Source organism: Pantoea sp. E956-1, assembly GCF_982223955.1.
In genome coordinates this window covers 1-459,900 of sequence record NZ_CEUYZP010000001.1, presented here as the reverse complement: position 1 = coordinate 459,900, position 459,900 = coordinate 1, and the positions used below count along the sequence as shown (strand labels likewise).

Annotated in this window: 433 protein-coding genes, 3 tRNA genes, 1 other RNA gene, 9 pseudogenes and 1 other annotated feature (1 of these 447 only partly in view); of the genes and pseudogenes, 194 read left to right on the top strand and 252 right to left on the bottom strand. The window is 55.1% G+C overall.

All coding sequences use genetic code 11. From position 1 onward, the window contains the following. Both AC0T7J_RS02230 and AC0T7J_RS02225 read right to left on the bottom strand, forming a co-directional pair. On the bottom strand, positions 1–338 hold the start of the coding sequence (locus tag AC0T7J_RS02230) for a glycosyltransferase family 2 protein (RefSeq protein ID WP_473791866.1). It extends 613 nt beyond the left edge of the window; only the first 338 of its 951 coding nucleotides appear in the window; the start codon lies at positions 336–338; the stop codon falls past the left edge of the window. Next, a complete protein-coding gene (locus tag AC0T7J_RS02225) occupies positions 338–694 on the bottom strand; it encodes a GtrA family protein (protein WP_473791864.1) in 357 nt (118 codons plus the stop codon). The genes AC0T7J_RS02230 and AC0T7J_RS02225 overlap by 1 nt, the downstream gene beginning before the upstream one ends. Positions 695–923: 229 nt before the next feature. Here AC0T7J_RS02225 and tyrR point away from each other — a divergent pair, with 229 nt between their 5' ends. Continuing rightward, a complete protein-coding gene (gene tyrR / locus AC0T7J_RS02220) occupies positions 924–2,489 on the top strand; it encodes a transcriptional regulator TyrR (RefSeq protein ID WP_473791862.1) in 1,566 nt (521 codons plus the stop codon). A gap of 50 nt (positions 2,490–2,539) precedes the next feature. Here tyrR and tpx read toward each other — a convergent pair whose 3' ends face one another. Further along, a complete protein-coding gene (tpx, locus tag AC0T7J_RS02215) occupies positions 2,540–3,043 on the bottom strand; it encodes a thiol peroxidase (protein ID WP_473791860.1) in 504 nt (167 codons plus the stop codon). 146 nt (positions 3,044–3,189) lie between these two features. On the opposite strand from tpx, the gene ycjG reads away from it, so the two are divergent. Next, positions 3,190–4,173, top strand: coding sequence for an L-Ala-D/L-Glu epimerase (ycjG, locus tag AC0T7J_RS02210; protein WP_473791859.1), 984 nt, complete (start codon positions 3,190–3,192; stop codon positions 4,171–4,173). Here the strand turns inward: ycjG and mpaA are convergent. Then, entirely contained in the window at positions 4,148–4,855 is a 708-nt protein-coding gene (gene mpaA / locus AC0T7J_RS02205) for a murein tripeptide amidase MpaA (protein WP_473791858.1), read from the bottom strand. The genes ycjG and mpaA overlap by 26 nt on opposite strands. A 152-nt stretch (positions 4,856–5,007) precedes the next feature. On the opposite strand from mpaA, the gene AC0T7J_RS02200 reads away from it, so the two are divergent. The 3 genes from AC0T7J_RS02200 to ynaL all read left to right on the top strand — a co-directional run bounded on the left by AC0T7J_RS02200 (position 5,008) and on the right by ynaL (position 8,179). Further along, on the top strand, positions 5,008–6,627 hold the full coding sequence (locus AC0T7J_RS02200; protein ID WP_473791857.1) for a peptide ABC transporter substrate-binding protein: 1,620 nt from the start codon (positions 5,008–5,010) through the stop codon (positions 6,625–6,627). Between the two features lie 118 nt (positions 6,628–6,745). Continuing rightward, a complete protein-coding gene (gene zntB / locus AC0T7J_RS02195; RefSeq protein ID WP_473791855.1) occupies positions 6,746–7,729 on the top strand; it encodes a zinc transporter ZntB in 984 nt (327 codons plus the stop codon). Positions 7,730–8,032: 303 nt separating this feature from the next. Beyond that, the gene (ynaL, locus tag AC0T7J_RS02190) at positions 8,033–8,179 is read left to right on the top strand and encodes a proline-rich small protein YnaL (RefSeq protein ID WP_189327931.1); all 147 of its coding nucleotides are present in this window, start codon (positions 8,033–8,035) and stop codon (positions 8,177–8,179) included. 46 nt (positions 8,180–8,225) lie between these two features. On the opposite strand, the gene ttcA is transcribed toward ynaL, so the two are convergent. The 4 genes from ttcA to AC0T7J_RS02170 form a co-directional block, all read right to left on the bottom strand. After that, on the bottom strand, positions 8,226–9,161 hold the full coding sequence (gene ttcA, locus AC0T7J_RS02185; RefSeq protein ID WP_473791853.1) for a tRNA 2-thiocytidine(32) synthetase TtcA: 936 nt from the start codon (positions 9,159–9,161) through the stop codon (positions 8,226–8,228). A 307-nt stretch (positions 9,162–9,468) separates the two neighbouring features. After that, complete coding sequence (locus AC0T7J_RS02180; protein ID WP_473791851.1) at positions 9,469–9,627, bottom strand: hypothetical protein; 159 nt, start codon at positions 9,625–9,627, stop codon at positions 9,469–9,471. Positions 9,628–10,318: 691 nt separating this feature from the next. Further along, the gene (locus AC0T7J_RS02175) at positions 10,319–10,579 is read right to left on the bottom strand and encodes a hypothetical protein (protein WP_473791849.1); all 261 of its coding nucleotides are present in this window, start codon (positions 10,577–10,579) and stop codon (positions 10,319–10,321) included. 223 nt (positions 10,580–10,802) lie between these two features. Beyond that, a complete protein-coding gene (locus AC0T7J_RS02170) occupies positions 10,803–11,459 on the bottom strand; it encodes an MgtC/SapB family protein (protein ID WP_473791847.1) in 657 nt (218 codons plus the stop codon). Between the two features lie 184 nt (positions 11,460–11,643). On the opposite strand from AC0T7J_RS02170, the gene AC0T7J_RS02165 reads away from it, so the two are divergent. After that, the gene (locus tag AC0T7J_RS02165; protein ID WP_003853763.1) at positions 11,644–11,919 is read left to right on the top strand and encodes a putative hemolysin; all 276 of its coding nucleotides are present in this window, start codon (positions 11,644–11,646) and stop codon (positions 11,917–11,919) included. A 31-nt stretch (positions 11,920–11,950) separates the two neighbouring features. On the opposite strand, the gene AC0T7J_RS02160 is transcribed toward AC0T7J_RS02165, so the two are convergent. Continuing rightward, positions 11,951–12,943, bottom strand: coding sequence for a 2-hydroxyacid dehydrogenase (locus tag AC0T7J_RS02160; RefSeq protein ID WP_473791845.1), 993 nt, complete (start codon positions 12,941–12,943; stop codon positions 11,951–11,953). Positions 12,944–13,089: 146 nt separating this feature from the next. Between AC0T7J_RS02160 and AC0T7J_RS02155 the strand changes: the two genes are divergently transcribed. From AC0T7J_RS02155 to AC0T7J_RS02145, 3 genes are read left to right on the top strand one after another with little or no spacing between them, the layout of a single operon-like run. Continuing rightward, positions 13,090–15,720 (top strand): YdbH family protein, encoded by a 2,631-nt coding sequence (locus AC0T7J_RS02155; protein WP_473791844.1) that lies wholly within the window; start codon positions 13,090–13,092, stop codon positions 15,718–15,720. Further along, entirely contained in the window at positions 15,717–15,905 is a 189-nt protein-coding gene (locus AC0T7J_RS02150; protein WP_260058260.1) for a YnbE family lipoprotein, read from the top strand. Before AC0T7J_RS02155 ends, AC0T7J_RS02150 begins: the two co-directional genes overlap by 4 nt. 11 nt (positions 15,906–15,916) lie before the next feature. After that, entirely contained in the window at positions 15,917–16,255 is a 339-nt protein-coding gene (locus tag AC0T7J_RS02145) for a YdbL family probable chaperone protein (RefSeq protein WP_473791843.1), read from the top strand. Between the two features lie 64 nt (positions 16,256–16,319). Here AC0T7J_RS02145 and azoR read toward each other — a convergent pair whose 3' ends face one another. Further along, positions 16,320–16,919 carry an FMN-dependent NADH-azoreductase gene (gene azoR / locus AC0T7J_RS02140; RefSeq protein ID WP_010244651.1) on the bottom strand — a complete coding sequence of 200 codons (600 nt, stop codon included), beginning with the start codon at positions 16,917–16,919 and terminating at the stop codon, positions 16,320–16,322. A gap of 257 nt (positions 16,920–17,176) precedes the next feature. Here azoR and hrpA point away from each other — a divergent pair, with 257 nt between their 5' ends. Next, entirely contained in the window at positions 17,177–21,079 is a 3,903-nt protein-coding gene (hrpA, locus tag AC0T7J_RS02135; RefSeq protein ID WP_473791841.1) for an ATP-dependent RNA helicase HrpA, read from the top strand. A gap of 57 nt (positions 21,080–21,136) precedes the next feature. On the opposite strand, the gene AC0T7J_RS02130 is transcribed toward hrpA, so the two are convergent. The 6 genes from AC0T7J_RS02130 to rstA form a co-directional block, all read right to left on the bottom strand. Beyond that, a complete protein-coding gene (locus AC0T7J_RS02130) occupies positions 21,137–21,946 on the bottom strand; it encodes a trypsin-like serine peptidase (protein WP_010670211.1) in 810 nt (269 codons plus the stop codon). A 115-nt stretch (positions 21,947–22,061) separates the two neighbouring features. Next, entirely contained in the window at positions 22,062–22,142 is an 81-nt protein-coding gene (ydgU, locus tag AC0T7J_RS02125; RefSeq protein ID WP_010244657.1) for a small membrane protein YdgU, read from the bottom strand. A gap of 81 nt (positions 22,143–22,223) precedes the next feature. Next, positions 22,224–22,751: an acid resistance repetitive basic protein Asr gene (asr, locus tag AC0T7J_RS02120; RefSeq protein ID WP_473791838.1), complete on the bottom strand. Its 528-nt coding sequence runs from the start codon at positions 22,749–22,751 to the stop codon at positions 22,224–22,226. A gap of 159 nt (positions 22,752–22,910) precedes the next feature. Beyond that, positions 22,911–24,398, bottom strand: coding sequence for a carboxypeptidase M32 (locus AC0T7J_RS02115; protein ID WP_473791837.1), 1,488 nt, complete (start codon positions 24,396–24,398; stop codon positions 22,911–22,913). A 19-nt stretch (positions 24,399–24,417) separates the two neighbouring features. Continuing rightward, positions 24,418–25,719 carry a two-component system sensor histidine kinase RstB gene (gene rstB / locus AC0T7J_RS02110; protein WP_473791835.1) on the bottom strand — a complete coding sequence of 434 codons (1,302 nt, stop codon included), beginning with the start codon at positions 25,717–25,719 and terminating at the stop codon, positions 24,418–24,420. Continuing rightward, positions 25,716–26,441 carry a two-component system response regulator RstA gene (rstA, locus tag AC0T7J_RS02105; protein ID WP_473791833.1) on the bottom strand — a complete coding sequence of 242 codons (726 nt, stop codon included), beginning with the start codon at positions 26,439–26,441 and terminating at the stop codon, positions 25,716–25,718. Before rstA ends, rstB begins: the two co-directional genes overlap by 4 nt. A 178-nt stretch (positions 26,442–26,619) precedes the next feature. Here rstA and AC0T7J_RS02100 point away from each other — a divergent pair, with 178 nt between their 5' ends. Continuing rightward, positions 26,620–27,033, top strand: coding sequence for a hypothetical protein (locus tag AC0T7J_RS02100; RefSeq protein ID WP_473791832.1), 414 nt, complete (start codon positions 26,620–26,622; stop codon positions 27,031–27,033). Positions 27,034–27,175: 142 nt separating this feature from the next. On the opposite strand, the gene AC0T7J_RS02095 is transcribed toward AC0T7J_RS02100, so the two are convergent. After that, positions 27,176–28,567: a basic amino acid/polyamine antiporter gene (locus AC0T7J_RS02095; RefSeq protein WP_473791830.1), complete on the bottom strand. Its 1,392-nt coding sequence runs from the start codon at positions 28,565–28,567 to the stop codon at positions 27,176–27,178. Positions 28,568–28,773: 206 nt separating this feature from the next. Next, the gene (ydgH, locus tag AC0T7J_RS02090; protein ID WP_473791828.1) at positions 28,774–29,727 is read right to left on the bottom strand and encodes a DUF1471 family protein YdgH; all 954 of its coding nucleotides are present in this window, start codon (positions 29,725–29,727) and stop codon (positions 28,774–28,776) included. Between the two features lie 540 nt (positions 29,728–30,267). Between ydgH and pntA the strand changes: the two genes are divergently transcribed. Both pntA and pntB read left to right on the top strand, forming a co-directional pair. Beyond that, on the top strand, positions 30,268–31,800 hold the full coding sequence (gene pntA, locus AC0T7J_RS02085) for a Re/Si-specific NAD(P)(+) transhydrogenase subunit alpha (RefSeq protein ID WP_473791827.1): 1,533 nt from the start codon (positions 30,268–30,270) through the stop codon (positions 31,798–31,800). Between the two features lie 3 nt (positions 31,801–31,803). Further along, entirely contained in the window at positions 31,804–33,192 is a 1,389-nt protein-coding gene (pntB, locus tag AC0T7J_RS02080; RefSeq protein WP_473791826.1) for a Re/Si-specific NAD(P)(+) transhydrogenase subunit beta, read from the top strand. Between the two features lie 43 nt (positions 33,193–33,235). Here the strand turns inward: pntB and uspE are convergent, their stop codons facing one another. Continuing rightward, positions 33,236–34,192: a universal stress protein UspE gene (gene uspE, locus AC0T7J_RS02075; protein ID WP_473791824.1), complete on the bottom strand. Its 957-nt coding sequence runs from the start codon at positions 34,190–34,192 to the stop codon at positions 33,236–33,238. Positions 34,193–34,309: 117 nt separating this feature from the next. Next, positions 34,310–35,062 (bottom strand): FNR family transcription factor, encoded by a 753-nt coding sequence (locus AC0T7J_RS02070; RefSeq protein ID WP_010244686.1) that lies wholly within the window; start codon positions 35,060–35,062, stop codon positions 34,310–34,312. A 317-nt stretch (positions 35,063–35,379) separates the two neighbouring features. Here AC0T7J_RS02070 and smrA point away from each other — a divergent pair, with 317 nt between their 5' ends. Continuing rightward, the gene (gene smrA / locus AC0T7J_RS02065; protein WP_473791822.1) at positions 35,380–35,946 is read left to right on the top strand and encodes a DNA endonuclease SmrA; all 567 of its coding nucleotides are present in this window, start codon (positions 35,380–35,382) and stop codon (positions 35,944–35,946) included. Here smrA and AC0T7J_RS02060 read toward each other — a convergent pair. Continuing rightward, complete coding sequence (locus AC0T7J_RS02060; protein WP_473791820.1) at positions 35,943–36,863, bottom strand: LysR substrate-binding domain-containing protein; 921 nt, start codon at positions 36,861–36,863, stop codon at positions 35,943–35,945. The two genes, smrA and AC0T7J_RS02060, sit on opposite strands and share 4 nt — an antisense overlap. A 322-nt stretch (positions 36,864–37,185) precedes the next feature. Between AC0T7J_RS02060 and AC0T7J_RS02055 the strand changes: the two genes are divergently transcribed. From AC0T7J_RS02055 to AC0T7J_RS02040, 4 genes are all read left to right on the top strand, one after another. After that, positions 37,186–38,520, top strand: coding sequence for an MFS transporter (locus AC0T7J_RS02055; protein WP_010244695.1), 1,335 nt, complete (start codon positions 37,186–37,188; stop codon positions 38,518–38,520). Between the two features lie 67 nt (positions 38,521–38,587). Continuing rightward, positions 38,588–39,931 carry a 2-oxoadipate dioxygenase/decarboxylase HglS gene (gene hglS, locus AC0T7J_RS02050; protein ID WP_473791819.1) on the top strand — a complete coding sequence of 448 codons (1,344 nt, stop codon included), beginning with the start codon at positions 38,588–38,590 and terminating at the stop codon, positions 39,929–39,931. Between the two features lie 431 nt (positions 39,932–40,362). Then, positions 40,363–41,883, top strand: coding sequence for a carboxylesterase/lipase family protein (locus AC0T7J_RS02045; RefSeq protein WP_473791817.1), 1,521 nt, complete (start codon positions 40,363–40,365; stop codon positions 41,881–41,883). 217 nt (positions 41,884–42,100) lie between these two features. Further along, positions 42,101–43,765 (top strand): methyl-accepting chemotaxis protein, encoded by a 1,665-nt coding sequence (locus tag AC0T7J_RS02040; protein WP_473791815.1) that lies wholly within the window; start codon positions 42,101–42,103, stop codon positions 43,763–43,765. On the opposite strand, the gene AC0T7J_RS02035 is transcribed toward AC0T7J_RS02040, so the two are convergent. Then, positions 43,723–44,604: a LysR substrate-binding domain-containing protein gene (locus AC0T7J_RS02035; protein WP_473791813.1), complete on the bottom strand. Its 882-nt coding sequence runs from the start codon at positions 44,602–44,604 to the stop codon at positions 43,723–43,725. The two genes, AC0T7J_RS02040 and AC0T7J_RS02035, sit on opposite strands and share 43 nt — an antisense overlap. 124 nt (positions 44,605–44,728) lie before the next feature. Between AC0T7J_RS02035 and AC0T7J_RS02030 the strand changes: the two genes are divergently transcribed. Together AC0T7J_RS02030 and AC0T7J_RS02025 are read left to right on the top strand one after the other, a co-directional pair. After that, complete coding sequence (locus tag AC0T7J_RS02030; RefSeq protein ID WP_473791810.1) at positions 44,729–45,895, top strand: methionine aminotransferase; 1,167 nt, start codon at positions 44,729–44,731, stop codon at positions 45,893–45,895. 65 nt (positions 45,896–45,960) lie between these two features. Continuing rightward, entirely contained in the window at positions 45,961–46,737 is a 777-nt protein-coding gene (locus tag AC0T7J_RS02025; RefSeq protein WP_010670199.1) for a transporter substrate-binding domain-containing protein, read from the top strand. Positions 46,738–46,773: 36 nt separating this feature from the next. On the opposite strand, the gene pepT is transcribed toward AC0T7J_RS02025, so the two are convergent. Continuing rightward, entirely contained in the window at positions 46,774–48,000 is a 1,227-nt protein-coding gene (gene pepT, locus AC0T7J_RS02020) for a peptidase T (RefSeq protein WP_473791808.1), read from the bottom strand. A 127-nt stretch (positions 48,001–48,127) separates the two neighbouring features. Between pepT and AC0T7J_RS02015 the strand changes: the two genes are divergently transcribed. Beyond that, entirely contained in the window at positions 48,128–49,723 is a 1,596-nt protein-coding gene (locus AC0T7J_RS02015) for an ABC transporter substrate-binding protein (protein ID WP_473791806.1), read from the top strand. Between the two features lie 348 nt (positions 49,724–50,071). Here the strand turns inward: AC0T7J_RS02015 and AC0T7J_RS02010 are convergent, their stop codons facing one another. Next, positions 50,072–50,986: a LysR family transcriptional regulator gene (locus AC0T7J_RS02010; protein WP_473791804.1), complete on the bottom strand. Its 915-nt coding sequence runs from the start codon at positions 50,984–50,986 to the stop codon at positions 50,072–50,074. Positions 50,987–51,126: 140 nt separating this feature from the next. Between AC0T7J_RS02010 and AC0T7J_RS02005 the strand changes: the two genes are divergently transcribed. Next, positions 51,127–52,548, top strand: a complete 1,422-nt coding sequence (locus AC0T7J_RS02005; protein ID WP_473791802.1) for a M20 family metallopeptidase — start codon at positions 51,127–51,129, stop codon at positions 52,546–52,548. Beyond that, positions 52,545–53,813 carry an MFS transporter gene (locus AC0T7J_RS02000; protein WP_473791800.1) on the top strand — a complete coding sequence of 423 codons (1,269 nt, stop codon included), beginning with the start codon at positions 52,545–52,547 and terminating at the stop codon, positions 53,811–53,813. Before AC0T7J_RS02005 ends, AC0T7J_RS02000 begins: the two co-directional genes overlap by 4 nt. Before the next feature lie 352 nt (positions 53,814–54,165). Here AC0T7J_RS02000 and aldA read toward each other — a convergent pair whose 3' ends face one another. Continuing rightward, positions 54,166–55,602, bottom strand: a complete 1,437-nt coding sequence (gene aldA / locus AC0T7J_RS01995; protein ID WP_473791798.1) for an aldehyde dehydrogenase — start codon at positions 55,600–55,602, stop codon at positions 54,166–54,168. A 196-nt stretch (positions 55,603–55,798) separates the two neighbouring features. Here aldA and AC0T7J_RS01990 point away from each other — a divergent pair, with 196 nt between their 5' ends. Further along, on the top strand, positions 55,799–56,065 hold the full coding sequence (locus tag AC0T7J_RS01990; RefSeq protein WP_473791796.1) for a DksA/TraR family C4-type zinc finger protein: 267 nt from the start codon (positions 55,799–55,801) through the stop codon (positions 56,063–56,065). A 3-nt stretch (positions 56,066–56,068) separates the two neighbouring features. Here AC0T7J_RS01990 and AC0T7J_RS01985 read toward each other — a convergent pair whose 3' ends face one another. Then, on the bottom strand, positions 56,069–56,167 hold the full coding sequence (locus AC0T7J_RS01985) for a YoaK family small membrane protein (protein ID WP_008925225.1): 99 nt from the start codon (positions 56,165–56,167) through the stop codon (positions 56,069–56,071). A gap of 43 nt (positions 56,168–56,210) precedes the next feature. Continuing rightward, positions 56,211–56,534: a hypothetical protein gene (locus AC0T7J_RS01980; protein ID WP_010244743.1), complete on the bottom strand. Its 324-nt coding sequence runs from the start codon at positions 56,532–56,534 to the stop codon at positions 56,211–56,213. A 359-nt stretch (positions 56,535–56,893) separates the two neighbouring features. On the opposite strand from AC0T7J_RS01980, the gene rhaT reads away from it, so the two are divergent. Further along, complete coding sequence (gene rhaT / locus AC0T7J_RS01975; protein ID WP_473791794.1) at positions 56,894–57,928, top strand: L-rhamnose/proton symporter RhaT; 1,035 nt, start codon at positions 56,894–56,896, stop codon at positions 57,926–57,928. Between the two features lie 347 nt (positions 57,929–58,275). Here the strand turns inward: rhaT and rhaR are convergent, their stop codons facing one another. Both rhaR and rhaS read right to left on the bottom strand, forming a co-directional pair. Further along, positions 58,276–59,139, bottom strand: a complete 864-nt coding sequence (gene rhaR / locus AC0T7J_RS01970) for an HTH-type transcriptional activator RhaR (RefSeq protein ID WP_473791792.1) — start codon at positions 59,137–59,139, stop codon at positions 58,276–58,278. A gap of 11 nt (positions 59,140–59,150) precedes the next feature. Further along, on the bottom strand, positions 59,151–59,972 hold the full coding sequence (rhaS, locus tag AC0T7J_RS01965; protein ID WP_473793164.1) for an HTH-type transcriptional activator RhaS: 822 nt from the start codon (positions 59,970–59,972) through the stop codon (positions 59,151–59,153). Between the two features lie 291 nt (positions 59,973–60,263). Between rhaS and rhaB the strand changes: the two genes are divergently transcribed. From rhaB to rhaM, 4 genes are read left to right on the top strand one after another with little or no spacing between them, the layout of a single operon-like run. Continuing rightward, positions 60,264–61,736, top strand: coding sequence for a rhamnulokinase (gene rhaB, locus AC0T7J_RS01960; protein WP_473791790.1), 1,473 nt, complete (start codon positions 60,264–60,266; stop codon positions 61,734–61,736). After that, positions 61,729–62,985, top strand: a complete 1,257-nt coding sequence (locus AC0T7J_RS01955) for an L-rhamnose isomerase (RefSeq protein WP_010244756.1) — start codon at positions 61,729–61,731, stop codon at positions 62,983–62,985. The genes rhaB and AC0T7J_RS01955 overlap by 8 nt, the downstream gene beginning before the upstream one ends. 10 nt (positions 62,986–62,995) lie before the next feature. Beyond that, on the top strand, positions 62,996–63,838 hold the full coding sequence (gene rhaD / locus AC0T7J_RS01950; protein ID WP_473791788.1) for a rhamnulose-1-phosphate aldolase: 843 nt from the start codon (positions 62,996–62,998) through the stop codon (positions 63,836–63,838). Then, entirely contained in the window at positions 63,828–64,142 is a 315-nt protein-coding gene (rhaM, locus tag AC0T7J_RS01945; RefSeq protein WP_473791786.1) for an L-rhamnose mutarotase, read from the top strand. The genes rhaD and rhaM overlap by 11 nt, the downstream gene beginning before the upstream one ends. A gap of 34 nt (positions 64,143–64,176) precedes the next feature. Here the strand turns inward: rhaM and AC0T7J_RS01940 are convergent, their stop codons facing one another. After that, positions 64,177–64,827, bottom strand: coding sequence for a TetR/AcrR family transcriptional regulator (locus AC0T7J_RS01940; RefSeq protein WP_473791783.1), 651 nt, complete (start codon positions 64,825–64,827; stop codon positions 64,177–64,179). A gap of 307 nt (positions 64,828–65,134) precedes the next feature. Here AC0T7J_RS01940 and bhsA (AC0T7J_RS01935) point away from each other — a divergent pair, with 307 nt between their 5' ends. Together bhsA (AC0T7J_RS01935) and bhsA (AC0T7J_RS01930) are read left to right on the top strand one after the other, a co-directional pair. Beyond that, a complete protein-coding gene (bhsA, locus tag AC0T7J_RS01935; RefSeq protein ID WP_473791781.1) occupies positions 65,135–65,392 on the top strand; it encodes a multiple stress resistance protein BhsA in 258 nt (85 codons plus the stop codon). Between the two features lie 37 nt (positions 65,393–65,429). Next, a complete protein-coding gene (gene bhsA, locus AC0T7J_RS01930) occupies positions 65,430–65,687 on the top strand; it encodes a multiple stress resistance protein BhsA (RefSeq protein ID WP_473791779.1) in 258 nt (85 codons plus the stop codon). A 61-nt stretch (positions 65,688–65,748) separates the two neighbouring features. Here the strand turns inward: bhsA (AC0T7J_RS01930) and AC0T7J_RS01925 are convergent, their stop codons facing one another. The 4 genes from AC0T7J_RS01925 to AC0T7J_RS01910 form a co-directional block, all read right to left on the bottom strand. Beyond that, positions 65,749–66,933: a sugar transporter gene (locus AC0T7J_RS01925; protein ID WP_086905859.1), complete on the bottom strand. Its 1,185-nt coding sequence runs from the start codon at positions 66,931–66,933 to the stop codon at positions 65,749–65,751. A gap of 174 nt (positions 66,934–67,107) precedes the next feature. Beyond that, complete coding sequence (gene cybB / locus AC0T7J_RS01920) at positions 67,108–67,650, bottom strand: cytochrome b561 (protein ID WP_473791777.1); 543 nt, start codon at positions 67,648–67,650, stop codon at positions 67,108–67,110. A gap of 109 nt (positions 67,651–67,759) precedes the next feature. Continuing rightward, a complete protein-coding gene (locus tag AC0T7J_RS01915; RefSeq protein WP_473791775.1) occupies positions 67,760–68,020 on the bottom strand; it encodes a hypothetical protein in 261 nt (86 codons plus the stop codon). 167 nt (positions 68,021–68,187) lie between these two features. Continuing rightward, positions 68,188–69,441 carry an MFS transporter gene (locus AC0T7J_RS01910; RefSeq protein ID WP_473791773.1) on the bottom strand — a complete coding sequence of 418 codons (1,254 nt, stop codon included), beginning with the start codon at positions 69,439–69,441 and terminating at the stop codon, positions 68,188–68,190. Between the two features lie 95 nt (positions 69,442–69,536). Between AC0T7J_RS01910 and AC0T7J_RS01905 the strand changes: the two genes are divergently transcribed. From AC0T7J_RS01905 to AC0T7J_RS01890, 4 genes are all read left to right on the top strand, one after another. After that, positions 69,537–70,430, top strand: coding sequence for a LysR family transcriptional regulator (locus tag AC0T7J_RS01905; protein ID WP_473791771.1), 894 nt, complete (start codon positions 69,537–69,539; stop codon positions 70,428–70,430). Positions 70,431–70,560: 130 nt separating this feature from the next. Beyond that, positions 70,561–71,778, top strand: coding sequence for a sugar metabolism global transcriptional regulator Mlc (gene mlc / locus AC0T7J_RS01900; protein ID WP_473791770.1), 1,218 nt, complete (start codon positions 70,561–70,563; stop codon positions 71,776–71,778). 113 nt (positions 71,779–71,891) lie between these two features. Further along, complete coding sequence (bioD, locus tag AC0T7J_RS01895) at positions 71,892–72,590, top strand: dethiobiotin synthase (protein ID WP_473791768.1); 699 nt, start codon at positions 71,892–71,894, stop codon at positions 72,588–72,590. A 180-nt stretch (positions 72,591–72,770) separates the two neighbouring features. Next, positions 72,771–74,147, top strand: a complete 1,377-nt coding sequence (locus AC0T7J_RS01890) for a nucleobase:cation symporter-2 family protein (protein WP_473791766.1) — start codon at positions 72,771–72,773, stop codon at positions 74,145–74,147. Between the two features lie 536 nt (positions 74,148–74,683). Here the strand turns inward: AC0T7J_RS01890 and osmV are convergent. From osmV to osmY, 4 genes are read right to left on the bottom strand one after another with little or no spacing between them, the layout of a single operon-like run. Then, positions 74,684–75,820, bottom strand: a complete 1,137-nt coding sequence (gene osmV, locus AC0T7J_RS01885; RefSeq protein WP_473791764.1) for an osmoprotectant ABC transporter ATP-binding protein OsmV — start codon at positions 75,818–75,820, stop codon at positions 74,684–74,686. Next, positions 75,820–76,467 carry an osmoprotectant ABC transporter permease OsmW gene (osmW, locus tag AC0T7J_RS01880; protein ID WP_473791762.1) on the bottom strand — a complete coding sequence of 216 codons (648 nt, stop codon included), beginning with the start codon at positions 76,465–76,467 and terminating at the stop codon, positions 75,820–75,822. The genes osmV and osmW overlap by 1 nt, the downstream gene beginning before the upstream one ends. A gap of 9 nt (positions 76,468–76,476) precedes the next feature. After that, the gene (locus AC0T7J_RS01875) at positions 76,477–77,388 is read right to left on the bottom strand and encodes a glycine betaine ABC transporter substrate-binding protein (protein WP_473791760.1); all 912 of its coding nucleotides are present in this window, start codon (positions 77,386–77,388) and stop codon (positions 76,477–76,479) included. 17 nt (positions 77,389–77,405) lie between these two features. Continuing rightward, a complete protein-coding gene (gene osmY, locus AC0T7J_RS01870; RefSeq protein WP_473791758.1) occupies positions 77,406–78,122 on the bottom strand; it encodes an osmoprotectant ABC transporter permease OsmY in 717 nt (238 codons plus the stop codon). A gap of 391 nt (positions 78,123–78,513) precedes the next feature. Here osmY and AC0T7J_RS01865 point away from each other — a divergent pair, with 391 nt between their 5' ends. Then, on the top strand, positions 78,514–79,980 hold the full coding sequence (locus AC0T7J_RS01865; protein ID WP_473791756.1) for an MDR family MFS transporter: 1,467 nt from the start codon (positions 78,514–78,516) through the stop codon (positions 79,978–79,980). A 39-nt stretch (positions 79,981–80,019) separates the two neighbouring features. On the opposite strand, the gene AC0T7J_RS01860 is transcribed toward AC0T7J_RS01865, so the two are convergent. Then, positions 80,020–80,316 carry a DUF1161 domain-containing protein gene (locus AC0T7J_RS01860; RefSeq protein WP_010244813.1) on the bottom strand — a complete coding sequence of 99 codons (297 nt, stop codon included), beginning with the start codon at positions 80,314–80,316 and terminating at the stop codon, positions 80,020–80,022. Positions 80,317–80,361: 45 nt separating this feature from the next. Further along, positions 80,362–80,685 carry a DUF1283 family protein gene (locus tag AC0T7J_RS01855; RefSeq protein ID WP_010244816.1) on the bottom strand — a complete coding sequence of 108 codons (324 nt, stop codon included), beginning with the start codon at positions 80,683–80,685 and terminating at the stop codon, positions 80,362–80,364. Between the two features lie 280 nt (positions 80,686–80,965). Here AC0T7J_RS01855 and AC0T7J_RS01850 point away from each other — a divergent pair, with 280 nt between their 5' ends. Continuing rightward, positions 80,966–81,292 carry a YnfA family protein gene (locus AC0T7J_RS01850; protein ID WP_061063722.1) on the top strand — a complete coding sequence of 109 codons (327 nt, stop codon included), beginning with the start codon at positions 80,966–80,968 and terminating at the stop codon, positions 81,290–81,292. 31 nt (positions 81,293–81,323) lie between these two features. Here AC0T7J_RS01850 and ydfG read toward each other — a convergent pair whose 3' ends face one another. Then, positions 81,324–82,070: a bifunctional NADP-dependent 3-hydroxy acid dehydrogenase/3-hydroxypropionate dehydrogenase YdfG gene (gene ydfG, locus AC0T7J_RS01845; protein ID WP_473791753.1), complete on the bottom strand. Its 747-nt coding sequence runs from the start codon at positions 82,068–82,070 to the stop codon at positions 81,324–81,326. A gap of 401 nt (positions 82,071–82,471) precedes the next feature. On the opposite strand from ydfG, the gene guaD reads away from it, so the two are divergent. The 5 genes from guaD to dcp all read left to right on the top strand — a co-directional run bounded on the left by guaD (position 82,472) and on the right by dcp (position 90,465). Beyond that, positions 82,472–83,800, top strand: a complete 1,329-nt coding sequence (gene guaD, locus AC0T7J_RS01840) for a guanine deaminase (protein WP_473791751.1) — start codon at positions 82,472–82,474, stop codon at positions 83,798–83,800. Beyond that, positions 83,797–85,239 carry a xanthine dehydrogenase small subunit gene (gene xdhA, locus AC0T7J_RS01835; protein ID WP_473791749.1) on the top strand — a complete coding sequence of 481 codons (1,443 nt, stop codon included), beginning with the start codon at positions 83,797–83,799 and terminating at the stop codon, positions 85,237–85,239. The genes guaD and xdhA overlap by 4 nt, the downstream gene beginning before the upstream one ends. Continuing rightward, complete coding sequence (gene xdhB / locus AC0T7J_RS01830) at positions 85,229–87,595, top strand: xanthine dehydrogenase molybdopterin binding subunit (protein WP_473791748.1); 2,367 nt, start codon at positions 85,229–85,231, stop codon at positions 87,593–87,595. Before xdhA ends, xdhB begins: the two co-directional genes overlap by 11 nt. Then, positions 87,582–88,358 (top strand): xanthine dehydrogenase accessory protein XdhC, encoded by a 777-nt coding sequence (gene xdhC / locus AC0T7J_RS01825; protein ID WP_473791746.1) that lies wholly within the window; start codon positions 87,582–87,584, stop codon positions 88,356–88,358. The genes xdhB and xdhC overlap by 14 nt, the downstream gene beginning before the upstream one ends. A 61-nt stretch (positions 88,359–88,419) precedes the next feature. After that, on the top strand, positions 88,420–90,465 hold the full coding sequence (dcp, locus tag AC0T7J_RS01820) for a peptidyl-dipeptidase Dcp (protein ID WP_473791744.1): 2,046 nt from the start codon (positions 88,420–88,422) through the stop codon (positions 90,463–90,465). 39 nt (positions 90,466–90,504) lie between these two features. Here the strand turns inward: dcp and hpxO are convergent, their stop codons facing one another. After that, positions 90,505–91,662, bottom strand: coding sequence for an FAD-dependent urate hydroxylase HpxO (hpxO, locus tag AC0T7J_RS01815; protein ID WP_473791742.1), 1,158 nt, complete (start codon positions 91,660–91,662; stop codon positions 90,505–90,507). Between the two features lie 619 nt (positions 91,663–92,281). On the opposite strand from hpxO, the gene AC0T7J_RS01810 reads away from it, so the two are divergent. From AC0T7J_RS01810 to AC0T7J_RS01790, 5 genes are all read left to right on the top strand, one after another. Beyond that, complete coding sequence (locus AC0T7J_RS01810; RefSeq protein ID WP_473791740.1) at positions 92,282–93,463, top strand: glycosyltransferase family 4 protein; 1,182 nt, start codon at positions 92,282–92,284, stop codon at positions 93,461–93,463. A gap of 67 nt (positions 93,464–93,530) precedes the next feature. Next, positions 93,531–93,776, top strand: coding sequence for a hypothetical protein (locus tag AC0T7J_RS01805; RefSeq protein WP_473791738.1), 246 nt, complete (start codon positions 93,531–93,533; stop codon positions 93,774–93,776). Between the two features lie 31 nt (positions 93,777–93,807). Next, a complete protein-coding gene (gene ampC / locus AC0T7J_RS01800; protein WP_473791736.1) occupies positions 93,808–94,962 on the top strand; it encodes a class C beta-lactamase in 1,155 nt (384 codons plus the stop codon). A gap of 89 nt (positions 94,963–95,051) precedes the next feature. Further along, positions 95,052–95,504 (top strand): type II RES/Xre toxin-antitoxin system antitoxin, encoded by a 453-nt coding sequence (parS, locus tag AC0T7J_RS01795; protein WP_473791734.1) that lies wholly within the window; start codon positions 95,052–95,054, stop codon positions 95,502–95,504. Next, entirely contained in the window at positions 95,504–95,974 is a 471-nt protein-coding gene (locus tag AC0T7J_RS01790) for an RES family NAD+ phosphorylase (protein WP_473791732.1), read from the top strand. Before parS ends, AC0T7J_RS01790 begins: the two co-directional genes overlap by 1 nt. Before the next feature lie 39 nt (positions 95,975–96,013). On the opposite strand, the gene AC0T7J_RS01785 is transcribed toward AC0T7J_RS01790, so the two are convergent. The 3 genes from AC0T7J_RS01785 to AC0T7J_RS01775 form a co-directional block, all read right to left on the bottom strand. Beyond that, positions 96,014–97,837 (bottom strand): glycoside hydrolase family 15 protein, encoded by a 1,824-nt coding sequence (locus tag AC0T7J_RS01785; RefSeq protein ID WP_473791730.1) that lies wholly within the window; start codon positions 97,835–97,837, stop codon positions 96,014–96,016. 93 nt (positions 97,838–97,930) lie between these two features. After that, on the bottom strand, positions 97,931–98,824 hold the full coding sequence (locus tag AC0T7J_RS01780; protein WP_473791728.1) for an SDR family oxidoreductase: 894 nt from the start codon (positions 98,822–98,824) through the stop codon (positions 97,931–97,933). Between the two features lie 264 nt (positions 98,825–99,088). Further along, positions 99,089–100,123 carry a LacI family DNA-binding transcriptional regulator gene (locus AC0T7J_RS01775; RefSeq protein WP_473791727.1) on the bottom strand — a complete coding sequence of 345 codons (1,035 nt, stop codon included), beginning with the start codon at positions 100,121–100,123 and terminating at the stop codon, positions 99,089–99,091. A 221-nt stretch (positions 100,124–100,344) separates the two neighbouring features. On the opposite strand from AC0T7J_RS01775, the gene AC0T7J_RS01770 reads away from it, so the two are divergent. The 4 genes from AC0T7J_RS01770 (at position 100,345) to AC0T7J_RS01755 (ending at position 105,560) form a co-directional block, all read left to right on the top strand. Beyond that, the gene (locus AC0T7J_RS01770) at positions 100,345–101,370 is read left to right on the top strand and encodes an ABC transporter substrate-binding protein (RefSeq protein ID WP_473791725.1); all 1,026 of its coding nucleotides are present in this window, start codon (positions 100,345–100,347) and stop codon (positions 101,368–101,370) included. A gap of 88 nt (positions 101,371–101,458) precedes the next feature. Beyond that, positions 101,459–103,684, top strand: coding sequence for an ABC transporter permease (locus AC0T7J_RS01765; protein WP_473791724.1), 2,226 nt, complete (start codon positions 101,459–101,461; stop codon positions 103,682–103,684). Then, entirely contained in the window at positions 103,681–104,742 is a 1,062-nt protein-coding gene (locus AC0T7J_RS01760) for an ABC transporter ATP-binding protein (protein WP_473791722.1), read from the top strand. Before AC0T7J_RS01765 ends, AC0T7J_RS01760 begins: the two co-directional genes overlap by 4 nt. Before the next feature lie 23 nt (positions 104,743–104,765). Further along, the gene (locus AC0T7J_RS01755; protein WP_033757665.1) at positions 104,766–105,560 is read left to right on the top strand and encodes an inositol monophosphatase family protein; all 795 of its coding nucleotides are present in this window, start codon (positions 104,766–104,768) and stop codon (positions 105,558–105,560) included. A gap of 32 nt (positions 105,561–105,592) precedes the next feature. Here AC0T7J_RS01755 and AC0T7J_RS01750 read toward each other — a convergent pair. Then, positions 105,593–106,040, bottom strand: a pseudogene (locus AC0T7J_RS01750) (GNAT family N-acetyltransferase). Between the two features lie 179 nt (positions 106,041–106,219). Here AC0T7J_RS01750 and hipB point away from each other — a divergent pair. The 5 genes from hipB (at position 106,220) to AC0T7J_RS01725 (ending at position 111,958) form a co-directional block, all read left to right on the top strand. Further along, positions 106,220–106,468, top strand: coding sequence for a type II toxin-antitoxin system antitoxin HipB (gene hipB / locus AC0T7J_RS01745; protein ID WP_473791720.1), 249 nt, complete (start codon positions 106,220–106,222; stop codon positions 106,466–106,468). Continuing rightward, positions 106,468–107,781 carry a type II toxin-antitoxin system HipA family toxin gene (locus AC0T7J_RS01740; RefSeq protein WP_473791718.1) on the top strand — a complete coding sequence of 438 codons (1,314 nt, stop codon included), beginning with the start codon at positions 106,468–106,470 and terminating at the stop codon, positions 107,779–107,781. The genes hipB and AC0T7J_RS01740 overlap by 1 nt, the downstream gene beginning before the upstream one ends. Before the next feature lie 103 nt (positions 107,782–107,884). Further along, positions 107,885–108,091 carry a type II toxin-antitoxin system MqsA family antitoxin gene (locus tag AC0T7J_RS01735; RefSeq protein WP_473791716.1) on the top strand — a complete coding sequence of 69 codons (207 nt, stop codon included), beginning with the start codon at positions 107,885–107,887 and terminating at the stop codon, positions 108,089–108,091. Positions 108,092–108,415: 324 nt separating this feature from the next. Beyond that, entirely contained in the window at positions 108,416–109,837 is a 1,422-nt protein-coding gene (locus tag AC0T7J_RS01730) for a M24 family metallopeptidase (RefSeq protein WP_473791714.1), read from the top strand. Positions 109,838–109,912: 75 nt separating this feature from the next. Beyond that, a complete protein-coding gene (locus AC0T7J_RS01725; protein ID WP_473791712.1) occupies positions 109,913–111,958 on the top strand; it encodes an FUSC family protein in 2,046 nt (681 codons plus the stop codon). 390 nt (positions 111,959–112,348) lie between these two features. Here the strand turns inward: AC0T7J_RS01725 and AC0T7J_RS01720 are convergent, their stop codons facing one another. From AC0T7J_RS01720 to AC0T7J_RS01685, 8 genes are all read right to left on the bottom strand, one after another. Then, entirely contained in the window at positions 112,349–112,684 is a 336-nt protein-coding gene (locus AC0T7J_RS01720) for a gamma-glutamylcyclotransferase family protein (protein ID WP_473791710.1), read from the bottom strand. Between the two features lie 985 nt (positions 112,685–113,669). Next, complete coding sequence (locus AC0T7J_RS01715) at positions 113,670–114,224, bottom strand: fimbrial protein (protein WP_473791708.1); 555 nt, start codon at positions 114,222–114,224, stop codon at positions 113,670–113,672. A gap of 17 nt (positions 114,225–114,241) precedes the next feature. Continuing rightward, positions 114,242–115,165, bottom strand: a complete 924-nt coding sequence (locus tag AC0T7J_RS01710) for a fimbrial protein (RefSeq protein ID WP_473791707.1) — start codon at positions 115,163–115,165, stop codon at positions 114,242–114,244. Positions 115,166–115,302: 137 nt separating this feature from the next. Then, positions 115,303–117,957 (bottom strand): outer membrane usher protein FimD, encoded by a 2,655-nt coding sequence (gene fimD, locus AC0T7J_RS01705; protein ID WP_473791705.1) that lies wholly within the window; start codon positions 117,955–117,957, stop codon positions 115,303–115,305. A 51-nt stretch (positions 117,958–118,008) separates the two neighbouring features. Beyond that, complete coding sequence (locus AC0T7J_RS01700) at positions 118,009–118,695, bottom strand: fimbria/pilus periplasmic chaperone (RefSeq protein WP_473791703.1); 687 nt, start codon at positions 118,693–118,695, stop codon at positions 118,009–118,011. A 24-nt stretch (positions 118,696–118,719) separates the two neighbouring features. Beyond that, a complete protein-coding gene (locus AC0T7J_RS01695; protein ID WP_473791701.1) occupies positions 118,720–119,301 on the bottom strand; it encodes a fimbrial protein in 582 nt (193 codons plus the stop codon). A gap of 61 nt (positions 119,302–119,362) precedes the next feature. After that, positions 119,363–119,926, bottom strand: a complete 564-nt coding sequence (gene fimA, locus AC0T7J_RS01690; protein WP_473791699.1) for a type 1 fimbrial major subunit FimA — start codon at positions 119,924–119,926, stop codon at positions 119,363–119,365. A 769-nt stretch (positions 119,927–120,695) separates the two neighbouring features. After that, positions 120,696–121,472: a DsbA family protein gene (locus tag AC0T7J_RS01685; protein ID WP_473791697.1), complete on the bottom strand. Its 777-nt coding sequence runs from the start codon at positions 121,470–121,472 to the stop codon at positions 120,696–120,698. Between AC0T7J_RS01685 and AC0T7J_RS01680 the strand changes: the two genes are divergently transcribed. Continuing rightward, positions 121,466–121,816 carry a hypothetical protein gene (locus AC0T7J_RS01680; protein WP_473791695.1) on the top strand — a complete coding sequence of 117 codons (351 nt, stop codon included), beginning with the start codon at positions 121,466–121,468 and terminating at the stop codon, positions 121,814–121,816. The two genes, AC0T7J_RS01685 and AC0T7J_RS01680, sit on opposite strands and share 7 nt — an antisense overlap. Before the next feature lie 309 nt (positions 121,817–122,125). Here AC0T7J_RS01680 and AC0T7J_RS01675 read toward each other — a convergent pair whose 3' ends face one another. After that, positions 122,126–122,317, bottom strand: coding sequence for a hypothetical protein (locus AC0T7J_RS01675; RefSeq protein WP_473791694.1), 192 nt, complete (start codon positions 122,315–122,317; stop codon positions 122,126–122,128). A gap of 91 nt (positions 122,318–122,408) precedes the next feature. On the opposite strand from AC0T7J_RS01675, the gene uraH reads away from it, so the two are divergent. After that, entirely contained in the window at positions 122,409–122,831 is a 423-nt protein-coding gene (gene uraH / locus AC0T7J_RS01670; protein ID WP_473791692.1) for a hydroxyisourate hydrolase, read from the top strand. 253 nt (positions 122,832–123,084) lie between these two features. Beyond that, positions 123,085–124,185, top strand: a complete 1,101-nt coding sequence (locus tag AC0T7J_RS01665; RefSeq protein WP_473791691.1) for an NADH:flavin oxidoreductase/NADH oxidase — start codon at positions 123,085–123,087, stop codon at positions 124,183–124,185. A gap of 43 nt (positions 124,186–124,228) precedes the next feature. Here the strand turns inward: AC0T7J_RS01665 and AC0T7J_RS01660 are convergent, their stop codons facing one another. After that, entirely contained in the window at positions 124,229–124,813 is a 585-nt protein-coding gene (locus AC0T7J_RS01660; protein WP_473791689.1) for an NUDIX domain-containing protein, read from the bottom strand. An 83-nt stretch (positions 124,814–124,896) separates the two neighbouring features. Here AC0T7J_RS01660 and AC0T7J_RS01655 point away from each other — a divergent pair, with 83 nt between their 5' ends. Then, the gene (locus AC0T7J_RS01655) at positions 124,897–125,646 is read left to right on the top strand and encodes a DeoR/GlpR family DNA-binding transcription regulator (protein ID WP_473793163.1); all 750 of its coding nucleotides are present in this window, start codon (positions 124,897–124,899) and stop codon (positions 125,644–125,646) included. On the opposite strand, the gene AC0T7J_RS01650 is transcribed toward AC0T7J_RS01655, so the two are convergent. After that, positions 125,639–126,157 carry a glutamate racemase gene (locus tag AC0T7J_RS01650; RefSeq protein WP_473793162.1) on the bottom strand — a complete coding sequence of 173 codons (519 nt, stop codon included), beginning with the start codon at positions 126,155–126,157 and terminating at the stop codon, positions 125,639–125,641. The two genes, AC0T7J_RS01655 and AC0T7J_RS01650, sit on opposite strands and share 8 nt — an antisense overlap. 120 nt (positions 126,158–126,277) lie before the next feature. Continuing rightward, the gene (locus tag AC0T7J_RS01645) at positions 126,278–126,676 is read right to left on the bottom strand and encodes a VOC family protein (protein WP_473793161.1); all 399 of its coding nucleotides are present in this window, start codon (positions 126,674–126,676) and stop codon (positions 126,278–126,280) included. Between the two features lie 423 nt (positions 126,677–127,099). Between AC0T7J_RS01645 and AC0T7J_RS01640 the strand changes: the two genes are divergently transcribed. From AC0T7J_RS01640 to AC0T7J_RS01630, 3 genes are all read left to right on the top strand, one after another. Next, positions 127,100–127,804: a hypothetical protein gene (locus AC0T7J_RS01640; protein WP_473791687.1), complete on the top strand. Its 705-nt coding sequence runs from the start codon at positions 127,100–127,102 to the stop codon at positions 127,802–127,804. Beyond that, a complete protein-coding gene (locus AC0T7J_RS01635) occupies positions 127,801–128,229 on the top strand; it encodes a hypothetical protein (RefSeq protein ID WP_430018149.1) in 429 nt (142 codons plus the stop codon). The genes AC0T7J_RS01640 and AC0T7J_RS01635 overlap by 4 nt, the downstream gene beginning before the upstream one ends. Before the next feature lie 150 nt (positions 128,230–128,379). Continuing rightward, the gene (locus AC0T7J_RS01630) at positions 128,380–129,411 is read left to right on the top strand and encodes an NADP-dependent oxidoreductase (RefSeq protein ID WP_473791685.1); all 1,032 of its coding nucleotides are present in this window, start codon (positions 128,380–128,382) and stop codon (positions 129,409–129,411) included. Between the two features lie 41 nt (positions 129,412–129,452). Here the strand turns inward: AC0T7J_RS01630 and AC0T7J_RS01625 are convergent, their stop codons facing one another. The 7 genes from AC0T7J_RS01625 to AC0T7J_RS01595 form a co-directional block, all read right to left on the bottom strand. Next, a complete protein-coding gene (locus AC0T7J_RS01625; protein ID WP_473791683.1) occupies positions 129,453–130,313 on the bottom strand; it encodes a PfkB family carbohydrate kinase in 861 nt (286 codons plus the stop codon). 2 nt (positions 130,314–130,315) lie between these two features. Then, a complete protein-coding gene (locus AC0T7J_RS01620) occupies positions 130,316–131,173 on the bottom strand; it encodes a MurR/RpiR family transcriptional regulator (protein WP_099257399.1) in 858 nt (285 codons plus the stop codon). After that, positions 131,173–132,144 carry an ABC transporter permease gene (locus tag AC0T7J_RS01615; protein WP_010244946.1) on the bottom strand — a complete coding sequence of 324 codons (972 nt, stop codon included), beginning with the start codon at positions 132,142–132,144 and terminating at the stop codon, positions 131,173–131,175. The genes AC0T7J_RS01620 and AC0T7J_RS01615 overlap by 1 nt, the downstream gene beginning before the upstream one ends. Before the next feature lie 32 nt (positions 132,145–132,176). Beyond that, positions 132,177–133,679 carry a sugar ABC transporter ATP-binding protein gene (locus tag AC0T7J_RS01610; protein WP_182685865.1) on the bottom strand — a complete coding sequence of 501 codons (1,503 nt, stop codon included), beginning with the start codon at positions 133,677–133,679 and terminating at the stop codon, positions 132,177–132,179. Positions 133,680–133,695: 16 nt separating this feature from the next. Next, complete coding sequence (locus AC0T7J_RS01605) at positions 133,696–134,736, bottom strand: sugar ABC transporter substrate-binding protein (protein ID WP_473791681.1); 1,041 nt, start codon at positions 134,734–134,736, stop codon at positions 133,696–133,698. 55 nt (positions 134,737–134,791) lie between these two features. Then, a complete protein-coding gene (locus AC0T7J_RS01600) occupies positions 134,792–135,772 on the bottom strand; it encodes a TIM barrel protein (protein ID WP_473791679.1) in 981 nt (326 codons plus the stop codon). 297 nt (positions 135,773–136,069) lie between these two features. Continuing rightward, positions 136,070–138,427, bottom strand: coding sequence for a membrane-bound PQQ-dependent dehydrogenase, glucose/quinate/shikimate family (locus AC0T7J_RS01595; RefSeq protein WP_473791677.1), 2,358 nt, complete (start codon positions 138,425–138,427; stop codon positions 136,070–136,072). Between the two features lie 668 nt (positions 138,428–139,095). Between AC0T7J_RS01595 and AC0T7J_RS01590 the strand changes: the two genes are divergently transcribed. Together AC0T7J_RS01590 and AC0T7J_RS01585 are read left to right on the top strand one after the other, a co-directional pair. Beyond that, entirely contained in the window at positions 139,096–140,103 is a 1,008-nt protein-coding gene (locus AC0T7J_RS01590; RefSeq protein ID WP_473791675.1) for a GT-D fold domain-containing glycosyltransferase, read from the top strand. Between the two features lie 191 nt (positions 140,104–140,294). Beyond that, a complete protein-coding gene (locus AC0T7J_RS01585; protein ID WP_473791673.1) occupies positions 140,295–141,617 on the top strand; it encodes an MFS transporter in 1,323 nt (440 codons plus the stop codon). Between the two features lie 92 nt (positions 141,618–141,709). Here the strand turns inward: AC0T7J_RS01585 and AC0T7J_RS01580 are convergent, their stop codons facing one another. Together AC0T7J_RS01580 and AC0T7J_RS01575 are read right to left on the bottom strand one after the other, a co-directional pair. After that, positions 141,710–143,140, bottom strand: coding sequence for a purine-cytosine permease family protein (locus tag AC0T7J_RS01580; RefSeq protein ID WP_473791671.1), 1,431 nt, complete (start codon positions 143,138–143,140; stop codon positions 141,710–141,712). A 354-nt stretch (positions 143,141–143,494) separates the two neighbouring features. Beyond that, complete coding sequence (locus AC0T7J_RS01575) at positions 143,495–143,950, bottom strand: winged helix-turn-helix transcriptional regulator (RefSeq protein WP_033767222.1); 456 nt, start codon at positions 143,948–143,950, stop codon at positions 143,495–143,497. 129 nt (positions 143,951–144,079) lie between these two features. On the opposite strand from AC0T7J_RS01575, the gene AC0T7J_RS01570 reads away from it, so the two are divergent. Then, on the top strand, positions 144,080–145,291 hold the full coding sequence (locus AC0T7J_RS01570; protein WP_473791669.1) for an MFS transporter: 1,212 nt from the start codon (positions 144,080–144,082) through the stop codon (positions 145,289–145,291). Beyond that, entirely contained in the window at positions 145,288–146,172 is an 885-nt protein-coding gene (locus tag AC0T7J_RS01565) for an EamA family transporter (RefSeq protein ID WP_473791667.1), read from the top strand. The genes AC0T7J_RS01570 and AC0T7J_RS01565 overlap by 4 nt, the downstream gene beginning before the upstream one ends. Positions 146,173–146,199: 27 nt before the next feature. Here the strand turns inward: AC0T7J_RS01565 and AC0T7J_RS01560 are convergent, their stop codons facing one another. The 4 genes from AC0T7J_RS01560 to AC0T7J_RS01545 all read right to left on the bottom strand — a co-directional run bounded on the left by AC0T7J_RS01560 (position 146,200) and on the right by AC0T7J_RS01545 (position 150,461). Beyond that, complete coding sequence (locus AC0T7J_RS01560; protein ID WP_473791666.1) at positions 146,200–146,832, bottom strand: DapH/DapD/GlmU-related protein; 633 nt, start codon at positions 146,830–146,832, stop codon at positions 146,200–146,202. Between the two features lie 626 nt (positions 146,833–147,458). Further along, positions 147,459–148,760: a PQQ-dependent sugar dehydrogenase gene (locus tag AC0T7J_RS01555; RefSeq protein ID WP_473791664.1), complete on the bottom strand. Its 1,302-nt coding sequence runs from the start codon at positions 148,758–148,760 to the stop codon at positions 147,459–147,461. 12 nt (positions 148,761–148,772) lie between these two features. Further along, on the bottom strand, positions 148,773–149,180 hold the full coding sequence (locus AC0T7J_RS01550; RefSeq protein ID WP_473791662.1) for a DUF2231 domain-containing protein: 408 nt from the start codon (positions 149,178–149,180) through the stop codon (positions 148,773–148,775). A gap of 165 nt (positions 149,181–149,345) precedes the next feature. Continuing rightward, the gene (locus AC0T7J_RS01545) at positions 149,346–150,461 is read right to left on the bottom strand and encodes an ABC transporter substrate-binding protein (protein WP_473791660.1); all 1,116 of its coding nucleotides are present in this window, start codon (positions 150,459–150,461) and stop codon (positions 149,346–149,348) included. Positions 150,462–150,809: 348 nt separating this feature from the next. Here AC0T7J_RS01545 and AC0T7J_RS01540 point away from each other — a divergent pair, with 348 nt between their 5' ends. From AC0T7J_RS01540 to AC0T7J_RS01515, 6 genes are all read left to right on the top strand, one after another. Beyond that, on the top strand, positions 150,810–151,964 hold the full coding sequence (locus AC0T7J_RS01540) for a mandelate racemase family protein (RefSeq protein ID WP_473791658.1): 1,155 nt from the start codon (positions 150,810–150,812) through the stop codon (positions 151,962–151,964). Positions 151,965–152,071: 107 nt separating this feature from the next. Continuing rightward, on the top strand, positions 152,072–153,703 hold the full coding sequence (locus AC0T7J_RS01535) for an ABC transporter substrate-binding protein (RefSeq protein WP_473791656.1): 1,632 nt from the start codon (positions 152,072–152,074) through the stop codon (positions 153,701–153,703). Beyond that, positions 153,700–154,731, top strand: coding sequence for an ABC transporter permease (locus AC0T7J_RS01530; protein WP_010245000.1), 1,032 nt, complete (start codon positions 153,700–153,702; stop codon positions 154,729–154,731). Before AC0T7J_RS01535 ends, AC0T7J_RS01530 begins: the two co-directional genes overlap by 4 nt. After that, positions 154,728–155,633, top strand: a complete 906-nt coding sequence (locus AC0T7J_RS01525; RefSeq protein ID WP_473791654.1) for an ABC transporter permease — start codon at positions 154,728–154,730, stop codon at positions 155,631–155,633. Before AC0T7J_RS01530 ends, AC0T7J_RS01525 begins: the two co-directional genes overlap by 4 nt. Continuing rightward, positions 155,605–156,471, top strand: a complete 867-nt coding sequence (locus tag AC0T7J_RS01520; protein WP_010245006.1) for an ABC transporter ATP-binding protein — start codon at positions 155,605–155,607, stop codon at positions 156,469–156,471. Before AC0T7J_RS01525 ends, AC0T7J_RS01520 begins: the two co-directional genes overlap by 29 nt. Before the next feature lie 9 nt (positions 156,472–156,480). Next, positions 156,481–157,245, top strand: coding sequence for an ABC transporter ATP-binding protein (locus AC0T7J_RS01515; protein ID WP_473791653.1), 765 nt, complete (start codon positions 156,481–156,483; stop codon positions 157,243–157,245). Positions 157,246–157,315: 70 nt separating this feature from the next. On the opposite strand, the gene AC0T7J_RS01510 is transcribed toward AC0T7J_RS01515, so the two are convergent. After that, positions 157,316–157,954: an RpiB/LacA/LacB family sugar-phosphate isomerase gene (locus AC0T7J_RS01510; protein ID WP_003853539.1), complete on the bottom strand. Its 639-nt coding sequence runs from the start codon at positions 157,952–157,954 to the stop codon at positions 157,316–157,318. 139 nt (positions 157,955–158,093) lie between these two features. On the opposite strand from AC0T7J_RS01510, the gene AC0T7J_RS01505 reads away from it, so the two are divergent. From AC0T7J_RS01505 to AC0T7J_RS01495, 3 genes are all read left to right on the top strand, one after another. After that, positions 158,094–158,423, top strand: coding sequence for a cupin domain-containing protein (locus tag AC0T7J_RS01505; protein ID WP_010245017.1), 330 nt, complete (start codon positions 158,094–158,096; stop codon positions 158,421–158,423). A 272-nt stretch (positions 158,424–158,695) separates the two neighbouring features. Then, entirely contained in the window at positions 158,696–158,929 is a 234-nt protein-coding gene (locus tag AC0T7J_RS01500; protein ID WP_473791651.1) for a hypothetical protein, read from the top strand. A gap of 321 nt (positions 158,930–159,250) precedes the next feature. Further along, positions 159,251–159,745 (top strand): P-loop nucleotide/nucleoside kinase family protein, encoded by a 495-nt coding sequence (locus AC0T7J_RS01495; RefSeq protein WP_473791649.1) that lies wholly within the window; start codon positions 159,251–159,253, stop codon positions 159,743–159,745. Positions 159,746–159,764: 19 nt separating this feature from the next. Here AC0T7J_RS01495 and AC0T7J_RS01490 read toward each other — a convergent pair whose 3' ends face one another. Next, complete coding sequence (locus tag AC0T7J_RS01490; protein WP_473791648.1) at positions 159,765–160,658, bottom strand: dihydrodipicolinate synthase family protein; 894 nt, start codon at positions 160,656–160,658, stop codon at positions 159,765–159,767. Positions 160,659–160,783: 125 nt separating this feature from the next. Here AC0T7J_RS01490 and AC0T7J_RS01485 point away from each other — a divergent pair, with 125 nt between their 5' ends. From AC0T7J_RS01485 to AC0T7J_RS01465, 5 genes are all read left to right on the top strand, one after another. Beyond that, a complete protein-coding gene (locus tag AC0T7J_RS01485) occupies positions 160,784–161,098 on the top strand; it encodes an antibiotic biosynthesis monooxygenase family protein (protein ID WP_473791647.1) in 315 nt (104 codons plus the stop codon). 1 nt (position 161,099) lies between these two features. Next, positions 161,100–161,483, top strand: coding sequence for an amino acid-binding protein (locus AC0T7J_RS01480; RefSeq protein WP_473791646.1), 384 nt, complete (start codon positions 161,100–161,102; stop codon positions 161,481–161,483). A 4-nt stretch (positions 161,484–161,487) separates the two neighbouring features. Continuing rightward, positions 161,488–162,198 (top strand): ArsR/SmtB family transcription factor, encoded by a 711-nt coding sequence (locus AC0T7J_RS01475; protein WP_473791644.1) that lies wholly within the window; start codon positions 161,488–161,490, stop codon positions 162,196–162,198. A 325-nt stretch (positions 162,199–162,523) separates the two neighbouring features. Then, positions 162,524–163,828 (top strand): tricarballylate/proton symporter TcuC, encoded by a 1,305-nt coding sequence (gene tcuC / locus AC0T7J_RS01470; RefSeq protein WP_473791642.1) that lies wholly within the window; start codon positions 162,524–162,526, stop codon positions 163,826–163,828. Between the two features lie 10 nt (positions 163,829–163,838). After that, a complete protein-coding gene (locus tag AC0T7J_RS01465) occupies positions 163,839–164,648 on the top strand; it encodes a substrate-binding domain-containing protein (RefSeq protein WP_473791640.1) in 810 nt (269 codons plus the stop codon). Here AC0T7J_RS01465 and psrA read toward each other — a convergent pair. The 17 genes from psrA to AC0T7J_RS01380 form a co-directional block, all read right to left on the bottom strand. Further along, entirely contained in the window at positions 164,623–165,522 is a 900-nt protein-coding gene (psrA, locus tag AC0T7J_RS01460) for an L-proline-binding transcription factor PsrA (RefSeq protein WP_473791639.1), read from the bottom strand. The genes AC0T7J_RS01465 and psrA overlap by 26 nt on opposite strands. A gap of 105 nt (positions 165,523–165,627) precedes the next feature. Then, on the bottom strand, positions 165,628–166,068 hold the full coding sequence (locus AC0T7J_RS01455) for a thiol-disulfide oxidoreductase DCC family protein (RefSeq protein WP_033767195.1): 441 nt from the start codon (positions 166,066–166,068) through the stop codon (positions 165,628–165,630). Beyond that, a complete protein-coding gene (locus AC0T7J_RS01450; RefSeq protein WP_473791636.1) occupies positions 166,037–166,660 on the bottom strand; it encodes a P-loop nucleotide/nucleoside kinase family protein in 624 nt (207 codons plus the stop codon). Before AC0T7J_RS01450 ends, AC0T7J_RS01455 begins: the two co-directional genes overlap by 32 nt. Beyond that, positions 166,657–167,094, bottom strand: a complete 438-nt coding sequence (locus tag AC0T7J_RS01445; RefSeq protein ID WP_031592905.1) for a PTS sugar transporter subunit IIA — start codon at positions 167,092–167,094, stop codon at positions 166,657–166,659. The genes AC0T7J_RS01450 and AC0T7J_RS01445 overlap by 4 nt, the downstream gene beginning before the upstream one ends. Positions 167,095–167,103: 9 nt before the next feature. Further along, positions 167,104–167,373, bottom strand: a complete 270-nt coding sequence (locus tag AC0T7J_RS01440) for a hypothetical protein (RefSeq protein WP_010245053.1) — start codon at positions 167,371–167,373, stop codon at positions 167,104–167,106. Between the two features lie 95 nt (positions 167,374–167,468). Then, positions 167,469–168,311, bottom strand: a complete 843-nt coding sequence (locus tag AC0T7J_RS01435) for a class II fructose-bisphosphate aldolase (RefSeq protein WP_473791634.1) — start codon at positions 168,309–168,311, stop codon at positions 167,469–167,471. Continuing rightward, entirely contained in the window at positions 168,298–169,665 is a 1,368-nt protein-coding gene (locus AC0T7J_RS01430; protein ID WP_473791632.1) for a PTS sugar transporter subunit IIC, read from the bottom strand. Before AC0T7J_RS01430 ends, AC0T7J_RS01435 begins: the two co-directional genes overlap by 14 nt. Next, positions 169,658–169,972 carry a PTS sugar transporter subunit IIB gene (locus AC0T7J_RS01425; RefSeq protein WP_010245062.1) on the bottom strand — a complete coding sequence of 105 codons (315 nt, stop codon included), beginning with the start codon at positions 169,970–169,972 and terminating at the stop codon, positions 169,658–169,660. Before AC0T7J_RS01425 ends, AC0T7J_RS01430 begins: the two co-directional genes overlap by 8 nt. Positions 169,973–169,981: 9 nt before the next feature. Further along, positions 169,982–170,962 (bottom strand): 6-phosphofructokinase, encoded by a 981-nt coding sequence (locus AC0T7J_RS01420; RefSeq protein ID WP_473791629.1) that lies wholly within the window; start codon positions 170,960–170,962, stop codon positions 169,982–169,984. Between the two features lie 448 nt (positions 170,963–171,410). Further along, on the bottom strand, positions 171,411–171,995 hold the full coding sequence (locus tag AC0T7J_RS01415) for a YceI family protein (protein WP_473791627.1): 585 nt from the start codon (positions 171,993–171,995) through the stop codon (positions 171,411–171,413). Positions 171,996–172,117: 122 nt separating this feature from the next. Then, positions 172,118–174,394 carry a pyrroloquinoline quinone biosynthesis protein PqqF gene (gene pqqF, locus AC0T7J_RS01410; protein ID WP_473791625.1) on the bottom strand — a complete coding sequence of 759 codons (2,277 nt, stop codon included), beginning with the start codon at positions 174,392–174,394 and terminating at the stop codon, positions 172,118–172,120. Continuing rightward, on the bottom strand, positions 174,394–175,560 hold the full coding sequence (gene pqqE / locus AC0T7J_RS01405; RefSeq protein ID WP_473791623.1) for a pyrroloquinoline quinone biosynthesis protein PqqE: 1,167 nt from the start codon (positions 175,558–175,560) through the stop codon (positions 174,394–174,396). The genes pqqF and pqqE overlap by 1 nt, the downstream gene beginning before the upstream one ends. Beyond that, positions 175,523–175,801 carry a pyrroloquinoline quinone biosynthesis peptide chaperone PqqD gene (gene pqqD / locus AC0T7J_RS01400; RefSeq protein WP_473791621.1) on the bottom strand — a complete coding sequence of 93 codons (279 nt, stop codon included), beginning with the start codon at positions 175,799–175,801 and terminating at the stop codon, positions 175,523–175,525. The genes pqqE and pqqD overlap by 38 nt, the downstream gene beginning before the upstream one ends. 3 nt (positions 175,802–175,804) lie before the next feature. Continuing rightward, on the bottom strand, positions 175,805–176,560 hold the full coding sequence (gene pqqC, locus AC0T7J_RS01395) for a pyrroloquinoline-quinone synthase PqqC (protein ID WP_010245074.1): 756 nt from the start codon (positions 176,558–176,560) through the stop codon (positions 175,805–175,807). 3 nt (positions 176,561–176,563) lie between these two features. Next, the gene (gene pqqB, locus AC0T7J_RS01390; protein ID WP_473791619.1) at positions 176,564–177,481 is read right to left on the bottom strand and encodes a pyrroloquinoline quinone biosynthesis protein PqqB; all 918 of its coding nucleotides are present in this window, start codon (positions 177,479–177,481) and stop codon (positions 176,564–176,566) included. Between the two features lie 54 nt (positions 177,482–177,535). Next, complete coding sequence (pqqA, locus tag AC0T7J_RS01385; protein WP_010245082.1) at positions 177,536–177,607, bottom strand: pyrroloquinoline quinone precursor peptide PqqA; 72 nt, start codon at positions 177,605–177,607, stop codon at positions 177,536–177,538. 143 nt (positions 177,608–177,750) lie between these two features. Then, positions 177,751–178,767, bottom strand: coding sequence for a dipeptidase (locus tag AC0T7J_RS01380; RefSeq protein WP_473791618.1), 1,017 nt, complete (start codon positions 178,765–178,767; stop codon positions 177,751–177,753). 349 nt (positions 178,768–179,116) lie between these two features. On the opposite strand from AC0T7J_RS01380, the pseudogene AC0T7J_RS01375 reads away from it, so the two are divergent. Both AC0T7J_RS01375 and leuA read left to right on the top strand, forming a co-directional pair. Further along, positions 179,117–179,491 (top strand): annotated as a pseudogene (locus tag AC0T7J_RS01375) (hypothetical protein); the annotation flags it as partial. Between the two features lie 707 nt (positions 179,492–180,198). Next, positions 180,199–181,914, top strand: coding sequence for a 2-isopropylmalate synthase (leuA, locus tag AC0T7J_RS01370; RefSeq protein WP_473791616.1), 1,716 nt, complete (start codon positions 180,199–180,201; stop codon positions 181,912–181,914). Here the strand turns inward: leuA and AC0T7J_RS01365 are convergent. Both AC0T7J_RS01365 and AC0T7J_RS01360 read right to left on the bottom strand, forming a co-directional pair. After that, a complete protein-coding gene (locus AC0T7J_RS01365; protein WP_010245094.1) occupies positions 181,835–182,614 on the bottom strand; it encodes an AraC family transcriptional regulator in 780 nt (259 codons plus the stop codon). The genes leuA and AC0T7J_RS01365 overlap by 80 nt on opposite strands. Further along, on the bottom strand, positions 182,611–183,597 hold the full coding sequence (locus AC0T7J_RS01360) for an NAD(P)-dependent oxidoreductase (RefSeq protein ID WP_473791613.1): 987 nt from the start codon (positions 183,595–183,597) through the stop codon (positions 182,611–182,613). The genes AC0T7J_RS01365 and AC0T7J_RS01360 overlap by 4 nt, the downstream gene beginning before the upstream one ends. Before the next feature lie 68 nt (positions 183,598–183,665). Between AC0T7J_RS01360 and pqqU the strand changes: the two genes are divergently transcribed. Continuing rightward, the gene (gene pqqU, locus AC0T7J_RS01355) at positions 183,666–185,786 is read left to right on the top strand and encodes a TonB-dependent receptor PqqU (RefSeq protein ID WP_473791611.1); all 2,121 of its coding nucleotides are present in this window, start codon (positions 183,666–183,668) and stop codon (positions 185,784–185,786) included. Between the two features lie 68 nt (positions 185,787–185,854). Here the strand turns inward: pqqU and AC0T7J_RS01350 are convergent, their stop codons facing one another. From AC0T7J_RS01350 to AC0T7J_RS01340, 3 genes are all read right to left on the bottom strand, one after another. Beyond that, positions 185,855–186,049, bottom strand: a complete 195-nt coding sequence (locus tag AC0T7J_RS01350; protein WP_473791609.1) for a serine acetyltransferase — start codon at positions 186,047–186,049, stop codon at positions 185,855–185,857. 54 nt (positions 186,050–186,103) lie between these two features. Further along, complete coding sequence (locus tag AC0T7J_RS01345) at positions 186,104–186,223, bottom strand: HNH endonuclease (RefSeq protein WP_473793159.1); 120 nt, start codon at positions 186,221–186,223, stop codon at positions 186,104–186,106. 143 nt (positions 186,224–186,366) lie between these two features. Next, positions 186,367–186,435, bottom strand: a complete 69-nt coding sequence (locus tag AC0T7J_RS01340) for a hypothetical protein (RefSeq protein WP_473793157.1) — start codon at positions 186,433–186,435, stop codon at positions 186,367–186,369. Between the two features lie 3 nt (positions 186,436–186,438). On the opposite strand from AC0T7J_RS01340, the pseudogene AC0T7J_RS01335 reads away from it, so the two are divergent. Further along, positions 186,439–186,889: pseudogene (locus tag AC0T7J_RS01335) on the top strand (TonB-dependent receptor domain-containing protein); the annotation flags it as partial. A 329-nt stretch (positions 186,890–187,218) separates the two neighbouring features. Further along, on the top strand, positions 187,219–190,161 hold the full coding sequence (locus AC0T7J_RS01330; protein WP_473791607.1) for an autotransporter outer membrane beta-barrel domain-containing protein: 2,943 nt from the start codon (positions 187,219–187,221) through the stop codon (positions 190,159–190,161). Positions 190,162–190,233: 72 nt separating this feature from the next. On the opposite strand, the gene AC0T7J_RS01325 is transcribed toward AC0T7J_RS01330, so the two are convergent. The 3 genes from AC0T7J_RS01325 to AC0T7J_RS01315 all read right to left on the bottom strand — a co-directional run bounded on the left by AC0T7J_RS01325 (position 190,234) and on the right by AC0T7J_RS01315 (position 191,859). Then, positions 190,234–190,794 carry an isochorismatase family protein gene (locus tag AC0T7J_RS01325; RefSeq protein WP_473791606.1) on the bottom strand — a complete coding sequence of 187 codons (561 nt, stop codon included), beginning with the start codon at positions 190,792–190,794 and terminating at the stop codon, positions 190,234–190,236. Between the two features lie 15 nt (positions 190,795–190,809). Further along, entirely contained in the window at positions 190,810–191,235 is a 426-nt protein-coding gene (locus AC0T7J_RS01320; protein ID WP_473791604.1) for a MarR family winged helix-turn-helix transcriptional regulator, read from the bottom strand. A 66-nt stretch (positions 191,236–191,301) separates the two neighbouring features. Next, positions 191,302–191,859, bottom strand: a complete 558-nt coding sequence (locus tag AC0T7J_RS01315) for a helix-turn-helix domain-containing protein (protein ID WP_473791603.1) — start codon at positions 191,857–191,859, stop codon at positions 191,302–191,304. Positions 191,860–191,943: 84 nt separating this feature from the next. Between AC0T7J_RS01315 and AC0T7J_RS01310 the strand changes: the two genes are divergently transcribed. From AC0T7J_RS01310 to AC0T7J_RS01295, 4 genes are all read left to right on the top strand, one after another. Then, positions 191,944–193,155, top strand: a complete 1,212-nt coding sequence (locus AC0T7J_RS01310) for a benzoate/H(+) symporter BenE family transporter (protein ID WP_473791601.1) — start codon at positions 191,944–191,946, stop codon at positions 193,153–193,155. Positions 193,156–193,327: 172 nt separating this feature from the next. Beyond that, on the top strand, positions 193,328–194,713 hold the full coding sequence (locus AC0T7J_RS01305; RefSeq protein WP_473791599.1) for an SrfA family protein: 1,386 nt from the start codon (positions 193,328–193,330) through the stop codon (positions 194,711–194,713). 2 nt (positions 194,714–194,715) lie between these two features. Continuing rightward, positions 194,716–197,679, top strand: coding sequence for a virulence factor SrfB (locus AC0T7J_RS01300; protein WP_473791597.1), 2,964 nt, complete (start codon positions 194,716–194,718; stop codon positions 197,677–197,679). Next, a complete protein-coding gene (locus tag AC0T7J_RS01295) occupies positions 197,676–200,042 on the top strand; it encodes a virulence factor SrfC family protein (protein WP_473791596.1) in 2,367 nt (788 codons plus the stop codon). The genes AC0T7J_RS01300 and AC0T7J_RS01295 overlap by 4 nt, the downstream gene beginning before the upstream one ends. On the opposite strand, the gene AC0T7J_RS01290 is transcribed toward AC0T7J_RS01295, so the two are convergent. The 3 genes from AC0T7J_RS01290 to AC0T7J_RS01280 all read right to left on the bottom strand — a co-directional run bounded on the left by AC0T7J_RS01290 (position 200,039) and on the right by AC0T7J_RS01280 (position 201,167). Next, a complete protein-coding gene (locus tag AC0T7J_RS01290) occupies positions 200,039–200,302 on the bottom strand; it encodes a barstar family protein (RefSeq protein ID WP_473791594.1) in 264 nt (87 codons plus the stop codon). The two genes, AC0T7J_RS01295 and AC0T7J_RS01290, sit on opposite strands and share 4 nt — an antisense overlap. Positions 200,303–200,304: 2 nt before the next feature. Then, positions 200,305–200,739: a ribonuclease domain-containing protein gene (locus AC0T7J_RS01285; protein WP_473791592.1), complete on the bottom strand. Its 435-nt coding sequence runs from the start codon at positions 200,737–200,739 to the stop codon at positions 200,305–200,307. Positions 200,740–200,825: 86 nt separating this feature from the next. Continuing rightward, entirely contained in the window at positions 200,826–201,167 is a 342-nt protein-coding gene (locus tag AC0T7J_RS01280) for a helix-turn-helix domain-containing protein (RefSeq protein ID WP_009090299.1), read from the bottom strand. A gap of 302 nt (positions 201,168–201,469) precedes the next feature. Here AC0T7J_RS01280 and AC0T7J_RS01275 point away from each other — a divergent pair, with 302 nt between their 5' ends. Next, the gene (locus AC0T7J_RS01275) at positions 201,470–202,624 is read left to right on the top strand and encodes an efflux RND transporter periplasmic adaptor subunit (RefSeq protein WP_473791590.1); all 1,155 of its coding nucleotides are present in this window, start codon (positions 201,470–201,472) and stop codon (positions 202,622–202,624) included. A 12-nt stretch (positions 202,625–202,636) separates the two neighbouring features. Continuing rightward, positions 202,637–205,789: a multidrug efflux RND transporter permease subunit OqxB gene (oqxB, locus tag AC0T7J_RS01270; RefSeq protein WP_277971640.1), complete on the top strand. Its 3,153-nt coding sequence runs from the start codon at positions 202,637–202,639 to the stop codon at positions 205,787–205,789. A gap of 86 nt (positions 205,790–205,875) precedes the next feature. Here the strand turns inward: oqxB and AC0T7J_RS01265 are convergent, their stop codons facing one another. From AC0T7J_RS01265 to AC0T7J_RS01245, 5 genes are all read right to left on the bottom strand, one after another. Continuing rightward, a complete protein-coding gene (locus AC0T7J_RS01265; protein WP_473791588.1) occupies positions 205,876–206,229 on the bottom strand; it encodes a type II toxin-antitoxin system HicB family antitoxin in 354 nt (117 codons plus the stop codon). Between the two features lie 35 nt (positions 206,230–206,264). Continuing rightward, complete coding sequence (locus AC0T7J_RS01260; protein ID WP_010245317.1) at positions 206,265–206,690, bottom strand: type II toxin-antitoxin system HicB family antitoxin; 426 nt, start codon at positions 206,688–206,690, stop codon at positions 206,265–206,267. Positions 206,691–206,712: 22 nt separating this feature from the next. Then, entirely contained in the window at positions 206,713–206,895 is a 183-nt protein-coding gene (locus AC0T7J_RS01255) for a type II toxin-antitoxin system HicA family toxin (protein ID WP_010245321.1), read from the bottom strand. 197 nt (positions 206,896–207,092) lie between these two features. Continuing rightward, positions 207,093–207,587 (bottom strand): RrF2 family transcriptional regulator, encoded by a 495-nt coding sequence (locus tag AC0T7J_RS01250; RefSeq protein WP_010245324.1) that lies wholly within the window; start codon positions 207,585–207,587, stop codon positions 207,093–207,095. Between the two features lie 207 nt (positions 207,588–207,794). Beyond that, positions 207,795–208,979, bottom strand: a complete 1,185-nt coding sequence (locus AC0T7J_RS01245; RefSeq protein WP_473791585.1) for an MFS transporter — start codon at positions 208,977–208,979, stop codon at positions 207,795–207,797. Positions 208,980–209,181: 202 nt separating this feature from the next. On the opposite strand from AC0T7J_RS01245, the gene tus reads away from it, so the two are divergent. Further along, entirely contained in the window at positions 209,182–210,111 is a 930-nt protein-coding gene (tus, locus tag AC0T7J_RS01240; RefSeq protein ID WP_473791583.1) for a DNA replication terminus site-binding protein, read from the top strand. A 43-nt stretch (positions 210,112–210,154) separates the two neighbouring features. Here the strand turns inward: tus and fumC are convergent, their stop codons facing one another. Continuing rightward, a complete protein-coding gene (gene fumC / locus AC0T7J_RS01235; protein ID WP_473791582.1) occupies positions 210,155–211,552 on the bottom strand; it encodes a class II fumarate hydratase in 1,398 nt (465 codons plus the stop codon). A 199-nt stretch (positions 211,553–211,751) separates the two neighbouring features. On the opposite strand from fumC, the gene manA reads away from it, so the two are divergent. The 6 genes from manA to AC0T7J_RS01205 all read left to right on the top strand — a co-directional run bounded on the left by manA (position 211,752) and on the right by AC0T7J_RS01205 (position 217,545). After that, positions 211,752–212,927 carry a mannose-6-phosphate isomerase gene (manA, locus tag AC0T7J_RS01230; RefSeq protein ID WP_473791580.1) on the top strand — a complete coding sequence of 392 codons (1,176 nt, stop codon included), beginning with the start codon at positions 211,752–211,754 and terminating at the stop codon, positions 212,925–212,927. 132 nt (positions 212,928–213,059) lie between these two features. Beyond that, the gene (locus tag AC0T7J_RS01225) at positions 213,060–214,559 is read left to right on the top strand and encodes a YdgA family protein (protein WP_473791578.1); all 1,500 of its coding nucleotides are present in this window, start codon (positions 213,060–213,062) and stop codon (positions 214,557–214,559) included. 191 nt (positions 214,560–214,750) lie between these two features. Then, positions 214,751–215,746 carry an adenosine deaminase gene (add, locus tag AC0T7J_RS01220; protein ID WP_473791576.1) on the top strand — a complete coding sequence of 332 codons (996 nt, stop codon included), beginning with the start codon at positions 214,751–214,753 and terminating at the stop codon, positions 215,744–215,746. 508 nt (positions 215,747–216,254) lie between these two features. After that, positions 216,255–216,488, top strand: a complete 234-nt coding sequence (locus AC0T7J_RS01215) for a DUF8093 domain-containing protein (protein WP_473791575.1) — start codon at positions 216,255–216,257, stop codon at positions 216,486–216,488. A 5-nt stretch (positions 216,489–216,493) separates the two neighbouring features. Next, positions 216,494–217,318 (top strand): DUF8093 domain-containing protein, encoded by an 825-nt coding sequence (locus tag AC0T7J_RS01210; protein ID WP_473791574.1) that lies wholly within the window; start codon positions 216,494–216,496, stop codon positions 217,316–217,318. A 2-nt stretch (positions 217,319–217,320) separates the two neighbouring features. Continuing rightward, positions 217,321–217,545 carry a hypothetical protein gene (locus tag AC0T7J_RS01205; RefSeq protein ID WP_473791572.1) on the top strand — a complete coding sequence of 75 codons (225 nt, stop codon included), beginning with the start codon at positions 217,321–217,323 and terminating at the stop codon, positions 217,543–217,545. A 523-nt stretch (positions 217,546–218,068) separates the two neighbouring features. Here the strand turns inward: AC0T7J_RS01205 and AC0T7J_RS01200 are convergent. The 5 genes from AC0T7J_RS01200 to AC0T7J_RS01180 all read right to left on the bottom strand — a co-directional run bounded on the left by AC0T7J_RS01200 (position 218,069) and on the right by AC0T7J_RS01180 (position 223,811). Beyond that, positions 218,069–219,115 (bottom strand): oxidoreductase, encoded by a 1,047-nt coding sequence (locus AC0T7J_RS01200; RefSeq protein WP_473791570.1) that lies wholly within the window; start codon positions 219,113–219,115, stop codon positions 218,069–218,071. A gap of 102 nt (positions 219,116–219,217) precedes the next feature. After that, positions 219,218–220,135 (bottom strand): arabinose operon transcriptional regulator AraC, encoded by a 918-nt coding sequence (gene araC / locus AC0T7J_RS01195; protein WP_473791568.1) that lies wholly within the window; start codon positions 220,133–220,135, stop codon positions 219,218–219,220. A 76-nt stretch (positions 220,136–220,211) separates the two neighbouring features. Further along, positions 220,212–221,195: an L-arabinose ABC transporter permease AraH gene (araH, locus tag AC0T7J_RS01190; protein ID WP_010245363.1), complete on the bottom strand. Its 984-nt coding sequence runs from the start codon at positions 221,193–221,195 to the stop codon at positions 220,212–220,214. Positions 221,196–221,207: 12 nt separating this feature from the next. After that, entirely contained in the window at positions 221,208–222,728 is a 1,521-nt protein-coding gene (gene araG / locus AC0T7J_RS01185) for an L-arabinose ABC transporter ATP-binding protein AraG (protein ID WP_187491404.1), read from the bottom strand. Between the two features lie 99 nt (positions 222,729–222,827). Then, positions 222,828–223,811 carry an arabinose ABC transporter substrate-binding protein gene (locus AC0T7J_RS01180; protein ID WP_010245365.1) on the bottom strand — a complete coding sequence of 328 codons (984 nt, stop codon included), beginning with the start codon at positions 223,809–223,811 and terminating at the stop codon, positions 222,828–222,830. 365 nt (positions 223,812–224,176) lie between these two features. On the opposite strand from AC0T7J_RS01180, the gene AC0T7J_RS01175 reads away from it, so the two are divergent. Continuing rightward, positions 224,177–225,880 (top strand): ribulokinase, encoded by a 1,704-nt coding sequence (locus AC0T7J_RS01175; protein ID WP_473791565.1) that lies wholly within the window; start codon positions 224,177–224,179, stop codon positions 225,878–225,880. 202 nt (positions 225,881–226,082) lie between these two features. After that, positions 226,083–227,582 (top strand): L-arabinose isomerase, encoded by a 1,500-nt coding sequence (gene araA / locus AC0T7J_RS01170; protein ID WP_473791563.1) that lies wholly within the window; start codon positions 226,083–226,085, stop codon positions 227,580–227,582. 283 nt (positions 227,583–227,865) lie between these two features. Here araA and AC0T7J_RS01165 read toward each other — a convergent pair whose 3' ends face one another. Further along, positions 227,866–228,087 carry a hypothetical protein gene (locus AC0T7J_RS01165; protein ID WP_473791562.1) on the bottom strand — a complete coding sequence of 74 codons (222 nt, stop codon included), beginning with the start codon at positions 228,085–228,087 and terminating at the stop codon, positions 227,866–227,868. Between the two features lie 865 nt (positions 228,088–228,952). Here AC0T7J_RS01165 and AC0T7J_RS01160 point away from each other — a divergent pair. After that, positions 228,953–229,420, top strand: a complete 468-nt coding sequence (locus tag AC0T7J_RS01160) for a GNAT family N-acetyltransferase (protein WP_473791560.1) — start codon at positions 228,953–228,955, stop codon at positions 229,418–229,420. A 44-nt stretch (positions 229,421–229,464) separates the two neighbouring features. On the opposite strand, the gene yjfF is transcribed toward AC0T7J_RS01160, so the two are convergent. The 4 genes from yjfF to ytfQ all read right to left on the bottom strand — a co-directional run bounded on the left by yjfF (position 229,465) and on the right by ytfQ (position 234,010). After that, the gene (gene yjfF / locus AC0T7J_RS01155; RefSeq protein WP_163637102.1) at positions 229,465–230,451 is read right to left on the bottom strand and encodes a galactofuranose ABC transporter, permease protein YjfF; all 987 of its coding nucleotides are present in this window, start codon (positions 230,449–230,451) and stop codon (positions 229,465–229,467) included. Then, positions 230,448–231,464, bottom strand: coding sequence for a galactofuranose ABC transporter, ATP-binding protein YtfT (ytfT, locus tag AC0T7J_RS01150; protein WP_010245375.1), 1,017 nt, complete (start codon positions 231,462–231,464; stop codon positions 230,448–230,450). Before ytfT ends, yjfF begins: the two co-directional genes overlap by 4 nt. Beyond that, the gene (locus AC0T7J_RS01145) at positions 231,457–232,977 is read right to left on the bottom strand and encodes a sugar ABC transporter ATP-binding protein (protein WP_010245377.1); all 1,521 of its coding nucleotides are present in this window, start codon (positions 232,975–232,977) and stop codon (positions 231,457–231,459) included. The genes ytfT and AC0T7J_RS01145 overlap by 8 nt, the downstream gene beginning before the upstream one ends. Before the next feature lie 76 nt (positions 232,978–233,053). Next, entirely contained in the window at positions 233,054–234,010 is a 957-nt protein-coding gene (gene ytfQ, locus AC0T7J_RS01140; protein ID WP_010245380.1) for a galactofuranose ABC transporter, galactofuranose-binding protein YtfQ, read from the bottom strand. Between the two features lie 685 nt (positions 234,011–234,695). Here ytfQ and ydgT point away from each other — a divergent pair. From ydgT to AC0T7J_RS01080, 12 genes are all read left to right on the top strand, one after another. Continuing rightward, positions 234,696–234,911, top strand: a complete 216-nt coding sequence (gene ydgT / locus AC0T7J_RS01135) for a transcription modulator YdgT (RefSeq protein ID WP_003853427.1) — start codon at positions 234,696–234,698, stop codon at positions 234,909–234,911. Between the two features lie 110 nt (positions 234,912–235,021). Next, positions 235,022–235,465, top strand: coding sequence for a DUF2569 domain-containing protein (locus AC0T7J_RS01130; RefSeq protein WP_473791556.1), 444 nt, complete (start codon positions 235,022–235,024; stop codon positions 235,463–235,465). 123 nt (positions 235,466–235,588) lie between these two features. After that, positions 235,589–236,170, top strand: a complete 582-nt coding sequence (gene rsxA, locus AC0T7J_RS01125; RefSeq protein WP_003853423.1) for an electron transport complex subunit RsxA — start codon at positions 235,589–235,591, stop codon at positions 236,168–236,170. Then, positions 236,170–236,748, top strand: a complete 579-nt coding sequence (gene rsxB / locus AC0T7J_RS01120) for an electron transport complex subunit RsxB (RefSeq protein WP_473791554.1) — start codon at positions 236,170–236,172, stop codon at positions 236,746–236,748. Before rsxA ends, rsxB begins: the two co-directional genes overlap by 1 nt. Next, positions 236,741–239,029: an electron transport complex subunit RsxC gene (gene rsxC / locus AC0T7J_RS01115; protein WP_473791552.1), complete on the top strand. Its 2,289-nt coding sequence runs from the start codon at positions 236,741–236,743 to the stop codon at positions 239,027–239,029. The genes rsxB and rsxC overlap by 8 nt, the downstream gene beginning before the upstream one ends. Then, positions 239,030–240,088, top strand: coding sequence for an electron transport complex subunit RsxD (rsxD, locus tag AC0T7J_RS01110; protein ID WP_473791551.1), 1,059 nt, complete (start codon positions 239,030–239,032; stop codon positions 240,086–240,088). It abuts the gene before it with no gap. Positions 240,089–240,091: 3 nt separating this feature from the next. Further along, positions 240,092–240,724: an electron transport complex subunit RsxG gene (gene rsxG / locus AC0T7J_RS01105; protein WP_473791549.1), complete on the top strand. Its 633-nt coding sequence runs from the start codon at positions 240,092–240,094 to the stop codon at positions 240,722–240,724. Beyond that, positions 240,717–241,421: an electron transport complex subunit E gene (locus tag AC0T7J_RS01100; protein ID WP_473791547.1), complete on the top strand. Its 705-nt coding sequence runs from the start codon at positions 240,717–240,719 to the stop codon at positions 241,419–241,421. Before rsxG ends, AC0T7J_RS01100 begins: the two co-directional genes overlap by 8 nt. Next, the gene (nth, locus tag AC0T7J_RS01095; RefSeq protein WP_031591465.1) at positions 241,418–242,050 is read left to right on the top strand and encodes an endonuclease III; all 633 of its coding nucleotides are present in this window, start codon (positions 241,418–241,420) and stop codon (positions 242,048–242,050) included. The genes AC0T7J_RS01100 and nth overlap by 4 nt, the downstream gene beginning before the upstream one ends. A 207-nt stretch (positions 242,051–242,257) precedes the next feature. Beyond that, a complete protein-coding gene (locus AC0T7J_RS01090) occupies positions 242,258–242,977 on the top strand; it encodes an HPP family protein (RefSeq protein ID WP_473791545.1) in 720 nt (239 codons plus the stop codon). 262 nt (positions 242,978–243,239) lie between these two features. Next, positions 243,240–244,583 (top strand): MFS transporter, encoded by a 1,344-nt coding sequence (locus AC0T7J_RS01085; protein ID WP_473791543.1) that lies wholly within the window; start codon positions 243,240–243,242, stop codon positions 244,581–244,583. Beyond that, entirely contained in the window at positions 244,561–245,904 is a 1,344-nt protein-coding gene (locus AC0T7J_RS01080; protein ID WP_473791541.1) for an enolase C-terminal domain-like protein, read from the top strand. The genes AC0T7J_RS01085 and AC0T7J_RS01080 overlap by 23 nt, the downstream gene beginning before the upstream one ends. Positions 245,905–245,943: 39 nt before the next feature. Here AC0T7J_RS01080 and AC0T7J_RS01075 read toward each other — a convergent pair whose 3' ends face one another. Beyond that, the gene (locus tag AC0T7J_RS01075; RefSeq protein ID WP_473791539.1) at positions 245,944–246,639 is read right to left on the bottom strand and encodes a CTP synthase C-terminal region-related (seleno)protein; all 696 of its coding nucleotides are present in this window, start codon (positions 246,637–246,639) and stop codon (positions 245,944–245,946) included. A gap of 668 nt (positions 246,640–247,307) precedes the next feature. Between AC0T7J_RS01075 and dtpA the strand changes: the two genes are divergently transcribed. Next, positions 247,308–248,804 (top strand): dipeptide/tripeptide permease DtpA, encoded by a 1,497-nt coding sequence (dtpA, locus tag AC0T7J_RS01070; RefSeq protein ID WP_473791537.1) that lies wholly within the window; start codon positions 247,308–247,310, stop codon positions 248,802–248,804. 151 nt (positions 248,805–248,955) lie between these two features. After that, a complete protein-coding gene (gene gstA / locus AC0T7J_RS01065; RefSeq protein WP_473791535.1) occupies positions 248,956–249,561 on the top strand; it encodes a glutathione transferase GstA in 606 nt (201 codons plus the stop codon). A 32-nt stretch (positions 249,562–249,593) separates the two neighbouring features. Here gstA and pdxY read toward each other — a convergent pair whose 3' ends face one another. The 4 genes from pdxY to AC0T7J_RS01045 form a co-directional block, all read right to left on the bottom strand. Beyond that, a complete protein-coding gene (gene pdxY / locus AC0T7J_RS01060; protein WP_473791533.1) occupies positions 249,594–250,454 on the bottom strand; it encodes a pyridoxal kinase PdxY in 861 nt (286 codons plus the stop codon). 56 nt (positions 250,455–250,510) lie between these two features. Continuing rightward, positions 250,511–251,785 carry a tyrosine--tRNA ligase gene (gene tyrS, locus AC0T7J_RS01055; protein WP_473791531.1) on the bottom strand — a complete coding sequence of 425 codons (1,275 nt, stop codon included), beginning with the start codon at positions 251,783–251,785 and terminating at the stop codon, positions 250,511–250,513. A gap of 140 nt (positions 251,786–251,925) precedes the next feature. After that, positions 251,926–252,582, bottom strand: a complete 657-nt coding sequence (gene pdxH, locus AC0T7J_RS01050; protein ID WP_473791529.1) for a pyridoxamine 5'-phosphate oxidase — start codon at positions 252,580–252,582, stop codon at positions 251,926–251,928. 25 nt (positions 252,583–252,607) lie between these two features. Then, positions 252,608–252,922 carry an MliC family protein gene (locus AC0T7J_RS01045; protein WP_010245432.1) on the bottom strand — a complete coding sequence of 105 codons (315 nt, stop codon included), beginning with the start codon at positions 252,920–252,922 and terminating at the stop codon, positions 252,608–252,610. A 189-nt stretch (positions 252,923–253,111) separates the two neighbouring features. Here AC0T7J_RS01045 and AC0T7J_RS01040 point away from each other — a divergent pair, with 189 nt between their 5' ends. The 5 genes from AC0T7J_RS01040 to ycgZ all read left to right on the top strand — a co-directional run bounded on the left by AC0T7J_RS01040 (position 253,112) and on the right by ycgZ (position 255,342). Next, entirely contained in the window at positions 253,112–253,315 is a 204-nt protein-coding gene (locus AC0T7J_RS01040; protein WP_003848989.1) for a hypothetical protein, read from the top strand. Between the two features lie 371 nt (positions 253,316–253,686). Then, a complete protein-coding gene (locus AC0T7J_RS01035) occupies positions 253,687–253,920 on the top strand; it encodes a YgdI/YgdR family lipoprotein (RefSeq protein WP_010245442.1) in 234 nt (77 codons plus the stop codon). Positions 253,921–253,935: 15 nt separating this feature from the next. Continuing rightward, positions 253,936–254,166 (top strand): YgdI/YgdR family lipoprotein, encoded by a 231-nt coding sequence (locus tag AC0T7J_RS01030; RefSeq protein WP_010245445.1) that lies wholly within the window; start codon positions 253,936–253,938, stop codon positions 254,164–254,166. Positions 254,167–254,599: 433 nt separating this feature from the next. Continuing rightward, complete coding sequence (locus tag AC0T7J_RS01025; protein ID WP_473791526.1) at positions 254,600–254,872, top strand: hypothetical protein; 273 nt, start codon at positions 254,600–254,602, stop codon at positions 254,870–254,872. A 230-nt stretch (positions 254,873–255,102) separates the two neighbouring features. Continuing rightward, on the top strand, positions 255,103–255,342 hold the full coding sequence (ycgZ, locus tag AC0T7J_RS01020) for a regulatory protein YcgZ (protein ID WP_473791525.1): 240 nt from the start codon (positions 255,103–255,105) through the stop codon (positions 255,340–255,342). A 329-nt stretch (positions 255,343–255,671) separates the two neighbouring features. Here the strand turns inward: ycgZ and AC0T7J_RS01015 are convergent, their stop codons facing one another. The 4 genes from AC0T7J_RS01015 to umuD all read right to left on the bottom strand — a co-directional run bounded on the left by AC0T7J_RS01015 (position 255,672) and on the right by umuD (position 258,589). Continuing rightward, the gene (locus tag AC0T7J_RS01015; protein ID WP_473791523.1) at positions 255,672–256,286 is read right to left on the bottom strand and encodes a TetR/AcrR family transcriptional regulator; all 615 of its coding nucleotides are present in this window, start codon (positions 256,284–256,286) and stop codon (positions 255,672–255,674) included. A gap of 186 nt (positions 256,287–256,472) precedes the next feature. Beyond that, positions 256,473–256,748, bottom strand: a complete 276-nt coding sequence (locus tag AC0T7J_RS01010) for a hypothetical protein (RefSeq protein WP_473791521.1) — start codon at positions 256,746–256,748, stop codon at positions 256,473–256,475. A 150-nt stretch (positions 256,749–256,898) separates the two neighbouring features. Beyond that, the gene (umuC, locus tag AC0T7J_RS01005) at positions 256,899–258,167 is read right to left on the bottom strand and encodes a translesion error-prone DNA polymerase V subunit UmuC (protein ID WP_473791519.1); all 1,269 of its coding nucleotides are present in this window, start codon (positions 258,165–258,167) and stop codon (positions 256,899–256,901) included. Between the two features lie 2 nt (positions 258,168–258,169). Then, positions 258,170–258,589, bottom strand: a complete 420-nt coding sequence (umuD, locus tag AC0T7J_RS01000) for a translesion error-prone DNA polymerase V autoproteolytic subunit (RefSeq protein ID WP_434147268.1) — start codon at positions 258,587–258,589, stop codon at positions 258,170–258,172. 335 nt (positions 258,590–258,924) lie between these two features. On the opposite strand from umuD, the gene AC0T7J_RS00995 reads away from it, so the two are divergent. After that, positions 258,925–259,176: a hypothetical protein gene (locus AC0T7J_RS00995; RefSeq protein WP_473791518.1), complete on the top strand. Its 252-nt coding sequence runs from the start codon at positions 258,925–258,927 to the stop codon at positions 259,174–259,176. Between the two features lie 102 nt (positions 259,177–259,278). On the opposite strand, the gene AC0T7J_RS00990 is transcribed toward AC0T7J_RS00995, so the two are convergent. Then, positions 259,279–259,503: a hypothetical protein gene (locus AC0T7J_RS00990; RefSeq protein WP_010245468.1), complete on the bottom strand. Its 225-nt coding sequence runs from the start codon at positions 259,501–259,503 to the stop codon at positions 259,279–259,281. 540 nt (positions 259,504–260,043) lie between these two features. Between AC0T7J_RS00990 and AC0T7J_RS00985 the strand changes: the two genes are divergently transcribed. The 3 genes from AC0T7J_RS00985 to AC0T7J_RS00975 all read left to right on the top strand — a co-directional run bounded on the left by AC0T7J_RS00985 (position 260,044) and on the right by AC0T7J_RS00975 (position 262,380). Next, positions 260,044–260,289 carry a biofilm development regulator YmgB/AriR family protein gene (locus tag AC0T7J_RS00985; RefSeq protein ID WP_473791516.1) on the top strand — a complete coding sequence of 82 codons (246 nt, stop codon included), beginning with the start codon at positions 260,044–260,046 and terminating at the stop codon, positions 260,287–260,289. Between the two features lie 289 nt (positions 260,290–260,578). Further along, entirely contained in the window at positions 260,579–261,427 is an 849-nt protein-coding gene (locus AC0T7J_RS00980) for a manganese catalase family protein (RefSeq protein WP_473791514.1), read from the top strand. An 89-nt stretch (positions 261,428–261,516) separates the two neighbouring features. Continuing rightward, entirely contained in the window at positions 261,517–262,380 is an 864-nt protein-coding gene (locus AC0T7J_RS00975) for an SDR family oxidoreductase (protein WP_473791512.1), read from the top strand. Here AC0T7J_RS00975 and AC0T7J_RS00970 read toward each other — a convergent pair. Next, the gene (locus tag AC0T7J_RS00970) at positions 262,373–263,383 is read right to left on the bottom strand and encodes a UV damage endonuclease UvsE (protein WP_473791510.1); all 1,011 of its coding nucleotides are present in this window, start codon (positions 263,381–263,383) and stop codon (positions 262,373–262,375) included. The genes AC0T7J_RS00975 and AC0T7J_RS00970 overlap by 8 nt on opposite strands. A gap of 101 nt (positions 263,384–263,484) precedes the next feature. Here AC0T7J_RS00970 and AC0T7J_RS00965 point away from each other — a divergent pair, with 101 nt between their 5' ends. Beyond that, the gene (locus AC0T7J_RS00965; protein WP_473791508.1) at positions 263,485–263,850 is read left to right on the top strand and encodes an MmcQ/YjbR family DNA-binding protein; all 366 of its coding nucleotides are present in this window, start codon (positions 263,485–263,487) and stop codon (positions 263,848–263,850) included. Positions 263,851–264,004: 154 nt separating this feature from the next. Continuing rightward, complete coding sequence (locus AC0T7J_RS00960; RefSeq protein WP_473791507.1) at positions 264,005–264,181, top strand: con-10 family general stress protein; 177 nt, start codon at positions 264,005–264,007, stop codon at positions 264,179–264,181. Between the two features lie 110 nt (positions 264,182–264,291). Here the strand turns inward: AC0T7J_RS00960 and zinT are convergent, their stop codons facing one another. After that, positions 264,292–264,942, bottom strand: a complete 651-nt coding sequence (gene zinT, locus AC0T7J_RS00955; protein WP_473791505.1) for a metal-binding protein ZinT — start codon at positions 264,940–264,942, stop codon at positions 264,292–264,294. Between the two features lie 86 nt (positions 264,943–265,028). Further along, positions 265,029–265,442: a VOC family protein gene (locus AC0T7J_RS00950; RefSeq protein ID WP_473791503.1), complete on the bottom strand. Its 414-nt coding sequence runs from the start codon at positions 265,440–265,442 to the stop codon at positions 265,029–265,031. 194 nt (positions 265,443–265,636) lie between these two features. Here AC0T7J_RS00950 and katE point away from each other — a divergent pair, with 194 nt between their 5' ends. Beyond that, positions 265,637–267,901, top strand: coding sequence for a catalase HPII (katE, locus tag AC0T7J_RS00945; protein ID WP_010245500.1), 2,265 nt, complete (start codon positions 265,637–265,639; stop codon positions 267,899–267,901). A 139-nt stretch (positions 267,902–268,040) separates the two neighbouring features. On the opposite strand, the gene AC0T7J_RS00940 is transcribed toward katE, so the two are convergent. Together AC0T7J_RS00940 and AC0T7J_RS00935 are read right to left on the bottom strand one after the other, a co-directional pair. Beyond that, positions 268,041–268,997 (bottom strand): D-2-hydroxyacid dehydrogenase family protein, encoded by a 957-nt coding sequence (locus AC0T7J_RS00940; protein ID WP_045140397.1) that lies wholly within the window; start codon positions 268,995–268,997, stop codon positions 268,041–268,043. Positions 268,998–269,334: 337 nt separating this feature from the next. Further along, complete coding sequence (locus tag AC0T7J_RS00935) at positions 269,335–270,996, bottom strand: methyl-accepting chemotaxis protein (RefSeq protein WP_473791500.1); 1,662 nt, start codon at positions 270,994–270,996, stop codon at positions 269,335–269,337. Between the two features lie 223 nt (positions 270,997–271,219). On the opposite strand from AC0T7J_RS00935, the gene AC0T7J_RS00930 reads away from it, so the two are divergent. Beyond that, positions 271,220–272,476, top strand: a complete 1,257-nt coding sequence (locus AC0T7J_RS00930) for a mechanosensitive ion channel family protein (protein ID WP_473791499.1) — start codon at positions 271,220–271,222, stop codon at positions 272,474–272,476. A gap of 55 nt (positions 272,477–272,531) precedes the next feature. Here the strand turns inward: AC0T7J_RS00930 and AC0T7J_RS00925 are convergent, their stop codons facing one another. Next, positions 272,532–272,828, bottom strand: a complete 297-nt coding sequence (locus AC0T7J_RS00925) for a hypothetical protein (RefSeq protein WP_473791497.1) — start codon at positions 272,826–272,828, stop codon at positions 272,532–272,534. A 425-nt stretch (positions 272,829–273,253) separates the two neighbouring features. Here AC0T7J_RS00925 and treZ point away from each other — a divergent pair, with 425 nt between their 5' ends. From treZ to budC, 4 genes are all read left to right on the top strand, one after another. Beyond that, entirely contained in the window at positions 273,254–275,038 is a 1,785-nt protein-coding gene (gene treZ, locus AC0T7J_RS00920) for a malto-oligosyltrehalose trehalohydrolase (protein WP_473791496.1), read from the top strand. After that, a complete protein-coding gene (gene treY, locus AC0T7J_RS00915; protein ID WP_473791494.1) occupies positions 275,035–277,563 on the top strand; it encodes a malto-oligosyltrehalose synthase in 2,529 nt (842 codons plus the stop codon). The genes treZ and treY overlap by 4 nt, the downstream gene beginning before the upstream one ends. A gap of 59 nt (positions 277,564–277,622) precedes the next feature. Continuing rightward, on the top strand, positions 277,623–279,698 hold the full coding sequence (gene glgX / locus AC0T7J_RS00910) for a glycogen debranching protein GlgX (protein WP_473791493.1): 2,076 nt from the start codon (positions 277,623–277,625) through the stop codon (positions 279,696–279,698). A 127-nt stretch (positions 279,699–279,825) separates the two neighbouring features. Next, entirely contained in the window at positions 279,826–280,590 is a 765-nt protein-coding gene (gene budC, locus AC0T7J_RS00905) for a meso-2,3-butanediol dehydrogenase (protein WP_473791491.1), read from the top strand. A 97-nt stretch (positions 280,591–280,687) separates the two neighbouring features. Here the strand turns inward: budC and AC0T7J_RS00900 are convergent, their stop codons facing one another. Continuing rightward, complete coding sequence (locus AC0T7J_RS00900) at positions 280,688–280,963, bottom strand: hypothetical protein (RefSeq protein WP_473793154.1); 276 nt, start codon at positions 280,961–280,963, stop codon at positions 280,688–280,690. 542 nt (positions 280,964–281,505) lie between these two features. Between AC0T7J_RS00900 and AC0T7J_RS00895 the strand changes: the two genes are divergently transcribed. Together AC0T7J_RS00895 and AC0T7J_RS00890 are read left to right on the top strand one after the other, a co-directional pair. Further along, positions 281,506–282,048, top strand: a complete 543-nt coding sequence (locus AC0T7J_RS00895) for a TetR/AcrR family transcriptional regulator (RefSeq protein WP_473791490.1) — start codon at positions 281,506–281,508, stop codon at positions 282,046–282,048. Further along, positions 282,045–283,193 carry an MFS transporter gene (locus tag AC0T7J_RS00890; RefSeq protein ID WP_473791488.1) on the top strand — a complete coding sequence of 383 codons (1,149 nt, stop codon included), beginning with the start codon at positions 282,045–282,047 and terminating at the stop codon, positions 283,191–283,193. The genes AC0T7J_RS00895 and AC0T7J_RS00890 overlap by 4 nt, the downstream gene beginning before the upstream one ends. A 154-nt stretch (positions 283,194–283,347) precedes the next feature. Here AC0T7J_RS00890 and AC0T7J_RS00885 read toward each other — a convergent pair whose 3' ends face one another. Then, positions 283,348–283,581 (bottom strand): hypothetical protein, encoded by a 234-nt coding sequence (locus AC0T7J_RS00885; protein ID WP_473793153.1) that lies wholly within the window; start codon positions 283,579–283,581, stop codon positions 283,348–283,350. Between the two features lie 289 nt (positions 283,582–283,870). Here AC0T7J_RS00885 and AC0T7J_RS00880 point away from each other — a divergent pair, with 289 nt between their 5' ends. From AC0T7J_RS00880 to AC0T7J_RS00870, 3 genes are all read left to right on the top strand, one after another. Next, positions 283,871–284,392: a GNAT family N-acetyltransferase gene (locus AC0T7J_RS00880; protein ID WP_473791487.1), complete on the top strand. Its 522-nt coding sequence runs from the start codon at positions 283,871–283,873 to the stop codon at positions 284,390–284,392. 100 nt (positions 284,393–284,492) lie between these two features. After that, positions 284,493–285,704, top strand: a complete 1,212-nt coding sequence (locus AC0T7J_RS00875; RefSeq protein ID WP_473791484.1) for a diguanylate phosphodiesterase — start codon at positions 284,493–284,495, stop codon at positions 285,702–285,704. 227 nt (positions 285,705–285,931) lie between these two features. After that, positions 285,932–286,165: a DUF4060 family protein gene (locus AC0T7J_RS00870; protein ID WP_003850264.1), complete on the top strand. Its 234-nt coding sequence runs from the start codon at positions 285,932–285,934 to the stop codon at positions 286,163–286,165. 46 nt (positions 286,166–286,211) lie between these two features. Here the strand turns inward: AC0T7J_RS00870 and anmK are convergent, their stop codons facing one another. Further along, the gene (anmK, locus tag AC0T7J_RS00865) at positions 286,212–287,333 is read right to left on the bottom strand and encodes an anhydro-N-acetylmuramic acid kinase (RefSeq protein WP_473791482.1); all 1,122 of its coding nucleotides are present in this window, start codon (positions 287,331–287,333) and stop codon (positions 286,212–286,214) included. 282 nt (positions 287,334–287,615) lie between these two features. Between anmK and slyB the strand changes: the two genes are divergently transcribed. Then, entirely contained in the window at positions 287,616–288,083 is a 468-nt protein-coding gene (gene slyB / locus AC0T7J_RS00860) for an outer membrane lipoprotein SlyB (RefSeq protein ID WP_473791481.1), read from the top strand. 40 nt (positions 288,084–288,123) lie between these two features. Here the strand turns inward: slyB and slyA are convergent, their stop codons facing one another. Further along, positions 288,124–288,561, bottom strand: coding sequence for a transcriptional regulator SlyA (slyA, locus tag AC0T7J_RS00855; RefSeq protein WP_473791479.1), 438 nt, complete (start codon positions 288,559–288,561; stop codon positions 288,124–288,126). 150 nt (positions 288,562–288,711) lie between these two features. On the opposite strand from slyA, the gene AC0T7J_RS00850 reads away from it, so the two are divergent. The 3 genes from AC0T7J_RS00850 to AC0T7J_RS00840 are packed head-to-tail and all read left to right on the top strand — an operon-like array spanning position 288,712 to position 291,808. Beyond that, positions 288,712–288,948 carry a DUF1656 domain-containing protein gene (locus tag AC0T7J_RS00850; protein WP_473791477.1) on the top strand — a complete coding sequence of 79 codons (237 nt, stop codon included), beginning with the start codon at positions 288,712–288,714 and terminating at the stop codon, positions 288,946–288,948. Between the two features lie 5 nt (positions 288,949–288,953). Further along, a complete protein-coding gene (locus tag AC0T7J_RS00845) occupies positions 288,954–289,811 on the top strand; it encodes an efflux RND transporter periplasmic adaptor subunit (protein WP_473791475.1) in 858 nt (285 codons plus the stop codon). Continuing rightward, positions 289,808–291,808 carry an FUSC family protein gene (locus AC0T7J_RS00840; protein ID WP_473791474.1) on the top strand — a complete coding sequence of 667 codons (2,001 nt, stop codon included), beginning with the start codon at positions 289,808–289,810 and terminating at the stop codon, positions 291,806–291,808. The genes AC0T7J_RS00845 and AC0T7J_RS00840 overlap by 4 nt, the downstream gene beginning before the upstream one ends. Here the strand turns inward: AC0T7J_RS00840 and AC0T7J_RS00835 are convergent, their stop codons facing one another. The 4 genes from AC0T7J_RS00835 to AC0T7J_RS00820 all read right to left on the bottom strand — a co-directional run bounded on the left by AC0T7J_RS00835 (position 291,809) and on the right by AC0T7J_RS00820 (position 294,214). Further along, a complete protein-coding gene (locus AC0T7J_RS00835) occupies positions 291,809–292,276 on the bottom strand; it encodes a hypothetical protein (protein ID WP_473791472.1) in 468 nt (155 codons plus the stop codon). It abuts the gene before it with no gap. 130 nt (positions 292,277–292,406) lie between these two features. Further along, positions 292,407–292,925, bottom strand: coding sequence for a superoxide dismutase [Cu-Zn] SodC (sodC, locus tag AC0T7J_RS00830; protein WP_473791470.1), 519 nt, complete (start codon positions 292,923–292,925; stop codon positions 292,407–292,409). 84 nt (positions 292,926–293,009) lie between these two features. Further along, a complete protein-coding gene (locus AC0T7J_RS00825) occupies positions 293,010–293,906 on the bottom strand; it encodes an aldo/keto reductase (protein ID WP_473791468.1) in 897 nt (298 codons plus the stop codon). A 68-nt stretch (positions 293,907–293,974) separates the two neighbouring features. Beyond that, entirely contained in the window at positions 293,975–294,214 is a 240-nt protein-coding gene (locus AC0T7J_RS00820; protein WP_473791466.1) for a DUF1289 domain-containing protein, read from the bottom strand. Between the two features lie 174 nt (positions 294,215–294,388). On the opposite strand from AC0T7J_RS00820, the gene AC0T7J_RS00815 reads away from it, so the two are divergent. The 4 genes from AC0T7J_RS00815 to rnt all read left to right on the top strand — a co-directional run bounded on the left by AC0T7J_RS00815 (position 294,389) and on the right by rnt (position 297,445). Beyond that, complete coding sequence (locus AC0T7J_RS00815; RefSeq protein ID WP_086905765.1) at positions 294,389–294,985, top strand: TetR/AcrR family transcriptional regulator; 597 nt, start codon at positions 294,389–294,391, stop codon at positions 294,983–294,985. 50 nt (positions 294,986–295,035) lie between these two features. After that, complete coding sequence (gene nemA, locus AC0T7J_RS00810) at positions 295,036–296,133, top strand: alkene reductase (RefSeq protein WP_167422989.1); 1,098 nt, start codon at positions 295,036–295,038, stop codon at positions 296,131–296,133. 116 nt (positions 296,134–296,249) lie between these two features. Then, positions 296,250–296,657 (top strand): lactoylglutathione lyase, encoded by a 408-nt coding sequence (gene gloA, locus AC0T7J_RS00805; RefSeq protein WP_010245580.1) that lies wholly within the window; start codon positions 296,250–296,252, stop codon positions 296,655–296,657. A gap of 119 nt (positions 296,658–296,776) precedes the next feature. Further along, the gene (gene rnt, locus AC0T7J_RS00800) at positions 296,777–297,445 is read left to right on the top strand and encodes a ribonuclease T (RefSeq protein ID WP_473791464.1); all 669 of its coding nucleotides are present in this window, start codon (positions 296,777–296,779) and stop codon (positions 297,443–297,445) included. Between the two features lie 43 nt (positions 297,446–297,488). Here rnt and AC0T7J_RS00795 read toward each other — a convergent pair whose 3' ends face one another. Further along, positions 297,489–297,824 (bottom strand): Grx4 family monothiol glutaredoxin, encoded by a 336-nt coding sequence (locus AC0T7J_RS00795; RefSeq protein WP_473793151.1) that lies wholly within the window; start codon positions 297,822–297,824, stop codon positions 297,489–297,491. 365 nt (positions 297,825–298,189) lie between these two features. Here AC0T7J_RS00795 and AC0T7J_RS00790 point away from each other — a divergent pair, with 365 nt between their 5' ends. Then, positions 298,190–298,987, top strand: coding sequence for a C40 family peptidase (locus AC0T7J_RS00790; RefSeq protein WP_473793150.1), 798 nt, complete (start codon positions 298,190–298,192; stop codon positions 298,985–298,987). A gap of 48 nt (positions 298,988–299,035) precedes the next feature. On the opposite strand, the gene cydH is transcribed toward AC0T7J_RS00790, so the two are convergent. Continuing rightward, positions 299,036–299,125, bottom strand: coding sequence for a cytochrome bd-I oxidase subunit CydH (gene cydH, locus AC0T7J_RS00785; protein WP_208442746.1), 90 nt, complete (start codon positions 299,123–299,125; stop codon positions 299,036–299,038). 281 nt (positions 299,126–299,406) lie between these two features. On the opposite strand from cydH, the gene purR reads away from it, so the two are divergent. Continuing rightward, positions 299,407–300,432, top strand: a complete 1,026-nt coding sequence (gene purR / locus AC0T7J_RS00780) for an HTH-type transcriptional repressor PurR (protein WP_010245595.1) — start codon at positions 299,407–299,409, stop codon at positions 300,430–300,432. Here the strand turns inward: purR and punR are convergent. After that, positions 300,429–301,334 carry a DNA-binding transcriptional activator PunR gene (punR, locus tag AC0T7J_RS00775; RefSeq protein ID WP_473791462.1) on the bottom strand — a complete coding sequence of 302 codons (906 nt, stop codon included), beginning with the start codon at positions 301,332–301,334 and terminating at the stop codon, positions 300,429–300,431. The two genes, purR and punR, sit on opposite strands and share 4 nt — an antisense overlap. Before the next feature lie 107 nt (positions 301,335–301,441). Here punR and punC point away from each other — a divergent pair, with 107 nt between their 5' ends. Then, positions 301,442–302,644 (top strand): purine nucleoside transporter PunC, encoded by a 1,203-nt coding sequence (gene punC / locus AC0T7J_RS00770; RefSeq protein WP_473791460.1) that lies wholly within the window; start codon positions 301,442–301,444, stop codon positions 302,642–302,644. A 310-nt stretch (positions 302,645–302,954) separates the two neighbouring features. Beyond that, complete coding sequence (gene cfa / locus AC0T7J_RS00765) at positions 302,955–304,103, top strand: cyclopropane fatty acyl phospholipid synthase (protein WP_473791458.1); 1,149 nt, start codon at positions 302,955–302,957, stop codon at positions 304,101–304,103. A 342-nt stretch (positions 304,104–304,445) separates the two neighbouring features. Here the strand turns inward: cfa and AC0T7J_RS00760 are convergent, their stop codons facing one another. Continuing rightward, complete coding sequence (locus AC0T7J_RS00760) at positions 304,446–305,105, bottom strand: riboflavin synthase subunit alpha (protein ID WP_473791456.1); 660 nt, start codon at positions 305,103–305,105, stop codon at positions 304,446–304,448. 202 nt (positions 305,106–305,307) lie between these two features. Between AC0T7J_RS00760 and AC0T7J_RS00755 the strand changes: the two genes are divergently transcribed. The 6 genes from AC0T7J_RS00755 to AC0T7J_RS00730 all read left to right on the top strand — a co-directional run bounded on the left by AC0T7J_RS00755 (position 305,308) and on the right by AC0T7J_RS00730 (position 309,376). Then, positions 305,308–306,681 (top strand): MATE family efflux transporter, encoded by a 1,374-nt coding sequence (locus tag AC0T7J_RS00755; RefSeq protein WP_086905760.1) that lies wholly within the window; start codon positions 305,308–305,310, stop codon positions 306,679–306,681. A 152-nt stretch (positions 306,682–306,833) separates the two neighbouring features. Next, positions 306,834–306,910: transfer RNA gene (locus AC0T7J_RS00750), tRNA-Val, on the top strand. A gap of 3 nt (positions 306,911–306,913) precedes the next feature. Beyond that, a tRNA-Val gene (locus AC0T7J_RS00745) sits at positions 306,914–306,990 on the top strand. Positions 306,991–307,001: 11 nt separating this feature from the next. After that, positions 307,002–307,078, top strand: a tRNA-Val gene (locus tag AC0T7J_RS00740). A 344-nt stretch (positions 307,079–307,422) separates the two neighbouring features. Continuing rightward, complete coding sequence (gene pykF, locus AC0T7J_RS00735) at positions 307,423–308,835, top strand: pyruvate kinase PykF (protein ID WP_090961529.1); 1,413 nt, start codon at positions 307,423–307,425, stop codon at positions 308,833–308,835. A gap of 304 nt (positions 308,836–309,139) precedes the next feature. Further along, complete coding sequence (locus AC0T7J_RS00730) at positions 309,140–309,376, top strand: major outer membrane lipoprotein (RefSeq protein WP_003853216.1); 237 nt, start codon at positions 309,140–309,142, stop codon at positions 309,374–309,376. Positions 309,377–309,456: 80 nt separating this feature from the next. Here the strand turns inward: AC0T7J_RS00730 and AC0T7J_RS00725 are convergent, their stop codons facing one another. From AC0T7J_RS00725 to sufA, 7 genes are read right to left on the bottom strand one after another with little or no spacing between them, the layout of a single operon-like run. Next, the gene (locus AC0T7J_RS00725; protein WP_473791454.1) at positions 309,457–310,482 is read right to left on the bottom strand and encodes a L,D-transpeptidase family protein; all 1,026 of its coding nucleotides are present in this window, start codon (positions 310,480–310,482) and stop codon (positions 309,457–309,459) included. 56 nt (positions 310,483–310,538) lie between these two features. Further along, positions 310,539–310,955 carry a cysteine desulfuration protein SufE gene (sufE, locus tag AC0T7J_RS00720; RefSeq protein ID WP_473791453.1) on the bottom strand — a complete coding sequence of 139 codons (417 nt, stop codon included), beginning with the start codon at positions 310,953–310,955 and terminating at the stop codon, positions 310,539–310,541. Between the two features lie 21 nt (positions 310,956–310,976). Then, positions 310,977–312,200, bottom strand: a complete 1,224-nt coding sequence (gene sufS, locus AC0T7J_RS00715) for a cysteine desulfurase SufS (protein ID WP_473793148.1) — start codon at positions 312,198–312,200, stop codon at positions 310,977–310,979. Then, a complete protein-coding gene (gene sufD / locus AC0T7J_RS00710) occupies positions 312,200–313,480 on the bottom strand; it encodes a Fe-S cluster assembly protein SufD (protein ID WP_052271702.1) in 1,281 nt (426 codons plus the stop codon). The genes sufS and sufD overlap by 1 nt, the downstream gene beginning before the upstream one ends. Further along, the gene (gene sufC / locus AC0T7J_RS00705) at positions 313,455–314,201 is read right to left on the bottom strand and encodes a Fe-S cluster assembly ATPase SufC (protein ID WP_086905756.1); all 747 of its coding nucleotides are present in this window, start codon (positions 314,199–314,201) and stop codon (positions 313,455–313,457) included. Before sufC ends, sufD begins: the two co-directional genes overlap by 26 nt. A 42-nt stretch (positions 314,202–314,243) precedes the next feature. Continuing rightward, a complete protein-coding gene (sufB, locus tag AC0T7J_RS00700) occupies positions 314,244–315,737 on the bottom strand; it encodes a Fe-S cluster assembly protein SufB (RefSeq protein WP_003853227.1) in 1,494 nt (497 codons plus the stop codon). 8 nt (positions 315,738–315,745) lie between these two features. After that, the gene (gene sufA, locus AC0T7J_RS00695; RefSeq protein WP_473791450.1) at positions 315,746–316,120 is read right to left on the bottom strand and encodes a Fe-S cluster assembly scaffold SufA; all 375 of its coding nucleotides are present in this window, start codon (positions 316,118–316,120) and stop codon (positions 315,746–315,748) included. Positions 316,121–316,508: 388 nt separating this feature from the next. Here sufA and AC0T7J_RS00690 point away from each other — a divergent pair, with 388 nt between their 5' ends. Next, positions 316,509–316,913 carry a hypothetical protein gene (locus AC0T7J_RS00690; protein WP_473793147.1) on the top strand — a complete coding sequence of 135 codons (405 nt, stop codon included), beginning with the start codon at positions 316,509–316,511 and terminating at the stop codon, positions 316,911–316,913. Between the two features lie 33 nt (positions 316,914–316,946). Here the strand turns inward: AC0T7J_RS00690 and ydiJ are convergent, their stop codons facing one another. Then, the gene (gene ydiJ, locus AC0T7J_RS00685; RefSeq protein WP_473791448.1) at positions 316,947–320,000 is read right to left on the bottom strand and encodes a D-2-hydroxyglutarate dehydrogenase YdiJ; all 3,054 of its coding nucleotides are present in this window, start codon (positions 319,998–320,000) and stop codon (positions 316,947–316,949) included. Positions 320,001–320,204: 204 nt separating this feature from the next. Between ydiJ and ydiK the strand changes: the two genes are divergently transcribed. Further along, positions 320,205–321,323, top strand: a complete 1,119-nt coding sequence (gene ydiK / locus AC0T7J_RS00680) for an AI-2E family transporter YdiK (protein WP_473791446.1) — start codon at positions 320,205–320,207, stop codon at positions 321,321–321,323. Positions 321,324–321,615: 292 nt separating this feature from the next. Beyond that, an RNA gene (rprA, locus tag AC0T7J_RS00675) (antisense sRNA RprA) lies at positions 321,616–321,723 on the top strand. A 67-nt stretch (positions 321,724–321,790) separates the two neighbouring features. Here the strand turns inward: rprA and ppsA are convergent. After that, on the bottom strand, positions 321,791–324,175 hold the full coding sequence (gene ppsA, locus AC0T7J_RS00670) for a phosphoenolpyruvate synthase (protein WP_473791445.1): 2,385 nt from the start codon (positions 324,173–324,175) through the stop codon (positions 321,791–321,793). A gap of 437 nt (positions 324,176–324,612) precedes the next feature. Between ppsA and ppsR the strand changes: the two genes are divergently transcribed. Together ppsR and AC0T7J_RS00660 are read left to right on the top strand one after the other, a co-directional pair. Next, a complete protein-coding gene (gene ppsR, locus AC0T7J_RS00665) occupies positions 324,613–325,440 on the top strand; it encodes a posphoenolpyruvate synthetase regulatory kinase/phosphorylase PpsR (RefSeq protein WP_473791444.1) in 828 nt (275 codons plus the stop codon). A 152-nt stretch (positions 325,441–325,592) separates the two neighbouring features. Further along, on the top strand, positions 325,593–326,639 hold the full coding sequence (locus AC0T7J_RS00660) for a 3-deoxy-7-phosphoheptulonate synthase (RefSeq protein WP_473791442.1): 1,047 nt from the start codon (positions 325,593–325,595) through the stop codon (positions 326,637–326,639). 7 nt (positions 326,640–326,646) lie between these two features. Here AC0T7J_RS00660 and AC0T7J_RS00655 read toward each other — a convergent pair whose 3' ends face one another. The 15 genes from AC0T7J_RS00655 to AC0T7J_RS00585 form a co-directional block, all read right to left on the bottom strand. Beyond that, positions 326,647–328,098 carry a protein adenylyltransferase SelO gene (locus AC0T7J_RS00655; RefSeq protein WP_473791440.1) on the bottom strand — a complete coding sequence of 484 codons (1,452 nt, stop codon included), beginning with the start codon at positions 328,096–328,098 and terminating at the stop codon, positions 326,647–326,649. 80 nt (positions 328,099–328,178) lie between these two features. Continuing rightward, positions 328,179–328,925: an EAL domain-containing protein gene (locus tag AC0T7J_RS00650; protein WP_473791439.1), complete on the bottom strand. Its 747-nt coding sequence runs from the start codon at positions 328,923–328,925 to the stop codon at positions 328,179–328,181. Between the two features lie 295 nt (positions 328,926–329,220). Beyond that, the gene (locus tag AC0T7J_RS00645) at positions 329,221–329,679 is read right to left on the bottom strand and encodes a C40 family peptidase (RefSeq protein ID WP_473791437.1); all 459 of its coding nucleotides are present in this window, start codon (positions 329,677–329,679) and stop codon (positions 329,221–329,223) included. 68 nt (positions 329,680–329,747) lie between these two features. Further along, positions 329,748–330,497 carry a vitamin B12 ABC transporter ATP-binding protein BtuD gene (gene btuD, locus AC0T7J_RS00640; protein WP_473791435.1) on the bottom strand — a complete coding sequence of 250 codons (750 nt, stop codon included), beginning with the start codon at positions 330,495–330,497 and terminating at the stop codon, positions 329,748–329,750. Then, positions 330,498–331,043 carry a glutathione peroxidase gene (locus AC0T7J_RS00635; RefSeq protein WP_473791433.1) on the bottom strand — a complete coding sequence of 182 codons (546 nt, stop codon included), beginning with the start codon at positions 331,041–331,043 and terminating at the stop codon, positions 330,498–330,500. A gap of 50 nt (positions 331,044–331,093) precedes the next feature. After that, positions 331,094–332,077 carry a vitamin B12 ABC transporter permease BtuC gene (gene btuC / locus AC0T7J_RS00630; protein WP_473791431.1) on the bottom strand — a complete coding sequence of 328 codons (984 nt, stop codon included), beginning with the start codon at positions 332,075–332,077 and terminating at the stop codon, positions 331,094–331,096. Between the two features lie 179 nt (positions 332,078–332,256). Further along, on the bottom strand, positions 332,257–332,559 hold the full coding sequence (gene ihfA, locus AC0T7J_RS00625; RefSeq protein ID WP_003853259.1) for an integration host factor subunit alpha: 303 nt from the start codon (positions 332,557–332,559) through the stop codon (positions 332,257–332,259). Positions 332,560–332,563: 4 nt separating this feature from the next. Further along, positions 332,564–334,951: a phenylalanine--tRNA ligase subunit beta gene (gene pheT / locus AC0T7J_RS00620; protein WP_473791429.1), complete on the bottom strand. Its 2,388-nt coding sequence runs from the start codon at positions 334,949–334,951 to the stop codon at positions 332,564–332,566. Between the two features lie 14 nt (positions 334,952–334,965). Beyond that, entirely contained in the window at positions 334,966–335,949 is a 984-nt protein-coding gene (gene pheS / locus AC0T7J_RS00615; protein ID WP_090961585.1) for a phenylalanine--tRNA ligase subunit alpha, read from the bottom strand. A gap of 71 nt (positions 335,950–336,020) precedes the next feature. Beyond that, positions 336,021–336,146 (bottom strand) — a sequence feature (Phe leader region). After that, a complete protein-coding gene (pheM, locus tag AC0T7J_RS00610; protein WP_106120997.1) occupies positions 336,097–336,141 on the bottom strand; it encodes a pheST operon leader peptide PheM in 45 nt (14 codons plus the stop codon). (Overlaps the previous feature by 45 nt.) Positions 336,147–336,263: 117 nt before the next feature. Next, on the bottom strand, positions 336,264–336,620 hold the full coding sequence (gene rplT, locus AC0T7J_RS00605) for a 50S ribosomal protein L20 (protein ID WP_003853267.1): 357 nt from the start codon (positions 336,618–336,620) through the stop codon (positions 336,264–336,266). 44 nt (positions 336,621–336,664) lie between these two features. Beyond that, positions 336,665–336,862, bottom strand: a complete 198-nt coding sequence (rpmI, locus tag AC0T7J_RS00600) for a 50S ribosomal protein L35 (protein WP_010245683.1) — start codon at positions 336,860–336,862, stop codon at positions 336,665–336,667. Positions 336,863–336,961: 99 nt separating this feature from the next. After that, positions 336,962–337,513 (bottom strand): translation initiation factor IF-3, encoded by a 552-nt coding sequence (gene infC, locus AC0T7J_RS00595; protein WP_029519030.1) that lies wholly within the window; start codon positions 337,511–337,513, stop codon positions 336,962–336,964. A gap of 3 nt (positions 337,514–337,516) precedes the next feature. Beyond that, on the bottom strand, positions 337,517–339,445 hold the full coding sequence (gene thrS / locus AC0T7J_RS00590) for a threonine--tRNA ligase (RefSeq protein WP_473791427.1): 1,929 nt from the start codon (positions 339,443–339,445) through the stop codon (positions 337,517–337,519). 245 nt (positions 339,446–339,690) lie between these two features. Continuing rightward, complete coding sequence (locus AC0T7J_RS00585; RefSeq protein WP_010245689.1) at positions 339,691–340,452, bottom strand: DUF481 domain-containing protein; 762 nt, start codon at positions 340,450–340,452, stop codon at positions 339,691–339,693. 350 nt (positions 340,453–340,802) lie between these two features. Between AC0T7J_RS00585 and ghoS the strand changes: the two genes are divergently transcribed. Then, positions 340,803–341,120: a type V toxin-antitoxin system endoribonuclease antitoxin GhoS gene (gene ghoS, locus AC0T7J_RS00580; RefSeq protein ID WP_473791425.1), complete on the top strand. Its 318-nt coding sequence runs from the start codon at positions 340,803–340,805 to the stop codon at positions 341,118–341,120. A 78-nt stretch (positions 341,121–341,198) separates the two neighbouring features. Next, a complete protein-coding gene (locus AC0T7J_RS00575) occupies positions 341,199–342,092 on the top strand; it encodes a fructosamine kinase family protein (RefSeq protein WP_187510845.1) in 894 nt (297 codons plus the stop codon). Positions 342,093–342,104: 12 nt separating this feature from the next. On the opposite strand, the gene AC0T7J_RS00570 is transcribed toward AC0T7J_RS00575, so the two are convergent. Then, positions 342,105–342,641: a YniB family protein gene (locus AC0T7J_RS00570; RefSeq protein WP_010245694.1), complete on the bottom strand. Its 537-nt coding sequence runs from the start codon at positions 342,639–342,641 to the stop codon at positions 342,105–342,107. Positions 342,642–342,787: 146 nt separating this feature from the next. Between AC0T7J_RS00570 and hxpB the strand changes: the two genes are divergently transcribed. From hxpB to AC0T7J_RS00540, 6 genes are all read left to right on the top strand, one after another. Further along, complete coding sequence (gene hxpB, locus AC0T7J_RS00565) at positions 342,788–343,456, top strand: hexitol phosphatase HxpB (RefSeq protein WP_473791422.1); 669 nt, start codon at positions 342,788–342,790, stop codon at positions 343,454–343,456. Positions 343,457–343,629: 173 nt separating this feature from the next. Next, a complete protein-coding gene (gene kduI, locus AC0T7J_RS00560; protein ID WP_473791420.1) occupies positions 343,630–344,466 on the top strand; it encodes a 5-dehydro-4-deoxy-D-glucuronate isomerase in 837 nt (278 codons plus the stop codon). Positions 344,467–344,482: 16 nt separating this feature from the next. Then, complete coding sequence (kduD, locus tag AC0T7J_RS00555; protein WP_473791419.1) at positions 344,483–345,244, top strand: 2-dehydro-3-deoxy-D-gluconate 5-dehydrogenase KduD; 762 nt, start codon at positions 344,483–344,485, stop codon at positions 345,242–345,244. Between the two features lie 140 nt (positions 345,245–345,384). After that, entirely contained in the window at positions 345,385–345,975 is a 591-nt protein-coding gene (locus tag AC0T7J_RS00550; protein ID WP_031590489.1) for a metal-dependent hydrolase, read from the top strand. A gap of 151 nt (positions 345,976–346,126) precedes the next feature. Then, positions 346,127–347,518 (top strand): L-cystine transporter, encoded by a 1,392-nt coding sequence (locus tag AC0T7J_RS00545; protein WP_010245712.1) that lies wholly within the window; start codon positions 346,127–346,129, stop codon positions 347,516–347,518. A gap of 197 nt (positions 347,519–347,715) precedes the next feature. After that, positions 347,716–348,108 carry a DUF6515 family protein gene (locus AC0T7J_RS00540; protein ID WP_033771616.1) on the top strand — a complete coding sequence of 131 codons (393 nt, stop codon included), beginning with the start codon at positions 347,716–347,718 and terminating at the stop codon, positions 348,106–348,108. Positions 348,109–348,174: 66 nt separating this feature from the next. On the opposite strand, the gene osmE is transcribed toward AC0T7J_RS00540, so the two are convergent. Continuing rightward, positions 348,175–348,510 (bottom strand): osmotically-inducible lipoprotein OsmE, encoded by a 336-nt coding sequence (osmE, locus tag AC0T7J_RS00535; RefSeq protein ID WP_010245718.1) that lies wholly within the window; start codon positions 348,508–348,510, stop codon positions 348,175–348,177. Between the two features lie 301 nt (positions 348,511–348,811). Here osmE and AC0T7J_RS00530 point away from each other — a divergent pair, with 301 nt between their 5' ends. The 4 genes from AC0T7J_RS00530 to cho all read left to right on the top strand — a co-directional run bounded on the left by AC0T7J_RS00530 (position 348,812) and on the right by cho (position 352,836). Next, entirely contained in the window at positions 348,812–350,014 is a 1,203-nt protein-coding gene (locus AC0T7J_RS00530; protein WP_473791415.1) for a multidrug effflux MFS transporter, read from the top strand. 118 nt (positions 350,015–350,132) lie between these two features. After that, positions 350,133–350,957 (top strand): ammonia-dependent NAD(+) synthetase, encoded by an 825-nt coding sequence (nadE, locus tag AC0T7J_RS00525; RefSeq protein WP_473791413.1) that lies wholly within the window; start codon positions 350,133–350,135, stop codon positions 350,955–350,957. Between the two features lie 60 nt (positions 350,958–351,017). Next, on the top strand, positions 351,018–351,908 hold the full coding sequence (gene yddG / locus AC0T7J_RS00520) for an aromatic amino acid DMT transporter YddG (protein ID WP_473791411.1): 891 nt from the start codon (positions 351,018–351,020) through the stop codon (positions 351,906–351,908). Positions 351,909–351,975: 67 nt separating this feature from the next. Further along, positions 351,976–352,836, top strand: coding sequence for an excinuclease Cho (cho, locus tag AC0T7J_RS00515; RefSeq protein WP_473791409.1), 861 nt, complete (start codon positions 351,976–351,978; stop codon positions 352,834–352,836). A gap of 73 nt (positions 352,837–352,909) precedes the next feature. Here the strand turns inward: cho and spy are convergent, their stop codons facing one another. The 6 genes from spy to AC0T7J_RS00485 all read right to left on the bottom strand — a co-directional run bounded on the left by spy (position 352,910) and on the right by AC0T7J_RS00485 (position 359,795). Next, the gene (spy, locus tag AC0T7J_RS00510) at positions 352,910–353,404 is read right to left on the bottom strand and encodes an ATP-independent periplasmic protein-refolding chaperone Spy (RefSeq protein WP_010245731.1); all 495 of its coding nucleotides are present in this window, start codon (positions 353,402–353,404) and stop codon (positions 352,910–352,912) included. Positions 353,405–353,709: 305 nt separating this feature from the next. After that, positions 353,710–354,705: a succinylglutamate desuccinylase gene (astE, locus tag AC0T7J_RS00505; protein ID WP_473791407.1), complete on the bottom strand. Its 996-nt coding sequence runs from the start codon at positions 354,703–354,705 to the stop codon at positions 353,710–353,712. Positions 354,706–354,755: 50 nt separating this feature from the next. Then, positions 354,756–356,084 (bottom strand): N-succinylarginine dihydrolase, encoded by a 1,329-nt coding sequence (astB, locus tag AC0T7J_RS00500; RefSeq protein WP_473791405.1) that lies wholly within the window; start codon positions 356,082–356,084, stop codon positions 354,756–354,758. Beyond that, positions 356,081–357,550, bottom strand: a complete 1,470-nt coding sequence (astD, locus tag AC0T7J_RS00495; protein WP_473791404.1) for a succinylglutamate-semialdehyde dehydrogenase — start codon at positions 357,548–357,550, stop codon at positions 356,081–356,083. The genes astB and astD overlap by 4 nt, the downstream gene beginning before the upstream one ends. Continuing rightward, positions 357,547–358,578 carry an arginine N-succinyltransferase gene (gene astA / locus AC0T7J_RS00490; RefSeq protein WP_473791402.1) on the bottom strand — a complete coding sequence of 344 codons (1,032 nt, stop codon included), beginning with the start codon at positions 358,576–358,578 and terminating at the stop codon, positions 357,547–357,549. The genes astD and astA overlap by 4 nt, the downstream gene beginning before the upstream one ends. Next, positions 358,575–359,795, bottom strand: coding sequence for a bifunctional succinylornithine transaminase/acetylornithine transaminase (locus AC0T7J_RS00485; RefSeq protein WP_473791401.1), 1,221 nt, complete (start codon positions 359,793–359,795; stop codon positions 358,575–358,577). Before AC0T7J_RS00485 ends, astA begins: the two co-directional genes overlap by 4 nt. Before the next feature lie 929 nt (positions 359,796–360,724). Here AC0T7J_RS00485 and AC0T7J_RS00480 point away from each other — a divergent pair. Continuing rightward, complete coding sequence (locus AC0T7J_RS00480) at positions 360,725–361,798, top strand: porin (protein ID WP_473791400.1); 1,074 nt, start codon at positions 360,725–360,727, stop codon at positions 361,796–361,798. A 77-nt stretch (positions 361,799–361,875) separates the two neighbouring features. Here the strand turns inward: AC0T7J_RS00480 and AC0T7J_RS00475 are convergent, their stop codons facing one another. Continuing rightward, a complete protein-coding gene (locus AC0T7J_RS00475) occupies positions 361,876–363,432 on the bottom strand; it encodes a putative bifunctional diguanylate cyclase/phosphodiesterase (protein WP_473791399.1) in 1,557 nt (518 codons plus the stop codon). Positions 363,433–363,983: 551 nt separating this feature from the next. On the opposite strand from AC0T7J_RS00475, the gene AC0T7J_RS00470 reads away from it, so the two are divergent. From AC0T7J_RS00470 to AC0T7J_RS00460, 3 genes are all read left to right on the top strand, one after another. After that, entirely contained in the window at positions 363,984–365,528 is a 1,545-nt protein-coding gene (locus tag AC0T7J_RS00470) for a methyl-accepting chemotaxis protein (RefSeq protein WP_473791397.1), read from the top strand. A 330-nt stretch (positions 365,529–365,858) separates the two neighbouring features. Then, on the top strand, positions 365,859–366,353 hold the full coding sequence (locus tag AC0T7J_RS00465) for a MarR family winged helix-turn-helix transcriptional regulator (RefSeq protein WP_473791395.1): 495 nt from the start codon (positions 365,859–365,861) through the stop codon (positions 366,351–366,353). Positions 366,354–366,455: 102 nt separating this feature from the next. Continuing rightward, positions 366,456–366,656, top strand: a complete 201-nt coding sequence (locus tag AC0T7J_RS00460) for a hypothetical protein (protein WP_473791393.1) — start codon at positions 366,456–366,458, stop codon at positions 366,654–366,656. 279 nt (positions 366,657–366,935) lie between these two features. Here the strand turns inward: AC0T7J_RS00460 and AC0T7J_RS00455 are convergent, their stop codons facing one another. The 7 genes from AC0T7J_RS00455 to AC0T7J_RS00425 form a co-directional block, all read right to left on the bottom strand. Beyond that, the gene (locus AC0T7J_RS00455; protein ID WP_473791391.1) at positions 366,936–368,369 is read right to left on the bottom strand and encodes a YchO/YchP family invasin; all 1,434 of its coding nucleotides are present in this window, start codon (positions 368,367–368,369) and stop codon (positions 366,936–366,938) included. Positions 368,370–368,544: 175 nt separating this feature from the next. Then, positions 368,545–369,342 (bottom strand): glucose 1-dehydrogenase, encoded by a 798-nt coding sequence (locus tag AC0T7J_RS00450; RefSeq protein ID WP_473791389.1) that lies wholly within the window; start codon positions 369,340–369,342, stop codon positions 368,545–368,547. An 11-nt stretch (positions 369,343–369,353) separates the two neighbouring features. Continuing rightward, a complete protein-coding gene (locus tag AC0T7J_RS00445) occupies positions 369,354–370,421 on the bottom strand; it encodes an ABC transporter permease (protein ID WP_473791388.1) in 1,068 nt (355 codons plus the stop codon). Positions 370,422–370,648: 227 nt separating this feature from the next. Then, positions 370,649–372,181 (bottom strand): sugar ABC transporter ATP-binding protein, encoded by a 1,533-nt coding sequence (locus tag AC0T7J_RS00440; RefSeq protein ID WP_473791385.1) that lies wholly within the window; start codon positions 372,179–372,181, stop codon positions 370,649–370,651. Between the two features lie 10 nt (positions 372,182–372,191). Beyond that, positions 372,192–372,803, bottom strand: coding sequence for a DUF2291 family protein (locus AC0T7J_RS00435; protein WP_473793144.1), 612 nt, complete (start codon positions 372,801–372,803; stop codon positions 372,192–372,194). Between the two features lie 45 nt (positions 372,804–372,848). Continuing rightward, a complete protein-coding gene (locus tag AC0T7J_RS00430; protein WP_010670004.1) occupies positions 372,849–373,784 on the bottom strand; it encodes a D-ribose ABC transporter substrate-binding protein in 936 nt (311 codons plus the stop codon). Between the two features lie 55 nt (positions 373,785–373,839). Then, a complete protein-coding gene (locus tag AC0T7J_RS00425) occupies positions 373,840–374,637 on the bottom strand; it encodes a GolD/DthD family dehydrogenase (RefSeq protein WP_473791383.1) in 798 nt (265 codons plus the stop codon). 352 nt (positions 374,638–374,989) lie between these two features. On the opposite strand from AC0T7J_RS00425, the gene AC0T7J_RS00420 reads away from it, so the two are divergent. Both AC0T7J_RS00420 and AC0T7J_RS00415 read left to right on the top strand, forming a co-directional pair. Then, on the top strand, positions 374,990–375,817 hold the full coding sequence (locus AC0T7J_RS00420; RefSeq protein WP_473791381.1) for a DeoR/GlpR family DNA-binding transcription regulator: 828 nt from the start codon (positions 374,990–374,992) through the stop codon (positions 375,815–375,817). Between the two features lie 94 nt (positions 375,818–375,911). Further along, on the top strand, positions 375,912–376,265 hold the full coding sequence (locus AC0T7J_RS00415) for a DUF6404 family protein (RefSeq protein WP_473791379.1): 354 nt from the start codon (positions 375,912–375,914) through the stop codon (positions 376,263–376,265). Between the two features lie 247 nt (positions 376,266–376,512). Here the strand turns inward: AC0T7J_RS00415 and cobA are convergent, their stop codons facing one another. The 7 genes from cobA to AC0T7J_RS00380 all read right to left on the bottom strand — a co-directional run bounded on the left by cobA (position 376,513) and on the right by AC0T7J_RS00380 (position 388,428). Then, positions 376,513–377,328: a uroporphyrinogen-III C-methyltransferase gene (cobA, locus tag AC0T7J_RS00410; protein WP_473791377.1), complete on the bottom strand. Its 816-nt coding sequence runs from the start codon at positions 377,326–377,328 to the stop codon at positions 376,513–376,515. Then, a complete protein-coding gene (locus AC0T7J_RS00405; protein WP_473791375.1) occupies positions 377,328–379,946 on the bottom strand; it encodes a nitrate reductase in 2,619 nt (872 codons plus the stop codon). Before AC0T7J_RS00405 ends, cobA begins: the two co-directional genes overlap by 1 nt. After that, entirely contained in the window at positions 379,943–384,007 is a 4,065-nt protein-coding gene (gene nirB, locus AC0T7J_RS00400) for a nitrite reductase large subunit NirB (RefSeq protein ID WP_473791373.1), read from the bottom strand. Before nirB ends, AC0T7J_RS00405 begins: the two co-directional genes overlap by 4 nt. Positions 384,008–384,017: 10 nt before the next feature. Beyond that, entirely contained in the window at positions 384,018–384,806 is a 789-nt protein-coding gene (locus tag AC0T7J_RS00395; protein WP_473791372.1) for an ABC transporter ATP-binding protein, read from the bottom strand. Positions 384,807–384,816: 10 nt separating this feature from the next. Then, complete coding sequence (gene ntrB / locus AC0T7J_RS00390; protein ID WP_473791371.1) at positions 384,817–385,689, bottom strand: nitrate ABC transporter permease; 873 nt, start codon at positions 385,687–385,689, stop codon at positions 384,817–384,819. Positions 385,690–385,700: 11 nt separating this feature from the next. Then, complete coding sequence (locus tag AC0T7J_RS00385; protein ID WP_473793142.1) at positions 385,701–386,951, bottom strand: CmpA/NrtA family ABC transporter substrate-binding protein; 1,251 nt, start codon at positions 386,949–386,951, stop codon at positions 385,701–385,703. A 262-nt stretch (positions 386,952–387,213) separates the two neighbouring features. Next, positions 387,214–388,428, bottom strand: a complete 1,215-nt coding sequence (locus AC0T7J_RS00380) for a nitrate- and nitrite sensing domain-containing protein (protein WP_473791369.1) — start codon at positions 388,426–388,428, stop codon at positions 387,214–387,216. A gap of 487 nt (positions 388,429–388,915) precedes the next feature. On the opposite strand from AC0T7J_RS00380, the gene AC0T7J_RS00375 reads away from it, so the two are divergent. The 8 genes from AC0T7J_RS00375 to AC0T7J_RS00340 all read left to right on the top strand — a co-directional run bounded on the left by AC0T7J_RS00375 (position 388,916) and on the right by AC0T7J_RS00340 (position 397,919). Then, entirely contained in the window at positions 388,916–389,407 is a 492-nt protein-coding gene (locus AC0T7J_RS00375; RefSeq protein WP_181016818.1) for an SH3 domain-containing protein, read from the top strand. A gap of 85 nt (positions 389,408–389,492) precedes the next feature. Then, positions 389,493–390,710 (top strand): type IVB secretion system protein IcmH/DotU, encoded by a 1,218-nt coding sequence (gene icmH / locus AC0T7J_RS00370; RefSeq protein ID WP_473791367.1) that lies wholly within the window; start codon positions 389,493–389,495, stop codon positions 390,708–390,710. Then, positions 390,710–392,821, top strand: a complete 2,112-nt coding sequence (gene tssM / locus AC0T7J_RS00365) for a type VI secretion system membrane subunit TssM (RefSeq protein WP_473791365.1) — start codon at positions 390,710–390,712, stop codon at positions 392,819–392,821. The genes icmH and tssM overlap by 1 nt, the downstream gene beginning before the upstream one ends. Before the next feature lie 13 nt (positions 392,822–392,834). Next, positions 392,835–393,533 (top strand): type VI secretion system-associated protein TagF, encoded by a 699-nt coding sequence (gene tagF / locus AC0T7J_RS00360; protein WP_473791363.1) that lies wholly within the window; start codon positions 392,835–392,837, stop codon positions 393,531–393,533. A 36-nt stretch (positions 393,534–393,569) separates the two neighbouring features. Next, positions 393,570–394,706 (top strand): type VI secretion system-associated FHA domain protein TagH, encoded by a 1,137-nt coding sequence (gene tagH, locus AC0T7J_RS00355; RefSeq protein ID WP_473791361.1) that lies wholly within the window; start codon positions 393,570–393,572, stop codon positions 394,704–394,706. Further along, positions 394,703–395,479 (top strand): PP2C family protein-serine/threonine phosphatase, encoded by a 777-nt coding sequence (locus AC0T7J_RS00350; RefSeq protein ID WP_473791359.1) that lies wholly within the window; start codon positions 394,703–394,705, stop codon positions 395,477–395,479. The genes tagH and AC0T7J_RS00350 overlap by 4 nt, the downstream gene beginning before the upstream one ends. 14 nt (positions 395,480–395,493) lie before the next feature. Further along, positions 395,494–396,447 (top strand): hypothetical protein, encoded by a 954-nt coding sequence (locus AC0T7J_RS00345; RefSeq protein WP_473791357.1) that lies wholly within the window; start codon positions 395,494–395,496, stop codon positions 396,445–396,447. 44 nt (positions 396,448–396,491) lie between these two features. Then, complete coding sequence (locus AC0T7J_RS00340) at positions 396,492–397,919, top strand: serine/threonine protein kinase (RefSeq protein ID WP_473791355.1); 1,428 nt, start codon at positions 396,492–396,494, stop codon at positions 397,917–397,919. A 69-nt stretch (positions 397,920–397,988) separates the two neighbouring features. On the opposite strand, the gene AC0T7J_RS00335 is transcribed toward AC0T7J_RS00340, so the two are convergent. Both AC0T7J_RS00335 and chaB read right to left on the bottom strand, forming a co-directional pair. Then, entirely contained in the window at positions 397,989–398,663 is a 675-nt protein-coding gene (locus tag AC0T7J_RS00335; protein WP_473791354.1) for a gamma-glutamylcyclotransferase, read from the bottom strand. 225 nt (positions 398,664–398,888) lie between these two features. Then, the gene (chaB, locus tag AC0T7J_RS00330; protein ID WP_473791353.1) at positions 398,889–399,119 is read right to left on the bottom strand and encodes a putative cation transport regulator ChaB; all 231 of its coding nucleotides are present in this window, start codon (positions 399,117–399,119) and stop codon (positions 398,889–398,891) included. A gap of 373 nt (positions 399,120–399,492) precedes the next feature. On the opposite strand from chaB, the gene chaA reads away from it, so the two are divergent. Further along, positions 399,493–400,584 carry a sodium-potassium/proton antiporter ChaA gene (gene chaA, locus AC0T7J_RS00325; RefSeq protein ID WP_473791351.1) on the top strand — a complete coding sequence of 364 codons (1,092 nt, stop codon included), beginning with the start codon at positions 399,493–399,495 and terminating at the stop codon, positions 400,582–400,584. 60 nt (positions 400,585–400,644) lie between these two features. Here chaA and kdsA read toward each other — a convergent pair whose 3' ends face one another. Genes kdsA through hemA form a run of 6 tightly spaced genes read right to left on the bottom strand, consistent with a single transcriptional unit; the run spans position 400,645 to position 405,966 of the window. Next, positions 400,645–401,499, bottom strand: a complete 855-nt coding sequence (gene kdsA, locus AC0T7J_RS00320; protein WP_010669989.1) for a 3-deoxy-8-phosphooctulonate synthase — start codon at positions 401,497–401,499, stop codon at positions 400,645–400,647. A 25-nt stretch (positions 401,500–401,524) separates the two neighbouring features. Next, on the bottom strand, positions 401,525–402,334 hold the full coding sequence (gene sirB1, locus AC0T7J_RS00315; protein WP_473791349.1) for an invasion regulator SirB1: 810 nt from the start codon (positions 402,332–402,334) through the stop codon (positions 401,525–401,527). Position 402,335: 1 nt separating this feature from the next. Continuing rightward, the gene (locus AC0T7J_RS00310) at positions 402,336–402,728 is read right to left on the bottom strand and encodes a SirB2 family protein (protein ID WP_045140430.1); all 393 of its coding nucleotides are present in this window, start codon (positions 402,726–402,728) and stop codon (positions 402,336–402,338) included. A 23-nt stretch (positions 402,729–402,751) separates the two neighbouring features. Then, complete coding sequence (gene prmC / locus AC0T7J_RS00305; RefSeq protein WP_473791348.1) at positions 402,752–403,585, bottom strand: peptide chain release factor N(5)-glutamine methyltransferase; 834 nt, start codon at positions 403,583–403,585, stop codon at positions 402,752–402,754. Further along, the gene (prfA, locus tag AC0T7J_RS00300) at positions 403,585–404,667 is read right to left on the bottom strand and encodes a peptide chain release factor 1 (protein WP_010245863.1); all 1,083 of its coding nucleotides are present in this window, start codon (positions 404,665–404,667) and stop codon (positions 403,585–403,587) included. The genes prmC and prfA overlap by 1 nt, the downstream gene beginning before the upstream one ends. 42 nt (positions 404,668–404,709) lie before the next feature. Then, positions 404,710–405,966 (bottom strand): glutamyl-tRNA reductase, encoded by a 1,257-nt coding sequence (gene hemA / locus AC0T7J_RS00295; protein ID WP_143990133.1) that lies wholly within the window; start codon positions 405,964–405,966, stop codon positions 404,710–404,712. A 216-nt stretch (positions 405,967–406,182) separates the two neighbouring features. On the opposite strand from hemA, the gene lolB reads away from it, so the two are divergent. From lolB to AC0T7J_RS00275, 4 genes are all read left to right on the top strand, one after another. Beyond that, the gene (lolB, locus tag AC0T7J_RS00290) at positions 406,183–406,806 is read left to right on the top strand and encodes a lipoprotein insertase outer membrane protein LolB (protein ID WP_473791346.1); all 624 of its coding nucleotides are present in this window, start codon (positions 406,183–406,185) and stop codon (positions 406,804–406,806) included. Then, positions 406,803–407,660 (top strand): 4-(cytidine 5'-diphospho)-2-C-methyl-D-erythritol kinase, encoded by an 858-nt coding sequence (gene ispE, locus AC0T7J_RS00285; protein WP_473791344.1) that lies wholly within the window; start codon positions 406,803–406,805, stop codon positions 407,658–407,660. The genes lolB and ispE overlap by 4 nt, the downstream gene beginning before the upstream one ends. Before the next feature lie 136 nt (positions 407,661–407,796). Beyond that, positions 407,797–408,744: a ribose-phosphate diphosphokinase gene (gene prs, locus AC0T7J_RS00280; protein ID WP_010245874.1), complete on the top strand. Its 948-nt coding sequence runs from the start codon at positions 407,797–407,799 to the stop codon at positions 408,742–408,744. A gap of 214 nt (positions 408,745–408,958) precedes the next feature. Beyond that, complete coding sequence (locus AC0T7J_RS00275) at positions 408,959–410,110, top strand: GGDEF domain-containing protein (protein WP_473791343.1); 1,152 nt, start codon at positions 408,959–408,961, stop codon at positions 410,108–410,110. Here the strand turns inward: AC0T7J_RS00275 and ychH are convergent. After that, entirely contained in the window at positions 410,107–410,382 is a 276-nt protein-coding gene (ychH, locus tag AC0T7J_RS00270; protein WP_473791341.1) for a stress-induced protein YchH, read from the bottom strand. The two genes, AC0T7J_RS00275 and ychH, sit on opposite strands and share 4 nt — an antisense overlap. Before the next feature lie 255 nt (positions 410,383–410,637). Between ychH and pth the strand changes: the two genes are divergently transcribed. Both pth and ychF read left to right on the top strand, forming a co-directional pair. Next, entirely contained in the window at positions 410,638–411,225 is a 588-nt protein-coding gene (pth, locus tag AC0T7J_RS00265; protein WP_010245882.1) for an aminoacyl-tRNA hydrolase, read from the top strand. Positions 411,226–411,333: 108 nt separating this feature from the next. Next, complete coding sequence (gene ychF / locus AC0T7J_RS00260) at positions 411,334–412,425, top strand: redox-regulated ATPase YchF (RefSeq protein WP_010245885.1); 1,092 nt, start codon at positions 411,334–411,336, stop codon at positions 412,423–412,425. Positions 412,426–412,681: 256 nt separating this feature from the next. Here the strand turns inward: ychF and AC0T7J_RS00255 are convergent, their stop codons facing one another. The 51 genes and pseudogenes from AC0T7J_RS00255 to AC0T7J_RS00005 all read right to left on the bottom strand — a co-directional run. Beyond that, positions 412,682–413,590: a LysR family transcriptional regulator gene (locus tag AC0T7J_RS00255; protein ID WP_473791337.1), complete on the bottom strand. Its 909-nt coding sequence runs from the start codon at positions 413,588–413,590 to the stop codon at positions 412,682–412,684. A 400-nt stretch (positions 413,591–413,990) separates the two neighbouring features. Next, complete coding sequence (locus AC0T7J_RS00250; RefSeq protein WP_473791335.1) at positions 413,991–414,812, bottom strand: M55 family metallopeptidase; 822 nt, start codon at positions 414,810–414,812, stop codon at positions 413,991–413,993. After that, positions 414,809–415,852 carry a DmpA family aminopeptidase gene (locus tag AC0T7J_RS00245; RefSeq protein ID WP_473791334.1) on the bottom strand — a complete coding sequence of 348 codons (1,044 nt, stop codon included), beginning with the start codon at positions 415,850–415,852 and terminating at the stop codon, positions 414,809–414,811. Before AC0T7J_RS00245 ends, AC0T7J_RS00250 begins: the two co-directional genes overlap by 4 nt. 2 nt (positions 415,853–415,854) lie before the next feature. Continuing rightward, complete coding sequence (locus AC0T7J_RS00240; protein ID WP_473791332.1) at positions 415,855–416,739, bottom strand: ABC transporter permease subunit; 885 nt, start codon at positions 416,737–416,739, stop codon at positions 415,855–415,857. Next, the gene (locus AC0T7J_RS00235) at positions 416,736–417,668 is read right to left on the bottom strand and encodes an ABC transporter permease (protein ID WP_473791330.1); all 933 of its coding nucleotides are present in this window, start codon (positions 417,666–417,668) and stop codon (positions 416,736–416,738) included. The genes AC0T7J_RS00240 and AC0T7J_RS00235 overlap by 4 nt, the downstream gene beginning before the upstream one ends. An 82-nt stretch (positions 417,669–417,750) precedes the next feature. Next, positions 417,751–419,292 (bottom strand): glutathione ABC transporter substrate-binding protein, encoded by a 1,542-nt coding sequence (locus tag AC0T7J_RS00230; RefSeq protein WP_473791328.1) that lies wholly within the window; start codon positions 419,290–419,292, stop codon positions 417,751–417,753. Between the two features lie 25 nt (positions 419,293–419,317). Beyond that, entirely contained in the window at positions 419,318–421,180 is a 1,863-nt protein-coding gene (locus tag AC0T7J_RS00225) for an ABC transporter ATP-binding protein (RefSeq protein WP_473791327.1), read from the bottom strand. 15 nt (positions 421,181–421,195) lie between these two features. Next, positions 421,196–422,161: an N-acetyl-D-Glu racemase DgcA gene (dgcA, locus tag AC0T7J_RS00220; protein ID WP_473791325.1), complete on the bottom strand. Its 966-nt coding sequence runs from the start codon at positions 422,159–422,161 to the stop codon at positions 421,196–421,198. Between the two features lies 1 nt (position 422,162). Then, positions 422,163–423,170 (bottom strand): N-acetyltransferase DgcN, encoded by a 1,008-nt coding sequence (dgcN, locus tag AC0T7J_RS00215; RefSeq protein ID WP_473791324.1) that lies wholly within the window; start codon positions 423,168–423,170, stop codon positions 422,163–422,165. A 478-nt stretch (positions 423,171–423,648) separates the two neighbouring features. After that, on the bottom strand, positions 423,649–424,734 hold the full coding sequence (tri1, locus tag AC0T7J_RS00210) for an ADP-ribosylarginine hydrolase Tri1 (RefSeq protein WP_473791322.1): 1,086 nt from the start codon (positions 424,732–424,734) through the stop codon (positions 423,649–423,651). Positions 424,735–424,812: 78 nt separating this feature from the next. Further along, complete coding sequence (locus tag AC0T7J_RS00205) at positions 424,813–425,055, bottom strand: hypothetical protein (protein WP_473791320.1); 243 nt, start codon at positions 425,053–425,055, stop codon at positions 424,813–424,815. 272 nt (positions 425,056–425,327) lie between these two features. Further along, on the bottom strand, positions 425,328–425,672 hold the full coding sequence (locus AC0T7J_RS00200; protein WP_473791318.1) for a hypothetical protein: 345 nt from the start codon (positions 425,670–425,672) through the stop codon (positions 425,328–425,330). 117 nt (positions 425,673–425,789) lie between these two features. Next, complete coding sequence (locus AC0T7J_RS00195) at positions 425,790–426,035, bottom strand: hypothetical protein (protein ID WP_473791316.1); 246 nt, start codon at positions 426,033–426,035, stop codon at positions 425,790–425,792. An 84-nt stretch (positions 426,036–426,119) separates the two neighbouring features. Beyond that, complete coding sequence (locus AC0T7J_RS00190; RefSeq protein ID WP_473791314.1) at positions 426,120–426,566, bottom strand: hypothetical protein; 447 nt, start codon at positions 426,564–426,566, stop codon at positions 426,120–426,122. A 156-nt stretch (positions 426,567–426,722) separates the two neighbouring features. Then, entirely contained in the window at positions 426,723–427,502 is a 780-nt protein-coding gene (locus tag AC0T7J_RS00185) for a hypothetical protein (RefSeq protein WP_473791312.1), read from the bottom strand. A 209-nt stretch (positions 427,503–427,711) separates the two neighbouring features. Further along, positions 427,712–428,245: a hypothetical protein gene (locus AC0T7J_RS00180; RefSeq protein ID WP_425017841.1), complete on the bottom strand. Its 534-nt coding sequence runs from the start codon at positions 428,243–428,245 to the stop codon at positions 427,712–427,714. Positions 428,246–428,999: 754 nt separating this feature from the next. Beyond that, entirely contained in the window at positions 429,000–430,091 is a 1,092-nt protein-coding gene (gene tri1, locus AC0T7J_RS00175) for an ADP-ribosylarginine hydrolase Tri1 (protein ID WP_473791310.1), read from the bottom strand. Positions 430,092–430,338: 247 nt separating this feature from the next. Continuing rightward, on the bottom strand, positions 430,339–430,554 hold the full coding sequence (locus AC0T7J_RS00170; protein WP_473791308.1) for a hypothetical protein: 216 nt from the start codon (positions 430,552–430,554) through the stop codon (positions 430,339–430,341). 224 nt (positions 430,555–430,778) lie between these two features. Continuing rightward, positions 430,779–431,234, bottom strand: a complete 456-nt coding sequence (locus AC0T7J_RS00165; protein ID WP_425017843.1) for a hypothetical protein — start codon at positions 431,232–431,234, stop codon at positions 430,779–430,781. A 491-nt stretch (positions 431,235–431,725) separates the two neighbouring features. Then, complete coding sequence (locus tag AC0T7J_RS00160; protein WP_473791306.1) at positions 431,726–432,013, bottom strand: hypothetical protein; 288 nt, start codon at positions 432,011–432,013, stop codon at positions 431,726–431,728. A 492-nt stretch (positions 432,014–432,505) separates the two neighbouring features. Continuing rightward, positions 432,506–432,637 carry a hypothetical protein gene (locus AC0T7J_RS00155; RefSeq protein WP_473791304.1) on the bottom strand — a complete coding sequence of 44 codons (132 nt, stop codon included), beginning with the start codon at positions 432,635–432,637 and terminating at the stop codon, positions 432,506–432,508. A gap of 147 nt (positions 432,638–432,784) precedes the next feature. Continuing rightward, on the bottom strand, positions 432,785–433,336 hold the full coding sequence (locus AC0T7J_RS00150; protein WP_425017846.1) for a hypothetical protein: 552 nt from the start codon (positions 433,334–433,336) through the stop codon (positions 432,785–432,787). Between the two features lie 784 nt (positions 433,337–434,120). Further along, entirely contained in the window at positions 434,121–434,270 is a 150-nt protein-coding gene (locus AC0T7J_RS00145) for a hypothetical protein (RefSeq protein WP_473791302.1), read from the bottom strand. Between the two features lie 621 nt (positions 434,271–434,891). Further along, positions 434,892–435,473, bottom strand: a complete 582-nt coding sequence (locus AC0T7J_RS00140; RefSeq protein WP_473791300.1) for a hypothetical protein — start codon at positions 435,471–435,473, stop codon at positions 434,892–434,894. Continuing rightward, positions 435,473–436,435: a hypothetical protein gene (locus AC0T7J_RS00135; protein ID WP_473791298.1), complete on the bottom strand. Its 963-nt coding sequence runs from the start codon at positions 436,433–436,435 to the stop codon at positions 435,473–435,475. Before AC0T7J_RS00135 ends, AC0T7J_RS00140 begins: the two co-directional genes overlap by 1 nt. Positions 436,436–437,114: 679 nt before the next feature. Further along, on the bottom strand, positions 437,115–437,489 hold the full coding sequence (locus AC0T7J_RS00130; RefSeq protein ID WP_473791296.1) for a hypothetical protein: 375 nt from the start codon (positions 437,487–437,489) through the stop codon (positions 437,115–437,117). Then, positions 437,486–437,731, bottom strand: a complete 246-nt coding sequence (locus tag AC0T7J_RS00125) for a TNT domain-containing protein (RefSeq protein ID WP_473793140.1) — start codon at positions 437,729–437,731, stop codon at positions 437,486–437,488. The genes AC0T7J_RS00130 and AC0T7J_RS00125 overlap by 4 nt, the downstream gene beginning before the upstream one ends. A gap of 121 nt (positions 437,732–437,852) precedes the next feature. Then, a complete protein-coding gene (locus tag AC0T7J_RS00120; RefSeq protein ID WP_473791294.1) occupies positions 437,853–438,224 on the bottom strand; it encodes a hypothetical protein in 372 nt (123 codons plus the stop codon). 14 nt (positions 438,225–438,238) lie between these two features. Beyond that, a pseudogene (locus tag AC0T7J_RS00115) lies at positions 438,239–439,024 on the bottom strand (RHS repeat-associated core domain-containing protein); the annotation flags it as partial. A gap of 85 nt (positions 439,025–439,109) precedes the next feature. Further along, a complete protein-coding gene (locus AC0T7J_RS00110) occupies positions 439,110–439,385 on the bottom strand; it encodes a DUF6966 domain-containing protein (protein ID WP_424993919.1) in 276 nt (91 codons plus the stop codon). 402 nt (positions 439,386–439,787) lie between these two features. Further along, a pseudogene (locus AC0T7J_RS00105) lies at positions 439,788–440,180 on the bottom strand (RHS repeat-associated core domain-containing protein); the annotation flags it as partial. Between the two features lie 1,059 nt (positions 440,181–441,239). Continuing rightward, on the bottom strand, positions 441,240–441,488 hold the full coding sequence (locus AC0T7J_RS00100; protein WP_473791292.1) for a hypothetical protein: 249 nt from the start codon (positions 441,486–441,488) through the stop codon (positions 441,240–441,242). Beyond that, positions 441,485–441,652 carry a hypothetical protein gene (locus tag AC0T7J_RS00095; RefSeq protein ID WP_161950107.1) on the bottom strand — a complete coding sequence of 56 codons (168 nt, stop codon included), beginning with the start codon at positions 441,650–441,652 and terminating at the stop codon, positions 441,485–441,487. Before AC0T7J_RS00095 ends, AC0T7J_RS00100 begins: the two co-directional genes overlap by 4 nt. 156 nt (positions 441,653–441,808) lie before the next feature. Beyond that, on the bottom strand, positions 441,809–442,036 hold the full coding sequence (locus tag AC0T7J_RS00090; RefSeq protein WP_473791290.1) for a hypothetical protein: 228 nt from the start codon (positions 442,034–442,036) through the stop codon (positions 441,809–441,811). A gap of 419 nt (positions 442,037–442,455) precedes the next feature. Continuing rightward, the gene (locus AC0T7J_RS00085) at positions 442,456–442,704 is read right to left on the bottom strand and encodes a hypothetical protein (protein WP_473791288.1); all 249 of its coding nucleotides are present in this window, start codon (positions 442,702–442,704) and stop codon (positions 442,456–442,458) included. A 36-nt stretch (positions 442,705–442,740) separates the two neighbouring features. Beyond that, positions 442,741–443,583 (bottom strand): annotated as a pseudogene (locus tag AC0T7J_RS00080) (RHS repeat-associated core domain-containing protein); the annotation flags it as partial. A gap of 129 nt (positions 443,584–443,712) precedes the next feature. Then, a complete protein-coding gene (locus AC0T7J_RS00075; RefSeq protein ID WP_192033599.1) occupies positions 443,713–443,922 on the bottom strand; it encodes a hypothetical protein in 210 nt (69 codons plus the stop codon). Between the two features lie 363 nt (positions 443,923–444,285). Beyond that, positions 444,286–444,531 (bottom strand): hypothetical protein, encoded by a 246-nt coding sequence (locus AC0T7J_RS00070; protein ID WP_473791286.1) that lies wholly within the window; start codon positions 444,529–444,531, stop codon positions 444,286–444,288. Then, positions 444,532–446,019: pseudogene (locus tag AC0T7J_RS00065) on the bottom strand (RHS repeat domain-containing protein); the annotation flags it as partial. 155 nt (positions 446,020–446,174) lie between these two features. Then, positions 446,175–446,402, bottom strand: coding sequence for a hypothetical protein (locus tag AC0T7J_RS00060; RefSeq protein WP_473791284.1), 228 nt, complete (start codon positions 446,400–446,402; stop codon positions 446,175–446,177). Then, positions 446,395–448,521, bottom strand: a pseudogene (locus AC0T7J_RS00055) (glycohydrolase toxin TNT-related protein); the annotation flags it as partial. The pseudogene AC0T7J_RS00055 and the gene AC0T7J_RS00060, both read right to left, overlap by 8 nt. A gap of 581 nt (positions 448,522–449,102) precedes the next feature. Next, positions 449,103–449,309 carry a hypothetical protein gene (locus AC0T7J_RS00050; protein ID WP_473791282.1) on the bottom strand — a complete coding sequence of 69 codons (207 nt, stop codon included), beginning with the start codon at positions 449,307–449,309 and terminating at the stop codon, positions 449,103–449,105. 5 nt (positions 449,310–449,314) lie between these two features. Continuing rightward, positions 449,315–450,655: pseudogene (locus AC0T7J_RS00045) on the bottom strand (RHS repeat domain-containing protein); the annotation flags it as partial. A 71-nt stretch (positions 450,656–450,726) separates the two neighbouring features. After that, positions 450,727–451,086, bottom strand: coding sequence for a hypothetical protein (locus AC0T7J_RS00040; RefSeq protein WP_473791280.1), 360 nt, complete (start codon positions 451,084–451,086; stop codon positions 450,727–450,729). Then, positions 451,083–455,537: an RHS repeat-associated core domain-containing protein gene (locus AC0T7J_RS00035; RefSeq protein WP_473791278.1), complete on the bottom strand. Its 4,455-nt coding sequence runs from the start codon at positions 455,535–455,537 to the stop codon at positions 451,083–451,085. The genes AC0T7J_RS00040 and AC0T7J_RS00035 overlap by 4 nt, the downstream gene beginning before the upstream one ends. 3 nt (positions 455,538–455,540) lie before the next feature. Next, positions 455,541–455,981, bottom strand: a complete 441-nt coding sequence (locus tag AC0T7J_RS00030) for a DcrB-related protein (protein ID WP_473791276.1) — start codon at positions 455,979–455,981, stop codon at positions 455,541–455,543. Positions 455,982–455,998: 17 nt separating this feature from the next. After that, positions 455,999–456,844 (bottom strand): hypothetical protein, encoded by an 846-nt coding sequence (locus AC0T7J_RS00025; protein WP_473791274.1) that lies wholly within the window; start codon positions 456,842–456,844, stop codon positions 455,999–456,001. Between the two features lie 222 nt (positions 456,845–457,066). Further along, a complete protein-coding gene (locus AC0T7J_RS00020) occupies positions 457,067–457,783 on the bottom strand; it encodes a hypothetical protein (RefSeq protein ID WP_473791273.1) in 717 nt (238 codons plus the stop codon). A gap of 137 nt (positions 457,784–457,920) precedes the next feature. Next, positions 457,921–458,067, bottom strand: coding sequence for a hypothetical protein (locus tag AC0T7J_RS00015; protein WP_473791271.1), 147 nt, complete (start codon positions 458,065–458,067; stop codon positions 457,921–457,923). Positions 458,068–458,375: 308 nt separating this feature from the next. Further along, positions 458,376–458,738 (bottom strand): hypothetical protein, encoded by a 363-nt coding sequence (locus AC0T7J_RS00010; RefSeq protein ID WP_311967055.1) that lies wholly within the window; start codon positions 458,736–458,738, stop codon positions 458,376–458,378. Next, on the bottom strand, positions 458,735–459,900 hold a 1,166-nt coding region (locus AC0T7J_RS00005), incomplete at its 5' end, for a glycoside hydrolase family 73 protein (protein WP_473791269.1). The genes AC0T7J_RS00005 and AC0T7J_RS00010, both read right to left, overlap by 4 nt.

Here is a 459,900-nt window from a genome sequence, read left to right as displayed (position 1 = left end):
GCACCCGCCTCCCACTTGCTGATCATCTCGGGAATAATAGCAATCGGATCCTGCAAATCCACATCTATCGGGATAACGGCATCGCCGGTTGCAGCTTCCAGTCCGGCAAACAGCGCGGGTTCTTTGCCGAAATTACGAATAAATGACAGGCTGCGCACCAGCGGATCGCTCTGGCTTAGTTGGGTAATCAGTGTATATGTTGCGTCTGTACTGCCATCATCGATAAAAACAATCTCAACCTGCCAGGCTGCCAGCGCTTCGTATTTTCTGACCGCTTGATAAAAAAGAGGGATCGCCTCCTCTTCATTAAATACCGGTACCACCAGAGAGATTTTCATTATTCTCCTTTAAATACGATAAAGCGGGAAAAAAGAAAGCCACACGCCAGACTGATAGCTGATGAGGTAATCAGCGTAATAATCGGATAGAGGCCGATCCGATCAGCCAGATCACCTACGGTGAATGCCATCGCGCCCATGAAAGCGACGTAAAGGATATAACGCCAGGCTGTTGCCTGCTGTTTAAAAGTCCAGCGCGCATTAACAAAGAAAGAGAAGGTAACGGCCAGGCAAAAAGCAATCAGGTTAGCGGTCGACTGGAACATCCCCTGGCTGAGGCAGATAAAAAATGTCACCCAATGAATCAGGGTAGTAAACAGACCCACAGTCAGGTATTTTGCGAAGAAAGTCAGCATTTTATAATCATTTCTAATCAGTTGAGCAAAATATACAGCAATCAGCCAGTAATCAACAGCCTGGTGCTGACAAAGGCTGACAATCAGTAGCGGTTCGACGCATCCAGCAGGGCAGTACAAAAGTCCGCCACACGCGCCTGGCCTGTCAACTTTTCCTGACAGATCCCTTTCTGCAGGTGCGCCAGATAGCGTATTATTGTCTAATCTGAACCTGATTAAGGCGAACGCAATGCGTCTGGAAGTGTTCTGTCAGGACCGACTCGGTCTGACGCGTGAACTGCTCGATCTGCTGGTGGCACGCAACATTGATTTACGCGGTATCGAAATCACGGCGCTGGGCCGCATCTACCTGAACTTTTCTGCACTGGAATTTGACGCCTTCAGTAATCTGATGGCTGAAATCCGGCGTACACCTGGCGTAACAGATGTGCGCACGGTAACGTACATGCCTTCGGAAAGGGAGCATCGTGCGCTCAGTGCGCTGCTGGTGGCGATGCCGGATCCGGTTTTTTCCATCGATCTGAAAAGCAAAGTCGAACTGGCTAATCCGGCCGCACAGAACCTGTTTAATCTTGATGAAGAGAAGATACGCAATTTCAGCGCCGGTAACCTGATCAACGGCTTCAACTTCATGCGCTGGCTGGAGAGCGATCGGGTTGAAGCGCAGGCGCAGCATGTGGTTATTGAGGGACGCGATTTTCTGATGGAAGCGCGTCCTATTTACCTGCCGGGCGAAGAGGGCCAGGACGACAGGCCGGTGGGGGCAATGGTGATGCTGAAGTCGACTGCCCGCATGGGCCGTCAGTTGCAGAATCTGGTGGTCACCGACGAATCGGAGTTTGACCATATTATCGCTGTCACGCCGAAGATGCGGCAGGTGGTGGATCAGGCGCGTAAACTGGCGATGCTCGATGCGCCCTTACTGATCGTTGGCGACACCGGCACCGGAAAAGATATGCTGGCACGCGCCTGCCATCTGCGCAGTGCCCGCGGGAAAAATCCCTTCCTGGCACTGAACTGTGCCTCTCTGCCCGACGACGTAGCCGAAAGCGAGCTGTTTGGTCATGCCGCCGGAGCCTATCCGAATGCGCTGGAAGGCAAGAAAGGCTTTTTTGAGCAGGCTAACGGCGGCTCTGTGCTACTGGATGAAATTGGTGAGATGTCGCCGAGAATGCAGACCAAGCTGCTGCGTTTTCTCAATGATGGCACCTTCCGCCGCGTCGGTGAAGAGCATGAAGTGCATGTCAATGTGCGGGTGATCTGCGCTACGCAAAAGAACCTGATTGAACTGGTGCAGCGCGGGGAGTTTCGTGAGGATCTCTTTTACCGGCTCAATGTACTGACGCTGCAACTGCCGCCTCTGCGCGATCGTCCGCAGGATATTCTGCCGCTGACCGAGATGTTTGTTGCCCGCTTTGCAGATGAACAGGGGATGGCGCGTCCGCGACTCTCGCCGCAACTCAACGCTTTTCTGACCCGCTATGCCTGGCCTGGCAACGTGCGTCAGCTGAAAAATGCGCTTTATCGGGCATTAACCCAACTGGAAGGTTACGAACTGCGTCCGCAGGATATCGTGTTGCCTGAACAGGCTCTGGATGTGTCACTGGGCGATGAGGCGATGGAAGGGACGCTGGATCAGATTACCAGCCGTTTCGAACGGTCGATTCTGACGCGACTCTATCTCTCCTATCCCAGCACCCGCAAACTGGCGAAACGGCTTGGTGTGTCGCATACGGCGATCGCCAATAAGCTGCGGGAATATGGTCTGGGGCAGAAGCGCACCGAAAGCGAATAAACGACAGACAGAAGATGAAAAGCGGATAACCTGGTTATCCGCTTTTTTTATTACTTCAGTGCGGCCAGCGCAGCGTCATAATCAGGCTCAGTGGTGATTTCATCGACTAACTGGCTGTAGATCACTTTATCGTTCTCATCCAGCACAATGACGGCACGTGCGGTCAGGCCTTCCAGCGCACCATCGGCAATTTCCACGCCATAATCATATTTAAACTCTGAGCCGCGCAGCGTCGACAACGTCACCACATTGCTCAGATTTTCTGCGCCACAGAAGCGCGACTGAGCAAACGGCAGATCGGCAGAGATGCATAACACCACGGCGTTATTCAGCTCGCTCGCGGCCTGATTGAACTTGCGCACCGATGAAGCACAGACACCGGTATCAACGCTGGGGAAAATGTTCAGAATTTTGCGTTTTCCTGCATACTCAGAGAGTGAGACGTTGACCAGGTTTTTAGCGACCAGTGTGAAAGCTTTGGCTTTATCGCCAGCCTGAGGAAACTGACCAGCAACTGGTACGGCGTTACCCTGAAAATGAACAGTCTGAGACATAGTGATTCCTTTTGATGATAAAGAAGATCTGACACAAAACGGCTAAAGATAGCCGTTGTTTATGACATAAATGTTAAGGGTTTACGAGTTCAATTGTGGAATTTAACGTGGCGGTCTGCCACTGCGTCACACATTGTGGAGTGGAAATGAGAACGGTAAAAAGTTATCCCGAAGCCTGGCCGTTGCATACGCCGTTTGTCATTGCCCGTGGAACCCGGACTGAAGTCAAAGTGGTGGTGATTGAAATTGAGGAAGACGGCGTAAAAGGCGTTGGCGAAGCGACGCCTTATGCGCGCTATGGTGAAAGCGAGGCGTCGGTACTGGCGCAAATCGCCACGCTGCTGCCCGCGCTGCAACAGGGCATGACGCGCGAGGCGTTACAACAGGCGCTGCCCGCCGGGGCTGCGCGCAACGCCATTGACAGCGCACTGTGGGATCTCGCCACACACCAGCAGCAGAGCAGCCTCTGGCAGCTTAGTGGCGTAACCGCACCTGAGGATGTAGTGACCGCGCAGACCGTCAGCATTGATACCCCCGAGGCGATGGCCAGCAGCGCGCTGGCGCTGTGGCAGCATGGGGCAACCCTGTTGAAGATTAAGCTGGATAATAATTTCATTACCGAACGGCTGATGGCGATCCGCGCCGCCGTGCCGGACGCGACCCTGATTGTGGATGCCAATGAATCCTGGCACGCCGAAGGGCTGGCCGCTCGCTGTCAGCTGCTGGCAGACATCAATGTGGCGATGCTGGAACAGCCCCTGCCAGCGGGTGAGGACGCGGCACTGGAGAACTTTATCCATCCATTACCCATTTGCGCCGATGAGAGCTGTCACACCCGCGAAAGTCTGACGTCGCTGCGAGGCCGATATGAGATGGTCAACATCAAGCTGGATAAAGCGGGCGGGCTGACCGAGGCGCTGGCGCTGGCCGATGCGGCTCAGCAGCAGGGGTTTACGGTCATGCTCGGCTGCATGCTCTGCACCTCGCGGGCGATACGCGCCGCACTGCCGCTGGTACCGCAGACCCGCTTTGCCGATCTCGACGGGCCGACCTGGCTGGCGGTGGATGCAGAACCGGCGATTAACGTGCGCAACGGTCAGCTGATCATTGCTGCCAGCGCAGCAGATTAACCATCATCTCCAGGTAGGTTTCAGTGGCTTCATCCACTGAAATCACCGGCATTTCAGCGGTCACGCAGGGCAGACTGAGATCTTTACACCAGCTGCCGAATGAGCCTGGCGTGTCATAACCGACGCTGCTCACCCGCGGCAGGCCGGTGTGACTGGCCAGCCAGCCACCAATCCCGGCCTGATGCGGGTCGTCAATACAGCCCAGCGGTTCATGCCATGAGACGATCCAGCAGGGTTTCAACTGATGAATCAGCGCACAGAGCGCCTGGGTTTCAGGCTCAGAAGCGGGATGAGTCCCGGTCGAGAGCGCCACATCGCGCGCATCGGCAGCGCTGTTCCAGCGATACACCGTCTCGCCTGACTGCCAGTTGGCCGCCGGAAAGTTGCGGTTGAGATCGACGCCGTTTGCGTTCGCGCGCAGGCCGAGCTGACAGCCATCAGGATTCACCGCCAATACCACGTGGTGCCGCCGCATTCCATCGGGCAGCGTCCGTAATGCGGCGGAAAGTGTCGCGATAGCCGCATTCTCATCACCGTGAGTACCCGCCAGAATCAGACCGCTGTCAGAATCGCCCAGCGGCGCCGGAAACCAGAGCAGGGGCGCACCCAGCACTGAGCGGCCATATTGCTGGTAAGGAACGTCCAGTTTGCCGCGCAGGGGACGTGGATGGAGTGGCGACATAATTAATTCCTCAAAGGGTTTTACTAAAAGTAGCGGAAAAGCCGTGTGCGGAAAATAGCTATTTGTCTGTCAGTCATTTGCGCTAAAGTGCCCTGCACAAGTTGCATCGGCAACAGACTGATGCAGCGCTTCTTTGGGGTAAAGGAGTGATAATGGTCAAGACCTTTCGCATGACGCTGGCAGCAATCAGCCTGAGCAGCATCATCACACCCGCCATCGCGGCGAATCCACCCGCAGGCGCACAGCTGGCTGAACAGCAGCAGATCGTTCGCCATATTAAAGATGAACCCGCTTCGCTCGATCCGCTTAAAGCGGTAGGGCTGCCTGAAATTCAGGTTATTCGCGATCTGTTTGAAGGGCTGACCAATCAGGATGCGCAGGGCAAAATCGTGCCAGGCGTTGCCCAGAGCTGGAGCAGCAGCGATAACAAAACCTGGGTTTTCACGCTGCGTAACAACGCGCGCTGGTCGAACGGTGAGCCGGTCACCGCGCAGGATTTTGTCTACAGCTGGCAGCGCCTGGTCGATCCGAAAAACAGTTCAGCATTTGCCTGGTTTGCGGGCTTAAGCGGCATTGAAAATGCGGCAGCCATTACCAAAGGCGAAATGACACCCGATAAGCTGGGTGTGGTCGCTCAGAGTAAAAACCAACTGATGGTGACGCTGGACCGTCCGGTGCCGTGGTTCCCGGCGCTGGTGGCTAACGTGGCGCTTTTCCCGGTGCCGCAGAAAATCATTGCGCAACAGGGTGACAGCTGGACGGCACCCGGCAAACTGGTGGGCAACGGAGCCTATCAGCTCAGCGAGCGGGTGGTGAACGAAAAAATCGTGCTGACACGTAATTCTCACTACTGGGATGATGCGCATTCGGTGCTGACAAAAGTGACCTTTCTGCCCATTAATGAAGAGTCGAGCGCCACTAAACGTTATCGTTCCAACGATATTGATATCACCGAATCCTTCCCTAAAAACATGTATGCGCTCCTGAAGAAAACTCTGCCCGGAGAGGTCTACACACCTGACCAGTTAGGCACCTATTACTACGCGTTTAACACGCAGAAAGGGCCGACGGCCGATGTGCGGGTTCGCAAAGCGCTCTCCTGGTCTATCGACCGGAAAGTGATTGCTGAAAAAGTGCTGGGCACCGGGGAAAAACCGGCGTTTCACTTCACGCCCGACGTCACTGCAGGCTTTAAGCCGCTGCCTTCATTCTTACAACAGCATGATCAGAACAGCCTGAACGCGCAGGCCAAATCGCTGCTTGCTGCTGCCGGTTATGGTCCCGGGAAGCCGCTGAAACTCAAACTGCTTTACAACACATCCGAGAGCCATCAGAAAATTGCGATTGCTGTGGCCTCGATGTGGAAAAAGAACCTCGGTGTGGATGTCACGCTGGAGAATCAGGAGTGGAAAACCTACATCGACAGTCGTAACAGCGGAAACTTCGATGTTATCCGTGCCTCGTGGGTCGGTGACTATAATGAGCCCTCCACCTTCCTGAATCTGCTGACGTCGGGCAACAGCAGCAACATCGCGCGCTTCAGCAATGCCGATTATGATGCAGTTATCGCCAAAGCCAGCCGCGAGACCAGCGATCAGGCCCGCAACAGTGATTACAATCGTGCCGAGCAAATTCTGGCAGATCAGGCTCCCATCGCCCCGATCTACCAGTACACCAATGGTCGCCTGATCAAACCCTGGGTCAAAGGCTATCCCATCACCAACCCTGAAGATGTCGCCTATAGCCGCGAACTCTGGATTGAAAAACACTAACCCTGTGATGGCCGGTCTGCCGGCCACCTGCTGACATCTTTCTACACAGCCCGGAGATTGCAACTCAACGCCATCACGCTAGACTGTATCGTATTGATTTTAGTAGTGAGGAGACGGTGTGGACGTAATTCAGGGAAAAGCTTTACAGGTTTCTGATGCCATAATTTCCTGCCAGCTGGATGGCAAGGGTGGGATGATCCCGATTGCTGAAGATGAAGTCATCCAGTGTGAGCAGCCTTGCTGGCTGCATCTGAACTATACCCACCGTAAGAGCGCGGAATGGCTGCAGTCAACGCCACAGATCCCGGATACTGTGCGTGACGCCCTGGCGGGTGACAGCATGCGTCCCCGCGTCAGCCGGCTGGGCGACGGCTTTATGATCGTGCTGCGCAGCGTCAACCACAACAGCGATGCGCGCCGCGATCAATTGGTGGTGATGCGGATGTTCATCAACGATAAGCTCATCGTCTCGACCCGGCGACGTAAAGTCTCTGCTGTCGATGAAGTGCTCACGGATTTGCAAAACGGTAACGGCCCGATTGACTGCGGCAGCTGGCTGGTCGATATCTGTGATGCCCTGACCGATCACACCAGCGAGTTTATCGAAGATTTACATGACAAAATCATTGAGCTGGAAGATGCGCTGCTTGACCAGCGGATGCCAGCACGAGGTGAGCTCGGTCTGCTGCGCAAACAGCTGATTGTGATGCGGCGGTATATGGCACCGCAGCGTGATGTTTATGCCCGGCTGGCCAGTGAAAAACTGGCCTGGATGGATGACAGCGAACGGCGTCGGATGCAGGAAATCGCCGACCGACTGGGACGCGGGCTGGATGATCTGGATGCGGGAGTCGCGCGAACTGCGATTCTGGCTGACGAAGTCGCCTCGGCGATGGCGGAATCGATGAACCGCCGCACCTATACCATGTCACTGATGGCGATGATTTTTCTGCCAGCCACGTTCCTGACCGGCCTGTTTGGCGTCAACCTGGGCGGTATTCCGGGGGGGGAATGGCGATACGGCTTCTCTATCTTCTGTCTGTTGCTGGTGGCCCTGGCCGTCGGGGTTGCGGGCTACCTGCGCAAACGGCGCTGGCTCTAGCGCAGACTGCGTTACGCGCAGCGCATCAGTTATCTGCGCTGAAAACCCAGTAAAGGACGCAAAAGCTGATCGACATCAAGAACCCATTGTCCCCGCTGAAGCAAACTCTCTCCCGCAGGTGAATGCAACGTCAAGCGATGGGCGTTGCGCTCCATATTGTCTTACTTCCTGATTTAGAATTAATGCATAGCACATTTAATTCGAAACATGCCGGCCAGTGTGCCGGCTTTTTTTTTGCCCGCCTGGCTGTAGCGCCGTTCCTTATCTAGACTTAAAGTCCATTCGCAAGAAAAGGAGTACGGCATGAGCGCGATTTTTAACAGCGAGCCGATCCCCACGGATCCGACCCCGATTCCTGAGCCGATTCCCCAGCCACAACCCCAGCCTGATCCGCCGACAGATCCGGAATTTCCGCCGATAATGGATCCACCACCGCACCGCAACATATAAAAAAAGGGCGTGCTGCCAGCAGCACGCCCTTAATCTTTTCCAGCACTTATTTAATCTGAATCACATCCAGACGCGCGCTGGTATCCGGGGCATCCTCTTCATCAGCCCGCCAGCCAACAGGCTGCAGCGGCAGAGATTCCCTGTCAAAGGCGAGATCCCCGCCGTCAATTACCGCATCGCCATGCTTAATGCCTTTAAAATCGAACAGGTTGATATCTGCCATATGTGAAGGCACCACATTCTGCATCGCGCTGAACATGGTTTCGATACGGCCAGGATAGCGCTTATCCCAGTCTCGCAGCATATCGGCCACCACCTGACGCTGCAGGTTCGGCTGAGAACCGCAGAGGTTGCACGGGATAATCGGGAACTGACGCGCTTCTGAAAAGCGGATGATATCTTTCTCGCGGCAGTAAGCCAGCGGACGGATCACAATCTGCTTGCCATCGTCGCTCATCAGCTTTGGCGGCATGCCTTTCATTTTGCCGCCGTAAAACATGTTCAGGAACAGCGTCTGCAGAATGTCATCGCGATGGTGGCCCAGCGCAATTTTAGTACAGCCCAGCTCAGTCGCAACGCGATAGAGGATGCCACGGCGTAAACGTGAGCAGAGTGAGCAGGTGGTTTTGCCTTCCGGGATCTTATCTTTGACGATGGAGTAGGTATCTTCTTCGATAATCCGATACTCAACGCCCTGCGACTCAAGATATTCCGGCAGGATATGCTCAGGGAAGCCCGGCTGTTTCTGGTCGAGGTTAACGGCAATCAGACTGAAGTTAACCGGCGCGCTTTTTTGCAGACTGCGCAAAATTTCCAGCATGGTGTAGCTGTCTTTGCCGCCCGACAGGCAGACCATGATGCGGTCGCCTTCTTCAATCATATTAAAATCTGCAATGGCTTCGCCGACGTTACGACGCAGACGTTTTTGCAGTTTATTGAGGTTGTACTGTTCTTTCTTGTCAACCGTTTGATTATCTTGCATTTTCACCTATCTCAAAAACCAGAAAGCGTAGCCGAACAGCAAATTGCTGCGCGCGTTCAGCCAGACACTTCACTGCGGTGTCACGAATATGCAGCGTATGGTACGGATTGTTGACGCGAATGCCAGTACTGGAGTGAAGTAATCAGCGGATAGCTGTGCGGGACATCCGGCAGACTGTGCCCGTTAAGGGGTACAGCGCCGGAAAGTGATACCGCTGTCTCCGTGACAGGAAGAGGGCAAACCTTACCAGGCCATTGCTAAAACCCTGTGGGCTCAGGTAACACGGATAGCGTTCAGCTGTGTGATGTCAGCTGGCAGGAACATCTTTCCACTGACAGTCGATTTCATCATTGTGCATCGAACAGGATGGCGGTGATGTCCGGAAAGCATCAGCCCGTGCATTATCTTTTTTCGCCGCACAACCTGCGGTCATAAAAATGACAGAAATTATTAAAAGAAATTTCATCAGCGCTACCATTGAGTAAAAAAAACAGCATGCGCCGTTATCAGTCAATCACACATAAATGCAATTTATTTTGTTCTCAATGGATTTGACCCAAATCAAATTCAGGTCTTTTCTATACTTTCAGCAGGGGATTGTAATATTTTATGGCCCGCTGCTTATTTTAACGGTCAGAGTCTTAAAAGCGATATTCGTTGAATAAGCGTTGATCATACTGGTTTATAATATCGGTTGGTGCAGGTGAAACACATTCGCTTTTTCACAACGTCGTTAAATGATCGTTGTTTTTATATGTTGCTGTTATTCTGGCACAGCCTATTACTCTGTCAGGCGGCTTGGCAGGCGTTAAGCTTTTAAAATCAGTAAGCTGAGAAAAAAATGCTTGAGATTTCTATTCAGGCGGATTAATCTGATGTGTCAGGCGTTGAGTCAATCGTTCCGCACATTTAATCAATAAGTCTGCTGATGAATACCGTAAATTTCTGACATTGTATATGAAAAAAATCCTGAAATAACTGTTAAGGTCTATGAGCGATTCGGATAATACACAGAATATAAAAAAACAGGGCATCAGATTTATCATTACGCTGATACTCTTTTTACTCTGCTATGTTGCAGTTATGTATTGCGGCATTTTACTGCTGGTAAACCGACACGGTCTATTGCATTTTCTGCTGCACTGAATTTATTATCGCTAGCCGCAGGCTTTAAAAATCCAGCGATAAGCATGATGTAAAAAATGTCTGAGTACATCCAGGAAACTTTCAGCGCCTTCCTCCACAAGACACTGTCCTGTCTCAAGCGCATTATTCATAGAGTTACGATGATCGAGGATCATCATAATGGCCAGCGCGCTCGCAATCAGCGTAAAAATAAGCATGCTCAATGCTGGCCGGCTACATTTACGTTCAGAAGCGGGCAGCGTATCGTCAGGATGGTCAGAGTTTTGGCGCATTTTTCCCCGGGTAAATTATTACGCTAATAAACAATAACGGATTATGGCATTAATTCCCGGCGAGCTCTATGTCTCAGGTCAGGCTGCATGATTTTCTGTTTCTGAAATGAGAGGAATTTGCGTCAGGAGGGCAGAAGGCGGTGAGTGCTGATAACCGCCTTCTGCAAAGCTCTGGCGCTGACCTGTCTGTATTAAGCAGGAATGGTCTTTGTGGGGAGATAATTTACATCATCTCCAGCGACTGGACGCCTTTTATCTCCATGACCTTATCATAGAGGTGAGCATCATTTGATTTTCGGGACAGCGTCACCTGAACGCTGAGTTCACACAGACCGCTCTCCTCATCCCGATTAATCACCGTCACATTGCCGTAGCGAATGCCTTCCCGCTGCATGACCAGCAGCACCAGCGGCACGCTTTTGGGCTTAAGGAAAACCAGCAGCGTATGGTGTTTGCCGATGAGAAAATGGCTCAGGCGGCGGAAGACTTCCAGCACCACCAGCGCCAGCACCGTGCCATAAATGCCAATCTCATACATGCCGCTGCCGATGACCAGACCAATGGCTGCAGTTACCCATAAGCCTGCAGCTGTGGTTAACCCTTTCACCACCTGCTTCTGAATCATAATGGTGCCTGCGCCAAGGAAGCCCATGCCGCTGACTACCTGGGCTGCAATACGGCTGGGATCCAGTGCTACATGGTCGTTGTTGAGCATGTCGGCGAAGCCATATTTGGAAACCAGCATGAACATAGCACTGCCGATACCGACCAGAATATGGGTACGCAGTCCCGCTTCTTTGGCCCGCATCTGGCGCTCCATGCCGATCAGGCCGCCGAGAATACCGGCCAGCGCAATGCGAATTAACATATCCATTAACATGGCTTTACTCCGAATGAATAGGGGCCGAAAAAGGGTGACAGTTCAGCGATAACAGGTAAACAAGATAATTCTGCTTGCAAATGACGCCGGAGAATTTTGTAAAAAGCTGTTTCACCTCTCGACCCCTTGTGCTGCCTGACATATGCTGAGCCAGCCTTTTCCCCCAATTCCCGGAGTCCGACTGATGAAAGCAGCCACCTTTTTGCTGGCCGGTGCCGCGTTATTACTCTCTGCCTGCAGCAGCAACAGTGATGATAACGAGCCACCGCAACAAGCCACCGCCGCCCACATTCAGCCACGGGTGGTGATGTCTTCCCTGGCAGAAAGCACCTGTTCAAATGCGGGGGGAACGCTGGCATTTTCGCATCAGCTGGATGGCTCGAGAGTGGGGATGTGTCAGTTAGTGAATGGCCGTCGCTGTGATGAGCAGGCGTTAATTGGCGGGAATTGCGCGCGCTGATAGACAGGCCGGATTGCTCCGGCCCGCACAGTCAGGCAGAGAGCCGGTTCGGGCAGTCTTCACCCCGGTCGAGCTGACTGAGATTATTCAGTGTCGTTTCAGAAATGGCGGTCAGCGCTTCGGCAGTTAAAAACGCCTGATGGCCGGTAAACAACACGTTGTGGCACGCCGACAGACGGCGGAATACATCGTCCTGAATCACATCATTCGACTTATCTTCAAAGAACAAGTCACGTTCATTTTCATAAACATCCATGCCGAGCGCGCCAATTTTCTGCTGTTTCAGCGCGTCAATCGCCGCCTGTGAATCAATCAGGCCACCACGACTGGTGTTGATAATCATTACGCCATCACGCATCTGTTTAAACGCCTCGGCGTTGAGCAGATGATGATTCTCCGGCGTCAGCGGACAGTGCAGCGTAATGACGTGGGATTCAGCAAACAGCGTCTTCAGATCGACATATTCCGCGCCCAGTTCCAGCGCCTGCTCACTCGGGTAGGGATCATACGCCAGCAGCCGCATACCAAAACCTTTCAGAATGCGCATCGTCGCAATCCCGATTTTACCGGTACCGATAACACCCGCGGTTTTGTTATGCATGTTGAAGCCGGTGAGACCATCAAGCGAAAAGTTCGCGTCGCGGGTACGCTGATAAGCACGATGAATACGCCGGTTCAGGGTCATCATCAGGCCGATAGTATGTTCCGCGACCGCTTCCGGTGAATAGGCCGGAACCCGCACGACCTCCAGCCCCAGCTCTTTTGCAGCAGCCAGATCGACATTGTTGAAACCGGCACAGCGCAGCGCAATATATTTCACACCCAGTTCGGCCAGCTCCTCCAGTACCGGACGGCTGCCGTCATCGTTTACAAAGATACAGACGGCATCGCAACCCACAGCGGTTTTGGCCGTGCTTTCAGAGAGTAAAAAGTCATAAAACATCAGCTCAAAGCCGAACTGCTGATTGACCTGCTCAAGGTATTTCTGATCGTAATGCTTGGTGCTGTAAACCGCGATTTTCATCGTTGTGCTCCTGCAGAGGTGATAGACCAAGGATAACGTTTTCTGACTGACTTTGCTGAAAGAGCTGACTTGCACCCGGCGCAGACCTTCACCTGTGGCAGATTACATGCCATCATCGTTGTCAGGATACGGTAAGGAAAAGGATTATGGCTTTTATGCCACGGATGTTCCGGCGACGGCTGGCGGCCATTCTGGCGCTGATACTGCTGCTGCTCGGCCTGATGTTGACTGTGACGCAATGGCTGCCGCGGCTGGTCGGCATCTGGCTACCTGAAGAGACCCGCATTGAGCTGTCAGGCACACCGCGCTGGCGGGAGGGTGGCCTGTGGTTGCCACAAATTCGTTATCTCGCAGGGGACTGCTCACTGGCAATGGTAAAGGCGGTGTCCCTGGGCTGGCATCAGTCGCGCTGGAAACTGAATGCGGCAGAGTTGACGCTGGATAGCACCTGCCTGCAAAAATTACCTGCCAGTGATGACAGCACGGCAGCCCCCAAAACGCTGGCCGAATGGCAGGCAATGCTGCCTGGGGCCGACATTCATCTGGGCAAACTGATCGTTGCGCCGTGGCAGACCTATGCGGGCGCGCTGGATCTGACGCTGGAAAAAGATCGTCAGCAACTCACTTATCAGGGCGATAACCTCCAGCTGGCCGCGACGCTGACCGGTCAGCAACTCGCTATTACCCGCCTGACACTCACTCATCCTGCACTTCCTGAACCCGTCACACTGAGTGGTCATCTGGAATTACCTGCCTTTGCCACGGATCTGCCGGTCAATGGTGAGGTGGCGGGACAGCTGGCGCTGGACGCCTTGCCGCATCCACTGCAGCTGACACTTAACTGGCAGCAGCAGCAGGGCGAGCTACGCGTAGCAATGGCAGAAGAGAACAGGCCACTTCTCAGACTGCCCTGGCAGATCAGCCGCGATCAGATTCGGATTGAAAAGGGCGAATACTTCTGGCCACTGGCGGCACAGCCGCTATCAGGGTTTGTTAACCTGACGCTGGATAACTGGCAGTCTGGCCTTGAGGGAAGCCTGATCGCCGGTCGCGTCAGCCTGCTGACTCAGGGACGCGGCGGCAAGGGCAACGTTGTGCTCGGCGTCGGTCCCGGCAACCTCAGCCTGACTAACAGTAATCTGCCTTTTCAGCTGACCGGCGAAAGCAAACTGGCCGATTTTCAACTTTACGGCTCCATTCCGGGCGTGCTCAGCGGCTCGCTGCTCGATCCTCAGTTAGTGCTGCAACCTAAATCGCTGCTGCGCCTGCGCGGCCGGCTGCTGTCAACGCTGGAAGTGGACGAAGCGCGCTGGCCGCTGGCGGGCGTGCGACTCTCCTCGCAGGGTATTGATGGCCGTCTGCAGGCCATTCTCAATGCGCACGATGCCAGTTTTGGCCGCTTCCGGTTGCATCTTGATGGCCGCGCCACTGATTTCTGGCCCGATAAGGGCGAATGGAACTGGCGCTATTGGGGCGGTGGCGAGATGCTGCCGCTGCAGGCGCGCTGGGATCTCAAAGGCACCGGCGGCTGGCACGACACCCTGATCCATCTGGATACCTTGTCCACCGGTTTTAATCAGCTGGCGTATGGCAGTGTCAACGTTTCAAAACCGCGTCTGACACTGACTAAACCGGTAAACTGGCAGCGTGATGCGGCGCATCCGGCCTTCAATGGGCATTTCCGCCTGCAGGCGGGAGAGACCCGCTTCAGCTATGGCGGGCGACTGGCAGACGCCACGCTCGACTTTGAGGCGAAAGGTCGTGATCCCGGCTATTTTATCTGGCGAGGCACTTTACAAGCGGGCAAGGCAGGCCCGCTGCGGGTTAATGGCCGCTGGGATGGCGAACGGCTGCGCGGCCAGGCCTGGTGGCCGGCACAGTCGCTGACGGTGTTTCAGCCGTTACTCAGCCCCGACATGAAAATGCAGATTCAGGGCGGCAGCTTGCAGGCACAGGTTGCATTTTCAGCCGCAAGTGAACAGGGTTTCCAGGCGGGAGGCCACTGGACGGTAAAACAGGGCAGCGTCTGGACGCCGGACAGTCAGGTGAACGGTATCGACTTCTCGTTGCCGTTCAGATTCCATGAACAGCAATGGCAGTTTGGTCAGCATGGCCCGGTTTCACTGCGCATTGCCGAGGTGAAAAACCAGTTTGCGATGCAGAATATTCGCGCTGACCTGCAGGGTAACTGGCCGTGGTCCGAACAGGCGCCGCTGACGTTGCAGGATGTCAGCCTTGATCTGCTGGGCGGACAAATTACGCTGCCCGCTTTGCGCATGCCGCAGCATGAGCCAGCCCGGGTGTCACTGCGTAACATCAGTCTCAGCGAGCTGGTGACGGCGCTGAAACCTAAACAGTTTGCCATGTCGGGCAAGGTCAACGGTGAACTGCCGCTGTGGCTCAATAATCCACACTGGCTGGTGGAGAAAGGGTGGATTGCCAACAGCGGGCCGCTGACCTTCCGGCTGGATAAAGATATGGCGGATGCGATTACCCGCAATAACGTGGCGACGGGCGCCGCGCTGGACTGGTTACGCTATATGGAGGTGTCTCGCAGCTGGGCCACGATCAATCTGGATAATCTTGGCGACCTCACTATGGAGGCGCAGGTGCAGGGCGTCAGCCAGTTCAGTAACCGTCGTCAGACGGTTAATCTCAACTATCATCATCAGGAAAACCTGTTTCAGCTCTGGCGCAGTCTGCGCTTTGGCGATAATTTGCAATCCTGGTTAGAGCAACATGCGAATTTGCCATCCAACAAGGACACTTCACCATGAGCCTGAGGGCACTACTGGTTCTGGCAGCCGGACTGCTGAGCATCGGCTGCGTGCCGCGCATTGAAGTCACGGCACCCAAAGATCCTATCACCATCAACATGAACGTAAGAATCGAGCATGAGATCCACATCAAAGTCGATAAAGATGTCGAAGCGCTACTGAAAAACCAGAGCGGTCTGTTCTGAGGAGAGCAACGATGAAACGCATATTCGCGGTGCTGTTCCTCGCCCTGACGATGGCGCAGCCTGCCTGGGCTCTGACGCTGGATCAGGCGCGGCAATCGGGGCGGGCAGGTGAAACACTCTCAGGCTATCTGGCGGCACGTGCGCAGGATAGTGAAACGCTGGCGCTGGTGCAGCGGATTAATGCCGGACGTCAGCAGGAGTATCAGCGGCTGGCAGAACAGAATAATCTCTCCACGGCCGATGTCGCCAGTATTGCCGGACAGAAGCTGGTGAGCCGTGCGGCAGCGGGCGAATATGTGCGCGGCATCAACGGTCAGTGGCTGAGAAAAGCGGCAGAAGGCAGTCAGTAACCGGCGAAAAAAAACCGGGCGCATGGCCCGGTTTTTTACCGCGTCATCCTGAGATGACAGAGACTTACGCAGTCACGATCTGCTTGATAGCGTCTTTCGCTTCAGCGGTCGCTTTGCTGGCCACTTCCGGACCGTAAGCGATGCCTTCAGCAAACACGAACTCGACGTCAGTGATGCCGATGAAGCCCAGGAATAGCTTGACGTAAGGGGTCAGCAGGTCAGTTGGGGTATCTTTGTGAATGCCGCCACGGCTGGAGATAACGACTGCCGTTTTGCCTTTAACCAGACCTTCCGGGCCTGCTTCGGTGTAGCGGAACGTCACGCCAGCACGGGCAATCAGGTCGAAATAGTTTTTCAGCTGCGTCGGGATGTTGAAGTTGTACATTGGCGCGGCAATCACCACTTCATCATGAGCCTGCAGTTCTGCAATCAGTTCATCAGACAGGTCCAGAGCCTCCTGCTGACGAGGTGACAGCGGAGTATCAGACGGACGCATTGCACCCACTAACTCGCCATCCAGTACCGGAATCGGGTTAGCTGCCAGGTCACGTACGGTAACCTCTTTACCCTGGGCCTTTGCCTGTTCGATGTAGAAGTCAGCGAGCTGGCTTGATTGTGAATAGCCTGCAAGGATGCTTGATTTCAGAACTAAAACTTTGCTCATGGTGGTTTCCTGTCTGTTACGCGGAAGACTTTCCGCTCAATGGTTTACACTCTACGGTTATCGATGGCGCGGTGAAAGCGCAATATTTCGAGACCCATGTTCGAATTTATTGAATAAGCGTAACCGGGGCCAGCCGCCGGAACAGTTCAGAATGTGCTATGATGCGCGCAATTAATTTTATTGAATCAGCTGGTTATCCCGGCTTGCAGGGCGCTGCGTCACGCAGCGACACCGTCTGAGTAAGGTACGTCACTATTATGTCATCTCCCGATACTTCCCCACTGGCCGCGCTCTGGTCACGCCTCGATGGTGTAATGCTGCGCGATCGCCAGCGGTTACAGCGCCGTTTGCAGGGTGCCAGAAAAGCTAAAAATCCCGAGGCACAGCAGGGCATCGCCACCGAGCTTGAGCAGGACTTTATCGCTGCCGAGCAGCGCGTGGCCCAGCGCCGTGCGGCCACGCCAGCCATTACCTTCCCGGACAATCTGCCGGTCAGTCAGAAGCAGCAGGATATTGCTGAGGCAATTCGCGATCACCAGGTGGTGATTGTCGCCGGTGAAACCGGCTCGGGTAAAACCACGCAGCTGCCGAAAATCTGTCTGGCGCTGGGACGGGGTGTGACGGGGCTGATTGGTCATACGCAGCCGCGCCGTCTGGCCGCGCGTACCGTGGCGAACCGCATTGCCGATGAGCTCAGCACTTCGCTGGGCGGTTGCGTCGGCTATAAAGTGCGGTTTAACGACCAGGTCAGTGACCTGACGCAGATTAAACTGATGACCGACGGGATTCTGCTGGCGGAGATCCAGCAGGATCGTCTGCTGATGCAATATGACACCATCATTATTGATGAAGCGCACGAACGCAGCCTGAATATCGATTTCCTGCTCGGTTATCTGCGTGAGCTGTTGCCGCGTCGCCCCGATCTGAAAGTGATTATCACTTCCGCCACCATCGATCCACAGCGTTTCTCACGTCATTTCAATAATGCGCCGGTGATTGAAGTCTCAGGCCGGACCTATCCGGTTGAAGTGCGCTATCGGCCGGTGATCGAAGAGGCGGATGATGGCGATCGTGACCAGCTGCAGGCGATTTTTGATGCGGTAGATGAGCTGGGCCGCGAAAGTCGGGGCGATATCCTGATCTTCATGAGTGGTGAGCGTGAAATACGTGATACCGCCGACGCGCTGAACAAACGCGATCTGCCGCACACCGAAGTGCTGCCGCTCTATGCGCGACTGTCGAACGCCGAACAGAACCGGGTGTTTCAGTCGCACAGTGGCCGTCGTATCGTGCTGGCGACCAACGTCGCGGAAACCTCACTGACGGTGCCGGGGATTAAATATGTGATCGATCCTGGCACCGCGCGTATCAGTCGTTACAGTTTCCGTACCAAAGTGCAGCGCCTGCCGATTGAACCGATATCACAGGCGTCTGCCAACCAGCGTAAAGGGCGTTGCGGCCGCGTTTCAGACGGTATCTGTATCCGTCTCTATGCAGAAGATGACTTCCTGAGTCGTCCGGCCTTTACCGATCCTGAAATCCTGCGCACCAACCTGGCGTCAGTGATCCTGCAGATGACCTCGCTGGGCCTCGGCGATATCGCCGCCTTCCCGTTTGTGGAAGCGCCCGATAAGCGCAATATCCAGGATGGCGTCCGCCTGCTGGAAGAGCTGGGCGCGCTGACCCTGAACGAAGAAAACGGTCACTACAAGCTCACCGGTTCCGGGCGTCAGCTGGCGCAGCTGCCGGTGGATCCGCGCCTGGCGCGGATGGTGCTGGAAGCGCAGAAATTTGGCTGCGTGCGTGAAGTGATGATTATCACCGCAGGCCTGTCGATTCAGGACCCGCGTGAGCGTCCGGCAGATAAAAAGCAGGCGTCCGATGAAAAGCACCGACGCTTTGCCGACAAAGACTCCGACTTCCTCGCCTATGTGAACCTCTGGAACTATCTGGCGGAGCAGCAGAAAGCGCTGTCCGGTAATGTTTTCCGCCGCCAGTGCAAAAGCGATTTCCTTAACTATCTGCGCGTGCGGGAATGGCAGGATATCTACACCCAGCTGCGGCAGGTGGTGCGTGAACTCGGCATTCCGGTTAACAGTGAACCGGCTGAGCTGCAGCCCGTTCACTGCGCGCTGTTAAGCGGTCTGCTGTCGCATATCGGGCAGAAAGACACCGATAAGCAGGAGTATACCGGCGCGCGCAATACCCGCTTCGCGATCTTCCCTGGCTCCGGGCTGTTTAAAAAGCCGCCGAAGTGGACCATGGTGGCGGAACTGGTCGAGACCAGCCGCCTTTGGGGCCGCACGGCGGGCCGTATTGAACCGGAGTGGATTGAGCCGCTGGCACAGCATCTGATCAAGCGCAGCTACAGTGAACCGCACTGGGAGAAATCGCAGGGCGCGGTGATGGCCAGCGAAAAAGTCACGCTCTATGGCCTGCCGATTGTCGCCGCCCGAAAAATTAACTATGGCAGCATCGATCCCACCCTGAGTCGTGAACTGTTTATTCGTCACGCGCTGGTGGAGGGCGACTGGCAGACCCGACACGCCTTCTTCCGCGCAAACCAGAAGCTGCGCAGCGAAGTGGAAGATCTGGAACACAAATCCCGTCGTCGCGACATTCTGGTCGATGACGAAACGCTGTTCGCTTTTTATGACCAGCGCATTGGCAAAGAGGTGGTCTCGGCGAAGCATTTCGACAGCTGGTGGAAACAGGCCAGTCGCGAAAACGCAGAACTGCTGAATTTCGACAAGCAGATGCTGATCAAAGAGGGCGCGGATAAAGTCAGTCAGCTCGACTACCCCAACTTCTGGCATCAGGGCAACCTCAAACTGAAGCTGAGTTATCAGTTCGAGCCGGGCGCAGATGCGGATGGCGTGACGGTACATATTCCGCTGCCGCTGCTGAACCAGGTAGAGGATAGCGGTTTTGAGTGGCAGATCCCCGGTGTACGCCGTGAACTGATCATCGCACTGATTAAGTCGCTGCCAAAGCCGCTGCGACGCAACCTGGTGCCGGCGCCCAACTACGCCGAGGCGTTCTTAGGAAGAGTGAAAGCGATGGAGATGCCGCTGCCTGATGCGCTGGCGCGGGAATTTCGCCGCATGACCGGCGTCACGCTGGAGCGTGAAAACTGGCAGTGGGAACAGGTGCCCGATCATCTGAAAATGACGTTCCGGGTAGTCGACGAGCACAACCGTAAACTGCTGGAAGGCAAAGATCTCACTGCGCTTAAGACACAGCTGAAAGATAAAGTGCAGGAAACGCTGTCGAAAGTGGCGGATGACGGGCTGGAGCAGAGCGGGCTGCATATCTGGAGTTTTGGCGATCTGCCACGCAGCTATGAACAGAAGCGCGGCGGCTACCAGGTTAAAGCCTGGCCTGCGCTGGTGGACGAGAAAGAGAGCGTCGCCATTCGTCTGTTTGACAGCGAGCAGGAGCAGCAAAAAATGATGTGGCGCGGTCAGCGTCGTCTGCTGCTGCTGAATGTGCCGTCACCGGTTAAATATCTGCACGAGAAGCTGCCGAACAAAGCCAAGCTCGGACTCTACTTTAACCCTTATGGCAAAGTGCTGGAGCTGATTGACGACTGCATTGCCTGTGGCATCGACAAGCTGATGGGGGAAGCGGGCGGGCCGGCCTGGGATCAAACCTCGTTTGAGCAGTTGCGTGACAAAGTGCGCGGCGAACTCAATGAAACCGTGGTGACCATCGCGAAGCAGGTCGAGCAGATCCTGACGGCAGTCTTCAACATTAATAAGCGGCTGAAGGGCCGGGTCGATATGACCATGGCGCTGGCGTTATCTGACATCAAAGCGCAGTTAAGTGGCCTGGTTTATCGCGGCTTTGTCACCGGCAACGGCTGGCAGCGACTGGCCGATACGCTGCGTTATCTGCATGGGATTGAGCGCCGACTGGAAAAACTGCCTGCCGATCCGCACAGCGATCGTGCGCGGATGTTAAAAGTGCAGGCAGTGGAGCAGGCTTATCAGGCGTGGCGCAACAAGCTGCCGCCGCAGCGTCAGGATGATGAAGAGGTGCAGAGCATCCGCTGGATGATCGAAGAGCTGCGTATCAGTTACTTTGCTCAGCAACTGGGTACGCCTTATCCCATCTCAGATAAGCGCATTCTGCAGATGATGGAGCAGATAGCGGGTTAAGTGCCGGGATGCGCGCCGTAACCGGCGCGCATCCGGTAATGAGGGTAAGAGTGCGGGCTACTGCGCCAGGGATTCCAGCTTATCTTTAAATGAGGTGACGGAAATCGCGCGGTTATCAGCCAGATAGCGATCTTTCGCAGCCGGTGCTGAGCTTTGTACCGCGATTAACTGCCAGCCTTTATCGCTGTTGAGCAGCAGTGGGGAACCACTGTCACCCGGCAGGGTGTCACACTGATGCGACAGCACGGCGCGCTGCGCCCAGCCGGTAATCAGGCAATCGCTGTGGGAGTAAAGCGTGTCCAGATGATCAGCCGGATAGCCCGCCTGGGTGACTTTGCGACCGGTCAGCTTCAGCGCCGCAGTGAGATCGCTGCGTGAGCCATCGAACAGCGGAATTGGCGTAATCGCTGAGGGCGGATTGCGTAAAATCACGATGCCGTAATCATAGGGTGCTGCACTGCTCGGCACGATCCAGCCTTCACCGTCCGCTTTTAACTTTGACGCCAGCGAGGGTTCAACCCGCGCATCAATATCGTGAAGCTCGTAGCGCCAGCCTTTATCACTGGCCATAAATCGCAGCGCAACCGGCTTATCAAAATTACCCGGCGGGGCAAGCAGGCAGTGTCCGGCGGTCAGTGCCAGATGGGGAGAGATAAGCGTGGCAGTACAGAGGTTGCCGCTTTCGGTTTCCAGCTGACCAATAGCATCCCAGGGGGCAGCGGTAATATCGGTGATTGCCTGGCGATGATCCTTACCGAAAAACAGCATCTTAATTTCAGCAGGAGTAGGCGAGTCATCGTCATCATCGGCATGAACCGTGGTGGCAAAGCTGAAGAGTCCAACCATTAACAGGGTAGCCAGGCGCATAGAAATCTCAATGGCGAGAAAAAATTAACGTTATTGTTATTACGTAAGTACGGTAACTATAGTCGGTGAGCGTTGAAAAAGGGAGTTTTATTGGTTAATCAGTACGCTACAGCGGTTAAACAAAAAAGCTTGCCGCAACAATGCCACACAGGATCATCACCAGCAGAATAATTTCGAAGCGATAGCGACGCACCATATCATCGACTCCAGTAAAGAAACACCCGGCAGAACCGGGTGTTTTTAATCATCATCTCGTGGCCGTGCGCTGAAGGCGACCTTAGTTTTTAGCTGCTGGTTTCACAACTTTTTTGTGGTGAACTTTTTTAGCAGCCTGAGCTTTCTGTGCAGCAGGTTTAGCTACTTTTTTGTGGTGAACTTTTTTAGCAGCCTGGGCTTTCTGAGCGGCTGGCTGAGTGGCTTTTTTGTGGTGAACTTTTTTAGCGGCCTGGGCTTTCTGAGCAGCTGGTTTAGTGGCTTTTTTGTGGTGAACTTTTTTAGCGGCCTGGGCTTTCTGTGCAGCAGGTTTAGCTACTTTTTTATGGTGAACTTTTTTAGCAGCCTGCGCTTTCTGCGCGGCATCTTTTTTCACAGCTTTTTTGTGGTGTTTCTTAGCAGCCTGGGCTTTCTGAGCGGCTTTATGGTGTTTCTTGTGCGCAGCTTTGTGAACGGTTTTAGCCGGTGCTGCAGCGGTAGTAGTGGTTGTTGCGGCTGGCGCAGCAGCTGGAGCAGCTGAAGTATCAGCAGCGAAAGCAACAGAAGACATACCCATAGCAGCGGCGACAACCAGTGCAAATAATTTTTTCATTGCAAATCCCTCGAAGACTATTTTTTCATGTGTAGCCCACTGCGGGGCCGGTGAAGAGACTATAGGGATATCAATGAACGGTGTCCGTGGGTGTTTGGTATCGGCGTGTAACCGATTGTACAAAGGCGGGAAAGGGCGGTCAGCAGACCGCCCGAGAGCTTAGCTATTCAGGTAACGTTGTTCAAGGTGCTGGCGGAAGAAAGCCGGATTCAGCGCTTCGCCGGTGGCGTTGATCAGCAGCTGATCGGTGGAGAAACGGCTGCCGTGCTGCCAGATGTTCTGTTGCAGCCAGTCGAATACCGGCTGCAGCTCACCGTGCTGAATCAGCTCGCTGAGCTGAGGAATCGCAAGATGTACCGAGCGGAACAGCTGCGCGGCGTACATCGCGCCCAGCGTATAGGTCGGGAAGTAGCCAAAGGCGCCGTCGGTCCAGTGGATATCCTGCATACAGCCATCGCGGTAGTTACCCCGGGTATCCAGACCCAGCGACTGCATCATTTTCTCATCCCACAGCGCCGGAATATCCTCAACCTCAATCTCGCCTTCTATCAGCGCCTGCTCGATTTCATAACGCAGAATGACATGCGCCGGATAGCTGAGCTCATCAGCGTCAACCCGGATCAGGCCAGGCTTAACCTGTTGGGTCAGGCGCACAAAATTATCCGCCTGCAGGGCAGGCTGATCGCCAAAGGTGGCGATCACCTGCGGCAAAATGCGCTGCAGGAATTCGCGGCTGCGACCAAGCTGCATCTCCATAAACAGGCTTTGTGATTCGTGGATAGCGGTGGAGCGCGCCAGCGCCACCGGCTGCCCGCGCCACTGCTGCGGCAGATTTTGTTCATAGCGGGCGTGGCCGGTTTCGTGGATCACGCCCATCAGGGCGCTGAGAAACTCATTCTCGTTGTAACGGGTGGTAATGCGCACATCTTCCGGCACGCCACCGCAGAAGGGATGCGCACTGATATCCAGCCGGCCATGGTTAAAGTCGAAACCCAGCGTTTCCATGATGCTCAGGCCGAGCTGACGCTGAGCAGGCAGGGCGAACGGTCCCTGCGGCGTGACAACAGTCTGCTGCGCCTGTTTTTCCACGACCTGCTTTAACAGATCGGGCAGCCAGGTTTTCAGTTCGCCAAAAGTTTCGTCCAGCCGGGCGCGGGTCATCCCCGGTTCATAAAGATCCAGAAGCGCATCGTAACGCGAGCAGCCACTGGCGTCGGCGCGGCGCTGGGCTTCTTCACGGCTCAGACGCACCACCTCTTTGAGATTGGCGGCGAAGCCCTGCCAGTCGTTGGCGGGACGCTGAGTGCGCCATGCATGTTCGCAAACCGACCCGGCGATCGATTTGGCTTCAACAAACTCATCAGGCAGCAGGGTGGCCTGCTTGTAAGCGCGCTGCATCTCGTTGAGATTGGCCCGCTCGACATCGTTCAGCGACTGCTGCTCAGCAGCCTTAAGCCACTCACCTACCTGAGAGGCCGTCAGGATCTGGTGCTGTAAAACGCTCATTTCTGCCAGCGCTTCACCACGCGCCTGACTGCCGCCTGGCGGCATGGTGGTTTGCATGTCACATCCGGCGATGGCCGTGACGTGACTGAAGCGGGAAAGGCGCTGGAACGTTTTGGTAAGTTGTTGATACGCTGAGGTCACGTAAGACTCCTTGTGGTTTTTAACGCAGCGGAATTTCCCGCAAGGTTAGATCAACCGGCCAGCAAAAGCGAACGCTGGCGCCGCCCAGCGGACTGGACTCTATGGTCACAGTGCCGCTCAGCGCCTGGGCAATAGAGTGAACGATTGCCAGACCCAGTCCGCAGCCGCCCGTGGCGCGATCGCGGCTGGGGTCCAGTCGGACAAAGGGTTCGAAAACCCGTGCACGCTCTTCCGGCGGAATACCCGGACCGTCATCTTCCACCTGCAGACACCCTATCGGGCCGTCGAACCATAAACTGACGCGCAGCCGCTGCTGCGCATAACGCAACGCATTATTCACCAGGTTATCCAGTACCCGCTCCATCAGGCGGGTATCAGAAATGCCGATATTTTCACGCTGCGGCAGCTCAAGGTCGAGCCGTACGTCGGGATGAATGGTACGGAAATCGTCAAGCCGTTCGCGCAGCCAGCTGGCCAAATCCAGCGATTTCAGATTGAGATCGACGCGCGGCCGATCAAGACGCGCATAGGTCAGCAGCTCCTCAATCAGGCTTTCGAGCTGGCCGATGTCGCGATTCAGCGCCACCCGTTCGCCATCAGTGAGGTTGTCGCTCATCTCCAGCCGGTAACGCAGCCGCACCAGCGGTGTGCGCAGCTCATGCGCAATTCCGTCTATCAGCTGCTTCTTACTGGCGACCAGCGTATTGATGTTCTCGGCCATCTGGTTAAAGGCGATGCCGAGCCGGAACAGGCTGGAGGTGCTGTCAAAATGGGTGCGCACGTCCAGCTCGCCACGGCCAAAGCGCTGTGCCGCTTTTTCCAGTCGCTGCATCTCCTGCCAGTGGGGGCGCAGCCAGATAAACACCGGCAGTGCCAGCGACATCCCTATAAACACCAGAAGGGCAATATCCAGCAGTCGCATCTGATGCAGGTAGAAGAGATAGGGAATCGGCCCGACTGACAACACGTAGTGGCTGCGCGGAATATGCTGCAAAAAGGTGTATTGATCGTCGAGCGCCACGATCTCTCCGGCGTGCAACCGGCGCATGTTGCCTTCATCAAGCTGATATTTGTTCATCGGCTCGATGTGCAGATCGAACGACAGGCCGAGATCGAGGCTTTTGATGGTTTTATTCCAGTCACGCGGCGGGATCTCACGCAGTTCGCTGCGGATCAGGTAGAGCGAACTCGCCATCAGGTCATTCATCGACTGGCGGCCCGCACGCTCAGCGGTGAACTTGTAGACCAGCCCCACCAGCAGCGCCATCACCAGAAAGCAGACAAACAGCAGCAGATAAAACTGAATAAAAAGCTTTCTCATAGCCCGCGGGTATCCCAGGCCTGGGGCGCAAACAGATAGCCTTTATTACGAATGGTTTTAATGCGGAACGGCTCGGTGGCGCTGTCGTGCAACTTTTTGCGCAACCGGGAGATGGCCACATCGATGCTGCGATCAAGGCCGTCATAGCTGACCCCACGCAATGTTTTCAGCAGCGCATCACGGTTAAGCGTCTGGCCCGCATGGCTGGCGAGTACCCACAGCAGATCGAAATCCGCGGTGGAAAGGGCGATCTGCTCGTCAAACAGCGTGACCTGGCGGTTCAGCGCATCGATGGTCAGCGAGCCAAAACGAAGCATACGGTTGGCGGCGGGTGTGCTGGGCGCATCGTCCGGCTGTGCCTGCTGCGACTGACGCAGATGCAGACGCAGGCGGGCCAGCAGCACCGCAGGCGGCGTGGTTTTCAGGATATAGTCCTGCGCACCCATCTCCAGGGCCAGAATATGGTTCATGTCGCTGTCCAGTGAGGTAAGCAACACGATTGGCCCCTGCCAGTTGGCCCGCAGGTCACGGCAGATAGTCATGCCATCTTTGCCTGGCAACATGATATCCAGCATCACCAGATCGGGCTGCTGTTCGGCAATGACCGCTTCAGCACGGTCGCCGCGCATCTCGACAATGACTTCAATATCATGACGACCCAGATAGGCCGCAATCAGTGAGCCCACTTCGGGTTCATCTTCTACATAAACAATTTTGTTCATAGTTCACAAAGCAGAGACAGGGATGGACGGAAGCATATCTTTTCCTGGTCCTGAGCTCTACGTTACCGCACGAAATATCCGTGGCTTGCTGGTATATAACCGGCAAAGTGTGCAATCATTAGCGCGGCCTTTTTGCGCCAGGTTTGGGATATTGATGATTACCATGAGGAGCGTTAGTGTGTCTGATAAAGAGCTGGCATCAGCCATATACCCCGACCGCATCTGCTTCAATTACAGTGACTTTCTTTCCGCTTCCTGCAAAAAGCGCTGGAGCTTCGTCGATGCTATTTATGGTGTGATGCCGATATTTGGCATGGTGACACGTAAATCGGCACACCGTTTACAGGGCAGTGACGACCCGTTAAAAGAATTAGCATTACAAATCATTTCTACTCAGGTCAGCGACGAAATTAACATTGCGCGCCTGATTACGCTTGCCGAACAACAGCAGATCAGTCGCTTTGATATTCAGCTTCCTTATCCGCTCTCAGCGGAGCAACTGGACGCGATCCATCATGAATATTCCAGGCCGCTGAATCTGACACAGCAGGATGACCTGCTGTGTGTTTCGATTCCGCTTCAGTCACACTGAAAGCCTCTCTCATCAGGCTAAGTGATTTGTCAGTCTGACCCCGGGCAGTGCTCACCATCCTCACATAGTATGTGTAAGACTGCTTGTTCCGTGCTGTCCGTGTCCGGACTTGCTGCAACCATTATGCCTGTTGGGCAAGACTCTATGTTGTCAGCTGCCATACGGCGGGCAGCGTTGCGGCAATCAGTAATCCCATTGCAATCCGCTCCAGCGAGGTCAGCGCAAACTCTGCGCGGCCGCCGCGTCGTGCAAACAGAAACAGCAGCAGGCCCGGTGTGTAGAGTACTACTGACATCATCAGGTGCAATGGCCCCGAGGCATAAAGCAGCCAGATGCCATACAGGCTGGCACCGATACCTGCTGCCATCGCCAGCGGCTTATGCTGTCCGCGGACTACTTTGATCAGATATAACCCCACCAGCAGATAGGGCACCAGAATCATCTCAGAGGCGATAGTCAGCAGGTTGTTGTAGTTCGCACCGGTCAGGGCAATCAGGATCAGGCAGAGCTGAATACTGCCGTTGGTCAGCCACAGTGAGGCGGCTGGCGCGTTATGGCGGTTTTGCCGGGCGATACTGCGTGGAAATGCCCCCTGTTGCGCGGCAATCAGCGGCACTTCAGCGGCCATAATTGTCCAGCTCAGATAGGCACCGCACACAGAGATAACCAGACCCACCGCAATCACCGCATCGCCCCAGTTGCCCATCAGCCGGGTCATCAGTCCCGCCATAGAAGGGTTACGCATCTCAGCCAGTTCAGCGCGCGGCGCCACGCCAAGCGACAGCAGGGTCACCAGCAGATAGACCAGCAGCGCTGCCAGTACGGCGAATAATGTAGCCCGGCCCACATCCTTTTTCTGACGCGCGCGTGCAGAGACCACAACCGCCCCCTCGACGCCGATAAAGACCCACAGGGTAATCAGCATGGTCTGCTTGACCTGCTCCCACAGTGGTTGTCCCAGCGTGACGCCGGAAAAGTCAAAGCGGAAGCGATCATAGTTGAACGCCATCACCGCCAGCACAATAAACAGCAGCAGCGGCACCAGCTTGCCCAGCGTCGCCATCAGATTAATGCTGGCAGCGGTCTGAACGCCGCGCAGCACCAGCCAGTGAACCAGCCACAACAGCACGGAGGCACCCAGCATCGCCTGCCAGGTGTTGCCCTCGCCAAAGATAATCCGGTCTGGCGTATCGGTGAAGAAGCTCAGGGCAGAGAAGACAATCACCAGATAGGATACGTTGGCGATCACGGCGCACAGCCAGTAGCCCCAGGCGGAGCAGAAGCCCATCAGCTCGCCGAAACCGGCACGGGCGTAGGTAAAGATACCGCCATCCAGGTCGGGTTTAAGGCGGGTCAGCAGCAGCATCGCCAGCGACAGAAAGATGATGCCGACGCCGGTAATCAGCCAGCCCAGCAGCAGCGCCGCCGGACCGGCCACTGCAGCCATATTTTGCGGCAGACTGAACACGCCTGCGCCCAGCATAGAGCTGAGCACCAGCGCCGTCAGTGCACCGAGACCTAATTTTTTCTCCAAAACAACCTTCCCGCTAGCATATATGGCTGGGTAAATCGGATTCTGTCACTGGGTTATGTCACAACAAAGGCACAATACAGTGACAATATCCGGTAAAACAGGCGGAGGATTTTACGGAGTGTGGCAGGGGATGGCAATGCGTGACTATGCAAAACAGCGCAGGAATTATGCAAACAGCAGGGCGGCAGGCGCCGCCCTGAGAGGGATTACTTAAACAGGTCAGCCGTGACGGTCAGGTTACCGCCACTCTGGTTCTGCCACTGGCGGGTGACGTGGTAGAACTTAGCACCTTTGTCCGCCGCACGCTTCGCCACTTCTTCTGAAATTTCCGTTGGCGTACCGAAGTGACCGGTGAAGGTTACGGTATCGAACGGCTGCATCTGAGCAGCAGTAATGGCATTCACTTCCTGCACCGATTTGCCGTTTGGCAGATTGACCGTGTAGCGCTTGCCGGTAGAGCTTTGCGTTTCGAAGAAACGGCCCACTTTGTTGCTTGGCGTTTCAGACGAGGCCACGCCTGGAATCTCTACGTTAGCCGCCGCAGCGCCACCGGTTGCCAGTGCGGCTTTACCCGCTTCGGAATCGGCAGGAATCGCATTCGGTGTCTGCACCGCGCGCTCTTTAGCATCCGCTTTATAGACATAGGCGGTGACATACTGATTGCCGCCGCTGTTGGCATCGATCTGGCGAACGATAAAGAAGGAGGCAGCGCCTTTCTGTTTTGCGGCTTTCGAAATTGCGTCGTTTACATCCGGCTGGCTGGCAAAGAAGCCGCTGACCGAAACGGTATCGAACGGTTCGAGTTTATACGCTTCTGCTTTTGGCAGTTCGTTTACGCCGTTGAAACGACGGTAAGTCGTTGACTCTGTGGCTGCCGGGGCATCGACTTTATAGAGGTCAGCCGTAACGCGCCAGTTACCGCTGTTGCCGTTGCTGTCGTTGATCGCCTGGATGTAATAAGAGGCAGCGCCCATTTGATCTGCACGCTTAGATACCGCATCGGCAGCATCGCCAATTGCGTTGAAACGGCCGGTGATATTAATACGTTCGAATGGCTTCAACGCGGCCGCTTTTTCTGGCGTAAGTTCCTGCGCAGCGAATGCGTTGGCTGCCAGCAGGGACAACAGAGTGGTCGCCAGAATAGTGTTCTTCAGCTTCATAAAAATAATCCTTCGCCTTACGCAAAAATGAGTACGAAAACGTGCTGGACTCTTGATGTATAACAGAATAGCCGCTGATTATTGCATGTTATAAACAGACTGTCGCAGCGATTTTTTGTGTCAGATCGCGTTATTCAACCATCATTTTTTCATTTGTTTGTCATCAAACGGAGTTATGGCCAGTTTTAGTGACTGTTACCACTAAAAATGGTAACTACTAACGATAAAACAGTTAATGCATTGTTAAATAAAGGTTTTTACTGTTGGTTAATTCGGTCTGGTACAATTATCTCTGGCAGATTATCTGCCTGTGAGACTATTTTGCAGTGGGATAACGCAGGTTTCTTAACAGAACACTGCATAATTGGGTGAATGTCATCACCCTGCGTAGTCGCTGTAGATCGCTCGTCACATTTTCAGTAGGTTATAAACACTTTGAAATACCTGCGTTTCGTCCAAAAACGGCTGAAACCGCGTTTCAGTCGGGCTCTTGTGGTGCAGGTTCGGGCCATCATCCTTTAACCGATGAAAGGAAACATTATGTTAATTGGAATACCCAAGGAAAGGTTGTCAAACGAGTCGCGCGTGGCCGCCACGCCTAAGACCGTGGAACAACTCATCAAGCTGGGTTTCAGCGTCACCCTTGAGCATGACGCCGGTAAACGCGCCAGCTTCGATGATGAAAGCTATATCGCAGCCGGTGCCACACTCAGCGACAGAGAGCAGGTCTGGCAGTCCGATATCGTGCTGAAGGTGAATGCGCCGGATGACGAAGAGATTGCACTGACGCGTGCGGGCAGCACGCTGGTCAGTTTTATCTGGCCCGCACAGAATCCCGACCTGCTGTCAAAGCTGGCCGCACGCCAGGTCACGGTAATGGCCATGGATTCAGTGCCGCGTATCTCACGGGCGCAGTCGCTGGATGCACTGAGCTCTATGGCGAACATTGCCGGTTATCGCGCCATTGTCGAAGCCGCCCATGAATTTGGTCGCTTCTTTACCGGTCAGATCACGGCAGCCGGTAAAGTACCACCGGCAAAGGTGATGGTAATTGGGGCCGGTGTTGCCGGGCTGGCCGCGATTGGCGCAGCGGGCAGCCTGGGCGCGATTGTCCGGGCGTTTGATACCCGTCCCGAAGTCAAAGAACAGGTGCAGAGTATGGGCGCCGAATTCCTTGAACTCGACTTTGAAGAGGAAGCGGGCAGCGGTGACGGCTATGCCAAAGTCATGTCCGAGGCTTTCATCAAAGCGGAGATGGCGCTGTTTGCCAGTCAGGCCAGAGACGTGGACATCATTGTCACCACGGCGCTGATCCCAGGCAAACCGGCGCCAAAACTGATCACCGAAGAGATGGTCGCCAGCATGAAGCCGGGCAGCGTCATTGTTGATCTGGCGGCGCAGACCGGCGGCAACTGTGCGCTGACCGTTGCTGACCAGGTTACTGTCACGCCGAATGGCGTGAAAATCATCGGTTACACCGATCTGCCCAGCCGTCTGGCGACACAATCCTCCCAGCTCTACGGCACCAATCTGGTCAATCTGATCAAGCTGCTGTGTAAAGAGAAAAATGGTGAAATCCAGGTCGATTTCGACGATGTGGTGGTGCGTGGCGTCACCGTGGTACGCGATGGCGAAGTGACCTGGCCGGCCCCGCCGATTCAGGTCTCCGCCGCGCCACAGGCTGCCACTGCCACCGCGAAACCGTCAGAAAAGATTGAGGCGAAGCCCGTTTCACCGTGGCGTAAATATCTGCTGATCGCTCTGGCTATTGTGCTGTTTGGCTGCCTGGCCAACGTGGCACCGGCCGACTTCCTCTCCCATTTTACCGTGTTCGCGCTCGCCTGCGTGGTGGGGTATTACGTGGTCTGGAACGTCAGTCATGCGCTGCATACACCACTGATGTCCGTAACCAATGCCATTTCCGGCATCATCGTTATCGGTGCGGTCTTGCAGATGGGCCACGGTGGCTGGGTCACCTTTATCTCCTTTATTGCCGTGCTGATTGCCAGCATCAATATCTTTGGTGGCTTCACCGTCACCCAGCGCATGCTGAAAATGTTTCGTAAGGGGTAACACATGTCTGGCGGATTAGTCACTGCAGCCTATATTGTGGCTGCGATTCTGTTCATCTGTAGCCTTGCTGGTCTTTCGCGTCATGAGACCTCTAAACGCGGTAATATTTTCGGTATCAGCGGTATGGCGATTGCGCTGATCGCCACCATATTTGGCCCGGACAGCGGTAATGTGGTCTGGATCCTGCTGGCGATGGTCATTGGCGGCGCTATCGGCATTCGTCTGGCGAAGAAAGTCGAAATGACGGAAATGCCGGAACTGGTGGCGATTCTGCACAGCTTTGTCGGCCTGGCCGCAGTGCTGGTGGGCATCAACAGCTATATCGACCATGCACCTGGCCTGCCAGCGGTGATGGAGAATATCCATCTCAGCGAAGTGTTTATCGGTATCTTTATCGGTGCGGTTACCTTCACTGGCTCGCTGGTGGCGTTTGGCAAACTGTGCGGCAAGATCGCCTCACGGCCGTTAGCGTTACCGCATCGTCACAAGCTGAATCTGCTGGCGCTGGTGGTCTCGTTCCTGTTGCTGCTGTGGTTTGTTAACACCAGCAGTACGGCTGAGCAGGTGTTTGCACTCTTGCTGATGACGGTGATTGCGCTGGCGTTTGGCTGGCATCTGGTCGCGTCAATCGGCGGCGCGGATATGCCGGTCGTGGTGTCGATGCTTAACTCCTATTCAGGCTGGGCCGCCGCCGCTGCCGGTTTCATGTTAAGCAACGATCTGCTGATTGTGACCGGTGCGCTGGTGGGGTCATCCGGTGCGATCCTCTCCTACATCATGTGCAAAGCGATGAACCGTTCGTTTATCAGCGTAATCGCAGGCGGCTTTGGTACCGAAACCAGCAGTGGCGATGAAACGCAGGAAGCGGGCGAGCATCGTGAGGTTACGGCTGAAGAGACCGCTGAGATGCTGAAGGCCTCCAGCTCGGTGATTATCACCCCAGGCTACGGCATGGCGGTGGCGCAGGCGCAATATCCGGTTGCGGAAATAACTGCCCGGTTACGTGCACTCGGCATCAAAGTGCGTTTCGGTATCCATCCGGTGGCGGGGCGTCTGCCGGGTCACATGAACGTGCTGCTGGCTGAGGCGAAAGTGCCTTATGACGTGGTGCTGGAGATGGACGAAATCAACGATGATTTCAGTGAGACCGACACGGTGCTGGTCATTGGCGCTAACGACACGGTCAACCCGGCGGCGCAGGATGATCCCCGCAGTCCGATTGCGGGCATGCCAGTGCTGGAAGTGTGGAAAGCGCACAACGTGGTCGTATTTAAGCGCTCAATGAATACCGGCTATGCCGGGGTACAGAATCCGCTGTTCTTCAAAGAGAATAGCCAGATGCTGTTTGGCGATGCCAAAGCCAGCGTGGAAGCGATTCTCAAAGCCCTGTAATAAAAAAGGGCGGCTAACCAGCCGCCCTTTTTCTCAGAAAAGATTAATCCTCTTCATCCTCTTCATCATCCAGGTCAATCGGCGAGGTGAAATCGTCAGGCTTAAGCGCCAGCAGATCACAACGCAGATGATCAATTACCTGTTCCGCCGTATTGCCGAGGAATGCCGCCGACAGTCCGGTGCGTCCAATCGTGCCCAGCACCACCACACCGGCGCCCAGATGCGCCGCCAGATCGGGGATGACCTCTTCCGGCAGGCCCTTCGCCACATGGGTGAACTCTTCACCAATCGAGAACTTCTGCCGCAGCGCTTTCATTGCCACCAGATGCTGACCACGGATGGCGTCGTTATAGACGCTGGGATCAAAATCGGGCAGTTCGATAGCAATATTGATTGGGGTAATCGGGTAGGCGCCGACCAGATGCACTTCGGTCTGATTCACCTTTTCCGCCAGGATCACCGTTTCACGAATCAGCTTCTGATTCAGGCCATCGTGATGCGGCTCTTCGCTGGCAAGATTGACCGCGACAATCGCTTTACCACCTTCCGGCCACGGCTGATCTTTGACCATCCAGACCGGACACGGGCATTTACGCAGCAGGTGCCAGTCAGTTGGCGTGAAAATCACTGACTCAAGGCGATCATGCTGATGCGCCATCTTCAGCACCAGGTCATGCTGATGGGCGAGCACTTCCTGAATAATGGCTTCATAGGGACGGTTGTGCCAGATGACTTTGATGTCAATTTCGACACCGGCATCAAGGTAAGCGCGGGCCTGCTCGCGGATCCATTCGGTACGCTGGCTGATCACGCCCTGGCGCATCGAGGCGCGTTCATCCGGCGAAAGCAGGGTGGTCATCTCATATGAGAAGTCATAGATAGGCAGGAAGGCTTTAATTCTTCCGCCAAGACGTTGATTCAGATAGACCGCACGTCGCAGCGCGGGCTGATCGTCTTGCTGGGCATCAATGGCGACCAGAACATTTTGGTACTGGGACATGAGGCGTTCTCCTTAAACCAGAGCGACTGGAATAAAGATAGCCTATGTTGCACAGCGGAAGAAGTGAAAAAGTTACTGCCGGATCAACAAAATAAGATTTATTGATCCGGCTGCGGATCAGGCAGCCTGATGGCTCTGACCGGCTAGCTCTTCCAGCAGGGCGTGATTTTCAATCGTGATGTACTTGCCTTTCACCGCCAGCATACCGGACTTCTGAAAACGACCCAGCAGGCGACTGATGGTTTCAACCGTCAGGCCCAGGTAATTACCGATGTCGCCACGCGTCATAGTGAGGCGGAATTCACGCTGTGAAAAGCCGCGCTGGCCGAAACGACGAGAGAGGTTCCAGATAAATGCCGCCAGGCGTTCTTCGGCATTTTTCTTCGACAGCAGCAGGATCATGTCCTGATCGCCTTTGATTTCACCGCTCATCAGACGCATCATCTGCTGACGCAGGGCCGGCATTTTGCCCGACAGATCATCCAGCGTTTCGAAAGGGATCTCACATACCATTGCTGTTTCCAGCGCCTGCGCAAAGCTAGGGTGGCTGGAGCCCATAATCGCGTCAAAACCGACTAAATCGCCCGCCAGATGGAAACCGGTGATCTGCTCATCACCCTGTTCGGTAATGGTGTAGCTTTTAATGGTGCCGGAGCGAATCGCATACAGAGACTTGAGTTCATCTCCTGCTTTGAAAAGCGTTTGCCCTTTCTGAATCGGTTTTTTACGCTCAATGATATTGTCGAGCTGATCCAGCTCATGTTCATTTAGCGTAAAGGGGATGCAGAGCTGACTGATGCTGCAATCCTGGCAGTGAATGGCACAACCGCCCGACTGAATACGACGAATGCTGCGTTTTTCAGGGATCATAATGGTTTGCTCGACGATTATTGACTGGGGTCAATTTTAACATTTTTTGTGCTGAAGGGAACTCATCCGAGCAGTTTTACACCTACAAAGATTATGGACGATGCACACAACGACAAACGCTGATGTGACGGGCTTCTCAGAATCCCGACAGGGTCGACTGTCACGAAAAGTTTCCGCTTATGTGATCTGTCACACGCTTCTGAGCGGGTAGTGACATTCGTAAAAGTGGGGCAGGCCGGTGATTCCAGCTTTTGCTACGCTAACAGGTAAAGCGTGATTTGCACATTCCATCAATTTTAACCAGGTGTGAGAAAACCATGAACCTTGATGATAATGATCTCTTTCGGGATGCCATGGGCGATGTCACGCCGTTAAAAGACACCACCACAACCTTGTGGCTCAAAGCTCCCTCGACCAAAGCGCCACGAAAACCGCCAGGTGAATCGGAGCAGGAGAATTTTCTGACCCGGGGCGACCTGGAGATCGTTCCTCTTAATACTCCGCTGGAATACAAAGCCGACGGCATTCAGCAGGGGATTCTGGATAAACTGCGCAGAGGTGAGTATAAGCTGGATGCCAGTCTGAACCTGTTGCGGCAACCGGTCGAAACCTGCCGTCAGGCGCTCTTTAACTTTATGATGCAGGCGCACAAGCAGGGATTGCGCAATCTGCTGATCATTCACGGAAAAGGTCGTGATGATGAATCGCATGCCAACATTGTGCGCAGCTATCTGGCGCGCTGGCTACAGCAGTTTGATGACGTACAGACCTTTTGCGTGGCCCAGACCCGGCATGGTGGGGCCGGGGCGCTGTATGTCGGATTGCGCAAAACCGATAAAGCACGCCTTGAAAACCGCGAGCGACATGCAAAACGCAGTCGCTAACTGTGAAACTTACGGATGGTGGACATCAACACCTCGGCACTCAGGCTCAGTTCTGCGCCGGTGCGGGTAATGATGCCTACCGGTTCACCCGGCCCGGAAGAGGCGATCGGCAGTGCACAAACGGCATTGTGGCTCAGATCCTCTTTAATCGCCCCGGAAGGGACAAACCAGATATAGTCGTAGCGAAGCGCCAGCTGGCGCGCCAGTGACGTTGATGAGGTCTCAATGCAGTGAGGCGGAAGGGTGCAGCCCTGTTCATCCAGCATCTGCTGGGCAATCCGGCGCGGTGCCGTGCCCTCGGGTGAAATCACGACCGGCCACTGCATCGCACGCGAAAGGGTGACGTTGTCACTTAGTAGCGGGTGTTCCGGCCTGACGACCAGCTTAAGTGATTCCAGAAACAGCAATTCATAGGTCAGCCCGGCCATCATAACGCTGTCTGCCATCCGGCCAATGCCGATATCGAACTCACCGCCGCGCAGGCCCGCCAGCAGCACGTTATTGTGAAGCGTCGCCACCTGAATGGTGGTGTTAGGTTGCAACTGATGAAAACGATCCAGAATGCGTGGCAGCATCCCCATCGCGGCAGTGGTTAATGCCCCCAGCCGGATAATCACCGGCGCATCCCCCGGCTGCTCATTAAAACTCTGTCCGGCATGGTTCAGCGCGTCGAGCACCCGCACCGCATGGGTCAGAAACTGCTCTCCCATGGTGGTCAGTTGCGCGCCCAGCCGGCCACGTTCAAACAGACGCACGCCAGTAAGCTCCTCCAGCTCATTCAGGGTCTTGGAGAGGGCAGGCTGACTGAGGCTAAGCGTCTCTGCCGCCCGGCCCAGTGTGCCTTGCTGCGCAACGGCAACGAAGGTATGTAGATGGCGCAAGCGAATGCGCTGATTGAAAAGGATATTTTTTTCCATATCCTAAACTTAATGAGAATGACCGGGGTCAGGCAACTGTTTAAAATGAATTTTGTTAACTTTGCTGCAAATTTATTTTAACAAACACCTCGAAATGACCGCTTTACCCTTTAACTCTCTGATAAAAAAGCGCTCAGCCTGGAATGCCACTGAAATACGCCATCCTCTGTCTACGGTATATCAATAGCTTACCGCCTTAAAGTTGAATAATTCTCACTATCATATAAAAATCTGACCGCTTAAGGTTAACGATCGGCTATCATTAGCGCCGTTTTTTTTACTTAAACTGATGTCAGAGTTCGTTACTCCAGAGGAGTGTCCATTGACCAGCGTCGAGGCGGTAGATGTCCGCCAGCTTATCAACCAGCAGGGGCTGAGCCACTGGCAAAAGCGGCTCATTGCGCTCTGTTTTATCGTGGTGGCACTCGATGGCATGGACATTGCGATCATGGGCTTTATTGCGCCGACGCTGAAAGCCGCGTGGGGCGTGAGTAATCATCAGCTCGGGGTTGTCATCAGCGCAGCGTTAATCGGCCTGGCGCTGGGTGCCATGGTGGCTGGGCCGCTGGCGGATCGCTATGGTCGTCGCATGATGATTATCCTCAGCGTCTTCTTTTTCGGTCTCTGGACGCTGGCAACGGCGCTGTCACAGAACATTGAGCAGATGATGCTGTTCCGTTTCCTGACCGGGCTTGGACTGGGTGCGGCGATGCCCAACGTTGGCACGCTGGTGGCGGAATATGCACCTGAGCGGCGACGGGCTTTTATCATCACGGTGGTGTTCTGCGGCTTTACCTTTGGTGCCGCCAGCGGGGGATTTGCTGCCTCCTGGCTGCTACCGCGCTATGACTGGCACTCCGTGCTGCTGCTGGGCGGCATTCTGCCGCTGCTGGTGTTGCCATTACTGATCCGCGGCCTGCCGGAGTCGGTGCGATTTCTTATCAGCCGTGGCGCACCGGCTGCCCGCATTCACGCCATCCTCGACCGGATGATGCCGGGCAAAACCGCGCCCGACTGTGCGTTTCACGCGCCTGAGGCCACCGTGCCAGTGAGCGGCGCGATAGGCACCGTACTTTCACGCCGCTACCTGTTTGGCAGTACCATGCTGTGGGGCGGCTACTTTATGGGACTGTTCATGGTTTACCTGATTGGCAGCTGGCTGCCGTCGCTGGTCAACACCCTGGGCATGTCTGTGACCGAAGCGGCGATTATCACCGCGATGTATCAGGCGGGCGGGACGCTGGGCTCCCTGTTTGCGGGCTGGATGATGGATCGCTTCAACGCCAATCTGGCGCTGGCCGCGATTTACGGCTGTGGCGGGCTGTTTATTGTGGCACTCGGCTTTTCACCTGCGGAAGTGGGCATGATGAGTGCGATCGCCTTTTGCAGTGGCTTCTGTTTCAACGGGGCCAATACCGGTATGAATGCCTTATCCGCCAGCTATTATCCTACCCACGCACGCGCTACCGGTTCCAGCTGGATGCATGGAGTGGGCCGCATCGGCGCGATTTTAAGCGCCTTCGTTGGCGCAGAGATGATGTCCCTTGGATGGTCTTTCAGCGTTATCTTTCTGCTACTGGCAATACCGGCTGTGATCACCACCCTGATGCTGCTGTTAAAAAACCGCTACGGCTTTAAGCCGATCACAGATTCGTGATTTTTTCCGCTGAGGCCAGCGCGTTGCATTACATTAGCAGCAACGCTAACGGTGTCAGGTGGATAAGATGGACAACTTTCTCAGTGCGGATCTCATCCGCACCCGTTTCTCTCAGGCGATGTCAGCTATGTATCAGCAGGAAGTGCCGCAATATGGCACGCTGATGCAGCTGGTGGCGACCGTCAACGACCGCGCGCTGGAAGCGGATATCGCGCTGAAAGATCGTCTCACCGCAGCCGATGAGATCGGCCGACTCAACCTGGAACGTCACGGTGCAATTCGAGTGGGCACGGCAGACGAATTAGCCACACTGCGGCAGCTGTTTGCGGTGATGGGAATGCACCCGGTTGGCTATTACGATCTTTCTCAGGCTGGTGTGCCGGTACACTCCACGGCGTTCCGGCCGGTCACCGATGCGGCGCTGCGACGCAATCCCTTCCGGGTCTTTACCTCGCTGTTACGCCCGGAACTGATCGACGACCACGCGCTGCGTGAAAAGGCGGCGGAGATTCTTGCCGCGCGCGACATTTTCACTCCCCGTTGCCGGGCGCTGTTGGAACTGCATCAGCAGCAGGGCGGATTGACCGACGAGCAGGCCACTGAGTTTGTTACCGAAGCACTGGAAACCTTCCGCTGGCACGCTCACAGCAGCGTTGACAGTCAGACCTATCAGGCGCTGAACCAGCAGCATCGGCTGATCGCTGACGTGGTCTGCTTCCCCGGCTGTCACATCAACCATCTCACGCCGCGCACGCTGGATATCGACCGCGTACAGCAACTGATGCCGTCGCGCGGTATCGATCCGAAAACCCTGATCGAGGGACCGCCGCGTCGTCAGGTGCCCATCCTGTTACGTCAGACCAGCTTTAAAGCGCTGGAAGAGCCGATCATTTTTCAGGATGGGCATCAGGGAACCCATACTGCACGCTTCGGCGAAATTGAGCAGCGCGGCGTGGCGCTGACGCCCCAGGGCCGTGCGCTTTATGATCGGCTGCTCAGCGAGGCGGGCAGCGGGCAGGATAATCATCAGCATCAGCAACATCTGGCGGCGATTTTCCGTGACTTCCCCGACGACGAAACCACGCTGCGCCAGCAGAGTCTGGCCTGGTTCCATTATCGTCTGAGTGAAAAGGGTGTTGCGACGCCGCCGGCTCAGGGTGAATCGCTGGAGACCCTCATCGAAGAAGGCCGTGTGCTGGCAGACCCCATCATCTATGAAGATTTTCTGCCCGTCAGCGCGGCGGGCATTTTTCAGTCCAACCTCGGCGATCGGGCGCAGGTTCGTTCGGCGGGACAGGCGAGCCGCCAGGCATTTGAAGCCGCGCTGGGCGCTGTCGTTCTGGATGAGATGGCGTTATACGAAGAGCGCCAGCAGCGCTCGCTGGCGCAGTGCGGCTTGCGGCCAGACTGAGGCCTCTGCGGGCAACAGGCGCGTTGCCCGCGACCTTTTCTCTGCACCGCCCCTGCTAAGGCCAGTGGACCTGAAGTAGGGCAATGCGCGTAATGTGCTGACAGGACTGGGGAAAAACAACGCTTTACCGTTCAGCGCAGGTTTACCCGCGTGAATATCTTAATCTATTAGCAGACTGACTGATTAACAGTAGCAAAACCGCAGGTGATAACAGAGCAACGACGCGCCACTCCGGCGCTGGCAGCGCCATTGACCTACTGCGAAAAGATAAACAACGTTGAATCATAACCGTAACTGTCTCTCTGAACCTGTTGATGAGCATGTTCACGCCTGCCCCTCACGCTTCGGCATATTCTGCAAATCCCTTCCGTACCTGGACAATGCTGGCGGGCCTGCAAATAATGGAGGAACGTTTGAACAGGGAAACAGGAATGAAAAACGAAACAGGTCTGAGGATCATGACTGCTGAGGGGGAGTTGCGTGGATGCATGGACGATGACCTTTTCGTATTCAAAGGCATACCTTATGCGGCGGCACCGCTTGGTGCATTGCGCTGGCGTCCGCCACAGCCGGTTACGCCCTGGCATCAGGTGCGCGACGCCACCGCGTTTGGGGCTTCCGGCTGGCAAAATCGCACCTACTGCCAGGCCGTAGGCGGTGGCGATCCGGGTGAGTTCAGTGAAGATTGCCTCTACCTTAATGTCTGGACGCCCGAGGTCGCGCCCGTGAAACCCCTGCCGGTGATGGTCTGGTTGCACGGTGGTGGCTACACCATAGGTGCTGGCGGGCTGGCACCGTACAACGGCAAGCCGATGGCTTCACGCGGCGCGGTGGTGGTGACGCTTAACTACCGGCTCGGCCATCTCGGGTTCTTCTCTCATCCGGCTCTGGATGCTGAATATCCTGTTGCCAGCACGGTGAACAATTTTGGCCTGCTGGATCAGATTGCCGCACTGCAATGGGTGCAGCGCAACATTCCTGCCTTTGGCGGCGACCGCCGCAATGTGACACTTTTCGGTGAATCCTCAGGCGCACGCAGTGTGCTGTCACTCTGCTGTTCGCCGCTGGCCGAAGGGCTGTTTCATAAAGGGATTGTGCAGAGCGCCTACAGCCTGCCTGACACGCCGCTGAAAAAAGCGCGTCAGCAGGGTATGGCGGTGGCACGCCATTTCGGTCTGCCGCCCGATGCCAGCGCGGATGACCTGCGTGCACTGCCTGCCGATGCCTTCTGGTCACTGGAAGGGCCGCTGGCGATCCCGCCGGTGCCGATTGCGGGTGATGCAGTCCTGCCTGAGCCGATGCTGAAAACCTTTATAGCTGCTAAACAGCACCGTCTGCCGCTAATGGCGGGCAGCAACAGCGATGAAGCCAGCGTGCTGGAATATTTTGGCGTGGATGCCACCGCGGTGTTGCATCAGTTGCGCGATAAAAATCGTCTCACTTACCGGACGCTGAAATGGATGTATGACATTCATGACGATCAGCGGCTTGGACGTGCTGTGGCGCGCGATATGGCATTCAGCCTGGTGCCGTGGCTGGTGATGCGGGCACAGCACAATGCCGGAATGCCAGGCTGGCGCTACTGGTTTGATTATGTTTCTGAACATGCCCGTGACCTCTATCCGCACGGTACCTGGCACGGCAACGAAGTGCCTTATGTGCTGAATACGCTGAGCCAGATGCCGGATCCCAACGAGGACCGGCCCTTCAGCGAGGCCGATCGGGCATTTGCGGCGCGTGTCAGCGAGTACTGGTTTACCTTTGCCCGTGATGCAACCGAATACAAGCATCAGCTGGAGGGTGAAGTCGTGTGGCCAGCCTGGCATCCAGGCTCGGACGTGACAATGTCACTTGGCGATAATCGAAAGAGCGGGCTGGTTTTGAAGCGTAACTTTATGCGCGCACGTATGCGGCTTTTCCGGCTATTAATGACCCGCATGGTCAGGCTTTAAGTGGTGGGCCTTGGTTAGCGTGCTAACCATTAAATTATGCGAATGGAATTACTCTGCTTTTTAAAGCTTAACCTGCTGAATAAAGAGGGTTTAATCTGAAATTTGCCTTAGGGACGCTGTAAAATATTAGGTAACAAAACAGTTACATCTTCACAATTACATGCCGATAAATCTCCTATGCCCGACGCTTGCGGGTCAACGTGTATAGGATTTTGGTATGGGAATGCTCAAAAATTTTACCATTCGCGCAGTGATGCTCTCTATTCTGGGACTGTTTTGTTTACTCTGGAGCGGCGTCGGCCTGTATAGCATTCACTCTCTTGGCGCGCTCAGCGAAGGGAATGATGTGGACCGTCATCTGGTTGAGCAAATGACGGTGCTAAGCAAAGGCAACGATCAATATTTTCGTGTCATCACGCGTTTATCCCGCGTGATGGAAAGCAAAGCTGCGGGTCAGACGCTGAACGATGAGGCTTATGCACCGGTGCAGCAGGCGCTGGACAGCATGACTCAGCAACTGACGCGCTTTAAACAGCTGGCACCCGGCCCGATGAACCCGGATGTGGTGGATGGGGTGATTCAGAACTGGCAAAAGCTGCTGGATGAGGGTGTGACGCCACAATTGCAGCTGGCCCGTCAGGCGTCGCCTGATGCTTATCGTCAGCAGGCAAATAACGTTACACCTCCACTCAGTCGTGCCTTTGGCGTCAGCGCAGAGAAATTCAGCCAGGGTGCAGCTGAAAAGCTCGATGAAACCCGGGTGGAAGTGGATCACCTCACCGCGATGACCAAAACGATCATTACCGTCACGGTAATTATCGGGCTGTTTATTCTGCTGTTTACCGACCGCTATCTGGTGGCGATGCTGGTGCGTCCGCTGGAGACTATTCGTACCCACTTCGCGGTGATTGCTACGGGCGATCTCAGCCAGCCGGTATCCGATTTCGGCCGTAACTGCGTCGGTAAACTGGTGCCGCTGCTGAGCGCCATGCAGGATAGCCTGCGTGAAGCGGTCAGCGCCATTCGCAGTGGCACCGAGAATATCTCGCGCGGTGCCGCAGAGATTTCTGCCGGTAACAACGACCTCTCTTCACGTACTGAAGAGCAGGCCGCTGCGCTGGAACAGACTGCGGCCAGCATGGAGCAGTTGACGGCCACGGTAAAATTCAACGCCGATAATGCCCGCCAGGCCAGCCTGCTGGCAGAAACCGCCACCACTACGGCACAACGTGGCGGTCAGCTGGTCAGCGAAGTCGTCAGCACTATGGATGGCATCTCCGGCAGCTCGAAGAAAATCGCTGAAATCACTAACGTGATCAACGGCATCGCGTTCCAGACCAATATTCTGGCGCTGAACGCCGCCGTCGAAGCGGCACGTGCCGGCGAACAGGGTCGGGGTTTTGCGGTCGTTGCCTCGGAAGTGCGTAACCTTGCACAGCGCAGCGCCAACGCCGCGAAAGAGATTGCGACGCTGATTGAAGATTCGGTTCAGCGTGTAGGTAAAGGCGCCGAGCTGGTCAGCACCACCGGCGGCACCATGAACAATATTCTGAAATCGGTGCAGGATGTTGATGCAATCATGAAACAGATCGCCTCCGCCTCGGAAGAGCAGAGCAAAGGCATCTCTCAGGTCGGTGCCGCGGTGACTGAAATGGACAGCGTGACCCAGCAGAACGCCTCACTGGTTGAGGAGGTCTCTGCCGCGGCGAGCGCGCTGGCGCTGCAGACGGAAGCGCTGCAGGCTTCAGTGTCGAAGTTCCGTCTCTCCAGCAACAGCCAGATCGCACCGGTCATCAGCAGTAAACCGACCGCGCCAAAAGCCCCTGTGCTGAGTGCGGCTCAGGCTAAACCGGCGGATAACGGCGACTGGGTTACTTTCTGATCCCTGCACAGCCACGCCACCAGTTCCGCCAGGAACGGTGGCGCATCCTGCGCGGGCCGTTGCAGTAAACTGTAAACGGCACCGGTTTTTACCTCGCCAGCGAACGGCTTAATCAGCCTGCCGCTGGCAATATCACTCTCCACCAGATTGCTGTCGGCAATCGCCACGCCAAACCCCTGAATCGCTGCACTGATCGCTAAGTCCATAGTGGCAAAATGCTGGTTCCGCTTCATGCTCAGCGTCACCTGCTGCGCCTGCAGCCAGCACTGCCAGTCACGCGTATCCGCCGTGGGATGCAAAAAGGTCATTGCGGCCAGTGCCGCCAGCGAGTTCGGGCGGGGTTGATCACCCGCCATCACCGGCGTCAGCGACTCGCTGAAGAGGCAGATCCCCGCATGATGCGGCTTGCCATAGACAATCGCCGCATCAAAGTTCTCAAGCTGCGCGGCATGATCCGTCGTCGTCGTCAGGGCCACATGCAGTTCAGGTCGCTGCTGCTCCAGCGCCATCAGCCGGGGTACCAGCCAGCGCATCGCACAGGTTGGCGCCTTCAGACGAATGCTGACCTGACTGCGGCGGACTTTCTCGCTGGCCTGAACCATCAGCTCAAAACCCTGCTGTAAGTCGGGCAGCAGCGTGGCGCCCTGTGGGGTCAGGCGCAGACCGCGCGCGTGGCGGTCAAACAGCGTCACGCCCAGCCACTGCTCCAGGGCGGCAATCTTACGACTGACAGCGCCCTGCGTCAGGCACAGCTCGCGGGCAGCGTGGGTCAGGTTGAGATGTCGGGCGGTCACCAGAAAGGCGTGAATGGCATTAAGCGGCAGCGATAAGCGTGACACGGTGAACCTCAGCTATGCATTTTTTTCATGGCTATTATGACGACATTTCGCTTGCCGACTCAAGTCACAGCCCGTTGAATAGCGATTTACCGCATCAGATCGGTATGCCCCTGACGGAGAGAGTATGTCCCTGAAAACGCCTGTCGCTATCCACTCAAAATTGCCGGACGTCGGCACCACTATTTTCAGCGTGATTGGCCAGCTATCGGCGCAGCATCGGGCGATTAACCTGTCGCAGGGCGCGCCCAGTTTCCCCTGTGATCCGGCGCTGATCGATTCAGTCAGCCGCGCGATGCAGGAAGGACATAATCAGTATGCCGCCATGATGGGCTTGCCCGCCTTACGCGACGCGCTTGCCAGCAAAGTGCAGGCGCTCTATGGACAACACTATGATGCCGCCAGTGAAGTGCTGATTACCGGCAGCGCCAGCCAGGGGCTCTATATGGCGATCACCGCGCTGGTTCATCAGGGCGATGAGGTGATCTTCTTTGAACCAGCGTTTGACAGCTACGCGCCGGTGGTGCGGTTGCAGGGCGGTAAACCGATTGGCCTGAAGTTGCAGGTGCCGTCGTTTGCTATTGACTGGGATCAGTTGCGGGCAGCGATTACGCCGCGCACCCGAATGATCATTATTAATACGCCGCACAACCCCAGCGCGCAGGTGCTGACCCCCGACGACCTGAATCAGCTGGCAGCCTTACTCCGCAACACGGATATCGTGGTGCTCTCCGATGAGGTTTACGAGCATATTCTGTTTGATGGCCGCCCCCATAGTGGGATGGCGACGCATCCTGAGCTGGCAGCCCGCAGCGTCATTGTCTCTTCGTTTGGCAAAACCTTCCACGTCACCGGCTGGCGGGTAGGCTACTGTCTGGCACCGGCAGAGCTGATGACCGAGCTGGTGAAAGTGCATCAGTTTATGATGTACGCCGCCGATACGCCGATGCAGGTCGGTTTTGCACACTATCTGCAGACGCCAGAGAACTATCTGTCGCTCAGCGCTTTTTATCAGCAGAAGCGCGATCGGCTGATCGCCCTGATGCAGAACTCCCCGTTCCGGCTGCTGCCGAGCGCTGGTTCGTTCTTTATGCTCGCCAGCTATGGACATTTCAGTGACGAACCGGACAGTGAAATGGTAAAACGTCTTATCGTCGATCACGGTGTGGCGACCATACCGCTGTCGGCGTTTTATATGGATGGCACAGATAACAAACTGATTCGGCTCTCTTTTGCCAAAGACGAGGCGACACTTGAGGCTGGCGCGGCTGCGCTATGTGCTTTTTCTCACTGATTCACGCCACCGCGTGAGGCAGCTCGGGGAACAGGTAACCAGGACTTTTCGGGGTAAATAACATAATGAAGAAACTGAACGCGCTTTTTCTCGCTCTGGGCATGATGACATCGGTACAGGCACTGGCACAGGATTTACGCTACGGCGTGGAGTCACAATATCCGCCTTTTGAAAGCCGCAATGCTAAAGGGGAGCTGGAAGGCTTTGATATCGAGCTGGGCAATGCCATCTGTAAGGCGGGCAACTTCAGCTGCCACTGGGTTGAGAGCAGCTTTGATGCGCTGATCCCGGCACTGCAGGCGAAAAAGTTCGACGCCATTAACTCGGCGATGAACATCACCGAAGCGCGCGCCAGAAGCATTGCGTTTACGCAGCCGATCTACCGTATTCCCACCATGTTAGTGGCGAAGACCGGTGAAAATCTGGCACCGACAGCCGAAGGTCTGAAGGGCAAGAACATCGGTGTGTTACAGGGTTCCATTCAGGAAACCTATGCGAAGAAGCACTGGGAGCCGCAGGGTGTGACCGTGACCTCGTATCAGGATCAGAACCAGGTTTACAACGACATGGTCGCGGGCCGTCTGGATGGCACACTGGTGATGTCCGCTGCCGGTCAGTCTGGCTTCCTCGATAAACCGCAGGGCAAGGGCTTTGGTTTTGTTGGCAAGCCAGTCGAAGATGACGCGATTCTTGGTTCAGGTATCGGCTACGGCCTGCGCAAAGATGACGCGCAGCTGAAGCAGTCACTGGATGCGGCGATTGCTAAAGTGCAGGGCGATGGCACCATCAAAAAGCTGGCTGAAAAATATTTCCCAGGCATTGATGTCAGCGCGAAGCCATAACCGCAATCGGGCGCGTTCTGCGCCCGATTCCTCCGCTTATCCCGCCGCCAGATAACAGAGTTTTTCCGCCACCTGATAGGACTTCACAAACGACGTTACCGGCAGAAATTCGAAGCGTGAATGGAAGTTGTGCGCGCCGGTAAAGAAGTTCGGCGTCAGCAGGCCTTTGGCTGACAGCGCGGCACCGTCTGTACCGCCACGCATCGGAATCACCTTCGGCTCAATCTCCAGCGCGGCAAAGGCACTGAAGATCAGGTCAATCGCCCGACGATCCTCACCCAGTGCGTTACTGATATTGCTGTAGGTATCGCTGATACTCACGCTCACCTTGCCGGTGGGGTAACGCGCCGCGAGATCCTCTGCCGCCTGTTGCAACTGCTGCTTGCGCGCCGCAAAGCGGGTCAGATCAAAATCACGGATGGAGGCCTTCAGCGTCGCCTTGCTGGCGTTGGCCTGAATCTCATTGAACCAGATATAGCCTTCACGGCCTTCGGTGTGCTCCGGGGTCTGCTGCCGATCAAACAGGCTGATGTAGTCATGGGCCATCAGCAGCGGATTGACAAGCACCCCTTTGCCCGACATCGGATGGGCCGGTACGCCGGTAAACACAATTTCTGCTGCAGCACCGTTGAAGTTTTCATAGACCACTTCGCCCAGTTCGCAGCAGTCGATGGTCCAGGCGAAATCGACATTAAAGCGCGTTTCCAGATCCAGCGCTTTCGCGCCGCGCAGGCCAATCTCTTCGTCCGGCACAAAGGCCACCACGATGTCGCCGTGGTCGCCGTTAAGGTTCTCCATCAGCGTCATCACCACGGTGACTGCCGCTTTGTTGTCCGCGCCAAGCACGCTGGTGCCGTCGCTGAAGATCACCTGCTGACCGACGTAGGGCGCGATCTCCGGATGTTCATCGCGGCGCAGCCAGATATCCTGCTCTGCATTCAGACAGAGATCTTCGCCCTGCCAGGTGAGGATCTGCGGGTGGATATCGGGCGACAAACCGACATCAACGGTATCGATATGCGTAATAAACCCGATGCGCGGCGCGTCAGGACGGTTGCCGCGTTTTACCGCCGTCACCGTGGCATGTTCATCAATCACCACCTCATCCAGCCCTGATGCGCGCAACTCATCCGCCAGCAGTTCCGCCATGGCGTGCTGGCTCGGCGTGCTGGGCAGGGTGGTGGATTTGGCATCGCTCTGACTGCTGATGGCGAGGTAACGGAAAAAACGTTCTGTGAGCTGCGACTCAAGTTTGTCTGTCATCACTATTCCTTATTAGTCAGCCACCGGCGGGGTTCGTTATGGTGCCGAATCGTGCTATCAATGAAGCATCTGAATGATTCATTTAGATATTGTGATCACCGGAAGTCAATACAAAGCGAGGATAATAATGAAAATCAAGATAGCCACCTTAGCGCTTGTTACGGCTGGGATAGCGCTGGCTGGCAGCGTTAACGCCAAAACGCTGGTCTTCTGTTCTGAGGGGGCACCAGAGAATTTTAACCCTCAGCTCTATACCTCGGGGACCAGCGTTGACGCCAGTGCGGTGCCGGTATTCAACCGGCTGGTGGACTTCACCCCCGGTACCACCAGTCTGGTGCCCAGCCTGGCGGAACGCTGGGAGATCAGCCCGGATGGCACGGTTTACACCTTCCATCTGCGCAAGAATGTGAAGTTTCAGAGCAACAAACAGTTCAAACCCAGCCGGGACTTCAACGCCGACGATGTGATCTTCTCGTTTATGCGCCAGATGGACCCGAAAAATCCCTACCACACTGTCTCTGGCGGCACCTATTCCAACTTCGAAAGCCTGGAGCTCTCCACGCTGATTAAAAGTATCGACCGGGTCGATGACCACACCGTGCGTTTTACGTTGTCACACCCGGAAGCACCGTTCCTTGCCGATCTCGCCTGGTACTTCGCCTCGATCCACTCGGCGGAATATGCAGACGCGATGCTGAAAGCGGGGACGCCGGAGAAGGTCGATATGAACCCGATCGGCACCGGCCCGTTTGAGCTGGTGCAGTATCAGAAAGATTCCCGCATTCTCTACAAAGCGTTCCCGGACTACTGGCAGGGCAAGGCGAAACTCGATCGGCTGGTGTTCAGCATCACGCCGGATGCCTCCGTGCGTTATGCCAAGCTGGAGAAGAACGAGTGTCAGGTAATGCCATTCCCTAATCCTGCCGATCTTGAAAAGATGCGCGCTAACCCGGATATCACCCTGGAACAGAAGGCGGGTCTGAATACCGGCTTCCTGGCGTTTAACACCACTAAGGCGCCAACCGATAACGTCAAAGTGCGACAGGCGCTGGCGATGGCGATCAACAAACCGGCAATCATTGATGCGATTTTTAAAGGCACCGGCACGGTTGCGAAAAATATCCTGCCGCCGGGCGTCTGGAGCGCCGACAAAGATCTGAAAGATTACGACTACGATCCAGAGAAGGCCAAAGCCCTGCTGCAACAGGCGGGTGTGAAACCGGGCACCGAAATTGCGCTCTGGGCGATGCCGGTTCAGCGGCCTTACAACCCGAATGCGCGCCGCATGGCGGAGATGATTCAGTCGGACTGGGCTAAAGTCGGCATCAAAGCCAATATCGTCAGCTATGAGTGGGGTGAATACCTGAAACGCGTGCGCAGCGGCGAGCATCAGGCGGCGCTGATGGGCTGGACCACCGCCACCGGCGATCCGGACAACTTCTTTGGCCCGCTTTACAGTTGTACCTCTGCACAGGGTGGTTCCAACTCCTCAAAATGGTGCTATCAGCCATTCGAGAAGTTAATCACTGAAGCCCGTGCCGAGCCGGATCAGGGCAAACGCACCGCGCTCTATCTGCAGGCACAGCAGATGATGCATGACCAGATGCCTGCGGTGATGATTGCGCACTCCACCATCTTTGAGCCGGTGCGCAAATCGGTCAGCGGCTATCAGGTCGATCCGTTCGGCAAACATATTTTCTATCAGGTTGATATTAAACAGTAAACGGTAACAGCTATCAGCAGGGGCGCATACACATGTGGGCCTCTGCTGTCTGGCTCAGCTAAAAAAGAACTGACAGCAATAAATAAGCTCAATGCGAAGGGAACATGACCCGAAGAGGAAAGCGTCCCACGCCATGGACAAAAACGCCGGGAGCGTTTTTGAACAACGCAAAGCGTTGGCCCGGCTACGGGCGCACCTCAGGGATGAGGTGCGTAATCGCGTGGGCCGAGCATGCCATGGAGGGCGGCTGTTGCGACTTTCCGATCGGGTCGTGTTCCCTAAGCCAGCACTATCTGACAGCCATCCAGCGCAGACTTTAACAACCAAACCCCTTTAACCCTGTACCTCTCATCCCATCCTCACCTGCTGATCCATCTCCGTCAGCCGCTGCTGCAAAAACTGCAGAAACAGCGTCAGCGCCGCATTCCGCTGACGGCCCGACACCGTCTGAAGCTGCAACGTACGCTGACTCAGCTGATCCACCCCCATTGAACGCAACACCAGATTTTGCGTGCCGCGCTCAAACAGCAGGGTAAACGCACTGCAAATGGTCACTGCCTGCGGGGTATGCAGCAAAAAGTGGTAGAGCGTAGCGAAATAGTCGCAGGTCAGCACCGGCTCGACCACGCAGTCGTTCATCTGACAGGAGAGGTCAAACAACTGCCGCACGGTAGTATGCTGACCTGGCAACGCCAGTGGCCAGCCATGCAGATCGGCCAGCGTCACCTGACGCGATGCCAGCGGATGTGACTGATGCATCGCCAGTAGCACCGGCGCTGGCCATGAGCCGAGCACCTCAACGCTGCGCTCCGGTTGCAGACTGAACTGCAGCGCGACATCGCATTCACCAGCCCTGACGCATGCCGCCACGCCCTGCGAGTGCGTCACATTAAGCGCAAACAGCACGCCGGGGTTGGCCTGACGGAACTCCGCCAGCAGACCCGGCAGCAGACTGAACGCCATTCCGTCGGTGCAGGCGATGCGGATCAGGCTGCGCCGTATTGCTTTCAGACCTTTAATCTCCGCCAGCGCATATTCCATATCGAGCTGACTCTTGCGCACATGATGCGCAAATATTTCACCCGCTTCGTTCAATACCATACCGCGTGCATGCCGCTCAAACAGCGGCACTCCGACCTGCGTCTCCAGACGCTGGATCTGGCGACTAATCGCCGACACCGCCACAAAGAGTTGCTCGCTGGCGGCGCTGAGCGACCCGCACTGTACGACCGCCAGGAAATAGCGGATCTCACTGCTTAACATGGTAACTCCGGCAAAACGCATCATAAAAGGGCAGGCGTGGCTTGCTTTAAAAGCAAGGCTCACTCGATAAATTAATAATTGTGGCAAAGAGCGAAGTTTGTCAAAGATAAAGCACGATAAAAAGAACAGACAGGGCAAACATGACAGAGCAACAGACCGTTGACCAGGCGATGCACTATTTCGACAGTGGCGAGTTTCAGCAACTGCTGGCACGACGAATTTCCTGCGTGACTGAAAGCCAGCACGCCAGCAGGCAGGCGGAGCTGGAGAACTATCTGCAGCAGGAGATTGGCCCGCAACTGGCGGCGATGGGCTTTACGCTGCACCCGTTTGAGAATCCGCAGCCCGGCAGCCCGCCGTTTCTGATTGCCACGCTTATTGAAGATCCCTCCAGGCCGACGCTGCTCTGCTATGGCCACGGCGATGTGGTGTTCGGCGACGATGAGAACTGGCGCGACGGTTTATCACCGTGGCGACTCACGGCTGAAGATGACCGCCTGTATGGACGCGGCAGCGCGGACAACAAAGGCCAGCACTGCATCAATCTCGCGGCGCTGGAGCAGGTGTGGCAGGCACGCGGTGGCGCACTGGGCTTCAACTGCAAAATTTTGTTTGAAATGGGTGAAGAGATCAGTTCACCGGGGCTGGCGGAGATTTGCCAGCAGCAGCGGGCGCTGTTACAGGCCGACCTCTTTATCGCCTCTGATGGTCCGCGACTGAACGCGGTGCGGCCGACACTGTTCCTGGGTTCGCGTGGCGCAGCGAACTTTCGTCTGACTATTCATGCGCGCGACAACGCCTATCACTCCGGCAACTGGGGCGGACTGCTGAGCAATCCCGGCACCCAGCTGGCGAATGCGCTCGCCTGCCTGGTGAATGCACAGGGTGTATTGCAGGTCGCCGCACTGAAACCGGACTCCCTGACCGATGCGGTGCGCGCCATCCTCAGTGATATCGAGGTGGGCGGAATGCCGGGCGATCCGGCGCTGGCCGACGGCTGGGGAGAACCGGGCCTGACGCCTGCGGAGCGTCTTTATGGCTGGAACACGCTGGAGGTGCTGGCGTTTGAAACCGGTAACCCGGCACGCCCGATGAACGCCATTCCCGGCAGCGCCACGGCGGTGTGTCAGCTGAGATTTGTGGTCGGCACCGACTGGGAAAATCTGGTCCGGCATGTCGAAAGTCACCTGCATCAGCACGGCTTCGATAACGTCAGCGTGGAATTTATGCGCGGTTCACCTGCAACGCGGCTCGATCCGCAGGATCCGCTGGTGGCCTGGGCGCTGGACACGCTGGCCCGCAGCAGCGGTAAAAAACCGGCGCTGTTGCCCAATCTCGGCGGTTCACTGCCCAATGACGTATTTGCCGATATCCTCGGCCTCCCGACGCTGTGGGTGCCCCATTCCTATCCGGCCTGCGGCCAGCACGGCGTTAACGAACACATGCTCACCTCTGTTGCACGTGAAGGGCTGGCGATCATGACCCGCCTTTTCTGGCAACTGGGTGAAGAGGGTGAACAACTGATGTCGCGCCACCATCAGTGGCGGAGAGGTGACCAATGAGCAGCATTGCGCAGAGTACTCCGCAGGTGAAACCGAGCCTGCACAAAACGCTGTTCGCTACCTGCATTGGTAACGCGCTGGAGTGGTTCGACATCGCGGTGTATGGCTTCTTCGCCAGCTACATCGCACACGTCTTCTTTCCGGTCAGCGATCCATCGGTGTCGCTGCTGCTGACCTTCGGCAGCTTCGGCATCTCATTCCTGATCCGTCCGCTGGGTGCCATCGTGCTGGGCAACTATGCTGACCGTCATGGCCGTAAAAAAGCGCTGCTGCTCTCAATCAATCTGATGATGCTGGGCGGGGCGATCATTACCTTGATGCCGGGTTACGCCACCATCGGTCTTGCGGCGCCGCTGCTGATTATTCTGGCGCGTCTGATTCAGGGCTTCTCTGCCGGGGGCGAGTTTGGCAGTTCGACCGCTTTCCTGGTAGAGCACTTTCCCGAGCGCAAAGCCTTTATCGCCAGCTGGCAGTTCGCCACCCAGGGCGCCAGTACCCTGATGGCATCGGCGTTCGGCCTGGGGCTGACACACTGGCTGAGCGAAAGTGAAATCCAGGCGTGGGGCTGGCGTATCCCGTTTGCCTTCGGCTTACTGATTGGGCCGCTGGGGATCTACATTCGCCGTCACGTGCAGGAGCCCGCCAGCTTTGCGACGCAGGAGAAGGAAGCTGCGCCACTGAAAACACTGTTCGGGCGGCAGAAAGCGCTGATCACCCTGGCGATTGGGGTGATGGTGATCTCGACCGCCGTCAACTACATGCTCAATTACATTCCGACCTACGCCACCAAAACGCTGCATCTGCCGGGGTCAGTAGCCTTTACCGCCACGCTGGTAGCAGGGATTATCCTGACGGTGGTGACGCCCATAATGGGATTGTGGGCGGAGCGGATAGGCCGATTGCCGCTGATGTGGGGATCGCTGCTGCTGTTGATGGTCACGATCTATCCCGCCTTCAAATGGATGGTCGATCACACTACGCCCACCACGCTGATCCTGCTGGTGGCGTGGATGGCGCTACTCAAATCGGTCTATTTCTCCACGGTGCCGTCGGTGATGGCCGATCTCTTCCCGGCGACCACGCGCGCCAGCGGCATGGCGATCAGCTACAACGTGGCCGTGACGGTATTTGGCGGGTTTGCACCGCTGATTTGCAGCATGCTGATTGCCGCTACCGGCAGCAGTCTGGCGCCTGGATACTACCTGATGGCCGTAGCGGTGCTGAGTGGCATCGCGCTGCTGCGCTGCAGTAAGCGGGTGGCATAAAAGATTAGGCCGGTTCATTGGCCTTTTCAGGCAGCTGACATAGTCAAATCAGGCTCTGGCAGCAATAAAAGCAATAAAAAAGCTCAAAGTGCAGGGAACAGGGTCAGAAGAGGAAAGCGTCCCGCGCGTTATTTAAAAACGCCGGGAGCGTTTTTGAACAACGCGAAGCGTTGGCCCGGCAACGGGCGCACCTCCGGGATGAGGTGCGTAATTGCGCGGGCAGAGCGTGCCAGGGATGGCGGATTTTGCGACTTTCCAATCTGACCCTGTTTCCAGCGCAGGCGTGATCTCAACCGCGAAACGAAACAGCCTGCGTTATCAATCTCAACGGACCGTTAAACCGACCCGTTCTTTAACTGAACTGTAAATAGGCAACATGGGTCTGCAGAAACTCCTCCAGACCATGTTTTCCATCGGCACCGCCGACACCCGATTTACGCCATCCGGCATGAAAACCCTGCATCGCTTCGAAGTTTTCACGGTTAACATAGGTTTCGCCGAACTTCAGCTTTCGCAGCGCGGTCATGGTGGTATTCAGATTCTGCGTATAAATCGAGGAGGTCAGACCATATTCGCAGTCGTTGGCCAGCGTAATCGCCTCATCCAGCGTTTTAAAACTCATCACCGGCAGAACCGGGCCAAAAATCTCCTCCTGCATAATCGCCATCTCCTGGCGCACATCAGTCAGCAAGGTGGGCTGAAAGAAGAAGCCTTTATCTCCGGCGCGCTTGCCGCCCAGCGCCACTTTTGCCCCTGCGGCGACGGCCTCTGCCACTTTCTGCTCCACCCGATCCCGTGCTGCGGCATTAATCAGCGGCCCCATATCGATATCGTTACGTTCGGCCGGATTGCCAAATGTCACCTGCTGAAACGCGGCGGTCAGTGCGCTGATAAAACGATCGTAAATGCCTTCCTGCACATAGAGCCGCTCCACGCAATTGCAGACCTGGCCGCTGTTAATGATCCGCGAACTGACGATCGCCCGCACAGCCAGCTCGAGATCGGCATCATCCATCACGATGGCGGGGGCTTTGCCACCCAGTTCCAGCGACACTTTGGTGACATTTTTAGCCGCGGCTTCCATGGTGGCAATGCCCGCACCGACGCTTCCGGTCAGACTCACCAGACCGACCTTAGGATTTGCCGCCAGCTCCTGTCCTACTTCCGGTCCCAGACCATAAACAAAGTTAATGACGCCAGCAGGCAGACCCAGCGTTTGTATGATGTCGGCAAAAAGTGCCGCATTATTCGGTGTCAGCTCACTGGGTTTGATCACGATGGTGTTTCCGGTGATCAGGGCCGGTGCCGCTTTGCGGGCAATCAGGAAGAAGGGGAAATTCCACGGCAGTATCCCGGTGGTGACGCCGATCGCTTTTTTAAACAGGAAGATGTTTTCGTTAGGACGGTCGCTGTTGATAATCTCACCTTCATAGCGCCGCGCCCACTCCGCCATGTAGTCGAGGTAGTCGGCAGTGAACATCACTTCGGTCCTCGCCAGTCCCTGGGTTTTTCCACCCTCAGCCACAATGGTTGCCGTCAGTTCAGGCTCACGCTGGCGGATGGCGGTGGCAATTTTGTGCAGCCAGACGCCGCGCTCTACTGCAGGCAGCGCTTCCCATTCAGGCTGAGCCACTTCTGCGGCGCTGATGGCAAGGCTGGCATCCTGACGACTGCCCTGGGGAATACGGGACAGCAACGCCTCCGTGGACGGATTGATCACTTCAATCCACCGGTCACCCTGATGCGCAACAAATTCGCCATTAATGTAATGTTGATGATGTGTTGTCATTCGCTTAGCTCTCCGCTATCGATACGTTGCAGTAATGTGATAGCAGGGTGAAACAGATTGCTCAGGGCTACCTTTAGCTGATTGCCAGCTGTCGGGAGTGGCTGGCAGCCAATCACAGATATCGGTGAGTTCTGCGGCAAAAACGCTAATATGTTGTAGATTTAAAGGAGTGAAGTGGTAATAAAGGGGTTAAATCATGGCAAATGGATGGGCGTCAGAAGGCGCAGTACAGGAACAGATCGATAGCACCGTCAATGATGGCATTGAGCGGGTAAGACAGTCGATCGGACAGGGCGAAAGCGCCACCGAATGTGAGCTCTGCGGCGAGCCGATTCCCGAAGCGCGTCGTCAGGCGCTTAAAGGCGTGCACTATTGTGTGGCATGTCAGCAAAAAATCGACAAGCAGCAGCAGACCAGCAGTTTATATAACCGTCGGGGCAGTAAAGACAGTCAGTTGCGCTGACCCTCAGGAGCCTGGCATTGCCAGGCCACTGCCAATAAACCACGCCAGAAAGCCCACGCCCGCCACAATAATGGCGATCGGAAACAGAATTCCAATTCTCATAATTTACCTGCTGCAAACAGCGATTTCAGGGGTTGCGATCTTATCATGAGATCTGCAGTACGGCGCGGTGGGTTTTGAGCAGAGTGAACAGCTGGAACTGCGTTGCATCATTTTCCTCCCGCAGCACCTCACCTTTTTTATAGAGAATATGGTGAACATGCCCGAGCTGACGCCAGACCACTATCGCTGAGGCGATCAGGGCGCAATGCTGATCGGCCTGCACACACTCAAGAGTGGCATAGTGGGTTTCATCCAGGCCATTCACAAACACCTTTATCGCATCTGCAGGTAATATCGCGCGCAGATCATCCAGCATGACCTGGCTGACTGACTGCGAAAGAAACAGTGTTAACCACTTTGTTGTCATCCCATTCCCTGAACCGATCAATTTTCCCCAGTTTATACGGCCTTGCCTGCCTGAATGAAAGGCTTCTTTGCACTTTTGCCAACCTTCCCTTGTGAATGGCATTCAGATAAGAATTGTGCTGCGCCACACAGCAAAACCGGAAAAAATACTGAATAATAAGGGACTTACTTTATTAATCGTCCGGTTTTCTGACAACGGTGAAATTGTGATCCCTGACGGGCACAACGGGTAAATATTGCCACTCCACTATGGCTTCCGGCATTTATCCAAAGGCTGAGGAATTCCTGATAAACGTAGACTGCCTGCTGAGCGGAAGCAGACAGGTTTCCGACAGGCCTCAACCTAACCGGGGAATAACAATGAACAGCGCCATTATTGCGGGTATCTTCTGGCATTTCGTCGGCGCTGCCAGCGCCGCGTGTTTCTATGCGCCTTTTAAACAGGTAAAAAGATGGTCATGGGAAACCATGTGGTCGATCGGCGGCCTGATGTCGTGGCTGATCCTGCCGTGGGCGGTAAGTGCTATTTTACTGCCAGATTTTATGGCCTATTACAGCAGCTTCACGCTGTCGCAGCTGATGCCGGTTTTTCTGTTTGGCGCGATGTGGGGCATAGGCAATATCAACTACGGGCTGACCATGCGTTATCTTGGCATGTCGATGGGGATCGGTATCGCGATTGGCATTACCCTGGTGGTCGGCACGCTGATGACGCCGCTTCTGCAGGGGCGCTTTGCTGAGCTGTTCGCCTCGGCGGGAGGCCGGTTAACCCTGCTGGGTGTACTGGTGGCACTGATTGGCGTCGGGATTGTGTCGCGTGCCGGGCTGTTAAAAGAGCGGGCGCTGGGAATTAACGCAGAAGAGTTTAATCTCAGAAAAGGACTGGTGCTGGCGGTGATGTGTGGCATCTTCTCGGCGGGGATGTCCTTTGCCATGGATGCGGCTAAACCGATGCATCAGGCCGCAGCCGATGTTGGCATCGATCCGCTCTATGTAGCGCTGCCCAGCTACGTGGTTATTATGGGCGGCGGGGCCCTGGTCAATCTGGCCTTCTGTTTCTGGCGCCTGGCCACCCGGCCAGAGCTGTCGCTGCGTAAAGATCTCTCCATCGCGAAGCCGCTACTGATTGCTAATACGGCTTTTGCGGTGCTCGGCGGCACCATGTGGTATCTGCAGTTCTTCTTCTACGCCTGGGGCCATGCCAGAATTCCGGCGCAGTATGACTATGTCAGCTGGATGCTGCACATGAGTCTGTACGTTCTGTGTGGTGGTCTGGTGGGGCTGCTGATGAAGGAGTGGAAGTCTGCGGGGCGCCGCCCGGTCAGCGTGTTATCAATCGGCTGTGTGGTGATTATCATTGCCGCCAATATTGTGGGTCTGGGTATGGCAGCCTGATTGCGAATACAGCGATGCTGTCTTAATACAGAAAGGGCCTGCTATGCAGGCCCTTAGCGTTAGCAGAATGGCGGTCAGATCGTGCCCGCTCAGAGAACACGGTCAGATCGGAAAGACGCAAAAGCAGCCATCCATGGCATGCCCGGCCCGCAAGATTACGCACCTCATCCCTGAGGTGCGCCCGTAGCCGGGCCAGCGCGTTGCGTTGTTCAAAAACGCTCCCGGCGTTTTTGTCCATGGTGCAGGACGCTTTTCTCTTCTGACCATCTTCCCTGCGCCTTTTAGCTGATTTACTGCTCCTTTTGTGCAGCAAATTGCTCGACAGCGTTCAATGAAGGCCCGTTTTATTAAGGCTCGGTGCTTTTCAGCGCCTGTCGTGGCGCGATAAATTGCTGTCGCCAGGCGCTGGGAGGTAAACCGGTCTCTCGGGTGAAGACCACGGAAAAATAGTTACTGTCATCAAAGCCGCAGCGGGCGGCAACCTCGCTAATCAGACAATCCTGAGTGCGCAGCAGATATTTTGCCTGACAGAGCTGTAGCTGACGCAGGTAATGACCGATGGTCATCCCGGTCTGCTGACGGAAAAGCTGCCTCAGCGCCCGTTCGCTGAGCTGGTTCTGCTGACAAAACTCCGCGAGATCAAAGGGGCGGGCAATCGCACCCTGTAACGCTGACATCAGTAAATCGAGCTGTTCGCCCTCCGGCAACGCCCAGGGGCGATCGGCCGCGTAACCGTGGCGGCGCAGAATCAGCGCCAGCTGCAAAAATAGCGCCTCTGAGAGCTGAACTGACAGCGGATCGCTTTTGCGGCTTTCACGCTCCAGCTGGCTGATCACTCCACGTGCCAGCGCCATCCCTCGCGTGGTCAGACGCCAGCAACCAGGCGCATCCGGGCCCTGTTGCGGCAGAAGCTGATTCCAGTCAAGGGCAAGACCAAAGCGATCACGACAGTAGAGGATATTATCCAGCACCAGATCGTTAACGCTGTCGTAGCTGTGGCAGTCGCTGTCGCGGATATAAAAAACGTCGCCACAGGTAATCAGCCAGGGGCGATCGTTGAGGACGTGCAGGCCATTGCCGCGCCAGACAATCACGATTTCACTGAACTCGTGTCGGTGCGGCGGGAAAGAGGGTTGTGGCATCCTTTCGGCGACCGCCACCGGTAGAGTCGTGGCGGGAAAATAGTCATCCCGACTGAGTATCAACGCCATGATTGGCTCCTTTACATCATCTGCTGGCGCTCCGCTCGCGGTGCGCAGCCAAATTCGCGCCTGAACAGGGTTGAGAAATGGTTGCTGTCACCAAATCCACACTGGAAGGCGATATCGGTAATTCGCATATCACTGTGACGCAGCAGATGACGGGCCTGCAACAGCCGCACACGGTTCAGGTAGCGCTGCGGCGTGCTGCCGGTCTGCTGCTTCATTTGCCGATGCAGGGTACGCAGCGACAGGGAGAAGCGATCAGCCAGTTCATCCCAGATAATCTCATCACTGTAATGCTCACCCAGCCAGTCGAGCAGGCGATGCAATCGCGCCTCCTGATCCTGGCTCTGTCCATCAATGCACGCCTCACGCAATAGCACCAGCAGCTGCAAAAAGAGCTGTTCCTGGCGTGCCTGTTTTTCCATCGACCAGGCATCATCCGGCTGCATCTGCGCCGCCACACTCAGCGCCTGCGTCATCACTTTATGATTGATGCGCCAGTGGGAAGCGTATTGCCCGTCCTGATCGCAGGGCAGTAAAGCCTGTAACCCGGAGAGAAAGCGAAACGCGCCGGGGCTGCGATAAAGCACGTTGGTCAGGCAAAGGTTGTCGGTCTGTTCATAGAGATGACGATCGTGATCGCGCACAAAGCAGACGCAACCGGCGCACAGCGTTTGTGGCTGACCATTAAACACATGAATGCCGGAGCCTTGCTCAACCAGCACAATTTCATGGAAATCATGATGATGTTCCGGGAAGGCTGCCTGCGGTATCCGGGGTTCAATCGCAATGGCGTAATCGCCTTCCGGGAAGAAATCCGCACTGTGCAATATGGTCATGGTCATCTCTCGCTGCTTAACAAAACCGTAACGCAGTCTAATCAGCGCGCCACAACCTTACCTTGAATTTTCAGCCTGACTCAGCAGGATTCATGCTGATTTTTCAAGAAACCCTCAGCAGTTAACAGATTTGCGGCAGGAGTCACATCCTTCTGACTCACACCTCTGTGATCTCTCTCACGAAGTTCTTTGCAAGTCTGCCAGGGCTTATCAGCGGCTGGCACTCCGGGGAAGGTCTTTAACCGGCCAGATTTTTACTCTGTGACCACTCAATCACAGGGAAAAGGCGCCATGACCAGGAGAAACATTGTTGCTATTGATCTCGGGGCATCCAGCGGGCGGGTCATGCTCGCAAGCTGGGATGCTGCGCAGCGCCAGCTTGCGCTTCGTGAGGTCCGGCGCTTTAAAAATAAGCGCCAGCGTCGTGCCGGTTATGACTGCTGGGATCTGGCGATGCTTGAGCAGGAGATACGCGCCGGGCTGGCTCAGTTAGATGAAGAGAAGATCGTGCCAGACAGTATCGGTATCGACACCTGGGGCGTTGATATGGTGCTGCTGGATACAGAGGGCGAGCCGGTGGGTGAAGCAGTCAGTTACCGGGATGCGCGCACCCACGGCCTGATGGAGCAGGCGCAGCACGAACTGAGCCGCAGTGTCATCTACGCCCGAACCGGCATTCAGTTTCTGCCATTCAATACGCTCTATCAGATGCGCGCCCTGCATCAGCAGCAGCCCGGCTGGCAGGCCCGTGTGGCACATGCGCTGATGATCCCGGACTACCTGCATTATCGCCTGACCGGCAATCTCAACTGGGAATACACCAACGCCACTACGACGCAAATGCTCAATATTCACAGTGGCGAATGGGATCGTGATTTGCTCGGCTGGGCGGGCGTTGATCCTCAGTGGTTCGGCCAGCCGCAGGCACCGGGCAATACCGTCGGCTACTGGATCAATAGCGCGGAAATCCCGGTACCGGTGATCGCCGTCGCCACCCACGACACTGCCAGCGCGGTTCTGGCGACGCCGCTGATGCAGGACGATGCGGCCTATCTCAGCTCCGGAACCTGGTCGCTGATGGGCTTTGAAAGTCTGCAGCCTTATGCCTGCGATGCCGCGTTACGCGCCAATATCACCAATGAGGGCGGCGCAGAAGGCTACCGCGTACTGAAAAACATCATGGGCTTATGGTTGTTGCAGCGCATCTGCGGCGAACTGCAGATTGACGATCTCAGCGCACTGATTGAACAGACAGCCCGCCAGCCTGCCTGTGTTTCACTGATCAGCCCTAATGATGCACGCTTCATCAATCCCGACAGCATGGTTAACGAGATTCAGAACGCCTGTGCAGAGCAGGGTATGCCGGTGCCACAATCTGCCGCCGCGCTGGCACGCTGCATATTTGACAGCCTGGCACTGCTCTATCGCGAGGTGATCCAGGAGCTGGCAGCGCTGCGAGGCAAACCTTTCAGCCAGCTTCACGTGGTAGGCGGCGGCAGTCAGAACCGTTTTCTTAATCAGCTCTGTGCCGATGCCTGCCAGATTCCGGTGCTGGCAGGTCCGGTTGAAGCCTCCACGCTGGGTAACGTTGGTTGCCAGCTGATTGCACTTGGCGAACTGATCGATGTGGCTGATTTCCGCTGCAGCGTCATCAACAACTTCCCACTGGAAAAATTCGAACCGCAAACTCACAGCGTCTTCAGTGCCAGTCAGGCACGCTTCGCGACGCTGAGCCAACCCGCTAAGGAACCCGCTTATGACTAAGCAGATTGAACAGGCTTTTGAACTGGCTAAACAACGCTACGCTGACAATGGAGTTGATGTTGAACAGGCCATTCGCCAGCTGGACAGCATTCCGGTCTCAATGCACTGCTGGCAGGGGGACGATGTCCGGGGCTTTGAGAACCCGCAGGGCGCATTGACCGGCGGCATCCAGGCGACCGGCAACTATCCGGGACGGGCACGGAACGCCAGTGAATTACGCAGTGATATCGACAAGGCGATGTCTCTGATCCCAGGCGCAAAACGTCTGAACCTGCACGCCATCTATCTGGAAAGCGACAAGCCAGTTGATCGGGATGCCATTGAACCTGCCCATTTCGCCAACTGGGTTGCCTGGGCGAAAGAGCACAACTTAGGGCTGGATTTTAATCCCAGCTGCTTCTCGCATCCAATGAGTGCCGACGGTTTTACGCTGTCGCACAGTGATAAAACCGTGCGTCAGTTCTGGATCGATCACTGCAAAGCGAGTCGCCGCATCTCCGCTTCGTTTGGTGAGCAGCTTGGCACGCCGTCAGTAATGAATATCTGGGTGCCGGACGGCATGAAAGATATTACCGTGGATCGCCTGGCCCCGCGTCAGCGTCTGATGAGCGCACTGGATGAGGTCATCTCAGAAAAACTGAATCCGCAGCACCATATCGATGCGGTTGAGAGCAAGCTTTTTGGCATTGGCGCAGAGAGCTACACCGTGGGCTCCAATGAGTTTTATCTCGGTTACGCCGCCAGTCGCCAGACGGCACTCTGCCTGGATGCAGGACATTTCCATCCCACTGAAGTGATCTCCGACAAAATTTCCGCCGCCATGCTCTATGTGCCGCGTCTGCTGCTGCACGTCAGCCGCCCGGTGCGCTGGGACAGCGACCATGTGGTGCTGCTGGATGATGAAACTCAGGCGATCGCCAGTGAGATCGTCCGCCATCAGCTGTTCGACAAAGTGCATATCGGACTCGATTTCTTCGATGCCTCTATCAACCGGATTGCCGCCTGGGTTATCGGCACCCGTAACACCAAAAAAGCGCTGCTGCGTGCTCTGCTGGAGCCAACCGACCGTCTGCGCCAGGCCGAGAACGAGGGCGATTACACCGCGCGGCTGACGCTGCTGGAAGAGCAAAAATCATTGCCGTGGCAGGCGGTATGGGAAGCCTGGTGCCTGCGCCATGACGTCCCGGCTGATGCCAGCTGGTTAGGCGACGTCCGCCATTATGAACAACAGATTTTGAGCCAACGTTAAGGATTTCACTATGCAAAGCATTCTTTCTTCCGGATTTGTTAAGGGAATGGTCAAAGCAACCAGCGATATGTGGCTGAAGGGCTGGGACGAACGTAACGGCGGCAACGTCAGCCTGCGCCTGCTGGAAGAGGAGGTTAAACCTTTTGCCGCTGATTTCTGCCAGGAACCGCGCTGTATCGAGCTGACACAGCCCGCGTCGGCGCTGGCGAACGACTGGTTTCTGGTGACCGGGTCAGGAAAATTCATGCGTAATGTCCAGCTGGATCCGGCGGATTGTCTGGCACTGCTGCAGGTCGATGACAAAGGGCTCTCTTATAAAATTCACTGGGGCCTGTCGAATGGCGGTTTGCCCACCTCCGAGCTGGCGTCACACTTTCAGTCTCACGCAGTGCGTAAAGCGGTCAGTAAGGGGGCCGACCGGGTGATCATGCACTGCCACGCCACCAACTTTATGGCCTTAAGCTATGTGGTTGAGATGGATTCCGCCCGCTTTACACGCCTGCTGTGGGAAGGCAGTACCGAATGTCTGGTGGTGTTCCCGGACGGTGTGGGTGTTTTACCCTGGATGGTACCCGGCACCGATGAAATCGGCACCGCGACCGCCGGGCAGATGCAGTCACATACCCTGGTGATGTGGCCATTCCACGGTGTCTTCGGCACGGGTCCGACACTTGATGAGACTTTTGGTCTGATTGATACGGCGGAGAAATCGTCAGAAGTGATCGTCAAAGTGCTGTCGATGGGCGGTATTCGTCAGAGTATCACCACAGAACAGCTGGTTGCATTGGGTGAACGCTTTGGTGTGAAGCCGTGGCAACCGGCGCTGGATGCAGGGCCTGCTAATGCTGCGTAAAGCCTTTGTGATGCAGGTGAACCCTTATTGCCATGCGGAGTATGAGCGCCGCCATTCGCCAATCTGGCCTGAGCTGGCAAAAACCCTGAAAGCACACGGCGCGCACAACTATGCCATCTGGCTGGACGCCGAGCGGCATCTGCTGTTCGCCAGTGTTGAGATTGAATCCGAGGAGCGCTGGGACGCGGTGGCGAAAACGGAGGTTTGTCAGCGCTGGTGGGCAGCAATGATAGATCTGATGCCGTCGAATGCGGATAACAGCCCGATCAGTCAGCCATTAAAACCCGTGTTCTTTCTTGAATAAAAGATGAAAAGGGCGGTATCGCCGCCCTGATATTCTAACGCTTAGACTGACACAAGCCGGTCAGCGTTGGCCACATTGCCATCAGCGTATCAATAATGCTCTCCAGATCGTCACGCTCAACGCCTTCACGCGCCCGCACCGACATGCCCTGCAGCATACAACTCAGATAACGTGACAGCGCGGGAATATTGACTGACGCACTCATTTCACCACGCTGCTGACGCGCCAGCAGAAAATCTTTTAACACATGCTCCTGCGACTGATGCTGCTGTTGCAGCATGGTAGCAATCTCTGCTGACGCCGCCGACAGGGCGGTAGAGGTGCAGATAAAGAAACAGCCGCCGGGAGAGTCGCGTTCGGTAAAACAGGCCGCGGTGGCGCGGAAATAGGCTTCAATAGCCCGATCAACCGGTAACTGGTCATCGCCCAATGCCGCGTCACGCCATGCACTGAACTTCTCTACATAGCGCTCCATCGCTGCACGAAATAACCCCTCTTTATTGACAAACTCGGCGTAGAGGGTCGGCGCTTTTGCGCCGGTGGCGGCCACCAGATCGGCCAGAGACGTTCCCTCGTAACCGTGTGTCCAGAACAGGGTCAGTGCTTTATCGAGCGCAGCTTCGCGGTCAAACACTTTTGGTCGGCCGCGGCATTTTTTTACATCGCAATCCTGAACCTGACTCATAAGCCCTCACTGACAGTAAAACACCTTATTAAATTACCGATCATTATAAAAATGTGCAAGGCCTGGCGCGGATGTCGCCTGCTGGGGTTGCCATTTTGTGCGCCAGGGCTTTGTTAGAGCCCCTGAGGTTAAGTCAGAAAAGAGGCTGAAGCCCATAATCACGGCACTTCGCGAATAAAATAACGCTCATTAAATAAATATTGACGACAAACCGTATCGGGGTCTATCATTTGTTTAACGGTCATTAATTAAATAGTGACAACCCATTCAGACCAACCGAATTTCAATACCGAATAGAGAGATTATTATGAAAAACATCAAAACCACTCTGGCAGCACTGGCACTGACAACTCTGACGTTTGGCGCATCTGCCGCGGACCTCGTAACCAGCGAACCTGCTAATCAGCAGCCAGTTGGCACCATTTCTGTACTGGGTGGCACCAATCTGACTTCCGTTGAAGCGCAGCTGAGTGCCAAAGCGGATGAAGCGGGTGCAAAATCGTTCCGTATCACCTCAACCAGCGGTCAGAACAAACTGCACGGCACGGCTGTGATTTATCAGTAATTTTGATTTTCAGCTGAATAAGTGAGAGGGGTTCGTTATGAAAAGTATCAATATGATGGTCGTGGCGGCTGTGCTGAGCGGTCTGTCATTTGCCAGCGTAGCGGCCCAGCAGGTCAGCAGCACACCGCTGGATCAGCAAAAAATCGGTGTCATCAGCGCAACGGGCAGTTCTAATCTGCTTTCGCTGGAGCAGCAACTGTCAGAAAAGGCCAGCGATGCAGGAGCAAAGTCTTTCCGCATTACTTCGACCTCTGGCAGCAACAACCTGCATGGCACAGCCGTTCTTTATAGATAAAGTGAGCGGTAAATAACCCTAAACAGGCTTCAGATAACCCGCTTATCTGAAGCCTTTTTTATTATCCGTTACTGCGTAACTGTGGATAACGACGGAAGATATAAACACACCACAGTAACGCCACCAGACCAATCATTCCGCCGACATTACCGACTTCCGCCATGTTCAGATGCAGACTAACCTGATTACCCAGCAGCGCACCCGCGCCGATACCAATATTGTAGATACCGGACATCAGCGACATCGCCACATCCGTGGCATCCGGTGCCAGCGACAGCACCCGCACCTGCATACCCAGTCCGATCATCATCATCGCCATTCCCCAGACAACGCATAGCGTTGAAATAGCCGCAGGGCGAACGGCAGCAAAAATCAGCAGGCCCATGCACAGGGTGATCAGGGCGATGGCCGCAATCAGCAGTCCGGAGGGAAACTTATTACCCAGTGTGCTGAACAGTACGCTGCCCACAATGCCCGCGGAACCAAACAGCAGCAGTAGCAGGGTAGTGAAGTTGCCACTGGAATGGGCCACGGTCTGCATAAAGGGTTCGATATAGCTGTAAGCGGTGTAATGCGCGGTAACCACCAGCGTCACCAGCAGATACATGCTGACCAGCGCCGGACGGCGAAACAGCATCGGCACACTGCTCAGCGAGCCGGTGTGTTCACTCGGCAGACGCGGCAGGATGCGCACCAGCATAATCATCAGCACCAGCGCGGACAGGCCAATCGCGCCGAAAGTCGTACGCCAGCCAAGATACTGCCCCACCACACGGCCAATCGGCACGCCCAGCACCATCGCCAGCGCGGTACCGGTTGCCAGCATACTCAGCGCCTGCGTTTTCTTACCGGCCGGAGCGACGCGAATCGCCAGCGAGGCGGTGATCGACCAGAACACCGCGTGAGACAGTGCGATGCCCACACGTGACACCATCAGCGACCGGAAATCCCAGGCGACGGTAGAAAGTACGTGGCTGACGATAAAGATCAGGAACAGCACGCCCAGCAGCAGTCGTCGCTCAATATTGCGGGTCAGCAGCATCAGCGGCAGTGAGAGCAGTGCGACCACCCAGGCATAGATGGTCAGCATGATCCCGACGTCAGCCGTCTGCATTGAAAAGTCAGCAGCGATGTCGGATAACAGGCCAACCGGCACAAATTCGGTGGTATTAAACACAAAGGCGGCGATGGCCAGCAATACCACGCGTAGCCAGGCAGTTTTACGTGAAACAGTAGTTGGTTGCATGAGGAGTCAAGTCAGTCAGTACAGCGAATCGGATGTGGCAGAAACATCCAGCGAAAGTGACCTGCGTCACAAATTACTGACCATTGTAGTGAATAAAGCGGGAAGAGAAACCTTATAAACGCCTTTTAATGCTGAAATTTTTTTATCGCCCCATCGCAGGGCGATAGCCAGAGGTTATTGACCGCGACGACGGGCGGGCATCATTCGCAGCAGAGTATTGTCTTTAAGCAAATAGTGATGGAACAGCGCGGCAGCAGCATGCAGTCCGATCAGCCAGTAACCCAGCGGTGCCAGGGTTTCATGCCAGCCAATCAGCATATCCGCTCTATCAAAGTCAGGTTCAGGCGCGACCGGCATGCTGATGCCAAACAGCCACCATTCACGACCTTTAAGATAACGCGATGTCAGGCCGAGGATCGGCAGAATGATAAACAGGGCATAGAGCAGGGTATGAGTCAGATGTGCCAGCCCGGTTTGCCAGCGCGGCGCAGCGGGAGTAATGGGCGGTGTGCGATGCCGGGTGCGTAAAAACAGGCGGGCAAGCATCAGTACCAGAATGGTCGCGCCAGCGCTGAAATGGGTAATGATCATGGCATAACCCTGCCAGGATCCGCGCTGTGCAAAGCCTCGCAGTTCAATGGTGGCGTAGGCCGTCACCACCAGTAAAAAGGTGAGCCAGTGAAGGGCTATCTGAACGCGCGCAAACTTATCCCGCATAGTGCATTCCGTTATAGAGAATCAGGAGGATTAACATAACGGAAAACAGCGTTAATTCTTAATAAATTAGCGCAGCGGGAAATTTTTTTACCTTACCTGCCCAATCAGATTAACGCGAAGACGGCGTGTGTTTCAGGGCCACGCTGAGCTGAGTGGCCTGCTGATCGGCTTTGTTGAGCGGACAACAGTTTTCACAGCCAATCGCGCCAGCATAATATTTTTTTGCCTGCAGGATGGCGGCATTCACATGGTAAAAACTGCCCAGAAACATCCGGTTATCGATGTCAGCAAGATGGGGGCAGCCCGCGGCATGAACCACATGATTATTGTTATATCCTGATTGTTTATTGACGTAATAGTAGGTAGCCACAGGCGTTCCTTGTTGCCATGCTAAAAGGCAAAGCAAATAAATTATTACAATAAAAAGAATTATAGCGGGAATCCGGCGTTTTGTTTGCCGTGGATCTGAATAGGGCATGAAGTGTAATGAGCTGCCAGGCCCGACGGAGACGTCTGGCCTGGCAAAAGAGGCGGTTCTCAGAGTTTTTTACTGTGGAGGCGCCAGGCAACCAGCAATGCCAGGATCAGCAGGACGCTGATAAACAGCGTAATCCCGCCCCAGCCAAAATGATGCCAGAACAGGCCGCCCAGCGTACCCGCGACGCTGGAACCCACGTAGTAGCTGAACAGATAGAGCGAAGAGGCCTGGCCTCTTGCCCGGCGCGCCCGGGGGCCAATCCAGCCGCTGGCAACCGCATGGGCGGCAAAAAAACCGGCTGTGAACAGCATCATCCCAGGCAGGATCAGCCAGAGTGAGTTGAAGGCGGTAATCAGCAAACCCAGCAGCATGATGGCTGTTGCACCCAGCATCACCGGTCCCCGACCCCAGCGGTTGGTCAGCGCGCCCGCTTTAGGCGAACTCCAGGAGCCGGTGAGGTAGACCACTGATAACAGCCCGACCACGGCCTGGCTGAGATGCCAGGGCGCATCCAGTAAACGGTAGCCAATATAGTTAAACAGGGTGACAAAGGCTCCCATCAGCAGGAATCCTTCGGCAAACAGCCACGGAAGGCCTGGATCACGCCAGTGCAGCCGGAAGTTAATCAGCAGATTACGCGGACGCAGCGTCATGGGCCGGAAATGGCGCGACGCAGGCAGAATTTTCCAGAACATCAGCGCCGAGGCCAGCGAAAAACAGCCGATCACCGCCACAGCGAGTCGCCATGAGAAGAGGTCAGTCAGTACACCACTCAGCAGACGACCGCTCATCCCGCCTATCGAGTTACCGCTGATATACAACCCCATTGAAAAGGCGATGACCCGTGCATCCATCTCTTCGCTGAGGTAGGTCATGCCGACCGCCGCCACGCCACTCAGCGACAATCCCATCAGCGCCCGCATTATCAGAATGCCGTGCCAGCTGGTCATGGTGGCCGAGATCAGCGTGCAGATGGCGGCCAGCATCAGGGCTGTGACCATCACCGATTTACGACCGATGGCATCAGAGAGCGGCCCGGTAACCAGCAGGCCCAGCGCCATCAGGCCGGTAGAGATGGAGAGCGACAGGCTGCTGGTTGCCGGAGAGACACCAAACTGCTGTGACAGCACCGGCAGAATCGGCTGCACACAGTAGAGCAGGGCAAATGTCGCCAGCCCGGCGGAGAAAAGCGCCAGCGTCACGCGCATAAACTGTGGCGAATCCCGGCGGACATGACCTGAAGCGGTAACGGTCTCTGGCGGTGCAGAGACCGCATTCTCATCCACTGGGACTGCCTGTGTAGAGTGACTCACACATCTTCCTCAAATTCAGAAAACCTGTCGTCAGCTTAGGAAAGCGGCATTATGATGTCTAATATATTAATAATCTCAAATGAGACGTTTAAGATATGAATATCGAACTGCGTCACCTGCGCTACTTTGTTGCGGTGGCGGAAGAGTTACATTTCGGGCGAGCGGCCCAGCGTCTGAACATTTCTCAGCCACCGCTCAGCCAGCAGATTATTCAACTGGAAACAGAAACGGGCGCAAGGCTGTTCAATCGTACTAACCGCAGCGTGCAGCTTACCGCTGCCGGACAGCAAATGCTGAGTGACGCCCGCGCGATTCTGTTGCAGGTTGAGCAGGCGGCCGATCGCGCCGCCCGGCTGCATCGTGGTGAAGAGGGGGAGCTGCGGATTGGTTTTACCTCCTCGGCCCCGTTTACTGCCGTGGTCTCTGACGCGTTATTTCGGTTTCGTCAGCGCTGGCCGCAGGTACATATTCAGATGCAGGAGATTAATACCCGCCAGCAACTGGCACCGCTTCATGATGGACGGCTCGATCTTGGCGTAATGCGCAACACGCCGCTGCCCGCCGATCTGCGTCATCAGCTGCTGCTGAGTGAGCCGCTTTATGCCGTGGTGCATAAGGCGCATCCGCTGGCTGACGCCGAAAAAATCTCTGTCACTGCCCTTGCGGCGGAACCCTTTGTCTTTTTTGATCCTCAGGGCGGAACCGCGCTCTATAGCGATATTCTTGCGCTGCTGCACCGCTACCACATCAAGCCCTTTATTACGCAGGAAGTGGGTGAGGCGATGACCATACTGGGGCTGGTGGCAACCGGGTTAGGCGTCTCCATCCTGCCTGCCTCCTTTCGTCGGGCGCGGCTGGCCGATCTGGTCTGGTTGCCATTAATGGAAGAGGATGCCGTTTCAGAGCTGTGGCTGGTCTGGTCAGCCGGACGCGAAATAAATGCGCAGATGGAGAACATGATGGCGTTACTGCGTGAAAACCGGCCCTGAAGCGCGGACAACACCGTATCAATCTGTGCGATAAATCACATTTCTAATCAAATATTTGACGCTGTCGCCGGATCTGGCTCACCATGGTGCATGTTTATTTAGAAGCGCGAAAATAACCGGGAGCAGGGTTGTGAATCCGGACAGTCAACCTGGCCACATTGACCAGATCAAGCAGACTAATGCAGGTGTCGTATATCGTTTAATTGACCGCTATGGTCCCATTTCGCGTATCGAACTTTCCCGCCGTGCTCAGCTCGCCCCGGCCAGCATTACCAAAATTGTGCGTGAAATGCTGGACGCGCATTTAGTGCAGGAGACCGAGTTTCAGGATCCCGGCAGTCGTGGTCGTCCGGCGATTGGCCTGATACTGGATACCGACGCCTGGCACTATCTGGCCATTCGTCTGCATCGTGGTGCCATGACGTTCACGCTGCGCGATCTCAGCAGTCGGGGACTGGTGGAAGAGAGTCTGCCGCTGCCTGATGAGTCTGCGCAGCCGTTGCTTACCGCGCTGATTGAACAGGTTGATGCCTTCTTTATTCGTCATCAGAAGAAGCTGGAACGTCTCACAGCCATTGCCATTACATTGCCAGGACTGATCAACGCCGCGTCAGGTGTGGTGCACCGGCTACCGGGTTATCAGGTACGCGATATGCCGCTGGGGGATGCGCTGGCAGCGCGAACCGGCTTACCGGTGTTTGTGCAGCACGATATTTCAGCCTGGACGCTGGCGGAGTCGCTGTTTGGTGCCTCACGTGGGGCGCAGGATGTGATTCAGATTGTGATTGATGAAACCGTGGGCGCCGGGGTGATCAGTGGCGGTCAGCTGCTGCATAAAAGTGGCAGGGCGCTGGTCGAGATCGGACATACTCAGATCGACCCGTATGGTCAGCAATGCTACTGCGGTAATCATGGCTGTCTGGAAACGGTGGCCAGCACCGGCAGTCTGCTGGCGCTGGCGGCGCAGCGTCTGCCTGCCCAGCCCGACAGCCTGCTCAATAATCAGCCGCTGACGCTGGAGTCGCTGTGCGCGGCTGCGCAGTCTGGCGACCGTCTGGCGCGCGACACTATCGCCAGCGTGGGTCATCACGTTGGCCGGATTCTGGCGATGATGGTCAATATCTTCAATCCTCAACATATTCTTATCGGTTCCCCTCTGAATGCCGCCGCGGATGTGCTGTTTCCGGCCGTGAGCAACACCATTTTGCAGCAATCACTCCCGGCCTACAGCGCGACTATCCAGCTGGCACCTACCGAATTTAGCGAGCCGGGAACGTTAGGCGGCGCAGCGTTGATCAAAGATGCGCTCTATAACGGACATCTGTTAGTGAAACTGTTGCAAGGTTAAGCAGGCCTAATCTTGCGCTAACGCAATCCGTTCTCATCCTCTATTCCTTAAAATGCCGGTTCGCAGCAAGGTTAATCACCGATTAACCGCAACGGTTCGAGAGGAGAAGTTGAGTGAACAGACTATTTGTTACCGGCACTGACACCGCAGTGGGCAAAACGGTGGTGTCACGGGCCCTGTTACAAAGTTTTATCCAGGCCAGGCTCAGTGCCGTCGGGTACAAGCCCGTCGCGCGCTGTGCGGTCAAAACCGCTGACGGCCTGCGTAACAAAGATGCACAGGTTCTGCAAAGCGCTTCATCCATCGACTTACCCTATCAGGCGATCAATCCGCTGGCCTTTCAGGAAGAGGAGATCTGCACCCATCCGAGCCAGATCATTGATTATGCCTTGCTGACGCAGGGCTTAAACAGCCTGACTCAGCAGGCCGATCGCGTGGTCGTGGAGGGCACTGGCGGCTGGCGCAGCCTGATGAACGACGGACGTCCGCTCTCCTGCTGGGTCGTTGAGCAGCAACTGCCGGTGGTACTGGTGGTCGGCATCCAGTCGGGTTGTATCAGTCATGCCCTGTTAACAGCAGAGGCGATAGCGCAGGATGGACTGCCACTGGTGGGCTGGGTAGCCAATCGTATCAATCCGGGACTGGCGCAATACAGCGACATTATCGAGATCCTGCGCGAAAAAATTGGGGCACCGCTGCTGGGCGAACTGCCTTACCTGCCGCGTGCTGAACAGCGCGACCTCACGTCCTGGATTGATATTTCCTTACTTGAGCAGAACAGTCTGCACGCTGTGAGTGCAAAGATCGCCTGATTATGAAACAAACTAAGTCATCCGAGTCGGTAATGAGCCTAAAGTTTCAGGCTGGTTACCGGCTGTCTGCAACTATTTCCATTTATAATTGAAAGACCTGGCTCTGATAAGGCCAAATCGCGGCGTCATGGCGCAGAAAATGCATTAACTCCGCTTATCACACTGAGCCGGAGCCCCATCATGTCGCACTCACACGAGAAAGGTTTGTTATATGGGCTTGAAGCCCGCATTGGTCCCGCCCCGGCGTTTTTCGCCGCCCTGCAACATCTGCTGGCCAGCGTGGTGGGCATCATCACGCCACCGCTGATTATTGGCTCCGTTCTGGGATTGCAGGCCTATATTCCTTATCTGATCAGCATGTCATTATTCGTTTCCGGCTTAGGCACGTTTATGCAGGCCAGACGCTTTTATGGCATCGGGGCAGGCATGATCTGTCTGCAGGGCACCAGCTTTGCGTTTCTGGGCGTGATCCTGTCTGGTGGTCTGATGGTGAAAGGGCGCGGTGGTTCGCCGGAAGAGATTATGGCGATGCTGTTTGGCTGCAATCTGGTGGCGGCGCTGATTCCGATTCTGATTAGCCGCTGTGTCGGCTCGCTGCGCAAAGTGCTGACGCCGGTGGTGACCGGCACGGTGATCACCCTGATTGGCATCAGCCTGATAAAAGTCAGCATTACCGACTGGGCGGGCGGGCACAACGCCACAGATTTTGGCGCGCCGGGAAATCTGGCGCTGGGGGCGCTGACGTTGCTGGTGATCGTGGCGCTGAACCGTTCGCGAAATCGCTGGGCGCGGCTGGTGGCGGTGGTGGCCGGAATCGCGGTGGGATGCGTTGCCGCGGCCTTGACCGGTCATCTGCAACTTAATGTTGCGCCGGGAAGCAACTGGCTGGTGCTGCCCGCGTTCTTCCGGTTTGGTTTTGCCTTTGATTGGACCATTTTCCTGCCGATCGCGCTGGTGTCAGTGATTGCGGTAATTGAAGCCGTCGGCGACCTTACTGCTAACTGCCTGATTTCACAGCAGCCGATCACCGGCAAACCTTTTCAGCAGCGGCTGCAGGGGGGCATTGTCGCCGACGGGCTGAGCTGTGTACTGGCAGCGGTCTTCTCCGCCTTTCCCAACACCACGTTTGCGCAGAACAATGGCGTTATCCAGATGACCGGCGTCGCCAGCCGTTACGTTGGTATGCTGCTGGGAATCATGCTGGCGCTGCTGGGGCTCTTTCCCTTTATTGGCTCCCTGTTGCAGCAGATCCCGCCGCCGGTGCTGGGCGGGGCGACAATTGTGATGTTTGGCAGCGTGGTTGCCGCGGGCATCCGGGTGATGACCCAGACGCCGCTGGGTCGCCGCGAGATGCTGATTGTGGCGATCGCTTTTGGTATTGGTCTGGGTGTGGAGGCGGTGCCGGATGTGCTGAAGCAGTTCCCGCCGCTGATTAACAGTCTGTTTGGTCATGCGGTGACGACCGGCGGTATTCTGGCGATTGTGCTGAACATGGTGCTGCCAGACGAGGCGCCTGTGGTGGAAGAGGTGGAGGCGGAAACGCTGACTGAAAGCTGAATAACGCACATGGGCTGAAGTAGTTCTGACAGCCGGCTCAGAAATTTAAAGCGATGGAAGCATACGCCTGTAGCAAAGCATCGCGGGCCAGGGACAAAAAGGGCGGGAGTGTTTTGAACAACGCAAACCGTTGGCCCGGCTAAGGACGCACCACTGGGATCAGGCGCGTAATAGCACGCGCTGAGCTAGCGGCGGTTGGCGGATTTTGCGTCTTTGCGGAGGGCGGTGCTCATTCAGCGAATGCTTTAATAACAGATTACAAGGCTAATGCGATTGTTTGAGAATGTTAATCAGCTTTGGCCTGACTGGCTTTAAGATCGAGCCTGCTCAGGGAACAGGGTCAGATCGGAAAGTCGCAAAAGCCGCCATCCGTGGCACGCTCGGCCCGCGCCGTCCTGGCGCGGGACGCTTTCCTCCTCTGACCCGGTTCCCTTCGCATTAAGCTTGTTTATTGCTGTCTGATTTACCCAGGCTTGGGTAAATCTGCTTATATCTGCTGTTTTAATGGGCCTGTAAGACCCATTTAAGTGACGAAATTATGGATTCAGACGACGGCGGGTACGACCAGAACTGAGGTAATCCGCAATATAATCCTGCGAAATCTCACCGCTGTAGCGACCCTCTTCATCGACAATCGGCATCCAGACCGTGTTGTGCTCATAGAGTTTTGACAGCACCACGCGCAGGTTCTCTTCCGCTTTACCGGTAACCTTAAAGGTGTGCAGTCGCTCTTCACAGCGGCCACTGACGTTACGCGCCTCGCGACGCTTCACGAAGCCCAGCGGTTTGCCATCCTCATCGACCACGGTAATCGAGCGCATATCGTTCTCATCCATTGTACCAAAGGCTTCTTCCAGCGGAGTAGAGCGGCGCACGGTGATGGTCGGCTGCTGGTCGGTCACATCGCCCGCCTGCACCAGTAACAGGCGCTTAAGCGTGCGGTCCTGACCCACAAACGAGCCGACGAACTCATTGGCAGGAGTTGCCAGCAGCTCATCCGGGCTGGCGCACTGCACGATTTTACCCTGACCAAATACCGCAATGCGGTCGCCGAGCTTTAGCGCCTCGTCAATGTCGTGGCTCACCAGCATCACGGTTTTTTTCAGCTGACGCTGCATGTCGAGAAACTCGTTCTGGATCACTTCGCGGTTAATCGGGTCAACGGCGCCAAACGGCTCATCCATCAGCAGCACCGGTGGATCCGCCGCCAGGGCACGAATCACCCCGATACGCTGCTGCTGACCGCCGGACATCTCACGCGGATAGCGATGCAGGAATTTGGCCGGATCCAGCGCCACCATGCTCATCAGCTCGGTAGCCCGCTCGCGGCACTGTTTTTTATTCCAGCCCAGCATACGCGGTACCACGGTAATGTTTTCCTCAATGGTCATGTTGGGAAACAGACCAATCTGCTGGATAACATAGCCAATGTTGCGGCGCAGCGTGGTGGTGTCCTGCGTGCTGGTATCTTCGCCATTAATCAGGATCCGGCCACTGGTGGCGGGAATCAGGCGGTTAATCATCTTCAGCGTGGTGGTTTTCCCGCAGCCCGAGGGTCCCAGCAGCACGCACATCTCACCGGCTGGCACATGCAGGCTGACGTTATCGACGGCTTTATTGGCGGTGCCGTTTTTCTGGGTAAAGGTTTTCGTCAGGTTTTCCAGCGTAATCATTATCGAATCCCCTTTGGAGTCAGCGCCTGCTGCAAACGGTGCAGCAGCCAGTCAAGAAAAATAGCCAGCATACAGATCATCAATGCCCCGGCAATCAACATACGAATATCACTGCCGCTGATGCCATCGAGCAGAAGCTGGCCCAGACCGCCCGCGCCAATCACAGCGGCAATCGCCATGACGCCAACGTTCATCACCACGGCGGTACGGATGCCACCGAAGATCACCGGCAGCGCCATCGGGATTTCAACCCAGCGTAACCGCTGCCAGAACGTCATGCCGATACCACGACCTGCTTCACGCAGACCGTCCGGCAGATTTTCCAGCGCGGTGTGGGTGTTGCGCACGATCGGCAGCAGCGAATAGAGGAATACGGCGGTAATCGCTGGCAGTGCGCCAATGCCCTGACCGATGAGTGAAAACAGCGGGATCATCAGACCAAACAGCGCAATCGTTGGAATGGTCAGCACCACAGTGGCGATACCGAGAATCGGCGTTGCCAGCCATCTTACACGCACGATCAGAATGCCAAGCGGCACGCCAATCACAATTGCCAGTCCGACCGCCACCAGCACCAGCCAGCTGTGTTGCCAGCTCAGGGTGAGCAGGGTGCTCCAGTTATCCATGATGTAGTGAAGGGTATCCACAGTGCCTCCTTACAGCATGTTTTTGGATTTAAGGAAATCACGCGCCACGGTTTCCGGTGACTGATGATCGATATCGACCCGCTTGTTCAGCTCCGTTATCGCCTCATCGGTGATCTGCGCAGAAAGCTGATTAAGCGCAGTATCCAGCCCCGGATGACTCGCCAGCACATCCTGACGCACGACCGGCGTCACGTTATAGCTCGGGAAGAAGTGCTTATCATCCTCCAGCACCTTCATGTCGAAGCCCTTAACCCGGCCATCGGTGGTGTAGATCAGACCGGCATCCACGAATCCGTCGCGAATCGCGTTATACACCAAACCCGGATCCATCTGGCGGATCTGCGGACGATCCAGCGTCAGGTTGTAGGTTTTCTGCAGCGGCTTCATGCCGTCTGAACGACCCGAGAACTCCAGGTCCAGACCCAGTCGCCAGTTATGATCCGGGTCGGTTTTACGCACCTGCTCAATCTTCGCAACCAGCTGCGACATGGTGCTGATGCCCTCTTTTTCGGCCCGTTCACGGGTCATGGCAAAGGCATAGGTGTTATTCATCGGTGCCGGGTTTAGCCAGACCAGCCCCAGTTTTGCATCCAGCTTTTTCACTGTCTCATACGCCTGCTGTGAAGACATCGGCTGGTTGATGTGGTTAAAGATGATCAATGAGGTGCCGGTATATTCCCAGACCATATCAATCTGCTTATTCAGCAGTGCGTTGCGGCCAATAGTGGTGGCGATATTGCGTTTAGGCACCACCTCGAAGCCTTTCTTCTGGAGCCAGATCACCGTCATTGCTGACAGGATATGCTGCTCGGTAAAACTTTTGGTCGCCATCGCCAGCGGTGCAGCAGCCTGTGCCGTCTGGCTTAGCAGCAGCGTCGCGGTCAGCGCGACAACACTTTTCTTAATCCAACGCGTTAGCATTGCAAAGCTCCTTGTGGTCAGGCCGCAGCGTGCGGACTCAGAAAGCGGCCCAGCGCGGCCAGCATCATATCGAGTACCAGTGCGACCAGTGCGGTGGCGACGGCACCGAGGATCAACGTCGGAAAGTCATTCAGATAGATACCCGGAAAGATCAGCTCGCCAAAGCTGCTGGCACCAATCAGGAAGGCCAGCGGGGCGGTGCCAACATTGATGGCAGTGGCGATGCGCACGCCAGAGAGAATAACGGGCATGGCGTTCGGCAGCTCAACCTGACGCAGACGTTGCCATTTGGTCATACCGATGCCGTTGGCCGCCTCAATCAGCGACGGAGGAACCGCACTCAGACCGGAGAAAGTGTTGCGGACGATAGGCAACAGCGAAGCCAGAAACAGCGCAATCAGCGCCGGACGGTCGCCAATGCCGATAATGACCATCGCCAGGGCGAGTACCGCCAGCGGTGGCAGGGTGTTACCGATATTGAAAATCTGCATCACGTACTCGGCCCAGCGACGCGCAAACGGGCGGCTGAGCAGAATGCCACTGGGAATACCGACCAGCAGGGCGAATAACATTGACCAGAAAACTAAGAAGAGGTGTTGCTGCCCAAGATAGAGCAGATCGACTTTACGTGCGACCAGTTGGTCCCAGCCTAAGCCCCAAATCAGCACCGCGATCACCGCAACCACTGCAAGCAGTGCCAGACCGGCACGCTGGGCCAGTGAAGCATTTTGCATAGGAGATTCTCCCTGATGACGATCTCAATTGTTATAACCACTATAAACAGCCCGACAGGTACGGCAAAAACTGCCGCCGCGCCCAATACCGAAACTGCGATAAAATGTAGATAAAATGACTGCTTACCCACTCTTTTTCAGTGAATACTGAATAAGATGGTGTAATGCTATAGCAGCCCTTTATGTCACAAGCCAGTTTTTAAGCCACAAATCAGAGAGATAGAAACAGGTTAAAATGGTGTTAAAGCCGCGTAATCGCTGGGCTCATGCGACAATAAAAAATTTTCATCGACTTATGGTGACACTGTCACACAGGGCGCAGAAAATGCGCACACGTGGGAAACTGCATTGTCTGTTTTTCAGCTAGCCTTGCAGATAAAAAAGGAACCCTATGACTGAAAGCGCACAACTCCAGACCGGACACCGCCACTGGATCTTAATCGCCTGTATGCTGGCGATGTTTATGGCGGCCATTGAAGTCACTATTGTGGCCACCGCGATGCCCACCATCATTGCTGATCTTGGCGGTTTTTCGCAGTTTGGCTGGGTCTTCTCCATCTATCTGCTGACTCAGGCGGTCAGCGTACCGCTCTATGGGCGGCTGGCAGATATGGTGGGTCGCAAAACGATGTTTTTTGTCGGCACCTCAATTTTCCTTGTGGGATCGGTGCTGTGTGGCTTTGCCCATACCATGACCTGGCTAATCCTGTTCCGGGCGTTTCAGGGCCTGGGGGCCGGTGCGATTATGCCGCTCAGCTCCACCATCGTGGCGGATATCTATTCGCCGCGCGAACGCGCCAGTGTGCAGGGCTGGCTCTCCAGCGTCTGGGGGGTAGCGGCGATAGTGGGGCCGCTGACCGGTGCATGGCTGGTGCAGCACTTTAGCTGGTCGGTGATCTTCTGGGTCAATCTGCCGATAGGTCTGATCAGCATGCTGATGCTGTGGCGCTGGTTACCGGCGCACCAGAAGGAGGAGAAATCGCAACCCCTTAACCTCGCGGGCAGCGGCTGGCTGATGCTCTGCGTGACGGCCTTACTGATTGCGCTGTTGCAGGCGGAACCGCTGGGCGTCTGGCTGGTGCCATTTCTGCTCTTCTCACTGTTCGCCGGCTGGCAGCTAAAGCGCCATGAGCAGCATTCAGCGGCACCGCTGTTTCCGCTGGTGATCTGGCGCAGCCGGCTTATCGTGGCGGGCAATGCGGGTAACCTGATCATCGGGGCGGCCATGATGGGCATCAGTGCGTTTCTGCCCACCTGGATTCAGGGGATCAGCGGCGGTTCACCGTTGCAGGCGGGCAGTGTGCTGGCGATGATGTCGATTGGCTGGCCATTGGCCAGCACCCTCAGCGGCAGACTGATGCTGCACACCTCCTACCGCTTCACCGCCCAGCTCGGGGCGCTGTTGCTGGTGACCGGCAGTGCCTTGCTGCTGTTTTTACAGCCCGGAAGCTCACTCTATCAGGCAGGCTTCACGGCGTTTCTGATCGGTACCGGCATGGGAATGACCAGCACCACGTTCCTGGTTTCTGTGCAAAATCAGGCGGACTACCAGATTCGCGGCATCTGTACCGCCTCAATCATGTTCAGCCGGATGATCGGGTCGGCCGTCGGTACGGCGATCATGGGCGCGGTGCTGAATCTTAATCTGCAGTGGCGTCTGCCGCAGGTACAGGATCCGGTGCAACAGATTATGTCCGAACCCGGTCGCCAGCAGCTGCAGCCGGAAACCCTGCAGCAGATGGTCGCGGCGATTGCCGCATCACTGCACTGGGTGTTCGTGGTGGCACTGGTGATTGCGCTGTTTGCGGTGGGTATGGCATGGATGATGCCGCGTCAGCGGCCGGAACAGGCGGACTAGCAGGCAGGGCGACAGGATGTCGCCCTGATTTGAAGAGTACTACTGGGCAGGTGAGTCCTGCGAACTGCCAGCACTGGCAGGTACGCTGGCTTCGTTGTCACTGCCTGAGCGTTTATAAACAATCTTTTGTGTGTCGTTCTCACAATGTCCGACGACCTGACCCCCCGCCTGATCAACCTGATCGTTGGCGACGATGTCGAGACTAAAACCCGACTCAGGCACACCGTTCTGAATAATTTTCTGGCTGATTTCGGTTTTTACCGATTCACAGGATGCCTGCGCCATCAGCGGCAGGGCAAATAACGCCGCGCTTAACAAAACCCTCTGTAGCTTCATCACGTCTTCCTTATGTTAGTCGTCCGTCATTACTATAGCTCAAATTTACGGCGCTACCGGGCGACCGGAACGGCGATCCAGACAACGCAGGGTGTTGGGCTCCCAGTAGGCGTTAAGATTGAGGCTCTGCTCGCACTTGTCGCGGGTATCAAACGCGCGATCGGTTTTATCGAACTCTTTTTCGACGCGGGTGTTCACTTTATTGCGCAGCATGCGCGTGTCATTCCATTGCTCTTTATCCTGGCGCGCCGCTTCATTGCTCAGCGCGGAACTGCCATCTTCGATAATCAGACGATTAGTATTCGCAGTGGCAGTGAATGCCGCAGTGGAGAGGAGAACCATCAGCACGGCAGGGATCATTTTTTTCATCACACTATCCTTTAGTTAACGCAAACATCGCCATCCGCGACAGCGGTTGCAGCGGGCATGCTTAGAGCCTGGCTCATCAGGCGTCATTGAGGCCGACAGTCCGGATACAGACAGCGCATAACAACCGACGCGTACCTGGTGTACGTGAGGATGGCGAGCACTGCCCGGGTTCAGACGGACAAATAAAACAGCCTGATGGGCCTGGCTCTTAGTATATCATCGCCGTTTCTTTGCTCACCAGCAGTGAGTCGTTTGTTTACGTTAAGGAGAGGTAAGGATGCTGATTAAAACCGCCTTGCTGTTTTTTATTACCGCGCTGGCGGAGATCACTGGCTGCTTTCTGCCGTGGTTATGGCTGAAAAAAGGCGGCTCAGCGTGGTTGCTCCTCCCTGCGGCAGCCAGTCTGGCGCTGTTTGTCTGGCTGCTGACGCTGCATCCCGCAGCCAGCGGACGGGTTTATGCCGCCTACGGTGGCGTCTATGTGCTTACCGCGCTGCTCTGGTTGCGGGTGGTGGATGGCGTGAAGTTGAGTGCGTGGGACTGGAGCGGGGCACTGATCGCGTTCAGCGGCATGCTAATCATCGTCATGGGCTGGGGACGCGGGTAACGCCAGCCGTGAGGGCTGGCGCTGCAGGGATTTAAGGTTTATGCACTTTCAGCCCCGCCAGGGTCTGGCTGACCGGCATCATCTCAAGGCTATTGATGTTGACATGCTTAGGCAGTGTGGCCACCCAGTATACGGCTTCTGTCACATCTTCCGGCGTTAGGGCGGTCGCGCCTTCATAGACCTGACCTGCTTTGTCATCATCGCCCTTAAAGCGTACGTTGGAAAACTCGGTTCCGCCGACCAGACCGGGTTCAATGTCGGTCACGCGCAGCGCGGTGCCGTGTAAATCGGTGCGCAGATTCAGACTGAACTGGCGCACAAAAGCTTTGGTGGCACCATAGACGTTGCCGCCGGCATACGGCCAGCTACCGGCAATCGATCCGATGTTAATGATATGACCCACATCACGCTCCACCATCTGAGGCAGCAGGGCGCGGGTCATATAGACCAGCCCTTTGGTATTGGTGTCGATCATGTTTTCCCAGTCGTCAACATTGGCCTTGTGCGCAGGCTCGACGCCCAGCGCCAGACCAGCGTTGTTAACCAGCACGTCGATATTGCGCCATTCCGCCGGCAACTGCGCTACAGCCTCTTCAATGGCGGCACGGTTACGTACATCGAGTTGTACCGTATAGACATTCTCGCCCAGCTCTTCCTTCAACGCTTTTAAACGTTCGGACCGTCGTCCAGTGGCAATCACTTTGTGACCATTCTCAATAAAGCGGCGGGTGATGCTTTGACCAAAACCGGCGGTTGCACCGGTGACAAAAATAATCATCTCACTGTTCCTTATGCCATTTTCAGAGTCGATGGCTTCACCATAGCATTTCATTTCCGCTTCTGCGCGTGGAAAAGCGGCCAGACCTGTAAACGGATTTTAAAGGGAATCCGTCTGCGCCTTTTCGGAGCGGATTGCACCGTTAAAGGGCAGGCTGGCGGCTAACCCGCCATACTCAAAATGAGCAGGGTGCGCAATATTGAGTAGCAACCGTTTGCATTTGCTCCGCAAACGGTTGCTAAGCAAGCTGAGGCCATTTTTGTTGCGCAAACTCCTTTTTTTGACTTATTCAACTGATATTTAAGGAATTTGTCCTATTTCAATTCTGGCACGCAGGTTGCAAAGAATTATTCAGATAACCCTCTGCAGATATAAAATCGCGCTTTCAGAAAGGACTACCCATGCTTTCAGCAACCGACACGGCGATACGCGCCAGCTTCTTTGACTTTACCGGCGTGGTGGATCGTCCCGACGACCTGGCCGGCCAGGCCCGCTATCTTGAGGATGCGGTGCTGCTGCTGCGTGATGGATGCGTAGTGGGGCTGGATAGCTGGGAGAATAGCGAGGCGATACTGGCGGGACATCCGGTCATCGACCTGCGCGGCAAACTGATCGTGCCGGGCTTTGTCGATACCCACATTCACTATCCGCAGACAGAGATGATTGGCGCTTTTGGCGAGCAGTTGCTGGAGTGGCTTAATCACTACACGTTCCCGGTTGAGGCGCAGTATCACTGTCCCGACCATGCTGCGCGCATGTCCGCTTTTTTCCTGCATCAGCTGCTTTCCAACGGCACCACCAGCGCGCTGGTGTTTGGCACCGTCCATCCGCAATCGGTGGAGGCGCTGTTCAGCGCCGCCGAAGCGCTGAACATGCGGCTGATTGCCGGGAAAGTGATGATGGATCGCAATGCGCCCGACAACCTGACCGAAACGCCGGAACAGAGCTACCAGCAGACGCGGGCGCTGATTGAGCGCTGGCACCAGCGTGGACGGCTGAGCTACGCGCTGACGCCGCGCTTCGCGCCGACCTCATCACCACAGCTGCTGGAAAAAGTGCAGCAGCTGCGTCAGGAGTTCCCGGATACCTGGCTGCATACCCATCTCAGCGAAAACCCGCAGGAGGTCGCCTGGGTCAAAGAACTGTTCCCGGAGCGTGAAGGCTATCTGGATGTTTATCATCATCACCAACTGACTGGCCGGCGCAGCGTCTTTGCTCACTGTCTGCATCTGGAAGAGAACGAATGGCAGTGTCTGCACGATACCGATTCGTCCATTGCTTTCTGTCCCACCTCAAACCTGTTTCTCGGCAGCGGCCTGTTTAACCTGAAACGCAGCTGGCAGCAGGGAGTAAAAGTGGGGATCGGCACCGATGTCGGTGCGGGCACAACCTTTAATATGCTGCAGACCCTGGGCGAAGCCTACAAGGTGGGCCAGCTGCAGCACTACCGGCTCAGCGCGGCCGAAGCCTTTTATCACGCCACGCTGGGTGGGGCGCGTGCGCTGGATCTTGACCACGTGATCGGAAATTTCAACATCGGTAAAGAAGCGGATTTTGTGGTGCTGGACCCGGCGGTTTCTGCCCTGCAGCAACTGCGCATCGGCAACAGTAAAGATATCTGGGAAAAACTGTTTGTATTAATGACGCTCGGCGACGACCGCAATATTGCCCAGACCTGGGTAGCCGGTCGTCCGGTCTGGCAGCGCGACGCACAGGAGCAAGCCGCATGATCCAGTTTCTGTTAAACAACCAGCTGGTCAGCGAGGACACGCTCGACCCCAACCTCACGGTGCTCAACTACCTGCGCACCCGCCAGCAGCGCCCTGGCACTAAAGAGGGATGTGCATCTGGCGACTGTGGCGCCTGCAGCGTGACCCTGGGCAAAGCCGTCGGGGGAACGATGCAGTATGAAACGGTCAACAGCTGCCTGACGCTGGTCTCCGCGTTACAGGGTAAGCAGCTGATCACGGTTGAGGATCTGCGTCACGGCCGCGCACTGCATCCGGCGCAGCAGGCGATGGTCGACTGCCACGGTTCGCAATGCGGATTCTGCACGCCAGGCTTTGTGATGTCGCTGTTCAGCCTGCAAAAAAGCGCTTCGGGCTGGGATCGCCATCAGGCAGAAACTGCGCTGGCAGGCAACCTCTGCCGCTGCACCGGCTACCGGCCGATTATGGCGGCCGCTGAACAGCTCTGCTCGCAGCCGGTGACAGACCAGTTCGATCAGGGTGCCGCCGCAACCGTGCAGCGGCTTGAGGCGCTGGCAACCCCGGAGATGCAGGAATCAGGAGGTGAGGGACGCCGCTGCTTCCTGCCAAAAACCCCGGCTCAGCTGGCGGCAATCTATCTGGCACATCCCGAGGCGAGGCTGATTGCCGGTGGCACCGATCTCAGCCTGCAGATTACCCAGCAGCATAAAAGAATACCGTTGCTGATTGCGCTGGAGCAGGTTGCCGCGCTCAAAGTCTGCAGCGAATTTGATGACCACTACCTGCTGGGCGCAGGGGCTTCGCTGCAGCAGGTCAGCGAATTTCTTGCCAGCCGCATTCCCGGCGTCAGCGAGATGCTGCAACGCTTTGCCTCGCTGCAAATCCGTCTGCAGGGCACATTAGGCGGCAACATCGGTAACGCTTCCCCCATTGGCGACGCCTCGCCGGTGCTGCTGGCCCTGAACGCCAGCCTGTTGTTACAGCGCGGTGAGCAGCAGCGCAGCCTGCCGCTGGATCAGTTCTTTACCGGCTATCGCCAGACCCGGCTCGAAAAAGGGGAGTTTATTCGCGCCATTCGCATCGATAAGGTGACGGTGTCACCTGATTTTGTGGCCTGGAAAGTGTCCAAACGGCTGGACGATGATATCTCCGCCGTGTTCGCCGCCTTTAATCTGCAGATTGAACAGGATGTGGTCGGCAGTGCCCGCATCGCCTTTGGCGGCATGGCGGCCACACCACAGCGTGCCCGTCACTGTGAACAGGCTCTCATTGGTCAGCCGCTGAATGCCGTGACGGTGTCACGTGCAGCCGCGGCGCTGGCAGAGGACTTCCAGCCGCTCTCCGATTTCCGCGCCAGCAGTGACTACCGTCTGCAGGTCGCGCGCAACCTGCTGCGCCGCTACTGGCATCGCCACAACGGCGAAATAACCTGTATCGAGGTGGCCCGCTATGTCTCATAACCGTCCTGAACTCAACGAAGCGGTCATTAAGGCGCAGTATGCCGCTGATTTACAGAGCGGCGTCGGTCGCAGTAACCGCCATGAAAGCGCGGAAAAACATGTCTCCGGCGAGGCGCGTTTTATCGATGACAAGCCGGAGCTGCCGGGTTTATTGCATCTCTGTCCGCGCCTGAGTGAGTATGCTCATGCGCGCATCCTGGATATTGATGTGCAGCCCTGTTATGCCGTTCCCGGCGTCGTCAGCGTCCTGACCTGGCGAGAGGTGCCGGGTATCAATGATGTCGGGCCGCTGGAGCCGGGCGACCCGCTGCTGGCCCATGACAAAGTGGAGTACCTGGGACAGATCGTGATCGCGGTAGCGGCGGAATCCCCCGAGGCTGCCCGTCTTGGTGCGGCCGCTGCGGTAATTGAATATGAGGTGCTGGAACCGCTGCTGGATGTGGAACAGGCACTGGCTCAGGGCAGCTTTGTGCAGGAACCTCACATTCACCAGCGCGGTGATGTGGAAGCGGCCCTCGCGCGTGCGCCGCACCGGGTCAGCGGGGCGTTTCACATTGGTGGTCAGGAGCATTTCTATCTGGAAACTCAGACGGCCATGGTCATTCCTGGTGAAGATCAGCAGTTGCAGGTCTTCTCCTCAACCCAGAACCCCACCGAAGTGCAGAAACTGGTGGCGGAAGTGATGGGCATCAGCCTGAATCAGGTGACGATAGATATGCGCCGGATGGGCGGTGGCTTTGGTGGTAAAGAGACGCAGGCGGCCGGTGTCGCCTGTCTCTGCGCCATCGTGGCGCGCCAGACCGGCCGGGCGGCGAAGATGCGGCTTTCACGCCGCGACGATATGCGCGTCACCGGCAAACGCCATCCGTTCTTTGTGCGCTACGAAGCGGGCGTTAAAGAGGATGGGCGTCTGTGCGGCATCAAAATCGATCTGGCCGGGAACTGCGGTTATTCGCTGGATCTTAGCGGATCGATTGTCGATCGTGCCATGTTCCACGCCGATAACGCCTATTACCTCGGGGATGCGCGGGTAACCGGCTATCGCTGCCGCACTAACACCGCTTCAAACACCGCCTATCGGGGTTTTGGCGGGCCGCAGGGCATGGTAGCGATTGAACAGATCATGGATCACATCGCCCGTGAGCGCGGGCTGGATCCTTTGGCGCTGCGCAAGCGTAACTACTATGGCAAGCAGGATCGCAACATCACCCATTACCACCAGCAGGTAGAGGATAACCTGCTGGATGAGATTACCGAACAGCTGGAGCAGAGCAGCGACTATCAGGCTCGCCGTGCGGAGATTAAGGCATTTAACGCCCGTAGTCCGCTGCTTAAACGCGGTCTGGCGCTGACGCCGGTAAAATTCGGCATCTCCTTTACCTCCAGCTTTCTCAATCAGGCGGGGGCGCTGATCCTGATCTACACCGACGGCACGGTGCAGCTTAACCACGGCGGCACCGAGATGGGCCAGGGCCTGAACACCAAAGTGATTCAGATTGTCGCCGAAGTGCTGCAGATTGAGATCGACAAAATCCAGATCACCGCCACCGACACCGGCAAAGTGCCCAACACCTCGCCAACCGCGGCCTCCAGCGGGGCTGACCTCAATGGCAAAGCGGCGCAGAATGGTGCTGAGATCCTGCGCGACCGCATGACCGCCATGCTCTGCGAGCTACACCAGTGCGACGCGTCGGCGGTGAGCTTCCGCAACGGGGTTGTGCGCGCCGGGGATAAACATTACACCTTCGCCGAGGTCGCAAAACTGGCGTGGCTGAATCAGGTGCCGCTCTCCGCCACCGGCTACTACCGCGTGCCGGGGATTCATTACGACCGGGTCGCGGGTCGCGGGACGCCGTTCTATTACTACGCTTACGGTGCAGCCTGTTGTGAAGTGGTGATTGATACTCTGACCGGCGAATCCCGCCTGTTGCGCGCCGACATTCTGCATGACGTCGGTGCCTCGCTGAATCCGGCTATCGACATCGGCCAGGTTGAAGGTGGCTTTGTGCAGGGCGTCGGCTGGCTTACCTGCGAAGAGCTGGTGTGGAGTGATAAAGGGCAGTTGCTGACCGATGGCCCCGCGAGCTACAAAATTCCTGCCATCAGCGACGTGCCGGCGGACCTGCGGGTCACGCTGGTGGAGAACCGCAAAAACCCTAAAGACACGGTGTTCCACTCCAAGGCCGTTGGTGAACCGCCGTTTATGCTGGGTATTGCTGCCTGGTGCGCCCTGCAGGATGCGGTCGCCAGCGTCTCCGATTACCGGCAACACCCGCTGCTGGACGCGCCCGCTACCCCGGAGCGTATCTTCTGGGGCGTGCAGCGCCTGACGGGAGGGGTTGATGATTTATCATGACTGGATTGGCGTGCTGCATCAGCTGCGTGAAAACCGCCAAAGCTGCGTATTAATCACCGTGCTCAGTGAGCACGGTTCAGTGCCGCGCGACAGCGGCAGCAAAATGGTGGTGACGCAGCATGAGCGCTTTCTCACCATCGGTGGCGGGCATCTGGAATTTGAGTGCATCGCCCAGGCCAGGGCGATGTTGCAGAGCGGGGCGACTGCGCCCCACACCGAGGATTTCAGCCTGGGCGCACGGCTTGGCCAGTGCTGTGGCGGCAAAACCACGCTGCTGTTTGAGCCGCTGCTGCAGGCGCAGCCGGAGATCTACATTTTTGGCGCAGGCCATGTGGGACAGGCGCTGGTCAATCTGCTGGCAACGTTACCCTGTCACATAAACTGGATCGACAGCCGTCCGGCGCAGTTCAGCCACATTCCTGCTGGCGTAGTGACACTGCAGCCGGACGATCCGCTCGACTGCGTAGCACAGGCACCCGCAGGCAGCTACTTCATCATCATGACCCATCATCATCCCCTCGACTTCGAACTGTGCGAGGCGGTGCTGAAACGCGGCGATTTCCGCTATGCCGGGGTGATCGGTTCTGAAACGAAAAACCAGCGTTTCCGCTACAGGCTGGCGGGCAAGGGCGTCGCGAGCGAACCGCTGGCGCGTCTGCGCTGTCCGATTGGCCTGCCGGACGTCAAAGGCAAGCTGCCCGCCGAGATTGCGGTGGCGATTGCCGGTGAAATCATCAGCGTTTATCAGCAGCACGTCGCCTGAGTTGTCGCCTGCGCGGCAACCTGTCAGGATAAGACTTTGCGATGCCCACCAGGAGCGAACCATGAACGCCCGTCAGAATCCCTTCTTTAGCGTCAGCACACTGCCTTACCAGACCCCTCCTTTTGACCAGATTGAGGAGCAGGATTTCCTGCCCGCGCTGCAGGCGGGCATTGAGGAGAAGCGTCAGGAGATCGAGGCGATCGCACTGAACAGCGAGGCGCCCAGCTTTTTCAACACTTATGAGGCGCTGGAGAGGAGCGGACAACTGCTCAACCGGGTGAATCTGGTGTTCAGTGCCATGACCTCGGCGCATACCAGCCCGTATCTGCAGCAGGTAGATGAGGAGATTGCGCCTCAGCTCACCGCGCTCAATGACGACATCATGCTTAACCGCCCGCTGTTTTCGCGGCTCGATGCGGTCTATTTGCAGCGCGCTAAACTGGATGCCGAATCAAAACGGCTGGTCGAGGTGATCTGGCAGCGCTTTCAACTGGCGGGGGCCAATCTGCCGGAAGCGCAGAAACAGCAGCTTAAGACACTGAATCAGGAAGCGGCCCGCCTCGGTACCCGCTTCACCAACAGACTGCTGGCCGCTACTAAAGCGGGCGCGCTGGTCGTCGATGATCTGCAGAAACTGGCGGGACTGTCACCCGCCGATCTGGCGGTGGCGCAGGCGGAAGCGCAGGCACGTGGACTGGAAAAACGCTGGCTGCTGGTGCTGCAAAACACCACCCAGCAACCCGCACTACAAAGCCTGGCCGATCGCGCAACCCGGGAAGCGCTGTTTAAGGCGGGCGTCACGCGCACTGAAAAAGGCGATGAGAACGACACCCGCGAGCTGGTATTACGTCTGGCGCAGGTCAGGGCCGAGCAGGCGCGGCTGCTGGGATTTGCCAGCTATGCCGAGTGGAAGTTACAGGATCAGATGGCCAAAACGCCTAAGGCGGCGCTGGCGTTTATGCACAACATCGTGCCTGCCGCACGCGGTCGTGCGGAGCGTGAAGCGGCGGCTATCCAGCAGACCATCGACCAGCAGCAGGGCGATTTTACCCTGCAGGCCTGGGACTGGCGTTTTTATGCCGAACAGGTGCGGCGTGCCCGTTACGATCTGGATGAGAGCCAGATTAAGCCCTACTTTGAACTGAATTCGGTGCTGCAGAATGGGGTGTTCTGGGCGGCGACGCAGCTCTATGGCATCCGTTTCACGCCGCGACAGGATCTGCCGGTTTACCATCCCGACGTCCAGGTCTATGAAATTTTTGACGCCGATGAGACCCCGCTGGCGCTGTTTTACACCGACTTCTTTAAGCGCGACAGCAAAGGCGGCGGTGCCTGGATGAGCAACTTCGTCAACCAGTCCACGCTGCTCGACAGCAAACCGGTGATTTACAACGTCTGTAACTACACCAAACCGCCAGCCGGTGAGCCGGCGCTGCTGAGCTGGGACGACGTCATTACGATGTTTCACGAGTTTGGTCACACGCTGCACGGTCTGTTTGCCAGTCAGCGCTATCCGAGCCTGTCGGGAACGGAAACCCCGCGCGATTTCGTTGAGTTTCCTTCGCAGATCAACGAGCACTGGGCCAGCGAGCCAGCGGTGTTCCGCAACTACGCCCGCCACTATCAGACTCAGGCGCTGATGCCCGCTGAGCTGCATGAAAAAATCGTCCGGGCCGCCACGTTCAACAAAGGCTATGAGATGAGCGAGCTGCTGGCTGCCGCGCTGCTGGATCTGCACTGGCACAGCCTGAACCATGATTCCGCGCCGCAAAGCGTGGAGGGATTCGAGCAGCAGGCGTTACAGAGCGATAATCTGGCCCTGACGGCGGTGCCGCCGCGTTATCGTTCCAGCTATTTCCAGCACATCTGGGGCGGTGGCTATGCCGCAGGTTATTACGCCTATATCTGGACGCAGATGCTCGCCGACGATGGCTACCAGTGGTTTGCGGAACAGGGCGGACTGACGCGTGAGAACGGCGACCTCTTCCGACAGAAAATTCTGTCGCGGGGGAACAGCAGCGATCTCAAAACACTGTATGAAAGCTGGCGGGGCGGGCCTCCGCAGCTGGAGCCAATGCTGAAAAATCGTGGTCTGGCGGAGTCATAATCAAAAGGGCTGTCATGCTGGCAGCCCTCTTTTTTTGGATTAACCCAGCGGGCCACCTTCAATGGTTTCGCACATTCCGGCCAGCACCCGTTCACCGGTTTCGCTTTTCAGAGAGTCATACCATTCTGCCGTGATCGCCGGATCGCGCGCATGGGTGACGTCACAGCGTTTGCGCGCTTTCAGCACCAGATCTTTTACCCGTTCAACCCGTCGCGACTGATAGCGCAGCAGTGCATCTTCAATACCCAGTGAATGAGAAGCCAGCGTCTGGGCCAGTACCACGGCATCTTCCATCGCCGCGCAGCCGCCCTGGCCGATATCGGGCGTGGTGCTATGGGCAGCATCGCCCAGCAGGGCCACGCGCCCTTTAACAAAGCGGCTAAAAGGTTCGATGTCGTGGATCTCAACCCGATTGGTGGTGTCAGGATGGATTGCCGCGATCAGCTGCTGTACCGGCTCTGCCCAGCCCTGGAAATAGCCGGTTAAGTCCGCTTTCACCGTGCTGCGATCCTGCGGCAGTCCCTTCTGCAGCGGCACATCAAAGAAAAAGTAGAAACGATTGCCGCTGACCGGCATCAGTGACACCCGCTTGCCGTCACCGACAAAGGTGGTCCACTGATCGGCGGGCGCAATCCTCTCATCTATAGTGACCAGGCCATTCCAGTTAACGTAACCGGCGTAACGTCGTTCCAGCTTCTGCTCCAGTACATACTCGCGGATCACCGAATGGGTGCCATCGGCGGCAATCAGGAAATCCCCGCTGGCCTGAGTGTTGTCGGAAAAGGTGGCAATCACGCCACTGCCGGTCTGTTCGACCTGAATCACCCGCTTACCAAATTGCACTCGTTCACGTCCGAAAGTGTCAATCAGCATCGCCTGCAGTTCCGCCCGTGCCACCGGACAGGGATATTCGCCAACCTGTTTCACCATCGGCTCCATGCTGAAGCGGGTCAGGGGGGCACCAGTGGCACCGTCGTGATAGGCCATATAAGCCATGTTACCGCCCAGCTTACGCAGCGCGGATTTCATGCCCAGCGCATTCAGGCATTTAACCCCGTTGGGCCAGATGGAAATCGCCGCGCCGACCGGCTTCATCTCCTTTACCGCTTCATAGACTTCCACGTCAATTCCGGATTTCTCCAGCGCAATGGCGCTGCTCATACCGCCAATACCGCCACCAATCACGATTGCTTTCATAATGCTCTCCTGTCTGCATACGTCACTTCCTGCAACTTTTGTACCAGAAAGGTTTTTGTTGATTATGTCCTTATAATATTCATCAGAAACATCGGGTTAATGCGAGCATGAAAACGCAGGGTGCAGGTTTTACTTTTTAGCTGGCGCACTTAAATGGGGCAAAAACGCGGCCCGGAAGCGTGCAGCCATGACCGGGCTGCATCATTTGTTTCACTATCGTCACGCTGTATCAGTCAAACTCTTCAGTCAATGGCACTCGTCGAACACGGCTTACCAACACCCTGTTTATTACTTTAAAAGTTTTTAACTAAATCACTGACCCGCTACGCTAAATTTTCTGATAAATAGTTAAACATTTACATAACAACTGGCGCGAATATTCCCCTGAAAATAATCGGTATATTCAGGAAAGAGTTAGCCTGACACAGATAAACACAACTGTTAATAAAAAATGAAAATTCATAACCAGACACAACTCTGACTGTTTTATTACCGTGCGCAATCATAAGAAAAGCTGGGGAGGGCGCGCCAGAATGGGCTTTTAGGATATTGCTCAGACACGCCAGGCGCGATCGCGTGATATAGATCACTCCGGACACAAGGATTCTGGAAGGTGAACATGAAAATAGGAATCACGAATAACCAGTATCCGGAGCAACGTAATATTTTAGTTAATCCGGATAACGAATATATCAATCTGAAAAAAGGCAATCTGTTCTATTTTATTAATCCGCTACGAACCCGATTGCTCAAAAAAAACAAAACATTTGTCTTTCAGCCTGTGCCTTTTTCAGGGGCATCGCGGGCTGACATCCTGCATCTGTTCAATGAAGTCGCGATAACCCATCAGAAATGGGTCGCGTCGTTTGAAACGGAGCTGCCGCGAGTGTTGCCGGTGGCCGGCGTTGCGAAGCAGGATAATCCCGAGCTGAAACGCCTGATCCCTCATCTGTTAAAAGATAACTGCCTGGGGCTGATTGCCATCTCCGATGCCACCCTGAACATTCAGATGAAACTGTTCAGGCCGGATATTGCCCAGCAAATCCGCCGTAAAACTCTGGTGTTGCATCCGCCACAAAAACTGTTTGTCGAGCAGAAAGCGCCGCGTCAGTCCGGTATTCTGAAGCTGATTTTTGCCGGTAACGAGTTCTATCGCAAAGGCGGGGCTGAAGTGGTGCTGGCGATCAGCGAGCTGATTGAAGAGCGCAAACTGGAAGAATCGCAGCTGGATGTGCAGCTGATTGGCGATCTCACCAAGCGTCGTAACGTGGCTCACCGCCAGTTCCAGGATGATGAGGCTTTCTGTCGCGACATTGAGAACCGTATCAAACGCTATCGTTGCTTCACGCATCATTCGCAGATGGACAACAGTGCACTGATGCAGCTGTTTCGTCAGAGCGATGCCGGACTGTTACCGACCTGGCAGGAGACCTACGGGTTCTCGGTGCTGGAGATGCAGGCAAATGGTTGTCCGGTGATCACCAGTAATGTGCGTGCATTGCCCGAGATCAATCCCGCCAGCGCAGGCTGGGTGATTGAGAGTTCGCTGAACGCCGACAGGGAATACACTATTTCCTCGCCAGAGCAGAAAGCGCAGCTGCGTCTGTCGCTGGTGGAGGGGCTGAAATCGACGCTGCTTGCTATCATCGAACGTCCTGAGATGCTGCAGGAGAAAGGTGAGGCGGCAATTCTGCGCATCAAAGAGCAGCATGACACCCAGCGTTACATTGCCCGGCTCAACGATATCTACAGCCGTGGCGTGATTAATGTCACTCAACATCCCCCTGTGGTCTCAATTTGATTAGATTTCTCTGACGGCGCGCGCCAGACTGGCCATACTTAGTGCAGCGTCCCACTGGAGAACTCTTATGAAAATGATCATCAGTCTGCTGCTGTCCGGGTTACTGGGCAGCAGCGCCTTCGCTCAGCCCGCACCGCTTTTTCCGGCCCGCGCGCCCCTGGTACAGCTGACGCCCGCTGCAGCCCGTTGCGACCTCTCTGCCTGTCAGACCAATTGCTACACAGAGCAATCCCACTGCAACACCCGGGACAGTGGTGCCTGCAGTACTCAGGCTCAGATGTGTGTGCAGGCCTGTGCCGACCAGTGTAAATAATTTAATTCAGTGAAGAATCCTTTAGTTGCCAATGAAAAAGTCTTTGTTTTACCTTGCGTTATTGTCTTTCTCTGCCAGCTGTGTCGCCGCCGATCTCTCTTCACAGCAGGTTACTTCTCTGGTTAAAGCCGCGATCGAACCGCTGATGGAGCAGCAGGCGATCCCCGGCATGTCAGTGGCGGTGCTTTACAAAGGCCGGGCGCAGTTTGTGAACTTCGGCGTGGCCGATCTCGAATCACGCCGCCGGGTCACGGAAAACACGCTGTTTGAGCTGGGCTCAGTGAGCAAAACCTTCACCGGCACCCTGGCCGGGATCATGATCCGCAACGGCGAAATACGCCTTAACGATCCGGTACAGAAGTACTGGCCGCAGCTGACCGGTGAGCAGTGGCGTCCGGTGCGGATGCTGCATCTGGCGACCTATACCGCGGGCGGCCTGCCTTTACAGTTGCCGGATAACGTCACCGATCAGGCTTCGCTGCTGCGTTTCTATCAGGAATGGCAGCCAGAAGCAGCGCCCGGCACGCTCCGGCAGTACTCTAACGCCAGCATCGGTCTGTTTGGTTCGCTGATGGTGAAGGGCGATTATGAGCAGGCGATGGTGCGAAATGTGTTTCAGCCACTGCGTCTGACGCGCACTTATATCACCGTGCCGCCCTCGATGATGCTGGACTACGCCTGGGGCTATAAAAATGGCCAGCCGGTACGGGTCTCACCCGGCATGCTGGATGCAGAAGCCTACGGCGTTAAATCCACCGCGCGTGACATGCTCACCTTTATGCAGGCGAATGTGGATCCTAACCGCCTCTCTTCGGGGAATGCCGTGCTGCGTAATGCCATTCGCACCGCGCAGGCGCGCTACTTCAAAGTCGGCACGCTGTTTCAGGGACTAGGCTGGGAGATCTACGACTGGCCGGTTACTGCCGACACGCTGATGGGCGACAGCGATAATGGTGTTGCGCTGCAACCGCGCCCGGCGACGCTGCTCAATCCGGTCGGGCCGTCGCAGAGTGCCTGCTGGGTGCATAAAACCGGTGCAACCAATGGATTTGGTGCCTATATCGCCTTTATTCCTGAGAGGAACAGCGGCATCGTGATACTCGCCAACAAGAATTACCCGAATCCGCTGCGTATAAAGGCGGCGTGGCAGATTCTGCAGGCGTTACAGCAGGAGAAGCCCGAGTAATCTACATCATGCTTGCTCAGCGCCCGGGCAAAGCTGGCACCGCTTGTTCATTTGCGCTAAAATAAAAATCAAATGAACAGGAGGCTGCCATGTCTATCGCCATCTATACACCCGCTCAGCATCGTCGCGACAATACGCTGCTGCATGCCCTGAATCTGCCGGAAACACTGCCTGATGCGCACCAGCGTATTGCGGTCGGGTTCAGCAGCGGGGTGCTGAAACGCACGGCGTCGTTATCCACCTTTGACGAAGGCTGGCTGTGCCGTCTGGCGGGCATTGATCGCACTACTTACAACCGCAAAGTCAAAGATCCGCAGCAGACCTTTTCGCCCGATCAGAGCGGACGAATCTACATGCTGATCCGCGTCCTCTCTGCCGCCAGCAAACTGTTCCGCGACGACAGGCAGCGTCTGGTGCAGTGGCTGGAAACGCCCGCCAAAGCGCTGGGCGGTAAGAAACCAGCGGAGATGACCACCACGGTGGCGGGTGCAGAAGCGGTAATTAACCTGATTGGCCAGCTTGAGCATGGCGTGATTACCTGATGGCGGTACGTTTCTTTCGCCTGGTGAAGAGTGAGTATGCGATGACCGCCTTTGACGGTTTTGGTGCCCGCACTTACGGGGGGCGCTGGAATTCCGTGGGAACGGTCTGTGTCTATATGGGATCAAGCCGGGCGCTCTGTGTACTGGAGGCGCTGGTTCATCTCACCATTCAGGATCTGTCACACGACTACTCAATGCTGTCGATTAGCGTCCCGGAATCGCTGATTACCGAGCTCTCGCTGGAGGCGTTGCCCGCTGACTGGCAGGCCGATCCTGCGCCATCCTCCACGCGGCAGATCGGTGACGACTGGCTTGCGAGCGCGGATAATGGCCTGGTGCTGAAGGTGCCGAGCACGCTGACCGGTGAATGGAATGCGCTGTTTAATCCTCGTCATCCGGCGGCGGCTGGCATCATCAGTAAGGTGGTGGCAGAGCCATTTTTTTTCGACCCGCGCTTCCGGCTGCAGTAGGGTGCGGATTTGCCACTTTCCTCACCGCAATATCTCACATCACGCCGGTGCCTGCGATTCTGATAGCGCCTGTGCCGCGCAGATCAGCGCCAGATGACTCAGGCCCTGCGGCATATTGCCGCGCCAGCTCTGACTGCGGACGTCATACATCTCATTGAAAATATCGACGTTACCGTGGCCGTTCAGCGTAGCCAGAATCTCCTGCATCGCCTGTTCTGCCTGGTCAGGCTCACCCATCTCTGCCCAGGCCTCCACCAGCCAGAAGGCGCAGGCGAGAAAGGTACTCTCTTCCTCTCTGGCCCCGCTGTAGCGGTAGAGCATGGCACTGCCGTCACCCAGTTTTCGCCGGATAGCGCGGTAGGTTGAGAGCATCCGCTGCGGATTGACCGCGTTGCCGTAGCCGTGCACCAGCGCCAGCGATGCGTCGAGGCGATCGTCACTGCCAGCATAAAAGAGATAGGCTTGCGCCTGTTCTGACCAGCAGTGCGACTCAATCCAGTCGCGGATACGGTCACGTTCCCGCTCCCAGCGCGCCAGCCAGGTTGGTTCGATATGCTGGCTTTCTGCCAGCGCCACCGCCCGATCCAGTGCCATCCAGCAGGCCATTTTGGAGTGGGTATAGTGTTGCAGCTCCGGCAGTTCCCAGATGCCACAATCTTTCTGCCGCCAGTGATCGGCGCAGCAGTTCGCCAGCTCGCCCAGCATGCGCGAGGTGGTGATATCCAGCACGTGTCCCGCCTCAATAAAATGCTGGGCGGTGACCAGCATGTCGCCATACATACTGAGCTGCAGCTGGTCGCGGGCATTATTGCCGACCCGCACCGGCTGTGAGTTCTGATAGCCGCTCAGCGGCGGATAACGCTCGGCGGGGACTTCATCACCATTCAGGGCATAGCAGGCGCGCAGCCTGACGCCGTGGCGCATGATGGTCTGCGATAGCCAGGAAAAGGCCGCCTTACAATCTTCCAGCGCCCCGAGATAGACGAAGGCTTTAATAATCAGGCAGGCGTCGCGCACCCAGGCGTAGCGGTAATCATAATTTTTCTCGCCGCCGATCCCCTCAGGCAGGGAGGTGGTGGCAGCCGCCGCCAGCGCGCCGGTCGGGGAGTACCAGAGAAACTTCAGCGACAGGGCAGAACGCTTCACCAGCGCCGGGTAGCTGCCCTCATAACTCAGGCTCTCCACCCAGCTGGTCCAGCCGGTGTGGCTGGTTTCAATCCGCTGATCGATAGCCTCCAGCGGCGGCACCGCCAGCGGCTCTTTCTCGGTAATCAGCAGTGCGCAGAGCGAGCGGGAACCGGCAGTGGTGCGCAGCGTGGCGCAGACCTGCTCGTCATCCAGCTCTGTGATCTGAATATCTTCGCTGGTGCGCAACATCGCCATGATCTCCGCGATGTGAAACACCTTGCCTTTCTCATTATCGGCCACCCACGGTGAACGGGTTTCGGCAGCGGTGCCGAAGCGCAGGGTGATCGCTAATTCCACTTCACCGCTGACGCCTTCTATGCGACGCGCCAGTTCGCACCACGGCAGACGCCCTGCCAGTGTGCTGTTAATTGATTCGGTCAGCAGCACGGTGCCGCTGTCTGTCTCGAAGCGGGTCTCCAGCACGTTGCTGTTATCGCGGTAGTGGCGTGAGACCTGATAAGGCGCACGCGGGACAATCTGAAAGTAGCCACCGAGTCCGGCATCAAGCAGGCGATCAAACAGGGGCTTTGCATCGAGATTGGGCGCGCACCACCAGTCAATTGAACCGTCCGGCGCAATCAGCGCGACTGAACGGCCTTCACCAATGGCGGCATAATCACCCAAATCTGCAAAGCCCTCTTTTCTGACCGGCGAATGAAAGATCGGGTTTTCCATAATCTGCTTCCTTATATCACGGTGGCGAGGGTTCTTAAGCGGGGCAAAAGCGGGACAAAAAAAGGGCCGCGTTATGCGGCCACCTGAGTGAGATTACAGCGTACCGGTGCCGCCATCAGAACACCAGACCTGCCCGGAGGAGTAACTGCTCTCGGTTGAGGCCAGGGTCACGTAGAGCGGGGCGATCTCAACCGGCTGGCCCGGACGGCCCATCGGTGAGTCGGCACCAAACTGTTTCACTTTCTCCATCGGCTGTCCGCCGCTGGACTGCAGCACGGTCCAGTATGGCCCTGGTGCAACGGCATTAACCCGGATACCGTCGCCACCCAGCTGTTTAGCCAGTGATTTGGTAAAGGCGACAATGGCCGCTTTGGTTTGCGCATAGTCGAGCAGAATATCGCTGGGTTTAAATGCCTGTACGGACGAGGTATTAATAATAGACGCACCGCGTGGCAGATATTCCAGCGCCGCTTTGGTGATCCAGAACATCGCATAAACGTTGGTTTTAAAAGTCGCGTCGAAATCTTCCGTACTCAGGGTACGGATGGACTCATTAAATTGCTGACGACCGGCGTTATTAACCAGAATATCCAGGCCGCCTAATTTATCGGCGGCTTCTTTGACCAGCTTCTGACAGAATTCTTCAGAACGAATGTCGCCTGGAATAGCAAAAACTTTACGGCCTTCCGCTTCGATTAATTTAATCACTTCATCGGCGTCTGGCTGTTCTTCCGGCAGGTAGTTGATTACGACGTCTGCACCTTCACGGGCATAAGCGATAGCCACCGCGCGGCCAATACCAGAGTCACCGCCAGTGATCAGCGCCTTACGGCCGGTCAGCCGGCCCGTGCCGCGATAGCTGGTTTCACCGTGATCGGGCACCGGGATCATTTTGCTGGCCAGGCCTGGCGCCTGTTGTGGCTGGTCCTCAAAAGGAGGTTTAGGAAATTGATCCAGATCGAGCGTCTTGTTAGTTGGTGTAGCCATTGTATGCTCCTTGAACAGAGTTATCTGAGACATTAAGCCTGGCACAAATGTGATGTTTGTCACATCTGACTGCTGATTCATTGAGCAGTTAAAACCAGAAGAACTTAATAATGCAGATAAAGCGTAGACAGAAAATCGGCATTGTGTGTTGCAGTAGCCGATTATTTTTGAGTACGGGCAGGGGCTATTTAAAGCGAAGCGCAAAATCTGTCGTGGATTATTTTAAGGCGTAATGATGTACCGGCAGAAAATAAAACCAGGTGGTTAACCGCCGCGTACCGAACTCCGCCAGACCACATCCACCGGATATATTCTGCGCTCCTGCTGCTGCTCATTTTTGGGCATCAGTGTCTCCGGTTGCGCTTCCGTTTCTACCAGCCAGGCAATGGCGTCGCGGGCGAACTGCTCCACCGGCTGCGCAAAGGTCGTGAGGTTGTAAGAGGCCCAGCCCGACTGCGCGATATTATCGTGTCCGATGATGCAGAGATCGTCCGGAATACGCAGCGTAAAGCGGTGACGCGCCTCATCCATAAAGCCGCAGGCGAGCAGGTCGGTGGCACAGTAAACCGCGTCAGGGCGAACTTTACGCGTCAGCAGACGCTGGGCCAGAATCTGGCCGCTTTCGTAAGAGGTGGTGCCGAACTGCTCCACCTGAACCGTGACGCCCACTTTCTGCGCGGCGGCCAGAAAATCCGCTTCGCGCTTCAGCAGACTCGGCGTTCCCGCCAGCGAATTGACAAAGGCGATGCGGCTGCATCCCGCCCGCACAAACGCGTTAACCGCCATTTCTGCGGCGGGACGGGAGTCGAGGTTGATACTGAGCGTGCCGGGCAGGGACTCGTCGCGGTTAATCAGCACCAGATGCTGACCATGTTTGTAGCAGAGCCGGGTGATGCCGCTGTCCGGCATGCCGGAGAGAATAATCGATGCGTCGGCGCGAAAATTAATCGCCTGCTGCAGCGCGGCTGAAACGCGCGCATCGGATCGGTCAGTGTTAATCAGCATCGCCACTTTTCCCGCTTCCTGCAGATACTGGGTCATCCAGCGCACCAGGCTGGCACGGTAGGGTGTGTCCACCTCGGAGGCAATTAAGCAGACGATGCCGCTGCGGTTGCGCACCAGGCCGCGCGCCAGATGATTGACGTGATAGCCCAGTTCTTCCGCCGCTTTCATCACCCGCTGGCGGGTAGCCTCTGACACGCTGGCTCCCGGTGTAAAGGTGCGGGAGACCGCAGAGCGGGAGACGCCCGCCCGGTCAGCCACATCCTGCGCACTCACCACCGCCTTAAGCTGCTGCATGTTCTCTCCTCGCCTGACATTGTCTGCACTGAGTTTGCCTGAAGTTGCAAGGCTGTGCAAAAAATACAGACGGGCGAAAGGTTTCAAATTTGTGACAGCGACTGACAATTGCTTAACAACTGAATTGACACTGCAGCAGGGCCGCCGTACTAATCTGCACACATGTTTGCACACATGTGCAAAAGCTGGCGCGTCTGCGTCATCCAGCCCAGGAGAACATCATGCGTTATTCCTCTCTGCTCGCTGCTGTAATCGTCTGCCCTATGATGCCGTTTGCTTCCTCGGCAGCGGGCAATCTTACTATGATCTGCTCAGCCGATGTGGTGGTGTGCGAACAGATGACCACGCTGTTCAGCCAGTCCCATCCCGATATTAAACTCAGCATGGTGCGGCTCTCTGCCGGTGAAGCCTATGCCCGTATCCGCAGTGAGGCGCGCAATCCCCGCACCGATATCTGGTGGGCCGGTACCGGCGATCCGCATATGCAGGCCGCCGAAGAGGGGCTGACCCAGGCCTATAAATCACCACTGCTCGATCAGCAGCAGCCCTGGTCACAAAAAGTGGCAGAGATCTCCGGTTATCGCACCGTGGGCGTCTATGCCGGTGCGCTGGGCTGGGGCTATAACACCAGACTGCTGGCGGAGAAAAAGCAGAAAGTGCCCGCCTGCTGGGCGGATTTGCTCGACCCTGGCTTTAAAGGCGAGATTCAGATCGCCAATCCCAACTCTTCCGGCACGGCCTATAACACCCTGGCGACGCTGGTGCAAATCATGGGCGAGGACAAAGCCTTTGACTACCTGAAGAAGCTCAACGCCAACATCTCGCAATACACCAAGTCTGGCTCGGCACCGGTCAAAGCCGCCGCGCGCGGTGAAACCACTATCGGCATTGTCTTTATGCATGATGCCGTCGCGATGGAAGTGGATGGCTTCCCGATTAAGCCCGTCGCGCCCTGTGAAGGCACCGGCTATGAAATTGGTTCGATGTCGATTATCAAAGGGGCACGCAACCTGGCCAATGCCAAAGCCTGGTATGACTGGGCGCTCAGCGCTGAAGCACAGTCGCATATGAAAGAGGCGAAATCGTTCCAGCTGCCCTCTAACCGCAAGGCGGCGATCTCTGAATATGCACCGCGCTTCGAGAACATCAGGCTGATCGATTATGACTTTAAAACCTATGGTGACTCAGCAAAACGCAAAGCGCTGCTGGGCCGCTGGGATAAAGAGATTGGTGCCAGCGCACAATAACGGTGGTGCGCCCCCGGCCACCTGGGCCGGGTCTGTGCCAGACCGCGGTGGCGTAAGCCTGGTGTCCGCTTCCTGATCGAGGTGATTTATGAATGCGCACAATCGTCGCTTAACCGGCGCGCTGCTGGCGGGCGCCATCGCGCTGACGCTGCTGCCCTGGTATAGCCTGGAGCAGGGCTTCTTCTCGGGTGACTGGCTGTTCAGCTTCTGGGGGGATGAGACCAATGCACCTGCGCTGGGGCAGCTTGCGTTACGCAACTGGCTGGGCATCGCCGTGGCGCTGTGGCTGCTCTCTGCTGCCAGCGTCTTTCTGCCCCCGGGCCGCACCCGCAGCACGTTGCTGCTGCTGTTCAGCTCCTGCGGCATTCTGTTTCTGGTGCTGGAAGGGCATGCCATCGGTTTCAGTGGCTGGAACTGGTTGTGGCTGGAGAACCTCACCGGCCCGCTGGCGCAGGGACAACCCGCGATGGGGGCGGGCGCGCTGCTGTTGCTGACCGTATTTTTGCTGATTTTCGCCTTTGCTCTGGCGGAGCGCGGCGTGCTGAAAGGCGATGCCTTTGTGGTGGCGTCGATTGTGCTGCTGGTGGCGCTGGTTACGACCTTTGTGCTCTATCCGGTGCTGAGTCTGTTTGTCGCCTCGGTGCAGGATATTGATGGCAGCTTCAGACCGGACGGACTGATTGCCAATATGCAGGATCCCGCCATCTGGAGCCTCGGCTGTTTTACCGGTGGCACCTGCGGCACCGCCTGGCGCACGCTGGGACTGGCGCTGATGACGGCCAGTGGCGCTACGCTGCTGGGACTGGCGTTTGCACTGGCGGCGACGCGCACCTCGCTGCCGTGTAAAAAAGCGCTGCGGATGCTGACCATTCTGCCGATTATCACGCCGCCGTTTGTCATCGGTCTGGCGCTGATCCTGCTGTTTGGCCGCTCCGGCGTGGTCACCGAATCGCTGGCGACACTGTTCGGCATCGAGCCGGGCCGCTGGCTCTATGGCATGACCGGCATCTGGATTGCCCAGGTGCTCTCCTTTACCCCCATCGCCTTTCTCGTGCTGATTGGCGTGGTCGAGGGCGTCAGTCCGTCACTGGAGGAGGCGTCACAGACCCTGCGCGCCAGCCGCTGGCGCACCTTCTCCCGCATCTCGCTGCCGCTGATGGCGCCGGGGCTGGCCAACGCCTTCTTAATCAGCTTTATCGAAAGCATGGCCGATTTCGGTAACCCGATGGTGCTGGGCGGGAGTCACGGCGTGCTGTCGACGGAGATCTTCTTCTCCGTGGTCGGCGCTCAGAACGACCCGAGTCGCGCGGCGGTGCTGGCGATGATCCTGCTGGGCTTCACCCTGGCCGCTTTTCTGGTGCAGCGCGTCTGGCTCTCCGGCAAAAGCTTCGCCACTGTCACCGGCAAAGGCGACGGCGGCCGTCATGTGATGCTGCCGCGTCCGGTGCGCTACAGCGTCTATGGCATGGTGATACCCTGGGGTCTGTTCACCCTGGTGATCTACGGCATGATCATGATTGGCGGCTTTGTGCAGTCCTGGGGGCTGAATAACAACCTGACGCTGGATCACTACATCCGCGCCTTTAGCGTCAGCGTTAATCAGGGGCAACTGGTCTGGCGCGGCGTCGCCTGGAGCTCTTTCTGGACCACGCTGGAGATCGCCCTGATTGCCGCGCCGCTCACGGCCATTGTCGGCCTGCTGACCGCCTGGCTGATTGTGCGGCAGAAGTTTGCCGGTCGTCAGACCTTTGAATTCATGCTGATGCTGAGCTTTGCCATTCCTGGCACGGTGATTGGTGTGAGCTATGTGATGGCGTATAACCTGCCGCCGCTGGAGATCACCGGTACCGCGATGATCCTGATCGCCTGCTTTGTCTTCCGTAATATGCCGGTCGGCGTGCGTGGCGGTATTGCGGCGATGAGCCAGCTGGATAAAAGCCTGGATGAAGCCTCACTGACGCTGGGCGCAAACAGTTTCCGTACCCTGCGCAAAGTGGTGCTGCCGCTGCTGAAACCGGCCATCAGCGCCGCGCTGGTGTACGCCTTTGTGCGGGCCATTACCTCTATCAGCGCGGTGATTTTCCTGGTCAGCGCCCAGTACAACATGGCGACCTCGTACATTGTCGGGCTGGTGGAGAACGGTGAATATGGCGTGGCGATTGCCTACTCCTCGGTATTGATAGTGGTGATGCTGCTGATCATTGGCCTCTTCCAGCTGCTGGTGGGCGAACGTCGCCTGCGTCGTGCAACCCAACCGGCGGTGATTATTGCCGCACCCTCTGCATCCACTCTGACTCAGGAGAGAGCCGTATGACGACCATTAACGCCGGATCGGTGGTGTTTGAACATGTCGCAAAGCGTTTTGCCGGTTTTACTGCCGTGCCGGATCTGTCGCTCACCGTAGAGCCGGGTACGCTGGTGACGCTGCTCGGGCCGTCCGGCTGCGGCAAGACCACCACGCTGCGACTGCTGGCCGGGCTGGAGCATCCCACCGCGGGGCGAATTCTGATTGGCGGCAAAGATGTCACCCATCTGCCCGCCAACGAGCGCGACGTGGCGATGGTGTTTCAGTCCTACGCGCTGTTTCCCCATATGAACGCCATCGACAACATCCTTTACGGGCTGCTCTCCTCGGGGATGAACAAACGTGAGGCGCAGGACAGAGCACACGAGGGGCTGAAGCTGGTGGGGCTGGAGAGTCAGGGGCAGCGGCTGCCGTCGGAGCTCTCTGGCGGACAGCAGCAGCGTATTGCGGTCGCCCGCGCGCTGGTGCTGGAACCGCAGGTGCTGCTGCTCGATGAGCCGCTGTCGAACCTTGATGAGCGTCTGCGCCGTCGGGTGCGCACTGACATCCGCGATCTGCAGCAGCGGCTCGGGTTTACGGCGGTTTATGTGACTCATGACCAGGAGGAGGCGCTGGCGGTCTCCGATAAGATTATTGTCATGAAAGAGGGGGATATTGCCCAGCAGGGTGCGCCGGAGACGCTTTACCATTCACCCAATTCGGTCTTTATCGCGGACTTCATGGGTGAGGCGAATATTCTGCCCTGTGAAGTGGAAGAGGCGGATGCGGATGACGCGCTGGTCCGCCTGGGTAATCAGCGCTTCCGGGTACGAGGTGCCGGTGCAAAAACCGGCAGTGCTCAGCTGGCGGTGCGACCGCAGTTTATTACGTTGTCCGGCGACGGTCAGGGTGCGCTTCAGGGGGAGATTATTCACAGCACCTGGCTGGGTGACCATATCGAATATGAAGTCGCCACCGATCTGGGCGCGCTGTTCATTATCGATCCGCAGATGGAACAGCGTCTGCCGCTTGCCGCCACAGTCGGCGTCAACTTTAAGCCGCAGGGCCTTGCCCTGATTGCCCGCTAATCTGATTAACTCAAGGAGTTCGCATGGAATCGCATGATGAAATAATGGCGCGTCTGGCTTTAGCGGAAGCCGTTGCCCGTGAAGGTGGTGCGACGGCGTTATCTTACTTCAACCGTCGCGAGACGCTGGTGGTGGAGACCAAGTACGATTTGCAGGATGTGGTGTCGATTGCCGACCGTGAAGTGGAGCAGCTGATCGCCAGCCGTATACGGGATGCGTTTCCCGATGATGGCTTTCTGGGGGAGGAGTCGGGCCTGCAGGCGGGAGAGTCTGACTACACCTGGGTGGTTGATCCGATCGATGGCACCAGCCCGTTTCTCAATGGGATGCCGAGCTGGTGTGTTTCCGTCGCGGTGCTGCGCGGCGATGTACCCGTCATCGGGGTGATTTTCGCGCCGACCTATCAGGAGTGCTACGTGGCGGCACTGGGGCAGGGCGCGACGCTCAACGGTCATCGTCTGCAGGTCGATCCCACACGCACGCTGCAAAACCACGTTACCGGGTTTGGTGCCAACAGCTATGTCAGCCCGCAACAGGTAGGCGAGATTGTGGCAGCGCTGCTGTCGGCGGGCGGTAATTTTATCCGCATTGGTTCCGGCGCACTGATGCTGGCCTGGGTTGCCGCCGGTCGGGTCGTGGGCTACTACGAACCCTATATGCACGCCTGGGATTGCCTGGCGGGTTACTGCCTGGTGAAAGAGGCGGGCGGCTGGTACCACCCGTTTAACACCGAAGGCGATCGCATCACTAAAGGCGCGCAGGTACTGGCCGTGGCACCGGGTGCCGAAGCGGATCTGCGGCGCATTGCCGGTTTATAATTATGTGACCCTGTCACGATGATTTGCTGCGGTCAGCGTGATGCCTCAGGCCGTAGCGTTTTGGTCAGATAGTGACGCTGCATACCGGTTTGCGGAAAATCGGGCAGGGACATCTGTGGCTGATAACCCTGTTTCTGATAAAACGGCAGGGCCTGAAAACTAAAGGTATCCACCAGCGCATAGAGACATCCCATCTTTCCCGCCTCCTGCTCTGCGGCTTCCAGTAGTGCGCTGCCCAGACCACTGCCACGCAGCGTTTCGTCCACCCAGAGATAATCGATACAGAGCCAGTTTCCTTTGCGTGCGGCGATCACTCCCCCGCGCAACATTCCCTGTTCGTCCCTGTTCGTCCCTGTGAGAAACTGACAGTGGTCCCCAGTTATCGCGGCTGATGAACTGCCGGTTGTAAGCCCCCAGTCCTGCCAGCAACTCTTCCCGATCGTCGTCGTTGACCTGATGGGTAAGGGTAAATGTGCTCATCCTCGTCCTCTTTTAATCGTAATGCCTGTTTATCCCTCGCAAAGGATAATTGTGTAATTATCCGCTATAGAGTATAAAGTAGATGTTATCCTCTGCGAGGGATAAGGTGTATTTTATACCCTGTCAGGGATAATGCGTCTGCGCTATGCTTACAACCTGTAATGCAGAAGGAGTCACCCATGATATACAGCCCGCTACAGCTGGCAAACCGGCTGAAGCTCATTCGTCAGCGCAATGGCTGGACCCAGAGTGAGCTGGCGAAAAAGGTCGGCCTGAAACAGGCCACCATCTCTCACTTTGAAAATGCCCCTGACAGCACCTCGCTGGCAACGCTGTTTAAGCTGTTACAGTCGCTGGAGCTGAGTCTGGACGTTCAGGAGAAAGAGGAGGCCAGTGCGCCTCAGCTGCATGATGAGGATGAGTGGTAATGCAAAGGCTGATTGCGTGGATGAACGGCGAGCGGGTAGGCGTACTCACCCGCCAGCGAAACGGCGCTCATGAGTTTCAGTATGATACCGGCTGGCTGAGTAATCCGCTCTCCAGGCCGCTGTCACTTTCGATGCCGTTGCAGGTTAAGGCGATCACCTCACACGCTGTGATTAACTTCTTCGATAACCTGCTGCCGGATAGCCCATTGATTCGTGACAGAATTGTGGCGCGTTACCAGATTAAATCCCGTCAGCCGTTTGATCTGTTGCAGGAAGTGGGACGTGACAGCGTTGGGGCAACCATGCTGCTGCCGCCCGATATGCCACTGCCCGCACTGCAGGCCCGCTATGAGGTGCTGGATGAAACCCGGCTCGAAAGCGTGCTGTCGGCCTATCAGTCAGATATCCCGCTGGGAATGCTGCGTGAAGAGACCGATTTCCGTATCTCGGTCGCGGGGGCGCAGGAGAAAACCGCACTGCTGCTGACCGATGAAGGCTGGAGCATTCCTGCCGGTGCCACGCCCACCTCGCACATTATTAAGCTGCCGATCGGAGAGATTAAACAGCCGGCCGCGACGCTGGATATGCGTGAAAGTGTGGAGAATGAGTATCTCTGCCTGGCGCTGGCCCGTGCACTCGGTATCGACGTACCGCAGGCAACGATTATCCGTGCCGGACAGATGCGCGCCCTGGCGGTAGAACGTTTCGACCGCCGCTGGTCACGCGATAAAACCCGGTTGATTCGCCTGCCGCAGGAGGATTTCTGTCAGGCGCTGGGACTGCCGTCTTCAACCAAATATGAGTCGGATGGCGGGCCGGGCATTGCGGAGATCATGCAGGTACTGATGGGATCGAGCAACGCCATTGAAGATCGCTATCGCTTTATGATGTTCCAGGTGTTTCAGTGGCTGATTGGCGCAACTGACGGTCACGCTAAGAACTTCTCGCTGTTTATTGAGCGCGGGGGCAGTTATCGACTGACGCCCTTTTATGATGTGATCTCCGCTTACCCGGTACTGGGCGGCACCGGTCTGAACAAGCGGGCGCTGAAACTGGCAATGGGCCTGCGTGCCACGAAGGGGAAGAAGACAGAGATCGACAAAATCTTCCCGCGCCATTTTATCGCCACGGCAAAAAGCGTCATTTTTGATCGTGACAGCCTGCAGCAGATCTTCGACTTCTTTGTTACGGCCTTTCCCCAGGCGGTGGTCTCGGTGCGCGATGCCTTGCCGCCCGATTTCCCGCAGCACATCGCCGACGCCATTTTCAGTCATTCACTGATTATGCTGGAGCGGTTGCGGCACAAAGAGTGATGGCGCTATGCGCTGGCAATATCCTGAAAAACCTCTCCTCCTGTGTATGGCTAAAAGCCTGTCGGCTATGCTTATCTGTCAGGCTTAACAGGAGAGTCAGGGTATGAAGTGTCCGGGATGTGAAGGAGAGGCGTTTGTGTACGCCACGCGCGACGTCAGTCTTAATACGGGTAATCCGGAGGACGTTGTGCCAGATGTGAAGGGCGATCACTGCATCCGCTGTGGAGCAGTGATTATGAATGCCGGAACCTCGGCGTTATATCCCGAAAAGGCGGAAGCGCTGGAGAATGCAGGCGTGCCCATCAAATAACATAGAGAGCCCGCTTAGCGCGGGCTCCGTTGTCTCTGTTCACCGCCTGACTGCAAACCGGGTCTGATTATTCACCTGCCAGCAAGGTATACGTTCCGGTATCTCGGTCATTTTCCGTCGCGGGTTTCTGCTATCCATATACGCAGCGGCAAATCACGAATAACAGAGCCTGCTCAAGGCAGGCAAAGCGTTACAGGGAAATGTTCATCTTTTTGATAACACACAACGAGTGAGTTGTGTGATTGTGGCACCCTGCAGGGTAAATCTCAGGTTTACCCTGGGAACGGAAATCAAACCCCGCCAATCTGGCCACCGGAGTGCGTTATGGATGCCAATCGCTATGCCCTGGAAACAATCCCGTCACCGCCTGTCTTTCCCGGTGCTGCCAGCCCTGTGATGTCTGATGAAACACTGCATCGCCGTCTGGCCGCCATTATTGAGCGGATGCAGCAGCAGCAGATTGCGCAACTGATTATCTATGCAGACAAAGAGCACGGCAGCAATTTTGAATATCTGGCGGGATTCATTCCGCGCTTCGAGGAGGCGCTGCTGGTGGTGACTCAGCAGGGCGATCTCACCTATATCATGGGTAATGAGAACCTCAAGCTGGTGCCGTTTGCCCGCAATCCGGGACGCTGTCTGCATGCGGCGGTCTTTTCTCTGCCCAACCAGCCCATGCGTGGGGAGCAGCCCCTGGCTCAGCTGTTAACAGAGGCGGGGATTGTGGCGGGAGAACGCACCGGGCTGGTGGGCTGGAAGTTATTTACCGGCAGGCAGCAAGGGAGGTTTGATCTGCCGCATTTCATTTATGCCGCGGCGGCACAGGCAGCGGGCGGCGATGCCCAACTGGTAAACGCCACCGGATTGTTTATCTCGCCTGACAACGGTGCACGCTGCGTTAACTGTGCCGATGAAGTGGCGTTTTATGAGGCGGGGGCCAATCTTGCTTCAACCGCAATGCTGGCTGCGCTGGATAGCGTAGCGCCGGGTGTCACAGAGAAGGACTTAGGCTCACGTCTGAACGCAGAAGGGCAGCCAAACACGGTGGTGACGATTGCCGCGACCGGCGATCGTTTTGCCCAGGCCCGGCTCTATCCGTCTGATAAACAGATTGCGCCTGGCGACAAGCTCTCTCTTACCACCGGCTACAAAGGCGGGCTTACCAGCCGCTCGGCTTACGTGGTCAGTGATGCTTCTGAGTTACAGTGTAACGTTTCTGACTGGCTGACCCGGCTGGCGATCCCCTATTATCACGCGGTGGTCAGCTGGCTGGAGCAGTTGCGGATCGGGCTCACCGGCGGCGAACTCTATTCGCTTATCGAAACGGTGCTGCCGAAAGCGCAGTATGGCTGGCATCTTAATCCGGGGCATCTGGTGGCTGACGAAGAGTGGCTAAGCTCGCCCATCTATCCCGATTCAGCCGTAACACTGAAAAGCGGTATGCTGCTGCAGATCGATATTATCCCGTCGGTGCCGGGTTATGGCGGCTGCAGTATCGAGGATACGGTTGGTCTGGCGGACGCGGCGTTGCGTGATGAGCTGGCGCGTCGTTTTCCCGATCTCTGGCAGCGAATGACTCAGCGCAAAGCGTACCTGACAGACGTGCTGAGGATTGAGCTTGCCGAAGAGGTGATTTTGCTCTCGAACACGGCAGGCTATCTGCGCCCTTTTTTACTGGATAAGCGCCGTGCGCTGGTGCGTCAGCAGGGGATTAACCGGCCTGATGTGGCCGGTAATAATTTGTAAAATTTAACTGAGAGTAAAACGCAGGCGCTTCTGTCAGGATACGCGCCTCAGAAAGTTCCTGGTTGCTCTCATTCGATGAAATGGTTTACCAAAAACGCGGTTTTGTTTGCCTGCAAAACCTCCCTTGCCGCGTTTATCGCACTCTCTGTGGCGCTCATTCTTAACTTCGAAAAACCCGCCTGGGCGCTGACCACGGTGTTTGTCACCTCGCAACTCTATGCAGCATCGACCGTCTCGAAATCGCTGTTTCGCCTGCTGGGCACGCTGCTGGGCGGCATCTTTATTCTGCTGATCTACCCCGAAACGGTGCAGTCGCCAGTGTTATTCAGCCTGGGCGTATCGCTGTGGGTGACGGTTTGCCTCTGGCTCTCTCTGCATGACCGCACGCCCAAGAGCTATATCTTTATGCTGGCCGGCTACAGCGCGGCGATTATGGGCTTTCCTGACGTGGAGTCACCGTCGGCAATCATCAACACCGTAGTTTCACGTATTGAGGAGATTACGCTGGGCATCCTTTGCAGCACGCTGGTTCACCGGCTGGTGTTTCCGGTTTCGATGCATCATCTGCTGGGGCAGAGCGTTAATCTCTGGTTTCAGAACGCGCGCAAACTCTGTGATGAACTCATCAGCGGAATGGCAAAGAACAAATCGCTGGAGCGGGAAGATATCCTGATTCACATGGCGGGTTATCCGTTGAATGTTGAAACGCTGCTCACCCACTGCGTCTATGAGGGCGAAGCGGCGCGAAATGTCATCCGTCTGGTCAGCGTGCAGTATCAGCATCTGACTTATCTGCTGCCGACACTGACGGCGATTGAGTCACGGCTGGGTGTGCTGGCCGAACTGAATATTCGTTTTCCACCGTGCGTCACCGACGTGTTTCAGCAGTTTCTGTTGTGGCTGCATCACGACCGGATTAACGATATTGCCGGACTGCGTGAAGCGATTGCTGCCAGTCAGACAACCCTGGAACACGAATGGCGGGCAGGGCGGCTGGCAACCGAAGAGAGCCTGCTGCTGATTGGGCTGCTGGAGCGGCTGGCTAACTTTGTGCGCATTGCCGATGCTTATGAGAATGTCAGTGCGCGCGCCGGGGATCTCTACAGCCACGGTGATGGGGCGGCGATCCGCAATATCCGGGAACACCGGCATATCGACAAGGGACTGTTACGCCTGTCCGCGCTGACGGCATTTCTGGCGACCTTCCTTTCCAGCCTGTTCTGGATCGGCAGCGGCTGGGCCGATGGGGCGAACGCACCATTGATGGCGGCGATCATCAGTTCATTTTTTGCTGGTGTCGATTCCCCGGTGACGCCGATGAAACTGTTTGTAAAAGGGGTGATGATTGCGTTGGTGGTCAGCCTGTTCTACATCGCTTTTCTGATCCCGCAGGCCAATACCTTACAGGCGCTGATGATCATACTGCTGCCCGGTCTGATGCTGCTGAGCCTGATCATTGCCAATCCGGCGACCAATCTGGTAGGGCTGAGTGTCGCCATTCAGATCCCCGGTTTTATCGGCTTAAGCCATCACTATGTCCCGAATCTGATCGTCACGCTGAATGCGGCCATCTCCTCGATGGTGGGGATTATGTTTGCGGTGGTGCTGACGGCGTTGATTCGCAACAAACGGCCGTCATGGATAGCCAGAAGAGCGGTGCAACGGGGACTGCGCGATCTGTTAGGGTTTATTAAAGTGGTGGAGCGCAATTCCGCCACGCTACTGTCAAGGCAGCAATTTATTGCGCGGATGCTTGACCGGGTGAATATCATTCTGCCGCGTAAAAGGCTCGATCCGGTGCCGGATATAGTGGTGGGGGGCTATCTGATTACTGAAACCTGGCTGGGCGCCAACTGTTATGACTTCTACGCACGTTATCGTGAGGTGCTGGAGAGTCATCAGATTGATAGTGGTCAGATGTTTCACGAGCTGGCGCTATACCTGAAGCGCAAGATGAAGTCGCTGCAGTTAGCGCCACATCAGGATCTGCTGGAGGAGCTGGATCTGTTGCTGCTAAGACTGGAGCCGATCGCCCGGCAGGAGAGTGTGGCTGTTGCGCCCTTAATCCATCTGTTTAATATTCGGGTATCACTGTTTCCACATCAGCGCTGGCCAGATTAACCCGGTGTAACAGGGCTGGCTGGTGGAGCTAAGAGCGCGCTTGCCGGGACCAAAGCGGATGGCAGCATTTTAGTTACATCATACATTAACTTCTTATTTAAATAAAGAGTCAGGCAACGTGCCTGGTTATCTTATCTGACAGGAAAATAAGATCAGCTGAGTGGAAAGGCTGGTTGGTTAAAATGACCAGCAATGGCCTGAGCGTAAAGCGCAGGCATTATACTGCTTTTAATTCAGTCTGTTGCATTAGATTCTCTGGACAGGCACGCCTGGTTGATACCGGTCATAAACGCGTCATGATGCGCCAGAAGTCTGCAATATAAGAGCAGGGCGCGCGCAGCTCAATGCACGAAAGCAGGGTGCATGCAGGAAACGTTCAATGGTAATAACTCATCGGCTTTCCTGCGGCTGAAGCTGATAAATCCACGCACTGTATTGCCGATTATCCTCGGCAGAAACACAAACCTCGACGCGATCGTAGCCATCTTCAAACGCATCCAGCATCGGCCAGTGGGCATCCAGCTGGTCGGAGAGAAACAGATAACCCGGCACATCGGGGCCATGCTCATCCAGAACGATGCCCGGAAAATCAGCCGCTGCGCCCCAGCCGCGCTGATAGAAGATGCCGTTCACCGAACCGGCCAGCCATTCTCCGCCAATATTTTCCAGAATATGGGCATTCTCGCGGCCCGGACAGAGCGTGCCATAGACAAATAAGCGTTTCATTTTTTCTCGTCGTTGAAACAGTGGAAGCCAGCAACTCTAGCGTGCATGGAATCTGATGTCATGTGGCTGTAGGGATTTTCACGAATCGCTGAAGATATGGGCAGGAAGCGCAGGTTGAAATGACGCACTGTGACAAATTCTGCGACTCAAGGGCCACGCGGCAGTCTCAGAATTCACGTAGCGTTGCCATTCAGGTCAGGCAGTCAGGCGAGTCTGGCTCAGTGAAGCATGACATTCTGGATGAGATGGCCAGAGCGGCATTTTCGTTATCAAACCTGATGGCGGGACGGAGAGCATCAGGATGACAACCATCCGTCATCAGCAACAGAACCGCTGGCGTGAATGAATCAGGCATCAGCATAGAAGTGTGCGTGAATGTTAAAACACAGAGGCGATTCCAATCGGCGCAGCGCAGAAACGGTGATGGTAAACAAGGAAGCCGAACAGCGGAGATCTCTTTCAAAGCAGAATGGCGCAGCAGTGCTATGGTGTAAAGTCATGAGAATAACGCGCTCAGCGTGCAAGGTTAATGACAACAACGAACAACCAAAAATGACAGAGCGGGATTTGCTCTGGAAGGACGGCGGATGGCAATGATGCCGGTGGTGATAATCGTGCAGTTTGATAGATGTAATAAGCTGACCGACAAGAGACGTTAAGAGCCAGAATCTTTGAATTCAGCGATGCCCGGGTATCAGAATGAAGGACGAACCAAAGAGCGCATAATGTATATTATGTTAAATTACGACTGCTTTTACTGGTTTCCTGCCACGGCTGATATTCCCTGCTCTGCTGTTGCTTGTTGTGATCAGGTTTCCTTTGCATCCCGGGTGCGTCTGCAATGGCGATCGGCCAAAGTACTTTTCATCGTTCTGATAGCCCCTCTCTGACCTCCGCAATAATGCCTGATCCGGAAACATTCAGTGTCGGCCCTCTGGACTCAACCGAATTGCAATCCCGGACGTGGACGCCGTTTAACAGCGTATCAATTATAAGTCAGTGTAAATTGCGTTGCGGCATTCGCTTCACCCGGCTTTGCACTGTTATCACCGGTAGAAACATAGTCAGCCCAGAAATCCAGCGTAGCATCACCGTTTTCATCGATGACGGCTGACGGCGTCTCCTTACCCAGTGGGATACGATTACGACGGCTATCCATTATCTCAATCGCGATACCTGAGGCTGCGTTCTCATCTTTGTCATCAATAGCCAGCAACGTATCGTCATGGGTATCTTTGGTGCCAGTAAACGTCAGTTTTGCATTATCAGCCGTACACCCTGTGAGATGAAGACTAAACGGAACCGCTTTGGTTGTCCGTCCCGCTTTCGCCAGCTGTTTAGTCTGCCATTCACCGAGATCCACCGGCTTATTTACGTCAACCGGATCGACAGTACAGGCCACCGCTACAACGGTTGCCGTCAGGCGGAGGTTAATTTGCGCCAGTGCATCTGCTGAGACCGTCTGCGATGTACTAAAAAGTATCACCACGCCAGTCAGCAACGTTATCTTTGCCAGTCTATTGCGACATAACTGATTCATGACCACTCTATTCCGTCTTAGTCAAAATCGACACGAAGATAGCCTTCGGCCGTAAACTTACCTTCCGCCGGCTTATTCCCGGTAATGCTTACAGGCCAGGCGGTAATGGGAATGGTTGCAGAGGCATTGCCATCAAGCTGAAAAGGAATTTTGCTTTCTGAATTGTTGGGCATTAATGGGATTTTATCTTTATCGGCAAGGACGAAACCCAGATCCGGATTGTCAGATACAATGGCCCCACTGGCGACATTGCTCGCTTCAAGCCTTAATGAAAGCATGGCTTGCGCATCAATGTTTTTACACGCGATAGCGATATTTCGGGTCTGCGGGTTGACGCCGGCGGGTTTATGGCCCGCGCCAGCTGCCGAAAACGCAGAGGCACTAATATTACCAAAATCAATGGTAATGACGTTATCGGGTGTGAACTCACAATTCTGCGGAATGATAATCTGTCCACCAATGGTTACGCTGGCGATGGCCTCCCCGCTCACCTGAATGCCTGGCTGTGTATTTAAATATGTTTGCAATGCCAGAACACTGAATTGCGAAAAACCAATAAACGGTTTACGAATACGTAATGAGATTTTCCCGCTATTGCCAGTACCCCAGCCACTGCTCATCTGGCTGCGGTTCATCGCGAGCTTATTTGATGCATCATAAAAAGGGACATGAGGATAGGTCTGGCTGTTTCCGCCGACAAAAACCTGAAACGAGGCATCAAGATAATCGTTGAGTTTGTACCACTGGGTGTCGCCAATTTTTTCAGATGGTGGAAGTGGGCTTATTGCTGTTGCGTAGGCTTCAGCGGTAAAAGGATAAGGGGGCTCATCACAATGCCCGCTATACGAACCTTCCCCCTGAAAATCGCTGGCATCCATGATGATGGTGCCCGCTTTATTCTTATCTTTATCTGAAATATCCTGCTGGATATTATTAATCACAAAATTGTGTGTTCCACCCTGTGCAGTGCAATGGTAGCTGTAACCAAAGGCAGGCGCGCTGCCTGCCAGTAAAGAGAAAGATAAGAGTGCTGATGCAGACAGGGCTGATATCCTGTGCCTCATTCCCGGGACTGTATTCATTGATTATTTTTCACCATAGCAATGCAGTTGAGTGTCATGCGCGCGACAGGTAACTGTTCACTTTCTGCAGGAAGATGATAAGAAACGGTACATTTATCGGCCGAGCCGCTGCCCCATACGACAGAGAGCCTGCCTTTCTGTTTCACGCCTGTCATATAAACTTCACCGGTGTCACCCACAATGCCGGTTGCGCCCGTCGCTTGCTCTGTCACTGCTGCGCCAAAAGGCACGGCATGACCGTCGTGCATCAGACTGAAAATAGCCCGAAGCCCGACATGTGCATTGTATTCGGCCCGTACGACGGCCCCTTCAGTCGGCACCACTTCGCGAACGGTGTCGTCGAGTTCGGTATGCATATCCAGGCTTTTTACATCCAATGCAACCCGGTTACTCCGGTAAACGGAGGCATACGGCATTACCGCATAACCGCGCCAGTCGGTGCTGACGCCTGTTTCATTCTCTACGTGCACACCTTTTGCACCAGGAGCTTTAATCAGTACATTGGTGTCCCCAAGCGGCTGGCTGAATGTGATGCCATTAGCATGGGCAATTACTCCGCCTGAAATGTCCCAGTTCATGGCGTGATCGCCATTACTATAACTGTACCCGCCGCTTGCTCTGGCATCTGCGCCATCCCAACTGACGTTCATGTTGCCGCTGTTGCCATTCCGGTTACTGTGCCCCTGCATGACGCTGTAGCTGATGTTATTACCCTGCAGCAGCGTGCCGGTGACGCCGGTCTGCATTTGGGTGACACCATCCTGATCCCGGTTGGCCTGTGCCGTGGCATACATGCTGTTTAGCGCGTCATGTTCGGGCATGTCATGCCCTAACCAGCGTCCGAATGGAATCGAAATATTAAGTGAGATGAGTCGATCAGTTTCCGGCATCCCTTTACTGCGGTTGAGTGAGTAAGCCAGGTTGTAATTAATCCCGTGCCAGCCACTGGAGAACCCCGCCTGGTACCACTCATCGCTGCCGTTACTGTTCCAGTAATCCTGATGAGTGGCAGTTAAACTTAGCGAGCCCCAGTCACCGATTTGCTGCGAGACGCTAAGCTGGAAGCGCCCTTTTTTACTGTTCATGAGATTGTGATAACTGACAGGCTCAACATGCGGGCCACGACCGTCTCCGTTATCTTTCCATTCAGTCTGGTAACCTTTCATCGCGTCCCATGCGGTCTCGCCGAGGGTGTAAAAACCCCGGGTCGAGTAGCGATATCCCAGTAGCTGAAACGTTGTGCCGGTGTGATTAAGTGATTTGGCATAGAGGAACCGGACAGACTGGCCGTTGTGTGAATGTCCGTCCGCCAGTTGACTGCGGGCCGCAGTAATATCAACGGATACCGCCCCCCAGTCTCCAAGGTTGCGCCCTATCCCGGTCAGTAATGAGAGATAATTTCTGGCAATCTGGCTGCCACCATAAAGTGTGGTGCCGTTATTCAGCCCTCTGGCCAGCGTTCCCTGTGCAAATAAAGGGGCCTCTTTACCCGCCAGGCCGCTGCGATAGCGCCCTGCAACCAGATCATATTTTGTTCGCCCCTCTCGCTGAAGGAGGGGTACTGTGGAGTATGGCACGACAAATTTCTGCACTGCACCGGCACTGTTTTTTATCGTAACGTCAAGATCGCCGCTGGATGACGTTGCATTCAGGTCGGTAATCTCAAACGCGCCAGACTGCACCACATTCTGGTAAATGACGTAGCCATTTTGCCGCACTGTAATCTGCGAGCGCCCAGACGCAATACCGCGGATGACGGGCGCATAGCCCTGTTGACTGTTTGGATACATTGCATCCGAGGAGTAAAGCCGTACACCACGAAACCCCAGACTATCGTAGATATCACCTGAACTGCTGCTGTCACCCAGAACCAGTTCACTTTTAAAAGGAATGATGGTGCGTTCAGCAAAGGTCGCGATATTCTGCCACTGGCTTTGATGATAGCCATTCGCGTAATCGGAGTAATTCCAGGCACCGTTGTTCCTGAGTCGCCATGCCCCGATATTCAGACCGCTGGTCAGGTTGAGATAATAGCTGTTGTTGCTGTCGCCTTTGCTTCCGGTCAGTGCATAGTTCAGTAATGCGGCATTGATTCCCTCATCCCAGTCCTCTGGTGCAATATAACCTTCCACACTGTTTCTGAGTGCGGCCTGGGGAAACGTCAGCGTAAGGCGTTGTGATGAAAAATCATAATAAGAAGCCGCGCCAGGAAATACGTTTACAAAATCGATGCACTGATCTTTAGGTTCTGACGCCCTGAATGCGCTCAGGTTTTCGGTTTTAACGCCCAGCCGCTTCATCCACTCTGCTGTCAGGCAGGGGCGCAATCCTGTCCCGTCCTGTTTTGTCTCATCAGCCGATAGCTGACGGCTTTCCGCCGGCGCAGTCGCCGCGATAAAACGCATCAGCCGGGTGGTAATAAACTCATCGTTACGCCAGATATCAACACGATAAACGCCAGGTAATTGTCCTGCGCCATTTTCAAAGCGAGAAAGATCGGCCACTTCATTGCCATCTTTTGTCAGAAAGGCTGGGTTAAACCAGTCCTGTGCCTGTACCGAACCGGACAGCGCGACAAACAGCGCAAGAGAGGAATACCGAAAAGAGATCAGTTTCTCCTGAGACTGTCTGCTAAATACCGAGTGGCGCATTATCGAGTTCCTGAGCGTGTCAAAGTAATGATGATTTTTACGGGCGATTCATTAACGAAGGCTGCCGGTCTGGGGCGAGCTAATCGCGCCATAATCATTAATCGTCTGGTAATGCACGCTGCCTGAGATGCCAGCAGGTAGTGAAAGTGCAAGATGCCCAAAAGGCGCGACCATGCTGTTCGCTATCTTTTTGCTGCCGACACTGATATTGACCAGCGATTGATAGTAAGGGGTGGGATTATCAATCGTGAGTTCCCCTGCTTTCTCCTGAAACGCGAGCTTCTTTGCCGATTCAGCTTCACTCAGTGGCAGGCCATCCGGACGCATAAAAAGTTTCATCCTTGACAACACGGCCAGCTGGAGGGTATTTCCACCGCTCAGCGCCTCTTTATTTACCGCCGGGATAGCCTTCACGTTCATCCAGTAAACTTTTTCACGATCTTCAGGCAATTTTGCACCGGTATAAACAATGCGCAGGTTATTTTCACTTTTTGGCGCAGCAGCAAACAGCGGTGGCGTGACAATAAAGTCTTTAACCCGCTTTCCTTTTTCATCTTCTACCCAGGCCTGAATAAGGTAGCGTTCATGTCCATCGCTATTGGTTATGGATAATGCTGTCTGACTGTCACTTTCCGGGTAGATAATTCGGGTAGCGCCTGGCGCAATACCGCCTGCCTGTGCCGTTTGAAAAACCAAAGCCGCCAGTATGGCCGCTGAGGATAATGATTTTTTCAACATGAATTGACCTGTTTAAAATGCAAGTTAGGGATAGGCAATATCAAGCCGGATTTCGCTATGCAGCGCTTCAGGATGAATATTCAGAGAAGAGGCAAGATAATGAGCGGTATAATGAATTTCTGCGTCCTGACCATGTTCCTGACGAACCATAACCGGTGCGCCCTTCGGCATAACCTGCCTTCCTTTCATATCGGAAATCAATAATCCCACATCGCTATTTTCACTGCTGCTATCAACGTGCTCGCTCTCTTCATCTCCGGAATCAACCTCGAAAAGATTCGGTTTTTGCGAATTGGTTCTTCCTGCCAGGGCAATATTTATACCCGCACTTATTTCACTTTTACATTCCGCTAACCGGATGGTAAATGACCGATCTGATGTGGCAATATCCTCTGTCTGTTTAAATGAATGCAGCCTGAACTGCCCCATATCAACATGCATATCGACGTTATCTGAGGTGACTAAGCAGGCACCTGTAATAACCCTGCCATGAAGATGTAATTGTCCACCGGCTACTTCAGCGTCGTAATCATTTACGGCACTGTATCCGCTAACGGGAGTCAGCATAACGCTGAGCAACAGGAAGGAAATTGAAGAACGCGTCATAAGTCAGCCTCTAAGAAATGCCGGCCTGTCCGGACAATACCCTGACAGACCGGCATAATGCTTAGTTGTACTGCATGATGAAATTAGCGTCCGCGTTTGCATCACCCGCTGTGGCAATGCCGGTAGATTTATATTGCGCTGCGAATTTAAGGATATTCTCGCCGTTGATTAAATTGGTCTGATCGGTAAACGTTGAACCATCCAGTTTCACTACCTTAGACGTGTTATCCAGTAACTGAATGCCGATGTTGGTCGCGGTAGCGCTGTTTGAGGATGACAGATCCTCATCTACAGCCAGCAGTGTTGGATCCTGTGCATCTGCGCGGCCTGAAAAGGCTACTGCTGCGGTTTTAGCTACGGATGTATCACAGTCTTCCAGTTTAATCTGGAACGGTACAACCGAGCCAAGCACGCCGGCAGCCTTAAAGTGATGAGTGGTATATTCACCCAGTTTCACTTCCTGGTCACTGGTATCGGTGCTCACGGAACAAGGAGCTGCAACCAGCTTACCTTTAAAATGGACCGTGCCGCCGTTAACGGTGATAGGGGTAGCTTCAGCATGGACGACGCCCGCAAATAAGCCCACAGCTGCGCTCATCATCACAGCCATTTTTTTCATGTTCATTATATATCCCTTGTTTAATTATCTTTAACTACACAACATAACTTCACGCTTCTCCCGGTTTTCCGCCCCGTGAGAGTCATGAGGTGCCCTGCCCCTGTGCCTTATTTCAGGCAAAGAGAAAAATTCCGCCGCCAATATTGAAGGACGAGGCGAACCCGCACGATTTAATCAGTGTTAATTCATCTGTTCTTTAAATGGCGATACTGCCTTTTTTATTGTTGCCCGCTCACTTACCCCGAAGAAATAGTAAGAATGAGCAGGAATGAAGAAAGTATAAAGCTTGTATTTACAGATAACAAACCTCTTACTCAGACCACAATTGAATGTCAGGCATTACGAATGGAATGCGATTATTAAGAATTGCGGAAATTGATTATTTAATCGCCAGGGTCGCAGCATTGAAAATCAGCCAGTTAACAGACCAACTGCACCAGGTGAATAAGTATGTTGCAAGTAAAAAAATTCTGACAAACATTGTTGCACCTATGAATTAACGAAAAAATAACCGAGCTCGTTGTTCGTTCGTTTATTTTTATAAGCAAGCCTGCACGGTATTCAGGCGAGAAGTGCTGGATATATAAAAGGCATCATTAAAAATGATGACAGGAAAAAAGCCCAGAGTCGTTAATAGAGAAAATGCGCAGAGTAGTGTGTTGATGCATCAGGAGAAATCAGATAGAAATGAGTATGCCGGAAGAGCGGCGGTCGCTCTTCCGGTCTATTACAGCAGAAGCAGAGTGGAATGCGCTACCGCGTAAGCCGCGGGAAGTTAATTTACCGGCTGATTCGATGCTTTATTAATCGCATCCTGCAGCATTGGCTCCGGGGCACCACCTGGGATAACCGTCACATTGTCTGATGTCGCCCCCTTAACAGGGATAACGATGATGCCTGGCGTACCCTGAAATCCCAGGTTTTTCGCCAGGATATCCGTCCTGGATAATGTTTCAAGCATATCGTTGTTCTTAACTTTTAACTTCCCCGCGCCAGCGGCTGAGGCCGCTCTGGTCACGTCTTTATGTGTCAGCGCACCTTCAACATGTTCTGAGGCAAAGAGCGTATTATGATAATTCATATAGGCATCACCGCCCTTTTGCTGCCAGATTCTCAAACCTGTTTCTGCTGCCTCAAACGAAGGTTTCCAGCGATACCCAAAAATGGGCCATTCCTTAAACACAAAACGCACCTGTGGATTATTTTTCATGAGTGACTGAATAACGGGTGCCTGCCGGGCACAGACGCTGCACTGATAATCAAAGAACTCGATGAAAGCGACGCTAGCATCCGCAGGTCCGATGGCGGGCACGGTTTTATCATTAAGCAGTGCATCCTGATGCTGAATCGCCGCGGTGGTCATTGCTCTCGTCTGTTCTTCATACTGAATTTTCTGCAGTTTCTCATCAACCTCAATCAATAATTCCGGGTGCTTCAGCAGATAGGCTTTCGCTACCTCGCCAATACGAGCTTCCTGCTCTGGCGTAAACAGCGGCGCTGCGGTTGTGGATGAAGTCTGAGTATGATTCTGCGTGGCATCCCCGTTTGTCACAGTGTTTGGATCCAGCCCTGTTGCTGGCGGATGCGGCGCGTTCTTTTCTGACCCTGAAGGGACACCATCAGGGGGATTTACAGCCGATGAAGGATGATCGCCTGCTGACGTTTTCTGAACCGCCTCAGGCGTCGCCGCTTCCTGCGGGGCCGGTGGTAATACCGGTGCTGAACCGGATGGGACTGCGGTTGCAGCCGTGTCCGATTGCTGCGTTGCGGCTGCCGAACTGGATGAGTCTGATGTCGCTGACGTGGCAGCAGCGGATGCTTCAGGGCTGCCCGGTGTTTGCACAGCTTTGCCCGGCGGTGAAACTGCGGACGCTGCAGGTTCTGGCCGGGTATTAACAACCGAATTGCCTGCGACATCAGAAGTTGACGTCTCTGCCGCCATTGCTGCTGAAACGCCGATAGCGCCTGTCAGTAACATCATGGTCAGCGCCAGTTTATTCATTCTCATTGCGTACAAGTCCTGAAGTTGGATCGTTTATGTGTATGGCGATATCCCACAGCCGGATGCCCTGCTTTATGCAGGTGATCCCCGATAGCGCGGTTACGTGAGCATCTGCGCTACCAGCGCTAAAACGGTGCGGATAAAAAAGGTGCGGCGGGTGATGCCGCGCCGCCCCGGGCATTCTGATTAGCTGAATCTGTAACTTATTGACGCAAGTCATATAAAACAGCGTTAACCAGCGGGCTCTCCTGCTTTCTTTGCTGAATGGCACGACCGTTTACTTTTCTTCTCTCTTTGTCCTGCTTAACCTTTGCCGCACAGGTGCGTTGCTGGCAGTAAGGTATTTTGTATGATGTAACTAAAAATAAGGTGCTCATCTTTCTCGGAAATTTCACATTTCCTCCTGCTAAGTATCGCTTTGCGCTCAGGCACATTACTCTCTCTGCACTGTCACCCGACCTCCTGCAATCAATAAAGGAAACATTGATGAAAACTTCATATGCTTTGATCGCAACATTACTGATGACCACTGGCGCGTCAGCTATCGCAGCCCAACCTGCTGCGGCAAAAAACCCATTGAGCGTGCACGTTCTGAATCTGCAAACCGGCCAGCCAACAGCAGGCATTGAAGTAGAGCTGGATCAAAAGCAGCAGGATAATTGGGTGAAACTGGCGTCTGGCGTCACCGATAACAATGGTCGCATCAGCGCCCTGTTCCCGCAGGACAAAACGACCAGTCCAGGCAGCTACCGCGTGGTGTTTAAAACCGGTGACTTCTATAAAAAGACTAACCAAAAAACCTTCTTCCCTGAGATCCCGGTTGAGTTCAACATGGAAGCCGGTGGTGAGCACTATCACATCCCCCTTCTGCTGAGCCCGTTTGGTTACTCAACTTATCGCGGCAACTGATTGACTGAGCCTGATCCGGTGCACAGGTGCCGGATCCCTCTCTTACATCACCACACCAGGAAAACGTCCACCCGCCAGTCGATGACTGGCGAACCGTTAACGTCTCCTTCCCTGTCGACGTCAGCAGTCGCTGTACTCTCCAGCCTGTGTCAGGCACGCCGTCATAAAATGTCACGTTGAAGAAACACCCGCCTGGCAAATCCCCCGCTATAGTTATTGCCTGTCACATTAGTCTTAAAACCATGGAGATAACATGAGCCAACTTTTTTCCGCTGTCTCGCTGGGCGAACTTTCGCTGGATAATCGTATTGTGATTGCGCCAATGTGCCAGTACTCCGCTGAAGCGGGCAATGCGACCGCCTGGCACCGTATCCATCTTGGCCAGCTGGCCTTTTCCGGCGCAGGCCTGATGATTATTGAAGCCACTGCCGTAGAGGATATTGGCCGCATCTCCCCCGGCGATCTCGGTTTGTGGAATGATGATAATGAAGCTGCGCTGAAAACGGTTCTGGAAGATGTCCGCCGCTACTCCTCAATTCCGATTGGTATTCAGCTGGGACATGCGGGACGCAAAGCGTCGTGTGCCGTACCCTGGGAAGGTGGTAAGCAGATTGCGCCTGAGGCTGGCGGCTGGCAAACCGTGGCTCCGTCCGCACTGAGCTACAGCGCGGATGAAGTGAAACCGGTTGCCATGAACACTGACGATCTGGCGCGGGTAAAACAGGCATTTGTCGACAGCGCCCTGCGTGCGGTGCGTCTGGGGATTCAGCTTATTGAAGTGCATGCCGCACACGGCTACCTGCTGCATCAGTTCCTGTCGCCGCTGTCGAATCAGCGCAGTGATGAATATGGCGGCTCGCTGGAAAACCGTATGCGTTTCCCACTGGAAGTCTTCAAAGCCGTTCGCGATGCCGTACCCGCTTCCGTGCCGGTAGGCGTGCGCATTTCTGCCACTGACTGGGTTGAAGGCGGTTGGGAGATCAATCAGTCAATCGCCTTCTCGCGTGAGCTGGAAGCGCTGAACAGTGCCTATATTCATGTCTCCAGTGGTGGTTTGTCGGAAGATCAGAAAATCAGCGTCGGACCCAATTATCAGGTGCCGTTCGCCCGCGATATTCGTGAGCAGGTGTCGATTCCGGTGATTGCAGTCGGCTTAATCACTGAGCCGCAGCAGGCAGAAGATCTGCTGCAACAGGGTGAAGCTGACCTGGTGGCGCTGGCGCGCGGTATTCTCTACGATCCGCGCTGGCCGTGGCACGCAGCTGCTGCGCTGGATGGTAAAGTTCAGGTTCCGCCACAGTATCTGCGTTCTGAACCGCACGATGTAAAAGGCATCCTGACCCAGGATCAGTAAGCTTTAACGGGCAGACCGCATGAACGGTGGTCTGCCCGGTCTCTTATAAAATGCCTTTCAGCCGCAGATGCTGTAGCAGCATGATGGTCTTGGCATCCACAATTTCACCCTGATCAATCGCCTGTAACGCCTGGTCGAAACCGATCTCAAGCACCTCGATATCTTCACCCTCTTCCGCTATTCCGCCGCCTTCACCGCTACGCTGCTGATCGCCATACTCGGCAATAAAAAAGTAGAGTTTCTCAGTAACCGAACCGGGGCTCATAAAGGCTTCAAACACCTTCTGTACATGGCTGACGCGAAAACCGGTTTCCTCTTCAGCTTCGGCAACAATACGCGCTTCCGGCGAGGCGTTATCCAGCAGACCGGCGGCCGCTTCAATCAGAAAGCCATCATGCCCGTTCAGGAAAATCGGAAAGCGAAACTGACGGGTCAGTACCACCGTACGTTTGTCACGGTTGAAGAGCAGGATCACTGCGCCATTACCGCGGTCATAGGCTTCACGGCTCTGCTCCTGCCAGCGGCCATCACGGCGCAGCAGTGAGAACGTATATTTCTTCAGGGTATACCAGTTGTCTGACAGCAACTGCTCATTGATGATGCGCACGCGGGGATGGTTCTGCTGCATGATGCTCTCCAGGATAGGTAGACGGCCATCACGCTATCATGCACAATCGTGCAACTTCAAGAAAAAACATGCAAAGGTCAGTGATGCTATCCAGCCAGCGAAAACAGACGATTCTTGCCCTGCTCGACCAGGAAAAACAGGTGCAGTCGCGCGAACTCAGCCAGCGTTTTGGCCTCTCCGAAGACTCTATCCGCCGCGACCTGCGTGAACTGGCGGCTGAAGGATTATTGCAGCGGGTACATGGCGGCGCCCTGCCGGTTTCCGCTGCGCTGGCAACCTTTGAAACACGCAAAAGCGTGCAGACTGCTTCCAAACAGGTTATTGCGCAAAAAGCGGTTTCACTGATCCAGCCGGGACAGATCGTACTGATTGATGGCGGGACCACCAGCGCGGAACTGGTGCGACGGTTACCCGCCACGCTGAGCTTTACCGCGGTTACGCACAGTCCCAGCGTGGCGCTGGCGTTAGCCGATCATCCACTCGTGGAGATCATACTGATTGGCGGGCAGCTCTATAAACATTCAGTGGTGACGGTGGGCGCAGCGATGCTGGAGTCGATCAACCGCATCAATGCCGATCTCTTTTTTATGGGTGTCACCGGCGTGCATCCGGCGGCGGGCCTGACCACCGGTAATTTTGAAGAGGCGACGGTCAAGCGTGCGCTGGCAGGACGCGCAGCGGAAACCGTAGTGCTGGCGTCAGCGGAAAAGCTGAACTCCGCCTCGGCATTTGCCATTGGCGACCTGTCGCTGGCCAGCACGCTGATCGTGGAAACGCAGCCGGACGAGGCGCTGCGACAGGCGCTAAGCCAGCAGGGTGTGACGATCATCTGATTTCGTAGCAGGCCTGCAGCGCAAGATGCGGGCCGGTCAGCGGTCGCTGGGTGTCAGGAAACTGCTGTGCGACTGGCGTCATTGAGCTTTGCGCCAGGGCCACCGCAACGGCCCCCTGTTGATAAGCCTGCTCTGCAGCTGCCGCAATCAGTGCAAAATAGCGTGTTGTCTCCCCCGCTTTGAACGCCGCCCACGCTCCCTCCACCAGCACGACCGCCACCTGGCTGCCGGGCTGACAGAAAAGTGTCCGCGTCGCCGCCAGCGTTGATTCTGCCGCACAGAGCGCGACTGCGCGCCCTGCCTGCCGCTGCAGTGCCTCTGCCAGCATTCCGTCGGTGCGCATAACCCGATCCTGCGCGCTGAAATCACCGGCAACCGGCCCCAGCGTCGAGCAGGTGATCAGCACCGCATCGAACTGCGGCAGCAACGTTTCAATCATTTGGGCAATACGGCGGCGTAACGCAGTCGTCATCCCGCCGCTGCGTTCCGCTTCTGCCAGCAGCGCAGGCATCACCAGATGATTCAATGGCGGATTGGCACGCGCCAGTGCGCGGGCGGCATCATCAAATATTGCGATATTACTGGCCGCGGTGTGAAAGCAAAGAATGTTCAGGGTCAACTCCGGTACAGGTCAGATTGCGGATGGCCAGGCTGCATGCTGGATAACAACACGATAACCATCCCTGTCGCTAAATGTCACGCCCCGTTGGTCCCAATAGGGATTAAATGAATTCAACCGCATAAATCCTGCCTCATCCATACAGGCACATCGGGCCAGCCAGTCAGGCCGATGCGGAATGTAGAGCACCAGTAGGTCCTCATCTGTTGGCGATGGCCGGACGGGATGCGTGTGACAGAGCGTGAATTCGAGATGCCAGCCCAGCCCTTCAGCGCCCAGCATCACGCCACTGAACCCCTGATGATCAGTAAACTCACCGATTTCTTGCAACCCCAGCCCGTGGCAATAGTTCTGACTGCTTTGCGTCAGGTCTGTCACCGGTCGGGCAATACGCAGATGCTGTATAATTATGGTTCTCTCCCGGTAAAGTTCACTGATATTTATCACAATCTTCAGAGCTTCCCATGAAGTTAGATGCGGAACAGATTTTTCTTAACATATTCATTCCCGGTTTTTTGCAAGTGGATGTGAACATCAGTGAGGGCCATCCCGTGACGTTCCTCGCCCTGCAATCTCTGTGCCGCCCCGGTTTTACCCGCCGCTGAATCTGACCGTTCAGTTAGCTTTATTGGACAGCAGCACCACGGCAACGCATACGATAACGCATACGATTTTCGACAACAGCTTGAATAATGTTAACCCGGTTTAATTCTTTATCTGACATGATCACTAACTTCTGGATGCTCTTGCAATATAAAGATTACATGGCAATATCGGACGCCGGTGTTATGGTAAATCTGGCCACAGTGAACCAATAGGGATGGGATATTCAGGATGAGTAAGCGATCAGAAATAATTGATGGAAATAAAGCAGCAACTGAAAAGTATGGTCTGGTTTATACGGAGGTACTTGGCTGGGTAGACTTAGGTCATGCACAGGGGACCGACATCAGAAACCTGCTGTCTCAGATGACGCAAGGTGAAGCATCAGAAAAAGAATTTTATGACGTTCGGTACTCTCAGGGTATGGCCGGAATCTGGGGTCAGGTCCGGTCAGGAAAATTGATGACGTGGCGTATTCGGCGCAGACGACCTTACTGGGAACAGAAGAGCGTTGCGCTGGCCATGATGATGAGTATGGCGCGAAAGTTTGAAACTTTTCAGGGTTCATTTCCCAATAATCTGGTGACTGACAGTGGCTTAAGCGGTGAAGATCTGGTTTCAGACTTGCTGGGTTTTTACCGGGTGGTGTCGGCTCAGAACCCTTTCGGGATGCTTCGCCCTGTAAGTAAAGAAGAAGCCCTGAAACGATGGGACTACTACGGCAAAATTGGTAGCTGGAAAAACGATACATTTCAGCCTTTGCTGTTCCCCGATCCGAAAAAATTTCCGAACTCTCGTCCATACAAAGGGGTGCTACCGCCATTTATGCGGACAGTTGTCCCCTACAACGATTTTCTGTCGGGGAATGTAATACTACCCCGACATGACAAAACGTTTGTGGTTCTGGGTGCCGGAAATAGCAGGATGGGACTGTGAAGAAATTTATAACCGTATCTGTCGTGCTGGGGCTTGTTGGCGTGGCACTGGCTTTTGGCTGGCCATATATAAAAATGGGATTTGCCAGCAGTGCGTATTATACCGAGAGAGATAAACCGGAGTACGAGTATTACACGCCTGAGCTTCTTAAAAAAATGCCACGTATATCTGATGATTATGCATTTGAATTTGGGAATGTAAGTGGGCCCGAGGCTAGTGTTTTTACAGTTAGATATCATGGAACATCTGAAACCAGAAACATACATCGTTATTTGGTATCCGCTGGTTATAGTCCACAATCTCAATGTGATGTTGAAGCTGAATGTTGGCGTTCTCAGGACTCCAAAGACATTGTCACAGTAATTAAATACACATCCCCGGACAGTGTTGTCGTGCAAATTTATCGTAGTCCATACAATGATTAGCTATTTATTTAATCAGTATGCTGCATCTGTTATCGGTAAATCAGCTTACCGCTCACAGCGCTAAACGCATTCCTGCCGTGGTCATCTACACTTTACCGGTATTCATAAAGCGATGCCCTGAGCATTGCCCGGCTATAAAAGGATGACAATATGACCGAACAAGCAACCCAGAACCACGCCTGGTTACTGGCTTCACGCCCTCACGGTGAGCCGACCAAAGAGAATTTCCGCCATGTGGCGCAGCCTGTCCCGGAAATCAAAGAGGGTGAAGTACTGCTGAAAACCATCTATCTCTCGCTTGACCCCTACATGCGTGGGCGGATGGACGAGGGTAAATCCTACGCCGCGCCGGCAGAGCTGGATCAGCCGATGGTGGGCGGCACCGTCTGTCAGGTCGCCGAATCGAAAAACAGCGACTTTAAGACCGGTGACTGGGTGCTGGCGCAGAGTGGCTGGCAGGAATATGCCGTCTCAGATGGCAAAGAGATTGCGAAGCTGGGCAACGATCTGCCTCATCCCTCATGGGCGCTGGGTATTCTCGGTATGCCAGGCTTTACCGCCTATATGGGTCTGATGGATATCGGTCAGCCAAAAGCGGGTGAAACCCTGGTGGTTGCCGCCGCAACCGGTCCGGTGGGCGCAACGGTCGGCCAGTTGGGTAAACAGAAAGGCTGCCGTGTCGTTGGTGTGGCGGGCGGTGAAGAGAAATGCCGTTACGCGGTGGATACGCTGGGCTTTGATGCCTGCCTCGATCACCACAGCGCCGACTTTGAAGAGCAGCTGAAAAACGCCTGCCCGGATGGCATCGATATCTACTTCGAAAACGTCGGTGGCAAAGTGTTTGATGCCGTGTTCCCGCTGCTGAACACCGCCGCACGCGTGCCGGTCTGTGGTCTGGTCTCGGCATACAGCCAGCGTGAGCTGCCGCAAGGCCCGGACAGAACGTCTCTGATCATGGCGGGCATTCTGAAACGCCGTATCCGTATGCAGGGCTTTATCATCTTCCAGGATTATGGTGACCGTTACCCTGAGTTCCTGGAGGCGATGCGTCCGCTGGTGGAAAACAAAAAAATCCATTATCGCGAGCATATGATTGAAGGATTAGAGAACGCGCCACAGGCGTTTATCGATATGCTGAAGGGCAAAAACTTCGGTAAAACCGTGGTGAACGTCGGCACCTGACGACGTTAGCGTACCGCGTCAGTGACGCGGCACGCCATTAATCAGTGCGGCTGCCGGGAAACGTGTTCGGCAGCTGCACGATTTGCCGCACTCACCGCCTCTGCCAGCGTTGCCCCGCTACTCAGCCGCTGACACAACACCCCGACAAAACAATCCCCGGCACCGTGGGTGCTCACCAGAGTCACCTTCTGCGCCGCTAGTGTATGAGTCTCTCCCGCCTCGCTGTAAGCCACACCATGTTCACCAGCGGTCACCACCACCCTGGCAAACCGGCTGGCCAGCGATTCCGCCGCAGAGCGCGCCGATGTCAGATCCTGCACGCTAATCCCGCACATATCGCGCGCTTCAATGGCGTTCACCACCAGCAGATCGATACAGTTTTCAAACGCGGCTGACAACGGCCGGGCGGGCGCGGCATTGACGCAGACCGTAATCCCCCGCTGCTGTGCCGCCCGGGCCGCACAAAGGTTCACCGCTTCCGGGACTTCATTTTGCAGCATCAGCAGCGACACCTCCTGCCAGAAGCCGGGCTGCTCAAAGGTCTCCAGCGGGATCTGCTGATTGGCATTGGAGACCACCACCGCACCGTAATCTCCTTCGGCATCGGTAATCGCCACGCTCATCCCGGAGGGAAATGCATCAATGATGCTGACGGCGGTGCACTCGACCCCGGCCTGCTGCAGATGATCCAGCAGGAATTGCCCCTGCTGATCGCGTCCCACTGAACCGGCGAAGCGCACGGCAGCGCCCGCGTGTGCCGCTGCGACGGCCTGATTACCGCCCTTGCCACCAAACTTATAGTGACAGGCGCTGCCCATCACCGTTTCGCCTTTTTCCGGGCGATGGTGTGCATCCAGCATAATGTCGTAGTGAAGACTGCCGGTGACTGCAATTTTGCTCATAGCTAGAATTCCCGCAGATCCTGAACCGCATGCTGGGTTTTCATCAGGTTCTTCTCCGCCCGCTTCAGATCTTTCTTAGCGATAGCGACAAACAGCGCATCCAGAATATTGAGCTGGGCGATGCGTGACGCGGCGTTTTCACCCAGCAGATGCGATCCCTGAGAGGTTGAATTGAGGACCACATGCGCACTCTGCGCGATCGGGGACTCAGCGTAGTTGGTAATGGCGATAACCTTTGCACCATTCCTTCCTGCCAGTTTCACCGGATCGTTCACCGCACGCGTAGCACCCGAATGGCTGATGGCGATAACCACATCGTCATCAGATAACACGGCGGCTGACATCAGCATGATGTGGGCGTCGTCATAGGCAGTCGACTTGATGCCAATCTTCAGCATCTTGTGTGACAGGTCCCGCGCCACAGCGGCAGAACCGCCCACGGCATAGAGATCGATATGACGTGCTTTAAAGATGATGTCCGCCGCACGATTGAATTCAGAAACATCCAGAATCGATAAGGTCTCTTCAATCGCCTGGATGGAGGTTCTGAAGACTTTGGCCAGCAACTGCTCCGACGAATCATCCGGCTCAATTTCCGCATGCAGCCCCGCCACTTCAGACTGGTTGTAATAGATCAGGCCACTTCTGAAATGCCTGAAGCCGGTAAAGTTAAGTTTTTTGGTAATCTTAACGATCATCGCTTCAGAGACATTATTCTCCCGCGCAATCTCCTTTAATGAAGATTGCTCGGTAATGTCGGTTCGGGCAATTATCGCCTCAGCTACCCGACGTTCTAACGGCGTCAGCTGGGGCAAACGCATACGAATCTGAGCGCCAATGGCTCGCGGATCTTGCTTCATTACTTGCCTCGGGTCGCCCGGTCAATCAACATCGCTATGATAATAATAAGGCCGGTAGCGAGCAATTGGTAAAAGGCCTGAATGTTCAGTAAGGTCAAGCCATTACGTAACGCACCGAGGATAACCACGCCGATCAGCGTTCCGAAGATACTGCCCTTGCCGCCCATTAACGACGCACCGCCAATGGCCGCCGCCGCAATCGCATCCAGTTCCCACAGGTTGCCGATAGTCGGTTCCGCCGCCCCCAGACGACCAATCAGAATCAGCGAGGCCAGTGAAGCCAGTAGGCCGGAGAAGATATAGACCGTGACCTTGGTGCGCTTAACCGGCACACCTGCGACCCGCGCCGCCTCTTCATTGCCGCCAATCGCCAGAATATATTCCCCCAGCGGGGTCTTATTCATCACCGTCCAGAGCAGCAGCGCAATTACCGCCACAATCACAATCGGCGTCGGGATACCAAAAAGTGTGCTGTTAATCAGGCTGCGAAATTCCAGCGGAATACCGAAGATGGGATTGCCACCGGTGTAGATCAGCGCAATTGCCCGGAACAGCGACAGGCCGCCCAGCGTCACAATAAACGGCTGCAGCCCGGCATAGGCGATCAGCGTGCCGCTGAACAGCCCGCACATCGCACCCACCCCCAGCGTCGCGAGGATCGCCAGCGGCACCGGCACGCCCGATGCCATCAGGGTTGCACCCAGCACCGCAGAGAGCGCCGCCGTGGGGCCGACCGAGAGGTCAATCCCGCCAGAGATGATCACCAGCGTCATGCCCAGTGCGATCAGGGCGTTGATCGAGGACTGCTGCAGAATATTCAGCAGATTCGGCAGGGTGAAAAAGACCGGCGACAGAAACGAAAATGTCACCACGATAATCAGTAAGCCAATTAAGGTACCGGCATCACGCAGATTAAATTTAAGCCGCAGTGCGGGTCGGGTACCCGGCCCGGTAGATGTCTGAGTTGTCATAGTTATAACCTTAAATAGTGTCAGGTAAGCGGTCAGGCGGTCTGGTCGATATCTTTAATGGCATAACGGGCAATGTTCTCTTCGGTGATCGCGCTGCCGGTTAACTCTTTGGTTATCCGGCCCTCGCGCATCACCAGCACCCGATCGGAGATGCGCATGATCTCGGTCATTTCTGATGACACCACCACAATGGCTTTGCCCGCCTGGGCCAGTTTTTCAATCAGGTGATAGATTTCAGACTTGGCACCAATATCGATACCGCGCGTCGGCTCATCAAACAGAAATACATTGGCATCCGCCGCAACCCAGCGGCCGATGATCACTTTTTGCTGATTGCCGCCGCTCAGCGTGCCGATGGTTTTCTCAATGTCGAGCGGGCGCAGTTTCAGGTCGCCCATGACCTTCAGCGCCTCGCGGTCCAGCCGGGCCTGGTTCATCAGCCCCGCCGACGTGAAGCGGTGCATCGACGGCAGCGCCATATTCATCTTCACCGCCCGCTCTTTGATAATGCCCTCTTTCTTGCGGTCTTCTGGTACCAGGCCAATGCCCGCCTTGATCGCCGCACGCACGTTGTGGTTCTTCACCGTGGCACCGTTGACGCTCACCGTGCCACGGGTGCGCCTGTCGATACCGGCAATCAGCTTCAGCAGTTCGGTGCGTCCCGCGCCGACCAGCCCGGCAATCCCCAGCACTTCGCCCGCACGAACGCTGAAGTTCGCCGCCACCACCTCATTGCCACGCGTCAGATCCTCTACCCGCAGCACTTCGCGATCGGTGACAAATGCCTGATGGTCAAGCTTGTCGATCTTCCGTCCAACCATTTTGGCGACGATGCTCTCCTCATCCTCATCACTGATGTTGACCACCCCCACCTGCTTTCCGTCACGCATAATGGTGGCGCGGTCGCAGACCCGGAAAATCTCATTCATCTTGTGCGAGACATAGATCAGCGAGACGCCGGTCGACTTCAGATCGCCAATCAGTTCCGCCAGCCGGTCAAATTCGCGTGGCGTCAGGCTGGAGGTCGGCTCATCCATGGCGATGATTTTGGCGTCATCCAGCAGCGCCCGGGCAATCTCAACAATCTGCTGCTGCGATACCTTGAGGTTCCTGATCGGCGTATCAGGGTCGATAGTGGGATCCAGCGTCTTCAGAATCAGGGTAGCCCGCGCCAGCTGGGCCTTTTTATCCACCCACCAGCCCCCGGCGCGGGTCAGCGGGCGACCCAGAAACATGTTCTGCGCCACGGAAAGCTCAGGCACATGCTGCAACTCCTGGTGGATCATCGCGATCCCGGCCTGACGGGCGCTGAGTGGACTGCGGATCTGCACCCGGTTTCCGTTGACGCTGATCTCCCCGCTGTCCGCGCCGCGAACGCCGGAGAGGATATTCAGCAGCGTCGACTTACCCGCGCCGTTTTCCCCAATCAGCGCGTGCACCTCACCGGGCCGCACTGAAAAATCGACATCCTGCAGCGCAGCAGCGTTACCGTAACTTTTGCTGATGCCACGCATCATTAAGCGAAACTGTTCCATACCCGCTCCCGCTGACTTATTGCTGTGCCAGCAGCTGACGCAACCGGTTGTTGTCTTTGGTTGAGAACGCCTCAACATTCTCTTTGGTAATGAGCGCCTGTGGCGTGGAGATAACGCGCGACAGTTTCTGTCCGTTGATCAGACGGATCATGACGTCCATCGCCACTTCACCGGTCAGCACCGGGAAACTGTCTACCGTGCCGGTCAGCTCGCCGCGCTTAATCGAGGCGTAGGCATCAGAAATACCGTCAGTGCCAAAGATAGCCACCTGTGATGCTTTGTTCTGCGCGCGTACCGCTTCCACCACGCCCAGCGCCATGGTGTCGTTGTTGGCATAGAAGCCGATCAGATCAGGATGCTGCTGCAGAATGGTCGATGCAGCGTTAAAGGCCTGCTCGCGACTCCAGTTAGCGGGCACACTGGCCACGATGGTGAACTTACCGGCGCTGTCCAGCGTCTCTTTAAAGCCACGGGTACGCTGTCCGGCGGCATAGACGCCTGGCTGCCCTTCAATTACTGCCACTTTGCCGCCCTGCGGATGGTGCTGAATAAACCACTTCGCCACCCGCACGCCGTTATCCTTCTGGACGTTGCCGACGTAGTAGCGCGCATTCGGCATCACCGCATCATTAACGTTAACCACCGGGATATTTTTACTGTTGGCACTCTCCAGCGCAGGCTCCAGGTTGATGTCGGTTTGTGGGGAGACCAGCAGGCCGTTGAAGCCCTGCGAGATCAGGGTTTCTGCAATGGAGAGTTGACCAAGCTGATCGTCCTCATTGGCCGCCGCCTGATAAGCGACAGTGAAACCATACTTTTTCGCCGCGTTCTGGTAGCCCTGGCCGAGTGAGCGCCAGTATTCATTGGTCAGGGTTTTTGATACCCCGCCAATCTTCAGCGATTTATCGACTTTTGGCAGTGCGCCATATTTGGTGTCGAGCTGGGTCCAGTCGGTGCGATCCGGTTCGGTATCGGATTGCAGCGGTGCCAGTTCTGCCGCATAGACGGTGCTGCAGAGCAGTGAGGAGGCAATAAGAGCAAGCAGGCATTTTTTCATTTTTTATTCTCAGGGTGTTGGGTAGAGGTCTGATGTTTTTATGATTAATCGGCTGTCAGCGGGCCAGCATGATGTCATTGACGATCTGCTGGGAGGCCACCGCATCCTGACGCCCGATGGCCGCCAGTAACGCTTCATTGCCGTGCAGCTGGTCACACAGCCTCAGCAGACGGGTCACGGTCGCAATATTGCTTTCTGCTTCACGGATCGGGTCAAGACCGCTGGCATCCGGGAAGGTATCGAAGTAGTAGGCGCCGCGGTAACCATCACGCTGCATCTGCCAGAGAAACTCCAGCGTGGCGCGTGGATTCACTGAGCCAACCATCAGGCCGTCATCACGCTTGCCCCAGCCGTCATTGAGGTCCAGCCCCAGCAGCCGTGAGCGGCGCGCCACCATGGCGGCGGCGTAAGCCGGGATCTCATTGGCAAACAGCACATGCGCAAAATCCAGGGTGATCCCCAGGTTGGCGCAGCCCGCTTCTTCCACGGCCAGCAGACAGGTGGTGGCGTTGGGAAAGATGCTGTAGGCGCGCGGCTCATTGGGTTTATATTCGATGCTGACGTCAACGTCCGGTGCATACTCCGCCACTTCACGCACGGCACTGACCGCATCCTCCCAGATCTTCTTATAGTCCGCCTGGAAGCAGTAATCGAAACCATCCTGCCCCATCCACAGCGTCATCAGCCGTGAACCAAATTCCCGACCCGCGTCGATGCCGCGCTTGGTCAGCTCAATCGCTTCGCGACGCACTTTCGCGTCGGGATGGGTAAACGCGCCGATTTTGAACTGCGGCGCGTCCCAGCGCATCTGCATGCCGTTGACGGCCAGACCCGCATCACCGATCGCCTGGCGCAGAGTGGGGATATCGCTGGTGAGATGCTGCGGAAAGTTGAGGTCGAGATGCGTTAAGCCTTTTACCTTGCCTGCACGGGCAACCATCTGCAGCACAGAGGGCTTGCCCTGCTGATCGGGCCAGTAGAGGTGCGCTCCCGAGGCGAAAGAGTTAAGACGGGTAGCAAATTTCAGTTCCGACATGAGCATCAATCCTTCAGAGTGCGTATTGTGAAGTACTTTTCGTATTCACGGTTAATTGTGAAGTCATATATTAATCTACGCCTCGCGGCTTAATGCGCAAGTCTGTCAGGCCCGGGAAATCATTAAACCGGGAGCGCTGTCACGAAATGATTTCGAAGCGTTATCAGATGAGTTGAATACGAAGATGAAAGAATTGAGATGATATACAACAGGTTGTCGCGCGAAGCCGGGCGTGATATCTGGCAGGAAGCGGTGCGAAAAAAGCTGAGCGCCAGGGCGGCGCTCAGCGGGTCAGGATTACTTCAGACGGAAAGCGACAACGCTGTCACCCGCCGTGGTGCCGAGTGAGCCGTGGCCGCCCGCGGCAATCACCACATACTGCTTACCATCTTTGCCCATAAAGGTGGATGGCGTGGCCTGCGCACCCGCGCTCAGTTCAGTCTGCCACAGCAGTTCGCCGGTGGTGCTGTCGTAAGCACGGAAGAAGTTATCTGCGGTTGCGCCGTGGAACACCAGATCACCCGCCGTCAGCAGCGGTCCGCCGTGCGCCACCATTCCCATCGGGAAACCGAGCGGGAAGCGGCCAGGCAGGAAGCTGGTCTTGAGGTTTTTGGTGGTGCCGACGCGGCGCAGCCATTCGGTTTTGCCGGTGGTCAGATCCACACCGACCATCCGTCCCCACGGTGGCGCGATGCAGGGAATACCCAGACCCGACGCCATCTGCTGGATGTGGATCGCGTAGTCACCGTGGAAGTTTTCATTCCAGTACGGCGTACCATCTTTGGTGAAGGTACGCTGGGTTTCGGTTTCCGGCGTGCGTCTGATGAGGTTGTATTTGTACGCCAGGCGCACCGGTGCCGCAATCAGCATCTGACGCTGTGGATCAACCGCTACTGAACCCCAGTTAAATACGCCGATGTTGCCCGGGAAGATCAGCGAGCCTTTCTCCGTTGGCGGCGTCCACGGGTTGCCGTCATAGCGCAGCTCACGGAACGTGGTGCGGCAGGCCATCTGGTCAAACGGCGTAATGCCCCACATTGACTTCTCAGTCAGCGGCTGCGGAATGAAGTTCAGGCTGGAGACCGGCTGGGTCGCCGCGTACTGTTCGCCTTTGATGCCATCCGTAGAGACCTTAACCTGCTCTACCGGGTAAACCGGTTCGCCGGTCAGGCGGTTCAGCACAAACAGGTTGCCGGTTTTGGTCGGCAGGATCACCGCCGGTTGCGGTTTGCCCTGATAATTGATATCTACCAGCGACGGCTGTGACGGGTTATCGCGATCCCAGAGGTCGTGGTTCGAACTCTGATAGCGCCATTTGAACGCACCGGTTTTCAGATCCAGTGCCACCAGCGCATCACGGAATTTCTCAGTGTTGCTGGCAGGATCGCGTTCAAGTCCCACTTCATCCGGCGAGGCGTTACCAAACGGCACGTAGACCAGGCCGTTTTTCAGATCGGCGCTCAGGGTGGCCCAGGCGACCGGGGTATCCTGCGGATAGGTTGCCCCCTCTGCGACCGGTGCGGTGTTATCCGGGTTAGCCGGATCGAAGTTCCACACCAGACGACCGCTGACGGCATCATAGGCACGGATCACACCTGATGGGTTACCGCTGTTGAAGCCGTTGTCCATCACCGAACCGCCGACAATCACCAGGTTGCCCGCCACCAGTGGCGCGGCAGTCTGCATCAGCGCGTGCGGACGCACCTCGCCCATGTTGGCGCGCAGATCCACCACACCGTTGTCACCAAAGTCAGCACAGGCTTTGCCGGTATCGGCATCCAGCGCCAGCAGGCGGGCATCGGTTGTCGCGTTGAAGATACGCTTACGGCAGATGGCCGGCGATGCGCCCGTCTGCTGCTGTGCCTGCTGACCGGCATCGAAGTAGCTCACGCCACGACAGGTCTGGTGCTGCTGCAGATAGGAGCGGTTTTTATCCGGCGCCGTTTTCCACTTCACCGCACCGGTTTCCGGGTCGAGGGCATGGGCTTCGTTGTGCGGCGTACAGAAGTAGAGCATGCCGTTGGCTTTCAGCGGTGTCGCTTCAAAAGTGTATTCGGTTGCATCATCACCCTGACGCAGATCGCCGGTGTGATAGGTCCAGGCCACTTCCAGATCTTTCACGTTATCTTTGGTGATCTGCTTCAGCGCCGAGAAACGCTGACCATCCGCGGTCCCGCCATAGGCGCTCCACTCTTCAGCAGCACCGCCGGTCGCAGAGGTGTTGCGCGGCGTATTAATGGTGCCCTGTTGCGGCAGCGGATCGTAGAAGCAGAGACCGATGACCAGCAGCACCATCAGGACGACGGAACCGCCGAGGAAAGGATGGAAACGACGCTGCCCCTGATAGAGCGGACGCACCACCCACGGCAGTGCCAGCCAGACACCCAGCACACCAAACAGGTCGCCGCGCGGGATCCACTGCCATTTGTCGAAGCCCACTTCCCAGATAGTCCAGAACAGGGTGATCCACATCAGCAGCGCATAGAGCGTCAGCGCACTGCGTTTGTTCATAAACAGCAGAACCGCGCTGAGCAGAACGCCCACGCCCATCAGCGCATAGAATGCGCTCCCTCCTGCAAGCAGGAGTTGTCCTCCCATGTAAATCAGGGCGATAGCGAATATCACCATGATTATACTGGTTATTTTATTGATCATGAGCCATCCTCGGGTCATTAGCGGCAAGTGAAAAGTTAAGCTGGAAACATAAATTCAACGAGATTTTAACTTATGGTCGGGATATGTAAAAACGTGTATGGACGTAACTCATTAGGAATATTTATTATAAATGTTACCCGCTGGGGCGGTCAGGCCGCTTTTTTTACTTTCTGAAGGGTTAAATACGGGATATCCATCACAAAAAATTAACCATAGGCTGCTAACGACCGCACCTTTTGTTCAAAGGCGATCAATTATCAGACAAGCCGCCCTTCTGTAACGCCGGCTTATGTTTGTCGGGTGAACGATTTTTAGTGTCAAATAATCGTAATGGTTTATCAGCTCTGTCCTGCAATAACTCTTATTGCTGAAATCGGGTTAGTGATTGCGCTGCTGTTATTATTGGCGACTTCATCAACGCTGGTGCGGCATCGCTGATATTCAAATCATATAATTGTGCCAGCCTGAACGCGTTTTTATTATTTTCCTGAAAAATAACACTCAGGAAATAGATTAAAGAAAAAAGGAATTTTGCTGGGGAAAACCATTTCAGATATTCCGTAGCCGGACGCTGTTTTTATCTGTGATATATATCATCACTCGACTCTTTATTTATCCGGCCAGCAGGCAGGATTTTTTCTGGCAGCAATGACCCAGGCAGGTTAACTATGTCCGCACTTCACGCTATTTATCGCAAGTTTCGTTTCCCTTTTAAGTTTCTTAATGCTGCCATTCGCTATCCTGCTGCGCAGGCACGGGTAAAGCGTTATTCCGTCATGTCGATAGAAGAGACTGTCGATCTGTTATTACGTAACCCACAATTATCCCTGGCCCGCTACGGCGACGGTGAACTGGAAATGACCAAGTATAAAAACATCGGCTTCCAGCCATTTGACCCGAATCTCTCTGCCCGGCTCAAAGCGTTGCTGCAGCAGGATTCAGGGGCTAATCCAGATTGTCTGATTTGTCTGCCGGATGCCTTTCGTACCACCCATAATATGCGGAGCGGATCGGCCCTGTTCTGGTTCTTCCATAAATCATTTTATTTTAAATATTATGAGGCTCTGCTGAATAAACAGTACCAGTATGGAAACACTTCGGTGACCCGTCCCTATCACGATTATAAAGGCAAGCAATTATCCCGGACGATATTTGATAAATTCAAACAGCTCTATCAGGGCCGCCGTGTATTAATTGTTGAAGGCAGTGGAACACGTCTGGGATTAGGCAATGATTTACTGGAGGGAGCCAGCGAAGTGAAACGAATTACGACGCTGAACCGTAATGCCTTTTCCGTTTATGATCGTCTGTTTGATACCGTTTTAGAGAATGCCGTCAACTTTGACCTGGTCTTGATTTCATTAGGGCCGACCGCAACCGTGCTGGCATATGATTTAAGTCAGCACGGTATCCGCTGTATTGATAGCGGCCATGTCGATATTGAATATGAGTGGATGCTGGCCAGTGCCACCAGCAAAATAAAAGTGGACGGAAAAAACGTCAATGAGGCGGGCGTGCTGTTGAGTGAACAGACGACGGTAGCAGATGCAACTTATCAGCAGCAGATTTTGCAACACGTTGGCGAAATGCCACAGGCCGTGAGAGCTGATGCAGTCACGGAAGCCGTGGTTATCCCGCTGCCACACGTCAGCCCCAATCATCATAACGCCGCCTGAGCCTCACCACCGTCAGGCAGCGTCTGCACCGCATTGATGCGCAGGCGAATTATTAGCGGGATCAGTTAACCCCACACGGGGCGGGCTCAGTGGCCCGTATACTGTGCCCGCTTCCTGTTTGCCGGATAAATGCCTTTTCCGGCATCAATTTTGCTTCTGCTCTCCTGAGACCTTTAATCAGGAGAAGTGAGATGACATCCAGCCGTTACCGTTACACCATATTTTCACTGCTGTTCCTGATCGCTCTGATCAACTATATCGATCGCGGTGCCCTGTCGTTTGCGGCCAACGCTATTGCGGCGGAATACCACTTCAGCAAAGTCCAGCTCGGAGCCGTGCTGGGCTACTTTGGCTTTGGCTATCTGTTTGGTTCACTGTGTGGCGGCTTTCTTGCCGACCGTATCGGCACAAAAAAGGTCTGGCTGCTGGCAGGCGTGCTCTGGTCGCTGCTGGAGATCGCCACCGCCTGGGCGGGGGAACTGGGCATGGCGCTGTTTGGCGGATCTGCCATTATGGGCTTTGCTGCCCTGCGCATCATGTTTGGTTTTTCCGAAGGCCCGGCCTATGCGCTGATGAACAAGGCGATTGCCCACTGGGCACCCGATAATGAGCGCGGTTTTGCGCTGGGCATCGGCCTGCTTTCGACCCAGGTTGGCGCGCTGCTGACCGCGCCGATTGCGGTGGGCCTGCTGCTGCTGACCCATGACTGGCGCATGATGTTTATCCTGCTCGGTGTTTTCTCCCTGCTGGCGATGGCGCTGTTTGCCCGCACCTTCAGCGACAGCCCGGAGAAAAGTCCACATACCAATGCCGCAGAACGCGCACTTATCCACACCGGTCAGCGTCGCAGCGCGGGCGACAGCGTACCACTGCCCTGGTGGCGCTTCTTTACCAGCCGCACCCTGGTCTGCAACGCGCTGGGCTACTTTTCCTTCCTCTACATCACCTTTACCCTGGTGACCTGGATGCCGAAATATCTGCAGGATAATTTCCATTACGACCTGCACTCACTGTGGTACGTCGCGATGATCCCGTGGAGCGGCGCCTGTATCACGGTGCTGCTGGGCGGTCGCATTGCCGACGCCCTGCTGGCCCGCTTCCGTAATCTGCGTCTGGCGCGCAATCTGTTTGCCGCCGTCACGCTGTGCGGCACCGCCTGCTGCTTTATGGCGATCCCCTATGTGCAGTCGGCTGCCGGGATTATTGCACTGATGACGCTGGGCAATGCGCTGAATGCGCTGGTGAACAATGTCTACTGGTCGGTGGTGATTGATGTCACCCCTAAAGCGTCAGTGGGCACCTACAGCGGCATGACGCTGGCGATAGCCAATCTGGCAGCGATTATCTCTCCGATGCTCTGCGGCTGGCTGGCGGAATATTACGGCTACAACGCCATGTTTACCGTCACCGCGCTGATCGCCTTTGGCAGTATGCTGGCAATGACGCTGCTGCAACCGGAGAAGCCGCTGGTGGCCGAGGCGCAGACCGGCGCAGCGGACGTTTCTGCCGCCTGATCTTAAAAGGGGATTTCCTGACACGCGGGTGATCACACACCCGCGAAGAGTGACAGCCCCTGAACGACAGCCGCTCAGGCGGCCTGACCTTGTTATTGGGCGGGATAGATTGGCTGTTCGGGGTTGCCCCGGCGATCCCAGCGGCTGGCGATCAGCCATAATAGTGCCGTCGCAAACCAGCCGATGATCCACGAGACATCATTACCGGCAAAAATCCAGGTCAGCGATCCATGGTGCAGCGGATTATCAATAAACGGCAGTTGCACCAGCACGCCCAGGAAATAGACGGTAATACCGGCCAGGTTCCAGCGTCCATAGCGCCCGTCCGGCTGCGACAGTGCCGGGACATCAACCCTGCCCCTGGTGATCAGATAGAAATCGGTCAGGCTGATCGCGCTCCACGGCACAAAGAAAGCCAGCAGAAACAGCAGGAAGTGGGTGAAGGATTTCAGAAAGGCCGGTTCACTGAGCAGAGCAATGACGCAGGCCAGCGTAACCATAAGCACCACAAACAGAATGCGCCCGCCCCGACTCAGCGTGGTTTGCTGACGAAAGCCAGAGACAATGGTGGTCAGTGACATAAAACTGCCGTAGGCGTTCAGCGTGGTAAACGTGATTTTTCCAAAGCAAATGGCGAAGTAAATCACCATGGCCATAGTCGCCGTGCTGCCCATGCTCACGATGTAACCGACCTCATTGCCTGCAAATGCACTTCCGGCAATGGCAGCGACAATCACCCCCAGCGTCATTGAAGCCTGCGTGCCAAGTACGGTGCCAAAAAAGACCGAGCTGAACAGTTTCTTCGCGGAGACATCAGCTGGCAGATAGCGTGAATAGTCAGAGACATAAGGACAGAAGGCAATTTGCCAGGATGAAGACAGGGAGACCGCCAGCAGGAAATTTGCCGGAGTAAAGTGCTGATTCTGCCACACGGCTGATAAGTCATGCGCAGAGAACAGCGTGATAAACAGATAAGCAAAGGCTAAAACGCCAATCACGCTCGCCAGCTTGCCCAGTTGATGAATCACGCGATAGCCCAGCACCGCAATGATCACGATGAGGGTGCTGAAGAGGATCATCCCGGTTGAATGGCTGACATGGATAAGTTTAGCCAGTGCCTGCCCCGCTAATACTGTCCCGCTGGCTGAAAATCCAACATACATAATGCACACCAGCACCAGAGGAATAACAGCACCAAACACGCCAAACTGCATACGGCTGGTGATCATCTGCGGTAAACCCAGGCGCGGGCCCTGGATAGCATGTAAAGACATGATCGCTGCACCCAGAATCTGCCCCACCAGTAAGCCGATAAGAGACCAAACGACATCTCCACCCAGCACCACGGCCAGCGCACCCGTGACAATGGCCGTGATTTGCAGATTGCCACCAAACCAGAGCGTGAACTGGTTAAAGGGATGACCATGACGTTCACCCAACGGGATGTAATCAATGGAGCGGGTTTCTGACAGGCCCTGTTTCTCTGAGCCTGAATAATCTGATGCAGATGATTTGACCGACATAGATTCCTCGCTGGAACAGTGAGACACGTGTTTGACTGAAAGCGTGATTTGCTCAATCAATGGTTGAGAGTACATGTCTATACAAGCAGCGATATTGTCATGCGCATCGGGAAGTTACAAGGCAACCGGTCATTGGAAAATGTGATGATATCAACAGGCCTGTCATGATGCGGGGCAGGAAAAGATGAGGGAGCACGCGGACCTGTTTCCGGGGATAACGCCATAATGGAGGCGTAAAAAGGGAGTGAGGCATTTTGTTCGATCACCGCCACCGGCGGCAGCGATGATCGGGTAATGCGTGCGATGTCAGGCCTGCCAGTCTCAAAGTATGCAGAGGAGAAAATACCCTGACGGTTACCCTTCAGCCACCACCCGCTGACGATGACAGTCGGCCGGTTCCAGTTTTTGCCCCTGTGAGGAGATAACCTCCAGGCGCGGCAGCGGCTTTCCTTCCGCATTATCCAGCAGCACGGAGTGGGTTTCGCCCTTCTCAAACAGGTAACGCTCGCCCCACTGGCGCATCGCGACCACCACCGGAAACAGCGAACGGCCTCTTTCGGTCAGGACATATTCGCTGTAGGCGCTGCCATCGGAGGCCGGCGCAATCTCAAACACCCCTATCTCCACCAGCTGCTTCAGGCGTGACGCCAGGATATTTTTTGCCAGCCCTAAATTCCGCTGGAAGTCACTGAATCTGCGGACGTCATCAAAGGCTTCACGCACGATCATCATGCACCAGCGCTCACCTATCGACTCCAGGGTTCTGGCGACCGGACACTCGCTGGTTCTCAGGGATTCCTGCTTAGCCATGCTCTTCTCTCACGTTGCCTGTCTCATGATGCCAGCTTAGCTACTCCGAAAAGAAGTTGCAAAAAAAAACCATCCCGGTTAAAGATGTCGCCAATCCAGTTTCAAATAAAAACCAGAAAGGAAAGCAACATGACCTGCACGATTGGCAAGGCGCGTGATCCTGAAGCCGATTCGCCCCCAGCCGCGATCCCGGTGCTCTCGTCCCGGATGATTTTTTTGTTTTCACTCACCTCTGCGCTGGCGGTCGCCAATGTTTACTCGGCACAGCCTCTGCTGGAATCGATAGCCGCCAGCCTGCAGGTCTCCCCTGGCACCATTGGCACAGTGGTAACAGCCACGCAGAGCGGCTACGCCCTCGGGTTGATCTTTCTGGTGCCGCTGGGCGACTGCATGAACCGCAAAAAACTGGTGATTACCCAGTTGCTGTTCTCCGTGCTGGCGTTAATCACTGCTGCGGTTGCGCCAGACCTGATGACGCTGCTCTGCGCAATGCTGCTGGTGGGGTTAATGGCGGTGGTCACGCAGCTGATGGTGGCGTGGGCCGCCATGCTGGCATCGCCAGAACAGCGCGGACAGGTGGTAGGCAGCGTGACCAGCGGCATCGTGATCGGCATCCTACTGGCGCGGTTTGTTTCCGGGATGATTGCTGACCTGGCGGGCTGGCGGGCGGTCTATCTGACGGCTGCCTGCCTGTTACTCCTGACCTCGCTCATCCTGGCGAAAGTGCTGCCCGCCACAGCAGGTCAGACGCAGGGCACATCTTATCCTCACCTCTTATTATCTGTTTTCCGTCTCTTCCTCACGGAACCGCAGCTGCGCAGACGCGGGATCCTGGCGCTGCTGATTTTTGCGGCCTTCAGTATGCTCTGGTCTTCGATGGTGCTGCCACTTACCGCCCTGTCACTGTCACACACCCAGACCGGAATGTTCGGCCTTGCCGGCCTTGCCGGTGCGCTGGCGGCCTCCAGGGCAGGTGCATGGGCTGACCTGGGCCTGGGGCAGCGTGCCACCGGCTTAGCCCTGGTTTTGCTGACCTTCTCCTGGCTGCCGATAGCCGCGCTTCATACCTCGTTACTGTTGCTGATTTTCGGGGTGATCCTGCTCGATTTCGCCGTCCAGACGGTACACGTGATTAATCAGAGCCTGATCGTGGCCGCCCGACCCGAGGCGGCAAGTCGTCTGGTCGGCGCCTATATGTGCTTTTACTCGCTGGGCAGTGCGCTGGGGGCCATAGCCGCCACCCAGCTTTATACGCACTGGGGATGGCAGGCTGTCTGCTATGCCGGTGCAGCGGTCAGTGCCTCTGCCTTTCTCTGCTGGTCCGGAGTACGTCACTCATGAAATTAACGCATCTGCTGCTCGCCGTCATGATCACCGCCATCTGGGGGGTTAACTTTTCGGTTATCAAACTCGGCCTGCAGGCGGTCGACCCGTTTATCCTGGCAGGCATCCGCTTTACGCTCTGCGCCCTGCCAGCGCTGTTCTTTATTAAGAAACCGGACGTGCCGTGGCGCTACCTGATCAGCTATGGCCTGGTCTTCGGGATTGGCCTGTGGGGTCTGGTGAATCTGGGGATTAAAACCGGACTGTCGGCGGGCATCGCCTCGCTGCTGCTGCAGTTCAGCGCCTTCTTCACGCTGCTGCTGGCTGGCTGGGTATTTAAAGAGCGCCTCAGCCGCTATCAGATTGCCGGATGTGCGCTGGCCTGCGCCGGTCTGCTGAGCATTTTTTTCATTACCGATGGCTCGGTGACGTTTTCCGGCATGCTGCTGGTGCTGGCAGGCGCGGTCGCATGGAGTATTGCCAATATCATCAATAAAAAAGCGGGCACCCGGCAGGTTTTTGCTTTTCTGGTCTGGTCGAGCGCTTTTGCACCCATTCCGCTCTTCCTGCTGGACGGACTGGTCAATGGCAGCGCGGGCTATCATGCACTGTTCACCCAGCTGGATGTGAAGGCCGTGTTGTCGATACTGTTTCAGGTCTATCCCAATACCCTGCTGGGCTACTGGGTGTGGAACTGGCTGCTGAAACAGTATCCGGTCTCCACGGTCGCGCCGCTGTCGCTGCTGGTGCCGGTTTTCGGTATCCTGGGTTCAGTGGCGATCTTTGGCGAAACGGTTTCAGCTCAGAAGATCGTCGCGCTGCTGCTGATCGTCGCCGGACTGGCGGTGGGACTCTATGGACAGAGGCTCGTACGCTTTATCGGCGTGCGTTCAGGCTGACAGCGCCGCGTAATAGCAGCCGGGCGTTTAGTCACCGTGCCGCTGGCAGAACTGTTCAATATCGCCATGCTGAAAATCGGGCAGATTGGCCAGCAGTTTCTCCAGCGGCCAGTTCCACCAGGCAATGCGCTGCAGGCGGGCGGCAATAGCCGGGGTAAAGCGCACCCGTAGCGGCCTGGCCGGCACCCCGCCCACCACGCTGTAAGGTGCAACGTTTTTCGTTACCACGGCACCTGCGGCCAGCACCGCACCATCACCAATGGTGACGCCAGGCAGCACAATCACGCCGTGACCGATCCACACATCGTGACCGATGATCACCCGATCGGCGCGGCGGGCAGCAAAGAAACCCTGATCGCGTCGGGCGTCGGGGTGGTAATACTCCGGGCAGTAGGTAAAACGATGCTGGGAGGCGCGGTCCATAGGATGATTCGGCGCGCCAATGCGCACCTGATTAGCAATGGCGCAGAAGCGCCCCACCTGGGTATCGGCCAGGCAGCAGTGTTCGCCGACATAGGAGAAGTCTCCCAGATCGCTATATTCCAGCGTGCTGTGCGCCAGGATCTCACACTGTTGGCCCACGCTGGTTTCGCGCATTTTCACACTCTCATCAATCCAGGTGTGCGCTAATCGGGCAGGCATAATGGCGGCAATGGACATAAAACTCCCGGTCTGGATAAGCAGCGCCCCGGCGGCGTGCTTTTGCCTACCACCTTACCCGCGTCCGATGACAGAGAATTGACACAGAAAAAAGGCGGAGTGGTTAGCTCCGCCTTGTTTCAAGTTCCGGTTAACCTGCGTGACCGGTCAGTTGCATAAGGGCAACGATGATCTGCAAGATGATCCGGATAAGGTCCAGAATCAGCTTAGTCAGTTCCATCACTTTCCTTCTCCTTTTACAGGAGCGCGCTGTTCGGCAACCAGGGCTTTGACTCTACCCGCCGGGCGCCTAAGCACATCTTTGTGGAGAGAGCTGAGCGGCACTCATGGTTAAAGCCACAGGCCAGCACCACCTGATGCCTGCCGGGATTTTAAAACCGTGCCCCTGGGAGCGGCCAGTCGACAATGAGGCGATACTCAACACTCAACACCTGTATAAACATACAGCATTTTGGCGAAACTTGAAATCCTTAGCCGCACATTTTACAATCTTCTTTGTGGAGAGTGCTGAGCACCTCGTTCGCAGCGCGGTTACCAGCCGGGTAGCGAACAAAAAATAAAGGATTTGGCGAAATGCCAAATCCTTTTTTTATGCCTGCTTTCTGCTTAAAAAAGCAGCGCAGCACTTACTTCGCGGCGCTGACTCGCCAGACGGTATTACCTGCGTCGTCAGCAATCAGGACACCGCCCTGTTTGTCGCTGGCCAGACCGACCGGTAATCCACGCACCTGCTTTTCGTCGTCCGTCAGGAAGCCCGAGACCACCGTCTGCGGCTGACCCACTGGCTTGCCGTTTTCAAATTTCACCCACACCACTTTGTAGCCATTCAGCGGCGTACGGTTCCAGCTGCCATGTTCGCTGATAAACGCACCGCCACGGTATTGCGGCATGTTATCTGCCCCATAGAAAAGCAGACCCAGCGGAGCGACATGCGAACTCAGAGCATAATCAGGCTTAATCGCCTTCTCAACCAGATCGGGACGCTGCGGTTCGGCACGGGTATCCACATGCTGACCAAAGTAGCTGTAGGGCCAGCCGTAGAAGCCTTTGTCCTGCACCGAGGTCATGTAGTCAGGCACCAGATCGGAGCCGATTTCATCACGCTCATTGACGATGGCCCACAGTTTTCCGCTCTGCGGTTCCCACTGTAAACCGGTCGGATTGCGCAATCCGCTGGCGTAGATCCGGCTGGCACCGCTGGCCGCGTCCACTTCCAGCACCGCGGCACGGCGATACTCTGCGCCAATGCCGTTCTCGGTGACGTTACTGTTGGAGCCGACACCCACATAGAGCTTGCTGCCATCAGGGCTGGCTAACAGCGCTTTGGTCCAGTGGTGGTTAATCGGCCCGCCCGGCAACTCTGTCACCTCTTCAGGCGCGGTGCGGATCTCCGTGTCCCCTTCGCGATAGGGGAACTTCACCAGGCTGTCAGCATTCGCAACGTAAAGGGTATTGCCAATCAGCTGCATGCCAAACGGCGAGTGCAGATTCTCAATAAAGCGGTGCTGCTCCCATTTGCCATTGACGTTGCGCAGCAGCGTAATCCGGTTGCCGCCAGCGCCGCCCTTTCCTGACGCTTTCTGCACAATGCCCATGATCAGCTGTTTAGGCCGGGTCGTGGGTTTGGCCGGGCCGTTGGATTCCGCGACCAGCACATCGTTATTCGGCAGCACGTAGACCTGACGCGGATGCTGCAGATTGTCAGCGATCTTTTCAATTTTCAGCCCGTCAGCCACTTTTGGCATTTCGCCCGCTTTCCACGGTGTGCCTTCCGGCACCTGCATTGGCGGCATAAAGAAGTTCTGCGCCTGCGGCAGTTCGGGATTCGGTCCAGTCTGCTTTTGTGGATCGACCAGCGCACCATCATCACAGCCTGCCAGCAAAGCGGTCAGGGTCAGCGCGAGCAGCGTTTTATGCGGTATCTTCATGGTGGCTCCTCCTTAAGCGCTACGCTGACGTAACGCAAGTTGCACATTCGCCAGCAGCAGCAGCGCTACCACCAGCGTCGAAAGCGTCACGCCCAGCGGGATCACAGCGGCGGCATCACGGCTGTGAATAAACGCATTGACGATAGCGATCACAATCGCCACCAGCCAGAGCCAGAAATGGCTCTTTTCCGCGCTGTCGCTGCTGCGAAACAGATAAACCAGCGCGATGAGTCGCGGCACAATGGCCAGTATCAGTCCCAGCGCAATCAGCCAGCCTGCAGCATCCGTCCAGAACTGCACAAAGGTCTGACTGTAGAATATGTCGAACAGCCAGGCCGCGACAAAAAAGCCCAGCGGCACCGGCTCCAGCAGAGCGTACAGCGTCACGGCAAAGGCCGATCTTCCCAGGGTATTGCGCATGTTTCTCTCCATTTTTAACGTGAATGCGGATCGGGTCAGACGTCGCGCTGCTCAGAGCAACCGACCCCGCGCCTGTAAAAGATTAGTAAATCTGAAGAGAAACAGAGGGTTTATTCGGAAGGAATTGCAAATCAGGCGGATGACGTCCCTGTCATCGCCGGTCAGTCAGGGCTTATCAGCGGGTAAAGTGACCCAGTATCCTGGCTGATAAGGCAGCGGCAGGAACTTCTCGTGGAACGCGCGGAAGGTGGCGTCCGGATCCAGATCGGCAAACAGATCGGGATGCAGCCATTTCGCCAGCGCCTGGATAGCCACAAACTGGTAAGGGCTGTCGTAGAACTGATGCCAGATGGCGTGTACATTGCCGTTGTGCGCGACCGGCAGGGTTTTAAAGGCATCACGCATCATTAACGCCTTAAGACGCGCCGTGGCTTCGGTGACATTAGCACCCGGACCGACGCCGACCCATTTGCCCACGGTGTTGTAGTTCTTCCAGTTCGCGCCGGTCACCACTACCACATCCGGCTGGCTGGCGATAATCTGTTCCGGGTTAACGGTACCGAAGGTGCCAGGGATGAGATCTTTAGCGATGTTACGACCGCCCGCAATCTCAACCATCTGACCAAAGTTTTCATTGCCAAACGACATGCAGCACTCGTCGCTGTAGCCGCCTGCGCGGTCAATCATCACTTTCGGGCGGTAGCCGGTAAAATTCTTCAGACGCGAGGTGACAAGGTCAATCTGCTGCTGGCGGAAGGTGATAATTTCCTGGGCACGCGCCGGCTTGTTCACCAGTTCGCCCATGATGCGGATACTTTTCTCAGCATTCACCATCGGCGCTTCGCGGAAATCGATAAACACCACCGGCACGCCAACGGCCTGCAGTTTTTCAATCAGCTTGCCTTCATCGGTGGCGGCTTTGGATTCCAGATTCATCAGCACCAGATCGGGCTTCAGGGTTAGCGCCTGTTCGACGTTGAAAGTGCCATCTTTCGCACCGCCAAAGGTCGGTAATTTTTTGATTTCCGGATAGCGTTTCTCATAGGCCTGATAACCATCCCAGTCCGCTTTATGAAGGTCATCACGCCAGCCTATTACCCGCTTAAACGGGGCATGGGTATCAAACGCCGCCAGCAGATAAATCTGACGGCCCTCACCCAGGATGATGCGTTTTGCCTCCTGCGGCACCTCGACCTGACGGCCTGCGACATCGGTAATCATTTTGGCCGAAGCCGTCCCTGCCAGCGTGAGCAGCCCCAGCGCTAAAAACCATTTTTTCATTGTAAAAGCCCGCACAAATGATAATGAGAATTATTAATGTAAAGCGACGTTACTATCACCTAAAAGTGCAGTCAGGGGAAGTCATCCGGTTAAATGTTTTTTGCAGTGGGGCTAACAGGCGAAGAGGAAGTTGAAAACAACGCGACCGGGAGAAAAAAGCGGAGCGTGTCGCTGCTCACAAAACGGTCAGCTTTCGTGAATATGTTCACAGAACCCTGGGCAGTTGCACACATATTAGCCATTAATCGTATCGTTTTGGCTAATGCGTTAATGAATTGTGAAGGCTAGATTGAAAATGAAACGCCGTTTTAATAATTCATCAGGACAGACTGCCACAGGAGCTTAACCGTGAAGATCAGCGCCATTGATGTCATCCTTTTTACCTATCCCACCCAACGCTGCGCCGACAGCGCTGGCCACTCCCATCCCGGCCCGGAAAATGATGCGCAGATGGCGCTACTGACCCTGACCAGCGAGGAAGGCGACTGTGGTTATGCCTTTGCGCCGCCGGAAGTGGTGCGATCCCATGTGGTTAATGCCTTCTTCCGCAAAGTGCTCATCGGTCAGAACGCCTTTGACCGGGAGCGTCTGTGGCAGGATCTGGTGCACTGGCAGCGCGGCAGCGCCCATCAGCTCACCGAGCGGGCACTCTCCGCTGTGGAGCAGGCATTGTGGGATCTGATTGGACGTAAGCTGAAACAGCCTGTCCACAAACTGCTGGGCGGCTATCGCGAGAAGATCCCGGCTTACGGCAGCACCATGTGTGGTGACGAGCTGAGCGGTGGATTATCAACGCCGGATGAGTATGCGCAGTTCGCGGAAAAACTGGTGGCGCGTGGGTATCAGGCGATCAAGCTGCACACCTGGATGCCGCCGGTCTCCTTCGCACCCAGCCCGGCGATGGATATCAAAGCCTGCGCGGCGGTGCGTGAAGCGGTCGGTCCTGATATCGCGCTGATGCTGGACGGCTATCACTGGTACAGCCGCAGTGACGCGCTGACCATCGGCAAGGCGCTGGAAAAGCTTAATTTCGCCTGGTTCGAGGAGCCGATGGAGGAAGAGAGCATGGCCTCTTACACCTGGCTGGCGGAAAACCTCTCTATTGACGTGCTTGGCCCGGAGAGCCTGGGCGGTAAACATCACAGCCGCGCCGACTGGGTGCGTGCCGGAGCCTGCGACATTCTGCGAGCCGGAGCCAACGGCGTAGGCGGTATCTCGCCCACCCTGAAAGTGGCGAATCTGGCTGAAGCCTTTGGCATGGATTGCGAAGTGCACGGCAATGGCGCGGCCAGCCTGGCGGTGGTCGGGGCGATCCGTAACTGCCGCTGGTATGAGCGCGGCCTGCTGCATCCCTTCCTGGATTATGAAACACCGCCCGCCTACCTCAACAGCCTGATCGACCCGATGGACGATCAGGGCTTTGTCACCCTGCCCACCCGCAGCGGGCTGGGTGAGGATATCAACTTCAGCTGGATTGAGACCCATACGCTGAACCGCTGGTAAACAAGTACGGCAAACAATAATAACCCCGTCGCCCGCCTGCTGCCTCTGTGCCGCGCAGCAGGCAGAGCCGTAAACGGGAAAAACCTCTGACCTGCTGGACCTTACCTATGACTCTGACACAACGATGTGGCGCGTGGCTGATCGCGTTACTGGTGCTGACGGGCAGTGCGTCAATTCAGGCGCAGACCCCGGATGACCAGCTGATTGTCGGCATGAATATGAACAACCTGCTTACCCTGGATCCGGCCGCCATGACCGGTAACGAGGTGGTCGGCATTGTAGTGAATCTCTATGATGGCCTGGTCGAGCTTAACCCGCAGCAACTCACCGAGGTGCGCCCGGCGCTGGCGGAACGCTGGTCAGTCAGCCCGGATAACCGCACCCTGACTTTTCACCTGCGCGACAACGTCAGGTTTCATTCCGGCAATCCGCTCACCAGCGCCGATGCGGTCTGGTCGATGCGGCGGGTGCTGCATCTGAACCTGGCGCAGGCGTCGGTGTGGAAATCGTACGGCTTCAGCCGTGACAACGTTGACCAGATGATTACCGCGCCCGACGACCACACGCTGGTGATCACCCTGCCTAAGCCTAACGATCCGCAACTGGTGATCTACTCACTGGCAGCACTGGGCAGCATGGTAGTACTGGATCGCAAAATCGTGCAGCAGCATGAGGTGGATGGAGACTGGGGCAACCGCTGGCTTACCACCCATGAAGCGGGTTCCGGCCCGTTCCGGCTGGATGTGTGGCAGGCAAAAGATGTGCTGCGCATGAGTCGTGCGGCTGATTACTGGCGCGGCGAGGCGAAGATGTCGCGGGTGGTATTCCGCCATCTGCAGGAGTCGCAGACCCTGCGGCTGATGATGGAGAAAGGCGATCTGGATATCGCCAGTAACATGGCGATCCCCGATGTGCGCGCCCTGCGGCACGATCCCGACCTCACCATTGATGCGGTAAGAAAAGGGACGATCTACTACCTGGCGATGAGCATGAAAGATCCGCACTTCGACAATATCAAAGTGCGGGAGGCGGTACGTTACCTGGTCGATTATCAGGGCATCAATAAAAGCCTGATGACCGGCTATGGCGAGCTGCATCAGCGCCCGATTCAGGCTGGCATGCCCGCCACGCTGCCCGATCCCGGTTACCGGCTCGATGTGCCACGCGCCCGCGCACTGCTGGCTGAAGCGGGTTATCCGGACGGCTTCGACACCACGCTGCGGGTGCTGGCCGATCAGCCGTTTCTGAACATCGCCATCGCGGTGCAGTCGACGCTGCTGCAGGGCGGGATCCGCGCAAAAATCATCACCGGCACCGGTAACCAGATCTATGGCGCGATGCGCGATCGCCAGTTCAGTCTGCTGGTCGGACGCGGCGGCAGCGGCGTGGAGCCGCATCCCCACTCCAGCCTGCGCGCGCTGGTCTACAACCCGAATAACGCTGACAGCGCCCGGCTGACCAACTTCCAGGGCTGGCGCACCGGTTTCTACGACGCGCAGCTCAACAGCATGATCGATCAGGCGCTGGTGGAGCGCGACAAAACCCGCCAGCAGCAGGCCTATTACGCCATCCAGCAGCGCTATGACCAGTTGGTGCCTGCACTAATGCCGATTTCACAAATGCTCGACTCCGTGGTGGTCAGCAACCGGGTGCAGGCTTATCAGCCGCATCCCTCAGCGACCACCTTCCTCCGCGATGTCTGGAAAACCCCTGATCGTCTGGCGGGAGGCACCCCATGATCCTGACTCTGACCCGAACGCAGTGCCGCCGCATCAGCCATCGTGCGGTGCAGGTAGTGATTACCCTGTTCGGCCTGTTGCTGCTGACCTTTTTTATTGGCCGGGTGATGCCGCTGGATCCGGTGCTGGCGATTGTCGGCCCCGACGCCGATCAGGCCACCTATCAGCAGGTTTATCACCAGCTCGGCTTTGATAAACCGCTGTGGGTGCAGTTTGGCATCTACCTTAACGCGCTGCTGCATGGCGATCTCGGCCATGCGCTGCTCACCGGTCAGCCGGTGGTGCATGACATTGTGCGCGTCTTTCCGGCAACCGTAGAGCTGGCCACGCTGGCGATTGTGATTGGCGCAGGACTGGGCGTGCCGCTGGGTGTGCTGGCGGCGGCGCGGCGCAACAGCGTCATCGACTATGTAGTGCGGATGCTCAGCCTGGCCGGTTACTCCACCCCAATCTTCTGGGTCGGCATGATTGGCCTGCTGCTGTTCTATGCCCATCTTGGCTGGGTCGGCGGCGCAGGTCGGGTGGACTTCAGCCTGGATGGCATCGTGCCACGTCGCACCGGCTTTATGCTGATTGACGCCCTGCTGGCGGGCAACAGCCAGGTATTCTGGAATGCGCTGAATCATCTGGTGCTGCCCGCCTCGCTGCTCGGTTTTCACTCCATGGCCTATATCAGCCGCATGACGCGCAGTTTTATGCTCGCGCAGCTTTCGCAGGAGTTCATTCTGACCGCGCGGGTCAAAGGCCTGACCGAATGGCAGGTGATCTGGCAGCACGCCTTCCGCAATATCCTGGTGCAGCTGCTCACCGTGGTGGCGCTGGCCTATGGCTCGCTGCTGGAGGGCGCGGTGCTGATTGAAACCGTCTTCTCCTGGCCCGGCTTTGGCTCTTACCTCACCGGCAGCCTGATGCTGGGCGATATGAATGCGGTGATGGGCTGTGTGCTGGTGGTAGGCCTGATTTTTGTGCTGCTTAACCTGATCTCCGACCTGCTCTATCAGGTGTTCGATCCGAGGACCAAAGTATGACGATCTCTTTTGACGCTGCGTCTGTGAGTCATTCCCGTGAGCGGCTGGTGCGCTGTCAGCGTTTTGCTGCCCGCTGCGGCTATTTCCTCTGGCGCATGGCCTGTAATCCCCTGACCGCGATTGGCGGCGGCATTGTGTTAGTGCTCTGCATCGTGGCGCTATTCGCGCCCTGGATTGCGCCGTATCACCCGCTGGTTCAGGATCTGAACAATGCGCTGACGCCGCCCGGCGCGGCCCACTGGTTCGGCACCGACGAGTTTGGCCGGGATATCTTCAGTCGTCTGGTATGGGGCGCGCGTATCACGCTCTACATCGTGCTGCTGGTGTCAGTCACCGTCGGGCCACTGGGTCTGCTGCTGGGCGTCACCGCCGGTTACTTTGGCGGCAAAGTCGACAGCGTGCTGATGCGCGTCACCGACATCTTTATCTCTTTTCCCAGTCTGGTACTGGCGCTGGCCTTTGTTGCCGCGCTGGGGCCAGGACTGGAGCATGTGGTGATCGCGATTACGCTCACCGCCTGGCCACCCATTGCCCGCCTGGCCCGCGCCGAAACGCTGTCGCTGCGTCAGGCGGACTTTATCTCGGCGGTGCGCTTACAGGGCGCGTCGCCGCTGCGGGTGCTCTGGAAGCACATCATTCCGCTCTGCCTGCCGTCGGTAATTATTCGCATCACCATGAACATGGCAGGCATTATCCTCACCGCCGCCGGGCTGGGATTTCTCGGGCTGGGCGCACAGCCACCGGATCCGGAATGGGGCGCGATGATCGCCAGTGGCCGCACCTACATGCTGGAGTGCTGGTGGGTAGTGACCGTGCCCGGTCTGGCGATCCTGATTAACAGCCTGGCATTTAACTTCTTAGGAGATGGCCTACGTGACCTGCTCGATCCCCGCAGTGAGTAACGCCTCGCCGTTGCTCGACGTGCGCGATTTGCACGTGAATTTTGTTAACGGACGCCAGATTACGCCAGCGGTACGCGGCGTCTCCTTTCAGCTCGGTCAGGAGAAGCTGGCGATTGTCGGTGAGTCCGGCTCCGGTAAATCGACCGTAGGTCGCGCCCTGCTGCAGCTGCATCCGGCTAAGGCGCGCATTGAGGCGAGCCGGATGCAGTTTGGCGATATCGACCTGTTGCACGCCAGCCCGGCAGAGATGCGCGCCATTCGTGGCAAACGCATCTCAATGATTATGCAGGACCCGAAATATTCGCTGAATCCGGTGATCCGGGTGGGCGAGCAGATTGCCGAAGCCTGGCGCAGTCACCATCGCGGCCAGAAATCGGCGGCACGTCAGCGGGCGCTGGCGATGCTGGAGGAGGTGCAAATCCGCGATCCTGAACGGGTATATCAGCTCTATCCCCATGAGATTTCCGGCGGTCAGGGGCAGCGCGTGATGATCGCCATGATGCTGATCACCGAGCCGGAACTGGTGATTGCCGATGAACCCACCTCTGCGCTGGATGTCTCGGTTCGCCTGCAGGTGCTGGCGCTGCTGGATGATCTGGTGAAAGCGCGCGGTCTGGGACTGATTTTTATCAGTCACGATATCAATCTGGTGCGCAGCTTCTGCGATCGGGTGCTGGTGATGTACGCCGGACGCGTGGTGGAGTCGCTGGCCGCCAGCGAACTTGACCGCGCGCAGCATCCCTATACCCAGGGACTGCTGGCAGCACTGCCCGATCTTGATCGGCGGCGCACGCGTCTGCCAGTGTTACAACGTCACGCCAGCTGGCTAACTGACTAAGGAGTTACGATGATTGAGGTGAAAAATCTCAACCTGAGTTTTGGTGAAGAGGGTCGCCGTAATCAGGTGCTGTTCGACGTCAGCCTGCAGGTTAAACAGGGTGAAATCTTCGGGCTGGTCGGTGAGTCAGGTTCGGGCAAGACCACGGTGCTGAAGTGTCTGGCGGGCCTGTTTAATCACTGGCAGGGAGAGCTGACCATTGATGGCCAGCCGCTGGCGCACCGCATCGATCGGGCGCGTTGCCGTCAGGTGCAGATGGTGTTTCAGGACCCTTATGGCTCGCTGCATCCGCGTCACACGCTGGGCGATATCCTTGAAGAGCCATTACAGATTCAGGGTATCGGGCAGCGCCAGCAGCGCGTCGTGGCGATGCTGGATAAGGTCGGGCTGAATCGCGCCTGGCAGACGCGTTATCCGCATCAGCTTTCTGGTGGTCAGCGTCAGCGCGTGGCGATTGCCCGGGCGCTGATTTTAGAGCCGCGCGTGCTGCTGCTGGATGAACCGACCTCCTCGCTGGATGTTTCGGTGCAGGCGGAGATCCTCAATCTGCTCAGCGATCTGCAGCAGCAGGAGAACCTGACCTATCTGATGGTGACGCACGATCTCGGCGTGGTGGCACACCTCTGCCATCGCGTGGCGGTTATGCAACAGGGCAAGGTACTGGAGACGCTGGATGTGCCGACGCTGGTGGCCGACCGGGCCGCGATGCCCTATACGCGGATGCTGGTGGAGGCGAGTCGTCATTACAACCCGGCGCTGGTGCAGCAGAGCTGACGTTCAGCTGATGGCGGGAAAGAGAGAATAAAAAAAGGCCGGTCAGACCGGCCTTATAACCCCGGATGCGTTAGTGGGTCAGCTGACGCACAAAGGCGACGATTTCCTGATTTTTGCCATGCTCAAACAGACACTGCTGGAAGCGTGGGCCACTAACGGCAGTACGCACCAGTTCAGGGTCGATGGCGCGCAGCGTGTCGAGGTAGTTCTCTTTAATCACGGCAGCTTTGACCTGATTCAGCAGACCGGCGTTACGCACCTGCGGCTCTTTACGCTCTGGCGGATAGCCATTGCCCTTCTCGCCGGTGAAGGCTTTTTCAAAGATAAAGCGCAGGTTAAGTTCAGCGCCCCAGCCAAAGCCTTTGGCGAACGGCAGAGATAAGGCATTACCGTTGTTGATCTGCGCAAAAAGATAGGCATCCGCCGGATCGATACAGTAGCCGCAGACGACGCCCGGATGGATGTTAAGCGACATCAGCGCGCCCTGCCCGGTGCCGCAGCCCGCGACCACGAAATCCACGGCCTGGCTGTTGAGCAACACGCTGGCCTGAATGCCGAGGTGAATATAGGTCAGGTGGTGATCCTGCTCATCGCTCATCCCGACGTTGAAGACCTGATGGCCCAGTGGCTGTGCGACGCCTTCCAGTTCTTTCAGCACGGTAACGTTTTTAGCGGCCTGGCTGTTTTCCATCATTAACGCGATTTTCATGATCTACCCTTATAAATTAATTGAAACACCGTTTCATTTTAGTGAAAAACCACTAAAGTGCATGAACTAATTCACCCGAGTGCTGTGAGATTCATCACAAAATGGCCACCGCAGCCGGGGCAACCGCAGGAGGAGTGCAATGTTTATCTACCATAAAGAGCGACCACTGGAAGATCTGGGCAACGGCGTAACCCGCCGCGTGCTGGCGTACGGCGGCACGATGATGGCGGTAGAAGTGATTTTTGAAAAAGAGGCTGTCGGCCCGCTGCATCACCATCCACACGAGCAGCTGACCTATGTGCTGAGCGGACGTTTTGCCTTCACCATCAATGGTGAAACGCGTGAGGTGGGCGCAGGAGATACGCTCTATAAAGCGCCCAATGTGGTTCATGGCTGTGTCTGTCTTGAGGCGGGCACGTTACTGGATACGTTTACGCCGCAGCGTGAAGATTTCCTGACCGCTAAATAATGCAGGCGGCCCACAGGCCGCCTGTTCAACTGATGCATAACTGACCTCTTTTTTTCTGCTCCCGAATCTGGCTTAAAAACCCGTACAATTTTTCTGTAATTCCTGATCCGGCTAACTCAATGATTAGCCGGGATTTACTCCGCAACCGCGCTGCGCTTAGCTTTGGCTTAAAAATGAATCAGGCAGATTTCTGTACAAAACCCGGAACGTTGTATAAGTTTAATGGCAACAGCCGTGCGTTTTTTAACCTGAAACAGGACAAGAATATGCCAATGCAAAACACCCTTACGTTGCCGGTAAACCACACCGTCCCGGTCAAAAATGAGTTCAGTTCATCTTTTGCTGCGTCTGAGCAGGACAAACTCAACTTTCTGATCGAAGAGTTAATGGAAGCGGGCAAGGAAAAAAGCTGTATGGAACTACTGCGCCATCTGGCATCCGCAGACAGTGCCGAAGAAGAAGCATGCTGCCGTGAACTGCTGACGTTACTGATGGCAAAAAAATGAAGCCAGTTGCCCGCAGTTCAGCGCAGATTCAACACTCTCTGAAAGCATATCTGATAGCGCACGCTACGCCTGACCGCACTTCCCCGTTCAGGCGTGTCAGCGCGCCCAGCGAAAGCCGTGCCTATTTCTGAATGCAGTCATGCCCGCAGCAGCAGAGACTGTTACGCGCGGCAAACCAGGTTTTACTCACCAGCATCTTTATGCCTGTCATTGCCCATCTCTCCCCTGTATTGTTAGCCTGAATCCCGCTTCGGCGAGACCTGCTTTACCTTCCCTTCGCGTCATGCGCGCGGCTCACTATCAGGCTGACACAGGAGTGATATGACCATGACTTTTGCCCCCGCCACGCTGCATCTGCTGTGTGGAAAAATTGCTTCCGGGAAATCGACGCTGGCGGCGGAGCTGAGCGCAGCCCCCGGTTGCGTGGTGATCAGCGAGGATCAGTGGCTCGCCGCGCTCTATAAGGACGAAATGCAGTCGGTGGCCGATTACGTGCGCCATGCGGCAAAACTCAGAAAGGCGATGACACCTCATCTGGTCGCGCTGCTTAACGCAGGCGTGTCGGTGGTGCTCGATTTTCCTGCCAACACCCGGGCGAATCGCGACTGGATGATGTCGGTGATTAAGGCATCCTCTGCCGACCATCGCCTGCATTATCTGGACGTGCCGGATGCGCTGTGTAAATCGCGCCTGCACGCCCGAAATCAGGGCGGCGAACACGCCTTTGCCGCATCAGACGCGCAGTTCGCGCTGATTACCCGCTATTTTGAAGCGCCGCAGGAGGAAGAAGGCTTTAACCTGGTAAGACACAGTTAACGCCCTCTGGCGTGAGATCTCAGGAGAGGTCGAGTGCCGCGAGCACGTCAGCAATCTGCTGGCAGTCCGCCGCGGAGAGCGGTAACAGCGGGCGCGGCAGGCAGTCGCGTTCGGTGAGTCCCAGCAGCCCCGCCGCGGCGCTGATCACCCGGAAACTGCCGCCATGCTGGCGGAACAGCGCCCATAACGGCTGCAGGCGATCGGATTGCGCTCTGACGCTCTGATGGTCACCTGCGGCCGCCGCTTCGGTCATCGCTTTTGCGACGCGCGGAAACAGTCCACCGCACACTGAATACCAGCCATTACAGCCCGCAATCAGCCCGTTGGCGGCTGAGGCATCGCCACTGACGCCAATCGACACGGCATCGGGCAGCGTGCTGCGCAGCAGAGCGAGGCGATCGTTAGCCGCAGATTGATCGGCCGGTACCCCAGGAATTTTCACTGACCCGATACCGGGAAGTGCGGCGATCCGGCTCAGCAGCGCATCGGAAAACGTAAAATGGGTGGTGCCCGGATTGTCATAGATACAGACTGGCACCGAGGCGTGTCGCGTCACGGTCTCAAAAAGCGTGAAAACCTCATCGTCATTCAACGCCTGATAACCCAGCGGCGGCAGCAGTAAGGCGGCTGCGCCCGCCTGTTGCGCGTCCTCCGCCAGCGCCAGCACCTCGTCAGTGCCTACCGCACCAATGCAGATCATCACCGGAATCGACTCTGCATGTTCCACCGCCAGCTCTGCGATGCGCCTGCGCTGAGCGCGGGTGAGATAGGCGTAGCTGCCGGTTGACCCCAGCAGGCCAAGGGAATCGACTTTTGCATCAGTCAGCCTGCGCAGCAGCCGCAAAAAAGCCGCCTCATCGGGCTTGCCTGCTGCAAAGGGAGTAAGGGGAAACGCACTGAGTCCGCTGAACATATCATCTGCTCCATTACAAGGTTGCACTGGCTGGCGATCGCCCCTGCAGCCATATTTCGTTTCCGGCCGAAGCATCAACCCGCCCCGCCCGCTATTTTTGCGCTATCACCCACAGGAGGATAGCGATGATTGCCGTACTATTTGAAGCCGAAGCCCGACCCGAACACCAGGTGCGTTACCTGCAACTGGCTGCCGACCTTAAACCGCTGCTGATACAAAACAGCGGGTTTATCTCTCTTGAGCGCTTTCAAAGCCTGACCGATGAGAAAAAAATTCTCTCGCTCTCCTGGTGGCGCGATGAAGAATCGGTGCTGGCCTGGAAGCGCAACCTCTGTCACCAGGTCGCACAGCATGAAGGCCGCGAGACCCTTTTTGCCAGTTACCGTCTTCGCATCGTCACGCTGGTCAGAGAATATGCCTCACAACAGGGAGTAAATTAACATGTTCGATATTCATGTCATCCTGCAAAATAGTCCAGGCAATCTTTCCCGGCTCACCACGCTGCTGGGCCATCATGGGATTGGACTGGAAGGCGGCGGTCTGTTCTCCTTTGGTGAACAGAGCCATGCTCATTTTCTGGTTGCGGAAGGTGAACGGGCGCGGGCCGTGCTGGAAGCCGGGGGTATCGCCGTCGAGGCGGTTAACGTCCCGCTTATTCGCAGGTTACCGCAACAGCGTCCCGGCGAACTGGGAGCGATCACTGCACGCCTTGCCGATGCCGGAATCAACATCCTGGTGCAATACAGCGATCACGCTAATCAGCTGATCCTGATCACCGATAACAATCGATCAGCCGCCGGGCTGACCACAGAATGGGCACGCTAATCTGATGGCAACACCACAACCGCACAACGCACCTGACGATAGCGAAGCACTTGAGAACGCAATTGTGGGCGTCGCCGCCGCAATGGCCGATGCGTCACGGGTGAAGATGCTGTCCGCGCTGATGGATGGACGCGCCTGGACCGCCACCGAACTCAGTGCCGTCACCGACGTGGCGCCCTCAACCGCCAGCGCCCATCTGAACCGGTTGATCAACAGCGGCTTGATTGTCTGCGTGGCGCAGGGGCGTCACCGTTATTACCGACTGACCGGCAGTGACATCGCTGCGCTGATTGAGAACATGATGGGCGTATCGTGGCGACGGATTGCCGCGCCAGCGAGCACCACCCCGACATCACTTCGCTCCGCCCGCACCTGTTACGACCATCTGGCCGGGGATATTGCGGTGCAGATCTATGCCGCAATGGCGCAGCAGGGCTGGATCACACCGGAAGGCAGTGCTGTCACCCTGTTGGGTCTGCAGCAGTTTGCGGCGTTGCAGATTGATCTGTCACAGCCCGGACGCCGCAGAGCCTGCTGTGGCTGTCTCGACTGGAGTGAGCGCCGGTTCCATCTCGGCGGCTATGCGCGTGCAGCGCTGCTAAGCGCTTTTGAAACGCAAGGCTGGCTAACCCGGCAGCCTGGCTACCGTGAAGTCGCTTTTACCGTGGCGGGCGCCCGACATTTACGTCAGATTTTTGGCATAACCTTTCCCTGACGCCTTGCTGCCTGCGTTCTGAACCCTTTTTGCCGCCAGACTCTGCGCTGATGGCCTCAGACAAGCCAGATTCCGCCTCTTCGTCTGCAACACGCTTATGAAATCTGTCACATTTCCGCAAACTCCTCTCAGACCCACTCACAGGCGCAAAAAACCAACCCGTCATTTAACCGGTTGAATCTGAACCACTTTAAGTAATAACGCCTGGCAATCATGCGGCTGGCACATTAATTGATGCCCTTTTTGCACTTATTTAGCGCCGGGCGCTGATCCACTCTTCAGTCACAGGCGCGGCAAAAAGCGTCAAACCTTACTGGAGTTACTGATGCAGACAACCTCACCCATGACTCACCGCGCCAGGATTGGCGCAATATTCCGTGTTACCTCAGGCAACTTTCTCGAACAGTTCGACTTCTTCCTGTTCGGTTTCTATGCCACCTATATCGCCCATACCTTTTTCCCGGCCAGCAGTGAGTTCGCCTCACTGATGATGACCTTTGCCGTGTTTGGCGCAGGGTTCCTGATGCGCCCGATTGGCGCGGTAGTGCTGGGGGCGTACATCGATAAGGTCGGCCGTCGTAAAGGGCTGATCGTCACGCTCTCCATCATGGCGGCAGGCACCTTTATGATCGTGCTGATCCCCTCTTACCAGAGTATTGGCCTGTGGGCACCGCTGCTGGTGCTGATCGGTCGGCTGCTACAGGGCTTCTCCGCCGGTGCGGAGCTGGGCGGTGTATCGGTCTATCTGGCGGAGATCGCCACACCAGGCCGCAAGGGCTTCTACACCAGCTGGCAGTCGGGCAGTCAGCAGGTCGCGATTATGGTGGCGGCGGCGATGGGCTTTATCCTCAACGCGGTGCTGGAAGAGAGCGCCATCCGTGAATGGGGCTGGCGCATTCCGTTCCTGTTTGGCTGCCTGATTGTGCCGTTTATCTTTCTGCTGCGTCGCAAACTGGAAGAGACTCAGGCGTTCAACAACCGCCGCAGCCATCCCGATGTGAAGCAGGTGTTCCGCATCCTGCTCGCCAACTGGCAGGTGGTAATTGCCGGGATGCTGATGGTAGCAATGACCACGACTGCGTTTTACCTGATTACGGTTTACGCGCCGACCTTTGGCAAGAAAGTGCTGCTGCTCAGCGCCTCTGACAGCCTGCTGGTGACGTTGCTGGTGGCGGTGTCGAACTTTATCTGGCTGCCGATTGGCGGCGCGATCTCCGACCGCTTTGGCCGTAAGCCTGTGCTGGTCGCCATGACTCTGCTGGCAATAGTCACCACCTATCCGGCCCTGAGCATGCTGGCCGCCGCACCGGGTTTCTCGATGATGCTGGGCGTGCTGCTGTGGCTTTCAATGATCTATGGTCTCTACAACGGCGCGATGATCCCGGCGCTGACCGAAATCATGCCAGCGGAAGTGCGTGTGGCGGGCTTCTCGCTGGCCTATAGCCTGGCAACTGCGCTGTTTGGTGGCTTTACCCCAGTGATGTCAACCGGCCTGATTGAGCTGACCGGCGATAAAGCCTCGCCAGGCTACTGGATGAGTTTTGCCGCAGTCTGCGCGCTGGGGGCAACACTTTACCTCTATCGTCGCACCCGCAGTGCCGTATCGCCTGTCCATGAAACTGTTAGCTGAGGAACGTAAAATGAAACTGAAAACGATGTCGCTGTACGCTGCTCTGCTGTTCAGCGTGGCGGGCAGCGCCACGGCGCAGGCAAAAGAGCTGACGGTGATGATCTCCGGCGGGTTTAAAGCAGCGTGGGATACGCTCTCGCCCCGCTTTGCCCAGCGTGAAGGGATCACTATCAACACCGTCGCCGGTCCGTCTATGGGCAAAACCCCGCAGGCCATTCCGGCACGACTGGCGCGCGGTGAACCGGCCGATGTGGTGATTATGGTCGGCGATGCGTTAAGCGATCTGCAAAAGCAGGGCAAGACGCTGCCGGGTTCACGGGTTGAACTGGCGGACTCCCGCATCGGCGCGGTGATTAAACAGGGTGCCACACCGGTTAAGATCGGCAGCGAAAGCGCGTTGCGTACTGCTCTGCTGAAGGCCAGCTCCATCGCCTATTCCGACAGCGCCAGCGGTAAATATGTCAGCAGCCAGCTGTTCAGCCGCCTGGGCATTGAGGATCAGGTTAAGGCGAAAGCGGTGAAGGTTGAGCGCATCCCGGTGGCCTCAGAGGTCGCGGCCGGTAAATACGCTATCGGCTTTCAGCAGGTCAGTGAGCTGCTGCCGGTACCGGGCGTAACGTTTATTGGCGAACTGCCGGACAAGCTGCAATACACCACCCGCTTCGCCGGTGCCGTGGTGCGCAAGTCAGCGCAGCCGGATGAGGCGGCTAAGCTGCTGCGCTGGCTCGCCTCTTCTGAGGCACAACAGGCGGTGCACGCCAGCGGACTGCACACCGTGAAAGTGTCAAAACCGGTTAAAGCCGCTGATACTGTTCAATAATCAGGTTCTCCAGTTCGCCCGCAATGTGCGACAGCATCCGGCCATTTTTACGCAGCAAGCCCACAGTGCGCTTCACCTGCGGATCGGTTAACGGCACCGCCATCAGCAGGGCGTGATCGTAGCCAGGCATCGACATGGCGGGGACGGCAGCAATGCCGAGCCCCGCCTCAACCATCCCCAGCATGGTGGTGACGTGGCGGGTTTCACAGATACAGGGCTTCTCCGGCATGATCGCCTGCAACGCCTGATCCAGCAGGTTGCGATTGCCGGAGGTTTTATCCAGCCCGACCCACTCATACTGATAAAACGCCTGCCAGCTCAGACTCTTTTTGCCGGCTATCGGATGGTCACGCCGACAGGCCGCCACATACAGGTCATCCATCAGCGGCTGAAAATGCACATCCGGCTGCGAGCGGCTGGAAAAACTGATGCCGAAGTCGGCCTGACCGCCCATCACCGCGTCATAAACGTTGGCCGCGCTGCTGTCGATCAGTTTGACTCGTACGCGGGGATAGCGCGCCTGAAACAGCCGGATGATGTTGGGCATAAAGTAGTAGGCGGCTGACGGCACGCAGGCCACGGTAATCAGTCCCGTGCGGGCTAAGTTCACCTCACTGAGATCGGCCATGACCTCTTCAAAATCAGCCAGCAACTTATCCGAGCGCTGCGCAAACGCATGCCCCTTCAGCGTCAGCGTAACGCGGCGCGTGGTCCGCTCAAACAGTTTGATCCCCAGCGAGGTTTCCAGCTTATCTATCCGGCGGCTCAGCGCCGATTGTGAGAGGCAGATCGATTCCGCCGCCAGGCGAAAATTGCCAAACTCCACCAGCGCACGAAACGCATAGAGATCGTTGAGATCGAAATTAACCGGCATAAATTCCTCTGACCGCTGCCTGCAAGCATCACTTTTATCTGACATTCGGTGGACATAACAATAATATCATTGTTCTCATTGCCACCTGTGACTGGCTGTTAAAGATTAGTGAGCGGTATCAACCTGATGCAGAAATCGTCCGGGATAATCGGGTTGAATGGCGTGCTGGGCGCTGTAACGCCCAAACAGCTTATAGCGGTTTAACGCGATGCGGTCGTAGGCAAAGTTACTGATCGCGTCGGGAAAGTGGCGCAGCACCGCCAGCCCGCGCCAGGGTGCCGGCAGGTGCTGCATTACGCGGAACACCGCCTGCGCCCGCAGCCAGTGCTGGTTATCGGCAATGTAGACGATGGTGCTGATGTTCTCTTCCGGCAGTCCGGCCCAGCGCAGCAGCGCTTTGCCCTGCTCGCTCTGCACCGAGGCAAAACGGACCTGCCGCGCCAGATGGTGACGCAGCAGGAACTGAACCCAGCCGTTGCACAGCTTACAGACACCGTCATAGAGCACGGCGCTTTCACCGGTTTGCAGATAAGGGGGCGACGACATCCTGCAACTCCTCACTCCTCTGATGATGAACTGAAGTGTAGCGGGTTCTGGTCAGTTGCTGCTGCAGCCAGTGAATAACGGCAGCGTGATCCTGGGCGCAGGCATCAACCTCATACACCGGGCCCAGCGTCATCGGCGTGGCCTGTTGCGCCAGCTGGCGCAGTTCAGGAAGATATTCAGCCCCCGGATGGCCCGGAAGCCGCTGCAACAGCCGCGCCTGGTAGCGCGCCACCGCCGCTTCCGGTTCAATCTTCAGCCACAGCTCCAGCGCCTCCTCCACGCCCGCCTGTTTCAGTCCCTGCTCCAGCAGCGTGCGGGGCTGGAACCCAAACCAGGCGTCGATCAGCCAGATCTGACTGGCGGGAGCCTGCGCAACGATATTCCAGATCGCCTGATAGGCCGCGCAGCCCAGTTGCCGGTTACGCTGGCGATCGACCGGCGCAAAAGCGTGCATAAAGGGTTCTTTCAGGCTATCGAGCGTCAGCACCGGCCAGCCAAAGTGGTGTGACAGCGCGTGCGTCAGGGTGCTTTTACCCGACGCCGGAATGCCATTAACCAGCACCACGCGTTTTAACGGTGTTTTTAGCGTCATAAAATATCGATGACCTCCGCGATGCTGCTGGCCTGACGTAACCGGACCAGCGTTTCCTCATCTTCCAGCAGCGACACAATCGCGCGGATCCCCTCTTCGATATGAGCGTTGCTGTCACGCGCACCAAACATGATAACAATGTCCGCTTTATCACTGCCCTCAAACGAGATCGGTTCATTCAGCAGAATCATACTGAAACAGTCGCGGATCACCCCCGCTTCCGGTCGCGCATGGGGAATGGCGATCCCCTCCTCAAACACGTAATAAGCGCCATGGGCCAGCGTATTGGCGATTACCGCATCAGGATAAGAGGCATCGAGATAGCCACCACTGACCAGGGGTTCGGCAGCCAGCGCGATAACCTGACGCCAGTCCGTGGCGTCGATACCAATCTGAATAGCGTTTGCCTCTTGCAATAACTGCTTAATCGTCATCAGCTCTCCTTAAATCGACTGGCGAACCACATTGCGTAATTCATCGATTTTGACAAACAGCGCATCAATTTCATTGCGATAGCGACGGCTTTTCGCAAATAAGCTTAATGCCCGGTTATATTCCAGCATTAATTGTTTTTGTGTTTCGCCATCACGCGGATTAATAGCCAGCTGCTGCTCCAGTTGCGTTATTTTCTCGCGACTTAATTCCGCCAGATGGTCCTGCTGCTGCTCGCTGGGTTGTTCCACAGCCGGAGACTTTTTTAAGAATCCAAACATAGGCTCTCCTGCCCCGTAGCATGTCGGGGTGGCTCAGATTAATAGGTAATTATAAAAGGTTTGACGCAATAAGCCGGTGATGGCGAAACGGGCGATTACCGGAATAACTGCATCTTCTCCACCAGCACGCTGGTTACCGCATCATTGGCCGGCACCAGAAAATTACGCACACTGTCATTGACCTTGCCTTTTTCAAAGGTCGATTTGCACTGCGCCACCCACTGAACATTCATTTCGGTGCCGACATTGACCTTCTCAATACCGCTGCTGACCGCCAGCCGCATATCTTCATCGCTGACGCCGGTGCCGCCGTGCAGCACCAGCGGCGTGTGGGTTGCCGCCGTAATATCTGCCAGTCGCTGATGCTGAATATGCGCTTTACCGGTGTAAAGTCCATGCACGGTGCCGATGGAGATCGCCAGCATATCGACGCCGGTCTCTTCGACAAAGCGGCGCGCATCTTCCACCGGCGTAAACGCAATCGCCTCCATCTCCACGCATTTACCATCTTCCGAGCCGCCAATCGCGCCGAGTTCGGCTTCTACCGAAACATTGTGCGGACGCGCCATATCAATCACCCGGCGAGTGTTGGCAATATTCTCTTCTATCGACAGATGTGACCCGTCATACATCACGGAACTGAATCCGGCATCAATCGCGGTCTGAATCGCCGCTAAATCGGAACAGTGGTCGAGATGCAGACAGGTCGGGACATTTTTGCTCTCTGACAGCGATTTAATGGCATCGACCAGTAATTTATGGCCGAGATATTTTGCCGTGCCGGTGGAGATCTGAATCATTAACGGGCTGTTGGTTTTCTCTGCCGCTTTAAAATAGGCGGGCAGCATCTCCAGGCAGTGAAGATTGAAAGAACCCACCGCTTTAAAGTCGCGCTCTTTAGCCAGCTTTAACAGATCGGCGAAGTTATAAAGTTTCATGGAGTTTTTCCTCTTGAGGTTTTGTGGATTTGCCATTAACAAACCAGGCAAGCGCGGTAACAAAGGCAATAAACAGGGCAACGAACAGCCAGTTATTCTGGAAAGCGTGGCCGAGCACCAGGCCGGTACTGATCACGTCTGAGTCACTGAAGGTCACACCGGTGAAGCCATAACTCTCCAGCATCGGCACCAGGATAGCGGGCAGAATGGTGATAAAGAGACCGTGCACAAAGCCGCCGATTATCGCCCCGCGCCGTCCACCGATCGCATTACCAAATACTCCGGCGGTGCCACCGGCGAAGAAGTTAGTCAGCAGGCCAGGCAGGATCATCGCCAGACCAAACATCGGGAAGACGATCATGCCGACAATCGAGCCGAGCGTGGTGGCGAGGAAGCCAACAATCACCGCATTCGGGGCATAGGGAAACATCACCGGGCAGTCCAGCGCCGGCTTAGCATCCGGTACGACACGCATGGCGATACCACGGAAGGCGGGCACCAGCTCGTTAAGCAGCAGGCGGACGCCGCTGTAGAGCACGAAGACCCCGGCCACGAACTGAATCGACTGCATAAAGGCGTACATCAGGTAGTTCATGCCATTGCTGTACTGGGCGATAAACGCCGGACCGGCCGCGACGGCGGGGATCAGGTACATCGGCACCATCACCAGCGCCATCGACAGATAGGTATCCTGCAGAAACTTGAAGTTATCGGGCAGCTTCAGATCTTCGGTAGATCGCGATCCTTTGCCGACCACTTTGGCGACCGCCGCCGTGACCAGATAACCAATGGTGCAGAAGTGACCCAGGGCAACGTCGTCCGAGTCGGTGATACGCCGAACCACAGGCTGCGCCAGCGCAGGCATCACCACGGCCATGATCCCGCCAAAGATACCGCCGGTCAGGATCAGTGGCAGACCGGTCAGCCCCGCCTTATAGCCAATCACTGCGCCAATCGTCGCCATCCACAGCAGGGCCTGCCCGGTGAGGAAGATGTACTTAAAAGGCGTCAGTCGCGCGATGATGATATTGACGATAAAGATCACCAGCAGCGTCAGCGCCACTTCAGAACCCAGCTCACGGTTAGCCAGCCCGGCAATAGCGGCGACGTCGGTGATATAGCCACGCATGCCAAAGCCGTGGGTAAAAATGGTATTGAGGAACGTCAGCGTCCCCACAATAATATTGATACCCGCCATCATAATTAAAAAGCCGAGCAGGGTTTTAAAGGTGCCTTCCACCACCTTGCCTGCGGATTTCTTTTGCAGCAGCAGACCGATCAGGGCAATAAAGGCGATCAGAATGGATGCCTGTCCCAGCAGATCTTTTACCAGAAAGTCGATCACACTATTCATGGGCGGCGACCTTTACGTTGCGTTCTTTTAAAAAGGCCAGAATCTTCTGCTCTATTTCCGCTTTATCGGTGAGCCGGTTAAGAATAATGACCCGTTTAATCTGTTCCGGACTGGCGTCGGCATTTAACACATCAGCAAAGGCTTTTTGGGTCAGAATCATATCCGACTTAAAAGCATTCGCTTCTGAAATAGTGGTGTGATCGATATCGGCCTCTATCTCCAGTTTTTTTAAAACCGCTTTTGCGCTCATCTCAATCGCAAAACTGGATCCTAAGCCACAACCACAGACACATAATATTTTCAGCATGGTTTTTCCTCACAAGATATGGAGTTGTTTAGCGAGTTTGTAATGGTGCCCGTCAATATCGACCAGGCGTTTTTGCATGCTTATTAAATCAATCGGAATCGGTTTATTGCTGCCGTTGATAATGACCGCTTTATTCCGCATACCTGACTGAATACAACGCACCACTTCACTGGCCATAATGGTGCCCTGATAAATCTCTTCGCAGGTGGGATCACCATTCCGCAGCCCGTAACCGAGGATAGTTTTACGGACACGCACGCCAATAAGTGGCTCAAGCTGTTTGATTAAGGTGTCGATAGCCCCCTGAAAACCGGGTGAATATTCGCGGGTGTAACCTTCTGAGCAAAGAATGATCACGCTGTTCTGTTCTGCCAGCCGCTGGGTGATGCGCTGCGCCAGTTGTGGCAGCGGGATCTGGCACTCCGGGATCAGCGCAATGTCCGCATTGGATTTAATCGCCGACTGGAGAGTTAATTCGCCGCAGTAGCCACCGAGTAACTCCAGCATAAAGACCCGGCCTGGTAAGGCGCGCCCGGTATTGCGCAGTTTTGCGACCTCTTTTAATACCTGCTCACAGGCGGTGGAAAAACCCAGAGTGTAATCACTGCCGAAAACATCATTATCGATGGTCATGCCGACGCCGAAACAATTCACGCCAGACTCCGACAGGATGTGGAGAAATTGCAGCGACCCGTCACCACCCGCCATGATTAATACGTCAATCCGGGCGCTTTTCAGCTGGCGCGCAATACATTCATATTCTCTGGGCACCAGTTTCTTTTGCGTGCGTCCCGATTGCATAACCGGAATCGGGGCGATGGAAAAGTCGAGCAGGTCACGCTGGCTGATATCACGGTGGTTATTTGCCAGCAGGCCGGGAATGCCGCCGTCAAATATCACGATCTCCGCCTGCGCCAGTCGCCCTAACTGGAAGACAAAATTATTAATGCCGGTCACATCACCGCCACTGATCACCATTCCAATTCGCATTTCCCTCACCTCGCGGACTTATTCTGCTGAGGGCCATTCTTCCGGTTCGCAGGGTTACTATTTGCAGAGGAGATCACAGTTACGCGCGGTATTTTTCGGGCGGGGTTATTGACAGTGGTGTCTGAGCGGCGTTTTTTGTGATTAAAGTCACACTGTTTTCGGGAGGAGTGTTCACACCGACATTATATAAATCAACAGGTTAGTTCTGCAGGCATCTTAATTTAATTTTGACACACAGTGACGCTGATTTCGTTATTCCGTGCTGTTGCAAATTTGTGACTTTCGCCTCATTTTTCCCGGTTCTGGCCCGGTTAAGGCGTCAGGAAAATAGTGTTAAACGGTATGGCAGAATTATTTCAGGAGCGTTGTGAGGAAAGGATTTAAGGAGATGCAGGATTGGTGATAACCAATCAGGGGCGCAGCAGCAAGCCGCTACGCCCCAAAAAGCTTACTTCGCGTAGGCTTCGGTAGACAGCGTCAGGGTGACGTCGTCGCTTACTGCCGGGACATATTTGTCCAGCTTGAAGTCAGAACGCTTGATGGTGCCGGTGGCATCAAAACCAATCGCCTGCTTTTTCACCATCGGATGCTCGCCCTGCTTGTTCAGCGTCGCGTGCAGCGTTACTGGCTTGGTGATCCCTTTCAGGGTCAGGTTGCCTTCAACATCAAATTTGTTGTCGCCCTTCGCCACCACTTTGGTGCTGTGGAAGGTCGCAGTCGGATATTTAGCGGTGTCGAAGTACTCAGCGCCTTTGAACTCTTTGGTCAGCGCAGCCACGTGGCTGTCGATTTTGCTGACGGGCAGGGTCACGTCAACGCGTGATGTTTCTGGATGATCTTTATCAAACACCAGAGTACCGGTTGCATCCGGGATATCCGCGGTAGGGTTTGAGAAGCCGAAATGATTCCAGGCGACAATCACCGACGTATGCTCAGGATTCAGCTGGTAGTGCATCGCCTCAGCCTGAGATAACGGGGCGTAAAGGGTGGCAGCGGCTAACAGGGGCAGTGCAATACGTTTGAAGTTTTTCACGGTCAATTCCTTATGCGGACAAAGTGAATTGAGTGTGGTCCAGTTCGCCCGCAATAGACAGTGAAGAGATTTGTCGTTAATTTTCAAATAAATTCAGCAACTTTATACCGGGCGGCCGGGTGCTACGCATTCTCACCGCCAGTGAACAGCACCCGCCAGCGGCGGCGATCCTGGATCAGCGTGCGGTGAAGCTGTTGCAGATCCGCAAGTGTCAGCGCCTCAATCTGCACCGCATCCGGTTCTGCCAGGCCATTGTCAGCGCGTAAGCACCCCAGTGGCTGATCGGTTTCCTGGCTCAGCAGACGCGCTTTCAGTGCCGCCAGATCACACCCCGCCAGCATCTCGTTCAGTGAACGCAGGAAGTTACGGCAGTAGCGCAGCAGTGACAGCGCGCTGTAATCGGGCGACTGCAGCGCGAACAGCACCCCGTCTTCATCGGCACAGCGCAGATAGCGGCTGCTGACCACATAACCGATCGGCTGCTCAACGCGATAGCGCTGGAAAAAGCGCGGCTCATAGATCAGCGCCAGCGCGCGAAGCGCTGTCAGCTGTTCAGGACGGTGCAGCGGAATAAACAGCAGCAGCGCGTTATCTGTGCTGGCGTGTAGCAGGCGCGTCATGCCAGTTTGGGTGGTCATGCGCTTGGGTGGCGTGTCAGGGTTAACCGGCAGCGACAGCGCGCTCAGCCGCCTGGCAATCCGGGAATGCAGCGCCGCGTTGCCACCTTTCAGCGCCGCCCGCCAGCAATCCGGCGTAAAGGTCGCCGCCAGCTGATAAGGCAACTGCCGCAGCAGCGCGCGGATAGCGATGCTCTCGACAGGCAATGGCAGGTTTGCCTCAACCGGCAGTGTCAGAGCGGAGACAATCTGGCTGAGCGCCTGGTCAGTCACCGCCTCATCTGCTGTCAGCTGAAGCGTCAGTTGCCATACGCCCTCCACTTCCTGCCAGCTGCCGTTACCGCCCTGATGACGCAGCGCAGCAAACAGCGGACGCAACCGCCGCCCCAGCGCTTCGCCCACCTCCGCGGTAAAGGTTGAGTAAAACTCCGGCCGCAGAATCATCGTTGCCTGCGGGTCGTCTGACTGATGATGCGGCAATGTCACCGCTTGCATGGACAGCGGCTCAGGCGTGATGACGGTGTCCAGCGGATAGAAAGTGAAATTCACCGCGGGCAGCGATTCAGGCGGCACAGGCTGCCCGCTGGTCAGCGCCAGGCTGAAGCCTTGCGTGACGAGGTTTTCCGTTGCCGGTTGCGGCGTGCAGCACAGCAGCGTGCCGGGCGCGTCAACGAGTCTTTCCAGCAGCGGCAGCAGTGCCGCCACGGTTTCATCCGGCGCAAAGCCGATTGCGCGCTGGCGCAGTTGCTCCATCGGTGACAGCGTCACAAATCGCTGCTGCGCCAGATGATGGTAGTGTTGATGTTGTGGCTCATCCGTCTGGCGCAGTGCGTCCAGATAACTGTCGATCAAAACATTAACGGTTTCGGGTTGATGCGTTTCGACGCCCAGCGCCAGCCAGAGTGCACCGCCCGCCTGATAGATCCACTTCAGCTCCAGCGACTCCGCCAGCCCCTGCTCACGCAGGGTGGCCAGCAGCGATCCAGGTGCTTCATCCAGCAGAAATTCACGCCATAACGTGACACCGTCACTGCTATCCAGTACCCAGCTGCGCCACAACGCCGGTGAGGCCGTATCGGCCAGCTGCCAGCAGCTATCGCTGCTCAACTGCGGCGGTGGCAGATCCTGCCGCCACTGACCGCCAGGCAGCGCGGCGGCAAACTTACGTGCCAGCTGTTCCTGTTCATCCAGCGCCTGCGGCCCCTGCAACCAGAGCCGCATATTGCTGGCGAAATAGTAACGCTGGTGGAACTGGCGCAGCGCCCGTTGCAACGCAGACATCTCATCGCCAAAACTCGCCCGGCTGCCAATATGAAAGCGTTGAAATTCAGCAGGTGCTTGCACGGCATGCAGCAGTGCCGCGTCGATGCGCGATGGCTGATGGCGCTGCAACAACTGGTATTCGGCGTCAATCACCGCCACTTCCTGGGCGATCGCCTGATTATCCAGCAGCGGAGAGACGATCATATCCTGCAGTCGTGCCAGGCCGTCTGCCAGCAGCGACGGGGTGACCTCAAAAAAGAACGCGCTGCGCCGGGCCAGCGTGGTGGCGTTAACCTTACCACCCTCCGTCTGAATCCAGCGCATCAGCCGGCCCTCATCAGGCCAGCCGGTGCTGCCCGTGAACAGCAGATGTTCCAGCAGATGCGCCAGTCCGGGCCAGCGATCTGGCTCGTCGTGACTCCCCGCGCCCACCTGAATCAGGGCGGCGGCCTGGCTGGCATCGGGCTGATGCACCAGTTCAACCGTCAGACCGTTTATCTCCAGGCAACGCGTTTTCATCAGAGGTTCCGTGTTTTATAGATCAGTTGTGAGTTGCTGCGATTACGGAACTGCAGCTGACCAATTTTAATGTCGCTACAATCCGCTTCACGTCGGGCTTCCAGGATTTTGCCGTGATGCGGTGATTTGCTGCAGACCGGATCGGTGTTGTCAGCATTGCCGGTCAGCATGTAAGCCTGACAGCGACAGCCGCCAAAATCTTTCTCTTTCTCATCACAGGAGCGGCACGGCTCAGGCATCCAGTCGAAACCACGATAACGGTTAAAGCCGAACGAGTTATACCAGATATCGTCCAGACTTTGCGTCAGCACTGAGGGAAATTCTACTGGCAACTGACGCGCACTGTGACACGGCAGCGCAGTGCCCTCTGGCGTCACGCTGAGGAAGATAGCGCCCCAGCCACCCATGCAGGGTTTAGGTCGCTCTTCGTAGTAGTCTGGCGTCACAAACAGCAGGTTGGTCAGATTGCCGGTGGTGCTCATCCGCTCGCGGTAGGTTTTCACCACCGCCTCTGCGCGGGCGATCTGCTCACGGGTGGGCAGCAGGCCTTCACGGTTAAGCTGCGCCCAGCCGTAGAACTGACAGGTCGCCAGTTCCACGTCATCCGCCTCCAGCTCAATGCAGAGATCGATGATTTTGTCGATCTGGTCGATGTTATGGCGATGCAGTACAAAGTTCAGCACCATCGGATAGCCGTGCGCTTTCACTGCTTTCGCCATCTCCAGCTTCTGCTGAAATGCTTTTTTAGAACCGGCCAGCGCCGCATTCAGGGTTTCATCACTCGCCTGGAAGCTGATCTGAATATGATCCAGACCCGCCTCGCTGAACGCATCCAGCTTCTTCTCCGTCAGGCCGATGCCCGAGGTGATCAGGTTGGTGTAGAAGCCGAGATCGCGCGCCGCTTTGATCAGCTCCGGCAGATCTTTACGGACCAGCGGCTCGCCGCCGGAGAATCCGAGCTGCACGCTGCCCATCGCCCGCGCCTGACGAAACACCTCAATCCACTGTTCGGTGGTCAGCTCCTTCTCCTGCTGGGCAAAATCCAGCGGGTTGGAGCAGTAGGGACACTGCAGCGGACAGCGATAGGTCAGCTCGGCCAGCAGCCAGAGCGGCGGATTCACGTCAGGTTTATGCGGGGTCACGGAACTGTATCCACTTCTGTTCATAGGCTGATTGCAGGAACTCTAAAACGTCTGCACCCACGCCGCCCGCTTCCGGAAAACGGCTATCCAGCGTTGCGATAATCGCGGCGATATCCTGCCTGCCATCCACCAGCTCAAGGATGGCGGCGGCGGTTTCGTTCAGCTTCGCCATGCCTTCGGGATAGAGCACCACATGGGTATCCTGGGCAGCTTCCCACTGCATGCGGTAGCCGCGACGAAACGCGGCAATCGAGTTTTCATTCATCTGTTATACCAGTCGGGTGGTGTGCCACGCCGCTTTATCAGTCACGGTGTGATAAGGCGGACGTTTCAGCTCGTATGCCATGGTCATGGCGTCCAGCATGCTCCATAAAATATCGAGCTTAAACTGCAAAATTTCCAGCATGCGGTTCTGCGTCTCAGCGGTGGTGAAATATTCCAGCGCCAGCGCCAGGCCATGTTCCACATCGCGGTTCGCCTGCCCCAGGCGACTGCGGAAGTAGAAATAGCCCTCTTCTTTGATCCACGGATAGTGCTGCGGCCAGCTGTCGAGCCGTGACTGGTGGATCTGCGGGGCAAACAGTTCGGTTAGTGAGCTACAGGCCGCCTCCTGCCAGTTGGCGCGGCGGGCAAAGTTAATATACGCATCCACCGCAAACCGCACGCCTGGCAGCACATGCTGCTCTGAAAGTAGTTCTTCACGCGTCAGCCCGACCGCCTCGCCCAGCCGCAGCCAGGCCTCAATGCCGCCCTCTTCGCCGTTGCTGCCGTCGTGGTCGAGGATGCGCTGCACCCATTTACGGCGGGTGGCCGGATCGGGACAGTTGGCCATGATCGCCGCATCTTTCAGCGGAATGGTGGTCTGGTAATAGAAGCGGTTCGCCACCCAGCCCTGAATCTGCTCGCGCGTGGCCTGACCGTTATGCATCGCGATGTGATACGGGTGATGGATATGGTAGTAAGCGCCTTTGTCGCGCAGGGCCTGTTCAAAAGCCTGCGGCGACAGCGTGTCAGTGATCTGCATGTTTTAGCCCTGAAGGTGGATCGCCATTCCGTCCCAGCTCACCTCAATTCCCTGCTCCGTCAGAAACTGACGCTGCGGTGACTGCTCGTTAAGGATCGGATTGGTGTTGTTAATGTGGATCAGAATTTTGCGTTTTGCCGGCAGCGATGCCAGCAGCGCCATCAGCCCCTGCTCTTCTGCCAGCGCCAGATGGCCCATCGCCTTGCCGGTGTTGTGTCCCACGCCGGTAGTCAGCAGCTCATCATCCTGCCAGACGGTGCCATCAATCAGCAGGCAATCCGCTTTTTGCAGCCACGGCAGGATCACCGCATCCGGCTCGCCCAGGCCTGGCGCGTAGAGCAGCGTCTGGCCATTCGCGCGGTTTTCAATAAACAGCGCCACGTTATGGCCCGGCAGTGGCCGGTCGCGATACGGCGAGTAAGGCGGTGCATTACTGATAATCGGAATCGCGGTGAACTGAAGATCATCACAGACATCGACGCTGAACGGCGTCAGTGGCGCAATGGGACGGTGCTGTAAACCGCCATTCCAGTGGGTGAGCATAGGAAAGATCGGGAAGCCGGTGCTGAGGTCACCCTGCACTTCCGGCGTACACCACACCTGATGCGGACAGCCCTCACGCAGGCTCAGCAGCCCGGTGGTGTGATCGATCTGGCTGTCGGTAAGGATAATCGCGCCGATCGCCGTACCGCGTAACACCCCTTTGCGGGTCAGTTCTGGCGTGTGCAGGATCTGCTGGCTGATGTCGGGTGAAGCGTTGCATAACACCCAATCTTCGCCGTTATCGCTGAGGATAATCGACGATTGCGTGCGTGCCTGGGCCTGGATCGTGCCGTTACGCACGCCGTGGCAGTTGGCGCAGTTACAGTTCCACTGCGGAAACCCGCCGCCCGCGGCTGAACCGAGGATTTTGATAAACATAGAGGAAAACCAGAAGTTGAAAAAAAATGCCCGCTCAGAGGGCGGGCAGAACGATTAACGGTTGGAGATGTAGAGAGTCACTTCCAGACCGAGACGCATATCAACGAAAGTTGGTTTTTTCCACATGAGTTACTTCCTCTTGGTTAACAGTAAATGAGCTGCCTGAAATCAGTGTGACCGGCATTGAATGAGACCGCCGTCACAATTTCCAGGCAGATGTTGCGCCAATGGCGCGTCGGGATCAAGCCCGGAACATCAGGAAATTGTTATCACAGTCCGGTCAGATGTAAAACCCGCTGCCAGTTTCCCCATGCCAGTTTCTCTGTCAGAGTCTGATCATAGCCCGCTTCCTGAAAAGCGGCGAGCAATCGCGTCAATCCGCTGACATCGCCCAGTGCAGCCGGTGGGGTAATCCCGTCGAAATCAGAGCCAAAGGCGACATGGTCGCTGCCCATTATCTTCAACAAGTGATCACAATGCTTAACAATTTCTGTTAAAGGCGTGTCAGCGTCGCGTTTACCGTCGGCGCGCAGAAAAGCGTTGCCGAAATTAATGCCGACCAGACCGCCGCTGTCGCGGATCGCCACCAGCTGGTCATCCGTCAGATTACGCGGCTGCGGACAGAGAGCATGCGCGTTGGAGTGGCTGGCGACCAGCGGCGCGCTGGAGAGCCGGGCGGTGTCCCAAAAGGCTTTTGCGTTCATATGCGACACGTCAATCATCATCTTCAGGTCACTCGCCTGCTGAATCAGCCTTTCTCCGGCGCGGGTCAGCCCTGGCCCGGTGTCGGGCGAACCGGGAAAAGTGCCGCTGACCCCTTCACCAAAGCGGCTGGCCAGGTTCCAGAATGGCCCGATGCTGCGCACCCCCGCCTGCCAGAAGGCGTGCAGTTGCTCGCCCTCCTCATCCAGCGCATCAGCACCTTCGATGTGTGCCACCATCGCCAGTACGCCTGCGGCGCGGCAGGCGGCAATCTCGTCAAGGCTGCGGCAGAGTTGCGCCCGCCCGCCTGACGCATCGGCCAGTTGCTGCAGGATCTCAAGCTGTTGCCACATGATCTGAAGCGGTTGAAACGGCTCACCGGCGCGTGCCGGAACGGTGCGGGCAATGTACTCCTGCGGAGGCACAAAGATCGCAAACAACCCGCCGCCGAGCCCGCCCTGCTGAATGCGCGGAAAATCGAGGTGGCCCCGTTCAATCCCCTGATAAAACGCCTGCGCGGGCGCATCACGATGATGCAGCCAGAGGTTAAGCAACAGATCGTTGTGACCGTCAAAAATCAGCATAAGAGTCCACCCGAATAAACAGGCGACCATGCTAACCCTGCCCGGCGGATTCACCAAACCGGAGCGCACGCAGAGTGTTGTCCTGAATATTGCATGGTACGGTGCAGAGGACTTTTATCATGAACCAGGCAGAATCAAAGAAGCAGGCGCGAGTTGGAAGGAAGATGTGCATCACTAAGAGTGACAGCCCGGATCCTGATCCTTAATGGGCAGATATCGGCCTTAAACTGTACCACAACACTTTGGAATTATTTTTGCGTAACGCAGTAAATTTATTTATCTTTATTTCAGTTTTTCAGGAATATGACGTGCTGTTCCTTTAACACCAATACTGATGGAGAATGGAAGCATGGCGCGTAACATAGCCCCCGGATATTGTGTTGTGGAAAGACCTGGCACCCTGGAGTATCAGGCACGGGAACTCTTCAGGGATATTTGCTCCCCGGCTGTCAGTCTGTTTATGAAACTTAATGCGGATACGCAGTATCTGAAACCGGGTCAAATTTTAATTGTTGTTGACCCGGACACGCCTGATCACCTGACAATGCAGATGCTGACGACACTCAGACAGGCTAAAAATAAAACCAACGCAGCGCTTATAGGCTTGAGTAGCGACGATGCCGGATTTATGCAGAAACATTACGGAATGATTGCTGCGCTGACAGGTGCCGGAGGTGTTGCTTGCGCGGCTGTGGGTTCCGTGGTCGGCGGTTATATCGGTAGTACGGCCGGCGAAAAAGCAGTTGATTATTTACTGGGGTCAACAGGTGACTGAGTTTTATATATCAAGAATGGGGTTGTTCTTTGGCCTGTCAGGCAGCTTTTTTATTTTCATATCTTTCTTCTTTTATTTTTTTAACAAAAAAGAATATGACAAACTCATTTCATTGTTTCTGGAAAAATATCAGTTCCCTCCCCCCTATTCGTTCTATCACATGGTCGGTTTTTTTGGCGCATACCAGATGTGCAGGTTTTTTATTAAGCTGAGCATGAATAAACGAATATCCTCCTTTGCCAGGGATAGTCCTGCTTATTCCTTTTTCAGCGAAAGCAGACTGACAGTAAGTCGATGGATGATATATTTATCACGCCTGTGGATGTTTGCAGGAATCTGCTATCTCGGAACAGCGCTGGCTGTTCTGATATTGAGCATTCTCAGGTGAAAACTAAGCTCATCGCCACATAACGTTACAAGCCCACTATGTGGGCTTAGTACGCCACTAAAGCGCCTATCCAGCACCAAATCTGCCTTCGACTTAAAGCCCTTCAATGCTCCTTCAGCCATCTGCGCTTTCAGGCGCAATAGCCCTGTTACAGTTTGAGTATTCGCCTTGATGTGTATTGTCACTTTTGCGCGTCAGGTTGTCAGCCTTGCGCGCGCGGACCCGGAGGCATGTCGGCAGACTGATAAAAAAACCACAGGATACTCCTATGCTGACCCGACCCGCTGATAAATATCGACCCTCCCCGCTGATCACCCTGCCCGATCGCCAGTGGCCCGCACGCCAGCTGACCCAGGCGCCGCGCTGGCTCTCCACCGATTTGCGTGACGGCAATCAGGCGCTGGCAGAACCGATGGATCGGGAACGCAAAATGGCCTTCTGGGATCTGCTGCTGCGCTGCGGGTTCCGGGAGATCGAGGTCGCCTTTCCCTCGGCGTCGCAGACGGATTTCGATTTCGTCCGCGACCTGATTGAGCAACAGCGTATCCCGGAGGATGTGACGTTACAGGTGCTGACCCAGGCGCGGGAGGACCTGATTGCCCGCACGTTTGTGGCGCTGAAGGGCGTCCCGCGCGCCATCGTGCATCTCTACAACGCCACCGCGCCGCTGTTTCGCGAGCGGGTATTTAAGCAGAGCAAAGCGGAAATCGTGGCGCTGGCCACCGCTGGTGCACGGCAGATCCGCGCCGAATGCGAGGCGCAGCCGAAAACTCAATGGACCCTTGAATATTCGCCAGAGACCTTCTGCTTTACCGAGCCAGAGTTTGTGCTGGAGATCTGCGAGGCGGTAGCCGATGTCTGGCAACCTGACGCCCAGCGCCCGATGATCATTAACCTTCCCGCCACGGTGGAGGTGAACACCCCCAACGTCTATGCCGATCAGATTGAGTTTTTCTGCCGTCACTTCAGCCGCCGTGATGCCGTCTGCATCAGCGTGCATCCGCACAACGATCGCGGCACCGGCGTTGCCTGCGCAGAACTGGCGCTGCTGGCGGGCGCTGATCGGGTCGAGGGCTGTCTGTTTGGCAACGGTGAACGCACCGGCAATGTGGATCTGGTGACGCTGGCGCTGAATCTCTATACCCAGGGCGTTTCGCCCCAGCTCGATTTCAGCCAGATGCATGAGGTGATTGAGGTGGTAACCCGCTGCAACCAGCTGCCGGTTCATCCGCGCCATCCCTATGCGGGCGAGCTGGTCTTCACCGCCTTCTCCGGTTCTCATCAGGATGCGATTAAAAAAGGGTTCGCCATCCGCGCCGAACAGCAGGAAACAGAGTGGCAGATGCCTTACCTGCCGCTGGACCCCGCCGACATTGGCTGTAGCTATGAGGCGGTGATCCGCGTGAACAGCCAGTCGGGAAAAAGTGGGGCCGCCTGGCTGCTGGAGCAGAATCACGGGTTACAAATGCCGCGAGCGCTGCAGCAGGATTTCAGCCGCTGTGTACAGCATGAGACTGACCGGCACGGCGGAGAGATGACGCACTACGCGCTGTGGCAGCTCTTCTGCCGCCAGTATGGCGTGACGCAGCCCGCGGTGGCGTTACAGCGGGCTGACAGCCAGAGTGACAGCGGCGGGCAGACGCAGATTAGCGCTAGCGTGGTGTATCAGACGCAATCGCTGATGCTGACCGGCAGCGGCAACGGCTGGCTGTCGGCGGCGGTCAATGCCCTGCGCAGCGCGTTTGATCTGCATCTGACCATTGAGGACTATCACGAGCATACGCTGGGCCGGCGCAGTGACAGCCGCTCGGTGGCCTATATCAGCTGCGTGGATGCCCGTGGCGCGCGAGCCTGGGGAGTGAGTATCGACAATGACACCGCCCGTGCCGCGATGCAGGCGCTGCTCAGCGCGGCAGGCCAGTTTCTGCAGGCGGAAAATAGTCAGTGGGAGAGACGCCCAGCAGACGACGAAACATCGCACTAAACGCGCTGGGGCTTTCATAGCCCAGCTCCAGCGCCACCCGCAGCACGGAGTCGCCCTGCGCCAGTCGCGTCAGGGCGATAGCCAGGCGGGCGCGGCGTACCCAGTCGCTGAACTGCAGGCCGGTTTCGCGCATAAAATGGCGGGCCAGAGTGCGGCCCGAGACATTCAGGTGGGCGCTGGCGCGCAGCAGCGTCCAGCTTTCACCGGGCGTCTGCTGAATCAGCTCGCACAGGGCCTGTAAACGGGGGCTGTCGGGCGTCGGCAAAGCAAAGGGGAGCACGTCCATGCCGCGGATTTCATCCAGAATCAACTCCATCACCCGCTCGGCCCGACTGCCTGCGGCGTAACGCTCTGGCAGGCTCAGCGCCGTGACAATCAGCTCGCGCAGCAGCGGTGAGATTTGCACCACCTGACAACTGGCGGGCAGATCGGCGCGCGCCAGCGGATCAATAAACAGCGTGCGCGCCGCCACACTGCCGGTAATCTGCAGCGCATGACGGGTAAACGCGGGCAGCCAGACGCCGCGACTCGGCGGCACAATCCAGCTGCCATACTCCGTCTCCACCCGTACCACGCCGCTCAGGGTGTGGATCAGCTGGGCACAGGCGTGCTGGTGCCAGGGTTCGCTCGCACCGTGCAGGTAATCGTGCGCCAGCGGCACCAGCGGACGCGTGCTGAAGTCAAAATGCTGCTGACTCATTTCGCCTTCAGGTAGCGGTAGATCACCGCCAGATCCTCTTCGCCGTGTCCGGCCTCCACCGCCTGCTGCCAGAGCTGTGCGATATTCTCCAGCGCCGGCAGCGGCGTCTCTGCGGCATCCAGCGCCAGGCGGGCATCTTTCAGCGCCCAGACCAGATGCATCTGCGGCGTGAAGTCGTCGCTGGCGATCATCCCGAGCTTCATTTTCGCATACGGTGCGGCCAGCGGACCGCCCTCCAGCACCTGCCAGAGATCGTCGGTGGAAAAGCCGAACTGCTCGGCCAGCCGGGTACTCTCCGCCAGGCTTTGCATCATGCCAATCAGCCAGCTGTTGATCACCAGCTTCATCCGGGTGCTTTTGCCCGCCTCACCCAGCCACTGGGTGCCTTTACCGATGGCAGCAAACACCGCTTCTGCCGCCTGCGCCCGGCTCTGATCGCCGCTGGCCAGCACCAGAATCTGCGCATTCTCTGCTGGCGCTTTGGTGCCGGAGACTGGCGCATCGATCAGTAACAAATCAGGGCGTTTTTCTGCGAAGAAGGCGATCAGCGCGTCGGTTTTTTCTACGCCGATGGTGCCCATCTGGCAGAGCGTCGCGCCCTGCTTAAACGCCTCTTTGACCTGATGCAGCACCTGCTCAGTGGTGTCGCCATCAGACAGCATGGCGATCACGACATCCGCCTGACGCACCGCATCGGCTGGCGAGTCAGCCAGCTGCAAACCGGCATCCAGCAGATCTTCGCCGCGCGCGCGGGTGCGGTTCCAGCCATGAACGCGAAAGCCTTTTTTCAGCAGGTTGGCGGCAAATGCGTGCCCCATTGCGCCTAATCCCAGAACCGCCACTTCAGGTTGTTTCATGCTGACTCCCGTGAGTTTTTTGTCTGCATCCGGGTGAACCGGACGCCTTATCACTGCAAAAGATGGATTCCAGCCTGGCGGTAAACAGAGAAAAAATCCAGCCCGAAACGATGTACCCCAACGCATCAAACCCTTACCATATGCGGAAATTGTTCCACCTGGTTCATATCCTCTCTTTTTTCAGGCCACTTATAATGAAAATAATCGCTCTGCGCCAGGCGACGCTGTTGATGTTGCCTGCCATTTTGCCACTGCCGCTGCTGGCGGCGGATAATGACAATACCCTGGTCGTCACGGCGGCACCGCCGGAAACGGGCCTTAACGAACTCGATACGCCTGCGGCCCTCAGCGTGGTCAGTGGCGACGATATGCGCCAGGCAGCACCGCGCGTTAACCTGTCGGAAAACCTCAGCAGCGTGCCGGGTCTGCAGATCCAGAACCGGCAAAATTACGCACAGGACCTGCAGCTGTCGATGCGTGGCTTCGGCTCCCGCTCAACCTACGGCGTACGCGGGCTGCGCATCTACGTGGATGGCATCCCGGCCACCATGCCGGATGGTCAGGCGCAGACCTCCAATATCGATATCGGCTCAATTGATCATGTCGAGGTGCTGCGCGGCCCGTTTTCTGCGCTGTATGGCAACGCTTCGGGTGGCGTGATCAATGTCACCACTCAGCAGGGTCAGCAGCCGACCACGCTTGAAGCCAGCAGCTGGTACGGCAGCTACGGCAGCTGGCGCAACAGCGTCAAAGCCAGCGGCGCGACCGGTGATGGCAGCCATGCCGGGGATGTTAACTACACCGTCTCCGCCTCCCGCTTCACCACTCACGGCTATCGTGATCACAGCGCTGCGCAGAAGAACCTTGGCAACGCCCGACTGGGCGTGCGTATTGATGATGTCAGCACCCTGACGCTGCTGTTTAACAGCGTTCACATTGACGCACAGGATCCCGGCGGATTAACCGAGGCGCAGTGGCGTGACAATCCACGTCAGGTGGTCAGCAACGTCCCGCTGTATAACACCCGCAAGACTGTCGATCAGACTCAGGGCGGCCTGCGTTATCAGCGCCAGATGAGTGAAAACGACGACCTCAGCGTGATGCTCTACGCGGGCATGCGCGAAACTACCCAGTTCCAGTCGATCCCCGCAGCCGTGCAGCGCAACCCGTCTCATCCCGGTGGCGTGATCGCCCTGACCCGCCACTATCAGGGCATCGATACCCGCTGGACCCATCGCGACACGCTGCTGTCGATTCCGGTGGCACTGACCGGCGGACTCGACTACGAAACCATGACCGAGCGCCGCAAGGGCTATGAAAACTTCACGGTCAGCAACGGGGTGTCGCAGCTGGGCGAACAGGGCAATCTGCGCCGCAACGAACGCAACCTGATGTGGACGCTCGATCCCTATGTGCAGACCGCCTGGCAACTGACCGATAAGCTGTCGCTGGATGCGGGTGTGCGGTTCAGCACCGTTAACTTTGACTCCAATGACTTCTATATTCAGCCCGGTAACGCCGACGACAGCGGTGATGCGCGCTATCACAAATGGCTGCCCGCAGCGGCACTGAAGTATGCATTTGACCCGAGCTGGAACGCGTGGATCTCCGCTGGTCGCGGCTTTGAAACCCCGACCATCAATGAGCTCTCTTACCGCTCTGATGGCGCGACCGGTCTGAATCTGGGGCTTAAACCGGCTACCAGCGACACGCTGGAGATTGGCAGCAAGAAACGCATCGGCAACGGCCTGATCAGCGCGGCGCTGTTCCAGACCGATACCCGTGATGAGATTGTGGCGGATGCCAGCAGTGGCGGACGTACTACCTATAAAAATGCCGGTCAGACCCGCCGTCGCGGTCTGGAGTTAAGCCTGGATCAGCAGTTTGCCTGGGACTGGCGGCTGAAGATGGCCTACACCCTGCTGGATGCGCGCTATCGCAGCAACGCCTGCGGCAGTGACAGCTGTGACGGCAACCGCATTCCGGGCATCGCCCGTAACATGGCTTACGCCGGACTCGGTTACCTGCCGGAACAGGGCTTTTATGCAGGCAGCGAGGTGCGTTATCTGAGCCAGATCGCCGCTGAAGATCAGAACAGCGTGAACACCCCGTCCTACACCGTGGCAGCCGTAAACAGTGGCTATAAGTGGCTGGTTGAGAACTGGACGCTGGATCTCTTTGGCCGGGTCGATAACCTGTTTGACCGGCACTATGTGGGTTCAGTGATTGTGAATGAGAGTAATGGTCGCTACTTCGAATCCGCGCCGGGCCGCAATTACAGCGTCGGTTTAACGCTGGGTTATGCCTTCCGCTAAAACAATTCGGGCCACGGTTGTGGTGGCCCGGATCTTTCAAACGATATTGATCACCCCTTCTTTATTATTTACAGATTCTCACGCGCTAAGCTGGCAGGCATCAGGCTTTTGCCGTTACCAATCGGAAGCGACATGCTGACCGATGGTATAGTCTCGCCCACTTCATCACTAAACCCGATAGCTGTATCCGGGTTGAACTGAATGCCGTCGATGCTGAACTCAACCAGCCTGCCATCACGGTACTCAATCTTAAGATCTTTCATTCAATACTCACGTTACCAAATAACGCGGCCGTCATCGTCGAACTCAGTCACTGTTCAACCGTTGTCCAGACGCTCCTTAACTGAGTCGTGGCAGCGTTTGCAAAGTGACTGGAGATTGTCGGGGTCATGGAATAACGCGTCATCACCTTTGTGTGGCGTGACGTGGCCAACAATGGATTCTTGCCGTTCCGTACTTCGTGCGCGGGCTTCTGCCGGGTCAATATGAGGGAAATGGCCGTTCCAGAATCGGCGGTATACGGTACGCAGCGGCCCGATTTGGTGTTAATTTCAGCGATGCCCGCTGCCGATTCCGGGCTTTAGACCTCATCCCGGTACAGCATCATGATGAAGGCTGCGTCGGCTTCAATTTCGCCTGAGCCCTTCAGGTCGGACAGAATCTGGGGCTTAAGCCGGCCATCAGCGACACGCTGGAGATTGGCAGCAACAAACGCATACCCTGCTGGATGCGCTATCGCAGCAACGCCTGCGGCAGTGACAGCTGTAACGGCAACCGCATGCCTGGCATCGCCCGTAACATGGCTTACGCCGGACTCGATTATCTGCCGGAACAGGGTTTCTATGCAGGCAGTGAGGTGCGTTATCTGAGCCAGATCGCCGCTGAAGATCAGAACAGCGTGAACACCCCGTCCTACACCGTAGCAGCCGTAAACAGTGGCTATAAATGGCTGGTCAAGAACTGGACGTGGCCGGGTCGATAACCTGTTTGGCCGGCACTATGTGAGTTCAGTGATTGTGAATGAGAGTAATGGTCGCTATTTCGAATCTGCGCCGCGCCGCAATTACAGCGTATGCGCAACTTTAAGTTACGCATTTAACTAATTAAACAGGGACTTTATAAAGTCCTTTTTAATATAAACATGAAAAGAGCATTAGCAGTATTAACCCGTTACTTCAATCATTAAAATAATCGTCAAGACTAATCACTCAGTAAAAGACCCCTCCATCGGAGATGTTGTGTAACCTCACTTCAACTTACATTACCTTTTGAGGATACAAAAATAAAAACCCTCTCGATTAAAATGAAAAGAAACCACCTTTTTCCTGATAAATTACCGTCAAATTAAACTCATCAACTCAGTCGCTCATTTTAACGACTTCGATCCTCATGTGTGCGTTGAGTACTGATGCTATACAGGGAATGTCCACAAATGAAAAAAATTAAATCACGTCATTTAACACCATTAGCGTTATTAATAGGATTAATCGTGAGTGGCTCTGCTGTCGGTGAAAATATAGGCAGCCAGATGGACACCAATATCACCATGAATGACGGTGATATTCTGACCGGTGATCAACTCTATTCAGGTGGCCTGTATGGCATAATCAACCCCTATGGTAAGACCGGTATTATTAATCTCGGGAGTCATTCTTTTGTAAATGTGAATGATGCCGTTAATTACGCACGCGGCGTCGTTATCTGGGGCAAGAATAGTACGCTGAATGCAGATGGCCTTACCGTGAATGTCACTGGCGATCGTGCCGTGGGTGTTAATATTATCGGTAGCAATGTAACTGCCGATCTGGGGACCGGAACCACAGTTAATGTTACCGGGACTGCTGATATTATCGCGACCGGCGTAACGGTTCAGGGCGCATCCTCTCTGAAAGCGGATGCCCTTACGGTTACCACGCTTGGCGGGAACGGCGCTGGCCTTACCATAACGAACCCCGGCAGCAGCGCTGACCTCGGTAACCTCAGCACAATATCCACAAACGGTAATCGAAGCAGCGGTGTTATTGTCGATGCATTAAACGGTACAGCATCGTCCAGCCTTTCATCACTGACCGCAAATCAGCTTAGCATCTCCACTGCAGGTGTTTACTCCAATGGTCTTGAGATGCAGGCAAATACCACAGGGAATTTAGGTACAGGAAGTCACATTACAACCAAAGGTGATAATTCACTTGGCATCTGGAACTTTGGTGATTTGACCGCAGATAACCTGACCATAGACACGGCAGGCGCTGAATCTTATGGCCTTGAAGTACGTTTAGCGGGTGTCGCAAATATCGGTGCCGACAGCCACATTACTACCACACTGGCTGACGGCATGGTAGCCAGTGGTACCCGCGCGACCATTAATTATAAGGGAACAGCAGAAAAGAGGAATACCATTGATTCCGGTGGTTCTTATGCAGCTTCTGCACAAACCTCTTCCTCAACCATTAATCTGGCTGAAACCGATATTACCAGTGCCAACATGGCGCTGTGGGCGATAAATGCAGGTCATATATCAGGTAATAACATCACAATCGAAAACGCAGCCACGGAAAACGCTGCTGTTTTGGCGATGACCGGCGGCGATATAGATTTAACCGGAGACGTAGCAATCACCATGCCATCGGCGGATCAGTGGGCCATAGCAACGGTATATAACGCGGGTTACGCTGCAGGTAATATTAATGTTGATGGAAAACTGAATATGACAGGTTCAGTTTATTCTAACGGAGGGATGATTGATTTAACGATGCAACCTGGGTCAGTCTGGGAAGGCAGTGCTATCAGTGACAATATTGATAGCGGTTATTTAAATGCCACGTTAGATAATAGTGACTGGTATGTCAGTGGTACGTCAAATCTTGATCTACTGAATCTGACAAACGGTAATGTTGATTTTACCCGCGCAACCTCCACCACCGGATATTCAACATTAACCGTCGCTGATTTGCAGGGAACGGGTAATTTTAAAATGCGTGTTAATTTGGTAGGTGAAGGCGATGGCATTAATAACGGCGGCGATAAACTGGTTGTCACCAATAGCAGTGCCGGCGACTACACATTGTCTTTCGTTAATCAGGGCAGTCTGTCAACAACCGGTAATGAGCTATTAACGGTTGTAGAAACGCCAGACGGTGTGGCGAACTTTACCTCAACGTCTGATGTTGAACTGGGGGGTTACCTCTACACCGTTCGTAAAACCGGCACAGACTGGGAACTCTACTCCTCCGGCTCTGCACCTGAACCTGTTCCGGATCCAACGCCAGAGCCAACGCCTGAGCCGATCCCTGAGCCAGCACCAGCACCAGTACCGACGCCAGAGCCAACGCCAGAGCCAGAGCCAGAGCCAACGCCAGCATCGACGCCTGAGCCTGCATCTGAGTCAACGCCAGCATCGACGCCTGAACCAACGCCTGAGCCAGCACCAGAACCTGCTCCGGTACCTGCGCCAAAGCCCGCGATTACGACAACAGCCGACGCGGGCGGAAATTTCCTGCATATCAGCTATTTGATGAATTACGTTGAAACGCAAACGTTGCTGCAGCGCCTGGGCGATATCCGTCAAAGCGACGCTCAGGGTAATGTCTGGCTACGTGGTTTCGGGGGTAAACTGAGCTCTTTCGCAGGGGGTAAACTGAGTGGCTTCGATATGAGCTACAGCGGCTATCAGTTTGGTGTTGACAAAAACCTGGTTGAAGGTAAAAAAGTGTTTGGCGGCATGTTTATGGGGGTAACCCACGCATCGCCAGACTATCGTGGGGGTGATGGTACCGCGAAGTCAGAACATTTTGGCGGTTATCTGACCTGGGTTGCAGACAATGGTTTTTACATTGATCAGGTGCTTAAAATTAACCGCGTCAGCAACCAGTTCAATGTCAAAGATAGTGAGCAGAATCAGGTTTCCGGCCAGGCAAAATCAACCGGCATCAGTGTTTCAGTTGAAGCGGGCAAACGGTTTAGCTTCTCTCCTGACGATCAGGACTTCTATCTTGAACCCCAGGCACAGGTCACTGCAGGCCGACAGAAAGGGTCACAAACCAGAGCAAGCAACGGCCTGGTTATCGCTTTTAAAGATTATAATTCTGTCCACGGCAGAATCAGCGCGCTGGCGGGGTTCAGTCAGAAAAGCGAGGCGGTGAATTATAATGTTTATGTTAAAACGGGAGTGGAACGCGAGTTTTCAGCCAACATGCAATATGCCCTGAACGGTTCAACCGAAAAAGCTGATTTCAGCGGAAATGGATGGAATAACGGTCTGGGTGTCAGTGCGAGTATTAACAATACACACAATTTTTATCTGGAAGCGGATTTAACCACCGGACAGCGATTTGATCAGCGTCAGATCAATGCGGGTTACCGTTTTAGTTTCTGATTTGAGCGATTACGTCAGGTCATCAATGTCCTGCCATCCGTGGCAGGACTTTTTTTTGTCTGAAATTCAGCTTTACTCAGTGCGCTGCAACAACGCCTTGATATCCTCACAGCTTCCGGTTTCACCCAGGCGCGGGAAGATCAGATTCACGCTATTGTTGTGCGTATCGAGGTTGAGATCGGTCATCGCATCGGTCGCCAGTGTGACGTTGTAACCCAGCTCATACGCCTGTCGTGCAGTGGACTCTACGCCGATACTGGTCGCGATACCGCAAATCACGACCTGAGTCATGCCGCGCTTCTGCAGCTCATCGTGCAACGCCGTGGCGTGAAACGCGCCCCAGGTTTTCTTGGTGACTGTAAGGTCATTCTGCTGTGGGGTCATCGCTGGAACCAGCGTGGCCCAGTCGGCGGGCAATTCGCCGCTATGACGTGCCTGCTCATTGCGGCCCGGCGCCCCACCGGCCACGTTAACCAGCACAACCGGCAGCTCGTGCGCGCGAAACGCCTCAGCCAGACCGGCACAGCGTTCGATCACCGGCTGCGGCTCATGAACCAGCGGCAGCGCCACAATGCCATGTTGCAGGTCGATGATAATCAGCGCAGTTTTTGCATCAAGTGTGGTTACAGCCATGTTGAATCCTCAGATTTAATAGTCGGTGAGTCGTTGCAGCAGAGGGAGAACGTCGGTCAGCTGCTGCTGTTCTGCCGGGCTCAGTCGCGCGTCCAGCGTCCGGACCAGCCAGTCATCGCGCATCGCGCGACTCGACGTAATCACCGCCAGGCTGGACGTCGTGGGCAGATAGCGGGTTTTACGGCCATCATGGGGGTCGGGTTCGCCCGTTACCAGTTCTGCCGCCAGTAACCCGGCAACAGTCGCGCCCATTGACTGGGTGCGTACGCCTTCGGCCGCCGCCAGCTGCGTTACCGTCATCGCACCGTCGCGCACCAGATGCCCCAGCACCGCGACCTGCGACCAGGTTAATTCGCCAGGCGGTGCTGACTCGCGCAACCGGCGGCCCAGCTTGCCCACCAGCATGCGCAGCATTGCAGCGGATTCAGTCAGATCGCTCATTACTCGTCTCCATCGATAAGCGAAAGTATAAAGATACGAAGGTAAACTGTGTAGTTTGCTCAGGTATCAATTTGTAACGTCCGGGCGCTGCAGATAGTGAATCAGACTGTGGAAGCGCAGCGGCGTACTGAGCGGGTTACGGTAGCTGTGAAGCACGTCGGCCCGGAACTGGAACGCCTCCCCGGTGAGCAGACGCCGCCAGAGCTCCCCGACGCCCAGCAATAGTTCGCCCTCGATAACCACCACCTGCTCCACACAGCCCGCTTCATGGGGCGAAGAATGACTCTGCGCGCCCGCAGCCAGCTCCACCGCCAGCAGATCAAAACGCAGTTGCGGATCGTAAGGCAACAGCGACCGTACCGACATATCGGCATTGGGCTGACTGAATCCTGGTGCAGTGCCGGAAGGCAGCGCGCTGCCGTCAATAAAAAAGGAAAAGGGAACGTTGAAACCGGTGGCAATCTTCCACAGTGTCGCCACGGTGGGACTCGATTCGCCGCGCTCAATCTGGCCCAGCATCGCTTTACTGACGCCGGTTCGCTCCGCCGTCAGCGTCAGGCTCCAGCCATTGGCCTGCCGCAACTGTCTGAGCGCGCTGCTCAGGTGTTGCTGAAAATCCGCCATTTTTTCTCCTGCTTTCTCGTCATCCTGGTGAGTGACGTTATGGTAATAGTGTAACACTTGTGCGTTATAGCGCATCATGCGACCATGTGCGCTATAACGCACAACCTCATAAAGAGTCTGACCATGACGAGAGCGGAACCTCCCCGTTTTACCCTGCCGATGCTGGTCTCCGGCTTCGTGGCTGTGCTGGTGGGCTACAGCAGCAGCGGCGCAATTATCTATCAGATGTTTCAGGCGGCGGGCGCCACGCCCGCGCAGATTGGCGGCTGGCTGTCGGTGCTGGGCATCGCGCTGGGGATCGCCTCGCTGGGCCTGTCACTGCGCTACCGCATGCCGGTGCTGGCTGCCTGGTCAACGCCCGGCGCCGCGCTGCTGGCGACCAGTTTTCACGGCATTTCGCTTAATGAGGCGGCAGGCGTCTTTGTTTTCGCCAATCTGCTGATCGTATTGTGTGGTGTAACCGGCCTGTTTGCCCGGCTGATGAACTACATTCCCGCCTCACTGGCAGCGGCGATGCTGGCAGGTATTCTGCTGCGCTTCGGGCTGCAGACCTTTGCCGATTTGCAAAGTAACTTTGTACTGTGCGGCAGCATGTGCCTGGCCTGGCTGCTGGCCCGCCGCTGGCTGGCCCGCTATGCAATTCTGGTCACGCTGCTGGTGGGTGTTGCCGTCGCGCTGGCACAGCACGCCATCCACTTTCCGCCGCAGCCGATTAGGCTGGCAATGCCGGAAGTCGTGATGCCGCACTTTACCCTCACCACGCTGCTGGGGATCGGCGTGCCCTATTTCCTGGTGACGATGGCGTCGCAGAACGCCCCCGGCATCGCCACGCTGCAGGCGCACGGCTACCGTCCACCCGTCTCTTCACTGATGAGCTGGACCGGATTAATTGCGCTGCTGCTGTCGCCATTAGGGGGTTTTTCGGTCTGTGTGGCGGCGATTACGGCAGCCATCTGCATGAGCGATGAGGTCGACCCCAATCCTCAGCAACGCTGGCGCGCGGCGGCGCTGGCGGGGATCTTCTATCTGCTGGCGGGCGCGTCCGGTGCGCTGATCGCCGTGCTGTTCAGTGCCCTGCCTGCGGTGCTGATTGAGGCGCTGGCGGGTCTGGCACTCCTTGCCACGCTGGGTGGCAGCCTCCACCGCGCACTGGATCTGCCTGCCGAACGCGACAGCGCGCTGATCACCTTTCTGATCACCGCGTCCGGCGTTTCGCTGCTGGGCATTGGTCCGGCTTTCTGGGGGCTGGTGGGCGGTGTCATCGCCCACCTGATGCTGGTGCGCAAATCCGGCTGATTGCGTCATACTCTCTGAAATAGCGGTGGTTTTTCCGTCAGCCGGTGAAAAAAACAGTGGATTTACCCCCTTTTTCTGCCGTTTGATTTGTCATTGCCCCGCGTAAAATCAACCTAATCGTCGATAACACGCGATTTTCTGCCTCAGACAACGACCGATAAGGGCCCAACAGGTGGCAAAAACTTTTCTGCGCAGCGGTAATTTAGATGCAGTTCTGGCGTTAGGTGAAAATGGCCAGCCGGTCTACGCTTCAGCCCTGCAAATTCGTGAAACCCTGCGCCTGCGCCGTCAGAGCGCACTGGCAGATTGCCTGGCCATTCCTCAGGCCAATGAACGGGGCGATCGCCTCGACTGGTATGCCCCTTTTAGCGGCCGGGTGAAATCCTGGCTGGGCGCCAGCGATCATGAACGTCGCGCGGCGCTGCAACAGCTTACCGCCTGTCAGCAGGATATGCAGGATCTCAGTACGCGCGCGCGCGCGGCAGAGAACCCATCAATGCGGCTGTTTGGAGCGCTGCTGAGCAAAACCCTGCAATTCCCCGACCAGCAGTATGTCTATCTGGTTGATGGCAAACCGGTCATCACCTTCTGGGGCTTTGTCGATGCCCAGGCGCGCAGCCGCGATGATGCGCTGGCCTGCCTGCGTGACACGCTGGAAGAGAACCTGCCGGTGGCGCTGGTTGAACCGCTGCCTGAGCTGCCTGCCGCGCCGGTCATCGCTGAGCCAGTGATGATCGCTGAGCCCGAACCTGAACCCGAAGCTGTGGCCGAACCGTTGCCGGTTGCGGCACCCGCTGAACCTCAGCCGGTGACGCCTGTAGCGGCTCGCCGCCGTTTCCGCATCTGGTATCTGTTACCGCCGGTGGCGATTGCGGCCGCCGTGACGGTGGCCGTGTTGCTGCATCGTTCAGAGCCCGTAAAAACACCGGTTGCCACCGCGAAGCCAGCGTCAGCCCCGGCGACGGTATCCACTCCGGTTCCTGCTGCGACTCCGGCCCCTGCAGCGACTTCGGCACCGGTTGCGGCGACATCGTCTGTCACGCCACCTGCAGAGCAGGCAGCACCGGAAAAACTCCCCGAATCGCAGCCGCAGAAACCGGCCACCAACACCACCGATACCGCCCCGGCAGACGCATCTGCTACCCTTGCCACAACGGTGACGGCGCCGGTTCCGGCCAAACCCGATGACCTGATCGTGACGCCGGATGCGGTGCGCGATGGCCAGGTACGGGTGATTGATGGCCGCTGGCGTGTCACTATCGACCAGATGCCGACGCCAACCGGTAAGCCTCCGGTGATGCGCTTCCAGTTTAAAAACGGCAAAGGCAGCGTGCAGATCGCCCAGGGCAATACTACCTGTAAAGCGGATGTCAGCGCGGCCATGACCAGCGCCGGTAACCTGGTGATTGAGAGCCGCTACACGGCGAAGTGCCAGAACAATTCGCGCTACCGTATGCCACTGCTGGTCTGCCATGCGAGTATGGGTGCCGCAGTGTGTGAAGCGCAGTATGCTGAGGACCGGGTCTTCCCGATGACGATTAAGCGTGAGAGTAAATAACGATGCTGGCTCCCCTGATCGATGACAAACAAAAAATTTCGCTGATTGAAAACAGCGGCGTGCAGTTTCTGGATTTCGGCCTGCAACTCTCAGATACCCCGGCGCGCCGCCAGTTTGTGCGCCAGACCGCCAATGGCCCGCTGCTGCGCCTGAACGTCGATGGCAACAGCGGTAAGTTCCTGCTCTATCCGGAAGATGGCGGCGCTGCGGAAGTAGTGCGCCCGGAGTCTGATATCGCGCTGGCGGACTCGCTCTCCCTGCTGTCAGCCTGCTGGCTGCCGCTGCCGATGCTGCGCTGTGCCAGCGGACGTCGTTTTATCGGCGGGCCTGAAAACTGGGCGCGGATGCGTCTGGTTGCGCTGCCCGCGCCCGATGCAGCGGGCAATACCCATCGCGTCAGCCTGGCCTTTGATACCCGCTGCGTGGCGGAACAGGATGGCGGTGAACAGCTCGGCCTCAGCCCGGCTGATGCACAGAACGGTGTGACCTTTGCGCTCGCCTGGCACAACTACGAGCTGGGTGATTTTCTTGACCTGACCTGGGTTGACGGCTGGCTGCGCGAATCCTTTACTGACCGCGTCTCCGATCGTCGCGAACAGGCGATGAATCAGGCGCTGCGCGAGTTTGAGTATCAGGCGCACTACCTCAATCTGCTGGAGCTGCTGGGCGAACAGCTCGACCTCAGCGAGATCCATATTCAGGCCGCCACGCTGCAGACCCCGGCGGTCAACGTCGATATCATTCTGGATGTCGGTAACTCCCATACCTGCGGCATTCTGGTGGAAGATCACCCGGAAGAGAGCAACGGCCTGAAGCAGACCTATGAGCTGCAGTTGCGCGATCTGTCGCAGCCGCATCAGGTTTACAACGAGCTGTTCGACAGCCGTCTGGAGTTTGCCGAGACCCGTTTTGGCAAAGCGAACTTCTCGCTGGAGAGCGGTCGTGAGCAGGCCTTTATGTGGCCTTCTCTGACGCGCGTCGGCCGTGAAGCGAGCCGTCTGGCCCTTCAGCGTGTGGGACTGGAAGGCAGCACCGGCCTCTCCAGCCCGCGCCGTTATCTGTGGGATGAGGCGCGCTATCAGCCAGGCTGGCGCTTTAACACACCCGGCGAGCAGGCTGAACCGCTGGCCTATGCCGCGCCCTTTACCACCCTGCTTAACGACGAAGGCCAGCCGCTTTCGACGCTGGCACCCGACGATCGTCTGCCGGTCTTTTCTCCGCACTACAGCCGCAGTTCGCTGATGACCTTTATGCTGTGTGAGCTGCTGGCTCAGGCGCTGATGCAGATGAACAGCGCGGCACAGCGTCAGCGGATGCCGCAGAGCCACGCGCCGCGTCAGCTGCGCCATGTGATCCTGACGCTGCCGTCTGCGATGCCGAAGCCGGAGCGTGAAATTTTCCGCCGCCGGATGCAGGAAGCGCTGGCGCTGGTCTGGAAAGCGGAAGGCTGGCTGGCTGACGAAGAGGACTTTTCACCCTCCCTGCCGCGTCAGAACCCGAAACCACTGCCTGATGTGCAGATGGAGTGGGATGAAGCGACCTGTGGTCAGATGGTCTGGCTGTTTAATGAAACCCAGGTCAATTTCGCCGGTCGCGCCGAAGACTTTTTCAGCAGCATGGCCCGTCCGGATCGCCCGCGCGAGGCTGACGAACTGCCAGGCAAGAGCCTGCGCATCGCCTCGATTGATATCGGCGGCGGCACCACCGATCTCGCCATCACTCAGTATCGTCTGGATGATGGTCAGGGCAACAACGTCAAAATCACGCCGCGACTGCTGTTCCGCGAAGGCTTTAAAGTCGCGGGCGACGATATCCTGCTGGACGTGATTCAGCTGTGGATTTTACCGGCGCTGCAGCAGCATCTGCAGAAAGCGGGCCTGACGCTGGCGGAACCGCTGATGAACAAGCTGTTTGGTCACGACAGCCGCATGGACGGTCAGGCCACGCTGCGTCAGCAGGCCACCTTACAACTGTTTATTCCGCTGGCGCAGGCGGTACTGGAACGCTACGAAAACTGGGATCCGCTGGAGAGCCACGCGGAGATTAACGCGCTGTTTGGCGAGCTGGTCGATCAGCCGCCGGGCGAAGCGGTGCTGGCGTTTATCAACGGCGAGATTCAGCGCGAACTGGGCGGTAACAGCCGCTTTGACCTGCTGCAGGTGCCGCTGGTGGTGAGCCTGTCACAGCTGCACGGGGAATTTATGCAGCACCGGATGGCGATTATCCCGGCGCTGCGCTCAATGTGTGAAGTGGTGTCGCTCTATCAGTGCGACGTGCTGCTGCTGACCGGTCGCCCGTCGCGCTTCCCGGGCATTCAGGCGCTGGTGCGTCATCTGCAACCGCTGCCGGGCAGTCGAATTCTGTCGCTGGAAGGCTATCACACCAGCGACTGGTATCCGTTTAACAAACACGGCCGCATCGACAACCCGAAATCGACCGCGGCGGTCGGCGCGATGCTCTGCCTGCTGGCGCTGGATCTGCGCCTCAGCAGCTTCTGGTTTCGCGCAGGCGATTTTGAGCCCTACTCGACGATTCGCTATCTGGGCATGCTTGATGAAAATCAGGCGCTGACGGACGAGAACCTCTGCTACAGCGAAATTGACCTCGACGATCCCGGCTATGTGCTGGATAAAAAGCGCAGTTTCCGTATCCGCGGCAACGTCTGTCTCGGCTTCCGCCAGCTTGATAACGATCGCTGGCCCGCCTCGCCGCTCTATAGCCTGACGCTGAACGACGCCACCCTGGCGCGTAAAGTGGCCGGTGAGAGCGTGCTGCGCATCCGGCTGGCGGTAAAAGCCGGACCCGACGCGTCCGGCCCGGAAAGTCTGGTGCTGAGCGATGCCCGCCTGGATGATGGCACCCGTGTGCCGCTGGAGCAGTTGAGTCTCAAACTAAATACCCTGTCGGCAACCGGCAATGCCAATGCGCAATACTGGATTGACAGCGGGAGCGTGTGTAAACGATGAAAGCCCTGAAACCCCGTCAGCCGCAAACGCTGGCAAAACGTCTTGGCCTGTTGCAGGACGCCCTGAATAACAGTCTGGCCTGGATTGAGAGCAGTCGTGAGCAGTCGCCGCGTCTGGCGCTGGAAGCAGAAACCCTGACGCTGCAACTGCGCCAGGCGCGCGTGCAGACTCAGGCGCTGGCGCAGCAGGTGGCGCGTCCGGTAACGCTGGCGCTGTTTGGTCAGTCGCAGGCGGGTAAAGCCTGGCTGCTGAACGAAATGGTGGCCGATGCACAGGGCCAGTTAGTGACCCGCATGGGCGATAAACTGCTGAACTGGTTTCAGCATATCAATCCCGGCAACCTCGATTTTGCGACTGCCACCCGCTTCAGCCATCAGCGCGAGCCGCTCTCAAACGAGTGGCCGGTTGAACTGACGCTGCTGAGTGAAGCGGAGATCATCCGGCTGATGGTTGCCTGTGCCGGCGCGACAACGCCCGACACCGCACAGATTGACAGCGCACTGCAGCGCCTGCAGCGTCATCGTCTTGCCACGCCGCTGGCCGGCCTGGAAGGCGATGCGCTGGTGACACTCTGGTCCTGGTGCCGTCGCCGTGCGCACCACGATGCGCGGCTTGATCGTCATTTCTGGCCGCAGGCGGTTGAGCTTGCGCCCTGGCTCAGCGTTGACGACCGGGTACAGCTCTTTTCACTGCTGTGGCCTGCTCAGCCTGAGCTGAATGAGATGCTGCGCACCCTGCTGCATCTGCGTCACCAGCTGCGTAACAGCAGCCGGTTGCTCGCCCCGCTGAGCCTGCTGACCGACACATCGCTGCTGCCGGCCGAGCAGCTGATTGTGCCAGCCAGTGAGCAGGATCAGCAGCAGCTGGTCGAAGTCTGCCCGCTGAACGGCAACCGCATCGGTAAGGCGCAGAACGTGCCGCTGGGATTACTGGCGCTGCTGACGCTGGAAGTGCTGGTGCCGCTGAGTTCCACACCGCGTACCGCGCTCTATGATGATGCCGATATGCTGGAGCTTCCCGCGCCAGGCCAGTCCGGTGATGCGGCAACTCAGGAAGATCGCCAGCGTCTGCAGCAGCAGGATCCACTGCGTGCGCAGCTGCTGGAACAGAAACGCGCCCTGCTGCCCGGCTTTTACGCCGCGCGTCATGCGATTGATCTGCTGCTGGTCTGTACCGCAGCCAGCCAGCGTCAGGATGCGGACCTCGCCAGCGAAACGCTGCGCGAATGGCAGCGTCAGCAGCCTGCACAGGAATCCGCCGAGAAACCGCGTCTGATCTGGGCGATTACGCCTTTCGATGCCCGCCATCAGCAGGTCAATGTGGATGAAGCGGTGCAGCGTCAGATGGGACAGCCCGGTCAGCACTGGGGATCGATGCTGGCACTGGATCGCGCGGGCGTTGACCGCATGGCGAGCTGGTTGCAGGAGGAAATGCAGCCGGAAGCCCGCCGCGACATGCTGCTGGCCCAGCTGGCGCAGATTCAGCACACCGTGGTGGAGCGGCGTCTGCTGCCCTGGACCGAAGCGGGTGCCAGCCCGGAACAGGCGGCACGCAAAAAGAATATCGCTGATACGCTACTGAAGTGTTTACAGCATCGGACCGGCCTGCATGGCGAGCTGCTGGAACGCCTGCAGCCGCCGCGTGAAGCGCTGCGTCAGCTCTGGCTTAATCAGTCGGCCCTGCAGGGCAGCAAACCGGCCAGTATTCAGGCACCGGAAAATCAGTTCGGTATCGGGTTTGAATTTGACCTGTTCAGCGAGAGCCCGGCTGAAGCGCCAGTTCAGCCGCGCCAGAGTCTGCAGAGCGCTCAGCAGTTTCCGCGTCAGGTGCTGCTGCTGTGGCTGGATCATCTGCGTCAGCTGCCGGAAAACCGCAGCCTGCTGGCGTTGCTGAACGTGGATAAGCCAACGATGGAGTGGCTGGTTGAGGAGCTGATTACGGCCGGCTTCCGCACTGATATCGCGCAAAAGCTGCAGCAGGCGCTGCATGAGCCCGAGACACAGAGCGTCAGCCATGAATCTCGCGCCGATCGTCAGGTGACGCGGGCAATGACGGTGCTGGGGGATTTTGTGGCCTGGCTCGGCTTTTTACAGCGTCCTGAATCAGAACGCCCTGCCAGCCGCGTTAACCGGGGTCAGGTGATTTTCTCGCGTCCTCCGGCTCCCAGCGTCAGCTTCAGTGCCGGTCAGCGTCTGACCAGACTCTCTGCCGCCCCGGCCAACCACACGGCCTACTATATCTACGACTGGCTGGTGGGGCTGAACCAGGTCATCATTGAGAACAATGGTTACACCGGCGGCGGCGATCTGCCGCTGGCAGCCCGCGAAGCGCTGGTTGCGCTGCTTAAGCCGCTGCGCGCTTAATCAATGATCAGGCGCAGTTCGCCCTCCAGCGACTGCGCCGCCTCTTCAAGCAGCGCCAGCACCGGCGCTAAATCGGCGTGATGCGCGGCATAGTGCTGCAACCACATTGTGGCAGGCAGCGCCATCCCGCCCGTCAGCCAGTCCCATAACGCATCCAGATTATGTCCGAAGGTCTGCGGACAGCCGCTCTGCTCAGCAAACTGCTGATAAAACGCCGCGCGCGTGGTGAGCTGACGCAGGTCAAAGGTCAGATTAAGCATGATCAGGGCACCTGTCTGAAACTGCGGTAGTGATCGGTGGAGAGAAACACCAGCCCGTCAGAGGAGTAGACCAGGCGATCGGCATCGCGATGACCACAGCGATAATTCACATCCGCTTCATACCACTGACGGCCCGCACGCGCGGGCAGACGCTTTTCACGGTTCGTAAAGCGATCGCCGCCGATGGCTCTGCCAGGCAGAACTTCGCACAGGTTGCCTTTGGCCGGGTTCCAGCCACGCTTACGCGCGTCGTTTTTAGTGAGGTAGTAGTCCGGCAGTTGCTGATGCTGCAGCACCCAGCGCGCCACGGTATGGGCATCGGTCAGGGTGGCGATATCCGTCCGGGCAGGGGCTGAAACGGAATTCAGATAGGGTTTAAGGCCGTAGAAACAGGCCGCGAGGACGAGGAAAAGTCCGATCCAGAGTTTTTTTGACATGATGGCATCCGAGACAACAGGATGCAGATGATACCAGTTTTGCGCGCAGAGAAAAGCGCGGGCCAGACAAGCTGGCCCTGGCGAGGTTATGCTGCGTGCGAATCCCCGCTGTGCCGACGCCATGCACCCGGCGCGACGCCATACTGGCGTTTGAAGCTGCGGTTAAAAGATTGCTGCGAGTCAAAACCTAACGAGATCGCCACATTGAGAATCGGTTCATCTGTGCTGGTCAGGCGGTCGGCTGATTTCTTCAGCTTCTTAACCCGGATGTATTCACCCAGTGGATAACCGGTGTGTTCTTTAAACATGCGCTGCAGGTGCCATTTGGAGTAGCCCGCGCGCTCTGAAACGGTATCCAGATCCAGACGTGCTTCGATGTTGTTATCAATCCAGTCGATTAAATCGTGAATAAAAGCATCACTCATCATTCCAGTCTCTCCTGTCGCCGTAGCGAAAAGTATTAGTATCAGTTGCAGTTACACTTAAGGGTGGCTGACTATGCCATTTAATGCAAGTTCTATTAGTACATTAAATGCCGCACTTTTTATGGGGTTTTTACTTGGTGGTTCAGGTCTTCATCGCCCTGCCCTAAACCGCACATAAAGTGTATCTGTTATTCTTGCAGTTGCCAGTCCCGCAAGCCTACACTCACTGCGATTAATTGCAATCTTAAAAGTTGCAAATATTGGCCTGCAGGTCGCCTGTTTATATCTATCGCGGAATAACAACAATGATTACGAACCGGGTTCGTCAGGGTTTAACCCTTTTAGGGATGGTACTGCTCATCACGCAACTGAGCGGCTGCGACAAGGGTGTGGCGCAAAACGCCCCGCCACCACCGCCAGAGGTGAGTGCCGCGCCTGTGCTGATCAAGCCGGTCAGCCAGTGGGACAATTTCAATGGCCGGGTTGAAGCGGTGCAGAGCGTGCAGTTGCGTCCGCGCGTCTCGGGCTACATTGATTCTGTTAACTATCGCGAAGGCGATGAGGTCAGAAAAGGTCAGGTGCTGTTTACTATTGATGACCGGAGTTACCGCGCTGCGCTGGAGCAGGCCAAAGCGGAACTGGCCCGGGCGCGCAGTCAGGCGAGTCTGGCCCGCAGCGAATCGGGCCGCAGCGAGAAGCTGATCGGCACGCAGGCGATTTCCCGCGAGGCGTGGGAACAGCGTCGCTCTGCCGCCAGTCAGGCACAGGCGGATGTGCTGGCAGCCGAGGCCGCAGTCGACATGGCACAGCTGAACCTCGACTTTACCCGCGTCACCGCGCCGATTGATGGCCGCGCCAGCCGGGCGATGATCACCGCCGGTAACCTGGTGACCGCCGGCGACAGCGCCAGTGTGCTGACCACGCTGGTGTCGCAGCAGCAGATGTATGTCTATTTCGATGTCGATGAGAACACCTTCCTGAACTATCAGGCGATGGCGCGTCAGGGCCAGCAGCGTCATGCGCTGCCGGTTGAGATTGCGCTGGTCGGCGAACAGGGTTTCCCGCACCAGGGCAAAATTGACTTTCTGGATAACCAGCTGACCGCCAGCACCGGCACCATTCGTATGCGCGCTCTGCTCGACAATCAACAGCGGCAGTTTACGCCTGGCCTGTTTGCCCGCGTGCGTCTGCCCGGCAGCGCGCAGTTCGAGGCGGTGCTGATCGATGATAAAGCGGTATTGACCGACCAGGATCGCAAGTATGTCTATGTGGTCGATGGGGAAGGAAAAGCGCAGCGGCGTGATATCCAGCCTGGCGCGATGGTGGATGGCCTGCGCATCGTTAAATCGGGTCTGCAATCCGGCGACAGGGTCATCATCGCCGGTCTGCAAAAAGTATTTATGCCCGGCATGCCGGTCACTGCTCAGCAGGTCGCCATGCGTGCGGCAGCCGCTCAATAACCCGAGGCCGCTATGGACTTTTCCCGCTTTTTTATCGACCGGCCCATTTTTGCTGCGGTGCTGTCGATCCTGATTTTTGTGACCGGGGTGATTGCCATCCCGCTGCTGCCGGTCAGTGAATATCCCGACGTGGTGCCACCCAGCGTGCAGGTGCGCGCCGAGTATCCAGGCGCTAACCCGAAAGTGATTGCGGATTCCGTGGCGACGCCGCTGGAAGAGGCAATCAACGGCGTCGAAAACATGATGTACATGAAGTCAGTGGCCGGTTCTGACGGCGTGCTGGTGACCACCGTCACCTTCCGCCCGGGCACCGATCCTGACCAGGCGCAGGTGCAGGTGCAGAACCGTGTGGCGCAGGCGGAAGCTCGTCTGCCGGAAGATGTGCGTCGGCTGGGGATCACCACCCAGAAGATGTCGCCGACCCTGACGCTGGTCGTCCACATGTTCTCACCCAACAATACCTACGATTCGCTCTACCTGCGTAACTACGCCACTCTCAAGGTAAAAGATGAGCTGGCACGCCTGCCGGGTGTCGGCCAGATTCAGATTTTCGGTGCAGGCGAATATGCGATGCGCGTCTGGCTTGACCCCAATAAAGTGGCGGCGCGTGGCCTGACCGCCTCTGACGTGGTGACGGCAATGCAGGAGCAAAACGTGCAGGTCTCTGCCGGTCAGCTGGGTGCCGAGCCGCTGAAAAAGCAGAGCGATTTTTTGCTGTCGATCAACACCCAGGGAAGACTGGAGAGCGAGCAGCAGTTTGGCGATATCATCCTGAAAACCTCGGAAGATGGTTCGCTGGTGCGGCTGCGCGACGTGGCGCGGATTGAGATGGGCTCGGGCAGCTATGCCCTGCGCTCGCAGCTGAATAACAAAGATGCGGTCGGTATCGGCATCTTCCAGGCGCCTGGCGCCAACGCCATCGACCTCTCCAATGCGGTTCGCGCCAAAATGGATGAGCTGGCGACCCGCTTCCCTAACGACGTGAAATGGGCCGCGCCTTACGATCCGACGGTGTTTGTCCGCGACTCGATTAAAGCGGTAGTGCAGACCCTGCTGGAAGCGGTGATCCTCGTAGTACTGGTGGTGATTCTGTTCCTGCAGACCTGGCGCGCCTCGATTATTCCCCTGCTGGCGGTGCCGGTTTCGATAGTCGGTACCTTTAGCGTGCTCTATCTGCTCGGCTTCTCGCTGAACACCCTGAGCCTGTTCGGACTGGTGCTGGCGATCGGTATCGTGGTGGATGACGCCATTGTGGTGGTGGAGAACGTCGAACGTAACATTGAGATGGGGCTGTCGCCGCGCGCCGCTGCACATCAGGCGATGCGTGAGGTCTCCGGGCCGATCATCGCCATTGCGCTGGTGCTGTGCGCGGTGTTTGTGCCGATGGCGTTTCTCTCTGGCGTCACCGGGCAATTCTACAAGCAGTTCGCCACTACTATCGCCATCTCTACAGTGATCTCTGCCATTAACTCGCTGACGCTCTCGCCTGCGCTGGCGGCGATGCTGCTAAAAGATCATCATGCGCCGAAAGACCGGCTGACGCGGATCATTGATGCGCTGTTTGGCTGGCTGTTCCGGCCGTTTAACCGCTTCTTCCAGCGCAGTGCCCATGGTTATGAATCGCTGGTGGGCCGAACGCTGCGTCGCCGTGGCGCCGTGTTTGGCGTCTATATTCTGCTGCTGGCGGGTGCCGGATTTATGTTCCACACCGTGCCGGGTGGATTTATTCCGACGCAGGATAAGCTCTACCTGATTGGCGGCGTGAAGATGCCGGAAGGTTCCTCTCTGGCGCGCACAGATGAAGTGATTCGTAAGATGAGCGAAATCGGTATGCAGACCGAAGGCGTTGCCTATGCGGTGGCGTTCCCCGGCCTGAATGCATTGCAGTTCACCAATACGCCGAACAGCGGCACGGTGTTCTTCGGTCTTAAGCCGTTTAATGAGCGCAAACATACGGCGGCGGAGATTAACGCTGAGATCAATGCGAAAATCGCGCAAATCCAGCAGGGCTTTGGCTTCTCGATTATGCCACCGCCGATTCTGGGGCTGGGCCAGGGCTCAGGCTACTCGCTCTATGTTCAGGACCGGGCGGGTCTGGGTTATGGCGCACTGCAGACGGCGATTAATACGCTGTCGGGCAGCATCATGCAGACGCCAGGGATGCACTTCCCCATCTCCTCTTATCAGGCCAACGTTCCGCAGCTTGATGTGAAGGTAGACCGGGATAAAGCCAAAGCGCAGGGGGTATCGCTGACCGCGCTGTTCAGCACGCTCCAGACCTATCTCGGCTCGTCGTATGTGAATGACTTTAACCGCTTTGGCCGAACCTGGCGGGTAATGGCGCAGGCTGACGGGGATTTCCGCGACAGCGTCGAAGATATCGCTAATCTGCGAACCCGAAACGATCGCGGTGAAATGGTGCCGATTGGCAGCATGGTCAACATTACCACCACCTACGGTCCCGACCCGGTGATCCGCTACAACGGCTATCCGGCGGCGGATTTGATTGGTGATGCCGACCCACGCGTGCTCTCCTCGGCGCAGGCGATGAGTCAGCTCGAAGCGATGTCCGGTCAGCTATTGCCGAACGGCATGAACATCGAGTGGACCGATCTGAGTTATCAGCAGTCAACGCAGGGCAATACCGCGCTGATTGTCTTCCCGATGGCCGTGTTGCTGGCGTTCCTGGTGCTGGCCGCGCTGTATGAGAGCTGGACACTGCCGCTGGCGGTGATCCTGATTGTGCCGATGACCATGCTCTCTGCGCTGTTTGGCGTCTGGCTGACCGGCGGTGACAACAACGTCTTCGTGCAGGTCGGACTGGTGGTGCTGATGGGTCTGGCCTGCAAGAACGCGATTCTGATCGTCGAGTTTGCGCGAGAGCTGGAGATTCAGGGCAAAGGGATTGTGGAAGCGGCGCTGGAAGCGTGTCGCCTGCGTCTGCGTCCGATTGTGATGACCTCCATCGCCTTTATCGCCGGTACAATACCGTTGATTCTGGGTGAAGGCGCGGGTGCAGAGGTGCGCGGCGTTACCGGTATTACAGTCTTCTCCGGCATGCTCGGCGTGACGCTGTTCGGCCTGTTCCTGACGCCGGTGTTCTACGTCGCCCTGCGCAAGCTGGTGACGCGCCGGTCAGGTAGTGCATCGTCCGTGACGGCGTAAACCGTAAAAGTTAAAAGGGGCGATCATACGATCGCCCCCTTTTTATGCCTGTGATTCACAGATGCCGGCAGACCCTGCCTTGCAGGTTAGCGCCGCTTCAATCTTTCATTCAGCGTTTCAATGATAAACGCATTCAGCGAGGTTTCATTTTGCGCGGCAGCCTGAGACAGGCGCTCTCCCAGCGATTCAGGATAGCGCAGCGTAAAGGTCTTAATTTTTTCCTGCTCAGCATAGGGATTAATGCCGGAGTCTGCACAATCTTCCAGGTATTCGCGCAGCGAAATCTCGCCCTCTTTGTACAGCCCCTGTACGCTGTCAGAAACAAAATCACAGTAGCCTGACAGGCCAGTAAAGCGCCCACGGAACATGTTGAGTTCAGGAACATAGGTGATCACGGCGGGTTGCCCGGCGACGTTAGCCAGATCTGACTCATTATTCATCTTTGACCTCTGGCGCTCTGCTTGCGGGCAGATGATCAAGTCCGAATTTCAATCCGGGCTTTGCGTCCCAACTGAGCCAGCGCCAGTTCCACATTTTCGACTTTCGATGAGTGCTCCACATCCAGTAGTCGATCAACCTGTGGACCATTCACGCCCAGCTGGCGTGCCAGATCGACTTTGCGGGTGCCGGTTTCAATCATTGCGTTGTAAAGTGCCGCTTTCATTGCCACCAGTACAGGCACAGAGACAATGTACTCTCCTTCCAGCGGTTTACTGGCAACCGGAATCGGACGACGCGTATCCATCTCGAGAGAGATTGCCGTCACCAGTCCATCTTCGGCTTCTGCAAGTGCTTCCTCAACGGTGTCGCCGACGGAATGCAGTAACGGCAAATCACGACACGAGACCTCATAGGTATCGGTTTTGGCGTCATGAGTTAATCTGACGGCATAATTAAACATAGAGTTACCTCTCTGATCGGGCTCACAGGCCCAGATCTTTTAAAATTTTTCTGCGCGTACCTTCAGGCATTTCTTTTGCTCCGTGATCCGGAAAAATGGATTGCCTGTCGCCCAGGAAGACCTTGAAATGGCTGCTTCCACTGCGGTGCTTAGTCAAAATAGCGCCCTGCTGAATGAGCCAGCGTCTGAATTCACTGTACTTCATCGCGTTCCCTCGCTGTGTATAACAGCAAGAATAACATTGGTGATAATCAATACAACATTAATGTTGTGATGGATGCTGAATTTTCAAATGATTGATCAGGTTCAGCGTGACAACCGACCCCAGGAAAGTGAGTTATTGGCTTAAGGCAGATTTGAGGCAGGTAGTTACTGACCAGCAGGCATAAAAAAAGCCGCTAATCAGCGGCTCTTTTTGCAGAGATCATCAATCTCTTCGGGTTCAGGTTCCGGCACGGCGGTGCAGTTGCTGGTGTCGCGTTTCTTCAGTTCGTTCAGTGCGTCTGCCACGGTGCGTTTTGCCAGCACATCCAGCGACGCCTGCTCGGCTTCATCGGCTATCGACTTGAAGTACCAGCAGAGGTTGGCACTGACCAGACAACGCGGCGCAACGTCAGGACGCGCGGCCCAGATTTTTTTGTCTTCGATCACGGAGACATAGATATCCCGCAGGGTAATTTCCGCAGCAGGACGGCCCAGATGAATTGAACCGGTACGGCCCAGCGTGGAGACGATAATGCCGTCACGGGTCAGCGGAACCATTAATTTTCGTATGAAACTGGGATTCGCTTCCAGCCCGTAGGCCAGAATCGCGCTGGTAGAGCGTTTTCCCATTTGCTCCGCCATCGCTACGCTCAGAACCATTTGCAAAGCTGTCGGGAAGCGGTAATCAAGCATTTCTTTATCCTGAGTTGCGGTGCATCTTATTGTTTTATTGCCGCATAAGTGAACAATCAATGAGCAATAAATATAACAAACACTGTTGCTTTTTTGAAGCAAACTGGCGGTGACAAGGCACGTATTCACCAAAGGCTGAGGCCCGATAGCACAAGGTGCTTAGCCTGCTAACTGCCCTCTTCCTGCGGAGCAGGAAGAACCGTTCCGTTATGCCGTGGTGGCCGATGACGCCGGTAATCGCTGCTTCAGTGCCATAACCAGTACCACGTTAAAGATTGCCAGGGCGCAAAGCAACCACAGCGTCGCCGATGCTCCCATCTTTTCAAACACATATCCACCTATCAGCGGCGTCAGTGCCTGCCCCATCAACGCCGGGCGGGCCATTTTACCCACCACAATCGCATAGGACTCTGGTTTGACCATTGCCAGCGGTAAAGTTCCGCGCACGATGGCACGTAAGCCATTTCCTGCGCCATACAGCACCATACTCAGCAACGCCATCTGCGGAAACAGCGCCAGTAACAGCAAGCCCAGCGCCACCAGCCCGACGGAAAAAAAGGTGGTGCGGATGGGATGGCTGCGTTTAAAGGCGATATCGACGAGTCGGGATCCCACCTGGCACGGACCAAGTACGGCGCTGATCGCCAGCGCCGAGGTCAGCGTATGGCCACTCGCCTGCAACAAGGCGATAAGCTGCACGGAAATAGCCGTCATAATCACTGACGCCAGGGTAAAAATGGCACAGAGCAGCCAGAACAGCGCAGGCGCAATCTCCGCCGCGCCAGGCTGCGGACTCGGTCGTTTCACCGGCCGTTGAGCGTGACTATCCGGTAAGGCAAACAAATAGGCGGGCAGCACACAGACGACCATCAGTGCCGCAATAATCAGCGACGCGTTCCGCCAGCCGAATCCGTGGATTAACAATGCCGTTCCCGGCCAGACCAGCGTGGTGCAGAAGCCAGATATCAGGGTGATTCCGGTAATCGCTCCACGCGCCTGACCGCCATAGCAGGTGCCGAGCGTGGCAAACAGTGCGTCATAAAGGCCCATCGCCATGCCGATGCCAATAATCACCCAGGCAAACAGAAACAGTGGCAGAGAGTGGCTGTAAGCCATGATCACCAGCCCCACCGCCATCACCATGCCGCTCAGCGCCAGCAGCAGGCGGCCACCGGTTCGGGCGATAATCCTGCCTGCCAACGGTGACAACAGGCCCGATACCAGAATCCCGGTCGAGAGCGCGCCATAAATCCACTGCTGTGACCAGCCTGTCTCAGCCGCAATCGGATTCGCCATCACTGCCATCAGGTAGAACGACCCGCCCCACGAGAGGATCTGCACCCAGCCCAGGGTAATAATGGCGGTGATACCGGGTTTGTTGTTCTGATTCACAGGCAATCTCCTGGTTAGCAGGCGAACCGTTTTTATAACATGTTCTGTGATAAGCCAAAATGCGTGATGCCCTTTTAACTGGCTAGCCAGGCAGGCCGCACCGTTTTGTGTACAGCTTTAAATGTATGTTGTAACTACATGCCACTTGCATCCTCGCCAGGCTTCTGCCACATTGTGGACGTTGTAACTACGGAGGCACAATATGACGCGCTACGACTTAGTGGCTGATATGCATCAATGTGTAAATGACCTGGAACTGGCGCTGGGTGAGTTGCGTCAGCAGATTGAAGCGCAGCCACTGCTGATCGCCCGCGTCTTCAGCCTGCCGCCGGTGGTTAAAGGCCGCGAACATGAAGCGATCACCCGGATTGCCGTCGAGCAGCATCTCGGTGAGAGCGCGTTAAAGATGGCGCTTGACCACTACTGCCGCCTGTTTATGCAGCATCAGTCAGAACAGCTGAGCACCAAGGCTGCCGTGCGCTTACCTGGCGCGCTCTGTATCGAATGCGACGCGCAGCAGGAGGCGGAGATCGGCTCGCTGGTTGACGTCATCAATCAGCTGAAAGCACGGCTGGAGCAGCTGATTACGGTGGACTCAGGCCTGCCGAGTGAGGCGCGTTTTGAGTTCGTCCACCAGCATTTGCGCGGGCTGATCACCCTGAATGCCTATCGCACTATCACCCTGCTGAGCGCACCCGACAGCCTGCGTTTTGGCTGGGCCAACAAGCACATTATCAAGAATCTCAAGCGTGAAGAGGTGATCGCCCAGTTGGAAAAAAGCCTGAAGTCGGGACGTGCAAAAGCGCCGTGGTCGCGTGAACAGTGGGCGGAAAAAGTGCAGGAAGAGCTGGCAAGCGTGCGCGCCCTGCCCGCTTCGGCACGGCTGAAAATCAAGCGCCCGGTGAAAGTCCAGCCGGTTGCACGCGTCTGGCGCGCGGATGAACAAAAACAGACTCAGCTGGCCTGCCCTTCACCGATTCTGGTTATCTGTCGCGATCGCACGCAGGTTCCGGTTCTGGGCGAATTGCTTAACTACGATGCCGATAACATTAACTATCGTTATAAACCTGCCGCTGAACCGCTGAATCTTTTGATCCCCAGACTGCATCTGTGGGTCGATTGTCCGATATAAATCAAAAAGGCCAGCATTCGCTGGCCTCTGACCCACTCAAATCTTATGACTTCATGCTGCCGACCATCTCTTCCGGCCGTACCCAGGCATCAAACTCCTCTTCGGTAAGATAACCCAGCTTCAGCGCCGAGCCTTTCAGCGTCAGCCCCTCTTTGTGCGCCTTCTTGGCAATTTCTGCCGCTTTGTCATAGCCAATATGGGTATTCAGCGCCGTCACCAGCATCAGCGATTCGTTAAGCAGTTGATCGATGCGCTCACGCACCGGCTCAATGCCGACCGCGCAGTGATGATTAAAGCTGTCCATGCCATCCGCCAGCAGGCGAATCGATTGCAGGAAGTTATGGATCACCATCGGACGGAACACGTTAAGCTCAAAGTTACCGGATGCACCGCCCATGTTGATCGCCACATCGTTACCCATCACCTGACAGCAGAGCATGGTCATCGCTTCGCACTGGGTCGGGTTAACTTTACCCGGCATGATGGAGCTGCCTGGTTCATTTTCCGGGATGGCGATTTCGCCGATGCCGCAGCGCGGGCCGGAAGAGAGCCAGCGCACATCGTTAGCGATTTTCATCAGCGAGGCGGCCAGCCCTTTCAGCGCGCCATGCGCATGCACCAGCGCATCACAGGTTGCCAGCGCCTCAAACTTGTTTGGCGCAGTGACAAACGGCTGCTGTGTGAGATCGGCCAGCGCCTTCGCCACGCGCACCGCATATTCCGGGTGAGTGTTCAGGCCGGTACCGACTGCGGTGCCGCCCAGCGCCAGTTCCGCCACGTGAGGAATACTCTGCTCAATATGCTTCAGGTTATGCTCCAGCATCGCCACCCAGCCGGAAATCTCCTGGCCCAGCGTCAGCGGCGTCGCATCCTGCAGGTGCGTACGGCCAATCTTAACGATATCTTTAAAGGCGTCGGACTTCTGGCTCAGGGTATTTTTCAATACCTCAATTTGTGGGATAAGCTGTTCGCGCAGGGCGATAACGGCAGCAACGTGCATCGCGGTCGGGAAGACATCATTGGAACTCTGGCTCTTGTTCACATCGTCGTTGGGATGCACGAGCCGCGCCATACCGCGCTCTCCACCCAGAATTTCACTGGCGCGGTTCGCCAGCACTTCATTCATGTTCATATTGGTCTGGGTGCCGGAACCGGTCTGCCAGATCGCCAGCGGGAATTCGTCCGCATGCTTGTCTGCCAGCACTTCATCGGCCGCGCTGACAATCGCCCCGGCGCGGTCAGCGGGCAGCAGTCCCAGATCGCGGTTAACGCTGGCCGCGGCGCGCTTGGTCAGTGCCAGTGCATGCACCAGCGCGGTCGGCATTTTTTCGGTTGAGATGCGGAAGTGTTCCAGTGAGCGCTGAGTCTGCGCGCCCCACAGTTTGTCTGCCGGTACGTCGATGGGGCCCATTGAATCTTTCTCAATGCGATTGGCTGCCATGAATACGTCTCCTTCATCTGGTTTTTAAAAGAATGACCGCCCGGTCCGTCATGACGATCGACTGCCGGGCGGTCAGGATAGTAATACACAATAATTTAACATTATCAGAGCTTAGCGTCCTTTTGCGCTGGAGATGTATTTTTACCGGCAGTTTCTGGTTTAATACGGGCAATAATTTCCCGTGATAAAGGGTTATACGATGCAAAAAATGAACAATACGCTGCAAAATTACGCATGGGGCAGCAAAACTGCGTTGACTGAGCTCTACGGAATCGCCAACCCCCAGGGACTGCCGATGGCGGAACTCTGGATGGGCGCGCATCCGAAAAGCCCGTCCACTGTGGTTGACCAGGGCAGCGAGCAGTCGCTGCGTGACGTGATTGATGCCGCGCCTGCCGCTATGCTGGGCGAGGCGGTGGCACAGCGTTTTGGCGAGCTTCCTTTCCTGTTCAAAGTATTGTGTGCCGATCAGCCGCTGTCGATTCAGGTCCATCCCAGCAAACGCGCGGCGGAAGCCGGTTTTGCCCGTGAGAATGCAGCCGGTATTCCGCTGACGGCGGCTGAGCGCAATTATAAAGATGCCAACCACAAGCCGGAACTGGTCTATGCACTGACGCCCTTCCAGGCGATGAATGGCTTTCGCACGCTGACGCAGATGGTTTCACTACTGGAGCCGGTCGCGGGCGCACATCCTCAGATTGCCCATTTTCTGCAGCATCCCGATCAGGAGACGCTGGCCGCGCTCTTCTCTACCCTGCTGTCACTGGAGGGCGAGGCGAAATCGCTGGCGCTGGGCATCCTGAAATCCGCGGTTGATGCACAGCAGGGTGAGCCGTGGGAGACCATTCGCATGATTGCGGCAGAGTATCCTGACGACAGCGGCCTGTTTTCACCGCTGCTGCTGAACGTGGTCACCCTGCAACCGGGCGAGGCGATGTTCCTCTATGCGGAGACCCCGCACGCTTATCTGAAAGGTGTGGCGCTGGAGGTGATGGCAAACTCCGATAACGTGTTGCGGGCCGGTTTAACGCCGAAATATATCGATATTGCCGAGCTGATGGCGAACCTGAAGTTTGAAGAGAAGCCAGCCAGCACCCTGCTGACCGAGCCGGAGCAACAGGGCAACGCGCTGCGCTTCCCGATTCCGGTGGAGGATTTTGCCTTTGCCATTCATACCCTGAACGCAGAGCCACAGCCGCTGGCGCAGCAGAGCGCCGCAGTGCTGTTCTGCATCGAAGGCCAGGCGGTGATCGCCAAAGGTGAGCAGCAGGTGACGCTGAAACCAGGCGAATCCTGCTTCATTGCCGCCAGCGAATCCCCCGTCACGGTTGCAGGCACGGGCCGACTGGCGCGGGTATTTAACGACTTAGGGTGAAGCGGCTGACGGAGTGCCTGTTAACTGCTATTATTTCAACCTATTAGCTTTTAAACGCCTGCGGGCGTTTTTCTTCAGTCGCCGGGGTAAACCTGCGGCATAAGCGGACTCAAGGATAAGGACGAATCAGCAATGAAAAAGACCAATGTTGCCGTAGGTGTCATCATCGCACTGGGCGTAGTCTGGACTGGCGCGGCCTGGTTCACCGGCAAGCAGATTGAAAGCCACAGGGATGAGCTGGTGCAGAACGCCAATGCCCAGCTGAATGCTTATGCCCCTAACAGCCGACTGAAGATCAGCTATCAGGACTATCAGCGTGGCGTATTCAGCAGCAAAGTGAATCTGGTGATTCAGGCCAACTCGCAGACCGAAGATAATCCCCTGCTGAAACCTGGCCAGAGCATCATCCTGAACGAAACCATCGATCATGGCCCTTTCCCGTTTGCTCAGCTGAAGCATTTCAATCTGATCCCGAGCATGGCGTCGGTTCATACCGAACTGGCTAACACCGATGCGGTGAAAAAACTGTTTGAGCTGACCGGCAACAAGTCGCTGATTACCGCCGATACCCGTATCGGCTACAGCGGTGCCACCGATACGGCGCTGCGCGTTCTGCCGGTAGATTATCAGAATGCGCAAAGCGGCGAGCGTCTGGCCACCAATGGGGGCACCTTCAACGTCAGCGCGGATAACAAAGGCGACAAAGTGTCGCTGGACAGTGACGTTGATAGCCTTGCGCTGACCAGTAAAAATGAGATGGGCCAGCCGGTGCTGTTCACCCTCAATGGTCTGAAGCTGAGCGGTAATACGCACCTCAGCCCGGAAGGCGTGCGTATTGGCGACCAGTCGGTGGAGGTTGAGAAGGTCAACGCCAGCATTAATGGTCAGGACGCCCTGACGCTGAACAAAATGAAAGGCACCTCCTCTTTCGATAACAGCGCCGGGAAGATTGGCGGCAATATCGATTACAAGGTTGAAGGCATTCAGTTGCAGAAGCAGGATTTTGGTCAGGCAGCGCTGAAGATGAAACTGTCACAGTTTGATGCGCAGGCGGTAAAAGCCTTCTCTGATCGTTACAACGCCCAGATGCAGGAACTGCTGAGCCAGCCTGGCGTCGCGGAAGATCCTATCCGCTACCAGGCGGGTGTGCATCAGATTCTGATGAGTAACCTGCCGATGCTGCTGAAAGGCTCACCCGCGATCAGCATCGCCCCGCTGAGCTGGAAAAATGATAAAGGTGAAAGCACCTTTAACCTGACCGCTAATTTCAACGATCCCGCTGCGGTGACCGGTGAAGCCCAGACACTCAGCGCCATGGTTGATCGGGTCCTCAAGAGCCTGGACAGCAAGCTGGTCATCAATATGCCAATGGCGACCGAAACCATGCATAAAGTCGGCCTGGCTGAAGGATATCAGGCCGATGACGCACAGAAGCTGGCAGATCAGCAGGTGAAAGGTCTGGCGGCGATGGGGCAGATGTTCCGCCTGACCCAGCAGCAGGATAACAATATCGTCACCAGCCTGCAGTATATCAACGGTCAGGTGAACATGAACGGCGACAAAATGACGCTGGAGCAATTCCTCTCCCGCTATATGCTGGGTATGCCGACCAGCGAAGGGATGCCGCAGTAATTTTCCTCTCTTACTTTTAAGGCGGCCTCCGGGTCGCCTTTTTTATACATGACAGCCGGTGGAATGACTTTGCTCGTCCGTTATGCGTAATTAAGCAGCATCTGGCGCGGCTGTTGCGCAAATAGCTGGCGCTGTTGCGCAAGATATTTTTATAATGCTCTGCACTTCACCGACAACTGAGCGAGTGCGCCATGATCGATTCTAAAATTCCTCTGACTGATATCCACCGCCACCTTGATGGCAACATTCGTGCACAAACCATTCTCGATTTAGGTCGCCAGTTTAACCTTTCCCTGCCCGCTTCCACGCTGGAAACGCTGCGTCCGCATGTGCAGGTTGGCGAGAATGAACCTGATCTGGTGAGCTTCCTGCAGAAACTGGACTGGGGCGTGAAAGTACTGGGCGATCTGGACGCCTGCCGCCGGATCGCGCAGGAGAATGTCGAAGATGCCGCCCGCGCGGGCATTCACTATGCTGAACTGCGTTTTTCCCCTGGCTATATGGCGATGACCCACAACCTGCCGATTGCCGGTGTGGTTGAAGCGGTAATTGATGGCGTGCGCGCAGGCCGTCAGCAGCATGATATCGATGTACGTCTGATTGGTATTATGAGCCGCACCTTTGGCGAAGATGCCTGCCTGAGTGAACTGGAAGCTTTGCTTGCCCATCGCGATCACATCACCGCGGTCGATCTGGCGGGTGATGAGCTGGGCTTCCCGGGCAGCGAGTTCCTGAGCCACTTTACCCAGGCGCGCGATGCCGGTTTCCGCGTTACCGTCCATGCGGGCGAAGCGGCCGGACCCGAGAGCATCTGGCAGGCGATTCGGGAGCTGGGTGCAGAACGTATCGGTCACGGCGTGAAAGCGATTGAAGATCCCGCGCTGATGGATTTCCTTGCAGAGCACCGTATTGGCATTGAATCCTGCCTGACCTCCAATATCCAGACCAGCACCGTGCCATCACTGGCGCAGCATCCGCTGAAGACCTTCCTGGAGCATGGCATTCTGGCGACCATCAATACGGATGATCCGGCGGTTCAGGGTATTGAACTGGCGCATGAGTATCATCACGCCGCTCCGGCTGCCGGTCTGAGCGCGGCGCAGATCCGTCAGGCGCAGGAAAATGGTCTGACGATTGCGTTCCTTAACGAAGCAGAGAAAGCGGCTCTTCGCGCACGGGTGCAGTAATCCTGAAGCATAGCGACAAAAAACGGGCCGGATATCCGGCCCGTTTTGCTTTTTGCATAATGCCTTAAGACTTAGACAATCAAATTTTTTTAGCGCTGGCTGGCGATGTCACTACCCGCCTAATACCATTCAACGACATTAAATTCATATGGACCTTTGAAGCTCAGTTCTGCGCCCCGGACTCCGGCAGGATAAACGGGGAAATTGTAGAAAGGTAAGAGCCAGATCAGTTCGGGAAAAAGCTGACTCTACCCCGTCTTGCCGTACGCAACTGGCATCAGATAAATGAGCAACAAGGTAGTTCCTGCGGTGAAGTGTGACTGCCAGGTTCTGGCACGACACCCGCAAAATCAGAACTTAAAACGAACGGCCTTACGCTGGTCACTTTGATCTCCGTTTTAGGGTGTACCCGTCACGGGGGGATCAGGCATTCTTTGCCTGAATGATTGCGTTCTGTACTCCGCTGTACGAAAATACGCCTATCACGGAGCAATAAACAGGATGTTTTATGGCGCTGAGCCTGCCCGGAAATCGTCTTTTCTGCCTGTCCAGAGATAATCTGAACCCCGAATCATTTGAGCGAATAATCCGCCCTTATGCTGCCTGGCAGCACGCCGAAAAGGACTATCGGTATGATGACAGGTGGTATCACTCCCATTATATCGTCAATATCGACCTGAAATCTGACGGCCATATTCCTCCGCCACGCCTGAATATGGCTCGCAGGCAAAAGCACAACTGAAACATATGATTGAACGGGGTGACGTGGTATGCCTGAATGACGTATCGGTTCTTCCTGCCAACCTGTTTTACATTGACGACAACGGAGTGTTAATCTGCCGTGATAAAACTGCCTTCCTGTTTGATGGCGCCCAGCGGATTATTAAAGAATTTAACCTTGCGGTCAGTAGACGCAATTACCGGCATTCCGGTGGAAAACCTGCCCCAACCTCATCAAGGCAGCTCAGGGCAGGAAGCAGCCATCCTGTGACCTACGGCACCCTTAACAGTAAAAGCGTCGGTCGGTTACTTGCCGCTGGCGGAGTCTATAATGGCAATGTCGAGGAATTCCGTAAAACAGCACAACAGCTCGGCGGTGATGCACCAGCGGGTTACGATCAGGTCATGGATAACATAGGTCTGATTATCGCGGGTGCTTCTATTGCTGCAGGTCTAAGTCTCGGTCGCCTGGGTGCTACCAGCGAAATTGAGCAGTTAGAAACATTGGCTCGGAAAGAAACGCTATCAGCCAATGGCAAAGAGTTTACTCTCGATGCTCTCTCTCAGTCAGGAGGCAAGATAGATCCTGCAGTAAAGTCAGGTAATTACACTGTTGCGGGCAGAGCCCTGCAGAAACACGGAAGCCGGGAAGGTAGCGCATTCCCAATGGCGAGAGGCACCCCAACTCAGATGAACAAGCAGGGGCAAAAGATATTAGATTCAATCATCAGACCAGCAGGTATAACAGTAAAAGAAGGTAACCGTTTTGGTGGATTTGATATAATGTCCCCTGATGGGAAAGGATCAAGATTCGATCCAGATGGTAATTTTAGAGGTTTTCTGGAGCCTTAATAATGACAAATAAAAACCAATTAAAAATTCTTGTAGCTAGCGATGTAGATTATGAGGAGTTAATCGCCGAAATCTATTGTGATGATAAGTTTATCGCTCTTTTGCAGCAGGAAGATGGCAAAGAAAATCTCAAAATTGAGTTTCAGCCGAACCTAAAACCAATTAATTTCGAATGGTTCCAAAATGCTTTAATTGAAGCTAAGTCCACACTACTTGGCAAAAACTAATAAAAAGCCTTTCGGGACTCTTTTTGTGACTGCAGATCGGCCGGATAAAACCTAACGCCCGTTCTATGGACAGACATGGTAAAAATAGCCGACAACAAACGCCCCGGCAAGGTACTGAAACTGGCAAACGATAAAATGGACGAGCTGGACCGTCAGGCAACGTGAACGAAGCAAAAGCATGTCGAAAAGCTGGGCACAGGCGCGTGTCAGGAATAGCTCAGGCCCGAATCAGTCAATCCAGAAGAATTCAGAGCCAGCCTCAAACAATAATCCGGCCCTGCTCTGCCGATTCACAATCACTCTCGGTTGTCTCTTCGGCCGGTTTCTCGTTCACCCGGGCGCTGCGCTCCGGGCGTGAGACGGCTGTAGGCGATGCGATCTTTTTTTAGCTAAAAGGTCAGGCAGGACGGGGATGTAATTGAAAGGTCACAAGAATAGCACGCTGCAGATGTACAAAAGCCCCGTAACAGCATTACAGGGCTTCGGTACACTTAATCCTGCAGATACCTGCACGGATAAAAGATTAAACGCGCTTCAGCGACATCGTCTGGCGTTTCTCGGCAGATTGCAGACCCAACTCGATCAGCTCCATCACCTGAATCGCCTCTTCCGCCGTCACCGGATTGTTGCCACGTCCGGCAATCGCATCGCGGATGCCCGCATAATAAGCAGGATAGTTTCCTGGCTGGGTTAGCTGGGTCGTTTCGGTCAGGGAATCTCCGTCAACCAGCGTCAGCGTGCCGTCACGCATGTCATAGCCCCAGTCTTCCTGCGGCGGGAAGTCACCCGATTTCAGGCGATCTTCCTGCGGATCCAGACCATACTTCACGTAACTGCCGCGCGTGCCGTGGACGGTATAACGGGCGGATTCTGCCGCGACCAGCATGCTGGCGTGCAGCACGATACGGCGCTGCGGATACGTCAGCGTCGCATGGAAGTAGTCGGTGGTCTGCGCGCCAGGACGCATCTCGGCCAGATCAACCGTGATAGCGACCGGCGGGCCAAACAGCTGCAGCGCCTGGTCCAGCAGATGCGGCCCCAGGTCATACCAGATTCCGCTGCCTGCGCCTTTCATTTCACGCCAGCGATTACGCACTTCCAGACGGAAGCGGTCAAAGTGCGATTCGAAGTAGCGCACTTCACCCAGCGAACCGGCTTCAATCAGGGATTTCAGCGTCAGGAAGTCGCTGTCCCAGCGGCGGTTGTGGAACACCGACAACAGCAGCCCTTTGGCTTTCGCCAGCGCATCAAGCTCGCGCGCCTGTGACAACGTCACGGTGAACGGCTTATCGACCACCACATGCTTACCGGCGTTCAGCGCCGCTTTTGCCAGCGGGAAGTGCGTGTCGTTGGGGGTAGGAATAACGATCAGTTGCAGAGTCGGGTCGTCCAGCAGCGCCTGAGGGTCGGCCACGACCTTAACGGCGGGCCAGTCGGCGTGGGCTTTGCTGGCGTCGCTACTGGAAATGGCTGCCAGCTCGACGTCCGGCGTCCCCGCAATCAGTGGGGCGTGAAACGTTTTGCTGGCAAAACCGTAGCCGATCAGGCCAACACGTAATTTATCGCTCATTTGGATTCCTCTCAGAGCCTGATTGACCAGGCTCTTAGTTGATAACCTGATTGATTTAAGACTATTAACCAAATGACGACAAGGCGGAATTCCCCGAAAAAACTAGGAGATAGCACTTCGCGCCAGTGGCCAGGCGGTCTGAGCGGCCAGGCTGTCATGTGCATCCTGATTACGGCGGCGGAAGTCGCTGGGACTGACGCCGACACGCTTGCGGAACACCCGTGAGAAGTAGAGCTGGTCGTCGTAACCCACTTCACGTCCAACCGAGGCGATAGGCTCCTGGGTGGTCTGCAGCAGCAGTTTCGCGCGGATTACGCGCTGATCTTCACGCCAGCGCAGCAGATTCACGCCCATCTGCTCGCGGAACAGGTGCGCAAGCCGCGACGGCGACAGACAGACGTGGCGCGCCACCTCTTCAATCTTGACCTCGCTGGCGAGATGGTTGGTGACATACTGGCAGGCTTCAATCACGCGCGGATCGCGGATTAACTGATGGCTGCGGGGATCTTCTTCGACGGCGCGTAGCAGCAGCCGTTCGAGCAGGTTCATCGCCAGCTCTTCCGCAAAGCGACGGCCCGAATTATGGGTCTGTTCGATACTGGCAAACAGGCGGTCAAACTCACCGCGCAGCGATTCCGGCAGCAGCAGTCGTCCCACGCCCTCCTGCTCATCCTGCCAGCGCAGCCAGTCTTGCCAGTAGGCGCGCGGTCGGAAATAGACCCAGCGGTGGAACCACTGCGGGCTGTCCGGCGCGCGACCATAATAGTGGGCCGTTTTTGGCTGAAACAGCAGCATTTCGCCCGGTTCGCAGTCAAAGGCTCGTTCGCCGTCGAATACCCGCCCTTTTCCTTTGATAGTGAGGTTCAGAATGTAACCTTTCATGCCGTGCGGGCGGTCGATAAAGAAATCGAGCGGGCCGTCTGCAGTAATGGGCGTCAGCCCCGCCACCAGCCAGGCATTGAATGAATAGCCCGGCAACAAGGGGTTTTGCTGCTCGGCCGGTAATTCGCGGTGATACATAGCGTCCTCACTCAGTCTGTTATTGTTCGGATAGCCCGCAGAGGCTTTTGCCTCTGCGGGCCAACGGCTCGCTCAATCAGGCTTTTTTCTGTTTGTAACGGTCAAAAATCACCGCTGCTAACAGTATCAGACCACGTACCACATACTGTGAGAATGGCGAGATATTCAATAAATTCATCGCATTCTCTACTGTGCCGAGGATTAATACCCCTGCCACAACGTAGGAAATTTTACCGATGCCGCCCTTCAGCGAAACGCCACCCAGCACGCAGGCAGAAATCACCACCAGCTCATAGCCGATAGAGGTCATTGGCTGACCGCTGGTCATACGTGACGCCAGGATGATGCCCGCCGCCGCTGAAACCAGACCGGAGAGGATAAAGATGATGATGCGGGTACGCACCACCGGTACACCCGCCAGACGTGCTGCTTCTTCATTGCCGCCAATCGCCAGGGTGTTACGGCCAAAGGTGGTTTTGTTGAGCAGGAAGCCGAAGATCAGCATGGTGGCCAGGGTCAGCCAGATGGGAGCGGGCACGCCAAGCCAGTTGGCAAAGCCCAGTTCAAAGAAGCGCTCATCTTCGATACCGACCGCTTTACCGTCAGAGAAGATATAGGCCAGGCCGCGGACAATCTGCATGGTCGCCAGCGTGGTGATCAGCGCATTGATCTTGAGTCGGGCAATGACAAAGCCGTTGATAAAGCCGGTGATCATGCCCAGTACCAGACCGGCACCCACGCCAATCCACAGGCTTTCGGTCATGTTAATCACCACGGCGGTAACCACACCCGCGCAGGCGATGACGGAAGCGACCGACAGGTCAAAATCACCGGAGGCCAGACAGAACAGCATGCCGCAGGCGACCATGCCGGACATCGACATCGCCAGCCCTAAGCCTTTCATATTGATAAACGAGCCGAAGTTCGGCACAAAGATCGCACAGACAATAAACAGCAGTGCAAATACCACCAGCATGCCGAAGTTGTCCCAGATGCGACCTAACTGCAGGCCGCCGCGTGAAGCGGGCTGCGGCGTATTTGAGGTCGTGGATGAAGCCATGATGATCTCCTGTCAGGCCACGGCGGCCGCTTGAGTGGTTTTGGGCATCGCCAGGCTCAGCGTCTGCTGCTCCGTGGCGTCGTCGTGTAGCAACTCACCGGCAATGGCACCTTCGCGCATCACCACGATGCGATCGGCCAGGCCCATCACTTCCGGTAAATCGCTGGAGGCGAACAGCACCGCAATGCCGCGGTTCGCCAGCTGATAAATCAGGTTATAGATTTCATGCTTGGCACCGACATCGATACCGCGCGTTGGCTCATCCAGCAGGATCACTTTCATATCCTCTGACAGCCAGCGTCCCAGAATCGCCTTCTGCTGGTTGCCGCCGGAGAGGTTCATGATCAGCTGATCGGCGCTGGGCGTTTTGATATTCAGCGATCGAATATGGCTGTCGGCATTTTTATTTTCCCAGCCATTTTTAATCAGGCAGCCAATAGTCAGGTTATGACGACGGGCGCTGATGTTGATGTTGTCGCGCACCGAATGCACCGGAATAATGCCCTCGGCTTTGCGATCTTCCGGGCAGAGCATGATGCCCGCACGGATGGCGTCGATCGGCTCCCGTAGCGGCAGCGGTTTGCCGTCCAGAATCACCTGACCGCCGCGCAGGCGCGTGCCGCCAAACAGCCCTTTCAGCAGTTCACTGCGACCGGCACCGACCAGGCCAAACAGGCCGACGATTTCACCGGCATGGACTTTCAGCGAAATCGGCGTACGGACCCCTTTCGCTTCGACCTTGTCCAGTTCCAGCCGCACCGCGCCTTTGGCACGCGGTGAATAGCCATAGATATCACCGAGGTTACGTCCCACCATCGCCTGCACCAGATCGTCGTGATGGGTATTAGCCATGTCAGTAAACGTCCGCACGTAGCGACCATCTTTGAAAACGGTGATGGCATCGCTGAGGGCGAAAATCTCCTCCATACGGTGTGAAACGTAGAGCACCACCCGGCCCTCCTCACGGAGCTGACGGATGACGCGGAACAGGTTGTCGATTTCACGCGCCGACAGGGAGCTGGTTGGCTCATCAAAGGCGATAATACGCGCGTTACGCGCCAGCGCTTTGGCTATCTCTACCATCTGCCACTGCCCCAGCGACAGGTATTTCAGCGGCATATCGGGATCGATATCCATGCCGAGATTTTTCAGTTGCAGGCCCGCCTCAAAACGCATCAGCTTACGGTTGACCAGCCCATGTTTATGCGGGATCTGACCGAGATAGATGTTCTCTGCCACGCTCATTTCCGGCACCAGATGCAGTTCCTGGTAAATAATGGCGACGCCCGCGTCCAGCGCATCGGTGGTGCGCTGAAAGCTCATCGGCTGGCCTTTAATACGAATCTCACCGCCGCTCGGCTGATAACTGCCGCTGAGTATTTTTAACAGCGTCGACTTGCCTGCGCCGTTCTCGCCCATCAGAGCATGGACTTCACCGCCACGGCAGTCGAAAGAGATATCCTGCAACGCTTTCACGCCAGGGAAGGTTTTACTGATGCCATGAAACGACAGAAATGCTGAATCAGTGTTCATGTTTTTCCTCACTCTTTCGCGCCACCTGCCGGTTCTGGCGGGCGGCGCGAAATCGGCTATTAAGGATGCCAGGCGACAAACTGCCTGGCAGGCTCAGGGTTACATCAGTCCTTTTTTCGCCAGTTCAGTTTTGAAGTTGTCACGGGTGATCAGCACCACATCGGTAACTTCGGTGAATTTCGGTGGCTCTTCACCTTTGCTCACCCAGTTGTAGAGCATCTGGCTGCTTTTGTAGCCGTGGATATCCGGGCTTGGCAGCAACGATCCGTAGAAACCGGTCGCCTTCTCTTTCGACAGTTCACTGATGGCATCGACGCCGTTGATGCCGATACCGATGACGTCAGCGGCTTTAAAGCCCTGACCTTCGGTCGCGCGCACGCCGCCCAGCACGGTGTTGTCGTTCATGCCGACAATCAGCCAGTGTTTGACTTCAGGATGCTGCACCAGCAGGGAGTTACCGGCGTCAAACGCGCCAGGGATGTCGTTAGATTTGGTGGGAACCTGGTAGATCTGCGCTGCCGGGAAGCCAGCAGCTTTGATCGCGTCCATTGAGCCGCCGGTACGACGACGCGCGGTGTCGAGTTCGTTGGCGGTAATTGCCATCACGCCGGTGGTTTTCACATCCCAGCCGCGTTTCTGCATCTCTTTATAGAGTTCCTGACCCTGACGCTCACCAATTTTGGTCGCGGCCATCATCACCAGTGGCACGGTATCCATTGGTTTGCCTTTGGCGGTGACGAACTGGTCATCGACCGCGATGACTTTCAGACCGTAGCCACGCGCTTTTGCCATGATGGCAGAGCCGAGTTTCGGATCGGGCGTACAGATAACAAAACCTTTCGCGCCGTTAGCCGCCAGGCTGTCGATGGCATTCAGGGTTTTTTCACCATCCGGCACGGCAATTTTAATGACATCAAAGCCAAGATCTTTGCCCGCTTTGTCGGCGAATTTCCATTCAGTCTGGAACCAGGGTTCCTCTGGTTGCTTGACTAAGAATCCCAGCTTCATGGTCTCGGCGATAGCGGATTGTGACATAACCGCTGCCAGGCCGATGGCCGCGAACGCTTTAGTGAATTTATGCATGATGCTCTCCGGTACCAGGTTATTTTTCGCTGCTAATAACGAATCGGTGTAAACGCTACCAGTTTGTTTTGTTTTGTGGGTACAGCCATAAATCAGTGCGTTAGGCTGGCATGTGCTGACAGACTGTCCAGACGCTGGGCTAGTTTTAGCGGTATTAGCGAAGAAAAATGTAGAGCGGTATCACATCTTAAAATCACGACAAAATGATCCATATATTCAGCAAATTTAACCGGACCTTAACTTTTGCAATGGATCACAAAATCACTGCCGATGACAGAAAAGTGCATATTGTCAGCCAGCCATGACTAACTGATTTGGCGCGCCGAACCCAGGATACAGGAGTTAACTAACTACAGGAGATTCCGATGCGTGCTGGAGCCATCACCCTTGGGCTGGACTTTGGTAGTGATTCGGTGCGTGCGCTGGCCGTGGATTGTCATAGCGGCAAAGAGCTGCAAAGTGCGGTGTTCAGCTATCCGCGCTGGCAACAGGGCTTGTACAGCGATCCACACACCAACCGTTTTCGTCACCATCCACAGGATTACATCGACGCTATGGAGCAGGCGCTGCTCGGCGTGCTGAATGCGCTGAGTGACGATCAGCGCAACGCCGTGGTCGGTATTGGTGTTGACAGCACCGGTTCGACCCCTGCCCCTATTGACCGCGACGGCAACGTGCTGGCGCTGCGTCCGGAGTTCGCCGACAACCCCAATGCGATGTTTGTCTTGTGGAAAGATCACACTGCTATAGAAGAAGCGGAAGAGATCAATCAGCTGTGCCACAGCGGCCGCTTTCAGGATTACAGCCGCTATATCGGCGGGATTTACTCCTCAGAGTGGTTCTGGGCGAAGATTCTGCACGTGTCGCGTGAAGATGCGGCCGTGCGTGACGCCGCTGTCTCCTGGGTCGAGCTATGCGACTGGGTGCCAGCCCTGTTAAGCGGCACTACCGCACCTGACAAATTGCGCCGGGGCCGCTGTGCGGCCGGGCATAAAGCGCTGTGGCACGGCGACTGGAACGGCCTGCCCGATGTCGATTTCCTTAATGCGCTGGACCCGCTGTTAACGCAGCAGCTCGACTCTCCCCTGTTTACCGATACCTGGACCGCTGATCTGCCCGTCGGCACGCTTAGTCCTGAATGGGCGCAGCGCCTTGGCCTGACGCAAACCGTGACGCTCTCGGGTGGCGCATTCGACTGCCATATGGGCGCGGTCGGTGGCGGTGCAAAACCCTATACCCTGGTGAAAGTGATCGGCACCTCAACCTGCGACATCCTGATTGCTGACACTGAAAAGGTCGGCGATCGCGACATCAAAGGCATCTGTGGACAGGTCGATGGCAGCGTAATGCCAGGCGCTATCGGGCTTGAGGCGGGTCAGTCTGCCTTTGGTGATATCTACGCCTGGTTCAGCCGTTTACTGGGCTGGCCGTTACAGCTGGCGGCGCAGCAGCATCCGGAGCTGAAGCCTCAGCTGGCTGAGATGCAAAAGCGTCTGATTAAGGATCTGACCGAGGCCTGGGCTGCGAACCCGCAGCTCGACCATCTGCCAGTGGTGCTGGACTGGTTTAACGGTCGCCGCACGCCGAATGCCAATCAGCGTCTGAAAGGGGTGATCACCGACCTCAATCTGGGCACCGATGCCCCCGCGCTGTTTGGCGGTCTGGTGGCCGCAACCGCCTTTGGCGCACGCGCGATTATGGAGTGCTTCGAGCAGCAGCAGATCCCGGTCGAGAGCATTCTGACCCTGGGCGGCATCGCACGGAAATCGCCGGCGATTATGCAGGCCTGCTGCGATGTGATGAATCGCCCACTGGATATCGTCGCCTCTGACGAGTGCTGTGCGCTGGGTGCGGCCATTTTCGCCGCCGTCGCCGCCGGTGTGCACGCCAGCGTTCCCGACGCCCAGCAGGTCATGGCCAGCCCGATTGCCGTGACGCTGCAGCCCGATCCGGCACGGGTCGCCCGCTATCAACAACTTTATCAACGCTATCAACAATGGTGCGTGACGGCTGAACCGCAATACGCCGCCCGTCCCGCTTCCGCTACGAGCCTATCCCACCAGGCGTAATTGTTGCAGACAGTCTGGACACGGACAGCGCGGAACAACCGGCGCGTACACGGCGTACGTGAGGATTACTCGCTACGCTCGCCCTTTCAGGGCCGCCCTGACGGGCGTTCAGGTTGCTAAAGCAGACTGTGTGAGCACTGTCCAGGTTCAGACTGACAAATAAAATAGCCTATTGGGTAGGCTCAAAGTAAAGGAGTGGTTTATGGAACAGTCAAACAGCTACAGCGTATGGTTTGTCATCGGCACGCAGCACCTCTACGGGGCGGAGACGTTACGCCAGGTTGAACAGAATGCACGTCAGGTGGTGGAGGGTTTAAATCAGGCCGGTTTACCGCTGCGTCTGGAGCTGAAACCGCTGGTTAAGTCACCGGATGAAGCGCTGGCCCTGTGTCGCGACGCCAATTATGACAAGGAGTGCGTCGGTATCATTACCTGGCTGCACACCTTCTCTCCGGCAAAGATGTGGATCGGTGGCCTGAGCGTGCTGAATAAGCCGCTGCTGCAATTCCATACCCAGTTCAATGCGGAGATCCCATGGGACAGCATGGACATGGACTTTATGAACCTGAACCAGACCGCACACGGCGGCCGCGAGTTCGGTTTCATCGGCGCACGTATGGGCCTGCAGCACAGCGTGGTGACCGGTCACTGGCAGGATAGCGCCAGTCAGCAGCGCCTCGGCAACTGGATGCGTGCCGCACTGACAAAACAAGCCAGTCAGCAGCTGAAAGTCGCGCGTTTTGGCGACAACATGCGTGAAGTGGCCGTAACCGAAGGCGATAAAGTTGCCGCGCAGATTCAGTTCGGTTATTCGGTGAATGGCTGGGGCGTCGGCGATCTGGTTGAGGTGATCAATGGCGTCAGCGATGGCGACGTAAATGCGCTGATCGACGAATATGAAAGCCTGTACCGCTTTACCGATGTTGCCGCCTCTGGCGGTGAAAAACGTCAGAACGTGCTGGATGCCGCACGCATCGAACTCGGTCTGAAGCGTTTCCTGGAAGCAGAAGGCTGTCACGCTTTCACCACCAACTTCCAGACGCTGCACGGCATGACGCAGTTGCCAGGTCTGGCGGTTCAGCGTCTGATGGGTCAGGGTTATGGCTTCGCAGGTGAAGGTGACTGGAAAACCGCTGCGCTACTGCGTATTTTCAAAGTGCTGGCTGGCGATCGCAAAGGTGGCACCTCCTTTATGGAGGATTACACCTATCACTTCTCTCCGGGTAACGATCTGGTCCTCGGCTCGCATATGCTGGAAGTCTGCCCGTCAATTGCCATTGAAGAGAAGCCATTGATCGATGTGCAGTTCCTCGGCATTGGTGATAAAGCCGATCCGGCGCGCATGATTTTCTCAACGCCTGCGGGTCGCGCGATTAACGCCAGCGTCATTGATATGGGTGATCGTTTCCGTCTGCTGGTTAACGTGGTGGATGCTATCGAACAGCCGAAACCGCTACCGAAGTTGCCGGTTGCGCGTGCACTGTGGAAAGCCCAGCCGTCACTGGCGACCGCATCCGAAGCGTGGATTCTGGGCGGCGGCGCGCACCATACGGTTTTCAGCCAGGCGCTGACGCTGGATGATATGTATCTGTACGGTGAGATGAACGATATCGAAGTGCTGGTGATTGATGAGCACACACGTTTACCTGCGTTTAAAGACGCGCTGCGCTGGAACGAAGCGTATTACCGTTTGAAACGTTAAAAACTGTTTTTTGGCGCTTTAATTGTCTATGAAAAAGATTGATTCATAGACGGTAAAGCGCCGTTTGTTTGAAAATCAGTGCTATTCAGTCGGGAATGGCGGGCGTTCCGTAAAGTCGCCGTAAATACATCCCTGTAGGCTCGGCCGCCGGTCTACTCGCCTTATCTATGAGGCTCGCCCGCGAGCGGGCCAACGCTTCGCGCTGTTCAAAAACGCTCCCGGCGTTTTTGTCCATGCGGCGGACGCTTTACTCCACTGCCCGTCATCCCCTCCTTTTGATAGTTCAGCGCATGTTTTTAAAGCCATGATCAAGCCCAACCGGGAAGGAATGGTATGCCTGAAGAGCAAAGCGTCCACGCCAGGGATGGCGTGGCCGATCCGCATGGATGCAGGAATCCTTTGCGATCAGGCATACCTTTCCTGACCCTGCATCTTCATCTAAAGCGATTGTTTTATTCAATACACCAATAAAAAGTCCACTGGTCTGCTTGTTAAAGCGATGCATCAGCCCAACCGGGAAGGAATGGTATGCCTGAAGAGCAAAGCGTCCGCGCTAGGGATGCCGCGGCCGATCCGCATGGATGCGGGAATCCTTTGCGATCAGGCATACCTTTCCTGACCTTTTTCATCAGCCAACAGCAATTTGTATTAATCCACCATCAATAGAAATATCCACTGTCCTGCTTCTTAAAGCGATGCATCAGCCCAACCGGGAAGGAATGGTATGCCTGAAGAACAAAGCGTCCGCACCAGGGATGGCGTGGCCGATCCGCATGAATGCGGGAATCCTTTGCGATCAGGCATACCTTTCCTGACCTTTTTCATCAGCCAACCGCAATTTGTATTAATCCACAATCTACAGAAATATCCACTGTCCTGCTTCCTAAAGCGATGCATCAGCCCAACCGGGAAGGAATGGTATGCCTGAAGAGCAAAGCGTCCACGCCAGGGATGGCGCGGCCGATCCGCATGGATGCGGGAATCCTTTGCGATCAGGCATACCTTTCCTGACCTTTCTCCTCAACCCACAGCGACATAACTATCAGTGCACTAAGCTTAAAAAACAGTGCTGTTCAGTCGGAAATAATGGGCGCTCCGTAAAGTCGCCGTAAATACATCCCTGTAGGCTCGGCCGCCGGTCCACTCGCCTTATCCATGAGGCTCGCCCGCGAGCGGGCCAACGCTTCGCGCTGTTCAAAAACGCTCCCGGCGTTTTTGTCCATGCGGCGGACGCTTTACTCCACTGCCCATCATTCCCTCCTTTATTTTAGATCTGAGTGATTGTTTTAAAAGCTAAATTCCTGCTCTTGCACTTTCCCCCACCAGCCTGTATTGCTTGTAGCCTGACAAAAACAAAGGTCGCCAGCGCCATGCAAATTGCCGAGCTAAACCAACATCCCGGCTTCGCCGGACAAACCGCACAACTGTTGCACACTGAATGGTCACATCTTCCTGCATGGTCTTACTCGCCTGCCATTCTTGAGCGTTTAAAACAGCGCAATCAGAAACCTTGGTCAGAATTTACTCTTATTGCCATACCGGATGGCGAAACGGTGGTCGCGACCTGTAGCGTCATTCGCTATGAACTGGATGACATTCCGGCACGAGAATTCTGGATTGGTGAGGTGGTGACGGACAAGGCATTCCGGGGTCAGGGCGTCGCAAAAGCGTTGATACAGCAGGCGATTGCGCGAGCCAGACAACAGCAGATTGGTGAACTGTGGCTCTATACACCCGATCAACAGGCGTACTATCAGCGTTCAGGGTGGCAGGCGGTGGAACAGCGGCAAATTGCGGGTGAAGAGGTCACGGTAATGATGCTGCGTCTGGCGCAGTAAAAGGCGGCTCCTGCGAGCCGCCATTGACCGGAATAGTGCAGAACTCAGGAAGGTAATCGTTTAACCGGCGCGTTCTGCTGACGATCCCAGATAACCGTCAGTAACCGCTGCAGGGCGATAAACGCAAACAACAGAATCCCGATGGCGATCTTGGTCCACCAGGAACTCAGCGTACCGTCGAAGTTAATCCAGGTCTGAATCAGCCCCTGAATCAACACACCGAACAGCGTGCCCAACACTGTACCGACACCACCCGACAGCAGCGTGCCGCCAATCACTACTGACGCGATAGCATCCAGCTCCACTCCCAACCCGGCCAGCGCATAACCTGCCGAGGTATAAATCGAGAACACGATCCCGGCCAGCGTCGCCAGCGTGGTGGAAAGCATATAAATCTTAATGGTGGTCGCACGGGTCGAAACGCCCATCAGCTGGGCGGATGTCATATTGCCACCGATGGCGTAAACCCGGTTACCGAAGCGCGTGCGGTGCGCCAGAATAATCCCGCCAAACACCACCACCAGCATAATTACCGCCAGCAGGCTCAGACGCCCACCGCCCGGCACTTTCCACGCCAGACTGGAAAGCATGCTGTAGAACGGATGATCGATAGGAATTGAGTTCTCCGACACCAGATAACTGCATCCGCGCAGGAAAAACATCCCCGCCAGCGTAATGATAAATGCCGGGATCTTCAGCGCATCGATCAGCCAGCCCATCATGGCCCCGAACAGCGCGCCCAGTGACAGAATCAGCGCAAAGGCCAGCAACGGATCGACATGAAAATCGCCAATCGCCCGGGCAAGAAACACGCCGGTAAAGGCGATTACCGCACCCACCGACAGATCGATACCGCCCGATAAAATCACGAAGGTCATGCCGACGGCGATAATCCCGAGGAAAGCATTATCGGTCAGGATATTGCAGATTACCCGGGTGGAGGCAAAGCCCGGAAACTGACTCAGACAAAACAGGTAACCCGCCACAAACACCAGTAAGGTGATCATCAGCGGAAGATGACGTTTAATCATGTCGGGCGTCTCCGTTTCAACATCGCAATAAACCGTGGTGACTGCAGCAACAGCACGCACATCACCACCACCGCTTTCACCACCTGATTCAGCTCAGGCGGGAAGCCGGAGAGCAAAATCCCGGTATTCATCGACTGAATAATCAGTGCGCCTATCAGCGACAACACCAGATTAAAGCGGCCACCCATCAGCGACGCACCGCCAATCACCACGGCGAGAATCGCATCCAGCTCCAGCCATAGACCGGCGTTATTGGCATCCGCACCGCGAATATCCGCCGCGACGATCAGCCCTGCAACAGCGGCACAAACGCCACTTATGGCGTAGGTTGACATCACCACCAGCCAGCCTGTCACACCCGCGTTACGGGCCGCGCGCAGGTTAATCCCCACGGCTTCGATAAACAGACCCAGCGCGGTTTTGCGCGTCAGCAGCCACACCGCCAGCGCTACCACCAGCGTGATCCAGACCGGTACCGGCAACATCCACAGCGAGCCGTTACCAAACCAGCCAAGACTGTCACTGTCGAACGTCACAATCTGCCCCTGCGTAATCAGCTGAGCGATTCCGCGCCCGGCAACCATCAGAATCAGCGTGGCAACAAATGGCTGAATACGCAGCAGCGCCACCAGCACGCCATTCCATACGCCACAGGCTAAACCGGTTCCCAGCGTGCAGAGAATAATAAACGGCACACCGTGTCCGGCTACGGTCAATGTCGCAGCCGTCGCGCCTGCTATCGCCATCACCGCCCCCACGGAAAGATCGATGCCGCCGGTAGCGATCACCAGCGTCATCCCAATCGCCAGCAGGGCAACCGGTGCCGCACGGTTAAGAATATCGATCGGACTGCCGAACAGACGCCCATCCTGCAGATGCACGGCAAAAAAGTTATTGGCCACCAGACTGTCAATCAACAGCACCAACAGCAGCGCGGCGATTTGCGGCATCCCTGGCGGGAGTTTCAGCTTACGACGTGGCGTTTTTTCAGATGTCATAGGGGACTCAAGCATGTTTTACCCCTCCGTCCGCGATAGCATTGACGATCGACGCTACCGAAAGCTGCTCCAGCGGAATTTCTGCTACCTGCTTCAGATCGCGCATAATCAACACCCGGTCGGCGTAACCGACCAGCTCTTCGAGTTCAGAGGAGATCACCAGCAGCGCCAGACCGTCGGCGCACAGGGATTCAATTAAACGGATAATCTCGGCGTGCGCGCCCACATCAATGCCGCGCGTCGGTTCGTCGAGGATTAAAAACTGCGGTTTGGTCACCAGCCAGCGCGACAGCAGCACCTTCTGCTGGTTGCCGCCCGATAACAGCTCCACCGGCTGCTCTGCATGCGGCGTACGAATACCCAGACTCTTGATAAAACGATCGGCAATCGCCTGCTGCTCGCGCTTTTTAATCGGCCGTAGCCAGCCGCGCTGCGCCTGCAACGCCAGAATAATATTTTCACGAACCGAGGCCGCGCCGATAATCCCGTCAGTCTTGCGATCTTCCGGGCAAAAACCCATGCCCAGCTGCGAGGCTTTCGCCGGATTAGTAATGCGCTGCACCTTGCCTTTGATCTTCGCTGTCCCGCGATCGGCACGACGAATACCAAACAACACCTCGGCGGTTTCGGTGCGGCCCGACCCCAGCAGCCCCGCCAGACCCACCACTTCGCCTGGACGAACTTCCAGGTTAAAGGGCTCGATGGTGCCTTTCCTGCCGTAATCCTCAAACGACACCACCGGCTGATTGCTGCGCAGCGTGCTGCCCTGCCGCTGCAGTGCGGTCTCCAGCAGTTCGCGACCCAGCATCAGCTTAATCAGCTCAATCTGCGGCAGCGTGGCGGTATCGCGGGTGGCGATAAACTGCCCGTTCCGCAGCACGGTAATCCGGTCAGTAATGCGGTACACCTGGTCGAGAAAGTGCGTCACGAAAATCAGGCTCATCCCTTTGGCTTTTAACTGCGCCATCAGGGTAAACAACATCTCCACTTCGCTGGCATCCAGACTGGCTGTCGGCTCATCCAGGATCAAAACCTGAGCGGAGAGATCGACCGCGCGGCAGATGGCGATAATCTGCTGCATCGCCACCGAGTAGTGGCCCAGCGGACGTGTCACATCGAGGGAAAAACCATAATTCCGCATCAGCGCATCGGCCTCCCGCACCATCCGGCGACGGTCAATCATGCCAAAGCGGCGCGGTTCACGGCCAATATAGAGGTTATCTGCCACCGACATATTCGGCAGCATATTCACTTCCTGGTAAACGGTGCCGATGCCCATCTCCTGCGCCTGCGCCGTATTATGCGGCGTAATCGGCTCACCATTCAGGGTAATGGTCCCTGCATCACGGCTGTAAACACCGGTCAGCACTTTAATCAGGGTGGATTTACCGGCACCGTTCTCCCCCAGCAGCGCCATGATCTCCCCTTTACGGATATCAAAGGAAACATTATTCAGCGCTTTGACGCCGGGAAACCCTTTGCTGACGCCGCTGATGGATAACAGCGGTGTTTCATTTTGCGTGGTCATTCTGCTCACTCCGCCTCACGTCATGAAAAACCGCCCCGTAGGGCGGTCTGCGGCTGGTCTGCGGCTGATCGGTGAATCAGTAACCCATACCTTTTTTGGTATCCAGCTCCTTCTGCGCGTCGGCAGGCAGGAACAGCTTAGATTCGGTCTTGATCACTTTTGGCGGCAGCGTGCCATCTTTCTTGAATTTTTCCAGCGCATCAAACGCCGGGCCAGCCATGTTTGGCGTCAGCTCCACGTTGGCGTTAGCCTCACCCGCCAGCATCGCTTTGTAGATATCCGGTACACCATCAATCGAGCCGGTCAGAATATCTTTGCCTGGTTTCAGGCCAGCTTCTTTAATCGCCTGAATGGCACCGATCGCCATATCATCGTTATGCGCGTAAACCATGCAGATGTTTTTGCCGTTGTTCTCCGCCTTGATAAAGCTCTCCATCACCTCTTTACCCTTACTCCGGGTAAAGTCACCCGACTGCGAGCGGATCACTTTAATGTTTGGATGGTTGCTGATTGCTTCAGCAAAGCCTTTCTTACGATCGATTGCCACGCTGGCCCCAACCGTGCCCTGCAGCTCCACCACGTTACACTGCTTGTCGCCCACGGTTTTCACCAGCCAGTCGCCAATCAGTTTGCCTTCCAGCACGTTGTCAGCCGTCACCACCGCCTGATAGAGCGATTTGTCTTTCACCACAATGGCGCGGTCCAGCAGGTAAACCGGGATTTTGGCATCTTTGGCTTCTTCCAGTACCGGCTCCCAGCCGGTCTGTACCACCGGTGCGATGAAGATGGCATCAACGCCCTGAGCGATAAATGAACGTACTGCCTTGATTTGATTCTCTTGTTTCTGCTGTCCGTCGGCGATTTTCAGGGTGATTCCGCGTTTTTTGGCTTCGCTTTTCGCTACGTTGGTTTCCGCCGAACGCCAGCCAGATTCCGAACCTACCTGCGAGAAGCCGACCGTCATATCTGCAGCGAGTACCGGGCCGGTTAACGCGGCGCTGACCAGCGTGGTCAGAAGTAAACGTTTCCACATAGTTTTTAATCCTCTGAAAGGCGTTTGCTGTTTAGGGTAGAGAGCCTGCTTAGACTGGACTAAAAAAGCGTGCATAATGGCGACACACTTCACAAAACAGAGCAATTTAAAGGGGTTACGTGTAGTCACACGGTTTGGCTGGCGCGGGAATTATGGATAAAACGGCTGAGCAGAAAAAATCTGCTCGTTAAATAATTGTAATAAACAGAATCGCTTATGCTTACTGCCACTGGAAACGATTACAGCCAGGCGTACAAAACGGGTTATCCGGCCTGCGATGAACAAAAAATGGGATTTGTGATAGTCCGCACAGTCGATTTCTGGCCAGGGTCGGGCGCGAAACGTTTCGGTGGCAGAAAGTGCAGAATAGTTAATTTTCCTGGACTAAAAGGGGAAGAAAGAAGCCACTAATGCATTGTCAGTGCTGAATAAGAAAAAAATCATATTTTACCTCTGCCTTCTAACGCTTTATGCCGGCTCTGTCCGGCATAAGTTAGTAAGGTGTTTAAGATACTGACACTGAGTTACTGGCTCAGACACGCTTAAAAAAGCCAGATATGGACTTTTAGTAACTAATAAGGTGCTTTTGTCTGATTTTCGCCTTTTTAGCTCGCCTGATCTGGACAGCATAAGCTTGCCCCCTATACTGAGCTCTCCTTTGTTACTTCTATCTGTTATGGCAATGATGACTGCGCACGATTACCTGCTTAAATTCCGCAAAGTAAATAATTCAGACAGTCTGGAAAAGCTTTTCGATCATCTTAACTACTCCCTTACGAATGATCTGGAAATCATCAATATGTATCGGGCTGCCGATCATCGACGTGCTGAACTGGTCTCTGGCGGACGGTTATATGATCTGGGCTGTGTCCCTAAAACGGTGTGGCGCTACGTGGTCTGATTTCAGGCTGATTTATCGCTGTTATTACCGCTGACCTTGTCCGGATGGGCGTGCCCCTCTGGACATGTTATTCTGCTGCGCTTCGACTCTCCGAGACAGGAATAACCACGATGAATGAACAGGTTGCTGCGCCGCGTATTGGTGGCTGGCTTTTGCTGCCGCTGGCCTGGCTGATAATGACCCTGTTAACCACCGTTCTGGTGCTGGCGATGTATCTGACACCACTGTTTAATGCGGAATGGCGTGTGGCGCTGTTTTCTCACGGCAGTACACTCTTCTCTTACTGGGCTATTTCCCTGCTCACCGCCGTGGCGGTCTGGGCCTATAGTCTCTGGATCAGCTGGCTGTTCTTTAAGCGCTCCCGCCGCCTGCCGCGTCACTACCTGCTCTGGCTGCTGATTACCGTGCTGCTGGCGCTGAAAACCTTTGCCTTTACGCCGGTTACCGATAGCCGTGCCCTCCAGACATTACTGCTGTCGCTGCTGGCCGCTGCGGTGTTTGCGCCCTACTTCAAACGCTCAAAACGGGTAAAAACGACCTTTATCGCACCGTAACGCTGTGAGTTATGTCAGGAATTTAATTCTGAGTGCGGTCTGCCGCTCAGCGGATGGCGCAGGTGTTGAGATACGCCGCGCTATCAATGATAATAAGCCGCTTTCTGGCTCCCAGGCGAAAAAATGACCGATTATCTGCTTCTCTTTGTTGGCACCGTGCTGGTGAATAACTTCGTATTAGTGAAGTTTCTCGGCCTGTGTCCTTTTATGGGCGTTTCCAAAAAACTGGAAACGGCAATTGGCATGGGCCTCGCCACGACATTCGTCATTACCCTGGCCTCGATCTGCGCCTGGCTGGTCAACCATCTGATCCTGCTGCCACTGGATCTGGTCTATCTGCGTACTATGGCCTATATCCTGGTGATCGCCGTCGTGGTGCAGTTCACCGAAATGGTGGTGCGTAAAACCAGCCCGTCGCTCTATCGTCTGCTGGGTATCTTTCTGCCGCTGATCACCACCAACTGTGCGGTGCTGGGCGTGCCTCTGCTGAGCGTCAACCTTAACCACACCTTTATGCAGGCCGCGCTGTATGGTTTCAGTGCCTCCATCGGCTTCTCGCTGGTGATGGTCCTGTTCGCCGGTATGCGTGAACGGCTGGTGCTGGCCAATGTTCCTGCCCCGTTCAAAGGCAACTCCATCGCCCTGATTACCGCGGGCCTGATGGCGCTGGCATTTATGGGCTTCAGTGGTCTGGTGAAATTCTGATGACCGCGATCTGGATTGCTGTTGCCGTATTAAGTGCGCTGAGCCTGGTGTTCGGCGCGCTGCTGGGTTACGCCTCGCGCCGCTTTGAGGTCGAAGAAGATCCTATCGTTGAGCAGATTGATGCCATTCTGCCGCAGAGCCAGTGCGGTCAGTGCGGCTATCCGGGCTGTCGCCCCTATGCGGATGCGGTCGGCAACAATGGTGACGCGATCAATAAATGCGCGCCAGGTGGTGAGCAGACCATGCTCAAGCTGGCCGCGCTGCTTAATGTTGAACCTCAGCCCATTGATGGCGATGAAACGGCGAAAGAGCCAGTGCGCACCGTGGCGTTTATTGATGAAGCCAACTGCATTGGCTGCACCAAATGTATTCAGGCCTGTCCGGTGGATGCGATTGTCGGGGCAACCCGCGCCATGCACACCGTGCTGAGCGACGTCTGCACCGGCTGCGATCTCTGTGTCGCGCCCTGCCCGACTGACTGTATTGAAATGCGTCCGGTTGCCACCACCCCAGCTAACTGGAAGTGGGATTTGAATACCATTCCTGTACGGGTGATCCCGGAAGAAACTCATGCTTAATCTGTTTAACTTCCTGAAGAAAGATAAGGTCTGGGACTTTCAGGGCGGCATTCATCCGCCCGAAATGAAAACCCAGTCCAACAGCACGCCGCTCAGCGAACTGCCGTTGCCGCATCGTTTTATTATCCCGCTGAAACAGCATATCGGACATGAAGGTGAGATCTGCGTTGCGCCTGGCGACAAAGTGCTGCGCGGTCAGCCTCTGACCTTTGGCACGGGCCGCATGCTGCCGGTCCATGCGCCCACCTCCGGCGTGATTGAAGATATCGGTCAGCATATGACCGCGCACCCTTCGGGTCTCTCCGAGCTTTGCATCTTCCTGACCCCAGATGGCGACGATCGCTGGATGCCATTGGATCCGCTGCCTGACTACCGTCAGCATCCGCGCGCCGACATTGTGCAGCGCATTCACGACGCCGGCATCGCTGGTCTCGGCGGCGCGGGTTTCCCCACCGCCACCAAGCTGAAAGGTGGCCTTCGCGGGGTTAAAACGCTGATTATTAACGCGGCGGAGTGTGAGCCTTATATCACTGCTGACGATCGTCTGATGCAGGACTACGCCGCCGAAGTCCTGGAAGGCAGCCGTATTCTCGCCTGGGTGTTACAGGCTGAACAGGTGCTGATTGGTATTGAAGATAACAAGCCTGAAGCCATTGCCGCACTGAAGCAGGCGCTGGGCAGCAAGCGCGATCTGCAAATCCGGGTCATCCCGACCAAATATCCCTCCGGCGGTGCCAAGCAGCTGACCCGCATTCTGACCGGGAAGGAAGTGCCGCATGGTGGGCGTTCCTCCGATATCGGCGTGCTGATGCAGAACGTCGGCACCGCCTGGGCGGTTAAGAGGGCCATTATCAATGGTGAACCGATCACCGAACGCGTGGTGACGCTGACCGGCGAGGCGATCGCCCAGCCGCGTAACGTCTGGAGTCGTCTCGGCACCCCAATCAGTCATCTGTTGCACCAGGTCGGGTTCACACCTGCGCCGCGTCAGATGGTGATCATGGGCGGTCCGCTGATGGGCTTTACCCTGCCATCGCTGGATGTGCCGGTGGTGAAGATCACCAACTGTATTCTGGCTCCATCGGCCAGTGAGATGGGTAACAACGACGAAGAGCAGTCCTGCATTCGCTGTTCAGCCTGTGCCGATGCGTGTCCGGCCAAACTGCTGCCGCAGCAGCTTTACTGGTTCAGCCAGGGCGGCGATCACGATAAAGCGCGCTCACACCACATTGATGACTGCATCGAATGTGGTGCCTGCGCCTATGTCTGCCCGAGCAATATTCCGCTGGTGCAATATTACCGTCAGGAAAAAGCGGAGCTGCGCGCCATCGATCTGGAAGCAAAACGCACACTGGAAGCCAAAGCACGCTTCGAAGCCCGTCAGGCGCGACTGGAGCGTGAAAAGCAGGCACGTGAAGCGCGTCATGAAGAGGCCAAACAACGCGTTGCCCGAACCGATACCAGCGAACTGTCTGCGGCCAAAGCGCGGGTGAAAGCCCGCCAGGCGGCCGAACCGGATGAGGCAACGCTTGAAGCCCAGCGTGAAGCCCGCCATGCGCAGGCGCGTCTGCGTCAGGCCGAGGCGCAGGCAGAAACACAGCCGGTGACGCGTCAGACCGTCGATCCGCGTAAAGCGGCGGTCGAAGCGGCGATTGCCCGGGCGAAAGCGAAGAAAACAGTGCCGGCTGATGCGGCGGATAACCAGGCTGAGGCCAGTGTGGATCCGCGTAAAGCCGCAGTAGACGCCGCCATCGCCCGCGCCAAAGCGAAGAAAGCCGCTCAGTCTGAAAACGCTGATGCACCACAGGCCGTAACGGACAGCGCTGCAGACGCCGCGCCGGATGCCGTCGCTGAAACCGATCCTCGTAAAGCCGCAGTAGAAGCGGCCATCGCCCGCGCCAAAGCGAAGAAAGCCGCTCAGTCTGCAAACGCGGATGCGCCACAGGCCGTAACGGACAGCGCTGCAGACGCTGTCGCTGAAACCGATCCGCGTAAAGCCGCAATTCAGGCCGCCATCGCCCGCGCTAAAGCGAAGAAAGCCGCACAGGCGGAAAGTGACGCGGATGCCGCTTCACGTGATGCGGCAGCACTGGCCACCGCCGCGCATTTTGCGGTGGAAAAAGCGGAGCAGGCTCAGGAGCAGGCAAACAACGCCAATGCTGAACCTGAACAGGCACCTGAACTGAATCAACCCGATGATGCGCGCAAGGCCGCTATTGCTGCCGCCATCGCCCGTGCCAAAGCGCGTAAAGCGCAGTCGTCTACGACGCTTGAGGATTAAATGGCTTTTCGTATCGCAAGTTCTCCTTACACCCATAATCGCCGCAGCACCGGCAATATCATGCTGCTGGTGGTGCTGGCCGCGGTGCCTGGTTTTGCTGCACAGTGTTATTTCTTTGGCTACGGCACCTTTTTACAGGTATTACTGGCGACGCTGACCGCCTGGCTGACAGAGGCGGCGATTCTGCGGCTGCGCAAAGCGCCCGTTACCAGCACCCTTGCAGATAACTCGGCGCTGCTGACCGCCGTCCTGATCGGTATCAGCCTGCCGCCGCTGGCGCCATGGTGGCTGGTGGTGATCGGTACCCTGTTTGCTGTTGTCATTGCGAAACAGCTCTATGGCGGACTGGGCCAGAACCCGTTTAACCCGGCGATGGTCGGCTATGTGGTCCTGCTCATCTCCTTCCCGGTGCAGATGACCAGCTGGTTGCCGCCCGATACGCTTCAGGCGATCAAACCCGGGCTGATGGACAGCCTGAGCATGGTGTTCCGGGGCCACACGCTGGCGGGTGAAACCATGCAGCAGCTACAGATGGGTGTCGATGGCATCAGCCAGGCGACGCCGCTTGATACGTTTAAAACCGGCTTACGCGCGGGGCACAGTGCCGAACATCTGCTGGCGCAGCCGATTTACAGTGGCGTGCTGGCGGGCCTTGGCTGGCAGTGGGTTAACGTGGGTTATCTGGCCGGCGGCCTGTTCCTGCTGTGGAAAAATGCTATCCGCTGGCATGTCCCTGCCGCCATGCTGCTGTCACTGGCCTTCTGCGCGACGCTGGGCTGGTTCTTCTCACCCGAATCGCTGAACAGCCCGCTGATTCATCTTTTCTCCGGTGCCACTATGCTGGGTGCGTTCTTTATTGCCACCGATCCGGTGACCGCTTCGACCACCAATCGTGGCCGCCTGGTGTATGGCGCGCTGATTGGGCTGCTGGTCTGGCTGATCCGCAGCTTTGGCGGTTATCCCGATGGCGTAGCGTTTGCTGTGCTGCTGGCGAACATCTGTGTACCGCTCATCGATTACTACACCCAGCCGCGCGTTTACGGCCATCAGAAGGATTAAGCGATGCTGGAGACGATTCGCAAAAACGGGGTAACGCTGGCCATTTTCGCCGCGATCACCACCGCCGCCACGGCAGTGGTGAATACCGTAACCAGGCCGACGGTGGAACATCAGACCCTGTTGCAGCAGAAGAACCTGCTTGATCAGGTGGTGCCTGTTGAGCTTTATGACAACAATATTCAGCAGGACTGTTACGTTGTCACGGACGCGGCGCTGGGCAACAGTGCGCCACACTCTCTCTTCCTGGCACGTAAAGGCGGCCAGCCGGTCGCGGCTGCGCTGGAGACCACTGCACCTGACGGCTATTCTGGTGCGATACAGTTGCTGGTTGGTGCCGATTTCCAGGGTAAAGTATTGGGCGTGCGGGTGATTGAACACCACGAAACGCCGGGTCTGGGTGATAAGATCGAACTGCGTATCTCTGACTGGATCAACAGCTTCAATGGCAAAGTGGTTCATGGTCCGGCAGATAAAGCTTTTGCGGTTAAGAAAGATGGTGGTGAATTCGATCAGTTCACCGGTGCCACCATTACCCCACGCGCGGTGGTCAATGCGACCAAACGCACCGCGCTGTTAATGAAAACGCTTCCGGAGAGACTCTCTTCGTTACCGGTATGTGGAGACGCAAATGAGTGAAGCTAAAAGCCTGCTGGTCGGTGGATTATGGAAGAACAACTCAGCGCTGGTGCAGCTGCTGGGCCTCTGCCCGCTGCTGGCGGTCACGGCGACCGCTACCAACGCGCTGGGTTTAGGTCTGGCGACCACGCTGGTGCTGACTCTGACCAACAGTTTTATTTCCGCCTCGCGCCGCTGGGTGCCATCAGAAATTCGTATCCCGATTTATGTGATGATCATCGCCTCGGTGGTGAGCTGCGTACAGATGCTGATCAACGCCTATGCCTATGGTCTTTATCAGTCACTGGGCATTTTTATCCCGCTAATCGTGACCAACTGTATCGTGGTTGGTCGTGCTGAAGCCGTCGCCTCTAAAAGCAGCATCCCGCTAGCTGCGCTGGATGGCTTCGCCATCGGCATGGGCGCGACCTGCGCCATGGTGGTGCTGGGATCGCTGCGCGAAATTATCGGCAGTGGCACGCTGTTTAACGGTGCTGACCAGCTGCTCGGCCCCTGGGCAAAGTCGCTGCGTATTGAAGTCGTCCATTTCGACTCGCCAATGCTATTGGCGATGCTGCCGCCTGGCGCGTTTATCGGTCTGGGCATGATGCTGGCGGGTAAATATGTGATCGATCAGAAGATGAAACAGCGTGCTGCGCTGCGTGCTCAGGCAGCCGAAACCGCGCCCCCTCAGGACGCCGTCGGGAAAGCCGTGTGAATCAGACCAAACGCACCGAAATTCTCCGTCGGCTGCAGCAGAATAATCCGCATCCGACCACCGAACTCAACTTCAGCTCGCCGTTTGAGCTACTGATTGCGGTGCTGCTCTCGGCGCAGGCGACCGATGTCAGCGTGAACAAAGCCACCGCGAAGCTTTATCCGGTGGCCAATACGCCTGCTGCGATGCTGGCGCTGGGTGTGGATGGCGTGAAGGAATACATTAAAACCATCGGCCTGTTTAACAGCAAAGCGGAAAATGTCATTAAAACCTGCCGCATTCTGCTTGAGCAGCACAACGGCGAAGTGCCGGAAGATCGTGCCGCGCTGGAAGCCCTGCCCGGTGTTGGCCGTAAAACCGCCAATGTGGTGCTCAATACCGCTTTTGGCTGGCCGACGATTGCCGTCGATACTCATATCTTTCGCGTCAGCAACCGGACGAAATTTGCGCCGGGTAAGAATGTGGAAGAGGTGGAGCAGAAGCTGCTGAAGGTGGTTCCGGCGGCGTATAAGGTTGATTGCCATCACTGGCTGATTCTGCACGGCCGCTACACCTGCGTAGCGCGAAAACCCCGCTGCGGCTCCTGCCTGATTGAAGATCTCTGCGAGTATCCCGACAAAGTCGAGTGATCGCACTGATGAAAAACCCGCTGCGGCGGGTTTTTTATTATCCGGCTATCACCGCTGCTGACGCGTCTCCTGCCTGATCCTCCTTTTGGCTGTTCTACCCGTTCGTACGAATAACGGTACAGTTTGTCGGGTTGTTACATTGATGTTGATGATGGAAAATCGCCGCCCCTGACGATAAGAAAATGTTATGACACAGTGAGTAAAGTAATGAACAAAAGCGCTTCCGCAGGAAGCCATTCTCTGCGCCTTTTTCTGGCGCGGTTCTGGCCACATCCGCTGGCAGTGAGTAAAAAGCATGTGGTTATCGCCGGACTGGGTGCCGGCATTGGTCTGGCACTGACCAGCCTGCTGAGCCACTGGGCGCTGGGCGAACTGAACCTGTGGTTTGTCGCGCCGGTCGGTGCCTCGGCAGTATTACTGTTCGGCCTGCCCGCCAGTCCGCTGGCGCAGCCGTGGGCAATCGTCGGCGGCAACAGCCTGTCAGCGCTGGCGGGCGTTACCGTCAGCCATCTGATCCCTGATCCTGCCCTTGCCTGCGGCGTCGCGGCCTGTACAGCGATCCTGTTAATGTTCCAGTTGCGCTGTCTGCATCCCCCCGGCGGCGCGGTGGCGCTGACCGCTATTCTGGGCGGCCCTTCGGTACAGCAGCTTGGATATCACTTTGTCCTGACGCCGATCCTGCTCAATTCACTCACTCTGGCCCTGCTGGCACTGCTGTTTAATAATCTGGCCGGTCGTCGCTATCCGCATCCGTTGGCCCCCGAAGAAGTTAAACCCGATCCGGTCGCTATGCCGGTCCCGCTGACGCGCGCCGATCTGCATCAGGCGCTGCAGGGTGGTGAACTGCTGGATATTGACGAGGATGATTTACAGGCGCTGCTGCTGCGCGCTGAACAGATTGCCCAGCGCCGCCAGCTCAGCCGCTGAAATGTGCCCGAGGAGCACTGGCGCAGATTTCACTGTCGCCGCTCCGCTTCTTCAGCCGCTTTCGTCTGGCTGAAGAAGCGGCTCGCAAAGTTGATCGCGGCCACAGTTTTACTCAGCCGCTTCGCCCACCCCGCCCTGTAACATATTGATAACACGACCACCCAGGCCGTACGCCCATCTGGTCCTGGGCGGATGCCCATAGAGCCGGCCTTATCAGCACCCTACACTTTGCTCTTCTTTACGTTTCTCATGAGGAAGACCGATGGATAGCGCCTTGTCCCCGCAGCACGATGAGCTGATCGCCTCCGCCATCAAAAAGTTCTTCACCCATATCATCCCGATGCTGGTGGTAATGCTGATTATTAACCAGATCGACCGCGCCAATATTGGCTTTATCAAAGCGGAGTTGCGCACCGATGCCGGGATCAGCGCGGCGGCCTTTGGGCTGGGCGCAGGCCTCTTTTTTATCGGCTATGCGCTGTTTGAGGTGCCGAGCAACCTGATGATGAAGCGTTTCGGCGCCCGCGTCTGGCTGACGCGCATTATGATTACCTGGGGACTGGTGGTGGTCCTGACCGGTTTCGTCACCTCACCGATCCAGTTTTACCTGCTGCGTTTTTTACTTGGCGTAGCGGAAGCAGGCTTCTTTCCTGGCGTGCTGTTCTATTTCCGTCAGTGGGTGCCCAATGCCTGGCGCGGCCGCGCCACCGCGATGGTGCTGAGTGCCACCGCTGGCGCTTTTCTCTTCTCCGGCCCCATCACCGGCGCGATCCTGATGATGCACAATTTCCTGGGGATTGCTGGCTGGAAGTGGGTGATGTTTCTCGAAGGCGGTGCGTCGGTGCTGGTCGGCATTCTGGCCGCCTGGGTACTGGTGTCACGACCTGGTGAGGCGCGCTGGCTGAGTGTCGCGGAGAAACAGGCGCTGGTGCAGCAGCTGCAGAATGAAGAGGCGCAGCGTGACGAGCTTAACCGCGCGCCAGGCAAAATGTCGCTGCTACGTAATCGCAGCCTGCTGTTCTTCTGCGCGATCTTTTTCACGATGACCATGACCGGCTACACGCTGGTGTTCTGGCTGCCGCAGATTATTCAGCGCATTCAGGGCTTCAGCAGTTTTGGCATCGGCATTCTCACCGCCGTGCCCTGGCTGTGCGCCATTATTGCCATTAATCTGCTGAGCCGCTTTTCAGATCGGCACCGCGACAAGCTCGATAAAGCGCTGGGTGTCGCCATGCTGGTCGCGGCCTGCGGCACCTTTATGGCCACGCTGGGTTCCCCGTGGTTTGGCTTCCTGGCGATGATCGTGGCCTGTATCGGCTCGAAAGTCAGCGCGACCTTTTTCTGGCCGATGCCGCAGGGCGAGCTGCCCGCCTCGATTGTCGCGCCGGGTATTGCGCTGGTGAACTCAATTGGCAACCTTGGCGGCTTCTTTGCACCGACGGTGTTTGGCTATCTGGAGATGAAGACCGGCTCCACTACCGGCGGTCTCTATGCTCTGACCAGCGTCTCGCTGCTGACCGGGCTGTGGCTGCTGTTGCGCCGCAAGCCATCCCCGCCTTCCCTTGATCCTATGGAGAATCAACATGTCAGACAGTCCAGTCATTAAAACAATGCGGGTGGTGCCCGTCGCCGGATATGACAGCATGCTGCTGAACATTGGCGGCGCGCACAACTGCTACTTTACCCGTATCCTGGTGATCCTGACTGACTCGGCTGGCCGTACCGGCGTCGGCGAAAGTCCCTGCCACGCTTCAACGCTGGCGCTGCTGGAACGCTTTCGTCCGCAGATTGAGGGCAGCGAACTCTTGCGGCTGAATGCCACCCTCGCCACGCTGTTTGCCAGCGACGCACGACACCAGCAAACCGCGCATACCGACGACATTCATATTCCGCAGATGAACCCGGAGAAGTTTTACAACGCCACCGCAGCGATTGAAGCGGCCCTGCTTGATCTGCTGGGTCAGCACCTGAATCTGCCGGTGGCCGAGTTACTTGCCAGCGGCAAGCAGCGCGATCGGGTGCCGGTCCTCGGCTATCTGTTCTATATCGCCGACCGTAATCTGACCAGCATGAACTATCAGGCGGGCCACGCGGGTAGTGATGCCTGGCTGCAACTGCGTCATGAGAAAGCGATGGACGCGGAAGGCGTAGTGCGGCTGGCGGAGGCGGCAGCGGATCGCTATGGCTTCCGCGATTTCAAACTCAAGGGTGGTGTCCATCACGGCGAAGTGGAAGTGGAGACGGTCAACGCCCTGCTGGCCCGCTTCCCGCAGGCGCGGGTAACGGTTGATCCCAACGCCAGCTGGTCGCTGGATGAGGCCATTTATTATGGCAAACAGCTGGCGGGCCGCATTCCCTATCTGGAAGATCCCTGCGGAGCGGAGCATGGCTATTCCGGTCGGGAAACGCTGGCAGAATTCAGGCGGGCCACCGGCATTCCGGTTGCCACGAATATGATCGCCAATGACTGGCGACAGTTACAGCATGCGCTGCAGCTCAATGCCATCGACATTCCCCTGGCCGACCCACACTTCTGGACGATGCGTAACGCGCATACCGTGGCGCAGCTCTGCCATGAGTGGGGTCTGACCACCGGCTGCCACTCAAATAACCACTTTGACGTATCGCTGGCGATGGTGGCGCATCTGGGGGCCGCTGCGCCAGGAGATCGCCTGACCGCCTTTGATACCCACTGGATCTGGCAGGATGGGCAGCAGTTGACGCAGCATGCGCCGCAAATTCGTGATGGCTATCTGGAACTGCCAGAGGGGCCAGGGCTGGGGATCACCCTGAATATGGCGCGGGTTGAAGCGGCACATGCGCTCTACAACTCGCTACCGGATAAAAACCGCAATGACGCGCTGGGCATGCAGTTTCTGATCGATAACTGGTCCTTTAACGCCAAACGTCCGGCCATGCTGCGCTGACAGACATCATCCTGTGACAGTGTCACAGGATGATTGCGTTTAGCGTTGCGCCAGCGCCGCCTGCATCCAGGCAATCACCAGCGGAGAATCTTTTTCCTGCAGTGCGGCGCGTTCTGACTGAAACAGCGTGGCGACATAGAATGGGTGATCCGGTAGCTCGACGCCACGCACATCGCCCGCGTTGTCCCAGGCAGTAATGCGCAGCGTATTATCGCCCAGCGCTGCACTGAATTCCGGGTTAACACCGAAGTTACAGTGATAACCTTCATCGCTCTCCAGCATGCCGTAGGCTCTGGCAATGCGTGACCCGGGTCCGAACCTCACCGCGCCGCGCTGTTCCACCAGCGAACAGCTCAGCGGGGCAATCACCATCCTCCCCTCGGTGTCCGTCTCGGCATGGCTGGCATCCTGCCAGCCCAGTACGTTGCGCGCATATTCGATCAGCGCATACTGGAAGCCACCGCAGGAGCCAAGAAAAGGCTTTCCGGTCTCACGCACCCAGCGGAGTGTGTCAAACACACCGGCATCATTTCGATAGGGGCTACCGGGCACCACCCAGACGGCATCGCTGAGTTGCAGTTCTGACTCATCCAGTCGGTCAGTGGCGATCCACTCCGCTTCAGCGGTGATATTCAGCCAGCGGGCAGCACGTTCAATAGCAAGGGGGATAGCCTGATGGGCAACCGCATCGGCGCGGTAGTCACCAACCAGAGATAAGCGCAGGGGGGACGACATAAACAGATCCTTCTCGGGGAAATTGAGAGGTTACAGTAATGTTAATTTTCTGTCGAGAGCGAGCTGAAAGCGGATTATCGTGATAGGTTTTTAACATGCACGGGTGGCTTTTCACCGGCAGGCTGAGCTGGTTTTTATCTTGCCAGCGTCTGCGAGCGCCACAAGCTCCCGTGCCAGACGCTGCAACGCAACCGGTTTCTTTTTTTCCTTTCTGAAATAAATCATCTGTTTGTGCACAGGATCATCATTTGACTGTTTTTCCGGCAATGTCGGGCCTGTAATGTCCGATAATTCGCCAGATTGACTGTGGATTAGCCAGCAACCTGCCGTTAGTGCTGCCTGGTTATTATTCAGCGAACTATTTATCTGGTTAAACCCGCATTAGCAGTTAATGTTAATACTCGCCAGTGTGAGGCGCTTATCCAGAGCATCTGTACTGATATTTTTCCTGGGTTCAACATTAAAAACCAATTAACAGTTTGTTATAAGTTTTTTAACCCAACATTCGTAAACCCGGCGGGTTGTCAGAAAATTCTTGCCCTGTCGCCCGTAATCAGCCAAATTAGTCGCCGCTTTTCCCTTCTAATAACAATCTTGCGCATGGAAAACTCACATGACGCGGACTTAATTCCTGTCCCGAAACAGGGTATGAAAAAACTGAGGTACATGTGTCAACTGCAAACAAACACACTGATGAGGCTGTCAGTCTCAATGCGTTTAAACAGCCGAAGGCGTTCTACTTAATCTTTTCGATTGAGTTATGGGAACGTTTTGGCTTCTATGGCCTGCAGGCCATTATGGCGGTTTACCTGGTGAAGCAACTGGGATTGTCTGAATCAGACTCCATTACCCTGTTCTCTTCATTCAGCGCGCTGGTATATGGTCTGGTCGCGATTGGCGGCTGGCTCGGTGATAAGGTGCTGGGTACCAAACGCGTCATCGTACTGGGGGTCCTGGTGCTGGCGCTGGGCTATGCGCTGGTGGCATTCTCCGGTCATAATGTCAGTATTGTCTACATCGGTATGGCGACCATCGCGGTGGGTAGCGGCCTGTTTAAGGCAAACCCCTCTTCGCTGCTCTCTACCTGCTACGACAAAGATGATCCGCGTCTCGACGGTGCTTTCACCATGTTCTATATGTCGATCAACATCGGTTCACTCTTCTCAATGATGCTGACACCGTGGTTAGCGGCGAAATATGGTTATAGCGTAGCCTTCTCTCTTTGCGTTATCGGTCTGATCATTACCCTGTTCAACTTCCTGTTCTGCAAACGCATGGTCAAGGATTACGGTTCTAAACCCGATTTCGTTCCGTTGCAGGTCGGAAAACTGCTGATGACGCTGGTCGGCATCGTCGTATTGATTGCCCTGGCCAACTGGATGCTGCATCACCAGTCTATCGCACGGCTTGTGCTGGCGGTGATTGCGCTGGGTATCGTTCTGGTGTTTGCCAAAGAGGCCTTTGCACTGCAGGGCGCGGCACGTCGTAAGATGATTGTTGCCTTCCTGCTGATGGTCGAAGCGATTCTGTTCTTCGTGCTTTATATGCAGATGCCAACGTCACTGAACTTCTTTGCTATCCGCAACGTTGAGCACAGCATTCTCGGCATTACTTTTGCGCCAGAGCAGTTCCAGGCGCTGAACCCGTTCTGGATTATGCTGGCCAGTCCGCTGCTGGCGGCGCTCTATAACAAGCTGGGCGATAAACTGCCTATGCCGCACAAGTTTGCCTTTGGTATGGTGCTCTGCTCCGCTGCGTTCCTGGTGCTGCCGGTAGGTGCAAAGTTCGCCAGCGATGCCGGTATCGTTTCCGTTAACTGGCTGATCCTGAGCTATGCGCTGCAGAGTATCGGTGAGCTGATGATCTCTGGCCTCGGCCTGGCGATGGTGGCACAGCTGGTGCCTCAGCGTCTGATGGGCTTTATCATGGGTTCCTGGTTCCTGACTACCGCTGGCGCGGCGGTGATTGCCGGTAAGGTGGCAAACCTGATGGCCGTGCCTGAAAATGTTACCGATCCACTGATTTCGCTGGCGACCTACAGCCGCGTATTCCAGCAGATTGGTATCGTGACGGCGGTGATCGCCCTGCTGATGCTGATTACGGCGCCGATGCTGAACCGCATGGCGCAGGATCCTGACGCGAAAAAAAATAACGTGCAGGCGTAATTCACGCCGCACTTCAGCTAAGCCGGGCTCTGCCCGGCTTTTTTTATGGCCTGCCGCAACGCCCTTCGCAGATCCCTGATCTTTGTCACTGGTAATCCCGCTTTGACTCTTTACTATGCAATGATCCCATTGCAACAAGGAGTACCTGGTTATGAAACTGTTTTGCAAAGCGGGTGCCTGCTCTCTCTCACCCCATATTGTTATGCGTGAATGCGGGCTCGACTTTACTCAGGTGAGTGTTGATCTGGCCACAAAAATCACTGAACGGGGCGATGACTTCCGCCAAATCAATCCTAAAGGCCAGGTGCCCGTGCTGCAGCTCAGCGACGGTTCTGTGCTGACGGAAGGCGTCGCCATTGTTCAGTACCTGGCGGATCTGAAGCCCGATCGCCATCTGCTGGCACCGGTTGGCAGCCTGACGCGTTATCACACTGTGGAGTGGCTCAGCTACATCGGCAGTGAGCTGCATAAAAGCTTTGGGCCACTGTTTCGCCCCGGTTACTCCGATGAGGTGAAAGCGCAGACCCGCAACCAGCTGGAAGCAAAATTCCGCTATGTCGATGAGTCACTGCATGACAAGCAGTGGCTGATGGGGCTGCATTTCAGCGTGGCGGATGCCTATCTGTTTGTGGTGACGCGCTGGGCAAAGGCGCTGGGACTGGATTTATCCGGCTTTACAGCGCTGGGCGCATGGTTTGATCGTGTCGCGGAACGTCCTGCGGTGCAGGCGGCGCTTAAAGCGGAAGGCTTAGCCTGAGTAAACAGGGCCGGTTATCCGGCCCTGATGCGTTACAGTTTTTCTGCCGCGAAGTGCTGCGTCGGAGTGGCGATAGCATCCTGTGCCGCCACCAGCTGCAGTTCATATTCGCCCATCTGATGGGTTTTCAGCATCACCTCGTACACCGCCGCGGTAACATGCTCCAGCGCATCCTGCAAAGATTTGCCATGCAGCAGATTAACCAGCAGCAGACCGCTGGTGAGATCGCCCACGCCAACCGGCTGACGGACACCGAAATCGACCAGTGGACGGCTGATGTGCCAGGCGTCTTCCGCCGTCACCAGCAGCATTTCAAAGCGATCGCTGCGACGCCCCGCACGCGCCAGATGCTTCACCAGCACCACGCGTGGCCCCTGGGCAATCAGTGCCCGCGCAGCGTCTACCGCCGCATCGACGTCCGTGATAGTGCGCTCGCTCAGCATCTCCAGTTCAAGCAGGTTCGGAGCAATAATATCGCTGGCAGGCATCGCCATTTTACAGTGAAACTCCGCCACACCCGGCGCCACGATGCAGCCTTTCTCCGGATGGCCCATAACCGGATCGCAGAAGTACCAGGCATTCGGGTTGGCCGCTTTGACCTGACGAACAATCTGCAGAATTTGCTCACCCTGCTCTGCTGAGCCCAGATAACCGCTCAGGACCGCGTCACAGGTCTTCAGGCGGTCGATGTCAGCAATGCCTTTAACGATGTCGGTTAAATGGGTTGCAGGCATCACCGTGCCAGTCCAGTGGCCATATTGCGTATGGTTGGAAAACTGCACGGTATTCAGCGGCCAGACGTTTGCACCCAGGCGGCGCATCGGAAACTCAGCCGCCGCGTTACCAGCGTGACCAAAAACAACGTGCGACTGAATCGCTAAAATATTTTTCACTTGTTTGCCCTGTCCTGCCTTACCATAAAAAAGGGCCGGAAACCGGCCCTGAAATCTTACTGCCATTTAATCAGGCAGTAATGTTTCTTGCCGCGACGCAGCAGCGTATAGCGGTTAAACAGTTTGTCACTGTCGCTGAAGCGGTACTCCGCATCGGACTGCTTTTCACCGTTCAGTGAAACGGCATTGGAGCCGATCATGGTGCGCGCCTGGCCACGGGACGGCACCAGCTCTGCTTTCACCAGCGCCTGCTGCAGGTCATCATCAGCGCCCAGCACGATAGTTGGCATACCATCCTGCGCCAGCTGTTCAAAATCGGCTTCGGTCATTTCGCTCACGGAGCCGGAGAAGAGGCTGGCAGTAATGCGTTTCGCCGCCGACAGACCCGCTTCGCCATGCACCAGACGCGTCACCTGCTCAGCCAGCACGTACTGCGCACGTGGTGCGGTGCCGCTGTTTTTGTCTTCTTCTTCCAGCGCGTTGATCTCTTCCATGCTCAGGAAGGTGAAGAATTTCAGGAAACGGTAGACGTCAGCATCCGCAGTGTTAATCCAGAACTGATAGAACTTGTACGGGCTGGTTTTCTTCGCATCCAGCCAGACTGCGCCGCCTTCGGTTTTACCAAATTTGGTGCCGTCAGACTTGGTGATCAGCGGAACGGTCAGGCCAAAGACCTGGTTCTGATGCAGACGACGGGTCAGATCGATACCGGAAGTGATGTTACCCCACTGATCAGAGCCGCCAATCTGCAGCGACACACCGTGCAGCTCGTTCAGGCAGGCAAAGTCATAACCCTGCAACAGATTGTAGGAGAATTCGGTAAAGGAGATGCCCTGATCGTCACGGTTCAGACGCTGCTTCACCGCTTCTTTGTTGATCATCTGATTAACAGAGAAATGTTTACCGATATCACGCAGGAAAGTCAGCACATTCATGCCGCCAAACCAGTCGTAGTTGTTGGCGGCGATGGCGCTGTTGCTGCCGCAATCGAAGTCGAGGAATGGCGCCACCTGCTGGCGGATCTTTTCAACCCATTCGTTGACGGTTTCGCTGGTATTAAGTTTACGCTCTGCGGCTTTAAAGCTTGGATCGCCAATCAGGCCGGTTGCACCGCCGACCAGTGCTACCGGCTTGTGGCCGGCATCCTGAAAACGCTTCAGGCAGAGCAGCGGTACCAGATGGCCCAAATGCAAGCTGTCAGCAGTGGGGTCGAAGCCGCAATAGAGCGAAATTGGCCCCTGCGCCAGTTTCTCTGTTAACGCGTCTTCATCCGTCACCTGGGCGATAAGGCCCCTCTCCTGCAATTGTTGTATCAGGTTACTGCTGGTCATTACTGACTCCAAATTGATCAGACTGCACCTATGCTGGTACACAGCTTTCCGCTGAGTTGCGGAATCGAAAAAAATCAGGGCTATAGCATAAAGCGCTGACGCTTTCTGTGCCAGCGCTGATAGGGGGAAATCGTGCAGATTCAGGGTGCCAGTCGATCGATTTTCCAGCCGTCGTGATCGCGCTGGTAGATGAAACGATCGTGCAGACGATGTTCGCCTCCCTGCCAGAACTCCACCGTGTGAAATTTCACCCGATATCCCCCCCAGAAACTGGGCAATGGCACTTCGCCCTGCTGGAACTTCTGTTTAAGCTCCAGAAACTTCCCTTCCAGAATGCCGCGTGCCGAAATACGGCTCGACTGTTTCGACACCCAGGCACCAATCTGACTGTCGCGCGGACGACTGTGGAAATATTTCAGCACCTCGAGGGGCGACAGTTTTTCCACTTCACCCAGCACCATCACCTGACGCTCCAGATAGTGCCACGGGAAGTGCAGAGAGATGCGCGGATTGTGCGCCAGCTGCAGCGCCTTACGGCTGCCGAGGTTGGTGTAAAACACCATGCCCTGCGCATCGTAGTGCTTCAGCAGCACGATGCGCTGCCACGGCTGGCCCTGCTCATCCACGGTTGCCACGGTCATGGCGGTAGGATCGGGCAGTTTTGCCTCGCAGGCCTGGCTTAGCCACTGTTCAAACAGTGCGATCGGATCGTCCGGCAGATCCTTACGACGCAATCCGCCGCGGGTATATTCACGCCGAAGATGGGCAATGGTGTGTAGCGTTTCGCTGTCGCTCATAATGCTCGCCTATTCAGATAAAAAGTCAGCTGGCAGGTTGCAGCTCACAATCATTCACGACAATTTTATCGTTACGTTCGATAAACGCGCCGTTTCCTTTGGACCAGAAGACATAGGTATTATCGCTGTAGCGTGCGCCGGAAGCGGATACCGTCTGCTTCAGCGTCAGAGGCTGCCCATCCATGATGAAACTGACCTGCTGCTGCGCCTCATCCAGCGTCACGGTCAGGGGCATGGTTCCGCAGCGATAGTGCAGGGTCTGCGGCGACGGCGGCTGTTTATGCATCAGGCTACAGCCTGACAGCAGTAGCACCGCGGCAACGGTTAATCCTTTCAACATAAGCGGGTCTCCTTCACGAGTGAAGCTGGCATTATAAGAAGGATTGCGCGCGAAGTAAGTGGGAATCCACGCCAATCGGGTAGATGCTGTCAGTCAGGCTGAATTATTGCGCCTTTTCAGACGGTTGTCTGAATGCACAGGCCGCGTTCTCAGGCTACGCTCTATAGATCTTAAGCGAGGAAGACAAACATGAAATTTGATAACGAAGATGCATTTAAGCTGGCAGTGGCGTTTATGAACCACAAAGAGAATGCCACCATCGCCAGCAGCTACTTTAAAACCTTTATCGACACCTACCAGAAATTTGACCGCTGGCTGAGCGCATCAGACCCGGTCAGCGCCATGAAAGCAGAAAAAGCGGCCGCTAAAGCGGGCGAAGACTCCATCCTCTGATCCCCTGTTGCACGAGTCCGGGACCCTGATGGTTATCGGACCCGTGCATCTCTCCAGGTATTAACGCAGATGCAGAGTATTACCGTACGGCTATTCTGACTTCTGTGAAAATATCCGCTCTGGCTACCGTGCTTATTTCCCGCCCTGGCATCGATCTTATTTCCATTCGGCGAGTCATCTGCTGAAACGGCATAAGCAGCCATGTACATTTGCAATAAATGCTATTTCCCGGTGTCATATCCGCTAATCAACGCCACACCCTCTTTTTTTGTCTAAAAAACAGGCAGCGAGACGCGGCAGGGCCAGCAAACCTGATAAAGCCGACTATGCTGTAAACGTTCGGATATACTTCATGGAGCAGAAAAATGAAAATGAAAATGAAATCCCTGTCAGCCATCGCTTTGCTGGCTCTCTCTTTAGGTACGCTGGCAGGTTGTGCCTCAAACCAGTCGATTAAGACCACTGATGGCCGCACGATTGTCACTGATGGCAAACCCCAGATTGATTCAGATACTGGTCTGGTTTCTTACCGGGATGCTCAGACAGGAAAAACTGAGCAGATCAATCGTAATGAGATCAGTAACATGAGTGAACTCGATAACTAATATAAGGTGAATAAGATGAAAAAAGCGCTGATTTTACCTCTCGCCGCATTGATTGGTATGACCGTATTAACCGGCTGCACCCGTACCAGTTATGCGATTCAGACCAACGATGGACGCACCATTATTAGTGATGGCAAGCCTTCTGAATCGGATGCCGGCCTGCTGGCTTATACCGATGCAAATGGCGTGAAGCAGCAGATTAATAAAGCGGACGTTAAAGCGGTCTCTGAAGTACCGAAGAAATAATCCGACTGCTGTTGTCCGAAGAATAAAGCCGCCCACGGGCGGCTTTATTTTTGTCTGACTCTGGCACGAAGTGGCGTACAACCCCGGCTTTATCTCACGCCATCTTTTAAATCAGAAATATCCGGTGTGGCGTGGCAATAATATTGCAGGCAACAGTGCCACTAATAACCTAAAAACGAAAATCCCGGATGCTGCTCTTATCTGAATTTCAGGCAACCCCTCTCTTTTCTAACCAGAATAATAGCTTGGTTTATTTTTGACGATAAGCATAAATCTTTTTTTATGCTTTGTTATTAGTGCCTTACCGCCTCGCTTAAAGGTTCATTTTATTTTCTGTAAATTTTTAATCATATCGCCCTGCCGTTTCCCACCTTTTAGTCGAGAGCGTCTTTAACTAGACTCTTTATATCGCTATTCAATCAGGAGGGTGCAGATGGTTTATCATGACAAAACAATCGGTCATATGATTCTTGGTGAAGCAGCAATTAATCTGGCGTTTGAAGAGCAGGAAATTACGCTGGTAGCATTGATTCGCCAGCTGAGCGAGATGGCCGAAAAAGAGCGCAGCGATGAGCGGGTCGCACAGATTGCCGATGCACGGAACTGGCTCAAAGGTTTCATTGAATCCTCAACGCGCGACCGCGCCGAATTAAACTGGCTGGTAGAGACCGGACAGGCACCGATTTTCCTCAAAGATTATCGTTGATTACTGACAGGTTATCAGTGTTCGTTTTACAGGGGACCGGGCGTCAGCCGGGTTCCCTGTCAGCCTCATCCTGTCCCCCTGCTTCTGAGATCAGGTCGTCCCTGTGACCGGACTTCCGCACTGAACAAACAATCTTTCGATCACGCCTGAAATAACTGTACAATTTATTTAATTTTGTATAAGTTCGCGGCTATCTGATCATTTTTACATCGCACGCCAGGAACTCACCCATGTACCCGAACCAGAGGCTGCCGCAGACGGCAGACGATATTGCCCGTTATTTCAAAGCGGCAAGCCTGCCCTCACAGCAAGAGACGCTGGGACAGGTGGTAGTGGAAATATTGCATGCCGACCAGAACGTGAACCGTAAATCGATCTGCACCAAACTTCTGCGTCGGCTTGAAACGGCTTCCACGCAGGAAGAAGAGCGCCATTACCGTGCGCTCATCAGCCTGCTATTTGGACGTTAATCGGTCAACGGTGGCTTATCCCCACCTGTCGTCACACGGTTAGCGCGTCAGCGGCTCCCCATTTTCAGTCACCTGCGGCGTTTGTGGATGTTCCACTGTATGGGTTTCACCCCCCACGGGCGGCAAAAACAGAACAGCCAATGGCTGCCACGCGTGTCAGCAAGATTGATGTTTTCACGAAACGGGCCTTCATTTCTTCGCTGCAGGATAAAGCGTGAAAGCCTGGTAGATAATCAGATGAGGGGAAAGGAGAGTGCAGACGTTCTCTGTTCGAAAGCGTGGGGCGGGAAAGCCTGTCTACGGATTGACCTGCCTGACTTCAGAGAAAGTTATCCCAGCACTTTCAAAGCCAGCGCCAGTGTCTGCTCTTCATTGGTCACATCGCTGACCTTGCCTGCTACCCGCATACCATATGCAATGCAGAGAATTAACCCAGCTGCCGCTTCACTGTCCAGCGTGTTATCGACAGATCCATCCTGTTGCCCCTGCTCCAGCAGCGAGACGAGGAAGCACTGATTACGTTGAACCACGTCGTCTATGCGCTGCGCGAGTGCCTGATCCATCGTCTGCAGCGCAATCGCGCTGGCAACAACCAGACAGCCGCAACGTCCCTCTGTGGCGCGCGCCGAATCCAGGTAGAACTGCAATAGCGCGGTTATTTTTTCCCGGCCGCTGATACAGGGTGCCAGACGACGGCGCAACTCACTATTTCTCAGCAACAGATAACGCTCGAACACCAGCAGGAAGAGCGAGCGCTTATCTTTAAACGCCTTATAGATGCTGCCTGCGGAGAGGTGCATTGCCTCACCCAAATCGCTCATTGATGCCGCATGGTACCCTTTTTGCCGAAAAACGATCATGGCATGATCCAGAGCCTGTTCAATATCGAACTCTCTGGGGCGTCCCCGCTCTTTGTTTTTATGCGCTATGGCTGTCATGGTCATTGTTACCGGCCCGGGGAGGTGCGTTGCTGTCCAAATCAATGGCGATTCTATCCCAGGCGCAGGTAACAAGATAGGTCGTCAGTCGCCCGTCATGCCCAGACGGCCCGTTATTCCCTGGCGCGTTAATAGTATTCGCCGTCTGTCTGGCCTCCCCTGGCCTGGTCTGCGGTGCAAGCCGGACGCGATTCATTCAGATAATAACGTTGTCTCCGTGCGGTCTTTTTCCCGCTGCTGACTGCGCTTCAGCGCGTTTATTTTTATCAGCCATAACGTAAATTGCTTAATAAGCAGGCTGGCGTGGTTTTCATTGTCAGCAAAACATAAAAAGAGTCTGGTTTTTATATTGCTGCTATCGTCGATCGCATAAATCTCATATTCGTCGTGGTGGCGGGATTTTATAATTGCTGTGAAATGTATCGCGGTCCAGAGCATCACTCTGGCTTCAAACTGCCTGAAATCCATTATATTTACCTGGTAATTTTTTAAAATGCCAGATGAAAAACTACTCATCTGGCCAGGTAAAGCATAACTTCCTGCCGCTTTAATCGCGTGATAAAAAAAGCTTTTAGCAGAGACCGCGGCTTCAGCAGCAGAGGAACATCGGGTCAGCGTTCACTTAAGCGCAACCACAGGCAGATCGGTTATCCGGGTGGTATAGGCAGGCGACAGCATCTCGCGTTTCATCGACCAGGCTTTGTTTATTCCCTGCCCGGCAAACCACAGCTTCCCGCTGCCGAGCTTGTTGACTGTGTCGATCAGCTTCATCAGCTCTTCGCTGTTGCGGCGTGGCTGATGTTCATCAAACAGATCAAACTGAGCCACGCCCTGACTGAAAAAATCCCCCAGCACGATGCCCGCCTTCATGTAGCGATGTCCCTCAATCCAGATGTTATCCAGACACGCCAGCGCAACGCCGATAATGTCGCGGGTGTCCTGCGTCGGGATCAGCAACTGGCCGGTGGACTGATTGCCATAAAAGGGTTCGTCAGCCGCATGCGGACTGGTTCGCACAAAGACGCCTGCCTGACGACAATATTGATTCTCCCGGCGCAGCTTCTCTGCCGCGCGCTCAGCATACGCGCAGACGGCTTCACGCATCTGGTCGTAGTCGGAGATACGGCTGCCAAACGAGCGCGAACACATGATTTGCTGTTTATCCGGCGTTACTGACTCCAGCTCCAGGCAGGATTCACCGCGCAGCTCTCTGACGGTACGTTCCATCACCACGCTGAACTGTTTGCGAATGGCCTCAGTGCTTTGATCGGCCAGATCTTTCGCCGTCATGACGCCCATGGCGTTGAGCCGTTTGCCAATCCGGTGGCCCACCCCCCAGACATCCGCTACATCAATCAGCGCCAGCAGTTTTTTTTGTCGTTCGGGGTTCGACAGGTCAACAATACCGCCGGTTTTGCTCCATTTTTTGGCCGCAAAATTTGCCAGCTTGGCCAGCGTTTTAGTCTGCGCAATGCCGACCCCCACAGTCAGATGGGTCTCTTTGCGTATCCGTTCTCTGACCTGATGACCAAACGTCTCCAGCGCCATACAGTTCTGCACGCCGGTGAGATCCATAAACGCCTCGTCGATCGAGTAGATCTCCACCGACGGCGCCATCTCTTCCAGTATCGTCATCACCCGATGGCTCATGTCGGCGTAAAGCGCATAATTTGAGCTGAAGACCTGCACCGCATGACGTGTGAGTTCTTCACGCATTTTAAAATAGGGCGCGCCCATTTTGATGCCGGCTTTTTTTGCCTCGGCGCTGCGCGCAATCACACAGCCGTCGTTGTTCGACAGCACCACCACCGGCTTGCCCCTCAAATCGGGCCGGAAAACGGTCTCACACGACGCGTAAAAGCAGTTCACATCGACCAGCGCGAACATGGTCAGTGGGTCGCTTTAATCACAAAGGTCACAACGCCAAACACTTCCAGCGCATCTTCGGTCTGGATAGCGATCGGTTTAAATTTGGTATTCATCGGCATCAGTTGCAGGCAGGGATGAAGCTGGAGACGTTTAACGGTGAATTCACCGTCGACCGCAGCGACCACAATATCGCCGTGTGAGGCCGTGAGTGAACTGTCAACCACCAGCATGTCACCATCATTGATGCCCGCCTCAATCATTGACTCGCCACTGACCCGGACAAAGTAGGTGGCGCTGGGGTGCTGGACCATCAGCGCATTGAGATCAATGCGTTGTTCAACATAATCCTGCGCCGGGGATGGAAATCCGCACGGCACACGTTCGATATATAGCGGTAAAGGCATAACGGCACGAATGTCCGCAGGTTTAATGAATTCCATCATTTCGCTCCTTTTTAAGATTACTGTATATAAACACAGTAATAGCTAATCCCCCTTTTAATCAAGTGAGATGGGACATCTTTAAGCGAAAGGGTTGATGGTAATGCACTTTTTTTTAAACGTTTTTTCGCATTGCCGTCAGAGTAAGCGGAAACGGGTTATTTTCGCCGCACTGCCGGAATATCGTCGATTTCTTCTTACAGTAAAGAATCTTATAAATTCACCGGCTGATTATTTTTACTTAAGGAAAATCTGACAACGCTTCTCTGGCATTCGGAGAGGTTTGAATATTACGGGCAGGCTGGTTATTCTGCTTTTTTAAGCATGGAGGGGTTATGGCAGACGACGATCGAATCAAACAGCTGGAAGAGGCAGTTACGCAGTTAACGGTTGAGACCACGGTATTAAAAGCGATACTCGGTCAGCAAATTGCGCTGAATAATCTCAATTACAAAGGGAAGTTTGACGATGTCCTGGCGGCGCTGGCGAAAGAGTATGCCGAACGCGGTCTGGAAGAGGGCAATAATCAGGCTATCCATGATGCCCTGCGTCAGTATATTAAATATGAGCCACCCGCAATGGAATAAGCGGACTTTCCGGCAGCGTCCGATGCCGGACGTTATCGGCGCCTGAACGCTGCCACCGCCCTGCACCGCCTCCGGGCAGCCTCAGATGAAACAGGTTAGTGTTTACACCTCGCTGTCACTCTCCAGCGCATCCTGAATTGCGTCGGCCAGATTGGCAACTTCATTCGCCACGGCCTGCAGATCCCAGGCGGTTTTTGAGCCGGTTGCTGAGGTGGAGGCGCTGACGGACTCCTTTGCCACTGACAGAGCAGCAGCCACAGCGACCGAACGTTTATGTTGTTCCTGAGTCATGCCCGCAGGCGGAATTGCGAAATAGTCGTGAACCATGATCATTTCCTTGTGATAAATAAGGGGTCAACCTTAGCCTTCTGCATCAGGCGTGGGAAGTGAATTATGCGGCATGGCCTGTCAGACGGCCAGGATTGCAGCAGCACACACTTTTCCAGCGCTGAAACCTGTACAACTTTGGCTGAAATCTGCGGAAAAAAGCGATTTTAACGCGTTAACGTGGCGTCAGCCATAATCTTCAGCCTTCTGGCCTGAAAATCGCCGCCCCTCCCAAAAAATCTGCAACTTACTGTATTTATTCAACTAACCCTCTTAAAACCTTTATTCACTTTAAACATACTTTTGAAATACACCACCGACCAGTTAAATTTTGTCAAATTTCATTGTACAAGTTTTCGATTCTTGTATAACTTTGTCACGTGATGTTAAATCACTTGTAACGAAAGGTGCTTTGCACCGCATCTGAAGGTGTTGTGGATTTCCACCTTCAGATGCATTTTTTTTGCGTCAGCCGGTAACCGGATCTGAATCGACGCGTTCTTCCCCCAATTTCTTATGAGGCCTGACATGCAAACAACGATGAATACAGAGTCTCAGATTTCTGATTACTTCATGAACTCTGGTACCGCGCTGACCACGGAAAAACAGGTTATCGCCGCAGTCCATGCCGAACTCGCCCATGCGAAAACCCATGTCTCAGATAAAGACATTGTGCTGGGCCTGATTCACCGCCTGGAGTGCGAGCGTGACGTGGTTAAACAGGATATTTACCGTCAGGCGCTTGAACATGTTCTGCAGCGCACTTCGGCGACCAACGGCAGCTAAAAATCTGTGTCTGTTATGAGGGAACGCGAATTAGCATGGATGCTTTTCCCGTCCGGAATCAGCCCCTGTTATGGGGCTTTTTTTATTTCTCCTGCACTGAATCACTTGTCCCCTCCTCACCGCTAAGATTGCCTGCCCTGCCGGACCAGATATAGCTCCGGTCTTTACTGTTTTCGCCACTTATTCAACCTGAAATTCCGATTAAATGCTCTCGTTTCGCTTTATTTATCCGTTATCTGTGTCCAGGCTTTTTCTGCATCCACTGCAAACACAGACGAGGAAAATAATCATGTTTCATCATTCATCAAAACTTCAATTCCCGGTTCGTGTAGAGAAACCCGATCCAGAATTTGCCATGCTGCTACAGCAGGCCATCGGCGGCGTCGAAGGTGAGATTCGTGTAGCGATGCAATACTTTTTCCAGGCGATGGGCGCGCGCGGTGATGTGCGGATTCGCGATCTGCTGATCTCGACCGCCACCGAAGAGCTGAGCCATATCGAGATGCTGGGCTACGCCGTGGCGCTTAACCTTGAAGGTGCCCCGCTCTCTTACCAGGAAGCGTCAGCGAAAGATCCGGTGGTTAATGCGATTCTGGGCGGAATGAACCCGCGCCATATCCTCTCTTCCGGTCTGGCAGCGATGCCGGTTAACGCCAACGGCGTGCCTTTTGATATGAGTCATATCTATGCGTCCGGCAACGTGGCGGCCGATATGCTGGCTAACGTCACCGCAGAAGCTACCGGCCGCGTACTGGCCACCCGGCTCTACAATATGACGGAAGATAAAGGCATGAAGGACTTCCTGTCGTTCCTGATTGCGCGTGACACCATGCACCAGCAGCAGTGGCTGGCGGTGATTGAAGAGATGGGCGGTCTGAACGCCTCGCTGCCAATCCCGAACAGCTTCCCGCAGGAGCATGAAGCGCAGGAGCACTCTTACTACTGTCTGAATACCTCGCTGGATAAACCGCTGCCGGAAGGTCGCTGGAGCAATGGCCCGGCTTACGATGGCCATGGTCAGTTCAGCGCGAAACAGCAGCCAGATATTCTGGGTGATGAGCCGCTGCTCGGCAATGCCCGTCCCGGTTCTGGTGCGCAGTCAGAGCAGATTGACGGCATTACGTCACCCAAGCCTTAACTGACGCAGGCGTACCGGTCCGGGCCACACCGCACGGTGTGACCCGGACCGGTTGTTTTACGCTAACGGATTTTTATGGAGGAATATTCATGTCATCGACTCAACGTCCGCACCCCCCTTTTACCGAACAGCAACAAACGCCGCCGGGTAAAACCGCGGCTATGCAGCCACAGCCCGATCATGGCGAGCAGAGTTATCAGGGCTCCGGCCGCCTGGCGGGGAAAAAAGCCATTATTACCGGTGGCGATTCCGGCATTGGCCGGGCTGTCGCCATTGCCTTTGCCCGGGAAGGGGCCGATGTTCTGATCTCTTATCTTGATGAACATGAGGATGCGCAGGATACCGCCCGGCTGGTTGAAGAGGCGGGCCAGAAAGCGGTTCTGGTGCCAGGCGATATTACCGAGGCATCACACTGCGCTGCGCTTGTCGATAAAGCCGTCGAAGCCTTTGGTGAGATTAATATTCTGGTGAACAACGCGGCGTATCAGATGACGCGCGAATCGCTGGACGAGATCAGCGACGAAGAGTTTGATCGGACGATGAAAACTAACCTCTACGCGATGTTTTACATCACTAAAGCGGCAACACGGCATATGCCTGCTGGTGGATCGATCATTAATACGGCCTCGATCAATGCTGACCAGCCGAAACCGAAGCTGCTCGCCTACTCTGCCACCAAAGCCGCCATCGTTAATTTCTCTGGCGGCCTGGCAGCCTTACTGGCTGAAAAAGGTATCCGTGCCAACGCGGTCGCGCCCGGTCCCATCTGGACACCCTTGATCCCATCGACCATGCCGGTTGAACAGGTGAAGAACTTTGGCAGTGAAGTGCCGCTGCAACGTGCCGGTCAGCCTGCTGAGCTGGCGCCAACCTATGTGATGCTGGCCAGTGACGAAGCCAGCTACATTTCAGGGGCGACGATTGCCGTGACGGGCGGCGTGGCCATTATTTAACGTTCGCCGATTCCCTGGCCCCTTCGGCCAGGGGATTACTTATCAGCTTCTGCGTTATCCCCCACTGAAAGAGCTGTTCCCGCGCCAGATTCTTCATTTTCACTTCACACATGATGTCGAAATCCTGAAAAGACAGCGCCCACGCATTCAGCGTCGGATTAAAGAAGTAGTCAGAGTGCGCCCGCAGCTTGCTTTTACTTACGCCCAGCTGCTGCTGATCGGGCCAGCCCTGCTGCGGAATAATGCCCTCCTGCGAAATCGAGTAGTGCAGCACCGGCCGTACGTCGCGCCAGGAATTGATCACCCGGGCAACACGCGCGTCATCGGGCTGAATAAACGCACTCTCTTTTACCCAGTGATGGTGAATATCCAGCACTACCGGACAGAGCGATGCTGCCTGCAGCACGTCATCCAGCGAGCAGGAGATCTCATCATTCTCAACCGTCAGCATCAGCCGCGCTTCCGGGCTGAGCTGATTAAACGACCGTTTGAAGCCGTCGAATCCCGCCTTGCCGTTCATATGAATGTTGATTTTAAAATCCTGAAAGGTCTTGCCATACCCCATTAGACAGGCGCAGAGCGTGTGATACTCCACATCCTCCAGCGCGCGAATCACCACATCGGGATTGTCGGAGGCGAGCACGGTATATTGCCCTGGATGGAATGAGAGCCGGATGTGATGCGCCCGTGCCAGCTCACCACAGCGGGCAAACAGCGGATAGAGTTCGGGCAGAAATGCGGTAAACAGTGGTGTGGCCTCAGGTACCGTATAGAGTGGCAACAGATCGCTGCCGATACGCATCATCCTGAGCGGTTCAGGTAAGGTGGCCAGATGTTCAAGTGTGAGGTAGAGATTGTTGAGATTAGTCACGGTGATTTCATAGATCAGCTGATGACGTTCATCATGCGATAAACTCAGAAACCGTTTACGGGTGGTGGCGCGAAACGGGAAAAACTGTTTGCCATCGCTGTTGAGATACTTACATGCAAAACCTAATTTCATGTCTGCTCCTGATTTATGCTTATCAGAAGTGTAACAGGCCCCCGCCGACCAGCCAGTCGCGGGCCGCAGATTCAGGCTGAATAATCACAGGGAGACTCACTATGCAGGGCCATGAAATCCAGCGCATCGCCATTGAAGCGGCTGAACGGCTGCCCGCCGCAGAATGCAGCTATCCATTCGGGCCGGAACATCAGGTCTATAAAGTGTGTGAAAAAGTGTTTTTACTGCTGACCGAACTGCGGGGTGTACCGATTATCACCCTGAAATGTGAGCCGCAGCAGGCAGAGCTGCACCGGGTGATCTATCCCTCGATCACCGCCGGTTATCATATGAATAAACGTCACTGGATCACGGTCTATCCCGGTGACGACCTCTCGCCTGGTCTGATTCAGCAGCTGGTTGAGGATTCGTATCAGCGTGTAGTGCGCGGTATACCCGCCTCGCGCCGGCCGGTCTGGGTGGGCTGAATCTCTGCTTATTCAGCATTATTATCAATAGATTAGCAGAACGCGAGCGCCGGCCATCCTGCCCTTTTGCTGGCACAATCCAGTCGGCAAACTAAACTTAACCCTGTGACTAGCTAGTCCTTCTTATCTATGGAACCTGATACGAGGCCTATCTATGACACAACAGAAATACCGGGGTGGCGCAGGCAACTTTGCCAATGACCCGGACCGCGCCAGTGCAGCTGGAAGTGCCGGTGGCAAAGCCAGTGGAGGCAATTTCAGGAACGATCCTGAAAGAGCCAGGGACGCTGGCCGCAAAGGCGGTAAAGTCAGTCGGCGCACCTCGAAGTAGATCTGAGTGAAGCGCTTCAGGATTTTATATGCCAGGGAGTGGCGACCTGTTGCTCGCATAAAAAACCCGCCGTCATGGGCGGGTCTGACAGAGACTGAAGCGACGAGCTATCAGTGATGCAGCATCTCATCCACTACCTGCGCATTGGTCATCTGATACGGATAGTAGGTCGGCCAGTTATCCATTTCAGCCAGCAGAGCCTGCTGAGACTGATTGCCCATAAAGATATGGAAATGTGCTGACTTGCGCGGTGCAATCGTATGGTCGCTGAACTGCACATATTTCGGCGCTTTGCTGTCAGCATCCTGGCATTCAAACAGGTAACGCACCCCTTTCTTTCCGGACGCATAGGTCAGGATCTTGTGGCCGGCATAACGGTAGTGACAGGCATTGACCTGCTCACCGATATGAAATTCCATCACGCCATTTTCGATGCCGATCGTGTCGACGTTTGTGGCGTAGCCTTTACGGTAATAGGCTTTAACCTGCGCGGCGGTTTTACTGCTATCCTGCTGCGCCTTCTTCTGCCATACCGGGTCCAGTTCGCCGCTTTCCAGCAGTGGATAGACCGACTGCCACAGGCCATCCCAGTCAGACAACGGACGGTCTTTGACATCCGCATCCGCAAATACCCCTTCCGCCGCTTTCTGCTCCATGGCTGACAACGGTTTGCCGTGCGAATGCCCGCCGTGCGCCGCCACCTGATGACTGATGAATAGCGCGCCCAGCGCCATCGCCCACTTGCCTGTATGATTTGCCAACGTCGCGATCCTCAATAGAAGTTACAAAATGAAATGTTATGATATAACATTTCCAACTTCAACCCCGAATTGCGCCCCGACGGCAATTAAACCGACGCATAGGCCGGGTCATCGTTACAGAACAGTGCCAGTTTGTTGCCTGCCGGATCGCGCAGATAAGCCACGTAGAAATTCGGGTTATAGCGTTCACGAATGCCGGGTGCGCCTTCATCTGTGCCGCCCGCCCGAAGACCCGCCGCGTAAAGCTCGTCAACCCGTTGACGTGTCGGTGCCCGAAAGCCTGCCATATTGCCATTACCCGGCTGTGCGGCTTCGCCATTCCACGGCTTTGCAATATAGACAGCACCCGGCCCGTTTTGCCGATCGGGCACGTCCGGCAGCGAAAAGATCAACTGTTCGCCATCAGGCTCAGCAAGATAACCCAGCGGCAGCAGCACTGCCCGATAAAAGCGACCAGAGAGCGCCACATCATTCGCACCAATAAACAGATAACTCAGCATAACCGCCTCCGGATAATGAATGTGGGTCAGTAATAAGCGAAACGCCAGCATGCTTTACTGACGTACGTTCTATTTTAGTCGGTCAAAAATAAGCACGACAATTCCAGTTAAATGCCCGGTTTAACCTCAGTATTGTTCAGGTTGTTCTATATTTAGTGTCGTCGAAAGTAAAATAACCGCTGGAGCATGGATTAATGTCGAAAGAAACAGAGAAAAAACCCCTTAGCGAGCGCGCGCCTACCACCGGTCCGGAATCATCAGAGCCGGGTCTGGGTTCACTGGCACCGAAGGATGGTTCGCATCAGCCCCCAGCCGAACCGACCCCGCCAGGTAAGCAGCCCACCGCCCCCGGCAGCCTGAAAGCGCCTCAGACGCACAACGCCAAACTTGACCAGCTCGAAGCCAGCCGCAAAAACGGCACCGACCGCGCCCTCACCACCAACCAGGGCACACGCATCGCCAACGATCAAAACTCACTGCGTGCCGGTTCGCGCGGTCCGACGTTGCTGGAAGACTTTATTATGCGTGAGAAAATCACGCATTTTGACCATGAGCGTATCCCGGAGCGTATCGTGCACGCCCGCGGCTCTGCCGCACACGGCTATTTTCAGCCTTACCGCTCCCTGAAAGATCTGACCAAAGCGCAATTCCTCAGCGATCCAGAGCAGACCACACCGGTTTTCGTACGCTTCTCCACGGTTCAGGGCGGAGCAGGATCGGCTGATACCGTGCGTGACATTCGCGGTTTCGCTGCCAAGTTCTACACCGAAGAGGGTGTCTTTGACCTGGTGGGCAACAACACGCCGGTGTTCTTTATTCAGGATGCGCATAAATTCCCTGATTTTGTGCATGCCGTTAAGCCGGAACCGCATAACGAGATCCCTCAGGGCCAGAGCGCCCATGACACCTTCTGGGATTACGTCTCGCTGCAGCCGGAAACCATGCACAACGTGATCTGGGCGATGTCTGACCGGGGTATTCCGCGCAGCTATCGCACCATGGAAGGCTTTGGTATTCACACCTTCCGCCTGATTAACGCAGAAGGTAAAGCGACCTTTGTCCGTTTCCACTGGAAGCCGGTGGCCGGTAAAGCGTCGCTGCTGTGGGACGAGTCACAGAAACTGACCGGTCGCGATCCCGATTTCCATCGACGCGATCTGTGGGAAGCGATTGAAGCAGGTGATTTCCCGGAATATGAACTGGGCCTGCAGCTGATCCCGGAAGAGGATGAGTTCAAATTTGACTTCGATATTCTGGATGCCACCAAGCTGATCCCGGAAGCGCTGGTTCCGGTTGAGATTGTCGGCAAGATGGTGCTGAACCGTAACCCGGACAACTTCTTTGCCGAAACCGAGCAGGTGGCGTTCCACCCGGGCCATATCGTGCCGGGCCTCGACTTCTCCAACGATCCGCTGCTGCAGGGCCGTCTGTTCTCCTATACCGATACGCAGATTAGTCGTCTTGGCGGACCGAACTTCCATGAGATCCCGATCAACCGTCCGACCTGTCCGTACCATAACTTCCAGCGTCAGGGCATGCATCGTCAGGATATCGACACCAACCCGGCGAACTACGAGCCGAACTCGATCAACGATAACTGGCCGCGTGAAACCCCACCTGCTGCAGAAGGCGGCGGTTTCGAGAGCTATCAGGAGCGGATTGAGGGCCATAAAGTGCGCGAGCGCAGCCCCTCATTTGGTGAGTACTATGCGCAGCCGCGCCTGTTCTGGCTGAGCCAGACTGAGGTCGAGCAGCAGCACATCATTGGCGCCTACTCGTTTGAACTGAGTAAAGTGGCGCGTGCTTATATCCGTGAGCGTGTGGTGGATCATCTGGCACGTATTGATACTAAGCTGGCGCAGGGCGTGGCGGATAACCTCGGACTCGCCCTGACGGATGAGCAACTCAACATTCAGCCCCCTGCACCGGTGAATGGCCTGACCAAAGATGACAGCCTGAGCCTCTATGCCATTCCGGATGGCGAGATTAAAGGTCGCCAGGTCGCCCTGCTGCTCAGCGATGGCGTGAAGGCGGCTGATGTGCTGGCGATTTTGCAGGCGCTGAAAGCGGTGGGTGTTCACGCCAAACTGCTGGCTCCGCATATGGGCCAGGTGCGCGCCGATGACGGTTCAGTGCTGCCGGTCGATGCGACGTTTGCCGGTCTGCCCTCTCTGACCTTTGATGCAGTGATGGTGCCGGATGGCAATATCGATGCCCTGCTGCTGAGCGGCGATGCCCGTTACTTCCTGCTGGAAGCCTACAAGCATCTTAAGGTGATTGGTCTGGTGGGCGAAGCGCGTCGCTTTAAAGCGCAGTTCGGTCTGGAAGATGCGGATCAGGAAGAAGGTATTGTGCAGGGCGACTCGGCGGAGAGCGCGCTGATGTCTGAGTTCACTCAGGCGATGAAAGCGCACCGCGTCTGGTCGCGCAGCCAGAAGGCACAGTCCGTCCCGGCCTGATGTCAGCGGCACGATGCCGCGTCACGAAATAAAAAACCGCCCCTGTGAACTGACCCCATAAAGTTGGACGGTTTATATCAGGCGGTTAACTGGCCTGGATTCGGTACTCTACCGGATTCAGGCTTTTTTGATAAAAAAATCAAAAATTAATGACATGTGAAGCATCACCTTCAAAAAAACGTATCACATTATCAAAAGCCGTTCTGAAATAGAGCGAATAGCTGGCCTTTTCAACGTATCCAAGATGTGGAGTGCAAAGAACATTTGGCATCTGTAAATAAGGATTGTGAGTGTTATACAAAGGTTCTTGTTCGTAAACATCCAGTGCAGCAAATCCAGGTCGTCCCTGTTTCAGAGCTTTATAAAGCGCCCCTTCACAAACCAATTCAGCACGACTGGTGTTCACGAATAAGGCATCTGTTTTCATCAGCGCGAGATCGGCTGAAGTAATATTCCCTTCTGTCGCAGCCACCAACCTCTGATGTACCGTTATGACATCGCTTGTTGCGAAAAACTGTTCACGGCTGGCAGGAACCACCCATCCGGCAGCGCGAGCCTCTTCTTGTGCTCGCAGACTTCCCCATACCTGCACCTGCATACCAAAAACGGCTGCAAATGAGGCGAGACGCTTACCTATTTTGCCATAGCCCAGAATACCTATAACCTGATTGTGGACGGCCGAACCTATCTCTGTTTGCCAGTGGCCCTCAGCCATCGCGTTCACCGACGAGACTAACTTCCTTCGGGATGCCATGATTAGCAACCAGGTTAATTCAGCAGGCGCAATCGGAGAGCCAATACCTTCAACAATGGCAACTCCCGCTCGGGTGCATGCATCAATGTCAACATTTCTCGCCAGCTTACCCGTCTGACTGATCAATTTAAGATGTGGGGTACGCCGCAGAAAAGCCTCATCAATGATGGTTCTTTCGCGGATCAGTATTAATGCTTCTGCACAAGATAACTCCTGATCTGCCCGTAAATCTTTGCTGAGGTCTCCCAGCGCTGAGCAATGAAACTTGTCATTGTGCTGGAGGAAACCCAACTGCTGAGTGGCAAGCTGATAGTCATCTGGAATTACAATATGAATGGCCATTCAAAAACCTTCTTTTTCCTGAAGACTATTAGCTTACAGCAAGATCAGACTGCATCACACGACCGGTCCCAAAGGCTGGAAAAGTTGCTGATATTTAAAGTTTTAATGTTGAAATATCAGACTTCATGCAGGGCATGCTATATCCGCTTTTTAGCGCTATCGTCTTTCCCGAAACTCATCAGTTACCCCCGCAGCGTACCGATCACGATAGTGGCACAGCGTGTTAGCCTGCGCCGCTGTTTAGCAATCAAACACCTTCCCGATTGAGCTCAAATGCAGTGAACTCAACCGGGCTATCCGATAACCATCAGCGCATATCTGGCTGACGGCCATCCATTCAGAAGGCCTGCCAGTTCTGGTTATCCGCTTGCGGGCTGACCGCTGCAGGACGAAGCTGGCTCACCATCGGCCGGGCCGGCACGGCGGCAAACGCCGCCTGCAGAGTGCCGGTTTTGAATACCGAGACTGTTTTACGCAGGTAGCTCGCCTGCTCCTCCAGTGAGGCGGCGGCAGTCGCGGACTCCTCCACCAGCGCGGCGTTCTGCTGCGTCACACCATCCATTTCCGAGACGGCTTTGCAGACCTGCTCAATACCCCGGGTCTGTTCAGTGGAGGATGCCGCGATCTCTTCGATCAGCTGCGTGACCCGGCTCACCGACGTCACGATGCTTTCCATCGCGACGCCCGCCTGAGAAGCATGACCGGCACCGGTTTTAATCCGTTCAGCTGAGCGGTCAATCAGTCCCCGGATCTCCTGCGCGGCACTGGCGCTACGTCCGGCCAGCGAGCGTACTTCACCCGCCACGACGGCAAATCCACGCCCCTGTTCACCAGCACGTGCCGCTTCAACGGCGGCGTTCAGCGCCAGAATATTGGTCTGGAAGGCGATACTGTCAATAATGGCGATGATACCGGCGATCTGATTCGAGCTTTCGCTGATCTGATCCATATTGGCGATGACCCGGGCGACAGTCTCTCCGCCCTGCATGGCCGTGGCTGACGCCTCTTTCGCTACCGTGGTCGCCTGCTGCGCATTGTCTGCATTGAGTTTCACCGTTGAGGTGAGCTGCTCCATACTGGCTGCAGTCTGTTCCAGCGCGGCAGCCTGCTGTTCGGTACGGGAAGAGAGATCGGTGCTGCCCGCAGAGATTTCCGCTGCGCCGGTAAAGATAGAGCGGGTGGCGTCATCGACCGACGTAATGGTTACCACCAGCGCATCACGCATCTGTTGCAGTTCCTGAATCAGCAGACCCATCTCATTGCGGCCTTCATGCTGAATTTCAGCGGTTAAATCACCGCCGGAAATGGCGCGCATATGGCCGGTCAGCCTGCCCAACGGGCCAATCAGCAATTTCTGCAGCCCAATCCAGACCGCGACCCCAATCACACCGGTAATCAGGGCGATAGTGAGCAGCGCCCAGAGCGCATCCGTCAGGCTACGCTGGTTATGCTCAGAAGACGCTTTCATCAGCTGGATGTTCACTGCACGCCAGGCTTCATAGGCACTGTCGAGCTGATCCTGCGCCGCCTGCGCTTCAAGGTTGCCGTAGCCCGGATAGTTGCCCTCCTTCAGAAAGGTAATGGAGGCCAGCATGGTGTCACGCATCTGCTGGTAGGCTGTCTGAACCTGCATCGACTGGGCTTCACCCTGGCCCTCTTTGCGCGGCAGCGCCTGCCAGGCTTTGAAGTCCGCATCGGCAGCAGCGGCAGACTGTCCAGCCTGCTCCAGCAGCGCAGCCATGGCTGCCAGTGATTTTGGATCCTGCTGATTTTTCAGGAAACGGATTGCCACACGGTTGATGGTGACGCGGGTTTTAATCAGGGTTTTTACCGCATCACTCAGGTGCTGCTGCTGCAGCGTAAGCTGCTCTGCTGCCACGAAGTTTTTGTCGGCTTTTGAAACGCCGTTGTAGAACAGAAACCCGGTCAGGGTCAGTAACACCATAAAGATCACCAGAACAGCAGCGATACCGTGAGTAATTTTAAGATTTTTAAGCATGTCCGCAGGCTCATATCAGAGAAGATAAAGCTGTTATCGGCCAGCAGAGCGTTTATCTGAGTGCGGCACCAGAGAAGATAACCATCCTCAGCACGCCGGATGCCGCGATGACGCCGTTACGCCAAAAAAAACGGTGCGGCTCAGCCTGAACGCATTCGGCGCTTAACAACCGCCCCCGGGCTGTGGTTGAATTCGCCCCTTATCTTTTTCGCACGTGGTGATCATGCATTACATTCAGAGTCTGATGAGTTTTATTGAGGGAAACAGGGTGCTGTCGATCAGCTTCAGCCTGTTGCTGCTGATTTTGGCCGGGATGGTCACTCACCTGATCTGCAAATTTTTCATCGTCAAAGTGATCAGGAAGGTCTTTTTCAGCAGCCACAAAAAAGGCGTACCGCTGGATAAAGATGTTCGCCTCTCTCAGAAGCTGTCAAATTTTGTGCCGGTGATTGTGGTCTACAATTTCCTGCAGTTTATGCCGGGCCTGCCTGAAAATCTGAAAGTGGCGATTCAGACCATCTGCGGCATCCTGTTTTTTGTTTATCTGTCGATCTTCTTCAATGAAGTGCTGGAGATTGTTAACAACTCCTATTCACGCAAATCAAAACGTAAGAATCACTCGATCAAAGGCTATATCCAGATTGGCAAAATCCTGGTACATATTATCGCCGCGATCATGATTCTGGCGATTATGTCCAACAAGTCACCGGCGATTATCATTTCCTCGCTGGGTGCGGTTGCCGCGGTCCTGATGCTGATCTTCCAGCATACGCTGCTGTCACTGGTGGCGAATATTCAGCTCTCCTCTAACGATGTGCTGCAACTGGGCGACTGGATTGAGATGCCGGACAGAAATATCAGTGGTGAAGTGATCGATATTGCCCTGCATACCATCACCATCCGCAACTGGGACAACACCATTTCGCGCATCCCCACTAAGAACTTCCTGACCGAGACCTACACCAACTGGCAGGCGATGTTCTCTTCGGGCGCACGCCGCATCATGCGCAGTTTCTATCTTGATCAGAAGTCGATTACCTTTGTAAATCAGGAGATGCTGCAGGCGATGAGCCAGATCCGCCTCGCTGGCGAATCGATCACTGAGTTGCTGGATGGCCGTGATATCAATGCCGTGGGCGACCGCTGGTTTATGGAGAACGGCATCACTAATCTGATGGTGTTTCGTAAATATCTGACCGCCTGGCTGGCCCAGCGTGACGACATCCAGAAAGAGATGTATATCGTAGTGCGGCCGCTGAAACCGTCGCCGGATGGGTTGCCGGTGGAGATCTACTGCTTTACCTCCTCTATTTTCTGGGCCGATTATGAAAATACTCAGGCAGCCATTTTTGAGTATATCTACGCGATGGCCCGCCACTTTGAGCTGCAGATTTATCAGCATCCGGCAGGATCCGATTTTGCCCGTCTGGCTCAGCCGCGCCCCGACAGCCGGGATGGGCAGCAGACCAGCGGACAGTAAACGGTGACGTGCGGTGGCGATCTGCCGCCGCCGTGATTAACGTTTGCTCAGCGCATCAACTCTTACTCAGCGCGTAGTTCAGCACTTTGTCATTTTTCATCTGTACGGTCAGCGTCTGCCCTTCGGTAGTGTTCAGGGTGCGCGCCTCGCTGTAGGTCCACTTCAGCAACCGCTGCCCATCCGGATAAGGTGTTTCACTGTCGGGCTGACCAAACAGCGCGATCAGCTGAGCTTTGGTCGTCTGACCGGCATGGATTTGCTGCAGATTACCGCTGTCCAGCCTGTGTCCGACCCGGTTAGAACAGGCGGAGACCAGCAACAGCAACGCGGCTAACAGAACTCTTTTCCTCACATAACATCCTTTTGAAATGTTCAGCGCCACAGGTCATTCGGAGCGCCCTGCGCCATCGCGCTTAAGCTTATAGCGAATCAGCGCCATCCGGCAGGCTTTTCTGCGCCAGCGCCCCTTCTTTCGCCCGCCAGACGCAGATTCACAGCAATTAACGGAAATTAATGCCCCTCCACGCCCCGCCGCCCTGCGATTGCAACATCTTAGTCTATGATTACTTTCTGTATGCCGCGTGGAAGCGGTCTCACGGCCCGTTTTCCGCCGCACCACGCTGAATACCAGTCCGGCTTTCTGACTGAAGAGACGCGCCAGCCCACCTGGCATCCTGGTCTCGCTGATAGCTTTAAGATTTTTGACGCTTGCGTCATCGACATCCTTTTCGTGCGGTGGCCACCATCGCGCATTTCCAGGCTAAATGAGGCAACTGAATGGAATCCAAATCTTTTTTTAAAAGTTGGGGCGCTGAACGGGTTGCCAGTGACGAGGTGCGTTTCCGCCTCTGGGCAACCGGTCAGCAACGCGTGACGCTGCGGCTCTCCGGCAAAGACATTGAAATGACACCGCAGGGTGACGGCTGGTTCGAAACCCAGGTCGCCGGTGTGGCAGCGAACGCCGAGTATGATTTTGTGCTGGCAGATGGCACAGCGGTGCCCGATCCCGCCGCCCGGGCGCAGAAAGCAGAGGTCAATGGCCCGTCGCTGGTGATCGATCCTGACGCTTATCTGTGGCAGAACACGAGCTGGAAGGGTCGTCCGTGGCAGGAGTCGGTGGTGTATGAACTGCACATCGGCACCTTTACGCCTGATGGTACCTTCCGCGCGGCGATTGAGAAACTGCCGATGCTGGCTGAAACCGGTATCACCATGATTGAAGTGCTGCCAGTGTCGCAGTTTGGCGGTAATCGCGGCTGGGGCTACGATGGCGTGCTGCTTTATGCACCGCATGCCGCCTACGGTACACCCGATGATTTTAAAGCCTTTATTGATGCAGCACACGGCCAGGGTCTGTCGGTGGTGCTGGATATCGTGCTGAACCACTTCGGCCCGGAGGGCAATTATCTGCCGCTGCTCTCGCCAGACTTCTTCCACAAAGAGCGCCAGACGCCGTGGGGCGCCGGTATTGCCTATGATGTTGATGCGGTGCGCCGCTATATCGTGGAAGCGCCACTCTACTGGCTGCAGGAGTTTAATCTGGACGGCTTGCGCTTTGACGCCATCGATCAGATTGACGATCCCAGCGAAAAACATGTACTGATTGATATTGCTGAGCGCATCCGCGCCACGATTACCGACCGCCCTATTCATCTGACTACCGAAGATTGCCGTAACGTCACCTTCCTGCATCCGCGCGACGAAAACGGGGACGCTCCGCTGTTTACCGGCGAATGGAACGATGACTTCCACAACGCCGTGCATGTGCTGGCAACCGGTGAAAGCCACGCCTATTACCAGGATTTCGCCGACCAGCCGGAACAGCGGGTGGCGCGGGCGCTGGCAGAAGGCTTTGTCTATCAGGGCGAAGTCTCGCCGCAGTCGGGCGAGCCACGCGGCGTGAAAAGCAGCAGCCAGCCGCCGGTCGCCTTTGTTGACTTTATTCAGAACCATGACCAGACGGGCAACCGTGCGCAGGGCGAAAGGCTCATCAGCCTGGCCGGCGCAGAGCGCACCCAGGTGCTGCTGGCGATGTTACTGGTCTCGCCTCATATTCCGCTGCTGTTTATGGGTGAAGAGTATGGCGAAACCCGGCCGTTCCTGTTCTTCACCGATTTCCACGGCGATCTGGCCAAAGCGGTGCGTGAAGGGCGCGCCAGAGAGTTTGAAGGCCATGCCGGTCACGGCGAAACCGTGCCGGATCCCAACGATGTCACCACCTTTGAACAGTCGAAACTTAACTGGCAGCGAACAGAAACGCCGGAAGGTCAGCAGTGGCTGGCGCTGACGCGTCAGCTGCTGGCCCTGCGTCAGCAACATATCGTGCCGCTGCTGCAGACCGCCGGTGGCGATGCCGGTCAGGTGGTGAAAACAGCGGAAGGTTTCCTCGCCGTGCGCTGGGACTTCCCGCAGGGCACGCTGTCACTGGCGCTGAACGTCGGCAACAGCACACAGCCGATCCCCGATCTGCCAGGCGAAACGCTGTTTGCCTGGCCGCAGGCCGCCACCGAACTGATTCCCAACGCTATCGTGGTGCGTCTGGCTAAGAGAGAAGCAGAATGAATATTCCAACCGCAACGTACCGCATACAGTTCCGCAACGGCATGACGTTTGACCGTGCGGCGGCGCTGGTGCCCTACCTGAAACAGCTGGGTATCAGCCATCTTTACGCGTCGCCCGTTTTCAGCGCCACCGCGGAGTCGACCCACGGCTATGACGTCACCGACGTTAACCAGATCGAGCCGTCGATTGGCGGCCGTGAAGGCTTTGATCGCATGGCTGCCGCGCTGAAAGCCGCCGGGCTGGGGCTGATCCTCGACATCGTGCCTAACCATATGGCCGCCTCGCTGGAGAACCCGTGGTGGCGCGACGTCATTGAGCATGGCCAACAGAGTCGCTATGCGCATTACTTCGATATCGACTGGTCGCGCCGCCTGACGCTGCCGTTCCTCGGTGACACCTTTGAGGCGGTGCTGGCCAACGGCGAGATCAGCGTGAAGCGCGATCCGCAGACCGGCAAACCGGCACTGGCCTACTTTGACAATTTCTATCCGCTGGCACCTGATACCTGGCAGGGTCGGGAAGAGGCCGTGCTCGCCCTGCGCGACGCAGCAGAGATTGCTGAACTGCATGACCAGCAGCCGTGGCGGCTGATGTCGTGGCGCGATGCGCCCAACGATCTCTCCTACCGTCGCTTCTTTGAAGTCACCGGTCTGGTGGGCGTGCGCGTGGAAGACAAAACGGTCTTCGATGCCGCGCATCAGCTGATCCTGGAACTGGTTCACAGCGGTGCGGTGCAGGGATTACGCGTCGACCATGTGGATGGCCTGGCCGATCCGCACGGCTATCTGGAGCAGTTACGCCAGGCTGCCGGTCCCGACTGCTATCTCACTGTGGAGAAAATCCTGGGTGACAACGAACAGCTACCCGATGCGTGGCCGGTTTCCGGCACCACCGGATATGAATTTATGGCCGCGCTCGCCAATCTGCTGGTCGACAGCGATCAGCTGAGCGGACTGCGCAAAGCGTATCAGGCCGTCATCGGCAAAACCGTTGATATGAAAGCGGAGCTGCGCGCCGCCAAACTGCTGATGGCGAATCGCAATTTTGCCGGTGAATTTAACCGGTTACTGCAGCTGGCACTGAAGATTGCCGATGCAGAAGGCACGCCACTACCGGAAGCGGAACTGAAGAATGCGCTGCGTGAACTGCTGGTGGCGTTCCCGGTCTATCGCACCTACGGTACGCCGCAGGGCCTGACGCCAGCCGACACCGCGCTGTTGCACCAGGTGGTCAGCGACGTCAAAGCCAGTGCCCATGCGCCCGACAGTCAGGCGCTTGACTTCCTGACCCATATTCTGCGCGCAGAGGTTGATGAAGCTGCTCGCGACGATGCTACGCAATTCCGCACCCGCTTCCAGCAGCTGACCGGACCGCTGATGGCGAAATCGGTGGAAGATACCCTCTTCTTCCGTCAGCACATGGCGCTGGCGCTGAATGAAGTGGGCGCTGAACCGCTGGCGCGCCACTTCTCGCTGGACCAGTTCCATGCGGAAATGCAGGCGCGGCGTGCACATCAGCCCGATGCACTGTCCGGCACCTCCACGCACGACACCAAGCGCGGTGAAGATGCGCGCGCGCGGCTCTATACCCTGACCGAAGCGCCGCAACGCTGGGCGGATTGCGTCAACCGCTGGCGGGAGATGAACCACGATCAGGTCGTACGCCTGAAAGATGGTCCGGCACCCGAACCGGCCGTGGAGTGGATGCTGTATGAAGCGCTGGCGGGCGTCTGGCCAACCACCCTGCAGCCGCAGGATGCGGAAGGTCTGGCGGCGCTGGAAGCCCGCTTTGTGGTCTATGTGGAAAAAGCACTGCGTGAAGCCAAGCTGCGTACCGACTGGGCAGACAACAACGACGCCTATGAAGAGGCGGTGCTGGGCTATGCCCGTCACCTGCTTGCGCCTGCCAACAGCACCTTCCTCAATGACTTCTGCCAGTCGCTGCAACCCTTTATGCGTGCCGGTCTGGTTAACAGCCTGACCCAGACGGTGGTGAAGCTTACGGCGCCTGGCGTACCCGATATTTATCAGGGCAGCGAGGCGCTGGACTTCAGTCTGGTCGATCCCGATAACCGCCGCGAACCCGATTTCGACGCGCTGGCGGCGATGCTTAACGCGCCACAGCACGACGGCAGTGAGGCGCACTGGCTACGAGGTCAGGTCAATCAGCAGGCGATTGTGAAGCTGCTGACACTGCGTCAGCAGCAGCCTGCCCTGTTCCGCCACGGTGACTATCTGGCACTGTCGGCAGAGGGCGAGCAGCAGAATAATGTGCTGGCCTTTGCCCGTACCGAACAGGATCAGGCGGTGATAGTGGTTGTGTCACGCCGGGTCTTTAACCAGCTGCCGGACAATCTCGACCAGCCGCCCGCTGCGCGCTGGGCTGACACGGTCATTGCGCTGCCCACCGCACTGGGCCAGCGCCGCTACCAGGATGTGCTGACCGGTAAAACGGTTGCCGCGGGCGACCAGCTGCCGCTTACCGGGCTTGCATCGCAGTGGTGTGCCGTGCTGGTGGCACAGTGAATTACGGAAAGAACTTTTTTTATTACGCGTCAATCTGTTCATTGAATAACGAGGCATAAATGTCAAACAGTCAGCGTTTTGAAATTACGGCGGGATACAGCCATTTACTGGGGGCCAACTTTGATGGTCAGGGCGTGAACTTCGCCCTGTTCAGCGCCCACGCCGAGCGGGTTGAACTCTGTCTGTACGATCCCAGCGGCAAAACGGAAATTGCCCGTCTGGAGCTGCCGGAATATACCCATGAAGTGTGGCACGGCTACATTCCGGGCCTGAAGCCAGGCGCGCTCTATGGCTATCGCGTCTATGGCCCTTATGACCCGGAAAATGGTCATCGCTTTAACCCGAACAAGTTACTGCTCGATCCCTACGCCCGTGAACTGGCGGGTGACATCGCCTGGAACGAGGCGCACTTCGCCTACGATCTCTACCACGACGATAAAGATCTGACTTTCGACAGCCGTGACAGCGCGCCGTTTACGCCCAAGTGCCGGGTTATCGATCCCAACGAATTCGACTGGCAGGATAAAAACCGCCCGAATGTGCCGTGGCCGAAAACCGTCATCTATGAAACCCATGTTAAGGGCTTCACGCAGCTCAACACCGCCCTGCCACCTGAAATGCGCGGCACCTTTGACGGCATGAGCCACAAATCGACCGTCGACTATATCAAAAGCCTGGGTATTACCTCGGTCGAACTGCTGCCGGTTCACTGGTTCCCGGATGATCAGCATCTGCTGGATAAGGGGCTGAAAAACTTCTGGGGTTACAACACCCTGGGCTTCTTTGCACCCGCCACCCGCTACTTCGGGCCGCGCGGTATTCAGGGCTTCCGGGACATGGTGCGTGCCTTCCATGATGCCGGTATCGAGGTGATCCTCGACGTAGTCTACAACCACACCGCCGAGGGCAATGAGCTGGGGCCAACGCTGTCGTTTAAAGGCATCGATAACTTCTCCTATTACCGTACGATGCCAGACCAGCATCGTTACTACATCAACGACACCGGTACCGGCAACACCGTAAATACTTCGCATCCACGCGTGCTGCAGATGGTGCTCGATTCGCTGCGTTACTGGTCTGAATCAATGCATATCGACGGGTTCCGTTTCGACCTGGGTACCATTCTCGGTCGCGAGCCTGATGGCTTTGATCCGCGCGGCGGCTTCTTCGATGCCATCATGCAGGACCCGATTCTGTCGCAGAAAAAGCTGATTGGTGAGCCCTGGGATATCGGTCCGGGCGGCTATCAGGTGGGCAGCTTCCCGCCTGGCTGGGCAGAATGGAACGATCAGTACCGCGATACGGTGCGTGACTACTGGAAAGGCAACAACGTCTCGACAGACTTTGCTGCACGCCTGCTGGGTTCGGGTGATCTTTACGACCAGCATGGTCGTCGTCCGTGGGCCAGCGTCAACTTTATCACCGCGCACGATGGCTTTACCCTCAACGATCTGGTGTCGTACAACGACAAGCACAACGATGACAATGGTGAGGACAATAACGACGGGCACAACGACAACCGCTCTTATAACTATGGGGCGGAAGGGCCGACTGATGATGAGAACATTAACGCGGTGCGCGAGCGTCAGAAACGTAACTTCCTCGCCACCATGATCTTCTCGCACGGTACGCCGATGCTACTGGCGGGCGATGAGTTTGGCCGCAGCCAGCTTGGCAACAACAACGGCTACTGTCAGGACAGCGAAATCTCCTGGGTTCACTGGGATAACCTGCCGGAATCGGCCGAGGCGTTGCGCGAATTTACCCGCCAGATCCTGAAGTTGCGTGCCGATCAGCCGTTACTGCGACGCGAAAACTGGCGCGACGGGATGGACATTAAGTGGTTCAACGCCGGTGGGGGCTTCCAGCAGGCGGAACAGTGGGATGAGGGATCAACGCTGGGCGTCTATATCGGGCGGCCGGACCTCCAGACCGAGGAAGGCATCTGGCACGACGTCCTGATGCTGTTCAATCCGTTTGAAGGCAATGTACCGTTCCAGATTCCGCAGTTTGGTGAAGGCGGCTGGGTGCTGGAACTGACCACCAGCGACACCGCGAAACGTGGTCTGGTGATCACCAAAGAGAAGGATTTCGAGCTGGAAGGACGCAGCTTCGCTCTGTTCAGACGTCCCTAGCCGTTGATTCCGGTTAAATAGCCGTCATCTGGCGCAGCGCATTTTGCGCTGCGCTTGAGTTTCTGGCCATGAGTGCCAGGCTTAACCGGTTGTTTACGATGAATATTGATGCTGACAAGGAGGCATAATGTCCAGATTTACGCAGAAGGTTGTGGTTGTGACAGGTGCCGGTTCCGGTATTGGCGAAGCGGCCGCTAAACGCTTTGCTGAAGAAGGTGCATCGGTCGTGCTGGTGGGACGTACCCAGGAAAAACTGGAAAAAACGCGGGCCGGGATGGCTGCGGGCGATCATCTGGTCGCCGCCTGTGACGTCTCCGATGCCGATCAGGTGAAGCAACTGCCAGAAAAGGTGCTGGATAAATATGGTCAGGTAGACGTGCTGGTCAATAACGCAGGCGTCATCGTGCAGGGCCGTATTCATGAGGTTGATCTGGAAGACTGGAAAACCCTGATGAAGACTGACCTTGATGGCGTATTCCACGGCGTACATTACTTCATGCCTGCTCTGCTGCGCAGCAAAGGCAACGTGGTGAATATCTCCTCAGTTTCCGGCTTAGGCGGCGATTGGGGCATGAGCATCTACAACGCCGCGAAAGGAGCGATTACCAACTTTACCCGCGCGCTGGCGATGGACTACGGTGCTGATGGTGTGCGGGTGAACGCTATCTGCCCAGGTTTTACCTTTACTGATTTGACTGAAGATATGAAGAACGATCAGCCACTGCTGGAGCGTTTTTACGACCGTATTCCGCTGCGGCGGGCCGGTGAAGCGGATGATATCGCCCGTGCCATTCTCTTTATTGCCAGCGATGAAGCCAGTTATATTACCGGCGTTAATTTACCGGTCGATGGCGGAATAACTGCCTCAAATGGCCAGCCTAAACAGGCATAAAAATTCAGGCAGCGTCTTCACGCTGCCTTTTTTATTTTTAACGCCCCGAATTTATCCGCTTTATTATTTCCTGCCGCAGCAGTTTCATGTCAGCGACTTAATGTTTTGGCGTATGACGGGTTGGCGTTGCTGCGCGTGCCGGTTTAATTGCCGTGCTGCTGCTGGTCGGGCAAATAAACGTGCTCAGACAGGCATTACAGAGTATCGCATTAGCGTGATGTATTTTCGCCACCGCCAGCGCCTGTTGTCGGGTATAAAGTGAACCAATAAAAACGCGTTTATCGTTCTTTGACAGATTAACGCAACCTTCTTTGTGTAAAATCCATCCACCCATGGGACGCGGGCACAGATAATAATAGCTGGCTTTGAGCATGGTAGTCATCCTGATAGTTGCTGTATGTATCTTAAAAAACGAACCAAAATTCGTAAGAGGTTTTTTTTGTAATCTGAAGCTTTATTAAACTAACTGAGAATTATCCCTAAAACCACTTTATTGCGTCGGTCTGACTGACTTTGAGAATATGCCCTTTTCCGCCGCTTATATCGCTTCAGGCATTCATTGCGCTGAAACGCCTTCGCCCGCTCTTAAGCTCCGCTTTCATTTACATTGCTAATAGATTATTAAAAAAGCGAAAGCAAAATTAATTCATAAAGAACAATTAGTTAAAAAAAAAGCCTGTGCCATGAGCGTGACGTACTACTCACATATGATTAGTGCAGAAGCTGAAAAATATCCCCCCCGCAGGGGTAATTATGAGTATTGATAAACTGAGGGTGAAGAAGAGTGAAACGTGTGCCCAGTGTGCCTTTAAGCGGAACGCCAGCCCACCTGGCGTCAGGGATTTATCAATAGCGACGGGAGTAATTAACAGAGAGCGGCTTGAAAAAGTAAAACGATCGGTTTACTTTTAAAGCATGCAAAAGAGAAACGATATCATCCAGGCCGCCGAGCGGCTCTTCTACTCCCACGGTTTCCACGCCACCAGCACCGATCAACTCTGTCGTGAAGCGGGGGTCTCCACCCGTACGCTCTATCATCATTTCGCCTCACGCGAAGCGCTGACCGCAGCGGTACTTAATGCCCGTGAGCAGCGATTTATGGCCGAATTGCAGGCACCACAACAGCCAGATGCGATAGCGCATCTGTTCAGGGTGCTGGGCGAGTGGACGGCAGCGAACGGTGCCCGTGGCTGCTTCTTTCTGAAAGCCTGGGGAGAATATGCCGAGCGGGACAGTGAACTGGCCGCTCAGGCGCTGGCCTTCCGGGCCACGATGCGGGCCTATATCACTCATTGCGTGACGCATCTGCGCGGTGCTGAAGATCAGTTGCTGAGTGATGCCATCTGGATACTCTTTGAAGGTGCCATTACCACGGCGCTGATTACCGGTCCCGTCGCTGCCCAACAGGCCGCGCAGATCGTGAGTCAGTTGCTGCTTCAGAATGGCGCACCCGGATGAGATCGCCCACCGCACTGGCGCTGACCGGCTTCAGCCTGATCGCCGTGACCTACGGCATGGCGCGCTTCTCATGGGGAGTGATGCTGCCCGCTATCTCAGCGGAGATCCCGTTCAACCCACAGCAGGCGGGAATATTGTCAGCCTGCAGCTTTGTGGCATATTGCCTGACCATTCTCACCGCAGCCGCGCTGGCGGATCGCTATGGTACCCGCCTGACGGCGCTGCTGGCCTCACTCAGTGCGACGGCGGGTCTGCTGCTGCTCGCCTGTGCCTCATCAACGCTGCTGCTGGCGGCCGGACTCTTCATTGCCGGATTGAGTGCCGGCCTGGCTTCACCTGCCCTGGCGGCGGCGGTCAGTGATCGAATCCCTGCTGCGGGTCAGCCGCGCATCAATACTCTGATCAATGCCGGCACCAGCGCGGGCATTATCCTGACGGTGGTCATCCTGAGCGTTCTGCCCGGCGGATGGCGTGCCGCCTGTCTGCTGTTCGCTCTGCTGTCGCTGGCCTGTGTGCTGCCAGTGATGCGCGTGTTATCGGGTCACGCCGCCAGTCGCCCCACCAGAGTGCGTCACTGGCACCAGCGGCTGTATCGGCACTCCATGCGTCGGCTGATGAGTATTGCGTTAACTTCGGGGCTGGTCAGTGCGGCCTGGTGGAGCTTTGGGCCGGCGCTGCTGCGACAACATGTCGGTGTTGATGCGGAGACCACCCGGCTACTCTGGCTGATTGCCGGAGGGGCAGGCATCGTGGGTGCGGCAACCGGACCGGCCGCTGCCCGAATCGGGCTGAAGGGTGTATACCGACTCTCACTGTGTGGAATGGCAGTGCCACTGCTGGTGCTGGCGTGGAGTCGGGGCGAATCCACCGGCTTACTGATGGCGGTTGCCTGCTGTGGTGCAGGTTACGTCACGCTATCGGGCGTGCTGCTGGTGTGGGGCGCACGTGCCACCGCTGAAGATCCGGCGACTGGCGTCGGCATCCTGTTTTTTATGCTGGCAGTGGGCCAGGTTGCGGGATCGCTGCTGTTTGGTCAGCTCTACGCCTCTTTAGGTGCCAGTACAGCATTAACGCTGTTTGCGTTCAGCGCTCTGCTGTTGCTGTTTATTGCACCCGCGCAGAACAACAGTGAGTCGGGTAAATAAGCAGGCGTAAACAAGTGGACTGGAAGAGCCTCTGTGAGGTAATAAATAGTCGCTGATGCTATTTGCCAGACAGGACGACTATCACCGTCCTGTTAATGAGCAAGTATAATCCAGGTATTCTGGCTATAGTAATATGCCCATCGCGGATGGCCAATCAGACCGCGCGGATATTCTTAATACGTGGATTAATTTTCTGCTGAAGTAAATCTTCTTCAGGCCCCAGATAATAAGGCACAGCACACTGCTTACCATCTTTGGTAAAAATAATCTGGTTATCGTGCAGGAATAACGCAGTAAAATGGCCCAGTATCACACCATTTAATTCAAAGCAGTGATTTCTTGCTGCACGCAGCCCCTGCTTACTATTCAGAAAATCAACAAATCGCATCACGCTGCGCCTCCAGTTAATAAATCAACCCCATCAGAACCGCGACGATAATAGCCTTAATGCTGGCACGGATCATCCGGCTGACGCTGTTTTCAGAATAGGCTTAACTGCCATTCAGTCGTGGCACTAAACCGGCGTGCTTTTTTATCCGTTTACTGCCAGGAATAATCCTGGAGAATGACGCACTCATAAAATTTTATGAGTGCGTCATATTTATATTGCGCCCTCACATCGCCCGCTATACCGTTGTTTATTCACCAGGTGCAGATTCTCGGGGCAAAACCGCATAATGGAAATTTTTGAAGCAGATAAACGCCATGCCACGGCGATTCAGCAGATCTACGCCTGGCATGTTCTGAATGGCACCGGCTCATTTGAGACCGTGCCGCCCGACGCCGAAGAGATTGGCGAGCGGATGCGGAAGATGCAGCAGGCCGGTCTGCCGTGGTTCATCGCCGTCAGCAACGGAGAAGTGCGTGGATTTTGCTATCTGGCCCCGTATCGTCCACGCCACGCCTACCGGCATACGCTGGAAGACTCTATTTATATCGACCCCGGATTTCAGAAGCGTGGTGCCGGTTCACGTCTGTTAGCGCATGCCATCAGGTGGGCTGAACAGGCAGGATTCCGCCAGTTAATCGCCAACGTCGGCGACAGCGAAAACCAGGGATCGATTGCCGTACATCGCGCCGCGGGCTTTGAGATAACCGGCATCCTGCGATCGGTGGGTTTCAAACAGGGTCGCTGGCTGGATACCGTTTTTATGCAGCGATCTCTGGGAACGGGCGATACCGCGCTGCCGGTTGATTAAAACAGAGTCAGAGTGAGAAAGACGTACTGGCCCTCGTTTTCCCCACGAGAAGCTTCTGGTAAGGTGCCGTAACAAAAAATAAAAAATTCCGGAAACCTTTATGTTGTCGACAATCATCTATCGCAGCCACATTACCGAACTTGTGCCGCTTGAGATGCTGAATGATTTGGCGCGGAAAGCGAATAAAACGAATAAATCCTCCAGCATCACCGGAATTTTATTGTTCAATGGCACGCATTTTTTCCAGCTACTGGAAGGCCCGGAGGCAGCGATAAAGGCGGTCTATAGCCGGATTTGCCAGGATCCGCGCCACCATAATCTGGTCGAACTGCTGCGTGATTACGCCCCGGCGCGACGTTTTGGTCACGTCGGTATGGAGCTGTTCGATTTGCGGCTGCATGATAAAGAGACGGTGCTGGAGGCGGTGCTGGAAAAATGCACCACGAAATATCAGCTGACCTATGCCGATCGCGCACTGCAGTTCCTGCGCACCTTTGTCGAAGCGCGGGAAAAAGAGAACTATTTTGAGATTCCTGCCGCCAGCGGCTGGACGTTTATCTGTGACGAGTCAGAACAGCGTGAAGGCGACGCATCGCTGGTGGCAACGGATGAGGTCAGCTTTGCGTTTCAGCCGATCGTTGACCCCTTCGCCTGCGAAATTGTCTCGCTGGAGGCGCTGCTGCGCGGCCCACAGGGTGAACCGCCGCTCGACTACTTTGCCCGACTGTCCCGTAATCAGCTCTATCAGGTCGATCTGAGCTCGAAAAAGATAGCTTTCGCCCAGGCGAAGCAACTGGGGATTGAGGGCATGACCCTGTCGATTAATCTGCTGCCAATGACGCTGGTGGAAGTGCCCGATGCCGTCCCGTTTTTGCTGGATGAGATTGCTGCACAGGGACTGGTGCCGGAACAGATCATGGTTGAATTCACCGAGAATGAAATTATCTCGCAGCCCGAGGCCTTTGAAGCTGCTATCAGGCAGCTGAAGGCCGCCGGCATCAGCCTGGCGCTGGATGATTTCGGTGCCGGTTTTGCCGGGCTGTCACTGCTGACGCGCATTCAGCCTGATAAGATTAAAATCGACCGTACCATCATCGCTGATGTGCATAAAAGTGGGCCGAAGCAGGCGATCATTCATGCCATTCTGAAATGCTGCGCCTCGCTGGAGATCGGCGTTATCGCCGAGGGCATTGAACAGCCGGAAGAGTGGATGTGGCTTGAAGCGGCAGGCGTGACCCAGTTTCAGGGTTTTCTGTTCTCAAAACCTGAACTCAATGGCGTTGCGGCCGTGGCCTGGCCGGAGCTGATCTGACCCCCTGCGATTTGGATGAATTTGCGATTTCCCGCCTTGCTGGATCTTCCGGCTGCTGCTAAATAATTAACAGCGCCGGGGGATCATCTTTCTGTCATCTTCCCGCGGCAGAGTCAGTCATTACCCAGTCAGTGATTAAATGTTTAGCAGTCAGATGTTCAGTGTTTAGGCCAGTGCTACGCGCCATGCGTGCGACGTGACTCCAGGGACAGCATTTGAGGAACTGAATGAAGCAAATCATCCGCGGTGATAAAGAACCCTCCCATATTCTCGCAGCGACCCGTGCGCTTGAAGCGCACTACTCCCGCTACGGAGAAGGTAATAAGTATCATCCCATTATCTATTCCATCGCCTACCGCAGCCGGTTTTATCAGGTTGAGGTGATTACCCGACGTGAAACCATGGTTGCCACCGTGATCACTGGCGTTCGCAACCTGACGCATCTCTCCGGCGCCGCCTGACGGCTGCCTGCAATCCTGCGGGGGCAGAGTGCCCCCGACTCCCCGCTTAGCGTCGGTAGAGTGAATTTGCCGGAAAGATTGCGCCAATCACGCTTTTCTCCCGTGCGCCCGTCACCGCAGGCAGGTTGCCCGGCAGGCCGGAGAGCGTGCGGAAAGCCAGCCAGGCAAATGCCAGCGCTTCCATGTCGTCACCACTGATACCCGCCGCATCGGTAGTGGTCACTTCCGTTCCCGGGAGATGCGCTGCCAGTCGCGCCATCAGAAGCGGGTTGCGACTGCCACCGCCACATACCAGCAGACGGTCACAGCCATCATTGAGTAGCACCTGCTGTGTAATGGTGATGGCGCTCAGCTCGACCAGCGTAGCCTGCACATCCTGCGGAGCCAGCCCCGGGAAATAACGCAGATGCTGCTCCAGCCAGCTGAGGTTGAAATGTTCTCGCCCGGTGCTTTTTGGCGGCGGCAATGCAAACCAGGGTTCACGCAACAGCGCCTCCAGCAGTGCCGGAATCACCGACCCGCAGCGCGCCCACTGCGCATCTTTGTCATAGGCCTGTCCCTGATTACGCCAGATCCAGGCGTCCAGCAGCATATTACCGGGGCCGGTATCGAAGCCGCGCACCGGCTGACCCGGGATCAGCAGCGAGAGATTGGCGATGCCGCCAATATTCAGCACCATGCGGCGTTCCGTGGCATCCATCAGCAGCGCCTGATGAAAGGCAGGCACCAGCGGCGCGCCCTGCCCGCCCAGCGCCATGTCACGGCGGCGAAAATCGCCTACCACGGTGACGCCGGTGGCCGCCACGACCTGATTAGGGTCGCCAATCTGCAGCGTATTGGGTGCATCACTCTGTGGCTCATGCCAGACGGTCTGACCATGACAGCCAATCGCTGTGATATCGCTGGCTTCCAGCGATTCGCGCTTCATTAATGTCACTACCGCTTCAGCAAACAGCTGGCCGAGGCGGGTATCGAGCTGGCCGAGCTGTGACAGCGTCAGGGATTGTCCCTGACAGATCCCCAGAATCGCCTGACGCAGTTCTGGTGGCATCGGATGGCAGTAGCTTGCCTGCTGCGCCACCATATTCTCATCAATGGCAGCCAGCACCACATCAACCCCATCCAGACTGGTGCCTGACATTACCCCGATATAGCGTCCTGATTTCATAGCTATTCCTTACTTCCGGCGGGAAGTGCATTTCATCTGCGGCTAGCCTGACAAATAATGATCGCTAATTCTATGAATAAATTGTTTTTATCCAATCGTGCTGACTGATAACGTAATGGGACTATTTTTAATCCGCGATTGAATTATTGTTGATCCTGCATAGTCTATGCTTCGTCCAACCGTGTTTTATTCGGACAGGGATTAATTTGCCAGGTTTGTGTCTTATACTGTGAGCAGGATACAGCGGTAAACGTGGCACCTTCTCGACTAAAGGAGTTTCAAATGATCAAGCGTGTAATTGTGGTCGCTCTGGCCGGTGTGATGCTGGCAGGTTGTAGCAATACCAGTACGCTGTCGGGTGATACCTACAGTGCCAGTGAAGCTAAGCAGGTGCAGAGCGTTTCTTACGGTACCTTAGTCTCAGTACGTCCGGTGAAAATCCAGGGCGGCGATGAGAGCAACGTCATCGGTGCTATCGGTGGTGCGGTGCTGGGTGGCTTCCTGGGTAATACCCTTGGTGGCGGTACCGGACGTAGCCTGGCGACAGCCGGTGGTGCGGTTCTGGGTGGCGTAGCAGGCCAGGGCGTACAGGGCGCAGTCAATAAAACCGATGGCGTTGAGCTGGAAATCCGCAAGGATGATGGCAACACCATCATGGTGGTTCAGAAACAGGCTGCCACGCGTTACTCCGTTGGCCAGCGTGTTGTGATGGCGTCCAACGGCAGCCAGGTGACGGTTTCACCTCGCTAACGAGCCTGAACAAAAAACCGACGCCGGGGCGTCGGTTTTTTTATTTCTCTTTATGCTGAAGTTCGAGAATGTTTTTCTCAAGCCGGGCGATCAGCGTCACCATCTGACTGATCTCTTCCCGACTGATGCCGGACAAAATGTCGTCCCGTGTCTCATCAATCACACTCTCAACCTGTTCGATAATCGGCTCGGCCTCCTGCGTCAGCTTGATGCGCTTGGCACGACGATCGTTGGCGCAGGTCGAACGGGTAATTAATCCTTTCTCTTCCAGCTGATCCAGCGTGCGCACCAGCGAAGGCTGTTCTATACCAATCGCCTTAGCTAACTGAATCTGCGACTGTTCGGGCGGCAGTTGATGAATATTGTGCAACGTCACCCAGTGAGTCTGAGTCAGCTCAAGCGGCTTCAGCCGCTGATCAATCAACGCGCGCCAGATGCGCACCAGGCGAGATAAATCCGTTCCGAGGGGCGTATCCATTTCATCTCCTTATAATTAGCTTGCTAGCTATCAAGCCAGATTTTACACTATTCTGCGAGTTTACAGGACAAATTACAAATCCCGGACCAGACCGCGATAACGTGGCAGCGCTTTCAGTCTGCCGTTTGGGTTAACGAAGGATGTTATCACGTGCTCACTTCCGCTTTTTCAGGTGCGAAACCGCTGACCGATCTGGTGGTGGGTGCCTCACTGTTTTTCCCGCCGATATTCAAAGCGGTGATCCTTGGCTTCTTTTTCTGGCTGCTGATCCACCCTCTGGTGCGTGGCTGGATCTACTCCGGCGATGTCTGGCATCCCACTCTGTTTGATCTCTCCCTGTTTGTGCTGTGCGTTACCGCCGCACTCTGGCTCATCGGTCACGGATAATCGATATGAAATTTAACGCGGTAAAATACTTCTCCACGCTGATTGTGTTTGCCCTGGCGCTGCTGGCTGGTGGCTGGCTCTGGAACTATTACATGCAGTCACCCTGGACCCGAGACGGGAAAGTGCGGGCAGAGCTGGTGGATATCACGCCTCAGGTATCGGGGCGGATTACGCAGCTCAGGGTCAAAGACAATCAGTTTGTGCATCAGGGCCAGCTGCTGTTAACGCTGGACCCGGTGCCGTGGCAGATTGCGCTCGACAATGCTGCCGCCCAGCTCAGTAAAGCGCAGGCGGATCTCGCGAAAGCGCAGCATGAATTTAACCGGCGGAGCAGCCTGCCGCGTAATGTCATCTCCGCAGAGGACCTTGATGCGGCACGTTTAAGCGCCGGCGCGGCGGCCGCCAGCACCAAAGCAGCACAGGCGGAATGGGAACGGGCGCGCTGGAATCTGCAGCAAACGACGCTGACCGCACCGGCTGATGGCTGGATCACCAATCTGACGCTGCGTCCCGGCAACTATGCCACCGCGGGTTCGCCTCTGTTTGCCCTGGTCGACAGCCACTCTTACTACGTAATGGGCTACTTCGAAGAGACCAAACTGCGCCATATTCACCCAGGCGCAGCGGCCCAGGTGGTGCTCTACAGCAATGGCATGCGGCTGCAGGGTCAGGTGGATAGCATTGGCCGCGCCATTTATGACCAGAGCATTGAGACCGACAGCGGCCTGGTGCCTGATATCAAGCCAAACGTGCCCTGGGTGCGGCTGGCGCAGCGTGTGCCGGTGCGTATTCGTCTTGAGCCGCTTCCTGCCGATGCAGACCTGGTAGCGGGAACCAGCTGCACTATCACCATCCAGCCATGAATTTTCAGTGGCTGGCCTGGGATCAGTTGCCCTGGATTAAGGCTAACGCCGGCCAGTGGCGCTATGCGTTGCGTAACGCTATTGCGATGTGCCTGGCGCTGAGCATCGCCTACGCACTGGATCTTGATGAGCCGTACTGGGCAATGACCTCTGCCGCCGTGATTAGCTTTCCCACTGTCGGTGGCGCGATCAGTAAAAGTCTGGGGCGCATCGTTGGCAGTCTGATGGGGGCCAGCGCTGCGCTGCTGATCGCCGGACATACGCTTAATGAGCCGTGGCTGTTTACCTTTGCCATTGCCGGCTGGCTGGCGCTCTGTACCGGCATAGCGAACCACTACCAGAATAACGTCGCCTACGCCTTTTCGCTGGCGGGCTACACTGCCGCCATCATCGCCTTTAGCAGTGTTAACATCACCGAAATCACCTCGCTATGGACCATCGCCCAGGCACGCGTCTGCGAGGTCATCTCCGGCATTCTCTGCGCCGGATTGATGATGATGGTGCTGCCGAGTACCTCCGATGGTGAGACGCTGATTACCTCACTCAAACAGATGCATGCCCGGTTGCTGGAACATGCGGTACTACTGCTGCAGCCCTCGGCAAGCGATACGATTCGTACCGCGCATGAAAATGTCATCAGCCAGATCCTGACCATGAATTTGCTGCGGATTCAGGCGTTCTGGAGCCACTACCGCTTTCGCCGACAGAACAACGTGCTGAACTATGTGCTGCACCAGCAGTTGCGACTCACCAGCGTGCTCTCCAGCCTACGACGTATGCTGCTGAACTGGCCCGACGCGCCAGAGGCGCTGTTTGAGGCACTGCAACAACTGCTGGCCGAGCTGGCAAAACCCGCATGTGATAAATATCGTCTGGCGCAAATCCTGCGCAGCGTGACACCGGCAGCCGATGGCGACTACCGACAGCGCGCTTTTTGTCAGCGGCTGCGCTTCTTCTGCTGGATGTACCTTAACGTGTTGCGCTGGATCCGCCTGCTGGAACGCGCCGATGCCGATACCCGTTTTCTGCCTCCGCCGGTTCCAGCGCTGGCGCGCGACAGTGACAGTGCCGAGGCAGGCTGGAGCGCCCTGCGCACCTTCTGCGTTATCGTGCTGGGCTGCGCGTTCTGGATCAACACGCAATGGGCTTCAGGCGCCGCCGCGCTCACCTTAACTGCCATTGCCTGTGTGCTCTACGCTTCATCCCCCTCACCCGGCGGCAGCGTCACGCTGCTGCTGAAAACGCTGCTATGGCTGTTTGCGTTTAGTTTTGCGATGAAGTTTGGGCTGATGGTGCAGATCAGTCAGTTGTGGCAGTTTTTACTGTTTCTGTTTCCACTGCTGGTGACACTGCAACTCTTCAAGCTGCAGCAGAAACAGCGCGCCGGGATGTGGGGACAGTTCATCGTCTTCATGGGCTCGTTTATCGCAGTGACTAACCCGCCCACCTGGGATTATCAGGACTTCTTTAACGATAATATCGCCAAAGTCTGCGGGGTGCTGCTCGCCTGGCTGGCGTTCCAGATTCTGCGGCCCAGCTCCGATGCGCGGCGCAGCCGACGCCATATCCGGTCGCTGCGGCTGGCGTTTCTTGATCAGTTACGACAACGGCCCCGACTCAGCGAGAGCCGCTTTGAATCCCAGATTTACCACCGCATCAGCCAGCTCAGCCATAGCCGGGATGAGCAGGCACGCGTCTGGCTACTGCGCTGGGGCGTGGTGTTGCTTAACTGCTCGCATATCGTCTGGCAGCTACGTGAATGGCGCGCCAGTTCGGCGGCGCTGATGGGGTTTCGCGATCACTGTCTGCAGGATTTACAGCAGATTATCAGCAGTCGCGGCGTACGCCACAGCTCGCTGGATCGGATGCTGACGGAACTGGAGGCCACCATCACCGCGCTACTGGCAAGGGAAAGCAACGAGGCCAGCGAACTGGCGGGGATTATCTGGCGGTTACGCTGTTCGCTGGCACAGCTGAAGCAGGCGGTACCTGAGTGATCACTGGCAATATTGCTGATGTTGCCGGTTGAAATCGTCCTGCAGCTGTTGCAGCGTTTTGTGGCCTTCGAAGCGGGTTTTATCCATTTCGGTCATCGGTTCAATCACCAGCACTTTCTCATCGGGTGAGAAAATAAACCGGCGCGTCAGTTCGGTGCCCGTAAAACTTTGACCGTGAATGCCACCGCACACCATGGTCATGGTGCGACGATAGATGGTGGTCTCAGTGAAATTGGTTTCGGTGGCACTGCGAAAGACCTGGTCACAACCCTGCGCTTCCAGCTTATGCACCATGTTGCGGCTCAGCCATTCACGACCTTTGGCGATCTTTTCACAGGTGCTCCGCATCGGACTGGTATCGATGGTGCGCTGCAGTTCACGTCCGGTTTCGGTCACCAGTTGCGTATCATTGGGTTTATCGCATCCCACCAGCAGCAGACACAGCAGCAATGCGCCCTTGAATTTCATTTTCCTGCTCCTTTCCCCATCACGCTTTCTTACCTGAATCAATATCATAGGGGGGAAATGTCAGGGATGGTACAACAATTCATAAACAGGCAGGAGAAAAGCGGGCGGCCATCGCCTGCCGCCCGGAAACTCAGATGACACCGCAGGCGTAGCGTGCCCCGCCACCGCCCAGCGGTTTAGGATGGTCGGCATGATTGTCACCGCCGACGTGCACCATCAGCGCTTTGCCTTTGATCTCGTTTAACGATTTCAGTCGCGGTGCCAGAACCGGATAAGTGGCGTTGCCTTTGTCATCGACATAGACCGCGGGCAGGTCGCCCAGGTGCCCCTCAGCATAAGGCCCCAGATGTTTGCCGCTGTTGGCCGGATCAAGGTGGCCTCCCGCCGCACCGGCGGCAACCACTTTGCCCTCAGACTCACCCGGCTCACAACTGCCTTTGGCATGGACATGGAAACCATGAATGCCCGGCTGAAGCCCCTGCAGATCCGGCGTGAACTGCAGACCATACTGTGTCTCGTCAATCTTAACGGTGCCCAGCGATTTTCCAATCCCTTCAGCGGTAACCTGATGGATCGTAACCTGCTCGCTGGCAGCCTGTGCTGAGCCGCAGGCGATCAGTGCGAATAGGGCAACTGCTTTCATTTTCATGGTGACTCCATTTACATACCAGGGTTTGAGATAAGTCTGGTCGCTGTTGCGCTAATTTGCTGAGGATTGACGCAGTTTTACGCTTCAGGGCACATCAAATCCCAGCGCCGCCTTGCGAATGCGGAACCACTGCTGACGCGACAGCGTTAAGTTCAGTGCCCCGGCGGCTTCGCTGACCCGCGCCGTTTTACCTGAGCCAATGATCGGCAGCGGGCGCGATGGCAGCATCAGTATCCAGGCATAGACCACCTGATCCAGGCTGGTGGCACCGGTTTCCTGCCGCACCGCTTCCAGTTCGTTACGCAGCGGCTGGAAATGGGGATCGTTAAACAGGCGACCGCCACCCAGGCAGGACCAGGCCATCGGACGAATACGCAGTTGCTGACACTGATCCAGCGATCCATCCAGCAGCACACTTTGCTGCACTGGTGAGATCTCCAGCTGATTTGTCACCAGCGAGAACGGCAAACGGGATTGCAGCAGGGAAAACTGTGATGGTGTGAAGTTGGAGACGCCAAAATGCAGAACCTTGCCGCTGTGATGCAGCGTCATAAAGGCTTCGGCGACCTCGTCAGCCTCCATCAGCGGATCGGGACGATGGATCAGCAGCAGGTCGAGCCGATCGGTATGGATATGGCGCAGTGAGTTTTCAGCACTCTGCAGGATATGACGTTTGTCGGTAATATAGTGGCCTATCTGATGCTCAGGCATGGCGCGGGTGGCGATGCCGCACTTGGTCACAATCTGTAGCTGGTCGCGCAAGCCAGGTGCCAGTTTCAGTGCCTCGCCAAACGCCGCCTCACACTGGTAGTCACCGTAGATGTCCGCATGGTCAACGGTGGTGATGCCGAGCCTCACATGGTGCTCAATAAAGGCGACCCGCTCCTGTGGTGACATCCCCCACTCCATCAGACGCCAGTACCCCATGACCAGCGGTGAAAAATCGGGCCCCTGTGAAGCGATGGCTTGCGGTTCTAACATGACGTTCTCCCTGTTGCGCGTTGGCTGAAATTAGCGTGTCAGAGAGTATAACGGAAAGCGCAAAGTCGTCAGAATAACTCCGGCTGTTGTGGCGCGTGCGGCTCCTCGCCTTTCTGTTGCCGTTGCAGACGCTGACGCCGCTGCTGACAAAGACGAATGACGTCACGCTTTTGCGCATCGCTGAAGCGCAGCCAGTTGAACCGCTCATCGCGGCTGCGTAAACATCCCAGACAGTAGCCGCGCGCATCAGTCTGGCAGATGCCGCGACAGGGGCTGGGAACCGGGAAAAACTCAAGCTGCTCGGCCACCACGCCTCCGGATTCACAGAATAAACAGTCCAGTAAAAAGCGTAGCCTGGTTGCGCAGGAAGTAAGCCCCACCCGGCCAGAATTATCCTGTTCTTTGAATCAGACGTGAACACTCTGTGCCAAATGCACAAGGGTGCGTTGCATTAGACCGACTGGTCTACTAATCTCACTGCCATGAATAAGACGCTACAACGCAACGAAACCCGCGAACACCTGCTCCAGACAGGTGAGCAACTCTGTCTGCAACGCGGCTTCACCGGAATGGGCCTCAGCGAACTGCTGACGCAGGCGGCGGTGCCGAAAGGCTCCTTCTACTACTACTTCCGTTCTAAAGAGGCGTTTGGCGTGGCGTTACTGGAACGCTATTTTGCGCGTTACCTGCAGGATGTGGCGTTGCAGCTTAACCAGACCGATGGCACGCCACGTGAGCGCCTGCTTAACCATTTTCGTGCTGCCGTTGAGCTGTTTGTTCAGCAGGGCCATATCGTAGGCTGTCTGGGTGTCAAAGTCTCTGCGGAGGTGTGCGATCTCTCAGAGCCGATGCGTGATGCCCTGCAGCAGGGTGCCGGAAAGATCACGGCACTCTACGCCCGGACCCTGATTGCCGCAGAGCAGCAGGAGTCGCTGAGCCTGCCGCAGCCCCCCGCGCAGATGGCGGAACTGCTGTCACTGCTGTGGCTGGGTGCCAGCCTGCAGAGCAAAATTTCCCGCGAGGCGCAGCCATTGCGTCTGGCGCTGAGTACCATCGAACAGTGGCTTGAACGCCATTGATTTTTAAAAAACATGTTTGTAGACGACTGGTCTACTAATCAGGAGCTATTATGGCGAGTACCCAGCTGTTTCGTCCGCTAAAAGTCGGTGCAATTACCGTCCCAAACCGCGTATTTATGGCACCGCTGACCCGTCTGCGCAGCATTGAGCCAGGCGACATCCCTACCCCGATGATGGCTGAATATTATCGCCAGCGCGCCAGCGCCGGTTTGATCATCACCGAAGCGACCCAGATCTCTTTCCAGGCGAAAGGCTATGCCGGTGCGCCAGGCTTACATACTCAGCCACAGATTGCAGCGTGGAAAGCGATTAACGAAGGCGTGCATCAGGCTGGCGGTCACATCGCAGTACAGTTATGGCACACCGGTCGTATCTCACATAACAGCGTGCAGCCGGAAGGCAAAGCACCGGTTGCCCCCTCGGCGATTGCCGCGGGCACCCGTACCTCACTGCGTGCTGAAGATGGCAGCGTCTATCGCGAAGATACCTCAACGCCGCGTGAGCTGACAGTGCCAGAGATTAAGCAGATCGTGGCAGATTTTGGCCAGGCTGCGGCCAACGCGCGTGAAGCGGATTTTGACCTGCTTGAGCTGCACTCGGCGCACGGTTACCTGATGCACCAGTTCCTGGCACCTGGCTCAAACCAGCGTACTGATGAATATGGCGGCAGCATCGAAAAACGCGGTCGCTTTGCGCTGGAAGTGGTTGATGCGGTGATCGCTAACTGGTCAGCCGATCGCATTGGTATTCGCGTCTCCCCTATCGGCAGCTTCCAGAATCTGGACAACGGCCCGGATGAAGAGGAAGCGGCGCTGTGGTACATCGGCGAGCTGGCAAAACGCAACATCGCCTATCTGCACCTCTCCGAGCCAGACTGGGCCGGCGGTCAGCCTTACACCGACGCCTTCCGTCAGAAAGTGCGTGATCTCTTCCCGGGTGCCATCATTGGTGCCGGTGCCTATACCGTTGAGAAAGCGGATGACCTGATTGGTCGCGGTCTGATCGATGCAGTTGCCTTTGGTCGCGATTACATTGCTAACCCGGATCTGGTTGAGCGTCTGCAGCAGGATGCCCCGCTCAATCCACAGCGTCCGGAAAGCTTCTACGGCGGCGGCGCTGAAGGTTATATCGACTACCCGACGCTGTAACTGGTTTGGGCTGCCGTCCGGGATGATGACGGCAGCCATTATTCAATAGCGATTTTCGTCGCTATACTTAGCGCCTGAGTCATCGGGCGATGGCGTTTTATTTAAAAGAGGATGTTATGCGTTTACTTCATACCATGCTGCGCGTTGGCGATCTGCAACGTTCTATTGATTTCTACACCCGTGTGCTGGGCATGCGCGTGCTGCGTCAGAGCGAAAACACCGAGTACAAATATACCCTGGCATTTGTGGGCTATACCGACGAGAGCGAAGGTGCGGTGATCGAACTGACCTACAACTGGGGCGTCGATAAGTATGACCTCGGTGATGCCTATGGACATATTGCGCTGGGCGTTGATGACGCAGCAGCGGCCTGCGAACGTATCCGCAAAGATGGCGGCAACGTGACGCGTGAAGCTGGCCCGGTTAAAGGCGGCTCCACTATTATTGCCTTTGTTGAAGATCCCGATGGTTACAAAATCGAGCTGATCGAAAACAAAGATGCCGGTAACGGCCTGGGCAACTAAACCTGCCTGTCAGCCCGCCCGTCGGGTGGGCTGAATCCCCTTCTCTGCGCTTCATCTGCTGCACCCGTCCCCATTTTTTGCCATAATACGCGCTGCCCTTTTTCTGCAACGAGATCCTGATGTCTGAATCGAATTCCCCTAATGCACTCAATCAACGTTTCCGTGGCTTTTATCCGGTGGTGATCGACGTTGAAACCGCGGGTTTCAATGCGCAAACCGATGCGTTACTGGAGATTGCCGCTATCACGCTGAAAATGGATGAAGAGGGATGGATTCAGATTGACCAGACGCTGCATTTCAACGTCGAACCTTTTGTCGGATCGCTGCTGCATCCGGAAGCGCTGGCCTTTACCGGTATCGATCCGAGTAATCCGCTGCGCGGTGCGGTCAGTGAATATGAGGCGCTGCACGCCATTTTCAAAATGGTACGTAAGGGCATTAAAGACAGCGGCTGCAATCGCGCCATTATGGTGGCGCACAATGCTACTTTCGATCTGAACTTTATGTCAGCGGCGGCGGAGCGTGCCAGCCTGAAGCGCAATCCGTTTCACCCGTTTGCCACCTTTGACACCGCGGCCCTGAGCGGGCTGGTGCTTGGGCAGACAGTCCTGGCAAAAGCCTGTATCGCGGCGGGAATGGAGTTTGATAGCTCACAGGCGCATTCGGCGCTCTATGACACTCAGCAGACGGCGACCCTGTTCTGTGAGCTGGTGAACCGCTGGAAACGGTTAGGTGGCTGGCCGCTGCCCTTCGCGGAAGGCGATGCAGAAGCCACGACATCCGCGTAAGGGATCCCGCATTAAAAAAGGCCGACATGATGTCGGCCTTTTTTTATTCTGCTTCTTTAAATTTTTCTGCGGTCTCTTTGATCAGCGTCTGCAACTCACCACGCTGTAACATCTCAACGATGATGTCGCATCCGCCGACCAGCTCGCCATCGACCCAGAGCTGCGGGAAAGTTGGCCAGTTGGCGAATTTCGGCATCTCGGCACGAATGTCCGGGTTCAGCAGAATATCCACGTAAGCAAAACGCTCACCACAGGCTGACAGCGCCTGTACCGCCTGTGCAGAGAAACCGCAGCTTGGCAGTTTCGGGGAACCTTTCATGTACAGCAGGATGGGATTTTCTGCGATCTGGCGCTGAATTTTTTCTACAGTACTCATTATTGCCTTCCTTAATTCGTCACTTCGTGTTTGTTTATTGTAGCGACTTCGCAGCGTGACTGAAAACGAGATTTTGTTCGCTGCCGGATTAAATCGCCATCATTGTTAAGTCCTGCTCCGGGATACCTGAATTCCTGATTATTAACAGCCAGTAACAGATTAATAATTCGTAATAATTTCGATGATATAACATGCTGAAAATGTTCATTTTCAGCGCGATCTCATGGGTTGCAAAGATTAATATTAAAAGGCATTACAGTTTTTAAACGAACTGGACTAGAATGGCCTGGGCGCTGATCCTGGATCAGATTAATCTCAACTTTGTCGCGGTGCGTAGTGGCCCTGACAACTTAACTCATCAACGGACTATGCGTTTAATCATTACGTTTTTCATGCTGGCCTTTGCGCAACTGTTTTTCAACATCGCCGCTGCGTCGCCACACGCGCCGGTGAACGTCAGTACGCATAAAGCAGAGAAAAAGAGTGCGCGCGACGATGAGCGTCGCAAGCGTCGCCCGATGAAAACGGTGACGAAAAAGACTCGCCTCAGCCCGGTTCAAAAACTAAAAACTAAAAAACTGAAAAAAACCGAACTCACCGCTACACAGACGCCTGCTAAGAAAACCTCGTTAAAAACTGCCCGTCTCAGTAAGAATAAAGAGAAAAAACGTTATGGTCATCAGCGCCGACTGAAAACCGCTGAGGTTGCCACCAGCGAGACCGGCACGATCAAGATGAGCAAATCTCACCGTCAGCGCTACCAGAAGGCACGTGAAACCGCGATGACCAAGCTGATGGGTCAGTTGGGTAAACCCTATCAGTGGGGCGGTACTTCCCCCCATACCGGTTTCGATTGCAGCGGCCTGGTCTGGTACGCCTATAAAGATCTGGTGAAGTTTAAGATCCCACGTACCGCTAACGAGATGTATCACCTGCGTGACGCCGCGCCGATCAAGCGTGATTCACTGGAGAAAGGCGATCTGGTCTTCTTCCGTATCAATGGACGCGGTACGGCGGACCACGTCGGCGTTTACCTCGGTAATGGCAAGTTTATTCAGTCACCACGTACCGGCAAAGATATTCAGATCAGTGCGTTAGGGGAAGATTACTGGCAGCGCCACTATATTGGTGCCCGTCGGGTGATGACGCCGAAAACCATACGCTGAGCAGCAGAACAAACAAAAAGAGAGCCGGGATATGCCCGGCTTTTTTTATTAGTGCAAAATGGCGGTAAAACTAAAAGCCACAATCATCAGCAGACAGCCCGTGGTGGTCATTAATGCCAGTTTAAGATCGGTACTCATTGCTTGCTCCTTAGACACACAATTAGTGGGGATATCGCATTTTCCCACAGGGCCCGGTAAAAATCTCGTTTTATCCGTTCAGCCTTGTTAGAATCCCGCCTTTGTTGCGCAACGCGCGCAACCCTGATTCCGTTTGCGCACGTTTTCAGGCGTTTTTATTCCGCCAGCGGCCTGTTTACTGGCCAGGAAAGCTGCTTTTTTACGGAAAAAACCCTGAGCAGACGCAAACGTTTAACACTACGCTTATCATAGAGTTAGATAAGCACTGGAGTCCGATTTTCATGGCAACAATTAAAGATGTGGCAAAACGCGCTGGCGTCTCGACAACCACCGTTTCGCACGTCATCAATAAAACCCGCTTTGTGGCTGAAGAGACGCGCAACGCGGTCTGGCAGGCGATTAAGGAACTGCACTACTCGCCAAGCGCCGTAGCGCGCAGCCTGAAAGTGAACCACACCAAGACGCTGGGCCTGCTTGCCACCTCCAGCGAAGCGCCCTATTTCGCTGAAATTATCGAAGCGGTCGAAAATCATTGTTTCGATAAAGGCTATACGCTGATTCTGGGTAATGCGCATAACGATCTGCAAAAACAGCGCGCCTATCTCAGCATGATGGCGCAGAAACGCGTCGATGGGCTGCTGGTGATGTGCTCTGAATACCCGGACGACCTGCTGCAGATGCTGGAAGAGAACCGCAATATTCCGATGGTGGTGATGGACTGGGGCGAGTCGCGCGCTGACTTCACCGATACGGTACTGGATAATGCTTTCCAGGGCGGCTATCTGGCAGGACGCTATCTGATTGAACGCGGACACCGGGATATTGGTGCAATCCCCGGACAGATGGAGCGTAACACCGGTGGCGGACGTCATGCCGGTTTCCTGAAAGCGATGGAAGAAGCGGGTATTCAGCCGCGCGCCGAGTGGATTGTGCAGGGTGACTTTGAGCCGGAGTCGGGCTATCAGGCGATGCAGCAGATCCTGTCGCAGAAGCAGCGTCCGACGGCAGTATTCTGTGGAGGAGACATCATGGCGATGGGCGCGATTTGCGCTGCCGATGAAATGGGTTTGCGCGTCCCGCAGGATATTTCGGTGATCGGCTATGACAATGTGCGCAACGCCCGCTATTTCGCACCGGCACTGACCACCGTGCATCAGCCTAAAGCCCAGCTGGGTGAGAAAGCACTGGAAATGCTGCTGGACCGCATTACCAGTAAACGCGAAGTGTCACAAACGATTGAGGTCCATCCCACGCTGATTGAGCGCCGTTCCGTGGCAGATGGCCCGTTCCGCGACTATCGCCGTTAATGCTCGCTTAACCACTCCTGATTAAGTGTTTGCGCATCACCCAGATAGCTGAGCAACCAGCCTGTCGCCGGTGATGCGCGATCCTCTGCCCAGCTGACGCAGCACGGGCTGTCCGGAAACGCCACCGGCAGCGTCAGTTCAACCAGCTCGCCACTGTCGAGCAGTGGCCTGGCCAGATGACCCGGCACCATCGCCACACACAATCCCGCCTGCACGCACTCGAGCCCGGTTTGCCATTCCGGCACCACCAGCCTGCGCTGGTTATCCAGCGTCCATGTCATACGACGCGGCAGCGCGCGTGACGTATCTTCCAGCACCAGCGACGGCCAGCTACGCAGCGTATCGTCATCTATCTGGCTCGCCTGCGTCAGTGGATGATGGGGAGCGACAACGCAGCGCCAGTTAAGCGTGCCCATATCCCGAAAAGCAAAACGTCCACCCACCGGTATCGCCTGAGTGGCACCAATCGCCACTTCGACCCGGCCATCGGCCAGCGCATCCCAGACACCGTTAAAGACTTCATAGCTGATGATCAGCTCCATATCGGGAAAGTGGCGATAGAAATCTTTGACCAGTTGCCGGGTGCGCTGAGGTTTGGCTATACGGTCAACGGCAATGCTTAGCTGGCCGCGCCAGCCGTTAGCCAGCTGCTGACACTGTCGCCGGGTGGCAAGCATTTTTTTGATGACGCTGCGCCCTTCCCGGACAAAATGTTCACCCGCCGGGGTCAGAACCACTTCGCGATGCTGACGTTCAAACAGCGGTACCGCCAGCCAGTTTTCCAGCTGACGCACCGTATAGCTGATGGCAGAGGGCACCCGATGTAACTCCTGTGCGGCAGCGCTGAAACTGCCCCCACGGGCAACGGCGTCAACCACTTCTAATGCATATTCTGACCACATAATCTGCCTTCAAAAATTTTAACAGCAATCGGCAAATATTACCGTTTCACAGTAGCAAACGCACCTTTTACACTCTGCCGCGTTTATCCTGCAAAAATGAGAATCAGATGCTGTCGAATAAAGGGTTTATGCCCTACCTTGCCCTGCTGAGCATGCTGGGCTTTTTAGCCACTGATATGTACCTGCCCGCCTTTGGTGCGATGCAGCAAACCTTTAACACTTCACCCGGTCTGATCAGCGCCAGTATGAGTCTCTTCCTGGGCGGCTTCGCCGTGGGTCAGCTCTTCTGGGGCCCCCTCTCCGATCGCATCGGTCGTAAACCGGTGCTGCTGGCGGGACTGGCCATGTTTGGCGCCGGCTGCGCGGGTATGCTGTGGGTGAATGATATCTACCTGATGCTGGCGTTGCGTTTTGTCCAGGCGATTGGTGTCTGTGCCGCTGCCGTAAGCTGGCAGGCGCTGGTAGTGGATCGCTACCCGGCAGCGCGCGCTAACAAAGTCTTTGCCACCATTATGCCGCTGGTTGCGCTCTCTCCGGCGCTGGCCCCGCTGCTGGGTGCCTGGCTGATTGGCCATTTCCACTGGCGTTCGATTTTCCTGGTGCTGACCCTGATTGCGGTAGCCTTAATTCTGACCACGCTGCGTCTGCCCAGCGTGCGCAAGGTTGCGGGAGAAAAAGGTGCGCAGCCGGGCTTTTTCACGCTGCTTAAATCCCGGGTCTACAGCGGCAACGTGCTGATCTACTCCGCCTGCTCCGCCAGCTTCTTTGCCTGGCTGACCGGATCGCCCTTTATTCTGGCGGATCTGGGTCTGTCGCCCGCCGATATCGGTCTGAGTTATGTACCCCAGACGCTCGCCTTTTTAATTGGCGGCTTTGGCTGTCGCACCCTGCTCAATCGCTTTAGCGGCGCGCAGTTGCTGCCCTGGCTGCTGGGCGTCTACAGCCTGAGTATCCTGGCGTTGTTTGCTGTTGCGCTTGCTGGCAACAGTACGCTGGTGAGTCTGATGTTACCGTTCTGCGGTATGGCGCTGGCTAACGGCGCGATCTATCCGATTGTAGTGTCCAGTGCGCTGATGCCCTTCCCGACCGCTACCGGTAAAGCCGCCGCGTTGCAGAATACACTGCAGTTAGGACTCTGTTTCGCTGCCAGCCTGGCGGTGTCGGCCGGCTTAACTCAGGCGCTATTTACCACCACACTGATGATGACGGTGACAATTGTGCTGGCGCTGGTGGGTTACGCCATGCAGCGTGCCGCAAGCGCACAAACTGTTGTTGCCTCTGCGCAACCTGCCTGCCAGGATAATCAGTGACACACTGACTTTTTAGTTAGCGCCCTAACAATAAGTTATTGAATATTGACCCGCGTGAGCATATACTCATCCGGGTCAACAAATCTGTCATAAATCAACAATATAATAACGTAATAATCTGATTGGCACCCTGCTGCCGGGACGGTATTCGCGCGCGTTATTCTCACCTTACCCGACCTGCTGCAGGCTGTTCCAGTCCTCTGTATCACAAAGATAACCGGTTTGCGGAGCCATCCGCATCGTTTCTCAATGCCTGAATAAATTGGCTACTCTTTGTTCAGGTTCAGATTGGACAGGTGGTGGAAAATCTATGAGTTCATCTTATGCAGAAGAAGTGAGCCTCGAAGAAAACCATTGGTATCGCATCGTTCATGAACTGCTGGAAAAAGCGGATATCGAAATTAATGGTTCACGTCCCTGGGATATTCATATTAATCATCCCGGTTTTTTTAAACGTGTTCTGCAGGAGGGCTCTCTTGGGCTCGGTGAGAGCTATATGGATGGATGGTGGGAGTGTGACCGGCTGGATATTTTCTTCCATCAGGTACTTAAACATAAACTCGATCAGCAACTGCCCCATCACTTTAAAGATACGCTGCGTATTGCCGCCGCACGCTTAACCAATCTGCAGTCAAAAAAACGGGCCTGGATTGTCGGTAAAGAGCATTACGACCTGGGCAACGACCTCTTTTCACTGATGCTCGATCCCTATATGCAATACTCCTGTGGCTACTGGAAAGAGGCGACGACACTGGCGACAGCGCAGGAAGCCAAGCTGGATATGATCTGTCGTAAATTAGCGCTGGAACCCGGAATGTCACTGCTGGATATCGGCTGTGGCTGGGGCGGACTCGCGGAATTTGCCGCACGTCATTATGGCGTTAAAGTGCATGGCGTGACGATTTCCGCCGAACAACAGAAACTGGCGCAGCAGCGCTGTAGCGGATTAGACGTCACGATTCTGCTGCAGGATTATCGCGATCTGAATGAGCAGTTTGATCGTATTGTGTCGGTGGGTATGTTTGAACATGTCGGACCGAAAAATTACGCGACCTATTTTGACGTGGTCGATCGTAATTTAAAGCCTGACGGTATTTTCCTGCTTCACACCATCGGCGCGATTAAAACCGATATGAGTGTCGATCCCTGGATCGATAAATATATCTTCCCCAACGGCTGCCTGCCTTCGGTGCGCCATGTGGCCGATGCCAACGAACCCCATTTTATTCTGGAAGACTGGCACAACTTCGGCGCAGACTACGACAAAACACTGATGGCCTGGCATGAACGCTTTTTGCAGGCCTGGCCAGAGCTGGCCGATAAATATGGCGAACGCTTTAAGCGGATGTTCTCCTATTATCTGAATGCCTGTGCCGGTGCCTTCCGGGCGCGTGATATTCAGCTGTGGCAGATCGTGTTCAGTCGCGGCATTGAGGGGGGATTACGGGTGGCGCGGTAGGGGTTAAAAGCGGGCAATTAACAAGGCGCTACCCCGGCCAAAGACTTTAAAAGACGGGCCTGTTTTGCTTTAAGAGGGCGCGTTGCGCAAGTAACAGGGTCAGACTGGAAAGGCGCAAAACCCGTCATCCCTGACACGCTCGTCCTACGCGATTACGCACCTCATCCCTGAGGTGCGCTCGTATCCGGGCCAACGCTTTGCGTTGTTCAAAAACGCTCCCGCCGTTTTTGTCTATGGCGTGGGACGCTTTCCACTTCTGACCCCGTTCCCTGCATCCGGAGCTTTTATGGTGCTGACAGATTAAAACCGATTTGGCTGTCTGCGGTGCTTACGCGCCTGTGATTAACTCTCTGTCGTTGACTGGCCGGTCAGCATGCTCATCGCCGCCGCGGCATCGCGCTGTGCTAACACCCGCTCAACGGTTTCCACGATTGCCTGCGTGTGTGGATCGATCTCAATGTTCACCCGGTCACCAAAGGTCTTCGCCCCCAGCGTGGTACGCTCCAGCGTTTCCGGGATCAGATAGACGCAGAACTTCGTCTTCGTCACATCGCCGACCGTCAGGCTGATACCGTCGATGCCGACAAATCCTTTATGCAGAATATATTTCATCTGCGTCGCGTCCTGAACTTTAAACCAGACTTCGCGGTTATGTTCTGACTGGATAATCTTGCAGATTTCAGCGGTGGTCATAATATGACCAGACATCAGATGGCCGCCTATTTCATCGCTGAATTTCGCTGCACGCTCAATATTAACCACATCGCCCTGACGTAAATCGCCAAGGTTAGTCACCCGCAATGTCTCTTTAATTAAATCAAAACTGACGCGGTCGCCTTCAATTGCCGTGACGGTTAAACAACAACCGTTGTGGGCTACGGATGCGCCCAGCGCCAGACCCGGTAAGAGCTCTTCCGGCAGGCGGACAGTGTGGGTACGAAACAGTTCTTTCTCTTCAATGGACACGATTTCTGCGGTGCCCTGCACAATACCGGTAAACATAGTCTTTGCCTCTGCGAAGTTTACGCTAGTTTATCACAGCTCAGGTCGGCTGTTAGATTTCAGCCCGCGCGGCCGCTTTATCGCGGAGCAAACCGCATTGTGTGACAAAGATTGGCGAATTCTGTTACGCCAGTTACACTAGCTCGCGAAATTCCCCGGGCTTCCTGCCCCTTTTAATTCATTCAATAAGTCAGGTGTTAACGTGCAGAAGTATTTAACAGAAGCGCGTCAATTGCTGGCCCTTGCGATTCCGGTCATCCTTGCTCAGGTGGCTCAAACCGCAATGGGATTTGTGGATACCATTATGGCCGGCGCAGTCAGCGCCACGGATATGGCCGCCGTTGCTGTCGGCACCTCTGTCTGGCTACCGGCCATCCTGTTTGGTCATGGTCTTCTGCTTGCATTGACGCCCACCGTTGCGCAACTTAATGGTTCTGGCCGCCGCGAACGCATCGGTGAACAGATCCGCCAGGGATACTGGCTCGCCTTTTTCGTCTCCCTGCTGATTATGGTGCTGTTGTGGCATGCCGGTTATCTTATCCGGGCGATGCATGACATCGACCCAGTGCTGGCGCTGAAGGCAGAAGGTTATCTGCATGCCCTGCTGTTCGGCGCGCCTGGCTACCTCTTCTTTCAGGTGCTGCGCAATCAGTGCGAGGGGCTGTCGAAAACCAAACCCGGTATGGTGCTGGGCTTCTTAGGCCTGATGTTCAACATCCCGCTTAATTATGTCTTTATCTATGGCCACTTCGGCATGCCTGCCCTGGGCGGTGTCGGCTGCGGCGTGGCGACCGCCTCGGTCTACTGGGTGATGTTTATCTGTATGCGCTTCTGGGTGCGTCGGATGGGTAGCATGCGCGATATCCGTATGGAGAGCCGCTGGTCACCCCCTTCCCGTCCGATTCTGAGCCGCCTGATGACGCTGGGATTGCCGGTGGCGCTGGCACTCTTCTTTGAGGTCACGTTGTTCGCCGTGGTCGCCCTGCTGGTTTCGCCACTGGGCATCGTTAATGTGGCCGGTCACCAGATTGCGCTGAATTTCAGTTCACTGATGTTTGTATTGCCGCTGTCGCTGGGTGTCGCGACCACCATCCGCGTCGGTTATCGTCTGGGTCAGGGCTCCACCGAGCAGGCACGCGTCGCAGCCTGGACCGCCCAGGCGGTGGGCATCAGCATGGCAGCGCTGACCGCTATTTTTACCGTGACGTTTCGTCATCAGATTGCCCTGCTCTATAACGACAACCCTGAAGTGGTGACGCTGGCGGCACAGCTGATGCTGCTGGCGGCCATTTATCAGTTCTCAGACTCGATACAGGTGATTGGCAGCGGGATCCTGCGCGGTTATAAAGATACACGGTCAATTTTCTTTATTACCTTTATCGCTTACTGGCTGCTGGGCCTGCCCGCCGGTTATCTTCTGGCGCTGACCGACTGGCTGGTGCCGCGCATGGGGCCTGCGGGCTTCTGGTGCGGCTTTATTATCGGTCTGACCTCGGCTGCGGTGATGATGATCTGGCGCATCAGACGGTTACAGCAATCACCGGCGGAAATTATCCTGACGCGTGCAGCGCGATAACGTTCGAGGCGGGTCATTCATGGCCCGCAATGACGAAAAAAACGACGGTTAGCACAGTTGCTGTGCAGTCATGGCGAAAAAACTATTTTCCCCTTGCCAGCCTCACACGCTGCCGTTAATATTCGTCCCCGCTGTCGCCCTGACAGCATGTTGCGCTCTTAGCTCAGTTGGTTAGAGCACCACCTTGACATGGTGGGGGTCGATGGTTCGAGTCCATTAGAGCGCACCAAGTGCGTCCGTAGCTCAGTTGGTTAGAGCACCACCTTGACATGGTGGGGGTCGGTGGTTCGAGTCCACTCGGACGCACCAATATTCAGTATGCGCTCTTAGCTCAGTTGGTTAGAGCACCACCTTGACATGGTGGGGGTCGATGGTTCGAGTCCATTAGAGCGCACCACTTTCAGAATTCCTTCAGCTTGCGCAACTCCACTTTTATTGATCTGCATCGCTTCCCCCTTCTGCTTTTTGATTGGTTTTCGCATACTTAGCGTCTATACTGTCCCGCGTTGCTTACTTGAAAGGTTTCAGCGATCACGTGCTTACTGCGATAACTCAAATGATTTGCGCAACAACAGCGTGGTGGTTACCAACCGTAACCGCACAACTTCCCTGCACGCCTGGCCTTCGTCACCTATTCTTACTCAGTACTGCCCATTTCAGTCTCAATCAGAAATTTCACTTCGATGCGCTGCCATCGGATTCCGCCCTTATTCATCCATCACAACTTACAGAAAATCCGTCATGAAAAAGACTAAAATCGTTTGTACAATCGGCCCGAAAACCGAATCCGAAGAGATGCTGACTCAGCTGCTTGAAGCTGGCATGAATGTTATGCGTCTTAACTTCTCCCATGGCGACTACGCTGAGCATGGCCAACGCATCACCAACATGCGTGCCGTTATGCAAAAAACCGGCCGTCAGGCCGCTATCCTGCTGGATACCAAAGGCCCTGAAATCCGCACCATGAAACTGGAAGGCGGCAACGATGCGGCTCTGAAAGCGGGTCAGACCTTTACCTTTACTACAGACCAGAGCGTGATTGGCAACAGCGAGCGCGTTGCGGTGACCTACCCGGGTTTCACTGCTGACCTGAAAATTGGCAACACGGTGCTGGTCGATGATGGCCTGATTGGTATGGAAGTGACCGAAGTCACTGAAAATACCGTGGTGTGTAAAGTCCTGAACAATGGCGATTTGGGTGAAAACAAAGGCGTTAACCTGCCAGGCGTCTCTATCCAGCTGCCAGCACTGGCCGAAAAAGATAAGCGCGATCTGATCTTTGGTTGTGAGCAGGGCGTAGATTTTGTCGCCGCCTCTTTCATCCGTAAACGTTCAGATGTGCTGGAAATTCGCGAGCACCTGAAACAGAACGGCGGCGAGCATATCCAGATCATCTCCAAAATCGAAAACCAGGAAGGTCTGAACAACTTCGATGAAATCCTCGAAGCATCAGACGGCATCATGGTTGCACGTGGCGACCTGGGTGTTGAAATCCCGGTTGAAGAAGTAATCTTCGCGCAGAAGATGATGATCAAAAAATGTAATAAAGCACGCAAAGTGGTCATCACGGCCACCCAGATGCTCGATTCGATGATCAAGAACCCGCGCCCTACCCGCGCAGAAGCTGGTGACGTGGCGAACGCCATTCTTGACGGAACCGATGCTGTCATGCTGTCAGGTGAAAGCGCCAAAGGCCGTTATCCGCTGGAGTCGGTCACCATCATGGCGACTATCTGTGAGCGTACCGATCGCGTGATGAAGTCCCGCATCGACAGCCAGAGTGATAACCGCAAAATGCGTATCACAGAAGCTGTCTGCCGTGGTGCTGTAGAGACCGCTGAGAAGCTGGAAGCGCCACTGATCGTGGTTGCTACCGAAGGGGGTAAATCTGCTAAAGCCGTGCGTAAATACTTCCCGAATGCGACCATCCTGGCGCTGACCACCAATCCGACGACTGCCCGTCAGCTGATCCTGAGCAAAGGGATTGAGACGCGTCTGGTGACTGAGATCGCGTCAACCGACGATTTCTATCGTCTGGGCAAAGAAGCGGCGCTGGAAAGTGGCTACGGCCAGAAAGGCGATGTCGTAGTGCTGGTGTCAGGTGCGTTAGTACCAAGCGGAACTACCAACACCGCCTCTGTACACGTTCTGTAAAACTCTCTCTGACCATTATTTTGAAGCGCCTTTATCGGGCGCTTTTTTTTATTTCTACTTAAACCAAATGTCAAAAAATTCCAATCGAAAATAACTATTCAAATACTCTTAATATTAAGGTTAATCCGATTAAATCTCTCTGTTTTCGCTAAATTTTTTTATCATATTCTGTGATTCGCTGCTTCTTTGAGCGAACGATCAAATTTAAGCATCTTCTCATCAAAAATTTATTCTCAACTTAAAAAGCTTTGTGTAATACTTGTAACGCTACATGGAGATTAACTCAATCTAGAGGGTATAAATAATGAATCGTACTAAACTGGTACTGGGCGCGGTAGTTCTGGCTTCAACTATGCTGGCTGGTTGCTCAAGCAACGCTAAAATCGACCAGCTGTCTTCAGACGTTCAGACTCTGAACGCTAAAGTTGACCAGCTGAGCAACGACGTGAACGCAGTGCGTTCAGACGTTCAGGCTGCTAAAGATGACGCAGCACGCGCTAACCAGCGTCTGGACAACCAGGCTCACTCTTACCGTAAGTAAGAGTTCTGGTTTAAAAATGGCGCCTTTATGGCGCCATTTTTTTTGCTCCGAATTCAGTGCCCTCCAGGGCACTTATCCGGTCAGGGCTGAACCGCGTTACTCTCAGCCTGTGTCACCGGGCTATCAGCCCCCACAGAGGCACTCTGCAGCCCTGCAGGCGGCACGGTATCACTCTGCACCGGCTCCCCACTGCTGACCAGCACAGGCATGCCTGAGCGTCGTGTTAAGCTGGCTTTAATCAGCGCAGTATCACTCTTCTCACTTTTCATAAACTGCTTCACGCCGGTAGTGAGTGCAATCGGCATGGTCTGCGGATCGTCTTTGTCGTTGCGTGATAGCGGCTGATGCACTTCTACGTAGCGTTTCCCATCCGGCTCTAGAGCGTACTTCACCGGCTGATTGATGATCTGTACCCGTGTCCCTTTCGGAGCGGAATTAAACAGCGCTTCGATATCTTCTGAACGCAGACGGATACAGCCTGAACTGACGCGCATGCCGATGCCAAACTTCGCATTAGTGCCATGGATCAGATACTGGCCGGTGCCACGCGCCAGACGCATGGCAAACTGCCCCATCGGGTTATCCGGTCCGGCGGGGACCACACCAGGCAGCGTAATGCCCTCTTTGGCATAGCGTTTGCGGATGTTCGCCGTGGGCGTCCAGGTAGGATTAGGGATCTTCTGGCTGATCTGCGTCACCATCACTGGCGTTGCCGCACCCAGCTGGCCAATGCCGATGGGATAGACAATGACCTTATCCTCCCCTTTGGGATAGTAGTAGAGACGCAGCTCGGCCAGATTCACCACAATCCCTTCGCGCGGTGTATCGGGCAGGATCATCTGTAGTGGAACCGTCAGTTGCGTGCCCGCTTTGGGGAGCCAGGGATCGGTACCGGGATTCGCCTCCAGCATGCTCAGCAGTCCGACCTGGTAGCGCGCCGCAATCGCTTCCAGAGGTTGTTTATTGTCAGGAACCTGAGTCAGGACGTTTTCGCCAATCAGGCGACTGTCAGGTGGTGGCAGCGGATATTCGGTGGCGAACGCGGGTGCAGAGAGCCCAAAGCAGGTCAGCAGCAGTGCACCGGCTAAACGTAAAGCAGGTTTCATGCAATTTTCTCGTCAGATAAAAAAACAGACGCCGGCTGGCGTCTGTGGAGTGTAACTTAGCTGAGGTTCTGAGCGGTATGGCGAATAGACCGAATCATCGCCTCCAGCCCCTGCGACCGGGTGGGCGTCAGGTGCTGCATGAGTGCCAGTTCGCCAAACCAGTGGCGCACATCCAGCGCCAGAATTTCGGCGGGCGGCAGGTTCTGATAGAGGCTAAATACGATAGCAATCAGGCCTTTAACGATAGCAGCATCGCTGTCGCCTTCAAACGCAATAGAGCCATCCGCCTGCGGGGTCATTCTGATCCACACCTGACTCTGGCAACCTGAAATCACGTTCTCCGGCTGGTGTAAGGTTTCAGAAGATTCCGGAAGCTTTGAACCCAGCTCAATGATGTAGAGGTACTTCTCTTCCCAGTTGGCGCAACGGTTGAAGTTGCGAACCAGTTTCTCTTTTTCAGGCAAATTCGCCATCAGTGACTCCGTTAAAACTGTTCAGCCGCCCAGCAGACGATGAATGCGTGTCAAACCGGCAGCCAGACGATCCACTTCCTCTTCACTGTTGTAGAACGTGAAGGAGGCACGGCACATCGCCGGGACATTATAATGCTGCATCAGCGGCATCGCGCAGTGATGTCCGGTGCGGATGGCAATGCCATATTGATCCAGGAAGCTGCCGACGTCGTAGGCGTGGTGTTTACCCAGATTGAAGGCGATAACACCGGCACGTGATTGCGGGCCATAGATCTGAATGTCCGGCACGGTGCCCAGCTTATCGAGCGCGTAGTTCATCAGAGCCGTCTCGCGCTGATGAATCGTATCCAGTCCCAGAGCCTGCACATAAGCCATCGCCGCACCAAAACCGATAATGCCGCCGGTATTCGGCGTACCCGCTTCAAAGCGCCATGGCGCACTGTTCCAGGTGGTGCCAGTGGGCAGCATGACGCGATCGATCATTGAGCCGCCCCCTTCCCAGGGTGGCATCTGATCCAGCAGCGCCTTGCGACCGTAGAGAATACCTACGCCGTTCGGACCATAAAGTTTATGGCTGGAGAAGACGTAGAAGTCACAGCCGATATCCTGCACATTAACCTTGTCGTGCATCACCGCCTGCGCACCATCCACCAGCGTGATGACACCCGCGGCTTTTGCCTGAGCAACGATCGCTTTAACCGGGTTAACCGTGCCGAGCACGTTTGAAACATGCGTCACCGCCAGCAAGCGCGTACGGCTGTCGATCAGCCCCGCCAGTTGCTCCAGCGCCAGTTCACCATTGTCATTTAATGGCAGGACACGCACTTCTGCGCTGGTGCGCTGGGCCAGCATCTGCCAGGGAACGATATTGGCGTGATGCTCCATCTCAGTGATGATCAGGTTATCGCCAGCCTGGAGGTTACTGCTGCCCCAGGTGTTTGCCACCAGATTGATGCCTTCGGTGGTGCCCTTGACGAAAACAATCTCTTCCTGAGACCCAGCATTGATAAAACGGGCAGCCTGATCGCGCACGTTCTCCATGTCGCTGGTCGCCTGCTGGCTCAGCGTATGGATGCCACGATGCACGGCCGCATAGCCGTGCTGATAGAAATGACTCTCGGCGTTAATTACCGAGAGTGGACGCTGTGCGCTGGCTGCACTGTCCAGATAGGCCAGCGGATGACCGTTGACCTCACGCTTCAGGATAGGAAAATCAGCCCTGATGCGTTCGAGATCGAAGTTCATCATATGTCGCCTCCGGGAAAACGTTGCGCGATACGCTGCAGCACGGCCTGACGCATCACCTCATTTTCCAGTGTTTCGGTCAGTTCTGCGGCAAACGCATGAATAATCATGGTCTGCGCAGCATCCTGCTCAATACCGCGCGAACGCAGGTAGAACATCTGCTCATCATCAATACGACCGATGGTGGCACCGTGGCTGCACTTGACGTCATCCGCATAAATTTCCAGCTGCGGTTTAGTATCGACTTCTGAGAGCTTGCCCAGCAACAGGTTGTTGTTGGTCATCTGCCCATCGGTCTTCAGCGCATGCTGTGCCACTTTAATGTGGCCGTTAAACACCGCACGACCTTTGTCGCGCACGATGGTTTTATGCATCTGGCGGCTGACGCAGTGGCCCTTGTTGTGCTCCAGGTAAGTACGGGTATCCGCTACTTCCTGTTTCACCGGCAGCACCAGGCTGTTGATCGCCAGCGTGGTATTTTCGCCGTTCAGCTGGGTACTGGTGTTATGACGCGACAGCCCGGCACCCAGCAGGAAGCTGGTGCTGCTGACCTGGCCATCGTTACCAATGACCAGATCGTTATGCGCAAAGTGATAGCTGGCGCTGCTTTCAAAGGCCAGCTTCGTGTGTGTCAGTTTTGCATTGTCACCTACCGCAAAGGTAAAGCGCGTGCCGGTGAAATGGGCGCGCTCATCCAGTGAAACGTAGTGCTCAATCACTTCCGCTTCGGCACTCTCTTCCAGCTGCAGGTGATGACGATAGTGAACCGTGTTCATACCCGTCTGCTGACCGCTGGTGATATGCAGCAGATAGACCGGACGCGCAGCCGATTTACCGCGTGCCAGACGCAGGGTTGTCACCTCTTCTGCCAGACTCTCAGTCAGATGCAGGAAGACTTCAGGCTGAACCGCAGCAGGTAGCGGACGGCGCTCGGCGGCCACGCTGTGCTGAACCTCAAACAGTTCGCAGTCGCGACTGCTGAAGGCTGGCTGGAACTGACCGTCAACATAGACCAGACGGATCGCATCCAGCGGCAGCGCCAGTGCATCAACCTGTTCAGCGCTCAGGGTCTGCGGCGCGTCAGGCAGTACAAACTGTTGGGACAGTAAGGTGTCCAGCGGCGTGTACTTCCAGTTTTCGTGCTTGCGGGTTGGCAGGCCAACCCGCATCAGTTGCTGCCAGTGCTGCTGTGCCTGCAGCGAACGCACGTCGCCACGCGACTCAAACAGATGGTGCCACTGTTGCAGCGCAGAATCACTCTTCGTCGGTAAGCCAGCCATAACCTTGCTCCTCCAGCTGTTTCACCAGCGAGAAGTCGCCAGATTTCACGATTTTGCCCTGATACAGAACATGTACGAAGTCTGGCTTGATGTAATCCAGAATACGCTGGTAGTGGGTCACAATGATAAAGGCACGCTTCTCGTCGCGCAGGCTGTTTACACCATTTGCAACGATCTTCAGCGCATCGATATCCAGACCTGAGTCGGTCTCATCCAGGATGCAGAGCTCCGGCTCCAGCGCCGCCATCTGCAGAATGTCGTTACGCTTCTTCTCACCGCCAGAGAAGCCGACGTTGACTGAGCGGGTCAGCAGATCTTCCGGCATCTTCAGCAGCTGAATTTTCTCTTCAATGAAGTCCTGGAAATCGAAGCGATCCAGTTCTTCCTGCTGACGATATTTGCGTACCGCATTGACCGAGGTCTGTAAAAAGAACTGATTACTGACACCCGGAATTTCTACCGGATACTGGAATGCCATAAAGATGCCTTCACCGGCGCGCTCTTCAGGGGCCAGTTCCAGCAGATCTTTACCTTTGAAGCTGACCGAACCGCCGGTTACTTCATAATCTTCACGACCTGCCAGCGTCGCTGACAGGGTACTTTTACCTGAGCCGTTCGGGCCCATGATGGCATGCACTTCGCCGGGTTTAATTTCGAGATTCAGGCCACGCAGAATGGCTTTATCTTCAACACTGACCTGCAAATCTTTAATGCTTAACATACTTATTCCTTCACATTGCTTCCGGCAACGCGTGTGACGGCATCAGCCCACACTGTGCTCAAGGCTGATGGCTAACAATTTCTGGGCTTCCACAGCAAATTCCAGTGGCAGCTCCGAGAAGACGTCTTTACAGAAGCCGTTCACGATCATCGAGATGGCGTCTTCTTCACTGATACCGCGTTGCAGACAGTAGAACATCTGATCTTCGCCGATACGTGAGGTCGTGGCTTCATGCTCCAGCTGAGCGGTATTGTTACGGGTCTCCACATACGGGAAAGTATGTGCACCGCAATCAGGACCGATCAGCATCGAGTCACACTGCGTAAAGTTACGGGCATTGGTTGCGGTTGGCATAATTTTCACCAGCCCGCGATAAGTGTTCTGACTCTTACCGGCCGAGATCCCCTTAGAGATAATGGTCGATTTGGTGTTTTTACCAATATGGATCATCTTGGTGCCGGTATCGGCCTGCTGACGACCGCTGGTCAGTGCCACTGAGTAGAATTCACCCACCGAGTAGTCCCCGCGCAGAATGCAACTCGGGTATTTCCAGGTGATAGCTGAACCGGTTTCAGACTGTGTCCAGGACATCTTGCTGTGGTCGCCTTCACACAGCGCGCGCTTGGTCACGAAGTTCAGGATACCCCCCTCACCTTCGCCGCCTGGGAACCAGTTCTGAACGGTCGAATATTTCACTTCGGCATTTTTGTGGATGATGACTTCCACCACGGCCGCGTGCAGCTGGTAGGTGTCACGCACTGGCGCTGAACAGCCTTCGATGTAGCTGACGTAGCTGTCTTCATCGGCAATCAGGATGGTGCGTTCGAACTGACCGGTTTTCGCTGCGTTGATGCGGAAATAGGTCGACAACTCCATCGGGCAACGCACCCCTTTCGGAATGTAAACGAAGGTGCCGTCAGAGGCGACGGCCGAATTCAGCGCTGCAAAGAAGTTATCGTTCGCCGGAACAACCGTGCCGAGATACTGCTTCACCAGCTCCGGATGCTCCTGGATCGCTTCGCCAAAGGAACAGAAGATAATCCCCTGCTCCGCCAGCTTGCCACGATAGGTGGTCGCTACCGAAACGGAGTCAAAAATGGCGTCAACGGCCACTTCGCGGCCTTCACGCACCGGGACACCCAGCTGATTAAAGGCGTTTTCCACTTCCTGCGTCAGATAATCGCTGGCCGGCGCGCTGCCTGAAGCCTGCATTGCGCCAGGTTCTGACGCGCAGCTGTCATCACAGTTGCCGCAGGAAGGCGCGGAGTAGTAGCTGTAATCCTGGTAGTCGAGTTTTTCGTAGTGCGCTTTCAGCCAGTGTGGCTCTTCCATTTCAAGCCAGGCACGAAACGCTTTAAGACGAAACTCCAGCATCCACTCTGGCTCGTTGCGCTTGGCCGAGATCGCCCGTACCACATCTTCATTGATGCCGTTGGCAAATTCTTCGGTCTGCAGTTGGGTAAAGAAGCCCTCTTTGTAGTTGAGCTTGCCTTCCCAGATTTGTACATCGTCAGATGTTTCGCTGTGTCGTGACATATTTTCGCTTACTCGACGCCAAAGCTCTCACCGCACCCGCAGGCGTGCTGAGCTTTAGGGTTATTGAATTTAAAAATCTGATTCAGGCCTTCGCGAACGTAATCCAGCTCGGTGCCATCAACGAATGGCATCGCCTGAAGTGGCACAAACAGCGTTGCGCCGTGGAATGAGAACTGTAAATCATCTTCAATGGGCTCTTTCACCAGATCCATGACGTAACCAAAACCGGCGCAGCCGGATTGTTTAACGCCGAGCCGCAGACCCTTGACATAAGGGTCCTGAGCCGCCAGATTGAGAATTTGTTGCGCTGCGGTTTCAGTCAGCGTCAGCCCTTTCCAGACAAAATCGTCTGGTGAGAAAGAGTCTGTATTAACGGATGCCATGTTGATACCTCTTGAGTCCGGACCTTTTCAGGCTATCCCCCTATGGTAGTGATCTGACCAATCACTTCAACCTCTTGTTTTGCAGGGATAATCATCTAGTGCTGTTTTATCTGCTTATTTATTAAGCATAGCTGCTTCAGCTCACCCTGCAGGGTAAGAATCAGCATCAATAAGCCAGTCATAACCTATTAATAAATCACTCTATTTCAAATAACCATTTTTGATAAAAATGCTTATTGATAGGTTACGCCTTTCTTCGATGTAAACAGATTGTTATTTCCGATTATACCGACAGGCAGGATAAATCGATAAATTTTTCTGCCCGCCAATTGCAATCCCGCCATGGATGAATATGATAATTATTATCATTCACATTCAGGGCGACGCGATGACCCTTTCTGTTTCAGCCTGGCTGCAGCACAAAATCGATGAATACCAGTTTTCGGTGCGTGATATCACCGTCGACTTTTATATGGCGCAGGCAAAACTCGATCGGGCCGACTGCACGATTCATCAGTTACGTCAGTTTAACGATGCCTGTCAGGATATGGCAGAAGTCTGCCAGTTGAATGGTGACGACCAGAGTTATCTGCATGCCATGGGTAAACTGCATCACCGACTGGTGCAGGAGATGGGAAACAACGATCGCGATCGCCTGTTTCGCCTTCAGGCTTATCAACTGGCGCGATTGTCCCTGACCCGCCTTTGTCATCAACTGGCAATGGTCGGGGAATGGAACAAAGCCACCGCATTACAAAGTGACTTTGTGCGTCACGCAGGCTGGATATTCTAATCCAGCCAGGGCGTGACGTCGCGCACAATTTTTTTACATTAGCTCTAACAATGCCTGAAGCGGATGGCGCATTCCGTTGCCCTCCACACGCTTGACCTGACTGCGGCACGAATAGCCGGTAGCCAGGCAGCGCTGACGTGGCAGGCGCTGAAGCTGCGGATGCCAGGAGAGCGCATAGATCCCCAGCGAGTTTTCGAGATTCTTACTTTCGTGGCCGTAGGTACCTGCCATACCGCAGCAGCCGACATTAATGTTTTCAAGCTTTGCGCCAAAGCGGGAAAAGATCCCCTGCCACTGATTCGGGGTGGAGGGTAGCGCGGTCACCTCTGTGCAGTGTGCAAACAGATACCAGGATTCTCCGCCCGTGGCCTGCACGTCACGTTCAGCCAGTGCAAGCTCTAACCATTCGTGTACCATCAATACGTTAAAGTCGCCGCGTGATTCGCCAAGGGTCTGACGATACTCATCGCGATAGCAGAGCACCGTGGCAGGATCGACACCGACCATGGGCAACCCCAGTTTTGCCACCCGATTAAGAAAATCGGCGGTGCGGGCTGCCGTGCGGGCGAACCTTTGCAGGAAACCTTTCACATGTTGCGCTTTACCATTTGGCGAGAATGGCAGGAGCACTGGCCGATAGCCCAGTTTCTCAATCAGCCTGACAAAATCGTTAACCAGTTGCGCCTCATAGAAACTGGTAAAGGGATCCTGCACCACCAGCACACAGTTTGCGCGTTCAGCGGCTGACAGACCTTCGAGCTGCTCCAGCGTCATGTTCATTGCGGGATGACCACTGAGCTGCTGTTTCAGATTTGGAGCCGAAAGCAGCGGCAGATCGACCATACCAATATGCGTTTTACTTAACTCTTTCAGCCAGGGCTGACGCAGGAAGAAGTTAAACACTTTCGGTGCTTTCGCCATCAGCGGCGCATAGCCCTCCACTGCTGCCACCAGGTGATCGCTGACCGGACGCAGATAACGGGTGTGATAGAGCTGTAAGAAGCGCGAGCGGAAAGCGGGAACGTCAATTTTAATCGGACACTGGGTTGAGCAGGCTTTACAGGCCAGACAGCCCGACATCGCCTCTTTCACCTCGTGCGAGAAGTCATACTCCCCTTTGCTGGCGTGCCAGCTATTGCGGGTACGGGCAATGAGGGCGCGTAGCGACAGGCGATTTTCAGGCAGCTGCTTTTCCAGGGTTAACGGATCGACGCCCTGCCCGGCCAGCAGCCGCAACCACTCCCGCGTCAGCGTCGCCCGCCCTTTGGGCGAGTGAATGCGGTTGCGGGTGATTTTCATGGAGGGACACATCGGGCTGCGGGCATCAAAGTTAAAACATAACCCGTTGCCGTTACATTCCATCGCGCCACGCCATTCATCCCGGACCGTTAACGGGATCTGACGATCATAGGTTCCGCGCTTCACCGCATCGACCTGCATCATTTCATCATTACTGTTGAATGGCGTACAGATCTTGCCCGGATTCAGGCGATTGAGCGGATCAAAGGCCGCTTTGATGCGGCGCAATTCGTTAAACAGCGTCTCACCGAAGAATGCCGGACTGTACTGGGCACGGAACCCTTTGCCATGTTCACCCCACAGCAGGCCACCGTAGCGCGCTGTCAGCGCCACGACTTCGTCGGAGATCTGTTTCATCATCATCTCCTGCTGCGGATCGCACATATCCAGCGCCGGACGCACATGCAGTACGCCTGCATCAACGTGACCAAACATGCCGTAGCTCAGCCCGTGGCTGTCGAGCAGCGCGCGAAACTCGACGATGTAGTCCGCCAGTTTTTCCGGTGGGACCGCGGTATCTTCCACAAAGGGAATCGGTTTAGCCCGGCCTTTGGCATTGCCCAACAGACCCACCGCTTTTTTACGCATGTTATAGATGCGCTCAATACCCTCCAGGTCGTTACAGAACTGATAGCCAATCACGCCGCCCTGCTGCTGCGCCATCAGTGCGTCAAGGCGGCCACAAAGCTGTTCAATCTGCTGATCGATCAGCGCGGCGTTGTCACCGGCAAACTCAACAATATTCAGACCCAGCATCTCTTTGTCGGGTACATCGGCGATCAATTCGCGCACTGAGTGCCAGACAATATCTTCACGCGCCAGGTTCAGCACCTTAGAGTCAACGGTCTCTACTGAGAGTGCCTGCGCTTCCACCATAAACGGCGCATTGCGCAGAGCGGAGTCAAAGGAGTCATATTTGATATTCACCAGTCGGCGCACTTTAGGCAGCGGCGTGATATCAAGCCGGGCTTCAGTGACGAAGGCCAGCGTTCCCTCTGCGCCACACAGCAGGCGCGTCAGGTCAAAGGTTTGCATATCGTCGCTGAACACATGCCGCAGGTCATACCCGGTCAGGAACCGATTCAGCTTGGGAAACTTTTCCAGAATCAACGCCCGATGTTCGCGGCAGCGCGTCAGCACCTGCTGATAGAGTCGGCCTTCAGGCGTGGCCGTCTGCGCCAGAGTTTCAGCCAGCGCGGTCGCCATGGGCCGCGTGTCGAGGATATCGCCGCCCAGCAGCACGGCGCGCAGGCCCAGCACATGGTCCGAGGTTTTGCCATAGACCAGCGATCCCTGCCCGGACGCATCGGTGTTAATCATGCCGCCCAGCGTGGCACGGTTACTGGTTGATAACTCCGGCGAGAAGAAAAAGCCGAATGGCTTCAGCCAGGCGTTGAGCTGATCTTTAATCACCCCCGCTTCAACCCGCACCCAGCCCTCATCCGTATTGATCTCCAGGATGCGGTTCATGTAGCGCGACATGTCCACCACAATTCCCTGATTCAGCGACTGACCGTTAGTGCCGGTGCCGCCGCCGCGCGGCGTAAATACCAGACTGGCAAAACGCGCCTCTCCGGCCACGCGTGCGAGCAGTGCAACATCCGCCGTCGAGCGTGGAAAGAGCGCCGCGTCGGGCAGCAATTGATAGATGCTGTTATCGGTGGAGAGTGAGAGACGGTCGGCATAGCTGGTTGCCATGTCACCGGTAAAACCCTGCTCTTTCAACGACTCAAGGAACGTCAGCACCAGTTGAACGAGGCCCGGTGCCTGCGAAATCTGTGGGATCATGATTGTCTGACCGAAGGTGTTGTAAACGTTTGCGTTTATACGTGAGCGATTTCTCGTTTTATCATATTTTTCCTGCGACTGCCCTTTTTTCAGAAAAGGCAAAACCTTTCTCCGCAACACTGTTTAATCCTCAGCAAATAGAACATGATAAAAACGGGCATCCGAATGCCCGAAAATGAAGGATTAAGACGAGGTTATGAGTCAATGATGAAAAGTCAGTACCGGGATATGGATTTACCGCAAATACTCTTCACCCTGATGTTTATTCTGCTGCTGATTGTCGCCTGTTTATGGGTCGTACAGCCGTTTATTCTGGGCTTTGCCTGGGCCAGCATGGTAGTGATTGCCACCTGGCCATTGATGCTGAAATTCCAGCGACTGTTATGGGGACGTCGTTCCCTGGCGGTAATTGTGATGACACTGCTGCTGCTGCTGCTGTTTATTATCCCTATCGCCCTGCTGGTCAGCAGCCTGATTGATAACAGCGCACCGGTGATTGCCTGGGTTACCCAGGGGCATATGATGCCGCGACTGCTATGGCTTAACGATGTACCAATGGTCGGCAAAAAGCTTTATGTCAGTTATGACACGCTGGTGGCGAGCGGCGGTGCTGGCGTTATGGCCAAAATACAGCCTTACATCGGCCGTACAACCGGCTTTTTTGTCGCTCAGGCCGGTCATTTCGGGCGCTTTATGATCCATCTGGGGGTGATGTTACTGTTCAGCGTGCTGCTCTACTGGCGTGGCGAACAGGCTGCTCAGGGTATTCGTCACTTTGCTTTCCGCATGGCGGGACGACGCGGCGATGCCGCCGTGCTACTGGCGGCACAGTCCATTCGTGCCGTGGCGCTTGGCGTGGTGGTGACGGCCCTTGTACAGGGCGTGCTGGGCGGTATCGGTCTGGCGATTTCCGGCATTCCCTATGCCACGCTGTTAACGGTGCTGATGATCCTCTGCTGTCTGGTTCAGCTCGGCCCGCTACTGGTACTGGTTCCCGCCATTATCTATCTCTACTGGAGCGGCGATACCACCTGGGGAACCGTCCTGCTGGTCTGGAGTTGTGTGGTCGGTACGATGGATAACGTCCTGCGCCCGATGTTAATCCGTATGGGCGCTGATCTGCCGATGATCCTGATCCTCTCTGGGGTAATTGGCGGACTTTTCGCGTTCGGCATGATTGGTCTGTTTATCGGTCCGGTGGTTCTGGCAGTCTCCTACCGTCTGGTTTCCGTCTGGGTTCATGAAGCGCCTGCCCCGGATAATGACCCGCTGGCCATGGCTGATGCCCTGTCGGATCACGATGATACCCCGCCTGCTGTATGACGCAGTGCAATAACATGCGGCGCGGATACGCGCTGTAAGTATTGATTAGTGCGGTTAATGATGATTAACCGCACCCCTTCTCATCAATCAGATAAATTCTGTTTTTCATTAGCGATTTTTAAGAAAAAAGCCACCTTTGGCCTGAAAGTGACCTTTTCGGGCTAAAAAAGATTACTTTCTGCACTGTTTATTAAGCCAAATGGCGTAGTAAAGGTCACAAAAGATTATCGGCTTTAAACTAATAAGAGGATTCTTAAAGACGCCAGCCAGCCGTATGAATAACATGTTTCCTATGTTCGAAATCAACCTGATGATTTTCAGACAATCTCATTCCCCTGAGTAGAGTAAAGAATTGCTGTGTGTAGTCTTTGCCCATCCCCTGTGATGGGCTTTTTTTTTGCCTGATTCTCAAGAGATATAAAGAAAAAAGGCCCGCAATGCGGGCCCTGAAGGTTGATACACCCGTATCAGGCTGTTTTATTTAACTGCGCCAGACTGACCCAGGTCTCCACAACAGTGTCCGGGTTGAGTGACAGACTGTCGATGCCCTCTTCCATCAGCCATGCGGCAAAATCCTGATGGTCTGACGGGCCTTGCCCACAGATTCCGACATATTTCCCTTGCTGCTTCGCAGCCCTGATTGCCATTGAAAGCAGTATCTTCACGGCCTCGTTACGCTCGTCAAACAGTGCAGAAACGACGCCAGAGTCGCGATCCAGCCCCAGCGTCAACTGAGTCATATCGTTTGAACCAATTGAGAAGCCATCGAAGTGCTCCAGGAACTGATCCGCCAGCAGGGCATTGGAGGGAATTTCACACATCATAATAATCTTCAGCCCATTCTCGCCGCGCTTCAGTCCCTGACGCCCCAGTTCTTCCACCACGGCCTTCGCCTGCTCAACGGTGCGTACAAACGGAACCATAATCTCAACGTTCGTCAGGCCCATCTCGTTGCGAACACGTTTCACTGCTTCGCACTCCAGCGCAAAGCAGTCCCGGAAGCTGTCAGCGACATAGCGGCCCGCACCCCGGAATCCCAGCATCGGGTTTTCCTCTTCCGGCTCGTAGCGTTCACCACCCACCAGGTTGGCATATTCATTGGTTTTAAAGTCAGAAAGTCGGACAATTACGCGTTTCGGCGCAAAAGCCGCGCCAAGCGTGGCAATTCCTTCAGTCAGGCGAGCGATGTAAAACTCCACCGGATCATCAAATCCTTTCATCATTTTACGGATCTGCTGCTGCAGCTCCGGCGTCTGTTGATCAAACTCCAGCAGCGCTTTAGGGTGAACGCCGATCATGCGGTTAATGATAAATTCCAGCCGCGCCAGCCCGACCCCTTCGTTAGGCAGACAGGCGAAATCAAAGGCACGATCGGGGTTGCCCACGTTCATCATGATCTTCAGCGGCAGTTCAGGTAGCGAATCGACCTGCGAACTGGTGACGTCGAAGTCGAGCAGTTGATCATAGACGTAGCCGGTATCACCTTCGGCACATGAGACAGTGACGTTATGCCCCTCTTTCAGCCGGTCGGTGGCGTCGCCACAGCCCACCACTGCCGGAATGCCCAGCTCACGCGCGATGATCGCCGCATGACAGGTTCGTCCGCCACGATTAGTCACGATCGCTGATGCCTTCTTCATGATCGGTTCCCAGTCCGGGTCGGTCATGTCGGTCACCAGCACATCGCCTTTTTCAATGCGGTTCATTTCGCTGATATCGTGGATGACCTTCACCACGCCTGCGCCAATACGATGGCCGATGGCACGACCTTCCACGACGACACTGCCCTGCCCCTGCAGCGTGTAACGCTCCATCACCTGACCATTTGAGCGTACAGTTTCAGGACGTGCCTGAACAATAAACAGCTTGCCGGTGTGCCCATCTTTGGCCCACTCAATATCCATCGGGCGCTGATAGTGCTGTTCAATCAGCACCGCCTGTTTCGCCAGCGCCTGCACTTCCTCATCGCTCAGGCAGAAACGGTCGCGTTCGGCCTCAGGCACATCTTCGATCCGCACCTGCTCGCCATGCGCCTGGGAATCGGCGTAGACCATGCGAACCTTTTTCGAGCCCATATTGCGGCGTACAATCGACGGACGATCAGCGGCCAGGGTTGGCTTGTGAACATAGAACTCATCCGGGTTAACGGCACCCTGCACCACCATTTCCCCCAGCCCCAGTGCGGCGGTGATAAAGACCACCTGATCAAAGCCGGACTCAGTATCAATAGTGAACATCACACCCGAGGCGGCCAGGTCTGAACGCACCATACGCTGTATTCCCGCAGAGAGCGCAACGCCACGATGGTCATAGCCCTGATGCACGCGGTAGGAAATAGCGCGATCATTAAACAGCGAGGCGAAGACATGCTTTACCGCCACCATGACGGCGTCGATGCCCTGTACATTCAGGAAGGTTTCCTGCTGGCCGGCAAAAGAGGCGTCAGGCATATCTTCTGCGGTTGCAGAGGAGCGCACGGCAAACGACGCGGCATCATCATCGGCAGAAAGCTGCTGATAAGCGTCCAGAATGGCGGACTCCAGCTCGGGCAGGAACGGTGTCTCCACGACCCACTGGCGAATCTGCTTACCCGCTTTTGCCAGCGCATCAACGTCATCAATATCGGTCTCATCCAGCAGCGCGTAAATACGCTGATTCAGCCCGCTTTGATCGAGGAACAGGTTAAAAGCATAGGATGTGGTCGCGAAACCATTGGGCACGGAAACGCCCAGCGACGACAGATTAGTAATCATTTCACCCAGAGAGGCATTTTTGCCTCCCACCCGGTCAACATCATGCATGCCAAGCTGGTTATACCAGAGCACGAGTGGCTGTTCGCCGTTACTGGACATTGAGCTTATCCTTTATCAATTATCAATGAATGGACACAGGGAGTAATCTGTCTTCAGCCTGGCATATCACCCCCCCGATAACGATCTGTTGAATCGTTAAAGCAGAATTTCAGCCACAGTTTCGGAATTGTGAGTGCATTATTTTGCTGTTGCGCAAAGTCGCCTTTTTTATCTAAATGATTGATGCGACAGGAAATGGGAGATTTTCAGCCACTTAAGCATTCTGTTTTGTTGCGCAACAACTGCGTGGCTATTGGCGGATTAACGACGGATTAAAACGAATTCTGGCTCATCGAACCCCCTTTTCATTTTTAGTATCGTGATGAAACGGCAGACAAATAATCCGGACAGACATTCCAGAAATTAAAATCAGAGATGATTTATTTAATCGCATGGCTCATGCTGACTGCTCACTCTTGTCTGAGGCTGATTTGATTATGACAACTGACAGAAGCGTTTTTTATATCTCCGACGGTACGGCCATTACGGCTGAAGTGCTGGGTCATGCGGTGCTGTCGCAGTTTCCGGTCAATATCACCAGTCTGACGCTGCCGTTTGTGGAAAACGTGCAGCGAGCGCTGGCGGTTAAAGCCCAGATTAACGCGCTCTATCAACGAAGCGGTGTCCGGCCGCTGGTCTTTTTCTCCATTGTCACGCCGGAAGTCCGCGACATCATCGTACAGAGTGACGGCTTTTGTCAGGATATCGTCCAGGCGCTGGTCGCCCCGCTTCAGCAGGAGCTGGGGCTATCGCCCGCGCCGGTGGCACACCGCACCCACGGACTGGATGCCAGTAACCTGGGTAAATATGATGCACGTATTGCGGCGATTGATTACGCACTGGCACATGATGACGGCATCTCGCTGCGCGGGCTGGAGGATGCGCAGGTGATTCTGTTAGGCGTCTCGCGCTGTGGCAAAACGCCCACCAGTCTCTATCTGGCGATGCAGTTTGGTATTCGCGCTGCTAACTACCCTTTTATTGCGGACGATATGGATAACCTCAAACTGCCGCCCGCGCTGCGTGCACATCAGAATAAACTGTTCGGGCTGACCATCGATCCGGAACGGCTGGCGGCGATACGTCAGGAGCGGGCGGTCAATACCCGTTACGCTTCGATGCGTCAGTGCCGGCTGGAAGTAGGTGAAGTGGAAGCGCTGTTTCGCACCCATCAGATCCGCTATCTCAACAGCACCAACTACTCGGTTGAAGAGATTGCCACCAAAATTCTCGATATCATGGGCCTGACGCGCCGCATGTACTGAGAGCCTACTCCGTGCGGCGTTGTAAAGCGGTGCTGCCGTCGCTTTTGATTTCATTATCAAATCCCGGGTTGAATTCGCAGACTAATGGTTTATTGTGACCACCATCACTTCCCGGTATTTCACCGCTGCGAAGAACCGTTTTCGAGAAACTCATGAACAAAACCGACGAACTGCGTACTGCCCGCATTGGTAGTCTGATTACTCCTGCCAGCCTGGCGGCTGAGCATCCTGTTTCCCCGGCGATTGCCGACAATGTCACTGCTGCCCGTAAACGCATTGCCCATATTCTGACGGGTGAAGATCCCCGCCTGCTGGTGGTGATTGGCCCCTGCTCACTGCACGACCCGAAAGCGGCACTCGAATACGCTGAACGACTGAACGCATTACGCCGCCGCTATGAAGATCGGCTGGAGATTGTGATGCGCGCCTACTTTGAAAAGCCGCGCACCGTCGTGGGCTGGAAAGGCTTAATCTCCGATCCCGATCTGGATGGGAGCTATGATGTGAACCGGGGCATCGGGATCGCCCGCCAGTTGCTCATTGATATTAATGCGCTGGGCCTGCCTACCGCCACGGAATTCCTGGATATGGTGATCGGCCAGTTTATTGCCGATCTGATTAGCTGGGGCGCAATTGGCGCACGCACCACCGAAAGCCAGATACACCGTGAAATGGCATCGGCCCTCTCCTGCCCGGTCGGCTTTAAAAACGGCACCGATGGTAACGTACAGATTGCCGTGGATGCGATTCGCGCCGCGCGCGCCAGCCACATGTTCCTTTCGCCGGATAAGCTGGGTCAGATGACTATCTATCAGACCAGCGGCAATCCGCATGGTCATGTGATCCTGCGTGGCGGTAAACAGCCTAACTATCATGCCAGTGATGTCGCCGCCGCGGCCGAAAGTTTGTCGGCGTTTAATCTGCCACAGCAGCTGGTGATCGACTTCAGTCACGGTAACTGCCTGAAGCAGCATCGTCGTCAGATGGATGTCGCGGCAGAGGTGGCAGAACAGATTAAAGCGGGATCGCGAGCCGTTGCCGGTGTGATGATTGAGAGCTTCCTGGAAGAAGGCAATCAGAAAGTCGTCAGCGGCGAACCGCTGGTCTATGGCAAGTCGATTACCGATCCGTGCCTCGGCTGGCAGGAGAGCGAACAGGTGCTCGCCCTGCTGGCCGAGGCGGTTTCTCACCGCCTCTGAATCTGAATTAACTGGAGCAGCTCACCTCCAGAGTTTTGCCCCAGTCTGGCGGCCGCTGACGATATTCAGCGGCTGTCTGATCGCTAAAAGGTTGCTGTAACGCCTGATGCAGACGTGCCAGCGCTCCCTGCTCTCCCCGCTCCGCCTCTTCAATGGCCTGCTGCGCCAGATAATTGCGCAAAATCACCGCCGGATTGGATGCCTTCATCACGGCCTGGCGTTCTGCATCGCTGACCTGCTCGTCCATCAGACGGTTGCGATAGCGCTGATACCAGCTATCAAACGCCTCACGATCGATAAACTCATCCCGCAGCGGTGAACGGCTTTCAGCCTGCTGCGTCTCACTGAGCAGGCGGAACGTCAGGGTGTAATCGCTATGCTCCTGCGTCATCAGGGCCAGCAGATCGGTCAGAATCTCATTATCGCTGCTCTGCTGCGTCAGCAGACCGAGTTTCGCCCGCATCCGTTCGCCCCAGACCCGCATCAGTTCAGGTTCATAGGCGCTCAGCGCCGTCCGCAACTGCTCGGTGGTCAGCAGACCCGATAGCGCATGTGCCAGTCGGTTAAGATTCCACATGCCAATCATTGGCTGATTTTCAAAGCTGTAGCGCCCCTGATAGTCGCTGTGATTGCAGATGAAGTCGGGCTGATAATCATCCAGAAAACCAAAGGGGCCATAGTCGATGGTCAGGCCCAGAATCGACATGTTGTCGGTGTTCATTACCCCATGAGCAAAGCCCACGCTCTGCCACAGCGCAATCAGACGCGCAGTGCGTAACACAATGTCGGTAAACCACTGTTGATAGCGATCTGCTTCAGCGTCCAGATGCGGCCAGTGATGGCGAATGGCGTAGTCGGCCAGCTGCTGCACTTTCTCCTGCTGCTGGCTGTAAAAGAAATGCTCGAAATGACCGAAACGCAGATGACTCGGTGAAATGCGCATCAGCATCGCGCCTCGCTCAGTCGTTTCCCGATAGACCGGCTCATCGCCTATCGACAGGGTCAGCGCGCGCGTGGTGGGGATGCCCAGATGGTGCAGCGCTTCCGAGGCGAGAAATTCCCGCACGCTGGAACGGATCACGGCACGGCCATCGCCCATGCGCGAATAGGGCGTCAGGCCTGCGCCCTTGAGATGCCAGTCAAGTTTACTGCCATCGTCAAGACGCTGCTCACCCAGCAGAATGCCGCGCCCGTCGCCCAACTGGCCCGCCCAGACGCCAAACTGATGACCGCTGTAGACCTGCGCCAGCGGCTGCATGCCAGGCAGCAGTGCTGCACCGTGCCAGACGGCATGACCCTTATCGGCAAAGAGCGCACTATCCAGCCCCATTGAATATGCAAGCGGTGCGTTATGATACAGCAGGCGTCCGCCTGCCAGCGGCGTGGGGTTTAACGCGGTGTAGCACCCGGTAAGCTCACGGAACCAGGTGTTGTCAAAAGAGGCCTTACCTGAGGACATTGTTTCTCCCATGCGCTGCTCAGCGATACGTAGGTTAAAACCTCTAGTGTAACGCTGATAGCGGGGATTAACAGGTTGTATCAGCCAGGATGCTGAGAAGAGGGTACGCGATCATCGGCGCAGAGCAGCGAACGCAGTGCATCAGATTTTACCACCGGGAAGAGCGCTCCCTGAAAGTCGGCACCGCTTAGCTGGCTGACTTTATCGAACAACACCTCGTCATCAATGCCACAAATAATGAGCTGATCACAATGGGCGCGGAAATTATCAATAATGCTCTGTATAAACGGCACGAATGACGCGCGTTTTGCCAGCGAATGAATAAACTCTTTTTCCAGGCAGATGCAGCTGAATAAATTATCGTACACCGCATTAGAGGGTGTCTTACCCGCGCCAAAATGTGAAAGCGCTAAATTAAATTCATCATGCAGGCTTGCCAGCAGGGAATTATTTTTGCCCATTTTCAGCTGCGGAAACGTTTCAGTGATATTCAACAGGATGAATGGTAACTGCTTTATTTTACGCATGACTAATTCACTGGCCAGCAGCGTCCGGGCCATGCCTTCATCAATGCGGATAAATGCTGACACCGAATGCGTTTCGAATAGCGCGCGATTCTGCTCCAGCAATCCAATCTGACTTTGCAGCAGGCGCAGCTGTTGCGACTCATCGAGCTGCGGCAGTAACATATCCTGTGGCAGAGTGATGGGGGCACTTTCATGCACAAACTGCGTTACCAGCTCGACAGCGGTCAACCGTCCATGAACATCACAGACAGGATAAAACCAGATTTCCGACTGATAGTCGGCCGAGAGATGAATTTTCATTTTAATGCCAGAATATGCGGCGATGGTGATATCGTATAGTAATGGTCAGGCGCAGGCAATAGTGCCAAATCATTGAAGAGACGAACTTCTTTACCCTTCCATCGCCGTTTGACAACAGGCAATGACGCTTAAGCCAAATAGTCGCAATAAAACACCGGTTATTAGTGGAATTAAATAAGCGCTTATTATGCTTATTAAACCCCGCGTTCAATAAGTGTCATTTAAAATAAACCTTTTACTCTCTGTTTAGGCTCTATTTAAAATTGGACTTAAGTCTGACTTAGCGATCCTGCATTTAAATCCGACGCGCCTGCCAGAACACTTTTCGCCAGTAAACATTATCCAGAGAAGAACGGATCACGCCCTGGCTGGTTGAGGCGTGGATAAAGGCGTTATCGGTGTCATAAATACCCACATGCAGGCCATTCTCCCCGCGACCGGTTTTGAAGAAGACCAGATCGCCAGGCAGCAGTTCGTCTTTGCTGATTCGGGTGCCGATATCGCTTTGTGCTGAGGTGGTGCGCGGCAGTTGCAGTGCAAATTTGTCGCGGAAGGTGAGATAGACAAAGCCAGAGCAGTCAACCCCATTACGGCTCATGCCGCCGTAACGATAAGGCGTACCACGCCAGTGACCGAGCTGATCGTTCAGTTCCGCAATCACGGTGATCGAATCGGAAAGACGGCCATTAACCGGCGGAGCGTGATGACTGCATCCCGTCAGCAGCAGAACTAAAATCAGCAAACCCAGGCGCATCGCCAAATGTCCTTATCAGAAGTTGCAACCGGCTTACTGTAGCGGTAAAGCCCGCCGGGTAGCAAGTGTCAGGGCAATACGGTCAGCAGCGTGCGTCCTTCAAGTTCAAGCTGTCGGAAAGCAATCTGGTAGAGCGGTGTCAGGCGCTGCGGCGTCAGAACCTCTGTCGGTTCACCCTGCGCGATCAGTTCTCCCTGATCCATTAGCCAGACCCGATCGGCCTGTTGCAGGCTGTGGTTGAGGTCGTGACTGCTGGCGATAACGCTGATGCCCGCCGCGCACAGCTCTGCAATCAAATCGTCCACCGCTTTTTGCTGGGCGATATCCAGCGCGGTCATGGGTTCATCAAGGATCAGCAGCCGCCCGTGTGGATTGATGTGGGGATCAATCTGCACACAGACCGCCGCCAGCCTGACGCGCTGCCATTCACCACCGGAGAGCCGGGTCAGTGAACGCGATAACTTATCCTGCAGCTGAAGCTGTTGCAGCAGCGTGCTGAGGCGATCGTCTGTCTGCCCCTCCGCCTGTTTCAGATGCAGACGCAAATAGTGCCAGACCGGCATCTGGCTCAGCGGTGCCTGCTGCTGAGGCAGCCAGCCGCGAATCCGGGCTATCGCCGCGCCATTCCAGTCACTTAGCGGCTTTTCATCCAGCAGCACCGTGCCGGAGGCGGGTTGCAGCCCGGCAATCACACTGAGTAAGGTGCTTTTGCCTGCACCGTTAGGGCCTGCCACGTGCAATAGCTGACCGGCAGCAAGCTCACCGGTCAGTGGCAGCAGCCGTCCGGGAACGGCGGCCTGTTGCAGGCGCAACAACATCTATTTTGCCAGCGCCTGCTTAATGGTTTCCAGAATGATAGGATCTTCTGGCGTCATATCCGGTGCGAAACGCTGGATCACGCTGCCGTCGCGGCCAATGAGAAATTTTTCGAAGTTCCACAGAATGTCGCCCTGCTCTTTCGGCGCACGTCCTTTACTTTCCATACGCTCATAAAAGCCGCTACCTTCCGGACGCACTGCGTCAGGCCGGGCTGCAATCAGCTGGGCATAGAGCGGATGACGCGCTGCGCCATTGACCTCGGTTTTTGCAAACATCGGGAACGTGACGCCATAGGTAGTACTGCAGAAGGTTTTAATCTCCTCACTGCTACCCGGCTCCTGCTCCAGGAACTGATTGCAGGGGAAACCGAGTACACTGAAGCCCTGATCCTGCCAGGCTTTCTGCAGGTTCTCCAGCTCTTCATATTGCGGCGTCAGACCACATTTCGAGGCAACGTTAACCACCAGCAGTACTCTGCCCTGCCATTGTGACAGCGTGGTTTTTTCCCCATCGAGCGTAACCAGTTCAGTTTGATAAATGTTCATGCTGTTTCCTGTTTTGGAGGCTGTTGTGGATGCAGATTAGCCAGCCGAAGCTAGCGCGATGATTTCACCAGTAAAAGAATAAACAGCGGCGCGCCCAGTGTCGCCGTCACAACGCCTATCGGCAATTCCGCCGATGTCAGCGCCAGACGTGCCACGATATCGGCTGCCAGTAACACACCCGCGCCAGCCAGCGCCGATGCCGGCAGCAGATAACGGTGATCGCTGATGCCGCTCATACGCAGCAGATGCGGGATCACCAGTCCGACAAAGCCAATGGCACCGGCCATCGCAACGCTGATGCCGACCAGCCAGCCCATGGCGAGCACCAGCAGGTTACGCCAGTAGAAGAGTGACAGCCCGAGCTGGCGGGCAGATGTCTCGCCCAGCGCCAGCAGATTAAGAATCGGCCCGGTCGCCCCCAGGGCCAGCATCACCGGCAGCAGCGCCAGCATCATCCAGCCATAGCGCCAGTCGATCCCGCTGAATCCTCCCATCATCCAGTACATCAACTGGCGCAGATCGAGGCTGGTGCTGAAGTAGACCGCCCAGGTCATGATGGCACTACAGATAATCCCCAGCGCCACGCCGGTAAGCAACAGCCGGGTGACCGAGAGTTGACGATGAGCAAAATGCAGCAGAATGAGCGTAATAATCAGCGCACCGGCCATCGCCGCCAGACCCAGGCTCCACAGCGAGCCGCTGCCCAGCAGCACACCGAGCACCAGGCCGATACCGGCACCGTTCGAGACGCCGAGCAGGCCGGGCTCCGCCAGCGGATTTGTAAACAGCGCCTGCATCACCACACCGCATACCGCCAGCGATGCCCCGACCAGCACCACCGCCAGACTGCGGGGCAGCCGCAACTGCCAGACAAAGAGTCTGCCGCTTTCCGTGAACCACTCTGAGGGCGCGATCCAGCTGTCACCGGCACACAGGCTGAGACAGAGCAGTGCAGAGAGCGTAAGTGCCAACACAATAAGCCATTTCTGGCCGCGCTGGTCGGCCTGGCGCGCGAGCTGGTCGAGCAGAGACATAAGCAGGATTAGCTGAGAAAACAGAGATTTGATTGTAGAGGGATTGCAGAAAAAAGAAAGGCAGATGAGACGGTTTGCATTTTGCTGTCAGGGAGATTAACGGGCGCGGGAAGCGGGATTTCTGCTTACTGAAACCATGAAAAAAGGCCGCTTGCGCGGCCTTTTTGAAACGCTGAAATTCAGTCAGTCTCTTTGGGTGTAGCGTTCTCTACGCGGCTTTTCAGCTTCTGTCCTGGGCGGAACGTTACTACGCGACGCGCAGTAATCGGAATATCTTCACCCGTTTTCGGGTTTCTGCCAGGACGCTGGTTTTTGTCACGCAGGTCAAAATTACCAAACCCAGACAGTTTTACCTGTTCTCCATTCTCCAAAGCGCGACGTACCTCTTCGAAAAACAGCTCTACTAACTCTTTGGCATCGCGTTTGCTCAGCCCGAGTTTCTCAAACAGGTACTCTGACATCTCAGCTTTTGTAAGCGCCATAGGTTCAATCCCTCAAGGTTGCCTGGAATCGCTCTTTTAATGCCGCAACGCATTTGCCAACGGTCGCGGCAATCTCCTCTTCTTCGAGTGTCCGGCTGGTATCCTGCAAAATCAGGCTGATTGCGAGGCTCTTGTAGCCCTCAGAAACGCCCTTACCGCGGTACACGTCAAACAAGTTTACGCCAACTACCTGATTTACGCCAACTTTCTTACACTCCGCGATGATATCTGCTGCAGGGACGTTTTCAGCCACCACAACGGCAATATCACGACGGTTCGCCGGGAAGCGAGAAATCTCGCGCGCGTCAGGCAGGACGCGGTCTGCGACCTTATTCCAAAGCAGTTCAAAGACTAAGGTGCGGCCATTGAGATCAAGCTTACGTTCCAGCTCAGGATGAACCACGCCGATAAATCCGATATGTTCATCATGCAAATAAATCGCCGCGCTCTGTCCTGGATGCAACGCCGGATTCGCTTCAGCACGGAAACGGATGTCATCCAGTTTGCCGGTTAAATCGAGCAGCGATTCTAAATCACCTTTCAAATCATAGAAGTCAACGGTCTGGCGCGCCAGATCCCAGTGCTCTTCAACGCGGTTACCGCTGATGACGCCAGCCAGCATAAGATCCTGACGGATGCCTAAATCTGCCTGGGTATCCGGCACAAAGCGTAAGCCGCTCTCAAACAGGCGCACGCGGCTCTGCTGACGGTTCTGGTTGTAGACTACCGCGCTGAGCAGGCCGGTCCAGAGTGAGAGACGCATGGTCGACATATCGCTGGAGATGGGGCTCGGCAGCAACAGCGCCTCTTCACCCGGGTGCAGCAGTTGCTGAATTTTCGGATCGACGAAGCTATAGGTAATCGCTTCCTGATAGCCCTTATCCACCAGCAGGTTTTTCGCGCGCTTCAGTGACAGATTCGCTTCGCGATGCTGAGTCATCACCAGACCCGCCTGAACCGGCACATCCGGAATGTTGTTGTAGCCGTAAATACGGGCCACTTCTTCGACCAGATCTTCTTCAATCGCCATATCGAAGCGCCAGCTCGGGGCGACGGCCTGCCACTGCCCTTCACCCACGGTCACTTCACAGCCGAGGCGCGTCAGAATGTCAGTCACCTGCTCATCCGCGATCACATGACCAATCAGACGGTCCAGCTTTTCACGACGCAGCGTAATGGTCGCCGGCACAGGCAGAGCCGTCTGATGGGTCTGATCGATGATCGGACCCGCTTCACCGCCGCAGATCGACAGCAGCAGCTGGGTAGCACGCTCCAGCGCGGTGTGTTGCAGCGCCGGATCAACACCACGCTCGTAGCGGTGTGACGCGTCGGTATGCAGACCATGACGACGGGCGCGGCCGGTAATAGAGAGCGGATCAAAGTAAGCGCACTCGAACAGGATGTTCTGCGTTTCGCCGTTCACGCCCGAATGTTCGCCACCAAAGATACCGGCCATCGCCAGCGCTTTCTGATGATCCGCGATCACTAAGGTATCACTCTGCAGGCTGGCTTCAGTGCCATCCAGCAGCGTCAGCTTTTCGCCCTCTTTCGCCATACGCACCACGATACCGCCGTCAATGCGGTCGAGATCGAAGGCATGCATCGGCTGCCCCAGTTCCAGCAGAACGTAGTTAGTGATATCCACCACCGGATCGATAGAGCGAATACCACAACGACGCAGCTTCTCTTTCATCCACAATGGCGTAGCAGCCGCGACGTTTATACCTTTTACTACACGGCCCAGATAGCGTGGACAGGCTTCTGTCGCGTCAACCTGAATCGGGAAAGTGTCATTCAGCGTCGCTGCGACCGGCTGCATCTCCGGCACGTTCAGTGGCAAACCGTTAAGTACCGCGACATCACGGGCGATACCGATCAGACCCAGACAATCAGCGCGGTTAGGCGTGACACTGATTTCGATGGTGTTGTCATCAAGCTGCAGGTACGTGCGAATGTCGGTGCCAATCGGCGCATCGGCTGGCAGTTCGATGATGCCGTTGTGGTCGTCGGAAATCCCCAGCTCAGAGAAAGAGCAGAGCATGCCTTCAGACGGCTCGCCACGCAGTTTAGCCGCTTTGATTTTGAAATCACCTGGCAGCACTGCGCCTACGGTGGCGACGGCGACTTTCAGTCCCTGACGGCAGTTCGGCGCGCCACAGACGATATCCAGCAGGCGATCGCCGCCCACATTGATTTTGGTCACACGCAGTTTGTCTGCATTCGGGTGCTGGGCGCACTCCACCACTTCCCCGACCACGACGCCGTGGAAGGCTCCGGCAACCGGATCAACGCCGTCGACTTCCAGACCGGCCATAGTGATTTGTTCAGACAGCGCAGCGCTGTCCAGGGCTGGATTTACCCATTCGCGTAACCAGAGTTCACTGAATTTCATTGGATATCCTGCCCTTACTTAAATTGTTTGAGGAAACGTAAATCATTTTCGAAGAAGGCGCGCAAATCGGTCACGCCGTAGCGCAACATCGTCAGACGCTCCATGCCCATACCAAAGGCGAAGCCGGAGTAGACTTCCGGATCGATGCCGACATTGCGCAGCACATTAGGGTGCACCATGCCGCAACCCAGCACTTCCAGCCACTTGCCGTTTTTGCCCATGACGTCTACTTCTGCGGATGGCTCAGTAAACGGAAAATAGGAAGGACGGAAACGAATCTGCAAATCTTCTTCGAAGAAGTTGTTCAGGAAATCGTGCAGCGTGCCTTTCAGGTTGGTAAAGCTGATGTTTTTATCCACAATCAGCCCTTCCATCTGATGGAACATCGGGGTATGGGTCTGATCGTAATCGTTACGGTAGACGCGGCCTGGCGCAATAATGCGAATCGGCGGCTGCTGAGCCTTCATGGTACGGATCTGCACACCTGAAGTCTGGGTACGCAGCAGGCGCGTGGCGTCGAACCAGAAAGTGTCGTGATCGGCACGGGCCGGGTGATGGGCAGGAATATTCAGCGCATCGAAGTTATGGTAATCATCTTCAATTTCTGGTCCGGTCATCACGGCAAAGCCTAACTCTCCAAAGAAAGTCTCAATGCGATCCATGGTGCGGGTTACCGGATGCAGGCCACCATTCTCAATGCGACGGCCCGGCAGTGAGACATCGATGGTCTCTTCCGCCAGACGGGCATTCAGCACCGCGGATTCCAGAGCATCCTTGCGTGCATTCAGGCGCTCGGTAACCTGCTGTTTCGCTTCGTTGATTACCGCACCCGCTGCCGGGCGCTCTTCAGCTGGCAGCTCGCGTAACGTAGTCATCTGCAGTGTCAGATGTCCTTTCTTACCCAGGTATTCGACGCGCACCGCGTCAAGGGCGGCGATATCCGTCGCCCCGTCGATGGCCGCCGTGGCGCTGGCCACCAGTTCTGCGAGTTGGGACATAGTTTCCTCTTTTTCCAGTCAGGCTGGTCAGTTCTCGTTGGGACCTGCCGGTCCAATATGCTAGCGCCAGAAACAAAAAAGCCTCCACGAGGGAGGCTTTTAGCGCGATTTTTCGTTTCTTTTCTTATGCGCAAAAGCCCCTGGATGTCAGGCGCTAAAGTAAAAAAAGAAACGGAAAATAGCAGCGTTCATGCTTGCGGTTACCTTGTCATGCGATACAGGGGGTCTATTGAAATGCTCAGCGACGAAAATGTCAATCTTTTGCGTGAGTTACAGGCAATAAAAAAGGGAGCAAGCTCCCTTTTCCATCTGACTTACGCCAGGGCTGATTTCGCTTTTTCGACCAGTGCAGAGAATGCCACTTTATCGAATACTGCGATGTCTGCCAGGATCTTACGGTCAATCTCAATGGCTGCTTTTTTCAGACCATTGATGAAACGGCTGTAAGACATGCCGTTCTGACGTGCCGCTGCGTTGATACGCGCGATCCACAGCTGACGGAACTGACGCTTACGCTGACGACGGTCACGGTAAGCATACTGACCAGCTTTGATAACAGCCTGGAAGGCAACGCGGTAAACACGTGAACGTGCACCGTAATAGCCTTTAGCTTGTTTTAAGATTTTTTTGTGACGTGCGCGAGCAACTACACCACGTTTTACACGAGCCATTTAGCTCTCCTGTTTAATATTCTGAATTAATGAAAAAAATTTACTTATGCGTACGGCAGGCAGGCAATTACCAGACCCAGATCGCCTTTAGACACCATGCCTTTCGGACGCAGGTGACGTTTACGCTTAGTAGATTTTTTAGTCAGAATATGACGCAGGTTTGCGTGTTTACGCTTGAAGCCGCCAGAAGCGGTCTTCCGGAAGCGCTTGGCCGCGCCACGTACAGTTTTAATCTTTGGCATTTTAAAAATATCCACTTCGCATTGTTAATAACATGACCCAGACAGGCGAACAGTTAACCGCACAGCGCGAACGCTGCGCGGTAAATGCTACTTGAAAGCCTACTGTTTCTTCTTAGGAGCGAGCACCATGATCATCTGGCGGCCTTCGATCTTCGAAGGGAAGGATTCGACAATGGCCAAATCCAGATCTTCACACAGGTCTTTACGGACGCGGTTAAGCACTTCCATACCGATCTGCTGGTGCGCCATCTCACGACCGCGGAAGCGGAGCGTGATTTTGGCTTTATCGCCTTCTTCCAGAAAGCGAATCAGGTTGCGTAGTTTGACCTGATAGTCGCCATCATCGGTTCCAGGACGGAATTTGATTTCCTTAACCTGAATAACTTTTTGCTTCTTCTTCTGTTCCTTAGAAGATTTGCTTTTTTCATAGAGGAACTTGCCGTAATCCATGATGCGGCAGACCGGCGGTTCGGCATTCGGGCTGATTTCGACTAAGTCGCCGCCCGCTTCCTCGGCTTTTTCCAAAGCTTCGCGTAATGTGACAATGCCAATCGGCTCGCCATCCATGCCTGTTAAGCGCACTTCAGTTGCGCGGATTTCACTGTTAATTTTGTTCGGACGCGTAGGTAGTACTCGTTTTCCGCCTTTAATACTTTATTCCTCCAATTGTTGAAGATTTCGGCTGCGAATCTCTTGTTGAAGTTTCTCAACAAACACATCGACATCCATCGACCCAAGGTCTTTACCACGGCGGGTGCGAACGGCAACTTTGCCAGATTCCACCTCTTTATCACCGCAGACCAACATATAAGGGACGCGACGTAATGTGTGCTCGCGGATTTTAAAGCCTATCTTCTCATTTCTCAAGTCTGCCTTCACACGAATGCCAGCATTCTGCAGCTTACGCGTCAAAGACTCAACATATTCTGCTTGTCCATCGGTAATATTCATTACCACGACTTGCAGCGGTGCCAGCCAGGTTGGGAAGAAACCGGCGAATTCTTCGGTCAGAATACCGATGAAACGCTCCATTGATCCCAGAATCGCTCGGTGAATCATCACTGGCGTCTGACGATCATTGTTTTCACCCACGTAGGTTGCTTCAAGGCGTTTTGGCAGGGAGAAGTCTAGCTGAACTGTTCCGCACTGCCAGGCGCGATCAAGACAATCGTACAAAGTAAACTCAATTTTAGGGCCGTAGAACGCGCCTTCGCCTGGCTGGAACTCAAACTCAATATTGTTTTCGTTCAGCGCAGCAGCCAGATCTTCCTCGGCACGATCCCACATCTCATCCGTACCGATGCGCTTCTCAGGACGGGTGGATAACTTCACCACAATCTTTTCAAAGCCGAAGGTGCTGTACATGTCATAAACCATGCGGATACAGCTGTTCACTTCGTCACGCACCTGCTCTTCAGTACAGAAAACGTGTGCATCATCCTGGGTAAAGCCACGAACACGCATCAGGCCGTGAAGCGCGCCTGAGGGTTCATTGCGGTGACAGCTGCCGAACTCTGCCATACGCAGCGGCAGGTCACGGTAGGATTTCAGACCCTGATTAAAGATCTGAACATGCCCAGGACAGTTCATCGGTTTGATGCAATATTCACGGTTCTCCGATGAGGTAGTGAACATCGCTTCTTTATAGTTTTCCCAGTGCCCGGTTTTTTCCCACAGGACCCGATCCATCATGAACGGACCTTTAACTTCCTGGTACTGGTACTCTTTTAATTTGCTGCGGACAAACACTTCCAGCTCGCGGAAGATGGTCCAGCCGTCATTATGCCAGAAGACCATGCCTGGTGCTTCTTCCTGCATGTGATAGAGATCCAGCTGCTTACCAATCTTACGATGGTCACGCTTCGCCGCCTCTTCCAGACGCTGCAGATAGGCTGCCAGCTGCTTTTTGTCTGCCCATGCGGTGCCATAAATACGCTGCAGCATTTTGTTGCTGCTGTCGCCGCGCCAGTAGGCACCGGAGATCTTCTGCAGTTTAAAATGATGGCAGAACCGCATATTCGGCACGTGCGGACCGCGGCACATGTCGACATATTCTTCGTGATGATACAGGCCAGGCTTGTCGTCATGGCTGATGTTTTCATCAAGAATGGTGGTCTTATAAATTTCGCCGCGCGCCGCAAAGACGTCGCGAGCTTCCTGCCAGCTGACATTCTTCTTCACCACATCGTAGTTGGTTTCAGCCAACTGATGCATGCGTTTTTCCAGCAGGTCGATATCTTCCTGGGTCAGGGTACGATCGATGTCGACATCATAATAGAAGCCGTTATCAATGACCGGGCCAATCGCCATTTTGGTATCCGGCCACAGCTGTTTAATCGCATGCCCTAACAGGTGCGCACAGGAGTGACGGATGATTTCCAGACCCGCTTCATCTTTAGCGGTAATGATCGCTACGGCGGCATCTTCAGTGATGGGATCAATAGCATCAACCAGTTCACCGTTAACACGGCCAGCGATACAGGCTTTCGCCAGGCCAGGACCGATGTCCAGCGCAATATCCATCACACTGACAGGGCGGTCAAACACGCGCTGGCTGCCATCAGGAAGCGTAATTACAGGCATTTCATATCCTTATTTGCAGTGGTAAGCCACACGAAAGCCTACATGCAACGTAATGTAAAATTAGTGACCTGGCGTGATATCAGACCCACATTGTCGGAATGTCGCCAGGATTTCAGTGCGGGTTGATGATAGCAGTTTTCCCCGGCGAGAAAAACCCATCCCTTTTTCGCTAAGCCCTGGAGAAATCAAAAAAAAGCGGCCTGACACGCTGTCAGGCCGCTGTGAATGCTGCTGCAAAAATGCACTTACATTGCGTAAGAGAGCATGATTGAAGTTTTGGTATCGGTGCGATCAGGCGCAGATTCCGCCGGATTGTTGTTCCAGCTAACGTTGTAAGCCAGCTTCAGCGCGAAGTGGCTGTTGATAGCAACCTGCAGACCGGTTTCAGAGTTCACCGTGGTGTCTTCTCCAAAGCTGCTCAGCACTGACACGCCCTGAATAAATTTAGTGGTGTCGGTCAGCTGCCACTGATAGCTGACTGCGCCATAGCCCAGCGCTTTGGTCTGATGACCACCCGCGTGGTAATCGTCATAACGTACACCCGGACCCAATTCCGCACGCAGCGAGTGCACCGGACCGTTCAGAATCTGACGACCGTAACCGGCTGTCAGCACGTCGCGTGAATCATAACCATTGAAACGATCGCTTAACCAGCTCGCCTGTCCAAACAGGTAATCATATGAATTAAGGTTGTAACGTGAACGACCCCCGATGTTGTAAGTCTCAGAAGAGCGCTCATCGTTTGACGAAGTGTTGGCTGCGTTACCCCACAAGCTGTAAGCCATAGATGACTGATACCAGGTCATGTTGGTCTGAGCCGTCATTGATGAACTGGTGGTGTTACCGGTTTGCGCCAGATATCCCGCAGCAGCAGACCCTTCAAACGGCTTTTTAGCTGTTGAAGGGTCATCCATTGACGTAAATACGGCGTTATCGGCCATTGCCTGGTGACAGAAAGCTCCGGCGGAGAGCAAAAGAACAGCAGACAGCTTGTTATAGGCTTTCATTAAATGTGATCCGTGCGACTGTTTAAAAAACGGAGAGTCTGAAGCGTTTTGCCGGGCATTCAATGCAATTTACGGTAAGTTTTGTAAAAAATTATTAACTTACACGAAATGCCTGGAATCACCCTGACAACCCCTGTTAATTGGGACTCATCTTATTAACGTCGCGCATTATAGTGCTGCCCAAACGAAAAGCCAGACGCAACGGCAGAAGTTTTTTACGTTATGCTGCTGGCTCCTGACACGAATTTACGCTATGCATCACGTCGCACACGTAGCATCTCCTTCATAATTCGCCTGATTTTTCACCATGGTCTACGCTCAGTTCAGTTTCCCTTCCCCGGAGGTGCCTCATGAGCAACACCTTAACCCGCTATATCGTGACCTTTCATTATCAGGAGTCGGGCTTAAGTGACATCCTGGAGCTGACCAGCGCGATGACCGCCGCAGGTTTCACGACCACGATGACAGATGACGACGGCCATTCACATGAACTCGGTACGAACAGCTATGGCATCGTCAGCACGCTGGAGGCTGAGGAGCTGCGGCAGCAGGTCACTGCGGCCGGTGAAAGCGCGCTGGGTCAGGAACCCGAGGTGATCGTCACGACCTTCGAAGAGTATCTGCGCGATGCCGCCGATCATCGCCCTGCCACCCCGGCGCCAGAATAAAGGGTGCAATCGCGCGGTTTTTGGTGAATATTTACGCAACACAATCGGACTTACGCAGCGAATAACGAGGATAGCCCAATGTGGTCAGCCATTAGTCGTCTGTTAAGCGAGCAGTTAGGCAACGCCGAAATCACTCAACGTCACGCCCTCGCCGGGGGTGATATCCATCCCACCTGGCAGATCCGCTACGGTGATCATGACGTCTTCGTCAAAAGTAACAGCCGCGATATGCTGTCGCTCTTTACCTGGGAAGCAGACCAGCTGGATTTGCTGGCGCGCACCGGCACGGTTCGGGTGCCTAAGGTTTATGGTGTGGGTCATCATCGCGAAGAGAGCTTTCTGCTGCTGGAATATATCAGGCCACAGCCACTTGATGAGCAGAGTGCATATCAGTTGGGTCAGCAACTGGCGCATCTGCATCAGTGGAGCGAGCAGACGCAGTTCGGCCTCGATTTCGACAATAACATCACTACGACGCCCCAACCCAACAGCTGGCTGCGACGCTGGTCGGTTTTTTTTGCTGAACAGCGCATTGGCTGGCAGCTGCAACTGGCGGCGGAAAAGGGAATTCAGTACGGGGATACAGAGCTGATCGTTGCCTGTGTGCAGCGGGTGCTCGCGTCACATCATCCGCAACCGTCGCTGCTGCATGGCGATCTCTGGCCGGCTAACTGCGCCAGCAGTGACAGTGGTCCCTGGCTGTTCGATCCTGCCTGCTACTGGGGCGACCGTGAGTGCGATTTAGCCATGCTGAGCTGGTATCCCGACCTGCCTCGCCAGATTTACGACGGTTATCAGGCAGTGTGGCCGTTACCGGATGGTTTTTCGCAGCGTCTGCCGGTCTACCAGCTCTACTATCTGCTCAACCGGGCTAACGTCTTTGGCGGACACTGGCCGGGCGATGCACAGTTCGCCATTGGCCAGTTGCTGGATGAGGATGCGCTGGGCGCCAGTCAGGCCAGACCGGCCTGACGGAGATCGCGGTCAGATAAAGCCCAGCAGCGACAGCGCAAAATAACCGGCTATCGCAATCACCACCGGCAGGACATAGAGCGGGAAGATCTGCAGGAAGATGGTGTGGCGAGGTACGCGCACCTTCTCTTCCAGTTGCTGGCGGCTGCGTCCTTCACTGCCCTTTGCCTGCTCCAGAATCATCTGATCCTCAATGCCTTCTTTGACGTGACGCGCCTGACGTCCCATCCGCGCGCCTGACGACTCCAGCGCCAGCCCGACAAAAATCAGAATGTAGATCAGCCAGAAACCCAGGTTCATCTGACCGTTAAATTCCGGTACCGGCGAGTTATGCCAGAAAACATTCAGGAATGGCGTGTTAAAGCGCAGCATATCGACGATGACGTGGACGAAATCGAGCATGACGGCATCAATGCCTGGCTGCTTTTCGCTGTGCTTAAACATAAAGCTCAGTACAGAAATAATGGTCGACAGCAGCGCCACTAAAAAGAGCACCCAGCCTGCCACTCGCTTGAGGATGGCGATACGGCCAGCCTGTTGATAGGTCATAATATCTCCTGAACCCGGAATCCGATTTGCCGTCAGTTTACCTGCCAACGGTGAAATTTCCCAAATAAAGCGTGGCCTGTCGGACAGAGCGTGCGCCAGCAAAGAATGATGTTAAGGTAAAGCCGACTTTAAAAGGAGACCCCCTGATGCCTTATCACCGCCCTGTCCTTGCCGCCCTGTTTGATATGGATGGCTTACTGATCGATTCTGAGCCGCTGTGGGATCAGGCTGAGCTGGATATCTTTTCAACGCTGGAAGTTGACCTGTCACGGCGCAGTGAAATGCCCGATACCCTGGGTCTGCGCATCGATCAGACTGTTCGGATGTGGTACGAAACGCTGCCGTGGCATGGCCCCTCTCAGCAGGAGGTTACTGAGCGAATTATTACGCGCGCCATGACGCTGGTGGATCAGACGCGGCCACTGCTGCCGGGCGTGGAAACGGCGCTGCAACTGTGCCGGGAACATGGGCTGAAAATCGGCCTTGCCTCCGCATCACCGCTAAAGATGCTGGAACAGGTGCTGGAGATCTTCAATCTGCGCCCTTATTTCGACGTACTGGCTTCAGCAGAAGCGCTGCCCTACAGTAAGCCCCATCCGCAGGTCTATCTCAACGCCGCTGCCAGCCTGGCAATCGATCCGCTCAACTGCGTCACGCTGGAGGATTCGTTTAACGGCATGATCGCCACTAAAGCAGCGCGTATGCGATCGATTGTGGTGCCCGCCGCCGAACACCGTGACGATCCCCGCTGGGCGCTGGCGGATGTCCGGCTGGACAACCTCACCCAGCTTAGCCTGCAACATCTGCAGGGATAATAACAGCCCGCTTATAGCGGGCTTTTTATTGCCTGTTGCACCTGTCGCTTGATCTGACCCGCAAAAAATAAAACAACGTTTCATTTTTATTGAATTCCTGTCCCGCTCTGCCTAAGATGCCAAAAGCGTCCCCGTTTGGGGCATGAATAACCTGACCTGCAGAGAGGCCTGAGATGGACGTTCGTCAAAGCATTCACAGCGATCACGCTAAGCAACTCGACACTGAAGCACTGCGCCGCGAGTTCCTGATTAAGAAGATATTTACTGCCGATGATTACACCCTGACCTACAGCCATATCGACCGCATCATTATTGGCGGCGTCATGCCGGTGAATAATCCGGTCACTATCGGTGATGAGATGGGAAAACAGCTGGGCGTCTCTTATTTCCTTGAACGCCGCGAGCTGGGCATGATCAATATTGGCGGCCCGGGTCTGGTAGAAGTTGACGGTAAAGCGTGGGAAATCGGTCACGAAGAGGCACTTTACGTCGGCAAAGGTGCGCGCAACCTGCTGTTCCGCAGCCTGAACCCGGCGCAGCCGGCCAAATTCTATTACAACAGTGCCCCAGCACACAGCACCTTCCCGGACAAGAAGATCACGCTTCAGGAAGCGGCCACCGCGACGCTGGGCGATGCCGCCACCTCCAATCGCCGCACCATTAACAAATTTATCGTGCCGGATGTGTTGCCCACCTGCCAGCTCACCATGGGCTTAACCAAACTGGATGAAGGCAGCCTGTGGAACACCATGCCCTGCCACACCCACGAACGCCGCATGGAAGTCTATTTCTACTTCGATATGAGTGAAGAGTGCGCCGTCTTCCACATGATGGGACAACCACAGCAAACCCGCCATCTGCTGGTACACAATGAGCAGGCGGTGATCTCTCCCAGCTGGTCAATTCATGCCGGTGTCGGCACCCAGCGTTACACCTTTATCTGGGGCATGGTGGGTGAGAATCAGGTCTTTGATGACATGGACCACGTCAAAATCAGTGAACTGCGCTGAGCAGAGGAGAAATACCATGGTACTGAATACGTTTAACCTGGAAGGTAAAGTCGCGCTGGTGACCGGCTGTAATACCGGTTTAGGGCAGGGTATGGCGCTGGGTCTGGCCCAGGCGGGTTGTGATATCGTCGGCGTTAACCGTGATGGCCCGGATGATACCCAAAGTAAAGTGGAGGCGCTGGGTCGCCGGTTCTGGCCGGTGCAGGCCGATCTGATGCAGACCAGCGTGGTGGCCTCAGTGGTTGAACAGGCGCTTGCCGCTGCCGGCAAAATTGATATTCTGGTCAACAATGCTGGCATTATCCGCCGTGAGGACGCACTGAATTTCAGCGAGCAGGACTGGGATGACGTGATGAATCTTAACAGCAAGAGCCTGTTTTTCCTGTCGCAGCAGGTTGCCCGTCAGTTTATCGCGCAGGGTAATGGCGGCAAGATCATCAATATCGCCTCCATGCTCTCCTTCCAGGGCGGTATCCGGGTGCCCTCTTATACAGCGTCGAAAAGTGCCGTGATGGGGCTGACCCGTCTGATGGCGAACGAGTGGGCAAAACATGGTATTAACGTCAATGCCATCGCTCCCGGTTACATGGCCACCAACAATACGGAACAGCTTCGTAATGATGAGTCGCGCAGCGAAGAGATTCTGGGGCGTATTCCGGCAGGCCGCTGGGGCGTGCCGGATGACATGATGGGTCCGGTGGTCTTCCTGGCCTCTTCAGCATCTGACTATGTCAACGGCTATACCCTGGCGGTGGATGGCGGCTGGCTGGCGCGTTAATCTCCCTGGCGGACAGTGTTTCATCATTGTCCGCCTTGTTAATAATATTCATGCTTCGTTACAGCGTCACATATTCTCATTTACTGGATAAATCCCTATACTGGATGCATCGACAGTTTTCTTTGCAACCAGGTTCTATCATGACGGGCGAAGGCCACATCATTTTTGCCATTGCCAGCGCTATCTTTGCGAAGCGTGCTGAGCTGACACCGGTGCTGGCGCAGGCCGACTGGTGGCACCTTGTTCCCTCAGCGCTGCTGACATGTCTGTTGCCCGATATCGATCACCCTAAATCTCTGCTGGGACAGCGACTGCGCTGGCTCTCTCATCCTATTGCGCGCGCGTTCGGCCATCGCGGCTTTACCCACAGTTTACTGGCGATAGCCGCCGGATTGTGGCTTTTTCAGATAAACCTGCCCCGGTCGTCGCCGATACCACCTGATGTCTTACAGGGTCTGACGCTGGGCTACCTTAGCCATATTGTGGCCGATATGCTGACACCTGCCGGGGTTCCGCTGCTGTGGCCCTGCCGCTGGCGCTTCCGGCTGCCGATTCTGCGCAGCCAGAAAGGCAACCAGCTTGAGCGGGCATTGTGTCTGGGACTGGTGGGATATGCGCTGTGGTTCCCGGTGGGAATGCCATCTTTTGGTGCAAACGGCTGGCCGTCACAGCTGTTCGATACGCTACAAAATGGCGTTGGTCGGTTGATTTCCAGTCATACTGCGCAATAAAACACCGTAAAACACCATTAAGTTATAAACCATGCCATTTGGATATAAGGCACCCTCTTCGCCTGCTGTTACCATTCCTGCTGTCTTAATTCGTGATTAACATTATGCGGCCTTTCCAGAGCGAAAGGCCGCATTACTCTGGAGTTTCAGTATGGACCTTCCTCTTACGCTTAATATCGTAGCCTTTGTGGTGCTGCTGGTATTGCTCTCTCGCTTCAGCCGTCAGAACTGGAGCCTGTCGAAAAAAGTGCTGACCGGTCTGGTGATCGGCGTTCTGTTCGGCCTGGTTTTGCAGTTGATCTACGGCGAAAACAGCGCAGTGGTCAAAGAGTCAATCAGCTGGTTTAACATCGTCGGTAATGGCTATGTCCAGTTGCTGCAGATGGTCGTGATGCCGCTGGTGTTCGTTTCCATTCTGAGTGCGGTCGCCCGTCTGCATAACGCCTCGTCGCTGGGAAAAATCAGCGTACTGACGATTGGCGTACTGCTGTTTACCACCGCGATCTCGGCGCTGGTCGGCGTCTTCGTGACCGGCCTGTTTGGCCTGAGCGCGGAAGGTCTGGTTCAGGGCGTACAGGAAACTGCACGTCTCAGTGCGATTCAGAGCAACTATGTCGGCAAGGTAGCTGACCTGACCGTGCCGCAACTGGTGCTCTCCTTTATCCCGAAAAACCCGTTTGCCGACCTGACCGGCGCCAGTCCGACCTCGATTATCAGCGTCGTCATCTTCGCTGCCTTCCTGGGTGTGGCTGCACTGCAGTTGCTGAAGGATGATGAAGTTAAAGGTCAGCGCGTGCTGGTCGCGATCGATACGCTGCAGTCGTGGGTCATGAAGCTGGTGCGTTTAGTGATGAAGCTGACGCCTTATGGTGTGCTGGCGCTGATGACCAAAGTGGTTGCCGGTTCTAACCTGCAGGACATCATCAAGCTGGGCAGCTTTGTGGTCGCCTCTTACCTCGGTCTGGCCATCATGTTTGGTGTCCACGCCCTGCTGCTGTCGGTAAATGGTATCAATCCGATGCGCTTCTTCCGTAAAGTGTGGCCGGTTATTACCTTCGCCTTCACCAGCCGCTCCAGCGCAGCCAGCATTCCGCTGAGCGTCGAGACCCAGACCCGTCGTCTTGGCGTGCCTGAGTCGATTGCCAGCTTCGCGGCCTCTTTTGGTGCCACTATCGGCCAGAACGGCTGTGCCGGTCTCTATCCAACCATGCTGGCAGTGATGGTTGCGCCAACCGTCGGGATCAACCCGTTTGACCCGCTGTGGATTGCGACGCTGGTCGGGATCGTGACGCTGAGCTCAGCAGGCGTTGCTGGTGTCGGCGGTGGTGCAACCTTCGCGGCGCTGATTGTCCTGCCTGCGATGGGCCTGCCGGTCACCCTGGTGGCGCTGCTGATCTCCATTGAGCCGCTGATTGATATGGGTCGTACTGCCCTGAACGTCAACGGTTCTATGACCGCCGGCTCCCTGACCAGTCGCTGGTTAGGTATGACCGATAAGCGCGTCCTGGAAAGCGACGACAACGCCGAACTGGCGCACCGATAATCTCTAATCTCTGCTTTGAACCTGGCGCGCCCGCGCCAGGTTATTCCCGCCCTTCTTCTCCATAATCTCACCCATTAATGGCGGCGCCGTTAAGAAAGCGTTAAGCATGGTAAACAGGCGAAAAATCGCCGCTTTAGTGCTTGTCTTTACCCGGTAAAAAGCGAATTCTGCATCCAGTCTTATGAGGAGAACACCTGATGAAAAAGATAATCGCCTCGCTTCTGACGCTGACGCTTTTGACACCCGCTCTGGCTTTCGCGCATCCTGGCGACTGGGGCCCGCCGGGGGGATGGGGTCGACATGGCGGCCACGGGCCGCACTGGGGCGGACCTGGGCCGGTGCGCTTTTTGCCTGAAGCCGCAACCGCGGTGCTGATAGGCGGACTGACTTACTATCTGCTCAACGGCAATTATTATCAGCGTCACGGCGATGAGTATGTGGTGGCAGAGCCGCCTGCAGAGTCGCGGGTCAGCAGTGAAATGCGGGTACTCGACTTTAACGGTAAACGCTTCTATGTGCAGGCTGGCCACTTCTACCAGCGGCAGATAGATGGCGATTATGTTGAGGTGCCGCGTCCGGCAGGATTGTAGTCAGTGCCACAACGAAAAACGGCCCGTCATGATGACGGGCCGTTTGCTATTCAGGGGCACTAATAATTACTGCTGAACCTGCGGATCGGTGTCATATTCCGCACAGCTCTGGAAACCGTAGTTCATGACACGGCCGGTGTCGTTGTAGCTCACGAAGTAAGTCTGTGCTTTACCGTCGCGCTGACCCAGTACATAAGTCTGGCAGGTGCCGCGCGCGTGAACCATGGTGATTTCAGTAGAAGGCGTACCGGCAATCTGACGAACCTGATCACGGGTCATACCCTTTTTAACATCCTTAACCACTGGCTTAGTCACGTAGCTTTCCGCACGATCGTAAGTCGTACAACCAGACAGTGCAGCCAGCGTCAGCGCCGCAGCGATACATCCCATCACTTTATTCATCTTGTTGTTCCTCATTTATTGTCCATGTGGAAACAAGCCTGGAACATAAATGCTGATTTATCAAGTTTATGACGAACAATTAGTGGCCTGTTAAATGTCAGGATTTCGTAAAGAAGGCTGTTTTGCTGTCAACGCAGACGTATACTCCCCGGCAAAACAGGCACCCGATAGCGCCCCGTTTTAAAGACCGCACCGTCAACCGCGCAGACGCAGGTCGGCGTGAATGTCGCGTTACCGGACGACGTTTTTCGCTGCTTTACCCGTTTTCTGTCAACCCCATCGCTGACAATCCCGAGGATAAATGACCCCTGTACACTCCAATCGCCTGGTTTATGCCATCACGCTGGGCCTGCTGGCCGCACTGGGCCCGCTCTGCATCGACCTCTATCTGCCTGCGCTGCCACAAATGGCGCAGGATCTGCACACCGAAACCGCTACCGCGCAGCTGAGCCTGACCGCCGGCCTGCTAGGTCTGGGCTTTGGCCAGCTGCTCTTTGGCCCGATGAGCGATAAGTTCGGCCGCCTGCGCCCGCTGACCCTGTCACTGGTGTTGCTGTTTATCGCCTCAATGGGCTGTGCGCTGGCGCAGGATATTAACCAGCTGCTGCTGGCGCGGCTGTTTGAAGGATTAGCGGGTGCGGGCGGCGCAGTCCTTTCACGGGCGATTGCACGCGATATGTACAGCGGTCACGAACTGACGCGATTCTTCGCGCTGCTGATGCTGGTCAACGGTCTGGCACCAATCGGCGCACCGGTACTAGGCGGTGCCCTGATGACGATTTTAAACTGGCGCGGCATCTTCATGGTACTGGGCGGCATTGCCATTCTGCTGATCCTGCTGGCGCGCTGGAAGCTGCATGAAACCCTGCCTGAGGCACGCCGCAGTAAAGGATCGATTTTCTCCGCCTACGCGGCACTCGGTCAGGTGATTACCCATCGCCCCTTTATGGGCTTCTGCCTGACTCAGGGGTTTATGATGTCCGGCATGTTCGCCTATATCGGTGCCTCGCCGTTCGTGCTGCAGCAACTCTATGGTCTTTCGCCCCAGGCCTTTAGCTTCTGCTTTGCGGCCAACGGGTTTGGCCTGGTGATTGCTTCACAGACCAGCGCCCGCCTCTGTCCATTGTGGGGCGAATATCGGGTGCTGAAAGGCGGACTGACGCTAGCTTTTGTCGCCTCCAGTCTGCTGCTGCTGGCCGCGCTGCTGCATGCCCCGTTAGCGCTGCTGCTGGTGGCACTGTTCTTTACCATTGCCAGCAACGGCGTTATCGCTACCACCGCCTCGTCCCTGGCGATGCAGAGTCAGGGCCATCGGGCTGGCAGCGCCTCCGCGGTGATTGGTGTCACCATGTTCACGCTGGGTGCGATTACCGTGCCGATCACCGGTATCGGCGGCACCTCGGTGCTGAGCATGTGCGCCACCATTTTTGGCTGCTTTATGATGGCGATTCTGATGTTTAGCGTGCTGGCGAAAAAACCGCTGCCGCAGGTAAAAACTCACTGATTTCGCAACGTTTCACGGCAATCAGTTACCGCTTTGGCTTGTTGTTTTCGCTAAGGCACGTTAGCTTTAATAAAACGTTCGCATCGAGCCGACAGGCCACTGACCTGAGGAGAAGTTCATGTCACTGCAGCAGGAAATTATTGAAGCCCTGGGTGTGAAACCCACTATCGACGCCGACCAGGAAGTGCGCGTCAGCATCGATTTTCTTAAAGCCTACCTGAAACGTCACAGCGGACTGAAAACGCTGGTGCTGGGGATCAGCGGCGGTCAGGATTCAACTCTGGCAGGCGCGCTGGCACAGCAGGCGATCACCGAACTGCGTCAGGAGAGCGGTGATAACGACTACACCTTTATTGCGGTGCGTCTGCCCTATGGTGTGCAGGCGGATGAGCAGGATTGTCAGGACGCGCTGGCCTTTATCAAACCCGACCGTTCGCTGGTGGTAAACATCAAAGAGTCGGTGCTGGCCAGTGAGCGCGCGCTGAAAGAGGCGGGTATTACGCTTTCCGATTTTGTCCGCGGCAATGAAAAAGCCCGCGAGCGGATGAAAGCGCAATACAGCATCGCCGGCATGACCAAAGGCGTAGTGGTCGGCACCGATCACGCGGCTGAAGCCGTTACCGGCTTCTTCACCAAGTATGGCGATGGCGGCACTGACATCAATCCTCTGTTCCGCCTGAACAAGCGTCAGGGCAAGCAGTTGCTGAAACACCTTGGCTGCCCGGAGCATCTCTATCTGAAGAAACCCACTGCCGATCTGGAAGATGATCGTCCAGGTCTGCAGGATGAAGTGGCGCTGGGCGTCACCTATGAGATGATTGATGACTACCTGGAAGGCAAAAGCATCGATCCTGACAGCGCGCGTATCATCGAAGGCTGGTATCAGAAAACCGAGCACAAACGTCGTCCGCCGATCACGGTATTCGACGACTTCTGGAAGTAATCCTGCCCCTCCCTTGCCGCGGCAAGGGAGGCTTCTCTCACTGACCTTGTTGATTGCTGCATGCCTGCCACCGCTTCGCGCGCGACCCTCATCGGGCTTGTCGCCATTCTGCTCTGGAGTACGACCGTTGGCCTGCTGCGCAGCGTCAGTGAAGCCTTTGGCGCCACCGGCGGCGCGGCGCTGATCTACACTACCACGGCGTGTCTGCTCTGCCTGACCCGGGGCCTGCCCAGACCCGGCACACTGCCCGCCCTCTACCTGTGGCTGGGCGGCGCCCTCTTTGTCGGTTATGAAATCTGTCTGGCGCTGGCCATCGGGCTGGCCAGCGATCGCAGCCAGTCACTGGAGCTGGGGATGATTAACTATCTCTGGCCCTGCCTGACCGTCGTGCTGGCCATTCCGTTTAATCAGCAGCGTTTCCGTGTCTGGCTGTGGCCAGGACTGCTGCTGTCGCTGCTGGGGATCGTCTGGGTAATGAAAGGCAGCGGCAGCGGATCGCCGGCGCTGTTGTGGCAGAATATGCTGCGCAACCCGGTCGCCTATGCGCTGGCCTTTATCGCCGCCCTGACCTGGGCGCTCTACAACAATCTCACCCGCCGCTTTGCCCGTGGTTCCAATGGCGTCACGCTGTTTTTTATCCTGACCGCCCTGGCGCTGTGGCTGAAATATGCCTTCAGCGACCACGCTGCACCGATGACCTTTACGCTGGTGCCGCTGCTGGAGGTGCTGTTTGTCGGGCTCTCCACCGCCATCGCCTATTCCGCCTGGAATCACGGGATTCAGCAGGGCAATCTGACGCTGCTGGCCACCGCCTCCTACTTTACGCCGGTGCTGTCGGCTCTGCTGGGATCGCTGTGGCTCGGCCTGACGCCGCCGCAGGCGTTCTGGCAGGGCGTGGCAATGATCACGCTCGGCTCGCTAATCTGCTGGCGGGCAACACGGTCTCTGTAATCAGATGGCTGGCGATCATTTCACCTGCCTGTTATGCTGTATGGACAACCAGTAAATGGAGTCCATCTTGGTCAGACGTTCTGCCATACTTCGCCCCGAACCCGACGCGAATGCAATTTATCAATATCCCGAACACCTGCGTGAATGGCTGGAAGGCCTGCCAAATCATCCTGGCGTCTATACCTTCCACGGCGAAAGTGAATCGCTGCCGCTCTATATCGGTAAAAGTGTGAATCTGCGTTCGCGGGTGATGTCCCATTTCCGCACCCCGGACGAGGCGAAAATGCTGCGCCAGTCGCGGCGTGTGAGCTGGATCCCTACCGCGGGCGACCTCGGCGCGCTGTTGCTGGAAGCGCAGATGATCAAAACCCAGCAGCCGCTGTTCAATAAGCGACTGCGCAAAAACCGTCAGCTCTGTTCATTGCAGATTACCGATGGCAAACCGAATGTGGTCTACGCAAAAGACCTCGATTTCAGTCAGTCCCCCAACCTGTTTGGGCTCTATCGTAGTCGCTTCGCCGCGCTGGAACGGCTCAAGCAACTCGCGGATGAGTATCAGCTCTGTCATGGCCTGCTGGGTCTGGAAGCGCTGAGTGCAGGGCGAGGCTGCTTCCGCTCGGCACTGCGCCGTTGCGCCGGAGCCTGCTGTGGTAAAGAACCGATCAGCGATCATCAGGATCGACTGCTGGAAGCGCTGGAAAACGTGCGGGTGTTCTGCTGGCCGTGGCAGGGTGCCGTGGGGCTGGTGGAGAAAGGCAAAGAGATGACGCAGATCCACGTTATCGACCACTGGTTCTATCTCGGTTCGGTCAGCAGCATGGATGAGGCCAGAAAACTGCAGCGGCCCAAAGGCGGTTTTGATCACGACGGCTACAAAATCCTCTGCCGCCCGATTCTGTCGGGTGCCTACCCTATTCTGCCGCTATAAAAAAACCGCCGACGCTGCCCACTCACCTTCAGTGGACAGCGCCGGCGGTCTCAGACCGTTCGCTTAACGAGTGTTATTCAGCCGGTTCTGCTGGCGGTGCCATTTTGCCCTCGTGCGGGCCTTTCTCAGTCAGACGCTTTTCAAAGTTAGCGTTGTACTGTTTCTTCTGCTCCGGCGTCAGCACGTTATAGAGCTTGTTCTGGGTTTCCAGCATCTTCAGCGCATGCTCTTTGGCATTGGCGGACATCTTCTCTGCCTGCGCTTCTGCTTTGCTCTGGTCGAAGCTGTCAGAGGCAATAATGCTGTGGGCCGCACGACGCTCGTCCAGTGACGGGCGTTTCATATCTTTGTGGCTCTCTTTCATGATGTCGCGCATCTGAGTTTTCTGCGCGTCGGTCAGGTTCAGACCTTTAAACATCATCTCCATGCCGTGGCGCATTGGCGGCTTGTGCATCGCTTTTTCGCTGCCTGCTGGCGGTGGAGTCAGGTTGTCAGCGGCTGCATGGACGGCGCTGGCTGCACCAAACGCCAGCGAAGAAGCCAGTAAAAGGGAAGTCAGTTTGCGCATAATAGTGTCCTTAGTATTCATGATAATGACGACAGCACTCTGTCGCGTCTTCGGAAACAAGCATACGACGCTGAACGTCAACTACTCAGAGTCTGAGTAAAGCCGTGAAAGCATAAAAGATAAAAATCGGGCAATCATGAAGAGAATAAGAAGAAAGGCGTGAGGAATTGAAAATCTTTATGAATTTAAAGCGAATTTCGCAGAAATTATGGAGGAGTGTAAGGGTTACGACAGGAAAGCGGAAGCCGATCTTCCACTTTTCCTGTCGCTTTTTTAGCGCCGATGGTCTGGGCTGTTAACTGCTATCAGACCGGCAGCGCCTGGGTCTGTTCGCTCTCTTCAATCAGCATCAGTCCGGCACGCAGCCCGGCGGCCACGTTAGGGTTAGGGAACAGCACATACTCCCGCGCCTGCTGCACGTAATAGCGGGTGCTACCGTCTTCCGCCAGCAACGTCCCCTGTGGAAACGCGGTAAAGTTCAGCGTTTCCGGCGACATATGCAGCGTAAAGTGCTCACTCAGTCGGGTGATCTGCTGCGCGACCCGATAGTGACGCGGTTTAACCGTCGCCGCAGGCAGCGGTTCGCCATAGAGTAAAGACGCCAGCGCCTGCTGTGCCGCAGTGAACTGACTGAGATCGTTTTCACCAAACGGCAGCGCTTTGCCCAGCTCCAGAGTACAGCTGGCCGCACCAAAGTGCTCGCAGCTGAAGTGGGTAAAGGTACCGCCCGGCGAGCGATGAAACACCAGCGCTTCCAGCCCGGCCGCGGCCAGCCAGTCAAGAAATGCGGGCGGCCAGGGGCGTTCATTGTGCGGCATGACGCCGAACTGAGGATGATAAGAGCCACGAATAGCCGTGTGCATGTCGAGATGCCAGCGCGTTTCATCGCACTCGCCCAGCTGCCAGAAGGTCTCCAGCGCCTGCTCCAGCCGCAGCACGCGACGGGCCTCATCACCATCATCAATCTGTTGCCAGCGTCCGCCGAACAGCCGGTTAATGTCATAACGCACATAGCGCTTACCGACGCGTAACGCTGAGGGATTACCCAGAATCACCAGCATACGCTGCTGTAATGGCTTTTCGCCCCGCAGCAGCGGATTAACCAGCTGGTTCACCATTTCTACCGGAGCCGTTTCATTGCCGTGGATCCCGGCAGAGAGCACCAGCGCCTGTTTAACCGGCACCGTCGGCTCCATCAACAGTATGCCGTGATACAACCATTGCCAGCGAAGATGCGCCGTTTCACCACTACGCTTACGCGGCATCTCGCCGGAGAGCGTTTGCTGTAAAAAGTCCTGCATCGTTCCTCCTTTTCGCCCTGAGCAGGCGGCAGCCTGTGCTGCCCCCTCCTTCACTGCTGAAATGCATATACATTTCCTAAGTCTAGCAGCTTCGTCAGTTCATCCAGCGCGTCGCGTCCCTCACGCAGCAATTGTGGGTCGACCAGATCGGCCTGGGTCAGGCGATCGCGGTAATGACGGTCAACCCAGTTATTCAGCGTGCTGAAGAGCCGATCGTTCATCAGCACCGCCGGATTCACTGCCTGCTGCTCCTGTGGTGTCAGCACCACCCGCAAACGCAGGCAGGCTGGACCACCCCCGTTATACATGCTTTCGCGCAGATCAAACACCTTCAGGGCTTTGAGTGGCGTATCAGCCTCAACCTGTTCACACAGATAGCGCCAGACACCCGGATGCTGACGTGACTCCTCCGGCAGCACCAGCATCATGGTGCCGTCGGGACGGCTCAGCAACTGACTGTTAAACAGATAAGTCTCCACCGCATCTTTCACTGACACCCGATTTTCCGGCACTTCCAGTGCCACAAAACCGGGGACGCGCGACCGAAGCTGCGCCAGCAGTTCAGGCTGATTAACAAAGGCGTGCTGGTGACAGAAGAGCATCTGCTGGTTACTTACCGCAATCACATCGTTATGGAACACGCCCTGATCGATCACCGCAGGATTCTGCTGCGCATACAGCACGCTTTCCGGTGAGAGCTGATGCAGACGGGCGACCGCCTCGCTGGCTTCCCGGGTCTGACGTGCCGGATAGCGCTGCGGGGCTTTGCCCTCATGGCTGCTGTCGCGGCCATAGACAAACAGCTGCACGCCGCGCTCACCATAAGCGCCGCCCAGCCGGTTATGGTTCGCCGCCCCTTCATCGCCAAACATCGCCACCTGCGGCAAAGCATCATGCACCGCAAAATGGCGATCGTCGCGGAAGATGGAACGCAGCAGCCAGGCCGTTTCCGGCGCTTCTGTCGCCCGATGGAATTTGTTGTTAAGGTTCGCCACCGTCAGGTGAACCCGGCCATCAAGGCTGTCCGCTGACGGCGAGACCGTGGCAGCATTGGCGACCCACATCGCCGAGGCTGAGCTGGCGGCGGAGAGTAATCCCGGGGCGGATTTCCCGGCCGCAGCCAGCACCTGCTCATCGCTGCCACCAAAACCGAGCTGGCGCAGCACCGCAATATTGGGCCGCTCATGCGGCGGAATTACCCCCTGAACATAGCCCATATCGGCCAGCGCTTTCATCTTGAGCAACCCCTGCTTAGCTGCCAGACGGGGGTTCGACGGCTGCAGCTGATTGCGGGTAGAGGCTTCGTTACCAAACGACAGTCCGGCATAGTGGTGCGTTAACCCCACCAGCCCATCAAAGTTGGCTTCGGTTGCCTTCATGGCGTCGCCTCCGGCGCGGAGAAATCGAGTCCCGGCGACAGCGTGGCGGGCAGCGTCAGGTCAGGCGTCTCCAGCGAGGCCATCGGCCAGGCGCAGTAATCCGCCGCATACCAGGCGCTGGCGCGGTGGTTGCCCGAGGCACCAATGCCGCCAAACGGCGCGGTACTGGCTGCGCCGGTCAGCGGTTTGTTCCAGTTAACGATACCGGCACGTGCTTCAAGCAGCAGTTGATCAAACTGCTGACGTGACGGTGAGATCAACCCACACGACAGGCCGTAACGGGTCTGGTTCGCCAGCGCTATCGCCTCGTCAAATGTCTCATAGCGGACTACGCCTAACAGCGGACCAAAGACCTCTTCATCAGGAATGCCCTGTACGCCGGTTAAATCGATAATACCTGGCGTCAGGATGGCACTGTGGCGATCCGGCCAGCGCATCGCCAGCAGCACCTTGCCGCCCGCCTCAACCCGCCGTTGCCACTCAGCCATAATCTTCTCTGCCGCGCCGGTGGAGATCACGCTGCCCATAAACGGCTGCGGTTCAGCGTTCCAGGCGGCGGGTTGCAGTCGTCCTGCCACCTCCACCAGCCGCTGCAGAAACGCATCTCCTGCATCGCCGCGCCTGACCAGCAGACGCCGCGCGCAGGTGCAGCGCTGACCGGCGGTAATAAAGGCTGACTGCAACGTGAGGTTGACAGCCGCATCGGTGTCCGCCGGATCTTCAACAATCAGGGCATTGTTACCGCCCATCTCCAGCGCCAGCATCTTTTCAGGCTGACCGGCAAACTGGCGATGCAGCTGATAGCCGGTATGGGCGCTGCCGGTAAACAGCAGGCCATCGATCTGCTGACAGTTGGCCAGCGCCTGGCCGGTTTCACGTCCGCCCTGTAACAGTGCCAGCACGCCGGCAGGCAGGCCCGCAGCCAGCCAGAGCTCAACGGTTTTTTCGGCGGTCAGTGGCGTCAGTTCACTGGGTTTAAATACCACACAGTTGCCCGCCAGCAGCGCCGGAACGATATGGCCGTTTGGCAGATGTCCCGGGAAGTTATAGGGGCCAAACACCGCCAGCACCCCATGCGGGCGGTGGCGCAGCGAGCTTTCGCCTTCATGCTGCTCACCGGTGCGGCTATGGTATGCCTTCACCGAAAAGCCGATTTTGTTGATCATCGCGCCCACTTCGGTCAGCGCTTCCCAGCGCGGCTTGCCGGTTTCACGGGCGATGGTTTCCGCCAGCGCCGTTTTATGCGCCTCAAGCCCGGCGGCAAATTTCTCAACGATCGCCTGCCGTTCCGCCAGCGGGCGTCTGGCCCAGGCCGGAAATGCGTCGCGTGCCGCCTCGCAGGCTGCGGTGACCTGAGCGGCTGAGGCCGCGTGCCCCTGCCATAATGTTTCGCCGCTGACCGGATCCGCTTTCGTCAGAATCTCAGCGTCACCGGCCAGCCATTGTCCATTTATCAGGTGTGTCATGCTGTTTTCTCCTCTTTGCAGAGCGTCACTACGCGCAGGCAGTCGCCCGGCTGGCAATGGAGCGCCCGCATCTGTTCATCCGTGAGTCGCACGCTGTCGCTGTCAGCCTTTGCCGGAATCAGCGCCACACGGAACTGGCGATAATCGCTATTGGCAACCAGACAGAGCGGGCCATCCGCCGGGTTTTCGCCCCGTTCTGCGCTGCGCAGACGGCTTTTACGCACGGCGCGGATATGATCGATATCGCACTCCAGCGTCGGGCCGCCATCAAAAATGTCGACATAACTGAGGTAGCGGAAGCCCTCCGCTTCCAGCACCGCCCGCGCAGGCGCGGTTTGCGGATGGACCTGTCCAATCACCGCCTGCGCTTCCGGTGTCAGATAGTCGATGTAGAGCGGATGTTTCGGCATCAGTTCAGCGATAAACGATTTCTGTCCGGTGCCACTAAGGAAATCCGCTTTGCTGAATTCCATAGAGAAGAAGCGGCTGCCAACGCTCTCCCAGAACGGCGAATGGCCCTGCTCATCGCTGACGCCACGCATCTCGGCCACCACCCGGTTGGTAAAACGTTCACGGAAATTGGCCATAAACAGGAAGCGTGACTTCGACAGCAGATAGCCGTTTTTGCCATCACGGTAATCGGGATCGAGAAACAGCGTGCAGAGCTCACTGCTGCCGGTATGGTCGTTACTCAGCGACAGGGTGGGCAGCGCGGCATAAACATTCAGCTCTTTTGAGGCATGCACCTGGGTACCGACCCGAAAGTTGTACCAGGGATCCTGCAGCCCCGCCGCGACTTCAATGGCGCAGATGCCGACGGCGCGGTTATCTTCGCTATCGGCCAGCACAAAAACATACCCCTGTTCGGCAGGTGGCAGAGAATCCTCCCAGGTCTGCAGCGATCGATCGATACGCGCCTGTAACGTGGCGCTATCGACCGGCAGCGAGGTCAGCCCGCCACCGGTTTTGCCCGCCAGCGCCATCAACTGGCTTAAGTCATCGCGTTCAACCGGACGGATTACCATCATGATGTTGACCCTCGCACCAGGCGTTCACACACCTCGGCAAAGCGGGCCATGCCCAGCTTCACTTCCTGCTCACTGATATTCAGCGCCGGGGCAAAACGCACCACATTGGCACCCGCAATCAGTACCATGACGCCCATTTCCGCGGCAGCAAGGTTGATCGCTTTGGCTTTACCGGCAAAATCGTCGCTGAGCACCGCGCCAATCAGCAGGCCAAGACCGCGCACTTCTTTGAACAGATGCAGACGCTGGTTGATCTCATCCAGTGCCGCCACAATCCACTGGTGACGTTCTGTTACACCCGCCATCAGTTCAGGCTGGTTGATCAACTCCATGACTTTACCAGCCACTGCACCCGCCAGCGGATTGCCGCCATAGGTGGTGCCGTGTGTGCCAACGCCCATCACCATCGCCAGATCTTCGCGCGTCAGCATCGCACCAATCGGGAAGCCGCCGCCCAGCGCTTTGGCGCTGGTGAGCACATCCGGCGTGACGCCATAATGCATATAGGCATAAAGCGAACCGGTTCGGCCAACGCCGCTCTGCACTTCATCAAAAATCAGCAGAGCCTGATGCTTATCACAGAGCTCACGCAATCCACGCAGGAACGCCGGATCGGCAGGCAGCACGCCGCCTTCACCCTGAATGGGTTCAACAATGACGGCGCAGGTATGGTCATTAATCAGTTCAGCCGCCGCCGCCAGATCGTTAAACGGGGCATGCTGGATCTCTGGCGGCAGCGGCGCAAAATCTTTTGAGTACGCGGGCTGACCCCCGGCGGTTACCGTAAACAGGGTGCGGCCATGAAATGCATTCTTAAACGCCACGATGCCACTTTTATGCGGACCAACACGATCATGCGCCACCTTGCGTGCCAGTTTCAGCGCCGCTTCGTTCGCCTCCGCCCCGGAGTTACAGAAGAACACCCGGTCAGCGAAGGTGGCATCGATCAACTGCTTCGCCAGCCGCAGGATCGGTTCGTTGGTGTAGCCATTACCGGTATGCCATAAACGTGCGGCCTGTTCCTGCAACGCCTGTTGTAATGCCGGATGCGCATGCCCTAACGCATTGACGGCAATGCCACCGGCGAAGTCGATATAATCTTTGCCGTTTTGATCCCAGACGGTTGAGCCTTCCGCGCGAACCGGTATAAAAGTCGCAGGCGCATAAACCGGCATCATCCATTGATCGAAATCGTGACGTGAAACGTGCAGTGCCATAACCCACTCTCCTGCTTTACTTTACCGGCCAGGTAAAGCTTATGTTTTGAAATTGTTAATAGATGTTGTAGTGCAGCCCTACTGTAGAGTGCAGTTAACATGCCAGCCAGAGAATTAATGCATAAAATGGTCTTCACGACGTAATATCAATAAGTTACACGCTGACAATATTCACTTAATTTGCATATATAGTGAATAATTGTCTGATTGCAGCGCCAGAACCGGGTTTTAAACAGCGGAATTATGCATTCACGGGATGAAATATCGCTTTTGTGATCGCTGATAAATTATCTCTCCAGAAAAGCCCCTCCAGTGCCCTGTTTTAGCGCAGTTTGCCTCGCGCTGGTGCAGCGATTACGCGGGGAACTCGTCCGGAAATGTCAGAACAACCTGGCTTTATTTAACAAAAGGTTTTCATTTCCCCCTGCAGACACATTCATCCAGGTATCTTTTTCAGGCTATTTTATAAACAGGGTGATCAATATTTAATCAGCAACTCTGACTATTATTCCGGAGGTGATTATCGGGCCAGAAAGAATATTCCATAAAGATGAACAAATATTAATACGCAGACTAATGGTTAGAATAAAATCCTTATAAGGTTATTCTTATCGGATAATCATCCATAATTTAATCAGGGGTTATATTGATTTAAAAACGTACAAAAAAAGCCCATTTAAGACCACTATTCACAAGATTAAGCCATTGATAAAAATAGATATAAAATCAGATTACTCATGATTACTTATTAGAAGAAAATCTTATTACTTTACTATTTAATCTTCTGTTTCTCGCTGTTATCCATCAGCTGAATATAGACATAACATTTTGTTACTTTTATTGCGCTTTGTACTTTTATTTTTTTGTGTCATTTTCTCTTCACCCCACATCAGGGGAATAATAATTAATGAATACAGGGTAATAATTAAATGATGAAGCGCACTTTACTGGCGGCTGTCATGCCGTTACTGATCGGTCTCTCCTCCGCGCAGGCCGCAGAAGTTTATAACAAGGATGGCAATAAGCTGGATCTGGTCGGCAAGATTAACGTGTCACACCTCTTTTCTGATGATAACAACAACAATGGTGATACCTCCTCTTATGCCCGCTTTGGCTTTAAAGGCGAGACAAAGATTACTGACCAGCTTACCGGCTACGGTTTCTGGCAGTATCAGTACAGTCTGCATAATTCCGAGGGCAGTGACGCGCAGGCCACCAACCGTACCCGTCTGGGCTATGCTGGCCTGAAGTTTGGCGAGGCAGGTTCGCTGGATTACGGACGTAACTACGGCCTGGTCTATGACGTGCTGAGTTATACCGATATGCTGCCATTCTTCGGCGGCGACTCCGGTTATACCGACGCCTTCCTCTCTGGCCGCTCAACCGGTGTGCTGACCTGGCGTAACAGCAATTTCTTTGGTCTGGTCGACGGCTTAAACCTTGCCGCGCAGTATCAGAGCAAAAACGATCGCAGCAGTAACATTGACGGCGTACGTCGTTCTAACGGCGACGGCTTCGCCCTCTCCGCTTCCTATGACTTCGATTTCGGCCTGAGCTTTGCCGGCGCGTTTGCCAGCCTGGATCGCACCACGGCGCAGAACGCGGCCGCACGCGGAGAAGGCGAAAAAGCCCAGCACTGGGCGACCTCGGTGAAATATGATGCGAACCAGGTCTATCTGGCTGCCATGTACGGTGAAACCCTGAATGCCACGCCGATAACCGGCGGTTTCGCTAACAAAGCGCAGAACGTTGAAGCCGTGGCGCAGTATCAGTTCCTGAACGGCTTCCGTCCGTCCGTGGGTTACGTCTCATCCAAAGGCAAGGAAATTGAGAATATCGGCGATGCCGACATCATTAAATACACCGCCGTGGGTGCCACTTACTACTTCAACAAGAACATGTCGGTCTATGGTGAGTACCGCATCAACCTGTTGAAAGATAACAATCCGCTTCGCCTGGCGACCGACGACATCACCGCCCTGGGTCTGATTTACCAGTTCTGATGTGACAGCGGGCCCGGTTCTGACCACCTGGCCCGTTTATTGTTGTAATCCCGGCCACAGAAAATGTGGCGCAGCTTTCAGCCCAGCGACCTGACTAAGCTAACGGCCACCGCCTCTTCCTGCATCAATTCCTCCACGTTAGCGGACGCCAGCAGCGTGGTGGCCTGCCCGGCAGGCACCGGACGACTGAAGAGATATCCCTGACCGTAATCACAGCCGCGCTTTCTCAGCCACCTCAGCGTGGCGACATCCTCAATACCCTCTGCAGTAATGATCACATTCAGCCCCTGACAGAGTGCCAGCAGCGTTTCCACCACTTTTCGCTGCTCAGATCCGTTCACGATTCCGGCGATAAACGTCTGGTCAATTTTGATTTTGGTAATTCCCAGCCCCAGCAAAACCGACAGGTTGGAGTAGCCGGTGCCAAAATCATCCAGTACCACGCCGATACCGGCCTCTTTCAGCAGACGGATCGCCTGGCGGGCATCGTCAGAAATGGCCATGACATTCTGTTCGGTGATTTCAAGTTCCAGCATTACCGGCCCGGCATGCTGCATAATGCTGGACAAACAGCTGGTCAGCGACGGTCTCAGCAGTTGCTCCGGGGTAATGTTCAGCGACAGGCAGAGGCCGGCTGGCCATGCCCGGGTGGCACTGACAGCATCCTGCAGCAGCGCCACAGTCATGCTGTCCATCAACCCCAGCCGCTCCACCACTGGCAGAAACTCTGCAGGTGAAACCGTCTGACCGGACGCAGTGATCCAGCGCGCCAGTATCTCAAAGCCGGTAATGTTGCCGGTGCGCAGTGAAACCAGCGGCTGCAGAAAGGGAACGATGGCATGTCCGCTAACGGCGGCAACAACTTCCTGCTCCAGCCTTTCCCGCTGGCGAAAGCGCAGCTCCATGTCCGGGGAGAATCGCGCCAGATAAGTGCACTTATCCTGCTTCGCCTCGTATAACGCCAGATCCGCCGCCCGCACGACATCGGCCTGACCTGTGCAGGCTGAGCTGGCAATGCCTGCTGAAAGGCTCAGAAAAGTGTGCGGACCGGTCTGGATCGATGCCGCCTGCTGGCAGAAACGTTCGGCGGCGGCCAGCGCCTGCGCGACCTGAGAAGCGTCGGCAACAATGGCAAATTCATCCCCGCCGATGCGAAACACCTGGCTCCCGGAGTCAGCCGAGGTGGTCAGCATAGTGGCCAGCGCGACCAGCGTGGCGTCGCCCTGACGATGACCGTTCAGGTCATTGATACTTTTAAAGTCATTGATGTCGAGCAGCGTCAGAGTGTAGGGCGTCCCACAGGCATCAAGCGCAGCAAGATGCGCGCTGAATGATCGGCGGTTCATGACCCCCGTCAGCGCATCCGTTCCGGCCAGCCTGAGCGCATTTTTTTCCGCGATCAGGGTTTTACGTATCAGACCCGCGATAAGCAGCGCCGGAATAATCATTGCCAGTGCGGCAAATGAGGTGGAGGTCAGGATAAACCGCAGCCGTTCGCTGGTTTCAAAATCGGGATCATAGCCCAGGCCCAGCAGGCTTGAGATCCGCGCCTCCAGCCCAAATTCCCAGAGCGTGGAGAGTAAAATGATGGTCGCAATATTCAGCATTGCGAGCCAGAAAAGTTTCAGGCGCATGCGTTAGTTCCCGGTGATGGAATGTGTCAGAGTTTTGTTTTAATTTTCAGTAATAAACCGGGGCGTACTTCTCATTCAATGTCTGCTAAGCTGCCGACAATTATCACCCCTCCGCGATTTTTACTCATCGCATTCACACGTTCTCTCCCACCTTACGTCAGTGAGACAGACGTTCTGCGAAGCCCGATGCGTGTCGGCTACGTCATCAATGTCGATTAGTGTTCTATCGGCAGCAGCGGCCAGATTAACAGGCCCGTCCGGTTAAATTTGTGTGTTCCGGCGGCTTTGACCGGGTAAGCAATGGGTGCAGTGCGCTGCCGCCTGGCGCGAAAAGGTGCACATTCGTCAGAATACAAAAAGTTATTTATCAACGTATTGGCCGGGGATCTACGCTTACTCCAGGTATAATTTTTTGAACGAAATGGGTAGATAAGTGTGGGATTTTTAATCGCACAAAATTAAGTAGTGATCAATTTAATTAAACGTAACCCTCCAGAAGACTCCTCTCCTGCCGATACCGGTTTATCCAATACACTTTCCCGGAAAGAGAGATGAAAATTTCAACGCGCCTGAGCGCAGGGTTTGGCCTGCTTATTCTGCTGTTTATTCTCTGTACCGGTACCGCGATTCATGCTCTGAATAGCGCCCGCAATGGTATGGACGAGGTGGTTAATGTCCGTTTGAAAAATTACCAGACGGTGCTGGATATGCGCGGTGGCGTGCGGGATATGGCAATCGCGGTGCGTAATATTGCCCTGCTGACCGATCCTGCTGCCATGCAGCCAGAATGGGAACGTCTGCAAAAACAGCGGGCACTCTACATCAGTAACCGCGAAACGCTGTCTCGCATGATGCAGAGCGACACCGGGCAGGCAGGACAGGAAGCGATGAGCAGAATCGAGTCCACTGAAGAAGCCGCCCTCTCCACGCTGATGACCGCCGGAAAACTGGGGATGGAAAATCGTCAGCAGGAGGTCGCCCACTATCTATTGACGGTTGCGCGGCCGGCTCAGCAGAGCCTGCTGAAGGCGTTAAATGATCTGACCGGGCTGGAAATGCGAAGCAGCCGGGATGCAGTAGTGGATAACGGTAACGCCATCGCCCACACCACCTGGATATTGATCATCCTGGCGGTGCTCTCCATGCTGGCTGCCGTCGTCACCTGCGCGTTTATTGTACGGATACTGATGCGCCAGCTGGGCGGCGAACCGGTGCAGGCTCAGACGCTGGCTGCTGCGATTGCCGCGGGTGATCTCACCTCGCCGGTCACGCTGCGCCGTGGCGATAGCAGCAGTCTTCTTGCCTCGCTAAGCGGCATGCAGACCAGCCTGCGCGAACTGGTTACGCAGATTAAAGGGGCATCCGCCTCGGTGGCGCTGGCGGCCGATGAGATTTCGCAGGGTAATACCGAGCTTTCATCCCGTACCGAGCAGCAGGCGGCTGCGCTGCAGGAAACGGCCGCCAGCATGGAGCAACTCACCGCCACGGTAAAAAGCAACGCCGCGGGCGCGCAGCAGACTGCCGGTTCAGCGCGCGAGGCCGCCACCCTGGCCCATGCGGGCGAAGCAGATGTTCAGCGCCTGTCAGAAACCATGCACGACATTTCGCTGAGTGCCGTTCGGGTGCGCGATATTACGTCGGTGATTGAAGGCATCGCTTTCCAGACCAATATTCTGGCGCTCAACGCCGCCGTAGAAGCAGCGCGCGCCGGTGAAGAGGGCCGCGGATTTGCCGTGGTCGCGGGTGAGGTGCGATCGCTGGCCCAGCGCAGTGCCACCGCAGCTCGTGACATTAAGCAGTTGATTGAGCAGGCTGTGACGCAGGTCGAGGATGGCGTGACCGTGGCGGCGGGAACGGGTGAGCGCATCCTGAAGATTGTCAGCCGCGTCGGTGAACTGGCCGATGCCATGGACAACCTCTCGCTCTCGTCCGGGGAACAGATGCAGGGCATCTCCCAGGTCAGCATTGCGGTGAGTCAGATGGATGGCGTCACGCAGAATAACGCCGCGCTGGTGGAAGAGTCCTCTTCTGCGTCGCAGTCACTGCTGGCCCAGGCGCGCGACCTGCGCGGTATGGTAGAGACCTTCACCGTATAAGCCTTATCGGCGGGCGGCTTCAGCCTGGGTTAAACGCTGAAATTGTGCTGCCGATCTTCGCGGCGTTGCACCCGGCGCACGTTGTGCGCAAGGGTTGCATCAGGTTATGTTGACTTCAATTTAATTAGACTCAATACTGTGCAGGCTTTGAATCGGCGGCACTGCTAAAAAGCTAAAGGCTTTTCCTCCCGCTGCGATAGCGCTAAAAGATTGGGTGTTGTAAACCAGAAAAGAGATGCTACCGACATTAACATCTCCCCAAGACAATATTCGCGAGACTTCACGGCTGGCAAACAGCCTGTGATCTGGCTGTCCTACCCCGGACTCAGAATGAGTAAAGATATGAATGATGAACCCGCGGGGTTCTCCGATACGCCTCCCGCCATTACAGCGCCTGAAACCATCGACCAGTTTCTCTGTTTTGCACTCTATTCCGCCTCACTTGCCATGACAAAGCTCTACCAGTCGCGGTTAAAACCGCTGGGACTGACCTATCCGCAATATCTGGTGCTGCTGGTGCTGTGGGAAAAAGATCGCCTGGCTGTTTCTGATATTGGTGCACGCGTCCGGCTTGATTCCGGTACGCTTAGTCAGCTTCTTAAGCGCCTTGAAAGCGCGGGCATTATCTGCCGCCAGCGTGACACAGGAAATGATGAACGCCGGGTGCTGATCTCTCTGACAGAACAGGGCCACCAGCTTAAAGTCGCGGCGGCTGACGTCCCGGCTGATATGATCTCGGTGATGGATACCGCCTGTAGTGAACTGGGTGAGCTGACGACGCAGGTGGCAACGCTGCGCGAAAAGCTGCTTAAGGCGCTGCCATGATGCCAGCTTACATAAAACCTGTGACCAGGCTGATAAAGCTGAATCGCCTGAGTGTTGTCCCTTCAGAGGCTATTCAGCAGAACGGTTGCGCTGGAGTTTCTTTTGAGTACCGATAAACCGGCCGATATGGATGACGTCCATGCCGTCGTGGGACACGCTGTGTCGAGCCTGCTGAAGTCAGGCAAGACAGCGGGCATACAGGACATAATTGCATTCCTGCAACATCAGCAAGCACGATCGGTAAATGGTAAGCGAGAAGTTTACGCCAGAGCGGTGCGTATTGTGATGAGCATGGTTAACTGATAATCGGGTCGCTGTATTAAACCGTAGCTCTGGCAATGACCCTACTCCCCTATGAATACCCTGCTTATAGCGTAGTGTCGTTCCTGCATTCACCTGGCGATGCCCGCGGTCAATGCAGGAACAATAGCAATGTCACGCTGCCGAACCCGTGCTTGCGTCAACCCGACAGCGCCTCCCTGACAGCAACCGCTGTCGGGCCTGCAGATGTTAACAACACCGTCTGCACATCACCGCCGCTATTAATTCCCTCACGCCTTCCTGTGCAGTAAAGCAACCCGGCTACAGCGTGGTACCACTGGGTGCCATTAAATCATAACGATCGTTCTGCGGGGCCTCGTCCACGGTCATCGGTGGCGCAATTTTCAGGGTAATCCAGTTAGAGGTCACGCGCTGCTGCTTGCTGTCCTCCAGCGTCACCGACAGACGATATTCGTTGCTGGCGCCTGGCGACGGATCCCACTGCGGTAAGATCACACTCCAGCCCTGCGGATCGGCGTTATTGGCGGGGGGGGTCAGGCTCAGCGCCTGCGTATCGCCCTGCCAGCTCACCGCCTTGATAGCATTGCTGGCGCGCACCTGCAGCTTCAGCGGCAGACTCTCGCCACTGCTTAACTGCCAGGGCGGTGTCGCCAGAAACACGGACAGCGTTTTGCGCTGACGGAAAGCCAGCACCGGCGTATCGCTGCGGGTGACGGTATCGTAACGGCTGCCGCGCAGAGAGTGCGCCTCCGCGACGTTACCGGCATCAAGCTGACGTCGCAGCGCCACGCCAAAGCGGTAGTTGAGTTTCAGCCCCAGCTGATCCTGGCTCTCACCGGCGCTGCTGGTTTTATGGGTGGCGGATAATGTCACCAGCGGCACGGGCGTGTAAGAGAGGCCAAACGACATGGCGGAGGGATTGTGATAACGGTTGCCGCTGTTAAACAGGTCGACATTCTCACCCAGATATTGCTGATAGCTCACCGAGACGCCCAGCTGACGATAAAAGGGCAGATAGCTCTGGCTGGTAATATCGTAGCCGCGCGCCATGCGCTGCTGCTGCGAATCGCCCAGATTTTTCCAGCCGGAAAGCGGCTGATAGTAGTTAGCCGAGAAGCGCATTGAATCACTCCATGCTTCCGTGCCCACTGAGGCGCGCTGCAGGCCGCTGCTAAACACGCGGTCAACAAAGCCGTTGTAACCCAGCAGCCAGTCACCGGCATCCCAGCGTTGTCCCAGTCCCGCATTGCCCACCAGCCCATCGCCGGTATCGTGCAGCCCAAGCTGGCTGAAGGTGAGCCGGCTGTTTTCGTCCGCCAGTGCGCTGAAGAGATCGCCGCCGGTGCCGTTAAAGTTTCCGTTCATGTCGACTTTCAGATCCAGCTGCGCGGTGCCGTAAGGGGAAAGCAGTGACTGCCCTTCGCTCTCAACCCGATCGGCCACTTCATCGCGCAGATGATTGAACGCCCAGACGCCCGCCTGCTGACCAAACGTTACATTGCTGTCGCTGTTGTTACTCGCTTCGCCGATACTTTTAGCCACGGCCGCCAGCTTTTTGCTCCACTCTTCATCCTGATCGCTGGCACCGCCGAGCGTCGGCAGCGACTGACTGTAGCGCGCAGGATCGTCGAATGGCGTCTCTGACACCGCTGTTTCAGACTGAAAGGCGCGGGCGCTCTGCGTGGCAGTCAGCGACAGCGCAATCAAAGAGAGAACCCCTGTTTTCCGTATCATGTCACCCGGCACATTGATTAGTTCGTCGCTGCAATTAAAGAAAAATCATCAGCTATTACCTTAACATATTGTGACGGCGATGCAGGACAGCAGCGGCGAATTGTGCATATACCAGAAAATTCCGGGCCAGAAAAAGGCCTGCTTTTACAGCAGGTCTGAGGCGAAAAGGCCTCCGTCAGGAGAAGATTAATCCGCCATCCACATTGATGGTCTGCCCGGTGATGTAGCGCGCATCGTCTGATGCCAGAAACGCCACCAGTCCGGCGACATCTTCTGGCTGACCGGCACGCTTCAGCGGAATATTTTTCACCCACTCCGCCATAAGCTCCCCTTTACCGTAGGTTTTCTCCTCGCTGCTGAGGATCTCGCCCCAGACGCGATCGTTGTAATCCCACATCTCACTTTCGATGATGCCGGGACAAAAAGCGTTGACCGTAATGTTCCACGGCGCCAGCTCCAGCGCCAGACTCTGGGTTATGCCAATCACCCCCATTTTGCTGGCGGCGTAGTGCGGCGTATAGATAAAGCCCTGCCGTCCCTGCCCCGATGAGGTGTTGATCAGGCTGCCGCTGCGCTGCTGCACCATATACTTTGCCGCTTCACGGCAGCAGAGCCAGACGCCGGTGGTGTTAACCGCCAGAATCCGCTCAAAGTCGCTCTTCGGCATGGTGTCAAAGCGGTCGATGGTGATCACGCCCGCATTCTGTATCGAGACGTCAATCTGACCAAAGCGTTCAAAAGCCTGCTGATAGAGCTGCTGCACCGCGGCTTCATCCGTGACATCAACCTGCAGCGCCAGAATCTCACTGCCATACTGCTGCTGAAGCTGGTCGGCTGTAGCGAACACCCGGTCAGCATTCGACACCATCACCAGCCTGGCGCCGTCGCGGGCGAAACGCGCCGCGATCCCGGCCCCGATGCCACGACAGGCACCGGTAATCACCACTGTTTTTCCACGTTGTTCGCGGCTCATAATCGCTCCTGTTAACTGTGACGAACATCATTAAGGGGGGCTGCCTGCTGCTTTTTTTCATGGCGACGCAGCAGCACCACTTTGCTTTGCAGACGTTGCTGAAACTGGTCGATGACCACCGCAGTCACAATCACCAGCCCTTTGATTACCATCTGCCAGAAATCGCTGACGCCCATCATCACCATGCCATCCGCCAGGAAGACGATAACGAAAGCGCCAATAATCGAGCCGGAAACCCGGCCACGTCCACCCGCGAGCGCCGTGCCGCCCAGTACGGTGGCACCAATGGCGTCCATCTCAAACATGTTGCCGGTCATCGGGTGCGCGGTCTGCAACTGAGAGGCCACCACCAGCCCGACGAGCCCGGCACAGAGGCCGGAAAAAGCGTAGACAAAGACTTTCACCTTGATAATCGGCACACCCGCCAGTCGCGCGGCGGACTCATTGCCGCCAATGGCATAGATATAACGACCCAGCGGGGTTTTGCGCGTCAGGTAGAGGCCGAGCAATAAAAAGCCGAGCATCAGCCAGATCGGCAGATAAACCCCCAGTACAGTGCCGGAGCCAAGCAGAGCAAAGCCGGTGTTGCCCAGCGCGGGCACGCCCACCAGGTTGGCGTAGGTGCCGCCGTCGTTGAACAGCAATGCCGCCCCGCGCGCCACATACATCATGCCCAGAGTGCAGATAAAGGGTGCGACGCCCAGTCGGGTGATCACCGTGCCGTTAATCAACCCCACCAGCACGCCAAAGATGGCCACGACCAGAATCACTTCAGGCACGTTGAGGAACAGCGTATTGCCGCCCCACAACGGGATGCCATTGGTGAGCAGTGCGCCCGCCACCATGCCGCAGATCCCGGCGACCGCACCCACCGAGAGATCGATACCGCCGGTCAGGATCACCAGCGTCATACCAATCGCCAGCAGGCCGGTAATCGCCACGTGCTGCGTCATGATCAGCAGGTTAGAGGGGGTGAGAAAATTCGGCACCATCACGCTGAAAAAGCCGACCACAATCAGCAACGCAATAAAGGTGCGCGCCTTCAGCAGGTACATATAGAGCAGATATTTTTGGTTCATGACATTCTCCGGCCAGCTTAAGCCCTGGCGCGCCAGGTGAAATTCTTGCAGGCAGTCTGGACACGGACAGCGCGGAACAACCGGCACGTACACGCAGTACGCGAGGATTATTCACTGTGCTCGCCCCTTCAGGGCCGCTCTGACGGGCGTTCAGGTTGTTAAAGCAGCCTGTGTGACCACTGCCCAGGTTCAGACTGACAAATAAAATAGCCTGATGGATCAGGCTGTTAATCCTGCGGGGTTGATGCCGCAATCAGATGTTCTCGCGTTGCCGCTGCGCGCGGCAGATCGGCAGTAATCCGGCCATCGGCCATCACTAAAATGCGGTCCGCCAGCGCCATCACCTCATCCAGTTCAGACGAGGAGAACATCACTGCCAGCCCCTGCTGTGCCAGACTGCCAATCAGGTGATAGACGTCGGTTTTGGCACCCACGTCGATGCCGCGAGTGGGTTCATCCAGCAGCACCACCTGCGGCCCGGTCATCAGCGCTTTACCCAGCACCACCTTCTGCTGATTACCGCCGCTCAGCGCCGTAACCGGCAGATCGGGATCGCTGACTTTGATCGCCAGATGGCCGATCATCTCACTGACCCGCTGCTGCTCCCGGGCAGGATTTAACAGCCCCAGCGCACGGCGAAAACCGCGCAGGCTGAAGTCAGAGAGCGTCATGTTGGCGGTGACCGACATCAGTTCAATCACCCCTTCGCCTTTGCGATCTTCGGGCACCAGCGCTATGCCACTTTTCAGCCGCTGCTGAAAGCTGCGTTTCGCCAGATCCCGGCCCGCCAGCCGAACCCGGCCCGACTGACAGGGCATCAGGCCAATCAGCCCCTTAAACAGCTCGGTGCGTCCGGCCCCCAGCAGGCCATAAATGCCGATCACCTCGCCTTTGCGCAGCGTAAAACTGACGTTATTGAGCTTGTAACCGCCGTTCTGATGCAGCGCGGTCAGGCCCTCTACCTCCAGCACCGTTTCACCCTGTGGCGCAGGCTGATAGTCGAACTGCTTTTTCTTGTCACCCACCATCTGGGCGATAATCCACGGCACGCTGGCGTCCCGCACCTCGCGCTCACTGATAAAACGGCCATCGCGGAAAATGGTGATGTGATCGCCAATCTCCATCAGCTCTTCCAGCCGGTGAGAGATGTAGATAATGGTGACCCCACGCCGCTTAAGCTGATCGATGACGTTAAACAGCACTTTCACTTCAGACTGGCTCAGGGCGCTGGTCGGTTCATCCATGATCAGCACCCGGGTATCCTTCGACAGCGCCCGGGCGATCTCCACCAGCTGCTGATGACCAATACCCAGCTCACCCAGCGGCGCGTAAGGATCGACATCCAGCTGCAGCCGCTCCAGCAGCGACTTCGCCAGCGCGTACTGATACTTTTCATTGATCACGCCGCGCTGGAAAAACTCGTTGGCGATAAAGATGTTGTCCATCACATTCATGTTGGGAAACAGATTCAGCTCCTGAAAAATGATGCTGATCCCCTGCTTCTCCGCCTGATGCGTGGAGCTCAGCGACACCACCTTGCCATCCAGCAGAATCTCGCCCGACGACGGCGTCTCCACCCCTGCCAGCATCTTCATCATGGTGGACTTACCGGCACCGTTCTCACCGATCAGCACGTTGACTTTATTGCGGTAGACCCGATAACTGACCTGATCGAGAGCGGTCACGCCGGGATAAAGACGCGACACGTTGCGCGTTTCGATAATCACGTCGCCGGACGGTTGCGGTTGAGGATTTTGCATCTGCCTCTCCTTATTGCCGGGTGATCGCAGCCGGCGTGATATCCGGCAGCTGCTGCGGAATGTCCCAGCTGCTGAACACGCCGGAAACCTTCACTTTATCGCCCACCTTCGGCGCAAACTGCTGCATCAGAGTGGAGGCGTGCTGGTTGATCGCCTTACCGTAATCACCAAACAGCACCTGATCATTAAAGTCCTGATAGCTGACGCCTTTGTAGACATCCCGCAAAGCGGTGCCACGAATGATTGGCCCGACCTGAATAGTGACACTGTCACCTGATTCATCTTTCACGGTCATCTTTCCGCTGCGTGACGTGGTATTCACGGCGGTCACCTCGCCGCTGACCGAGACGCTGAAGACACAGGGATTCTCAGCCTGACTGCGATAGCCGTAGCTCTGACAGGCACTGTCAAAGTCTTTGGCAGACTGCAGCGACTTCATCAGCGTCGCCAGCGGTTTAGCCTCTGCCTGAACCTGTGGCACCAGCTTCTGCTGCCAGAGCTGGTCGATGTTCGCCATTTTCGGATTGGGGGGATTTTTCAGGGCAGCCAGCTCCTGCTGCGACACAATTTTGCAGCCGCTTAACAGCAAGACCACCAGCGTCAGCCAGACTCTTCGGGACATCATCTTCTCCCTGGCGCCCGCTTGCGCAGGCGCGACAGCGTTTAATTACGACTTGTAGTTAAAGTCCTGTACACCTTTAGCGTTTTCCGGGGTAATCAGAATGCCGCGGAACATCACCCGCTGTTTTTCCGGCTTCACGCCCTTCTGAATGAAGTTATCGAGATCGGTCACCCCTTCAGCGGCAATCGCCTGCGCCTGCAACATCACCGTGGCTTTCAGCGTGCCCGCTTTCACCGCATCGCGTTCGTCGTTGCTGCCATCAATGCCCACCACGATCACATCGTTGCGACCAGCCGCTTTCAGCGCAGCAATGGCACCCAGCGCCACCGGGCCGTTACCGCAAATCACTCCTTTCACATCCGGATGTGCCTGCAGGATGCTGTCCATAATGCGCTTGCCGTCGATCAGGGTGCCTTTGGCATCCTGACGCGCCACGCTCTGCATATCAGGATACTGATCCAGCACCTGATGGAACGATTTCGAGCGTGTCACGCAGTTGTTGTCCGCCAGGTTACAGGCGAGTTCGGCGTATTTGCCTTTTTCGCCCATCTTTTCAACAAAGACGTTGGCAACGTCCGAACCCGCCTGGAAGTTGTTGTGGGTGATCTGCGCCAGCGCCACGTCATCCACCGGGATTTCGCGGTTGATCAGCACCACCGGAATTCCGGCATCTTTGGCTTTTTTAATCGCCGCCACGCTGGCGGTAGAGTCGGCGTTATCCAGCACAATACCCTGCACTTTTTTACCAATAGCGGCGTCGATCAGTTCGCTCTGCTTCTTCACATCTTCGCCGTGCGACAGCACCGTCGTTTTGTAACCCAGTTCCTGCGCTTTGAGATTGGCGCCTTTGGCTTCGGAGGCGTAGTAGGGATTATCGAGTGAGTTAACCAGAATCATAATGGTGCCCTTTTCGGCGGCAAACGCCGCCTGCGAAACCAGACAGGCAGCCACGGCAGTGCACAGCAAGGTACGGTTTTTCATGATGTTCTCTCTTATCGTTATGGCAGGGTATGAATTCCCGGGTGCTGGATTAGCCTTACCAGATGGTAAAGCCCCCATCGATCATCAAATCGGCGCCGGTGATCATGTCGCTGCCGTTGCTGGCGAAAAACAGCACCGCGGCGGCGATCTCATCGGTATAGGCAAAGCGACCGAGCGGAATCAGCTTCTTCATCTGCTCGCCCTTCTCGCCGCGCCAGGCCTTTTCGCCCATCGGTGTCAGCACTACGGTAGGCGACAGGGTATTAACGTTGATACGATGCGGAGCAAACTCTTTGGCCATCACTTTGGTCATGCCCAGCAGGCCCGCTTTGGCTGAGGTGTAGGCGACATGGTTGTCGATAGCGATGGAGGCCGCCTGGGAGGCGATATTAATAATTTTGCCGCCCGCTCCGGCTCGGATCATCAGCCGTGCGGCGGCCTGCGAGCAGAGAAAAGGCCCGGTGAGATTTACCGCAATCTGCTTCTGCCACTCGGCAAAATCGGTTTCGATCACCGGCTGCAGCATCACATAGCCTGCGCAGTTCACCAGGATATCGATTCGGCCATAGTGGGAAACCACATCGTCAAAAGCCTGTTCAACCGACGCGGGATCGGTAACGTCACAGCAGACAAATTGCACCCGCTCGACGGGGAAATCTGCCTTCAGGCTGGCAACCTTCTCTGCTTCAAACGGCGGATAGAGTAATGCCAGACTCGCGCCCTTCTCCAGCAACATGCCATTGGTCGCCATCGCGATACCGCCCAGCCCACCGGTCACAACGGCCACTTTGCCGGCCAGATTCATTGCGGTATCCACGCCGTAGCGCAGGTTTACGTCATATTCACCACTCATCCCACTCTTCCCCTCAGATTTTTGCCGATGCCGCTGACTCATTCATTTTCGAACAAAAATATAAGCTATCGAAAAGAAACGTTGTGTGGAGCAGATCAAATTTCGACCATCTGCCCTGCAAAGCGGTTTATCTGATTGAAAAGACGTGATCTGCCTTCCAGTCCCGAAATAAAGGCAGCTGGCTGCAATCCGTAAAGCGTGCAAGATTCAATAACCTGCACATTTAATATTTTCGTTCGAAAATCAAATGCAGATCAGGCTATCTCGCATTCATAAAAATGGCGCGTTAAACTCAGCCACAAAGAGCTTGTTCGCCCGACTTCTCAGGTTATTGGAAAAGGGAGCATTTCGATTGAAAAGCAAAAGTGAGCAGTTCGCTGACATGCAGCAACGCCGCGAGAAAATTCTGGAGATGATCCGTGAGGATGGCACGGTCACGGTTAAAGCTTTAACGGAGACCTTTGGACTGACTGAAGCCACCTTACGCAGCGACCTGCGCATGCTGCAAAAACAGGGCTTTGTACAGCGCTACCACGGTGGCGCGACGCTGATGACGGGCAAACAGAATACCGGGGCGATGCTGCTGGAGCGGCAGACGCATCTGGAAGAGAAAGAGGCGATTGGCCGACTGGCGGCGCAGCATATCGAAAATGGCGACACGGTGATTTTCGATTCCGGCACCACGACCACCGCAATCACCGATGCCATCAGCCATATCCGCCGGCTGTCAGTCGTGACGACCGCGGTGAATATCGCTCTGAAACTGGGCGGCGAGCCGGGGATCAACATCCTGCTGACCGGCGGTACCTTTAAATTTCCGACGCTCTCGACTTCCGGCGAAAAAGCGGCCAGCTTCTTCGAAAACGTGCTGGCCGGGAAACTCTTTCTGGCGACCGCCTGCATCTCGCCGCGTCTGGGCCTGAGCTTCCCCAGTGAAACTGACATCAAGGTAAAGCTGGCGATGATCAAATCTGCCAGCACGGTTTACGTGGTCGCTGACTCCAGCAAAATCGACAAGGTTTCGATGTTCGCGCTGCCCTGTGACTGGAGCAATATCCACTACCTGATCACCGACAGCGGCATCAGCACTGCGCAGGTCAAAGCGTTTGAAGCACTAGGCGTGAAAGTGCTGGTGGCCCCGCTGCCGCTGAAGCGGGCGATGTCATGCCTGTTGAAATAACATCGATTCAGCCACTCGCTGTCATCAGACAGCCACAGGATTAAGTTACGCTCCAGAGCTAATGCTAAGCAGGGATGTAACGGATGATAAAACGATGAAAAACGAAATTTTCGAGCGCAGGAAAGCGCGGGCTTTAGCCTTGATGGCAGAAAAAGGAATTTGGCGGAGTCACTCTGCTCCGCCCTTACATCGTTTGTTATGGAAAATGAATATCCATCTTCCGCCCCCGGGTTTTACGCCGTTCTGGCTCAATCTTGTGGTGTCTGGCAGCATGTACACGCTGATGATGCCACTGCTGCTCTTATTGCCTTCTCTTCCGGGCGTGTCTGACGACAATTATTCGCTGATACCCAATCTGATCGCAGGTCTGTTCTTCGGTACGACAATGGCACTGTTTCACGCATATCGAAAAAAAGTTCACAACCTGCCTGCGTGGGAGCAGCTTTAACGCCAGCTAAAGCTCCGTCGTCTTTTATACAGTTCACCTGCACGATGGTGCCTCCACTGTAAGCACGCACCATCGTTAATCGTGCAGGTAAGGCCTGCCTGAAGAGCAAAGTGTGCGAGCCATGGATGGCGAGCCCAGTCCGCAGGGATGCGGGATCCCTTTGCGATCAGGCAGGCCTTTCCTGCACGCCGCGCCGTCTTGCCACATCGTTCCTGCCTGCCAGCAAAAGCCCGCACCTGCAGCCCCGTCACCCCACCGCCTGCACCTGCATCCCCACCTGCAAATCCGCCCGATAAAACCGCACCACTTCACCCACCATCAGCAACGACGGTGACACCGGCTTATCCCGCGCCACCGTCTCAGCCAGTCCACCCAGCGTGGTAATCAACACCCGCTGATCGGGACGGGTCCCATTCTCAATAATCGCCACTGGCGTCTCCGCATCACGTCCCTGCGCCTGCAACTGCGCACTGATTGACGCACTCCAGCTCAACCCCATATAAAACACCAGCGTCTGATTCACCGCCGACAGTGCAGCCGCCTCCAGCTGCGGCTCGCCGTTCCGCCCATGCCCGGTAATCAACCGCAAAGACTGCGCGCAATCCCGATGCGTCAACGGAATCCCGCTGGCTGCCGCACAGCCCACGGCCGCCGTAATCCCCGGCACAACCTCACAGCGAATCCCGGCCTGCTGCACGCTCACCATCTCCTCGCCTCCGCGACCAAAAACAAACGGATCGCCGCCCTTCAGCCGGATCACATTGCGTCCACTGCGCGCCAGTTCCACCAGCAACTGATTAATCTGCGCCTGCTTCAGACCATGCTGCCCCGGCTGCTTACCCACATCGATACACAACGCCTGCTCCGGCACCTCCGCCATCACCGCGTCACTCACCAGCCGGTCATATACCACCACCTCAGCCCGCTGCAGCAAACGCAACGCCTTAACGGTCAGCAGTTGCACATCGCCAGGGCCCGCACCCACCAGCCACACCGCGCCCTGTTGCGATACGGCTTCCACCGGGGCCAGTAACTTATCCAGAGAATCAATTGCTCGTGTCATCATTCCTCCGACATCACTTCGGACAGCAACAACTGCTTCAGCTCCGGAATACAGGAGCCGCACTGCGTGCCGCACTTCAGCTTTTCGCCCAACGCCTGAGTCGTACGACACCCCTGCGCCACCGCCTGCAAAATCGTCTGCTCACCCACCGCCATGCAACTGCAAATAATCCGTCCCGTGGCCCCACCCTGCGCGGCCTGTCCTGCCAGTACACTGTGCCGCCCTGCTGCATCCTGCGGCGCATGACTAAAGGCCTCGGCGACCCACGCGCTATCAATCGACGGCAACACGAAGCCGGCATAAAACGCCAGCTGCAACTCGCCGTCACGCCATGCCAGCAACCGGTAATCATTGCCGCTGCCGGTCGCAACCTGCCTGTGACAGCCTGAAAGAACAGCCTGCCCGTCCAGCCAGACCTGCGGCGAACCCTCGCCCGCTACCGCATAACGCTGCACCGCCGGATAGGGGGTACGCGCCCAGTAACGTAATCCTGTGGGCTGTGCTACCTCGCGCTGCCACAGCCAGCCCTGCCAGCTCACCGTCAGCGGCATAATCCGTACCGGCGTCTGCTTCAGCGCGGGCTGCCCCGAAAACGGACAGGCACGGGCGGCCACCAGCAAATCGACGTGACTCTGCTGACTGAACTGCCGGTTCCAGTGCATCGGCACAAACAACTCGCCGCGCCGCATCCCGGCATCGACACGCACCCGCACGCTAATCCAGCCCTGAACAGACTGCACTCGCGCCAGTCCGCCCGCCGTCACGCCATACCTTGCTGCGTCAGCCGGATGCAGCGAGACAAACGGTTCATCGCAATGCTGCATCAGACGCGGCACCAGCCCGGTACGCGTCATGGTGTGCCACTGATCGCGCACCCGTCCGGTATTCATCAACAACGGATACGACGGTTCACGCGGGGCGACAACGGGCGTGGCTGGCACCCGCAACCGGGCCTTACCATCCGGATGAAAAAACCGACGATTGCCAAACAGCCGGGCGCAGCCCTGCGGACAGGCAGCGTTAACCGGCCACTGCACCGGACGCAGCGCATCCCAGTCAGCGTTACTCAATTGTGCCAGGCCGCTGATATCAAACGCCCGATCGCCCCGGTTCTCGAAACCTGACAGCGCCGCATGCTCACGGAAAATCTCTGCCGGATGCTGCCAGTTAAAGCCTTCATCAAACCCTAAACGCTGGGCCACCTGCGACAGCAACCACCAGTCAGGCCGGGCGTCACCGGGTGCGGCAGCAAAAGCGCGCTGACGTGAAATACGCCGCTCGGAATTGGTCACCGTGCCGTTCTTCTCGCCCCATCCCTGGGCGGGCAGCAGAATATCGGCAAAGGCGCTGGTATCGGTCTGCGCCATCACATCCGACACAATCACCAGCGGACAGGCCGCCAGCGCCTGCGCAACGCGGTTACCCTCCGGCATCGACACCGCCGGATTGGTGCCCATAATCCACACTGCTTTCACCGTGCCATCCATCAGTGCCCGGAAAAGATCCAGCGCAGTCAGTCCCGGTTCACGGGCAATCGCCGGACTGTGCCAGAAACGTTGCACCCGATCGCAATCCACTTCAGTAAAATTCATGTGCGCCGCCAGCTGATTCGCCAGGCCGCCCACCTCCCGTCCGCCCATGGCATTTGGCTGTCCGGTCAGCGAAAAAGGACCACAGCCCGCGCGGCCTATTTTGCCCGTCAGCAGATGCAGATTAAGAATCGCCTGGTTATTATCGCTGCCGGTGGCGGACTGATTAATCCCCATGCACCACAGCGTCAGCACCCGATCGTGCTGGCTGAACAGCTGGAAAAAGTGCGCGACCTGCTGCACGGTTAAGTCACATGCCTCCGCCACCCGCGCCACATCCCACTGCGCCGCGGCGGTCAGCGTCTCGTCCACGCCATTCAGGTGCGGCAACATGCTGGTATCAATACCATTCTGCTGGGCCAGCCAGTGCAGCAGACCGGAAAACAGTGCCGAATCGCTGCCGGGCCGAACCGGCAGGTGAAGATCGGCCTGATCGCAACTTGCCGTGCGCCGCGGATCGATGACCACAATACACATCGCCGGACGTTGCAGCTTCGCCTGCATCAGTCGCTGCCACACCACCGGATGCGCCCAGGCCGCATTAGACCCCACCAGCAGCACCAGGTCGGCCTGTTCCAGATCCTCATAGCAGCAGGGCACCGCGTCGGCCCCCAGCGCACACTTATACCCGACCACCGCTGACGCCATACAAAGCCGCGAATTAGTATCGATGTTGGCCGCACCGATGTAGCCTTTCATCAGCTTATTGGCGACGTAGTAATCCTCGGTCAGCAGCTGGCCGGAGCCGTAAAACGCCACCGCCTGCGGGCCATACTGATCGATCACCGCCCGCAATCCCGCCGCCGCCGCATCCAGCGCTGCGTCCAGGCTGACGCGCTGCCCGTTAACCTCGGCGTTCAGCAAACGCCCCTGCGGGGTCAGCGTCTCGCCCAGCGCTGCGCCTTTGACGCACAACCGACCTGCATTCGCGGGATGGTGCGGATCGCCAATTACGGTTGCCTGATGCGCCCCCTGCGGGGTGACGCAGACGCCACAGCCGACGCCACAATAGGGACAGGTGCTGTTCATGATGCCTGCGCCAGCTGATCCAGCGGACGATTTGCCAGCCAGATCTGACCCGCTTCCAGCTTCACCGGCCAGCAGCGCAGCTGATGCTGCGGGTTATCCAGGCTCTGTCCGTCACGCAACCGTATCCGCTGCTTATAGAGCGGAGAGATCACCACTGGCTCGCCCCCGACATCGCCAAGAATCCCTCGTGAGAGCACGCTGGCGTCGCTGCCAGGTTCGCGATCTTCCAGCGCAAAGAGCGCATCACCAAAGCGGAACAGCGCAACACGTTCGCTACCCAGTCGCGCCCCAATCCCCGCCTCTGGCGGAATTGCCTCCAGCGCGCAGATGGCGCTCCACGGCTCGGCGGGCATCTGCAGCAGCGGACGAGCGACCACGGCCTCCGGCTGGCGCTGATCACGCACCCGACTGTAGTGCAGCGATTCATCAGGCTGGTCGCTGTTGACCGTTGGCGTAAACAACGCCAGTCGCGACGGGTCCGCCAGCGTGGTTTGCCACTCGCACTGGTACGCGTCCACTACCCGCTGCATCTCCTGCTCCAGCGTCTCGCCCAGCCCGAGGCTATCCTCAATCACCACCTGACGCAGATAGTCCAGACCGCCTTCCAGATTGTCCATCCAGACGCTGGTGCGCTGCAGCCGGTCTGCGGTGCGGATATAGAACATCAGCAGGCGGTCGACATAACGCAGCAGCGTGGCATCATCAAGATCGCTGGCGAACAGGTCGGCGTGGCGCGGCTTCATGCCGCCATTGCCACACACATAAAGATTCCAGCCCTTTTCCGTGGCGATCACCCCGATATCTTTGCTCTGCGCTTCCGCACACTCACGGGTACAGCCCGAAACGGCCATCTTGATCTTGTGTGGGGCACGCAGCCCTTTGTAGCGGTTCTCCAGCGCGATGGCGAAAGCGGTTGAATCCTGCACGCCGTAGCGGCACCAGGTCGAACCGACACAGGACTTCACAGTACGCAGCGACTTGCCGTAGGCGTGACCGGTTTCAAAACCCGCCGCCAGCAGCGTCTGCCAGATATCAGGCAGTTGATCGAGCCGCGCGCCAAACAGGTCGATACGCTGACCGCCGGTGATTTTAGTGTAGAGATCGTAACGCGCCGCCACCTCGCCAATGGCGATCAGCCCCTGCGGCGTGATTTCGCCCGCCGGGACGCGCGGCACCACCGAATAGGTGCCATCTTTCTGGATATTGGCGAAATAGCGATCGTTGGTGTCCTGCAACGGCAGATGCGCCGGTTTTAGCAGATAGTCGTTCCAGCATGAGGCGAGCAGTGACGCCACCAGCGGTTTGCACACTTCACAACCCTGTCCCCGCCCATGCGACGCCAGCAGCGCATCAAAAGTTCTGAACTCACCGGCCCGCACCAGGTGATACAGCTCCTGGCGCGAGTAGCTGAAATGGTCGCAGATATCTTTTTTGACCTCGACACCGAGGTTTTCCAGCTGAAACTCCATCACCTGTTTTACCAGCGCCGCGCAGCCGCCGCAGCCCGTGGCCGCTTTGGTGCAGCTTTTGATGCTGCTCATCTCACCGCATCCGCCTTTCACCGCCGCGCAGATATCGCCCTTGCTGACGTTGTGACAGGAGCAGACCTGGGCGCTATCAGGCAACGCCGCGACGCCTGGCGCTTTCGGCGCACCGGCCAGTGCAGGCAGGATCAGGCTTTCGGGCGCGGTGGGCAGCGGTAACTCATTCAGCATCATCTGCAGCAGCGTGGCGTAGTCGCTGCTGTCACCGACCAGCACGCCGCCCAGCAGCCGGGTGCTGTCGGCAGAAACCACGATTTTCTTGTAGATACCTTTTGGCCCGTCGGTCCAGTGATAGTGCTGGCTGCCCGGCGTGCGACCATGCGCGTCACCAAATGACGCCACCTCCACGCCCAGCAGTTTCAGTCTGGTACTCATGTCCGCGCCGCTGAAGGCGGTGGGTTCAGCCGCCAGATGCCCGGCCAGCACCCGCGCCATCTGATAACCCGGCGCGACCAGGCCAAAGATCTGGCTGTTCCACAGCGCGCATTCACCAATGGCAAACACCGCTTCATCGCTGGTCTGGCAGCGATCGTTGATCTCAATGCCACCGCGCGGTCCCAGTGTCAGGCCCGCTTCACGTGCCAGCTCATCACGTGGCCGGATACCGGCGGAGAACAGCACCAGATCGCCGGGTAAACTGCTGCCGTCAGCAAAGCGCAGCACCACGCTGCCATCGGTCTGACGCTCAATCAGTTCGGTCTGTTTTGAGGTGTGAACCGTGACGCCCAGCGTATCGATCTTCTGGCGCAGCATCAGCGCACCACCCTCATCGAGCTGCACCGCCATCAGGCGTGGCGCAAACTCCACCACGTGAGTTTCCAGCCCGAGCTGCTGCAGCGCATTCGCCGCCTCCAGACCCAGCAGGCCACCGCCAATCACGATGCCGCGCTGGCTATTGCGGGCGCAGGCGGCAATGGCATCGAGGTCATCCAGCGTGCGGTAGACAAAGCAGCGTTCGTCGTCGTGGCCCGGCACCGGCGGGACAAACGCGCGCGAGCCGGTGGCCAGCACCAGCTTATCCCACGCCAGTTCATTACCCGCGCTGTCACGCAGACTGCGCTGCTGACGGTCGATTGCCACGACTGCGCAGCCGCTGCGCAGTTCGATACCGTGCAGGGTAAAGAAGTCCGTGCTGACCAGCGACAGATCGTCAGCCGTTTTGCCGTTAAAATAGTCCGACAGATGAACCCGATCGTAAGCCTGCTGACGCTCCTCGCCGTAAACCACGATGTGATAGTGCTGATGCAGTTGCCGGGCAACCAGCTGTTCAAGAAAGTGGTGACTGACCATGCCGTGACCCACCACGGCTAATACCGGTTTACTCATCTCAGGACTCTCTGCAGCCTGCGGCTGCGGTTCAGGTTGATCGTGATCGAACAGGGCTTCGAGCGTGACAGGTTCGGTACGCTGCAGACGCGCCAGCAGCGCGGGGCCCTGACGGGTGTCGCCAGAGAGCAGCACGCCACAGAGACGGCCCTGGCGGAGAAACAGACGGCGGTAATCGCCAGAGATCGAATCAAAACTGCTGATAGAGGGTGACTCACTGACATCCCCGGCGCTGAACAGCGAAATACCGCTGACTTTGAGCCGCGTCGCCTGCGGCTGGCTGACGAAATCTGCAAGGGGCGACCCCGCCAGCTGCGCAGCCAGAATCTGCGCCTGCGTCAGGCACGGTGCCACCAGGCCAAAGGTTTCGCCGGCAATTTCGCAGCACTCGCCTACGGCATACACCGACGGGACCGCTGTGCGTAACTGCCCATCGACCAGAATGCCGCGCTGACACGGCAGCCCCGTCGCCTGCGCCAGCGTTATCGCCGGCTGAACGCCGATGGCAATCACCACCTGCGTGGCGGCGCAGTGACGACCGCTGGTCAGCGTCACACCCGCCTCGTCAATCGCCGTGAGTCCGCTGTTCAGCACGCAGCGGATACCGCGCTTTTCCAGCGCCGTCAGCAACAGCTCGCCCGCCTTTGCATCCAGCTGGCGATCCAGCAGCCAGGGCTTGTGATGCACCAGCGTGACCTCTCTTCCACGGGCACAGAGTGCCGCCGCCGCTTCAATGCCGAGAAAGCCGCCGCCCAATATCACCACCGGTCCCTGGCCCGTCAGGAGTTGCCGGACGTCGGCAATACTGCGAAAACCCAGTACGCAATCCGCGTTGATGCCGGGAATAGCGGGCAAACGGGGCTGTGAACCGGTGGCAAACACCAGTCGATCCCAGCCCAGCTGGCGATAATCGGTCTGCACTGTATGCGCCGCCAGATCGACCTGCAGCACGGTTTCGCCGGTCAGCAGCGTGACGCCGTGCCGCTGGTACCAGTCGCGATCGTGGATCAGTGTTTCACTGAACGGTGTTTCACCCGCCAGCACCGGCGACAGCAGCACACGGTTGTAGTTGCCGTGCGGCTCGCGGCCAATGACCGTGATGGCGAAGCGCTGTGGCGCACGTTGCAGCAGGCTCTCCACCATCTGCATTCCCGCCATGCCATTACCTATCACCAGCAACCGTTGCTTCATGGTCTGTTCCTTACGCCGCAGTGGTCTGTTTTTCATAGAGGAAATGCAGCACTTTCTGTCGCAACTGGTGGTAGCGCGGCTCATCCGCCAGCGCCACCCGCGAACGCGGACGCGGCAGATCGACAGTGAGGATCTCGCCAACCTGCGCCGCCGGGCCGTTAGTCATCATCAGCACCCGATCTGACAGCAGCACGGCTTCATCCACGTCATGGGTAATCAGCACGATGGTGGTGTTCAGCTCCTGCTGAATGCGCATCACGCTGTCCTGCAGATGGGCGCGGGTTAAGGCGTCCAGCGCGCCAAACGGCTCATCCAGCAGCAGCACGCGCGGCTTCATCGCCAGTGCCCGCGCAATACCGACGCGCTGCTTCATGCCGCCGGAGATTTCGCCGGGCCGCTTGTGCATGGCGTGGCTCATCTGCACCCGGTTAAGGTTGTGCTCGATCCAGTCACGCATCTCCGCTTTGCTGAAGCGCCCTTTAAACACCTGTTGCACCGCCAGCTCGACGTTCTGAAATGCCGTCAGCCACGGCAGTAGCGAATGGTTCTGAAACACCACCGCGCGCTCCGGGCCGGGGCCGGTAATTTCGCGGTTGTCACACAGCAGCACGCCGCTGCTGGGCCGTGTTAACCCGGCAATCAGGTTCAGCAGCGTCGATTTGCCGCAGCCGGAGTGGCCAATCAGGCTCAGGGTTTCCCCTTCGTGAATATCAAAACTGACATTGTCCAGCGCCAGAAACTCGCCGCTGGCGGTGTTAAAACGCTGGCTGACCTGCTGAACGCGTATGATCTGTTGCATGGTGCTCTCCCTATTTATCCCAGCTAAAACGACGGACCAGCAGCATCAGGCCCTGTTCCAGCAGCAGCCCGATTACGCCGATGACCAGAATGGCGACCAGAATGTTTTCCACGTTGAGGTTGTTCCACTCGTTCCAGATCCAGAAGCCGATGCCCAGTCCGCCGGTCAGCATTTCAGCGGCGACGATCACCAGCCAGGCGATGCCGATAGAGAGACGGACCCCGGTCAGCACCGCGGGCAGCACGGCGGGCAGCAGGATCCGGCGCATCACCGTCCATTCAGAGAGCTGTAACACCCGCGCCACGTTGAGGTAATCCTGCGGGATACGCTGTACCCCTTCGGCGGTGTTAATGATCATTGGCCAGATCGAACAGATAAAAATGGTCCAGCTGGCGGCAGGCTCGGCGCGCTGAAACAGCAGCAGGCCAATCGGCAGCCAGGCCAGCGGACTCACCGGCCGCAGCAGGGCGATAATCGGATTGAACATTCGCGCCATAAAGGGAAAGCGACCGATTAAAAAGCCCGCCGGAACGCCGACCAGCGCGGCCAGACCGAATCCAATGCCAACGCGTTGAAGCGACGCCAGCACATTCCAGCCGATGCCCTGATCGTTAGGCCCATTGCTGTAGAACGGGTCAGCAAACAAGACCTGAGCAGCCTGCCAGGTGGCGTAAGGCGCAGGAAAACCCGGTTGCGACAGCGCCGCTATCTGCCACACCAGCAGCATTAATAACAGGCCTCCGGTGGCGGGAATGGCGCGCTGCAACAGCGGACGCAGACGCGCCGGACGGGCAGCGGCTTTCGGGGTGATCTGTAACGGAATAACGGTGGCACTGTTGTGACTCTGCACCGGCTGCGCCAGGGCGCGCGCGTCAGTTTTCATAGCAACCTCTCTTAACGTTTGATGGCGAAACTGGCGGCGTAGGCGGCAGGATTGCTGCCGTCCCAGATCTTGCCGTCGATTAGGGTGCTGCTGCGCATCTCACTGGCGGGCAGTGCAACCTGCCCGACTGCGCTGGCGGCCTGTTTGTAGATGTCGATGCGGTTGATCTGGCGCGCCACCGCGAGATAGTCGGGATCGCTGGCAAGCAGGCCCCAGCGTTTCATCTGGGTCAGGAACCACATGCCGTCTGAGAGCCAGGGAAAACTGACGTTGCCGTTGTCAAAAAAGCGCATCGGGTGGGCGTCCTGCCACGACCGCCCCAGGCCGTTCTGATACTGACCGAGCATCCGCCCCTGTAACGTTTCTACTTTGGTATTGATCCAGGCGCGACCGGCTAACACCTGTGCAGTTTCGCGGCGGTTGTCGTCCGAGGCATCAATCCAGCGCGCTGCCTCCAGCACAGCGGCGGTGAGTGCACGGGCCGTGTTGGGGTTCTCTTTAACCCACTCCGCGCGGGTGCCAAGCACTTTTTCCGGGTGCTCCGGCCAGATCTGCTGGCTGGTGGCGGCGGTAAAACCGATGTTGTCGCTGATGGCGCGCTGGTTCCATGGCTCGCCGACGCAGAAGCCACTCATGTTGCCAATTTTCATGTTCATCACCATCTGGGGCGGCGGCACGACCACGGTGCGCACGTCATCAAACGGGTGAATGCCCGCATTGGCCAGCCAGTAGTAGAGCCACATGGCATGGGTGCTGGTCGGAAAGGTATGGGCGAAGGTAAAGCTGCCTTTAGCGCTGCCATCAATGGCCTTTTTCAGGCTGGCCGCATCGGTGACCCCACTGGCTTTCAGCTGGTTCGACAGGGTGATCGCCTGCCCGTTATGGTTGAGCGTCATCAGGTTCGCCATGTCGTGCTGCGGACCCGCTACACCCAGTTGCAGGGCGTAGATCATGCCGTAGAGCACATGTGCCGCATCCAGTTCACCGGAAGTCAGTTTGTCGCGCACTGCCGCCCAGCTCGCCTCTTTGCTGACCTGCAACGTCAGGCCATACTTTTTATCGAAGCCTTTCACTGAGGCCATCACCACCGGCGCGCAGTCAGTGAGCGGGATAAAGCCGACCCGCACCTGTGCTTTTTCTGGCGCATCCGATCCCGCTGCCCAGACCGCATTTCGTAACCCCGGAACGATCCAGGCCGCACCCAGCGCGGCACCGGAGATCAGTGCCTGACGTCGTGTCAGTGAAAATGGCGTTTTGCTCATCATGTTGCCCCTGAACAGAAATAAAAAAAGGCGTCCTCCGACAAGCCGAAGCCTGCGGATGGACGCCTTTATCCAAAGCACTGACCCCACCGCCATTGGCGGGAGCAATGCGTACTCTCTGTAAGGATTAAGCAAAGGGTGTGCCAGATCGCCGAAACAGCCTTAATGCCGACCTGCGGTGACGCGCTGTTGAAAAATTAACCGTTTTTGCACGTTTATGACGCAGATCACGCACAAAGGGTGTGCAGCTACCTCATCAGGGTTAGTTGCTCAGGGTCTTCGCCACCGCCAGTACCGCCTGGGCGATCTCCAGTACCCGCTTATTCTGATTCATCGCACTTTTACGCATTGCCTGCCACGCGGCCTCTTCCGTTAAACCCTGCTGCTGCATCAGCCAGTGTTTGGCCTGATCGATCACCCGCCGCTCGTCCAGTGAGGCGCGCATCGCCGCCAGTTCATCCGCCTGCTGCTGCAGGCGCTGCGACTGTTCTCCAATCAGCGATAGCACCGAGCGTCCGAGCTGTGGTGCCAGCCCGTCACTGTCGAGCGCCGCCGCGCCGGGCAGCCAGTCCGCCCCGGAGACGTAAAGTGAAAAATTGCTGTCGCCCTGCACCACTTTCCCTGCCGCCTCCTGCTGTGCCTGATTAATGGCAGCCCGGCAGCGCTGCATCAATGTCGCCGTCAGGGCATCCTCCAGCATTTTCATCTGATCCAGCCGCTCAGAGAGCAGGGAAAACCAGTGCAGCGCGCCGGTCTCATCACAACGGCCGCCGGTGCAGGCGATGCGACGAAGGCGTTCGATGTCGCGGCTGGCCTGGGCCAGCGGCTGCCAGGATTCACACGCGGCGCTGTCGGCAAATTCCCGGAAGGTGATAAAGCTCTGCTCCTGGGCCGCAATCAGGGCGACCATCTGGCTGCGCTGGTCGGGGGTGAACTGACGCGCCGCAAAGCCGGCTGAGCCGATGGCCCGCTCCTGCCCGGCCAGCTCTTTGCCCTGCATAAAACTGAACAGCGCGATCAGTGCTCGGGAGATGCCGGGATAGCTGGCGGTGTCGGCGGCCTCAAACACCAGATTGAGTAAAGTACGGATGACCTGGTTAAAGGCGGCCATCGCCGCGGCCTGATCAAGCTCACGCTGGCTGATTTGCTGGCGCAGCGCGGGCAGTCCGGCCAGCGCCTGCAGGGCAGCGGCAATCAGGTTGCAGAAGCGGCTGTAGCCGGGCTGTGGGATGGCGGGCGGCAACGCCTGATAAAAATGCTCCAGGCCGGCGCTGACCTCCTGCTGGCGGGCATGACGCTCGGCGCTGAACAGCGCTCCGCCAGAGCAGATCCAGAGGTTATTTGCGCCGCGTTCCCGCTGCAACCGATGGACCAGCTCACTGACGGCAGCCATCAGCTCGCCGGTTTCCAGAAGTCGTTGCAGGCTGGCGATTTCGCTCGCGCGTGATGCCTGTAGCCAGGTCAGGGCGTCCCTCATTGCTCACCTCTGTGCGGTTAAAACCTTTCAGAAGCAAAAGGCGTGCCGCTTTCCGGAAAAAAGAGGGCCTGAGCAGGGGCGTAAAATCTGATTTTGATAAGTTTCTTAACGCAAACTGATAAATTTTTTCGGCAACAAGGCATTAGTAAATCTTAATAGTTTCCAATCGGATTCATTGCATGTCAGAATGCGCGGCACTGTTCTCAATCAGTTTGTTGCTGCGATAATTCAGTTCGCTTTAACTATCGCATTGCCTGGCGCTTTTCTCACCCCGCTGCCCGCCTGTAAAGTGCCTGCTATCACGCATCGGCAGCGGGTGCAATGGTTTGAATTCTCAAAAGTCTTAGGTAAACTGAATGCGTTACTATCCCGATGTAATCTGACCCTTTTTTAAAAACAGAATTTCGGCACGATGCGGCGCGAGAAAGATCGTCTCCTGGCATCGGGCCTCGCAATATGCAGATACTTTGATGAGATCACGAGGAACATGGTGAAAAAGAGTCTTGCGTTAACGCTGCTGGCGGTTCTTACCCTGGCAGGCTGTAAGGCCCCGCCGCCGCCCGTCACTGACGATACGTTGGTCACCAGCGAAATTAACGGCGTCAAACTGGTCCATCGACACGCTGTCGCGGCACCGACTGAATTTGAGCCGGTCAATCAGACATGGCGGGCGCTTTATGGTGCATCCGTCATGACTTCGCCTGATTACGGCGGCAAAGTGGTTCGCTATCTCGAAACAGGTAAGCCGTTTGAAGTATTAGGTAATGTGGAACATAACTGGCTGGCGATTGCTGATCAGGCTGACGGCCCGCTGATCGGTTATGTGCCGTTAAAAGCGGGTGTAGAGAGCAGTCGTTACGATGCCACCGTGCAGAGCGATCGTCCACGTCCCCGCAAAACGAAACAGGTCTGTGTGGCCGTCGGCGGCGCCAGCAAAGCCTGCCGGACTAACGATACCGCGACCTGGATCTTAGACTGACTATGAAATCCGGCGCATATTGCCCGCAGAACCGTCCCGGGCTGCGGGTACAGGGATTTGCCATTGGCTGGAAGATCACGAATTAATGACTGTGGAATCCCCTGCGCGTGAGGCAACCTCCTCAGGCAATGAGAATCTATTACTTCAGGCTGCGGCGCCACTGCTGAACGCGGTGGTGCAAATTCGTCAGGCAGCCACCCATGACGACCCTGCGGGTCTGCGCCAGTCTCTGATCGATGAAATCCGCCAGTTTGAACAACGCTGTAAACAGGCAGGGCTGCCGTTTGAGATGATTATCGGCGCGCGTTACTGCATCTGCAGCGCGCTCGATGAAGCGGCAGCGCAAACTCCATGGGGCACCCGCGGCGTCTGGTCTGGCAACGGCATGCTGGTGACCTTCCATAATGAAAGCTGGGGCGGCGAAAAATTCTTTCAACTGCTGTCGCGCATTTCACAAAGCCCACAACAACACCTCTGGCTGCTGGAAGTGGTGCAATATTGCCTGCTGCTGGGCTATGAAGGCCGCTATCGTGGCAGTGAAAATGGTCGCGCCCAGTGCGACGGTATCCGTAAACGCCTGAAAAGCCTGATTGACGAAACCCGCGCCCAGCATCAGACACCGCAACCGCCCCTGGTGGAAGTGCATCCGCTGGTGAGCACCCTCGCCCGCCCGATGGTGCCGCTCTGGGCCTGTGCCATGCTGGTCGCGCTGATCGGCTGCCTGATCTACAGCGGCCTGAACTGGCGTCTCGGCAATGCCGCCGAACCGCTGCTGCGTACTCTCTATCAGACGCCGCTGCCGCAGATTACCGCGGGCCGTCGTCCCTCTTCTCCGCAGGCGCTGCTCGATCTGCGTCAGCGCCTGAATGATGTGATTGCAGCCGGGCAGCTCGAGGTCAGCGATGGTGCCTTTGGCAGCAAAGTCATCATCCCCGCGGACAAACTGTTCGCCGAACAGGGCACGGTGATCAATCCGGTAGGGCGCGCCCTGTTGGCTCGCGTCTCAACCGCGATGAAAGATGTCAAAGGGACCATTCTGGTGTCGGTGTTTACCGATGATCATCCGGTGGATAACAGCCGCTTTGCCTCCAGCTATGAGTTCTCATTTGCCCGCGCCCGCGCCATCACCCAGTTGTTACAACTGCAACTGGCTGACGGTCATACGGTTCGCTCTGAAGGCCGCGGCGACAGCGACCCGCTGCTGCCCAACGACAGCAGCGAAAACCGGACCCGCAACCGTCGCGTTGAAATCACCCTGTTTGCCGCGCCTGAAACGCTCAGTAATCATCAAGGAGCACAATAATGCGCGCCTCCCTTCGCCTGCTGCTAACGCATCGCCTGCTGTGGAGCTTTATTGGCGTCACGGCGCTGAGCTGTCTGGTCTGGATGCTGGGGCCGTTCTGGTCATGGGGCGAATCGCGCCCACTGGAACCCGTGCTGCCGCGCCAGCTCACCGTGAGCGTCCTCTATTTTCTCTGGATCCTGTTCCAGCTGATCCCGTCGCTCTATCGTGCCTGGTTCAACAGCCGCTTACTGACCCAGCTTCAGCTATCGGGCAACGATGACCCGGCGGAACGTCAGATGACCGAAGAGCGGCTCAACCAGCGCTTCAGCGAAGCTGCAATGCAGCTGAAACGCACCCAGTTTGGCCGTCGTCACAGCCGGAACCTGCTCTCACGCTTTAACGCCAATTACCTCTATCAGCTGCCCTGGTATCTGGTCATGGGTGCGCCCGGCGCCGGTAAAACCACCGCGCTGTTTAATGCCGGCCTCGATTTCCCGCTGACCGATACGCTGGGCAAAAATGCGGTCCGCGGCGTCGGGGGCACCCGCAACTGTGACTGGTGGTTTACCGACAGCGCGGTGCTGATTGATACCGCCGGTCGTTATGCGTTGCAGGAGAGCCAGCGCGTGCGCGATGCCGCGGAATGGCACAGCTTTATCAACCTGCTGAAACGCTATCGCACCCGCCAGCCGATTAACGGTGTGATCATGACCATCAGCGTCGCCGATCTGCTGAGTGATTCAGCCGAGGCGCGTTTCGCCCAGGCCAGCGCGCTGCGTGAGCGCATGGCAGAACTGCATCAGCAGACCGGTATTCACTTCCCGGTTTACGTGATGGTCACCAAAACCGATCTGCTGAAAGGCTTTATGAGCTACTTCGGCTCCATTGATAAAGCGCGGCGTGATGCTATCTGGGGCTTCACGTTCAACTGGGAGCTGGGCAAGCCGCACAAAGATGACTGGCATCGTCATTTTGGCCAGCAGTTTCAGCGGCTGGAACAGCAACTCCAGCAGCAACTGGCGGAGCAGATGACCCATGAGCGCGATCTGAACGAGCGCGCGGAGTGCTTCCTCTTCCCGCAGGAGTTCGCCTCGCTGCGTCCACTGCTGAACGAATATCTGGATATCGTTTTTTCTGATCATCAGGATGCGGTCGCCTGGAGTCCGCGCGGCCTCTTCTTCACCAGCGGCACCCAGGAAGGCCTGCCGTTTGATCGGGTGATGGGTGAACTGAGTCGCAAACTGCAGTTGCGTCAGGCGGGGGATCACTCGATCGCGGCCTGGGACAGCGTTAACCGCAACAGTCCGATTCCCGGCAACAAAGGCCAGAGCTTCTTTATTCGTGACCTGCTCAGCGATCTGATATTCAAAGAGAGCGGCCTGGCCGGCAGTAACCGCCGCTGGGAGTACCGTAATCAGCTGTTCCACTGGATTGGCTACGGTGTGCTGGCTGGCGCACTGCTGATTGCCTCCAGCCTGTGGGGCATCAGCTATTACCAGAATCAACACTATCTGCAGCAGGTTGCCGCGCGGGTGCCGCTCATCCGTGAGCAAAGTCAGCAGGTCATTCATCAGCCTGCTGATAATATTTTTGATCTGCTACCCTTTCTGAATAACCTGGTGAAGTTGCCGCTCTCGACGCGCTTTTCCCTCGATAATCCGCCGCTTACTATGCGGGCGGGCTTATATCGGGGTAATCAGATCAGCGATGCCGCCTGGGTGCTTTATCAAAATGCGCTTAAGTCTTTGTTGCTGCCGCGTGTGGCGCAGCAGATTACGAATATCCTGCGCAACGATCCGGGTGATGATAACGCCTACAGCCGCAATGCGCTGCGCGCCTATCAGATGCTCTATCAACCGCGTAATTATGATGGCGAATTTTTACGGGCCTGGCTGCTGCAAAATTTACAGCGCTCCCTGCCCGATACGGTAAGCGCCCGCGACCTGCAGCAGCTTGACTGGCACCTGAGCCAGTTGCTGGATCAGCAGATTCAGTCGTCGCCGTATGCACGTGATAATGCACTGATGATGCGCAAGCTGGCGGAGAATCTGAACATTGCGGATCAGGGCAGCATGCTGGCGGTAACGCCCGCGCACCCGGCCCCGCGATCAAACTCGCATAGCGAGTAATGGTGAGGTGAACATGGCTGCTTACACGGCCCCCGGCTGGTATGGCAAGCTGCCGTCGACCGGTGACTTTCTACACCGTCGGCTGAGCGAGCAACAGATTAGCCCGTGGAATCACTGGTTCCAGCAGGGATTAATGCACTGGCATCAGCAGGCGTATTCCTACAGCGCGGACTTTCTCCACGCGCCCGTGTGGAACTTTGTGCTGCCGGTTACCGCGACCCGACCGCAGATACAGATGGGCTGTCTGCTGCCCTCCTGTGACCGCGTCGGACGCGCCTGGCCGCTGCTGGCCCTGCACAGCTTCACACTGGCTCAGTGGCATCCTGCTCAGCTGACCATTTCCGGCGACTGGTTTCAGGATCTGGGCGCGACACTGTTACGGGCGGTTCAGACACCGCTGAACGGCGAGCAGTTAGAGCAGCAGATACAGGCTTTGCCACCGCTGCTGGTCCCGGCCAGGAAGCCCTCTGAAATCATGGATGTGATCGGTTTTCAGGATCTGCCCTGCACGCTGAGCTGGCGTGAAGTGGCTGAACGTTTCGATCCTCAGCAGCATATGAGCTACTGGTGGAGTAACCGCAGTGATGGTTTTGCCCACGCGACCCATAAGCACAGCGGCAACCTCACCGCGCAACTGTTTTCGTTACTGTTTAACCCGGCGGCAGGTTCACAGCCGGGACGTAATGGCCTCTATCCTCCGATGTTCGAGTGAGGCCGGATACGTTTGCCGTTCAATCTGGGATAACTCATGCAATTTACCATTGTGCAATGCACTACGGATGTTCCGGTCAGAAGCGTCGCGTTTCAACCGCCTGGCGGCACCATTGGCCGCAGTCAGGACAACGATCTGGTGCTGCCAGATGAGACACGGGCCATTTCACGTCTGCAGGCGCTGGTTCACCTGTCGCATGACGGGGAGTGCCGTCTGACGAACCAGGGCAGCGTAACGCCGGTGGAGCATAACGGCGTTACCCTGGGTCGCGGCATACAGGTCGTGCTGAAGCATGGCGATGCGCTGCGCATCGGTGACTATGCGCTGGAAGTGCGTGACCCCGCCTGCCATGCCACGCAGAGCGATCCTCTCGCGCTTTTTGCCGGCGACAGCGCTCAGCCTGCGAATCCGCTGGGCATTCATGAACATCATGAGGTTGAGGACAGGCTGCTGGTCAATGAGGTAACGGCCTCACGCCATGAGCGCCACAACGATGCGCGCCTGGGTATCGACCCCCAGGCCAGCGAGCCGCGTCGGACGCTGACGGCGCAGCCGGTGGATCAGGATCGGCTCATCGCCGCACTGCTGGAAGGAATGGGACTCAGCAACGGTCACGCCACGCCGGTGGACGAAGAGCAAATGCGCATTACTGGCCGGATGCTGAGCCTCTTTTCCCAGGGTACCGTGGCGCTGCTCTCATCGCGATCCATTCTCAAGCGTGGTGTCAAAGCGGACATGACGATGATCCTGAATGAGGCCAACAACCCGTTCAAGATCCTGCCCTCCGGCAAGACCGTGCTGATGCAGATGTACCAGAGTCAGATGCCCGGTTTTATGCCGCCGGAACAGGCGGTACGCGATGCCCTTGTCGATCTGCAGGCCCACCAGCTGGGGATGATTGCCGGTATCCGCGCCATTATTGCGGCAATGCTGCAATCCTTTAATCCGCAGCGGCTGGAGGAGCAGGCGCGTGCCGATGGCGTGGTGTCAAAACTGCCGTTTTCCGCCATGAAGAAGGCGGCGCTGTGGGACTACTTCATCCGTAATTATCAGCGTACGGCTGGAGAGATTGAAGATGATTTCCATACGCTGTTTGGCGAGGCTTTTCTGCATGCCTATGACATGGAAGTGAATCAGTATAAGGATTCTCAGACACGGGTAGATGAAGCATGAAAATCGTTTTTGCCAGCCGCTGTCAGCAGGGGCTTCGTGACGAGAATCAGGATCGCACCGGCGCAGAGCTGGATGAGCGTAAAGCCTGTTTTGTGGTCTGCGATGGCGTGGCCGGTCTGCCCGGCGGCGAGATGGCGGCCCAGCTGGTGCGCGACACCCTGCTGAGCCAGTTACAGGTGCACGCCGACTTTACGCCAGAGATCACCCAACAGGCGATTGAACAGTGCCGTTTCGCGCTGCATGAGGCACAGGGTAAAAATCCGAAATATTCACGCATGAGCACCACGCTGGCGGCCCTGTTTATTGACCGCCAAAAACAGCGCGCATGGTGGGCGCATGCCGGTGACAGCCGGGTTTACCACTTCCGCCGCGGCGTGCTAAATGAGGTCACTCGCGATCACAGTCTGGCCCAGCAGCTAAAAGAAGCGGGCTATGAAAATACCGGCATTAACAGTAATTTACTCTATAATGCGCTCGGCGCTGAACCGCCTCGCTTAGTGAGCTTTTCGCAGGAGATTGCGCTGGAGGATGGCGACGCGTTTCTGGTCTGCACCGATGGCTTCTGGCTGAATCTGGCCAGTCATGAAATGGAACAGGCGCTGCGCATGGTGAATGCCTGCGAAGAGTGGCTGGCTCTGATGGAACAGGCGGTGAGCCGCAACGTTAAGAAAGATAATCTCAGCGCACTGGCGGTCTGGATTGGTGAGCCGGAGGAGGCAACGCTGCTCTATTCACTGGCTGATTCGGCGCGCTTTCTGCCGCCTCGTTTTTGATTCCAAGGATCCTTATGAAACTGTGGTTGCCCGGCATTATCACCCTGCTGATTGCCTTTCACGCCCAGGCTGAAAATTATCGGGTTGTCTACTCCCCCAGCCTGGCGCTGGAGGTTTATATCGATAATGTGGTGAGTAAAGCGCCTGACGACTGGTGTAAAGAGACGCTGCCACTGCGCATCGTCTCCGGCAAAAGTAAGGATTCGGCGGTGCTGACCACATTTTTACCCCGCGTCGGCACCCTGCTCGCTAATCAGTGCGGATTACTGGATGAGCTGCCCTGGCAGATGACCAGTAAAGAGGGGAGCGTACTGGCCAGTGGCAGCGCCAGCAAGTTGCAGAACTGGCGCCCTATTGTGATGGCAGATGCCACAGCCAGCGCCAGTGAGAGTAATGCCGCACCGCTCGACCTGTCCCGGCCCGCCAACAGCACGCCGCTGCAACATTTTGATCTCCCCAGCGGCTGCCATTTTCGCACCGCCTGGGATGAAAATGCCCAGACCCTGTTTATCCCGGACGTCAGCAAGCAGCAGTGCTCACCGGATGGCTGGGTCGAGGGCAAAAGTGAGCTGACGCTGGCGACCCAGGATCATTCAACGCCGGTGGCGGTCACCTTTTATCAGGGCTATCCCATCGCCAATCTGACGATCCCGGACAGTAAGCTGGAGGTTATCGCCGCGAACAATCAGCGCATGATTGTGACACGCCCGGATGCCAGCGATAGCTGGCTGGTGCTGCCCTTTGATGCCCGACAACATGTCTGGCGCTTCAACGGTGCTCTGTTGATAAAGATGGATAAGAATGCTGCGCAGCAGGATGCTGACGCTGTGAAATCGCGAGTTGATACGTTGCGCAGCCACTGGGCGCCCTATTTCATGCCACAGCAAAAAGTGAATGTGTTACTCATCGACACCCTGCACGCGGATCTGGTTGATCCTGCCATTGGTGCCTGGCGTAACATCAATTAATTACCGCGCAGCCTGGCGAGCAGGCCGTGTACAGAGAGTTCACTATGTCGGCAAATGATAATCCGAAAACCGTTCCGAATGCCCTGCCTGACGGATACCGTTTCAATGAGTTTGAGATCAAGGAAGTGATCGGAGGCGGCGGCTTCGGCATCGTCTATCGTGCATGGGATCACCAGCTTGAGCGCACGATTGCCATCAAAGAGTACATGCCGGTGTCACTGGCAGTTCGTGCCGCCGATTTAACGCTGGAGCTGCGCGGTGAGCGTTTCCAGAAGTTGTTTAATGCCGGGCTGACCAGCTTCATTCAGGAAGCGCGTCTGCTGGCCCGCTTTAATCATCCGGGGCTGCTGCACGTGCTGCGCTTCTGGGAGCAGAACGGCACCGCCTATATGGGCACGCTCTACTACAGTGGCATGACGCTGAAAGAGTGGCAAATTACCAGCCCGGCGTCGATATCTGAAGCCTGGATCCGCCGCCTGCTGCCGCCGCTGCTGGGGGCCATCAGTACCATTCATCAGGCCGGCTATCTGCATCGCGATATCTCGCTCGACAATATTCAGATTCAGGAAAACCAGCTGCCGGTTCTGCTCGATTTTGGCTCGGCGCGCAAAGAGATTGGCAACCTCTCTGACGAAACGGAAATCATGCTTAAACCTGGCTTTGCGCCGATTGAGCAGTACAGCGAAGAGGGTGAAGTTGAACAGGGGCCGTGGACCGATATCTACGCCCTGGGCGCGGTGCTGCATAACCTGATTACCGGTAATCCGCCGCCGGTCAGTGTGGTGCGCTGCATTGAAGATAATTATCAGCCGCTGGTGGAACGCCAGCCAGAAGGCTATTCGCTGCCGCTGCTGCATGCCATTGACTGCGCGCTGGCCATGAAGCCAGGCGATCGGCCACAAACGATTGATGCCTTTGCCGCGTTGATTGATCTGCCGGTCAGTGATGTGGAAGCGGTGGTCAACAGCTTCCCGGTGCCGGGCGAACCGCCTGCTGCTCCGATCGAGGAGCCGCTTGAAGCTGCTGCGCCGGTGGTGATGGCGGTGAATCATGCCGCCGCGTCCGCCGAGCCGGTGACGCCGCGCACGGTGCGTAAACTGTCGCCTGGATTGCTGAGCCTGGCTGCCGTGGCTATTCTGGCGGTGGTTGTCGCCATCTGGCTGGCGAATCGCCACAGTGCCACACCGGAGGTGGTTAACAACAGCTCAGCCATGACGCAGGCGCCCGCATCGATCCCGTCAGCCGCTGCTGTTCCGGCCGCGCTGGCGACCGTCTATCTTAAGCTGGAGAGCGGTGAAAGCGTGGTGCTTAACGGCCAGCCGGTCGAGGTAAAACCTGGCAGCAGCGGGTTTGCCGCGCTGAATCTGGCGGCGGGACAGTATAAAATTGACGTTAAGAATGGCAGTGGGACACACACACAATCCCTGACCATCGATAAGCCGGGCACCTGGCTGATTAATCCGGGTAACTAATCCCCGCAACCTGCACCGGATCGTAAAAGGGCGCGACAGTGTCGCGCCCTTTTACGATCCGGTGGCTGTTCAGGCCTGCCTCAGACAGGCTTGCTGCAGCGTCCGCACCTGATGGGCCAGTCGGCTCAGACTTTCCTCCTCCATACCGCGCCGGGTCAGCTCCTCTTCCAGAGCAAACAGATATTGCGCATTCGAACCGAGCGGGCCAGTGGCCGCGGCGATTAATGGCGCAATCGCCTCCGGGCAGGAGTCCGATTCATACAGCGGATGACGCGGATCCATAATAAAGGTCAGCGCCGTCACGCTGCGACCATCCTCCAGCTGTAATTCACACCAGGTTGGAAGATAGCAGCCGGTGATCATCTCACGCTTCCACAGCAGTGCCAGCTCTTCGTGCAGGCGCTCTTCCGGCAGACGAAACGCCAGCCCTGTGGTTCTGCCGCCCTGCTTCAGCGCCAGCATGCGGCCGGGATGCGTGGCGGTGCCGCGTCCGGCAATCAGCCGCAGGCAGAAAGCACGGTGCCAGCCCTCCAGCGAACCAGATGCCACTTCATCCGCCTCAAAAATCGGGTTCCACATCAGCGAACCGTAACCAAAGATCCAAACCGGGCTGTGATCGGGACGACAGGCCAGCGTAGCGGCCAGCGAGGCCGCGCGCTGCTCGCAACTCCAGAGCAACGCCTCTTCGATATCCCCGAACGACGTTTTACAATCTGCTTTTAATAGAAATTCCCGGGTTAGCAATGCGACCTCCTCAACGTCAACGGCGTCCTGCAGAATGGCTCCTGTAACATGATCTCCAAAACGACGCTGCGTTTCGTTCATCAAATGACATTAATCTATTTCCGCGCGGGGTTTCAAGCGTGATTCCGGTCGCAGGTTAAAAAAAACCAGATAAACCTGATAGCGAAGATGAGAAAAAGGGCCAGATAATCCTGGCCCTTTGGCATGAACAGGCTAGCGACGGTGTTAACGTTTAGGATGCCACTTATCGTCATCACCTTTTTCATACTCTTTCTTCACGGCTGCCCAGGCGACTTTGTGCGCCACCTCTTCCCGCGAATCATCGCCGCGTCGATCTTCAGCCTCTTTATATTCTTCCCACGCGCTGTTAAATGCCTGCTGATAGATATCCTGCGCATGCGCGGGAAGCACGTGTTTTACGTTGTCAGGTAAGTCGGTTCGTTTAGAGTAAGGCATAACTGCTCCTCAGTTTATGGATTCCTGTTAAGCCTGGCGCAACACAACAAAAATACAAACAGCAACTTATCTCCCCTTCAAATTAAAAACCAGAAGCAGGCCACACAAGTTACAATGATAAGCAGTTTTTCCGGCATTTGGCGGTCAGATAGATGGGTAAAGAAAAGTTGTTGTGGTCTGATTAATATTGAAATATTTTAGATAACTTCAGGTTAATACCGCTTCGACCCTTTATTGCATTTAAGTAAAAAGCAGTAAATTTTCCCCGTTCAGACCGGTGAAAAGATAAACTGCGCCCTGCCCTAAAACTGATTATATTTCTAACAGCAGCATTCGCTGTGTCCGGATAATCATTAACCAGAGAGGATGGTGAATGCCTTCACATGAAAAAACACGTCACAAGGAATTCTCGCTGATACTTCCCCTTATCACGCTGGGGATACTCTATTTTTTTGGTGCAAATACTTCATTCCCGATTGTAGTCGGTATCAACTTAGTGGCGCTGATTGCCATTCTGAGCAGCGCCTTTAGCGTTGTGCGACATGCAGACGTCCTGGCCCACCGGCTGGGCGAGCCCTATGGCTCCCTGATCCTGAGTCTCTCCGTGGTGATTCTGGAAGTGAGCCTGATCTCGGCGCTGATGGCGACCGGGGATGCCGCCCCCGGGCTGATGCGCGATACGCTCTATTCGATCGTGATGATTGTGACCGGCGGACTGGTTGGCTTTGCGCTGCTGCTGGGCGGTAATAAATTTGCGACGCAGTACGTTAATCTGGCGGGCGTGAAGCAATATCTGATCGCTATCTTTCCCCTGGCGATTCTGGTACTGGTGTTTCCCAACGCACTGCCGGGCGGTAATTTCTCTATCACGCAGGCCCTGCTAATCGCAGCGATTTCTGCGGCGATGTATGGTGTGTTCCTGCTGATTCAGACCAAAACCCACCAGAGCCTGTTTGTCTATGAGCATGAGGATGAGAGTGATGATGGCGACCCCCATCATGGCAAACCGTCTGCCCACAGCAGTTTCTGGCATACCAGCTGGCTGATCGTGCATCTGATTGCGGTGATTGCCGTGACCAAGATGAATGCTAATACGCTGGAAAGCCTGCTGACGGATCTGAATGCACCGGCACAGTTCACCGGCTTCCTGGTAGCCCTGCTGATCCTCTCACCGGAAGGCCTGGGGGCGATTAAGGCCGTGCTGATGAATCAGGTACAGCGCGCCATGAACCTCTTCTTTGGCTCGGTTCTGGCCACCATCTCACTCACGGTGCCGGCGGTGACCATTATTGCCACCCTGACCGGACAGGAGCTGATATTTGGTCTGGAGCCGCCACAGATGGTGATTATGATGGCGTCGCTGCTTCTCTGTCAGCTCTCCTTCTCGACCGGACGCACAAATGTACTGAATGGAGCCGCGCATCTGGCGTTGTTTATCGGTTATCTGATGACCATCATGCTGTAACGTCACCGGATTTCAGGCGAAAAAAAAGAGCGATTCATCGCTCTTTTTTTTGCAGCAAACTTATTTGCTGGTATCGAGTTCCGGGAAGCTTTTCACCAGGTCGTCAATCGCTTTCATCTGTACCAGGAATGGCTCCAGCTTATCCAGCGGCAACGCGGATGGGCCGTCACACAGGGCGTGTTCAGGATCCGGGTGCGCTTCGATAAACAGACCGGCAATGCCGACCGCCATACCGGCACGCGCCAGCTCAGCCACCTGAGCACGACGACCGCCTGATGCCGCGCCAAACGGATCGCGCGTCTGCAGCGCATGGGTGACATCGAAAATCACCGGGCTGTTTTTGGTGACTTTCTTCATCACGTTAAAGCCGAGCATGTCGACAACCAGATTGTCGTAGCCAAAATTACTGCCGCGATCGCACAGGATGACCTGCTCGTTGCCACCTTCAGCGAACTTATCAACGATGTTGCCCATCTGACCCGGGCTGACGAACTGGGGTTTCTTGACGTTGATGACCGCGCCGGTTTTCGCCATCGCTTCCACCAGGTCAGTCTGACGCGCCAGGAACGCGGGCAGCTGGATCACATCAACCACTTCAGAGACCGGCTGCGCCTGGGACGCTTCATGCACATCGGTGATAATTTTGACGCCGAAAGCCTGCTTCAGCTCCTGGAAAATCTTCATCCCCTCTTCCAGGCCTGGGCCGCGATAGGAGTGAATAGAGGAGCGGTTCGCTTTATCAAATGACGCTTTGAATACGTAAGGAATACCAAGCTTACTGGTGACGGTAACGTAGTGTTCGCAGATGCGCATCGCCAGGTCGCGCGACTCCAGTACGTTCATCCCGCCAAACAGCACAAATGGCAGATCGTTTGCGACTTTAATATCGCCAATACTCACGACTTTCTGTGTCATGCCCTTTCCTTTTCAGTGGGTCCGCTTAGTGCAGCGTGACCTGTTTTTGTTCGATTGCGTGAATCTGAACTTTGATCATTTCGCTGACCGGGTCTTCAGGACACTGCTCAACGAAGTACGTTAAATCATTCAGGGCGATATGTTCGCACTCCAGCTGCGCATAGATCAAACCGCGATCGCGGATTTCGTAGGGATCGTCAGGATCGATACGCAACAGCACCTGACTGACGTTCAGCGCCAGCTCCATCTTCTTCTCTTCCATCAACGCCGCTTTCAGCGTGTCGAGCATCTTGCGCATCACGGTGACGGTTTTGGCTTCGTCGAGATCGTCGTCATACAGACGCGCTGTCGGGCTGATATTGCCTTTGAGCCACACTTCCAGCGTGTGCCGGTCAAGCGTTTCGCCATTAAACGGGTTGATCATCCACTTATCGCCATCAATCCAGTCGGCGCGCAGAATCAGCTGCGTCGGGAAGATCACCGGCATCAGCGGCAGTTCCAGCTCGGCGGCGATGTGCAGCAGGATAACGCCCAGTGACACAGCCGTGCCCCGACGGGTCTTCAGCACATTGTCGATCCAGAGAGCATCAGAAAGATTGTAGACGCCACTGGCACCGCAAAATCCCCACTGGCGATAGAACAGCTCCAGCAGCTTTTCGAGCTGCATGTCAGCATCTTCGGTATGGCTGACATAGTCACGTGCTTCGGCGACTAACGCCGCAAGTTGTGCTTCCACCGACAACGCCGGGAAATCGGCGCGGATGGCAAGCGTGGCACCAATCACCGCTTCACACAGCGGTATCTGGCTGAAATCTAATTGTTCGGTCGAGGTCATGCTATCCCCATAACGGCATTTTGGTCAGCGCCAGCTTAATGATGGTCACCAGGGCGATTAACGCTACCAGAAAAGCGATCCAGCGGGTGCGATCAGTGCGTGGACGGCGACTCAATGCCACAAATCCTAAGGCGATGTAGATGATAACCGCTAAAAGCTTCTCCGTCAGCCAGCTTCCTTGCGGCGTGAAGGGATAGAAGTGGGTAATCATCACCAGCGAGACGCCGGTCACCAGTAACAGGGTGTCGTTAGCATGCGGCAGGATACGCACCCAGCGTTTCGTCATCATAGCCGATCCACGGCGCAGCCAGTAAAACCGCAGCAGGAACAGCGTCACGGTAAGCACCACCGTTAAGATGTGCAGATTTTTAATCAGGGGATAAAAGGCGAACATCATGAATCCTTTTCAAATCGCTTTTATGAAGGGAACTGACCTAAGGTCACACGCGGGTTACCGCCGTAATCATCGACAGTTTCCACGGCGTGATAGCCATTTTGCCGCATCAGCGAGGCCACCGCCTCGCCCTGCTGCCAGCCATGTTCCAGCAGCAGCCAGCCACCCGGCAGCAGCCATGTGGGCGCCTGCTCGATCAGCGTGCGCAGATCCGCCAGTCCCGCTTCATCCGCCACCAGCGCGCTGCGCGGTTCAAAACGCACATCGCCCTGCTCCAGATGAACATCGCTGGCATCTATATAGGGTGGGTTGCTGACAATGAGGGTAAAGCGCTGTGGCGTCAGCGCCTGAAACCAGTGACTGAGCAGAAAGGTGGTGTTGGTGAGGCAGAGCTGCTGCGCATTACTGTTCGCCAGTTCAACGGCGGCTGCAATGCGATCCACGCCGGTCACCTGACAATCGGGACGCTCGCTGGCCAGCGCCAGCGCAATCGCTCCGGTGCCGGTGCCCATGTCCAGAAGGGTTGCCGCTGTAGCGGGCAGACGCGCCAGCGCCTGCTCCACCAGCAGCTCGGTATCCGGGCGCGGGATCAGCGTGGCGTCATTGACGCGCAAGGGAAGCGACCAGAACTCGCGTTCGCCCACCAGATGCGCCACCGGCTCACCCCGGGCGCGACGCGCCAGCAGGCTATCCAGCTGCGCAAGCTGCTCGTCGCTGAGCACCGTTTCATCAAAAGCAATTAACCAGCTGCGTGATTTGCCGGTCACAAAACCTAACAGGATCTCTGCGTCACGCTTCGGACTGTCACCCCCGCACAGCGTGGCGACCGCCTGTTTCAGCCAGTGACGAATATCCATTAATCCTGACCAGCCAGCGCCGCCAGCTGATCGGCCTGGTACTCCTGCACGATCGGCTCAATCAGGCTGTCGAGTTTCCCTTCCATCACTTCATCCAGACGGTAGATGGTCAGGTTGATACGGTGATCGGTCACGCGGCCCTGCGGGAAGTTGTAGGTGCGGTTACGGTCAGAACGATCGCCGCTGCCCAGCAGGTTGCGTCGGGTACTGGCTTCGGCGGCGTGACGGCGGGCCATCTCTGCAGCGTGAATACGCGAGCCCAGCACCGCCAGCGCTTTGGCTTTGTTTTTATGCTGCGAACGTTCGTCCTGACACTCCACCACGATACCGGTTGGCAGGTGGGTAATACGAATAGCGGAGTCGGTGGTGTTAACGTGCTGACCGCCTGCGCCGGATGAGCGGAAAGTATCGATCTTCAGATCGCCCGCATTGATTTCCGGCAGTTCCGCTTCCGGGATTTCCGGCATCACGGCCACGGTACAGGCAGAGGTATGAATGCGGCCCTGAGATTCGGTCTCCGGCACGCGCTGCACGCGATGGCCGCCTGACTCAAACTTCAGGCGTCCATAGGCACCTTCGCCGGTCACGCGGGCAATCACTTCTTTGTAACCGCCATGCTCGCCTTCGTTGGCACTGATGATCTCCACGCGCCAGCGACGCGCTTCAGCATAGCGGCTGTACATGCGGAAGAGATCGCCGGCGAAAATCGCCGCTTCATCGCCGCCGGTTCCGGCGCGCACTTCGATAAAACAGGCGCGCTCATCGTCGGGATCTTTCGGCAGCAACAGCACCTGCAATTGCTGCTCCAGCACGTCACTCTTCTCACGCGCTTCCTGCAACTCTTCCTGCGCCATGTCGCGCATTTCAGGATCGTCGAGCATCTGCTGCGCGGTTTCGATATCTTCCTGCACCTGCTGCCAGTCGCGGAAGCAACGGGTCACATCGGTCAGCTGAGCATATTCGCGTGACAGCGCACGGAAACGCTCCTGATCGGCGATCACGCCTGCATCGCCCAGCATCGCTTCCACTTCTTCGTGGCGCTCCTGCAGGGCTTCCAGTTTGGCAACTATAGAGGTTTTCATTTAAATGTGGGATTCCCGTAACAGGTGGCGACAGCGGTGTGCCTAATCGAGACCCAGGCTGTCGCGTAAAATCTGCAGGCGTTCATTATCGCCGTCGCGGGCGGCCTGCTGAAGTGATTTGGTTGGAGCGTGTATTAAACGGTTGGTCAGCTTGTGCGCCAGTTCCTGCATGACTTTCTGCGGATCGGCACCCTGCTGCAGCGCCTGCAGCGCACGGCCTTCCAGCTCAGCGCGGATCTCTTCCGCCTGAGAACGATATTCACGGATCGTATTGACCGCGCCCTGTGAGCGCAGCCACGCCATGAATTCGCTGCTTTCCTGAACCACGATGCTTTCGGCCTGAACCGCGGCCGCTTTGCGCTGCGCCAGGTTCTGCTCGATGATCGCCTGCAGGTCATCCACGCTGTAGAGATAGGCGTTAGGCAGGTCGCCCACTTCCGGCTCTACGTCGCGCGGCACCGCAATATCGACCAGCAGCATTGGCTTGTTACGTCGCGCTTTCAGCGCGCGCTCCATCATTCCCTTACCAATAATCGGTAGCGGACTGGAGGTGGACGAGATAATAATGTCGGCTTCCGCCAGACGGGCGTCGATCTCCGCCAGCGTGATCACCTCTGCACCCACTTCCGCCGCCAGCGTTTCGGCACGTTCGCGGGTACGGTTGGCGATGATCAGATTTTTGACCTGATGTTCACGCAGATGACGCGCCACCAGTTCAATGGTTTCCCCTGCGCCAACCAGCAAGACATTAACGGAAGAGAGCGATTCGAAGATCTGACGGGCCAGCGTACAGGCGGCAAATGCCACCGACACCGCGTTGGCACCGATATCGGTTTCCGTACGCACGCGTTTGGCAACCGAGAAGGTTTTCTGGAACATGCGCTCCAGTTCACTGCTCAGCGCCTGACCGCGTGAAGAGTCGGCAAAGGCTTTTTTCACCTGACCGAGGATCTGCGGTTCGCCCAGCACCAGTGAGTCGAGCCCGCTGGCGACGCGCATCAGGTGGCTGACCGCCTCGTTATCCTGATGCCAGTAGAGGCTGTTTCGCACATCCTCTTCATCGAGCTGATGATAATTGCATAACCAGCTCACCAGACGTGCCTGTAAATCGGCCTGCTGCTCTACACTCAGGTAGAGTTCAGTCCGGTTACAGGTGGACAACACCACACCGCTCTGCACCATTGGCTGTGATAACAGGCTGTTTAACGCCTGCTCAAGCGTCTCCGGCCCGAACGAGACGCGTTCGCGCAGAGCAATGGGGGCTGTCTTGTGATTGATTCCGAGAGCGAGCAGCGTCATGGTGGTTTTGGTTGGGATGTCCCAATAATGTCAGGGTTTTGTGAGGCGCATTCTACAAGATGCGGCAGATCAAGAAAAGCCATACAAAGGCTATGACTGTAATAAGATTAACCCGATCGTGCTCAATTTGCTGCATAACAGCATTGACGGTTAAAACCGGGACGGTTAGCGTTATCCGTTACGAATAATAAATGTGTCCGAGGAGATGACCACTTGATGCTTAATTCACCACGCAATCTGTTGCGCCTTTTGCCCCTTGCCAGCGTGCTGCTGGCAGCCTGTAGCGTCAACAAACCGCAAGGCCCGGGCCCCAGCGTGACCGCGCCACAGTGGCAACAGCATCAGCAGGCGGTCTCAAAGGTCACGCACTATCAGACCCGCGGCGCCTTTGCCTATCTTTCTGACAAGCAGAAAGTCTATGCCCGCTTCAACTGGCAGCAGACCGCGCCCGACCGCTATCGCCTGCTGCTGACCAATCCGCTGGGCAGCACCGAACTGCAGCTGGATGCGCAGGGCTCGGTGGTGCAGATTGTCGATAACAAAGGCAAGCGTTATGTCAGTAACGATGCGCAGAAAATGATTACGCAGCTGACGGGCATGAACATTCCGCTGGCGAATCTGCGCCAGTGGATGATGGGTCTGCCAGGCGATGCCACCGACTATCAGCTTAACGAGAGCTATCAGCTGCGCAGCCTGAACTACAGCCGCGACGGTCAGAACTGGCAGGTCTCTATTGCGGGCTACGACAGCAAAGTCACCCCGCCGCTGCCTTCGAGTCTGGAGCTGAAAGAGGGTGACCAGCGGATTAAACTGCGTATGGACGGCTGGACCGTTCAATGATCACCCACTGGCCTGCCCCGGCAAAACTGAATCTTTTTCTCTACATCACTGGCCGTCGTCCCGACGGCTATCACAACCTGCAGACGCTGTTTCAGTTTCTTGATTACGGTGACCAGCTGCAGATTACCGTCGATCAAAGCGGCTCGATTACACTGTTAACGCCCGTGGCGGGTGTTGCGGATGCGGACAACCTGATTGTCCGCGCTGCGAACATGCTGAAACAGGCGGCGCAGGAAAACCACCGCCTGTCCGCTCACGCGGGCGCGCAGATTGCGATTGAGAAAAACCTGCCCATGGGTGGCGGTCTCGGTGGCGGCTCCTCTGACGCGGCAACTGTGCTGGTGGCGCTGAATCATCTGTGGCAAACCGGCTTCACGCCGGATGAGCTGGCGGCGATGGGCGTGAAGCTGGGCGCGGATGTGCCGGTGTTTGTCCAGGGCTTCGCGGCCTTCGCCCAGGGTGTGGGTGAACAACTTCATCCCGCAGAGCCGGAAGAAAAGTGGTATCTTGTCGCCCATCCCGGCGTGAATATCAGCACCCCAGTAGTATTCAACGACCCCGAACTGACGCGAGATACGCCATCGCGCAGTTTATCGACGCTTTTAGCATCACCCTTCACCAATGATTGTGAAGCAGTGGTAAGAAAACGTTTTCGTGAGGTTGATGAGCTTGTTTCCTGGCTGCTAGAATACGCGCCGTCACGCCTGACTGGCACGGGCGCTTGTGTGTTTGCTGAATTCGACACCGAGTCCGCTGCCCGCCAGGTGCTGGAGCTTGCCCCGAATGGGGTGCGCGCATTTGTAGCCCGGGGCGTAAATGTCTCGCCGCTACAGCGTACCCTGCGAGGCGATTAGCGAATGCGTGACAGTGTCACCACGTTCCGGACACTGCACGTTTCGCATCAACACACCCGTGTGAACGCACATGACCGTACGCGCCGGTTACAGTCATGCCGTTCATTCTCTGGACGCAAAGCCTGAGGTTCTTCTCGTGCCTGATATGAAGCTATTTGCTGGTAACGCCACCCCGGAACTAGCACAACGTATTGCCAACCGCCTTTACACCAGCCTGGGAGACGCCGCTGTAGGACGTTTCAGTGATGGTGAAGTGAGCGTACAGATCAACGAAAATGTACGCGGTGGTGATATTTTCATCATCCAGTCCACCTGTGCCCCCACCAACGATAATCTGATGGAACTGGTTGTGATGGTCGACGCGCTGCGTCGTGCTTCTGCTGGTCGTATTACCGCAGTCATCCCCTACTTTGGTTATGCCCGTCAGGATCGCCGCGTGCGTTCCGCGCGTGTACCTATCACCGCTAAAGTAGTGGCAGACTTCCTTTCCAGCGTCGGTGTTGACCGTGTTCTGACGGTTGACCTGCACGCCGAGCAGATCCAGGGCTTCTTCGACGTCCCGGTTGATAACGTATTTGGCAGTCCGATCCTGCTGGAAGATATGATGCAGATCGGTCTGGAAAACCCGATTGTTGTTTCTCCCGATATTGGTGGCGTAGTACGTGCCCGTGCTATCGCTAAACTGCTGAACGACACCGATATGGCCATCATCGATAAACGCCGCCCTCGCGCGAACGTTTCCCAGGTGATGCACATCATTGGTGACGTTGCTGGCCGCGACTGCGTGCTGGTCGACGACATGATCGACACCGGCGGCACGCTGTGCAAAGCGGCTGAAGCGCTGAAAGAGCGTGGTGCTAAACGCGTCTTTGCTTACGCGACCCACCCGATCTTCTCCGGCAATGCGGTTGAAAACCTGCGTAAATCTGTACTCGACCAGGTAATCGTCTGCGATACCATCCCGCTCTCTCAGGAGATTAAGTCACTGCCGAATGTGCGCACGCTGACCTTATCTGGCATGCTGGCCGAAGCCATTCGCCGCATCAGTAACGAAGAATCAATCTCGGCAATGTTCGAGCATTAATCTTCGCGGAACCGGGCCCTGTGCCCGGTTTTTTTATGCCTGCCGGGCGCCCGATTAACGCGCTTCGTTTTCTGATATTTTCGCGATTAATTCCCCCAAAATCGCCTGTTTTCAACGCCACTCACTCTTTTGATAAAACGCCGCGTTCCCCGCTTCTGACTTGTGCCGTAAAGTGGTAATTTGCAGCGCATTTCTCATAAGAACCCTGAACGCCATGAACCTCGATATCTATACGTTATTTGTCTGTGAGCTTTATGTGCTGGGGTTTCTGAGCATCATCATGATTTTTGCCTGGTTCGGATCGCAATTTGACCGGGTTCTCGGCTTCACCTGCCTGTCGCTGGTTTTTACACTGATTGCCGTATTCTTAAGTAGTCTGCGCAGCAGTGGCCTGCATTTCCTGCCCGTTGCAGTGGGTAACGTTTTAGTGATGCTGGCTTACGGCGGATTGCTAAATGCGTTCCGGCGCTTCTGCGGCAAGCCCATCGGCACTCACTGGCTGCTGGGCGCCCTGCTCTGGGCCATCCTATGCTGTTTCCCGGCGTTCTATTACAGCTTACCCAAACGGGTGCTGGTGCTCTGCATCGCCTGCATCGCCTATACCGCCGCACTGATCCAGCTGCTCTGGCTGGCGCGCGACACGTTAAAGGCGACCTTCTGGCCTGCACAGCTGCTGCTGTGGATCCATCTGCTGTTTCACCTTGCTCGCCTGTTTCTGGACAGCGCGATTCCCAGCACGCTACCTGGCGCGATTGGCGGATCAAATTTTTCGATTTATGTCATCCTGGAATCGATTCTGTTTGTCATCGGTCTGACCTTTACTATCCTGGCCATGGTGAATGAACGGATGCAGTCAGTTTTAAAGCATGCCTCGATGCACGATCCTCTGACCAGCGTCTGGAATCGTCGGGCTTTATTTAATGAAGCAGAGAAGATTGTGGCGCGATGCCGCCGTCAGAATCGGCCCTTTAGCGCGATACTGTTCGATCTGGATCATTTTAAGAGCATTAACGATCGGTATGGCCATCAACAGGGCGACCAGATATTGATTCACTTTTGCGAGATTGTCAGAGAGCTGATACCGGCTGAGGGGCGTTTTGCGCGACTGGGCGGAGAGGAGTTTGCGGCTATAATCCCGGCGGCGGCAAAAAATGCAGAAGTCTGGTGTGAGACGATTCGGCAGGCTGTCTGTGCGTCACAACCCAATTCAATCACCTACTCAGTGAGCATTGGGTTTGCCACGGTCACACATCAGCAGCAGGGTTTTGACGATTTACTCGCGCTGGCGGATAAAGCGCTCTATCACGCCAAGGCCAGCGGCCGGAACCGCATCGCGCAGCATCCGGTCACTGCTGGCATCAGTTAATGGTGTGAATTGTGCGACCGGCGACAACGTTTGTCATAGTGACGATGCCAGTAATAACGATCTTCAACCTTTTCACGACCACTCAGACCCGCCCCCACCAGCCACATCATTGCACCAACAAAGATGCCTAAGATTGCACCCTGCGCCAGCGCATCTGGCAGGTCAAGCGCGGGAAGCTGGTTCATAATTGAGAAACCGACACCCAGTATCATTGTGACTAATCCCAGTACCATCAAGCTGTTACCCGCTACACGGCAATGTTGATGTTTCATGCTGCACCTCCATCCATATGAGTCAATAACCGCACACAATGTTAAGTGCCATAAGTTTAGGCAATGGATGGGGCCAACGTTGCGGGCTGGATCACACATCAGTCATAAAGAACCTTCTGGCCCTGTTTGCAGTCTGTTGATTTAGATAGAAAATGATTAATCACTGCCCTGAACCATTTCAATGCTTGTACTTTGTCATCTCGGCCATGGCGAAGTAAACTAACGCCCTTTCGCGATAACAGCAGGATAATCATTGTGAGCAGCATTAAACTGATTGTGGGCCTTGCCAATCCAGGCGCTGAATATGCCGCCACGCGCCACAATGCGGGTGCCTGGTATCTGGATTTACTGGCTGAGCGCCACAATCAGTCACTGAAAGAGGAAGGCAAATTCTATGGCTATACCGCCCGCCTGGCGATAGCCGGAGAGGATGTGCGCCTGCTGGTGCCGACCACCTTTATGAATCTGAGCGGGAAAGCCGTGGCGGCGATGGCGACCTTTTATCGCATCGCGCCAGAAGAGATCCTGGTGGCGCATGATGAACTCGATCTGCCACCCGGCGTGGCGAAGTTCAAGCAGGGCGGCGGACATGGCGGCCATAACGGGCTGAAAGATATCATCAGCAAACTGGGCAACAACAACAATTTCCATCGGCTGCGCATCGGTATCGGGCATCCCGGCGATCGCAACAAGGTGACCGGATTTGTGCTGGGCAAGCCGCCCGCCAGTGAGCAGAAGCTGATTGATGATGCTATTGATGAGGCGGCGCGCTGCACCGAACTGTGGCTGAAAGAGGATCGTATCAAGGCGATGAACCGGCTGCACGCCTTCAAGCCTGCTTAAACGCCCGAATCGTCGTGATTCCGTGTATAATGCGCGAAATTTTTCAATTCGTCTCCGACAGTCCGCCTTCCTGCGCACTGTCCATCCAGTTATAAAGGGTATCAAACCATGGGATTCAAATGCGGTATCGTGGGCCTGCCGAATGTCGGTAAATCCACTCTGTTTAACGCGCTGACTAAAGCGGGCATCGAAGCGGCTAACTTCCCCTTCTGTACCATTGAGCCAAACACAGGCGTGGTGCCGATGCCTGACCTGCGTCTCGACCAGCTTTCTGAGATTGTTAAGCCGCAGCGCGTGGTGCCGACTACCATGGAATTCGTCGATATCGCCGGTCTGGTAAAAGGCGCGTCAAAAGGTGAAGGTCTGGGCAACCAGTTCCTGACCAACATCCGCGAAACCGAAGCGATCGGCCACGTGGTGCGCTGCTTTGAAAACGACAACATCATCCACGTTGCGGGCAAAGTTAACCCGGCTGAAGATATTGACGTGATCAACACTGAGCTGGCACTTTCCGATCTTGAAACCTGTGAACGTGCGATTCAGCGTGTGCAGAAAAAAGCCAAAGGCGGCGACAAAGATGCCAAAGCCGAGCTGGCTGCGCTGGAGAAGTGCCTGCCGCATCTTTCTGAAGCGGGCATGCTGCGTTCACTGAATCTGGATGAGGACGACAAAGCGGCAATCCGCTATCTGAGCTTCCTGACCCTGAAACCCACTATGTACATTGCTAACGTCAATGAAGATGGTTTCGAGAACAACCCGTACCTGGATCAGGTGCGCGCTATCGCCGAAGCGGAAGGTTCCGTTGTGGTGCCCGTGTGCGCCGCTGTTGAGTCGGATATCGCCGAGCTGGAAGATGAAGACCGTGACGAGTTCATGGCAGAGCTGGGACTGGAAGAGCCAGGCCTGAACCGCGTTATCCGCGCCGGTTACTCCCTGCTGAACCTGCAGACCTACTTCACCGCAGGCGTGAAAGAAGTGCGTGCCTGGACCATCCCGGTTGGCGCGACAGCTCCACAGGCAGCCGGTAAAATCCACACCGACTTCGAGAAAGGCTTTATCCGCGCCCAGACCATCGCGTTTGAAGACTTCATCGCTTATAAAGGCGAGCAAGGTGCTAAGGAAGCCGGCAAGATGCGTTCAGAAGGTAAAGAGTACATCGTGAAAGATGGCGATGTGATGAACTTCCTGTTTAACGTCTGATTAAAGATTGTTGTCTCATGGGGTTTTACTGAATCTCATGACCATCACAGAATAAATCCACGCTCTTGTGTGGATTTTTCATTTCAACGCCGTCTCAATAATCTCTTTCAGCACATTTCACCAATGCCGGAACCATTGCCTTAAAGAAGGTTCACTGTTCAGGCTCCGCGCTTTATGGTGCGAAAGTCAGCGAACGAATCTGATGCTGCCTGAGCACACCCTCTTCCCCTGCTCTTCACCTGAAAGCGGCGCTTATTCAGCCACCCATAAACTGCGCTTCGCACTGCCGGGCGATCTCCCACAGTCTGTTACGGATGACCTGCTTAAGTTGCAGAGTGGACTGCGACTGTGGCTGGTCACGGCGGCTGATCAGCATCACTTCAAACGGCAGGGGCTGCGCTATCGGTAGCAGCTTTAGCTGTCCGGCATAGCGACAGGCGGTGAAGAGATCCACGACGCCCGTGCCGCCGCCTGCCAGCACCATATCCGCAATGACCGAATAGGTTTTAATCGACAACGACACGGCGGGATTCAGTTTTTTATCGCGCAGCGCTCGGTGAAGTACGCGTCCAAGCGGATCCTGAGCCTGCATCATCAGTAAATTATTGTGGCATAACCACGCAAGCGTAACAGGTTCATTACGGGGATGATTGAGCGGTAACAGCGCGACCATCGAAGACTGAAACAGAGGCTCAGCCAGAAGATCCGCATCGACCTGCTGACCAAAAACCAGCGCGAAATCGAGCTGATTATCCAGAATCATCTGGCATAAGGTACTAAAGTGCTCGGTGACCAGTTCGACACTGACCGAGGCCATCTGTTGCCGCCAGGTGACCAATGCGGGCGCCAAAACCATCTGACCAAAAGCGTGAGCCGCTCCGACGCGAACTAACTGCCCTTCGCCCCGCCGCAGCTGTTCGGTAAGCTGGGTGATAGATTGCAGGCGCTGGCAGAGATCGTCTATTTCAGGCAGGAGACGTCGCCCTTCTGCCGTCACACTCATTCCCTGTATACGTCGCTCAAACAGCGCAAACCCCAATTGCTGTTCAGCATGATTCAGCACACGGCTGATATTGGGCTGCGAGACATTGAGTAAGCGCGCCGCAGCGCTGATGCTGCCGGTCTGTACGATGGCCTGAAAGACCTCTATATGGCGGAGCCGCATGACTATTTACCCTGGATGGAATACCGAAAACGAAGGCCTCTCCGACAGGCTGTACGATCAGGTCCGGGCGGAGGGTGAGAGAGCAATCATTATCCTGTTGCAAAAACTGTACCGCAAAACCGTTGCAGGCTCAGCTGCCTGTCTCGCCCCATCCGTACCCGGCAGTCCTGACTGAAGCCTTTGGAGGGAGCGGGTCTCGCGCTGACGTGGTGCAGTTAAAGGAACGCTGGTCAGCAGCGTGGGTTGCGCGGATTTAAGCCAGCAGCGATCCTGGCTCGTCAGAGGGAAGATGCGCATGCACAGTCCGCAATACAGGCGGTGTGCCTGGCAGCGCGGTTTCAGGAGAACAGTAAAGGCGGGCTTAACGGGCTGCCGTTGCATGCAGCCCGGGATAATTTCGCTATGACTGTGTGCTCGCCAGATAAGAGAATGCACTGAGTAAACTGATTAACGTCTCCATATTCTCGGCCTGATACGCCACGGTAACGGCATCCAGACGCGTGACGCCGGGGATCAGGCTGAACAGATCGGCCAGCACCGGTTTAGTGGCCTGAAGGCGCATCGCGTAAGGTGCCGTCAGGCGGCTCGTGCTCATCTGAGGGGGATGTTGCAGTGCGGCGCTTGCTGCGGCAGCGATCGCACGCTGTGCCGCTTGTGGGCTGAATGATTCCGCGCAGGTATGAGAAATGGCGCGTTTTACACAGACGTAATTGACTGCTGAGTAGTGTTCCGCAATCCAGCTCTGTAACTGATCGTCGCCGGTGACCAGCAGCAATGGCGTGCCGTGCTCAGCAGCGGCGGCCGCATAAATATCGGTTTCTCCCATCACCTGACCATTGATATGGATACGCCAGAATGCCCGGCCGTTGATGGTATGCGCCAGTACGCCGGGTTCACCTGCTGCGCTGTGAAATCCCACCAGAAACAGCCCGTCGAACGTCTGCTGCTCTATCCCTTCCACCATCGACAGGACACGGGGTTTTCCCTGCACCAGCCGGGCGCGGGGATCGATATTTTCCGCACGCAAATTGGTCATCTGCGCATGGCTGTCTGCCACCACCACTTCCGTTGCCCCGCCTGCAAAAGCCCCCTCAATCGCAGCATTCACTTCCTGCTCCATCAGACCACGGGCCAGCTGATGTTCCGGGTGGCCGGGTGTACATTGCTCCGGGCGCATGACCCCCGCGATGCCTTCAATGTCGGCCGAGATAAAAATTTTCATGTCGTTAATCTATCCAGAATCTGCGTCAGTGAGGGGCGATGATGACCGCGTAAGCCGGTAACAGCCTCAGCGCTCAGCAAAGCATCCAGTACAGCCTGTTCAGTTGCATCTGCCGCTGCCGCAAGCAGCGGCTCCAGCGTGTCGTCCTGTGGCGGTTGCGGCAGAGGTTGCGTTGAAAACGCCACCGCAATATCGCCCGATCCGTGGCCCCAGTAACTGCCCAGCCGTCCCAGGCCAGCGCCGGCTCGCTTCGCGATGCGCTTTAACTGACGTGCGTCCAGCGGTGCATCCGTCGCCATGATGATGATGACAGAACCGGCATCCAGCTGCGGCGCCTCCCCGGCCAGCAGCGGCGCAATCATCTCGCCAGCCCGAACGCCATCGAGCGTTAATACTTCCAGTGCGCCGAAATTGGCCAGCACCAGCACGCCAAGCGTGGCGTTGAGCGAGGGAATAACCCGCGAGGCGGTTCCTATGCCCCCTTTCAGGCTGAAACAGCTCATCCCGCGCCCTGCGCCGACGCTGCCGCGCGCGAAGTCTGCTGAGGCCGTCTGCAATGCCTCCTGCGCCATCGCTTCAGTGATGGCCAGCGCCTGGATATCATTCAGCCAGCCATCGTTGCACTCCAGCACCAGCGGATTGACCGTGGGCAGTGTTCGTCCCAGTTCCGGGTTACGACTGATGGCATCCCGCACCAGCGTGGTAAATAGCGTGCCGACCGCCAGCGTGTTACTGAGCAGAATCGGCGTCTGAAGCACGCCAAGCTCCTCTATCTGAACCAGTCCGATAGGTTTCGCAAAACCGTTCAGGACCTCAACCCCACACGGCAGCGGCGTGAGAAACAGATTGCCGCCCGGCGGTAGGACAGCAGTTACGCCAGTCTGCTTTTCGCCTTCATTCAGCGTGCAATGTCCGACACGCACGCCCGCCACATCGCTGATTCGATTCGTGGGTCCGCAGGCGCTTCGCGGCTGCCCAAGCTGACGTCTGTCGCGCCAGCGTTTCAGCAGCAGTTCACGCTGCAATTGTTGGAAATCCATAGTCAGCCCTTGAATTTTGGATCGAGCGTGTCGCGCAGCGCATCCCCAAGCAGATTGAAAGCCAGCACGGTGATAAAGATCGCCAGCCCCGGAAATACGCTCATGTGCCACGATCCGGCCATCATCATGCTTCGGCTCATCGCCAGAATATTGCCCCATTCAGGCACGTCAGGCTCCGGACCCAGTCCGATAAAACTCAGGCCCGCAGCGGTCAGAATACTGGTGCCAATGCGCATAGTGAAATAGACAATCACGCTGGAAAGCGTGCCGGGCAGAATATGCCGCAGGATAATGACGCTGTCTGGTGCACCGGCACAGCGCACGGCTTCAACATAGGCAGCCTGCTTCAGAGAAAGCGTCGACGCCCGCACGATGCGGGCAAATACCGGCACGCTGAATACCGCGACGGCGATAATGACATTGTTCAGGCCCGTCCCCAGCAGCGCTACCACCGCAATGGCCAGCAACATACCGGGAAATGCAAATAATACGTCGGCACCGCGCATGATCAGCATATCGACCCAACCGCCGTAATAGCCCGCCAGTAAGCCCAGCATAACCCCGACCAGCATGCCGATCGTCACCGACAGCACGCCGATATAGAGCGAGATACGCGCGCCATAGATAATGCGGCTGAGCAGGTCGCGCCCCAGTTCGTCCGTCCCCATCCAGTGTGCCGCCGTGGGCGGCGAAGATAACGCCATCCAGTCCGGAGCCATGGGATCCATGGGCGCCAGCCAGGGCGCAAAAATCGCCACCACAATCAACAGCAGCACAAACCCACCTGAAACCAGCGCCAGAGGGTTCCGCACAAGGGCATGCAGGAAATCGCGCCACGGCGAACGAATAATCTGAGGCGCATTTTCAGTCAGCGATTGAATACTCATTTCGGCTCCTGTCGCAGACGAATGGCCGGATTGACCACCGCATAAAGCAGATCGACCAGCAGATTAATCACAATAAATTCAAACACGAACAGCATCACCAGCGCCTGAATCACCGGCTGATCCTGCGCTTTGATCGACTCAATCAATAACCAGCCTAACCCTGGCCAGTTGAAAACACTCTCCACCACGATGGATCCGCCCAGCAGAAAACCGAACTGCAAGCCCAGCATGGTAATCACCGGGATGAGCGCATTGCGCATCACATGTTTCCACGTCACCAGGCGGTTACGCAGCCCTTTGGCTTTGGCGGTACGCACGTAATCTTCCTGCGCCACCTCAAGAAACGCCGAACGGGTAAAGCGCGCCATTACTGCCGCAACCGACGAACCCAGCGTAATGGCGGGCAGGACAATATCGCTGGCCCTGTTAAAGCCGCTGACCGAGAACAGCCCAAAAGGCATCGCGACGAACTGGATGAGCAACAGCCCCAGCCAGAAGGCTGGCATCGAAATCCCGCCGACCGCCACGCTCATCAGCGTCCAGTCCTGCCATCTTCCACGTTTCAGTGCAGCCATAACGCCGAATAACAAACCGAGAATGACGGACCAGGTAAAACCCGCTAAGGCGAGCCACAGCGTCGGCATGAAGCCCTCTTTGATCACCTCCAGCACCGGTTGCTGGGTGCGATACGTGGTGCCCAGATCGCCCTGCAACAGGCTGCCGATCCAGTGGAAATACTGCTGCGGCAGCGGATCGTTAAGCCCGAGGTGCTGACGCGCCGCTTCGATCGCCTCAACTGGCGCATCCGGTCCGGCATAAATACGCGCCGGGTCGCCCGGCATGAGTTTGATAAAACTGAAAACCAGCAAGGAGACCACCAGCAAAACCGGGATCATCTCCAGCAATCGGCGAATGATGTATGCAAACATGCCATTCCCTGAAATGAGGTGCGACTGGCCTCTTCACGTCCCTCATCCGTTCCGGACAGGGGACGAGGAAGAAGAGACCGTCTTATTTAAAGGACGCCTGAGTGAACAGTAAATTGCCATCAGGCAGCATCGAAACGCCGCTCAGCGTGTTGCGTTTGCCCACCAGATTGTCTGGCGTGCCAAGGAACGCCACCGGTGCTTCTTTCCACAACACCTTTTGCGCTTGTGCATAGGCGATGCCACGCTTTGCCGGATCGGCCGTCGCCAGCCCGGCCGCAATCGCTTTATCTGCATCAGGGTTACTGAAGTAGGAGACGTTATACGAGGTCGGAACCCAGGATTCTGTAGCAAACAGCGGACGCAGCGCCCAGTCGGCATCCCCTGTAGAGGTCGACCAGCCGCCATAATAGAGGTCAAACTCCGCCTTTTTCGGGTCCTGAACGCCCCACAACTTAGCGTTGCGCGTGCCGGAATCCATCGGTGTTACCGTGGCACGAATGCCTGCCGTGGCCAGTTGCGCTTTCAGCACCTGAGCGGCACGGACGCTGGCCGTGGCGTTGGTCACCCAGAGCTTAAGATCCAGCCCCTGCGGATATCCCGCCGCTTTCAGCAAGGCTTTGGCCTTATCCGGCGCATAGCCGTAATCAGGATCGCCCTGTTTCTGATAAAACTGTACGCCTTCCGGGATCGCGGATGTGGCAGGTTTGCCCAGACCGGCGAAGGCCACTTTCAGCCACAGATTACGGTCAATCGCATAGTTGATGGCCTGACGCACCCTAACATCGGCCAGCGGCTTGTGCTGCGTGTTGATCGCCATGTAATAAAGATAAATGCTCGGATCGCGCTGAATGGAAAGATGGCTGTCCTGCTGAACGGCCGCGATGAGGTCTGAAGGCAATGGCCAGATGGCATCTACCTGGCCCGATTTCAACGCTGCCACCCGTGTCGCATCTTCAGGACTCGGCGAGAAGATGACACGGTCGACTTTAGGCCATCCCTGCTGCCAGTAGCCTGCATATCTGGCCAGCGTAACGGCTTTGCCTGGTTTCCAGTCGACAAAGGTAAACGGACCGGTTCCCACCGGATGCAGTCGCAACTGCGCTTCGTCCGGATATTGCTTAAGAATTGACGGGCTCCACATCACCGCGGAAGGATGCGCCAGGGTGTTGATAAAGGCCCCGAACGACTGATTCAGATCGATTTTTACCTGGTCGGGTGCCAGCACCATGACTTTATCAATCATTTTGTAGAGGCTGTTACGCTTCAGCCCTTTTTTCTGATCTGCCAGACGATCAAGGTTCGCTTTGACGGCTTCGGCATCAAACGGGGTACCGTCCTGGAAGGTAACGCCTTTGCGCAGCGTCAGCGTAAATTCGGTGGCACTGTCATTGGAGGTATAACCGGTCGCCAGCCAGGGTTGCAGCTTCATCCGGGAATCAAACTGGAACAGGCGCTCAAAGATGCCGCTCTGAACCGAGTAGCTGACATTATCCGAGGTGTCGTGCGGATCCAGCCCCGTGATATCGGCATACATTGAAATGCGCAGATCCTGTGCCTGCGCAGTCATGACCAGCGTCGTCGTCAATGCGAGGGCGAGCGAAGTACGGCGAAACAGCGTTTTCATAGATTCTCCTGGTCGTTGAGGATAATTACAATGCAATGCCGTCAGCGACCCAGTGATGGGGCGCAACCTGGCGATAACGGGGTTTAGTGACCGTTTCGCCCACCTTACGCAACGGCGAGGGAATTTCGCTGTCGTCGAAAAGACGGGGCTGACGGTTCTCTGGATCGGCGACCGGCACGGAGGCCAGCAGACGTTGGGTATAGGGATGTTGCGGCTGATTAAAGACCGAATGGCGCGGACCCAACTCCACAATCTGGCCGAGATACATCACCGCGACGCGATTAGCAATACGCTCGACGACCGCCATATCGTGAGAGATGAAAATCCATGCCACGCCCGTTTGCTGCTGCAGATCCATCATCAGATTGACCACCTGCGCCTGAATCGAGACGTCAAGGGCCGATACCGCTTCATCAGCAATTATCACTTTCGGTTTCAGCGCCATCGCGCGGGCAATGGCAATACGCTGACGCTGACCGCCAGAAAATTCGTGCGGGTAACGACGCGCGTGCTCAGGCAGGAGACCGACGCTCTTCAGCAGCGCGTCTATCTGTGGGGAAGCCTGCTCAAGCGAAGAGACCATGCCATGTAACAGCAACGGCTCGGCAATGGTGAAACCCACTGTCAGGCGGGGATTCAGTGACGCATAGGGATCCTGAAACACCATCTGAATTTCACGGCGGAGCGGCTGGAACTCTGCCTCTTTCAGGTCAGAGATTTCCTTGCCTTCAAAGTGAATACTTTCAGCGTCACTGTTGATAAGGCGCATCAGCGCCCGTCCGGTTGTCGATTTGCCGCAGCCGCTTTCACCCACGATGGCCAGGGTTTCACCTGGCCACAGACTGAAATCAATCTGCTCAACCGCATGCACGTGATGCGTCAGGCTCGATAAGATGCCGCTGCGGATGGGGTAATAGACTTTTAATCCGCGCACATCCAGCAGCGGCGCCACGTCATAGCGAGCGGTATGCTGTTCGTCTTGCACAGCCTCGCGGGCACCGGGCAGAGGAAAGCGTTGCGGCCACCTGTGTTCCCGCATATCACCGAGTTTTGGTACTGCCGCCAGTAACGCTTTGGTATACGCATGCTGCGGGGCGGCAAAAATCTCAGACACGGTTCCCTGCTCTACCACTTCGCCACGCAGCATGACCACTACGCGATCGGCGATTTCCGCTACCACGCCCATATCATGAGTAATAAACAGCACCGCCATTTGTTTCTCGCGTTGCAGCTCACGCAGAATATGGAGAATGCGCGCCTGTACGGTGACATCCAGCGCAGTGGTAGGCTCGTCGGCAATCAGGAGTTGCGGATCGCAGGCAAGGGCCTGGGCGATCATCACACGCTGCCGCATGCCGCCTGACAGCGAGTGAGGATAACTTTTCATGACGCGGTCCACATCGGCGATACGCACCTGTCGCAGCAATTCACGCACCCGCGCATGGGCCTGCTTTCTGTCGCACTGCTGATGATCGCGTAATGCCTCGGTAAGTTGATCATCAATGCGCAGCACCGGATTCAGCGAGGTCATGGGCTCCTGAAAGATCATCGCCATTTCACGGCCACGCAACGTGCGGCGCTGAGCATCATCCAGCGTTTCTAACGCATGCACTTTTCCGCGGCGGTCGCGGAACTGCATGCTGCCGCCATCGACACGGCCGCTGTTTGCCAGCAAGCCCATCACAGCCAGCGACGTGACCGATTTACCTGAGCCGCTTTCACCCACGACGGCGACGATTTCACCTGGATGAATGGCAAAACTGATACCTTTGAGTGCCTGATTCTTACCGCTACGTCCATGAAACGAGACGCTGAGATCCTGAATCGCCAGCACGGGAGAGGCAGAGGCAGAACGGGTTGCAGGGGAAGTACGTTGTGTGTCCGTCATCGTCGCCTCGCAAAGTTATAGCCAGATACGGCCCTGGGAGTAGCTCAGGAAAGGAGAACTGTCGGCGGCTAGCCAGATGGGGCCATCCAGATCGACGAACTCAGCGTTAACCGCGACGGGCAATGCGGCCTCCATGGCCAGTGACGAGCCCAGCATGCAACCGACCATAATGCGCATATTGAGCGTCCGGGCTTCATCCACCATCGCCAGCGCTTCAGTCAGGCCACCGCACTTATCCAGCTTGATGTTGATCATCTCGTAACGATCGCGTAGTCCGGCAATATCCGCCCGCGTATGGCAGCTCTCATCGGCACAGACCGGTATGGGATGTTTGAAACGTAACAGGTCATGGTCCTGTCCGGCGGGAAGGGGTTGCTCCACCATCGCGATGTTGAAGGCCTTAAGCGCCACCAGCAGGCTTTCCAGTTCCAGACCCGACCAGGCTTCATTGGCATCGATAATGAGCGTGGCATGCGGTGCCGCCGCGCGAATCGCCGCCACTTTTTCCAGAATCGCATTACGATCGAGCTTAATTTTGAGCAGGAGGGCGCCACGTGACACAGCATCCGCCGCCGCGAGAGCCATACATTCCTGCGTATCGAGGCTAAGGGTTTCTGCCGTAACGACCAACTCTGGCTGAGAGCAGGTGCTCTTTTGCCACAGCGTCTGATTAGCCCGTGCGGCATCAAGTCGCCATAGCGCACAGTCCAGCACGTTGCGCGCTGAACCGGCGGGTAAGCGGTGTTGCAGATCATGACGGCTGAGGCCCGACTCCACGTCAGTGCGTACCGCTTCGAGCATGGCCTTAACGCTATCCGGTGTCTCATCGTAACGCGCCGTTGGTGTACATTCGCCCTGCCCGATGAATCCCTCCTGTTCCAGCGTGACACGGATGACCGTCACGGCGGTACGGGTACCGCGTGCGATAGCAAAGGGTCGCGCCAGCGGCAACTCCACCACCTCAATCTGCAACTTTCTCATTTCAGCCACGCTCCTGAAGCAGTGCGGCGATCTCATCAATACCAAAACGCACCGGATCTGTGGCCGGTAAGCCAAACTCAGCGCTGATTTCGGCGCAATAAGCGAGCGCCTCTTCTTCACTGTAATTGGAGGTGTTGATAGCAAAGCCAGCCAGCTGAACGGACTCACTGGTCACCTGCGCGGCACGCAGATTGGCTTCAACGCACGCCTGCAGGCTGACCATGGGCTGGTGTGGCAAATGACGCATGTGAGGTCGTCCCATTTCATGACACATGACCAGCCAGTGTGGTTGCGCACCGTGCATCAGCCCCATACTGACGCCCGCATAAGAGGGGTGGAACAGTGAGCCCTGACCTTCAACGATATCCCAGTGGTCCTCGTCATTCGCCGGTGACAGTGCTTCTGCTGCACCGGCAATAAAATCAGCGATGACCGCATCCACAGCAATGCCCTCCCCTGCGACCAGAATCCCAGTCTGTCCCGTGGCACGAAAATCGGCTTTCAGGCCGCGCGCGCGCATCGCCGCTTCCAGCGCCAGTGAGGTGTACATCTTGCCCACTGAGCAGTCCGTACCGACGGTCAGTATCCGCTTACCTGAACGCTTCTTACCGCTGCCTACACTGAGCGCTGGACGCATATGACGCAGGTCAAAAAGCTCAACACCCGAAGCCTGCGCAAGCGTCACCAGTTCCGGTTCATCCACCAGTCGGTGATGCAGACCACTGGCCACATTCAAGCCTGCTTTGATCGCACTTTTGATCGTTTCCAGCCAGTGCGCTGGCAGATAGCCCCCGGCATTGGCAGTGCCAAGCACCAGCGTTTTCGCTCCGCGCGCTTTGGCGCCGGGAATATCCAGTTCATCCAGACCCAGACTGACCGTGCAGCCCGGCAGTTTAATTTCGCCAACGCACTGCTCCGGCCGCCAGATATGAATACCGCGCGCCGTTTTTGCCGCAAGGGGATCGGTAACATCGCCAAGAAAGAGTAAATAGGGTTGTGGGATTAGCATGTTGTCTCTCGTTTCAGCCAAAAGATCAGGTTCTGAAACCACTATTTCATGCGTTCTGAAAGGTGACGAATGCTTGTTTAGCAGGAGGGTATAACGGCAGGTTATAGCCAGAGGGAATAGTGATAATGGATGGGTTTTTCAGGGGGATTGGAGAGAGGTCAGATTAAAATATGGGGCGAACCATAGGAAAAGGAGATGTTTATGCAGGCATAAAGGATGGGCTATGGACCGGAGCAGGAGAAGGTAAAATGGCTTACGCAGCACTTAACTGTAGGGCGGTTGGTAATTAAATTCGTGGCAAATGCTATCGGCAATGTCAGGTTAAATCAGCGTACTTATAGACCGAAATTTAGAATAACCATTACAACAAAATAATCAATTCAACCTAAACGCCTTGTAAAATTAAAAAGCTTAATTATTGTACATCGCAAATGCATTTAGTAAAAAAATCCCATATTTAAAATATGGGATGTCGAAATTAATCTGTTTCTTCAGGTGCGAGGTAAAAAAGTTCTTCTGCCATTGAAAGAATTCTGTCTTTTTGTACTGTTTTATCAACCCATTCCTTAGGGATGCCTGATAAACCATACAATGCACCCGCTAACTGGCCTGCGGTTGCTGCCACGCTGTCAGCATCATCAGCAAGATTTGCCGCCAGCAAAACAGCATCTTTAAAATTGTCTGTATGCCAGACGGCCCATAATGCTGCCTCAAGGGTGTCGATGACATAACCAGAAGAGCGAATTTGGTCACGATGCTTTTCTTTATATTCGCCGGCATTAATGATGAGAATCCTTACCATTAAAGACATTTTATGAGGCGAGAGAGCCTCATCCTTACCATAACCATTTAAAAGGTAATGTAAAATTAAATTCAAATACTGGCAGCTGTTTATGGATTCTGGCGCACGATGTGTTGCTGTACTTTGGCTTTTGGCATCACGCCAGCCATCAATAAATGATTTTCGTCTAAAAATTGCCACAGGGGCATGACGAATCAAAGCGGCATTCCCTGCGGTATCTGGGGAGGTGTTACCTATCCAATCAGGACCATTTTTGATTACTTGCTCAAGAGCATAGCGAGTAGCATTGCCTATATCAAAACAAACTCCATTAGAACTATTATGACCCGATTTATACCAACTTATTAATTTCCTCCTGAATAATTTCGTATCACAAAAATTATTTTCAATGTAGGTTTCTGCCAGACACAAAGCCATTGACGTGTCATCAGTCCATTCACCGGGCTTAAGATTAAATGGGCCTCCGCCAACCATATCGTAAATGTTAGAACTGTCGCGAATCTGGAATTCCAGAGTGGTCCCCACTGCATCACCAACGGCAAGTCCCATGAGTAAACCTTTGGCTTTATCTAAGGCCTCAATGTCAGAAATACGTTGTTTCAGCGTATTCATCCACTCCGGTTTCTTTGGCTTTTCATCAGGCATTGGCCGATGTTCGTAAGCCATCCGGTTGATGAGTTGAGGCGATAGCTCAGGCAACAAATGTGCATACTTCCTTGCATATGTTTTAAGTTCAGATTCTGACAATCTTAGATCTATCATACAAATTCCTTTTCAATTACGTGGGAGGCAAAGCGCTACAACATTTCTTAGTCTTTTCTCTCTCTTGCTTAGCAAACGCTAAGGACCAAAATAGTGCATTAGCGTATCCATATCATTCCAGTCATCTTGTGTAAGTGGCTGTTTCTCCATGCTGCTAAATTTGTGCCTGATGGCTTTCATTGGAATTGCGTACTCATTTTTTGTTGCTAAATCCATTAACAGGTCTATATCAGACTGATTTTTTAAGGTTCTGTTTAAAAGATTCAGCAACATCATTTCAGCTTCTTTTCTCTCTGGAACACACATTTTTAATTCCTCCAACAGATTATCATTATGTAACGGTTAAACCTTTCCATGCTGATGTACGTGTAAATCTCAGTTTTCTTAACCTGTTAAAGCAGGAGATTGTTTGCTTTTATTCCAGGGCCCCCTCACTACGTCTATATCAGCCGCATCCTGTAAGGCGTCCAGACTTTGCTTCAGCCCTGGTGGGTTTATGATCCACTCAGAGTCCTGATTGGTGTGCCAACAACCTGATTATTTAATAAAACTCAGGGATACTTAATGCCTAACCTCTCCTTTTCCCATTGAATTTAGTTTACACTTTTATTTCTCAGCCTGACGATCATAACGCCCAGAACCTCAGTCTGCTTATCATTTAGATAGAGTTCAAAACCATAGTTCCTGTCATAACCAGCTAAAATATACACATAGTCTCCCTGATAGAGACTAAGGTGTTCTTTTAGCGAGACGCTCCCTATAACCTCGTCACCCATATTTTTGACGCAACTGAGATGAATATCAATTTCCTCCTCTGCTCTGCCCGTCGCATTTCCCCTTGAAAACAAACCATTTATATTTTTAAAATCTATATACTGACGTAACAAATCTGGCGCCAGAGCATCCAAAAGCATTTCGCCTGGACTATTTTCAGTCATAGCAAGTCCCTCTTTATCCAGCTTAAAAGCTTTGAGCGTTAAATATCAGGGACAACTAGCCCAACAACAAATGAGCAAAATAATCATGTTAAGTAGCTGAATTCTTTACAATGATGATCAGCTAAGAATCTTTTTAATATCGAATTGTAAGCCAGAGGCTAATTTAATAACCTCAATTCTATATATATCTGGCTCACTCAACATTTGATCAAGATAAAAATTCAGCCTGATGAGAATCTCACCTGAGCTTATACTATAGTCAAGAGCATATGAGATATTGTTAGCTAACCCAGAAGATAGGTTTACATCCTGAATGATCAGGCAGAATAAACTTCTGGCTTTAAAAAATACATCAGCCTTCATATTAACTTCACCCTGAGCTTAACAGTGTTCACAATCGCATCTTATATCCTGCATCGCTATTGATAAAAACCATTTTTATTAAATTTACTTTCCGGAACCTGAACGATAGTGACAATTTATTGTCGCCACTCTGTTATAAACGTCATAAGCTACATCAATGCTGCCCCAAACCCCGTTTAAAGGTAATGAAGTTCTCGTTTGTTCCTTAAACCAACGTTTTAATATTTTAGTTATGCCTCCTGTAAGGCTTTTCTGCTCACCCATCAAAAATTTTTCTGGTGCAAAACTCCAGCGCGATATTATAGCACCTGAATTCCCGGACTCAAAAAAACTGACAACCAAATAAATATCACCACTATTATTGTTTTTAAGCGGAAAAACACATCTGTATGAAACTGTGTCCTCAACATTCTCTGGCCATGACTCCCAGACAACCCCAGGAATTGATATTAACTCATGTTTAGTTGTTTTTGGGTTTAAAATCAACGAATCATTAAAAACCAGCTCTCCCATTGCGTATTTTAAGCTCATATTTAAAAACTCGTCTTTGTTATTACAGATTGAGATACAATTATAACTCTGCACTTATCTCTTCAACGACAGGACATTAAATTTATCATGCACAGCACATGGTTGCATCATGATCATTATCACCGTAGTGCGTCATTAAAACGCGAGTCTGTTTATTTATCCGGAAACGTCAATCCACTTCCCTGTTTCGGAAAGCACAACCTTACCATTAACAATAACGGAAAGATTATTGATCACGTTATTGATAATATAACATGCATCATGATTTCGAAATGTATAAGTGAGGATCGGACAAAAGGTTTTACCGCAGTCGCTTTCCATAGCTTTACCTTTAAGCCTGGCAACCGCGCCATCTGACTTTCGAACCCCTTCGTAGCTGACATCATTGCAGTCTGAATAAGTCGCACAAAGCGAGGTTATTTTAATCCTGAAATGGCTTGTCTCATAAAAGCGTTCCTTTTTCCTGTTCTCTTTTTGTTCAGCATTCACACCAGATGACGGCACCTTGTCAAAACGCTGCGTCCATCCAGCAATGTCTTCCTGTATTGTGTTCCTTCCCGGTGCGTTAGAGACATAATGCACTTCATTGCCTTCCGTAGAGAACCACGCAGCATAAATTTTACCATCAGGCTGTATGACGAACGCTGAAGCCTGCTCAAGATAAAGATCTTTTAGCCAACCCTCAGCAAATAATCCTCCCTCTTTAGTTTTATGAGGTTCACCAAACACATCAAAGTTCTGACTAAATTCGTTGTAGTCTTTGCCCAGCACAGATTTTAAACTGGAAACAACTGCCTGGTTATTAAAGATAGTTGAAATTTTGGCTAAGCTATCATACTGAGATAACGGTTGTGTATTTTCAGAAGCCATAGCGGCACCTATTATGGCACCAGAGACAACAATCAAAAAAATCATTCTTCTAAATAATCTCATCATTACCTGCCTGAATAAATTTAATAGTCAGCGTTGTCTGTACATCAATTCCTGTTAAAGGAATTAAATGAAAATCAGTTTCATCGCATCTGAACTGACTCTGAGACGCTGCTCTTATTTTGACTCCTTCAAGCGTGAGTCCGCAGGCGTTACTGGCCTGGCTGTAACAAAACAGTGGCATTAAAACCGGTTTCCGCCCTGAAAATCACATTTTAAAGCAAATCAAAATCACGCTTACTTATTTCACTCTTAGCAAAATCTTCGCAAGACAACCTGATATTTGCAGATACTTTTTCGCACGTGCTAAACAGATCTTCTGCGTTCAGTAGATAGTCAGTCACAATGAAAAATCTTTCAACGTCGACTTTGTAATTTCCCTCACTGAAAATAACCTTGAGTACATGCGTATCATTCCCACACCGATATAATGTGAAATCCCAGGGTTTCATGGCCAATTTCAACTTACTCATCAGTCGTCGTCCTGTAACGTTGACCTTTTCAGTTTCATATCGTTGAAATGAGGCATAATCCCTTCTTATATCCTGAGACAATTCATCAAGTGCTTCAAAATCACCTGACTGTATCAGTCCTGATATATCCAGTTTAAAATACCTGCTCACATCAAAGTGAGAGTTTCTGTAGGCATTAGGAAACAAAACACTGATTATATAACCCTCTTTTGTTTCGAGAATCGCATAGTCTCCTTTCCTCACGTGAATGACAACTCCATCGCCCATACCCTGCATTAGCCTCTCTGGAAAGGTTATTTACATTTTCACGCCACAAACATTTTCATTGTGAGATGAAAATTTCCGCGGTCCCATAGAAAGAACCTTGATTGTCAGAGGTTTTCCCTTAGCGCCTGTCAACACAACTTTTTCCCTTCTATCCAAAGTACTTCCTGGGAACAAGCACGGCCACGTTTAATGAAAGCGCAACCAATAATTTTATCATCTATTACAAAGCAATGGCCAGACATCACACTTTTTTTTAACGGAAAGACAATGATTTTAGTATTATCTTTAAGGGCTGCTAAACGTTTAATCAGTGCATCCAGGCCCAGGGATCGCTGATATCAATCTCAGTTGACCGCTTTCTGCTTCGATATTTAGATAATAATAAACTTAGTAATTCATCATAAGAAACACCGATTTCGAGGCTATCAGACAGGAAAATCTCACTCAAACACTGAGTCCAAACATCTCTTGATGCTGGCATCGCAGATAGCAGATACCTTAAATCACCCACATTGCTACATCTCCCGGGTATGTCACGACTCCACTTGTCAGCACACCGGCCAGAAATATGAACTGGGGAGCATTCTGAAGGCACTTCATTTGAAAGAGTTAACCTGCTCTGCAGGAACTGTCGTGTGACAGGCAGAGGGTGATCAACTCTTAATGTGCTGAATATCCTCTATGGCCAATTACGTCAGGCCGTTGTGCAAGGCAGAACTCACCTGACACATCCCAGGCGACCGTGTTGTGTTGCGCGATGACTTCAATCTTTTTCGTCGGGTGCCATTTCAAAAAGCTGTTTCGCCAATGAAAGAATCATCTCTTTATGCGCTATTTTCTCAACCCATCCCTCAGGAATGCCTGACAGACCATATAACGCACCCGCAAGCTGACCAGCGGCAGCCGCTATGCTATCTGCATCATTACCCAGATTCGCCGCCAGCAAAACAGCATCTTTGAAATTATCTGTATGCCAGACGGCCCATAATGCTGCTTCCAGGGTGTCGATGACATAGGCAGAAGATCGTATTTGATGTCGGTATTTTTCTTTATATTCACCGGCGTTAATCAGAAGAACACGTAATGATGATCCCATGAGATGCGGCGCCAGGCTTTCACTTATACTGTAACCATTTAAAAGGTAATGAAATATTAAGATCAAGAAACGGCAACAGCTGACAGACTCAGCCGCGCGATGCGTTGCGTTACTCTGTTGTTTTGCGTCACGCAAGGCGTCAACAAATGATTTCCTCCTGAAAATAGCGGTGGGTGCCAGTCGGACCAGAGCGGCATTCCCTGCGGTATCAGGTGAACTATTCCCCATCCAGGTGGGTCCCTGTCGTTCAAATTGCTCAAGCGCAACGCGGGTTGTGTTACCTATGTCGAAGCAGACACCGTTTGAGCTATTCGTCCCGTTTCTGTACCAGCTGAGTAGCTTTTGACGGAACAGCATCGTGTCACACTTATGGCTCTCAATGTAAGTTTCAGCCAGACAAAGTGCCATTGAGGTGTCATCAGTCCATTCCCCGGGTTTCAGGTTGAAAGGTCCCATGCCAACCATATCGTCTACATAGGCCTTATCGCGCGGAACAAACGCCAGTGTTGTACCAATCGCGTCTCCTGCCGCCAGTCCCATGAGAGCACCCTGCGCTTTGTCCAGGGCCTGCATATCAGTGATCTTTTGAGGCTGTGAGTACATCCATTTGGGCTTTTGTTTGTCTTCTGCCGTTTCTGGCATCGGTACAGGGTTGTAAGACATCCTGTTCATCAACTGACGCGAAACGGGTGGAATTAAATGGGCGTAACGTTGTGCATAATGAAAAATTTCGTCTTCGCCAGCTCTGAGATCCATCATAAAATCACTCTCCGTTTTAAAAGAAGCAGCTTCAGTTGCAGCAGGATCAGACAGTCTCCCCTCGCTGATAAGGTGTTGGTGTGGAACGTCTTAAGCTATGAATGTCTGAAAGAGTTCATGACCTACAATTAAGAGCAGAAGTACAGGAAAGGATTCTGGCAAAACCTTTTCTGATTCAATAGGGAATAGAAATTTAAGGGTGCGTTTAGACAGGCAAAACTCACACAATCAGGCCCGGATAAACTGCCTAAAATTTAGCAATATTAATTCCACCTCTGACCTGAGTTAATAAAATGACTTCATTAGCATCACCCGGGCTGCGTTGAGCTTTGAGCGCTTCGTCCCTGCTTATTTCAGACTCAATCTCTTTACCGACTAAACCGCCATCATCATATCGGATATAAAAAGTTCCATCTCTTACAACGATATCAATACCATAGTCACTAAATAGAGTCTCGCTCATACCATTCTCTTAAAATATTTCAGTTTAAAGGATTGCGCATTGCCGCACTAAGCTCAGGCTTTAGAAAAAGACCGGGCTGCCTTTGAGGTTTCGTTCTGGTAGAGACGGAGCCATTACCCGGTGTAGCCGTTTGAGGCTGTAAGCTCCTGGAACGTATGGTGCTAAGCGGCATGGTTCTACCGTTACTATCCTACATAATCGGAATGTGTTCAACGTCACCTGATTCACTCTTTAGCAGTGATGATCACTTTACTCAAACAATCCGGATTTTTGACAGTAAAAGAAAACGTGATTACCTGACCATCCACCTCTGGAGCAGATGTATAGCTGGTTACTTCATTTTCAGATTGGCCGCGAGGATAGTCACTCAACTTAACACCCGGATACTGTTTTCTGACATCATCAAGAGTTGTGCATTTACCATCGGGAGAAAAGCTCAGAATTGCTTCATTTACTACATCCACTAAAAGCCTCTCTTCTTTTTCAGTAAAGTTAGCGTATTGCGAGATAGACATGCATGTTGACAGTGTTTTAATCGTTTCAGGGAGAACCTTTTCCCGTAATTTAAGTAACTCATCGTAACGAACTGAAAAGAACAGTGCTGCTTCTCTTTTACCATTATCGTTTAACTCAGAAATTAAATTATTAAGCGACTTAATCAAATTATTCACACTGTTCATCTGGATTTCCTCATTGCCTTAGCACCATCCTTTATCGTGTTACACTATCTTTTTTGAGGTATTCAAATATTGCGATCTCCGAATCTGACATTTTAAAAAGGAGAGTGTTATCATAGTCGTTATAAATTTCTAAACACGCTTTGACTGAACCATGTACGTCATTATGATGAAGGTCATCAGTTTCGAGCTTTTTCATTGTCAATTAGTATTTTTTTAATATAACATCGAGTTTATTTTTTCTATGCTCGGAAATCTCACGCTTCATTGCGAGCAATACATCAGCAAATATATCGATGACTTCAATTCTTTTCATTAAATCGCGCCATGTACATCACTGAGAATGAATTCTGTACACATGATCAAGGATGAAGCCTTGTTCAGTCCTGAGCGAAGTGTCATTTTAATTTAAATATATTCATTATTATTTATCATTCTGAATATGTTTTACTACCTACTAAAAAGCCTTAAAATCTCATGTAATCTCTGTTCAACTATAATTCTTTAAATGCATTTTCTGCATCAATAATGGAAATCCCCAATTGAATATTATAAGGCCATTGGTCAATAATAATTCTGGCGATACCCATAGATCTTTCACTTTTAGATGGCAACCGATCAGAGTTTATTATTTCCAAAACGTTATTAAATGTTAATTTAAATGCTTTTAATTGCTCTTCAGAAGTCACACTTAATATAGCTTTATCATTAGATAAAATCGCATGATCAATCTCCTCTATTGCTTTATTTATCTTCGCCGTTACTTTTATTTTATTTATCACTTTTAATGTTACCGTGTAGAGTTTTAGTCTGTCCGCATGAAAGCTATAATCAGTGATTTCTTTTAGGATTCATCGTGATTTCATTTTACTTCTGAAACTAAAGACAATGATTTAAAAACTAACAGGCTGGATACACGAACTGTATGAATTACTCATATATTGACAGTATTACTGAGTCCTTCCGGCTTATCTTACGATATTGTTTTTACTTTAACTTACCAGAAAAATGCCAATTCTCGCCTCTTGTTATGATAAAGATGGAACTCTGAACGCGCTCAATAATCTTTACTAAATTTTCGCCGCTTTTATTTGTATTCAATGATTTCAAAATTATCCGGAGAACGCCACAAAATTTCTTTGTAGGGAAACGTCATTTTTCCTTGCTCCTTTAAATAACTCATTACCTGAGACGGTGCCCATCCCTGACCATAAGAGAACAAGGCATCCATTTCGATCAAATTCTTTATCAGATGCAACTGTTCTTTTTCGCTTTCAAACAGGCAGTATGCATTCCATTTTTTTTGAAAACCCAAGGTCAGTTAACTTAGTCTCTTTGTCCTTCATTCCTTTCAACTCAACCACAACTCTTTTTGGTTCTAAAATAGTCACCAGCAGGTAATTCATTCCAACACCTCATGTACATCATATTCGGATAAATAGTTTTAAAAAAACTGCAGAGACCCGGCTTACAAAAATTATGCAACTGACATCACTCTAAATCTTTACCTTAACCATTGTTGTTAAACATAACGAGTGAATATCCCCGGTAGATTACCTACCAAAATCCCAGACAATATAAGCCCCATGAAAGAACGAGTATGTTTCATAGGAAACCGACAAACGGCCCCAATCAAAGCCCCAACGAATCATTTCAACCTCACTGATTTCGGGTTCATCCAGATTTAGCTTTTCTTTGAACCACTCGGCTAGATCTTTGATCGATTCATTTAGCATTTCTATGTTGGTTCGCGCATACCAGTCAGTCAATGATTTGTAATAGTCACTATGTTTGTCAACGAGGCACACCACAAAGAAAGGAGATGCAACACTTATTGGTCTGATGGAAACCTCAAATTCTTTACCCAAAAAAAATACTGAATCAATATGATAATTATGTGGCATGAGGGATTTTACAGCGTTACGCTCACTTAATACCTGGTATAATGGGCTCTTAAAAAAATACTCTTCGGTGACATTTTCCAGTGTGAGATCATCAAAAATTAACTTACCGGTTTTTAAATCGAAATTTAAATCTATCATTTGTGAGTCACGCTTCCGAATAAGTTTGTTAACGCCTGAGGGATCATAGAATGAAAGCAACACGCTTTATCCAGTCCATTTGTAATTTGCTACTGTACCCCATGGAGTCTTCAATACTCCATTCTGATAGCAAGAGGTCCGGATTCATGCCAGGATTTAACCCGAGGTCATACAGCCGACTTTACGACTTAAGCTAGCTTATGTTTAGCTCAAAGCTTTACATAAGGCTCACATTTCGCCTTGGCGACACTTAACAGGATTAACCTGCGAAGAGTACTACATTCGGCACGACAGATTCCCCGTGACATAAGCATTCAGTGAAAGTCAAACATTCGCTTTGTGTAGCAGCTTTACGCGTTTAAAGGTAATTTACCCTGTAGAATACCTTAACTCCTTATGATGGCATATCGTTAAGTCGTAACTCGTTTTAAAGAACGATTAGTGTGTTTTCAACTTTGTATGAGTCCTGATTTACCCTACCCTCTAAATGCTCTTAGCTTAAGCCTATCCGCTTCAGACTCAACAGCAGATGACAAATAGCTCATCGCCCTGTTTCCCGATCCAAGTGTTCTCAGATTCCTGTGAAACGACAGCTGTCCATGATTGAGCACTTACGGTATCACCTTAACAAGCAAATTTAATTACATGGGCTTTTTCAACACCCTATGTGGCCAGATACACAGAAGGCATTAGCGAGAATTATTGAATACAGTTTAAGCAAAGCTGATCACACTCTTATTTTCTATTGTATAGATAGGCGATATTGACCAATCCATCAATAAACAAATCTTCGCTTGGCCAATCTAAAATAAAACGAGGATAGTCGGGTTTGAAAACTTTTGAATTCTTAATTCTGTTCATCTCTTACAGTTCTTTTTTTAATGTTAATTAAGAATAGAACAGAAAGAGGGGCATCTTCGAAGCGTTCGTGCCTAGTCATAGCATCAGCTACTTTAACAGGAGCATTATTAATTCGTAATTCCAAAAGCTCATTCATAAAACTCACCTCTGTAAAAGACTACAGAGCATGATCGGAAAAAAAATAATTTGCTGAGCATAGCGAAACTGAGCCTCCGTTAATTGTTACTTTATCACGCCTGTTTCCCAAGCCAGGACATTGTATCATCTGAGCCATTCTTAACTAGTCGCAGCGTCATCCCTCAGGTGCATTATGAAGCGTATCATTAGGTTTTCCACACCCTCGATATGCGACCTCAGTTCATCATTCTGACTGTCGCTGCAGACATAGATTAGCGGGTTCTCTTTGTGAATTTAGTGGAGCAGGCGGTAGTCTTACCATGCAAAGCGCGTCATCACAGCTTTGCCAGACGGTTTTACTTTACCAGCTGCTGGCTGGTTTTACTTATGCAAAGCCTGGCACCCGGCGGGTTGCCTGTGCCATCCCAGCATCACTGTTCATTATCAGCTTGTGCACCTTCCTGAGACAATAACCGACTGGCGTTATAGTCATTACATAATGTCTGGTTAAACGGATATCGGCACGCTCTCCATGGTTCAGGATGTTATACGAATGGGAGCCGCGCCAAACAAACCTGTCTCTTCCAGGCTGTTCCTCGTAATCAGTACTCACCAGGACAGCACTACAGATCAGTATGGGTTATTTCATGCGACGCTGCCGGGCGACGCTGGCGAGGCGTTGTGTCCGGCAGTAAATGGCAAACAGGATGAAAGCCTGCCCGTTAAGTATCCAGCGAGCACCCACCAAAGCCGCGAGTGCCAGAATCAGCCACAGGCCCGAGTGGCTACCCATAACTACGCTGTAGCTCAATAGTAAAACAGTCGATATAAGCAACATCGCATAGACGTAAGCCAGCCCCGCCACACCGGCTGTATGGCCTCGCGCAAGCAGGTAACTGGCCGTGAGTATCGCGCCAATAACAACGATTGAGGGAACAAAAAAACTCAACGCATGTATCTGTGGACTGAGCGGAGGTAGAGCGTGCAGAAACGTCAGCAAATTAAATGCAAATGCAATCAGCAACAGCATCAGCACTATCGCAACCGGGAAGCCGTTTTGCCGGGGAAGCGCCTCAGAAGGCTGTTTAAAATAACGTTCAAGCTCTGTAGTGGAACGGGCAAGTATCGAATTATCCTGCCGTGCGATTACCTGATCTATTTCGCGACCATGTTGCAGTAGTTCAGTGATATTTGGCCCGACAAGCCATGATAGAAATTGCATTAAAATACCGCCAGTGATTGAATTGTTCCCACAATATAATGCCCGGAGCGCGGCACATTACCTGGAGCAGCAATGATACCACTGACAGCACTGCCTGCCACAGCAGCTGCGCTCGTAACAACCTGCGCGAGTTGCTTAACAAGTTCTTTTTGCACCGACTCTACAGGGAAACGCTTTGGATAAAGTCCTGCACGGATGGCGGCTTTAAGCTCTTTATTACTTATACCAGGGTTTTGTGCCTTAATGATTAATTCAGTAAGGCGAGCCCGGTCCTGCCTTGGATAGTTCCGGAGCCACTCCGTTGCTTTTAAAGAAGAGACTGATTTCATCGCTCGCCATGTTGCCAGGGCTTCTTTTAACGCACCGCCCACACTGGCTAGTGAAATAAGGTCAAGGGACGTTGAAGTGGCAACGTACCAATCCTGAGAGTCCAGCCACGCTACGTTTTCACCACCGTTTTCGACGAGATCATAAACCCGGTAAATACCATTGACACATTGCACGCCTGTTGCGGCAGCGCCAGCATAACCAATAGCAACAAGCACGCCGCTACTGCCAGCGGTTATAGGCGTTGCTGAAGCGCCGATAACCGCTACGCCAGCTGTGATAATCATTGCACCACAGGAAAGCACGGTCGAGGCAATCTCCGTTCCCATTGAGGTTACGCTTACTGCTTCACTAAGTGACTTGCCCGTATTAGACGCTGTGGCTTGCTTAGGCGTTTTGGTCACAATCAGATGTGTAACGATACCACTTTGACCATTAGGATGACGCTGACCAGGCCGAACAAGATAACGCTGTGCGCCATCTGCATAGATGATGCCAGCCTGATAAAACTCCCGAGTACAATCCATTGCTGCACCCAGCGCTTTGAAATCAAAATCAGGAGCCCCATAACCGGTCATCCTGGCGATGTCATAACCCGGTAAGTTATTCTCGGGATTCATTCCTGGCAGGTTCATTTTATCTCCTCATAGGCTCAATGATAAAAGAGAGTTGTCTAGGTATTAAATTAGAAATGTAGACTCCATAATTACCTCATCACGATTATATATCATCAAATAGGCGATACACGAAGAAGCTTACCATTTTTTGATTAAATAAGAAGAATAAAATTCATGCTATTCAACCCTTCACTAAAGACACGCAATAGCAGGACTATATTTCATCAGAAAAAGACAACTTTAAAAAATCACTACTTAAATATGGCAATGAGTATTTAAAATCATTATGTAGGAATTATTTCCACCCCTCTATTATCACGTAATTTCCTGGTCCACACCAGGCAATTTTCTTATAAGGCATATCGATCTTACTCTTTTCTTTCCTGTGAGGGTGCCCATCCGTGAAAATATGAAAACAAGGTGCCAATATCGACAGCTTTTTTATCGCTATGATAATTTCACTTTCGCTTTCAAATCGAAAACAGTAAAAATCCCCCTTTCCCAGAAATCCACGCGTTGAAAATCAAGATATTTTCTGGCCGCAACCTACCTCTTTCCAGCGAGTATCACTCAGTTTAATGGCCAACTTCTTTGTTATCGCACACCTGATTTATCAATAAGAACTTTTTATTCTACAAGCGAGATCCTATCACTTATAAATCACAACTCACAATTCAAGATAAAATATTATAAAAAATCAAGTAAGATTCTCATCATCAAATACACCTACAAGATAAGATTGATACCGGGCAGGCTGTATTTCCTTATAGGTGAAGATAACTAAAACCTCATGCATTCCATTTGAACATTTATTTTCTGAAACTCTCAATGGACTATTATTAAATGTAAAATCATTTACACCATCGCCTCTTGATCTCAGCCCTTTAATACTGCAGGCCAAAATTTTTCTTTTCTTTTCGTCATACCCATTAAAATCTATTGAATTATATAACCCGAAATAAACCATACCATCACAGCATGGGCAAGAGATTTTAGCTTCATTCTTTAAAAATTCATCTTCTAACCCATCGTGAATTAATATACTTTTTTTTTGATAATTAACTATTTTCATATCTTCCTCAAAAAGCCATTTTCGACCAATTTATCAATGCTAAAAAATGTTTCATGTTGAGTTCCATAACCCGGCTGTCCAAACCAAGGAATAGCTGGCCCAGTATCAACCGGTAATGGTTTCATTACCTCATATATAGAATAGGGTTTATTCATCGTTCTTGATTGTAAAGCCCTACTCTCAAATGAAGATCCTACAGGAGAAATAAAGCTACCACCATCATGGAATCCTTTTTCATCAATCCAACCGCCATACCGATCAACTAAGCTGCCAGGTTGAAGGGTATCTTTTGCTAATTTTACAAAACCACGGTTAGGAGGCTAAGCTCCCTCACCCATAAATTACTCTGACGCCACCCAGGCATCAGTATGCAGGTGAAACGCGCAAAAGCAGATTATCATTCTGATTGAACGAAAAATGCCAGTCACTCCACCCGTCAATTTTCTCAGTAAAAACACAGACAACTAAGACTTCTTTTTTTGCATCAATGGTCATGTAATAGAACTGCCCACCATTAGGAGGTGAAAAAGTTGATACAACCTCCCCACACCCGCTAATTATAGATAACCTATGAGGCAACTCTTCTTTTTGGTCAAGAACAAATATTAACTCGCGACTTTCATCAATCATCACCTGATCAATGTCAGATACTGGCAAAGAGAACATTTTTCCTTTAAATTTCCACGTAACAAGAGACTCATCAGCTATGACATTTAAATTATTAATGTTGCTCATTTTAACTCCTTGATTCAATCACCGATGGGCTTTTCATCTACTACTCTCAAATAGTCCATTCTTTCATTGGCGGGCACTAACATTTCCACCTGCGACTTACCACCTTTAAGGTAAGCACCAGCCCCTTTATCAATTTGAGGGCCTACGTCTCCAAAGCTCACCGGTAAAGGTTTTATCACTTCATAAGTAACAACCCTATCAATATTAGGTTTCCATTCATTTTTGACTCCAAGTTCATTTCTTACGAAAGCTTTATTTGGAATCTCATCAAAAGTAGCAAAACCGCCCGGGCGCGTAACAGGCTGGCCAGGAGCCACTGCCATATTCAGTTTAGTACCTGGTAAAATGTCTGCTTTAGCTGGAGGTTCATTCAATGGCCAAGGCGACTGTTCTTTTATCAGGGTATGATAAGCCTCTGAAGCATCAGTTGTTTTTTTGAAATTGCCACGATGATGCCGCTGAAACTCATTCCATGTGTTTGTCTTTTTACAACTCAACCCCCACGGATCCACCCAACCCAGCGCGTTCGGGGCATACTGGTAAAGGTTAATCCCGCCCGCCAACCCTATCGGGTCCTGCTGGGTAAACCGTCCGCTGTCCGGATCATAAATAACGAAACAGATTGTAGTGCAGTCCGGTTGATTCGGCCCCTGCGGTGCCTCACCCCCTGGGGCCATCGCTGAAGCGATGTTCAAATTTGCTTATGCAAATTTGTCCCGGTCCAGGTACTGGCCCTGCATACGCAGGTTCTGCTCCACCACAGGAACACACTGGCTGGACTCACGCAGCAGTTTGTTCCGCCGACTTGTTGAGGCCTCGCTAAAGTTATTCCAGTTCAGAGGCGGTTAGTAGTAATGGTGATTTCTTCCGGGAATGTATAGATAACTAACTTGTTACTTTATAAAGTTCTTTTCGCAACTGTTCTAACCGTTGATTTTCTTTTATTAAAGGATGTCCGTTACTGTGCAAAACTAAGTCATTAAATGATCCCATGCCACCATAGGCCGTCCTTATATTGTAAATACCTTCATGATAATCATCATCTAATTGCCTTAGGCACTTATCAAAGTATCTAGCCCAAGGCAATTCACCATTGTCTAATAGTAAATTTATTACTTGTTTTAATACTCTTTTAACTTCATTGATCATAGCAGCGGCCATTTTCCTATCACTGCTCCCACTTTCCATGGTTCTAATAGCACTATTTGCTCTGTTCTACCGAGATAAAATCCATTCTGATAACCCACCTCGCCTACATAAACTTTAGTACCCGCTGGTATTTTTATTTCATATACACTATCAAGTACTGAAGCAGAACCATTAGGCCATTTTGGTAAGACTGCTTTATCAGTTCACGTCTGGATAATACTTTGTGGTTTATCCAAACTGAAGAAGCGTCCAAATGGATTTGTTGACACTCCCGCCCGACAAAAACTTGTATCCTTAGAAAGGATCACTTCTCTATATCTACCACCAGAAAATGTTTCAGCCAACTCTTTATCCAAAGGTCCGGGTTTTACTGCGGAGTACCTGCCAGTCTCTTTTCCAAGAGAACACCTACTCAACCCCCCACGGGTCCACCCAACCCAGCGCGTTCGGGGCATACTGGTAGAGGTTGATCCCGCCCGCCAGCCCTATCGGGTCCTGCTGGGTAAACCGTCCGCTGTCCGGGTCATAATAACGAAACAGATTGTAGTGCAGTCCGGTTGATTCGGCCCCTGCGGTGCCTCAACCCCCTGGGGCCATCGCTGAAGCGATGTTCAAATTTGCTTAAGCAAATTTGTTCCGGTCAAGGTACTGGACCTGCATACGCAGGTTCTGCTCCACCACAGGAACACCCTGGCTGGACTCACGCAGCAGCTTGCCCCACGGGCTGTTGATACCTTCCCAGGCTTTTTGCCCTTCACCGTCAGTCAGCAGCTCCGGCATCCCGTTGGCCGCATTATGGAACCAGTAAATCTCCGGGCTTTCAACCCCATCAATACGGGCCAGCGGTTCATAGCTCTGGCTGTCGCTGTAGACGTAGGTCAGCGGAGTGCCGTCGTGGATTTCCTGCAGCAGGCGGTAGCCTTCCCACACAAAGCGTGTCGTGACGGCGTTCCCGGACGGCCTGCCCTGTAACAGCTGCTGGCTGGTTTTACTGATGCGGCGCCCAAGCGGATCGTAGCGGAAACTCACCTTAGTGCGCGGCTTATTACGGTCCCGTGGCTCGCTGATCACATCCGTCAGGCGATGCTCCCCATCATAGCGATAACGCCAGCGGGTGTGACCGTCATCTTTCTCAGTGGTACGGCCATGAATATCGTACTGCCAGCGGATACCGTTCAGTTCAGTGACGCGGTTATGCATGACATGAGCGGCACTATGGCGATCCAGCGGGTTGCCTGCGCCATCCCAGCGCCACTGTTCATTACCCGGCTGCGCACCGTCCTGAGACAACAGCCGGCCGGCGTTATCGTAGTTCCATAATGTCTGGCTGAACGGATTATCGTCGCGCTCTTCACGGATCAGGTTGTTGCCGTAATCGAAGTCGCGACGCCGGGACCAGACGCGCGGTGCAGGTCGCTGTGAGTCACCCTTAAACACGTCACGGCGGCGCAGTCTGCCTAAGCGGTCATACTCACTGCGCATGGTGAGGCCGCCCTGTGTCCGGCTCAGTTCCCGGTGCAGCGTGTCGCGAGTAAACTCGGTGACCGGCAGGTTGTCTAACGCGATGCTCAGCAGATGGCCGCTGCCATAGTAAAGCTGCTTGAGATTACGACCATCCGGCAGTGTTAAGGCTGTGCAGTTACCCAGCGCGTCATACTCCCACGCCAGTTCGCCCTGCCAAATCTGTTAGGTATCAGGCAAGGGCAAATGCTAAGACACTTTACTCAGCTATCCCCGACAGCTGTAGTAGCTGTTTATTCCATGTACTCTTAATACCTTTTCAAGCTTTTTGCCTTTCTAAAATTCATCATATCATCCACCTTAAAATCGATGCATAATTTAAATCAAATTGAATCAATTCAATTATCACTGCCAAACATTAAATAACTGCTTCCAGATTTCCATCTCCTCATCTGTAGGGAGACTATAATCACCCGTAACCTTACGATAATTCATGAAGCAAACATCTATAGCCCGTATTGAAACCGTTTTATTTTTACGACTTCCATCAATGATAACTTTCATCTCTTTGCGATACGCTTTATCTTTAATCATTTTTTGGAAGAATGTTTCAAGAAAATCTAAAACTTCATTGTAGGAAAATAAATCTATCATTCTCTCTCCGGTAAAATATCGACTTTATCGAAATTTATTATCCTATTATCAGCATAAATCTGTTGGATATTTCCAGCACCATAATCTGGGTGCGTCTTGCTAAATAATTCAAGAGGGGTTACGTCTTTATCGCCAAACACTCGTGGATGACGCACTTGTGGCACGTCGTTTCCTAAAGTTGTAACGTATCAAATTCCATTCTACGGCCAGCATCACTTCATGATTTATCTAAAGGACTAAAATAAATCACTCACCATTGCAATTTACTTATATTTTTTACAGAAGGAATGACACTTAAGCATTTTAAAAATTTTCAACAATCAAAACTGAGGCCGTCCCCGTCCTTCTCTGGATTGGGTAGCAATAATAACTTCATAAGCATCACTTTCACTTTTTTGAGCCTTCATTGCTTCATCAAAAGTTATTTTTGATTCTTTTTCAAACGTAGCCACGGTACCATCGTCATATCGAATATAGTAACCATCGTTTTTCTTTAATATATCGAAACCATAACCTGTAAAAATCAAATCACTTTTAGTAAATCTCATAGGAATACACTTAAACGTCGGTTAAAAAATTGCATCACTAAGAGGCACTTGATTAATAAAGTCTTCAATTACCCTGCCGGATTTTTTCTACCATATAAATAATGCTCATCAACTCATGCATTCCTCAAAATGTCATCATATATCCAGGAGGTGCGAGTAAGAAATTTCTTATTGGTCACATCCCTGAACTACCGAAATTCAATCCCAGCAAAGGCTCTAAAATTGACTCATCATCGAAACAATTTTGAGGATAACTGCCATTATGTTACTATTTTTCAGGTTTTATACATTACATTAATTATAACAACCTTACATCTTAGCGCATAGAAACTGTAGTTAACTTCGCCCACCAGCGCAAATATTCCAATAAGGGTGAAATGTAGGCTAAACTGGGCAAGAAATAATAGATTTATATCGAATTATTGCCAGCAATCTAAAAGATCTCTCCAAAGATTTTTTTCTTCTTCCATAGTGGCTACGTTATAGTCATTATATTTCTTTACATATTCTAAAAAAAGTATCTGCATGGGTCTGATAGTTACAGTTTTTTGTCTTCTAGACCCCTCGATCAACTCTCTCAACGCACGTAAATAAATCTCATCTTTAACCCTTAATGTAAAACATTCATTAAGATAGTCTAAAACTTCTTTATAAGAATCAAGGTTCATTTTTGCCCTCTGGAAGAATTTTAATCTCATCAAATATTACTTTTTTTTGTCAGCAATAAGTTGTTGAACCCCACCCTTTCCATATTCTGGGTAAGCTTCGGTAAATGGTTCAAGAGGAGCCCCCTCTTTATTACCAAACATTCTAGGAACTTTAGCCTGAGTTACACCATTTTCGTAAAGTTGTAAGGTATCAAACGTGCCTCTCAATCTGCCATCACTCCATGAAACATCTAAAGGGTTGTTCGGATCAAGACCTTTAATTTGGAAAGCATCACGAGTAGCGCTTCCACTTTCGAATTTTTTGAAACCAAAATAGGTAATTGGCGCAGATTTAGTGTTAAGGGTTGATTCTAAAAATCTGTCTGATGTCCCATCATCATTTAAATACCTCATGTACCGATAACCTGTTGAAGGCATTGTCGCACTTGGCCCTGCAGGCCCAACATAGAAATCCGGTTTATCCTTATTTCCACTACTACACCTACTCAACCCCCACGGATCCACCCACCCCAGCGCGTTCGGCGCATACTGGTAGAGGTTGATCCCGCCCGCCAGCCCTATCGGATCCTGCTGGGTAAACCGTCCGCTGTCCGGATCATAATAACGAAACATATTGTAGTGCAGTCCGGTTGATTCGGCCCCTGCGGTGCCTCACCCCCCTGGGGCCATCGCTGAAGCGATGTTCAAATTTGCTTAAGCAAATTTGTTCCGGTCAAGGTACTGGACCTGCATACGCAGGTTCTGCTCCACCACAGGAACACCCTGGCTGGACTCACGCAGCAGCTTGCCCCACGGGCTGTTGATACCTTCCCAGGCTTTTTGCCCTTCACCGTCAGTCAGCAGCTCCGGCATCCCGTTGGCCGCATTATGGAACCAGTAAATCTCCGGGCTTTCAACCCCATCAATACGCGTCACTGGCAGCTTGCATCTATGGCAAATAAAACATTTTATAAAAATATTTTACTGCCTTTGAAATCAATAAAATTAAAAATAAAACTCATCAAACTACTATGAATGGTTTGTTTTATCTCTAACTTGAGTGCATATTATTACTTCATAAGCATCTTGCTCGCTTAATTTTGCCTTATTAAACTCTTCTACGCTTATCTCACATTTAACATCTTTATTAGTAACACCACCAGCATCATAGTTGATATGATATTTGCCATTTTCTTGAGTAAGAAACATACCATAGGCGCTAAAAATAGCCTTTTCCATTATACAATCCTTACTTTAAATTTTATTGATAACCTCTTTATTCAATAGTGATGAATCTATGACTGCTTCAGCACCTCATCTTGGTTTATACCTATCGGGCACCCGAAAAATCGTTTAACCCAAATCATTGCCAGATGGCATACGTAATCTTGTTGAGTTTAGTATGGCGACTCTGATTGGTAGACTCCCTAATTTAATTTACCCATCCTCACATATTAAATATACGCTTTACAAAGGTTTTTTAAATAATTTTATCAAGTGCATGGTTTTTGTTTCCCTGCACAAAAAATCATAAAAAAGCTTTTACTCAAGAAGAATATAGTTACCTCCGGGACACTCTATAATAAATTTACAAACTCACTCTTACTGCCAGTGATCCAGTAATTCTATCCACATTTCTTTTTCACCAGGAATAACTCTAACAACATCTCTATTTTCTTTTATGTATTGCATATACTTTTGATATATAGCCCTAATTGTTACAGTCTTTTCAGAGCGAGAACCTTCAATTAGGTATATTAATTCTTCAAGATAATTGGGTGATTCAACCCTGGTTTTGAAAAATTCTTTCAGATAGTCAAGCACTTCATTGTATGAATGGTAATTCATTTATTCCTCCGGCAAAATATCAATATCATCAAAGCTTTCCTCTCGTTTTTCAGCATACATTTGTTGTACGCCACCTTTTCCGTACTCAGGATAAGCATTTGTAAACTGTTCTAACGGCGCGCCTATTGCGTCCCCGAACATCCTCGGATGCCGTACTTGAGGAGTGCCATTTTCATATAACTGCAACGTATCAAACCTTCCTCTAATTCTTGCATCACTCCATGAAACATCCCCAGGTAAAGTTGGATCAACTTTCTCCGGTCCTTTTATCTGAAAAGCATCACGAGCTGTTTTACCGGTTTCAAATTTTTCGAATCCAAAATATGTAACTGGAGCTTTTTTATTTTCAAGGAGACCAGGAACCCACTTATCTACAATTCCATCGTCCTTCAAGTATCGGACATACCGATAAGCTGTGGATGGCATTGTCGCACTTGGCCCTGCTGGCCCAACATAGAAATCCGGTTTATCCTTATTTCCACTACTACACCTACTCAACCCCCACGGATCCACCCACCCCAGCGCGTTCGGCGCATACTGGTAGAGGTTGATCCCGCCCGCCAGCCCTATCGGATCCTGCTGGGTAAACCGTCCGCTGTCCGGATCATAATAACGAAACATATTGTAGTGCAGTCCGGTTGATTCGGCCCCTGCGGTGCCTCACCCCCCTGGGGCCATCGCTGAAGCGATGTTCAAATTTGCTTATGCAAATTTGTCCCGGTCCAGGTACTGGCCCTGCATACGCAGGTTCTGCTCCACCACAGGAACACGCTGGCTCGACTCGCGCAGCAGCTTGCCCCACGGGCTGTTGATACCTTCCCAGGCTTTTTGCCCTTCACCGTCAGTCAGCAGCTCCGGCATTCCGTTGGCCGCATTATGGAACCAGTAAATCTCCGGGCTTTCAACACCATCAATACGGGCCAGCGGCTTATAGCTCTGGGCGTCGCTGTAAACGTAGGTCAGCGGGATCCCGTCGTGGATTTCCTGCAGCAGGCGGTAGCCTTCCCATACAAAGCGCGTCGTGACGGCATTGCCCGACGGTCTTCCCTGTAACAGCGGCTGGCTGGTTTTACTGATGCGGCGCCCAAGCGGATCGTAGCGGAAACTCACTTTAGTACGCGGCCTATTACGGTCACGTGGCTCGCTGATGACGTCCGTCAGGCGATGCTCCCCATCATAGCGATAACGCCAGCGGGTGTGACCGTCATCTTTCTCAGTGGTACGGCCATGAATATCCTACTGCCAGCGGATACCGTTCAGTCCGGTGACGCGGTTATGCATGACATGAGCGGCACTATGGCGATCCAGCGGGTTGCCTGCGCCATCCCAGCGCCACTGTTCATTACCCGGCTGCGCACCGTCCTGAGACAACAGCCGGCCGGCGTTATCGTAGTTCCATAATGTCTGGCTGAACGGATTATCGTCGCGCTCTTCACGGATCAGGTTGTTGCCGTAATCGAAGTTGCACCGGCGGGACCAGACGCGCGGCGTATATAGGATAAGAGACGCACGCTTAGCATAAGAACTTAGACCTTAGACCTTAAACAACGAAAAGGGGAATAATACCCGCCTACCAACTTCACTCTGCCTAAAATTAAAGCCAACAGATTCATCGTGAGAATCTTCCGGCTTTACATTCTTATTTAACATCCCAGCATGTGTTTCAATCTCGCCAAAAATGCTTTGCATGCAGATTCTTCATCGGCGTAGCATCTTTCGTCAGTACGATGACCTCTTTCACTATAAAATATCTTCCAAAGCAACCCTTCATAGATTAAACATAATGATTCATTAGATATATCATCAATTGAATAGCTATCCGCTGGAATATTCATAGATGATAACGTTTTGATTAATAACTTTTTATCCACATTTCCTCCCTGTTTTAACTTCTTTTAAATGTCCGGAATCAATTAGAGACTGCACTGACTCTGGTAAAAGATATTGTGTACCTAAGCCAATCTCACCAAACCAAGGCGCTATTTTACTTTCGAGCACTCTGGGAATGGGTTTCATAACTTCATATACCGTGTATGGTTTGGTTTCAGTTCCAGGAGCCAGTGCTCGCATAGAATAAGGGGTACCAACCGGAGATGTATACTTACCGCCGGGGTAGCCATAACGATCAATTAATTGTCCTGGATTCAAAATGCTTACTTTTACAGGTCCTAATGCACCATCATTAGGGGGCCAAAATGTTACCAGCTCATTTGTCAGCCCCCACGGGTCCACCCAACCCAGTGCATTCGGCGCATACTGGTAAAGGTTGATCCCGCCCGCCAGCCCTATCGGGTCCTGCTGGGTAAACCGTCCGCTGTCCGGATCATAATAACGAAACAGATTGTAGTGCAGTCCGGTTGATTCGGCCCCTGCGGTGCCTCACCCCCCTGGGGCCATCGCTGAAGCGATGTTCAAATTTGCTTATGCAAATTTGTTCCGGTCCAGGTACTGGCCCTGCATACGCAGGTTCTGCTCCACCACAGGAACACGCTGGCTCGACTCGCGCAGCAGCTTGCCCCACGGGCTGTTGATACCTTCCCAGGCTTTTTGCCCTTCACCGTCAGTCAGCAGCTCCGGCATCCCGTTGGCCGCATTATGGAACCAGTAAATCTCCGGGCTTTCAACCCCATCAATACGGGCCAGCGGTTCATAGCTCTGGCTGTCGCTGTAAACGTAGGTCAGCGGGATCCCGTCGTGGATTTCCTGCAGCAGGCGGTAGCCTTCCCACACAAAGCGCGTCGTGACGGCATTGCCAGACGGCCTGCCCTGCAACAGCTGCTGGCTGGTTTTACTGATGCGGCGTCCCAGCGGATCGTAGCGGAAACTCACCTTTGTACGCGGCTTGTTACGGTCCCGTGGCTCGCTGATCACATCCGTCAGGCGATGCTCCCCATCATAGCGATATCGCCAGCGGGTATGCCCGTCATCTTTCTCAGTGGTACGGCCATGAATGTCATATTGCCAGCGGATACCGTTCAGTTCAGTGACGCGGTTATGCATGACATGAGCGGCACTATGGCGATCCAGCGGGTTGCCTGCGCCATCCCAGCGCCACTGTTCATTACCCGGCTGCGCACCGTCCTGAGACAACAGCCGCCCGGCGTTATCGTAGTTCCATAATGTCTGGCTGAACGGATTATCGTCGCGCTCTTCACGGATCAGGTTGTTGCCATAATCGAAGTCGCGCCGGCGGGACCAGACGCGCGGTGCAGGTCGCTGTGAGTCACCCCTGAACACGTCACGGCGGCGCAGTCTGCCTAAGCGGTCATACTCACTGCGCATGGTCAGGCCGCCCTGTGTCCGGCTCAGTTCCCGGTGCAGCGTGTCGCGAGTAAACTCGGTGACCGGCAGGTTGTCTAACGCGATGCTCAGCAGATGGCCGCTACCATAATAAAGCTGCTTCAGGTTGCGACCATCGGGCAGCGTCAGGGCAGTGCAGTTGCCCAGCGCGTCATACTCCCACGCCAGTTCGCCCTGCTCCCCCTGCTCAGCAACGATGCGGCCCAGCACATCATACTTAAAGGTAATCTCCTGCTCGGCCTGCTGGCTCCACTCGGTGTCAGACAGCGGCAGATGCTGCGACACTTTGCCCAGTTGCCCCCCACCGCTGTAGTGATAGCGCGTCTGGCCTTCCGGCGTGATCCGCGCCAGCAGTTGCCCCGCACGGCTCCAGTGATAGCGATGGATAATGGACTGAGGATGTCCGGCGGCAAAGGTGCGTGATACCCTACGGCCCGCCGCATCATAGTCATATCGCGTGGCAACGCCATCCAGCCCGACCTGGGCCAGCAACAGAGAATCTGCGCCCCACTCGAAGTGATACTGCTCACCGTTCTCGTTTTGCAGCGCCGTCAACCGGCCACGGCTGTCCCAGCTTCGCTGAACCGTCTCACCCTGTGCATTACGGTTGGCGATCAATCGCCCGACATTGTCGTAACGGAATTCACTGCGCTTACCATCAGCCGATTCATAGGACAGCGGCAGTCCGTTTTACTCGTGTACCGGAAGCGGAGCTTTTATTGCAGTTCGAGCCTATAGTCCAGTTGCCCGAAGAAGAGCTGAACGTGGTTCGGAAAGTGCTTGAGAGCTTGATTATCAAGTACCAGATCAGTCGCTGAGATTCAGCACGGCAGGCAGAAAATAAGAGAGAACAACAATGTTTAACACGAGTCGGAAGGATTGAAGCATCGTCAGTCCGCTTACCACAAGCAACTTAGCAGGAATTGATCATAGCTGAACACGATTCTATTGCAGTCGGGAAAATGCCATAAGCGGAGTACCTCTGTATTGTGGGTTAACGTCATAAAAAAGTGACCGCTGAACCCCGCAGCTTAACATTACGGGTAATTAGCTGGCAGAAGTGGAATTTGCGGAAAAATCGGCGTCAGTCTCAAGATGCTGAGCGGCTGTATGGTGCTGATTCCCGACAGCCGCGAGGAAACAAGGCTACGCTATGAGCAGGCACGGCGAGTGACAGAACAGACCCGAAAGCAGGCGCTGGCGCGGCTGCCTCAAGTCAGCGGTTAAAATAATAAAGCCAGAAGGACCATCGAAATACCTTCAGCATATTATCAGCAAAAGTGAAAATAAATATCGCTGATTAATTCACCATCATGCTCTTCGACAGTAAGTTTTTTTACTATATTAAAATCTGCCAAAATGCCTTTAACAGGCACATCCTCCCTTGAAATAAGCTCATAAAAAGGTTCTCTTTCACCTTCTGGCACATACTTATCTATTAAATAGACAAGTTTTTCTCTTAACTCTTTCTCTGTCATAGGATTTACTCTGGGATAATATCGACTTTGTCGAAGAGTACTGAGTAACCTTTCTCAGTCGGCAATAATTGCAGTGCACCACCTCTACCATATTGTGGATATGCACTTGTGAAAAGCTCATATCCCGGTCCCTTGTCGCCATTGGCCAGCGGAACTTTAACCTGTGGAACACCATTCTTGTAAAGCTGTAAAGTATCAAATTCTCCTAATAATCGGGCATCGCTCCACGATTCAGGATTACCTTTTTCATAGAAGATTTGATAAGCATCCCTAGCCTCACTGCCAGTTTTATATTTTGTATAACCAAAATAACTTAATGGAGCTGACTTACTTTCCATAGTTTGCTTAGCAAACTTAGTGTTCATATAACGATAAGCAGTAGAAGGCATGGTCGCACTTGGTCCATCTGGGCCCACATAAAAATCAGGTTTACACCTACTTAACCCCCACGGATCCACCCACCCCAGCGCGTTCGGTGCATACTGGTAAAGGTTGATCCCGCCTGCCAGCCCTATCGGATCCTGCTGGGTAAACCGTCCGCTGTCCGGATTATAATAACGAAACAGATTGTAGTGCAGTCCGGTTTCCCGGTCCAGGTACTGGCCCTGCATACGCAGGTTCTGCTCCACCACAGGAACACGCTGGCTCGACTCGCGCAGCAGCTTGCCCCACGGGCTGTTGATACCTTCCCAGGCTTTTTGCCCTTCACCGTCAGTCAGCAGCTCCGGCATCCCGTTGGCCGCATTATGGAACCAGTAAATCTCCGGGCTTTCAACCCCATCAATACGGGCCAGCGGTTCATAGCTCTGGCTGTCGCTGTAAACGTAGGTCAGCGGAGTGCCGTCGTGGATTTCCTGCAGCAGGCGGTAGCCTTCCCAGACGAAGCGCGTCGTGACGGCGTTGCCAGACGGTCTTCCCTGCAACAGCTGCTGGCTGGTTTTACTGATGCGGCGTCCCAGCGGATCGTAGCGGAAACTCACCTTTGTACGCGGCTTGTTACGGTCCCGTGGCTCGCTGATCACATCCGTCAGGCGATGCTCCCCATCATAGCGATATCGCCAGCGGGTGTGGCCGTCATCTTTCTCAGTGGTACGGCCATGAATATCGTACTGCCAGCGGATACCGTTCAGTCCGGTGACGCGGTTATGCATGACATGAGCGGCACTATGGCGATCCAGCGGGTTGCCTGCGCTATCCCAGCGCCACTGTTCATTACCCGGCTGCGCACCGTCCTGTGACAACAGCCGGCCGGCGTTATCGTAGTTCCATAATGTCTGGCTGAACGGATTATCGTCACGCTCTTCACGGATCAGGTTGTTGCCGTAATCGAAGTTAGATCGGCAAGAATCACGTATAGTCTCTAAAGAATCAATGCAATTAACTAAAAGGTTCTTTAGTTAAAATGAAAATAAAGAAATTAATCTTTTAGAAAAAGACCAATCAAATGAGAAGAATATCTAGAAGGTTGAATTTCCGAAAATGTAAAAAACACTACTACCTTATGATTTTCAAAATCACATTCCGTCTCAAAAAAGCTGATAGCTTCTCCATCATAATGATAACGACCCGAACCTTTAACTTTCTCCTTTACTCCTTTTATTTTTTTTGAGTAAGTTTTCTTAAAATCTAACTCTTCTGAATTAAAACTTCTTGAACCATATACCGAAAAAACTATTTTTCCAGAACAGCATGGGCATTTAAAAAAGTTCTTTTTATGGATAAAGTCATTTTCAATACCATCATGTAACAAAACTTTATTTTGAATGAAATTTTTCATAACTTTCTCAAGACTCCATCTTTAATAAGATCTTCAATATAATCAGCTGTTTCGTATTGTTTGTTCATTCCTGGTTTCCCAAACCAAGGAATTGCCGGACCTGAATCAACTTCATAAGGTTTTAATACCTCATAGGTGGATAGTGGCTTTGTTAAAGTATAATCTGGAAGCGCCCTTCCCTCAAACGAAGCTCCGGCCGGAGAAAGAAATGTTCCAGGATCTCTGAAAACACCATCTTCAATCCATCCACCATAACGATCTACGTATTCTCCGGGTTGAAGGGTTTCTTTCACTGAAGTAACAAAACCGCGGTTAGGAGGCCAAGCACCTTCACCCATAAATTGTTCTAACGCTGCCCAGTCTTGTTTTTTCCATAAAGCATATGCTTTGGATGCTTGTTTCCTTGAAGTGAATTGTTTTTTATTCGACTTTTTCTGGAAATCATTCCATTCGTTTTGACACCTACTCAACCCCCACGGATCCACCCACCCCAGCGCATTCGGTGCATACTGGTAAAGGTTGATCCCGCCCGCCAGCCCTATCGGGTCCTGCTGGGTAAACCGTCCGCTGTCCGGATCATAATAACGAAACAGATTGTAGTGCAGTCCGGTTTCCCGGTCCAGGTACTGGCCCTGCATACGCAGGTTCTGCTCCACCAGAGGAACACGCTGGCTGGATTCACGCAGCAGCTTGCCCCACGGGCTGTTAATTCCTTCCCAGGCTTTTTGCCCTTCAGCGTCAGTCAGCAGTTCCGGCATTCCGTTGGCCGCATTATGGAACCAGTAAATCTCCGGGCTTTCAACACCATCAATACGGGCCAGCGGCTCATAGCTCTGGCTGTCGCTGTAAACGTAAGTCAGCGGGATCCCGTCGTGGATTTCCTGCAGCAGGCGGTAGCCTTCCCACACAAAGCGCGTCGTGACGGCGTTGCCAGATGGCCTTCCCTGTAACAGCTGCTGGCTGGTTTTACTGATGCGGCGCCCAAGCGGATCGTAGCGGAAACTCACCTTAGTGCGCGGCTTATTGCGGTCACGGGGCTCGCTGATCACATCCGTCAGGCGATTCTCACCATCATAGTGATAACGCCAGCGGGTGTGACCGTCATCTTTCTCAGTGGTACGGCCATGAATGTCATATTGCCAGCAAATACCGTTCAGTTCAGTGACGCGGTTATGCATGACATGCGCGGTAGTATGGCGATCCAGCGGGTTGCCTGCGCCATCCCAGCGCCACTGCTCATTACCCGGCTGTGCACCATCCTGAGACAACAGCCGCCCGGCGTTATCGTAGTTCCATAATGTCTGGCTGAACGGATTATCGTCGCGCTCTTCACGGATCAGGTTGTTGCCGTAATCGAAGTCGCGCCGGCGGGACCAGACGCGCGGTGCAGGTCGCTGCGCGTCTCCCTTAAACACGTCACGGCTGCGCAGTCTGCCTAAGCGATCATACTCACTGCGCATGGTCAGGCCGCCCTGCGTCCGGCTCAGCTCCCGATGCAGTGTGTCACGGGTAAATTCCGTGACCGGCAGGTTGTCTAATGCGATGCTCAGCAGATGGCCGCTACCATAATAAAGCTGCTTCAGGTTGCGACCATCGGGCAGCGTCAGGGCAGTGCAGTTGCCCAGCGCGTCATACTCCCACGCCAGTTCGCCCTGCTCCCCCTGCTCAGCAACGATGCGGCCCAGCACATCATACTTAAAGGTAATCTCCTGCTCGGCCTGCTGGCTCCACTCGGTGTCAGACAGCGGCAGATGCTGCGACACTTTGCCCAGTTGCCCCCCACCGCTGTAGTGATAGCGCGTCTGGCCTTCCGGCGTGATCCGCGCCAGCAGTTGCCCCGCACGGCTCCAGTGATAGCGATGGATAATGGACTGAGGATGTCCGGCGGCAAAGGTGCGTGATACCGTGCGGCCCGCCGCATCATAGCCATATCGTGTGGCAACGCCATCCAGCCCGACCTGGGCCAGCAACAGAGAATCTGCGCCCCACTCGAACTGATACTGCTCGCCGTTCTCGTTTTGCAGCGCCGTCAACCGGCCACGGCTGTCCCAGCGTCGCTGAACCGTCTCGCCCTGTGCATTACGGTTGGCGATCAATCGCCCGACATTGTCGTAACGGAATTCACTGCGCTTGCCATCAGCCGATTCATAGGCCAGCGGCAGTCCGTTTTCACTCCAGTGCAACCGCTCTTCCCATCCTTCTGCGCGTTCCAGCTGAAGAGGACGGCCTGCTGCATCATAGTGATAACGGGTTTCTTCACCATCCGGCGCGATGACACAACTGAGCCAGCCCAGGGGATGATAACGGTAGCGCGTGGTCAGCCCTGAACAGTCGGTTTCACGGATAACCTGGCCGGCATCATTAAACTCACGGCGGTAGCTGTTACCTGCTGCGTCAGTCTCCTCGACAACCAGTCCGAACTCATCCCGCTTATACAGCGTGCTTTGCCCGAGCGCATCAACAACGCGTTCAAGGCCGTGATGGGGATCGTAATAGTATTTCGTTGTGGAACCGTCTGCTCCGGCAACAACCGTGGGCAGCGAACGGTGTGACAGCCATTGCACCGCCTGCACACCACCGTCAGCATCCTTCTCTTCAACACGGTTGCCCAGATCGTCATAGGTGAAGCTCACCGCGTAGCCCAGCGGATCGATGCGACGCGTCAGGAGTTCGTTTTCATCCCACTCATAACGCCATTTCTCGCCGCGCTCGTCGATAAAACAGGTGATGAGGCCCGCGGCATTCCAGTGGTGTTCGCGCTGCTGACCGTCATAGGTCGACACGCGCGTGATGCCCGCCTCAAGATCGTAATGCATGTGGCAGCCATCACCGCTGTTGGTGCGGTTCTCAACCACGCGCCAGTGATCCAGCTTCTGCCAGCGATATTCACTCTCCAGCCCGCCCGGCAGCTGATGCCAGACCATTAACCCGTCATCGTTGTAACGGAAGCGTCGTGAAACAACGCCTGCGGCATCAGTAACGCTGGCAAGCTGGCCCCGCTCATTGTAGGTCCAGCGCGTGAGAGGCCAGTGCTGATCGCCATCAAAGTGGCTGGCTGATGTCGGACGCCGCGCGTGCTGTTTGTCGTCGTAGTGCAGCGTAACGTCAATCGCCAGCGGCGCGTCATGGATACGCACCAGGCGGGCCTGTTCATCCCAGCCCATCTCCAGCGCATTACCGTACTCATCGCTCAGTGAAGCCAGGCGCAGCACCTGCGGATCAGCGGCCGTGCACCTGTAAAGACGCCATACCGCACCGTCGTCATCGGCAATAGCGATATCGCCAGACGCGTTGCGGCGCACCATCAGCCCTTCGCTGATGCTGTAGAGCACCTCTTTGTCACCGGGAACGTCAAAGCTCAGCTCGCGCCCGTTGTCATCAAACCAGGTCGCCCGATTCCCTTCCAGCGTCAGGGAGCTGTCAAACACCGTGGCCCAGCCCTGACCAAACAGGCCAGTGCGCTGGGTCAGGCTGTTATAGCTGCGCTGAAAACTGAGCGGGAAACGTCCGGGAAGGGAAAAATCGCGCTCGGCATCATCATTAAGGACTTTGACGCCGGTCGCCGCGTGTACCGGAAACAGCGACGAGAAGGCCGCATTGATAGCCATGTCCGCCGCCATACCGCCCACGGCACCGGCCAGCGCGCAGGGCATATTTTTCAGGATCTGACTGGGGCGACCACGGATGAGGGAAAGGCCGATCATCATCACGGCCAGGCCTGGCACCTTGCCGCTTTTGATCTCTCTGACCGTGACGGTTTCACCACCAATGATGACATTAGGGGAAACATCGTCGCTCACGGTGGCGTCACAGGTGGTTTTATCCTTTGCGCGCACTGCAGGCTGGCCATTGATAAAGACGCTTTTCGATCCCTGAGCCAGATATTGCGGTGCACTGTGTTTTTCACAGGCCACTTTGTCCTGCTCCAGCGGAGAGGTGCCCGCATCGGCGGAGGCTACCGTGGGTTGCCACATTGCACTGCCAAACTGGCCGACCGCAGAGAGCAACATGCCGCCGTAGTCAGCGAAGCTCTGCGGCGATTGTGGTTCCGGTGGCGGTGTCTCGCCGGGCGTGAGCATCCCGGCCGCGCGTGCGGCTAAAAGACCATTAACGTAGACATTCTCTGATCCACTGGCGATTACTCCGGCAGGTGACGGCGGGAATATCATGTTTCCCAGCCCATCGGCCGCTTTGCTGATCTCTTGTGACAGACCAACGGCATTGGCCAGTACACCACCCAGAATACCGCTGAGCAGGCAACTGTTACCCACGGCTGCTACACTCGCCGCTGCCGCCCCTGTACCCAGCAGGGGCGCTGCCGAGACGATAGCAGCACCCACTGCGGCACCAATGACGGCATAGGCCGCACCTTCAGCCACAATGCTTGTGATATCAGCGAAAATGCTGGAGTGAATGATCTCGTCGCCCACGCGGGCAGCAGGGTTATCCATAGGTTATGCTTTCCGTGGATTGTTCAGACTCAGGCTTTGTTTAAATGCACTCCAGCGCTGTCCATCCTCTTCATTGAATGGACGCATGGCTGAGAGCGTAAAAATCATTAAGATGTTCGAGTCAGGCACCTGTGTAGCCAGCTGTTTCTGCCACACTGCCTGCCCGTTACGGTCAAATACGGTTTCAACTTCAACCGCGTGTAATGTGTTATCCACACCTGCCATCAAACGTACAAATTCAGTCTGCTGGATATGGCCCATCTGACTCCGCAATGTGTCCCACTGACGCTGAAACTCTTTTTCCGCATTACTGCCCTCAGAAATAACGCCACGGCTCACAACCCATGCCAGCCCACTGGCTTCATCGCGGAGAATATTCATGGTGGTGTCCTGCCAGGCAGCAGGAAAAAGCGCAAAGGCGCCCTCATTGAACTGATAATTCATATTGGGTGTCCGTTTTATTAATTGTTTGTGGCGGGTGGAATCAGGCTATGGTATTCGCCATCAACGTTATCGGCATTAGTGAGTATCTGTGTATTATCACGCGCAACTTTAATGTCGAAAAGTCGATGCGTAATATCAGGATCGCCACCGCAACTGGCGTCGTGATTATCTTCACGGACCGTAATGACAAAGAAACTTTTATCACTGCTGTCGTCGAGATCGTACCGCAGGCATTTCTCATCGAGGGTGGTCAGGCGCCAGGTATGAATTGCTTCGGTTGCAGCGCTGATAGCCTGATAAGCGCTGATTTCGCTTTGCTCTGCACCCATGTCTGTTTTCAACATGATGCAGCTGACTTTTCCCTGGTCAATCTGGAACATCAACTGTTTCCCGCTCGACTGGTAGACAAGCCAGTGCTGATTATCACTGTTATCTTCTTTTCCGGGTCCATAGGCTTGCTGAACCTGTTCCAGGCTATCGCCTACCTTTATATTTCGTGACGTCGGCACATTGGCATTTTCCAGTAGGATCTCAGCCAGAACCGTGTGGCTGGCATCTCCCACCGCCGCCGCGCTGAACAACTCAAAGCCGTCATAGCTATGCTGGAAGTAGTTGTACTGCTGGTTATTGATAGCCACTTCTCCGGCCAGAACTGAACTCAGAGCCTTACCAGCCCGTGTGAAGCTTTCATTGCTCCATGTGTCTCCGGGAGTGAAAGCATAGTCGTTTAGCAGAACGGAAAAATCGCCCTCGTTAAGGGCAGGAACGGTCAATTCCGTGCTGGATTCGGCCCTGGCAATGCAGGATAAAACCATGAGAACAGACACAAATATAATGCTGGCGAAATAACGGTTTACAATCATTGTGTTTTTATCGGGGGTTGACCATAGAAAACAAGAGGGGTATTTAATCACTAAGAGCAACGTAATTAAAATATTTTAAATTAAAGAAATTACTCACACTTCAATATTATGTGGGGTGGAGAGTACATATCACCACCCGAATAAAACCCATAAGATTATTATAATGTCATTCTTATTACTAGAAATACAGTAAAGATCTCACTTGAGTCATAATAAAAATGATCATTCCCACTTGCCACCTTGCTTAACAAGCGTTTTATTACCCTGTACCACCTTCAATTCAAGCGGATTAAAGCTCACAACATAATCCACACCGCTATTATTGAAAAGCATCCCTTCAGCTTTATTTGAGTTTACAGGCTGCGTAGTTTTACCTTCAAGAATAATTTGTTTTCCATCTTTATTTCTGAGGCCTATGTATTTAACCTTATCACACACAGTATAAAAATCCCCACAGCTATTCAATAAAGTAATCGTGAAATCAGATGTAGACAAAACCTTCATATCTGATTTTAAATCCCTTTCACTAACATCTTTGTCAAGATTATAAGTTTTTGGCGCATAAAACTCCCCATTCTCAGGGTCTTTGATTAATTTCCATAAAGCTTTATTATCTTTAAGTTCTAAATTCGCTTTACCCTTCACTCCGCCAAATGAAGAATCAAATTCAATTAAAGCATTTTTACCATTTGCAGTACCTTTGAGATTGCTGTCATTATCATCAGGGCAATCTATTTTGTTTCCGCCTCTTGTCACATAACAATAACTACCCGTTATGTTATTATTATTCTGTTTTAATTTTAATGTTAGAGTAGAATATAATGATCCATTATCATTTTTCTCTTGCCCACTCCACTGACCAGTAAAATTATCAGAAGCAAACAAGGATAATGAAGAGATTGACAACAAAACCGCTAAGCTAAATCCAACTTTATTCATTTGATTAACCTTTAAAATCCAGACAATCATTAACCCTATTAATCCAGCCGTTAAGATTAGGTTGGTTTAGAACTACAGCGCCTGGTTGATTGGGTTGTCATCAAACTTTATAGAGATAGCATGGGTGTCGATGGATATCATTCCAATAAATAGCTATCAATATCACGCTGCTTATTTTTGCCAGAACAGGCTCGCAGTTTAGATTTCAAATCATCATTTTTATTCTGGCAGTACTTATAACTGATTTCACTGAAATTCATATCGCCAATAAATTTTTCATTCATGTACGCGCCCGCTTGCTTCTAAGCTTCATCGCTCCATATATCACTTAGTGAAAAGGATATTTATTTTCAAAATACAAAAAGATGCTTTTAGTTTAACACCAGAAATTCCGCCACTACACCATGAGAATAAATGGATAAAATAACAAGACTAAATTATAATTATTAAAACATGACATTTTTATGTCAATATCCATTGATTTAATCATTAGAAAAATCAAGGGTGACACTACAAAACAATAATGCAATGTCACCACAAACCTCATGTACCCGGCAATGACGCTAACCATCACTTCTTCAAAATAAAGTAATTATTTTTTCGCATCATAATCTGGTGCTATACCAGTGTGTGTTTCTACTAACCTGTCTTTTTTAACCCACCCATCAACCTGGTTTCCATCATTAGTTACATACATCACACTATAATATTTCCCGTATTCAACGTAAGCATATAATTGATTGCCGGGGACAACAAAAACTTCTTTTTCTAAACATTTTTCATTTGGGGCAGAATAAAAATACAACCTACCCTCGCCGCCGACTTTGTATACATTATCTGTATTGTCGAAACTCACGCCTTTAATGTTCGCCCCACTACTTAAATTCTTGCAGAAATCATTGGCGGAGGCCACTAGTGGTAATGAAAGCACTAATGCACATAAAAGTTTAATCATAGTAATCCTCTCCCTTTCATCACGGAAATCAAACTGTTGGCATAGTTAGGATCGGTTGCATACCCTTTAGCCTGTAAACCTTTAGCCCATTCTACCGGGTCAGATGAGTTGAACAAACTACTATACCTCTGATTTTTCATCAAAAACTGGGAGTGCTGCTCAATGCTCTCGTCAATTGAATCATAACTGGCAAATTTATCCAGTACTGCAACACGTTTTCCGTTGATATTCTCATGTGTCCAGTCTTCCACATAATTCGGTGAGCCATGTGCCTTGACCCCAAAAATGTTGTTACTCACCTTGTCAGTTTTGATATCAGTGGGCATTTTTTTGCCCCAGTTAGATTCTAGAATTGCCTGAGCCGTGGTGATTTTAGCCGGAACGCCGGTTTTCTTTTCATCTTCCTGAGCAGCAGCATACACTTTATCGAAGAATGCTTGTTTTTCGGGAGGTAAAGGACGTACTTTTCGAACCTGGTTATTGGCTAACGGTGCAGCCGCCCCTTTCGCCGGTGCCGCCGCAGCTTTTGGCGCAGCCGGAGCCGCCTGTCCTTTCTGCTTCGGCGGGAACAGATTCTCTACGGCCTGGCTGATGTTTTGTTTATGACTGGAGCCCGGTGCGCTTGTGCCCGGCTTCGCGCCATCCGTGTTCAGGTTCAGTTTGCCGCCAGAGGTGGTGATATGACCATCACCCTGCACAAAAATATTGAAGCCCTTGCCCACAATATTGATCTGGCCATTCGCATTCAGTTCGATAGCACTCTCTCCGCATTCAAGGCGAAGTTTAGTCCCCGAACCCACTACATAGGTATCGACCACCGCATCGAGTTTGCCTTTACCGGTCAGCCGCTCTTCGCCCCCTTTTACACCGTGGACACGGTTGGTTTCGACACGGTAGAGCTCATTGCCGCCTGCGTAATGGCTGTGATTGTTGGCGACTGAATGGCTGGCGTCATTTTTAACATGCGTATCCATGTTCTTCTGCGCCTGAATCCACAGATGTTCCTCCCCCGATTTATCCTCAAACCTTAACGCGTTCGCGGTGTCCGCCGTGCCATCCTTCGACCGGCTCAGAAAGCCCATCTGCGTCGCCGCTGCCGGCAGCGCCCACGGCGGCATGCTTGCCTCGTTGTAAACCCGGCCGATGATCAGCGGACGATCCG

Excerpts from the sequence above, each read along its gene's own strand:
- punC (WP_473791460.1), top strand. The coding sequence starts at position 301,442 with ATGCTGTCGAATAAAGGGTTTATGCCCTACCTTGCCCTGCTGAGCATG.
- AC0T7J_RS00025 (WP_473791274.1), bottom strand. The coding sequence starts at position 456,844 with ATGATTGTAAACCGTTATTTCGCCAGCATTATATTTGTGTCTGTTCTC.
- AC0T7J_RS00195 (WP_473791316.1), bottom strand. The coding sequence starts at position 426,035 with ATGAAGGCTGATGTATTTTTTAAAGCCAGAAGTTTATTCTGCCTGATC.
- tssM (WP_473791365.1), top strand. The coding sequence starts at position 390,710 with ATGCGCGCCTCCCTTCGCCTGCTGCTAACGCATCGCCTGCTGTGGAGC.
- AC0T7J_RS00070 (WP_473791286.1), bottom strand. The coding sequence starts at position 444,531 with ATGAATTACCATTCATACAATGAAGTGCTTGACTATCTGAAAGAATTT.
- sodC (WP_473791470.1), bottom strand. The coding sequence starts at position 292,925 with ATGAAAATGAAAGCAGTTGCCCTATTCGCACTGATCGCCTGCGGCTCA.
- AC0T7J_RS00895 (WP_473791490.1), top strand. The coding sequence starts at position 281,506 with ATGCAAAAGAGAAACGATATCATCCAGGCCGCCGAGCGGCTCTTCTAC.
- AC0T7J_RS00185 (WP_473791312.1), bottom strand. The coding sequence starts at position 427,502 with ATGATGAGATTATTTAGAAGAATGATTTTTTTGATTGTTGTCTCTGGT.
- ydfG (WP_473791753.1), bottom strand. The coding sequence starts at position 82,070 with ATGATTATTTTTGTCACCGGTGCAACCGCCGGTTTTGGTCAAAGCATC.
- leuA (WP_473791616.1), top strand. The coding sequence starts at position 180,199 with ATGCTGACCCGACCCGCTGATAAATATCGACCCTCCCCGCTGATCACC.
- AC0T7J_RS00650 (WP_473791439.1), bottom strand. The coding sequence starts at position 328,925 with ATGAAAATTCATCTCTCGGCCGACTATCAGTCGGAAATCTGGTTTTAT.
- cydH (WP_208442746.1), bottom strand. The coding sequence starts at position 299,125 with ATGAGTACCGATCTTAAACTGGCATTAATGACCACCACGGGCTGTCTG.
- AC0T7J_RS00935 (WP_473791500.1), bottom strand. The coding sequence starts at position 270,996 with ATGCTTAAAAATCTTAAAATTACTCACGGTATCGCTGCTGTTCTGGTG.
- AC0T7J_RS01760 (WP_473791722.1), top strand. The coding sequence starts at position 103,681 with ATGACGACCATTAACGCCGGATCGGTGGTGTTTGAACATGTCGCAAAG.
- AC0T7J_RS01990 (WP_473791796.1), top strand. The coding sequence starts at position 55,799 with ATGGCAAATGGATGGGCGTCAGAAGGCGCAGTACAGGAACAGATCGAT.
- AC0T7J_RS01545 (WP_473791660.1), bottom strand. The coding sequence starts at position 150,461 with ATGAAAAAATGGTTTTTAGCGCTGGGGCTGCTCACGCTGGCAGGGACG.
- AC0T7J_RS00985 (WP_473791516.1), top strand. The coding sequence starts at position 260,044 with ATGAATACAGAGTCTCAGATTTCTGATTACTTCATGAACTCTGGTACC.
- AC0T7J_RS00075 (WP_192033599.1), bottom strand. The coding sequence starts at position 443,922 with ATGGAAAAGGCTATTTTTAGCGCCTATGGTATGTTTCTTACTCAAGAA.
- AC0T7J_RS01310 (WP_473791601.1), top strand. The coding sequence starts at position 191,944 with ATGTGCGCTATAACGCACAACCTCATAAAGAGTCTGACCATGACGAGA.
- gloA (WP_010245580.1), top strand. The coding sequence starts at position 296,250 with ATGCGTTTACTTCATACCATGCTGCGCGTTGGCGATCTGCAACGTTCT.
- AC0T7J_RS01085 (WP_473791543.1), top strand. The coding sequence starts at position 243,240 with ATGGATAGCGCCTTGTCCCCGCAGCACGATGAGCTGATCGCCTCCGCC.
- AC0T7J_RS01495 (WP_473791649.1), top strand. The coding sequence starts at position 159,251 with ATGACCATGACTTTTGCCCCCGCCACGCTGCATCTGCTGTGTGGAAAA.
- AC0T7J_RS01200 (WP_473791570.1), bottom strand. The coding sequence starts at position 219,115 with ATGAGCGATAAATTACGTGTTGGCCTGATCGGCTACGGTTTTGCCAGC.
- kduI (WP_473791420.1), top strand. The coding sequence starts at position 343,630 with ATGGACGTTCGTCAAAGCATTCACAGCGATCACGCTAAGCAACTCGAC.
- pqqB (WP_473791619.1), bottom strand. The coding sequence starts at position 177,481 with ATGTTTATCAAAATCCTCGGTTCAGCCGCGGGCGGCGGGTTTCCGCAG.
- AC0T7J_RS01100 (WP_473791547.1), top strand. The coding sequence starts at position 240,717 with ATGAGTGAAGCTAAAAGCCTGCTGGTCGGTGGATTATGGAAGAACAAC.
- ycjG (WP_473791859.1), top strand. The coding sequence starts at position 3,190 with ATGAGAACGGTAAAAAGTTATCCCGAAGCCTGGCCGTTGCATACGCCG.
- AC0T7J_RS02165 (WP_003853763.1), top strand. The coding sequence starts at position 11,644 with ATGAAAGCAGCCACCTTTTTGCTGGCCGGTGCCGCGTTATTACTCTCT.
- AC0T7J_RS01605 (WP_473791681.1), bottom strand. The coding sequence starts at position 134,736 with ATGAAAAAATGCCTGCTTGCTCTTATTGCCTCCTCACTGCTCTGCAGC.
- AC0T7J_RS00870 (WP_003850264.1), top strand. The coding sequence starts at position 285,932 with ATGAAGCAAATCATCCGCGGTGATAAAGAACCCTCCCATATTCTCGCA.
- AC0T7J_RS00435 (WP_473793144.1), bottom strand. The coding sequence starts at position 372,803 with ATGTCCCGAAGAGTCTGGCTGACGCTGGTGGTCTTGCTGTTAAGCGGC.
- ycgZ (WP_473791525.1), top strand. The coding sequence starts at position 255,103 with ATGTACCCGAACCAGAGGCTGCCGCAGACGGCAGACGATATTGCCCGT.
- AC0T7J_RS01255 (WP_010245321.1), bottom strand. The coding sequence starts at position 206,895 with ATGAAGTACAGTGAATTCAGACGCTGGCTCATTCAGCAGGGCGCTATT.
- AC0T7J_RS02180 (WP_473791851.1), bottom strand. The coding sequence starts at position 9,627 with ATGAAATTTCTTTTAATAATTTCTGTCATTTTTATGACCGCAGGTTGT.
- AC0T7J_RS01625 (WP_473791683.1), bottom strand. The coding sequence starts at position 130,313 with ATGAGCAAAATTGCAGTCACCGGCAGTCTTCACTACGACATTATGCTG.
- rhaD (WP_473791788.1), top strand. The coding sequence starts at position 62,996 with ATGCAAAGCATTCTTTCTTCCGGATTTGTTAAGGGAATGGTCAAAGCA.
- AC0T7J_RS00130 (WP_473791296.1), bottom strand. The coding sequence starts at position 437,489 with ATGAAAATAGTTAATTATCAAAAAAAAAGTATATTAATTCACGATGGG.
- AC0T7J_RS00415 (WP_473791379.1), top strand. The coding sequence starts at position 375,912 with ATGAAAAACGAAATTTTCGAGCGCAGGAAAGCGCGGGCTTTAGCCTTG.
- AC0T7J_RS01535 (WP_473791656.1), top strand. The coding sequence starts at position 152,072 with ATGACTCTGACACAACGATGTGGCGCGTGGCTGATCGCGTTACTGGTG.
- AC0T7J_RS02155 (WP_473791844.1), top strand. The coding sequence starts at position 13,090 with ATGGCTTTTATGCCACGGATGTTCCGGCGACGGCTGGCGGCCATTCTG.
- dgcA (WP_473791325.1), bottom strand. The coding sequence starts at position 422,161 with ATGAGAAAGTTGCAGATTGAGGTGGTGGAGTTGCCGCTGGCGCGACCC.
- bhsA (WP_473791781.1), top strand. The coding sequence starts at position 65,135 with ATGAAAAACATCAAAACCACTCTGGCAGCACTGGCACTGACAACTCTG.
- AC0T7J_RS01290 (WP_473791594.1), bottom strand. The coding sequence starts at position 200,302 with ATGCTTAATCTGACCTTTGACCTGCGTCAGCTCACCACGCGCGCGGCG.
- AC0T7J_RS01210 (WP_473791574.1), top strand. The coding sequence starts at position 216,494 with ATGATTGAACGGGGTGACGTGGTATGCCTGAATGACGTATCGGTTCTT.
- AC0T7J_RS01955 (WP_010244756.1), top strand. The coding sequence starts at position 61,729 with ATGACTAAGCAGATTGAACAGGCTTTTGAACTGGCTAAACAACGCTAC.
- AC0T7J_RS01640 (WP_473791687.1), top strand. The coding sequence starts at position 127,100 with ATGAGTAAGCGATCAGAAATAATTGATGGAAATAAAGCAGCAACTGAA.
- AC0T7J_RS01360 (WP_473791613.1), bottom strand. The coding sequence starts at position 183,597 with ATGCGTTGGGGTACATCGTTTCGGGCTGGATTTTTTCTCTGTTTACCG.
- AC0T7J_RS01980 (WP_010244743.1), bottom strand. The coding sequence starts at position 56,534 with ATGACAACAAAGTGGTTAACACTGTTTCTTTCGCAGTCAGTCAGCCAG.
- AC0T7J_RS00790 (WP_473793150.1), top strand. The coding sequence starts at position 298,190 with ATGCGTTTAATCATTACGTTTTTCATGCTGGCCTTTGCGCAACTGTTT.
- AC0T7J_RS01225 (WP_473791578.1), top strand. The coding sequence starts at position 213,060 with ATGAAAAAGACCAATGTTGCCGTAGGTGTCATCATCGCACTGGGCGTA.
- AC0T7J_RS00240 (WP_473791332.1), bottom strand. The coding sequence starts at position 416,739 with ATGAGTATTCAATCGCTGACTGAAAATGCGCCTCAGATTATTCGTTCG.
- fumC (WP_473791582.1), bottom strand. The coding sequence starts at position 211,552 with ATGGCAGCCAATCGCATTGAGAAAGATTCAATGGGCCCCATCGACGTA.
- AC0T7J_RS00035 (WP_473791278.1), bottom strand. The coding sequence starts at position 455,537 with ATGGATAACCCTGCTGCCCGCGTGGGCGACGAGATCATTCACTCCAGC.
- AC0T7J_RS00255 (WP_473791337.1), bottom strand. The coding sequence starts at position 413,590 with ATGCGGCTCCGCCATATAGAGGTCTTTCAGGCCATCGTACAGACCGGC.
- spy (WP_010245731.1), bottom strand. The coding sequence starts at position 353,404 with ATGCGCAAACTGACTTCCCTTTTACTGGCTTCTTCGCTGGCGTTTGGT.
- AC0T7J_RS00540 (WP_033771616.1), top strand. The coding sequence starts at position 347,716 with ATGAAAAAGATAATCGCCTCGCTTCTGACGCTGACGCTTTTGACACCC.
- AC0T7J_RS00645 (WP_473791437.1), bottom strand. The coding sequence starts at position 329,679 with ATGCGCCTGGGTTTGCTGATTTTAGTTCTGCTGCTGACGGGATGCAGT.
- AC0T7J_RS01580 (WP_473791671.1), bottom strand. The coding sequence starts at position 143,140 with ATGTCGGTCAAATCATCTGCATCAGATTATTCAGGCTCAGAGAAACAG.
- AC0T7J_RS00425 (WP_473791383.1), bottom strand. The coding sequence starts at position 374,637 with ATGAGTGGTGAATATGACGTAAACCTGCGCTACGGCGTGGATACCGCA.
- hpxO (WP_473791742.1), bottom strand. The coding sequence starts at position 91,662 with ATGAAAGCAATCGTGATTGGTGGCGGTATTGGCGGTATGAGCAGCGCC.
- AC0T7J_RS02170 (WP_473791847.1), bottom strand. The coding sequence starts at position 11,459 with ATGTTAATGGATATGTTAATTCGCATTGCGCTGGCCGGTATTCTCGGC.
- parS (WP_473791734.1), top strand. The coding sequence starts at position 95,052 with ATGTCTATCGCCATCTATACACCCGCTCAGCATCGTCGCGACAATACG.
- AC0T7J_RS02005 (WP_473791802.1), top strand. The coding sequence starts at position 51,127 with ATGACAGAGCAACAGACCGTTGACCAGGCGATGCACTATTTCGACAGT.
- psrA (WP_473791639.1), bottom strand. The coding sequence starts at position 165,522 with ATGCCGGTTAATTTCGATCTCAACGATCTCTATGCGTTTCGTGCGCTG.
- AC0T7J_RS00015 (WP_473791271.1), bottom strand. The coding sequence starts at position 458,067 with ATGAATGAAAAATTTATTGGCGATATGAATTTCAGTGAAATCAGTTAT.
- rsxD (WP_473791551.1), top strand. The coding sequence starts at position 239,030 with ATGGCTTTTCGTATCGCAAGTTCTCCTTACACCCATAATCGCCGCAGC.
- asr (WP_473791838.1), bottom strand. The coding sequence starts at position 22,751 with ATGAAAAAATTATTTGCACTGGTTGTCGCCGCTGCTATGGGTATGTCT.
- tri1 (WP_473791310.1), bottom strand. The coding sequence starts at position 430,091 with ATGATGGATCTCAGAGCTGGCGAAGACGAAATTTTTCATTATGCACAA.
- AC0T7J_RS00245 (WP_473791334.1), bottom strand. The coding sequence starts at position 415,852 with ATGGATTTCCAACAATTGCAGCGTGAACTGCTGCTGAAACGCTGGCGC.
- AC0T7J_RS02150 (WP_260058260.1), top strand. The coding sequence starts at position 15,717 with ATGAGCCTGAGGGCACTACTGGTTCTGGCAGCCGGACTGCTGAGCATC.
- ydgH (WP_473791828.1), bottom strand. The coding sequence starts at position 29,727 with ATGAAGCTGAAGAACACTATTCTGGCGACCACTCTGTTGTCCCTGCTG.
- AC0T7J_RS01765 (WP_473791724.1), top strand. The coding sequence starts at position 101,459 with ATGAATGCGCACAATCGTCGCTTAACCGGCGCGCTGCTGGCGGGCGCC.
- AC0T7J_RS00310 (WP_045140430.1), bottom strand. The coding sequence starts at position 402,728 with ATGTTCGCCTTTTATCCCCTGATTAAAAATCTGCACATCTTAACGGTG.
- kdsA (WP_010669989.1), bottom strand. The coding sequence starts at position 401,499 with ATGACACAGAAAGTCGTGAGTATTGGCGATATTAAAGTCGCAAACGAT.
- ppsA (WP_473791445.1), bottom strand. The coding sequence starts at position 324,175 with ATGTCCAGTAACGGCGAACAGCCACTCGTGCTCTGGTATAACCAGCTT.
- AC0T7J_RS01665 (WP_473791691.1), top strand. The coding sequence starts at position 123,085 with ATGAGCCAACTTTTTTCCGCTGTCTCGCTGGGCGAACTTTCGCTGGAT.
- astD (WP_473791404.1), bottom strand. The coding sequence starts at position 357,550 with ATGACACACCTGATAAATGGACAATGGCTGGCCGGTGACGCTGAGATT.
- ydiK (WP_473791446.1), top strand. The coding sequence starts at position 320,205 with ATGATGAAAAGTCAGTACCGGGATATGGATTTACCGCAAATACTCTTC.
- AC0T7J_RS01480 (WP_473791646.1), top strand. The coding sequence starts at position 161,100 with ATGTTCGATATTCATGTCATCCTGCAAAATAGTCCAGGCAATCTTTCC.
- ispE (WP_473791344.1), top strand. The coding sequence starts at position 406,803 with ATGATCACCCACTGGCCTGCCCCGGCAAAACTGAATCTTTTTCTCTAC.
- AC0T7J_RS02175 (WP_473791849.1), bottom strand. The coding sequence starts at position 10,579 with ATGCGCCAAAACTCTGACCATCCTGACGATACGCTGCCCGCTTCTGAA.
- rsxB (WP_473791554.1), top strand. The coding sequence starts at position 236,170 with ATGACCGCGATCTGGATTGCTGTTGCCGTATTAAGTGCGCTGAGCCTG.
- araC (WP_473791568.1), bottom strand. The coding sequence starts at position 220,135 with ATGTATCACCGCGAATTACCGGCCGAGCAGCAAAACCCCTTGTTGCCG.
- AC0T7J_RS00900 (WP_473793154.1), bottom strand. The coding sequence starts at position 280,963 with ATGCTCAAAGCCAGCTATTATTATCTGTGCCCGCGTCCCATGGGTGGA.
- treZ (WP_473791496.1), top strand. The coding sequence starts at position 273,254 with ATGGAATCCAAATCTTTTTTTAAAAGTTGGGGCGCTGAACGGGTTGCC.
- ppsR (WP_473791444.1), top strand. The coding sequence starts at position 324,613 with ATGACAACTGACAGAAGCGTTTTTTATATCTCCGACGGTACGGCCATT.
- AC0T7J_RS00885 (WP_473793153.1), bottom strand. The coding sequence starts at position 283,581 with ATGCGATTTGTTGATTTTCTGAATAGTAAGCAGGGGCTGCGTGCAGCA.
- AC0T7J_RS00030 (WP_473791276.1), bottom strand. The coding sequence starts at position 455,981 with ATGAATTATCAGTTCAATGAGGGCGCCTTTGCGCTTTTTCCTGCTGCC.
- ihfA (WP_003853259.1), bottom strand. The coding sequence starts at position 332,559 with ATGGCGCTTACAAAAGCTGAGATGTCAGAGTACCTGTTTGAGAAACTC.
- AC0T7J_RS01090 (WP_473791545.1), top strand. The coding sequence starts at position 242,258 with ATGAACAAAAGCGCTTCCGCAGGAAGCCATTCTCTGCGCCTTTTTCTG.
- budC (WP_473791491.1), top strand. The coding sequence starts at position 279,826 with ATGTCCAGATTTACGCAGAAGGTTGTGGTTGTGACAGGTGCCGGTTCC.
- AC0T7J_RS00845 (WP_473791475.1), top strand. The coding sequence starts at position 288,954 with ATGAAATTTAACGCGGTAAAATACTTCTCCACGCTGATTGTGTTTGCC.
- smrA (WP_473791822.1), top strand. The coding sequence starts at position 35,380 with ATGAACCTTGATGATAATGATCTCTTTCGGGATGCCATGGGCGATGTC.
- tpx (WP_473791860.1), bottom strand. The coding sequence starts at position 3,043 with ATGTCTCAGACTGTTCATTTTCAGGGTAACGCCGTACCAGTTGCTGGT.
- AC0T7J_RS00690 (WP_473793147.1), top strand. The coding sequence starts at position 316,509 with ATGACCCTTTCTGTTTCAGCCTGGCTGCAGCACAAAATCGATGAATAC.
- AC0T7J_RS00085 (WP_473791288.1), bottom strand. The coding sequence starts at position 442,704 with ATGAACCTTGATTCTTATAAAGAAGTTTTAGACTATCTTAATGAATGT.
- AC0T7J_RS01770 (WP_473791725.1), top strand. The coding sequence starts at position 100,345 with ATGCGTTATTCCTCTCTGCTCGCTGCTGTAATCGTCTGCCCTATGATG.
- AC0T7J_RS01940 (WP_473791783.1), bottom strand. The coding sequence starts at position 64,827 with ATGAGTCAGGTTCAGGATTGCGATGTAAAAAAATGCCGCGGCCGACCA.
- AC0T7J_RS01260 (WP_010245317.1), bottom strand. The coding sequence starts at position 206,690 with ATGTTTAATTATGCCGTCAGATTAACTCATGACGCCAAAACCGATACC.
- ynaL (WP_189327931.1), top strand. The coding sequence starts at position 8,033 with ATGAGCGCGATTTTTAACAGCGAGCCGATCCCCACGGATCCGACCCCG.
- AC0T7J_RS00950 (WP_473791503.1), bottom strand. The coding sequence starts at position 265,442 with ATGCTGAGTTATCTGTTTATTGGTGCGAATGATGTGGCGCTCTCTGGT.
- aldA (WP_473791798.1), bottom strand. The coding sequence starts at position 55,602 with ATGACAACACATCATCAACATTACATTAATGGCGAATTTGTTGCGCAT.
- AC0T7J_RS01180 (WP_010245365.1), bottom strand. The coding sequence starts at position 223,811 with ATGCATAAATTCACTAAAGCGTTCGCGGCCATCGGCCTGGCAGCGGTT.
- AC0T7J_RS00840 (WP_473791474.1), top strand. The coding sequence starts at position 289,808 with ATGAATTTTCAGTGGCTGGCCTGGGATCAGTTGCCCTGGATTAAGGCT.
- AC0T7J_RS00375 (WP_181016818.1), top strand. The coding sequence starts at position 388,916 with ATGGTGAAAAAGAGTCTTGCGTTAACGCTGCTGGCGGTTCTTACCCTG.
- hemA (WP_143990133.1), bottom strand. The coding sequence starts at position 405,966 with ATGACGCTGCTCGCTCTCGGAATCAATCACAAGACAGCCCCCATTGCT.
- osmV (WP_473791764.1), bottom strand. The coding sequence starts at position 75,820 with ATGATTACGCTGGAAAACCTGACGAAAACCTTTACCCAGAAAAACGGC.
- yddG (WP_473791411.1), top strand. The coding sequence starts at position 351,018 with ATGCCTGCCACCGCTTCGCGCGCGACCCTCATCGGGCTTGTCGCCATT.
- AC0T7J_RS01035 (WP_010245442.1), top strand. The coding sequence starts at position 253,687 with ATGAAAATGAAATCCCTGTCAGCCATCGCTTTGCTGGCTCTCTCTTTA.
- prmC (WP_473791348.1), bottom strand. The coding sequence starts at position 403,585 with ATGGATATTCGTCACTGGCTGAAACAGGCGGTCGCCACGCTGTGCGGG.
- rhaR (WP_473791792.1), bottom strand. The coding sequence starts at position 59,139 with ATGGCGTTGATACTCAGTCGGGATGACTATTTTCCCGCCACGACTCTA.
- AC0T7J_RS00940 (WP_045140397.1), bottom strand. The coding sequence starts at position 268,997 with ATGGCCATTCATATTGTAATTCCAGATGACTATCAGCTTGCCACTCAG.
- glgX (WP_473791493.1), top strand. The coding sequence starts at position 277,623 with ATGTCAAACAGTCAGCGTTTTGAAATTACGGCGGGATACAGCCATTTA.
- rhaM (WP_473791786.1), top strand. The coding sequence starts at position 63,828 with ATGCTGCGTAAAGCCTTTGTGATGCAGGTGAACCCTTATTGCCATGCG.
- AC0T7J_RS01560 (WP_473791666.1), bottom strand. The coding sequence starts at position 146,832 with ATGTCCATTGCCGCCATTATGCCTGCCCGATTAGCGCACACCTGGATT.
- AC0T7J_RS00725 (WP_473791454.1), bottom strand. The coding sequence starts at position 310,482 with ATGAAACCTGCTTTACGTTTAGCCGGTGCACTGCTGCTGACCTGCTTT.
- umuC (WP_473791519.1), bottom strand. The coding sequence starts at position 258,167 with ATGTTCGCGCTGGTCGATGTGAACTGCTTTTACGCGTCGTGTGAGACC.
- uraH (WP_473791692.1), top strand. The coding sequence starts at position 122,409 with ATGAAAACTTCATATGCTTTGATCGCAACATTACTGATGACCACTGGC.
- xdhB (WP_473791748.1), top strand. The coding sequence starts at position 85,229 with ATGTCTCATAACCGTCCTGAACTCAACGAAGCGGTCATTAAGGCGCAG.
- AC0T7J_RS00135 (WP_473791298.1), bottom strand. The coding sequence starts at position 436,435 with ATGAACCTGCCAGGAATGAATCCCGAGAATAACTTACCGGGTTATGAC.
- AC0T7J_RS01775 (WP_473791727.1), bottom strand. The coding sequence starts at position 100,123 with ATGCAGCAGCTTAAGGCGGTGGTGAGTGCGCAGGATGTGGCTGACCGG.
- AC0T7J_RS00200 (WP_473791318.1), bottom strand. The coding sequence starts at position 425,672 with ATGACTGAAAATAGTCCAGGCGAAATGCTTTTGGATGCTCTGGCGCCA.
- rhaT (WP_473791794.1), top strand. The coding sequence starts at position 56,894 with ATGAACAGCGCCATTATTGCGGGTATCTTCTGGCATTTCGTCGGCGCT.
- AC0T7J_RS01725 (WP_473791712.1), top strand. The coding sequence starts at position 109,913 with ATGAAATGGTTTACCAAAAACGCGGTTTTGTTTGCCTGCAAAACCTCC.
- AC0T7J_RS00890 (WP_473791488.1), top strand. The coding sequence starts at position 282,045 with ATGAGATCGCCCACCGCACTGGCGCTGACCGGCTTCAGCCTGATCGCC.
- AC0T7J_RS00570 (WP_010245694.1), bottom strand. The coding sequence starts at position 342,641 with ATGACCTATCAACAGGCTGGCCGTATCGCCATCCTCAAGCGAGTGGCA.
- AC0T7J_RS00380 (WP_473791369.1), bottom strand. The coding sequence starts at position 388,428 with ATGAGGGACGCCCTGACCTGGCTACAGGCATCACGCGCGAGCGAAATC.
- AC0T7J_RS01660 (WP_473791689.1), bottom strand. The coding sequence starts at position 124,813 with ATGCAGCAGAACCATCCCCGCGTGCGCATCATCAATGAGCAGTTGCTG.
- AC0T7J_RS01165 (WP_473791562.1), bottom strand. The coding sequence starts at position 228,087 with ATGCATCGCTTTAACAAGCAGACCAGTGGACTTTTTATTGGTGTATTG.
- AC0T7J_RS00110 (WP_424993919.1), bottom strand. The coding sequence starts at position 439,385 with ATGGCCGCTGCTATGATCAATGAAGTTAAAAGAGTATTAAAACAAGTA.
- pqqF (WP_473791625.1), bottom strand. The coding sequence starts at position 174,394 with ATGAAAACGCGTTGCCTGGAGATAAACGGTCTGACGGTTGAACTGGTG.
- pdxH (WP_473791529.1), bottom strand. The coding sequence starts at position 252,582 with ATGAGCGACAGCGAAACGCTACACACCATTGCCCATCTTCGGCGTGAA.
- AC0T7J_RS01985 (WP_008925225.1), bottom strand. The coding sequence starts at position 56,167 with ATGAGAATTGGAATTCTGTTTCCGATCGCCATTATTGTGGCGGGCGTG.
- nadE (WP_473791413.1), top strand. The coding sequence starts at position 350,133 with ATGTCACTGCAGCAGGAAATTATTGAAGCCCTGGGTGTGAAACCCACT.
- AC0T7J_RS02000 (WP_473791800.1), top strand. The coding sequence starts at position 52,545 with ATGAGCAGCATTGCGCAGAGTACTCCGCAGGTGAAACCGAGCCTGCAC.
- AC0T7J_RS00480 (WP_473791400.1), top strand. The coding sequence starts at position 360,725 with ATGATGAAGCGCACTTTACTGGCGGCTGTCATGCCGTTACTGATCGGT.
- azoR (WP_010244651.1), bottom strand. The coding sequence starts at position 16,919 with ATGAGCAAAGTTTTAGTTCTGAAATCAAGCATCCTTGCAGGCTATTCA.
- ntrB (WP_473791371.1), bottom strand. The coding sequence starts at position 385,689 with ATGAAAACTGACGCGCGCGCCCTGGCGCAGCCGGTGCAGAGTCACAAC.
- umuD (WP_434147268.1), bottom strand. The coding sequence starts at position 258,589 with ATGGAATTCATTAAACCTGCGGACATTCGTGCCGTTATGCCTTTACCG.
- AC0T7J_RS01285 (WP_473791592.1), bottom strand. The coding sequence starts at position 200,739 with ATGTCAAAAAAACTCTGGATCGGACTTTTCCTCGTCCTCGCGGCCTGT.
- prfA (WP_010245863.1), bottom strand. The coding sequence starts at position 404,667 with ATGAAAACCTCTATAGTTGCCAAACTGGAAGCCCTGCAGGAGCGCCAC.
- AC0T7J_RS01655 (WP_473793163.1), top strand. The coding sequence starts at position 124,897 with ATGCTATCCAGCCAGCGAAAACAGACGATTCTTGCCCTGCTCGACCAG.
- AC0T7J_RS01575 (WP_033767222.1), bottom strand. The coding sequence starts at position 143,950 with ATGGCTAAGCAGGAATCCCTGAGAACCAGCGAGTGTCCGGTCGCCAGA.
- slyA (WP_473791479.1), bottom strand. The coding sequence starts at position 288,561 with ATGGATACGCCCCTCGGAACGGATTTATCTCGCCTGGTGCGCATCTGG.
- btuD (WP_473791435.1), bottom strand. The coding sequence starts at position 330,497 with ATGTTGTTGCGCCTGCAACAGGCCGCCGTTCCCGGACGGCTGCTGCCA.
- AC0T7J_RS02015 (WP_473791806.1), top strand. The coding sequence starts at position 48,128 with ATGAAAATCAAGATAGCCACCTTAGCGCTTGTTACGGCTGGGATAGCG.
- AC0T7J_RS00250 (WP_473791335.1), bottom strand. The coding sequence starts at position 414,812 with ATGAAAATTTTTATCTCGGCCGACATTGAAGGCATCGCGGGGGTCATG.
- AC0T7J_RS01445 (WP_031592905.1), bottom strand. The coding sequence starts at position 167,094 with ATGACGATTAAGCAGTTATTGCAAGAGGCAAACGCTATTCAGATTGGT.
- AC0T7J_RS00430 (WP_010670004.1), bottom strand. The coding sequence starts at position 373,784 with ATGAAAAACCGTACCTTGCTGTGCACTGCCGTGGCTGCCTGTCTGGTT.
- AC0T7J_RS01275 (WP_473791590.1), top strand. The coding sequence starts at position 201,470 with ATGATTACGAACCGGGTTCGTCAGGGTTTAACCCTTTTAGGGATGGTA.
- AC0T7J_RS00545 (WP_010245712.1), top strand. The coding sequence starts at position 346,127 with ATGGACCTTCCTCTTACGCTTAATATCGTAGCCTTTGTGGTGCTGCTG.
- AC0T7J_RS00550 (WP_031590489.1), top strand. The coding sequence starts at position 345,385 with ATGACGGGCGAAGGCCACATCATTTTTGCCATTGCCAGCGCTATCTTT.
- slyB (WP_473791481.1), top strand. The coding sequence starts at position 287,616 with ATGATCAAGCGTGTAATTGTGGTCGCTCTGGCCGGTGTGATGCTGGCA.
- AC0T7J_RS00275 (WP_473791343.1), top strand. The coding sequence starts at position 408,959 with ATGAACCTCGATATCTATACGTTATTTGTCTGTGAGCTTTATGTGCTG.
- tagF (WP_473791363.1), top strand. The coding sequence starts at position 392,835 with ATGGCTGCTTACACGGCCCCCGGCTGGTATGGCAAGCTGCCGTCGACC.
- AC0T7J_RS01780 (WP_473791728.1), bottom strand. The coding sequence starts at position 98,824 with ATGGCTACACCAACTAACAAGACGCTCGATCTGGATCAATTTCCTAAA.
- tagH (WP_473791361.1), top strand. The coding sequence starts at position 393,570 with ATGCAATTTACCATTGTGCAATGCACTACGGATGTTCCGGTCAGAAGC.
- osmE (WP_010245718.1), bottom strand. The coding sequence starts at position 348,510 with ATGAATAAAGTGATGGGATGTATCGCTGCGGCGCTGACGCTGGCTGCA.
- pheT (WP_473791429.1), bottom strand. The coding sequence starts at position 334,951 with ATGAAATTCAGTGAACTCTGGTTACGCGAATGGGTAAATCCAGCCCTG.
- AC0T7J_RS01565 (WP_473791667.1), top strand. The coding sequence starts at position 145,288 with ATGAAATTAACGCATCTGCTGCTCGCCGTCATGATCACCGCCATCTGG.
- AC0T7J_RS00455 (WP_473791391.1), bottom strand. The coding sequence starts at position 368,369 with ATGATACGGAAAACAGGGGTTCTCTCTTTGATTGCGCTGTCGCTGACT.
- AC0T7J_RS02200 (WP_473791857.1), top strand. The coding sequence starts at position 5,008 with ATGGTCAAGACCTTTCGCATGACGCTGGCAGCAATCAGCCTGAGCAGC.
- AC0T7J_RS01130 (WP_473791556.1), top strand. The coding sequence starts at position 235,022 with ATGAATGAACAGGTTGCTGCGCCGCGTATTGGTGGCTGGCTTTTGCTG.
- AC0T7J_RS00140 (WP_473791300.1), bottom strand. The coding sequence starts at position 435,473 with ATGCAATTTCTATCATGGCTTGTCGGGCCAAATATCACTGAACTACTG.
- AC0T7J_RS01490 (WP_473791648.1), bottom strand. The coding sequence starts at position 160,658 with ATGTTCAGCGGACTCAGTGCGTTTCCCCTTACTCCCTTTGCAGCAGGC.
- kduD (WP_473791419.1), top strand. The coding sequence starts at position 344,483 with ATGGTACTGAATACGTTTAACCTGGAAGGTAAAGTCGCGCTGGTGACC.
- hrpA (WP_473791841.1), top strand. The coding sequence starts at position 17,177 with ATGTCATCTCCCGATACTTCCCCACTGGCCGCGCTCTGGTCACGCCTC.
- AC0T7J_RS00880 (WP_473791487.1), top strand. The coding sequence starts at position 283,871 with ATGGAAATTTTTGAAGCAGATAAACGCCATGCCACGGCGATTCAGCAG.
- nemA (WP_167422989.1), top strand. The coding sequence starts at position 295,036 with ATGGCGAGTACCCAGCTGTTTCGTCCGCTAAAAGTCGGTGCAATTACC.
- oqxB (WP_277971640.1), top strand. The coding sequence starts at position 202,637 with ATGGACTTTTCCCGCTTTTTTATCGACCGGCCCATTTTTGCTGCGGTG.
- pykF (WP_090961529.1), top strand. The coding sequence starts at position 307,423 with ATGAAAAAGACTAAAATCGTTTGTACAATCGGCCCGAAAACCGAATCC.
- AC0T7J_RS00485 (WP_473791401.1), bottom strand. The coding sequence starts at position 359,795 with ATGGCACTGCACGTTTCACGTCACGATTTCGATCAATGGATGATGCCG.
- AC0T7J_RS00090 (WP_473791290.1), bottom strand. The coding sequence starts at position 442,036 with ATGAGATTTACTAAAAGTGATTTGATTTTTACAGGTTATGGTTTCGAT.
- nirB (WP_473791373.1), bottom strand. The coding sequence starts at position 384,007 with ATGAAGCAACGGTTGCTGGTGATAGGTAATGGCATGGCGGGAATGCAG.
- AC0T7J_RS01570 (WP_473791669.1), top strand. The coding sequence starts at position 144,080 with ATGACCTGCACGATTGGCAAGGCGCGTGATCCTGAAGCCGATTCGCCC.
- yjfF (WP_163637102.1), bottom strand. The coding sequence starts at position 230,451 with ATGATTAAACGTCATCTTCCGCTGATGATCACCTTACTGGTGTTTGTG.
- AC0T7J_RS00190 (WP_473791314.1), bottom strand. The coding sequence starts at position 426,566 with ATGAGCTTAAAATACGCAATGGGAGAGCTGGTTTTTAATGATTCGTTG.
- AC0T7J_RS00530 (WP_473791415.1), top strand. The coding sequence starts at position 348,812 with ATGACCCCTGTACACTCCAATCGCCTGGTTTATGCCATCACGCTGGGC.
- xdhA (WP_473791749.1), top strand. The coding sequence starts at position 83,797 with ATGATCCAGTTTCTGTTAAACAACCAGCTGGTCAGCGAGGACACGCTC.
- AC0T7J_RS01595 (WP_473791677.1), bottom strand. The coding sequence starts at position 138,427 with ATGATCAATAAAATAACCAGTATAATCATGGTGATATTCGCTATCGCC.
- AC0T7J_RS00385 (WP_473793142.1), bottom strand. The coding sequence starts at position 386,951 with ATGAGCAAAACGCCATTTTCACTGACACGACGTCAGGCACTGATCTCC.
- AC0T7J_RS00815 (WP_086905765.1), top strand. The coding sequence starts at position 294,389 with ATGAATAAGACGCTACAACGCAACGAAACCCGCGAACACCTGCTCCAG.
- AC0T7J_RS01585 (WP_473791673.1), top strand. The coding sequence starts at position 140,295 with ATGACATCCAGCCGTTACCGTTACACCATATTTTCACTGCTGTTCCTG.
- AC0T7J_RS01695 (WP_473791701.1), bottom strand. The coding sequence starts at position 119,301 with ATGACGCGTTCTTCAATTTCCTTCCTGTTGCTCAGCGTTATGCTGACT.
- pntB (WP_473791826.1), top strand. The coding sequence starts at position 31,804 with ATGTCTGGCGGATTAGTCACTGCAGCCTATATTGTGGCTGCGATTCTG.
- ghoS (WP_473791425.1), top strand. The coding sequence starts at position 340,803 with ATGAGCAACACCTTAACCCGCTATATCGTGACCTTTCATTATCAGGAG.
- AC0T7J_RS00930 (WP_473791499.1), top strand. The coding sequence starts at position 271,220 with ATGCATTACATTCAGAGTCTGATGAGTTTTATTGAGGGAAACAGGGTG.
- AC0T7J_RS01145 (WP_010245377.1), bottom strand. The coding sequence starts at position 232,977 with ATGACCACGCAAAATGAAACACCGCTGTTATCCATCAGCGGCGTCAGC.
- AC0T7J_RS01650 (WP_473793162.1), bottom strand. The coding sequence starts at position 126,157 with ATGCCTGCGCTGCTGGCAGAAGCGGAACGCAGCGGCGGGATGACGACT.
- AC0T7J_RS01590 (WP_473791675.1), top strand. The coding sequence starts at position 139,096 with ATGTCCGCACTTCACGCTATTTATCGCAAGTTTCGTTTCCCTTTTAAG.
- AC0T7J_RS01365 (WP_010245094.1), bottom strand. The coding sequence starts at position 182,614 with ATGAGTCAGCAGCATTTTGACTTCAGCACGCGTCCGCTGGTGCCGCTG.
- astA (WP_473791402.1), bottom strand. The coding sequence starts at position 358,578 with ATGATGGTAATCCGTCCGGTTGAACGCGATGACTTAAGCCAGTTGATG.
- AC0T7J_RS01465 (WP_473791640.1), top strand. The coding sequence starts at position 163,839 with ATGAAACTGAAAACGATGTCGCTGTACGCTGCTCTGCTGTTCAGCGTG.
- xdhC (WP_473791746.1), top strand. The coding sequence starts at position 87,582 with ATGATTTATCATGACTGGATTGGCGTGCTGCATCAGCTGCGTGAAAAC.
- AC0T7J_RS01925 (WP_086905859.1), bottom strand. The coding sequence starts at position 66,933 with ATGCAACCAACTACTGTTTCACGTAAAACTGCCTGGCTACGCGTGGTA.
- AC0T7J_RS01295 (WP_473791596.1), top strand. The coding sequence starts at position 197,676 with ATGAAAGCCCTGAAACCCCGTCAGCCGCAAACGCTGGCAAAACGTCTT.
- tyrS (WP_473791531.1), bottom strand. The coding sequence starts at position 251,785 with ATGACCAGCAGTAACCTGATACAACAATTGCAGGAGAGGGGCCTTATC.
- AC0T7J_RS00980 (WP_473791514.1), top strand. The coding sequence starts at position 260,579 with ATGTTTCATCATTCATCAAAACTTCAATTCCCGGTTCGTGTAGAGAAA.
- AC0T7J_RS00155 (WP_473791304.1), bottom strand. The coding sequence starts at position 432,637 with ATGAATTACCTGCTGGTGACTATTTTAGAACCAAAAAGAGTTGTGGTT.
- AC0T7J_RS00040 (WP_473791280.1), bottom strand. The coding sequence starts at position 451,086 with ATGAAAAATTTCATTCAAAATAAAGTTTTGTTACATGATGGTATTGAA.
- AC0T7J_RS01250 (WP_010245324.1), bottom strand. The coding sequence starts at position 207,587 with ATGCTTGATTACCGCTTCCCGACAGCTTTGCAAATGGTTCTGAGCGTA.
- katE (WP_010245500.1), top strand. The coding sequence starts at position 265,637 with ATGTCGAAAGAAACAGAGAAAAAACCCCTTAGCGAGCGCGCGCCTACC.
- chaB (WP_473791353.1), bottom strand. The coding sequence starts at position 399,119 with ATGCCTTACTCTAAACGAACCGACTTACCTGACAACGTAAAACACGTG.
- AC0T7J_RS01600 (WP_473791679.1), bottom strand. The coding sequence starts at position 135,772 with ATGTCGGAACTGAAATTTGCTACCCGTCTTAACTCTTTCGCCTCGGGA.
- AC0T7J_RS01320 (WP_473791604.1), bottom strand. The coding sequence starts at position 191,235 with ATGAGCGATCTGACTGAATCCGCTGCAATGCTGCGCATGCTGGTGGGC.
- AC0T7J_RS01630 (WP_473791685.1), top strand. The coding sequence starts at position 128,380 with ATGACCGAACAAGCAACCCAGAACCACGCCTGGTTACTGGCTTCACGC.
- AC0T7J_RS01440 (WP_010245053.1), bottom strand. The coding sequence starts at position 167,373 with ATGTTTGGATTCTTAAAAAAGTCTCCGGCTGTGGAACAACCCAGCGAG.
- rnt (WP_473791464.1), top strand. The coding sequence starts at position 296,777 with ATGTCTGAATCGAATTCCCCTAATGCACTCAATCAACGTTTCCGTGGC.
- cobA (WP_473791377.1), bottom strand. The coding sequence starts at position 377,328 with ATGACACGAGCAATTGATTCTCTGGATAAGTTACTGGCCCCGGTGGAA.
- bhsA (WP_473791779.1), top strand. The coding sequence starts at position 65,430 with ATGAAAAGTATCAATATGATGGTCGTGGCGGCTGTGCTGAGCGGTCTG.
- punR (WP_473791462.1), bottom strand. The coding sequence starts at position 301,334 with ATGTGGTCAGAATATGCATTAGAAGTGGTTGACGCCGTTGCCCGTGGG.
- ydgU (WP_010244657.1), bottom strand. The coding sequence starts at position 22,142 with ATGGTGCGTCGCTATCGCTTCGAAATTATTCTGCTGGTGATGATCCTG.
- AC0T7J_RS00170 (WP_473791308.1), bottom strand. The coding sequence starts at position 430,554 with ATGAGCGAGACTCTATTTAGTGACTATGGTATTGATATCGTTGTAAGA.
- AC0T7J_RS01175 (WP_473791565.1), top strand. The coding sequence starts at position 224,177 with ATGCGTGCTGGAGCCATCACCCTTGGGCTGGACTTTGGTAGTGATTCG.
- fimD (WP_473791705.1), bottom strand. The coding sequence starts at position 117,957 with ATGCGCCACTCGGTATTTAGCAGACAGTCTCAGGAGAAACTGATCTCT.
- guaD (WP_473791751.1), top strand. The coding sequence starts at position 82,472 with ATGCTTTCAGCAACCGACACGGCGATACGCGCCAGCTTCTTTGACTTT.
- AC0T7J_RS01080 (WP_473791541.1), top strand. The coding sequence starts at position 244,561 with ATGTCAGACAGTCCAGTCATTAAAACAATGCGGGTGGTGCCCGTCGCC.
- AC0T7J_RS01790 (WP_473791732.1), top strand. The coding sequence starts at position 95,504 with ATGGCGGTACGTTTCTTTCGCCTGGTGAAGAGTGAGTATGCGATGACC.
- hglS (WP_473791819.1), top strand. The coding sequence starts at position 38,588 with ATGGACAACTTTCTCAGTGCGGATCTCATCCGCACCCGTTTCTCTCAG.
- araH (WP_010245363.1), bottom strand. The coding sequence starts at position 221,195 with ATGGCTTCATCCACGACCTCAAATACGCCGCAGCCCGCTTCACGCGGC.
- AC0T7J_RS00660 (WP_473791442.1), top strand. The coding sequence starts at position 325,593 with ATGAACAAAACCGACGAACTGCGTACTGCCCGCATTGGTAGTCTGATT.
- AC0T7J_RS02070 (WP_010244686.1), bottom strand. The coding sequence starts at position 35,062 with ATGATCCCTGAAAAACGCAGCATTCGTCGTATTCAGTCGGGCGGTTGT.
- rplT (WP_003853267.1), bottom strand. The coding sequence starts at position 336,620 with ATGGCTCGTGTAAAACGTGGTGTAGTTGCTCGCGCACGTCACAAAAAA.
- AC0T7J_RS01810 (WP_473791740.1), top strand. The coding sequence starts at position 92,282 with ATGAAAATAGGAATCACGAATAACCAGTATCCGGAGCAACGTAATATT.
- mpaA (WP_473791858.1), bottom strand. The coding sequence starts at position 4,855 with ATGTCGCCACTCCATCCACGTCCCCTGCGCGGCAAACTGGACGTTCCT.
- sufD (WP_052271702.1), bottom strand. The coding sequence starts at position 313,480 with ATGGCTGGCTTACCGACGAAGAGTGATTCTGCGCTGCAACAGTGGCAC.
- uspE (WP_473791824.1), bottom strand. The coding sequence starts at position 34,192 with ATGTCCCAGTACCAAAATGTTCTGGTCGCCATTGATGCCCAGCAAGAC.
- AC0T7J_RS01740 (WP_473791718.1), top strand. The coding sequence starts at position 106,468 with ATGCAAAGGCTGATTGCGTGGATGAACGGCGAGCGGGTAGGCGTACTC.
- pheS (WP_090961585.1), bottom strand. The coding sequence starts at position 335,949 with ATGTCCCAACTCGCAGAACTGGTGGCCAGCGCCACGGCGGCCATCGAC.
- AC0T7J_RS02030 (WP_473791810.1), top strand. The coding sequence starts at position 44,729 with ATGTCCCTGAAAACGCCTGTCGCTATCCACTCAAAATTGCCGGACGTC.
- pqqD (WP_473791621.1), bottom strand. The coding sequence starts at position 175,801 with ATGAATGAAAACTCGATTGCCGCGTTTCGTCGCGGCTACCGCATGCAG.
- AC0T7J_RS01205 (WP_473791572.1), top strand. The coding sequence starts at position 217,321 with ATGACAAATAAAAACCAATTAAAAATTCTTGTAGCTAGCGATGTAGAT.
- AC0T7J_RS01730 (WP_473791714.1), top strand. The coding sequence starts at position 108,416 with ATGGATGCCAATCGCTATGCCCTGGAAACAATCCCGTCACCGCCTGTC.
- rpmI (WP_010245683.1), bottom strand. The coding sequence starts at position 336,862 with ATGCCAAAGATTAAAACTGTACGTGGCGCGGCCAAGCGCTTCCGGAAG.
- AC0T7J_RS00470 (WP_473791397.1), top strand. The coding sequence starts at position 363,984 with ATGAAAATTTCAACGCGCCTGAGCGCAGGGTTTGGCCTGCTTATTCTG.
- AC0T7J_RS01485 (WP_473791647.1), top strand. The coding sequence starts at position 160,784 with ATGATTGCCGTACTATTTGAAGCCGAAGCCCGACCCGAACACCAGGTG.
- AC0T7J_RS00825 (WP_473791468.1), bottom strand. The coding sequence starts at position 293,906 with ATGTTAGAACCGCAAGCCATCGCTTCACAGGGGCCCGATTTTTCACCG.
- AC0T7J_RS00760 (WP_473791456.1), bottom strand. The coding sequence starts at position 305,105 with ATGTTTACCGGTATTGTGCAGGGCACCGCAGAAATCGTGTCCATTGAA.
- AC0T7J_RS01550 (WP_473791662.1), bottom strand. The coding sequence starts at position 149,180 with ATGCGCAATACCCTGGGAAGATCGGCCTTTGCCGTGACGCTGTACGCT.
- AC0T7J_RS01315 (WP_473791603.1), bottom strand. The coding sequence starts at position 191,859 with ATGGCGGATTTTCAGCAACACCTGAGCAGCGCGCTCAGACAGTTGCGG.
- AC0T7J_RS01435 (WP_473791634.1), bottom strand. The coding sequence starts at position 168,311 with ATGAAACTTTATAACTTCGCCGATCTGTTAAAGCTGGCTAAAGAGCGC.
- AC0T7J_RS00230 (WP_473791328.1), bottom strand. The coding sequence starts at position 419,292 with ATGAAAACGCTGTTTCGCCGTACTTCGCTCGCCCTCGCATTGACGACG.
- dgcN (WP_473791324.1), bottom strand. The coding sequence starts at position 423,170 with ATGCTAATCCCACAACCCTATTTACTCTTTCTTGGCGATGTTACCGAT.
- astE (WP_473791407.1), bottom strand. The coding sequence starts at position 354,705 with ATGCAGGACTTTTTACAGCAAACGCTCTCCGGCGAGATGCCGCGTAAG.
- AC0T7J_RS02025 (WP_010670199.1), top strand. The coding sequence starts at position 45,961 with ATGAAGAAACTGAACGCGCTTTTTCTCGCTCTGGGCATGATGACATCG.
- AC0T7J_RS00965 (WP_473791508.1), top strand. The coding sequence starts at position 263,485 with ATGCAGGGCCATGAAATCCAGCGCATCGCCATTGAAGCGGCTGAACGG.
- chaA (WP_473791351.1), top strand. The coding sequence starts at position 399,493 with ATGCCTTCACATGAAAAAACACGTCACAAGGAATTCTCGCTGATACTT.
- AC0T7J_RS01515 (WP_473791653.1), top strand. The coding sequence starts at position 156,481 with ATGATTGAGGTGAAAAATCTCAACCTGAGTTTTGGTGAAGAGGGTCGC.
- AC0T7J_RS00875 (WP_473791484.1), top strand. The coding sequence starts at position 284,493 with ATGTTGTCGACAATCATCTATCGCAGCCACATTACCGAACTTGTGCCG.
- hxpB (WP_473791422.1), top strand. The coding sequence starts at position 342,788 with ATGCCTTATCACCGCCCTGTCCTTGCCGCCCTGTTTGATATGGATGGC.
- AC0T7J_RS00475 (WP_473791399.1), bottom strand. The coding sequence starts at position 363,432 with ATGCGCCTGAAACTTTTCTGGCTCGCAATGCTGAATATTGCGACCATC.
- AC0T7J_RS00405 (WP_473791375.1), bottom strand. The coding sequence starts at position 379,946 with ATGAACAGCACCTGTCCCTATTGTGGCGTCGGCTGTGGCGTCTGCGTC.
- AC0T7J_RS00995 (WP_473791518.1), top strand. The coding sequence starts at position 258,925 with ATGGCAGACGACGATCGAATCAAACAGCTGGAAGAGGCAGTTACGCAG.
- AC0T7J_RS00635 (WP_473791433.1), bottom strand. The coding sequence starts at position 331,043 with ATGAACATTTATCAAACTGAACTGGTTACGCTCGATGGGGAAAAAACC.
- AC0T7J_RS00975 (WP_473791512.1), top strand. The coding sequence starts at position 261,517 with ATGTCATCGACTCAACGTCCGCACCCCCCTTTTACCGAACAGCAACAA.
- AC0T7J_RS01450 (WP_473791636.1), bottom strand. The coding sequence starts at position 166,660 with ATGACGCTAAAAACACCGTTAAAACGCGTGGTGCTGGTTAATGGCATT.
- AC0T7J_RS02145 (WP_473791843.1), top strand. The coding sequence starts at position 15,917 with ATGAAACGCATATTCGCGGTGCTGTTCCTCGCCCTGACGATGGCGCAG.
- pqqE (WP_473791623.1), bottom strand. The coding sequence starts at position 175,560 with ATGAACAGAAGTGGATACAGTTCCGTGACCCCGCATAAACCTGACGTG.
- AC0T7J_RS01475 (WP_473791644.1), top strand. The coding sequence starts at position 161,488 with ATGGCAACACCACAACCGCACAACGCACCTGACGATAGCGAAGCACTT.
- AC0T7J_RS01860 (WP_010244813.1), bottom strand. The coding sequence starts at position 80,316 with ATGAAGCTACAGAGGGTTTTGTTAAGCGCGGCGTTATTTGCCCTGCCG.
- AC0T7J_RS02040 (WP_473791815.1), top strand. The coding sequence starts at position 42,101 with ATGGGAATGCTCAAAAATTTTACCATTCGCGCAGTGATGCTCTCTATT.
- AC0T7J_RS01040 (WP_003848989.1), top strand. The coding sequence starts at position 253,112 with ATGAAATTTGATAACGAAGATGCATTTAAGCTGGCAGTGGCGTTTATG.
- AC0T7J_RS01420 (WP_473791629.1), bottom strand. The coding sequence starts at position 170,962 with ATGCGAATTGGAATGGTGATCAGTGGCGGTGATGTGACCGGCATTAAT.
- ychH (WP_473791341.1), bottom strand. The coding sequence starts at position 410,382 with ATGAAACATCAACATTGCCGTGTAGCGGGTAACAGCTTGATGGTACTG.
- AC0T7J_RS01325 (WP_473791606.1), bottom strand. The coding sequence starts at position 190,794 with ATGGCTGTAACCACACTTGATGCAAAAACTGCGCTGATTATCATCGAC.
- AC0T7J_RS00465 (WP_473791395.1), top strand. The coding sequence starts at position 365,859 with ATGAGTAAAGATATGAATGATGAACCCGCGGGGTTCTCCGATACGCCT.
- ttcA (WP_473791853.1), bottom strand. The coding sequence starts at position 9,161 with ATGCAAGATAATCAAACGGTTGACAAGAAAGAACAGTACAACCTCAAT.
- AC0T7J_RS00345 (WP_473791357.1), top strand. The coding sequence starts at position 395,494 with ATGAAACTGTGGTTGCCCGGCATTATCACCCTGCTGATTGCCTTTCAC.
- AC0T7J_RS01735 (WP_473791716.1), top strand. The coding sequence starts at position 107,885 with ATGAAGTGTCCGGGATGTGAAGGAGAGGCGTTTGTGTACGCCACGCGC.
- AC0T7J_RS00225 (WP_473791327.1), bottom strand. The coding sequence starts at position 421,180 with ATGACGGACACACAACGTACTTCCCCTGCAACCCGTTCTGCCTCTGCC.
- AC0T7J_RS01855 (WP_010244816.1), bottom strand. The coding sequence starts at position 80,685 with ATGAAAAAAATGATCCCTGCCGTGCTGATGGTTCTCCTCTCCACTGCG.
- AC0T7J_RS01890 (WP_473791766.1), top strand. The coding sequence starts at position 72,771 with ATGTCGCACTCACACGAGAAAGGTTTGTTATATGGGCTTGAAGCCCGC.
- AC0T7J_RS02130 (WP_010670211.1), bottom strand. The coding sequence starts at position 21,946 with ATGCGCCTGGCTACCCTGTTAATGGTTGGACTCTTCAGCTTTGCCACC.
- hipB (WP_473791720.1), top strand. The coding sequence starts at position 106,220 with ATGATATACAGCCCGCTACAGCTGGCAAACCGGCTGAAGCTCATTCGT.
- AC0T7J_RS01160 (WP_473791560.1), top strand. The coding sequence starts at position 228,953 with ATGCAAATTGCCGAGCTAAACCAACATCCCGGCTTCGCCGGACAAACC.
- AC0T7J_RS01500 (WP_473791651.1), top strand. The coding sequence starts at position 158,696 with ATGCAAAACACCCTTACGTTGCCGGTAAACCACACCGTCCCGGTCAAA.
- rstA (WP_473791833.1), bottom strand. The coding sequence starts at position 26,441 with ATGAACAAAATTGTTTATGTAGAAGATGAACCCGAAGTGGGCTCACTG.
- AC0T7J_RS00340 (WP_473791355.1), top strand. The coding sequence starts at position 396,492 with ATGTCGGCAAATGATAATCCGAAAACCGTTCCGAATGCCCTGCCTGAC.
- AC0T7J_RS01865 (WP_473791756.1), top strand. The coding sequence starts at position 78,514 with ATGACTGAAAGCGCACAACTCCAGACCGGACACCGCCACTGGATCTTA.
- rsxG (WP_473791549.1), top strand. The coding sequence starts at position 240,092 with ATGCTGGAGACGATTCGCAAAAACGGGGTAACGCTGGCCATTTTCGCC.
- AC0T7J_RS01030 (WP_010245445.1), top strand. The coding sequence starts at position 253,936 with ATGAAAAAAGCGCTGATTTTACCTCTCGCCGCATTGATTGGTATGACC.
- AC0T7J_RS01010 (WP_473791521.1), bottom strand. The coding sequence starts at position 256,748 with ATGGATTTCAGGCAGTTTGAAGCCAGAGTGATGCTCTGGACCGCGATA.
- AC0T7J_RS01430 (WP_473791632.1), bottom strand. The coding sequence starts at position 169,665 with ATGAATAGTGTGATCGACTTTCTGGTAAAAGATCTGCTGGGACAGGCA.
- AC0T7J_RS01045 (WP_010245432.1), bottom strand. The coding sequence starts at position 252,922 with ATGTTGAAAGGATTAACCGTTGCCGCGGTGCTACTGCTGTCAGGCTGT.
- AC0T7J_RS00575 (WP_187510845.1), top strand. The coding sequence starts at position 341,199 with ATGTGGTCAGCCATTAGTCGTCTGTTAAGCGAGCAGTTAGGCAACGCC.
- cybB (WP_473791777.1), bottom strand. The coding sequence starts at position 67,650 with ATGCGGGATAAGTTTGCGCGCGTTCAGATAGCCCTTCACTGGCTCACC.
- osmY (WP_473791758.1), bottom strand. The coding sequence starts at position 78,122 with ATGCAAAATGCTTCACTGGCCCAGCGTGCCGGTCTGGCACTGCTTGCA.
- AC0T7J_RS00835 (WP_473791472.1), bottom strand. The coding sequence starts at position 292,276 with ATGAAATTCAAGGGCGCATTGCTGCTGTGTCTGCTGCTGGTGGGATGC.
- AC0T7J_RS00100 (WP_473791292.1), bottom strand. The coding sequence starts at position 441,488 with ATGATAGATTTATTTTCCTACAATGAAGTTTTAGATTTTCTTGAAACA.
- AC0T7J_RS01905 (WP_473791771.1), top strand. The coding sequence starts at position 69,537 with ATGAATATCGAACTGCGTCACCTGCGCTACTTTGTTGCGGTGGCGGAA.
- sufB (WP_003853227.1), bottom strand. The coding sequence starts at position 315,737 with ATGTCACGACACAGCGAAACATCTGACGATGTACAAATCTGGGAAGGC.
- fimA (WP_473791699.1), bottom strand. The coding sequence starts at position 119,926 with ATGAACATGAAAAAAATGGCTGTGATGATGAGCGCAGCTGTGGGCTTA.
- lolB (WP_473791346.1), top strand. The coding sequence starts at position 406,183 with ATGCTTAATTCACCACGCAATCTGTTGCGCCTTTTGCCCCTTGCCAGC.
- tyrR (WP_473791862.1), top strand. The coding sequence starts at position 924 with ATGCGTCTGGAAGTGTTCTGTCAGGACCGACTCGGTCTGACGCGTGAA.
- dcp (WP_473791744.1), top strand. The coding sequence starts at position 88,420 with ATGAACGCCCGTCAGAATCCCTTCTTTAGCGTCAGCACACTGCCTTAC.
- AC0T7J_RS01755 (WP_033757665.1), top strand. The coding sequence starts at position 104,766 with ATGGAATCGCATGATGAAATAATGGCGCGTCTGGCTTTAGCGGAAGCC.
- AC0T7J_RS00445 (WP_473791388.1), bottom strand. The coding sequence starts at position 370,421 with ATGAACCAAAAATATCTGCTCTATATGTACCTGCTGAAGGCGCGCACC.
- astB (WP_473791405.1), bottom strand. The coding sequence starts at position 356,084 with ATGAAGGCAACCGAAGCCAACTTTGATGGGCTGGTGGGGTTAACGCAC.
- sufS (WP_473793148.1), bottom strand. The coding sequence starts at position 312,200 with ATGAACTTCGATCTCGAACGCATCAGGGCTGATTTTCCTATCCTGAAG.
- AC0T7J_RS01265 (WP_473791588.1), bottom strand. The coding sequence starts at position 206,229 with ATGAATAATGAGTCAGATCTGGCTAACGTCGCCGGGCAACCCGCCGTG.
- ydiJ (WP_473791448.1), bottom strand. The coding sequence starts at position 320,000 with ATGATCCCACAGATTTCGCAGGCACCGGGCCTCGTTCAACTGGTGCTG.
- AC0T7J_RS00450 (WP_473791389.1), bottom strand. The coding sequence starts at position 369,342 with ATGAGCCGCGAACAACGTGGAAAAACAGTGGTGATTACCGGTGCCTGT.
- pqqU (WP_473791611.1), top strand. The coding sequence starts at position 183,666 with ATGAAAATAATCGCTCTGCGCCAGGCGACGCTGTTGATGTTGCCTGCC.
- sufC (WP_086905756.1), bottom strand. The coding sequence starts at position 314,201 with ATGTTAAGCATTAAAGATTTGCAGGTCAGTGTTGAAGATAAAGCCATT.
- AC0T7J_RS01300 (WP_473791597.1), top strand. The coding sequence starts at position 194,716 with ATGCTGGCTCCCCTGATCGATGACAAACAAAAAATTTCGCTGATTGAA.
- rstB (WP_473791835.1), bottom strand. The coding sequence starts at position 25,719 with ATGAGAAAGCTTTTTATTCAGTTTTATCTGCTGCTGTTTGTCTGCTTT.
- rhaS (WP_473793164.1), bottom strand. The coding sequence starts at position 59,972 with ATGACCATATTGCACAGTGCGGATTTCTTCCCGGAAGGCGATTACGCC.
- AC0T7J_RS02160 (WP_473791845.1), bottom strand. The coding sequence starts at position 12,943 with ATGAAAATCGCGGTTTACAGCACCAAGCATTACGATCAGAAATACCTT.
- AC0T7J_RS01715 (WP_473791708.1), bottom strand. The coding sequence starts at position 114,224 with ATGAATCAGTTATGTCGCAATAGACTGGCAAAGATAACGTTGCTGACT.
- AC0T7J_RS01805 (WP_473791738.1), top strand. The coding sequence starts at position 93,531 with ATGAAAATGATCATCAGTCTGCTGCTGTCCGGGTTACTGGGCAGCAGC.
- AC0T7J_RS01525 (WP_473791654.1), top strand. The coding sequence starts at position 154,728 with ATGACGATCTCTTTTGACGCTGCGTCTGTGAGTCATTCCCGTGAGCGG.
- AC0T7J_RS01555 (WP_473791664.1), bottom strand. The coding sequence starts at position 148,760 with ATGAAGATACCGCATAAAACGCTGCTCGCGCTGACCCTGACCGCTTTG.
- gstA (WP_473791535.1), top strand. The coding sequence starts at position 248,956 with ATGAAACTGTTTTGCAAAGCGGGTGCCTGCTCTCTCTCACCCCATATT.
- AC0T7J_RS00350 (WP_473791359.1), top strand. The coding sequence starts at position 394,703 with ATGAAAATCGTTTTTGCCAGCCGCTGTCAGCAGGGGCTTCGTGACGAG.
- ychF (WP_010245885.1), top strand. The coding sequence starts at position 411,334 with ATGGGATTCAAATGCGGTATCGTGGGCCTGCCGAATGTCGGTAAATCC.
- treY (WP_473791494.1), top strand. The coding sequence starts at position 275,035 with ATGAATATTCCAACCGCAACGTACCGCATACAGTTCCGCAACGGCATG.
- pepT (WP_473791808.1), bottom strand. The coding sequence starts at position 48,000 with ATGACAGACAAACTTGAGTCGCAGCTCACAGAACGTTTTTTCCGTTAC.
- AC0T7J_RS01075 (WP_473791539.1), bottom strand. The coding sequence starts at position 246,639 with ATGTCGTCCCCCCTGCGCTTATCTCTGGTTGGTGACTACCGCGCCGAT.
- AC0T7J_RS00960 (WP_473791507.1), top strand. The coding sequence starts at position 264,005 with ATGACACAACAGAAATACCGGGGTGGCGCAGGCAACTTTGCCAATGAC.
- AC0T7J_RS01875 (WP_473791760.1), bottom strand. The coding sequence starts at position 77,388 with ATGCTAACGCGTTGGATTAAGAAAAGTGTTGTCGCGCTGACCGCGACG.
- araA (WP_473791563.1), top strand. The coding sequence starts at position 226,083 with ATGGAACAGTCAAACAGCTACAGCGTATGGTTTGTCATCGGCACGCAG.
- add (WP_473791576.1), top strand. The coding sequence starts at position 214,751 with ATGATCGATTCTAAAATTCCTCTGACTGATATCCACCGCCACCTTGAT.
- AC0T7J_RS00655 (WP_473791440.1), bottom strand. The coding sequence starts at position 328,098 with ATGTCCTCAGGTAAGGCCTCTTTTGACAACACCTGGTTCCGTGAGCTT.
- AC0T7J_RS01720 (WP_473791710.1), bottom strand. The coding sequence starts at position 112,684 with ATGAAACGCTTATTTGTCTATGGCACGCTCTGTCCGGGCCGCGAGAAT.
- araG (WP_187491404.1), bottom strand. The coding sequence starts at position 222,728 with ATGAACACTGATTCAGCATTTCTGTCGTTTCATGGCATCAGTAAAACC.
- AC0T7J_RS02010 (WP_473791804.1), bottom strand. The coding sequence starts at position 50,986 with ATGTTAAGCAGTGAGATCCGCTATTTCCTGGCGGTCGTACAGTGCGGG.
- AC0T7J_RS01455 (WP_033767195.1), bottom strand. The coding sequence starts at position 166,068 with ATGTCGTCGCCCCCTTATCTGCAAACCGGTGAAAGCGCCGTGCTCTAT.
- AC0T7J_RS00970 (WP_473791510.1), bottom strand. The coding sequence starts at position 263,383 with ATGAAATTAGGTTTTGCATGTAAGTATCTCAACAGCGATGGCAAACAG.
- AC0T7J_RS00440 (WP_473791385.1), bottom strand. The coding sequence starts at position 372,181 with ATGCAAAATCCTCAACCGCAACCGTCCGGCGACGTGATTATCGAAACG.
- AC0T7J_RS02225 (WP_473791864.1), bottom strand. The coding sequence starts at position 694 with ATGCTGACTTTCTTCGCAAAATACCTGACTGTGGGTCTGTTTACTACC.
- AC0T7J_RS00145 (WP_473791302.1), bottom strand. The coding sequence starts at position 434,270 with ATGAATGAGCTTTTGGAATTACGAATTAATAATGCTCCTGTTAAAGTA.
- rhaB (WP_473791790.1), top strand. The coding sequence starts at position 60,264 with ATGACCAGGAGAAACATTGTTGCTATTGATCTCGGGGCATCCAGCGGG.
- AC0T7J_RS00730 (WP_003853216.1), top strand. The coding sequence starts at position 309,140 with ATGAATCGTACTAAACTGGTACTGGGCGCGGTAGTTCTGGCTTCAACT.
- AC0T7J_RS01015 (WP_473791523.1), bottom strand. The coding sequence starts at position 256,286 with ATGACCATGACAGCCATAGCGCATAAAAACAAAGAGCGGGGACGCCCC.
- sufE (WP_473791453.1), bottom strand. The coding sequence starts at position 310,955 with ATGGCGAATTTGCCTGAAAAAGAGAAACTGGTTCGCAACTTCAACCGT.
- AC0T7J_RS01280 (WP_009090299.1), bottom strand. The coding sequence starts at position 201,167 with ATGATGAGTGATGCTTTTATTCACGATTTAATCGACTGGATTGATAAC.
- AC0T7J_RS01350 (WP_473791609.1), bottom strand. The coding sequence starts at position 186,049 with ATGAAAGATCTTAAGATTGAGTACCGTGATGGCAGGCTGGTTGAGTTC.
- sufA (WP_473791450.1), bottom strand. The coding sequence starts at position 316,120 with ATGGCATCCGTTAATACAGACTCTTTCTCACCAGACGATTTTGTCTGG.
- AC0T7J_RS01700 (WP_473791703.1), bottom strand. The coding sequence starts at position 118,695 with ATGTTGAAAAAATCATTATCCTCAGCGGCCATACTGGCGGCTTTGGTT.
- AC0T7J_RS00180 (WP_425017841.1), bottom strand. The coding sequence starts at position 428,245 with ATGCAGGGTATGGGCGATGGAGTTGTCATTCACGTGAGGAAAGGAGAC.
- AC0T7J_RS00235 (WP_473791330.1), bottom strand. The coding sequence starts at position 417,668 with ATGTTTGCATACATCATTCGCCGATTGCTGGAGATGATCCCGGTTTTG.
- AC0T7J_RS01425 (WP_010245062.1), bottom strand. The coding sequence starts at position 169,972 with ATGCTGAAAATATTATGTGTCTGTGGTTGTGGCTTAGGATCCAGTTTT.
- AC0T7J_RS01620 (WP_099257399.1), bottom strand. The coding sequence starts at position 131,173 with ATGAAGCAAGATCCGCGAGCCATTGGCGCTCAGATTCGTATGCGTTTG.
- ytfQ (WP_010245380.1), bottom strand. The coding sequence starts at position 234,010 with ATGTGGAAACGTTTACTTCTGACCACGCTGGTCAGCGCCGCGTTAACC.
- ampC (WP_473791736.1), top strand. The coding sequence starts at position 93,808 with ATGAAAAAGTCTTTGTTTTACCTTGCGTTATTGTCTTTCTCTGCCAGC.
- AC0T7J_RS01380 (WP_473791618.1), bottom strand. The coding sequence starts at position 178,767 with ATGCTGATTTTTGACGGTCACAACGATCTGTTGCTTAACCTCTGGCTG.
- tri1 (WP_473791322.1), bottom strand. The coding sequence starts at position 424,734 with ATGATAGATCTAAGATTGTCAGAATCTGAACTTAAAACATATGCAAGG.
- sirB1 (WP_473791349.1), bottom strand. The coding sequence starts at position 402,334 with ATGACCTCGACCGAACAATTAGATTTCAGCCAGATACCGCTGTGTGAA.
- AC0T7J_RS00050 (WP_473791282.1), bottom strand. The coding sequence starts at position 449,309 with ATGACAGAGAAAGAGTTAAGAGAAAAACTTGTCTATTTAATAGATAAG.
- ydgT (WP_003853427.1), top strand. The coding sequence starts at position 234,696 with ATGACTGCGCACGATTACCTGCTTAAATTCCGCAAAGTAAATAATTCA.
- btuC (WP_473791431.1), bottom strand. The coding sequence starts at position 332,077 with ATGTCTCTGCTCGACCAGCTCGCGCGCCAGGCCGACCAGCGCGGCCAG.
- rsxC (WP_473791552.1), top strand. The coding sequence starts at position 236,741 with ATGCTTAATCTGTTTAACTTCCTGAAGAAAGATAAGGTCTGGGACTTT.
- tus (WP_473791583.1), top strand. The coding sequence starts at position 209,182 with ATGACGCGCTACGACTTAGTGGCTGATATGCATCAATGTGTAAATGAC.
- AC0T7J_RS00395 (WP_473791372.1), bottom strand. The coding sequence starts at position 384,806 with ATGCAACAGATCATACGCGTTCAGCAGGTCAGCCAGCGTTTTAACACC.
- icmH (WP_473791367.1), top strand. The coding sequence starts at position 389,493 with ATGACTGTGGAATCCCCTGCGCGTGAGGCAACCTCCTCAGGCAATGAG.
- AC0T7J_RS01215 (WP_473791575.1), top strand. The coding sequence starts at position 216,255 with ATGGCGCTGAGCCTGCCCGGAAATCGTCTTTTCTGCCTGTCCAGAGAT.
- thrS (WP_473791427.1), bottom strand. The coding sequence starts at position 339,445 with ATGCCTGTAATTACGCTTCCTGATGGCAGCCAGCGCGTGTTTGACCGC.
- AC0T7J_RS01610 (WP_182685865.1), bottom strand. The coding sequence starts at position 133,679 with ATGGAACAGTTTCGCTTAATGATGCGTGGCATCAGCAAAAGTTACGGT.
- AC0T7J_RS02045 (WP_473791817.1), top strand. The coding sequence starts at position 40,363 with ATGAAAAACGAAACAGGTCTGAGGATCATGACTGCTGAGGGGGAGTTG.
- AC0T7J_RS00990 (WP_010245468.1), bottom strand. The coding sequence starts at position 259,503 with ATGGTTCACGACTATTTCGCAATTCCGCCTGCGGGCATGACTCAGGAA.
- tcuC (WP_473791642.1), top strand. The coding sequence starts at position 162,524 with ATGCAGACAACCTCACCCATGACTCACCGCGCCAGGATTGGCGCAATA.
- AC0T7J_RS01330 (WP_473791607.1), top strand. The coding sequence starts at position 187,219 with ATGAAAAAAATTAAATCACGTCATTTAACACCATTAGCGTTATTAATA.
- AC0T7J_RS01530 (WP_010245000.1), top strand. The coding sequence starts at position 153,700 with ATGATCCTGACTCTGACCCGAACGCAGTGCCGCCGCATCAGCCATCGT.
- pqqC (WP_010245074.1), bottom strand. The coding sequence starts at position 176,560 with ATGCAGATCACTGACACGCTGTCGCCGCAGGCTTTTGAACAGGCCCTG.
- AC0T7J_RS00585 (WP_010245689.1), bottom strand. The coding sequence starts at position 340,452 with ATGAAAGCCTATAACAAGCTGTCTGCTGTTCTTTTGCTCTCCGCCGGA.
- AC0T7J_RS00020 (WP_473791273.1), bottom strand. The coding sequence starts at position 457,783 with ATGAATAAAGTTGGATTTAGCTTAGCGGTTTTGTTGTCAATCTCTTCA.
- anmK (WP_473791482.1), bottom strand. The coding sequence starts at position 287,333 with ATGAAATCAGGACGCTATATCGGGGTAATGTCAGGCACCAGTCTGGAT.
- AC0T7J_RS01510 (WP_003853539.1), bottom strand. The coding sequence starts at position 157,954 with ATGAAAATCGCGTTAATGATGGAAAACAGCCAGGCCGCTAAAAACGTT.
- AC0T7J_RS00010 (WP_311967055.1), bottom strand. The coding sequence starts at position 458,738 with ATGATTAAACTTTTATGTGCATTAGTGCTTTCATTACCACTAGTGGCC.
- AC0T7J_RS01785 (WP_473791730.1), bottom strand. The coding sequence starts at position 97,837 with ATGGAAAACCCGATCTTTCATTCGCCGGTCAGAAAAGAGGGCTTTGCA.
- pntA (WP_473791827.1), top strand. The coding sequence starts at position 30,268 with ATGTTAATTGGAATACCCAAGGAAAGGTTGTCAAACGAGTCGCGCGTG.
- AC0T7J_RS01025 (WP_473791526.1), top strand. The coding sequence starts at position 254,600 with ATGGTTTATCATGACAAAACAATCGGTCATATGATTCTTGGTGAAGCA.
- AC0T7J_RS00165 (WP_425017843.1), bottom strand. The coding sequence starts at position 431,234 with ATGAACAGTGTGAATAATTTGATTAAGTCGCTTAATAATTTAATTTCT.
- AC0T7J_RS02060 (WP_473791820.1), bottom strand. The coding sequence starts at position 36,863 with ATGGAAAAAAATATCCTTTTCAATCAGCGCATTCGCTTGCGCCATCTA.
- ytfT (WP_010245375.1), bottom strand. The coding sequence starts at position 231,464 with ATGCTTGAGTCCCCTATGACATCTGAAAAAACGCCACGTCGTAAGCTG.
- manA (WP_473791580.1), top strand. The coding sequence starts at position 211,752 with ATGCAAAAAATGAACAATACGCTGCAAAATTACGCATGGGGCAGCAAA.
- purR (WP_010245595.1), top strand. The coding sequence starts at position 299,407 with ATGGCAACAATTAAAGATGTGGCAAAACGCGCTGGCGTCTCGACAACC.
- AC0T7J_RS00120 (WP_473791294.1), bottom strand. The coding sequence starts at position 438,224 with ATGAGCAACATTAATAATTTAAATGTCATAGCTGATGAGTCTCTTGTT.
- cfa (WP_473791458.1), top strand. The coding sequence starts at position 302,955 with ATGAGTTCATCTTATGCAGAAGAAGTGAGCCTCGAAGAAAACCATTGG.
- AC0T7J_RS01615 (WP_010244946.1), bottom strand. The coding sequence starts at position 132,144 with ATGACAACTCAGACATCTACCGGGCCGGGTACCCGACCCGCACTGCGG.
- AC0T7J_RS01505 (WP_010245017.1), top strand. The coding sequence starts at position 158,094 with ATGTTTATCTACCATAAAGAGCGACCACTGGAAGATCTGGGCAACGGC.
- rsxA (WP_003853423.1), top strand. The coding sequence starts at position 235,589 with ATGACCGATTATCTGCTTCTCTTTGTTGGCACCGTGCTGGTGAATAAC.